This window comes from Parvibaculum sp., assembly GCF_030651915.1.
GTDB lineage: Bacteria > Pseudomonadota > Alphaproteobacteria > Parvibaculales > Parvibaculaceae > Parvibaculum.
In genome coordinates, this window is record NZ_JAUSBV010000002.1 from 172430 (window position 1) to 614883 (window position 442454).

At 63.6% G+C, this 442454-nt stretch carries 444 protein-coding genes, 5 tRNA genes and 2 pseudogenes (2 of these 451 running past the window's edge); 225 read left to right on the forward strand and 226 right to left on the reverse strand.

The features are described from left to right. On the reverse strand, positions 1 to 171 hold the 5' portion of the coding sequence (gene rph / locus Q7V31_RS01245) for a ribonuclease PH (protein ID WP_304731936.1). Its footprint begins 546 nt before the window's first position; the window shows 171 of its 717 coding nt (coding positions 1–171); the start codon lies at positions 169 to 171; the stop codon falls past the left edge of the window. A 171-nt stretch (positions 172 to 342) separates the two neighbouring features. Between rph and hrcA the strand changes: the two genes are divergently transcribed. The 3 genes from hrcA to Q7V31_RS01260 all read left to right on the forward strand — a co-directional run bounded on the left by hrcA (position 343) and on the right by Q7V31_RS01260 (position 2929). Then, complete coding sequence (gene hrcA, locus Q7V31_RS01250) at positions 343 to 1395, forward strand: heat-inducible transcriptional repressor HrcA (protein ID WP_304731937.1); 1053 nt, start codon at positions 343 to 345, stop codon at positions 1393 to 1395. Positions 1396 to 1495: 100 nt separating this feature from the next. After that, positions 1496 to 2125 (forward strand): nucleotide exchange factor GrpE, encoded by a 630-nt coding sequence (gene grpE, locus Q7V31_RS01255; RefSeq protein ID WP_304731938.1) that lies wholly within the window; start codon positions 1496 to 1498, stop codon positions 2123 to 2125. 99 nt (positions 2126 to 2224) lie between these two features. After that, positions 2225 to 2929 (forward strand): NnrU family protein, encoded by a 705-nt coding sequence (locus tag Q7V31_RS01260; protein WP_304731939.1) that lies wholly within the window; start codon positions 2225 to 2227, stop codon positions 2927 to 2929. Positions 2930 to 2935: 6 nt separating this feature from the next. Here the strand turns inward: Q7V31_RS01260 and Q7V31_RS01265 are convergent, their stop codons facing one another. Beyond that, the gene (locus tag Q7V31_RS01265; protein WP_304731941.1) at positions 2936 to 3562 is read right to left on the reverse strand and encodes an alpha-ketoglutarate-dependent dioxygenase AlkB; all 627 of its coding nucleotides are present in this window, start codon (positions 3560 to 3562) and stop codon (positions 2936 to 2938) included. A gap of 126 nt (positions 3563 to 3688) precedes the next feature. Here Q7V31_RS01265 and Q7V31_RS01270 point away from each other — a divergent pair, with 126 nt between their 5' ends. The 6 genes from Q7V31_RS01270 to Q7V31_RS01295 all read left to right on the forward strand — a co-directional run bounded on the left by Q7V31_RS01270 (position 3689) and on the right by Q7V31_RS01295 (position 9748). Continuing rightward, a complete protein-coding gene (locus Q7V31_RS01270; protein WP_304731943.1) occupies positions 3689 to 4231 on the forward strand; it encodes a hypothetical protein in 543 nt (180 codons plus the stop codon). 404 nt (positions 4232 to 4635) lie between these two features. Then, positions 4636 to 6561 carry a molecular chaperone DnaK gene (dnaK, locus tag Q7V31_RS01275; RefSeq protein ID WP_304731945.1) on the forward strand — a complete coding sequence of 642 codons (1926 nt, stop codon included), beginning with the start codon at positions 4636 to 4638 and terminating at the stop codon, positions 6559 to 6561. A gap of 101 nt (positions 6562 to 6662) precedes the next feature. Continuing rightward, complete coding sequence (gene dnaJ, locus Q7V31_RS01280) at positions 6663 to 7808, forward strand: molecular chaperone DnaJ (protein ID WP_304731946.1); 1146 nt, start codon at positions 6663 to 6665, stop codon at positions 7806 to 7808. 83 nt (positions 7809 to 7891) lie between these two features. Then, a complete protein-coding gene (locus tag Q7V31_RS01285) occupies positions 7892 to 8230 on the forward strand; it encodes a DMT family protein (protein WP_304731947.1) in 339 nt (112 codons plus the stop codon). A 42-nt stretch (positions 8231 to 8272) separates the two neighbouring features. Beyond that, positions 8273 to 9085 (forward strand): 4-hydroxy-tetrahydrodipicolinate reductase, encoded by an 813-nt coding sequence (dapB, locus tag Q7V31_RS01290; protein ID WP_304731948.1) that lies wholly within the window; start codon positions 8273 to 8275, stop codon positions 9083 to 9085. 30 nt (positions 9086 to 9115) lie between these two features. Next, on the forward strand, positions 9116 to 9748 hold the full coding sequence (locus tag Q7V31_RS01295; protein ID WP_304731949.1) for a 2,3-bisphosphoglycerate-dependent phosphoglycerate mutase: 633 nt from the start codon (positions 9116 to 9118) through the stop codon (positions 9746 to 9748). Positions 9749 to 9751: 3 nt separating this feature from the next. On the opposite strand, the gene Q7V31_RS01300 is transcribed toward Q7V31_RS01295, so the two are convergent. Next, positions 9752 to 10273, reverse strand: a complete 522-nt coding sequence (locus Q7V31_RS01300; RefSeq protein ID WP_304731951.1) for a DUF2244 domain-containing protein — start codon at positions 10271 to 10273, stop codon at positions 9752 to 9754. Between the two features lie 80 nt (positions 10274 to 10353). Between Q7V31_RS01300 and nth the strand changes: the two genes are divergently transcribed. Beyond that, complete coding sequence (gene nth / locus Q7V31_RS01305; RefSeq protein ID WP_304732497.1) at positions 10354 to 10998, forward strand: endonuclease III; 645 nt, start codon at positions 10354 to 10356, stop codon at positions 10996 to 10998. A gap of 2 nt (positions 10999 to 11000) precedes the next feature. On the opposite strand, the gene Q7V31_RS01310 is transcribed toward nth, so the two are convergent. Further along, positions 11001 to 11378, reverse strand: coding sequence for a hypothetical protein (locus tag Q7V31_RS01310; protein ID WP_304731952.1), 378 nt, complete (start codon positions 11376 to 11378; stop codon positions 11001 to 11003). Then, entirely contained in the window at positions 11375 to 12046 is a 672-nt protein-coding gene (locus Q7V31_RS01315; RefSeq protein ID WP_304731954.1) for an EI24 domain-containing protein, read from the reverse strand. Before Q7V31_RS01315 ends, Q7V31_RS01310 begins: the two co-directional genes overlap by 4 nt. A gap of 180 nt (positions 12047 to 12226) precedes the next feature. On the opposite strand from Q7V31_RS01315, the gene Q7V31_RS01320 reads away from it, so the two are divergent. Continuing rightward, positions 12227 to 13222 (forward strand): adenosine kinase, encoded by a 996-nt coding sequence (locus Q7V31_RS01320; RefSeq protein ID WP_304731956.1) that lies wholly within the window; start codon positions 12227 to 12229, stop codon positions 13220 to 13222. Positions 13223 to 13225: 3 nt separating this feature from the next. Here the strand turns inward: Q7V31_RS01320 and coaA are convergent, their stop codons facing one another. From coaA to Q7V31_RS01370, 10 genes are all read right to left on the reverse strand, one after another. After that, positions 13226 to 14188 (reverse strand): type I pantothenate kinase, encoded by a 963-nt coding sequence (coaA, locus tag Q7V31_RS01325; protein WP_304731958.1) that lies wholly within the window; start codon positions 14186 to 14188, stop codon positions 13226 to 13228. A gap of 42 nt (positions 14189 to 14230) precedes the next feature. Then, entirely contained in the window at positions 14231 to 14560 is a 330-nt protein-coding gene (locus Q7V31_RS01330; RefSeq protein ID WP_304731960.1) for a phosphoribosyl-ATP diphosphatase, read from the reverse strand. Positions 14561 to 14674: 114 nt separating this feature from the next. Next, positions 14675 to 15769 carry a pentapeptide repeat-containing protein gene (locus Q7V31_RS01335; protein ID WP_304731962.1) on the reverse strand — a complete coding sequence of 365 codons (1095 nt, stop codon included), beginning with the start codon at positions 15767 to 15769 and terminating at the stop codon, positions 14675 to 14677. Positions 15770 to 15947: 178 nt separating this feature from the next. Then, positions 15948 to 17489 carry a CYTH and CHAD domain-containing protein gene (locus tag Q7V31_RS01340; protein WP_304731963.1) on the reverse strand — a complete coding sequence of 514 codons (1542 nt, stop codon included), beginning with the start codon at positions 17487 to 17489 and terminating at the stop codon, positions 15948 to 15950. 198 nt (positions 17490 to 17687) lie between these two features. Further along, complete coding sequence (gene hisF, locus Q7V31_RS01345) at positions 17688 to 18446, reverse strand: imidazole glycerol phosphate synthase subunit HisF (RefSeq protein ID WP_304731965.1); 759 nt, start codon at positions 18444 to 18446, stop codon at positions 17688 to 17690. Next, on the reverse strand, positions 18440 to 19177 hold the full coding sequence (hisA, locus tag Q7V31_RS01350) for a 1-(5-phosphoribosyl)-5-[(5-phosphoribosylamino)methylideneamino]imidazole-4-carboxamide isomerase (RefSeq protein ID WP_304731967.1): 738 nt from the start codon (positions 19175 to 19177) through the stop codon (positions 18440 to 18442). Before hisA ends, hisF begins: the two co-directional genes overlap by 7 nt. Further along, positions 19174 to 19824: an imidazole glycerol phosphate synthase subunit HisH gene (gene hisH / locus Q7V31_RS01355; RefSeq protein WP_304731968.1), complete on the reverse strand. Its 651-nt coding sequence runs from the start codon at positions 19822 to 19824 to the stop codon at positions 19174 to 19176. Before hisH ends, hisA begins: the two co-directional genes overlap by 4 nt. A 6-nt stretch (positions 19825 to 19830) precedes the next feature. Beyond that, on the reverse strand, positions 19831 to 20307 hold the full coding sequence (locus Q7V31_RS01360) for a DUF2628 domain-containing protein (protein WP_304731970.1): 477 nt from the start codon (positions 20305 to 20307) through the stop codon (positions 19831 to 19833). 68 nt (positions 20308 to 20375) lie between these two features. Next, the gene (gene hisB / locus Q7V31_RS01365) at positions 20376 to 20978 is read right to left on the reverse strand and encodes an imidazoleglycerol-phosphate dehydratase HisB (protein WP_304731972.1); all 603 of its coding nucleotides are present in this window, start codon (positions 20976 to 20978) and stop codon (positions 20376 to 20378) included. A gap of 292 nt (positions 20979 to 21270) precedes the next feature. After that, positions 21271 to 21888 carry a pyridoxamine 5'-phosphate oxidase family protein gene (locus Q7V31_RS01370; protein ID WP_304731973.1) on the reverse strand — a complete coding sequence of 206 codons (618 nt, stop codon included), beginning with the start codon at positions 21886 to 21888 and terminating at the stop codon, positions 21271 to 21273. Between the two features lie 169 nt (positions 21889 to 22057). Between Q7V31_RS01370 and hslV the strand changes: the two genes are divergently transcribed. Together hslV and hslU are read left to right on the forward strand one after the other, a co-directional pair. Beyond that, the gene (hslV, locus tag Q7V31_RS01375; RefSeq protein WP_370690616.1) at positions 22058 to 22609 is read left to right on the forward strand and encodes an ATP-dependent protease subunit HslV; all 552 of its coding nucleotides are present in this window, start codon (positions 22058 to 22060) and stop codon (positions 22607 to 22609) included. Positions 22610 to 22650: 41 nt separating this feature from the next. Further along, positions 22651 to 23958, forward strand: coding sequence for an ATP-dependent protease ATPase subunit HslU (hslU, locus tag Q7V31_RS01380; RefSeq protein WP_304731974.1), 1308 nt, complete (start codon positions 22651 to 22653; stop codon positions 23956 to 23958). 200 nt (positions 23959 to 24158) lie between these two features. On the opposite strand, the gene Q7V31_RS01385 is transcribed toward hslU, so the two are convergent. From Q7V31_RS01385 to Q7V31_RS01400, 4 genes are all read right to left on the reverse strand, one after another. Further along, positions 24159 to 24530 (reverse strand): helix-turn-helix domain-containing protein, encoded by a 372-nt coding sequence (locus tag Q7V31_RS01385; RefSeq protein WP_304731976.1) that lies wholly within the window; start codon positions 24528 to 24530, stop codon positions 24159 to 24161. Continuing rightward, complete coding sequence (locus Q7V31_RS01390) at positions 24527 to 25165, reverse strand: Smr/MutS family protein (RefSeq protein WP_304731978.1); 639 nt, start codon at positions 25163 to 25165, stop codon at positions 24527 to 24529. The genes Q7V31_RS01385 and Q7V31_RS01390 overlap by 4 nt, the downstream gene beginning before the upstream one ends. 10 nt (positions 25166 to 25175) lie before the next feature. Beyond that, positions 25176 to 26228, reverse strand: a complete 1053-nt coding sequence (locus tag Q7V31_RS01395) for a murein transglycosylase A (protein WP_304731980.1) — start codon at positions 26226 to 26228, stop codon at positions 25176 to 25178. A gap of 89 nt (positions 26229 to 26317) precedes the next feature. After that, complete coding sequence (locus Q7V31_RS01400; protein WP_304731982.1) at positions 26318 to 27070, reverse strand: Tim44/TimA family putative adaptor protein; 753 nt, start codon at positions 27068 to 27070, stop codon at positions 26318 to 26320. A 232-nt stretch (positions 27071 to 27302) separates the two neighbouring features. Here Q7V31_RS01400 and Q7V31_RS01405 point away from each other — a divergent pair, with 232 nt between their 5' ends. Together Q7V31_RS01405 and secB are read left to right on the forward strand one after the other, a co-directional pair. Next, positions 27303 to 27815, forward strand: coding sequence for an FxsA family protein (locus Q7V31_RS01405; protein WP_304731984.1), 513 nt, complete (start codon positions 27303 to 27305; stop codon positions 27813 to 27815). A 101-nt stretch (positions 27816 to 27916) separates the two neighbouring features. Further along, the gene (secB, locus tag Q7V31_RS01410; protein WP_304731986.1) at positions 27917 to 28417 is read left to right on the forward strand and encodes a protein-export chaperone SecB; all 501 of its coding nucleotides are present in this window, start codon (positions 27917 to 27919) and stop codon (positions 28415 to 28417) included. Positions 28418 to 28427: 10 nt separating this feature from the next. Here secB and dnaQ read toward each other — a convergent pair whose 3' ends face one another. Genes dnaQ through Q7V31_RS01440 form a run of 6 tightly spaced genes read right to left on the reverse strand, consistent with a single transcriptional unit; the run spans position 28428 to position 32516 of the window. After that, complete coding sequence (gene dnaQ / locus Q7V31_RS01415) at positions 28428 to 29126, reverse strand: DNA polymerase III subunit epsilon (protein WP_304731987.1); 699 nt, start codon at positions 29124 to 29126, stop codon at positions 28428 to 28430. A gap of 26 nt (positions 29127 to 29152) precedes the next feature. Then, the gene (locus Q7V31_RS01420; protein WP_304731989.1) at positions 29153 to 29581 is read right to left on the reverse strand and encodes a VOC family protein; all 429 of its coding nucleotides are present in this window, start codon (positions 29579 to 29581) and stop codon (positions 29153 to 29155) included. Between the two features lie 22 nt (positions 29582 to 29603). Further along, positions 29604 to 30230 carry a dephospho-CoA kinase gene (gene coaE / locus Q7V31_RS01425; RefSeq protein ID WP_304731991.1) on the reverse strand — a complete coding sequence of 209 codons (627 nt, stop codon included), beginning with the start codon at positions 30228 to 30230 and terminating at the stop codon, positions 29604 to 29606. An 11-nt stretch (positions 30231 to 30241) separates the two neighbouring features. Continuing rightward, positions 30242 to 31081, reverse strand: a complete 840-nt coding sequence (locus Q7V31_RS01430) for a shikimate dehydrogenase (protein WP_304731993.1) — start codon at positions 31079 to 31081, stop codon at positions 30242 to 30244. After that, on the reverse strand, positions 31078 to 31686 hold the full coding sequence (locus Q7V31_RS01435) for a Maf family nucleotide pyrophosphatase (RefSeq protein WP_304731995.1): 609 nt from the start codon (positions 31684 to 31686) through the stop codon (positions 31078 to 31080). Before Q7V31_RS01435 ends, Q7V31_RS01430 begins: the two co-directional genes overlap by 4 nt. Positions 31687 to 31691: 5 nt before the next feature. Then, positions 31692 to 32516, reverse strand: coding sequence for a pyruvate, water dikinase regulatory protein (locus tag Q7V31_RS01440; protein WP_304731996.1), 825 nt, complete (start codon positions 32514 to 32516; stop codon positions 31692 to 31694). A gap of 549 nt (positions 32517 to 33065) precedes the next feature. Here Q7V31_RS01440 and hemE point away from each other — a divergent pair. From hemE to rho, 4 genes are all read left to right on the forward strand, one after another. Further along, a complete protein-coding gene (hemE, locus tag Q7V31_RS01445; protein WP_304731998.1) occupies positions 33066 to 34118 on the forward strand; it encodes a uroporphyrinogen decarboxylase in 1053 nt (350 codons plus the stop codon). Further along, complete coding sequence (gene hemH, locus Q7V31_RS01450; protein ID WP_304732000.1) at positions 34115 to 35152, forward strand: ferrochelatase; 1038 nt, start codon at positions 34115 to 34117, stop codon at positions 35150 to 35152. Before hemE ends, hemH begins: the two co-directional genes overlap by 4 nt. Then, positions 35152 to 35595, forward strand: a complete 444-nt coding sequence (gene hemJ / locus Q7V31_RS01455) for a protoporphyrinogen oxidase HemJ (RefSeq protein ID WP_304732002.1) — start codon at positions 35152 to 35154, stop codon at positions 35593 to 35595. Before hemH ends, hemJ begins: the two co-directional genes overlap by 1 nt. 324 nt (positions 35596 to 35919) lie before the next feature. Next, positions 35920 to 37185, forward strand: a complete 1266-nt coding sequence (gene rho, locus Q7V31_RS01460; RefSeq protein ID WP_304732003.1) for a transcription termination factor Rho — start codon at positions 35920 to 35922, stop codon at positions 37183 to 37185. Positions 37186 to 37188: 3 nt separating this feature from the next. On the opposite strand, the gene Q7V31_RS01465 is transcribed toward rho, so the two are convergent. The 5 genes from Q7V31_RS01465 to Q7V31_RS01485 form a co-directional block, all read right to left on the reverse strand. Further along, complete coding sequence (locus Q7V31_RS01465; RefSeq protein WP_304732004.1) at positions 37189 to 37608, reverse strand: GFA family protein; 420 nt, start codon at positions 37606 to 37608, stop codon at positions 37189 to 37191. A gap of 10 nt (positions 37609 to 37618) precedes the next feature. Continuing rightward, positions 37619 to 38608 (reverse strand): quinone oxidoreductase, encoded by a 990-nt coding sequence (locus Q7V31_RS01470; RefSeq protein WP_304732008.1) that lies wholly within the window; start codon positions 38606 to 38608, stop codon positions 37619 to 37621. A 34-nt stretch (positions 38609 to 38642) separates the two neighbouring features. Continuing rightward, a complete protein-coding gene (locus tag Q7V31_RS01475) occupies positions 38643 to 39266 on the reverse strand; it encodes a LysE family translocator (RefSeq protein WP_304732010.1) in 624 nt (207 codons plus the stop codon). A 28-nt stretch (positions 39267 to 39294) separates the two neighbouring features. Beyond that, positions 39295 to 39987 (reverse strand): dienelactone hydrolase family protein, encoded by a 693-nt coding sequence (locus Q7V31_RS01480; protein WP_304732012.1) that lies wholly within the window; start codon positions 39985 to 39987, stop codon positions 39295 to 39297. 191 nt (positions 39988 to 40178) lie between these two features. Further along, entirely contained in the window at positions 40179 to 40349 is a 171-nt protein-coding gene (locus tag Q7V31_RS01485; RefSeq protein ID WP_304732014.1) for a hypothetical protein, read from the reverse strand. A 100-nt stretch (positions 40350 to 40449) separates the two neighbouring features. On the opposite strand from Q7V31_RS01485, the gene Q7V31_RS01490 reads away from it, so the two are divergent. Continuing rightward, a complete protein-coding gene (locus Q7V31_RS01490) occupies positions 40450 to 41391 on the forward strand; it encodes a transcriptional regulator GcvA (protein ID WP_304732016.1) in 942 nt (313 codons plus the stop codon). A 50-nt stretch (positions 41392 to 41441) separates the two neighbouring features. After that, entirely contained in the window at positions 41442 to 42038 is a 597-nt protein-coding gene (locus Q7V31_RS01495; RefSeq protein ID WP_304732020.1) for an arsinothricin resistance N-acetyltransferase ArsN1 family B, read from the forward strand. 44 nt (positions 42039 to 42082) lie between these two features. Here the strand turns inward: Q7V31_RS01495 and dinD are convergent, their stop codons facing one another. Both dinD and Q7V31_RS01505 read right to left on the reverse strand, forming a co-directional pair. After that, positions 42083 to 43009 carry a DNA damage-inducible protein D gene (gene dinD, locus Q7V31_RS01500; RefSeq protein ID WP_304732021.1) on the reverse strand — a complete coding sequence of 309 codons (927 nt, stop codon included), beginning with the start codon at positions 43007 to 43009 and terminating at the stop codon, positions 42083 to 42085. Positions 43010 to 43093: 84 nt separating this feature from the next. Next, positions 43094 to 45121, reverse strand: a complete 2028-nt coding sequence (locus Q7V31_RS01505; protein ID WP_304732023.1) for a thioredoxin domain-containing protein — start codon at positions 45119 to 45121, stop codon at positions 43094 to 43096. A 94-nt stretch (positions 45122 to 45215) separates the two neighbouring features. Here Q7V31_RS01505 and Q7V31_RS01510 point away from each other — a divergent pair, with 94 nt between their 5' ends. The 6 genes from Q7V31_RS01510 (at position 45216) to Q7V31_RS01535 (ending at position 51812) form a co-directional block, all read left to right on the forward strand. After that, positions 45216 to 45500 (forward strand): DUF6489 family protein, encoded by a 285-nt coding sequence (locus Q7V31_RS01510; protein WP_304732025.1) that lies wholly within the window; start codon positions 45216 to 45218, stop codon positions 45498 to 45500. Between the two features lie 26 nt (positions 45501 to 45526). Continuing rightward, positions 45527 to 46819 carry a tRNA uridine-5-carboxymethylaminomethyl(34) synthesis GTPase MnmE gene (gene mnmE / locus Q7V31_RS01515; RefSeq protein ID WP_304732027.1) on the forward strand — a complete coding sequence of 431 codons (1293 nt, stop codon included), beginning with the start codon at positions 45527 to 45529 and terminating at the stop codon, positions 46817 to 46819. 365 nt (positions 46820 to 47184) lie between these two features. Then, complete coding sequence (gene mnmG / locus Q7V31_RS01520; protein ID WP_304732029.1) at positions 47185 to 49038, forward strand: tRNA uridine-5-carboxymethylaminomethyl(34) synthesis enzyme MnmG; 1854 nt, start codon at positions 47185 to 47187, stop codon at positions 49036 to 49038. A 78-nt stretch (positions 49039 to 49116) separates the two neighbouring features. After that, the gene (gene rsmG / locus Q7V31_RS01525; protein WP_304732031.1) at positions 49117 to 49722 is read left to right on the forward strand and encodes a 16S rRNA (guanine(527)-N(7))-methyltransferase RsmG; all 606 of its coding nucleotides are present in this window, start codon (positions 49117 to 49119) and stop codon (positions 49720 to 49722) included. Continuing rightward, entirely contained in the window at positions 49706 to 50668 is a 963-nt protein-coding gene (locus Q7V31_RS01530; RefSeq protein WP_304732033.1) for a ParA family protein, read from the forward strand. The genes rsmG and Q7V31_RS01530 overlap by 17 nt, the downstream gene beginning before the upstream one ends. Positions 50669 to 50897: 229 nt before the next feature. Further along, positions 50898 to 51812 (forward strand): ParB/RepB/Spo0J family partition protein, encoded by a 915-nt coding sequence (locus Q7V31_RS01535; RefSeq protein WP_304732034.1) that lies wholly within the window; start codon positions 50898 to 50900, stop codon positions 51810 to 51812. A gap of 263 nt (positions 51813 to 52075) precedes the next feature. Here Q7V31_RS01535 and holA read toward each other — a convergent pair whose 3' ends face one another. The 4 genes from holA to Q7V31_RS01555 are packed head-to-tail and all read right to left on the reverse strand — an operon-like array spanning position 52076 to position 56888. Beyond that, positions 52076 to 53119, reverse strand: a complete 1044-nt coding sequence (holA, locus tag Q7V31_RS01540) for a DNA polymerase III subunit delta (protein WP_304732036.1) — start codon at positions 53117 to 53119, stop codon at positions 52076 to 52078. A gap of 19 nt (positions 53120 to 53138) precedes the next feature. Next, positions 53139 to 53672 (reverse strand): hypothetical protein, encoded by a 534-nt coding sequence (locus Q7V31_RS01545; RefSeq protein ID WP_304732038.1) that lies wholly within the window; start codon positions 53670 to 53672, stop codon positions 53139 to 53141. Next, complete coding sequence (leuS, locus tag Q7V31_RS01550) at positions 53659 to 56292, reverse strand: leucine--tRNA ligase (RefSeq protein ID WP_304732040.1); 2634 nt, start codon at positions 56290 to 56292, stop codon at positions 53659 to 53661. Before leuS ends, Q7V31_RS01545 begins: the two co-directional genes overlap by 14 nt. A gap of 32 nt (positions 56293 to 56324) precedes the next feature. Further along, on the reverse strand, positions 56325 to 56888 hold the full coding sequence (locus Q7V31_RS01555) for a DUF3576 domain-containing protein (RefSeq protein WP_304732042.1): 564 nt from the start codon (positions 56886 to 56888) through the stop codon (positions 56325 to 56327). Between the two features lie 580 nt (positions 56889 to 57468). On the opposite strand from Q7V31_RS01555, the gene Q7V31_RS01560 reads away from it, so the two are divergent. From Q7V31_RS01560 to Q7V31_RS01570, 3 genes are all read left to right on the forward strand, one after another. Further along, the gene (locus Q7V31_RS01560; RefSeq protein ID WP_304732044.1) at positions 57469 to 58674 is read left to right on the forward strand and encodes a porin; all 1206 of its coding nucleotides are present in this window, start codon (positions 57469 to 57471) and stop codon (positions 58672 to 58674) included. A 137-nt stretch (positions 58675 to 58811) separates the two neighbouring features. Continuing rightward, entirely contained in the window at positions 58812 to 59693 is an 882-nt protein-coding gene (locus Q7V31_RS01565; protein ID WP_304732045.1) for a sulfotransferase domain-containing protein, read from the forward strand. 27 nt (positions 59694 to 59720) lie between these two features. After that, positions 59721 to 60560 (forward strand): sulfotransferase domain-containing protein, encoded by an 840-nt coding sequence (locus Q7V31_RS01570; protein WP_304732047.1) that lies wholly within the window; start codon positions 59721 to 59723, stop codon positions 60558 to 60560. Here the strand turns inward: Q7V31_RS01570 and Q7V31_RS01575 are convergent. Continuing rightward, positions 60551 to 61183 (reverse strand): thiamine phosphate synthase, encoded by a 633-nt coding sequence (locus Q7V31_RS01575; protein ID WP_304732049.1) that lies wholly within the window; start codon positions 61181 to 61183, stop codon positions 60551 to 60553. The genes Q7V31_RS01570 and Q7V31_RS01575 overlap by 10 nt on opposite strands. Before the next feature lie 50 nt (positions 61184 to 61233). On the opposite strand from Q7V31_RS01575, the gene Q7V31_RS01580 reads away from it, so the two are divergent. Further along, complete coding sequence (locus Q7V31_RS01580) at positions 61234 to 61920, forward strand: YggS family pyridoxal phosphate-dependent enzyme (RefSeq protein ID WP_370690617.1); 687 nt, start codon at positions 61234 to 61236, stop codon at positions 61918 to 61920. Here Q7V31_RS01580 and Q7V31_RS01585 read toward each other — a convergent pair. Further along, on the reverse strand, positions 61917 to 62462 hold the full coding sequence (locus tag Q7V31_RS01585; RefSeq protein WP_304732053.1) for a L,D-transpeptidase: 546 nt from the start codon (positions 62460 to 62462) through the stop codon (positions 61917 to 61919). The genes Q7V31_RS01580 and Q7V31_RS01585 overlap by 4 nt on opposite strands. 45 nt (positions 62463 to 62507) lie before the next feature. Then, the gene (locus Q7V31_RS01590; RefSeq protein WP_304732055.1) at positions 62508 to 63233 is read right to left on the reverse strand and encodes a hypothetical protein; all 726 of its coding nucleotides are present in this window, start codon (positions 63231 to 63233) and stop codon (positions 62508 to 62510) included. Positions 63234 to 63615: 382 nt separating this feature from the next. On the opposite strand from Q7V31_RS01590, the gene Q7V31_RS01595 reads away from it, so the two are divergent. From Q7V31_RS01595 to Q7V31_RS01605, 3 genes are read left to right on the forward strand one after another with little or no spacing between them, the layout of a single operon-like run. Then, positions 63616 to 65358 carry a tetratricopeptide repeat-containing sulfotransferase family protein gene (locus Q7V31_RS01595; RefSeq protein ID WP_304732056.1) on the forward strand — a complete coding sequence of 581 codons (1743 nt, stop codon included), beginning with the start codon at positions 63616 to 63618 and terminating at the stop codon, positions 65356 to 65358. Positions 65359 to 65365: 7 nt separating this feature from the next. Then, positions 65366 to 66052, forward strand: coding sequence for a response regulator transcription factor (locus Q7V31_RS01600; RefSeq protein WP_304732058.1), 687 nt, complete (start codon positions 65366 to 65368; stop codon positions 66050 to 66052). 33 nt (positions 66053 to 66085) lie between these two features. Further along, positions 66086 to 66460 (forward strand): nuclear transport factor 2 family protein, encoded by a 375-nt coding sequence (locus Q7V31_RS01605; RefSeq protein WP_304732060.1) that lies wholly within the window; start codon positions 66086 to 66088, stop codon positions 66458 to 66460. On the opposite strand, the gene Q7V31_RS01610 is transcribed toward Q7V31_RS01605, so the two are convergent. Then, complete coding sequence (locus Q7V31_RS01610) at positions 66457 to 66918, reverse strand: thioesterase family protein (RefSeq protein WP_304732062.1); 462 nt, start codon at positions 66916 to 66918, stop codon at positions 66457 to 66459. The two genes, Q7V31_RS01605 and Q7V31_RS01610, sit on opposite strands and share 4 nt — an antisense overlap. A 101-nt stretch (positions 66919 to 67019) precedes the next feature. On the opposite strand from Q7V31_RS01610, the gene Q7V31_RS01615 reads away from it, so the two are divergent. Both Q7V31_RS01615 and Q7V31_RS01620 read left to right on the forward strand, forming a co-directional pair. Beyond that, a complete protein-coding gene (locus Q7V31_RS01615; RefSeq protein ID WP_304732064.1) occupies positions 67020 to 67514 on the forward strand; it encodes a cyclic nucleotide-binding domain-containing protein in 495 nt (164 codons plus the stop codon). Further along, on the forward strand, positions 67507 to 67986 hold the full coding sequence (locus tag Q7V31_RS01620) for a PaaI family thioesterase (protein WP_304732066.1): 480 nt from the start codon (positions 67507 to 67509) through the stop codon (positions 67984 to 67986). The genes Q7V31_RS01615 and Q7V31_RS01620 overlap by 8 nt, the downstream gene beginning before the upstream one ends. On the opposite strand, the gene Q7V31_RS01625 is transcribed toward Q7V31_RS01620, so the two are convergent. The 14 genes from Q7V31_RS01625 to Q7V31_RS01690 form a co-directional block, all read right to left on the reverse strand. After that, positions 67977 to 68627 carry a TetR/AcrR family transcriptional regulator gene (locus Q7V31_RS01625; protein WP_304732068.1) on the reverse strand — a complete coding sequence of 217 codons (651 nt, stop codon included), beginning with the start codon at positions 68625 to 68627 and terminating at the stop codon, positions 67977 to 67979. The genes Q7V31_RS01620 and Q7V31_RS01625 overlap by 10 nt on opposite strands. A gap of 216 nt (positions 68628 to 68843) precedes the next feature. Then, positions 68844 to 69650, reverse strand: a complete 807-nt coding sequence (locus tag Q7V31_RS01630) for an exodeoxyribonuclease III (protein WP_304732070.1) — start codon at positions 69648 to 69650, stop codon at positions 68844 to 68846. A 30-nt stretch (positions 69651 to 69680) separates the two neighbouring features. Next, a complete protein-coding gene (locus Q7V31_RS01635) occupies positions 69681 to 70304 on the reverse strand; it encodes a hypothetical protein (protein ID WP_304732072.1) in 624 nt (207 codons plus the stop codon). A gap of 477 nt (positions 70305 to 70781) precedes the next feature. Continuing rightward, the gene (locus Q7V31_RS01640) at positions 70782 to 72164 is read right to left on the reverse strand and encodes an aspartate aminotransferase family protein (RefSeq protein ID WP_304732073.1); all 1383 of its coding nucleotides are present in this window, start codon (positions 72162 to 72164) and stop codon (positions 70782 to 70784) included. A gap of 168 nt (positions 72165 to 72332) precedes the next feature. Next, positions 72333 to 72611 carry a hypothetical protein gene (locus Q7V31_RS01645; protein ID WP_304732074.1) on the reverse strand — a complete coding sequence of 93 codons (279 nt, stop codon included), beginning with the start codon at positions 72609 to 72611 and terminating at the stop codon, positions 72333 to 72335. A gap of 2 nt (positions 72612 to 72613) precedes the next feature. After that, positions 72614 to 73996 carry a glutamine synthetase family protein gene (locus Q7V31_RS01650; protein WP_304732075.1) on the reverse strand — a complete coding sequence of 461 codons (1383 nt, stop codon included), beginning with the start codon at positions 73994 to 73996 and terminating at the stop codon, positions 72614 to 72616. Continuing rightward, complete coding sequence (locus tag Q7V31_RS01655; protein ID WP_304732076.1) at positions 73932 to 74828, reverse strand: gamma-glutamyl-gamma-aminobutyrate hydrolase family protein; 897 nt, start codon at positions 74826 to 74828, stop codon at positions 73932 to 73934. Before Q7V31_RS01655 ends, Q7V31_RS01650 begins: the two co-directional genes overlap by 65 nt. A gap of 82 nt (positions 74829 to 74910) precedes the next feature. Further along, positions 74911 to 75612 (reverse strand): outer-membrane lipoprotein carrier protein LolA, encoded by a 702-nt coding sequence (locus Q7V31_RS01660; protein WP_304732077.1) that lies wholly within the window; start codon positions 75610 to 75612, stop codon positions 74911 to 74913. Between the two features lie 97 nt (positions 75613 to 75709). Next, entirely contained in the window at positions 75710 to 78277 is a 2568-nt protein-coding gene (locus tag Q7V31_RS01665; RefSeq protein WP_370690618.1) for a DNA translocase FtsK 4TM domain-containing protein, read from the reverse strand. Between the two features lie 104 nt (positions 78278 to 78381). Then, the gene (locus Q7V31_RS01670; RefSeq protein WP_304732079.1) at positions 78382 to 79614 is read right to left on the reverse strand and encodes an aminotransferase class I/II-fold pyridoxal phosphate-dependent enzyme; all 1233 of its coding nucleotides are present in this window, start codon (positions 79612 to 79614) and stop codon (positions 78382 to 78384) included. Positions 79615 to 79849: 235 nt separating this feature from the next. Then, positions 79850 to 81100 carry an ammonium transporter gene (locus Q7V31_RS01675; protein ID WP_304732080.1) on the reverse strand — a complete coding sequence of 417 codons (1251 nt, stop codon included), beginning with the start codon at positions 81098 to 81100 and terminating at the stop codon, positions 79850 to 79852. A gap of 437 nt (positions 81101 to 81537) precedes the next feature. Continuing rightward, positions 81538 to 82881, reverse strand: a complete 1344-nt coding sequence (locus Q7V31_RS01680) for an ammonium transporter (RefSeq protein ID WP_304732081.1) — start codon at positions 82879 to 82881, stop codon at positions 81538 to 81540. A gap of 65 nt (positions 82882 to 82946) precedes the next feature. Then, the gene (locus Q7V31_RS01685) at positions 82947 to 83285 is read right to left on the reverse strand and encodes a P-II family nitrogen regulator (RefSeq protein WP_304732499.1); all 339 of its coding nucleotides are present in this window, start codon (positions 83283 to 83285) and stop codon (positions 82947 to 82949) included. A 350-nt stretch (positions 83286 to 83635) separates the two neighbouring features. Then, on the reverse strand, positions 83636 to 84973 hold the full coding sequence (locus Q7V31_RS01690; RefSeq protein ID WP_370690619.1) for an ammonium transporter: 1338 nt from the start codon (positions 84971 to 84973) through the stop codon (positions 83636 to 83638). Between the two features lie 448 nt (positions 84974 to 85421). Between Q7V31_RS01690 and Q7V31_RS01695 the strand changes: the two genes are divergently transcribed. Beyond that, positions 85422 to 87629: a PQQ-dependent dehydrogenase, methanol/ethanol family gene (locus Q7V31_RS01695; RefSeq protein ID WP_304732082.1), complete on the forward strand. Its 2208-nt coding sequence runs from the start codon at positions 85422 to 85424 to the stop codon at positions 87627 to 87629. A gap of 56 nt (positions 87630 to 87685) precedes the next feature. On the opposite strand, the gene Q7V31_RS01700 is transcribed toward Q7V31_RS01695, so the two are convergent. Both Q7V31_RS01700 and Q7V31_RS01705 read right to left on the reverse strand, forming a co-directional pair. Then, positions 87686 to 89026, reverse strand: a complete 1341-nt coding sequence (locus Q7V31_RS01700; protein ID WP_304732083.1) for an amidase — start codon at positions 89024 to 89026, stop codon at positions 87686 to 87688. Between the two features lie 65 nt (positions 89027 to 89091). Then, positions 89092 to 90345 (reverse strand): cytochrome P450, encoded by a 1254-nt coding sequence (locus Q7V31_RS01705; RefSeq protein ID WP_304732084.1) that lies wholly within the window; start codon positions 90343 to 90345, stop codon positions 89092 to 89094. Between the two features lie 105 nt (positions 90346 to 90450). On the opposite strand from Q7V31_RS01705, the gene Q7V31_RS01710 reads away from it, so the two are divergent. After that, a complete protein-coding gene (locus Q7V31_RS01710; protein WP_304732085.1) occupies positions 90451 to 91680 on the forward strand; it encodes an FAD-dependent monooxygenase in 1230 nt (409 codons plus the stop codon). Here Q7V31_RS01710 and Q7V31_RS01715 read toward each other — a convergent pair whose 3' ends face one another. From Q7V31_RS01715 to trxA, 4 genes are read right to left on the reverse strand one after another with little or no spacing between them, the layout of a single operon-like run. Continuing rightward, positions 91681 to 92058 (reverse strand): DUF971 domain-containing protein, encoded by a 378-nt coding sequence (locus tag Q7V31_RS01715; RefSeq protein WP_304732501.1) that lies wholly within the window; start codon positions 92056 to 92058, stop codon positions 91681 to 91683. Further along, entirely contained in the window at positions 92051 to 92263 is a 213-nt protein-coding gene (locus tag Q7V31_RS01720; RefSeq protein ID WP_304732086.1) for a Trm112 family protein, read from the reverse strand. The genes Q7V31_RS01715 and Q7V31_RS01720 overlap by 8 nt, the downstream gene beginning before the upstream one ends. Before the next feature lie 31 nt (positions 92264 to 92294). Continuing rightward, the gene (locus tag Q7V31_RS01725; protein ID WP_304732087.1) at positions 92295 to 92978 is read right to left on the reverse strand and encodes an LON peptidase substrate-binding domain-containing protein; all 684 of its coding nucleotides are present in this window, start codon (positions 92976 to 92978) and stop codon (positions 92295 to 92297) included. Positions 92979 to 92985: 7 nt separating this feature from the next. Beyond that, positions 92986 to 93897, reverse strand: coding sequence for a thioredoxin (gene trxA / locus Q7V31_RS01730; protein WP_304732088.1), 912 nt, complete (start codon positions 93895 to 93897; stop codon positions 92986 to 92988). A gap of 180 nt (positions 93898 to 94077) precedes the next feature. Here trxA and Q7V31_RS01735 point away from each other — a divergent pair, with 180 nt between their 5' ends. Beyond that, positions 94078 to 94485, forward strand: coding sequence for a DUF4345 domain-containing protein (locus tag Q7V31_RS01735; protein ID WP_304732089.1), 408 nt, complete (start codon positions 94078 to 94080; stop codon positions 94483 to 94485). Here Q7V31_RS01735 and Q7V31_RS01740 read toward each other — a convergent pair. Next, positions 94482 to 95021, reverse strand: a complete 540-nt coding sequence (locus Q7V31_RS01740; RefSeq protein ID WP_304732090.1) for a prolyl-tRNA synthetase associated domain-containing protein — start codon at positions 95019 to 95021, stop codon at positions 94482 to 94484. The two genes, Q7V31_RS01735 and Q7V31_RS01740, sit on opposite strands and share 4 nt — an antisense overlap. 155 nt (positions 95022 to 95176) lie before the next feature. Here Q7V31_RS01740 and Q7V31_RS01745 point away from each other — a divergent pair. The 4 genes from Q7V31_RS01745 (at position 95177) to Q7V31_RS01760 (ending at position 98808) form a co-directional block, all read left to right on the forward strand. Next, a tRNA-Gly gene (locus Q7V31_RS01745) sits at positions 95177 to 95251 on the forward strand. Positions 95252 to 95318: 67 nt separating this feature from the next. Next, positions 95319 to 95816 carry a YchJ family protein gene (locus Q7V31_RS01750; RefSeq protein WP_304732091.1) on the forward strand — a complete coding sequence of 166 codons (498 nt, stop codon included), beginning with the start codon at positions 95319 to 95321 and terminating at the stop codon, positions 95814 to 95816. Positions 95817 to 95908: 92 nt separating this feature from the next. Beyond that, complete coding sequence (locus Q7V31_RS01755; protein WP_304732092.1) at positions 95909 to 97387, forward strand: MFS transporter; 1479 nt, start codon at positions 95909 to 95911, stop codon at positions 97385 to 97387. 5 nt (positions 97388 to 97392) lie between these two features. Continuing rightward, positions 97393 to 98808, forward strand: coding sequence for an MFS transporter (locus Q7V31_RS01760; protein WP_304732502.1), 1416 nt, complete (start codon positions 97393 to 97395; stop codon positions 98806 to 98808). Between the two features lie 15 nt (positions 98809 to 98823). On the opposite strand, the gene purH is transcribed toward Q7V31_RS01760, so the two are convergent. Then, positions 98824 to 100437: a bifunctional phosphoribosylaminoimidazolecarboxamide formyltransferase/IMP cyclohydrolase gene (gene purH, locus Q7V31_RS01765; protein ID WP_304732093.1), complete on the reverse strand. Its 1614-nt coding sequence runs from the start codon at positions 100435 to 100437 to the stop codon at positions 98824 to 98826. 174 nt (positions 100438 to 100611) lie between these two features. On the opposite strand from purH, the gene Q7V31_RS01770 reads away from it, so the two are divergent. Continuing rightward, entirely contained in the window at positions 100612 to 101019 is a 408-nt protein-coding gene (locus tag Q7V31_RS01770) for a PaaI family thioesterase (RefSeq protein WP_304732094.1), read from the forward strand. Here Q7V31_RS01770 and Q7V31_RS01775 read toward each other — a convergent pair. The 5 genes from Q7V31_RS01775 to htpX form a co-directional block, all read right to left on the reverse strand. Beyond that, positions 101016 to 102896: a heparinase II/III family protein gene (locus Q7V31_RS01775; protein WP_304732095.1), complete on the reverse strand. Its 1881-nt coding sequence runs from the start codon at positions 102894 to 102896 to the stop codon at positions 101016 to 101018. The genes Q7V31_RS01770 and Q7V31_RS01775 overlap by 4 nt on opposite strands. 41 nt (positions 102897 to 102937) lie before the next feature. Further along, a complete protein-coding gene (gene rpe / locus Q7V31_RS01780) occupies positions 102938 to 103600 on the reverse strand; it encodes a ribulose-phosphate 3-epimerase (RefSeq protein WP_304732096.1) in 663 nt (220 codons plus the stop codon). A 147-nt stretch (positions 103601 to 103747) separates the two neighbouring features. Next, the gene (locus Q7V31_RS01785; protein ID WP_304732097.1) at positions 103748 to 104497 is read right to left on the reverse strand and encodes a class I SAM-dependent methyltransferase; all 750 of its coding nucleotides are present in this window, start codon (positions 104495 to 104497) and stop codon (positions 103748 to 103750) included. Between the two features lie 86 nt (positions 104498 to 104583). Further along, positions 104584 to 105921, reverse strand: coding sequence for an RsmB/NOP family class I SAM-dependent RNA methyltransferase (locus tag Q7V31_RS01790; protein WP_304732098.1), 1338 nt, complete (start codon positions 105919 to 105921; stop codon positions 104584 to 104586). 56 nt (positions 105922 to 105977) lie between these two features. Continuing rightward, the gene (htpX, locus tag Q7V31_RS01795; RefSeq protein ID WP_304732099.1) at positions 105978 to 106838 is read right to left on the reverse strand and encodes a zinc metalloprotease HtpX; all 861 of its coding nucleotides are present in this window, start codon (positions 106836 to 106838) and stop codon (positions 105978 to 105980) included. Positions 106839 to 106955: 117 nt separating this feature from the next. Here htpX and Q7V31_RS01800 point away from each other — a divergent pair, with 117 nt between their 5' ends. After that, complete coding sequence (locus Q7V31_RS01800) at positions 106956 to 107150, forward strand: DUF1674 domain-containing protein (protein ID WP_370690625.1); 195 nt, start codon at positions 106956 to 106958, stop codon at positions 107148 to 107150. Between the two features lie 57 nt (positions 107151 to 107207). Beyond that, complete coding sequence (locus tag Q7V31_RS01805; RefSeq protein ID WP_304732101.1) at positions 107208 to 107954, forward strand: extensin family protein; 747 nt, start codon at positions 107208 to 107210, stop codon at positions 107952 to 107954. A 41-nt stretch (positions 107955 to 107995) separates the two neighbouring features. Here the strand turns inward: Q7V31_RS01805 and Q7V31_RS01810 are convergent, their stop codons facing one another. Then, positions 107996 to 108205 (reverse strand): DUF1902 domain-containing protein, encoded by a 210-nt coding sequence (locus Q7V31_RS01810; protein WP_304732102.1) that lies wholly within the window; start codon positions 108203 to 108205, stop codon positions 107996 to 107998. Between the two features lie 182 nt (positions 108206 to 108387). Here Q7V31_RS01810 and Q7V31_RS01815 point away from each other — a divergent pair, with 182 nt between their 5' ends. Then, positions 108388 to 108861, forward strand: coding sequence for a thermonuclease family protein (locus tag Q7V31_RS01815; protein ID WP_304732103.1), 474 nt, complete (start codon positions 108388 to 108390; stop codon positions 108859 to 108861). Between the two features lie 283 nt (positions 108862 to 109144). Here the strand turns inward: Q7V31_RS01815 and Q7V31_RS01820 are convergent, their stop codons facing one another. From Q7V31_RS01820 to Q7V31_RS01835, 4 genes are all read right to left on the reverse strand, one after another. Then, positions 109145 to 109831 carry a hypothetical protein gene (locus Q7V31_RS01820; RefSeq protein ID WP_304732104.1) on the reverse strand — a complete coding sequence of 229 codons (687 nt, stop codon included), beginning with the start codon at positions 109829 to 109831 and terminating at the stop codon, positions 109145 to 109147. A gap of 110 nt (positions 109832 to 109941) precedes the next feature. After that, entirely contained in the window at positions 109942 to 111885 is a 1944-nt protein-coding gene (acs, locus tag Q7V31_RS01825) for an acetate--CoA ligase (RefSeq protein ID WP_304732105.1), read from the reverse strand. 162 nt (positions 111886 to 112047) lie between these two features. Next, on the reverse strand, positions 112048 to 113100 hold the full coding sequence (locus Q7V31_RS01830) for a nucleoside hydrolase (RefSeq protein ID WP_304732106.1): 1053 nt from the start codon (positions 113098 to 113100) through the stop codon (positions 112048 to 112050). A gap of 11 nt (positions 113101 to 113111) precedes the next feature. Beyond that, positions 113112 to 113627: an isoprenylcysteine carboxylmethyltransferase family protein gene (locus Q7V31_RS01835; RefSeq protein WP_304732107.1), complete on the reverse strand. Its 516-nt coding sequence runs from the start codon at positions 113625 to 113627 to the stop codon at positions 113112 to 113114. 100 nt (positions 113628 to 113727) lie between these two features. Between Q7V31_RS01835 and Q7V31_RS01840 the strand changes: the two genes are divergently transcribed. Continuing rightward, a complete protein-coding gene (locus tag Q7V31_RS01840) occupies positions 113728 to 114258 on the forward strand; it encodes a MarR family winged helix-turn-helix transcriptional regulator (protein ID WP_304732108.1) in 531 nt (176 codons plus the stop codon). A gap of 35 nt (positions 114259 to 114293) precedes the next feature. Here the strand turns inward: Q7V31_RS01840 and Q7V31_RS01845 are convergent, their stop codons facing one another. After that, a complete protein-coding gene (locus Q7V31_RS01845) occupies positions 114294 to 115565 on the reverse strand; it encodes a CaiB/BaiF CoA-transferase family protein (protein WP_304732109.1) in 1272 nt (423 codons plus the stop codon). Then, positions 115562 to 116014: a GNAT family N-acetyltransferase gene (locus Q7V31_RS01850; protein ID WP_304732110.1), complete on the reverse strand. Its 453-nt coding sequence runs from the start codon at positions 116012 to 116014 to the stop codon at positions 115562 to 115564. The genes Q7V31_RS01845 and Q7V31_RS01850 overlap by 4 nt, the downstream gene beginning before the upstream one ends. Before the next feature lie 362 nt (positions 116015 to 116376). On the opposite strand from Q7V31_RS01850, the gene Q7V31_RS01855 reads away from it, so the two are divergent. Next, positions 116377 to 117123 (forward strand): creatininase family protein, encoded by a 747-nt coding sequence (locus Q7V31_RS01855; protein WP_304732111.1) that lies wholly within the window; start codon positions 116377 to 116379, stop codon positions 117121 to 117123. 317 nt (positions 117124 to 117440) lie between these two features. Here Q7V31_RS01855 and Q7V31_RS01860 read toward each other — a convergent pair whose 3' ends face one another. The 3 genes from Q7V31_RS01860 to Q7V31_RS01870 are packed head-to-tail and all read right to left on the reverse strand — an operon-like array spanning position 117441 to position 119231. Beyond that, on the reverse strand, positions 117441 to 117866 hold the full coding sequence (locus Q7V31_RS01860; RefSeq protein WP_304732112.1) for an EVE domain-containing protein: 426 nt from the start codon (positions 117864 to 117866) through the stop codon (positions 117441 to 117443). 19 nt (positions 117867 to 117885) lie between these two features. Then, positions 117886 to 118170: a YciI family protein gene (locus tag Q7V31_RS01865; RefSeq protein WP_304732113.1), complete on the reverse strand. Its 285-nt coding sequence runs from the start codon at positions 118168 to 118170 to the stop codon at positions 117886 to 117888. A gap of 29 nt (positions 118171 to 118199) precedes the next feature. Further along, on the reverse strand, positions 118200 to 119231 hold the full coding sequence (locus Q7V31_RS01870; protein WP_304732114.1) for an NAD(P)H-dependent glycerol-3-phosphate dehydrogenase: 1032 nt from the start codon (positions 119229 to 119231) through the stop codon (positions 118200 to 118202). Positions 119232 to 119318: 87 nt separating this feature from the next. On the opposite strand from Q7V31_RS01870, the gene Q7V31_RS01875 reads away from it, so the two are divergent. Together Q7V31_RS01875 and Q7V31_RS01880 are read left to right on the forward strand one after the other, a co-directional pair. Beyond that, entirely contained in the window at positions 119319 to 119945 is a 627-nt protein-coding gene (locus Q7V31_RS01875) for a TetR/AcrR family transcriptional regulator (RefSeq protein WP_304732115.1), read from the forward strand. Positions 119946 to 120372: 427 nt separating this feature from the next. Next, positions 120373 to 120498, forward strand: a complete 126-nt coding sequence (locus Q7V31_RS01880) for a hypothetical protein (RefSeq protein WP_304732116.1) — start codon at positions 120373 to 120375, stop codon at positions 120496 to 120498. 114 nt (positions 120499 to 120612) lie between these two features. On the opposite strand, the gene Q7V31_RS01885 is transcribed toward Q7V31_RS01880, so the two are convergent. After that, positions 120613 to 121512 carry an alpha/beta hydrolase gene (locus Q7V31_RS01885; RefSeq protein ID WP_304732117.1) on the reverse strand — a complete coding sequence of 300 codons (900 nt, stop codon included), beginning with the start codon at positions 121510 to 121512 and terminating at the stop codon, positions 120613 to 120615. A gap of 11 nt (positions 121513 to 121523) precedes the next feature. After that, positions 121524 to 122609, reverse strand: coding sequence for a tRNA (adenosine(37)-N6)-threonylcarbamoyltransferase complex transferase subunit TsaD (gene tsaD, locus Q7V31_RS01890; protein ID WP_304732118.1), 1086 nt, complete (start codon positions 122607 to 122609; stop codon positions 121524 to 121526). 126 nt (positions 122610 to 122735) lie between these two features. On the opposite strand from tsaD, the gene hemC reads away from it, so the two are divergent. From hemC to Q7V31_RS01980, 18 genes are all read left to right on the forward strand, one after another. Then, on the forward strand, positions 122736 to 123662 hold the full coding sequence (gene hemC / locus Q7V31_RS01895; protein WP_304732119.1) for a hydroxymethylbilane synthase: 927 nt from the start codon (positions 122736 to 122738) through the stop codon (positions 123660 to 123662). 6 nt (positions 123663 to 123668) lie between these two features. After that, the gene (locus Q7V31_RS01900) at positions 123669 to 124382 is read left to right on the forward strand and encodes a uroporphyrinogen-III synthase (protein WP_304732120.1); all 714 of its coding nucleotides are present in this window, start codon (positions 123669 to 123671) and stop codon (positions 124380 to 124382) included. Between the two features lie 86 nt (positions 124383 to 124468). Further along, positions 124469 to 125722, forward strand: coding sequence for a COG4223 family protein (locus Q7V31_RS01905; protein WP_304732121.1), 1254 nt, complete (start codon positions 124469 to 124471; stop codon positions 125720 to 125722). Between the two features lie 7 nt (positions 125723 to 125729). Beyond that, on the forward strand, positions 125730 to 127256 hold the full coding sequence (locus Q7V31_RS01910) for a heme biosynthesis protein HemY (RefSeq protein WP_304732122.1): 1527 nt from the start codon (positions 125730 to 125732) through the stop codon (positions 127254 to 127256). Then, complete coding sequence (locus Q7V31_RS01915) at positions 127250 to 128266, forward strand: alpha/beta fold hydrolase (RefSeq protein WP_304732123.1); 1017 nt, start codon at positions 127250 to 127252, stop codon at positions 128264 to 128266. The genes Q7V31_RS01910 and Q7V31_RS01915 overlap by 7 nt, the downstream gene beginning before the upstream one ends. A 69-nt stretch (positions 128267 to 128335) precedes the next feature. Beyond that, positions 128336 to 128411, forward strand: a tRNA-Thr gene (locus Q7V31_RS01920). An 88-nt stretch (positions 128412 to 128499) separates the two neighbouring features. Then, on the forward strand, positions 128500 to 129918 hold the full coding sequence (locus Q7V31_RS01925) for a homospermidine synthase (RefSeq protein WP_304732124.1): 1419 nt from the start codon (positions 128500 to 128502) through the stop codon (positions 129916 to 129918). Between the two features lie 235 nt (positions 129919 to 130153). Then, entirely contained in the window at positions 130154 to 131026 is an 873-nt protein-coding gene (locus tag Q7V31_RS01930; RefSeq protein WP_304732125.1) for a sensor histidine kinase KdpD, read from the forward strand. Next, positions 131023 to 132747 carry an ATP-binding protein gene (locus tag Q7V31_RS01935; protein ID WP_304732126.1) on the forward strand — a complete coding sequence of 575 codons (1725 nt, stop codon included), beginning with the start codon at positions 131023 to 131025 and terminating at the stop codon, positions 132745 to 132747. Before Q7V31_RS01930 ends, Q7V31_RS01935 begins: the two co-directional genes overlap by 4 nt. A gap of 133 nt (positions 132748 to 132880) precedes the next feature. Further along, positions 132881 to 133351 carry a copper chaperone PCu(A)C gene (locus Q7V31_RS01940; RefSeq protein ID WP_304732127.1) on the forward strand — a complete coding sequence of 157 codons (471 nt, stop codon included), beginning with the start codon at positions 132881 to 132883 and terminating at the stop codon, positions 133349 to 133351. Between the two features lie 414 nt (positions 133352 to 133765). Next, positions 133766 to 135751: a DUF1302 domain-containing protein gene (locus Q7V31_RS01945; RefSeq protein ID WP_304732128.1), complete on the forward strand. Its 1986-nt coding sequence runs from the start codon at positions 133766 to 133768 to the stop codon at positions 135749 to 135751. A 629-nt stretch (positions 135752 to 136380) separates the two neighbouring features. Continuing rightward, on the forward strand, positions 136381 to 137736 hold the full coding sequence (locus Q7V31_RS01950; protein WP_304732129.1) for a DUF1329 domain-containing protein: 1356 nt from the start codon (positions 136381 to 136383) through the stop codon (positions 137734 to 137736). A gap of 357 nt (positions 137737 to 138093) precedes the next feature. Further along, positions 138094 to 139170 carry a YCF48-related protein gene (locus Q7V31_RS01955; RefSeq protein ID WP_304732130.1) on the forward strand — a complete coding sequence of 359 codons (1077 nt, stop codon included), beginning with the start codon at positions 138094 to 138096 and terminating at the stop codon, positions 139168 to 139170. A gap of 163 nt (positions 139171 to 139333) precedes the next feature. After that, positions 139334 to 140137, forward strand: a complete 804-nt coding sequence (locus Q7V31_RS01960; protein ID WP_304732131.1) for an enoyl-CoA hydratase/isomerase family protein — start codon at positions 139334 to 139336, stop codon at positions 140135 to 140137. 5 nt (positions 140138 to 140142) lie between these two features. Then, positions 140143 to 141330 carry an acyl-CoA dehydrogenase family protein gene (locus Q7V31_RS01965; protein ID WP_304732132.1) on the forward strand — a complete coding sequence of 396 codons (1188 nt, stop codon included), beginning with the start codon at positions 140143 to 140145 and terminating at the stop codon, positions 141328 to 141330. A gap of 10 nt (positions 141331 to 141340) precedes the next feature. After that, the gene (locus Q7V31_RS01970; RefSeq protein ID WP_304732133.1) at positions 141341 to 142534 is read left to right on the forward strand and encodes an acyl-CoA dehydrogenase family protein; all 1194 of its coding nucleotides are present in this window, start codon (positions 141341 to 141343) and stop codon (positions 142532 to 142534) included. A gap of 40 nt (positions 142535 to 142574) precedes the next feature. Next, positions 142575 to 143360, forward strand: coding sequence for an SDR family oxidoreductase (locus Q7V31_RS01975; protein ID WP_304732134.1), 786 nt, complete (start codon positions 142575 to 142577; stop codon positions 143358 to 143360). A 72-nt stretch (positions 143361 to 143432) separates the two neighbouring features. Then, a complete protein-coding gene (locus Q7V31_RS01980; protein ID WP_304732135.1) occupies positions 143433 to 144146 on the forward strand; it encodes a glutamine amidotransferase in 714 nt (237 codons plus the stop codon). Between the two features lie 44 nt (positions 144147 to 144190). Here Q7V31_RS01980 and Q7V31_RS01985 read toward each other — a convergent pair. Beyond that, positions 144191 to 144266 (reverse strand) — tRNA-Ala (locus Q7V31_RS01985). A 221-nt stretch (positions 144267 to 144487) separates the two neighbouring features. Between Q7V31_RS01985 and Q7V31_RS01990 the strand changes: the two genes are divergently transcribed. Genes Q7V31_RS01990 through Q7V31_RS02005 form a run of 4 tightly spaced genes read left to right on the forward strand, consistent with a single transcriptional unit; the run spans position 144488 to position 147070 of the window. Beyond that, positions 144488 to 144787 carry a YggT family protein gene (locus Q7V31_RS01990; RefSeq protein ID WP_304732136.1) on the forward strand — a complete coding sequence of 100 codons (300 nt, stop codon included), beginning with the start codon at positions 144488 to 144490 and terminating at the stop codon, positions 144785 to 144787. A gap of 14 nt (positions 144788 to 144801) precedes the next feature. Further along, the gene (locus tag Q7V31_RS01995) at positions 144802 to 145137 is read left to right on the forward strand and encodes a DUF167 family protein (protein WP_304732137.1); all 336 of its coding nucleotides are present in this window, start codon (positions 144802 to 144804) and stop codon (positions 145135 to 145137) included. After that, complete coding sequence (gene folD / locus Q7V31_RS02000) at positions 145134 to 146045, forward strand: bifunctional methylenetetrahydrofolate dehydrogenase/methenyltetrahydrofolate cyclohydrolase FolD (protein WP_304732138.1); 912 nt, start codon at positions 145134 to 145136, stop codon at positions 146043 to 146045. Before Q7V31_RS01995 ends, folD begins: the two co-directional genes overlap by 4 nt. Before the next feature lie 8 nt (positions 146046 to 146053). Further along, positions 146054 to 147070, forward strand: a complete 1017-nt coding sequence (locus Q7V31_RS02005) for an aldo/keto reductase (RefSeq protein ID WP_304732139.1) — start codon at positions 146054 to 146056, stop codon at positions 147068 to 147070. A 20-nt stretch (positions 147071 to 147090) separates the two neighbouring features. Here the strand turns inward: Q7V31_RS02005 and Q7V31_RS02010 are convergent, their stop codons facing one another. Beyond that, complete coding sequence (locus Q7V31_RS02010; RefSeq protein ID WP_304732140.1) at positions 147091 to 147348, reverse strand: YjhX family toxin; 258 nt, start codon at positions 147346 to 147348, stop codon at positions 147091 to 147093. A gap of 73 nt (positions 147349 to 147421) precedes the next feature. Between Q7V31_RS02010 and Q7V31_RS02015 the strand changes: the two genes are divergently transcribed. Continuing rightward, on the forward strand, positions 147422 to 149029 hold the full coding sequence (locus Q7V31_RS02015; protein ID WP_304732141.1) for a serine hydrolase: 1608 nt from the start codon (positions 147422 to 147424) through the stop codon (positions 149027 to 149029). A gap of 38 nt (positions 149030 to 149067) precedes the next feature. Continuing rightward, a complete protein-coding gene (locus tag Q7V31_RS02020) occupies positions 149068 to 149739 on the forward strand; it encodes a DNA-3-methyladenine glycosylase I (protein ID WP_304732142.1) in 672 nt (223 codons plus the stop codon). Positions 149740 to 149741: 2 nt separating this feature from the next. Here Q7V31_RS02020 and ppa read toward each other — a convergent pair whose 3' ends face one another. Together ppa and Q7V31_RS02030 are read right to left on the reverse strand one after the other, a co-directional pair. Then, positions 149742 to 150275, reverse strand: coding sequence for an inorganic diphosphatase (gene ppa, locus Q7V31_RS02025; protein WP_304732143.1), 534 nt, complete (start codon positions 150273 to 150275; stop codon positions 149742 to 149744). Further along, the gene (locus tag Q7V31_RS02030; RefSeq protein WP_304732144.1) at positions 150276 to 151508 is read right to left on the reverse strand and encodes an argininosuccinate synthase; all 1233 of its coding nucleotides are present in this window, start codon (positions 151506 to 151508) and stop codon (positions 150276 to 150278) included. It lies immediately after the preceding gene. 152 nt (positions 151509 to 151660) lie between these two features. Between Q7V31_RS02030 and Q7V31_RS02035 the strand changes: the two genes are divergently transcribed. The 5 genes from Q7V31_RS02035 to Q7V31_RS02055 all read left to right on the forward strand — a co-directional run bounded on the left by Q7V31_RS02035 (position 151661) and on the right by Q7V31_RS02055 (position 155754). Further along, positions 151661 to 152242: a LemA family protein gene (locus Q7V31_RS02035; RefSeq protein ID WP_304732145.1), complete on the forward strand. Its 582-nt coding sequence runs from the start codon at positions 151661 to 151663 to the stop codon at positions 152240 to 152242. Between the two features lie 7 nt (positions 152243 to 152249). Further along, positions 152250 to 153191: a DUF3137 domain-containing protein gene (locus Q7V31_RS02040; protein ID WP_304732146.1), complete on the forward strand. Its 942-nt coding sequence runs from the start codon at positions 152250 to 152252 to the stop codon at positions 153189 to 153191. 83 nt (positions 153192 to 153274) lie between these two features. Further along, a complete protein-coding gene (locus tag Q7V31_RS02045; RefSeq protein WP_304732147.1) occupies positions 153275 to 153871 on the forward strand; it encodes a 2-hydroxychromene-2-carboxylate isomerase in 597 nt (198 codons plus the stop codon). A 109-nt stretch (positions 153872 to 153980) separates the two neighbouring features. Beyond that, positions 153981 to 154616 (forward strand): glutathione S-transferase family protein, encoded by a 636-nt coding sequence (locus Q7V31_RS02050; RefSeq protein WP_304732148.1) that lies wholly within the window; start codon positions 153981 to 153983, stop codon positions 154614 to 154616. Between the two features lie 145 nt (positions 154617 to 154761). Then, the gene (locus tag Q7V31_RS02055) at positions 154762 to 155754 is read left to right on the forward strand and encodes a DUF3137 domain-containing protein (protein ID WP_304732149.1); all 993 of its coding nucleotides are present in this window, start codon (positions 154762 to 154764) and stop codon (positions 155752 to 155754) included. Between the two features lie 27 nt (positions 155755 to 155781). On the opposite strand, the gene Q7V31_RS02060 is transcribed toward Q7V31_RS02055, so the two are convergent. From Q7V31_RS02060 to Q7V31_RS02075, 4 genes are all read right to left on the reverse strand, one after another. Continuing rightward, positions 155782 to 156102 carry an antibiotic biosynthesis monooxygenase gene (locus Q7V31_RS02060; protein ID WP_304732150.1) on the reverse strand — a complete coding sequence of 107 codons (321 nt, stop codon included), beginning with the start codon at positions 156100 to 156102 and terminating at the stop codon, positions 155782 to 155784. Next, positions 156099 to 156551 (reverse strand): hypothetical protein, encoded by a 453-nt coding sequence (locus tag Q7V31_RS02065; protein WP_304732151.1) that lies wholly within the window; start codon positions 156549 to 156551, stop codon positions 156099 to 156101. The genes Q7V31_RS02060 and Q7V31_RS02065 overlap by 4 nt, the downstream gene beginning before the upstream one ends. Positions 156552 to 156569: 18 nt before the next feature. Continuing rightward, complete coding sequence (rlmN, locus tag Q7V31_RS02070) at positions 156570 to 157760, reverse strand: 23S rRNA (adenine(2503)-C(2))-methyltransferase RlmN (RefSeq protein WP_304732152.1); 1191 nt, start codon at positions 157758 to 157760, stop codon at positions 156570 to 156572. Positions 157761 to 157834: 74 nt separating this feature from the next. Next, positions 157835 to 158401 carry a hypothetical protein gene (locus tag Q7V31_RS02075; protein WP_304732153.1) on the reverse strand — a complete coding sequence of 189 codons (567 nt, stop codon included), beginning with the start codon at positions 158399 to 158401 and terminating at the stop codon, positions 157835 to 157837. A gap of 287 nt (positions 158402 to 158688) precedes the next feature. On the opposite strand from Q7V31_RS02075, the gene Q7V31_RS02080 reads away from it, so the two are divergent. The 3 genes from Q7V31_RS02080 to Q7V31_RS02090 are packed head-to-tail and all read left to right on the forward strand — an operon-like array spanning position 158689 to position 161722. After that, positions 158689 to 159693 (forward strand): NADPH:quinone oxidoreductase family protein, encoded by a 1005-nt coding sequence (locus tag Q7V31_RS02080; protein ID WP_304732154.1) that lies wholly within the window; start codon positions 158689 to 158691, stop codon positions 159691 to 159693. Positions 159694 to 159738: 45 nt separating this feature from the next. Continuing rightward, the gene (locus Q7V31_RS02085; protein ID WP_304732155.1) at positions 159739 to 160461 is read left to right on the forward strand and encodes a GDSL-type esterase/lipase family protein; all 723 of its coding nucleotides are present in this window, start codon (positions 159739 to 159741) and stop codon (positions 160459 to 160461) included. A 34-nt stretch (positions 160462 to 160495) separates the two neighbouring features. Continuing rightward, positions 160496 to 161722: a serine hydrolase domain-containing protein gene (locus Q7V31_RS02090; RefSeq protein WP_304732156.1), complete on the forward strand. Its 1227-nt coding sequence runs from the start codon at positions 160496 to 160498 to the stop codon at positions 161720 to 161722. A gap of 173 nt (positions 161723 to 161895) precedes the next feature. On the opposite strand, the gene Q7V31_RS02095 is transcribed toward Q7V31_RS02090, so the two are convergent. Then, positions 161896 to 162300, reverse strand: a complete 405-nt coding sequence (locus Q7V31_RS02095; protein ID WP_304732157.1) for a YkvA family protein — start codon at positions 162298 to 162300, stop codon at positions 161896 to 161898. A gap of 230 nt (positions 162301 to 162530) precedes the next feature. On the opposite strand from Q7V31_RS02095, the gene Q7V31_RS02100 reads away from it, so the two are divergent. Next, positions 162531 to 163313 (forward strand): SDR family NAD(P)-dependent oxidoreductase, encoded by a 783-nt coding sequence (locus Q7V31_RS02100; RefSeq protein WP_304732158.1) that lies wholly within the window; start codon positions 162531 to 162533, stop codon positions 163311 to 163313. 116 nt (positions 163314 to 163429) lie between these two features. On the opposite strand, the gene Q7V31_RS02105 is transcribed toward Q7V31_RS02100, so the two are convergent. Beyond that, positions 163430 to 163744, reverse strand: coding sequence for a 4a-hydroxytetrahydrobiopterin dehydratase (locus Q7V31_RS02105; RefSeq protein WP_304732159.1), 315 nt, complete (start codon positions 163742 to 163744; stop codon positions 163430 to 163432). A gap of 80 nt (positions 163745 to 163824) precedes the next feature. Between Q7V31_RS02105 and Q7V31_RS02110 the strand changes: the two genes are divergently transcribed. After that, positions 163825 to 164229: a metallopeptidase family protein gene (locus Q7V31_RS02110; RefSeq protein ID WP_304732160.1), complete on the forward strand. Its 405-nt coding sequence runs from the start codon at positions 163825 to 163827 to the stop codon at positions 164227 to 164229. Between the two features lie 69 nt (positions 164230 to 164298). Here the strand turns inward: Q7V31_RS02110 and thpR are convergent, their stop codons facing one another. The 3 genes from thpR to Q7V31_RS02125 all read right to left on the reverse strand — a co-directional run bounded on the left by thpR (position 164299) and on the right by Q7V31_RS02125 (position 166938). Next, entirely contained in the window at positions 164299 to 164853 is a 555-nt protein-coding gene (thpR, locus tag Q7V31_RS02115; RefSeq protein ID WP_304732161.1) for an RNA 2',3'-cyclic phosphodiesterase, read from the reverse strand. Between the two features lie 136 nt (positions 164854 to 164989). Then, a complete protein-coding gene (locus tag Q7V31_RS02120; protein ID WP_304732162.1) occupies positions 164990 to 166030 on the reverse strand; it encodes an NADP(H)-dependent aldo-keto reductase in 1041 nt (346 codons plus the stop codon). A gap of 248 nt (positions 166031 to 166278) precedes the next feature. Beyond that, a complete protein-coding gene (locus tag Q7V31_RS02125) occupies positions 166279 to 166938 on the reverse strand; it encodes an arylesterase (protein WP_304732163.1) in 660 nt (219 codons plus the stop codon). A gap of 114 nt (positions 166939 to 167052) precedes the next feature. Between Q7V31_RS02125 and Q7V31_RS02130 the strand changes: the two genes are divergently transcribed. From Q7V31_RS02130 to Q7V31_RS02140, 3 genes are all read left to right on the forward strand, one after another. Continuing rightward, positions 167053 to 167772 (forward strand): ABC transporter ATP-binding protein, encoded by a 720-nt coding sequence (locus tag Q7V31_RS02130; protein ID WP_304732164.1) that lies wholly within the window; start codon positions 167053 to 167055, stop codon positions 167770 to 167772. Beyond that, positions 167769 to 170339 (forward strand): ABC transporter permease, encoded by a 2571-nt coding sequence (locus tag Q7V31_RS02135; RefSeq protein ID WP_304732165.1) that lies wholly within the window; start codon positions 167769 to 167771, stop codon positions 170337 to 170339. The genes Q7V31_RS02130 and Q7V31_RS02135 overlap by 4 nt, the downstream gene beginning before the upstream one ends. A gap of 388 nt (positions 170340 to 170727) precedes the next feature. After that, positions 170728 to 171429: a Bax inhibitor-1/YccA family protein gene (locus Q7V31_RS02140; protein WP_370690626.1), complete on the forward strand. Its 702-nt coding sequence runs from the start codon at positions 170728 to 170730 to the stop codon at positions 171427 to 171429. 71 nt (positions 171430 to 171500) lie between these two features. Here Q7V31_RS02140 and Q7V31_RS02145 read toward each other — a convergent pair whose 3' ends face one another. Then, complete coding sequence (locus tag Q7V31_RS02145) at positions 171501 to 171899, reverse strand: DUF2794 domain-containing protein (RefSeq protein ID WP_304732167.1); 399 nt, start codon at positions 171897 to 171899, stop codon at positions 171501 to 171503. Between the two features lie 570 nt (positions 171900 to 172469). On the opposite strand from Q7V31_RS02145, the gene Q7V31_RS02150 reads away from it, so the two are divergent. Genes Q7V31_RS02150 through Q7V31_RS02165 form a run of 4 tightly spaced genes read left to right on the forward strand, consistent with a single transcriptional unit; the run spans position 172470 to position 177303 of the window. Beyond that, on the forward strand, positions 172470 to 173492 hold the full coding sequence (locus Q7V31_RS02150) for an ABC transporter ATP-binding protein (RefSeq protein WP_304732168.1): 1023 nt from the start codon (positions 172470 to 172472) through the stop codon (positions 173490 to 173492). Further along, positions 173489 to 174223, forward strand: a complete 735-nt coding sequence (locus tag Q7V31_RS02155) for an ABC transporter permease subunit (RefSeq protein WP_304732169.1) — start codon at positions 173489 to 173491, stop codon at positions 174221 to 174223. Before Q7V31_RS02150 ends, Q7V31_RS02155 begins: the two co-directional genes overlap by 4 nt. Positions 174224 to 174236: 13 nt before the next feature. Then, on the forward strand, positions 174237 to 176186 hold the full coding sequence (locus tag Q7V31_RS02160; protein ID WP_304732170.1) for a Gldg family protein: 1950 nt from the start codon (positions 174237 to 174239) through the stop codon (positions 176184 to 176186). A 4-nt stretch (positions 176187 to 176190) separates the two neighbouring features. Beyond that, positions 176191 to 177303 carry a DUF4340 domain-containing protein gene (locus Q7V31_RS02165; protein ID WP_304732171.1) on the forward strand — a complete coding sequence of 371 codons (1113 nt, stop codon included), beginning with the start codon at positions 176191 to 176193 and terminating at the stop codon, positions 177301 to 177303. Here Q7V31_RS02165 and Q7V31_RS02170 read toward each other — a convergent pair. From Q7V31_RS02170 to Q7V31_RS02180, 3 genes are all read right to left on the reverse strand, one after another. Beyond that, a complete protein-coding gene (locus Q7V31_RS02170; RefSeq protein ID WP_304732172.1) occupies positions 177300 to 178040 on the reverse strand; it encodes a thioredoxin family protein in 741 nt (246 codons plus the stop codon). The genes Q7V31_RS02165 and Q7V31_RS02170 overlap by 4 nt on opposite strands. A 119-nt stretch (positions 178041 to 178159) precedes the next feature. Then, positions 178160 to 180805: an aconitate hydratase AcnA gene (gene acnA / locus Q7V31_RS02175; RefSeq protein WP_304732173.1), complete on the reverse strand. Its 2646-nt coding sequence runs from the start codon at positions 180803 to 180805 to the stop codon at positions 178160 to 178162. Continuing rightward, a complete protein-coding gene (locus tag Q7V31_RS02180) occupies positions 180738 to 181448 on the reverse strand; it encodes a hypothetical protein (RefSeq protein WP_304732174.1) in 711 nt (236 codons plus the stop codon). Before Q7V31_RS02180 ends, acnA begins: the two co-directional genes overlap by 68 nt. A 214-nt stretch (positions 181449 to 181662) precedes the next feature. Between Q7V31_RS02180 and Q7V31_RS02185 the strand changes: the two genes are divergently transcribed. Genes Q7V31_RS02185 through Q7V31_RS02210 form a run of 6 tightly spaced genes read left to right on the forward strand, consistent with a single transcriptional unit; the run spans position 181663 to position 185353 of the window. Then, complete coding sequence (locus Q7V31_RS02185) at positions 181663 to 182466, forward strand: crotonase/enoyl-CoA hydratase family protein (RefSeq protein WP_304732175.1); 804 nt, start codon at positions 181663 to 181665, stop codon at positions 182464 to 182466. Position 182467: 1 nt separating this feature from the next. After that, entirely contained in the window at positions 182468 to 183085 is a 618-nt protein-coding gene (ccmA, locus tag Q7V31_RS02190; RefSeq protein ID WP_304732503.1) for a heme ABC exporter ATP-binding protein CcmA, read from the forward strand. Continuing rightward, complete coding sequence (gene ccmB / locus Q7V31_RS02195) at positions 183082 to 183759, forward strand: heme exporter protein CcmB (RefSeq protein WP_304732176.1); 678 nt, start codon at positions 183082 to 183084, stop codon at positions 183757 to 183759. The genes ccmA and ccmB overlap by 4 nt, the downstream gene beginning before the upstream one ends. Before the next feature lie 56 nt (positions 183760 to 183815). Then, positions 183816 to 184583 carry a heme ABC transporter permease gene (locus Q7V31_RS02200; RefSeq protein ID WP_304732177.1) on the forward strand — a complete coding sequence of 256 codons (768 nt, stop codon included), beginning with the start codon at positions 183816 to 183818 and terminating at the stop codon, positions 184581 to 184583. 3 nt (positions 184584 to 184586) lie between these two features. Further along, positions 184587 to 184790, forward strand: a complete 204-nt coding sequence (gene ccmD / locus Q7V31_RS02205) for a heme exporter protein CcmD (RefSeq protein ID WP_304732178.1) — start codon at positions 184587 to 184589, stop codon at positions 184788 to 184790. Continuing rightward, positions 184787 to 185353 (forward strand): DsbE family thiol:disulfide interchange protein, encoded by a 567-nt coding sequence (locus tag Q7V31_RS02210; protein ID WP_304732179.1) that lies wholly within the window; start codon positions 184787 to 184789, stop codon positions 185351 to 185353. The genes ccmD and Q7V31_RS02210 overlap by 4 nt, the downstream gene beginning before the upstream one ends. Before the next feature lie 3 nt (positions 185354 to 185356). Here the strand turns inward: Q7V31_RS02210 and Q7V31_RS02215 are convergent, their stop codons facing one another. Continuing rightward, complete coding sequence (locus Q7V31_RS02215; protein ID WP_304732180.1) at positions 185357 to 185911, reverse strand: MarR family winged helix-turn-helix transcriptional regulator; 555 nt, start codon at positions 185909 to 185911, stop codon at positions 185357 to 185359. A gap of 401 nt (positions 185912 to 186312) precedes the next feature. Here Q7V31_RS02215 and Q7V31_RS02220 point away from each other — a divergent pair, with 401 nt between their 5' ends. Both Q7V31_RS02220 and Q7V31_RS02225 read left to right on the forward strand, forming a co-directional pair. Next, entirely contained in the window at positions 186313 to 186930 is a 618-nt protein-coding gene (locus Q7V31_RS02220) for an NUDIX hydrolase (protein WP_304732181.1), read from the forward strand. A 66-nt stretch (positions 186931 to 186996) separates the two neighbouring features. Further along, positions 186997 to 188646: an MFS transporter gene (locus Q7V31_RS02225; protein WP_304732182.1), complete on the forward strand. Its 1650-nt coding sequence runs from the start codon at positions 186997 to 186999 to the stop codon at positions 188644 to 188646. A 17-nt stretch (positions 188647 to 188663) separates the two neighbouring features. On the opposite strand, the gene Q7V31_RS02230 is transcribed toward Q7V31_RS02225, so the two are convergent. The 5 genes and pseudogenes from Q7V31_RS02230 to dapF all read right to left on the reverse strand — a co-directional run bounded on the left by Q7V31_RS02230 (position 188664) and on the right by dapF (position 193487). Next, positions 188664 to 189299, reverse strand: a complete 636-nt coding sequence (locus Q7V31_RS02230) for a septation protein A (RefSeq protein WP_304732183.1) — start codon at positions 189297 to 189299, stop codon at positions 188664 to 188666. Positions 189300 to 189365: 66 nt separating this feature from the next. After that, positions 189366 to 190382 (reverse strand): annotated as a pseudogene (gene ftsY / locus Q7V31_RS02235) (signal recognition particle-docking protein FtsY); the annotation flags it as partial. Continuing rightward, positions 190319 to 191320: a phosphoribosylaminoimidazolesuccinocarboxamide synthase gene (locus Q7V31_RS02240; RefSeq protein ID WP_304732184.1), complete on the reverse strand. Its 1002-nt coding sequence runs from the start codon at positions 191318 to 191320 to the stop codon at positions 190319 to 190321. The gene Q7V31_RS02240 and the pseudogene ftsY, both read right to left, overlap by 64 nt. 23 nt (positions 191321 to 191343) lie before the next feature. Continuing rightward, positions 191344 to 192609, reverse strand: coding sequence for a tRNA (N(6)-L-threonylcarbamoyladenosine(37)-C(2))-methylthiotransferase MtaB (gene mtaB / locus Q7V31_RS02245; RefSeq protein ID WP_304732185.1), 1266 nt, complete (start codon positions 192607 to 192609; stop codon positions 191344 to 191346). Beyond that, positions 192606 to 193487, reverse strand: a complete 882-nt coding sequence (dapF, locus tag Q7V31_RS02250) for a diaminopimelate epimerase (protein ID WP_304732186.1) — start codon at positions 193485 to 193487, stop codon at positions 192606 to 192608. Before dapF ends, mtaB begins: the two co-directional genes overlap by 4 nt. A 76-nt stretch (positions 193488 to 193563) precedes the next feature. Here dapF and Q7V31_RS02255 point away from each other — a divergent pair, with 76 nt between their 5' ends. From Q7V31_RS02255 to Q7V31_RS02345, 19 genes are all read left to right on the forward strand, one after another. Next, positions 193564 to 194400 carry a PIG-L deacetylase family protein gene (locus tag Q7V31_RS02255; protein WP_304732187.1) on the forward strand — a complete coding sequence of 279 codons (837 nt, stop codon included), beginning with the start codon at positions 193564 to 193566 and terminating at the stop codon, positions 194398 to 194400. After that, entirely contained in the window at positions 194388 to 194867 is a 480-nt protein-coding gene (locus tag Q7V31_RS02260) for a CinA family protein (protein ID WP_304732188.1), read from the forward strand. Before Q7V31_RS02255 ends, Q7V31_RS02260 begins: the two co-directional genes overlap by 13 nt. Before the next feature lie 148 nt (positions 194868 to 195015). After that, entirely contained in the window at positions 195016 to 196530 is a 1515-nt protein-coding gene (gene ffh, locus Q7V31_RS02265) for a signal recognition particle protein (RefSeq protein WP_304732189.1), read from the forward strand. Positions 196531 to 196618: 88 nt separating this feature from the next. Continuing rightward, complete coding sequence (gene rpsP, locus Q7V31_RS02270; protein ID WP_304732190.1) at positions 196619 to 197050, forward strand: 30S ribosomal protein S16; 432 nt, start codon at positions 196619 to 196621, stop codon at positions 197048 to 197050. Between the two features lie 21 nt (positions 197051 to 197071). Next, a complete protein-coding gene (gene rimM / locus Q7V31_RS02275) occupies positions 197072 to 197629 on the forward strand; it encodes a ribosome maturation factor RimM (RefSeq protein WP_304732191.1) in 558 nt (185 codons plus the stop codon). Continuing rightward, positions 197619 to 198323 (forward strand): tRNA (guanosine(37)-N1)-methyltransferase TrmD, encoded by a 705-nt coding sequence (gene trmD, locus Q7V31_RS02280; RefSeq protein WP_304732192.1) that lies wholly within the window; start codon positions 197619 to 197621, stop codon positions 198321 to 198323. Before rimM ends, trmD begins: the two co-directional genes overlap by 11 nt. A 102-nt stretch (positions 198324 to 198425) precedes the next feature. After that, entirely contained in the window at positions 198426 to 198818 is a 393-nt protein-coding gene (rplS, locus tag Q7V31_RS02285; RefSeq protein ID WP_304732193.1) for a 50S ribosomal protein L19, read from the forward strand. 116 nt (positions 198819 to 198934) lie between these two features. Beyond that, positions 198935 to 200356 carry a 3-isopropylmalate dehydratase large subunit gene (leuC, locus tag Q7V31_RS02290; RefSeq protein WP_304732194.1) on the forward strand — a complete coding sequence of 474 codons (1422 nt, stop codon included), beginning with the start codon at positions 198935 to 198937 and terminating at the stop codon, positions 200354 to 200356. Positions 200357 to 200366: 10 nt separating this feature from the next. Next, positions 200367 to 200972: a 3-isopropylmalate dehydratase small subunit gene (gene leuD / locus Q7V31_RS02295; RefSeq protein ID WP_304732195.1), complete on the forward strand. Its 606-nt coding sequence runs from the start codon at positions 200367 to 200369 to the stop codon at positions 200970 to 200972. A gap of 22 nt (positions 200973 to 200994) precedes the next feature. Beyond that, entirely contained in the window at positions 200995 to 202101 is a 1107-nt protein-coding gene (gene leuB, locus Q7V31_RS02300; protein ID WP_304732196.1) for a 3-isopropylmalate dehydrogenase, read from the forward strand. Between the two features lie 66 nt (positions 202102 to 202167). Continuing rightward, positions 202168 to 203190 (forward strand): aspartate-semialdehyde dehydrogenase, encoded by a 1023-nt coding sequence (locus Q7V31_RS02305; RefSeq protein ID WP_304732197.1) that lies wholly within the window; start codon positions 202168 to 202170, stop codon positions 203188 to 203190. A 204-nt stretch (positions 203191 to 203394) separates the two neighbouring features. Beyond that, positions 203395 to 205551 carry an ammonium transporter gene (gene amt, locus Q7V31_RS02310; protein WP_304732198.1) on the forward strand — a complete coding sequence of 719 codons (2157 nt, stop codon included), beginning with the start codon at positions 203395 to 203397 and terminating at the stop codon, positions 205549 to 205551. Between the two features lie 76 nt (positions 205552 to 205627). Beyond that, positions 205628 to 206527, forward strand: coding sequence for a CoA ester lyase (locus Q7V31_RS02315; RefSeq protein WP_304732199.1), 900 nt, complete (start codon positions 205628 to 205630; stop codon positions 206525 to 206527). Between the two features lie 5 nt (positions 206528 to 206532). Then, on the forward strand, positions 206533 to 207582 hold the full coding sequence (locus tag Q7V31_RS02320) for a MaoC family dehydratase (protein ID WP_304732200.1): 1050 nt from the start codon (positions 206533 to 206535) through the stop codon (positions 207580 to 207582). A gap of 205 nt (positions 207583 to 207787) precedes the next feature. Beyond that, complete coding sequence (gene sdhC / locus Q7V31_RS02325) at positions 207788 to 208192, forward strand: succinate dehydrogenase, cytochrome b556 subunit (RefSeq protein ID WP_304732201.1); 405 nt, start codon at positions 207788 to 207790, stop codon at positions 208190 to 208192. Continuing rightward, entirely contained in the window at positions 208192 to 208575 is a 384-nt protein-coding gene (gene sdhD, locus Q7V31_RS02330) for a succinate dehydrogenase, hydrophobic membrane anchor protein (RefSeq protein ID WP_304732202.1), read from the forward strand. Before sdhC ends, sdhD begins: the two co-directional genes overlap by 1 nt. A gap of 26 nt (positions 208576 to 208601) precedes the next feature. Continuing rightward, on the forward strand, positions 208602 to 210395 hold the full coding sequence (gene sdhA, locus Q7V31_RS02335) for a succinate dehydrogenase flavoprotein subunit (protein WP_304732203.1): 1794 nt from the start codon (positions 208602 to 208604) through the stop codon (positions 210393 to 210395). 19 nt (positions 210396 to 210414) lie between these two features. Further along, complete coding sequence (locus tag Q7V31_RS02340; RefSeq protein WP_304732204.1) at positions 210415 to 211194, forward strand: succinate dehydrogenase iron-sulfur subunit; 780 nt, start codon at positions 210415 to 210417, stop codon at positions 211192 to 211194. Positions 211195 to 211204: 10 nt separating this feature from the next. Further along, positions 211205 to 211567, forward strand: a complete 363-nt coding sequence (locus tag Q7V31_RS02345) for a hypothetical protein (protein WP_304732205.1) — start codon at positions 211205 to 211207, stop codon at positions 211565 to 211567. A gap of 191 nt (positions 211568 to 211758) precedes the next feature. Here the strand turns inward: Q7V31_RS02345 and Q7V31_RS02350 are convergent, their stop codons facing one another. Next, positions 211759 to 212307 carry a hypothetical protein gene (locus Q7V31_RS02350; RefSeq protein ID WP_304732206.1) on the reverse strand — a complete coding sequence of 183 codons (549 nt, stop codon included), beginning with the start codon at positions 212305 to 212307 and terminating at the stop codon, positions 211759 to 211761. Positions 212308 to 212629: 322 nt separating this feature from the next. Next, positions 212630 to 212926 (reverse strand): putative quinol monooxygenase, encoded by a 297-nt coding sequence (locus Q7V31_RS02355; RefSeq protein ID WP_304732207.1) that lies wholly within the window; start codon positions 212924 to 212926, stop codon positions 212630 to 212632. Between the two features lie 459 nt (positions 212927 to 213385). On the opposite strand from Q7V31_RS02355, the gene Q7V31_RS02360 reads away from it, so the two are divergent. Then, a complete protein-coding gene (locus tag Q7V31_RS02360; protein ID WP_304732208.1) occupies positions 213386 to 213742 on the forward strand; it encodes a helix-turn-helix transcriptional regulator in 357 nt (118 codons plus the stop codon). Further along, entirely contained in the window at positions 213742 to 214224 is a 483-nt protein-coding gene (locus tag Q7V31_RS02365; RefSeq protein WP_304732209.1) for an ArsI/CadI family heavy metal resistance metalloenzyme, read from the forward strand. The genes Q7V31_RS02360 and Q7V31_RS02365 overlap by 1 nt, the downstream gene beginning before the upstream one ends. A 78-nt stretch (positions 214225 to 214302) precedes the next feature. Here Q7V31_RS02365 and Q7V31_RS02370 read toward each other — a convergent pair whose 3' ends face one another. Further along, positions 214303 to 214596, reverse strand: a complete 294-nt coding sequence (locus Q7V31_RS02370) for a hypothetical protein (protein ID WP_304732210.1) — start codon at positions 214594 to 214596, stop codon at positions 214303 to 214305. 346 nt (positions 214597 to 214942) lie between these two features. Between Q7V31_RS02370 and Q7V31_RS02375 the strand changes: the two genes are divergently transcribed. Together Q7V31_RS02375 and Q7V31_RS02380 are read left to right on the forward strand one after the other, a co-directional pair. After that, positions 214943 to 216442 carry a CoA-acylating methylmalonate-semialdehyde dehydrogenase gene (locus Q7V31_RS02375; RefSeq protein WP_304732211.1) on the forward strand — a complete coding sequence of 500 codons (1500 nt, stop codon included), beginning with the start codon at positions 214943 to 214945 and terminating at the stop codon, positions 216440 to 216442. Positions 216443 to 216545: 103 nt separating this feature from the next. After that, positions 216546 to 217382, forward strand: coding sequence for an arylamine N-acetyltransferase (locus tag Q7V31_RS02380; protein WP_304732212.1), 837 nt, complete (start codon positions 216546 to 216548; stop codon positions 217380 to 217382). A gap of 3 nt (positions 217383 to 217385) precedes the next feature. On the opposite strand, the gene Q7V31_RS02385 is transcribed toward Q7V31_RS02380, so the two are convergent. Further along, positions 217386 to 217694, reverse strand: coding sequence for a pyrophosphatase (locus tag Q7V31_RS02385; RefSeq protein ID WP_304732213.1), 309 nt, complete (start codon positions 217692 to 217694; stop codon positions 217386 to 217388). A gap of 77 nt (positions 217695 to 217771) precedes the next feature. Between Q7V31_RS02385 and zapE the strand changes: the two genes are divergently transcribed. Next, on the forward strand, positions 217772 to 218893 hold the full coding sequence (zapE, locus tag Q7V31_RS02390) for a cell division protein ZapE (RefSeq protein ID WP_304732214.1): 1122 nt from the start codon (positions 217772 to 217774) through the stop codon (positions 218891 to 218893). Between the two features lie 4 nt (positions 218894 to 218897). On the opposite strand, the gene Q7V31_RS02395 is transcribed toward zapE, so the two are convergent. After that, positions 218898 to 219530, reverse strand: coding sequence for a hypothetical protein (locus tag Q7V31_RS02395; RefSeq protein WP_304732215.1), 633 nt, complete (start codon positions 219528 to 219530; stop codon positions 218898 to 218900). Positions 219531 to 219832: 302 nt separating this feature from the next. On the opposite strand from Q7V31_RS02395, the gene mdh reads away from it, so the two are divergent. The 8 genes from mdh to lpdA all read left to right on the forward strand — a co-directional run bounded on the left by mdh (position 219833) and on the right by lpdA (position 231292). Continuing rightward, positions 219833 to 220837: a malate dehydrogenase gene (mdh, locus tag Q7V31_RS02400; protein WP_304732216.1), complete on the forward strand. Its 1005-nt coding sequence runs from the start codon at positions 219833 to 219835 to the stop codon at positions 220835 to 220837. Between the two features lie 164 nt (positions 220838 to 221001). Next, a complete protein-coding gene (locus tag Q7V31_RS02405) occupies positions 221002 to 222078 on the forward strand; it encodes an MBL fold metallo-hydrolase (protein WP_304732217.1) in 1077 nt (358 codons plus the stop codon). Between the two features lie 230 nt (positions 222079 to 222308). Next, complete coding sequence (sucC, locus tag Q7V31_RS02410; RefSeq protein ID WP_304732218.1) at positions 222309 to 223478, forward strand: ADP-forming succinate--CoA ligase subunit beta; 1170 nt, start codon at positions 222309 to 222311, stop codon at positions 223476 to 223478. Beyond that, positions 223479 to 224249, forward strand: coding sequence for a hypothetical protein (locus Q7V31_RS02415; protein WP_304732219.1), 771 nt, complete (start codon positions 223479 to 223481; stop codon positions 224247 to 224249). It abuts the gene before it with no gap. 65 nt (positions 224250 to 224314) lie between these two features. Further along, complete coding sequence (gene sucD, locus Q7V31_RS02420) at positions 224315 to 225190, forward strand: succinate--CoA ligase subunit alpha (RefSeq protein ID WP_304732220.1); 876 nt, start codon at positions 224315 to 224317, stop codon at positions 225188 to 225190. 221 nt (positions 225191 to 225411) lie between these two features. After that, positions 225412 to 228606, forward strand: coding sequence for a 2-oxoglutarate dehydrogenase E1 component (locus Q7V31_RS02425; protein ID WP_304732221.1), 3195 nt, complete (start codon positions 225412 to 225414; stop codon positions 228604 to 228606). Positions 228607 to 228646: 40 nt separating this feature from the next. Beyond that, positions 228647 to 229891: a 2-oxoglutarate dehydrogenase complex dihydrolipoyllysine-residue succinyltransferase gene (odhB, locus tag Q7V31_RS02430; RefSeq protein WP_304732222.1), complete on the forward strand. Its 1245-nt coding sequence runs from the start codon at positions 228647 to 228649 to the stop codon at positions 229889 to 229891. 9 nt (positions 229892 to 229900) lie between these two features. Continuing rightward, positions 229901 to 231292 (forward strand): dihydrolipoyl dehydrogenase, encoded by a 1392-nt coding sequence (gene lpdA, locus Q7V31_RS02435; RefSeq protein WP_304732223.1) that lies wholly within the window; start codon positions 229901 to 229903, stop codon positions 231290 to 231292. A gap of 4 nt (positions 231293 to 231296) precedes the next feature. Here lpdA and Q7V31_RS02440 read toward each other — a convergent pair whose 3' ends face one another. The 3 genes from Q7V31_RS02440 to fsa form a co-directional block, all read right to left on the reverse strand. Next, positions 231297 to 232277, reverse strand: coding sequence for a tyrosine recombinase XerC (locus Q7V31_RS02440; RefSeq protein WP_304732224.1), 981 nt, complete (start codon positions 232275 to 232277; stop codon positions 231297 to 231299). Continuing rightward, positions 232250 to 232990 (reverse strand): DUF484 family protein, encoded by a 741-nt coding sequence (locus tag Q7V31_RS02445; protein WP_304732225.1) that lies wholly within the window; start codon positions 232988 to 232990, stop codon positions 232250 to 232252. The genes Q7V31_RS02440 and Q7V31_RS02445 overlap by 28 nt, the downstream gene beginning before the upstream one ends. Positions 232991 to 233052: 62 nt before the next feature. Then, complete coding sequence (gene fsa / locus Q7V31_RS02450) at positions 233053 to 233709, reverse strand: fructose-6-phosphate aldolase (protein ID WP_304732226.1); 657 nt, start codon at positions 233707 to 233709, stop codon at positions 233053 to 233055. A gap of 200 nt (positions 233710 to 233909) precedes the next feature. Between fsa and Q7V31_RS02455 the strand changes: the two genes are divergently transcribed. The 7 genes from Q7V31_RS02455 (at position 233910) to Q7V31_RS02485 (ending at position 242560) form a co-directional block, all read left to right on the forward strand. Next, complete coding sequence (locus Q7V31_RS02455; RefSeq protein ID WP_304732227.1) at positions 233910 to 236111, forward strand: primosomal protein N'; 2202 nt, start codon at positions 233910 to 233912, stop codon at positions 236109 to 236111. Positions 236112 to 236378: 267 nt separating this feature from the next. Next, a complete protein-coding gene (locus tag Q7V31_RS02460; RefSeq protein ID WP_304732228.1) occupies positions 236379 to 236936 on the forward strand; it encodes a F0F1 ATP synthase subunit delta in 558 nt (185 codons plus the stop codon). Beyond that, the gene (atpA, locus tag Q7V31_RS02465; protein ID WP_304732229.1) at positions 236936 to 238465 is read left to right on the forward strand and encodes a F0F1 ATP synthase subunit alpha; all 1530 of its coding nucleotides are present in this window, start codon (positions 236936 to 236938) and stop codon (positions 238463 to 238465) included. The genes Q7V31_RS02460 and atpA overlap by 1 nt, the downstream gene beginning before the upstream one ends. Before the next feature lie 23 nt (positions 238466 to 238488). Further along, positions 238489 to 239373 carry a F0F1 ATP synthase subunit gamma gene (locus Q7V31_RS02470; RefSeq protein WP_304732230.1) on the forward strand — a complete coding sequence of 295 codons (885 nt, stop codon included), beginning with the start codon at positions 238489 to 238491 and terminating at the stop codon, positions 239371 to 239373. Between the two features lie 135 nt (positions 239374 to 239508). Beyond that, positions 239509 to 240945: a F0F1 ATP synthase subunit beta gene (atpD, locus tag Q7V31_RS02475; protein WP_304732231.1), complete on the forward strand. Its 1437-nt coding sequence runs from the start codon at positions 239509 to 239511 to the stop codon at positions 240943 to 240945. A 23-nt stretch (positions 240946 to 240968) separates the two neighbouring features. After that, positions 240969 to 241367: a F0F1 ATP synthase subunit epsilon gene (locus Q7V31_RS02480; protein ID WP_304732232.1), complete on the forward strand. Its 399-nt coding sequence runs from the start codon at positions 240969 to 240971 to the stop codon at positions 241365 to 241367. Positions 241368 to 241735: 368 nt separating this feature from the next. Then, positions 241736 to 242560, forward strand: coding sequence for a ferritin-like domain-containing protein (locus Q7V31_RS02485; protein WP_304732233.1), 825 nt, complete (start codon positions 241736 to 241738; stop codon positions 242558 to 242560). Between the two features lie 221 nt (positions 242561 to 242781). On the opposite strand, the gene Q7V31_RS02490 is transcribed toward Q7V31_RS02485, so the two are convergent. After that, positions 242782 to 243570: a hypothetical protein gene (locus tag Q7V31_RS02490; protein WP_304732234.1), complete on the reverse strand. Its 789-nt coding sequence runs from the start codon at positions 243568 to 243570 to the stop codon at positions 242782 to 242784. Positions 243571 to 243942: 372 nt separating this feature from the next. Between Q7V31_RS02490 and Q7V31_RS02495 the strand changes: the two genes are divergently transcribed. Both Q7V31_RS02495 and Q7V31_RS02500 read left to right on the forward strand, forming a co-directional pair. Then, positions 243943 to 244896: a hypothetical protein gene (locus Q7V31_RS02495; protein WP_304732235.1), complete on the forward strand. Its 954-nt coding sequence runs from the start codon at positions 243943 to 243945 to the stop codon at positions 244894 to 244896. A 119-nt stretch (positions 244897 to 245015) separates the two neighbouring features. Continuing rightward, on the forward strand, positions 245016 to 246065 hold the full coding sequence (locus tag Q7V31_RS02500) for a hypothetical protein (protein WP_304732236.1): 1050 nt from the start codon (positions 245016 to 245018) through the stop codon (positions 246063 to 246065). 166 nt (positions 246066 to 246231) lie between these two features. Here Q7V31_RS02500 and Q7V31_RS02505 read toward each other — a convergent pair whose 3' ends face one another. From Q7V31_RS02505 to rsfS, 7 genes are all read right to left on the reverse strand, one after another. Then, positions 246232 to 246768, reverse strand: a complete 537-nt coding sequence (locus tag Q7V31_RS02505) for an RNA pyrophosphohydrolase (RefSeq protein ID WP_304732237.1) — start codon at positions 246766 to 246768, stop codon at positions 246232 to 246234. 19 nt (positions 246769 to 246787) lie between these two features. Next, entirely contained in the window at positions 246788 to 248008 is a 1221-nt protein-coding gene (locus Q7V31_RS02510; protein ID WP_304732238.1) for a divergent polysaccharide deacetylase family protein, read from the reverse strand. 49 nt (positions 248009 to 248057) lie between these two features. Continuing rightward, positions 248058 to 249389 carry a S41 family peptidase gene (locus Q7V31_RS02515; protein WP_304732239.1) on the reverse strand — a complete coding sequence of 444 codons (1332 nt, stop codon included), beginning with the start codon at positions 249387 to 249389 and terminating at the stop codon, positions 248058 to 248060. Beyond that, positions 249390 to 250736 (reverse strand): murein hydrolase activator EnvC, encoded by a 1347-nt coding sequence (locus Q7V31_RS02520; protein WP_304732240.1) that lies wholly within the window; start codon positions 250734 to 250736, stop codon positions 249390 to 249392. It lies immediately after the preceding gene. After that, the gene (locus tag Q7V31_RS02525) at positions 250729 to 252294 is read right to left on the reverse strand and encodes a hypothetical protein (RefSeq protein ID WP_304732241.1); all 1566 of its coding nucleotides are present in this window, start codon (positions 252292 to 252294) and stop codon (positions 250729 to 250731) included. The genes Q7V31_RS02520 and Q7V31_RS02525 overlap by 8 nt, the downstream gene beginning before the upstream one ends. A gap of 109 nt (positions 252295 to 252403) precedes the next feature. Continuing rightward, positions 252404 to 252886, reverse strand: a complete 483-nt coding sequence (gene rlmH / locus Q7V31_RS02530) for a 23S rRNA (pseudouridine(1915)-N(3))-methyltransferase RlmH (RefSeq protein ID WP_304732242.1) — start codon at positions 252884 to 252886, stop codon at positions 252404 to 252406. A 79-nt stretch (positions 252887 to 252965) separates the two neighbouring features. Further along, complete coding sequence (rsfS, locus tag Q7V31_RS02535) at positions 252966 to 253298, reverse strand: ribosome silencing factor (RefSeq protein ID WP_304732243.1); 333 nt, start codon at positions 253296 to 253298, stop codon at positions 252966 to 252968. On the opposite strand from rsfS, the gene Q7V31_RS02540 reads away from it, so the two are divergent. Next, positions 253297 to 253443, forward strand: coding sequence for a hypothetical protein (locus Q7V31_RS02540; RefSeq protein ID WP_304732244.1), 147 nt, complete (start codon positions 253297 to 253299; stop codon positions 253441 to 253443). The two genes, rsfS and Q7V31_RS02540, sit on opposite strands and share 2 nt — an antisense overlap. A gap of 161 nt (positions 253444 to 253604) precedes the next feature. On the opposite strand, the gene Q7V31_RS02545 is transcribed toward Q7V31_RS02540, so the two are convergent. The 9 genes from Q7V31_RS02545 to Q7V31_RS02585 form a co-directional block, all read right to left on the reverse strand. Continuing rightward, entirely contained in the window at positions 253605 to 254216 is a 612-nt protein-coding gene (locus Q7V31_RS02545) for a nicotinate-nucleotide adenylyltransferase (protein WP_304732245.1), read from the reverse strand. Positions 254217 to 254229: 13 nt separating this feature from the next. Further along, entirely contained in the window at positions 254230 to 255519 is a 1290-nt protein-coding gene (locus Q7V31_RS02550) for a glutamate-5-semialdehyde dehydrogenase (RefSeq protein WP_304732246.1), read from the reverse strand. A gap of 69 nt (positions 255520 to 255588) precedes the next feature. Continuing rightward, positions 255589 to 256710 carry a glutamate 5-kinase gene (proB, locus tag Q7V31_RS02555; RefSeq protein WP_304732247.1) on the reverse strand — a complete coding sequence of 374 codons (1122 nt, stop codon included), beginning with the start codon at positions 256708 to 256710 and terminating at the stop codon, positions 255589 to 255591. Further along, positions 256707 to 257753: a GTPase ObgE gene (obgE, locus tag Q7V31_RS02560; protein ID WP_304732248.1), complete on the reverse strand. Its 1047-nt coding sequence runs from the start codon at positions 257751 to 257753 to the stop codon at positions 256707 to 256709. Before obgE ends, proB begins: the two co-directional genes overlap by 4 nt. Further along, on the reverse strand, positions 257750 to 258283 hold the full coding sequence (locus tag Q7V31_RS02565; RefSeq protein WP_304732249.1) for a GNAT family N-acetyltransferase: 534 nt from the start codon (positions 258281 to 258283) through the stop codon (positions 257750 to 257752). Before Q7V31_RS02565 ends, obgE begins: the two co-directional genes overlap by 4 nt. Before the next feature lies 1 nt (position 258284). Continuing rightward, positions 258285 to 258809: a GNAT family N-acetyltransferase gene (locus Q7V31_RS02570; RefSeq protein WP_304732250.1), complete on the reverse strand. Its 525-nt coding sequence runs from the start codon at positions 258807 to 258809 to the stop codon at positions 258285 to 258287. A gap of 109 nt (positions 258810 to 258918) precedes the next feature. Continuing rightward, entirely contained in the window at positions 258919 to 259197 is a 279-nt protein-coding gene (rpmA, locus tag Q7V31_RS02575; protein ID WP_304732251.1) for a 50S ribosomal protein L27, read from the reverse strand. 20 nt (positions 259198 to 259217) lie between these two features. Further along, the gene (gene rplU, locus Q7V31_RS02580) at positions 259218 to 259529 is read right to left on the reverse strand and encodes a 50S ribosomal protein L21 (RefSeq protein ID WP_304732252.1); all 312 of its coding nucleotides are present in this window, start codon (positions 259527 to 259529) and stop codon (positions 259218 to 259220) included. A 120-nt stretch (positions 259530 to 259649) separates the two neighbouring features. Next, entirely contained in the window at positions 259650 to 260447 is a 798-nt protein-coding gene (locus tag Q7V31_RS02585; RefSeq protein ID WP_304732253.1) for a phosphatidylcholine/phosphatidylserine synthase, read from the reverse strand. A gap of 112 nt (positions 260448 to 260559) precedes the next feature. Between Q7V31_RS02585 and Q7V31_RS02590 the strand changes: the two genes are divergently transcribed. Then, positions 260560 to 260649, forward strand: a tRNA-Ser gene (locus Q7V31_RS02590). Positions 260650 to 260862: 213 nt separating this feature from the next. Here the strand turns inward: Q7V31_RS02590 and Q7V31_RS02595 are convergent. Together Q7V31_RS02595 and Q7V31_RS02600 are read right to left on the reverse strand one after the other, a co-directional pair. Further along, the gene (locus Q7V31_RS02595) at positions 260863 to 261021 is read right to left on the reverse strand and encodes a hypothetical protein (protein WP_304732254.1); all 159 of its coding nucleotides are present in this window, start codon (positions 261019 to 261021) and stop codon (positions 260863 to 260865) included. Between the two features lie 67 nt (positions 261022 to 261088). Beyond that, the gene (locus Q7V31_RS02600; protein WP_304732255.1) at positions 261089 to 261730 is read right to left on the reverse strand and encodes a TetR/AcrR family transcriptional regulator; all 642 of its coding nucleotides are present in this window, start codon (positions 261728 to 261730) and stop codon (positions 261089 to 261091) included. A 92-nt stretch (positions 261731 to 261822) separates the two neighbouring features. Between Q7V31_RS02600 and Q7V31_RS02605 the strand changes: the two genes are divergently transcribed. Continuing rightward, the gene (locus Q7V31_RS02605; protein ID WP_304732256.1) at positions 261823 to 262284 is read left to right on the forward strand and encodes an anthrone oxygenase family protein; all 462 of its coding nucleotides are present in this window, start codon (positions 261823 to 261825) and stop codon (positions 262282 to 262284) included. A gap of 190 nt (positions 262285 to 262474) precedes the next feature. Here Q7V31_RS02605 and Q7V31_RS02610 read toward each other — a convergent pair whose 3' ends face one another. After that, positions 262475 to 263047, reverse strand: a complete 573-nt coding sequence (locus tag Q7V31_RS02610) for an alpha-ketoglutarate-dependent dioxygenase AlkB (RefSeq protein ID WP_304732257.1) — start codon at positions 263045 to 263047, stop codon at positions 262475 to 262477. Positions 263048 to 263136: 89 nt separating this feature from the next. Between Q7V31_RS02610 and Q7V31_RS02615 the strand changes: the two genes are divergently transcribed. Beyond that, positions 263137 to 263613 (forward strand): hypothetical protein, encoded by a 477-nt coding sequence (locus tag Q7V31_RS02615; protein WP_304732258.1) that lies wholly within the window; start codon positions 263137 to 263139, stop codon positions 263611 to 263613. A 91-nt stretch (positions 263614 to 263704) separates the two neighbouring features. On the opposite strand, the gene katG is transcribed toward Q7V31_RS02615, so the two are convergent. Next, positions 263705 to 265867, reverse strand: coding sequence for a catalase/peroxidase HPI (gene katG, locus Q7V31_RS02620; protein WP_304732259.1), 2163 nt, complete (start codon positions 265865 to 265867; stop codon positions 263705 to 263707). Between the two features lie 370 nt (positions 265868 to 266237). Here katG and Q7V31_RS02625 point away from each other — a divergent pair, with 370 nt between their 5' ends. After that, positions 266238 to 267308, forward strand: coding sequence for a DsbA family protein (locus Q7V31_RS02625; RefSeq protein ID WP_304732260.1), 1071 nt, complete (start codon positions 266238 to 266240; stop codon positions 267306 to 267308). Here Q7V31_RS02625 and Q7V31_RS02630 read toward each other — a convergent pair. Genes Q7V31_RS02630 through Q7V31_RS02645 form a run of 4 tightly spaced genes read right to left on the reverse strand, consistent with a single transcriptional unit; the run spans position 267305 to position 270856 of the window. After that, a complete protein-coding gene (locus Q7V31_RS02630; protein ID WP_304732261.1) occupies positions 267305 to 267739 on the reverse strand; it encodes a hypothetical protein in 435 nt (144 codons plus the stop codon). The genes Q7V31_RS02625 and Q7V31_RS02630 overlap by 4 nt on opposite strands. A gap of 46 nt (positions 267740 to 267785) precedes the next feature. Beyond that, complete coding sequence (locus Q7V31_RS02635) at positions 267786 to 269459, reverse strand: sulfatase (RefSeq protein WP_304732262.1); 1674 nt, start codon at positions 269457 to 269459, stop codon at positions 267786 to 267788. A gap of 27 nt (positions 269460 to 269486) precedes the next feature. Then, a complete protein-coding gene (locus tag Q7V31_RS02640; RefSeq protein ID WP_304732263.1) occupies positions 269487 to 270389 on the reverse strand; it encodes a haloalkane dehalogenase in 903 nt (300 codons plus the stop codon). Between the two features lie 5 nt (positions 270390 to 270394). Next, positions 270395 to 270856: a DUF1330 domain-containing protein gene (locus Q7V31_RS02645; protein WP_304732264.1), complete on the reverse strand. Its 462-nt coding sequence runs from the start codon at positions 270854 to 270856 to the stop codon at positions 270395 to 270397. Between the two features lie 153 nt (positions 270857 to 271009). Here Q7V31_RS02645 and Q7V31_RS02650 point away from each other — a divergent pair, with 153 nt between their 5' ends. From Q7V31_RS02650 to Q7V31_RS02665, 4 genes are all read left to right on the forward strand, one after another. Next, a complete protein-coding gene (locus tag Q7V31_RS02650; protein WP_304732265.1) occupies positions 271010 to 272083 on the forward strand; it encodes an HlyD family secretion protein in 1074 nt (357 codons plus the stop codon). After that, the gene (gene rbbA, locus Q7V31_RS02655; RefSeq protein ID WP_304732266.1) at positions 272080 to 274839 is read left to right on the forward strand and encodes a ribosome-associated ATPase/putative transporter RbbA; all 2760 of its coding nucleotides are present in this window, start codon (positions 272080 to 272082) and stop codon (positions 274837 to 274839) included. Before Q7V31_RS02650 ends, rbbA begins: the two co-directional genes overlap by 4 nt. 5 nt (positions 274840 to 274844) lie before the next feature. Further along, positions 274845 to 275966, forward strand: a complete 1122-nt coding sequence (locus Q7V31_RS02660) for an ABC transporter permease (RefSeq protein ID WP_304732267.1) — start codon at positions 274845 to 274847, stop codon at positions 275964 to 275966. A 224-nt stretch (positions 275967 to 276190) separates the two neighbouring features. After that, positions 276191 to 277309 carry a hypothetical protein gene (locus tag Q7V31_RS02665; protein WP_304732268.1) on the forward strand — a complete coding sequence of 373 codons (1119 nt, stop codon included), beginning with the start codon at positions 276191 to 276193 and terminating at the stop codon, positions 277307 to 277309. Between the two features lie 27 nt (positions 277310 to 277336). Here the strand turns inward: Q7V31_RS02665 and Q7V31_RS02670 are convergent, their stop codons facing one another. Beyond that, positions 277337 to 278086 carry a slipin family protein gene (locus Q7V31_RS02670; RefSeq protein WP_304732269.1) on the reverse strand — a complete coding sequence of 250 codons (750 nt, stop codon included), beginning with the start codon at positions 278084 to 278086 and terminating at the stop codon, positions 277337 to 277339. A 120-nt stretch (positions 278087 to 278206) separates the two neighbouring features. Then, on the reverse strand, positions 278207 to 279637 hold the full coding sequence (locus tag Q7V31_RS02675; RefSeq protein ID WP_304732270.1) for a nodulation protein NfeD: 1431 nt from the start codon (positions 279635 to 279637) through the stop codon (positions 278207 to 278209). Positions 279638 to 279819: 182 nt separating this feature from the next. Here Q7V31_RS02675 and Q7V31_RS02680 point away from each other — a divergent pair, with 182 nt between their 5' ends. Then, a complete protein-coding gene (locus Q7V31_RS02680) occupies positions 279820 to 280026 on the forward strand; it encodes a dodecin (RefSeq protein ID WP_304732271.1) in 207 nt (68 codons plus the stop codon). 138 nt (positions 280027 to 280164) lie between these two features. Continuing rightward, positions 280165 to 280944 carry an SDR family NAD(P)-dependent oxidoreductase gene (locus tag Q7V31_RS02685; RefSeq protein WP_304732272.1) on the forward strand — a complete coding sequence of 260 codons (780 nt, stop codon included), beginning with the start codon at positions 280165 to 280167 and terminating at the stop codon, positions 280942 to 280944. A 155-nt stretch (positions 280945 to 281099) separates the two neighbouring features. Here the strand turns inward: Q7V31_RS02685 and Q7V31_RS02690 are convergent, their stop codons facing one another. Further along, positions 281100 to 282338 (reverse strand): TIGR03862 family flavoprotein, encoded by a 1239-nt coding sequence (locus tag Q7V31_RS02690; protein ID WP_304732273.1) that lies wholly within the window; start codon positions 282336 to 282338, stop codon positions 281100 to 281102. A gap of 52 nt (positions 282339 to 282390) precedes the next feature. Between Q7V31_RS02690 and Q7V31_RS02695 the strand changes: the two genes are divergently transcribed. Next, complete coding sequence (locus Q7V31_RS02695; protein WP_304732274.1) at positions 282391 to 282843, forward strand: YaiI/YqxD family protein; 453 nt, start codon at positions 282391 to 282393, stop codon at positions 282841 to 282843. On the opposite strand, the gene msrB is transcribed toward Q7V31_RS02695, so the two are convergent. Both msrB and msrA read right to left on the reverse strand, forming a co-directional pair. After that, positions 282840 to 283346, reverse strand: coding sequence for a peptide-methionine (R)-S-oxide reductase MsrB (gene msrB, locus Q7V31_RS02700; RefSeq protein ID WP_370690620.1), 507 nt, complete (start codon positions 283344 to 283346; stop codon positions 282840 to 282842). The genes Q7V31_RS02695 and msrB overlap by 4 nt on opposite strands. Before the next feature lie 2 nt (positions 283347 to 283348). Then, positions 283349 to 283969, reverse strand: a complete 621-nt coding sequence (msrA, locus tag Q7V31_RS02705; protein WP_304732276.1) for a peptide-methionine (S)-S-oxide reductase MsrA — start codon at positions 283967 to 283969, stop codon at positions 283349 to 283351. A 173-nt stretch (positions 283970 to 284142) separates the two neighbouring features. Between msrA and Q7V31_RS02710 the strand changes: the two genes are divergently transcribed. Then, the gene (locus Q7V31_RS02710) at positions 284143 to 284940 is read left to right on the forward strand and encodes a DUF2189 domain-containing protein (protein ID WP_304732277.1); all 798 of its coding nucleotides are present in this window, start codon (positions 284143 to 284145) and stop codon (positions 284938 to 284940) included. A gap of 6 nt (positions 284941 to 284946) precedes the next feature. On the opposite strand, the gene ccoS is transcribed toward Q7V31_RS02710, so the two are convergent. The 8 genes from ccoS to ccoN all read right to left on the reverse strand — a co-directional run bounded on the left by ccoS (position 284947) and on the right by ccoN (position 293071). Then, on the reverse strand, positions 284947 to 285135 hold the full coding sequence (ccoS, locus tag Q7V31_RS02715; protein WP_304732278.1) for a cbb3-type cytochrome oxidase assembly protein CcoS: 189 nt from the start codon (positions 285133 to 285135) through the stop codon (positions 284947 to 284949). Further along, complete coding sequence (locus tag Q7V31_RS02720) at positions 285132 to 287351, reverse strand: heavy metal translocating P-type ATPase (protein ID WP_304732279.1); 2220 nt, start codon at positions 287349 to 287351, stop codon at positions 285132 to 285134. Before Q7V31_RS02720 ends, ccoS begins: the two co-directional genes overlap by 4 nt. Next, positions 287351 to 287881 (reverse strand): FixH family protein, encoded by a 531-nt coding sequence (locus Q7V31_RS02725; RefSeq protein WP_304732280.1) that lies wholly within the window; start codon positions 287879 to 287881, stop codon positions 287351 to 287353. The genes Q7V31_RS02720 and Q7V31_RS02725 overlap by 1 nt, the downstream gene beginning before the upstream one ends. Further along, on the reverse strand, positions 287878 to 289419 hold the full coding sequence (gene ccoG / locus Q7V31_RS02730) for a cytochrome c oxidase accessory protein CcoG (RefSeq protein WP_304732281.1): 1542 nt from the start codon (positions 289417 to 289419) through the stop codon (positions 287878 to 287880). Before ccoG ends, Q7V31_RS02725 begins: the two co-directional genes overlap by 4 nt. Before the next feature lie 135 nt (positions 289420 to 289554). After that, positions 289555 to 290445, reverse strand: coding sequence for a cytochrome-c oxidase, cbb3-type subunit III (ccoP, locus tag Q7V31_RS02735; protein ID WP_304732282.1), 891 nt, complete (start codon positions 290443 to 290445; stop codon positions 289555 to 289557). Next, the gene (locus Q7V31_RS02740) at positions 290435 to 290647 is read right to left on the reverse strand and encodes a cbb3-type cytochrome c oxidase subunit 3 (protein WP_304732283.1); all 213 of its coding nucleotides are present in this window, start codon (positions 290645 to 290647) and stop codon (positions 290435 to 290437) included. Before Q7V31_RS02740 ends, ccoP begins: the two co-directional genes overlap by 11 nt. Before the next feature lie 8 nt (positions 290648 to 290655). After that, on the reverse strand, positions 290656 to 291387 hold the full coding sequence (gene ccoO / locus Q7V31_RS02745; RefSeq protein WP_304732284.1) for a cytochrome-c oxidase, cbb3-type subunit II: 732 nt from the start codon (positions 291385 to 291387) through the stop codon (positions 290656 to 290658). 10 nt (positions 291388 to 291397) lie between these two features. Beyond that, a complete protein-coding gene (ccoN, locus tag Q7V31_RS02750) occupies positions 291398 to 293071 on the reverse strand; it encodes a cytochrome-c oxidase, cbb3-type subunit I (protein ID WP_370690621.1) in 1674 nt (557 codons plus the stop codon). Between the two features lie 605 nt (positions 293072 to 293676). Here ccoN and Q7V31_RS02755 point away from each other — a divergent pair. From Q7V31_RS02755 to Q7V31_RS02780, 6 genes are all read left to right on the forward strand, one after another. After that, entirely contained in the window at positions 293677 to 296040 is a 2364-nt protein-coding gene (locus Q7V31_RS02755) for an RND family transporter (RefSeq protein ID WP_304732285.1), read from the forward strand. A 217-nt stretch (positions 296041 to 296257) separates the two neighbouring features. Continuing rightward, positions 296258 to 296869 (forward strand): TetR/AcrR family transcriptional regulator, encoded by a 612-nt coding sequence (locus tag Q7V31_RS02760; protein WP_304732286.1) that lies wholly within the window; start codon positions 296258 to 296260, stop codon positions 296867 to 296869. A 10-nt stretch (positions 296870 to 296879) separates the two neighbouring features. Then, a complete protein-coding gene (locus Q7V31_RS02765; RefSeq protein ID WP_304732287.1) occupies positions 296880 to 297800 on the forward strand; it encodes a VOC family protein in 921 nt (306 codons plus the stop codon). 13 nt (positions 297801 to 297813) lie between these two features. Beyond that, positions 297814 to 298692 (forward strand): fumarylacetoacetate hydrolase family protein, encoded by an 879-nt coding sequence (locus Q7V31_RS02770; protein WP_304732288.1) that lies wholly within the window; start codon positions 297814 to 297816, stop codon positions 298690 to 298692. A gap of 19 nt (positions 298693 to 298711) precedes the next feature. Continuing rightward, positions 298712 to 300211: a bifunctional 3-(3-hydroxy-phenyl)propionate/3-hydroxycinnamic acid hydroxylase gene (locus Q7V31_RS02775; protein WP_304732289.1), complete on the forward strand. Its 1500-nt coding sequence runs from the start codon at positions 298712 to 298714 to the stop codon at positions 300209 to 300211. A 94-nt stretch (positions 300212 to 300305) separates the two neighbouring features. Continuing rightward, positions 300306 to 301097: a DUF2189 domain-containing protein gene (locus Q7V31_RS02780; RefSeq protein WP_304732290.1), complete on the forward strand. Its 792-nt coding sequence runs from the start codon at positions 300306 to 300308 to the stop codon at positions 301095 to 301097. A gap of 57 nt (positions 301098 to 301154) precedes the next feature. On the opposite strand, the gene Q7V31_RS02785 is transcribed toward Q7V31_RS02780, so the two are convergent. Further along, a complete protein-coding gene (locus Q7V31_RS02785) occupies positions 301155 to 302411 on the reverse strand; it encodes a cytochrome P450 (protein WP_304732291.1) in 1257 nt (418 codons plus the stop codon). A gap of 282 nt (positions 302412 to 302693) precedes the next feature. On the opposite strand from Q7V31_RS02785, the gene Q7V31_RS02790 reads away from it, so the two are divergent. Together Q7V31_RS02790 and Q7V31_RS02795 are read left to right on the forward strand one after the other, a co-directional pair. Then, positions 302694 to 303866, forward strand: a complete 1173-nt coding sequence (locus Q7V31_RS02790; RefSeq protein WP_304732292.1) for an acetyl-CoA C-acetyltransferase — start codon at positions 302694 to 302696, stop codon at positions 303864 to 303866. Between the two features lie 197 nt (positions 303867 to 304063). Then, complete coding sequence (locus tag Q7V31_RS02795; protein ID WP_304732293.1) at positions 304064 to 304792, forward strand: MerR family transcriptional regulator; 729 nt, start codon at positions 304064 to 304066, stop codon at positions 304790 to 304792. A gap of 22 nt (positions 304793 to 304814) precedes the next feature. Here Q7V31_RS02795 and Q7V31_RS02800 read toward each other — a convergent pair whose 3' ends face one another. From Q7V31_RS02800 to Q7V31_RS02815, 4 genes are all read right to left on the reverse strand, one after another. Then, on the reverse strand, positions 304815 to 305903 hold the full coding sequence (locus Q7V31_RS02800) for an ABC transporter ATP-binding protein (RefSeq protein ID WP_304732294.1): 1089 nt from the start codon (positions 305901 to 305903) through the stop codon (positions 304815 to 304817). Between the two features lie 27 nt (positions 305904 to 305930). Beyond that, positions 305931 to 306785 carry an ABC transporter permease gene (locus Q7V31_RS02805; protein WP_304732295.1) on the reverse strand — a complete coding sequence of 285 codons (855 nt, stop codon included), beginning with the start codon at positions 306783 to 306785 and terminating at the stop codon, positions 305931 to 305933. Further along, positions 306782 to 307699 carry an ABC transporter permease gene (locus Q7V31_RS02810; protein ID WP_304732296.1) on the reverse strand — a complete coding sequence of 306 codons (918 nt, stop codon included), beginning with the start codon at positions 307697 to 307699 and terminating at the stop codon, positions 306782 to 306784. The genes Q7V31_RS02805 and Q7V31_RS02810 overlap by 4 nt, the downstream gene beginning before the upstream one ends. Positions 307700 to 307934: 235 nt before the next feature. After that, positions 307935 to 309026 carry a PotD/PotF family extracellular solute-binding protein gene (locus Q7V31_RS02815; protein WP_304732297.1) on the reverse strand — a complete coding sequence of 364 codons (1092 nt, stop codon included), beginning with the start codon at positions 309024 to 309026 and terminating at the stop codon, positions 307935 to 307937. A gap of 344 nt (positions 309027 to 309370) precedes the next feature. Between Q7V31_RS02815 and Q7V31_RS02820 the strand changes: the two genes are divergently transcribed. From Q7V31_RS02820 to Q7V31_RS02830, 3 genes are all read left to right on the forward strand, one after another. Next, entirely contained in the window at positions 309371 to 310057 is a 687-nt protein-coding gene (locus Q7V31_RS02820) for a glutathione S-transferase family protein (protein ID WP_304732298.1), read from the forward strand. 207 nt (positions 310058 to 310264) lie between these two features. After that, a complete protein-coding gene (locus tag Q7V31_RS02825) occupies positions 310265 to 310786 on the forward strand; it encodes a hypothetical protein (RefSeq protein ID WP_304732299.1) in 522 nt (173 codons plus the stop codon). A gap of 132 nt (positions 310787 to 310918) precedes the next feature. Further along, the gene (locus Q7V31_RS02830; protein ID WP_304732300.1) at positions 310919 to 311281 is read left to right on the forward strand and encodes an endonuclease domain-containing protein; all 363 of its coding nucleotides are present in this window, start codon (positions 310919 to 310921) and stop codon (positions 311279 to 311281) included. 285 nt (positions 311282 to 311566) lie between these two features. Here the strand turns inward: Q7V31_RS02830 and Q7V31_RS02835 are convergent, their stop codons facing one another. Beyond that, positions 311567 to 311785 (reverse strand): type II toxin-antitoxin system Phd/YefM family antitoxin, encoded by a 219-nt coding sequence (locus Q7V31_RS02835; RefSeq protein ID WP_304732301.1) that lies wholly within the window; start codon positions 311783 to 311785, stop codon positions 311567 to 311569. Between the two features lie 523 nt (positions 311786 to 312308). Between Q7V31_RS02835 and Q7V31_RS02840 the strand changes: the two genes are divergently transcribed. Further along, on the forward strand, positions 312309 to 312533 hold the full coding sequence (locus Q7V31_RS02840) for a DUF2061 domain-containing protein (RefSeq protein WP_304732302.1): 225 nt from the start codon (positions 312309 to 312311) through the stop codon (positions 312531 to 312533). Between the two features lie 6 nt (positions 312534 to 312539). Here Q7V31_RS02840 and Q7V31_RS02845 read toward each other — a convergent pair whose 3' ends face one another. Then, positions 312540 to 313178 carry a CoA pyrophosphatase gene (locus Q7V31_RS02845; protein WP_304732303.1) on the reverse strand — a complete coding sequence of 213 codons (639 nt, stop codon included), beginning with the start codon at positions 313176 to 313178 and terminating at the stop codon, positions 312540 to 312542. 259 nt (positions 313179 to 313437) lie between these two features. Here Q7V31_RS02845 and ald point away from each other — a divergent pair, with 259 nt between their 5' ends. From ald to rpmF, 3 genes are all read left to right on the forward strand, one after another. Beyond that, positions 313438 to 314556 carry an alanine dehydrogenase gene (gene ald, locus Q7V31_RS02850; protein WP_304732304.1) on the forward strand — a complete coding sequence of 373 codons (1119 nt, stop codon included), beginning with the start codon at positions 313438 to 313440 and terminating at the stop codon, positions 314554 to 314556. A gap of 153 nt (positions 314557 to 314709) precedes the next feature. Further along, a complete protein-coding gene (locus Q7V31_RS02855) occupies positions 314710 to 315318 on the forward strand; it encodes an SPOR domain-containing protein (RefSeq protein ID WP_304732305.1) in 609 nt (202 codons plus the stop codon). A 204-nt stretch (positions 315319 to 315522) separates the two neighbouring features. Further along, positions 315523 to 315705 (forward strand): 50S ribosomal protein L32, encoded by a 183-nt coding sequence (gene rpmF / locus Q7V31_RS02860; RefSeq protein WP_304732306.1) that lies wholly within the window; start codon positions 315523 to 315525, stop codon positions 315703 to 315705. An 83-nt stretch (positions 315706 to 315788) separates the two neighbouring features. Here the strand turns inward: rpmF and Q7V31_RS02865 are convergent, their stop codons facing one another. After that, the gene (locus Q7V31_RS02865) at positions 315789 to 316934 is read right to left on the reverse strand and encodes a serine hydrolase (protein WP_304732307.1); all 1146 of its coding nucleotides are present in this window, start codon (positions 316932 to 316934) and stop codon (positions 315789 to 315791) included. A gap of 45 nt (positions 316935 to 316979) precedes the next feature. On the opposite strand from Q7V31_RS02865, the gene Q7V31_RS02870 reads away from it, so the two are divergent. Then, positions 316980 to 317282: a hypothetical protein gene (locus Q7V31_RS02870; RefSeq protein WP_304732308.1), complete on the forward strand. Its 303-nt coding sequence runs from the start codon at positions 316980 to 316982 to the stop codon at positions 317280 to 317282. A 3-nt stretch (positions 317283 to 317285) separates the two neighbouring features. Here the strand turns inward: Q7V31_RS02870 and Q7V31_RS02875 are convergent, their stop codons facing one another. The 6 genes from Q7V31_RS02875 to Q7V31_RS02900 all read right to left on the reverse strand — a co-directional run bounded on the left by Q7V31_RS02875 (position 317286) and on the right by Q7V31_RS02900 (position 322943). Continuing rightward, positions 317286 to 318368, reverse strand: a complete 1083-nt coding sequence (locus Q7V31_RS02875; RefSeq protein ID WP_304732309.1) for a M14 family metallopeptidase — start codon at positions 318366 to 318368, stop codon at positions 317286 to 317288. 21 nt (positions 318369 to 318389) lie between these two features. Next, a complete protein-coding gene (locus Q7V31_RS02880) occupies positions 318390 to 318821 on the reverse strand; it encodes a hypothetical protein (protein ID WP_304732310.1) in 432 nt (143 codons plus the stop codon). Positions 318822 to 318987: 166 nt separating this feature from the next. Then, complete coding sequence (locus Q7V31_RS02885; protein WP_304732311.1) at positions 318988 to 319836, reverse strand: aminotransferase class IV; 849 nt, start codon at positions 319834 to 319836, stop codon at positions 318988 to 318990. Continuing rightward, complete coding sequence (locus tag Q7V31_RS02890; protein ID WP_304732312.1) at positions 319833 to 320429, reverse strand: aminodeoxychorismate/anthranilate synthase component II; 597 nt, start codon at positions 320427 to 320429, stop codon at positions 319833 to 319835. Before Q7V31_RS02890 ends, Q7V31_RS02885 begins: the two co-directional genes overlap by 4 nt. After that, positions 320426 to 321835 carry an aminodeoxychorismate synthase component I gene (pabB, locus tag Q7V31_RS02895; RefSeq protein WP_304732313.1) on the reverse strand — a complete coding sequence of 470 codons (1410 nt, stop codon included), beginning with the start codon at positions 321833 to 321835 and terminating at the stop codon, positions 320426 to 320428. The genes Q7V31_RS02890 and pabB overlap by 4 nt, the downstream gene beginning before the upstream one ends. Before the next feature lie 31 nt (positions 321836 to 321866). Further along, positions 321867 to 322943 (reverse strand): alpha/beta fold hydrolase, encoded by a 1077-nt coding sequence (locus Q7V31_RS02900; protein ID WP_304732314.1) that lies wholly within the window; start codon positions 322941 to 322943, stop codon positions 321867 to 321869. Positions 322944 to 323118: 175 nt separating this feature from the next. Here Q7V31_RS02900 and Q7V31_RS02905 point away from each other — a divergent pair, with 175 nt between their 5' ends. From Q7V31_RS02905 to Q7V31_RS02915, 3 genes are read left to right on the forward strand one after another with little or no spacing between them, the layout of a single operon-like run. Then, on the forward strand, positions 323119 to 323922 hold the full coding sequence (locus tag Q7V31_RS02905; protein ID WP_304732315.1) for an SDR family oxidoreductase: 804 nt from the start codon (positions 323119 to 323121) through the stop codon (positions 323920 to 323922). A gap of 39 nt (positions 323923 to 323961) precedes the next feature. Further along, positions 323962 to 324783: an enoyl-CoA hydratase/isomerase family protein gene (locus tag Q7V31_RS02910; protein ID WP_304732316.1), complete on the forward strand. Its 822-nt coding sequence runs from the start codon at positions 323962 to 323964 to the stop codon at positions 324781 to 324783. A 13-nt stretch (positions 324784 to 324796) separates the two neighbouring features. Continuing rightward, on the forward strand, positions 324797 to 325147 hold the full coding sequence (locus Q7V31_RS02915) for a helix-turn-helix domain-containing protein (protein ID WP_304732317.1): 351 nt from the start codon (positions 324797 to 324799) through the stop codon (positions 325145 to 325147). Between the two features lie 3 nt (positions 325148 to 325150). Here the strand turns inward: Q7V31_RS02915 and Q7V31_RS02920 are convergent, their stop codons facing one another. Beyond that, entirely contained in the window at positions 325151 to 325498 is a 348-nt protein-coding gene (locus tag Q7V31_RS02920; protein ID WP_304732318.1) for a hypothetical protein, read from the reverse strand. Between the two features lie 382 nt (positions 325499 to 325880). On the opposite strand from Q7V31_RS02920, the gene Q7V31_RS02925 reads away from it, so the two are divergent. Beyond that, positions 325881 to 327563 (forward strand): bifunctional diguanylate cyclase/phosphodiesterase, encoded by a 1683-nt coding sequence (locus Q7V31_RS02925; protein ID WP_304732319.1) that lies wholly within the window; start codon positions 325881 to 325883, stop codon positions 327561 to 327563. On the opposite strand, the gene phaR is transcribed toward Q7V31_RS02925, so the two are convergent. Further along, positions 327526 to 328146: a polyhydroxyalkanoate synthesis repressor PhaR gene (gene phaR, locus Q7V31_RS02930; RefSeq protein ID WP_304732320.1), complete on the reverse strand. Its 621-nt coding sequence runs from the start codon at positions 328144 to 328146 to the stop codon at positions 327526 to 327528. The genes Q7V31_RS02925 and phaR overlap by 38 nt on opposite strands. Positions 328147 to 328406: 260 nt before the next feature. On the opposite strand from phaR, the gene Q7V31_RS02935 reads away from it, so the two are divergent. Together Q7V31_RS02935 and phbB are read left to right on the forward strand one after the other, a co-directional pair. After that, positions 328407 to 329597 carry an acetyl-CoA C-acetyltransferase gene (locus Q7V31_RS02935; protein WP_304732321.1) on the forward strand — a complete coding sequence of 397 codons (1191 nt, stop codon included), beginning with the start codon at positions 328407 to 328409 and terminating at the stop codon, positions 329595 to 329597. Between the two features lie 58 nt (positions 329598 to 329655). Then, the gene (phbB, locus tag Q7V31_RS02940; RefSeq protein ID WP_304732322.1) at positions 329656 to 330381 is read left to right on the forward strand and encodes an acetoacetyl-CoA reductase; all 726 of its coding nucleotides are present in this window, start codon (positions 329656 to 329658) and stop codon (positions 330379 to 330381) included. Positions 330382 to 330424: 43 nt separating this feature from the next. Here phbB and Q7V31_RS02945 read toward each other — a convergent pair whose 3' ends face one another. The 4 genes from Q7V31_RS02945 to gloB all read right to left on the reverse strand — a co-directional run bounded on the left by Q7V31_RS02945 (position 330425) and on the right by gloB (position 333287). Continuing rightward, complete coding sequence (locus tag Q7V31_RS02945) at positions 330425 to 331054, reverse strand: DUF882 domain-containing protein (protein ID WP_304732323.1); 630 nt, start codon at positions 331052 to 331054, stop codon at positions 330425 to 330427. An 11-nt stretch (positions 331055 to 331065) separates the two neighbouring features. Further along, entirely contained in the window at positions 331066 to 331851 is a 786-nt protein-coding gene (locus Q7V31_RS02950) for a polysaccharide deacetylase family protein (protein ID WP_304732324.1), read from the reverse strand. Between the two features lie 223 nt (positions 331852 to 332074). Beyond that, positions 332075 to 332494, reverse strand: a complete 420-nt coding sequence (locus tag Q7V31_RS02955) for a cupin domain-containing protein (protein ID WP_304732505.1) — start codon at positions 332492 to 332494, stop codon at positions 332075 to 332077. 22 nt (positions 332495 to 332516) lie between these two features. Beyond that, positions 332517 to 333287: a hydroxyacylglutathione hydrolase gene (gene gloB / locus Q7V31_RS02960; protein WP_304732325.1), complete on the reverse strand. Its 771-nt coding sequence runs from the start codon at positions 333285 to 333287 to the stop codon at positions 332517 to 332519. Positions 333288 to 333436: 149 nt separating this feature from the next. On the opposite strand from gloB, the gene Q7V31_RS02965 reads away from it, so the two are divergent. Then, complete coding sequence (locus Q7V31_RS02965) at positions 333437 to 334192, forward strand: class I SAM-dependent methyltransferase (RefSeq protein ID WP_304732506.1); 756 nt, start codon at positions 333437 to 333439, stop codon at positions 334190 to 334192. On the opposite strand, the gene metW is transcribed toward Q7V31_RS02965, so the two are convergent. Both metW and Q7V31_RS02975 read right to left on the reverse strand, forming a co-directional pair. Then, positions 334189 to 334827 (reverse strand): methionine biosynthesis protein MetW, encoded by a 639-nt coding sequence (gene metW, locus Q7V31_RS02970; protein WP_304732326.1) that lies wholly within the window; start codon positions 334825 to 334827, stop codon positions 334189 to 334191. The genes Q7V31_RS02965 and metW overlap by 4 nt on opposite strands. Then, a complete protein-coding gene (locus Q7V31_RS02975) occupies positions 334824 to 336008 on the reverse strand; it encodes a homoserine O-acetyltransferase (RefSeq protein ID WP_304732327.1) in 1185 nt (394 codons plus the stop codon). The genes metW and Q7V31_RS02975 overlap by 4 nt, the downstream gene beginning before the upstream one ends. Before the next feature lie 197 nt (positions 336009 to 336205). On the opposite strand from Q7V31_RS02975, the gene pheA reads away from it, so the two are divergent. From pheA to Q7V31_RS02990, 3 genes are read left to right on the forward strand one after another with little or no spacing between them, the layout of a single operon-like run. Next, entirely contained in the window at positions 336206 to 337105 is a 900-nt protein-coding gene (gene pheA / locus Q7V31_RS02980; RefSeq protein WP_304732328.1) for a chorismate mutase, read from the forward strand. A 7-nt stretch (positions 337106 to 337112) separates the two neighbouring features. Further along, positions 337113 to 338219, forward strand: coding sequence for a histidinol-phosphate transaminase (hisC, locus tag Q7V31_RS02985; RefSeq protein ID WP_304732329.1), 1107 nt, complete (start codon positions 337113 to 337115; stop codon positions 338217 to 338219). Further along, complete coding sequence (locus Q7V31_RS02990) at positions 338216 to 339166, forward strand: prephenate/arogenate dehydrogenase family protein (RefSeq protein WP_304732330.1); 951 nt, start codon at positions 338216 to 338218, stop codon at positions 339164 to 339166. The genes hisC and Q7V31_RS02990 overlap by 4 nt, the downstream gene beginning before the upstream one ends. Here the strand turns inward: Q7V31_RS02990 and Q7V31_RS02995 are convergent. Continuing rightward, positions 339160 to 340242: a DUF2125 domain-containing protein gene (locus Q7V31_RS02995; RefSeq protein WP_304732331.1), complete on the reverse strand. Its 1083-nt coding sequence runs from the start codon at positions 340240 to 340242 to the stop codon at positions 339160 to 339162. The genes Q7V31_RS02990 and Q7V31_RS02995 overlap by 7 nt on opposite strands. Before the next feature lie 41 nt (positions 340243 to 340283). Between Q7V31_RS02995 and Q7V31_RS03000 the strand changes: the two genes are divergently transcribed. Further along, positions 340284 to 340832 (forward strand): gamma-glutamylcyclotransferase, encoded by a 549-nt coding sequence (locus Q7V31_RS03000; RefSeq protein WP_304732332.1) that lies wholly within the window; start codon positions 340284 to 340286, stop codon positions 340830 to 340832. Here the strand turns inward: Q7V31_RS03000 and Q7V31_RS03005 are convergent. Next, positions 340774 to 341985, reverse strand: coding sequence for a winged helix-turn-helix domain-containing protein (locus Q7V31_RS03005; protein ID WP_304732333.1), 1212 nt, complete (start codon positions 341983 to 341985; stop codon positions 340774 to 340776). The genes Q7V31_RS03000 and Q7V31_RS03005 overlap by 59 nt on opposite strands. Next, positions 341985 to 342422, reverse strand: a complete 438-nt coding sequence (locus Q7V31_RS03010; RefSeq protein ID WP_304732334.1) for a VOC family protein — start codon at positions 342420 to 342422, stop codon at positions 341985 to 341987. The genes Q7V31_RS03005 and Q7V31_RS03010 overlap by 1 nt, the downstream gene beginning before the upstream one ends. An 86-nt stretch (positions 342423 to 342508) precedes the next feature. On the opposite strand from Q7V31_RS03010, the gene Q7V31_RS03015 reads away from it, so the two are divergent. Further along, entirely contained in the window at positions 342509 to 342784 is a 276-nt protein-coding gene (locus tag Q7V31_RS03015) for a hypothetical protein (protein ID WP_304732335.1), read from the forward strand. A 29-nt stretch (positions 342785 to 342813) separates the two neighbouring features. On the opposite strand, the gene Q7V31_RS03020 is transcribed toward Q7V31_RS03015, so the two are convergent. The 5 genes from Q7V31_RS03020 to ftsE all read right to left on the reverse strand — a co-directional run bounded on the left by Q7V31_RS03020 (position 342814) and on the right by ftsE (position 348414). Continuing rightward, positions 342814 to 345135: an adenosylcobalamin-dependent ribonucleoside-diphosphate reductase gene (locus Q7V31_RS03020; protein ID WP_304732336.1), complete on the reverse strand. Its 2322-nt coding sequence runs from the start codon at positions 345133 to 345135 to the stop codon at positions 342814 to 342816. Positions 345136 to 345255: 120 nt separating this feature from the next. Beyond that, a complete protein-coding gene (locus Q7V31_RS03025) occupies positions 345256 to 346005 on the reverse strand; it encodes a 1-acyl-sn-glycerol-3-phosphate acyltransferase (protein ID WP_304732337.1) in 750 nt (249 codons plus the stop codon). Positions 346006 to 346033: 28 nt separating this feature from the next. Continuing rightward, positions 346034 to 346675, reverse strand: a complete 642-nt coding sequence (locus tag Q7V31_RS03030) for a YdcF family protein (protein ID WP_304732338.1) — start codon at positions 346673 to 346675, stop codon at positions 346034 to 346036. Between the two features lie 127 nt (positions 346676 to 346802). Next, a complete protein-coding gene (locus Q7V31_RS03035; protein WP_304732339.1) occupies positions 346803 to 347762 on the reverse strand; it encodes an ABC transporter permease in 960 nt (319 codons plus the stop codon). After that, a complete protein-coding gene (gene ftsE, locus Q7V31_RS03040) occupies positions 347755 to 348414 on the reverse strand; it encodes a cell division ATP-binding protein FtsE (protein ID WP_304732340.1) in 660 nt (219 codons plus the stop codon). Before ftsE ends, Q7V31_RS03035 begins: the two co-directional genes overlap by 8 nt. A gap of 208 nt (positions 348415 to 348622) precedes the next feature. Between ftsE and Q7V31_RS03045 the strand changes: the two genes are divergently transcribed. From Q7V31_RS03045 to Q7V31_RS03055, 3 genes are read left to right on the forward strand one after another with little or no spacing between them, the layout of a single operon-like run. Continuing rightward, entirely contained in the window at positions 348623 to 349516 is an 894-nt protein-coding gene (locus Q7V31_RS03045; protein WP_304732341.1) for an MJ0042-type zinc finger domain-containing protein, read from the forward strand. Positions 349517 to 349520: 4 nt separating this feature from the next. Then, complete coding sequence (gene hpt, locus Q7V31_RS03050) at positions 349521 to 350066, forward strand: hypoxanthine phosphoribosyltransferase (RefSeq protein WP_304732342.1); 546 nt, start codon at positions 349521 to 349523, stop codon at positions 350064 to 350066. Between the two features lie 2 nt (positions 350067 to 350068). Beyond that, on the forward strand, positions 350069 to 350449 hold the full coding sequence (locus Q7V31_RS03055) for a response regulator (RefSeq protein ID WP_304732343.1): 381 nt from the start codon (positions 350069 to 350071) through the stop codon (positions 350447 to 350449). Here the strand turns inward: Q7V31_RS03055 and Q7V31_RS03060 are convergent. From Q7V31_RS03060 to argH, 4 genes are read right to left on the reverse strand one after another with little or no spacing between them, the layout of a single operon-like run. Next, the gene (locus Q7V31_RS03060) at positions 350446 to 352986 is read right to left on the reverse strand and encodes a TIGR02302 family protein (protein ID WP_304732344.1); all 2541 of its coding nucleotides are present in this window, start codon (positions 352984 to 352986) and stop codon (positions 350446 to 350448) included. The genes Q7V31_RS03055 and Q7V31_RS03060 overlap by 4 nt on opposite strands. Before the next feature lie 51 nt (positions 352987 to 353037). Then, on the reverse strand, positions 353038 to 354306 hold the full coding sequence (gene lysA / locus Q7V31_RS03065) for a diaminopimelate decarboxylase (RefSeq protein WP_304732345.1): 1269 nt from the start codon (positions 354304 to 354306) through the stop codon (positions 353038 to 353040). 10 nt (positions 354307 to 354316) lie between these two features. Beyond that, positions 354317 to 354538, reverse strand: coding sequence for a lipoprotein (locus tag Q7V31_RS03070; protein WP_304732346.1), 222 nt, complete (start codon positions 354536 to 354538; stop codon positions 354317 to 354319). Continuing rightward, a complete protein-coding gene (gene argH, locus Q7V31_RS03075) occupies positions 354535 to 355944 on the reverse strand; it encodes an argininosuccinate lyase (protein ID WP_304732347.1) in 1410 nt (469 codons plus the stop codon). The genes Q7V31_RS03070 and argH overlap by 4 nt, the downstream gene beginning before the upstream one ends. A 53-nt stretch (positions 355945 to 355997) precedes the next feature. Here argH and Q7V31_RS03080 point away from each other — a divergent pair, with 53 nt between their 5' ends. After that, complete coding sequence (locus Q7V31_RS03080; RefSeq protein ID WP_304732348.1) at positions 355998 to 356615, forward strand: TlpA disulfide reductase family protein; 618 nt, start codon at positions 355998 to 356000, stop codon at positions 356613 to 356615. A 90-nt stretch (positions 356616 to 356705) separates the two neighbouring features. Here Q7V31_RS03080 and Q7V31_RS03085 read toward each other — a convergent pair whose 3' ends face one another. From Q7V31_RS03085 to Q7V31_RS03130, 10 genes are all read right to left on the reverse strand, one after another. Further along, complete coding sequence (locus Q7V31_RS03085; RefSeq protein ID WP_304732349.1) at positions 356706 to 357254, reverse strand: PAS domain-containing protein; 549 nt, start codon at positions 357252 to 357254, stop codon at positions 356706 to 356708. 91 nt (positions 357255 to 357345) lie between these two features. Continuing rightward, positions 357346 to 358221: a 3-hydroxybutyryl-CoA dehydrogenase gene (locus Q7V31_RS03090; protein WP_304732350.1), complete on the reverse strand. Its 876-nt coding sequence runs from the start codon at positions 358219 to 358221 to the stop codon at positions 357346 to 357348. 172 nt (positions 358222 to 358393) lie between these two features. Further along, a complete protein-coding gene (locus tag Q7V31_RS03095; RefSeq protein ID WP_304732351.1) occupies positions 358394 to 359335 on the reverse strand; it encodes an electron transfer flavoprotein subunit alpha/FixB family protein in 942 nt (313 codons plus the stop codon). Next, positions 359332 to 360081 (reverse strand): electron transfer flavoprotein subunit beta/FixA family protein, encoded by a 750-nt coding sequence (locus Q7V31_RS03100; RefSeq protein ID WP_304732352.1) that lies wholly within the window; start codon positions 360079 to 360081, stop codon positions 359332 to 359334. Before Q7V31_RS03100 ends, Q7V31_RS03095 begins: the two co-directional genes overlap by 4 nt. A gap of 245 nt (positions 360082 to 360326) precedes the next feature. After that, complete coding sequence (locus Q7V31_RS03105) at positions 360327 to 360917, reverse strand: cob(I)yrinic acid a,c-diamide adenosyltransferase (RefSeq protein WP_304732353.1); 591 nt, start codon at positions 360915 to 360917, stop codon at positions 360327 to 360329. A gap of 10 nt (positions 360918 to 360927) precedes the next feature. Then, positions 360928 to 361437 carry a cytochrome b gene (locus Q7V31_RS03110; protein ID WP_304732354.1) on the reverse strand — a complete coding sequence of 170 codons (510 nt, stop codon included), beginning with the start codon at positions 361435 to 361437 and terminating at the stop codon, positions 360928 to 360930. Positions 361438 to 361510: 73 nt separating this feature from the next. Next, a complete protein-coding gene (locus Q7V31_RS03115; RefSeq protein WP_304732355.1) occupies positions 361511 to 362407 on the reverse strand; it encodes a haloalkane dehalogenase in 897 nt (298 codons plus the stop codon). A gap of 112 nt (positions 362408 to 362519) precedes the next feature. Next, on the reverse strand, positions 362520 to 363065 hold the full coding sequence (locus tag Q7V31_RS03120; RefSeq protein ID WP_304732356.1) for an acyloxyacyl hydrolase: 546 nt from the start codon (positions 363063 to 363065) through the stop codon (positions 362520 to 362522). 153 nt (positions 363066 to 363218) lie between these two features. Then, positions 363219 to 363410 carry a twin transmembrane helix small protein gene (locus tag Q7V31_RS03125; RefSeq protein ID WP_304732357.1) on the reverse strand — a complete coding sequence of 64 codons (192 nt, stop codon included), beginning with the start codon at positions 363408 to 363410 and terminating at the stop codon, positions 363219 to 363221. 23 nt (positions 363411 to 363433) lie between these two features. Continuing rightward, entirely contained in the window at positions 363434 to 365143 is a 1710-nt protein-coding gene (locus Q7V31_RS03130) for an acyl-CoA dehydrogenase family protein (protein WP_304732358.1), read from the reverse strand. Between the two features lie 189 nt (positions 365144 to 365332). Here Q7V31_RS03130 and Q7V31_RS03135 point away from each other — a divergent pair, with 189 nt between their 5' ends. From Q7V31_RS03135 to Q7V31_RS03145, 3 genes are all read left to right on the forward strand, one after another. Further along, positions 365333 to 366781 carry a TrkH family potassium uptake protein gene (locus Q7V31_RS03135; RefSeq protein ID WP_304732359.1) on the forward strand — a complete coding sequence of 483 codons (1449 nt, stop codon included), beginning with the start codon at positions 365333 to 365335 and terminating at the stop codon, positions 366779 to 366781. Between the two features lie 90 nt (positions 366782 to 366871). Further along, positions 366872 to 368608: an alpha/beta fold hydrolase gene (locus tag Q7V31_RS03140; protein WP_304732360.1), complete on the forward strand. Its 1737-nt coding sequence runs from the start codon at positions 366872 to 366874 to the stop codon at positions 368606 to 368608. 141 nt (positions 368609 to 368749) lie between these two features. After that, positions 368750 to 372370 carry an autotransporter domain-containing protein gene (locus Q7V31_RS03145; RefSeq protein WP_304732361.1) on the forward strand — a complete coding sequence of 1207 codons (3621 nt, stop codon included), beginning with the start codon at positions 368750 to 368752 and terminating at the stop codon, positions 372368 to 372370. Between the two features lie 24 nt (positions 372371 to 372394). Here the strand turns inward: Q7V31_RS03145 and Q7V31_RS03150 are convergent, their stop codons facing one another. From Q7V31_RS03150 to Q7V31_RS03170, 5 genes are read right to left on the reverse strand one after another with little or no spacing between them, the layout of a single operon-like run. Continuing rightward, positions 372395 to 373513, reverse strand: coding sequence for a sulfate/molybdate ABC transporter ATP-binding protein (locus Q7V31_RS03150; protein ID WP_304732362.1), 1119 nt, complete (start codon positions 373511 to 373513; stop codon positions 372395 to 372397). Position 373514: 1 nt separating this feature from the next. Further along, complete coding sequence (gene cysW, locus Q7V31_RS03155; protein ID WP_370690627.1) at positions 373515 to 374390, reverse strand: sulfate ABC transporter permease subunit CysW; 876 nt, start codon at positions 374388 to 374390, stop codon at positions 373515 to 373517. A 48-nt stretch (positions 374391 to 374438) separates the two neighbouring features. Then, a complete protein-coding gene (gene cysT / locus Q7V31_RS03160) occupies positions 374439 to 375293 on the reverse strand; it encodes a sulfate ABC transporter permease subunit CysT (RefSeq protein ID WP_304732363.1) in 855 nt (284 codons plus the stop codon). A 6-nt stretch (positions 375294 to 375299) separates the two neighbouring features. Further along, complete coding sequence (locus tag Q7V31_RS03165) at positions 375300 to 376322, reverse strand: sulfate ABC transporter substrate-binding protein (RefSeq protein ID WP_304732364.1); 1023 nt, start codon at positions 376320 to 376322, stop codon at positions 375300 to 375302. 59 nt (positions 376323 to 376381) lie between these two features. Then, positions 376382 to 376828, reverse strand: a complete 447-nt coding sequence (locus tag Q7V31_RS03170) for an Rrf2 family transcriptional regulator (protein ID WP_304732365.1) — start codon at positions 376826 to 376828, stop codon at positions 376382 to 376384. A 340-nt stretch (positions 376829 to 377168) separates the two neighbouring features. Between Q7V31_RS03170 and Q7V31_RS03175 the strand changes: the two genes are divergently transcribed. The 4 genes from Q7V31_RS03175 (at position 377169) to Q7V31_RS03190 (ending at position 383016) form a co-directional block, all read left to right on the forward strand. Further along, a complete protein-coding gene (locus Q7V31_RS03175) occupies positions 377169 to 377579 on the forward strand; it encodes a hypothetical protein (RefSeq protein WP_304732366.1) in 411 nt (136 codons plus the stop codon). 62 nt (positions 377580 to 377641) lie between these two features. Further along, positions 377642 to 379198, forward strand: a complete 1557-nt coding sequence (locus Q7V31_RS03180) for an efflux RND transporter periplasmic adaptor subunit (RefSeq protein ID WP_304732367.1) — start codon at positions 377642 to 377644, stop codon at positions 379196 to 379198. Next, the gene (locus tag Q7V31_RS03185; protein ID WP_304732368.1) at positions 379195 to 382326 is read left to right on the forward strand and encodes an efflux RND transporter permease subunit; all 3132 of its coding nucleotides are present in this window, start codon (positions 379195 to 379197) and stop codon (positions 382324 to 382326) included. Before Q7V31_RS03180 ends, Q7V31_RS03185 begins: the two co-directional genes overlap by 4 nt. A gap of 186 nt (positions 382327 to 382512) precedes the next feature. Then, the gene (locus tag Q7V31_RS03190; protein ID WP_304732369.1) at positions 382513 to 383016 is read left to right on the forward strand and encodes a DUF2938 domain-containing protein; all 504 of its coding nucleotides are present in this window, start codon (positions 382513 to 382515) and stop codon (positions 383014 to 383016) included. Positions 383017 to 383042: 26 nt separating this feature from the next. Here Q7V31_RS03190 and Q7V31_RS03195 read toward each other — a convergent pair. The 4 genes and pseudogenes from Q7V31_RS03195 to Q7V31_RS03210 form a co-directional block, all read right to left on the reverse strand. Continuing rightward, a pseudogene (locus Q7V31_RS03195) lies at positions 383043 to 383207 on the reverse strand (MBL fold metallo-hydrolase); the annotation flags it as partial. 191 nt (positions 383208 to 383398) lie between these two features. Continuing rightward, complete coding sequence (locus Q7V31_RS03200; protein WP_304732370.1) at positions 383399 to 385192, reverse strand: caspase family protein; 1794 nt, start codon at positions 385190 to 385192, stop codon at positions 383399 to 383401. Beyond that, on the reverse strand, positions 385177 to 385830 hold the full coding sequence (locus Q7V31_RS03205) for a hypothetical protein (protein WP_304732371.1): 654 nt from the start codon (positions 385828 to 385830) through the stop codon (positions 385177 to 385179). The genes Q7V31_RS03200 and Q7V31_RS03205 overlap by 16 nt, the downstream gene beginning before the upstream one ends. A 271-nt stretch (positions 385831 to 386101) precedes the next feature. After that, positions 386102 to 386992 carry an MBL fold metallo-hydrolase gene (locus Q7V31_RS03210; RefSeq protein WP_304732372.1) on the reverse strand — a complete coding sequence of 297 codons (891 nt, stop codon included), beginning with the start codon at positions 386990 to 386992 and terminating at the stop codon, positions 386102 to 386104. Positions 386993 to 387113: 121 nt separating this feature from the next. Between Q7V31_RS03210 and Q7V31_RS03215 the strand changes: the two genes are divergently transcribed. Genes Q7V31_RS03215 through Q7V31_RS03225 form a run of 3 tightly spaced genes read left to right on the forward strand, consistent with a single transcriptional unit; the run spans position 387114 to position 388802 of the window. Further along, positions 387114 to 387425 carry an ArsR/SmtB family transcription factor gene (locus Q7V31_RS03215; protein ID WP_370690622.1) on the forward strand — a complete coding sequence of 104 codons (312 nt, stop codon included), beginning with the start codon at positions 387114 to 387116 and terminating at the stop codon, positions 387423 to 387425. Positions 387426 to 387468: 43 nt separating this feature from the next. Then, positions 387469 to 387990: a rhodanese family protein gene (locus tag Q7V31_RS03220; protein WP_304732373.1), complete on the forward strand. Its 522-nt coding sequence runs from the start codon at positions 387469 to 387471 to the stop codon at positions 387988 to 387990. 17 nt (positions 387991 to 388007) lie between these two features. Next, the gene (locus Q7V31_RS03225; protein ID WP_304732374.1) at positions 388008 to 388802 is read left to right on the forward strand and encodes a sulfite exporter TauE/SafE family protein; all 795 of its coding nucleotides are present in this window, start codon (positions 388008 to 388010) and stop codon (positions 388800 to 388802) included. A gap of 212 nt (positions 388803 to 389014) precedes the next feature. Here the strand turns inward: Q7V31_RS03225 and ccrA are convergent, their stop codons facing one another. Continuing rightward, the gene (gene ccrA / locus Q7V31_RS03230) at positions 389015 to 390280 is read right to left on the reverse strand and encodes a crotonyl-CoA carboxylase/reductase (RefSeq protein ID WP_304732375.1); all 1266 of its coding nucleotides are present in this window, start codon (positions 390278 to 390280) and stop codon (positions 389015 to 389017) included. Positions 390281 to 390481: 201 nt separating this feature from the next. On the opposite strand from ccrA, the gene Q7V31_RS03235 reads away from it, so the two are divergent. Further along, the gene (locus Q7V31_RS03235) at positions 390482 to 391576 is read left to right on the forward strand and encodes a ferritin-like domain-containing protein (protein WP_304732376.1); all 1095 of its coding nucleotides are present in this window, start codon (positions 390482 to 390484) and stop codon (positions 391574 to 391576) included. 126 nt (positions 391577 to 391702) lie between these two features. Then, positions 391703 to 392122: an anti-virulence regulator CigR family protein gene (locus Q7V31_RS03240; RefSeq protein WP_304732377.1), complete on the forward strand. Its 420-nt coding sequence runs from the start codon at positions 391703 to 391705 to the stop codon at positions 392120 to 392122. Positions 392123 to 392541: 419 nt separating this feature from the next. Here Q7V31_RS03240 and Q7V31_RS03245 read toward each other — a convergent pair whose 3' ends face one another. Continuing rightward, positions 392542 to 393789 (reverse strand): acyl-CoA dehydrogenase family protein, encoded by a 1248-nt coding sequence (locus Q7V31_RS03245; protein ID WP_304732378.1) that lies wholly within the window; start codon positions 393787 to 393789, stop codon positions 392542 to 392544. 194 nt (positions 393790 to 393983) lie between these two features. Here Q7V31_RS03245 and Q7V31_RS03250 point away from each other — a divergent pair, with 194 nt between their 5' ends. The 5 genes from Q7V31_RS03250 (at position 393984) to Q7V31_RS03270 (ending at position 399293) form a co-directional block, all read left to right on the forward strand. Beyond that, positions 393984 to 395987, forward strand: coding sequence for a protein meaA (locus tag Q7V31_RS03250; protein ID WP_304732379.1), 2004 nt, complete (start codon positions 393984 to 393986; stop codon positions 395985 to 395987). Between the two features lie 213 nt (positions 395988 to 396200). Next, the gene (locus Q7V31_RS03255; protein WP_304732380.1) at positions 396201 to 396491 is read left to right on the forward strand and encodes a hypothetical protein; all 291 of its coding nucleotides are present in this window, start codon (positions 396201 to 396203) and stop codon (positions 396489 to 396491) included. Further along, positions 396488 to 397579: a hypothetical protein gene (locus Q7V31_RS03260; RefSeq protein WP_304732381.1), complete on the forward strand. Its 1092-nt coding sequence runs from the start codon at positions 396488 to 396490 to the stop codon at positions 397577 to 397579. Before Q7V31_RS03255 ends, Q7V31_RS03260 begins: the two co-directional genes overlap by 4 nt. Next, positions 397576 to 398265 carry a hypothetical protein gene (locus tag Q7V31_RS03265; RefSeq protein WP_304732382.1) on the forward strand — a complete coding sequence of 230 codons (690 nt, stop codon included), beginning with the start codon at positions 397576 to 397578 and terminating at the stop codon, positions 398263 to 398265. The genes Q7V31_RS03260 and Q7V31_RS03265 overlap by 4 nt, the downstream gene beginning before the upstream one ends. A gap of 74 nt (positions 398266 to 398339) precedes the next feature. After that, entirely contained in the window at positions 398340 to 399293 is a 954-nt protein-coding gene (locus Q7V31_RS03270; RefSeq protein WP_304732383.1) for an AEC family transporter, read from the forward strand. On the opposite strand, the gene Q7V31_RS03275 is transcribed toward Q7V31_RS03270, so the two are convergent. Both Q7V31_RS03275 and gluQRS read right to left on the reverse strand, forming a co-directional pair. Continuing rightward, positions 399290 to 400342, reverse strand: a complete 1053-nt coding sequence (locus tag Q7V31_RS03275; RefSeq protein WP_304732384.1) for an acyltransferase family protein — start codon at positions 400340 to 400342, stop codon at positions 399290 to 399292. The two genes, Q7V31_RS03270 and Q7V31_RS03275, sit on opposite strands and share 4 nt — an antisense overlap. 112 nt (positions 400343 to 400454) lie before the next feature. Beyond that, a complete protein-coding gene (gene gluQRS / locus Q7V31_RS03280; RefSeq protein WP_304732385.1) occupies positions 400455 to 401357 on the reverse strand; it encodes a tRNA glutamyl-Q(34) synthetase GluQRS in 903 nt (300 codons plus the stop codon). A 76-nt stretch (positions 401358 to 401433) separates the two neighbouring features. Here gluQRS and Q7V31_RS03285 point away from each other — a divergent pair, with 76 nt between their 5' ends. Together Q7V31_RS03285 and Q7V31_RS03290 are read left to right on the forward strand one after the other, a co-directional pair. Continuing rightward, entirely contained in the window at positions 401434 to 402111 is a 678-nt protein-coding gene (locus Q7V31_RS03285; RefSeq protein ID WP_304732386.1) for an alpha/beta hydrolase, read from the forward strand. Positions 402112 to 402217: 106 nt separating this feature from the next. After that, a complete protein-coding gene (locus Q7V31_RS03290) occupies positions 402218 to 402778 on the forward strand; it encodes an HNH endonuclease (protein WP_304732387.1) in 561 nt (186 codons plus the stop codon). A 5-nt stretch (positions 402779 to 402783) separates the two neighbouring features. On the opposite strand, the gene Q7V31_RS03295 is transcribed toward Q7V31_RS03290, so the two are convergent. Together Q7V31_RS03295 and Q7V31_RS03300 are read right to left on the reverse strand one after the other, a co-directional pair. Beyond that, positions 402784 to 403383: a demethoxyubiquinone hydroxylase family protein gene (locus Q7V31_RS03295; RefSeq protein ID WP_304732388.1), complete on the reverse strand. Its 600-nt coding sequence runs from the start codon at positions 403381 to 403383 to the stop codon at positions 402784 to 402786. Next, complete coding sequence (locus Q7V31_RS03300; protein ID WP_304732389.1) at positions 403383 to 403913, reverse strand: disulfide bond formation protein B; 531 nt, start codon at positions 403911 to 403913, stop codon at positions 403383 to 403385. Before Q7V31_RS03300 ends, Q7V31_RS03295 begins: the two co-directional genes overlap by 1 nt. Positions 403914 to 404043: 130 nt before the next feature. Here Q7V31_RS03300 and Q7V31_RS03305 point away from each other — a divergent pair. Further along, positions 404044 to 404129 (forward strand) — tRNA-Leu (locus Q7V31_RS03305). Between the two features lie 5 nt (positions 404130 to 404134). Here Q7V31_RS03305 and Q7V31_RS03310 read toward each other — a convergent pair. Together Q7V31_RS03310 and Q7V31_RS03315 are read right to left on the reverse strand one after the other, a co-directional pair. After that, positions 404135 to 404647 carry a GNAT family N-acetyltransferase gene (locus tag Q7V31_RS03310; RefSeq protein ID WP_304732390.1) on the reverse strand — a complete coding sequence of 171 codons (513 nt, stop codon included), beginning with the start codon at positions 404645 to 404647 and terminating at the stop codon, positions 404135 to 404137. Continuing rightward, a complete protein-coding gene (locus Q7V31_RS03315) occupies positions 404644 to 405303 on the reverse strand; it encodes a TetR/AcrR family transcriptional regulator (RefSeq protein ID WP_304732391.1) in 660 nt (219 codons plus the stop codon). Before Q7V31_RS03315 ends, Q7V31_RS03310 begins: the two co-directional genes overlap by 4 nt. A 106-nt stretch (positions 405304 to 405409) precedes the next feature. On the opposite strand from Q7V31_RS03315, the gene Q7V31_RS03320 reads away from it, so the two are divergent. The 3 genes from Q7V31_RS03320 (at position 405410) to Q7V31_RS03330 (ending at position 407248) form a co-directional block, all read left to right on the forward strand. Continuing rightward, positions 405410 to 406204: a Coq4 family protein gene (locus Q7V31_RS03320; RefSeq protein WP_304732392.1), complete on the forward strand. Its 795-nt coding sequence runs from the start codon at positions 405410 to 405412 to the stop codon at positions 406202 to 406204. A gap of 94 nt (positions 406205 to 406298) precedes the next feature. After that, on the forward strand, positions 406299 to 406667 hold the full coding sequence (locus Q7V31_RS03325; RefSeq protein ID WP_304732393.1) for a Spx/MgsR family RNA polymerase-binding regulatory protein: 369 nt from the start codon (positions 406299 to 406301) through the stop codon (positions 406665 to 406667). Then, on the forward strand, positions 406664 to 407248 hold the full coding sequence (locus tag Q7V31_RS03330) for a GNAT family N-acetyltransferase (protein WP_304732394.1): 585 nt from the start codon (positions 406664 to 406666) through the stop codon (positions 407246 to 407248). The genes Q7V31_RS03325 and Q7V31_RS03330 overlap by 4 nt, the downstream gene beginning before the upstream one ends. Here the strand turns inward: Q7V31_RS03330 and Q7V31_RS03335 are convergent. Beyond that, entirely contained in the window at positions 407245 to 407544 is a 300-nt protein-coding gene (locus tag Q7V31_RS03335) for a sulfurtransferase TusA family protein (protein ID WP_304732395.1), read from the reverse strand. The two genes, Q7V31_RS03330 and Q7V31_RS03335, sit on opposite strands and share 4 nt — an antisense overlap. Before the next feature lie 207 nt (positions 407545 to 407751). On the opposite strand from Q7V31_RS03335, the gene Q7V31_RS03340 reads away from it, so the two are divergent. Continuing rightward, the gene (locus Q7V31_RS03340) at positions 407752 to 409554 is read left to right on the forward strand and encodes a long-chain-acyl-CoA synthetase (protein WP_304732396.1); all 1803 of its coding nucleotides are present in this window, start codon (positions 407752 to 407754) and stop codon (positions 409552 to 409554) included. 70 nt (positions 409555 to 409624) lie between these two features. Here the strand turns inward: Q7V31_RS03340 and Q7V31_RS03345 are convergent, their stop codons facing one another. Further along, positions 409625 to 410842 (reverse strand): LLM class flavin-dependent oxidoreductase, encoded by a 1218-nt coding sequence (locus Q7V31_RS03345; protein ID WP_304732397.1) that lies wholly within the window; start codon positions 410840 to 410842, stop codon positions 409625 to 409627. Positions 410843 to 410883: 41 nt separating this feature from the next. Next, on the reverse strand, positions 410884 to 411510 hold the full coding sequence (locus Q7V31_RS03350) for a TetR/AcrR family transcriptional regulator (RefSeq protein WP_304732398.1): 627 nt from the start codon (positions 411508 to 411510) through the stop codon (positions 410884 to 410886). A gap of 178 nt (positions 411511 to 411688) precedes the next feature. On the opposite strand from Q7V31_RS03350, the gene Q7V31_RS03355 reads away from it, so the two are divergent. Continuing rightward, entirely contained in the window at positions 411689 to 412498 is an 810-nt protein-coding gene (locus tag Q7V31_RS03355) for a glucose 1-dehydrogenase (RefSeq protein WP_304732399.1), read from the forward strand. 1 nt (position 412499) lies between these two features. On the opposite strand, the gene Q7V31_RS03360 is transcribed toward Q7V31_RS03355, so the two are convergent. The 7 genes from Q7V31_RS03360 to Q7V31_RS03390 all read right to left on the reverse strand — a co-directional run bounded on the left by Q7V31_RS03360 (position 412500) and on the right by Q7V31_RS03390 (position 418346). Further along, on the reverse strand, positions 412500 to 413564 hold the full coding sequence (locus Q7V31_RS03360; RefSeq protein WP_304732400.1) for a beta-N-acetylglucosaminidase domain-containing protein: 1065 nt from the start codon (positions 413562 to 413564) through the stop codon (positions 412500 to 412502). A 1-nt stretch (position 413565) separates the two neighbouring features. Beyond that, positions 413566 to 414498 carry a glutathione S-transferase family protein gene (locus Q7V31_RS03365; protein ID WP_304732401.1) on the reverse strand — a complete coding sequence of 311 codons (933 nt, stop codon included), beginning with the start codon at positions 414496 to 414498 and terminating at the stop codon, positions 413566 to 413568. Positions 414499 to 414507: 9 nt separating this feature from the next. Continuing rightward, positions 414508 to 415293, reverse strand: a complete 786-nt coding sequence (locus Q7V31_RS03370) for a glutathione S-transferase family protein (RefSeq protein ID WP_304732402.1) — start codon at positions 415291 to 415293, stop codon at positions 414508 to 414510. 110 nt (positions 415294 to 415403) lie between these two features. Continuing rightward, a complete protein-coding gene (locus Q7V31_RS03375; protein ID WP_304732403.1) occupies positions 415404 to 416384 on the reverse strand; it encodes an MBL fold metallo-hydrolase in 981 nt (326 codons plus the stop codon). Between the two features lie 11 nt (positions 416385 to 416395). Continuing rightward, entirely contained in the window at positions 416396 to 417232 is an 837-nt protein-coding gene (locus Q7V31_RS03380) for an SDR family NAD(P)-dependent oxidoreductase (protein WP_304732404.1), read from the reverse strand. After that, entirely contained in the window at positions 417225 to 417791 is a 567-nt protein-coding gene (locus Q7V31_RS03385; RefSeq protein ID WP_304732405.1) for a carboxymuconolactone decarboxylase family protein, read from the reverse strand. The genes Q7V31_RS03380 and Q7V31_RS03385 overlap by 8 nt, the downstream gene beginning before the upstream one ends. A gap of 3 nt (positions 417792 to 417794) precedes the next feature. Beyond that, entirely contained in the window at positions 417795 to 418346 is a 552-nt protein-coding gene (locus tag Q7V31_RS03390; RefSeq protein ID WP_304732406.1) for a carboxymuconolactone decarboxylase family protein, read from the reverse strand. 211 nt (positions 418347 to 418557) lie between these two features. Between Q7V31_RS03390 and Q7V31_RS03395 the strand changes: the two genes are divergently transcribed. From Q7V31_RS03395 to Q7V31_RS03430, 8 genes are all read left to right on the forward strand, one after another. Then, complete coding sequence (locus Q7V31_RS03395) at positions 418558 to 420129, forward strand: fatty acid--CoA ligase (protein WP_304732407.1); 1572 nt, start codon at positions 418558 to 418560, stop codon at positions 420127 to 420129. A gap of 46 nt (positions 420130 to 420175) precedes the next feature. Further along, on the forward strand, positions 420176 to 422029 hold the full coding sequence (locus Q7V31_RS03400) for an AMP-binding protein (protein WP_304732408.1): 1854 nt from the start codon (positions 420176 to 420178) through the stop codon (positions 422027 to 422029). Positions 422030 to 422032: 3 nt separating this feature from the next. Further along, positions 422033 to 422581, forward strand: a complete 549-nt coding sequence (locus Q7V31_RS03405) for a DUF924 family protein (protein WP_304732409.1) — start codon at positions 422033 to 422035, stop codon at positions 422579 to 422581. 86 nt (positions 422582 to 422667) lie between these two features. After that, on the forward strand, positions 422668 to 423399 hold the full coding sequence (locus Q7V31_RS03410) for an SDR family NAD(P)-dependent oxidoreductase (protein ID WP_304732410.1): 732 nt from the start codon (positions 422668 to 422670) through the stop codon (positions 423397 to 423399). Positions 423400 to 423566: 167 nt separating this feature from the next. Next, positions 423567 to 423773 carry a hypothetical protein gene (locus Q7V31_RS03415; protein WP_304732411.1) on the forward strand — a complete coding sequence of 69 codons (207 nt, stop codon included), beginning with the start codon at positions 423567 to 423569 and terminating at the stop codon, positions 423771 to 423773. A gap of 75 nt (positions 423774 to 423848) precedes the next feature. Then, the gene (locus Q7V31_RS03420; RefSeq protein WP_304732412.1) at positions 423849 to 424790 is read left to right on the forward strand and encodes an alpha/beta hydrolase; all 942 of its coding nucleotides are present in this window, start codon (positions 423849 to 423851) and stop codon (positions 424788 to 424790) included. Positions 424791 to 424919: 129 nt separating this feature from the next. Continuing rightward, the gene (locus tag Q7V31_RS03425; RefSeq protein WP_304732413.1) at positions 424920 to 426509 is read left to right on the forward strand and encodes an AMP-binding protein; all 1590 of its coding nucleotides are present in this window, start codon (positions 424920 to 424922) and stop codon (positions 426507 to 426509) included. Positions 426510 to 426565: 56 nt separating this feature from the next. Next, the gene (locus tag Q7V31_RS03430; RefSeq protein WP_304732414.1) at positions 426566 to 428269 is read left to right on the forward strand and encodes a SulP family inorganic anion transporter; all 1704 of its coding nucleotides are present in this window, start codon (positions 426566 to 426568) and stop codon (positions 428267 to 428269) included. Here the strand turns inward: Q7V31_RS03430 and Q7V31_RS03435 are convergent. The 3 genes from Q7V31_RS03435 to Q7V31_RS03445 are packed head-to-tail and all read right to left on the reverse strand — an operon-like array spanning position 428266 to position 432609. Next, positions 428266 to 429936: an FAD-binding oxidoreductase gene (locus Q7V31_RS03435; protein ID WP_304732415.1), complete on the reverse strand. Its 1671-nt coding sequence runs from the start codon at positions 429934 to 429936 to the stop codon at positions 428266 to 428268. The two genes, Q7V31_RS03430 and Q7V31_RS03435, sit on opposite strands and share 4 nt — an antisense overlap. Positions 429937 to 429961: 25 nt before the next feature. Then, positions 429962 to 430912, reverse strand: a complete 951-nt coding sequence (locus tag Q7V31_RS03440) for a diacylglycerol kinase family protein (RefSeq protein ID WP_304732416.1) — start codon at positions 430910 to 430912, stop codon at positions 429962 to 429964. Next, the gene (locus tag Q7V31_RS03445; RefSeq protein ID WP_304732417.1) at positions 430909 to 432609 is read right to left on the reverse strand and encodes a glycerol-3-phosphate dehydrogenase/oxidase; all 1701 of its coding nucleotides are present in this window, start codon (positions 432607 to 432609) and stop codon (positions 430909 to 430911) included. Before Q7V31_RS03445 ends, Q7V31_RS03440 begins: the two co-directional genes overlap by 4 nt. A 126-nt stretch (positions 432610 to 432735) precedes the next feature. Between Q7V31_RS03445 and Q7V31_RS03450 the strand changes: the two genes are divergently transcribed. Then, a complete protein-coding gene (locus tag Q7V31_RS03450) occupies positions 432736 to 433152 on the forward strand; it encodes a hypothetical protein (protein WP_304732418.1) in 417 nt (138 codons plus the stop codon). On the opposite strand, the gene Q7V31_RS03455 is transcribed toward Q7V31_RS03450, so the two are convergent. After that, positions 433149 to 433799 (reverse strand): 2-hydroxychromene-2-carboxylate isomerase, encoded by a 651-nt coding sequence (locus Q7V31_RS03455; RefSeq protein ID WP_304732419.1) that lies wholly within the window; start codon positions 433797 to 433799, stop codon positions 433149 to 433151. The two genes, Q7V31_RS03450 and Q7V31_RS03455, sit on opposite strands and share 4 nt — an antisense overlap. Positions 433800 to 433945: 146 nt before the next feature. Here Q7V31_RS03455 and Q7V31_RS03460 point away from each other — a divergent pair, with 146 nt between their 5' ends. From Q7V31_RS03460 to tcmP, 4 genes are all read left to right on the forward strand, one after another. Further along, positions 433946 to 434854: an alpha/beta fold hydrolase gene (locus Q7V31_RS03460; protein WP_304732420.1), complete on the forward strand. Its 909-nt coding sequence runs from the start codon at positions 433946 to 433948 to the stop codon at positions 434852 to 434854. Between the two features lie 4 nt (positions 434855 to 434858). Continuing rightward, positions 434859 to 435764 carry an alpha/beta fold hydrolase gene (locus Q7V31_RS03465; protein ID WP_304732421.1) on the forward strand — a complete coding sequence of 302 codons (906 nt, stop codon included), beginning with the start codon at positions 434859 to 434861 and terminating at the stop codon, positions 435762 to 435764. A 265-nt stretch (positions 435765 to 436029) separates the two neighbouring features. Then, positions 436030 to 436797: a DUF5131 family protein gene (locus Q7V31_RS03470; protein ID WP_304732422.1), complete on the forward strand. Its 768-nt coding sequence runs from the start codon at positions 436030 to 436032 to the stop codon at positions 436795 to 436797. Positions 436798 to 436807: 10 nt separating this feature from the next. Beyond that, positions 436808 to 437659: a three-Cys-motif partner protein TcmP gene (tcmP, locus tag Q7V31_RS03475; RefSeq protein WP_304732423.1), complete on the forward strand. Its 852-nt coding sequence runs from the start codon at positions 436808 to 436810 to the stop codon at positions 437657 to 437659. Between the two features lie 31 nt (positions 437660 to 437690). On the opposite strand, the gene Q7V31_RS03480 is transcribed toward tcmP, so the two are convergent. The 3 genes from Q7V31_RS03480 to Q7V31_RS03490 form a co-directional block, all read right to left on the reverse strand. Further along, on the reverse strand, positions 437691 to 438458 hold the full coding sequence (locus Q7V31_RS03480) for an SDR family oxidoreductase (RefSeq protein WP_304732424.1): 768 nt from the start codon (positions 438456 to 438458) through the stop codon (positions 437691 to 437693). Positions 438459 to 439044: 586 nt separating this feature from the next. Further along, positions 439045 to 440895: an acyl-CoA dehydrogenase C-terminal domain-containing protein gene (locus Q7V31_RS03485; RefSeq protein ID WP_304732425.1), complete on the reverse strand. Its 1851-nt coding sequence runs from the start codon at positions 440893 to 440895 to the stop codon at positions 439045 to 439047. A 440-nt stretch (positions 440896 to 441335) separates the two neighbouring features. Further along, complete coding sequence (locus Q7V31_RS03490) at positions 441336 to 442133, reverse strand: hypothetical protein (protein ID WP_304732426.1); 798 nt, start codon at positions 442131 to 442133, stop codon at positions 441336 to 441338. A 268-nt stretch (positions 442134 to 442401) separates the two neighbouring features. Here Q7V31_RS03490 and Q7V31_RS03495 point away from each other — a divergent pair, with 268 nt between their 5' ends. Next, positions 442402 to 442454 carry the beginning of a PAS domain-containing protein gene (locus tag Q7V31_RS03495; protein ID WP_304732427.1) on the forward strand. Its footprint extends 502 nt past the window's final position, so 53 of the gene's 555 nt are visible here — the first part of the coding sequence; the start codon lies at positions 442402 to 442404; its stop codon lies off the right edge, out of view.

The window sequence follows — 442454 nt, forward strand, 5'->3', positions numbered from 1 at the left end:
ACCCTTGCCGCCGCCCTTCAGAAAGGGCGGCACACGTTCCTCGAGGCTCGCAGTGCACAGGACATGCGTATCGCCGAAGCGGACGAGGCAGGAGCCCTCGGCGTGTTTGGCGACGCCGGGCTCAAAGAAGACCTGACGCATTTCGTGGGGCTGACGGCCGGAGGGGCGCATTGTCGGGGTTCCGATCTTTGTCTCGAATGATTTGCAGGCGGGTTTGGGGGTCTTAGTACCTTGGCGGCGGCCATGCGTAAAGGAAGGGCCGCCGCGAATTGACGCGGGCCCCGGCGCTACCTAGATTTGTCGCATCTTTCATACACTTACGGATGAGGACAGGGACAGCGCATGGTGGCCGTCAAGGATCTCAACGAGCGCTCGCGCGAGATCCTGCGTCGCGTGGTCGAGAGCTATCTCGAAACCGGCGAGCCGGTCGGTTCGCGCATCCTGTCCAGGCAGCTCCCGATCTCGCTGTCGGCGGCCTCGATCCGCAATGTGATGTCGGATCTCGAGGCGCTGGGGCTGATCTTTTCGCCCCATACCAGCGCCGGCCGCCTGCCGACCGAGGCGGGCCTGCGGATGTTCGTCGACGGACTCCTCGAAATCGGCGATCTCAGCGATGACGAGCGCAAGTCGATCGAGCGGCAGGTGGCCGGCTCGCACAAGAATGTCGAGGATGTGCTGGACGAGGCGTCGAAGATGCTCTCCGGCCTCAGCCATGCGGCCGGCTTCGTCGTCGCGCCAACCTATGACGCGGCGCTGAAACATCTCGAATTCGTGCCGATCGACGGCGAGCGCGCGCTGGTCGTCATCGTCACCGAAGGCGGCGCGGTCGAGAACCGCGTTATCGAAATTCCCAAAGGGCTGACGCCCTCGGCGCTGGCGGAAGCCACCAATTATCTCAACGCGCAATTGCGCGGCAAGACACTGGACGAGGCCAAGACACATCTGGCGCGCGACATGGAAACGCGAAAGGCCGAGCTCAACGAGCTGACAGCCAAGGTGATCGAGGCGGGGCTGGCGACCTGGTCGGGTGCAGGTGGCGGCGATCCGCTCGGCAAATCGCTGATCGTGCGCGGGCGCTCGCGGCTCCTTGAAGATGTGCATGCGATGGAGGATCTCGAACGCATCCGTCTGCTTTTCGACGATCTGGAGAACAAGCGCGATCTGGTGCAGCTGCTGGGTCTTGCCGAGCAGGCCGACGGGGTGCGCATTTTCATCGGTTCGGAAAACAAACTCTTCTCGCTTTCGGGCTCGTCGCTGATCGTCAGTCCCTATATGGACGCCCAGCAACATGTGGTGGGCGTGCTTGGCGTGATCGGGCCGACGCGGCTCAATTATGCGCGCGTGATCCCGATGGTCGATTACACCGCCAAGCTGGTCGGCCGGCTGATCAACTGAGGCCGGCGAGAGCAGGCCGGGTTGACATATTGGCCCCCGGCGCGCACATGCACTCGCCGGAAGTCCCGACAAACCTGACATGGACGCAAACGGAAGCCCCATGAGCGACGAAAACAGCAAACCCGACACCGGAACGCCCGAAACGGCCGCAAAGCTGGCTGAATCGCTGGCGGCCGAGCCCGCCCGGCAGGGCGAGGCGGCCGACGCCGCCGAGACCGGCGCCGATGTGGCGGCGCTCGAAACCGAGATCGCCGAACTCAAGGACCGGCTGCTCCGGGTCGCGGCCGAAATGGAAAACGCCCGCAAGCGCGCCGAGCGCGACCGGGCCGATGCGACGCGTTATGCGGCCGCCAATTTTGCCCGCGACATGCTGCAGGTTGCCGACAATCTGCGCCGTGCGATCGGCACCCTCAAGGATGACGAGCGCGAAGGTGCTGCCGAGAGCGTCAAGGCGATGGTCGAGGGTGTCGAGATGACCGAGCGGCAATTGCTGTCGATTTTCGAACGCCACGGCATCCGCGAAATCACGCCGCAGGCCGGCGAGCGCTTCGACCCGAACCTGCATGAGGCGATGTTCGAGGTGCCGGGCTCGGGTCATCCGGCCGGCACGGTCGTTCATGTGCTCGAAGGTGGTTACATGATCGGCGAGCGTCTCTTGCGCGCGGCGCGGGTCGGCGTCGCCAAGGCCGAAGGCGCCGAAAAAGGCGCCAATGTCGACACGACGGCCTGAAAAAGCGAAGCTCCATCCTCATCGCATGCCTTGAAACCGGCGATGCGCGAGTCCATAGTCATAACGCTGTTATAGACTGGACAGGGGAGGAGACGGATCATGCTCGAACTTTGGGCGGCGGCAGCTTTTTTTCTGGGAATTCATTTGATCGTCGCAGGCTCCGGCTTGCGCGGCAAGATCGTCGGCGCGATCGGCGAGAAGCCCTATCTCGGACTTTTCGCACTGGCCTCGCTCGGCGGCATCGTCTGGCTGGTGATGGCCTATAATGCGGCGGGGACCGGCGCCAATCCGCTTTACTGGGCGCCGCCGCTCTGGGCCATGCATCTGTCGCCGCTCGTCATTCTCATCGCGGCCTTCTTCGCCGTTGTCGGGATCACGACGCCGAACCCGACCGCCGTCGGCGCCGAGGCGCTGGCGGCAGATCCGGAAACGGTCAAGGGCATGCTGCGGATCACGCGGCACCCCTTTCTCTGGGGCGTCGCGATCTGGGCCGGCTGGCATGTGCTCGTTAATGGCGATCAGGCGGCGATCATCTTCTTCGGTACCTTCGCGCTCCTGGCCCTACTCGGCACTTTCTCCATTGACGACAAGCGTGAGCGGAAAATGGGCGAGGGCTGGCGCGGCTTCGCCTCGAAGACCTCCAACCCGCCTTTTCTCGCCATTGTCGCCGGGCGCAACAGCCTGAAGCTCGGCGAACTTGGCTGGTGGCGAATCCTCGCCGCACTGATCGTCTTTGGCGCCTTGTTTTACGGGCATATCTGGCTTTTCGGCGTGTCGCCGGTGCCGGGTTGGTATCCGTATTGAGGAAACTCATGCCGGCTTCGTCACACGCCTCAGCGTCAGGTTGATGCGGCCGCCGCCGGGGATCAGGCGCGAGGAACCGAAAATCACACGGTCGACGCCGTGAAAGCGCAGGCGCGACGAGCCGCCCATCACCAGCACGTCGCCGGATGAGAGTCTGAAGCTTTTCGATTTGTCGCCACGGGCGAATCCGCCGACGCGGAAAACGCAGGTGTCGCCCAGCGAGAGCGAGACGACGGGCGCATCGAGCGCTGCTTCGTCCTCGTCGCGGTGAAGGCCCATGCGCGCCTTCGGCTGCTCGTAGAGATTGACCAGACAGCATTCGGGCGAGGCCGGATAGGCCGCGACATCGTCCCAAAGCGCCAGTAGTGCCGCCGGTATGGCCGGCCAGGGGGCGCTGTTAACCTCATCCCTTGACGCATAGCCGTAGCCCTCCGGCCGCGAGACCCAACCGAGAGGCCCGAAATTCATCTGCCGGATCGACCAGGGCTTGCCGGTGCGCGGCATTTGCGGGCGATAGGGCGGGGCGCGCTCCAGGGCCCGCGCAAGCTCGGCGGCGAGCGCCCTTTGCGCCACCTCATCCAGATGGCGCGGATAGAGCGCCAGGCCCTCAAATCCCGTATCGACCGGCTTCATGGGGTCAGTCTAGATGGGGCCCGTCCTGCTGCAAAATCCGGCCTCGATTTTTGACACCTATAGTGCCATATTATCTGCCGCCGGGTGGTGGATGCCCGGCATCAAGCAGGGCGGAAGGGGTGCGCTATGATCAGAATTATCGGGATTGCGCTGATGGCGGCGATGCTGTCGGGCTGCGCGGCGGTGGCCATTCAGGGCGCCTCGCGCGCCAAGGACAATGCGGTGATCGTCGGCAACGAGGATGCGGCGGCAGCCGGCGATGTTGCGGCGCAAATGAAAATGGGCGACGCGCATTGCTGCACCATCGCCGGGTCGGCCGGTGTTCTCAACAACCAGAAGGCGACCGAATGGTATTGCAAGGCGGCGCGCCAGGGCGATCCGCGCGCCAAATACGAACTCGGCCGCATTTATTCGGGCGATCTGGTGCGCGGCATGAACGCGCCGGCCAAACTCGGCGCGCTGGTGACGACACAGCGCGAGAACAAGCCGCTGGCACTGATGTGGTTCAATCTCGCGGCCGAGGCCGGCTATGGCGACGCGGCCGAGGAGGCCACGGATCTCAGCGGCGACATGACGGCGGTCGAGCGGCTGCAGGCCAGTGTCCGGCAGCAAGACTGGCGGGCGCAAGCCTGCGAATGGAACGCGGTCTATCCGGACAATCAGCTCTAGCGTCCGGCCCAGACGCCACGAGAGACGGACGGCGGCGGGGTACGCGCCGTCCGTCGCCTTTCCCGCACCGAAGTGAAGCCGGGCTCCGGGTCTCGAAAGAGAACCCGCTCCTGCGGGGTCTGGCCGGCCTCTGAGTCCCAAAAGCCTCGCTTCCTGTGGCCATATTGCCGCATCAACGCTTGCGGGGCGTGAAACCCAAACCTATATACAGCGCAACCGTTTCAACCCCCCGGACCCCGGGGGCTTTGAGGGCCCGCCTCAGGGGAGCCCTTATTGCCCGCCGGGACGGACAACCCCTATTCAGGGGGCCGGTTTCGACCGGGAGCGCCCGCACGGGCGCGTCCTGGAACCCGCGGGCGCCAAATGCGGCCCGCCCGGCCCGCCGCAATGTGAGGACAACGAGAATGGCTAAAGTTATCGGTATCGACCTCGGCACGACGAATTCCTGTGTCGCCGTGATGGAAGGCAAGACCGCCAAGGTGATCGAAAACGCCGAAGGCGCCCGCACCACGCCCTCCATGGTCGCCTTTACCGCCGATGGCGAGCGTCTGGTCGGCCAATCGGCCAAACGCCAAGCCGTCACCAACCCCTCCAACACCCTCTTTGCCATCAAGCGCCTGATCGGCCGCTCCTATGACGACCCCACCACCCAGAAGGACAAGGGCATGGTGCCCTACGACATCGTCAAGGCGCCGAACGGCGACGCCTGGGTGGAAGCGCATGGCGAGAAATATTCGCCCTCGCAAATCTCGGCCTTCATCCTGCAAAAAATGAAAGAGACGGCCGAAAGCTATCTCGGCGAAAAAGTCGAGAAGGCCGTCATCACCGTTCCGGCCTATTTCAACGACGCTCAGCGCCAGGCAACGAAAGACGCCGGCAAGATCGCGGGCCTCGAAGTGTTGCGGATCATCAACGAGCCGACGGCGGCCGCCCTCGCTTACGGTCTCGACAAGAAGGACGGCGAGCTGATTGCCGTTTACGACCTTGGCGGCGGCACGTTCGACGTGTCGATCCTCGAAATCGGCGACGGCGTCTTTGAAGTGAAGTCGACCAATGGCGACACCTTCCTCGGCGGCGAAGATTTCGACATGCGGCTCGTCAATTATCTCGCCGACGAATTCAAGAAAGAGAACGGCATCGATCTGCGCGGCGACAAGCTGGCGCTGCAGCGTCTGAAGGAAGCGGCCGAGAAAGCCAAGATCGAGCTTTCTTCCGCGACGCAGACCGAAGTCAACCTGCCCTTCATTACGGCCGATGCGTCGGGTCCGAAGCATCTCACCATGAAACTCACGCGCGCCAAGCTCGAAGCTCTGGTGGAAGATCTCATCCAGCGCACCATCGACCCTTGCAAGGCGGCGCTGAAAGATGCCGGCATCACGGCCGGTCAGATCAACGAGATCGTGCTGGTCGGCGGCCAGTCGCGCATGCCGAAAATCCGCGAAGCCGTGAAACAGTTCTTCGGCAAAGAGCCGAACATGAGCGTCAACCCGGATGAAGTGGTTGCCATGGGCGCCGCGATCCAGGCCGGTGTGTTGCAGGGCGATGTGAAAGACGTGCTGCTGCTCGATGTGACACCGCTGTCGCTTGGCATCGAAACGCTGGGCGGCGTGTTCACCCGTCTCATCGAACGCAACACGACGATCCCGACCAAGAAAGCACAGACCTTCTCGACGGCGGAAGACAACCAGTCGGCGGTGACAATCCGCGTCTTCCAGGGCGAGCGTGAAATGGCCGCCAACAACAAGCTGCTCGGCCAGTTCGATCTTGTCGGTCTTCCGTCCGCACCGCGCGGTGTGCCGCAGATCGAAGTCGCCTTCGATATCGATGCCAATGGCATCGTCAATGTGTCGGCGAAAGACAAGGCAACCAACAAGGAACAGACCATCCGCATCGAAGCATCGGGCGGGCTTTCCGAGGCCGATATCGAGAAGATGGTCAAGGACGCCGAGGCGCATGCCGAGGAAGACAAGAAGCGGCGCGAGGAAGCGGAAACCCGCAACCATGGCGAGGCCCTTGCCAATTCGACCGAAAAGATGCTGTCCGAGAACGCCGACAAGGTGCCGGCCGATGTGAAGGCCGAAGTCGAGGCAGCACTCGAAGCACTGAAGGCGGCGCTGACTGGCGGCGATACGGCCGATATCAAAGTGAAGACCGAGGCGCTGACGCAAGTGTCGATGAAGCTCGGCGAAGCGCTTTACAAGGCCGCGCAGGCCGAGGCGCAGTCGGACGAAGCCGCGGGCGGCGATGCCGATGGCCGCGACGAGAATGTCGTCGATGCCGACTTCGAAGAAGTCGACGACGACAAGAAAGACCAGGACAAGTCCGCCTGATCCGGGGCCTCGAGATGACGCCCGTTTCCCTCACACAAAATGCCCGGCGGGTGCGCGTCAGCGCGCCCGCAGCGGCCGCTCTTTGCCTAGGGTGACCTTCGATGTCGAAGCGTGATTTTTACGACGTCCTCGGGGTCGGCCGCGATGCGGGCGCCGATGAGCTCAAAAAAGCCTATCGCAATCTCGCCAAGAAATATCACCCCGACCAGAATCAGGGCGACAAGGAAGCCGAACAGCGCTTCAAGGAACTCAACGAAGCCTATGATGCGCTGAAGGACGAGCAGAGCCGCGCCGCCTATGATCAGTTCGGTCATGCCGCCTTCGATGGCGGCATGGGCGGCATGGGCGGCGCGCGGGGCGGCGGATTTGCCGGCGGCGCGTCAATGTCCGACATATTCGACGACCTGTTCGGCGAATTCATGGGCGGGCGGCGCGGCCAACGCAATGATGGCGGCCGCGCGCGCGGTCACGACCTGCGCTATAATATGGAGATCGACCTCGAGGAAGCCTTCGAGGGCAAGAAGGCACAAGTTCGCGTGCCGGGCTCCGTTGCCTGCGAAACCTGCAAAGGTTCGGGCGCGGCGCCAGGGTCGAGCCCGGTCACCTGCGCGACCTGCCAGGGTCATGGCAAGGTGCGCGCCTCCCAGGGCTTCTTCACCATCGAACGAACCTGCCCAACCTGCCACGGGCGCGGACAGACCATCGACAAGCCCTGCACCGCCTGTCACGGGCAGGGACGCGTCGAGAAGGAGCGCACGCTCTCGGTCAACATTCCGGCCGGCGTCGAGGACGGGACGCGCATCCGGCTTGCCGGCGAGGGCGAAGCCGGCATGCGGGGCGGGCCGGCGGGCGACCTCTACATCTTCCTTTCGGTCCGGCCGCACCGGCTTTTCGAACGCGATGGCGCCGATCTCTTTTGCCGCGTGCCGATTTCGATGGCGACCGCGGCGCTGGGCGGCGAGATCGAAGTGCCGACGCTGGGCGGCAAGCGGGTGAAGGTGAAAGTGCCGGAAGGCGCGCAAACCGGCCGCCAGTTCCGGCTCAAGGGCAAAGGCATGCCGGTCGTCAATTCGCGCGAGACGGGCGACCTCTATATCCAGATCACGGTCGAAACGCCGGTCAACCTGACCAAAAAGCAGAAAGAGCTGCTGAGGGAGTTCGAGACCTCCTCATCCGACAGCAACAATCCGGAAAGCTCGGGCTTCTTCGCCCGGGTCAAGGAATTCTGGGACGGTTTCCAAAACTGAGTGAATCGGTGTGCCCGACTTTGCGCTATTCTGAAAAGGCCGCTTGAACGACTCAGGGGGCCTTTTTTGCGGGCGGGTTCCGGATGCAAAATTACGTTCTTCCGGTTGTGCTGCTGATCGCCTCCAACCTCTTCATGACGGTTGCCTGGTACTGGCACCTCAAATTCAAGCATCTGCCGATCGCGACCGTCGTGATGGTGAGTTGGGGAATCGCGCTGATCGAATACACGCTCGCCGTGCCGGCCAACCGCATCGGTTATGGCGTCTACACGGCACATCAGCTCAAGACCCTGCAGGAAGTCATCACGCTGACGGTTTTCGTCGGCTTTTCGGCCTTCTATCTGGGCCAAGGGCCGACATGGAACACGCTGATCGGCTTTTCGTTGATCGCGCTCGGCGCTTATTTCGTCTTCCGGGGCTGATTGGGGACTGCTATACCGCCCCAAACGCTGGGAGCCACCGACATGGCGGATGACATCAAGATCGCGGTGACGGGCGCGGGCGGCCGGATGGGCCGGACGCTGATCGCGCTCATCCACGAGACGGCGGGGCTGACGCTGGCCGGCGGCATCGAGGCCGAAGGCTCGGCCCATCTCGGCGCCGATCTCGGCATGCTGGCGGGCCTTGCACCGCTCGGCCTCGCGGCAACCGACGATGCCCTCAACGTCATCAAGACGGCCGATGCGCTGATCGATTTCTCGGTGCCGGCCGCAAGCGTCGAATTTGCGGCGCTGACCGCACAGGCGCGGATCGTCCATGTGATCGGCACGACGGGCTTCACCGAGGCCGACGAGGCCCGGATTTCGGCAGCGGCGCGTCATGCCACCATCGTCAAGGCCGGCAATATGAGCCTCGGGGTCAATCTTCTGGCGGCGCTGGTGCGGCAGGCGGCGCGCGCGCTCGATGCGGCATGGGATATCGAGATCGTCGAAATGCATCACCGCCACAAGGTCGATGCACCGTCCGGCACGGCTTTGCTGCTTGGACAGGCGGCGGCCGATGGGCGTGGCGTCGCGCTCAATGAAAATTCGGAGCGTGGACGCGACGGCCAGACCGGCGCGCGCCGCGAAGGCGCCATCGGCTTTGCGAGTTTGCGCGGCGGTTCGGTTGTCGGCGACCATCAGGTGATCTTTGCCGGCGCGCAGGAGCGCATCGTGCTTGGGCATGTTGCCGAGGACCGCGGCATCTTCGCCCGCGGGGCGCTGAAGGCCGCAGCGTGGGGGCAGGGCAGGGGGCCCGGCCTGTTCAATATGGCCGATGTGCTCGGTATCGAATAATTCGTCTACAGACAAATTCTGGAGTCAACCTTGTCGAACCTGCTTGTGCTTGTCCGCCACGGACAAAGCGAATGGAACAAGAAGAACCTCTTCACCGGCTGGCGCGATCCGGGCCTGACCGAACAGGGCGTTGCGGAGGCGCGCGAAGCCGGGCAGGCAATGAAGACGCGCGGGCTCGTTTTCGACGTCGCCTTCACCTCGGCGCTGTCGCGCGCGCAGGAGACCAACCGCCTCATGCTTGAGGAGCTCGGACAGGCGGACATCGAGATCGTCAGGGACCAGGCGCTCAACGAGCGCGACTATGGCGACCTGTCGGGCCTCAACAAGGACGATGCGCGCGAGAAATGGGGCGAGGAACAGGTTCATATCTGGCGGCGTTCCTACGACGTGCCGCCGCCCGGCGGCGAAAGCCTGAAGATGACGGCCGAACGCGTTCTGCCTTACTACGAGAGAGAAATCCTGCCGCGCGTCCTGAACGGCGAGCGGGTGCTTGTCGCCGCGCATGGCAACAGCTTGCGGGCGCTGGTGATGCTGCTCGACAAGCTCAGCCAGGACGAGGTGCTGGCGCTCAACATCGCCACCGGCGCGCCGATCGTCTATCAGCTCGACGGCAAGGGCAATGTGCTGAAGAAGGAAATGCTGATCGAGCGCGACGCTCACTGACGCTCAGGCGTGGTGACCGGCCTTCAGCGACGCCAGCGCCACCTCAAGGGCGCGCGCAAAATCCTTGCGCTCGGGCGGCGACAGAAAAGAGGCGACTTCCAAGGCTCGCCCATGGCTCAGGAGATGGAGCTCGGTCGACTTGTCGGGATTCACCTTGAGCGACAGGCGTACCCAGTAAGGTTGGAAGCTGAAAGCGCGGGCGCGGCCTTTTGCGTCGACCTGGCGAACGCGCAACTCGCTCTGCGACATCTGCACCGTTTCATGGGCGCGGGCGGCGCGGTAGTTCGCCCGGAACGCCCACCAGACCAACGCCACTTCGAGACCACAAAAACCCAGAACCGGCCAGGCGCCTTTCGCCATGAAGACCGCACCGGCCGTGAAGTTGACCGCCGCGATGACGCCCATGACGATCAGGAAGCCCTTGCGCGAGAGCGAACGATGCGGCGTCAGCAGCGCGTCGAAGTGAAGCGGCGCGGCCAGAGGCTCGGCGCTCGCGGCGGGAAATGAGGCAGCGGCAACGGTCATGGGCAGATGCTAGATTGCGGTACGGCAGGGCGCAATGCGGCCTTGCGGCGCGGCGGTGTTATGGCCAAAGTCTCGACACCATGCCGATGAAAAAACCCCAGATCGAAGCGTTTTTCCGCCGCCTGTCGGACGCCCTGCCGGTGCCGGAGACCGAGCTCAAATACATCAACACCTATACGCTGCTGGTGGCCGTCGTCCTGTCAGCGCAGGCGACCGATGTGGGCGTCAACAAGGCGACCGAAAAGCTCTTCAAGACTGTCGATACGCCGCAAAAGATGCTGAAGCTCGGCGAGGCGGGGCTGACGCAGCACATCAAGACCATCGGGCTTTACCGCAACAAGGCCAAAAACGTCATGGCGCTGTCGCGGCTGCTGATCGAACGGCATGGCGGCGAGGTGCCGCGCGACCGCGAGGCACTGCAGGCACTGCCGGGTGTCGGGCGCAAGACCGCCAACGTCGTGCTCAACGTCGCCTTCGGGGAACCGACCATCGCGGTCGACACGCATATCTTCCGCGTCTCGAACCGGACCGGGCTTGCGCCGGGCAAGGATGTGCTGGCCGTCGAGCTGAAACTGGAAAAAGTCGTGCCGCCCGCCTACCGCCTGCATGCGCATCACTGGCTGATCCTGCATGGGCGCTATGTCTGCAAGGCGCGCAAGCCCGATTGTCCGGCTTGCCGGGTGGCCGATCTTTGCCAGTTCAAGGCCAAGACGACGGTTGCCTGAACTCAGGACATCGGCGCGTTGCGGCGTGCCACAACGGTTGCGAGGCAGGATGCCTTGTCCGCCGCGCCGCCTTCGAGCCTGCGCGCATCGACATGGCGCGCGCCGAGCGCGCCCGATGGCGTTTCGTAGAAATAGACGAAGAGGCTGCAATCGCCACCCGCATATTGCCAGACTTCGGCATGAGGCTCACTGCGGCGGAAGTCGGGTTCACCGAGGCGCGCCGAGATTGCCGAGGGTGCGGCACCAACCAGACTTGCCGGCGTCAGCCCGCCCGGCGGTAACGCCGCCATGACGCCGCCACGCGCGTCGATGCCGGTGCCGGGCGCCGTTTCGCAGGCGGCGAGCGCCAAAGGCAACAGCAGTATCAGAACGCGCTTCATGCGAAGCCCTCCGGGACAGCGACTTTCTTGTAGGTATGAACCATGAAGACGGCGCCGAATAGAGGGGCGAAAAGATTGAGCACCGGAACGGTCGCGAAAAGCGCTACCAGGACGCCGGCTGCCATTACACGGCTGCGGTGACGGCGGCGAAGCGCGGTTGCCGCGGCTGGCGCGAGATGGCGCAGCGCCACCAGTTCGAAATATTCGCGCCCGAGCAGATAGCCGTTGACAGCCCAGAAGAGAAAAATATTGACGACCGGGATCAGATAGAAAGGCAACACCAGCAGGTTGACCGCGATCAGCACCACCGTGAAGCGGATGGCGACAATGAGCGACTGCCAGAATGGCTGGTCGCGCCCCGGCGGATCAGAGGGATAGGCCGTCTCCTCGACACGCGCGGCAACCGACTCCAGAAAGAGGCCGGCGACCAGCGAGACGACCGGATGCACCAGCGGGATCAATACGATGATCGCGAGGAAGCGCGCGGCGATGGCGACAATCGTGTCGAGCCAGCCGATGCCGAATTCGGGCAGCGCCGCGAGTGCCCATTGCAGCCCGGCCCCGAACAACACGAGCACGAGCAACGTTACCCCCAGTGACAGCCACATGACGCGGCGGAAGGGGGCGGAGAAGGTTTCCCGCAAGGCGCGCGCGGCGTCGGACAGCATCGCTCGTGCTCCAGTGTCTCAGAAACTTGCCGGGCCAAACTAGAGCGGGACCGCGCGAACTACAAATTGCGGATTTACCGCACCCGGGGGTCGGGCCAAGTGGCGATTTTGTACTTATGGCACAGGTTCCCTATACTCCGGCCTCGAACCCTCCCCGAACTTCAATAAAATCCGAGGACCATGACCGATCTCAAATATGACGTTGCCGGCATCGGCAATGCGCTGGTTGACGTTATCGCCGACGCCGACGACAAATTCCTGACCGCCAACGGCATCGAGAAAGGCTCGATGACGCTGATCGACGACAAGCGCGCCGACGATCTCTATGGCCGCATGGGCCAGGCGGTCGAAATGTCGGGCGGCTCCTGCGCCAACACGATCGCGGGGCTCGCCTCGCTCGGCGGCAAGGGCGCTTTTTTCGGCAAGGTCAAGCGCGACCAGCTCGGCGACGTCTTCATGCACGACATCAAGGCGCTCGGCGTCGAATTTCCGGCAAAGCCCGCAAGCGCCGGCGCGCCGACCGGCCGCTGCCTCATTCTGGTGACGCCGGATGCGCAGCGCAGCATGAATACATTTCTCGGCGCGGCGCAAAAGCTCGGACCCGACGACATCGACGAGGCGACGATCCGCGCCTCGGCGATCACCTACATGGAGGGCTATCTGTGGGACCAGCCCGACGCCAAGCAGGCCTTTCTCAAGGCCGCGAAAATCGCCCATGACGCCGGACGCCTGGTCTCGCTGACGCTGTCGGACAGTTTCTGCGTCGACCGCTACCGCGAGGAGTTCCGCCGCCTTGCGAAAGACGAGGTCGACCTGCTGTTTGCCAACGAAGCTGAAATCCTGTCGCTCTACCAGACGGATGTCTTCGACGAGGCGCTGCAGAAAGTGCGTGCCGACTGCAAGTTCGCGGCATTGACGCGTTCGGAAGCAGGCGCCGTCATCGTCGCCGACGGCGAAGTGCATGTGGTCGATGCCGACAAGATTGCGAAAGTTGTCGACACGACCGGCGCGGGCGATCTCTTCGCCGCCGGGTTCCTCTACGGGCTCACGCGCGGCAAGGACCCGGTGACATGCGGCAGGCTCGGCGCGATGGCGGCGGCAGAGGTCATCTCGCATTACGGGCCGCGACCGCAGGTTTCGCTGGCGAAACTGGCGCAGGAAAAAGGGCTCGTCTGAGATTCAGATCTTGCGCAAAAACACGTCGCGGATGCGGTGATCGTCGCCCTTGCGCAGAATAAGGTCGGCGCGCTGGCGCGTCGGCAGGATGTTTCGGCGCAGGTTGGCTAGGTTGATCGAGGTCCAGATCGCGTCGGCCGTTTCAACCGCCTCCTCGTCGCTCAATTTCGAATAGCGGTGAAAGTAAGCGGCCGGATCCTTGAAGGACGTGCGGCGCAGGCTCAGGAAGCGTTCGATATACCAGCGCCTGATCGCCACTTCATCCGCATCGAGATAGATCGAAAAGTCAAAAAAGTCGGAGACGAATGGCTGCGGCTCGTCACCATCGGCCGGCTTCCACGGCTGCAGGACATTCAGCCCCTCGACAACCAGGATATCGGGCTGGTCGACCGGGATCGTCTCGTCCGCCAGAATGTCATAGGTGAAATGCGAATAGACGGGCGCTTCGACACGGCGGGAGCCGGCTTTCACATCCGAAAGAAAACGCAACAGACGCTTGATGTCGAAGCTCTCGGGGAAGCCCTTGCGTTGCATCAAGCCGCGTTCTTCGAGCACCTTGTTCGGGTACAAAAACCCGTCGGTGGTGATGAGGTCGACCTTTGGATGATTGGGCCAGCGCGCCAGCAGCGTGCGCAAAATGCGCGCGGTGGTCGACTTGCCGACAGCGACCGAGCCGGCAACGCCGACGATGTAGGGAACCTTGTCCTGTTCACGTCCCAGAAAATCCGAGGTGACGCGATAGAGTTCCTGCATCTCGCCGACATAGAGATTGAGCAGACGCGATAGCGGCAGGAAAATCTCCGACACCTCGTCAAGCGAGATCCGCTCGCCGAAACCGCGCAACTCCTCCAGCTCCGCTTCGGAAAGCGGCAGCGGTGTATCCTTGCGCAAACGACCCCAGGCTTCCGACGTGAAATGGCGAAAGGGCGACAGAAGCATCTTGTCGTCGGGGTCGCTCAGAGGCATGGGCCGGATTCCACTACGGAGGTCATGGGGTCGGATCCCGTCTCAGCTCGAGCTTCGGGTGGCTTTTTCATCGAGACCGGAGCGACCTTCCCGGCGTGCCAGTTCGGCATAGACATCAGCAGGCTTGAGATCGAGCGCGGCGAGCAAGACAAGCCAGTGATAGAGCAGATCCGCACTCTCGGCGATCGTGGCCTTGGCGTCGCCCCGTGTCGCGGCAATGACCGTTTCGACCGCTTCCTCGCCAAGCTTCTGGGCACAAAGCAAAGTGCCGCCGGCAAGCAGCTTTGCCGTATAGGAGCCGGCAGCGTCGGCGCCCTTGCGGGCGGCGATCGTCGCAAACAACTGGTCGAGCTGGCTGGCATCGGCGGCCATACGCTGCGGCTCCGGAGGCGTTAACAGATCCGGCGGAGGCTTGAAATGGCGCCGCGCGGCGGCTTTGCGTAGCAGATTTGGGGCCGGGAGGCCAGCGGCGGCACTGACCGCCCGTCAGCGCCGGGTTAACAGGCTGGTGCCCGAAAGTTCGCCGGTCTTGGCGCCGTCCTGCCTGGCGCCTTTCAGATCGGCGCCTCTGAGATCGGCGCCCCTGAGATCGGCCCCCAGAAGATTGGCGCGCAGCAGAATGGCGTTGGTGAAATCCGCCGCCGCCAGGACCGCGTTTTCAAAATTGACGTCAGCCAGGATCGCCTCGCAAAACACGGCGCCGGCAAGCACGGCACGCGAGAAATCGGTGCGCGACAGATCCATGCGGGCGAAATCGGCGCGGTGGCCTTTTTGCTGGCCGGTCTGGATCCAGAGCATGTGCGCGGCCAGGATTTTCGCCATGCGCTCCGGACCGGGTGCCGTGCGCGGCTTCACCGCCCGCATCAGATCGCCGCGCGAAACGGTCGCCTCGTCCATGATGGCACGGCGGAAATCGGCATCGGCCAGATTGGCGCCGGACAGTTCGACACCTTTCAATTCGGCGCCGGCAAAGCTCGCGCCCCTGAGATCGGCGCCTTGCAGGCTCGCGCCTGACATTGCCGCACCTTCGAAATCGGCATCGAGCAGTTTGCATTCGGTCATGTTGGTGCCAAACATGCGTGCGCCACGAAAGCTCGAATTTTCCTTGCCGACCGGCGCCGACGCGCCGCGACGAATGACGGCACCGCGCCTGAGATCGGCTCCTTCGAGCTGCGCACCTTCAAGCTGGGCATTTTCGAATTGCGCACCGCGCAGATCGGCACGGGCGAAATTGGTACGCGTCAGATTGGCCGTGTCGAAATTGGCACTGAAGAGATTGGCGCCAGCAAAATGCGAATCTTCCAGATCGGCATCTGTGAAATCGCAGCCGATGAAGTGTCCATGCGAGAAATTGAGGTTGCGGAAATCAAGCCCCGAGAGGTCGCACTCCTTCATGATCACGCACCAGCCGTTGGGAACGCCCTTCAGATAACGCATGTGAAGGTCGTTCAGTCGGTTCAGTGCTTCCTGGCTGATGCGGCGGCCGATAATGGCATGAGGCTCGCTCGCCGGCTTGCGCTCCGGCGCGGGCTCCAGCTCGATCGCCACCATGCGCGGCTCATTGCTCAAACTCTCGGACATGGGCAGAAAACCTTACGCACAAACGGCCGCGCATGAAGGGCGGCCACCAACCCGGATCGCCAAGCTAGAACGGAGTTTTTCACATTTGCTTAACAGTGGCGGGCATTCGAAGGAAAATCCCGAGATTGGTATTTTCCCTTGTGCCGCCGTGAGACGCGCTTTGACGCGGCCGGAACGGTCAGCCCTGCCAGAAAGGCTCCGCCTCGCGGAAACGCCGCCACAGCCGCAGGGCACCCTTCCAGTCCTTGGTGGCGCGCTTTTCCGACCAGCTGAAAATGCGTGCGGCGAGCGCGGCGGCCCTGGTGTCGCCCGGTGCTGCGGCGAGCGGCCCGTCGAGAATGAGATGTGCCGTCGCCACGTCGTTCAGCCCGCCGAATACATCCTGAAGCTGCGAGAGATGCCGAATATAGAGTTTTGTCGCTCCGGCGTCGAAAAGCGACGAAAAAAAATGCAGTCCGTAGCGAAACTTCTTCAGGCGCTTGCGCAATTCGTGGCGGCTCTCGAGATCGAGCGTTTCGATGTCGCGGCCAAGTCTGGTGACACTGGCATGACGCCGGGTCAGCGCCATGATCGCGAAGTCGCGCGCAAGACGCGGCGCCTTGCGCTTGAGGCGCCAGCCCCGCCCGGCCAGGAAAAGCCCGTGTTCGAGAAGAAAGCGCGTGTAGCGGCGCGAGGCGAGCGCCGCCAATGCACGGTCCCACGCCTCCGCACGCGCCGCATCGGCACGGGCGGCGAGGCGCGACAGCGCCGCGTCGCGCGGTGTCACCGATGCCAGGATTTCACCGACGAAAACGTCGAGGTCGCGCGCGGGCCCGAGTTCGTTGGCGAGCCATTTCGCTTCCTCGGCCAGGCGGTCGGCCATGCCACCACCGATGGCGGGGCGGAAAATCGCCAGCGCCGAGCGCATGCGGCGCAGGGCCACCCGCATCTGGTGCAGCGCTTCGGGCAAATGCGCCTCGACGGTTGCCGTCTCATTCGACGTCAGGTGCACGAGGCAATGACGCAGGACCGCCGCATAGACATCTTCCAGCGTCGCATCTTGTGCATGCGTCAGCGTCTCGGCCTTGATGGCCATCGGCGTACGTGGACGTAAGAGCGCAAAGCCGCGCTCCGACTTGCTTTCGAAGCCGACGCGCAGCGTGGCGATGTCGCTGAGATCGAGCGCAAGGCGGTACAGGCTTTCGGGCGAGCCTTCCTTCAATTCCAGCTCGATTTCGCTGACAGCAAGCTCTTTTGCCTCGCCGGCCCGCAACGCGCCCTTGTCGAGCGCCAACTCGATGACATCGCCGTCGAGTGTTTCGAGGTACTGAACGGTACGGCGGATATCGCTGACAAGGCGCGGCGCAATCGGATTGCCGTTTGCGAGCTTCTGGATACGGGACTTCAGACTGGCGGGCAGTTTGTTGAGATCGGGACCGGCGGCACCACGTGGCAGCCGCGCTTCATATTCGCCGGTGTCGCGCGCCAGCGCGCCCGTCTTGTCACCCGAATGACCTGTCTCGGTCTTCAATGTCTGCAGGCACGCACCACCCGACTGGCGGAGGCGCAACGCAAACCCGTGATCGCCCAGCGCCAGATTGTCGGTGTCGAAATAAGTCGAATGCAGATGTTTGCCGCTGGCGCGCCCGCGCTTGAGCCGCGCCAGAGCCGGCGCGCGCCTCACCCGCTCCAACTCGGCCGGCTCGCAGACGAGTTTCAGTTCGATTTCGCGGTCGGACATTCGATTTCAGCCTCGCGCCGCTCCCAAGGGTCCAAGACTCAATCCACTACGCAGGCCTGTGCATTCTGCCGGTCGGCGTGCTGACGCGCAATTGTCGTATTCGGCATCGAAGCGCGTCATGCGGACGCTGCGACATTTATCCACAGGAGGAGTGGCGTGCGCGCGGTTGCGGCACACAACATCTGGATTCTGCGTGATTCAGAGACGGACCGGAACGCCGGCGGCCGCCATATGTGCCTTGGCTTCGCCGATCGTGTATTCGCCGAAATGGAAAATCGAGGCGGCCAGGACCGCACTCGCATGGCCATCGCGGATACCCTCGACCAGATGGTCGAGTGTGCCGACGCCGCCCGAAGCGATGACCGGCACGGTGACCGCGTCCGAAACGGCGCGGGTCAGTGCGATGTCGAAGCCCGATTTGGCGCCATCGCGGTCCATCGAGGTCAGCAGGATTTCACCGGCGCCGAGTTCCGTCACCTTGACGGCATATTCGACCGCATCGATACCGGTCGGCTTGCGTCCGCCATGGGTGAAGACCTCCCACTTGCCGGGCCCGGTCTGTTTGGCATCGATGGCGACAACGATGCATTGATTTCCGAATTTCTCCGACGCCGCGCGGACGAAACCTGGATCGAAGACGGCGGCTGTCATGATCGAAACCTTGTCGGCGCCGGCGAGCAAGAGCTTGCGCACATCCTCGATGGTGCGGACGCCGCCGCCGACGGTCAGCGGCATGAAGCATTGTTCGGCGGTGCGGCGCACGACATCGAAAATGATCGCGCGCTCTTCGTGGCTTGCCGTGATGTCGAGAAAAGTGAGCTCGTCGGCGCCGGCCGCGTCATAAGCGCGGGCGGCCTCGACCGGGTCGCCCGCATCGCGCAGGTCGACGAAGTTGACGCCCTTGACGACGCGGCCGTCCTTGACGTCGAGGCAGGGGATGACGCGCGCTTTCAGCATCTGGCGTGATCCTTCAACAATGCCAGCACTTCCTTCGGATCAAGCCGGCCATCGTAAAGCGCGCGGCCGGAAATCGCGCCTTCGATGTTCTTCGTGTCGGCGGCCAAAAGTTTCTTTACGTCATCGATAGAGGAAAGGCCGCCCGACGCAATGACCGGAATCGATATCGCATTGGCGAGCGCCACCGTCGCCTCGATGTTCAGCCCTTCCAGCGCCCCGTCGCGGTCGATGTCGGTATAGATGATGGCGGCGACGCCCGCGTCTTCAAAGCGCCGCGCCATGTCGAGCACGGTAAGGTCCGAGACGTCCGCCCAGCCTTCGGTTGCCACATGGCCGCCCTTCGCATCGAGCCCGACGGCGATGCGGCCCGGAAATTTCTTGCACGCCTCGATCACCAGCGCCGGGTTCTTGACCGCCGCCGTGCCGATGATGACGCGGGCGATGCCCTTCCCGAGCCACATTTCGATTGTCGCCAGATCGCGGATGCCGCCGCCAAGCTGCGCCGGCATCGAGATCGCCGCGAGAATGCTTTCGACCGCCGCTGCGTTGACCGGCTTGCCGGCGAAGGCGCCGTTGAGATCGACGATATGCAGATATTCGAAGCCAGCCCGCTCGAAGGCGCGGGCCTGCGATGCGGGGTCGTCGTTGAAGACGGTCGCCTTGTCCATCAACCCGTGGACCAGGCGCACGCATTGACCGTCTTTCAGATCGATGGCCGGAAAGAAGATCATGGCCGCCACTTCAGAAAATTGCCGATCAGCGCCAGACCGAGCGTCTGGCTCTTTTCGGGATGGAACTGAGCGCCGACCATATTGTCCTTCGCGACCATTGCGGTGATGGGACCGCCGTAATCGGTGCAGGCCAGCACATCGGCTTGCGATTTCGCATCGAGAAAATAGGAATGGACAAAATAGGCATGCAGACCGCGCTCGCCGGTTTCGATCCCGTCGAGCAGGATGTGGGACCGCGTTTGTGTCAGCGTGTTCCAGCCCATATGCGGAATCTTCAGCGTTGCGTCACCGGGCTCGATGGCGATTACGTCGCCATCGATCCAGCCGAGACCTTGATGTTCACCATGTTCGATGCCGCGCGCGGCCATCAGTTGCATGCCGACGCAAATGCCGAAAAAGGGCCTGGCGTTGCGACGTACGGCTTCGGTCAGCGCCTCGACCATGCCTGGCACCGCATGAAGTCCGGCGCGGCAGTCGCCAAAGGCGCCGACGCCCGGCAGCACGACGCGGTCGGCGGCGCGGACCGCTTCGGGATCGCTGGTCACGAGAATATCGGCCGCCATGCCGCCGTCGCGGGCGGCGCGCTCGAAGGCTTTGGCCGCCGATCGCAGATTGCCCGAGCCATAGTCGATGATCGCGACTTTCACCGGAAGCTAGCCCCCCGCCTTCGGAAAAAGGCCGAGAACGTCGTCGGATGCCGCCCCGGTGCGACGCCCCCAGACCGGCCTCGGCGATGGAGCGGCATCGACATGAAGCGACCGGTCCCATTTGGCGAAGAAGGCGCGTTCGGCTTCCTCGAGGTTGCCGCCACCGGCGAGCCCGGCCATACGATAGCCCTTGCGTTCGAGCGTCCAGCGGCGGATGTCATTGGCCTCGAAGCCGAGCAGCACCTGAAGCGCCAGCGAACATATGGCGGTCGCTTCGGCGCCGAGGAGATTTTGGGCGATCAGCGAGACGGCAACCAGCAGCGCGATCCAGAGCGCCAGCGCGACCCACAGCCGGTGCCAGAGCAACCAGATCCATGAAAACGCGAAAGCCGGGAAGGAGAAGCCCTCCTTGACCAGCACGATGCCGGCGCCGTCAAGCGGGGCGCCCTGAAGCTCGTGAACCGTGTAGATGCGCATGGACATGGGGCCCGCTCGCGGCGGCGTTGCATTCGGGCTCTATCTAGGCCAGACGGCTGAAAAAGGCCAGCGGATCAGCTGCCGAGCTTGCCCTTGGTCGAGGGAATTTGCGTCGAGGCGCGCGGGTCGATCTCGACCGCCTCGCGAAGCGCGCGCGCCAGACCCTTGAAGCAGCTTTCGACGATGTGATGGTTGTTTTCGCCATACATGTTTTCGATATGCAGCGTGATGCCGGCATTCTGGGCGAAAGCCTGGAACCATTCCTTGAAAAGTTCGGTGTCCATGTCACCAAGCTTCGGCTTGGTGAAGTTCACTTTCCATATCAGGTAGGGGCGCTGCGACACATCGATCGAGACGCGAGTACAGGTTTCGTCCATCGGGATGATGGCCGTTGCATAGCGGCGGATGCCCTTGAAATCGCCAAGCGCCTTTTTGACCGCCTCGCCGATCACAATGCCGCTGTCTTCGGTCGTGTGGTGAAAATCGATGTGGAGGTCGCCCTTGGCGCGCAATTTCAGGTCGATCAGCGAATGGCGCGAGAGCTGCTCGAGCATGTGGTCGAGAAAGCCGATGCCAGTCTCGATATCGTAATCCCCATTGCCATCCAGATTGAGCTCGACCGAAATCGAGGTCTCCTTGGTCTGGCGGTCGAGCTTGGCGGTGCGGGAAGCAGACATTTCGATGTTCCGGCGGGCGTGAATTCAGCGGGCTTTTAGCAGGCAGTGCGGCAACCGGCCAGCGCAAAGCCCATATTTGCGCACCCATTCCAGTTAAACGAGAAATTCAATTTGAATCACAATGGCTTACAAGACGTTAACCAATAAAGGCCTGCTCGTCTCATATATTACTTTAAGTCGTTGCAGTTTTCCATGCGTCGGCGGCACTAAGTCATTGAATCAATTTGCAGCTATTAATCTCTCCTAGTATTCGGTTAAGCGTAGACCACCAGATATTGTTAAGCCTTGGGCCTCAATAGAGGTTCTTCTGCGCGTCGTCTTCCAATGCCGTATCGATCAGGGCCGGCGCGACATCGAGCTTCATCTGGTCGCGCAACATCTCGCCAAAGCTCGGCAGAGCATTGCGCGGTACGTGATTTTCGGCGTTCCAGAGCCCGGAGCGTTTCAGCGCCTTGGTGCAATGGAGATAGACCTCCTTCACCTCGACCACGAGCACCGAGCGCGGCGGCTTGCCATCAACGACGAAGCGCGCCATCAGTTCCGGCTCCAACGACGTTGTGGCAAGGCCGTTGATGCGGAGCATTTCCTCAAAGCCGGGCAGAAAGAACAACAGGCCGACCGCCGGCGCATGGGCGATGTTGGTCAGCGTATCGAGACGGTTGTTGCCCGGCCGGTCAGGCAGGGCAAGATGCCTGTCGTCGAGCACATGAACGAAGCCCGGCTCGCCGCCCCGGGGCGACACATCGGCAAGCCCGTCCGGGCGGCTCGAGCCGATGCAGAGAAAGGGCGAGAGTTCGATGAAACGCCGTGAATGCGGGTCGATCCAGTCGAGTTGCTTGCCAAGCGCCCCGCCCGAAGGCTGCGGGTAGACCGTGCGAAGCGCATCCTCGGTTTTCAACTGACCCGACATGGCATAAATCCTCCTCGATCGTCGATTGTGCGAAAGATTATCATTTGCAACAAATCGGCGCCAGTCCGCATGCCCGCCGGAACCGGCGCCGGGCTTGACCCTATGGCGCGAAGCCGCCACATGGTAGCGGCAACCCCGCGCCTTCCGGCAAAATCCGACAGGAATAGACATGGCCTCGCACGATCCGATCAACTGGCACGGCACGACGATCCTTTCGGTGCGCAAGGATGGCCGGGTGGCGATCGCCGGCGACGGGCAGGTGTCGATGGGCGACACGATCATGAAGGGCAATGCGCGCAAGGTCCGCCCGCTCGGCAAGGGCGATGTGATCGCCGGTTTTGCCGGGGCGACCGCCGATGCGATGACGCTGTTCGAGCGGCTCGAAGCCAAGATCGAGCAATATCCGGGGCAGCTGATGCGAGCCTGTGTCGAGCTTGCCAAGGACTGGCGCACCGACAAATATCTGCGCCGCCTCGAGGCGATGATGATCGTCGCCGACGCCCAAGTGACGCTGGTGCTGACCGGCAATGGCGACGTGCTCGAACCCGATGGCGGGGTCGTCGGCATCGGCTCGGGCGGCAATTACGCGCTCGCCGCCGCCCGGGCACTGACCGACAGCGATCTCGGCGCCGAGGCGATCGTCCGCAAGGCGATGGGCATTGCCGCCGATATTTGCGTCTACACCAACAACAATCTGACGGTCGAAGTCATCGAGGCCTGACCGTCCTTCCCGCCTTCCCGACCGGAGTTTCGTTTGCCCGCATGACCAGTTTTTCCCCGCGTGAAATCGTTTCCGAACTCGACCGCTACATTGTCGGCCAGCGCGACGCCAAGCGCGCGGTCGCCATTGCGCTCCGCAACCGCTGGCGGCGGCAGCAACTGCCTGAGGATCTGCGTGAGGAGGTTTTGCCGAAAAACATCCTGATGATCGGGCCGACCGGCGTCGGCAAGACCGAAATCTCGCGCCGTCTGGCGCGCCTGGCCGAAGCACCCTTCATCAAGGTCGAGGCGACCAAATTCACCGAAGTCGGCTATGTTGGCCGCGACGTCGAGCAGATCATCCGCGATCTGGTCGAAATTGCGCTTGCCATGACACGGACCAAAAAGCGCAAGGATGTCGAGGCGAAAGCCGATCTTGCCGCCGAGGCGCGTGTGCTCGAGGCGCTGGTCGGGGCCAATGCGGGCGAGGCCACGCGCGAGAGCTTCCGCAGGAAACTGCGCGCCGGCGAACTCGACGACAAGGAGATCGAGATCGAAACGGCCGATCAGGGTGGCGGCATGCCGAGTTTCGACATTCCGGGGATGCCGGGCGGCCAGGTCGGCATGATCAATCTCGGCGACATCATGGGCAAGGCCTTTGGTGGACGCACAAAAACCCGGCGCATGACGGTGCGCGACAGCTATGAGGTGCTGGTCGCCGAGGAAGGCGACAAGCTGCTCGACCAGGAACAGCTGACACAGGAAGCCATCACCGCGGTCGAACAGAACGGCATCGTCTTTCTCGATGAGGTCGACAAGATCTGCGCCCGCGCCGAACGGCAGGGCGGCGATGTCAGTCGCGAAGGCGTGCAGCGCGATCTTCTGCCGCTGATCGAAGGCACGACGGTTTCAACCAAGCATGGCGCGGTCAAGACCGACCATATTCTCTTTATCGCGTCGGGTGCCTTTCACATCGCCAAGCCATCGGATCTGCTGCCCGAACTGCAGGGACGTTTGCCGATCCGGGTCGAATTGAAGGCGCTTGGCAAGGACGAGCTGCGCCGCGTGCTGACCGAACCGGAAGCCAGCCTGATCAAGCAATATGTGGCGCTGATGGAAACGGAAGGCGTCACGCTCTCCTTCACCGATGACGGGATCGACGCCATTGCCGACATCGCCGCCTCGGTCAATTCGACGGTCGAGAATATCGGCGCGCGGCGCCTGCACACCGTCATGGAGCGGGTGCTCGACGAAATCAGCTTTGGCGCCACCGACCGTGCCGGCGAAACGGTCACGGTCGATGCGCCTTATGTGCAGAAGCATGTCGGCGACCTGTCGAAGAACACCGACCTGTCGAAATTCATTCTCTGATGCTGGCTGCGGCAGCGCGCAGTGTTGCGCCGTGAGGGCAAAAGGCGTGATGCATCCGCCGGGACCGGCCCGATTTTCCGGCCTTCTGCACCCGGGCGCGAATCTTTGGTCATCAGCTGAAATCGCAACCGGCGAATCTTTTTGCGGACAGCTTCGCCGGCCGCAAGGCGCGTGGGCCGGCTTTCTTCACCGGTGGCGAGTCATTTGCCCTTGCGCCGCTTTCGCGCGTCGAGAACGGCCAGCAGCCGGCTGATTTCGGCCGGGGTCAGCGTTGCAATCTCCTCGGCAAGACGGTTCGCCGCCTCCGTTGCCTCGGGGGCAAGACCGGATGTATCGATGACGATACGTGGGTGGGAAAGCCAGGCCAGCCGTTCCAGTTCTTCCGCCTCGTCCCAGATCACGTTGAAATAGCCGACAATCGCCTGCACCAGCCGCCAGCTCGGACGGCCGCGTTTCCCGTGTTCCAGCGCCGAGAGATAGGCCGGTGTCACCCGCAGCGCCGCCGCCATCTCCTTCATGGTCATGCCGCGCGCCTTGCGCAGCTCGCGCAGTTTCTTGCCGAAGGGCGTCATCGTTTCTTGCGCAGCCAGATATAGAAGGCGCCGCCGCCGCCATGCTTGGGATGGGCGGGCTGGAAGCCGGAAAGATGGGTGCGGAAGCTTGCCTCTTCGAGCCAGCGCGGCACGGCGCTGCGCAGCACGCCCTGGCGCTCGGGCACTTCGTAGAAATTCGCGCCGTGGAGCGTGTGGCGCGCATAGGGCGAGGCGCCCTTGCCGGTAATGACCAGCACGCAGCGCAAGCCCCGTGCGCGGGAGCGGCTCAGAAATGCCAGCAGGGCGTCATGGGCTTCGTGCTGGTTGTGGCCATGGAGATCGAGTGTCGCCTCGACCTCCATCTGCCCGCGGGCGAGGCGCTGGCTGACGCGGCGATCGAGGCCGGTCAGCGGCGGCGGTGCCGGCGGATGGGTCCGCGGGGCGGCCGATTGCGGCGCGGCGGCGGCGCGCGGACGGGCGGCGGGCGCCGGCGTGGCGATCGGCGCGTCGATGGCAGCAGGACTTTCGGCGGCCGGCATTTTCGTGCGGCGGAGCAGCGGTTTTGCGTCTTTTACCACCGCGCGCCAGAGCTTGCGCTCTTCCTCCGTCAGCAGCCGTGAGCGGCGGCGCGGGGCCTTCTTTTCATTGTCATCCCTGTCGCCGCCTGCCGCCATCCGGTCCTGCCTAGCGGGCGGCAATCGATTTCGGCAGCAACGCGACAAGCAGCCCCTCGGCCTTCATGAGACCGGCGATCTCGCCGGCCTCCGCGCCGGTGCCGAAAAATATGTCGCCGCGCTGCACGCCCTTGATCGCCGAGCCCGTGTCCTGCGCGACCACAAGATGGGCGAAGGGGATTTCGCTGCTGCCGTCGAGCGCCGGATGACGCGTCGTCAGCCAGAACAGCGCCCCCAGCGGATGATGGTCGCGATCGATGGCGAGGCTGCGGCGCGGCGTCAGATTGACCTGTTCGGCGCCGGGAGGCCCGAGTTCCGGATCGACATTTCTCAGTATGCGGAAGAAAATGTAGGAATCGTTCTGCCGCATCACCTCTCGGCCAGCTGCCGGATTGGCGTCGATCCAGGCGCGGATCGTCTGCATCGAGACGTCCTCGCGCGGAATGGCGCCGCGATCGATCAGCACTTTGCCGATGGAGGTATATTCGTGGCCGCTCTTGGCGGCAAAGGCGAGGCGCACCGTCTCGCCGTTTTCGAGGCGCACGCGACCCGAGCCCTGCACATGCAGAAAGAAGGCGTCGACCGGGCTTTCAAGCCAGACCAGCGCCAGCGATCCGTGATCGAGCGCGCCGTCCTCGATTTCGCCGCGGGTCGGGAAGCCGGCGCCGCCGGCACGCATCGCAAAGCCCGGCGGCGGTGCGAGCACCGGCGTCTGATAAGGCCCGTGGCGTGTCAGCGCGCCACGCATCTCCGGTTCGTAGTAGCCGGTAAAGAGCCCGCGCGCCGCCGGCAGGCGGACCGGCTGAAACCAGTGTTCGAAAAAGCCGCGCGCCGAACCCGGCGCAATCGGTTGCAGCGCGGCGGCACAGGCCGGCTGCCAGTCAGCGGCGCGGCCATAGATTGAAGAGGTTCCGGTCTTGGCATCGAGCGGGGCGGCGGCGTCGAGCCTGGCGATGCGTGTGCAGGAGCGCGAAAATGCCGCCAATGCGGCGGCGTGATCGTCATCGGCCCAACCAGGCAGATCGGCAAAACGCATGGCACTGGGTTCCGCACGAGCATCCATGACAGTCGTTCCCGGCGCGCAGGAAAGAACGGCAATCCCAACCAGGGTCGAAAGGAAATGGCGCGCGGTCCGGCGCATCGCCGCGTCCGTCAGGTCGACGCGCCGGTCGCGACCAGCTTCCAGTTCGGATCGCGGCTCTTCACATCGCGTTCGAAGGTCCAGACATCGTTGACCTCGCGGATCGTCACCGGATCGCCTTCAACCACAACACCGTCGGCATTCTTGAGGCAGGAGGTCAACTGACTGCGAAAGGTCAGCGTCAGGCGGGCGCGGGTGCCGTCGAGCGCGGCGGCGCTCAGCGCGGCCTTGTCGATGCCGATAAAGCTTTGCTCGACATGCTGTCCGTTCTTTTCGCGCGCGGCGATGGCGGCCTCGAAGCCGCTGAAAACATCGGCGCTCAGGAGCGGCTGCAATGTGGCACGGTTGCCTTCGGCGTAAGCCGTGACGATCATTTCATAGGCCGCGCGCGCGCCGCCCAGAAACGCTTCGGCGTCAAAACCGGGATCGAGGCGCGCGAGGGCATTCAGCGTGTTCGCCAGCGGCGTGCCGTCTTCGGCGATGCCGCGCCAGCGATTGCGAATTTCAAAAGGCTCGGCAAAGGGGTCGCCGGCCGCGTCGACAGTGCGGCCGCGCCCGGCCCGTTCAGCCTGCGCGGGGCGCGGGCGTGTGGGCAGGGTGACGACCTTGTCGTTCCCGGTCGGGTTGGTCCCGGCGGGGTTGCCGGTGTCGGAATAAGGATCGTAGGGCGGGCGCTCATGGCCGGTACGACGGCCGAGCAGGCTTCTGAGTTTCAGAAAGACGCCAACCGCGATTGCGAGCAGGATGATGTTGAGAAGGGTCAAGCCGCCGTCCATTCGCTCGATGAGCCTTGCCTGTGAACCGGTCCGGACCCTTGCCGGACCCTTGTTTTCATGTGCGCAACAGCGGCCTCACGCCGCCACTTGGGTGACGGGCGCCTCGCGGCTCGCTACTGTATCTATAACCTAGGGCAATCGAAGCGGTTTTGCTACCTGAGCCGTCGCGACCGATTGCCCTCCATTCACCCTTACGGGCCGCTTTGCCCCTGGAAGCGCCGTGCCCCTCCTTGCTTTTCTGATCCTTGCCGGCCTGCCGCTAGCCGAGATCGCCGTCTTTATCGAAGCGGGTGCCGCCATCGGCGTCTGGCCCGTGGTTGGACTTGTCGCCATCAGTGCGTTTGCCGGCATCTGGCTGATGCGGCTGCAGGGTCCGGCGACACTCAGGCGCGCGCAGGCGACGATGCAGCGTGGCGAGCCGCCGGTCGCCGAAATGCTGGACGGCGCAATCCTGTTCATTGCCGCCGTTCTTATGGTTATTCCTGGTTTTCTGACGTCGATTTTCGGGCTCCTGCTGCTGATCGCGCCGCTGCGTCGCCTCGCTGCGGGCCTGGTCGCGCGGCGGATGGCGATGCGGGCCCAAGTTCATATCCACAAGGCCGGCATGAGGCGCGGGCCCGGCGGCGGGCCGGTCATCGACGCGGCGGACTGGGAAGTCGAAGAAGAGCGGGACGGGACGTCCGATACCGGGCCCGGCGCACGGCGATTGCCGCCCGGGCGACCCGAAGATTGAGCGGACCGGATTTCTTGTCGCCGATGATGTTCCATGATAGCCAGCAACCACAGTTTTTGCAGACCAGCACTTCGATTTGATGAATACCGGGAGCGGCCAGGATGTCGGACCAGAATACCAATAATGATGCAGACGGCACCGGACAGCCGACCGTGGCGCAGCTTCGCATACTGACCCAGTATGTGAAGGATGCTTCGTTCGAGAACCCGAATGCGCCGCAGTCGCTCGGGCCGTCCGAAGAACAGCCCAATATTTCGGTGCGGGTCGATGTCGGCGTCCAGCGCCTGAGCGACACCGACTATGAAGTCGCGCTGAAGCTCGCGGCCGAGGCCAAGACCAAGGACCGGACGATGTTTCTGGTCGAACTCGACTATGCGGGTCTCTTCCGGCTGATCAATATTCCGGAGGCCAATCTCGAAGCGGTGCTGGTCGTCGAATGCCCGCGTCAGATCTTCCCCTTCGCGCGACGGATCGTTGCCGACCTGACGCGCGACGGCGGTTATCCGCCACTGATGATCGACCCGATCGACTTTGTCAGTCTCTATCAGCAACGCCGTCAGCAGATGGCACAGGAGCCGGCCGGCGCCGGTCAGCCCAACTGATCTTGGCGAACTAGTTCGTCGACGCCTTCCACAAGGCCTCGCCACGCAGCGCGCCGACAAAGGCGTCGTGCGCGTCGCGCTCGGCGGCGGTCAGACGCGGGGCCAGCGGCTCGGGCCGCGGGCGCGCCTGCGGCTTGACGGCGTCGGTGCCGCTGGCCCGCGCCGCCTCGATCTCGGCCTGCAAGACAAGGCCCGGCTGACGCCCGCCCATCAGCTCCAGATAAACTTCCGCCAGCAATTCCGAGTCGAGCAGCGCGCCGTGTTTTTCACGGCCGGAATTGTCGACATTGAAGCGGCGGCACAGCGCGTCGAGGTTGTTCTGCGCACCGGGAAACCGCCGCCGCGCGATGTCGAGCGTGTCGATGGCGCGCGCCATCGGCAGCGCCGGACGGCCGATCCGCGCCAGTTCGGCATTGATGAAGCCCATGTCGAAGCTTGCATTGTGAATGACCAGCGGATCGTCGCCGATAAAGGCGAGGAAATCCTCGACCTTGTCGGCAAATTTCGGTTTGCCGCTCAGGAACGATGCCGTCAGGCCGTGAATCTTTTCCGCGCCCGCCGGCATGTCGCGCTCGGGATCCAGGTAGGTGTGGAAGAATTTTCCGGTCGCCATGTGATTGAACAGCTCAATGCAGCCGAGCTCGACAAGGCGGTGGCCATCCTGCGGCGAGAGACCGGTGGTTTCGGTGTCGAGAACGATTTCGCGCATCGGACCTCTTCTGCTCCAGCCCGCGGTCAGCGTTCGGCGAAACGGAAGGAACCATCCGCGCCGATGACGCCGCCGGGGTTCCATGCCACTTCCCAGAGATGGCCGTCGGGATCGGAAAAATAGCCGGTATAACCGCCCCAGAAGGCGTCGGAGCCGCGCCTCATGATCTTGCCGCCGGCCGCTTCGGCCTCGGCAAGCAGCGTGTCGACTTCATCCTTCTCGCGCACATTATGCGCCAGCGCGAAGCCCGAAAAGCCTTCACCATGCGGCGCCAGATTGGCGTCTTCCGCCAGCGCGTTGCGGCCGAACAGGGCGAAGACAATGCCGCCGCATTGAAAGAAGGCGACCGTCTCGTTGCTTTGCGGCAGCGCCTGCCAGCCCAGCGTTTCGTAGAATGTCCGCGCGACAGCCAGATTGGCGACACCCAGCGTGATGAGGCTCAGTCTCTGTTCCATATTCTCATTCTAGACCGCTGCGTCAGCTCTTGCCGAGCCTTTCCTTCAATACCTTGCCTTCGCGGCCTTGCAGCGCTTCGACAATCGCTGCGACCTGCGCGCGCGCGTGCTCGAGACCCTTGTCGCTGTCGACAATGAAGTCGGCGCGGCGGCGCTTTTCGGCATCGGGCACCTGTTTGGCATGGATCGCCGCGAACTTCGCCTCGTCCATATCGGGCCGCGCCAGCACGCGCGATTTCTGCAGATCGTAGGGCGCCGAGACGACCACGACGATATCGACGCGCGTCTCGCCACCGGTTTCGTAGAGCAGCGGAATGTCGAGCACCGCCATCTGTTGGCCGGCGGCCAGGTGCTCGCGCAGGAATGCCATCTGCGCCTCGCCGACCAGTGGGTGGACGATCGCCTCGAGCTTCTTCATTTCCTCGGGCAGGCCGAGCACGCAGCGCGACAGCGCCTTGCGGTCGACCGCATCTTCGACAATGGCGGAAGGGAAGGCGGCGCGGATCGGTTCGACCGCCTTGCCGCCCTTCTCATACAACGCATGCACCGCCGCATCGGCGTCATAGACCGGGACACCGAGGGCCCGGAACATTTTCGCGGTTTCGGATTTTCCCATGCCGATGGAGCCGGTGAGACCGATCAGGAGCATCGTTTCTTCCTCTATTTTCCCGCCATGTCGGCCAGCACCAGCGCGCGCAAGGTTTCCGTCACTTGCGGCCGGACGCCAAACCAGGCCTCGAAACCCGGCACGGCCTGATGCAGCAGCATGCCAAGGCCGTCGACCGTTTGGTGTCCTCTGTCGCGCGCCCGGCGCAGCAGGCCGGTTTCGAGCGGCGTATAGACAATGTCGGTGACCAGTGCCGTTTTCGGCAGCGGGTCGAGATCGAGTGTGACCTCGCTCTCGCCCTTCATGCCGAGCGTTGTCGTGTTGACCAGAAGTGCCGCACCCTTCAGCGCCGCTGCTGCGTCCGCGCCGGCATATATGCGCCCGGCCTTGAGACGCAGATCCCGGACCAGCCCTTCGGCCCGGGCACGGGTCCGGTTGACGATGCGGATTTCGGGGGCGCCCTCGTCTTCGAGCGCCGCGCAGATCGCGCGGGCCGCGCCGCCGGCGCCAAGAATGACGGCCGGACCTTTGTCGGCATGCCAGCCCGCGGCCCGGTCCTTGAGATTGGCGATGAAGCCATAGCCGTCGGTGTTGCGGCCTTCGAGGCCTTCCGCCGTCGTCACGATCGTGTTGACCGCTTTCAGCCGCTTCGCAACGGCGTCGTGGCGGGAAAGGGCGGCAAAGGCCGCTTCCTTGTGCGGGACCGTCACATTGGCGCCGATGAAGCCATGCGCACCGAGCCTCGTCACCGTGGCGGCCAGATCCTCGGGTTTGACGGCCAGGCGTTCATAGACCGCATCGGCAATCCCGTGCGTCTCGATCCAGTAATTATGGATCAGCGGCGAGCGCGAATGCGCGACGGGCCAGCCTATGACGCATACTTTCCTGATCATGGCGCCGCCGCATGATGACGCCGGAGTTCCGACAGCAGCGGCAGCAGCGGCAATCCGAGAATGGTGAAATAGTCGCCCTCGATATGCTGGAAGAGCTGCACGCCCGGGCCTTCAAGCTGGTAGCAGCCAACGCTTTTCATCGCCTGCTCGCCGACACGCTCCAGATAGCCGTCGAGAAACGCATCGGTGAAGCCACGCATGGTCAGGCGCGCCTGTGCCGCATGGCCCCAGACAATGACATCGTTTGCCACCAGCGCAACGCCGCTATGGAGAATATGCGGACGCCCACGCAAGGCCCGCAGATTGGCACGCGCTTCGGCCATCGATTTCGGCTTGTCATATCGCTTGCCGTCGCAGGACAGGATCTGGTCGGCGCCGATCACCAACGCGGCAGGGTTGGCGCGCGACACGGCACGGGCTTTTTCTTCCGCCAGTTTCAGTGCCAGCGCGTCGGTGTCCGTCAACATGTCGCGACCGGCGAATCCGCGCTTCACCGCATCTTCATCGAGCCGCGAATCCTCGACATCGAATTCGAGGCCGGCATCTTTCAGAAGCTTGGCGCGCACCGCGCTTGCGGACGCCAGAATGAGGGGTGTTTTGGTCATGTCCGTCAGCTGGTCTTTTGCCGCTCATTGTAGAGATTGAGTACCGCCGCCGCCGTTTCCTCGATCGAGCGGCGCGTCACATCGATGACCGGCCAGCCGTTGCGGGCAAAGAGCTTGCGCGCGAAGGCGACCTCCTCGGCCACGACCTCCGGTTCGACATAATCGGTGTCGGCCTTCTCGTGCAGCGAAAGCAGCCTGTTCTTGCGGATTTGCACCAGGCGATCGGGACTGGTCGTCAGACCGACGATCAACGGGTGATCGGCGGTTTCGAGATCGGGCGGCAACATGGCACCAGGGACGATCGGGATATTGGCCGCCTTGATGCCGCGATTGGCCAGATAGATACAGGTCGGCGTCTTCGAGGTACGGCTGACGCCGAGCAGGATGATGTCGGCCTCGTTGAGATCGCCCCCCGACTGGCCGTCATCATGGGCCATGGTGAAGTTGAGTGCGGTGATGCGGCCGAAATATTCGGCGTCCATGATGTGCTGGGAGCCGGGCTTGTGCGAGCTCTCCTTGCCGAGATACTGGCCGAGCGCCTGCATAGCCGGGTCGAGGACCGAGATACAGGGCGATTGCAGCTCGCGGCAGCGCCGCTCGAGACGGTCGCGCAGTTCCTCATTGACCATCGTGAACATCACAATGCCCGGCGCAGCCTCGATCTCGCCGAGCACGCGCTCAAGCTGTTTGGGTCCGCGCACCAGCGCATAGACATGTTCGACCGGGCGGGCATCCTCATATTGCGCGCAGGCGGCGCGCGCCACCGTATTCAGCGTTTCGCCGGTGGCATCGGAGACCAGATGCAGATGGAAGACACGCTTGCCGCTCATCGATGTTCCGTTTTTGGTTGTCGTCTTGGCAGCCCCCCGGGACGGCGCGGCAAAGGTATCGACGGCATGTGAGCCGCGCCATTTCTTTTTGTGCAGCAGCCATAACGGCCAGGCATGATGTTGTCGTCCTGCCTGTGGATCGGTGTGATTAACGGGTGTAAGTGAGGCTTTCGCGGCAAGCCCTACACGGTCATACCCGTGTTTCGTTTTCGCTCCCCGGTATCGTACCCCGGTGCGGAAAACCGGCGCTCTGCTTTGCAAAACGGGTATGACCGGCCGGTCGGAGGATCGGGATGACGTTATCCCCACTATTAACGTCTTGCATACCGAATTGGCTCCACAGCCTATCTCCTTGGCAGTAAAGGCGCGGCGGTTTGCCGGGCTGTAATTTGTCACAGCCTGTGGCATGAAAGGCGGGTTGTGGCGGTTGGTGCCGGCGCCGTCCCGGATCTGTGGACAAATTCGTGGGAACATTTGATCCCCGGCATTCACAGGCATCCTTCACTATCCACTACTTTTAAGATTCTTGAATCGTAGGAGAAAGAACGGGTGAAAGCACCCAGCGCAGATCAAAAGCGGCTTCTGAAAGCATTGCGGCGAGAGCCCGTCGATCGCGTCCCTCTCTGGCTGATGCGGCAGGCCGGACGCTATCTGCCGGAGTACCGGAAGGTGCGGGCCAAGGCCGGCGGTTTCCTCGATCTTTGCTACACGCCGGACTTTGCCGAGGAAGTGACCTTGCAGCCGATCCGCCGCTATGGCTTCGATGCATCGATCCTGTTTTCGGATATTCTCGTGGTCCCGGATGCCCTGGGTCAGGCTGTTGCTTTCAAGGAAGGCGAGGGGCCGGTGCTTGAGCCGATCACGCATGCCGACGGTGTTGCGGCGCTGAAACCGGTTGTGGCTATCCGCGAGAAGCTTCAGCCCGTCTACGAGACCGTGCGGCGCTTGCGGGTGAGCCTGCCTGTGGAAACGACGCTGATCGGCTTTGCCGGCGCGCCCTGGACGGTGGCGACCTATATGGTCGGCGGTCGAGGCTCGCCCGACCAGGCGGCGGCGAAGGCGTGGGCTTACAAGGCGCCGGATGAATTTCAGAAGCTGATCGATCTTCTGATCGCTGCCACCATCGAACATCTCTCGGCACAGGTCGAGGCGGGCGTCGAAGTGGTGCAACTCTTCGACACCTGGGCAGGCTCGCTGCCGGAACTCTCCTTCGAGCGCTTCGCCCTCAAGCCGATGATCGAAATCCGCGCCGCGTTGAAGCAGCGCTTTCCGGATTTGCCGGTGATCGGCTTTCCGCGCGGCGCCGGGCCGATGACGGCGAATTACTTCCACCAGACCAAGCTTGATGCGCTGAGCCTCGACACCGCAATGTCGCCGCGCTGGGCGCGCGACAATCTGCAAAGTATCGGTTGCCTTCAGGGCAATCTCGATCCCTTGCTGCTGGTCGCGGGCGGGCCGGAAATGCGGCGGCAGGCGCTGGCCATTCTCGACACGCTCGGGCGGGGGCCGTTCATTTTCAATCTCGGACACGGCATCGTGCCGCAAACGCCGCCCGAACATGTGGCGGAGCTGGTCGAGATCGTGCGAGGCTGGCGGCCATGACGCGCAAGGTTGCCATCGTGCTTTTCAATCTCGGCGGTCCCGACCGGCCGGAAGCGGTCGAACCTTTCCTGTTCAACCTGTTCAGCGATCCGGCCATTATCCGGGTGCCGCAACCTTTTCGTTGGCTGATTGCGAAGCTGGTCTCGAAGCGGCGTGCGCCGGTGGCGCAGAAAATTTATGCCGAGATCGGCGGCGGTTCGCCGCTGGTGCCGCTGACCGAGGCACAGGGACGGGCGCTTGAGGGGGCCTTAGCCAGTGGCGAGTCCGTGTATCGTTGTTTCCTCGCCATGCGCTATTGGCATCCTTTCGCCGATGAAGCGGTTGCAGCCGTTGCAGCCTGGGGCGCCGATGAAATCGTGCTGCTGCCGCTCTATCCGCAATATTCGACGACGACGACTGAATCGTCGTTGAAGGATTGGGATCTTGCGGCAAAGGCTGCTGGTCTTGCCTTACCGGCAAAAGCCGTTTGTTGTTACCCAACCGAAGATGGTTTCATTGCCGCTCATGCGGCACTGCTTGGCGAAGCGCTTCAGAAAGCCGGCACGACGGAAAATCTCCGGGTGCTGTTTTCAGCCCATGGCTTGCCGAAGAAGATCGTCGATGGCGGCGATCCCTATCAGGCCCAGGTCGAACAGAGCTGTGCGGCCATCGTCGCCAAACTCGGTCAGCCGGATCTCGACTGGGTGACCTGCTATCAAAGCCGGGTCGGTCCGCTTGAATGGATCGGACCTTCGACCGAGGCAGAAATCGGGCGCGCCGGCGCCGAGGGCAAGCGGTTGATCGTGGTGCCGGTCGCTTTCGTGTCCGAACATTCCGAAACGCTGGTCGAGCTCGACATCGAATATGCGAAACTCGCCGCCGAAAGCGGCGTTCCGGCCTATAACCGCGTGCCGGCACTGGGCGTTCATCCCGATTTCATCGCCGCGCTGGCCGGCCTTGTGCGGGCGGCGCGGTCGGAACGCGAAATTCTCTGCCCGGAAGAGGCGGCGGGGTATCCCTGCACCGCGAAGCTCAGACTCGAGATGGTGGCCTGATGGATTTCCTCGCCGGCTACTATGTCTGGATCAAGGCGCTCCACATCATCTCGGTGATCTTCTGGATGGCGGGCATGGCCTATCTGCCGCGGCTTTTCGTCTATCACGCCGAGAGCGCGCCTGGCTCCGACAAGTCCGAGACCTTCAAGATCATGGAGCGGCGTCTGCTGCGCGGGATCATCAACCCGGCGATGATCGCAACCTTCGTCTTCGGCATCGCGATGCTGGCCCTCAATCCGGGGCTCATCTGGGATGTCTGGATGCAGGCAAAGCTCGTCCTGATCGTCGTGATGTCCGGCTTGCACGGCATGTTTTCGCGCTGGCGCAAGCAATTCGAACGCGACGAAAACAGCCGCGATGCGCGGTTTTACCGGATCGTCAACGAGGCGCCGCCGGTTCTGGTCATTTTCATCGTGTTGCTGGCGGTGGCGAAGCCGTTCTAGGGACAACGCCGGCGCCGGCACCAATTTCCGTTGAAATTCTGTGCGGTTGGTCTTATATCGATGCCAAGCCGGATTTCTTCCGGCGGCCTTCTTTCAAGTCCTTTCCCGGCCCAAGCCCTCGATCGGCGGCGGCCAGAAGACCGTGCACAAGGCCCAAAATCCGCAAGGGTCAGCCCTTCTCGTGCGACGGCGGAGAGAGCGAAGGCCTGCTTTCCCAACAGATAATCATCCCGACGACCCCCTTCCGCCCTTCAAGTTCCGCCCGTCTCCCGGCCCAAAAAGCGGCCCCCGGCGGCAACTCCCAGAGAAAGACCTTTCAAGCCGATGACGCAGATCAAGCTGCAGGACCTCAAGGCCAAATCGCCAACCGATCTTCTGGCGCTGGCCGAGGAACTCGAAGTCGAGAATGCCTCGACGCTCCGGACGCAGGACATGATGTTCGCGATCCTGAAGCAATATGCCGAACAGAATATCGACATTATCGGCGAAGGCGTGGTCGAGGTGCTGCCGGACGGCTTCGGCTTCCTGCGCTCGCCGGAAGCCAATTACCTGCCGGGGCCCGACGACATCTACGTCTCGCCCTCACAGATCCGGCGCTTTTCGCTCCGCACCGGCGACACGGTCGAAGGGGAGATCCGCAGCCCCAAGGATGGCGAGCGCTATTTTGCCCTGCTGAAAGTTTCGACGGTCAATTTCGAGAGCCCCGACAAGGCCCGCCACAAGGTTCATTTCGACAATCTGACGCCGCTCTATCCCGACGAAAAGCTCGAGATGGAAGTCGACGATCCGACGCTGAAAGACCGGTCGTGCCGCATCATCGATATCGTGGCGCCGCTCGGCAAAGGCCAGCGCGGATTGATTGTCGCGCCGCCGCGCACCGGCAAGACGGTGCTGCTGCAGAACATCGCCCATTCGATCACGACCAATCATCCCGATTGCTATCTGATCGTGCTCCTGATCGACGAACGGCCGGAAGAAGTCACCGACATGCAGCGCTCGGTGAAGGGCGAGGTCATTTCCTCGACCTTCGACGAACCGGCGACCCGCCATGTCCAGGTCGCTGAAATGGTCATCGAAAAGGCCAAGCGCCTGGTCGAGCACGGCCGCGACGTCGTCATCCTGCTCGACTCGATCACCCGTCTCGGCCGCGCCTACAACACAGTCGTACCCTCATCCGGCAAGGTGCTGACCGGCGGTGTCGACGCCAATGCGCTGCAGCGCCCGAAGCGCTTCTTCGGCGCGGCGCGCAATATCGAGGAAGGCGGCTCGCTGACCATCATCGCGACGGCGCTGATCGATACCGGCTCGCGCATGGACGAAGTCATCTTCGAGGAGTTCAAGGGCACCGGTAACTCGGAAATCATTCTCGACCGCAAGGTCGCCGACAAGCGCGTCTTCCCGGCGATCGACATTCTGAAGTCGGGCACCCGCAAGGAAGAGCTGCTGGTCGAGAAGGGTCAGCTGTCGAAAATGTATGTGCTGCGCCGCATCCTCAATCCGATGGGCACGGTCGATGCCATCGAGTTCCTGCTCGACAAGCTCAAGCAGACCAAGAACAACGGCGAGTTCTTCGACTCGATGAACACCTGAGGCTCAGGGCCGCAAGGTTTCCCAATCCGGAAAGGCGCCGTCGAAATGCGGCGCCTTTTCGCTGTCCGCGTCCCATGAAGCGCGCGCGACGAGATGTTCCTGCGCGACAATACGCGCCGCAATGTCGCCGTCAAGCGCGCTTGCCGCAAGGATGATCGTCTCGTCGGGTTCGACGAGATTGGCGCCGGTCATCGCCGAGCCGCAGCGCAAACAGAAGGCGCGCACAAGTTCCGGCGAGCTTTTGTAACTGGTGAGATATTCCGCGCCGGTCCAAGTGACCTCGTCGCGCCGCGCGACGAAGAAGGCGCCGGCGGCACCGCCCGCCGCCTTGCGGCACATCGAACAATGACAGATGACGATGCCGCTCATCCCGCCACGGATCGCGAAACGCACCGCGCCGCAGAGGCAGCGTCCCTCGATCATGCGTCCATTCTCACGGCACCAGCACGCTGGCGCCCGTCGTCTTGCGCCCCTCGAGATCGAGATGGGCGCGGGCCGCTTCGCCCAGCGCATAGCGCTGGTTGATTTCGATCTTGACCGCGCCCGAGGCGACCACGGCGAAAAGATCGTCGGCCATTTCCTGAAAGGCCGTCGGCGTTTTTGCCATGTAGTGAAACATGGTCGGGCGGGTGACGAAGAGCGAACCCTTCTGCGCCAGGATGCCGAGATCGACGCCGGTCACCGGGCCCGAGGCATTGCCGAAGGAAACGAGCAGGCCCAAAGGCGCCAGACTGTCGAGCGAGCCGATGAAGGTTGCCTTGCCGACGCCGTCATAGACGACCGGCACTTTTTTGCCGCCGGTGATTTCCTTGACCCGCGCCGCCACGTCTTCCTTGGTGTAGTCGATCACATGATCGCAGCCATGGGCGCGGGCGAGGGCGGCCTTTTCTTCCGAGCTCGTCGTGCCGATGACGGTGGCGCCGAGATGTTTGGCCCATTGGCAGGCGATCAGGCCGACGCCGCCGGCGGCTGCATGCCACAAGATCGTCTGGCCTTTCTCGACGCGGAAGGTCTGGCGCAAGAGGAACTGCGCGGTCAGGCCTTTCAGCATCATCGCGGCGGCGGCCTCGTCCGAAACCGCGCCGGGGACCTTGACCACCGAACCGGCGTTGACGTTGTGCATTTCGGCATAGGCGCCGATCGGGCCCGAGCCATAGGCGACGCGGTCGCCGGCCTTCAGATGCGTCACGCCGTCGCCGACGGCTTCGACAATGCCCGCCGCTTCCATGCCGATGCCCGACGGCAGCGCCACCGGATAAAGTCCCGAGCGGTGATAGGTGTCGATGAAGTTGATGCCGATGGCTTTGGCGCGCACCTGCACCTCGCCGGGCTTCGGGCCTGCGAGTTCGATCTCATGCAGGGCCATCGTCTCCGGCCCGCCGGTTTTCTCGATGCGGATCGCCTTGATCTTGCGGATGCTCATCTGCTTCTTTCCCTGTCATTTCAATTGGTCGTTGTCATTTGCGTGCCAGTGCCAGGCCGATGCCGGCGCCGATCAGCACCGAACCGGTGATGCGGTTGCGGATGGCCTGCGCGCGTTCGCTTTTCAGCCAGGGTGCCAGCTTGCCGGCGGCGAGGCCGAAAGCGCCGTCCGACAAGGTGCCGATGGCGATGAAGGTGGCGGCGAGCAAGAGGAGCTGCGGCATTGCCGGCGCGGCGGGACTGATGAACTGCGGAAAGAAGGCCGCGTAGAAAGCCAGCGTCTTCGGATTGGTGACCGAAATCAGAAAGCCGCGGCGGTAGAGCGCGGCGTGGCTGTCGGTCTTGCGCCGTTGCGCCGGCAGGTTCGGGTCTTCGTAGGGCGCGCGGAAGGCGGCAATGCCGATCCAGACCAGATAGGCGGCGCCGATCAGTTTCAGTGCTTCGCCCCAAGGCCCGAGGGCGGCCAGCAGCGGCGCCAGTCCCAGCACCGTCAGCGTCATGTGAACGCAAAGCGCTGTCGTCGTGCCGGCAAGTCCGATCATCGCGGCGCGCGGGCCCTGGCGGATGCCGCAGGCGACCAGATAGGTCACGACCGGCCCCGGGATCACGCAGAGGATCAGGGTGGCGACGATGAAGCCCAGATAGAGTTCAAGCGACATCCTGCGGCCCCCGCTTCGCGTTTGCGCGTCAGCCCAGATGCCGGGCGAAGAATTTCAGCGTCCGGTCGTTGGCCTCCTCGGCGGCCGCCTTGTCGTAATGCGCGCCGCCGGGCCTGGCGAAGGCATGGTCCATCTGCGGATAGCGATGGATCGTCACATGGGTGTTGTCGTGCAGACCCTTGACGACCGCCTCCTGCGCTTCCGGCGGCACGAATTCGTCCTTGCCGGCGATATGCAGCATCAGCGGTTTCTTGATGCCCGTGGCATCGTCGAGGCGGTTCTGGATGTTGACGCCGTAATAGCCGACCGAGGCATCGGTGCTGGTGTGGCAGGCGGCGAGATAGGCGAGCTGGCCGCCAAGGCAATAGCCGACCGTGCCGACCTTGCCGGATGACAGCGGACGCAGCGTGCGGATGGTGGCGGCGATGTCCTTGACGCCCTTGTCGACATCGAATTTGCCGAAGAGATCGAAGGCCTGTTTCCATTCGGCTTCGCTCTGATCGGTGATGTCGATGCCGGGCTCGATGCGCCAGAAGAGATCGGGGCAGAGCGCCATATAGCCCTGGCCCGCCAGCCCGTCGCAGAGATCGCGCATCACTTTATTGACGCCGAAAATCTCCTGGATGACGACGATGCCCGGGCCCTTGCCGCCGGCCGGTTTCGACAGATAGCCCGAGAAGTTTCCATCCGGGGTTTCGATCGCAATCGTCTCGCCGCTCATGGCCGGCCTCCTTGATCGTCAACGGGGGAACGTCAGAGCCGGGACTCTAGAGCATTTTCCGGTCAAGTGGAGGCCGGTTGACCGTAGAAAATGCGACCAAACAAAGGAATCCGGAGCCATTTGCGTTCCCGTGGGAACGCAAATGGCCCGGGCGATCCTCAGCCGTCAAATCGAGGGAAAGCGGCAGGTTTTCAGGCGGCTTTCGCGGTTTCGGCGCGGGCGCCGAAAAGGAAGAAGCGGCTCAGGCCGCGCGCTTTTGCGGCGGCATCGGCGTGCTTGCCGGCCGTCTGTTCGCTGCGAGCGGACAGCGCCAGGTCGCAGGCGGCGACATAGCTTGTGGCATAGGTGGCAAGGATGTTCATTTTATTCACCATTCGGTCTAGTATCTATGGGTGATATGCGCCTTGGTGTGGCCTTTATCAAACGATCTTTTTGCAACGCAGAAGTTAGAAAAACTAACATATGTCCAGCCGCCGCCTGCCTTCGCTGAAAGCCCTGCGCGCCTTCGAGGCGGCCGCCCGGCATGGCAGTTTTTCGCGCGCCGCCGACGAACTCGGCGTCACCCATGCGGCGGTCAGCCATCAGATCCGGGCCTTGGAAGAAGAGCTCGGCGCCGCCTTGTTTCACCGCACCGGCCGTGCCGTCGAACTGACCGAGCGCGGGGCACGGCTGCTGCCGGTGCTGACCGCCGCTTTCGACCAGATGGCCGAGGGCTGGGCGCAGGCGGGTGCCCGCGACAGCGCCGCGCTGACGGTGTCGGTCGAGCCCTCCTTCGCGGCGCGCTGGCTGGTGCTGCGTCTCGGCAAGTTCCATCGCGCCCATCCCGAGATCGAGCTCCGGCTGCTGCCATCTTCCGACGTCGTCGATTTCGAGCGCGAGGATGTCGATATCGGCGTGCGCTACGGGCTGGGCGGCTGGCCCGATGCGATCGCCGAAAAACTCTTCGAGGCGACCGTCTATCCGGTCTGCGCACCGTCGCTGCTCGATCCGAAAAAGCCGATCCGCAAACCGGAAGACCTCAGGAACTATCCGCTGCTGCATGAGGAGACGATGCAGCACTGGCTCTCATGGCTCGAAGGGGCGGGCGTTCGGAACCCGCGCTGGGCGGCCAGGGGTCCGCTTTTCATCGAGGCCTCGCTGGCGCTGCAGGCAGCGGCCGGCGGGCAGGGCGTGGCGCTCGCCAATGACACGCTGGCGATGGCCGATCTCGCCGAGGGGCGGCTGATCCGCCTGTTCGAATTCGAAATGCCGGACGAGGAAGCCTATTGGCTGGTCTATCCCGAACGCAGCGCCGCAAAGCCAAAGGTGCAGGCCTTCCGCAACTGGATCCGCGAAGAGGCCGGGTTGCCGGCAACGGCGATGAGCGGCGTCACGCCGCGCGGGCGGGGACGCGTTCAGCGGTGAGCCGCGCCACGCGGCACGGGATATACTGGTCGCCGGCAAGGGAGAACCCGATGAGCGCTGCAAAGGAAACGGCCGTCACTTCCATCCGCACCGCGACGCGCGACGACGCCGCCGCGATCGCCAATATCTATGCGCCCTATGTCGAGGACACCGTGATCTCCTTCGAGGCCGTCGCGCCGGACGCCGTGCAGATGGCGGAGCGGATCGCCAACACGCTGCCCGGCCTCCCCTGGCTCGTCCACGAGGCCGAAGGCCACGTGACCGGTTATGCCTATGCGAGCCCGCATCGCGCGCGCGCCGCCTATCGCTGGTCGGTCGATGCCGGCATCTATCTCGGCCGCGAGGCGCATCGGCAGGGCATCGGCACGGCGCTTTACGCGGTGCTCTTCGCGGCGCTGCGGGCGCAGGGCTATCACCGCGTTTATGGCGGCATCACGCTGCCCAATGCGGCCAGTATCGGCCTGCATGAAGCACAGGGCTTCAAGCCGATCGGCATCTATCCGGAAGTCGGTTTCAAGTTCGGTGCCTGGCGCGATGTCGGCTGGTGGGGTCTCGATCTGGCGCCGTCGAGCCAGGTGCCGGCCGAGCCGCTGCCCTTCACGCCCGTCATTCTCGACGGTGCCCGGCGCGTGGCCGCCGGGCTTTGACGGCTCAGGCGGACGCGGATGAGTTCCGCGGTGAGCGCAGCCCGCTATTTTATCTTTTTAACGGGGCGATCTAGCGCCTTTTTTTGTCGACGTTCGACCTTTGTAATGTCCTCGGCGGGTGGCAAATTTTCGGGCATTGTGCCGCCGATGTCTCGGATCGTATCGCGCACTTTCTTGCCGACGTCGTAGTGAGCGGCGTTGGCCGCTTCCTTTCCCCGAATTTTGTCTCGCCGAAGTTTTTCCTCAGTTTGAGTTGCGCGAAACAGGTTGGCGGCAAGTTCTGTGCTGCCCATGTGATCCAGAATATTTTGCTTGGCTCTAAGCCCCTTTTTCCGCTGGATACCAGGACGGTCCAAGCCTCCATATAGCCCTTTGTATCCAAAGGTCTGGAATATCGCGAAATCAATGGGCTGTATCACCCCGGCCCCCTTGGCTGCGCTGGCCAGGTTTTTATTGTGTTCCTTAATCTCGTCCCTCAGAAGGAGGCGCTTTTGCTCCTCGGAAAGGGGCATGTATTGGGCGGCATCGTCGTCTGCAATCTCCTGCCGGCGAGTCTGGATGGCAAAGTAAGTCTGCGCAAAGGCAACGGGCCGCTTTCGAGCGTCGCCATTTTGAGCGACCAGGTAGCAGGCGTACCTTGTGAGCCGAATATCCTCAATTTCTCGCTCAGCGCCTGAGCCGATCGAGACCATTTTCCTGACGTCGGCAAAATGGTTTTCGACCTTCTGACCGGTCCCGAGACATGCGGATTTGGCCTTCTGGATGACTTCGAGAAAATTGTCCCATTTGCTGTATTCGAGAAGCTCTTGAAGGTCGCGAGCGTCCCAAAACTCAACGCCGTCGTCATCCGCTTGGGCCGCATTTTCGAAGCTGCTAATAAGCCGTTCGATAGGGCCATCGCCCATCTTTCCCAGGGCGCTCTCGAAGGCCGTATTTGCGAGCCTCTTCGAACCAGGTTTGTCGTCTGTCATCTGGCTGTGTTCCTGAAGGAGATTCGGAACGATTGTAGAACATTTGTCGCGGTGAGTCTTCCGTGGCGCCGTAGGACCGAGGCCTTATCCCGCCCGCACCCGCCGCAGCTCCGCCTCAAGCGCATCCGCTTCCGTCAGCGGCAGCGAGCAGGTTTCGCCGGCACAGACATAAGCCGTGGGTTGTCCGTCGAGTTTCCCTTTGCCGCGCGCCGGATGGCCGTCGGGCAGGGCGGCGCCATCCACCACCCGCATCAGCACGCGATTGGGCAGCGAGACGCTGAAAGCGGCGCGGGCGAGGGGGGCCGTCTCTTCATGCGTTCCCACCAGCACGATCTGCACCGGCCGGAGCCGCGTCTCGAAGCTGGCAATGTAAGTGCCGAGTGGAAAGATGTTCTGCTGCAGCTCGCCGGCAAAGGCGCGGATGATCTCGTCGGCGCGGGTCATGTAGGCGGGCTTGCCGGTCATGAGCGCCAGCCTCGCCAGCACGCCGGGCATTGTGCCGTTGGCGGCCGGCGTCGCATCGTCGGCAACCGTCCGTCTACGGACGATCAAGGCCGGGGCGTCGTCGGCGGTGAAGAAATAGCCGCCATTCGTCTCGTCGCGGTAATGGGCGTCGAGTTCGGCGACAAGGCTTTCGGCTGCCTCGATATAGGTTCCGTCGCCGGTCGCTTCGTTGAGCGCCAATGCTGCCGCCGCCATATTGGCCAGATCGTCGGCCATGGCGATATGCTGCAAGCGGCCCTCGCGCCAGGCATGGTGCAGGCGTCCATCGATACGCATCGTCTCGATCACGAAGCGGAAAGCGGACGCCGCCATCGCCACCCAGTCGGCCTCGCCGAAGGCGGCGCCGGCGCGCGCCAGGGCGGCGATCGCCATGCCGTTCCAGTCGGCCAGCACCTTGTCGTCGAAGCCCGGATGGACGCGCAGGTCGCGCTCGACAAAGGCGCGTGCCTTCAACGGCTCGAGTGCGGCTTCTTCTTCGGCCGTCAGCGGCAGATCCGCGCGCGCCAGCCGATTGAGAATATTGGTCTCCTCCCAATTGCCCTCGGCCGAGACATTGTAGGCCGCCTTGAAGAGGTCGGCTTCCGCTGGCGTGAACAGATTGTCGATCTCGGCTTCCGACCAGACATAGAACTTGCCCTCGACGCCCTCGCTGTCGGCATCAAGCGACGCCGCCATCCCGCCACCTTCGACAACCATCTCGCGCGCGATCCATTCGATGGTCTCGCGGACGCGGCGCGCGTAAAGCGGCTTGCGCGTTTCCTGCCAGACCATGGTCAGCAATTCGATCAGCAGCGCATTGTCGTAGAGCATCTTTTCGAAATGCGGCGCCAGCCAGAATTCGTCGACCGAGTAGCGCGCATAGCCGCCGCCCAGATGATCGTAGATGCCGCCTTCCGACATATGGTCGAGGGCGCGCGTCACCGCTTGCGAGAAATCGGCGCGGCCGGTTTTCAGATGCGCGCGCCAGAGCAGCGTCAGGATCGGCACTTGCGGAAATTTCGGCGCGCCCTTTATGCCGCCATTCTCGCCATCCATCATCGGCAGCAGTTTTTCGGCGACGATCAGCGGCACCTCGTCGGTCGGCTCGCCCGGCCGTGCGGTCGCCGATTGTTCGGCGAGTGCCGCCACCAGCGCCTTGCGGTTCTTGTCGATCTTTTCCGGTTCCTCGCGGAAGAGGCGCGCCACTTCCTCCAGCACATGGACGAAACCCGGCCGTCCGTAATTCGGCTCCTTCGGAAAATAGGTACCGCCCCAGAAGGGTTCGCCGTCCGGCGTCAGGAACATGGTCAGCGGCCAGCCGCCCTGCTGGCCGAGCAGATGCAGCGCCGACATGTAGATCGCGTCGATATCGGGGCGTTCCTCGCGGTCGACCTTGATGTTGACGAAATGCGCATTCATCACCGCCGCCACGCCCGCATCCTCGAAGCTTTCATGCGCCATCACATGGCACCAGTGACAGGCCGCATAGCCGACCGAGAGCAGGATCGGCTTGCCGGTCGCACGCGCCGCTTCGAGCGCCGCCTCGCCCCAGGGATGCCAGTGCACCGGATTGTCCTTGTGCTGCAGCAGATAGGGACTTGTCTCGTCTTTCAGGAAATTGCGTGACATCGGGCCTTCCGGGCGATTGACTCGAGGAGATGAACTGATTTGTTGCGGCAATGTGGGGCATAAGAACCGCCCCGTCGAGAAAGAGATCAAGGCAATGAAAGTCACGATCGATGTCGAACTGACGCCGGTGGAAGCACGGCGCCTGATGGGCCTGCCGGATCTCGAGCCGATGCAGCAGCGCCTGATCGCCGAGCTCGAGAAACGCATGGCCTCCAACATGTCCTATATCGATCCCGAGCAGATCGTGAAGGCGATCATGCCGGTCGGTGCGCAGGGGCTCGAACAGTTCCAGAGCCTCTTGTGGGGGATGGCGCAATCGGCGATGGGCGGGGCGAAGAAGCCTTCGTCGAAAAAAGACGGCACGAAGAAAGAATCCTAGAGCCGCAAGCAACGGATCGATTCGGATTGGAAACGATTTACGCCCTGTCGACAGCGCCGGGCCGCGCCGGCGTTGCCGTGTTGCGCGTCTCGGGAGCGCATGCGGTGCCTGCGCTTGAAGCGCTGACGGGGGCGGGCGTGCCGCCGCCGCGCGCCGCGAGTTTGCGCCGTTTCATCGATCCCGAAACGCAAGCACCGATCGATCGGGGTCTGGCGATCTTCTTTCCGGCGCCGGCCAGTTTCACCGGCGAGGATGTCGTCGAGCTGCATCTGCATGGCGGCCGCGCGGTCGTTGCCGGTGTTCTTGCGGCGCTGGCGCGCCTGCCGGGCCTGCGTGCCGCCGCGCCCGGCGAGTTCACCCGCCGCGCCTTCGAGAACGGCAAGCTCGATCTGACCGAGGTCGAAGGCCTTGCCGATCTGATCGAGGCCGAGACCGAAGCGCAGCGCCTGCAGGCGCTCCGGCAGATGGAAGGCGCGCTCGGCAAACTTTATGAGGGCTGGCGGGCGCGGCTGCTGCGGGCGCTGGCTTACGCCGAGGCCGAGATTGATTTTCCCGACGAGGAAGTACCGGGCGACCTGATCGCCAAACTGGGCCCCGAAATCGCGCGGCTCCAGTCCGAAATCGGGGCGCATCTCGACGATGGAAGACGCGGCGAGCTTTTGCGCGACGGTATCGAGGTGGCAATCGTTGGACCGCCCAATGTCGGCAAGTCGAGCCTGTTGAACCGGCTGGCGGGGCGTGAGGCCGCCATCGTTGCCGATGAGGCCGGCACGACGCGCGATGTTCTCGAAGTGCGGCTCGATATTGGCGGGGTACCGGTGACGCTGGCCGACACGGCGGGGCTGCGCGAGGCCATCGGCACGGTCGAGCGGGAAGGGGTCAGGCGGGCGTTGGCGCGTGCCGAGAAGGCCGATCTGCGGCTTGTCGTCGCCGCGCCCGATGCCGGCGATTTCGCGCTGGCCCGGGCGGGCGACATCAAGGTGCTCAACAAGATCGATCTCGGCGCCGAGCCGCCGCCCGGCGTCATTGGTGTTTCGGCCGCTACCGGTGCCGGCCTCGAGGCGCTTGAAGCAGCGCTCAAGGCGCGCGTCGGTTCGGCTTTCGAGGCGAGCGAACATCCCGTCATCACGCGGGCCCGCCACCGCGAGGGTCTGGCCGAATGTGCCGCGGCGCTGGCTCGGGCCGGGCAGGGCAGCGACGCTGATCTTGTCGCCGAGGATCTCCGCCTCGCCGCCCGCGCCCTCGGCCGCATCACCGGCCGCGTCGATGTCGAGGAATTGCTCGACGTGATCTTTCGAGACTTCTGCATCGGGAAGTGAGGAAGACCCCTCACCCTTCCGCGGGCTGACGCCCGCTCCCTCCCTCTCCCCGGAGGGGAGAGGGACAAGGGCGTCGATCTCGTAAATTCCCTCTCCCCATCGGGGAGAGGGAAGGGGCCCGCTGATGCGGCGAAGCCGCGTCAGTGGGAAGGGTGAGGGGGAGCCGCACTCCCCTGTTTCACGTGAAACATGAAGAACGCCCGAATCCGATTCCTTCTCAAAGACTTGTGCGCGACTCTTCATCCAGCCAGCGGCAGGTCATCGAAAAGTTTGACGGCCGGCGCGCCAGCGACTAAAGCTCTGACGCGTGGGCGCTCGAATCCGTTCTTACGGCCGCAAGTACTTCTCTTTCGTCAGGACTTTCGATGCAGAGCTTCGACGTCATTGTGATCGGCGGCGGCCATGCCGGCTGCGAGGCAGCCTCGGCGGCGGCGCGCGCCGGGGCGCGCACGGCGCTTGTCACCCACAAGATCGCGACCATCGGCGAGATGTCCTGCAACCCGGCCATTGGCGGTCTGGGCAAGGGTCATCTGGTGCGCGAGGTCGATGCGCTGGATGGGCTGATGGGTCGCGTTGCCGATGCCGCCGGCATCCAGTTCCGGCTGCTCAATCGCCGCAAGGGACCGGCAGTTCGGGGCCCGCGCGCTCAAGCCGATCGCCGCCTCTATCGCGAGGCGATGCAGGATGCGATTCTGAATCATTCCAACCTGACCGTGATCGAAGCCGGGGTCGGCGATCTGCTGGTTGAAGATGGCGCGGTTGCCGGTGTCGTTACCGAGGATGGCCGCAGCTTCCGGGCGGGCAGGGTTGTGCTGACCACCGGCACCTTTCTCAGGGGCATGATCCATCTGGGGACCACGCGCATCCCGGCCGGGCGGGTGGGGGAGGCGCCGGCGCTGGGTCTGTCCGAGCGTCTCTACAGCCTTGGCTTCCAGCTTGGCCGGTTGAAGACCGGGACGCCGCCGCGGCTCGACGGCTCGACCATCGACTGGGGCGCGCTTGAGGTTCAGCCCGGCGACACGCCGCCGGTTCCGTTCTCCTTCCTGACCCGCGCGATCACGACGCCGCAGGTCAATTGCCACATCACCCGGACCACCGAAGCCGGGCACCGGATCATCGAGGACAATCTCCGGTTCTCACCGGTCTATTCGGGCCAGATCGAAGGTGTCGGTCCGCGCTACTGCCCCTCGATCGAGGACAAGGTGGTGCGCTTCCGCGAACGCGACAGCCACCAGATTTTCCTCGAACCGGAAGGCCTCGACGACGACACGATCTATCCGAACGGGATTTCGACGGCGCTGCCCGAAGAGGTCCAGCTGGCCTTTCTGAAGACCATTCCCGGGCTCGAGCATGTGGTCATGCGGCGGGCCGGCTACGCCATTGAATACGACTATATCGATCCGCGCGAGCTCAGGGCCACGCTCGAGACTAGGCGCCTGCCGGGGCTTTATTTGGCCGGGCAGATCAATGGCACCACCGGCTATGAGGAAGCGGCGGCGCAAGGCCTGATGGCCGGCCTCAATGCGGCGCTTTCGGCGGGCGGTTCGGCGCCTCTCGTCCTCGACCGCTCGCAGGCCTATATCGGCGTCATGATCGACGATCTGATCACCCGCGGCGTCAGCGAGCCCTATCGGATGTTCACTTCGCGGGCCGAATACCGGCTGACGCTCCGGGCCGACAATGCCGACCGGCGGCTGACCGGGCTTGGGATTTCGGCCGGCATTGTCGGGACGGCGCGGGCCGAGGTCTTCTCGGCCAAGCAGAGGGCGCTGGATGCGGCGCGGCTGCTCTGCGAGGCGGCGCGTCTCAGCCCCAGTGCCCTGGTCAAAAAGGGGCTCAGGATCAACCAGGATGGGGTCTCCCGTTCGGCCATGGAGCTTCTGGCCTATCCGGAGATCGACATGGACGTGTTGGCCGGCATCTGGCCGGAGATCGGCGGCTTCGATCCGGACGTCACCGAGCAGCTTCAGATCGAGGCGCAATATGCAGGCTATCTAGACCGGCAGGAATCCGACATCCGGGCCTTTCGCAAGGATGAGGGGCTGCGCCTGCCCGCCGGGATCGATTATGCCGGTATCATGGGCCTGTCGATCGAGGTGCGTCAGAAGCTTGCCGCCGCCCGCCCGGCGACGCTCGGACAGGCCGCCAGGGTCGACGGGGTAACGCCTGCAGCGCTGACCACGTTAATGATTCACGTGAAACAAAAGCGCAGTGCTTGAGGGGCATGACCCGGTATGTCCCAACATATAGTGTCTGACGGGTCGCAAGTCATTGATGCGGAATCCTTTTCCGCCGCCATGCATGTTTCACGTGAAACAATCGAGGGTCTGGTGCTCTACGAGACCCTGCTGCGGAAGTGGCAGAAATCGATCAATCTGGTCTCTTCGGCGACGCTTTCCGGGCTCTGGCGCCGGCATATGCTCGATTCCGCCCAGTTGGTGGCATTGGCCCCCGAAAATCCCCGGATTTGGGCCGATCTTGGCAGCGGCGGCGGTTTTCCGGGGCTGGTTGTCGCGATTATGCTAAAAGATATACGCGATTTCACCATGCATCTGGTTGAAAGCGACCAGCGGAAATGCGTCTTTCTGCGCGAAGTGGCGCGGGAGACCGGGGCGCCGGTTGAGGTTCACAACCGGCGCATTGAGGATTTTGCCATCGAAAGCGGGCTGAAGCCCGATATTGTCTCGGCCCGGGCGCTGGCGCCGCTCGACAAGCTCTTGTCCTGGGCCGCGCCGCTTTTCGGACCGCAGACAATCGGCCTGTTTCTGAAGGGGCAGGGGCTTGAAGCCGAATTGACGGAGGCGCGTAAAGGGTGGATATTTGACGCCGAGATTTCCCCCAGCCAGTCGGACCCTTCCGGTTTGGTGTTGAAGCTGCGAGGCCTCTATGGACCAGCCGGATAACACCGCGAGAGACAACCGCCCGATCGACAAGGCGTTAAGCGCTGCTGTCGGCAATGAAACACCGCGCCCGGCAAGCACGACCTCGGGACTACTTGCTCCGTCCACGGATCGCCCGCGCATTCTGGTGGTCGCCAATCAGAAGGGCGGTGTAGGTAAAACGACGACCGCCATCAATCTCGGCACCGCGCTTGCCGCCGTCGGCGAGCGTGTGCTGATTGTCGATCTCGATCCGCAAGGCAATGCCAGCACCGGCCTCGGCATTGGCCGCGCCGAACGCAAGGTGTCGGCCTATGATGTGCTGATCGGTGCGGCGCTGATCGAAGATGCAGTTGTCCCGACCCAGGTGCCGGGCCTCGATATTGTTCCGTCCACGATGGATCTGCTTGGCGCCGAGCTGGAGCTTGCTTCGGTGCCGCGCCGCTCGCACCGTCTGCGCGATGCGCTGGCGCGGATGCCGCGTCATGGTAAAAAGCGCGAAATCAGCGAAGCCGAAGCGCAGATAACGATGCGGCCCTATTCATATCTGCTGATCGACTGCCCGCCATCGCTCAATCTTCTGACCATCAATGCGATGACGGCGGCCGACGCCATTCTGGTGCCGCTGCAGTGCGAGTTCTTCGCGCTGGAAGGTTTGAGTCAGTTGCTGCGCACGGTCGAACGCGTCAAGACCAGCCTCAATCCGCGCCTCGAGATCCAGGGCATCGTGCTGACCATGTTCGACCAGCGCAACAAGCTGTCCGACCAGGTTGCAACCGATGTGCGCACGCATCTCGGCGACAAGGTTTATCGCACCGTCATTCCGCGCAATGTGCGCATCTCGGAAGCACCTTCCTATGGCAAGCCGGCGCTGGTCTATGACCATCGCTGTGCCGGCAGCAAGGCCTATATGAAGCTTGCCGCCGAAATGATTCAGCGCGAACGGGCGATCCGGCGCAGCGCCGCGTGAGCTTCGCGTATTAACTTAATCCGTGGTCTGAAGACTCTTAACAGAATCTTCTAACCGATTGTAACGATTGAAAATGTGGCCCTACCCGGTAGTGATGCCGGCGGGCGGGGTTCCGGAAAGCGAATCTTTCCGCGGATTTGGGGCGAGGCCCGGCCGGTAGGGCCGGTGCTACCGGCAAAGCAGGATGGCGCGCGCGAAGCGGCGGCGCGGGCAAGAGGGAAAAGGAAGAATGACGATGGCGGATGAAACCCCGAGCCGTCTTGGCCGCGGTCTGGCGGCGCTGATCGGCGACGATACGGCCTTTGCCCTGGGCGATCGCGACGCACAGGCGCCGCGCGGCGTCCGCGAGGTGCCGATCGAATTCCTGCGCGCCAATCCGTTTCAGCCGCGCCATGTCTTCAAGACCGAGGCGCTGAACGATCTGGCCGCCTCGATCCGCGAAAAGGGAATCCTGCAACCGATCGTCGTGCGTCCGGTCGCCGGCGATCCGAACGCGTTCGAGATCGTCGCCGGCGAGCGCCGCTGGCGCGCCGCGCAGGCCGCCCAGCTCCACCAGGTTCCGGTCATCGTCAAGGAACTGTCGGACGCCGAATCACTTGAAATCGCGATTATCGAAAATGTGCAGCGCGCCGATCTCAACGCGATCGAGGAGGCGGCCGGCTATGACCGTCTGATGCTGCAATTCGAATATACGCAGGAAAAGCTTTCGCAGCTGATCGGCAAGAGCCGCAGCCATGTCGCCAATACGCTGCGTCTGCTGTCGCTGCCCAAGCCCGTCCAGGCGCTGATCGAGGAAGGCCGGCTCACCGCCGGTCATGCGCGCTCGCTGATCGGCCAGGCGCGGGCCGAGGAAATGGCGCAGCAGATCGTCGCCAAGGGCTTGTCGGTGCGCGAGGCCGAAGCGCTGACGCGCAAGGCCGAGACCGCGCCGTCGCCGACACGGCCAAAGGCACTGCCGAAGGCGCAAAAGGATGCCGACACGCTGGCGCTGGAAAAAAACATTTCCGATCAGCTCGGCCTCAAGGTCGAAATCAGCTTTTCGGGCGACAAGGGCGGCGAAGTCAAAATCGCCTACAAGACGCTCGAGCAGCTCGACGAGATCTGCCGGCGGCTGGCCGGCCGCACCGCGCAGAAGATGAATTGATCCGGATACGGATTATCTCCGTCTGACGCGCGTCATGTGTGTCGCCGCGCGCGGCGGCGCCGGGGCCGCGTTATGGCAAGATAGTCAGCGCGATCCACTTATCCCCGTGTGGCCGGGATGCCATCTGCTGTGACTTTCCTGCCGCGGCCGATTCGTCCCGGGCTACGCAAGGCGGGGATAAGTCCGTTTGTGACAGTTTTTTGACAGTTTTGTGACAGAGGGGGGGTTCGCTGCCATTTCCGCTGTCACAATCGCTGTCACAATCAGCGCCGCGCGGGCCGTGCAGCTTGCGCGATTCTGAACAATGTCTGTCCACAGATCGCTTCGGCCGGATTGCCGGTGGTCTTGCACTGGCCCTCGGCCTCGAGCGCCAGCGCCAGCGCGCGGTCGAGCCGGCGGCGGTTCCACATCTGGATCTGTCGCGTCACCACATTCTTGCGGCTGAAATGGACGGGCGGGCGAAAGCCGCGCATCGCGCCGCCAATGTCGCTTCCCGTTTCGACGCGCGCGGCGGCGAGCTGCAATTGCATCATGTGTCGCGACAACGCGTTCAAGATCACGATCGCATTGGTGTCGGCGGCGCGTGCACGCGCCAGCGCGGTGTCGAGATTTTCGAGATCGCCACCCAGGGTGGCGTCGATCACCGCGTCGAGATTGGATGCCGCATTGTCGCCGATGCATTCGCGCGCGTCGGTCAGCGTCACTTCGCGCGTCGCGCCTTTCTCGCCAACGCCCATATAGAGCACCAGCTTTTCAAGTTCGTTCTGCGTCACGCCGCGATCGGAACCGAGATGGGCGAGCAGATAATCGAGTGCTGCCGGATCGGGCCTCAGCCCCGCCGCGCCGAGCCGCGCGCGGATGACATCGCCAAGCGTTGCCGCGTCGTCGGCATAACAGGGCAGGGCGGCGGCGTTCGCCGCCTCTTCGAACAGCAACCGCAAGGACGAACGCGGACCGAGTTCGCCGCCTTCGGCCAGCACCAGCGCGTCGCCGATCGGATTTTCGAGAAACGACGCCACCGTCTTCGATGCGCTATCGCCGATGCCGCGCAGACGCACGACGCGGCGTCCGCCCAGCATCGAGATCGATGCGGCCTCGTCGGCCAACCGCGCCGGATCGCTTTTCAGATCGCTGTCGGAAATTTCGGAAAGCCGGAAGGGATCGGCGAGATCGTCGAGAACGCTCAGCGCCAGCGCTTCGATCCGCTGGCGGACAAGACCCGCATCGGGTCCATAGACCAGCACCGCCACGATCCCGGTCGGCGGCTTTGCCGCAAAACGATCCGCATCCTGTGGCTTGATTTTCAAGGCGTGCTTCGCCTTTCGATCACAGGGTAGCGTCCGCCGCGCGCGGCTGCCGGTTGAAATGGACGCCGAGCTGCAGCTTGATGTCGTCGGCGACGGCGCGGGCCACACGCGCCTGGGCGTCGCGCGCCGCCGTGATGTTGGCGAATTCGGAGGTGACGCGGTTGTAGGAAGTGCGCGAGCGCGCCACCGAGCGCAGCACCGGCTTGCCGGTCGCGGTGTCGACGAGGCGGAAGGGAACGACCAGCACGACATTCTTGCGCGTCACGTCGGCATCGGGCTCGATCGCCACATCCTCTTCGTAAAGCGACGGCGTCATCTCGACCAGGTAGGCCGGATTGGCCGGTGGATTGCCGGATGACGACAGAAGGTCGAGCAGTCCGTATTTCAGCGCCCGGCCGAGATCGGTCTCGGGCGCCCTGACGTCGAGCATCGCCAGTTCGGCGGTGACGCCCGCGCTGTCGCCATGCTCGGCGTAAAGCGGTGTGAAGCCGCAGGCCGGCAGCGCCAGCAGGGCGAGCAGCAGCGCGCCGAGGCGAAGATCAAACCACGACATTGACGATCTTGCCTGGTACGACGATGACCTTGCGAACCGCTTTTCCATCGATCGCCTTCTCCACCTTTTCAAGCGCCAGCGCTGCGCGCTCGACCGTCTCCACGTCCGCGTCCCGGGCGATCGTCAGCTCGTCGCGGCGCTTGCCGTTGACCTGCACGGCAATCGTGACGGAGTCTTCCACGAGGAGGGCCTTGTCGGCAACCGGCCATTCGGTATCGACCGCCGGCGTCTCGTGGCCGAGCGCCGCCCAGCATTCCTCCGCCAGATGCGGCATCATCGGGGCGATCATCAGGACCAGATATTCCAGCGCCTCGCGCTTGGCCCATTTGCCGCCGGCATTGGCCGGGTTGAAGGCGGAAATCGCATTGGCAAGCTCGTAGATCCGTGCCACCGCGCGGTTGAAGCGCAGATTTTCAATGTCGTCGGTCAGCGCCGCCAGCGCCTGATGCGCGACGCGCCGCAGGCCGAGCGCCGCCGCGTCAAGGTCGGCGGGCAGGGCGGTGCCCTTCGGCGCCAGATCGTCCGGCGTGCCGGTGACGAGACGCCAGACCCGTTGGGTGAAGCGCCAGGCGCCCTCGGCGCCGGCATCCGTCCATTGCACGTCGCGCTCGGGCGGGCTGTCCGACAGCATGAACCAGCGTGCGGTGTCGGCGCCGTATTGCGCGATGATGTCTTCCGGGTCGACGGTGTTCTTTTTCGACTTCGACATTTTTTCGATGGCGCCGATGGTCACGGGACCGCCGTCGCTCAGACGCTTTGCGATGCGCGCGCCGCCGACCGTTTCAATGGCAATTTCGGAAGGCGGCACCCACTGGCCGTTCGCATCGCGATAGGTTTCGTGGTTGACCATGCCTTGCGTGAAGAGGCCGGCGAAAGGTTCTTCGACATCGAGATGACCTGTCTTGTGCATGGCGCGGGTGAAGAAGCGCGCATAGAGCAGATGCAGGATCGCGTGTTCGACGCCGCCGAAATACTGGTCGACCGGCAGCCAGCTGTCGGTCGCGGTGCGGTCGGTCGGGGTTACCGCGTTCGGCGCACAGAAGCGCGCGAAGTACCAGGAGCTGTCGACGAAGGTGTCGAATGTATCGGTCTCGCGTCGCGCGGGCTTGCCGCATTTCGGACAATCGACATGCTTCCAGGTCGGATGCCGGTCGAGCGGATTGCCGGGCCTGTCGAAACTTACATCGTCGGGCAACAGCACCGGCAATTGCGCGCGCGGTACCGGCACGGTGCCGCAAGCCTCGCAATGGATGACGGGGATCGGGCAGCCCCAGTAGCGCTGGCGCGAAATGCCCCAGTCGCGCAGGCGATAATTGATCGTGCCTTCACCGAGGCCCATCGCCTCGAGCTTTGCGATGGCGGTGCGTTTTGCCGCCGTCACATCGAGCCCGTTCAGGAAATCCGAATTGATCGCCACGCCGTCGCCGGTAAAGGCATCCGTTCCATGCGCGGCAAGCTCTTCGGCAAAAGCGGCTTGCGCTGCCGCGTCCCTGTCCTTCGGCGCGACGACCGGAATGACCGGCAACTTGTATTTGCGCGCGAAGTCGAGGTCGCGCTGGTCATGCGCCGGGCAGGCGAAGATTGCGCCGGTGCCGTACTCCATCAAGACGAAATTGGCGACATAGACCGGCAGCGTATGTCCGTCGATGAAGGGATGGCGCGCCTTGAGGCCGGTATCGAAGCCCATCTTCTCGGCCGTCTCGATCGCTTCTTCCGAGGTGCCGATCTGGTCGCATTTTTTTATGAAGGCCTGCAACTCGGCATTGTCCGCCGCCAGCTTCTGCGTCAGCGGATGATGCGGCGAGAGCGCGCAGAAGCTGGCGCCGAAAAGCGTGTCGGGACGCGTCGTGAAGATTTCGAGCTTGTAGTCCGGCGCGCCTTCGACGCCGTCGACGGCGAAGAAAACCTTCGCGCCTTCCGAACGGCCGATCCAGTTCCGCTGCATCGTCCGCACTTTTTCCGGCCAGCGGTCGAGTGTGTCGAGGCCGGCCAGCAGGTCGTCGGCGAAATCCGAAATGTTGAGGAACCACTGCGTCAGCTCGCGGCGCTCGACCGGCGCGCCCGAGCGCCAGCCGCAGCCGTCGATCACCTGCTCGTTGGCCAGCACGGTGTTGTCGACCGGATCCCAGTTGACGGTGCTCTTCTTGCGGCTGACGAAACCGGCCGCGAGGAAATCGAGAAACAGCGCCTGCTCCTGACCGTAATATTCAGGATCGCAGGTGGCGAATTCGCGGTCCCAGTCGATCGCGAGGCCGATCGCCTTCAACTGCGTGCGCATCGCGGCGATGTTGTCGTAGGTCCAGCCCTTGGGATGGACGCTCTTTTCCATCGCGGCGTTTTCGGCCGGCATGCCGAAGGCGTCCCAGCCCATCGGATGCAGCACGTTGAAACCGCGGGCACGCTTGTAACGCGCGATCACGTCGCCGATCGTGTAGTTGCGGACATGGCCCATGTGAATGCGCCCCGACGGATAGGGGAACATTTCAAGAACATAATATTTCGGGCGGCCGCTGGCGCCGGCATCGTCACGGGTGCGGAAGGTGCGCTGGTCCTCCCAGACCTTTTGCCATTTCGGCTCGGCTTCGCGCGCGTTGTAACGTTCGTTGGGGCGTGGGGACATGATTGTCGGCCGGTCCGTTCTCATCCGGACCGCTAGCGGCGCTCGGTCGCCTCAATGGTGCTGATGCGGAGCTGGCGCGCGCGCACCAGAATGGCGTTTTCGATCTGCAGCGGCGTGTTGCCGGCAACCGCCGCGTCGATCCATTCGCCCTTGTCGGAGCGAGTCTGGCGGAAAACCGCCACTTTCACGCCGTCGGCCCGCAGGCGGCGATCGAGAATATAGACCGTGACCTTGAAGCGCTCGCCGGGTGTTTTCGGGTCCTGATACCAGTCGGTGATGATGACGCCGCCAAAGGGATCGGCCGAGGTCAGCGGCATGAAGGCGATGGTGTCGAGCGAGGCGCGCCAGAGGAAGCTGTTGACGCCGATGCCCGAGCCTTCAACCGCGTCCTTCGAACTGCCGCCGAAAAGCGTCAGCCCGTCTTCGCCGAAAATCGATTCGCGCTGCTGTTCGCCGGTCGGGTTGTTGGGGCCCTGGCCGGTCGGGCGGCCCGGATAATTCGAGGTCGAGGGACCGCAGGCGGTCAGGCCGAGAATGGCGGCAAACGCCAGCACGGCGGCGGCGCGGGTGGCGCCTTTCGTTCCGGTATAGGTCATCAATTTACGGCAAGCCTCTCGCGTTACGCCTCTCTCACTCATCCGCCTGCCGGTTCTTGCGCCAAGGGCTTGTGGAGAGCAAGTAAATTCGGGTGCCGGGCGCGCCTCGCAGCCGGCGCGCCATGCATCTCTGTCGCGCCTTTATAGCGAGATTAGTGGGGCTCCCGCAATCTCGGTCGTTGTCGCGCTTTGCCGCGCCCGGACTGTTGCTCTCAAAGCACAATCGTGGCTGGTTGCGGCACCGCGCCGGCCGGTGAATTTCGGCCTTCCGCGACTCGAACCCCGATAGCGGGAACCCGCATCGTTGTTGAGTCGCCCAGCCGACCGCACCTGCCTGAAGGCCGGTGCTGGTCACCATTCATTAACCAAAGAAGGCCGATTTGTGCCCTTTCCGCAACATGCGCCGACATTCCTTCGTGATGCGCGCCGGTTCGCTTGACCCGAAGGGGGGATCAACGGATTAATCGGGTCACGCGCTCGGGGGGCAGTTTCAGTCGGCCCGGCGATGAACGCGGCCATGGGGGGTTTTCCGATGGCACGTGCGAATGGAACAGCTTTTAGCTGATACTGCGAGGAACACATGAAAAAGATTCTCCTTGGGACGACCGCTCTCGTCTCGGCCGGCCTGATCGCCGGTCCGGCGCTTGCGAGCGATCCGCTGACCGTCACGGTCGGCGGCACGGTCACCGCCGGCTTCTACGTCATCGACGCCGACAATCTGCCGGGCGCGTTCCCGGCCGTGCCGGCTCCGGGCGACCTCTTCCTGGTCGGCGGCGGCACCTCCTACAACGACACGGCGGTCAAGCTCGTCGCGCGCAACATCGACATCAAGGCTGAAGGCACGCTCGACAACGGCATGGTTGCCGGTGTCATCGCGACGCTTTCGCTCGGCGATGACTGGGTCGTCGGCGGCGGCACCAACGACGCTCGCTTCCGTGAACTCTTCGCCTATCTCGAAGGCGGTTTCGGCCGGTTCGAAATCGGCGGCACGGATGGTTCGGCCTTCAAGATGCACTACACTTCGCCCTGGTTCGTGCCGGGCAACGGTGTTGACAGCCCGAACATTCTGAATGCCAATCAGACCTTCACGGCAGGGTCCGTGACCGCGACCGGTCCGGTGGTAACGACGACGCTGGGTTTTGCGTTCCGTCACTCGACCTTCTCGCTGATGGCGGCCGATGCCAACAAGGTGTCGTACTTCACGCCGCGTTTCGCCGGCTTCCAGCTCGGCCTCTCCTATACGCCGGAGACTTCGCTCAACGGTCCGAACCCGAACGGCCTCGGCCTCAACCCGGCCGGTCTTGTGATCGAGGATGTCCTCGAAGTGGCGCTCAACTATGCCGGTTCCTTCGGCGGCGTCGATGTCGGTGTGTCGGGCTTCTACGTCGAGGGCGATGCGCCGATCGCGGCCTCGAGCCCCGAGGAAATGGGCGTCGGCCTCAACCTCGGTCTGGCTGGCTTCACGCTGGGCGGTGCCTGGTACCAGTCGGAAGACCTGAGCTTCTCGACCGCGATTCCCGCAGCGAGCGCTGTCGAGGAAGAAGTCTGGACCGTGGGTCTGTCCTACGGCACGGGCCCGTGGACGGTGGGTGTCGCCTATCTCCAAGACGAGATTTCGGGCGGCGGCTTCTCGACCAAGATGACGACCATCCAAACCGGTGGCGGCTACAATCTCGGTTCGGGCGTCGATATCGGCCTCGACCTGCAGATGAGCACCGTCGAAATTCCGGGTTTCGCGGATATCGACTCCCAGTCGGCCGGTCTCGTTCTTTCGGTTTCGTTCTGATCGTCTAAAGCGATCATTCGTTCCGAACGGACACAAGATCATCGGAGAGCGGGCTTTCGGGCCCGCTCTCTTTTTTTTGCCGGTGCGGTTTGCTAGAAAACACGGCGTGATCGAATTGCAGGCGGAAGGGAGCTGAAATGGGTGCGCTGATCTGGCTTGCTTCCTATCCGAAATCCGGCAACACTTGGATGCGGAGTTTCCTGCATAATCTGTTCAGGAACGAGCCCGAGCCGATCGATATCAACACGATTAGCGATTTCTGCCTCGGCGAGTCGGCCGGCCCTTGGTATTCGCATCGCGCGGGCAAGCCGACCGAGGAACTGACGCCCGAGGAGGTCCAGCAGCTGCGGCCTATCGTGCATCGCGATTTCACGACGGCTTTTCCCGATTCCGTTTTCGTCAAGACGCATAATTATTTCGGCGAGTGGCACGGCGTTCCGTTGCAGACGATGGATGTGACGGCGGGCGGCATCTATGTGTTGCGCAATCCGCTTGATGTCGCGATCTCCGCCAGTCACCATTTCGGCGAGACGATCGACGAGGCAATTACGCATCTCGCCAACGACCAGACAATAACGGGGGGAACTGAGACGCATGTCTTCGAGGTTCACCGGTCCTGGTCGACCCATGTCAAAAGCTGGACGCAGCATCCAAGCCCGCAATTGCTGGTCATGCGCTACGAAGACCTGCTTCATAAACCTCGAAAGCATTTTAAGCAGGTCGCTAGTTTCCTGGGGCTGAAACCCTCGCCGGAGCGGCTCGAGCGCGCGATCCGTCATTCCTCCTTCAAGGCGCTGAAGGAGCTGGAACAGAAAAAGGGTTTCAGGGAGCGCTCGAAAAAGGCCGAATCGTTCTTCCGCGAAGGCCGTTCGGAGCAGTGGCGCGAGGTGCTGACACCCGAGCAGGTCCGCCGCATCATCGCCGATCACCATGAGCAGATGGCGCGCTTCGGCTATATTCCCGATGATTACAAGGATGCGGTGCCGACGGACAAGGAAACGTCCGATGCGGCGTGCTGAGCGCGAACGGGCCGGGATCTCCGGTTGATGGGCGCGCTTGTCTGGCTCGCATCCTATCCCAAATCCGGCAACACCTGGATGCGCGCCTTTCTCTTCAACCTGTTGCGCGATCTTCCGGAACCGGCCGACATCAACAGGCTCGACACATTCAGCCCGAGCGATTCGGCGCGCGCCTGGTACGAACCTTTTGCGCCGCGCCCGCTGGAGCGGCTCGACATGGCCGAGGTCGCAAAGCTGCGTCCGGCCGGTCACCGGAAGATGACGAGGTTTCTCCCGGATCCAGTTTTCGTCAAGACGCACAACTATCTCGGGCCATGGTTCGGCGTGCCGTTGCACACCGCCGAGGTTACCGCCGGCGCGGTCTACATCGTCCGCAATCCGCTCGATCTTGTTCTTTCGCTCGCCGATCATTTCGGGATGACAGTCGAGGATGCGATCGACTACATCGCAAAGCCCGGCGCCGGGACCAGACTGACCGAGCTCTATGTGCCGCAGATTTATATGTCGTGGTCGACGCATGTCGAGAGCTGGACCGCGCAACCGCGCCGGCAGCTCATTGTTCTCCGGTACGAAGATCTTCTCGCCGAGCCGGTAAAGCAGTTCGAAGCCCTGACCCGGTTTCTGGGTATCGCTGCCGGAGAAGAAAAACTGACGCGCGCGATCCGGAATTCGTCGTTCGGGGTTCTTCGTGCACAAGAAGAAGAGGCCGGCTTCAAGGAGCGATCCGAGAAAGCGTCGATGTTCTTTCGCGACGGCCGCGCGGCGCAGTGGCGCGACAAGCTGACGCCGTCGCAAATCGCGCGGATCGTCCGCGATCATCGAAAGCAAATGGAGCGTTTCGGTTATGTCCCGGCGGACTACGTCTGAAGAAAGCCTGTGCCGGCGACGCCGGCGGCACCGGTGCCCGCAAGGCGCTGGATATGTTCGCTGGTCGTGATGCCGCCCAGCGCATAAGGGGTCATTCCCAGTGTGCGGGCGAGGCGGGCGAGTTTCGCGAATCTGACGACGCCGAGCATGGCCGTGCCGGGATGGCTCGCCGTCGGGAAGACAGGCGAGATCAAAACCGCGACGGCGCCCGCGCGTGCGGCGGCGCGAATGGCGGCTTCCGAATGTGCGGCGGCCGTCACTGCTGCATATCCGTTTCTGTAGGGACGCCCGAGCATGCGTTCCGGCAGATGCAGGCCGCCCGCGCCGAGCCGGCGGGAGAGCTTCGGTTCGCCGGCGATCAGCAGCAGGCAATTCTTCGCCCGCGCCCGCGCCGTCAGCCGCCGCAAATTCGCGGCGGTCGTGCCGGCATCATAGGCCCGCCAGACCAGCGCACATCCGGCCGGCAGCGCGTCGAGCGCCATTTGCGGATCGGACAGACGCGCCGCGTCGGTCATGCCAATCAGCGCGATGCCGCCGCGTGCGCCCGAGAGATACGATACGGCGCGATGCATCGCGTGCGCCTTCGCGCTTCCGCGCCGCTTGCCGTTCGTGTTGCCTGCCACTAGCTTCGCTCCCTTACGACACACATTTTTTGCCGAGCGGCTTCGAGACTATGACAATGACCGGCTCCGACGCCACCTCTCCCGCGGCACGCCTTGCCGCCATTCGCTCGCGTATCGCCGAGGCGGCGCGCGCGGCCGGACGTGCGGCGGGGGATGTCACGCTCGTTGCCGTTTCGAAGACATTTGGCGTGGATGAGATTGTGCCGCTGATCGAGGCGGGTCAGCGCATTTTCGGCGAAAATCGTGTGCAGGAAGCCACCGCCAAATGGCCGGCACTGAAGGCGCGGTTTCCCGATCTCGAACTGCATCTGATCGGGCCCCTGCAGACCAACAAGCTCGACGATGCGCTCGGGCTCTTCGATGCCTTTCATACGCTCGACCGCGAGAAACTGGCGCTGGCGCTGGTCAAGGCGCGCGATCGGGGGCTGCGGCTGCCGCGTCTTTTCGTGCAGGTCAATACGGGCGAGGAGCCGCAAAAGGCCGGTATCGCGCCGGCCGATACCGACGGGTTTCTGGTCCGGTGCCGCGATGACTGGGCGCTTTCCATCGAGGGCTTGATGTGCATTCCACCGCTTGACGAGGAGCCCGCTCTGCATTTTGCGCTGCTCGAGAAACTCGCGCGCCGCAATGGTCTGGCGAAACTCTCGATGGGGATGAGCGGCGATTTCGAAAAGGCCATCGCCTTCGGCGCAACGCATGTGCGCGTCGGCAGCGCGCTGTTCGGTGCGCGCAGCTAGAGGCGGTCGATCCGCATCCGGGTTTGCGATGTGCAGCGCGCCAGCACCTGCAGCATGTCGGCAAGCCGCAAGGCGACGCAGCCCTCGGTTGGCTGCAGGACGCCATTCTTTTCATTCGCCAGATGAAAGAAGATCGCGCTGCCGGCGCTGGGTTGTGGCGGGTCGTCATTGTGGCCGAGCACGACGACGAGGTCGTAGAGATGGTCGTCGCGCCACATGGCTTCGGCGCTGGCCGGGTAAGGCAGGTGGACCGGACGGTTGTAGGCGGGATCGTCCGGCGCGTCGCACCAGCCATCGTCGGCTGCGATCTGGCGTGTTGGCAAGGCGCTTGCCGGCGCGGACAACCGGTCCGGCCGGTATCGCAGATCGCGGAGCGGAAAGAGGCCGATCGGCGTCCCGCCATCGCCTTCGCGTTTGCCGGTCACCAAACCAGCACGTCCCAGCGCGCAGGGAAAATCGAGGTCGCCGAAAATCAGGCGGCCGAGCGAATCACCCGGTCTTGCGGTTACGTCAATATCGAGATTGCCGGAGGAAGGCGCCATCATGATGTCAGGTTAGGCGGTGGCCGTCTATCTGGCCAGAGAGCCTTAACGTACGTGCTTCAGGGCGTCATACTTGTCGAGCGCCTGATTCATCGCGCTCAGAATATCGGCAGGCGCGGCGGCGGTGTCGTCCTCGTCGTCCGCACCTTCCATGTCGAGGCTCATGCGCGGCGCAACGGCGGTCAGTCCTTTTTCGATCGTTTCTGGATTGTCGAACGAACCGATCAAAGCGGCGAACGCCTCCGAACTCAGCTGCGGCATGGTCGAACCACCCCCCACAGGCAATGCGGCGGACTTGTCCGGGACGATTGATGCCGTTTGTCCGGCGGCGGCATCGGCAGGCAGCGCGACCGGCATATTCCGGCCAGCGGGCGCGGCACTCGCAATCTGTGCCGGGGCCTCTCCGGCCGGCGTTTCCGGGTTGAAAAGGGCCGCATAAATCTGGTCGCCGAGGCCCTGCTCGCCCGTGCCGCCGGCGATGGCGAGGCTGGCGACCGAGGCGACAAGGCCGATCGGGCCGCCATAGAGTGCGCCACCGCCAATGCGGGCTTGCGGGCTGATCGCATCGCCGGTCAGGCCGCGATAGATCTCGGACACCACCGGAATGTGCTGGAGCGGGTTCAGCGTGTCGATCAGATCATTGAAGCTCAACTCCACCCCGTCCGGTGCGCGACCCTCGCGGCGCGCGGCACGCAGCTCGGCAAAGGCTGCGGACGCCATGTTGTGCTTGCCGGCTGTAAGCGGCTGGGGATGGGCGAGGGCGTCAATCATACCCGCATCCGACGCAAATGGCGGGCCAAGCTGAAAGGTCCGGAAAGTGGCCATTTCGGCGCCGAGTTCCGCCCGGCCGGCGGGTCCCGACCGGCAGGAATTGCCGACCGGATCTGTCAGGTTCGCGTTGGTTGCCGGGCCGCGCTATGGCAAACTCCGGCCCGCGCCGCCGGTGTCGGGGGCGTTCTGCGTATCGGGAATGACGGGTATGGCGAAAAAACCACCTTTTCCGGGGACGGCCAAACGCCCCCTCTTTAAACCGCAAAGCGGTGGCCGGCCAACCGTCGGCCTGCCACCGTCGGCCTTTGGCGGATCCGGTCCGGCCGCCGGTCTTCCGGCAGACGGACAGGCAAATGGTTTCCGGCCTGGCGCCGCGCAGGCTATGCCGCCCGCGCCCGACGACATTGTCCGGTTGCTGCAACTGGGCGGGGCCCATCTCGCCGCCGGCCGCCTCGATCACGCCGGGCAGGCGGCGGCGCATGTTCTGAAAATCGAACAAAAAAACCCCGATGCCCTGCATCTGCTGGGTCTGGTCGCGCTCGGAAAGGGCGATGCCGCAAATGCCGAAAAGCTGATTGCGACAGCCGCCGCGCTCATGCCCCGACATGTCAATGTCTGGGTCAATCTCGGGAATGCGCAACGGGACCAGGGCAGGGCCGATGAGGCGTTGATCGCTTATCGGCGGGCAGAAGCGCTCAATCCGGCCTATCCGGATATTTTTCTCAACCGCGGCATTCTCTACCGGGACAGCGCGGACTATGCGGCCGCCATCGTCGAGTTTGAAAAGCTCATCGAGCTCGTGCCCGACAATGCCGGATCCTATCTGCGCGCGGCGTCTGCGGCGACGGATGCCGGACGCTTTCGCGACGCGCTGGCGTATTTGCTGCGCGCCACCGAACGCTTGGCCAACATTCCATTGCCGCTCGCCACAACCCTCTCGGCGACATATGAGCGGCTCGGCGATCTCGATGACGCGCTTGCCTGGGCCGACAAGGCGCTTGCCATCGACGCGGCAAGCGGCGGCGCGCTGGCCGTCTGGTCCAAGGCAAGGCGCCGCCTGCACAAGGGCGACAAGACGGTGCTTGCCGAATGCCGCGCCCGGCTCGCGGCCCTCGACCTCAGAAAGGTGACGGTGAACGATGCGCGGCTCGTCTCTTCGGAGCTGGCGCAGATTTGTCACGACACCGGCGACATCGATGCGTCGTTCGGTTATTTCACACAGCAAAACGACCATACGTCGCGTCTGCCCAGTCTCGGTCAAGTCAACCGTTCGGCTTTCATCGACGAGGTTCAGGCTCTCATCGACACTTACACGAAAGACTTTGTGTCGAGCTGGCAGCCGCTGCCCGCGTGCGGTGTTGAGCCGGGTCATGCGGCAGCGCCGGTCTTCATGGTCGGATTTCCGCGTTCGGGCACGACGCTTCTCGACCAGATTTTCGATGCGCATCCGCAAGTTCAGGTCTTCGAAGAGCAGCCCTTCCTGCGCGCCGTCAGAAAGTCGATCGCCGGCTATCCGCAGTCGCTCGCGACCATGGATGAGGGCAGGCGCGCAGCAGCACGCGGCGTCTACTGGAACGAGCTGCGTGTCGCCGGCGCCGACCTTGAAGGCAAGACGGTTGTCAGCAAGATGCCGCTCGATATCGTTCACGCCGGTCTCATCCATCGGGTGTTTCCGGAGGCGCGCATCGTCTTTGCCTTGCGTCATCCGGCGGACTGCGTGTTGTCCTGCTTCATGCAGGACTTCATACCGAACGGCGCGATGCTGAATTTTCTGACGCTCGATGGCTCGGCGCGGTTTTACGAACGGGTGATGACGCTCTGGCAGAAGTACAGGGCGCTGTTGCCGCTCAGGGTGCATGAGGTCCGCTATGAGAGCCTCATCGCCGATTTGCGTGGCGAGATCGAACCGGCGCTCGAATTTCTTGGATTGCCGTGGCGTGAGGCTGTCAGCGATCCGGCCGCGCATGCGCTGGCGCGCGGGACGATCAAGACGCCTTCCTATTCGCAGGTGACGCAGCCCATCTATTCCAGTGCGGCTGACCGCTGGCGGCGATACGAAAAGCATATGCGCCCCGTCATGCCGATCCTCGAAGCGCATATCGAGCGCTTTGGTTATTCTCAATGAAGGCTGCATGAGCGCGATCAAAAAGATTCTCGTTGTCGACGACGATGACGCGCTGCGGACGGCGCTTGTCGAACAGCTCGATCTTCACGAGGAGTTTTCCTGCTCTACCGCGCCGACAGCGGCGGTGGCGCTTGACCACGTTCGCAGCGGGCATGTCGATCTGGTGCTGCTCGATGTCGGGCTGCCCGATATGGACGGGCGCGAGGCCTGCCGGCTGATGCGCAAGGCGGGTGTCAAGGCGCCGATCATCATGTTAACGGGCGCCGACGCGGATTCCGACACGATCCTCGGTCTCGATGCCGGCGCGAACGACTACGTGACCAAGCCGTTCCGCTTTGGCGTGTTGCTGGCGCGTATCCGGGCGCATTTGCGCAGCCACGAGCAGAGCGAGGACGCGATCTTCAAGATCGGCCCCTACTCGTTCCGCCCGAGCGCCAAGCTGCTGGTCGATGAGCAGGAAAAGAAGGTTCGGTTGACCGAAAAGGAAACATCGATCCTCAAATATCTCTATCGCTCCGGCGCCAAGGTTGTCGGGCGCGACGTGTTGCTGGCCGAAGTCTGGGGATACAACTCCGGCGTCACGACACACACGCTGGAGACGCATATCTACCGGTTGCGTCAGAAGATCGAAAAAGATCCATCGAATGCCGAAATCCTGGTGACGGAAACGGGCGGCTACCGGCTGGTTCCCTGACAAAGGGCGTGGGCTGAAAAAATGGGGGTCGGCATGGACGGCGAAGCGCTTCTTGTTGCGGAAAGATTCTTTCATGCGATCGAAGCAGGCGATGCCGAGGCGATCGCGCGCATCTATGCACCGGATGCCTGCATCTGGCACAATTTCAGCCAGCGCGAGCAGACGGTCGAAGAAAATCTCAAAGTCCTGCGATGGATGGCGCACAAGCTGCCGGACCGGCGCTACGAGGTGTTGCGGCGGGTTGCCATCCCCGGGGGCTTCATGCAACAGCATGTGGTGCGCGGCATGCTTGCCGATGGTGCCGATTTTGCGATGCCGGCTTGCGTCATCTGCCTTGTCGAGGATGGACGCATCACGCGGCTCGAAGAATATCTCGACCCGGCCCAGGCGGCCGTGTTGTCGGCTTAGTCCCCTTCGACGCGGGCGGTCGGTCTGTAAGCAATGATGAATTGTGGCGGCATGCGCGTCGCGCGGCCGGTTTCAATATCGATGCATACGAAATCCGAAAGACCGCGCAGCAAGGTTGTTCCGGTCTCGGCATTGACCATCTGGAAGCGACGGCGTAAGCGCAACCGGCCGTCATTTCCGGTGATCCACGTGGCAACGAGAACGCGCTGGCCTTCATGGCTCGCCGCCAGATATTCAAGCTCGTGGCGGCGCACGACCATGCCGCGATTGAGGCGCTTGTAGACGGCGAAGTCGAGCCCGAGTGCCTTCGAATGCTCCCAAGCGGTTTTCGCCATCCATTGCAGATAGACGACATTGTTTGTGTGCTGAAAGTCGTCGATGTGCTGCGGCTCGACCGTCACTTCGTGGATGAAGGGGTCTGGCCAGTCCCAGGCGATCGGGGAAGTCGGCGAAGCCATTGCGGATGCTCCATTTCAGGGTTTGCACTTCTTAGCGGCGCCGCCGCCCAAGCGCAAATCGGGACTTTGGCGCGGACCCGCGCCTCCGCTATGCTCGGCCCATGAGCCTCGAACCCGCCATTGCCCTGCTGAAACGTCTCGAGCTGTTCTCGGGCCTCGATCCGGTGCGGCTTGAAGTTCTGACCTTCACCTGTGAGCGGCGCGAATATGCGCCAGGGGCGACGCTTTTCGAAGCGGGCGACGAGGCCGATTGCGCCTTTCTCATTCTTGATGGTGAGGCGGCGATGCTGGCGCGGAACGAGAGCGGTGCAGCGCAGGCACTTCGTCTCGAGAGCGGCGACCTCATCGGCGAAACGGCATTGTTCGAGCCGCGGCGGCGCTTGACGACGGTGCGCGCGGTTTCGTCGCTTCTCGTGTTGCGGATCGGTCGCGACATGTTTCAGCGGTTGATCGGCGAGTTTCCCGAGATGGCCGGGGCCGTTGCTTCCCGGCTTGCCGAACGGCTCTCGACGCTCGGCGATGAGCTCTCGGCCCTTGGCGGGCGGCTTGAAGGAAATCAGAACGGGACAAAAAGGGGCAGAGGTATCGATGAGTGAGAAAGACGTGAAAGCCAAGCACGAGTGGCCGCCGAATATCCAGGCGGTGTTCAAACGCATGGCGCCGGCCAGTCGCTATCTCGGTCTCGAAATTCTCGATGCCGATCGCGAAAAGCGAATCGTGACGGTGGCATTCAATGCCGGTCCGGAGCTTTGCAACATGTGGGGTGGCATTCAGGGCGGCATGGTGGCGGCGATGCTCGACGATGTGATGAGCCTCGCCATCGGTCTCGATCTCGAATGGGGCCAGATTTCGCCGACACTGGAGCTGAAGGTTTCGATGCTGACGCCGGCACGGCCGGGACGCATTCTCGGCATGGGGCGCGTCATCAAGCGCGGCAAGTCGGTTGGCTTTATCGAAGGCGAGTTGACGTCGGAAGACGGCAAGCTCATCGCGACCGCAAGTTCGACGGCGACTTTCGTGACGCTGAAGAAGAAAGAGGCACCGGCAGGCGGCGCTGTTCAGGCGTAGGCCTTCTTTGCGAAGAAAGTGCGTGCGGCGGGCGTCAGGTGCGTGTTGAAGAGCGCGAAGTGGTGGCGGATGCCGGCATTGAGCGCGGCCTTGTCGAGTTTCACGACGCGGCGCGTCTCGCGCAGAAAGCTCGGCCAGTATCGGATCACCATCCAGACATTGTCGGCCAGCGCCGTCAGTTCGTCGTCCGGCATGTCGAGTTGGCCGGCCTTGATCATGTGACGGAAGAATCGCACCAGCATGGTCGTCGTCATCTCGTAGATGCGATGAACGCGTTCTTCGAGCTCGGGCGAGGTGCGGCCGTATTCGGCCTGGTCGCGATAGAGGAACTGATAGGTCCAGACTTCCTCGAAGACCATGCGATTGAAGAGCGCATAGGCTTCGAGCACCGTCTCCGGCGTCGACTGGATTGCGAGGCGCCTGTCGATCAACACAAAGAGCGCCAGCTGGTGCGCGCGCACGAGGTCGCGCTTGGTGCGGAAGTGATACCAGAGGTTGCCTTCCGAGATGCCGACTTCTTCGGAAATGCGCGCCGTCGTCACGGCGTCATAACCGTGTTCGTTGAAGAGGCGGAGGCTCGCGGCAAGGATTCGTTCCTTGGTTCCGGGGGCCGCCAGACCGGGTTTTGCTCTTTTTGTCATCAAACTGTCAAAAAACTGTCACATATGAACGTAGCGGCATGCTTGTCACAAGCTGAAGCTGCCCTCTTGCCGGTATAGGGTCAACACCCTATTATAGGGTTTCTACCCTAATAAAAGACCGGCGTGGAGAGGTCCCGACCTTTCCAAAACCGGCAACGGTAGGAACCCCAGGAGCGGACGGCGGCGAGGTCTTCACCCCCAAGGCTGGCCCCCCAGCTAGAGCCTCAGCGTCGCGAGTACCGGCGCATGGTCCGACGTCCGCTCCCACCCCCGCGCTTCCTTCAGCACTTTCATCGAGACCGGCGCGTCGGCGAGCGCCGGCGTTACCCAGATGTGATCGAGGCGGCGGCCGCGATCGGCGGCGAGCCAATCCTTGGCGCGGTAGCTCCACCAGGAATAGAGCTTCTCGGTGTCCGGCACGAAGCGGCGCATCACGTCGACCCAGTCGTGCGAGGCGTAGAGTTCGTTCATCAGGTCGACTTCGACCGGCGTGTGGCTGACGATCTTCAACAACTGCTTGTGCGACCAGACGTCGTGTTCGAGCGGCGCAATGTTGAGGTCGCCGACCAGCACCATGCGGTTTTTCGACTTCGTCTTGTGCCCTTCATAGAGGCGCGTCATCTCACGAACAAAATCGAGCTTGTGCGCGAATTTCTCGTTGATTTCGGGATCAGGCTCGTCGCCGCCGGCCGGCACATAGAAATTGTGGACGCGCAACCCGCCCGGAATGTCGAGATCGGCGGCGAGGTGACGGCAGTCACCTTTTTTGCAAAACTCCCGCGCCTCGATCTTCTTGAAGGGAATGCGGCTGGCGATGGCGACGCCGTGATAGCCCTTCTGGCCGTTGATCGCGACATGCTCATAGCCGGCCTTCTTGATTGCCTTCAACGGAAAGGCGTCGTTGACGCATTTGATTTCCTGCAGGCAGAGCACGTCGGGCTTCTCCTGTTTCAGCAGGCGCTCGACCAGTTCGATCCGCAAGCGGACGGAGTTGATATTCCAGGTGGCGATTTTGAGATTCACGGGGGGTCTGTCCGATCTGGCAGGTGGCGTTCAGAAAATATTGAGCGTCAAGCCGGCAATGCCGATGGGCCAGCGGCCGCGCGCAAAGAGCGAAAACTTGCGGCGAAAGGGATGATCGTCGTCGGCCTCGACAATCAGCGCCAGTGCGGCGCCATGAGCGGCATGCAGGGCCGCGCCAGCGGCGGCGTTCAGCAGTTCCTCGTCCTCGACCTCCCAGAAGGCGGCCGCGTCGCGCACCGCGCTGCCGATGCGTTCGCCGAGCAATGCCGAGACATGCGTCATCGCGATCGATAGCCCGTCCTCGCTGACGCGTTCCAGCGCGTCGGCAGCGAGGCTTGCGCGCAAGCCTTCTTCGGCTTCCCAATGAACCGGTTCGAAGTCGAGCGTTTCGGCAGCGTCGGCGGCTTCGGCCCAGTCGCGCAGGCGGGCGACCTCGGCATCGGGAAAGCCCAGACCGTCGAGCCAGGAACGCGCCAATGCGCGTGTCTCGGCATCGAGCGGGCGGCCGAGTTTCGAGAACCACGGCATATTGACCGCTTCCTCGGCAAAGGCGCGCAGGCCTGCGAGAATCGGGATCTCCGCTTCAAGCCGCGTCAGCTCGGCGTCGGAAATCGTCAGATGCGGCTCGGCGGATTCGTCGAAAAGGCGCGCCATGAAATTTTCTTCAAAGGGATGCGTGACGGCGCGAGTCGCGCCGGGGCGGAGCTTAGCGGCTCAAGGTGGCGGGGCGCAAAAAAGTTGCGCCCCGTAATCTCATTTCAAAGAAAGCGGGGCGCAAAAAAGTTGCGCCCCGCCTGGGGGGAGGCGAGGCGCAACCGCGCTGTTCGCGCGTGGCGCCGGGAGGGGAAGAACCGGCGCTAAAGGGGGCTTGGAGCGCCGCAACGGGTGAACGGGGGGCAGATCACCCGGGCGGCTTTCAGCTCGGCCCTCATGCATCACTAAATAGGTTCGCCCGGGCCGACCTTCAATATGGTTCATTTACATTCGTAAACTGCAAATTGATCCAGGCGCGCGCGGGATAAAACCTTTTGAGAACAAGGCGTTGCGGCCGATGACACAAGGCGCCGGCCGGCCGCCCCGATGCGGCCGTTTGCCGCATCGGCTGGCCTGACGTGCCGCCGGCGCGGCCGGTCAGGCGACGCCGAGATCCTTCGCCGTCAGGTCGATGCAGCGGCGGGCGAGGGTGAAAAGCTCATCCAGTTCGCTCCCGGTGATCGTCAGCGGCGGGCTCAGCACCATGGTGTCGCCAATGGCGCGCATGATGAGGCCGTTGGCAAAGCAGTGATTGCGGCAGATCGCGCCGACGGTACCGAGATCGGGGAATTTCTCGCGGGTCTTGCGGTTCTTCACAAGCTCGATGGCGCCGAGAAGACCGACACCGCGCGTGCCGCCCACCAGCGGATGATCGCCCAGCTCGGCGAGACGTTTCTGGAAATGCGCGCCGGTGGCGCCGCCCGCCTTTTCGACCAGCTTTTCCTTCTGGATGATCTCGAGATTGGCGAGTGCGACGGCACAGGCGACCGGGTGGCCGGAATAGGTGAAGCCGTGCGACCACTCCTCGTCGGAATTGAAGACGACATCGCCGACGCGCTTTCCGAGGCCGACGGCGGCGATCGGCTGATAGCCCGACGACAGGCCCTTGGCCATGTTGATCATGTCGGGCTCGATGCCGAAAGTGTCGGAGCCGAACCAGTTGCCGGTGCGGCCGAAGCCGCAGATCACTTCATCGACATGCAGCAGCACATCGTATTTCCTGCAGATGCGCTGGATCTCGGCCCAGTAGTTCGGCGGCGGGATAATCAGGCCACCCGCGCCCTGCACGGGCTCGGCGACAAAGGCGGCGACATTCTCGGCACCGAGCTCGAGAATTTTTTCTTCAAGGCTGCGCGCGGTGATCAGGCCGTGTTCTTCCGGCGTACGCTCGCCGCCTTCGGCGAACCAGTCCGGACATTCGACATGAACGAAGCCCGGCATCGGCAGGTCGGATTGCGGGTGCATATGGGTCAGGCCCGACAGCGACGCCGCCACCATGGTCACGCCGTGATAGGCCTTCTTGCGGGCGATGAAGATCTTCTTGTCGGGCTTGCCCTGCAGGTTCCAGAAATAGCGGATGATCTTGACCGCGCTGTCATTTCCTTCGGAACCCGAATTGGCAAAGAAGAAGCGATCGATGCCCTTGGGGCAGACTTCCGAAAGTTTCTGCGACAGTTCGGCCGCGTAGGGATTGGTCGTCTGGAAGAAGTTGTTGTAGTAGGACAGTTCCTTCAGCGCCTTGTAGCCGGCCTGCGCCAGTTCCTCGCGGCCATAGCCGACCTGCACGCACCAGAGACCGGCCATGCCGTCGATGAGACGCGCGCCTTCGGAATCGTAAAGGTAGACGCCTTCGGCATGGGTGATGACACGCGCGCCCTTCGCGGCGAGATCCTTGTGCGTGGTGAAGGGGTGGAGGTGATGGGCGGCGTCCATCTCCTGCCAGCGTTTGGTCTGATTTGAAATCGTTGCGGTCTGCGACATGAAAGTGCTCCGTATCCGAACGGCTGATGGGATTGTGTCGGAAAGCGCGGACGGAAGTCCGCGCGAGGAGCTGCGCTATGGGTTGTAGCCGATGCGCGCGCAGAGGATTAGAAGTTCGTGCTTCTGTCCCCGGTTCATATGCAGACAAGTGCGGAACATATGGGCATTCTACACAAAGGCCATGAAAGAAGCCAGAACCCCCGCCAATGCGACGGGCGTCAGCATGATTGACACGGCCCAACCGGCTCGAAATCGATCAAATTGCTTCCACGCCAATGCGGGTGCGACAATACAAAAAACAGGCAAAGCCAGCACGGGCGCTATGGTTAGCCACTGCAGGCCGCCTGCCATTCCGGATACGGCCAATGCGGCGCCAAGCAGATAGAGCGCTGGCAGGAAGATCACCAAGTTGATAACGGTGCCAGTCCAGAGTAGCGCCCGCATCATCCTCACACGTTCAGCAACAAATGCTCGCGTTCCCAGGCCGAGATCACCTGCTGATAGGCCTCATGTTCGGTCAGCTTGACGTCCATGTAGACCTGCACGAAATCCTGGCCGAGCACTTCCTTCAGTTCAGACGAGGTGCGCAGATTGTCGAGGGCGTCGAGGAGATGGCGCGGCAGGGCGTAGCGCTTGCTGTCATAGGCATTGCCGGTCATTTCCTTGGTCGGCTTCAGATCGTTGATCATGCCGATGTAACCGCAGGCCAGCGAGGTGGCGATGGCGAGGTAAGGATTGGCGTCGGCGCCCGGCACGCGGTTTTCGATGCGGCGGCCGTTGCGCTTGGCCTCCGGCACGCGCAGGCCCACCGTGCGGTTTTCGTGGCCCCAATGGGTGTTGATGGGGGCGGCGTGGTCGCGGACGATGCGGCGGTAGGAATTGACGTTGGGCGCAATCAGCGCCATCGCGTCGGGCAGGAATTTCTGCAAGCCGGCGATATAGGCGAGGAAGAGTTTGGTGTCCTTGCCCTGTTTGGTCGCGAAGAGATTGTCGCCGGTCTCGTTGTCGACGATCGACTGGTGGATATGCATGGCGCTGCCGGGCTCGCCCTCATAGGGTTTGGCCATGAAGGTCGCATAGATGCCGTGGCGCAGCGCCGCCTGACGCATGGTGCGCTTGAAGAGGAAGGCCTGATCGGCGATTTCAAGCGGGTCGCCATGGTCGAAATTGATCTCGACCTGGGCGGCGCCCGATTCATGGATCAGCGTATCGATGTCGAGATCCTGCGCCTCGCAGAAATCGTACATGTCCTCGAAGATCGGATCGAATTCGTTGACCGCGTCGATGCCGTAGGACTGGCGCGCGGTTTCCTGACGGCCATTGGCGCCGACCGGCGGCTCCAGCGGATAGTCGGGGTCGATATTCTTGGCCGCCAGATAAAATTCGATCTCGGGCGCGACGACGGGTTGCCAGCCTTTTTCGTCGAAGAGCGCCAGCACGCGCTTCAACACGTTGCGCGGCGCGATCGGCACCGGGCGGCCGTCGCGATAATTCGCATCGCAGATAATCTGCGCCGTCGGCTCGTCGTACCAGGGCACGATACGCACGGTCGTGGGATCGGGATCGAGGATGATGTCGGGTTCGATGTCGCCCAGGAAATCGCTGTCGACATAATCGCCGGTCACCGTCTGGCCGAAAATCGATTCCGGCAGTTTCAGCGAACGTTCGTTGAGGCCGGTGACAAACTTCCGTGTCGGGATGATCTTGCCACGCGCAATGCCGGCCATGTCCGAGACCATGCATTCGACCTCGGTGATGCGGCGGTCCTTAAGCCACTTGACCAGGTCTTCCGTGCTGCCGACCTTCTCCGTCTTTTCCTCGCCCATCGCCATGGGGCACCTTGCTTTCCTGTGTCGCCGTGTTGTTCGCGGATGCTTCGCGCACCGCGTCTCCGAATGCCCGGAACAATTTTTGCGAAACCGGGTTTTCCCAATAGCGCCATTCCGGATGCCATTGTACGCCGAGCGCAAAGGCCCTGGCGTTCGTTACGCGCATTGCCTCGATCGTGCCGTCGGCGGCGCGACCCTCAATGGTCAGGCCGGGCCCGAGTTTCGCGACGCCCTGGCCGTGCAGCGAATTGACCTCGATCACCGGCTGGCCGATGAGCCGTTCGAAGACCCCGCCCGGTGTCAGCGTCACCTCATGCGCGGGGCCGTACTGGATTTCGAGCGGGTCGTCCTTCGCCTCGCGATGATCGAGGCGCGGCGCGAAACCTTCCTCGCCCGGCTCTTCCTGCAGATGCTGATGAAGCGTGCCGCCAAAGGCGACATTCAATTCCTGAAAGCCCCGACAGACGGCGAAGAAGGGTACGCCGCGCGCCACACAGGCGCGAATGAGGTCGAGGGTCAAGGCATCGCGCTGGCGATCGAGCAACACGCCCTCGCGCGGCGGTGAGCCACCGTAAATGTCCGGGTGGACATTCGAGTGCGAGCCGGTCAGGAAAATCCCGTCGCAGAGCGCAAAGATGTCATCGAGATCGGCGGCGGTGTCGACCGGCGCACGGGGCACCGGCAGCAGCACGGGCTGGCAGTCCGCACCACCATCCACGGCGGCGATGTATTTTTCGCCGACGGCATGGAAAGGATGCGGCCCCAGCATCTTGACGTCGCAAGGCACGCCGACAATCGGGCGCCGCTTCGCGGGGTTCAGGGATTTCCGGGTCATGCCGGATCAAATTACCACGTCTGACCCCTGCGTGGTCAAGGCGCAGCGACCGCGCGCTGTCGAGTATATTCGACGGAAATGCTTATCTCTTGCCGCCGATCGCGGGGCGTTGCTCGTCGCGCAGGGTAAAGAGCGCATTGTCGGCGCGGATGCCCGATTGGACATTGCGTAGCGCCACCGTCGTTTGCAGGCCCTGCGCGTCGGTGACGACCCATTGGCGGAGTTGCAGGTTGGGCTGGTCGAAAATCAGCGTGATCTGGCCCGGCGCTTCGCCGGCGCGGTCGGCCAGCGTGATCAGCAATGCGCCGGGCTGGCTCTCGACATTGAGAACCCGGGCGCTTCTGGCGAGGTCGACATCGGCGGCAAGGAAGAGGCTCAGCGGTGTCGACGCGATCGGGTAGCGCTGCGCGGGCGAGGCGCTGTCCTTGACGGCGACCCAGGTGCCGTCGGCCACGACCAGCAAATTCTCCGGGGGCTGATATTCGAAACGCAGGCGGCCGGGGCGGCGCAGATAGAATTTTCCTTCGGCGACCGAGCCGTCGGGGCCGAGCTGCAGAAAGTCACCCTGCATGTTTTCCAGTGCCGCCAGATAGGCGCTCGCCGCCGCAAGCGCGGCGTCGTCGCCCTGGGCCGCCGAGGCGGCATCCGTGGTCTCGGCGCGCGCGCTGCCACCGGCGCTGACAAAGGCCAGAAACAGCATGCCCAAGCCGGCCACAGCTGCGGCGAAAAGCATGCCCTGACGGCGGCGGCGGTTTTGTTCGATATCTCTCATGACCGTAAACATGGGCAACCTTTGTGGCGAAATCTGGAGGCTGGCAGGGCGTTTTGGCGACCTTGTCTTATCGGAACATTAACGACCCGCCGTCGGGGTTCCGTCGCAATCAGCGCTCGCCGACCAGAACCTCGCGCTTTCCCTGATGATTGGGCGGGCTGACCACGCCCTGTTCTTCCATAAGCTCGATCAGCCGCGCGGCGCGGTTATAGCCGATCTGCAAGCGACGCTGGATGTAGCTGGTCGAGGCGCGCTTGTCGCGGGCGACGATGGCCACAGCCTTGTCGTAGAGATCGTCGCCTGAACCGGGGCTGTCGAAGGCGAAGGGATCGCCGCCCTCGTCTTCCTCGGCGGTGATCGCTTCGAGATATTCGGGCACGCCCTGCTTCTTCAGGAAGGTCACGACTTTCTCGACTTCCTCGTCGGAGACGAAGGGGCCGTGGACGCGGCGGATGCGGCCGCCGCCGGCCATGTAGAGCATGTCGCCCTGGCCGAGCAATTGTTCGGCGCCCTGTTCGCCGAGGATCGTGCGGCTGTCGATCTTCGATGTCACCTGGAAGGAAATGCGGGTCGGGAAGTTCGCCTTGATGGTGCCGGTGATGACGTCGACGGAGGGACGCTGCGTTGCGGTGATGATGTGGATGCCGGCGGCGCGGGCCATCTGCGCGAGGCGCTGGACGGCGGCTTCGATCTCCTTGCCGGCGACCATCATCAGGTCGGCCATTTCGTCGACGATGACGACGATGAAGGGCATGGGCGCAAGGTCCATTTCCTCTTCCTCGTAGATCGCCTCGCCCGATTCGCGGTCGAAGCCGGTCTGCACGGTGCGCACCAGCACCTCGCCGCGGGCGTTCGCCTCGGAGACGCGGGTGTTGTAACCGTCGATATTCCGTACACCGACTTTCGACATCTTGCGGTAGCGGTCTTCCATTTCCTTGACGACCCATTTCAGCGCCACGACGGCCTTTTTGGGCTCGGTGACGACGGGGGCCAGGAGATGGGGAATGCCGTCATAGACGCTGAGCTCCAGCATCTTGGGATCGATCATGATCAGTTTGCACTGGTCGGGTGAGAGCCGGTAAAGCAGCGACAGGATCATCGTGTTGATGCCGACCGATTTGCCGGAGCCGGTGGTGCCGGCGATCAGCAGATGCGGCATGCGCGTCAGATCCGACAGCACCGGCTCGCCGCCGATATTCTTGCCGAGCGCCAGCGTCAGCTTCGATCCGGAATTCTCGTAGTCGCGGCTTTCGAGCAATTCGCGCAGATAGACCATTTCGCGGCGCGCATTGGGCAGCTCGATGCCGATAACGTTGCGGCCCGGCACGACGGCGACGCGGGTCGAGACGGCGCTCATTGAACGAGCGATATCGTCGGCGAGCGAAATGACGCGCGAGGACTTGATGCCGGGCGCGGGTTCGAGTTCGTAGAGCGTGACGACCGGACCGGGGCGCACCGAAATGATTTCGCCCTTGATGCCGAAATCGTCGAGCACGGATTCAAGCAGGCGGGCGTTTGCCTGCAGTGCGTCGTCGGTCAGCTTGGCGGTCAGGGCCGGCGGCTTCGGTTTGGTGAGCAGGCTCAGCGGTGGCAGTTGATAGTCGCCGGCCGGTTCCAGCTGCAGTTTCGGTTGCGCCTCGCGCGCGGCGCGGTTCGACGGCTTCAGCGGTTTTGTGTCGCTACGCGCAACGCGCGGGCCGGGCCGGTCGATTTTCGGTTCAACGCGCTCCTCGATGGCGCGCGCATCGCGCGCCTCGCGGCGGCGGGCGCGCCGTTCAGCCGCACTTTCAGCCGGGCCGCGCTGGCCGAAGCCGCCGCGGGCGCCTGCGCGAGCGGCATCGATTTCTTCCTGCGACAGCGGCGCATAGTCGCCGCGCCGCAACAGGCGATCGAGCCCGTCGGTCAGCCGGTCGCCAATTTCCCAGACGAGAATGCGCAAACGGCTCGGCTCGACATCTGGCCGGTGGGGACGGGCGAGCGGCTCTTCCGCGCCGGCGCGGCGCCGCGGCCGGGCGCCCGAGGCGTAGCGGCGTTCTTCCTCGGCGACGATATTCGCCTTGCGCAGGTCGCGCAGCCAGATGGCGGCTGCTTTCAGATCGGCAAACGAGATGTCGGTTGCAAACAGGATCAGGAAAAAGACGATCGGTGCCGTCAGCAGCGCTGTCAGCGCCCAGGCCAGCGCCTCAACCGTGAAGGGCGAAAAAATGCTGAAGCCCAGCGTGGCGAGACCGTCGCCGAGCAAGCCGCCAAGGCCGAGCGCCAGCGGCCAGAAGGCGAAGTGCGGCATGGCGCTGAGCGCCATGGCGGCGAAAAGCGTGGCGGCAAGCCATGCGGCGACACGCAGGGCCAGCCAGCTGGTACCGCGATGCGCGAAGGCGCGCGCGCCCCAGACAAAACAGGGGAGCAACAGCAGCAGGCAGGCAAGGCCGAGCGCGTTCAGAAGAATGTCGGCGACATAGGCACCGGGCAGGCCCATCCAGTTGCCGGGCGGGCGGGTTGTCGCATTGTTGAGGCTCGGATCGTCGATCGACCAGCTCAGCACCGCGAGCAAGCCGAAGGTGCCGAGGGCAAGGAGCGCAACGCCCAGCCCTTCGAAGACGCGGCGCGCCAGAAAAGCCTGCAACGCCGGCGGCAGATAGGCGAGCGGGTTGACGAGCCAACTCCTCACGCGCTGCATCCTCCGATGGCCCCTCGGGGCTTCCTGCTTCCGGGAGCCGTTCCCCGGACGCATCTTGCTCTTCTTCGCTGCGGGCTTGCGGCCGGCCCGCGTCAAGGCACCGATCACAGGACCTCCGCCATGCGGGCCAGTGCCTCTTCGGTTTCGCCGATCCCGTCGACCAGCGCGACGCGAATATAGGCCGCGCCGGGATTGCCCGGTGGACCGTAAGGTGAATCTTCGCGCGAGAGATAGGCGCCCGGCAACACTTTCACGCCGGCCTTGGCCCAGAGCTCACGCGCTGCCCGTTCTCCGTCGCCGACATCGAGCCAGAGAAAGAAGCCGCCGGGTGGCCGGTAGAAGCCGAAACGATTGCCGAAGACGCGTTCGGCTGCGTCAATCTTGGCGCGGTAGAGATCGCGATTGACCGCGGCATGGGCATCGTCGGCCCAGCAGGCCGCGCTGGCGGCCATCAGCGGCAGCGGCACCTGCGGGGCGGCAATGTTGCGGAAATTGCGAAAGCGGGTCATCAGGGCGCGGCCGCCGGCGCAGAAGCCGGAGCGCAGGCCCGGCAGACTCGAGCGCTTTGACAACGAGTGAAAGACGATCAGATCGGCGAAAGGGTCGCCTTGCCCCCGGCTTGCCGCGAGCGCCGCCTGCAGCGCGCCTGCCGGCGGCTTGCGGTCGTAGATGTCGGCATAGCATTCGTCGATTGCCAGCACGATGCCGTGGCGGCGGGCCAGGGCGATGAGCTGCGTCAGGTAATCATGGCTTGCGACCGCGCCTTGCGGGTTGGCGGGCGAGCAGAAATAGATCATCGCGGTGCGGGCCAGCAGTTCTTCAGGCAGCGCCTCGAAATCGGGCATGAAGCCGGTCTCTCTGGTGGCCGCCACATAGACCGGCTCGGCGCCTGCCGCCAGCGCGGCGGCGGCGTAGCACTGATAGAAGGGGTTCGGCATCAGGATTGCCGGGCGCTGCCCGCGTTTTTCGGGCGGGGTGGCGACCAGGGCGATATTGAACAGCGCCTCACGGGTGCCATTGACCGGCAGGATCTGAATGTCGGGATCGAGGCCTGCGTCCTTGCCGATGGCCTCGCCGATGCCATAGCGGCGAGCAAGCCAGCCGGCGGCCGCGGCGCGAAATTCGGCGGTTCCGATAATCGGCGGATATTTGCCGAAAAGGCCCGCATGGCGGTTGATTTCATCGATCACAAAGGACGGAAAAGCGTGCTGCGGCTCGCCCAGCGACATGACGAGCGGCGGCTTGCCGGGCGCCAGGCCCTCGATCAGCGCGTTGAGGCGCGGAAAGGGGCTGTCGGGCAGGCTGTCGAAACGGGAGGCGGCGGCACTGTCCGTCATGAATCTCGCGCGGGGTCCGGGGTCCGGCCTTGAGGAAATCGGCGGGTCCCGATGGTTAAGCGTCTTGAGCTGGCGCGATCTTAGCGGTGGCGGTCAGGTGGGTCCAGTGGCGCGGCGTGTCGCACCCGGTGGAAAAAGCTGTGGAATTCCCGCGCCTTATCCACACAATTGCAAGCAAATCATTAACCATTGGTTAATAGTCCGGGGTGGCAGCGCGCCGCCCCGGACTGCGATGTCAACGAACCGGGATCTCGGATTCCGGGTTGGCGCCGATGCTGTGAATCGAGAGATCGGCGCCGCGGTGCTCTTCTTCGCGGGTCAGGCGGATGCCGGTGACCAGTTTCAGGCCGCCATAGACGACGAAGCCAAGGGCGGCCGCATAGATGACGCCAGCCAGCGAGCCGATGAGCTGGCTGATGAAGCTGACGCCACCAAGGCCGCCGAGTTCCGCCATGCCGAATATGCCCGCCGCTATGCCGCCCCAGAGGCCGCAAAGCCCGTGCAGCGGCCAGACGCCAAGCACGTCGTCGATGCGCAGGCGGCGCTGGCAGAAGTCGAACATGATGACGAACAACGCGCCGGCGACCGCGCCGACGACCAGTGAGCCGACCGGATGCATGATGTCGGAACCGGCACAGACGGCCACAAGACCGGCCAGCGCGCCGTTGTGAATGAAGCCCGGATCGTTCTTGCCGACGACGAGGGCCGCCAGAATGCCGCCTGCCATGGCCAGCACCGAATTCATCGCGACCAGGCCCGAGATGCCTTCCAGCGACTGGGCCGAAACCACGTTGAAGCCGAACCAGCCGATGCAGAGCAACCAGGATCCAAGTGCCAGCCACGGGATCGAGGAAGGCGGAAAGCCGATCAGCTTGCCGTCCGCCGTGTAACGGCCGACGCGGCGGCCGAGCATGATTACGGCCGCAAAGGCCAGCCAGCCGCCGACGGCATGAACGACGATCGAGCCGGCAAAATCGTGGAAGGGCGCGCCAAAAGCGGCCTCGAGCCAGTCCTGAAAGCCCCAGTTGCCGTTCCAGACGAGGCCCTCATAGAAGGGATAGACCAGACCGACGATGATCGCAGTGGCGACGGCTTGCGGCCAGAAGCGGGCGCGCTCGGCGATGCCGCCCGAAATGATTGCCGGAATGGCGGCCGCAAAGGTCAGAAGAAAGAAGAACTTCACCAGATCGACGCCTTGCGGGCCATAGCTGGAGCCCTCGGTGGCGCCGCTCAACTCGGCGGCGCTGACCAGGAAGTCGACGCCATAGGCGACGCTGTAGCCGATGAAGAAATAGCTGACCGTCGAGACGGCGAAATCGGCCAGAATCTTGACCAGCGCATTGACCTGGTTCTTGTGCCGCACCGTGCCGACTTCGAGAAAGGCGAAGCCCGAATGCATCGCGAAAACCAGAATGGCGCCCATCAGAATGAAAAAGACGTCGCCGCCGGCGCCGAGACCGGCGCTTGCGCTTTCGATCGGATCCATGAGGGATCTCCCTGTTCGTTGCCACCGAACGCCCGGGCGAATTCCCCCGCCGGGCGACTGAGGGCCGTTGCCGGCATTTTTCTTCAGCGCCCTGCCCAATCAAGAGGCATGCCATCGCCATGCTGCTTTGAAGGGCAGCTTCAATCAAGGACTTAGCATGATGCGGGTGGCCGGTAGCGCGCGACAGCGCCTAGCGATTGACCACGCTTCATAGGCAATGGGCCTAAATATTATGCAGATAATGAGAATGATAGGAAATGCTGGACAGGCACGATGTGCGGTCCGTCGGCTCGGGCAAAAATGGAGCCCGGCAGGGGGGACCTACCGGGCTCCTAGGTTCGCCGCCGACGCCCCGGTTTGGTGGCAGAGGGCGCCGGCGGCTGCGGGAGGAGAGCGGCGGCCCGAGGGGGAGGCCGCCGCGCCCATGTGCCGAACGTCTAGTTGGTCACGAACTCGGGATAGGCCTCGATACCGATCTCGGCCTTGTCCATGCCCATATGTTCCTCTTCCTCGCTGGCGCGGATGCCGATGGTGACGCGCAGCGCCAGCCAGAGCACAAGACTTGTCAGCGCGACGAAGAGACCGATCGAGACGACGCCCGTCGCCTGAATGGCGAAGCTCGTGTCCGCATTGGTCAGCGGCACGGCCATCGTGCCCCAGATGCCGGCGAAGAGATGGACCGGAATGGCACCCACCACGTCGTCGATATGGAGCTTGTCGAGGAGCGGCACCGTCAGCACGACGATGACGCCGCCGATGGCGCCGATGCCGAGCGCCCAGCCGAGCGTCGGCGTCAGCGGTTCGGCGGTGATCGAGACGAGACCGGCAAGCGCGCCGTTCAACGCCATGGTGATGTCGACCTTCTTGTAGAGAAGCTGCGTCAGCGCCATCGCCGCCACCACACCGCCGGCGGCGGCCATGTTGGTGTTGATGAAGATGGTCGCCACCGCGTTTGCGTCCGCAATGGTGCCCAGCGCAAGCTGCGAGGCGCCGTTGAAGCCGAACCAGCCCAGCCAGAGAATGAAGGTGCCAAGCGTCGCCAGCGGCATCGAGGAACCAGGCATCGGATTGATGCCTCCGCCCTTGATGTATTTGCCGAGGCGCGGACCGAGGATGATCGCGCCCATCAGCGCGGCCCAGCCGCCCGTCGAGTGAACGATCGTCGAACCGGCGAAGTCGGAGAAGCCCATTTCGCTGAGCCAGCCACCGCCCCACTGCCAGGAACCCTGGATCGGGTAGATGAACCCGGTCAGGAAAACCGTGAAGAGGAGGAAGGGCCAGAGCCGAATGCGCTCGGCCAGCGTGCCCGAGACGATCGATGCGGCGGTCGCCACGAAGACCATCTGGAAGTACCAGTCGGAGGCCGAGGAATAACCGGTGCCGTCTTCGGCGACGCCACCCGAATCGTCGACACCCCAGAGACCCAGCGAGCCGATATAGCCGCCATCGACGCCGTCATACATCAGGTTGTAGCCGACAAGGTAGTAGAGGATGCCGGCGATCGAGTAGAGGCTGATGTTCTTGGTGCATTGCATGGCGACGTTTTTCGAACGTACCAGGCCGGCTTCGAGCATGGTGAAGCCCGCCGCCATCCACATAACGAGGAAGCCGCCGATCAGAAACAGCAGCGTGTTGAAAATATACGCCGTTTCCGGTGCGCTCAGTTCGAACGCCTCTTCCGCGATCTCCTCGACTTCCTGTGCCATCGACGGCACGGTCATTGCCAGTATCGCGAGCCCTGCCATACCTGCCAGGCGTGTGTATCTTCCTACTTTGGTCATCGTTCCTCTCTCATTAGAGGGTTACCGTCCCCGTTACCGCGAAACTTATTCGATCCGTATAGGGATTAAATCGCTTCCCCGTCCGTCTCGCCGGTGCGAATACGCAGCACCTGCTCCACGGAAAGCACAAAAATCTTGCCGTCGCCGATCTGACCGGTCTTGGCAGCGCCGCTGATGGCGGACACGACCGCATCGGCCTGTCCGGTAGCGACCACAATCTCGATCTTCAGCTTGGGCAGAAAGTTCACCGCATATTCAGCGCCGCGGTAAATTTCGGTCTGACCCTTCTGACGGCCGTAGCCTTTGACTTCCGTCACTGTCAGGCCCTGGACTCCGATCGCGGTCAGCGCTTCGCGAACCTCATCCAGCTTGAATGGCTTGATGATCGCCATAACGAGCTTCATTTGAGTTTCCTCTTTGTCTTGCCGCCGGATCGCCTTGTGCGCCCGGCGCGTTGTCTGCCCCACCCCTGCCGCACCCCGCTTGTGCAACGGCCGCACGAATGCGGGCGTGCATCACCAATCAAGAAACGTGCCGCGACTGCGAAGATCAAAAAACAGCCGGACTCGGGCCGATTCTCTTTTGAAGCGCGGCCGTAAAAGCCGGAATGCCTGCGCCGCAGCGCGTTGCTGCACAATTTGTGTGCAGTGTGTTTCCTTGACGGTCAGCCCACGGATCGATCCGACCAAGGCGTCTGCGCATACAAAAAGGGCGCTCCTTGCGGAACGCCCTTTCCGTCGCGGAGAGGCGCGACTTATTGGATGACTTCGCCGTGCTGGCTGATGTCCAGGCCGTCGACTTCCTCCTGCGGCGTTACGCGCAGGCCGAAGAAGATCTTCGTCACCATCAGCAGGACGAAGGTGCCGAGGCCGCAATAGACGATTGTCGCAATAACACCCTTGATCTGGATGCCGACCTGGGCCCAGTTGCCCTCGAGGCCGCCCAGCGGCGTGTCGCCGCCGGTGATCGCCACGGTGGCGAAGACGCCGGTCAGGATCGCGCCGACAATGCCGCCGACCGCGTGGACGCCGAAGACGTCGAGCGCGTCGTCATAGCCGATCGCCCGCTTGATGCTGGTCGAGGCGATGAAGCAGATCACGCCCGAGGCAAGGCCGATCCAGAGCGCGCCCATCGGATCGACGAAGCCGGCCGCCGGTGTGATTGCGACGAGACCGGCAATGGCGCCGGTGGCGAGGCCGAGCAGCGTCGGCTTCCGGTGGACGATCCACTCGGCAAACATCCAGCCGAGCACGGCCGTTGCGGTCGCGATCTGCGTCACTGCCATCGCCATACCGGCGCGGCCGTCGGCGGCGAGTTGCGAGCCGGCGTTGAAGCCGAACCAGCCGACCCAGAGCAGCGCGGCACCGACCATCGTCAGCACGACATTGTGTGGGGCCATGTTTTCCATACCGAAACCCTTGCGAGGGCCGAGCACGAGACAGGCGACGAGACCGGCGATGCCAGCATTGATGTGCACCACCGTGCCGCCGGCGAAATCGAGCACGCCGTCCTCGGCAAGGAAGCCGCCGCCCCAGACCCAGTGGCAGATCGGTGCATAGATGAAGATCACCCACAGCGTCATGAAGACCAGCATGCTGGAAAACTTCATGCGGTCGGCGAAGGCGCCGACGATCAGCGCCGGCGTGATGATCGCAAAGGTCATCTGAAACGTCATGAAGACGCTTTCGGGGATCGTGCCCGTCAGCGCATCGACGGTCAGACCCGACAGGAAAAGATTGTCGAGGCCGCCGACATAGGCGTTCATCGAACCGCCATCGCCAAAGGCCAAGGAGTAGCCGGCCACCATCCAGACCACCGACATCAGCGCGGCGATCGCAAAGACCTGCGCTGCCATGGCGACAACGTTCTTCTTGCGGACCATGCCGCCGTAAAACAGCGCGAGGCCCGGGATGGTCATCAGCAGGACCAGCGCCGTGGCGGTCAGCATCCAGGCCGTGTCACCGGCGCTCAGCTCAACGACCTCCTCCTGGGCTATGGCGCTGCCGGTCATCGCGGCCAGCGCAAACGCGCCGGTGGCGGCGGCAAGCGCGCGCCGGCGGAGAAGCCCCTTTTTTTCAATTTTGTCGGTCATTCGTCTCTCCATGTGCCGCCGGTGGGTCATGCCCCCGGCCTTGTTGCGCGCGGCGCGCCGTCCGTCTCCCCGGCGGGCGGTTTTCCGGCGCTTGGTGGCCTTGTTCTCAAGAAGCATGCCGTTTGTCGTCGTAGATCTATATTGTTGTTTTTATTGCAATATTTTTGTACCCGGCCATGATCGACGTAAGGATTCATACCTGACATGCACATTTCGTAGGCGTATTTTCTTAATTGCCTATTTTTTGACCTATTGGCTTATTGTGAGTTGGCGCCCCGGCTGCATGTGTCCGGAGTCACGCCGCTTTTTCGGCGTATGGGGTGGGTTTCGCGGCATCGGACCTTCGGTTAAGCTTCCGACACAAAAAGTGGAGCACAACTCCGCAAATTGGAGGGTTGGGCCCGATCCGCGCGGCGGCAGGGGGCCCATAAACAGGGACGGGGAGGTCATGGCGGATCTGGCAAAAAACTGGCCTGTGGCGGTCAACGCCGCAGCGGGCGTCGTGCTGGCGGGCTTTATCGGCTGGCAGTTGATTTCAAGCGGCGTCGAAGAGACGGCATCACCGGTGGCGGAAGCGCCGGTCGTCGAGGAAGTGGTGGAAGAGGCCGCGCCGCGCGGATTTGCCGACATAGACGGCGCGCGCATTGCGGCGGCCGATGCGGAACCTGGCAACTGGCTTTCCCATGGCCGCACTTACGATGAGCAGCGTTTCTCGCCGCTCGATCAAATCAACGACAACAATATTGGCGAACTGGCGCTTGCCTGGTCGCTCGACACGGCGACGACGCGCGGGCTTGAGGCCACGCCCATCGTTGTCGACGATGTCATGTACCTCTCGCTCAATTGGGGCATTACCATCGCGGTCGATGCGAAGAGCGGGACCGAGCTTTGGCGCTTCGACCCGGAAGTTCCCGGCGAATGGGGCCGTTACGGTTGCTGCGATGTCGTCAATCGTGGTGTTGCGGTCTGGAAGGGCCGCGTCTACACAGCGAGCTTCGACGGGCGGCTTTTTGCGCTCGACGCCACCGACGGCGCCGTCGTCTGGGAGGTCAACACGATCCCCGGCCCGCCCTATACAATCACGGGTGCGCCACGTGTTTTCGGCGACAAGGTCGTGATCGGCAATGGCGGCGCCGAATATGGCGTACGCGGTTACATCACCGCCTATGACACCGAGACCGGCGCCGAGGCCTGGCGCTTCTACACGGTGCCGGGCGATCCGGCGCTGCCGGTCGAGCATCCCGAACTTGAAGCGGCGCTGCCGACCTGGAAGGGCGGCGAGTGGTGGAAGATCGGCGGCGGCGGTACAGCCTGGGATTCGATGGTCTACGAACCCGAAACCAATACGCTTTATGTCGGCACCGGCAACGGTTCCCCCTGGACGCGCGAAATCCGTTCGCCCGGCGGCGGCGACAATCTCTATCTGTCGTCGATCCTGGCGCTCGATGCCGATAGCGGCCGGATGAAGTGGCACTACCAGACGACGCCAGGCGACAACTGGGACTACACGGCAACGCAGCCGCTGATGCTGGCCGACATCGAAATCGACGGCCGCTTGCGCAATGTCATCATGCAGGCACCGAAGAACGGCTTCTTCTATGTCCTCGATCGCGAGACGGGGAAGCTCATCTCGGCCAATCCCTTCTCAACGACGACATGGGCAAGCCATATCGATCTCGAGACGGGACGTCCGGTTGAAACCGGCGAGGGCGAGTTCGGCGAGGCGACCGCCTTCGTGCTGCCGTCGGCCAATGGCGCACATAACTGGCATCCGATGGCATTTCATCCGGGCACCGGGCTTGTCTACATCCCGACGCAGGACATCGCCGGCATCTATTCGCTGAGCGAACAGTGGAAGAACGAGGGCGCGTACACGCCGAAGAACAACTGGTGGAACACCGGTATGGACTGGACCGCCTATATCGACGCGATCACCGCGCTGCCGGAAATCCCGATGGAGAAGGGTTATCTGAAGGCGTGGGATCCGGTGACCGGCGAAGCGCGCTGGCAGGTTGAGTATCCGGCGCCGCTCAATGGCGGGGTGCTGGCGACTGCCGGCAATCTCGTCTTCCAGGGAACTGCTGATGGCTATTTCTATGCCTACAAGGCCGATACCGGCGAACGGGTCTGGTCGCAACATATCCAGACCGGCATTGTCGCCGCGCCCGTTACCTATACCGTCGATGGCGAGCAATATGTCGCCGTGCTGGCGGGCTGGGGTGGCGTCAACATCGTCTCGGGCGATGCGCGGACATCGGCAGCGGCAAAATATGGCAATGAAGGCCGCCTGATCACCTTCAAGCTCGGCGGTGGCGGTACGCTGCCGCAGCTGGCCCTGCGCGACCAGTCGATACCCGAATGGCCGGCATTGACGGCGAACGAGGAAACGGTGCGGCAGGGCGAGATCGCCTATACGCAATATTGCATGCTCTGCCATGGTGCGCTGGCGATCAGCCCCGGCGTGACACCCGACCTCCGGCGCATGAACGAGAACGTGCGCGAGCACTTTCAGGACATTGTGCGCGGCGGCCTTCTCTCGGCCAACGGCATGGCGAGTTTTGCCGATCTCGTCAGCGAGGAAGATGTCGAAGCCATCCTCTCCTACGTTCAGAAGCGCGCCCTTGAAGACAAGGCACGCGCCGAACCGACCAACTGACGGCAAGCTCGCCGCAAGAACAAAGCCCCGGAGGTCTCTCTCCGGGGCTTTTTTCATCAATTCATTGCGTGCTCGGCTGCGAACGCAAGGCGAAGCAGTTTTTCTTCCGTGAGCGGATGGCTTTGCAACATCAATCCGATTGGCAGACCGCGCGCATCGCAGCCAGCGGGCAGCGTCACCGCACAGAGACCAAGCTGATTGCCGATCGTGGCGTTCCGCAGCGCCAAGCGGTTGGCGCGGAAATAGGCTTCTCCGCCTGCCTCGAGCGTTGAGATCGGCGGCGGCGAAATCGCCACGGCCGGCATCAGCACAGCATCGACGCCCGCCGTCGCCGAGAGATAGCGGGCGCGAATGTCAGTGCGCTTCAGATCGGCGGCAATGATGTCGGAGGCGGTGAGCGCGGCGCCCGCCATCACGCGGTCATAAACCGGCGGATAGATGTCGGTCTTGTTGGCGGCCAGCATTTCGTTCCATTGCACGTAGGCTTCGGCGACGAGGCGGCTCGATTTCGGCGACCAGGCGAGCGCGTCGATTTCGTCAAGCTGAGGCAATTTGTGTTCGACGATCCGCGCGCCGGCATGGACGAGGCGGCGGATTGCCGCTTCGAGCGCGATGGCGACGCCGTCGTCGAGTTCCGACCAGGCGACGCCTCCCGGCAACCAGAAGACGGCACGGGAAAGATCGAAAGGTTCAAGCGCGCGTGCCTGCTTTCCTTCGAGCAGCGCGAAGATCGCGGCCGCGTCTTCGACGGTTTTCGCCAGCGGCCCCACCGTGTCGAAGGTCGGCGACAGCGGCACCGTGCCGTCGAGCGGCAAGAGGCCCGCCGTCGTCTTCAAACCGACGAGGCCGTTCCAGGCCGACGGGATGCGGACCGACCCGCCGGTGTCGGTGCCGATGGCGCCTGCTGCCAGTCCGCGCGCAACGGAGACGCCCGCACCTGCCGATGAACCGCCGGGCACGCGCTCTATCTTTCCGTCATGTGCATTGGCGGGCGTGCCGAATTTCGGATTGATGCCGAGGCCCGAAAAAGCAAGCTCCGTCATCGTCGTCTTGCCGAGACAGACGGCGCCGGCGCGGGTGGCGCGCGCCAGCACCTCGGCGTCGCGTGTGGGCACACGGTCCTTCAGCGGCAGCGAGCCCGCCGCGGTCGGCTCGCCAGCCGTATCGAAGAGATCCTTCCAGGAAAGCGGAACGCCATCGAGCGCATGGCGGCGCAAGCCCCGCTTCGCCCGATCGGCGGCCGCCGCTGCCTCGGCGCGTGCGCGCGTTTCGAGCAGGCGGACATAGATGCGGTGATCGGGATCCGTCAGTGCCGCCCTTGCGAGGAATGCCTCGGTCACCTCGCGTGGATCGGCACTGCCGCTCTCGAACAGTCCGCCGAGGTCAAGCGCGGTCATCCGATGCCATTCGGTATGACCGCCCCGCTCATCCACAATGCGCGTGTTCAACCTGAAATCCTCTTTTATCTCAGCCGTACAAGCAGCGTCTCGAATCCACGGAATGACGGAAGGTGGCGCCGCCGTCCGGGTTTGCTGCCAGGGGTCATGTTCGGGAAGCGGGTGACAAGCATGGCAATGCCGATCTGTGCTTCGAGGCGGGCCAATGGTGCGCCGAGGCACATACGCGTGCCGCCGCCAAAGGCGTGATGATGCGTGTCCTGCCGTTCAATATCGAACTTGTGCGGCTCGGGATAGACGGCCGGATCATGGTTGGCTGCGGCCAGCGACGTCGATAGCGACCGGCCCGCCTCGACCGGACAACCGCCGATCGTCATGTCGTGATGCGGCAGGCGGCCGGAATCCGTCACCGGCGTGTCGTAGCGCAACATTTCCTCGACCGCATTGACGATGAGACCGGGATTGTCGCGCAGCCTGGTCATCTGGTCCGGATGTGCGATCAGCGCATGAACGCCGTTGCCGATCAGATCGGTTGTCGTTACATTGCCGGCCGTCAGCAGCAATGTGCACATGCTGACGATCTCGTTATTGTCGAGGCTGCTTCCCTCCTCTTCCGCGCGGATCAGGTCGGAGATCAGGTCGTTGCCCAGCGCCTCGCGGCGCCGGGCGATCATCTCGCGGAAGAAGCCGCGCATGGCTTCGCCCGAAAGGTGGATCCGCGCCTTCGTCTCTTCACCTGCGACCGGATCGAAACCGAGCACCACATCGTCCGACCAGCGCTTGAAATCGTCGCGGCGATCGAGTGGCACGCCCAACATTTCGGCGATCACCATGGTCGGCAGCGGCCCCGCAAATACCGCAATCAGATCGACTTCGTCATGGTCTTCCATCGCATTGAGCAGCTCTTCGGCGATCGCGGCGATGCGCCCGCGCATCGTTTCGATGGCGCGCGGGTTGAAGGCCTGGCTCACCAGTCCCCGCAGACGCCGGTGATCCGGTTCATCGGAAAAGAGCATAGACGGCTCGAAGGTGTTTTCGGCCTCCACCGACGCGCCGGTGATCAGGCGGATATAGGCATCGGGCAGGGCATGGCGCGGATCGACATGCAGGGTTTTGTCGCGCAGAACGGCGCGAACGTCGTCGTGCCGGGTCAGAAAAATTCGGCCCAGTTCCCGATCGCGATGCACCGGGTCGCGGGTCCGCATTTCATCGAGCACCCGGTAGAGATCCTCGCGGTAGGCCTCGTCGAGGGCCGTCAGGCCGATGCCCGTCCGTATCGGCGTGGCGCGATCTGCGGCCGCGGCGTCCTTGCCTGTCATTGGGCCTCTCCCTTTTCTTGTTGTTCGGGAAAGACTAGACGCCCCGGGGGCCCTGCGTCCATCCGGCGCTTGCCTTTGCGGGCGCGGCGGCCGATCTTGCCTTTCATGGGTATGATGACTGACAGCGATGTGCTGATTGTCGGCGGCGGGTTGACCGGCCTGCCGCTGGCGTTGGCCTGCGCGCAAGGCGGCTTGAGCGTCACTGTGGTCGACGTGCTCGACCCGGCGACGGCGACAGATGCGAAATTCGACGGCCGCGTTTCGGCGATTGCCTTCGCCTCCTGCCGCATGTTCGAGCGGCTCGGCGTGACGCAGCATCTTCAGGGCCAGATGCAGCCGATCAACGACATCATGGTGTCGGACGGGCGGGTGCGCGAGGGCGCCTCGCCTTTGTTCCTGCATTTCGATCACAAGGAAATCGGCGACGAACCGCTCGGGCACCTGATCGAGAACCGGCATACGCGCATCGCGCTGCAAAAGGCGGTGGCGGCCGAACCGGCGATCCGGCTGATTGCGCCGCAATCGGTCGCCCATGTCGACTACGGCGCCGGCGTCACCGCGACGCTCGCCAATGGCGAAAGCGTGACGGCGCGGCTTTGCTTTGCCGCCGATGGACGCGGCTCGCCGACGCGTGAGGCCGCCGGCATCCGCACCGTCGGCTGGGACTACGGGCAGACCGGCATTGTTTGCACCGTTGAGCACGAATTGCCGCATGAGGGCGTGGCGCAGGAATATTTCCTGCCCGGCGGGCCCTTCGCGATCCTGCCGATGGTCGGCAATCGCGCCTCGCTGGTCTGGACCGAAAAGACCGCCGACGCCAAAGCCATTCTCGCGCTTGGCGACGACGCTTTCGCCGAGGAGATGCGGGCGCGCTTCGGCGACTATCTCGGTGCGTGTGCACCTGTCGGACCGCGCTGGTCCTATCCCCTCACCCTGCAGCTGGCGCGCGACTATGTGCGCCCGCGTCTCGCGCTGGTCGGCGATGCGGCGCATGGCATTCACCCGATCGCGGGCCAAGGGCTCAATCTCGGGCTTCGGGATGTCGCGGCCGCCGCCGAAGTCGCCGTCGATGCGGCGCGGCTCGGTCTCGATATCGGGGCGCTCGACGTGCTGGAGCGCTACCAGCGCTGGCGGCGCTTCGACAATGTGGCGCTGTCGCTGCTGATGGACGGGCTGAACCGCTTGTTTTCAAACGACATCGGCCCCTTGCGCCTTGCGCGCGATCTCGGGCTCGGGATCGTCAACGAGTTGCCGCCGCTCCGCCGTTTCTTCATGCGCCATGCAGGTGGTGCCGTCGGCGATCTGCCGCGCCTGCTCAAGGGCGAAGCGGTCTGATCACTCCCGGCTGAGCCCTCCGCGTTCCAGCGCCGTCAGATAGTCGGTCCAGATCTTCTCGCGGTCGCGGCCGAGGCGATAAAGCGTCTCCCAGGTGAAGAGGCCGCTGTCGTGGCCGTCGTCGAAGAGAATGCGCAACGCATAGTTGCCGACCGGTTCAAGGCCGGTCATCGCAACGGCCGCCTTGCCTGGCACGGTCTTCTTCTGTCCGCTGCCATGTCCTTGTACCTCGGCCGACGGGCTTTCAACGCGCAGGAGCTCCGCCTCCAGCCGGAAGTGGGCGCCGTCGTCGAAGGCGATGTCGAGGCAGCGTTCCGATTTCCTGAGTTTGATTTCCGTCGGCCAAGGCGCGGCGCCGGGCTTCGGGACATCAGGCATCGTCAAGCGACCGGGCCTCGTCCACCAGCATGATCGGAATGCCGTCGCGGATCGGAAAGGCGAGGCGAGCCTTTTCGGAAATCAGCTCCTGCTTCGTGCGATCGTAGCGCAGCGTCGTCTTGGTCACCGGGCAGACCAGAATTTCGAGCAGCTTCGGGTCGACTTCCATGCGCGCGCCGCGCGTATTTTCCTCGTTGTCGCTCATGTCTCTTTCTCGTCTTTCCAATGTCGGCCGGTTATTGCACGGTGGCATCGCCCGGCGAAAGTTCGCGCAGTGCCTTTTCGGTCAGGGCGATCAGCATCTGGTTGCGGTCCTCGAGTGTCCGGGCTTCGAGCAGCGCCTGTTTCTCGCGTGGCCCGTAAGGGCTGATGGTGCAGAGCGCGTTGACCAGCGATTCGTTCGACGACAGCTTGATCGCCCGCCAGTCTGCCTGCAGCCCATGCGTGTCGAGATATTCCTTCAGGATTTCGAGCAGACGTTCGCGGGAAACCTCGTCTTCGCCATGACCCGGTATCAGGTCGTGCACAAATTCGCTGCAGTCGATTTCGAATTGCCGGTAGGGCGTCAGCGCCGGCAGTTCCGTGCCGAGGCGGAAGCGGCAAATCCCGGTCAGCGTGATGATCAAGCGCCCGTCATCGGTTTCGGTGAAAGAGGTGATGCGCCCGGCGCAACCGGTGGCGCAGAGCCGCGGCTTCCGGCCTTCGACCTGCGCGGCGGCAATCGCTTCCTCGCCGTCGGGCTGGACCATGCCGATGATACGCTCGCCGCGAATGGCATCGTCGATCATCTTCAAATAGCGCGGTTCGAAAATATTGAGCGGCAATTGTCCGCGCGGAAGCAGGATCGCGCCGGCAAGCGGAAAGACCGGTATTGAACCCGGCAGGTCCGCCGTCGTCCGGTATCGATCCGCATACCCCATATTGATCCTAGCTGAACAGAATGGAGGAAAGGCGGCGGCGTCCGCTCAGCGTCGCCTCGTCTTTCGGTCCATAGGCTTCGAAAAATTCGACCAGCTGCTTGCGCGCGGCTTCGTCGTTCCATTTGCGGTCGTATTCGACGATGATCAGAAGCTCTTCCACCGCGCGCTCCCGTTCGCCGGCCGCGTTCAGCGCCAGCGACAGGTCGAAACGAGCCTGGTGATCCTTCGGGTTCTTCTCGATGCGTTCGATGAGTTCCGAGACGTCGCCGAGTTCGGCCGCCTTTTCGGCCAGCGACAGCGCCGCTTCCGCAGCAGTGAAGGCGGGGTCGTTCTTGCCGTCGGGCCTGACCAGCGCCAGTGTCTGCCGCGCGCGGTCGAGATCGCCGGCCTCGATGTAGCAACGTGCGAGACCCGCGACGGCGGCCGGGTGGCCGGGCTCTTCCTGGACGGCCTGGGCGAAGGCTTGCGCGGCCTGCGACAGATCGCGGGCGTTAAACGCTTCCTGCGCGATTTCGATCAGTTCCTCGGCGGGGGAGGGGGCGAGGCCGCCGGCCAGCCGCTCGATGAAGGCCTTGACCTGGCTCTCGGGCATCGCACCCATGAAGCCGTCGACCGGCTGACCGTTCTTGAAGGCGAAGACGGCCGGGATCGACTGGACGCGCAATTGCTGCGCGACGGCGGGGTGGTCGTCGATATTCATCTTGACCAGCTTCACCGCGCCCCGGGCCGCGAGGACCGCCTTTTCGAGGATCGGCGTCAATTGCTTGCAGGGCCCGCACCAGGGGGCCCAGAAATCGACGATCACCGGCACCTGACGCGAGGCTTCAATGACGTCATGGGCAAACGTCTGGGTGGTGGTGTCGACGATCAGGCCGTCCGCATTCGCGGTGGCGTTGCCTTGTCCGATAATCGGTTCCATTTCTCTCCGGGCCCTTGTGTCCTGCCCCATAAGGTGGAGCGGCGGCGTTTGGAAACAATGGTTTAGCCCGGCCCATGCGGAGGGCGCAAGAAATCGGCGAAATCTTTGTGACCGGTCTGGCGGAAATGCCCGCGGGGCCTCACATATGGCCTTCGAAGACAACACAGGAGGGGGCTATCGATGTCGGCTGCATTGTTCAGGATCGTGCTGGTGCTTTCGGGCGCGGCGGTCATTTTTCTGGCGCTCAACGTGGCGCTTGCGGGTATTCCGACCATGGGCTGGCTTGGCGAGCGGCCGTTCCTGGCGGTGACCGACGAGGCGCAATATGCGCTGATCGACAATCATGTGCGCTTTTTTGGTGGGCTGTTCGCCGGGCTCGGGTTGCTCCTTGTTTTTGCCGCCACCGACCCGGTCAAATACCGGCAAGCGATCCTGCTGGTCTTCGCGGCCATTTTCGTCGGCGGCGTCGCCCGTTTCTCAGCGCCGGACCTGTCGGTCGTTTTCGATCCCGAAATCGTCAATTCGCTGGCCGCGGAATTGTTGCTGATGCCGCTGCTGGCTTTCTGGCTGTCGCGCCTCAAACGCTAGCCGGCTGCGGCCACCAGGTCGAGAATCATCGGCTGATGGCCGGTGAGCGCCAGAAAGGCCATGAAATCGTCGCGTGAAAGTGCCGTGGTCGCGGTGTTTTCGAGCGGGTGGTAGTTGAGGCGGCGGTGCGCGAGCATCGGTGCGTCGAGCACGACGGTGACGTGATGCGCGTGGTCGTTGACCAGCGCAAAGGGCGTTACCGAACCCGGACGGACGCCGAGCACCTCGCCCATCAACTCGGCATTGCCAAAGGAGAGCCGGGCGCTGCCCAGCGGTTTTGCAAGGCTGTTGAGCTTCAGTTCCCGTTCCTCCAGCGTCACGATCAGCCAGAGGCGGCCCTTCTTGTCTTTCAGGAAGAGGTTCTTGCAGAAGGCACCGGCACGCGCCGCATCCGGCCAGTCCGCGCGGTGGGCCTGCGCCTCCTCCACCGTGTGCAGCGCCGGGTGCATCCGGGTTTCGTGGACGATGCCGTGTGCGTCGAGCCAGCCGAGAAAAGCGGCGCTGGTGGTCAGTTTCAGGGGCATGTCGTCGTTCATCGCTCCTGATTGGCATGGGCGCCGCGATGGCGCAAGCACGCGCGGAGGGCGAATTTCCGGCGGAAAACAAGGGCCTTGCATTGGTTCTGACGATAGGCGATAAAACCGCCCTCACAGGCGGGCGCCTTGTTTTCAGGCGCCCGGTTGATCCGGATGCGGGCGTAGCTCAGGGGTAGAGCACAACCTTGCCAAGGTTGGGGTCGTGAGTTCGAATCTCATCGCCCGCTCCAGATTTACGAAGCCGCCGCAAGGCGGCTTTTTCTTTGGCCGCGTTCGACAGGAAGGGCGCAACTCCGCATGATTTCCGGTTCTGATGCCTGCCCCTGCGGTTCGGGTCTCGGTTTTTCGGCCTGCTGCGAGCCCCACCTTTCGGGCGCCAAGCTGCCGCCGACGCCGGAAGCCTTGATGCGTTCGCGCTATTCGGCCTTCGCCACCGGCAATATCGACTATCTGGAAGAGACGCTGCTGCCGGGCACGCGCGAGGATTTCGACCGCAAGGGGGCGGCCGACTGGGCGGCGGCCAGCACGTGGACCGGCCTTGAAGTCCGCCATACGCAAGGCGGCGGGCCCGGCGAGGCGGAAGGCGTCGTCGAGTTTGTCGCCCATTACACGCAGGCCGGCGACAAGCGCCTTCACCACGAAACAAGCACGTTCCGCCGGCAGGATGGCCGCTGGTTCTATGTCGACGGCATCATGGGCGCCCGCCCGCGCCAGGTCGAAAAGATCGGCCGCAACGATCCCTGCAGCTGCGGCTCAGGCAAGAAATACAAGAAATGCTGCGGCGTGGCCGCCTGAACCGCCGCTTTCGCGATCCGGCCTTTCATGGTCCACTTGAGGAAACAAAATTCGGCCCCGTGCGATGAAGGGCCGGGCATGAGGGGCGAGAATTGGATTCTGTAAACCGGCCGGCAGCGGATGACGAACCCATACGCGTTCAGGTGCCGGGTCAGGCAAGCGCGCAGCTTCTGTCGGCGACCGGCGCTCATGCGGCCAACGGGCTCGGCCAGTGGAGCTGGGCCGTCTTCGAATGGGCGCGCAACCCCTATGTCATCCTGATCACCATCTATATTTTTTCGCCCTACTTCTCGAATGTCGTGGTCGGCGATCCGGTGCGCGGCCAAGCCATCTGGGGCAACATCAACGGCATTGCCGGTTTCTTCATCGCCTGTCTGGGGCCGGTGCTCGGCGCCATTGCCGATACCGGTGGACGGCGCAAACCGTGGATCGCTTTTTTCGTCGCGCTGATGGTGCCGGCGATATTCATGCTGTGGTGGGCGATGCCGGGCGGCGAGGGGCTGTCGATCCTCACCATCGCCGTGTTGATCGTGCTGATCGCGGTTGCTTTTGAATTCTCGGCGGTCTTTCACAATTCGATGCTGCCTGCCGTCGCCCCGCATGAGCGCATCGGCTTTTTGTCGGGCCTCGGCCTGGCGCTCGGCAATGCCGGCGCGCTGCTGATCCTCTGCTTCATGCTCTGGGCCTTTGTGCTGCCGGGTGCCGTCGACTGGGGTTTCGTTCCGGACGCGCCGCTCTTCGGCATCGATGCAGCGGCGCATGAAAACAGCCGCATCTCGGGGCCGATCGTTGCGGTGTGGATGCTTGTCTTCGCCTTGCCGCTGCTGCTGTGGACGCCGGATGTGGCGGGCGCCGGCGTGCCGGTCGGCACGGCGATCCGGCGCGGCATCGGCTCGGTCGTCGGTACGGTGAAGAAGCTCAGGTCCTACCGCAACATCGCGATCTATCTGGTCGCGCGCATGTTCTACAATGACGGCAAGACCGCGGTGCTGATTTTCGGCGGCGTCTATGCGGCCGGCGTCTTCGGGTGGGACGTGCTGACGCTGACCGTCTACGGCATCGTGCTTTCGGTCTTCGCGGTCGGCGGTGGCATTTTCGGCGGCTGGCTCGACGACCGGTTCGGTTCGAAGCGCGCCATCATCGTTTCGATCGGCGGCACCTGTGTCGGTCTGGTGCTGGCGATCTCAATGACGCCGACCGAGATGTTCTTCTTCATTCCGCACGATCCGGCAACCGCGCCGCCGGTCTGGAACCTGCCCTTCTTCGCCACGCTGCCGGAGCTGATGTATCTGATCGTCGTGCTGATCGTTGCCATCTGCATCACGGCCGCCTATGCCAACAGCCGCACGATGCTGGCGCGGATCGCGCCGGTTTCGAAGATGTCGGAATTTTTCGGCATCTATGCGCTTTCGGGCACGGCGACGGCGTTTCTCGGGCCGCTGCTGGTCGGCGTTGCGACGCATGTGTTCCAGAGCCAGCGCATCGGTTTTGCCTCGATCCTGCTGCTGCTCGGGATCGGTCTTGTCGGCATGTTCTTCGTCAAGGAGGAACGGGCGGAGGCGGTGGATTGAGCGCGGTGATCGAGGGCGCGGTGCCGGGGCTCACGCCGCCCCACGATACGGGCGGGCGCGAACCCGCCTCCAATATCGCGCAGGGCGCCTGGGTTCTCTATGAATGGGCGAACCAGACCTACTTCTCGCTGATCACCATTTTCCTGTTTCCACCCTTCTTCACGCAGGTGCTGGCCGCCAACCCGATCGAGGGTCAGGCTTATTGGGGCTATGTGCAGGCGGTGGCCGGCATTTCGATTGCGCTTCTGAGCCCGCTGCTCGGCGCGATGGCGGATGCGGCGGGACCGCGCAAGCCCTGGATCGTCGTCACCACGCTAATTTGCGCGGCGGGCTGCTTCGCGCTCTGGTTTGCGGTGCCGGGGACGCCGCTGCTGCCGGTCATGATCGCGCTTGTCGTTGCCGCCATCGGCATGGAATTCACGATCATCTTCGCCAACGCCATGCTGCCGACCATCGCGTCGGACCGGCGGATCGGTTTGCTTTCGGGCATCGGTATCGGCGTCGGCCAGCTTGCCGCGATCGTCGCGCTGGTGCTGGTGCTGATCCTGCTGCAATTGCCGGGCGAGGTGGAGGCTTCCTTCATTCCTTCCGAGCCGATATTCGGTCTCTCGAAGGAAGCGCATGAAACGGATCGCATCATCGGGCCGATCTCGGGCCTCTGGTTTGCCGTCTTCATGTTGCCGTTGCTGCTGCTTGTGCCGGACCAGAAGAGCCGCGGCCTCAGCCGTATGCAGGCGGCGCGCGAAGGATTGCAGCGCCTTGTTGCGACGCTGCGCGCCGTGCGCCATTTCCGCAATGTCGCGCTCTATCTGTTCTCGCGCATGCTTTTCTATGACGGCATGACGGCGATCTTCGTTTTCGGCGGCATTCTCGCCGCCGGGATTTTCGGCTGGGGCGCGATGGAGATGGCCGTCTACGGTATCTGGGTGACGCTCTTTGCCGCTTTCGGCGCTTTTGTCGGCGGCTGGGTCGATCTCAAGATCGGTTCGAAGCGGACGCTGGTCTGGGCGCTTCTCGGCGTGATCGGAACGTTCCTCATGCTGCTGTCCTTCGACCGGGACCGGATCTTCTATGTGGTCGAGGTGCAGGTGGCGGCGGATGCGGGCGCCTTCACCACGCTGCCGCAGCAGCTCTTCCTGCTCACTGTCGGTCTCTTCGGGCTATCCGTCGGGCCGGTGATCGCGTCGAGCCGGACGATGATGGCGCGGATCAGTCCGCGTGAAATGATGACCGAGTTCTTCGGTCTCTTCGCGCTGGTCGGCAAGGCGACCGCCTGGGTCGCACCGCTCTTCATCGGCATCGTGACGACGATGACGCAGAACCAGCGCTTCGGGTTGATGGTCGTCGTGCCGCTGATCCTCGCCGGACTGATCGGCCTTCTCTTCGTGAAAGAAGAACGGGCAAGCGCCGTGGTTCACTAACGGTTGTGTTCGGCCTCAGTGGCGGAAGTGGCGCATGCCCGTCATCACCATGGCGAGACCCTTTTCGTCGGCCGCCGCAATGACCTCTTCGTCGCGCATCGAGCCGCCGGGCTGGATCACCGCCGTGGCGCCGGCTTCGGCGGCCGACAGAAGCCCGTCGGCAAAGGGGAAAAAGGCGTCGGATGCAACGACCGAGCCGATGGTCGCCGGCGTCTTTTCGCCGGCCGCTTCGGCGGCGTCCTGGGCTTTCCGCGCCGCGATGCGGGCCGAGTCCACGCGGCTCATCTGGCCGGCGCCGATGCCGACGGTGGCGCCGTTCTTGACATAGATGATTGCGTTCGACTTGACGTGCTTGCAGACGCGGAAGGCGAATTTGAGGTCGGCCATTTCCTGTGCCGTCGGTGCGCGCTTCGTCACCACCTTGAGGTCGAGCGTGTCGACGCGTCCGTTGTCGCGCGACTGCACCAGCATGCCGCCCGCCACCGCCTTGAAATTGAGGCCCGGTGTGCCCGCATCCGGCAAGCCACCGGTAATCAGCAGGCGCAAATTCTTTTTCGCGCCGATGATGCGGCGCGCATCTTCGTCCGCATCGGGCGCGATGATCACTTCGGTGAAGATGCGGGCGATCTCTTCGGCCGTCTCGCCGTCAAGCGGCAGGTTCGACGCGATGATGCCGCCAAAGGCCGAGACCGGATCGCAGGCGAGCGCCTTCCTGTAGGCGTCAGCCAGCGTTGCGCCGGTCGCGACGCCGCAGGGATTTGCGTGCTTGATGATGGCGATGGCCGGTGCCAGCGCGGGGTCGAATTCGGCGACCAGTTCGAAGGCCGCGTCGGTGTCGTTGATGTTGTTGTAGGAAAGTTCCTTGCCCTGCAACTGCATGGCGTTGGAGACGCCGGGCCGGTTCTCGCCGGTCACATAGAAGCTTGCGATCTGGTGCGGGTTCTCGCCGTAGCGCAGCGTCTGTTTCAGCGTCCCGCCAAAGGCGCGGTAGGTGGGCGCGGTTTCGCCGAGCGCATCGGCGAACCAGTTCGAGATCGCCGCGTCATAGGCGGCGGTGCGCGCATAGGCTTTTTGTGCAAGGCGCCGGCGCAGTGCGAGGCTCGTTCCGCCTTTCGCGCCGAGTTCCTCGATCACGGCTGCGTAGTCGGCCGCATCGACGATGACGCCGACATAGGCATGGTTCTTGGCCGCGGCGCGGATCATCGCCGGGCCGCCGATGTCGATATTCTCGATGCAGTCGTCGTAAGCGGCGCCCTTCGCCACCGTCGCCTCGAAGGGATAGAGATTGACGACGAGAAGGTCGATGCCGCCGATCCCGTGTTCCTTCATGGCGGCGGCGTGGTCGGCGTCGTCGCGCACGGCCAGCAGTCCACCATGCACCTTCGGATGCAGCGTCTTCACCCGGCCGTCCATCATTTCGGGGAAACCCGTCAGGTCGGCCACGTCCTTCACCGGCAGCGCCGCTTCCTTGATCGCCTTTGCCGTGCCGCCGGTCGAGACCAGCTCGACGCCCGCCCCGTGCAGCGCCCGGGCGAATTCGACAAGGCCGGTCTTGTCGGAGACCGAAAGCAGGGCGCGGCGGACGCGCTGGATATCGGCGGCTTGCATGTGGGATTTGGCGGAGGTCATGGGACTGTTCCGGTGCGGGCGAGGGATGGCCGGGGCGATAGCATGAAACGCGGCAAGGGCCAAGGCGGCATCGGCAAAATGGCCCTTGAGTTTTTACCTCAAAGGTCATCGAAACGAGGTCCGGGCGCCGCTAGGCTTGTGGCCCCGAAATGCCGAAACCTCAAGAAAGCTGCCATGAGCCAGCCCCTCGATATCTCCTACCTTCCCTTCGCCAACCTCCTCGGCATCGAGCTTGTCGAGGCGACGCCCGACCGGGTCGTCGCCAGGCTCACGGTCCGCAAGGAGCTCTGCACCATTCCCGACATTCTGCATGGCGGGGCGATCATGTCGTTTGCCGACACGGTGGGGGCAGTCGCGACCGTGCTCAACCTGCCCGAAGGGGCCTCGACCACGACGGTGGAGAGCAAGACCAATTTCCTCGCCCCCGTGCCGCTTGGCGACACCGCCATCGCCACCTGCGAGCCCTTTCACAAGGGTGGGCGGCTGATGGTCTGGCAGACCAAAATCACGCGGAATGACGGCCGCCTCTGCGCGGTCGTTACCCAGAGCCAGATGGTGATGAAGCCGGCGAAGAAGGACTAATAGAGGTCCGGCAGTTCCGGCACATCGGCGTCTTCGCGGCCGGTGCGGCCGGCATTGCGGGTCGAGAGCCGCCGCCAGGCCCAGTTGACCCGCGCCTCGCCGCGAAAGACCTTGCCGGTCACCACCACCTGTTCGGTGCGCCGTGTCGCGTCGCCCGAACCCAGATAGACGCTTTCCTCGATCGAGATCTCGCATTGGCCGCCGGCGGTGCGGGCGCGGAATTGCCAGCCATCGCCATTCGACAGCATGACCAGCACATTGCTGCGGTCATGCGCCAGCGAGACGCGGGCGTCGGGATGGAGGTGAAAGCGGATGGCAAAGTCGGGATCGGTCGGCCGGCTTGTCCAGAAGCGCGCTTGCCAGGGCAGGGCGCGGATGGACGGCGCCGGCTCCAGCATGTCTTCGCCGCGCAGGTCTTCACCGGTCGCCGACAGAAAGAGGCGGCGGCGGTGAAGGAGGCCGAAATTCTCGGCGTAGCCGTCATGGGCCATGTCGAGCCAGACGCCGGCCTCGTTTTCGTTGCGGCGGCTCTCGACGCGGCGCGGGCCGTCCATGATCCGGGCGCCGAGCAGCGCGCGCGAGATTTTCCCGCGCAGCATCCGCGCCGACGAAGTGTCGGCCAGCACCAATGTCGAATGGGCGGCGGTGGCGCGGCTGGCCGCTTCCCAGTCCGGCCCCAACACTTTCGTTGCGCCGCAATTGACGATCATGCGGGCGCGGCCAACGCTCATTTCGAAGGAGAGGCAGCCGGCATGCGCCTCGTGGCTGAAGGGCCCGGGCGGCGGTTTGCCGGCATCGACGACAAGGCCGGTCGGGCCGGCCGCGAGGCGCTGATAGCCCGAATGCGGCGCATAGCCGAAGGGGCGGCCCTTGGCGTCGTCGCGTTCAAGCGCGGCGTCGATCGCGCCTTCCGGTCCTTCGGTCGAACCGTTGAAGAGTGCGAGGCGCCCGTCGCCATGACGGAAGAAACGCAGCATCGGCGTCATCCGGTCGATGGCATCGCGGATCGGCTTGGGCACGTCGATGCGGCGCGAGACCAGGGCCTCGCGCAACGACAGAAGGTCGAGCAGGATCGACAATTGCGCCGAGGGATTGCGGCTGACATGGCCGCCATCGGGCAGGATTTGCCGGTTCAACTCGCGGCAGAGAAGCACGATACCCTTCTTCAGCCGCTTGTGGCCTTCCGAAAGACAGAGACCGGAGAAGGCGAGACCGATGGCCGCGACGATGCGCGGTTCGCCGGCCGGCGCCATGGCGGCGATGCGGGCGAGGTGACGCGCCTGACGGGCCATGTTGCGCAGAAGCATCGAGCGGTAGACCAGTTCGGTGCCGTCGATGATCAGCGCGCCGTTGGCCACCCACGAGGTCAGGCGGCGGCCGATGACCTGCGGCCGCCAGGCGATCGAATGCCACTCGCCTTCGGTTGCGATCCAGTCGGCGACAAGCTTCTGCGCATAGGCGCGCGCAGCATCGCCCGTGCCGGCTGCATGTGCCGTCGTGAAATGGCGCAACCACGAAAAGCCATGCAGTTCCTCCGCCCAGCGCTCGCTTGGCGGATCGGCGGCGAAGGGGGAGGAGGCGCCGGGGGCCCGCAACTGCCCGCCGGGCAGATGCCATCGTCCCTGAAAAAGCGCATCGGCCTTCGAGGCGCGGCCGGGCCGGAGGTCGGTCGGATAGAGCACCATGTGATCGGGCATCGGTCCGCGCAGCGTCTGGCTGTAGAGCCAGCTGCCAAAGGCGCGGGCAAGGCCGGCGTCGCGGATGCGGACGGCCGCCGCCGCGGCCAGGTCGATGGCGCGGTTGCCCGAGGCAGCGCCGGCGCGGGCCAGCGCTTGCGTCTTGCTCTCCCGGTCGGTTCTTGCACCTTCACCGGTCATGGACCTGCGGCCGCCTCCGGACAGGGGTTTCAGCGCGCGCCTTACCGGGCGCCACGCAGTGTCGCGATGTTCTTTGCATAGGCGGTGGGCCCGCCCTTGAATGTCGCGGTGCCGGCCACCAGAACGTCGGCACCGGCGGCGATGGCGCGCGGCGCGGTTTCGAAATTGATGCCGCCATCGACTTCGAGATCGACGGCGCGCCCGGATGCATCGATCCGCTTACGGATGGTTTCGATGCGCGGCAACTGGCTTTCGATGAAGCTCTGACCGCCGAAACCGGGATTGACCGACATCACCAGCACGAGGTCGATATCGCCGAGAAGCGGCCACAAGGCCTCGAGCGGCGTGCCCGGATTGAGCGAGAGGCCGGCCTTGCAGCCGGCCGCCTTGATCGCCTGGATCGTGCGGTGCGGATGGGCGCCGGCCTCCGGGTGAAAGGTAATGATGTCGGCGCCGGCGCCGGCGAAGGCGTCGATATAGGGATCGACCGGCGCGATCATCAGATGGACGTCGAAGACCTTGTCGGAATGGGGCCTGAGCGCCTTCACGACATCGGGGCCGATGGTGATGTTGGGGACGAAATGCCCGTCCATCACATCGACATGGATGTAGTCGGCGCCCGCGTCGGAGACGGCGCGCACTTCCTCGCCCAGCCGGGCAAAGTCGGAGGCCAGAATCGAGGGGGCGATCTTGATGCCGCTCATGAAGGGCTCTCTCGTGGTGGCATCCCCGGGAACAGGGCAGGCTGCGGGGTCGGAATCCTGAAATCAGTGATTAACAGGTAGATTCCCGGGGCGCAAGAATCGGCGCTTTTTGCCCCGGGCGCGGCAAGGGCACCAGCCGCCGCCTTCTCAGCGTTTGCGCGCCAGAAGCTTGAGATGATGCTTGAAGGGCGACCAGACGAATTTGATCACGTCGAAGCCGTGCCGGCCGAGGAAGTGGCGCATGGCGTCGCGGGTGAAGAACAGAAGGTGCTCCGGCGGATAGACCGCGCTCCATTTCGCGAAGTCCTTCGGCACAAGCCAGTGGCCGGCATCCGGTGTCGTCAGATAGAGCAGGCCGCCGGCATTGATCCGTGGGCTGAGCGCTGAGAAATAGGCATGCGGATCGGGAAGATGCTCGATCACTTCCGCCGAATAGATGAAATCGAAATTGCCCCATTCCGGCGGCAGGCTCTCGATGGCGCCGGCATGATAGTGCCCGCCGGGGAAAATCTCGCGCGCGATGGCGATGCTCTGATCGCCGATATCGATGCCATAGGCCTCAAGCCCGCAGCGGCGCGCCGCCTCGACCGCCGTGCCGACACTGCAGCCGACATCGAGAAAGCGCTTTCCCGGCGCGTGGCGCATGTAGCGCCGGATGCGCTTTTGCGCGCGCACGACCTTGCGCTCGGCCTTGGCGGTGTATTTCCCGGCCTTGTTGTATTTTTCGTAGACCGCGGCGATCTCGGCTGCGCCCGGTATCGGATGGGTGAAGCGAAATCCGCAGCGCAGGCAATGATAGATGTCGTAGCCGCGATAATTGCCGGCCGGCTCGAAGACCGTTCCTTCGCAGGCGATGCAGATTTGCGGCGCTGCGGGTTTTTCCAGGCTGTCGGGCACGGTCTCGCATCCTCGGTGGTGACGGGGTCAGACTGCCAATGGCCGCCTGTGCCGTCAAATGGAAAGCCCCCGCTTGCCGGCTCGGGTCAGCCGCGGCGGACGAGGCGCGCGGCATAGAAGCCGTCGAGACCGCCGCGATCGCCGAAATGCGACGGCAGCGTTCTCAGATCGCCGGCCGGCGTCAACAATTCGGCGAGGCCGGCCACGTCATCGGCGGCAATCGGCTGGCGCACGACATCGGGCTGCGCGGCCAGAAAGGCCTCGATGCGCTCGACGCCTTCTTCGGGTTCCAGCGAACAGGTGCAATAGACAAGCACGCCCCCCGGCGCCAGCAGCGCGGCGGCGCGCGCGATCAGGCGCGCCTGCAGCACGGTCAGCTTGTCGCGGTCGGCGGGCGATTTCAGATGCAGCACATCGGGATGGCGGCGCGCCGTGCCGGTCGCCGAACAGGGCGCATCGAGCAGGATCCGCTCCCATGTCCGCCCCGGCGCATAGTCGCCCGCATCGGCGACAATGGTTTCGGCTTCAAGGCCGAGCCGCGTCAGGTTTTCCTTCAGCCGTTCGAGCCGCGGGGCCGAGCGGTCGAGCGCCGTAACGCGCGCGCCAAGTGCGGCGAGTTCGGCCGTCTTGCCGCCCGGCGCCGCGCAGAGATCGAGCACCTCGCGCCCGGCGACATCGCCGAGCAGGCGAACGGGCAGCGCGGCGGCCGCATCCTGCACCCACCAGGCACCGTCGGCGAAACCCGGCAGCGCCTCGATGCGGCCGGCGCCGGCCAGACGCAGCGTCCCGGTCGGCAGCAGATCGGCGCCCAGCGTCTCGGCCCATTGCGCGCGCTCGCTGTCGCGTTTCACCGAGAGGTCGAGCGGCGGATCGGCATAATGGGCGCGGATGATTGCCCGTGTCGTCGCCTCGCCGTAAGCGGCCAGCCAGCTTTTCCACAGCCAGTCCGGCGTGTCGAGACGCTCCGTGTCAAGATGATCGAGCAGCGGTTTTCCCTCGCGCGCGATCCGGCGCAGCACCGCGTTGACCAGCGGTTTGAAATGCCGCGCGGCGCTGTCGCGGGCGGCCGTCTCGACGCCCATGTCGACGGCCGCATGGGCGGCGACGCCGAGGAAGAGCATTTCGGCCGCACCGGCGCGCAGGATGTTCTGCGTCACCCCGGCGCGCTTCGGCAATTCCCTGTCGAGCATCGCCGCGATCACGTGATCGATGGTGCCGAGGCGGCGCAGCGTCGTTGCCGCGATCAGGCGGGCAAAGGCGCGGTCGCGCGGGCTTGCGGCGGCGAGATGCCCGGTCGCCATTTCCACGGTGATGGCGTCGTCGAGCGGGCGGCGGCGCGTCAGCACCGCGCTCAGCAGTTCGGCGGCGCCGCGGCGCGCGGCAAGGCCCGGCGCGACGGTATTTTCAGGGGCAAAGTCGTTCATGGGCCGAGGTTAGAGCACAGGCCCCGCTTCAACACAAAGCGGCAGGCGCGGTGCGCTCAGCCCCGCACCCGGCCGGCGGCCATCGCCTGCGCCAGCTTGCGCAATTCGGCGACGCGGTTGCCGGTCGCCGGATGGGTCGAGAACAGATTGTCGCGGCCCTCGCCGTTCAGCGGATTGATGATGAACATATGCGCGGTCGCCGGGTTGCGCTCGGCGCCGGCATTGCGGGTCTGCCGCGCCGCGCCCTCGATGCGCTCCAGCGCCGAGGCGAGCCAGAGCGGATTGCCGGAAATTTCGGCGCCGCCCTTGTCGGCCGAATATTCGCGCGTGCGGCTGATCGCCATCTGCACGAGGCCCGCCGCCATCGGCGCCAGGATCGCCAGCGCCAGTACGCCGATGAAACCGCCCGGCGCGTTGCGGTTGCCGCCGAAGAAGAGGGCGAAATTGGCCAGCATCGAAATCGCGCCGGCAATCGTTGCCGTCACCGTCATGGTCAGCGTGTCGCGGTTCTTGATATGGGAGAGCTCATGCGCCATCACGCCGGCGAGTTCCTCCGGCGTCAGCATTTCGATCAAGCCGCTGGTTGCCGCCACCGCCGCATGTTCGGGGTCGCGGCCGGTCGCGAAGGCGTTCGGCTGCGGCGAATCGACGATATAGGTCGCCGGCATCGGAATGCCGGCATTCTGCGCCAGGCGCCGGACGATGCGGAAATAATTGGGCGCCGTCGTCTCGTCGACGCGGCGCGCTTTATACATGCGCAGCACCACCTTGTCGGAATTCCAGTAGGCGAAGAAATTCATCCCCGCCGCGACAATGAAAGCGATCGCCGCACCGCCGGCGCCGCCGATCAGATAGCCGATCCCCATGAAAAGCGCCGTCAGCGCGGCGAGCAGCATGAAGGTCCTGGCCGTATTCATCGCGTTTCCCGTTTCCTTTCGGTGGCGGCCGCCGCTGGCGTCCGGATTGTTCACGACCTATATGTAGTTTGGCTGCTGCCGCTTCAAGAAAAACCGGAACCGGTGCCGATGACCGAGATGGACGATACGCCCGATGCGCCCCCGCCCGGCAAGCAGCTGACGCCGGCGGCCAGGCGCGCGCTGGCCGAGGCCGAAACGCGGCGCAAGGCGGCGAAAGCCGCCGAGGCCCCGCGCGAAATCGGCGGCCGCGACGGGCCGGAGCCGACACGTTATGGCGACTGGGAGAAGAAGGGCATTCTCAGCGACTTCTGATCTTCTTGTCTTTCTTCCTTTCCACCGGGCCCCGGGGGGCATCGGCCAGGACCGTCTTTGACCGGATTTTTGAGCGGATTGCTGTCGCCCCGTCTGCGTCGCGCGCTGATCCGCATCGGCCGCATCGCCCGTTTGACGCTGATCACCGGCCTCGTCGTCGCGGCCGGCTGGTTTGCCTGGCTCAATTTCCCGGCCGCCTATCATCCCTTCAAGCCGCTCGACATCCGGGCGGCGCCGAACATGGTCACGCCGTTCAAGCTGCGCCGGCTCCACGGCGCCCATGGCGTCTGCATGGCGGCGGTCGGCGCCTCGGGCGCGACGGCGCGGGCCGACAGCATCGTCTCGCCGACGCCCGGCTGCGGCATGGAACAGGGCCTCTACCTGCAGCAATCGCTGATCCCCTGGGGCGGCGGCATCCGCCTGACCTGCCCGGCCGCGGTCGCGCTTTTGATGTGGGAGCGCCATGTCGTTGTGCCGGCCGCGGCCGCACATCTCGGCGCCGAGATCACCCGCTTCCATCACCTCGGCACCTATGCCTGCCGCAATGTCAACAATGCGGCGGCGGGACGGATCAGCGGCCACGCCTCGGCCAATGCCATCGACGTTGCCGGTTTCGGCGTCGCCGACGGGCGGCGCATCATGGTCGAGGATCACTGGGGCGCCGACAGCGATGAAGGCCGCTTCCTCGCCGCCGTGCATCGCGGCGCTTGCGGCCTCTTCGCCACCGTGCTCGGCCCCGATTACAACAGGCAGCATGCCGACCATTTCCATTTCGAAATGGCCTCCTGGGGCATGTGCCGGTAAGGGCGCGGAAAACTAGAACCGCTTCGCGCTGCCGATATCCTTCATGATGCCGTTGGCGGTGTCGTGTTCGCCAGATCGGGCGCACTCAGATGGTTCGCCACGATCAGTTCGGCGGCGGCGTCCATCACAACCTCGCGGAAAGCCTCGAGCGTTGCGGCTTCGACATGCAGCCCCTCGATGTCGCTTTCCGAATAGAAAACGCCTGCTTCCGCGTCCCAACATGGTTTGACGTAGAACGTCCTGTTTTGCATCTCTTTCCGCCCTTTGCCGCCGGCGCCCGCTATTAGGGGCATGATCGGCCTGGTCGAATCAATCGAATCTTGTCGGAGCCGCCGCGCGCCGGTCACCCCGTTATCTGCTGCGCTATGGCTTGCGTTGTTGGTCGAATGTGATTAAATTCCTAAATTCTTGAATTCAGTCTCTCAGGTGGCGTATGCGTATCCTCGTTCCGGCTCTGGCGGCCCTGCTTTTCGCGCTCCCGGCCGAGGCCGCCGAGCGGCTGGCGGGCCCGGTCGAGGCCGAGGTGATCCGCGTCATCGACGGCGATTCGCTGGTGGTCAGGGCCCGCATCTGGCTCGGCCAGACGGTCGAGACGCATGTCAGGCTCTCGGGCATCGACACACCGGAACTCAGGGGCAAATGCAGCGAAGAAAAGGAGCGCGCCGTGGCGGCGCGGGCGGCGCTCATCGCGCTTGTCGGCGAGGGGCCCGTGGCGCTTCGCGAGATCGAGAACGACAAGTTCGGCGGCCGCGTGCGCGCCAGGCTTGCCAGCGCCACGCATCGGGATATCGCCGAAGCGCTGATCGCGAAGGGTCATGCGCGGGCCTATGAGGGCGGCGCCCGGGCCGGCTGGTGCCATGTGGCGGCGGTTCCGCTGCCGCCGCCGCCGGATCAGAACAGCAGATAGATCAGGATGATGATCGGGATCGGGACGCCGACCGCCCAGAGCAGAATGCCGCGCATCTGAAGTTCCTCTCGCAACGCCCCGGCCCCGAAAAGAGATAGGGCGCGGGCGCGGCAAGTCCATAGGCGGTGTCGGGCATGGCGCTGGTGCTGCACGACGTAACGGAACGTGTCGATAAATGGCGATTCGATCGACATATCCGGCGGACGTGTCGATTTTTTGCCCGTTTTTCGACATGTCGCTGCGCGCGGCGGGTGAGGCGGTTCCCAAGCTGTGAAAGTACTGATTATTGCCCTGCTATTGGGGGTGTTGTGCAGGGTCGGTCTGCCGCGGCGGTGTCGCAGGGCGTCGTGCCGCCAACACCGAAGTCGTGAATGGCGTCTCTCGCCGCGAGAACCTTGTCGACAACGTGCATCGGGACCAGGAATTCACCCCGTTCATTTACTTTGAATTCGTCGCTGTGCCAGGCGCGCTGTACATGAAAAAGCCCGTGCTTTCCTTCAATTACGATTCCTCCGACCATTTCGTAGTTGCGGACGAGAACGCCGGCGGCGGCGGCTTTCGCCTCTGGTTTTGTAAAGCAATCGAACTGGTATACCGCTGATGGAAAATTGTTGCGCGGTCCGCCAATGACGGTGGGCGGATCAAATCTCCTGTCGCAATAACTGTTCTCGAAAGTCGTAATAAAAATTTGTGAATAGTTCTGTGCGAAGCCGGATGGTGCCGGTATCGGCGTTCGCAGAACGGTGACGGTGATCATGTCTTCCCAGCTCTTGAGCGATTGCTCTGCGGGAATATATTCGACGATCGTCTGACGCTCGTCAGTCTTCCTGTGTGCTTCCTTCCATCCGTCGGGAATTGCGACGAGCAGACGTTCAGTTGAATCCGGCACCTCGAATTCGATGGTCTCTGCGCGAGATGCAGATGCCGCAAGGATGAATATTGCGGCGAGTGACAATGTCCTGAGTGTCATGAAAACCCCCCTGTTCCCAAGAAGGATGATTTCACTCTGCTCGACCGCTGTCACGAAAAAAGGCCGCCCCGGGGGGCGGCCTTTCATCATTATACGGATGGGATCAAGCCTCACCCCGCCTTGTTCTGCCGGTTGTCGACGAGGTCTGTCACCACGCCGGGATCGGCCAGTGTCGAGGTGTCGCCCAAATTCGAGAAATCATCCTCGGCGATCTTGCGCAGGATGCGCCGCATGATCTTGCCCGAGCGCGTCTTGGGCAAGCCGGGTGCGAACTGGATCAGGTCCGGCGAGGCGATGGGGCCGATTTCCTTGCGCACCCAGGCGACCAGCTCCTTGCGCAGCGCTTCCGAGGCCGGCTCGCCGGCATTCAGCGTCACATAGGCATAGATGCCCTGGCCCTTGATGTCGTGCGGATAGCCGACCACGGCGGCCTCGGCGACTTTCGGATGCGCCACCAGCGCGCTTTCGACTTCGGCTGTGCCCATGCGGTGGCCCGAGACGTTCAGCACATCGTCGACGCGGCCGGTGATCCAGTAATAGCCGTCCTCGTCGCGGCGGCAGCCATCGCCGGTGAAGTAGCGGCCGGGATATTGAATGAAATAGGTTTCGACGAAACGCTGGTGATCGCCATAGACGCTGCGCATCTGCCCCGGCCATGAATCGTCGATGCAGAGATTGCCGCTGGTCGCACCTTCCTGCACGTTCCCCTCGGCATCGACGATGACGGGTTGCACGCCGAAGAAAGGCCGGGTCGCCGAACCGGGTTTCAAAGCGGTGGCGCCGGGCAGCGGCGTGATCAAGATGCCGCCGGTCTCGGTCTGCCACCAGGTGTCGACGATCGGGCAGCGGCCGTCGCCGACGACGCGGTGATACCAGAGCCAGGCTTCGGGGTTGATCGGCTCGCCGACCGAGCCCAAAAGCCGCAGCGATTTTCGGCTGGTCTTTTTCACCGGTCCGTCGCCCTCGCGCATCAGCGCGCGCAGCGCCGTCGGCGCGGTGTAGAAGATGTTGACGTTGTGCTTGTCGATCACCTGCCAGCAGCGCGAGGCGTCGGGATAGTTCGGCACGCCTTCGAACATCAGCGTCGTCGCGCCATTGGCCAGCGGCCCGTAGAGAATGTAGCTGTGGCCGGTCACCCAGCCGACATCGGCCGTGCACCAGTAGATGTCGCCATCGTGATAGTCGAACACATATTGATGCGTCATCGACGCATAGACCATGTAGCCGCCGGTTGTGTGCAGCACGCCTTTCGGCTTTCCGGTCGAGCCGCTCGTATAAAGAATAAAGAGCGGGTCTTCGGCGCCCATCTCCTCCGGCTTGCAGCTCGCCGGCACTTTCGCCGCTTCCTCGTCATACCAGACGTCGCGCCTTTCCATCATGCCGACAGTGCCGCCCGTGTGCTTCACGACGATGACGGTTTTGACGTCCGGGCATTTTTCGAGTGCCGCATCGGTATTGGCTTTCAGCGGAATCTTGCGGCCGCCGCGCACGCCTTCGTCGGCGGTCACGATGCAGGTCGAGGCGCAGTCGACAATGCGCCCGGCCAGGGCGTCGGGCGAGAAGCCGCCAAAGACCACCGAATGCACCGCGCCGATGCGCGCGCAGGCCAGCATCGCGTAAGCCGCTTCCGGGATCATCGGCATGTAGATGGTCACCCGGTCGCCGCGTCTGACGCCGCGGCTTTTGAGCACATTGGCGAACCGGCAGACCTCTTCATGCAGTTCGCGATAGCTGATCTTCTTGTCGGTGGCCGGATCGTCGCCTTCCCAGATGATCGCCACCTGGTCGGCGCGCTTTGCCAGATGCCGGTCGATGCAGTTGACGCTGGCGTTGAGCGTCCCGTCCTCGAACCATTTGATCGAGACGTTATGCGTGTCGAAGCTGGTGTTCTTGATCTTCGTATAGGGCTTCATCCAGTCGATGCGTTTTCCCTCGTCGCGCCAGAAGCCTTCCGGGTCGGCGAGGCTTCTTTCGTACATCGCCTTGTATTTCGTATCGTCGATCAGCGCACGCGTCTTCCATTCGGCGGGCACGGGAAAAATTTCATCGGACATGGCGGGCCTCCTTGATGACGCGGGCGTTCTTGGTTTCGCGCATTATGTCGGGCGCGGGGGGAGGGGACAAGGCGGGCGCGCTGCAAACATGGCCTGTGTTTGAGATCGACGTCCACGCGTTGCCAAAAATGCAGCGTCACCCCGGCGGTGCACGAAGCCGCCCTAGCGGTCGATCAGCCGCGCCATGAGCCAATCATGCATTTCGGGGGACATGCGGACGCAATAGTAGGCCGAGCTGCTCGCCAGCGGCTCTTCGGCGCGCTCGCTGTCGAGCCCGACCAAAAGGGCCTCGGAGCCGAATCGGGTGCCCCCGCGTCTTGCGTCCCTGGCGATCCAGACGCCCGCGTCCGCGCAATCGAACAGCGCAGGCTCGATCGCATAGGCGGCGGCCAGCGCGTCGAACGGATAGAAACCGTCGAGGCCGACGACAGTGACCCAAAAGCGCAACCAGCCATGCGCGCGCCGCGCGACCCATGCTGCGGCGCCGCCTGCCGTTTCGAGCCGGGCCAGATCGGCGGCCGTGAGGCGCAGGCGCCGAGCCACTTCGTAGGGAACGAGCGTGAGCGGGAGATGCATCGCCACGATTTCATGCCCGGCGGCGCGATCCTTTTCGAAATTGAAATCCCGGAACACCGGACCGTGGCCGAACAGAATGCCGGTGCCGCTTCCCTCGGACGGATGGAAAAGATGACCCGGCCGACGGCCCATGACGGCGACGAGCCGGGCCACGTTGTGCCGGAGGTCGGGGCGTTCGCGCAGGCTGGCTGCGATGTTCGTCAGCGGACCCAGCGCGACGATCACGAGCGGGCCTTCGGCGAGCGCCGCCTGGAGTGCGATGCGCGCGGCGGGGCCGTGATAGACCTGCGGCGCGGGCGCCACTTGTGCAATGAGATCGCGCGCGATCTGCGCCGCCGCGGCGGCGGGCGCGTTTCCCGCCACCGCGGAAATGCCGATGATGTCGATTTCGGCGGCGCGCAGCAGGACGAGAAGGGCGAAACAATCGTCGGCATCGGCATCGAGGGCATGGCCGCAGGCGGCGTCGGTATCGACCCAGACACGGCGCGGCAGTTCGACCGGCGGCCCGCCGGAGACGACCGGCAGTGGCGGCGCGCCCTGTTCACCGGTCGACCAGTGCCTGGGCGTAACGATGAAACTCAAAAGGACGAGGACCGCCAGCAAGGCGAGCGTGAAGAGAAGAAGGACCCTTGCCGACATTTCCTGCCGCGCTAGAGCCAGCGGCGGACGCGGGCCTTGTAGTCGCGGAAGGCGTTGCCGAAGCGACGCTCGAGATAGGCCTCTTCGCGGGCGACGACGCCGTAGCGGATCAAGAGGGCGAGCGGCAGCACAAGGATGAGTATCCACGGGCTGCGCACGACAAGGCCGATGCCGATATAGATCAAAAACATGCCGAGATAGATCGGATTGCGGCTCAGCCCATGAATGCCGGTCGTCACCAGCGCCGTGACGGGCTTTGTGCCCTGAACAGGCGTTGCCGCCCCGGCGAAGTTGCGGATCGCGGCGGCGAAGATCGCGACGCCGCCAAGGATGAACGCGCCGGCGATGACGGCGCCGACCGTGTGGCCAAGGCCCACCCCCGGAACGGGGCGCGGCAGGGGCAACAGGTGATCGACGGCGAAGCCGAGGAGGAGAGCGCCGAGGAAGAGAAGCGGCGGGCGCGCGACGGCGCCGGCGGTTTCGTTACCGGTTCCGGCGTCGGTCGACTGCGGTGCGGCGGGGTCCATCGTCCTGTCCTCCCGAATATGACAACCAAGGTGTCATCCTAGAAATTGACAACTCCGGTGTCAATCGGGGAGATTGGCGGACAGCGGAGGAAGGAAAACGATGGCATCGGCACGACACAAGGCGGAGACGGGCCGAAAGGCAGCGGCGGACCGAAAAACGGCGGCGGGCGCTGACGGCAAGGGCGAGGCCGTGGCCGAGCTGATGCTCGAAGTGGCGCAGTGCTTCTTCCGGATACGGGCGCTCGGCCAGAAGACGGGGCTCGTCACGGACTGGGGCGGCGGCGCCTTCGGCTTCATGCGCAGCCTTGCGTTGCTCGGTCCGCTAACCGTGCCGCAGATTGCCCAGATGCGGCCCACCAGCCGGCAGCGCATGCAGCGACTGGCCGACGAACTGGCGGCCGGGGGGCTCGTCGAATTCACCGACAATCCCAAGCACCGGCGCTCGAAGCTTGTGCGGCTGACGCGCAAGGGCGCGGCGTTCTACCGTGAACTCGATGCGCGGCTGCTTTTGATCGCGGCGAGTCTGGGCGGGTCTTTCGGCGATGCCGATATCCGCAAGGCGACCGGGATCGTGCGGCAGCTGAGCGACGATGTGAAAGCGCGCTCGGAGGGGTTGTCTCGGGACATCTAGATGGCGGTGTCGGCCCGCGTGGCCGCCGGGGAATTCTAGCTGATCTCTTTCGTCCTTGTCAGCGCCGCGATTTCCGCCTCGCTCATCCCCGCCTCGCGCAGCACTTCCGCCGTCTGCTGGCCGAGGCGCGGCGGATGGCGGCGAATGCTCGACGGGCTCTGGAAAAAACGCACCGGCGGTTTCAGCGCAAAATAGGGTCCGGCGTCCGGGTGGTCGTAGCGGGCGAAGAAACCGACCGCCTGCAAATGCGGATCGTCCTGCAGATCGTCCAGCCGGTTCATCTTCACGGCGGGAATGGAAAGCGGCTTCAACAGCGCCAGCCATTCCTCCGTCGTCTTCGTCTCGGTCGTTTCCTCGATCATCGCATAGAGGTCGCGGATATGGACGGTGCGCGCCTTGTAGGTGTTGAAGCGCGGATCGTTTTTGTAATCGTCGAGCCGGCCCGCCAGTTCGAAAAACTGTTCCCACTGCTTGTCGGAATAGGGCAGCAGACCGATATGGCCGTCGCGCGTCCTGTAGGGCCGGCGGTCGGGATTGGTGATGCGCCCATAGGTCCATTGCCCGGTCGGCGGATCGTAGACATGGTCGTAGAAATGTTCGGCCAGCACGAAGGAGGTCACCGCTTCCAGCATCGGCACTTCGACGAATTGCCCCTCGCCGGTGCGCTCCTTGTGGAAGAGCGCGGCGGTGATCGCCTGCACCATGAACAGGCCCGACACCTTGTCGGCCATGATGGTCGGGATATAGCGCGGCTTCGGGTCGCCATCCATGCGGCCCAGCAGATCGGCCGCGCCCGAGCCCGCCTGGATCAGATCGTCATAGGCCGGCAATCCCGCATAAGGCCCATCCGAGCCATAGCCCGCCGCATGGACAAATATAATGTCGGGCTTCACCGCCTTGATGTCTTCATATGAGAGGCCGAGCTTCTTCATCGCCGCATAGCGGATGTTCGAGGCCAGCACATCGGCACTCTCGACAATCTTCAACAGCGCCGCGCGGCCCTCGGCGCTGGCGAGGTCGAGCAGCACCGAGCGCTTGTTGCGGTTGATGGTCATGAAAATCGGGCCGAGATCGGGCGCGGCGCCTTCCGGCAGGTGTCCCGGCCAGCGCATGATGTCGCCGCCCGCGCCGCCGCCGCCCGTCGGCGATGGCGCCTCGACCTTGATCACATCGGCGCCCATGTCGCCGAGGATCTGCGTCGCATAGGCGCCGAAAACCACCGCCGTCAGATCGACGATCTTGACGCCTTTCAGCGGGCCCTTGTTTTCGGTTTCGAGTTCTTTCGTTTCTTTCGGCGTCTGGCTCAATGCGCGTCCCCGGCTTGTCCTGTCCATTCATAGAGAATGTCGGGCAGCCCCTCCTCGTTGTCGGCGCCGTTGGTCCGGCGCGTCTCTTTCAATCCATGCCGCTCATAGAAGCGGCGGGCGCCGAGATTGGCCTGAAACGTCCACAGCGAAAAGCCCCCCGGCAGCTCGGCCTTGGCCTTTTCGAGCAGGGCCGAGCCTGCCCCTGCGTTCTGCGCCGCCGGATCGACATAGAGATGATGCAGCCAGCCGGGTTCCAGCGCCGCGAAGCCCAGCAGCGCGTCCCCGCGCACCGCCAGCCAGACCGCGCTGCGCCTGACCACGCGGTGGATGAAAAGCCGCGTATCGGCATCGCTGTGGAGCTTCGGCAGGTAAGCCATCCCCGCCCGCGCCGCGATGAACACGCGCGCCACCTCCTGCCAGTCGTCATCATCTGCGCGGCGGATCTGCATGGCCCCAATCTACAGCGTCATTGCGTGCGAAGCGATCTGTCCGCCGAAGCTCCGAAGGAGCGAAGGGGGAAGCCATCCATTCCTTTGCCGTTTCGACGCAGAAAGGGTTTTGCACGCAGAGGCGCAGAGACGCAGAGAGGAATGCAAGCGTGGCCGCATCCCGTTTCCAGTCGCCTGATTGTTCCTGCCGGGCGAAGCCCGGCAGAAAGGAAGCGGTGCTTGCGAGGGTCTGATGCCATTGCCCCGCGTCACGACACCTCTGCGTCTCTGCGCCTCTGCGTGAGTCCTTCCCTTTTCCTGCATTTGTCCTGCGGTGCCATCCCCGATTCCACATTCTCCCCCGCCTCCTCTATGCTCCCCCCATGCTGCTGCATCTTTCCACCTGGCCCGAGATCGAGGCCTATCTGGCAAAGTCGAAAGGGATTGTGATCCCGATCGGCTCGACCGAGCAGCACGGGCCGAACGGGCTGATCGGCACCGATGCGATCTGTCCGGAAGCGATCGCGCAGCGCGCGGCGGCCGAAGCCGGCTTTCTGGTCGGCCCGACTTTCAATGTCGGCGTCGCGCAGCATCATCTCGGATTTCCGGGTTCGATGACGCTCAGACCCTCGACGATGATCGCCGCCATTCACGACTGGGTGTCGTCGCTGGCGCGCCACGGTTTCGAGCGCATCTATTTCTTCAACGGTCATGGCGGCAATGTCGCGACCATCGAGGCGGCCTTCGCCGAGATCTATGCCGACCGGTCGCTGAGTGCAGAGGCCTCCAATCGCGGCCCGGTCAAATGCAAGCGCGCCAACTGGTGGGATTTCAAACCGGTCACCGATTTCTGCAAGACGCGCTACGGTTCGTCGCATGGCGCCCATGCGACGCCATCGGAAGTCGCGGTGACGCAATTCGTTTATCCGGCCGCGATCAAGCAGGCAGAGATGAACCCCAAGGTCGCGCCTTGGGGCCGCTATACCGACGCCGAAAGCTACCGCGCGGCCTTCCCCGACGGCCGCATCGGCTCCGACCCCTCGCTCGCCGATCCTGAAGACGGCGAAAAACTGGTCGCGCTGTCGGTCAAGGGGCTGATCGAGGATTTCCGGAAATTCGAGGTGGCGTGAGGGCGCCCCTTCTCCGCTGTCACACAAACTCCACAGCGCAGCGCTGCGCTGCGTCCTTCCTGCCACAGCGGGGATAAATCGCGGACTTGTCCCCGCAGCGGGGACAAGTCGATGCTGCATTGCGATGGCGCGACGAAAAGAGAGACGAATTCGTCTCTCTGGTTGTCTCTCATCTCGGCACGGAGAAGCGCTCAAATTCCATTTGTGACAGTTTTTTGACAGTTTTGTGACAGAGGGGGTGTTTTGGCCTGTTTTTGCTGCCAATCGGCTGTGCATTCCGGCCTTCATCCTCCGTCAACGGATCAAGTTATCCCCGGTCACGGCGCCTTCTTCAAGCCGCCCATGGCGCAGATCCGTTTCCACTCCTCGGCGCGCACCGGCTGCACCGAGAGGCGCGACTGTTTCAGCAACGCCATCTCGGCCAGGCGCGGCTCGCCCTTGACGTCGGCCAGCGTTACCGGTTCGGGCATGTCGCACACCGCCTCGATGTCGACAAGACCGAAGCGGCCCGTCTCGTCGGTCGGGTCGGGGTGATGCTCGCCGATCACGCGGACGATGCCGACGATGCGCTTCTCGTCGACCGAATGATAGAAGAAGCCGAGGTCGCCCTTTTTCATCGCCTTCATGTTGTTGTTGGCCTGATAGTTGCGCACGCCCGACCAGGGCTCGCCCTTGGCGCCTTTCTTCTTCTGGTCGTCCCACGACCAGGTCGAGGGTTCGGATTTGAAAAGCCAGTAGGCCATGTTCGCCGTTCCTTCGCGCTTATTCCTTGGGGCCGAGCAGCCATTTCCAGGCGCGCACATCCGTGTGCTGAAAGAGGCCGGCCTTGTTGTAGGGATCGTTCTCGACGAGCTTCTCGGCCGCGGCACGATCGGCGACATCGATCACCAGCAGCGAACCGTTCATCACGCTCTGATCGTCATTGGTGAAGGGCCCGCCGATCTTCACGCAAGCCGCCTCGCCCCAGTATTTCAGATGCGCCTCGCGATTGGCGAGGCGGAGTTCCAGCGCGTCCGGCTTGTCGGTGTAGATCAGGCAGAAAAGCATGGGCGGGGTTCCATCTCGTTTTCGTTGCTTCAAATCTCGGCGCGGAAGGGGCGCGACAGCAGTGCCGCAATGGCTTCGTCGACGCTCGTCTTGCCGGTTACGAGGGCCGCGACCGCTTCGGCGATCGGCATTTCGACCTTGTGCTTCTTCGCCAGCGCCACGACGGCGGCGGCCGAAAAAACGCCTTCGCTGACCGAGTGGCGCGAACCCATGATCTCCTCGAGTGTCTTTCCCTCGCCCAGCGCCATGCCGAGCGACATGTTGCGCGACTTGATCGAGTTGCAGGTCAGGATCAGATCGCCGAGACCGGAAAGTCCGGTCAGCGTTTCGGCGCGCGCGCCCATCGCAAGACCGAGCCGCGTCAGTTCGGCAAAGCCGCGCGTCGTCAGGGCGGCACGCGCGCTCTCGCCGAATTTCTTTCCTTCGACAATGCCGCAGGCGATCGCCAGCACGTTCTTGACCGCGCCGCCGATTTCGGCGCCGATCAGGTCGGCGGAATAGTAAGGCCGGAATGTCGGCAGGCCGATCGCGGCGGCGAGCGCTTCGGCGGTCCGTTCGTCGGCGCAGGCCAGCGTCACCGCGGTCGGCTGGCCGCGCGCGACTTCGGCGGCAAAGCTCGGGCCGGACAACACGGCGGCTTGCGCCTGCGGCGCGGCTTCCGCCAGCACTTCGGTCAAGAGCTTGCCGGTCTCCTGTTCGATGCCCTTGGCGCAGAGGACGACAGGCGTCGCCGGCGCGAGCGCGGGGCCAAGTTCCGTCAGTACGCGGCGCATATGCTGGGCCGGCGTCACCATCAGCAGCGCGTCGGCCGCGCTCATCTCCGCCAGCGCCGTCGTCGCGCGGATGCCGGCATCGAGCGCGATGCCGGGCAGGAAGGTCGCGTTTTCGTGGCGGGCATTTATCCCGTCGGCAACCTCCGCCTCGCGCGCCCACAGCGTCACCCGGCAACCGGCGCGCGCCGCGACCTGCGCCAGCGCCGTTCCCCAGGCGCCCGCGCCGACGACGCCGATGCTTTTGATGGCGGTCGTGATCTTCTTCTCTCCGGCAATTTTTTCGGCCAACAGGGCCCTCCGTCCCGCATGGTGCTGCAGGTGCTAACGATTGAACGGTTCGTTGATTATTTATTCCGCCGCATTACAATCATTTGTATGACCGCTCACGACGCCACGCACCAGAAAATCATCGAAGCCGCCAAGCGGCGCTTCACGCATTACGGCTATACCAAAACGACGATGGCGGAGCTCGCCGCCGATTGCGAGATGTCGCCGGGCAATCTCTATCGCTACTTTCCCGGCAAGCTCGACATCGCCGAGGAAATTTGCCGCGAGGCGTCGATGCAGACGGCCGAGGATCTGTCGCGCATCCTTACGACGGCTGGCCGGAGCGCCGCCGAGCGCCTCTACGACTTTCTCTTTATGGATCTGCGCGAGACTTTCCACAAACTCGAGGAAGACCGGAAGATCGTCGAGATGGCGCAGATCGTCACCGCCGAGCGTCCCGAGTTCCACAACGAAGGTCTGAAACGCGAACGCGAGGTTCTGGTCCGCATCATCGAGCTCGGCAATATGTCCGGCGAGTTCAAGGTACCCGAACCCGAATTCGCCGCTGAGATGATCCAGGCCGCCACTCTGAAGTTCAGCTATCCGCAGCTTTTCACGCGCCTGCCGCTCGACAAACTCGAAAGAGAGCTTGAGGGCGTCTATCAGCTGATCGTCGCCGGGTTGAAAGGCGGCGCTGCCTGTTGCGACCCGCAAAAGCTGCTCGCGGAAGCTTGAATCGCTCTAAAACTCCTCCCAACACATTAGTTCTATTGCACTGCATGGTTTGATTCAGCGTGGCAATGAATGGCTTAGTGCGCTGTTTTCGTTCATAAAACACAGGCTGTGACCGTGTTTTGTGTTGCAGTGCGGCAACATAAATCCTGATGATTGAACATTTTTTATTTTGTTCATTGTTTCTCACTCAGGGCCTCCTAAATCCCCTCTGTCGGCGGGACACCGGACCGAAACCGCCGCGAAGGAACACAGGAGAAAGAGCCATGATCAACATCACCAGCAAGCTGACCAACCGCGTCATCACGGTCGTTGTCGCAGGTTACTCGCTCGCCTTCCTGGCTCAGATCGCCTCCCAGTACGCGGCCTGAGCGGGAACGGCACCCCATCAAGGGCGGCTCGGCCGCCCGCTATTCGAAAGACCATCGCCATGACGCAGAACCGGAAAGTTTCCCCCCTTGTGGAGCGCGTCGCCGCCAAAGCCATCGCCGCGCTGTTTGTGGCCTACACGCTCGCGCTGATCGTGCAGACCTCGGGCGTCGCCACCATCGTCTGATTTCCCCGTCCGGGCTCCTCCCCCTCCCCCTCAGGGAGCCCGGCGATCCCAAGGCCCTTGCCCCCCAAGGGTCTCTTGACCCCGCCGCTTTCCCCGCGGCGGGGTTCTTTTTTGTCAGTCGAGATGCTGGCAGGCAAAGCGCACGATATGCGTGATCGCTTCGCGCCCCTCGGGCAGCATGTCGGCGTTGAGCTGCCAGACATGCCAGACCTTCGGCCAGACCTCGAGCGTCGCCTCGGCGCCGGCGGCCTTGAGAGCTGCCGCCATGCTGACTGCATCGTCCCTCAGTATCTCGCGGTCGCCGACCTGAAAGAGCGTCGGCGGAAAACCGGACACGTCGCCGAATAACGGCGAGAGGTAGGGGTTTTTCGCATCGGCGCCCGGGCAGTAGGCCGGCATCAGGCTGGCCATGAGTTCGGGCACGAACATCGCGTCGGCCTCGGCATTCGACTGCATCGACGTACCGCCCCCGGTCATGTCGGTGGCCGGAGACAGGCAGATCAGCGCCGCCGGCAGCGGCAGATTTTCGGCCTTGAGGCGCAATGCGAGCGCAAGCGTCAGGTTTCCGCCGGCCGAATCGCCGCCGACAAGGATGGATTTGGCAGGCAGCCCGCCTTCCAGCAGCGCCCGGTAGGCCGTCACGCAATCGTCGAGCCCCGCCGGGAAATGGTGTTCCGGCGCCAGCCGGTAGTCGACCGCATAGACCGGCACACCGACATCCTTGGCGAGCCGCCAGGTGAGCGGACGATGCGTGCGCGGCGATCCGGCAACGAAGCCGCCGCCGTGGATGTAGAGAATGGCGGCGTCGGTGCGGTTGTCTGCCGCCGAAAGTCTCTCGGCCAGAACACCGCCGAGATCCACGGCCTCGCAGACGATGCCGGCCGGCAGCTTCGACGATCTCGCTTCCATCTGCAGCATTAGCGGGCGCAGCAGGTTCACATCAGGGTTCTTGCGAAAGCGGCGCTTGATCTGCCAGCGGATCAACAGGTCGATCAAAGGTAGCTGCAGGCTCATGCGTATTCCTTTCAGGCTTTCACGCCGGCGCCGCGCGCCGGCATCGCGTCCGGGTCGAGCGGCCAGCGGGCGCGCGGGCTGACCGAGATCGGATCGATGAGACCCAGCGCCAGCCGTTCGGCACCCGCCCAGGCAATCATCGCGCCATTATCGGTGCAAAGCTTTAGCGGTGGGACGACGATTTCATAACCACAGGCATGGGCCGAAACCTTCAATCGCTCCCGCAGCATCATATTGGCGGCGACACCGCCGGCGACGACGAGGTGGCGATGGCCGGGCGGGATCGTGTCGGAAGCGAGCGCCATTGCATTTTCGGTGCGTTCGGCCAGCACATCGGCGACGGCGGCCTGAAACGAGGCGGCGATGTCGGCGCGGTCCTGATCGCCCAGTTGGCCGAGGCTTTCGGCTGTCTGCCGTACAGCGGTCTTGAGACCCGAGAACGAAAAGTCGCAGCCCGGGCGGCCCATCATTGGCCTGGGCAAGGCGAAGCGCGTCGCGTCGCCCTCATGTGCGGCGCGCTCGACCGCCGGCCCGCCGGGAAAACCGAGGCCAAGCAGCTTGGCGACCTTGTCGAAAGCTTCGCCCACGGCATCGTCGATCGTCGTGCCAAGGCGGCGATAGCGGCCGACGCCTTCGACGACCAGAAGCTGGCTGTGACCGCCCGAGACCAGCAGCAGCAGATAGGGGAAGGGCAGACCGTCGGTCAGGCGTGCCGTCAGTGCATGGCCTTCGAGATGATTGACGGCCAGCAAAGGCAGGCCGCGCGCCGCTGCGATGCCCTTGGCCGTCATCAGGCCGACGATGACGCCGCCGATCAGGCCCGGTCCGGCGGTCGCGGCGACGCCATCAATATCGTCCCAACCGATCCCGGCTTCTTTCAACGCGCGCGCAATCAGACCATCGAGATGCTCGACGTGGGCGCGGGCGGCGATTTCCGGCACCACGCCGCCAAAGGGCGCATGCTCGGCGATCTGGGAGAAAACGACATTGGAGAGAATTTCGCCCTTGGCCTCCGGGCCTGCGCCGCGGCGCACCACAGCAGCGGCCGTTTCGTCGCAGCTTGTCTCGATGCCGAGCAGGGTGAGCGGTTTCGTCACGGGTTTTGCGCCTCAAAAGGTCAGCCTTTCCCTCTCGCAAGGGGGATAAACGGGCTATAAGAAGCCCGAACGGCAAACCCGCAGCCGGAGAATTTCCCGGCTGGCATACAACCTTAGAGACCCTGCATGCAACGGCGCTATCGCATCGGCACCAGAGGATCGAAGCTGGCGCTCATCCAGGCCAACGAAGTGGCGCGCCGGATCGCGCAGGCGCAGCATCTGTCGGTCGAACATGCGGCCGAGATCGTCGTCATCAGCACGGAAGGCGACCGGGTGCAGGATCGCGCCCTTTCCGAAATCGGCGGAAAAGGGCTTTTCACGCAAGAAATCGAAGAGCAGCTTGCCGATGCCCGTATCGACATCGCCGTTCATTCGATGAAAGACATGCCGACCCAACTGCCCGACGGGCTGATCATCGATTGTCTGCTGGAGCGCGCCGATCCGCGCGATGCCTTTCTGTCGTCCAAAGCCGCGACGCTTGGGGCCCTTCCGCAGGGCGCCATTGTCGGCACCTCGTCGCTCCGCCGCGCCGCACAGGTCCGGGCCCTCCGGCCCGATATTCGTGTGGTGCCGTTTCGCGGCAATGTCGACACGCGTCTCAGGAAGCTTGCCGAGGGTGTCGCCGACGCGACCCTGCTCGCAATGGCCGGTCTGATCCGCATGGGATTTCAGGACAAGGCGACGGCGCCGCTGTCACCCGAAGACATGTTGCCTGCCGTGGCACAAGGAGCGATCGGCATTGAGCGCCGGGCAGGTGATGACGAGGCGGCGCATCTGCTCGCCAAGATCCATCACCGGGAAACCGGACTGCGCGTCGCCGCCGAGCGCGCGCTGCTTGCCGTTCTCGACGGTTCCTGTCGCACACCGATTGCCGCGCTTGCCGAAATTTCGGGTGAGCGACTGCATCTCCGCGCCATGATCCTGACGCCGGATGGTTCGGAAGTTCTCGAAACGACGCGTGAAGGTCTGGCAACGGATGGCATTGCGCTTGGGCGCGATGCCGGGCTCGAACTCAAATCCCGTGCGGGTCCGCATTTCTTCGACGGGGTTTGAGACGCCATGCGGCTCCTCGTCACCCGGCCTGAGGAGGATGCGATCGAGCTCGCGCGCGTCCTTGCCGCGCGCGGCCATGAGGTGGTGATGGCGCCCGTGATGTCGATCCGCTATCTCGATGCGGCAGAACTGTCCGAGCGCGCCTGGCAGGCATTGCTCGTGACCAGTGCCAATGGGGCACGGGCGCTGGCGCGTCATCGACAGGCGGCGGCGTTGAAGAATGTGCGGGTTCTCGCGGTCGGTCCGGCCAGCGCCCAGGCTATGGCGGATGCCGGCTTCCGGTGGGTCGAGGCGGCGGATGGCGACGCCGATGCGCTCGCGGCGCTGGTCTGTCTGGAGCTTTCGCCCGATGGCGGGCCATTGCTTCACGTGGCCGGCAGCGTCGTGGCCGGCGACCTCAAGGCGGTTCTCGAGGTTCAGGGTTTCGAGGTCGAGCGGGTGGTTCTCTACGAGGCCGTGCCGGTTGCCGCGCTCCCCTCACCGGCGGTGCGGGTGATTGCCGAAGGTCGTATCGATGGCGTTCTCCTCTATTCGCCGCGAACGGCCCGCCTCTTTCTGTCGCTGGTGCACAATGCGGGCCTGGAATCCGAACTTGCTGCGATCACCGCTTATTGCCTGTCGCCCGCCGTCGCCGAGGCGCTGGGCGATGTGGCCGTTCTTACGGTGAAAATCGCGGAGCGGCCGGAGCAGAACGCAATGCTGGCCCTGATCGAGAGCTGAATTCATCTGAACTTCGTCCTGACCGGGCGCCTTTGAGCCTCTATAGTGTCGGCCGAACCGGCATGATCCCCCCAAGATGGTTCCTTATGACTGATTCAAACGATGCGGATGCGGGCAAGGGTCCTGAACCCGAAATTCTGAAGCCGGATGCGGAAGCACGGCGGCGCAATGAAAAGCCGCGCAAGGAGCCCCGCACGCTTGAGGGAACGGCAGAAGAGGTGCGTGGCGAAAGCTCGGCAGAGGCGCAAACGAGCGGGGCCGAAACACGCCGGCAAGCGCTCGATGGCGGGGCGTCGGCCGGTGGATTGGCGTTTGCCGCTGCCGCCGGTTTCGGCGGCGCCGCCGTCGCGCTTGTTGCGGCCTGGATTCTTGGCTTCGGCGCGCCTGCGATCGACACCGCGACCGATGAAAGACTCGCCGATCTCACGGCGCGGATTGCCGCGACCGAGATCAGCAATGGCGACAGCGCAGACAGCATCGACGTGCGTGTGCAAGCACTGGCTGCGCGTCTCGATGCAACGGAGGCAAAGGTCATCGCTGCCGAAACGGCGGCGCCGGACGCACAACTGGGCCGGCTTGCCGAAGAGCAGCAATTGCTGAAAGAGGCGCTTGACGATACGCGCCGCATGGCGCGCGTCACGCAGGATCGGATCGATGCGCTGGCCGCGGGTCTTCCGCCCGCCGGCATTGCCGACCATGTTGGCAGCCTCGATGTGCTGGTGAAGGCGCTTGATGCGCGGCTTGCCACGCTCGCGCCGCAGATCGAAACGATGGAAGCGCGCGTCGTTCTCCTTGAGGAAAAGAAGGACGATCCGGATGCGGCGGCGCGTGCGGCGCTCGGACTTGCGCTTGCCAATCTTGCCCGCGTTGCCGAGACGGCAGGGCCATTCGCGGCGGAACTCGATGCGGTGGCCAGTTTCCTGCCCGATGAGCCGGGCCTGACCTCATTGTCCGACGCGGCGGCGAGCGGCGTTGCAACACGCGCTGCGCTCAAGGCGCGGTTTCCTTCGGTGGTCGAAGGCATTTTCGATGCCGAGCGCCGCGCCGGGGATGAAGGCCTCTGGTCGCGCTTTGTCGCCAACGCCAAATCGCTGGTGACGATCCGACGCACAGGCGAGATTTCGGGCGAGACGACCGAGGCGATTGTCGCACGCATGGAAGAGCGTCTGAAAATCGACGATCTTGCGGCCGCGGCAGCTGAAGGCAATTTGCTTCAAGGTCCCGCGCGCGTCGCGGCGGCGGCGTGGCTTGAGGATGCACAGGCGCGACTCGAAACCGAAACCTTGCTGCGCGATCTTTCGGCACGCGTCGCGACGCAGCTCTCTCAGAGCGGGGGTTGAAGCCGCGATGCTGCGCGCCCTGTTTATCTTTGTCGTTATCGCGCTTCTGAGCGCGCTCGCAATCTGGCTCGCCGACAATCCCGGCGAGTTGACGATGCACTGGCGCGGCTATGAAATCCGCACCAGTTTTGTTGTTGGTGTCGGCGCGATGGCGCTCGCGGCCTTTCTGGTGCTGCTCGTCTATCGCGTCGTGTCGATCTTTGTCGATACGCCGGCCAGCGTCTCGGCATTTCTCGAAAAGCGCCGCCAGCAAAAAGGCTTCCTGGCACTTTCGCGCGGCATGGTCGCCGTTGCCGCGGGCGATGCGGCAGATGCAAAGCGCTATGCGGCGCAGGCGCACAAGCTGCTCGATGCGCCGCCGCTGACACTGCTGCTTGCCGCGCAGGCTGCCCAACTCGAAGGCGACGAGACCTCTGCGACCGGTTACTTCGAACGGATGCTCGAAGCGCCGGAGACCGAGTTTCTGGGTTTGCGCGGGCTGTTCATCCAGGCGCGGCGGGCCGGCGATCGGGATCTGGCGCTTGCTCACGCGCGACGTGCCTTCGAACTTCGGCCGCAAACGCCCTGGGCGGCACAGGCGGTGTTCGAAATCGAAGCCGCCGAGGAGGACTGGGACGCGGCGCTGAAGACGCTTGATCGCGAAGTGTCGGCACGGGTCATTTCACGCGACATGGCGCGCCGCCGCCGCGCGGTTCTCCTGACCGGCAAGGCGATGACGGCCGTCGAGGCTGCGCGTGGACAGACAGGCGAGGCGCGAAGCGCAGCACTTGAAAAAGCCGTCGCCCTGGCGCTCGACGCGGTGGCGCTCGCGCCAACATTTCCGCCGACGGTAGCGCTTGCGGCGCGGCTCTGTGCCGAGACCGGACGTACGCGCAAGTCGGCGCGGCTGCTCGAGGCGGCCTGGAGCGCCGCGCCGCATCCCGAGCTCGCCGATGTCTGGCTCGACATGATCGAAGGCGAAAGCGGTTATGACCGTGCGGTTCGCGCGCGTGTACTGGCGGCGCACCATCCGGATCATATCGAGAGCCGCATTCTTGTCGCACGCGGCGCGATCGGTGCGCGCGACTGGCCGGCAGCGCGCGAAGCGCTCGGCGCCTATGTCGGACCCGACGCACATGAAGTGCCGACGCAGCGTATCTGCGAGCTGATGGCTGAAATCGAAGAAGGTGCGTTTGGCGACAGAGGCGCGGCGCGGGGCTGGCTTGCCCGCGCGCTTCATGCACCGGAAGACCCGCTCTGGACTGGCGAAGGCTATCGGTCGTCGCGCTGGTCGCCGATCAATCCGATGACGGGCGCCTTCGATCAGCTGGTCTGGACGGCGCCCGTCATCGGCCTTGCGCGCGAGGTGCAACGGCCTGTCGCGTTCGAGGCGGAGGCGGCGAGAGCGGAAACGCCGGCACCGGCGGCTGTGGGCGTTTCGTTGCCGGCGCGGGTGGCGACCAAGGAGACGGTCGTCTTTCAACCGCCCTTGCCTGACGATCCGGGCCCGGACGGTGCTGCCGAAGAGACGCAAGAGGGGGAACGGAAATGGTGAAGCGGATACTGGTCGGAACGCTGACGCTGATCGTTCTGGCGTTTGTGGTGATTGTCATTTCGGTCATGCGGTTCGATGTGCCGCGTGAGGAACTGATCGGGAAATATGCTGGCGGTGCTTCGCAGTTCGTGACGCTGCCGTCGGGGGCCAGCGCGCATTTCCGCGATGAAGGCAATCGGGATGGCCCCGCTCTGGTGCTGGTTCACGGCTCCAATGCCTCGTTGCATACATGGGAGCCCTGGGTTGCCGAACTCGGTGGCACTTACCGCATCATCAGCATGGACCTTCCGGGCCATGGCCTGACGGGTCGTGTCCCGGGTGACGACTATAGCCGCGAAGGCATGGCGGCGTTCGTCCACGAACTGGCCGACGCGCTCGGCGTGACGCGGTTCGCGATCGGCGGAAATTCGATGGGCGGCGGCGTTTCGGCGCTTTATGCGATGGAGCATCCCGAGCGTGTCTCGGCGCTGATCCTGGTCGATTCTGCCGGTGTGCCGGTGGTGCGCGACGATACCGACCCGCCGCTTGCTTTCCGCCTCGCGCGGATGCCCGTTCTCAGCAAGGTCATGCGCTATGTCCTGCCGCGTTCGGTCGTCGAAGAGGGTGTGCGCAAGGTCTTTGTCGACCAGTCGAAGGTGACCGACGATATGGTGTCGCGCTATTTTGACTTGTCGTTGCACGAAGGCAATCGCGATGCGACGCGGATCCGTTTCGCAAGCTATGCCGGGCGCGATGAGGCGGCATTCGCGGAGCGTCTCGGGGCCATCGAGATGCCGACCCTGATCATCTGGGGCGACAAGGACCTGCTCATTCCGGTTGCCGCGGCCAACACGTTCAAGGAGCGCATCCCGCATGCCGAACTCGTGATCTACGAGAATGTCGGCCATGTGCCGATGGAAGAGGTGCCGGTGGAGAGCGCGGCAGCAGTGGCGGCCTTTCTCGCGGTGGCGCTGGCCCCGCCGGCTTCAAGCGCTGTGGTGGTCGAGGAAGAACCGGAAGAGGTCGAATAGGGCGGTTGCCAAAGGGCGCGGGGCGGGGTATCTGAGGCCCTTGAGCGGCTGGGTTTCTGCCGCTCCGGCGCCGCTTTAGCTCAGTTGGTAGAGCACCTCATTCGTAATGAGGGGGTCGGGTGTTCGAGTCACCCAAGCGGCACCATACCCCCCCTCTGTCACCGAACTGTCACAAAACTGTCATAAATCTTTCGCGGACGGAATTCCGACCGGGCACGAGATCGAGGCAAGTCATGGCGTCCGACATCAAGCATGCCCGTTTCGAGGGCCGTATCGTCATTGTCGGCTTCGGCAGCATCGGGCAGGGCGTGCTGCCGCTGCTGCTCCGGCATATCGATGTCGCAGCGGAGCGGATTTCGATCCTGACCGCCGATGAGGGCGGGCGGGATGTCGCTGAAGCCTATGGTGTCGGGTTCGCAGTGACGCCGTTGCGCAAGGGTAATTACCTCTCGGTGCTCGATCCGCTGCTGTCGGCGGGCGACTTCCTGCTCAACGTCTCGGTCGATGTGTCGAGCCTGGCGCTGGTCGAATTCTGCCGCGCCAAGGGCGCGCTCTATCTCGACACCTGCATCGAGCCGTGGAGCGGTCAATATACCGATGCTTCGCGCTCGCCCTCGCAGCGTTCCAACTATGCGCTTCGCGAAAACGCCATGGCGCTGAAGGCGAAGCATGCGGGCGGACCGACAGCGATCCTGACGCATGGCGCCAATCCGGGCCTCGTCTCGCATTTCGTCAAACAGGCGCTTCTCGATATTGCCGCGGATACGAAGACGGCGGTCACAAAACCGCAAAGGCGCGAAGACTGGGCGCGGCTTTCGGCAAGGCTCGGCGTCAAGGTCATCCACATCGCCGAACGGGATACGCAAGTGTCGCCAACGCCCAAGCGCATCGGCGAGTTCGTCAATACCTGGTCGGTTGACGGTTTTGTCAGCGAGGGCTGCCAACCGGCCGAGCTTGGCTGGGGCACCCATGAACGGCATTTCCCGGATGACGGGCATCGCCATGCCGGGGGGCCGGGCTGCGCGATCTATCTGGCGCGCCCGGGCGCCTCGACGCGGGTCCGGAGCTGGACGCCGAACGAAGGGCCTTATCACGGCTTTCTGATCACGCATGGCGAAGCGATTTCGCTGGCCGACTATTTCACGGTGCATGAAAACGGCGCCGCGCAATACCGGCCGACCGTTCACTATGCCTATCACCCTTGCGACGATGCCGTTTTGTCGGTGCATGAATTCGCCGGCAAGAACTGGCAGGTCCAGAAAGCCAGGCGGCTGATGATGGAGGAGATCAGCGCCGGCATCGACGAGCTGGGCGTGCTGCTGATGGGCCATGCGCGCGGCGCCTACTGGTATGGCTCACAGCTTTCGATCGAAGAGGCGCGCCGCCTTGTGCCGCATAACAACGCGACCAGCCTGCAGGTGACGGTGGCGGTGCTGGCCGGCGTCATCTGGGCGATCGAAAACGCCGGGCGCTGGATCGTCGAGCCGGAGGAAATGGATTTCGAGCGGATTCTCGAAATCTGCCGGCCCTATCTCGGGAAGATGGTCGGCGCCTATAGCGACTGGACGCCGCTGCTCGACCGGGGCCTCCTTTTCGAGGAAGAACTCGACGAAGGCGATCCCTGGCAATTCCGGAATTTCCGCGTCGTCTGACCCGGAGGCGGCTGCCTCTTTCCGGCGCGGCCAGAAGCCAGAGCGCGGCGACGGCTCCGAGGGGCCGCCAGAGCCAAGCCGGTTTGCCGCATGATTTCCTCCCCGATCTGTCCTTGCCGGTCCGATATGCGGCAAATTTAGCGATTTTCTCAAGGGCCCGTTTACCTCCGGGCAAGGTGGCGGCGCGTATGCTGAGAGCCGGTCTCCTCCCAGGGGCAGGGCTCTGAAAACAGCAATGTACGGCCAGAAAAACATATCGCAGGCGCGCCGCAAATCGCTGCTGGCGGACTACTCGACCGACCTTGGACAGTTGATGTCACGCCGGCGGTCGGAAGCGGCGTTGCGTACGGCCAAGATCGAGTCCGATGCCGCGAGCCGTACCAAGTCCGAATTTCTCGCCAATATGAGCCATGAGCTGCGTACGCCGCTCAATGCGATCATCGGTTTTTCGGAGTTCATCCAGCACATTGCCGCGACCGGCAAGCCATCCGAAAAGACCGCCGAATATGCCGAGCATATCGCCGGCGCCGGACGGCATCTGCTCAACATCATTTCCGACATTCTCGATATCTCGAAAATCGAAAGCGGCACATTCACGCTGTCGACCGAGCTCTACGGCCTGCGCGAACTGATCGACGCCTGTACGGTGCTGATCGAACCGCGTGTGCGCGAAAAAGGTCAGACGCTCGAAATCAGGGCCGACAAGGATCTACCGCAAGTGCCGGTCGATGTCCGGCGCATCAAGCAGGTGCTGATCAATCTGTTGTCGAATGCGCACAAGTTCACGCCCGAGGGCGGGCGCATCGTGCTGGTCGCGACGCGCGCCCCGGATGGCGGCGCCACGGTTGCCGTCGCCGATAGCGGTATCGGCATGAACGAGAAGCAGCTCGCCTATGCGATGACACCGTTCGGCCAGGTGCAATCGAGCTATGCGCGCGGCCATGAGGGAACCGGCCTCGGTCTGCCGATCGCGGCGGCGCTGGCGCGCCTGCATGGCGGCGAGTTTCACGTTCATAGCGAACCGAACAAGGGGACGACCGTCTTCTTCACGCTGCCGCCGCAGCGTTCCGATCGGCACCCCCCCCTCTCACAAGGCCTGTTGCAATGAGTGTCGCCGTACCGCCGCCTGCGCCGCAGGCCGATGTCGCGCCCGGCGGCCCGCCCGAACCGGAGGCGCCGCCCTTTGTCGAGCGCCGTGGCGTCCCCGCCGCGCCGCCTCGCCGCATCGCGCATATCGTGTCGGTGTCGGGCTCGCAGGCGATCGCCGTACTCGAGCGCGACAAGACGCCGGGTGCGGAGCCGACGCGCGTCGAAATCGGCCAGCTGGTCAAGATGCCGACGCCGGCCGCGACCGTTGTCGGTCTTGTGTCGGCCGTCAGCGCGCCGTCACCCGCGATGGGCGGCGGCGAGGATATCGGTCTGATCGAAATCAATCTCGCCGGCGAAGTTGCCCTCGATCCCAAGGACGGGCGGCTGAGCTTTCGCCGCGGTGTCGCCCATCTGCCGACGCTTGGCGATGCGGTGCTGCTGGCCGATCGTCACGATCTGACGCGTGTCTACACGCAGCCGAATGTCGCGACCATCGAAGTCGGTACGCTCTATCAGGACCCGGCGGTGCCGGCGCGTTTCCTGACCGACGATCTGCTGGCCAAACATTTTATCGTGGTCGGCACGACCGGCTGCGGCAAATCCTGCGCATTGACGGCGATCCTGCAACGCGTGCTGATGCAGCACGACCATGCCCATATCGTCGTTCTCGACGTACACAACGAATATCCGGCGGCGTTCGGCGAACGCGCCGAGTTGATCGATCCGACCAATCTGCACCTGCCGTTCTGGCTGCTGAATTTCCAGGAACTGGCCGCGGCGCTGACCAGCGGCGACGCCGATCACGACGCCGAGGTCGAGATTCTCAGCGACGCCGTGCTGACCGCGAAGCGGCGCTATTCGGATGCTTCGTCGAGCCGCCAGCTGGCGCGCCGGCCTGGCGATCTCAGCGGCATGACGGTCGATGCGCCGACGCCGTTCCGTCTGTCCGATGTGCTGTCGGTGATCGACGAACAGCTTGGCAAGCTCGAACGGACGCAGAAGACGATGCCCTACCGGCGCCTGAAGAGCCGCATCGAAACGCTGGCGAGCGACCAGCGCTACAGCTTCATGTTCGGCAGCCTGACGGTGCAGGACACGATGACCGATATTCTCGGCCGGTTGTTCCGTGTACCGAATGACGGCCGGCCGATCACGGTGATCGACCTTTCGACCGTGCCGCCTGAAATTCTCGACGTGGTGATTTCGGTGATCGCGCGGCTCGCCTTCGACCTCGCCGTGTGGAGCAAGGGCGGATTGCCGATGCTGCTCGTTTGCGAAGAGGCGCATCGCTATGCGCCGGCAACGACCGGGAAAGGTTTCGAGCCGACGCGCCAGGCGCTGTCGCGCATCGCCAAGGAAGGACGCAAATACGGGTTGTCGCTGGCACTGGTGACGCAGCGTCCGTCGGAACTCGACGCGACCATTCTTTCCCAATGCAGCACCGCGGTGGCGATGCGGCTGTCGACCGAGCGCGACCAGCAGGTGATGCGCGCCAATACGCATGACGGGGCGCTCGACCTGCTCGATTTCCTGCCACTTCTGGGCGACCGCGAGGCGATCGTTCTGGGGCAGGGCGTTGCCATGCCGATGCGCATTCGCTTTCACGATGTCACCGCGAAGGGCCTGCCGCGCAACGTCAATACCGCCTTCTCCGATTCATGGAGCCGGCCCAATCTCGACCGCGCGGGCCTTGAGGCCATCGTCACGCGCTGGCGCCATGCGGGCCGCGAACGGCCCTGAGCTGCAAGCGCGGCGGCAGGGCCCATCGTCCGCGACCGAATGTCTCCCTGAATTGGCGGTCCGGGCGGGTGCGGCGGCGGCGATTTGGCGCTAGGTTGGTGCTCCTGTAGCCCTTTTGCCGAAAGTTTCCGCCATGACCTTCCCCATTGTCCGCGCCGCCCTGCTGCTGGTCTCGATTGCCGCTTTCGCCGCACCGGCAATGGCCGGCGACAAGGCCGGGATTGTGATCGCCGATGTCTGGGCGCGGGCCAGCGTGACGGCCACGAGCGCGGCCTATATGACCATCGAAAATGCCGGTGCGGACGACGATGTGCTGGTCGAGATGCGCTCGGATGCGGCGGAAAAGGTCGAAATTCACACCATGACGATGGATGGCATGGTGATGCGGATGCGCAAGCTGGACCGTCTGGCGCTTGCCGCCGGCGAGACCGCGCAGCTGGCGCCGGGCGGCTTGCATATCATGCTGATCCGCCTGCAGGCGCCGCTGGCCGAGGGCGATACCGTGCCGCTGACGCTGGTGTTCGAAAAGGCCGGCGAGATCGCGGTTGGCGCCGCGGTGCAGAAGGCCGGACATGGCGGGTCCGGTGGTCACCAGGGCCACTAGAGTCTTTCAGTGTTTCGTGGAAACACTGAAAGACTCCAGGTTGTTGTTTGGTCGCGCTTCTTTTCGGAAAACCGGATTCCACTTTTCCGAGAAGCGCTCTGGAGCCAACCGCCTGATTTGATTCGCGCATGGCTGAAATGTTGCGCCGCATATAATCAGTGTGCGGTGCAACAAATTTAACGTTATCCGGCGTTATGCATTACAGCCGTGTCATTATTGCAATAGTGCGGCGCAATGTTGCATCGGGCCGCGCGCAAAGCCGCCGCCTGCCTTGACTCGAAGCTGCAATGAAGGTGGGCTAGCGCTTGAGGGATGCTGACTGGCCGGGGGGACCAGTCGGAACTTGTTCCGCACCACCTCCCGATCCAGCCCGCAAAGTTAGTGAAGCAATCGAGGATCGAGGAGGATCGCTCCATGAGAAAAGGTATTGCCCAAAAGCTGTTTTTGGGCGGCGCGACGGCAGCAGCCATGCTGCTGACCGTCGGAACGGCGCAGGCCGTCGAGTTCAAGTTCGGGGAAATGTCGCTCGTCATCGACAACACCGCCTCGATCGGCGTTGGCGTCCGGACGTCGAAGCAGAACTGCAGCAATGTCAATTCGGCCAATGGCGGGTGTGGGACTCCTGGCCCGGCGGGTAGCATTGATTTCGGCGTCAACGACGATGATGGCAACGTCAACACCGACCAGTGGGACCTCTATTCGACGCCGGTCAAGCTGACCACCGACTTCGAAATGAAGTGGCGGAACTACGGCGCGTTCGCCCGCACCAAGCTGTTCTACGATCATTGGGTCTATGAAGAGATCGGCACGCGGAACAACCGCTTCGGCGCCCGGCCGATCACCGACGCCGCGCGCGGCGACAAGGCCCGGCGTTTCGGCGGCCGCGGTGCCGATCTGCTCGACGCCTACGTCTACGGCAATTTCGACGTGGCCGGCAATCCGGTGACGCTGCGTGCCGGCAAGCAGGTCATCAACTTTGGTGAAAGCCTGTTCATACCGGGCGGCATCAGCTCCTACCTGCCGGTCGACATCTCGGCGCTTCGCACGCCGGGTTCGGAACTCAAGGAAGCCTTCCTGCCGGTTCCGGCGCTTTACGGCTCGATCGGCCTGCCCGGCAACATGCAGGTCGAGGCTTTCTGGCAGTTCGGCTGGGAACGCACCCGTCTCGACGCTTGCGGCACCTTCTTCTCCGGCACCGACGCCGTCTGCGAAGGCGGCAAGTATGTCATGAACGCCGGCGAATATCCGGGCGCCGCCATCCTCATCCCCCGTCAGGCTTCCGAAGAAGGCGACGACACCGGCACGTTCGGCGTCGCCGTCAAGCATTATGCCGAGTGGCTGGGCGCCGGCACCGATCTCGGGCTCTATTTCGTTCGGCAGAGCCTGACGGCTCCGGTCGGCACCTTCACTCTCGGCGATTTTGCGGGAACCGTCGGCGCACCCAATCTGGCGACTTTCTGCGCAGCCACGGGTACGCCGGGTCCGGTCTGTCTATCCGATGCCGCCGGCACCATCGTGCCCGGCGTGTCGAATTTCTTCGTCGCTTTCGTCGGCACGGCCAACACCAAGAACTACCTGACGCAGTATGTCAACGACGTCGAATCCTACGGCTTCAGCTTCAATACCTCGATCCCGCTGCTGGGCGGGTCGGCCTTTTCGGGCGAGCTCAACTACACGCCCGACATGCCCTTCGCGCTGAACGACGTCGACCAGAACTGTCACGATCTGAACGCCATCGATTTCGGTGCTATTCTGGGCGCGCCCGGTTTCGATAACTGCCGTCCGGGCGCCGTCGCTCCCACCGGTCCCGGCGCGACGATCCAGGGGTACGATTTCCGGGAATCGATCACCGGTCAGGTCGGCACCATCAGCACGCTGAGCGGTTCGCAGCCGCTCGTCGAGATGATCGGTGGCGATATCCTGATCCTGGTGGCCAATGTCGGCTTCCAGTACATCCCGAACCTCGATTCGGCGACCAACCGGCTGTCGATTCCGCGGGCTGCGTCGTCCAATCCGAACCCCTTCACCAACCAGATACTCGCCAGCGCCGGTTGCGCCGGTGTTGTTCCTTTCGGGCCGACGCAGTGTACGCCTAAATATGCGGACAGCTTCTCCTGGGGTTACCGCCTGCTGACGTCGGTTGACTACAACAACGCGCTTGGAACGCCGTGGACCTTGTCGCCCAGCATTGCCTGGTCGCATGATGTCAGCGGTTATTCGGCCGGTCCGGTCGGCCCGGGCTTCGTTCAGGGCAAAAAGGTTGTGTCGCTCGGTCTGACGGCAAACCTGCGGAGCGTGTGGCGTGCCAACGTGCAGTACACACACAACATGGGCAATGAATTCCGTAACTTCTCGAAGGACAAGGATTTCATGTCGATGACGGTCTCCTACGCCTTCTGATCTTCTGAAACGCGTAACGCGAAACGGAACCCGGCGGTGGCAATACCGCCGGGTTTTGCTTTTGGGTGTGGAGGTGGCTTCTCCCCTTGTGGTCTTTGCCGGGCTCGACCCGGCAATCCAGTAGCCGCGTGAGCGGCGTCCCTCTTCGCAAGGAATCACTTCCTCGAGGCGACAAGTTTTGTGAAGAGGCACGCTGCCTTCGGCAGCTTCCGGGCCCCGGCCTCCTTAATTACAAAGGAGGGTCTGGGGGAGACAAGTGTGGGGAAGGTCGCACACAAGCACAAATCCCCGCCATGTTGCGTTGCACAAATAGCGGTGCCGGTGGCGCGATTCATCCGTAGACGGATCGACAGGCTTTTCACCGGCGCGGCGCGGCGCGCGGCGCACATTAAAAAGATTTAATGCGACCGGGGCAAAAAGACCCGGGAAACAGCCCGAAAAGCGGCGCGGAAGACACACAATCGCGAAGGTGGCGATTTGCGCGGACGGGGCAATTTGGTATCATTCCGCGAGAGTAAGGCGGGGAAACCGGCCTCGGTGCACAGCCGCAAAAGCCTTTTCAAACGCGAAAAGCTCCATTTGTTTCTGGCATCGAAAGCCCGATAAGAAATCCAGTGGAGGGAACGTATATGAAAAGGACGACCATGTTGGTGTCCGCCCTTGCGATCAGCGCACTCGCGACGAGCGCGCTGGCCAAGGTGCCGGATGCCCAGGTGAACCGTCTGGGTCAGGATTTGACCCCGATGGGTTCGGAAAAGGCCGGCGATGGCGACATCCCCGCATGGACCGGCGGCCTGCCGACCGTGCCGGGCAATGTCACCTACACGCCCGGTCAGAAGCTGCAGAATCCGTTCGCCAGCGACCCGATCAAGTACACGGTCACCGGCGCGAATGCGGGTCAGTATGACGCCATCCTGACCGACGGCTACAAGGCCCTGCTGAAGGCCTATCCGACCTACAAGATGGACGTCTATGAGACGCGCCGTACCTGCGCGTTCCCGGACCGCTTCTACGAAGCCAACAAGCGCAACGCCGCGGTTGGCGAACTTGTCGGCGGCGGCGCCGGCATCAGCCAGTCGATCTTCGGCTCGCCGTTCCCGATCCCGAACAGTGCGCTCGAGATCATCTGGAACCACACGCTGCGCTATCGTTCGTTCAAGGTGGTGCGGCAGTTCGCGGCGGCGCCGGTGACGCGCGGCGGCGACTACACGCTGCAGATCGTGCAGGACGAAGCCATTCTGCAGTGGTCCGATCCGTCGGCAACCAAAGCCGAGGATCTCCAGAACATCTCGATCTACTACATCGCCAACACGATCGCGCCCGCCCGCGCCGCCGGCAGCGTGATCCTGGTGTATGAAGCCCTGAACGCCCAGGTCCAGCCGCGTCAGGCCTGGCAGTACAGCCCCGGCACGCGCCGCGTGCGCCGCGCGCCGAACATCGCCTATGACAATCCGGGCACCAACTCGGACGGTCTGTCGACGTCGGATTCGTTCGACGGCTATAATGGCGCGCCGGACCGCTACGACTGGACCGTGCTCGGCAAGACCTCGAAGCTTGTCTCGGCCAACGCCTATGACGGCGAATCGACACCCTACAAGGACTATCTGCGGCCGTTGCATCTGAACCAGGACAAGGTTCGTTATGAGTTGCGCCGTGTCTGGGAAGTCGAAGCCAAGCTTCGTGCCGATACGCGTCACGTCTATTCCCGCCGCGTCTATGCGAACGAGGAAGACGCCTACCAGATGTCGACCGTGGCGCTTTATGACGGCCGCGGCCAGCTCTGGCGCGTGCAGGAAATGCACCAGATCCAGCGTTACAACGTGCCGCTCTGCGGCTCGGCGGGCGAGATCGTCTATGACCTGCAGGCCGGCCGCTATCTGGCGCTGGCGCTGCAGAACGAAGAGCCGCCGGTGAACTACTTCGCCGACGAGATCGACAAGAACCGCTACACGCCGAACTCGATCCGTCAGCTCGGCGTTCGCTAAAAGGACTTCGTCGCAAGTTTGAGGGCAGGGCTCCGGGTAACCGGGGCCCTGCTTCTTTGTCCGGTCCCCCAGCCTCTCTCCTGCGGCCCCAGGGCCGGCAGAAGGGGGTGGCGGCGGGCCCGGCGCGCCGGCCTTGCGGTCCGTCCGGCGCCGCCTTAACCCTGATTTCGCGTCATCCGCGTTCCCGATCACGTAGGTCAAGACCGCGCTTGAAAAATACGCTATAAGGAAAAAAACGTTATAAAAGACCATCAATACAGGGGGATCGCCGGGGCGACCTCTCGCGGCTTCGGCAGCCTGCCGGGCCCCGCGTTCCGTCCCGACGAACCGAACGCCCGAGTGCAGGAGCCCAAGGTAATGTCACCGTCGTTTATCGAGATCCTTTCCCGCAACATGCCGCGCCTCCGCCGCGCCGCAGCCGCCCTTATTGCGCTGAGCTTCGCCGTCGCCATGCCCGCCGTGGCGCAGGACGACGCGGATGGCCGGTCGCCGTCCTATGCGGTGCAATCGGAGCTGGCGCCGGAATCGCTGCTGCTGGATGCGACCTATGCCAACGGACGCCTCGTCGCCGTCGGCGAATATGGACATGTCGTCTATTCCGACGATCGCGGCGTCACCTGGACGCAGGCCACTTCCGTGCCGACCCAGGCGACGCTGACCGGCGTCACCTTTGTCGATGCCCAGCTCGGCTTCGCGGTCGGCCACGATGCGACGATCATCCGCACGCGCGACGGCGGCGTGAACTGGGATCTCGTCTATCACGATGCCGAATCCGAAATGGCCTTCATGGCCGTCTATTTCGAGAATGCCGAACGCGGCTTCGCGCTCGGCGCCTTTGCCTTCATGGTGGAGACGCAAGAGGGCGGCGAGCCCGACAGCTGGGAAGAGCGCTCGCTCAGCGACGGATTGCTCGACGACTACCACCTCAACAAGCTTTTCGCCGACAAGGATGGCGATCTCTACATCGCTGCCGAATTCGGTATCGTCTACCGCTCGGGCGACCAGGGCCGTAACTTCGACCGCATCCAGACGCAGTATGAAGGCTCCTTCTGGGGCGGCTTCGGCATGAGCGACGGTTCGGTGATGGTGTTCGGCATGCGCGGCAACGCCTTCCGCTCCTGGGACAAGGGCCAGACCTGGACCAAGGTCGACACGGGCACCGACAAATCGATCGCCGGCGGCGTTCAGCTCGGCGGCGGCAAGATCATTCTTGTCGGTCTTCAGGGCTATATCGGCTACAGCGACGACAACGGCAAAAGCTTCGTCGAAGTCACGCGCGCCGACCGTCTTGGCTATGCGGCCGTCTCCGACGGACCCGATGGCCAGATCGTCGTCTTCGGCGAACCGGGCGCCAAGTTGATGCCCGACGATCCGGAAAAGGCGCGCGAAGCCGTTGGTGCGCGGATCACCGCCGCGACCGAGGGTGGCAGCTAGAGCGCCACCGATCCGGTTTACCGATCGAAGGACCCCGGCCTCGCGGCCGGGGTTTTTCATTGGGCGGCGACGGGCGGATCGCCGTTCTTTCATTGCCTCTTTTCATTGCCCGGGGCGCGGGCCACAATCCCGGAAACGAAAATAAAATGAGGGAGCGCGAAGCATGACGGGGAGCGTCGATTTCGGCCGCTACAAGCGGATCAAGGCGAGCCGGCAGGGCCGCGTGCTGACATTGGCGCTCAGCAATCCGGCGCTGATGAACGCCGTCGACGGCGAGATGCATCGCGAACTCTCAAGCATCTTTCTCGACGCCGCCGACGATCGTCAATCCGATGTGATCGTGCTGACCGGCGAGGGCGCGGCCTTTTCGGCGGGCGGCGATCTCAACTGGATGAAGCGCAGTTTCGAGGCCGGCGACAAGGGCCCCGATGCCGCCGAGGCCAAGCGCATCGTCTTCTCGCTGCTCGATCTTGAAAAGCCGATCATCGCCAAGGTGCGCGGGCCGGCCGTCGGGCTCGGCGCCACCATCGCGCTGATGTGCGATGTGATTTTTGCGAGCGACAATGCGCGCTTTGCCGATCCGCATGTGCGGGCCGGCATCGTCGCCGGCGATGGCGGCGCGATCATCTGGCCGCAGCTTGTCGGCTATGCGCGGGCCAAGGAATATCTGATGACCGGAGATCCGGTGCCGGCGGCGGAGGCGGAGCGGATCGGCCTCGTCAATCATGTGGTGCCGGATGACGCGCTCGATGCGCGTGTCGATGCGTTTGCCGCGAAGCTTGCCGCGGGCGCCACCCAGGCGATCAAGTACAGCAAGGTCGCGGTCAATATCGGCTTGAAGCAGCTTGCGCATACGATCCTCGATACGTCGATCGGCTACGAGATGCTGACCTTCACGACCGAAGACCACAAGGAAGCGGTCAATGCGTTTCTCGAAAAGCGCAAGCCGGCCTTCACGGGGAAATGACCGGCATGGATGCGGCGATGGGCGAGATGCCTCTCAATTTCGACGAGCCGGAACATGTGCGGATGCTGCGCGACAGCATGCGGCGCTTCGTCGAGGCGGAGATGCCACGGGCGAAAGCGCGCGAATGGGACCGCGGCAATATCTATCCGGCCGAGGTGATGAAGAAGCTCGGCGCGATGGGGATGATGGGTCTCACCGTCGATGAGAAATATGGCGGCGCCGGCGTCGACATCTATGCGACGATGGCGGTGATCGAGGAAATCGCCAGGCGCTCGGTCGCGGTGGCCTGTCCCTATATCATGGCGGTCTGCTATGCCGGCATGAATCTCGGCGAGAGCGCCAGCGAGGCGCAGAAGCAGGAATTGCTGCCGAAAGTCGCCAGCGGCAATCTGCTCTTTGCCTATGGATTGTCGGAGCCCAATGTCGGCGGCGATCTGGCGACCGTCGAAACGACAGCGCGGCGCGAGGGCGACGCGGTCGTCATCAACGGCGCCAAGCGCTGGTGCACCGGGGCGCATATCGCCGATTATATCTTCTGCCTGCTGCGCTCGGGACCGAAGGAAGAGAAATACAAGAACCTGTCGATCGTGCTGGTGCCGCCGACATTGCCCGGCATCACCATCACGCCGCTCGGCCATCTCGGCATTCGCGGCGTCGAGACGAAAGACGTCACCTTCGACGATGTGCGGGTGCCGGCGGCCAATATTCTCGGCGGCGAGGCGATGTGGAACAAGGGCTGGCAACAGCTTGCGGGCCGCGCGCTCGAGGTCGAGAAGCTCGAGCTTTCGGCCTGCGCGCTGGGGCTCGCCGAAGCGGCGGTCGCCGATGCCTGGGGCTATGCCGAGGAACGCGAACAGTTCGGCCGCGCCATTGCCGGCCATCAGGCGATCCGGCACATGCTGGCGGAGGCGCGCACGCGCGTGCGCGCGATGCGGCTGATGCTTTACAGCGCCGCCTGGCTGGCCGACCGGGGGCGGCCCTGTTCGGTCGAAACCTCGATGGCCAAGCTGTTCTGCTGCGAAGGCGCGGCGGAAGTCACGCAGACCTGCATGCGCGTGACCGGCGCCTATGGGCTGTCGGATGAAATGGACATGGAGCGCTATGTGCGCGACGCGATCAGCCTGCCGATCGTCGGTGGTTCGTCGAACATGCAGAAGAACAACATCGCCAACCGGCTGAAACTCGGCGCCTGAGGGAGAGATGATGAGCGAGATGCAGACGCGCAGCGGTGCGCAGATCGATCCGGTTTCCGTCGCCGATGGCTTTGCCGAAGAGATCGCGGCGCGCGCCGCCGAGATCGAGGCCAATCGCTTCCTGCCGCAGGATATCGCCCGGCGCTTTGCCGAAGCCGGTCTCTACCGGCTCTGCATTCCGGCCGCCTATGGCGGGCGCGAGGCGCATCCCTCCGTTCTCTTCGAGACGGTGGAGCGGATCGCGCGCGCCGACGGGTCGGCCGCCTGGTGCGTCTTCATCGGTGCGACGTCGGGCGTCGTTTCGGCCTTCCTCGCGCCCGAGGAAGCCCGCGCCGTGTTCGGCGATCCGTTGACCGTCACGGCCGGCGTTTTTGCGCCGCGCGGCAAGGCCGTGCATGCGGTCGAGAAGGGCGTTCAGGGCTACCGCGTCAACGGGCGCTGGCAATGGGGCTCGGGCTCGCGCAATGCACAGTATATTTCCGGCGGTGCGATGATCCTGGGCGACGACGGGAAGCCGGAAATGGCCGCCGAGGGCATTCCGCAGAACCGGATGATGATGTTCGAGGCGAAGGATGTGACGCTGCTCGACACATGGGATGTGTCGGGCCTGTGCGGCACCGGCAGCACCGATTTCGAGGTGAAGGATCTGTTTGTGCCGGCATCGCGCGCGGTCAGCCTGATCAGCGACAAGCCCCTTGCGCGGCCGCTCTACTGCTTCCCGACCTTCGGGTTGCTCGGCATCGGCATTGCGGCGGTGGCGCTGGGTCTGGCGCGCGGTTCGATCGAGACGCTGGTGGAGCTTGCCGGCGGCAAGACGCCGCAAGGCTCGTCGAAGCCGCTGGCGTTGCGCGCCAAGGCGCAGCTCGACGTTTCACAGGCCGAGGCGCTGACGCGCTCGGCGCGCGCCTGGCTGATGGAAACGGTCAATACTGCCTTCGAAGCGGCGGAGAAGAATGGCGAGATGACGGTGGCGCATCGCCGCGACATTCGGCTGGCGACAACGCACGCGGTGCAGTCGGCGGCGCGGGCGGTCGATCTGATGTACACGCTGGCCGGCGGCAGTTCGGTCTATCGCGGCTCGCCCTTGCAGCGGCAGTTCCGCGACGTGCATGTGGCGACCCAGCACATGATGGTGTCGGATGCGACCTATGAGCTGACCGGACGGCTGCTGCTCGGCGTGCCGACCAACACGGCGATGCTCTAGCACGTTGAATTTTTTGTACTTTCTCCGAGGATAGAACAGGATGAGCGAAATGAGAAAAGGCCGCGTCGAAGGCAAGATGGCGTTCGTCACCGGCGGCGCGCAGGGGCTTGGCAAGGCGTCGGCGATCATGCTGGCGCGCGAGGGCGCGAAAGTGACCCTTGCCGACATCAACGAGAAGGGCGCGCGCGCCGTTGCCGACGAGATCAATGCCGATCGTCCGGGTACAGCCTTTGCCGTGGGTCTCGACGTCACGCGCGAGGATCAGTGGAAGGACGCGCTCGCCGAAGCCGACAAGGCGATGGGCGGCATCAATGTGCTGTTCAACAATGCCGGGATTGGCGGCGGCACGACGGTCGAGGATACCGACTTCGAGACCTACAAAAAAGTCATGGCGGTCGATGTCGATTCGGTCTTCCTCGGCTGCAAATATGCGATCCCCTACATGGTGCGCCATGCGCCCGGCTCGATCGTCAACACCTCGTCGATCGCCGGCCTGATCGCCGGCCACAACATGGCGGCCTATAACGCGGCCAAGGCAGCGGTGTGGCTGCTGTCGAAGTCGGTGGCGCTTCACTGCGCCAAGCGCGGCTACCGCATTCGCTCGAATTCGATCCACCCGACCTTCATCGATACACCGATCCTTGATGGCATGGCGCGCGGCATGTCGAAGGAGGAGCTGGTCAAGAAGCTTGCCAAGCAGGTGCCGCTCGGGATTGTCGGCGAACCGGACGATGTCGCCTATTGCGTGCTTTATCTGGCGTCCGACGAATCGAAGTTCATCACCGGCGCCGAGATCAAGATCGATGGCGGCATTAGCGCCATGTAAGGGGATCGGCGCTTAAGCTTTCCCATCGGGTCTTGCGGGGAGGCGGGACCGGTCCCATATCGGTCGGCAGTCATGACCCAGCGCGTCCTCATCGTGCTCCACCAGGAGCGTTCCAGCCCCGGCCGGGTGGCGCAGGCGCTTCTGCGCCGCGGCTGCGAACTCGATATCCGCCGCCCGGCGCTGGGCGATCCGCTGCCCGCGACCATGGCGGCGCATGACGCGGCGATCATTTTCGGCGGGCCGATGAGCGCCAATGACGATCTTCCCTTCATCAAGGCCGAAATCGACTGGATCGGCGTGCCGCTGCGGGAGGAAAAACCCTATCTCGGCATCTGTCTCGGCGGGCAGATGCTGGCGCGGCATCTCGGTGCCCGCGTCTGGAGCCATCCGGAAGCCCGGGTCGAGGCCGGCTATTATCCGATCCGGCCGACCGGTGCGGGCGGCCATCTCTTCGACGATCCGCAATACGTCTATCAATGGCATCGCGAGGGTTTCGACCTGCCGTCAGGGGCGGTTCAGCTAGCCGAAGGCGTTGGCGATTTTCCGGTCCAGGCGATGCGCTATGGCGACAAGGCCTATGGCATCCAGTTTCACCCCGAGCTGACGACGCCGATGATGGATGCCTGGCTGACGCTGGCGGCCGAGCGGCTGACGCAGCCGGGCGCCCAGCCCGCCGAGGCGCATCGCAGGGGCCGTGAGAGCCATGACGGGGCGCTGAGGGTCTGGTTGTCGCGTTTCCTCGACCATTGGCTGCCGGCCGAAAACGAGGCCCGCCAGAGCGCCTGACCTTCGCTATGCGTGAAACAGAGGGGGGAGGGATGCTCCGGAAATGGTGGAGCCGAGCGGGATCGAACCGCTGACCTCCTCATTGCGAACGAGGCGCTCTCCCAACTGAGCTACGGCCCCGGAGCCCGGCGCTTTTCCGGCACCGGAGCCGCTTCTTAGGCGGCGGCGGGCGAGGTGTCAAGTGAGCGGGAAAGCGCCCCGGACCCCGTACTGAAACCGGTCCTTGAACGGCGTCCCGCGCCCGTTTACACCTTGGACAACGGATTCGCCGTGGTGCAATTCGCGCCGCTTCCCGGGCGGCCGGTCTCCCGGCCCCGAACAATCAACAATGGCGAGGCCCCATGATTGCCCTGCTGAACCTGATCGCCTCGGCCATCACCCTCTATGTCTGGATCATCGTGATCGGGGTGGTGCTGAGCTGGCTGGTCGCCTTCAACGTTATCAACACCCACAACCGTTTCGTCTACACGGTGGTTGACACGATCAACCGGCTGACCGAGCCGGCGCTGCGGCCGATCCGCAATCTGCTGCCCAATCTCGGCGGCATCGACATCTCGCCGGTCATCCTGATCCTGTTGCTCTTTTTCGTGCGCAACCTGATCGTCTACGATCTGCCGATCTGGCTCGGGCTCGGATACTGAGCGGAGAGGGCGCCGTGAAGGCGGTCAGCGGCGGCGTCTCGGTCCGGCTGCGCGTCACGCCGCGTGGCGGCAGCGACCGGATCGACGGGCTGGCGCGTGACGCCGAAGGCCGGAGCTTTCTCAGGTTGCGCGTTTCGGCCGTCGCCGAGAAAGGCAAGGCCAATGAGGCGGTGGTGAGGTTGCTGGCGAAGGCCTGGCGGCTGCCGCGCACGGCGCTGACGATCACCGCCGGAGAGAGCGGTCGCAACAAGGTGGTGACCGTCGCGGGCGATGCGGCGGTGCTTGAAGCGCAGATTTCGACCTGGCTCGAAGCATTGCCGGGTGCGAGCGAAAAGGGCGGGGCGGCATGAGCGAGGCGCGGATCATCGATGGCAAGAGCATTGCCGACGCCTTGCGCGCCCGCGTCGCCACTGAAGTGGCACGACTCCGGAACGATCACGGGTTGACGCCGGGCCTTGCTGTCGTGCTGGTCGGCAGCGACCCCGCCAGCGAAATCTATGTTCGCAACAAGGGCATGCAGACCAAAGAGGCCGGCATGAACTCATGGGAGTTCAAGCTGCCCGATACGACGACGCAGGATGCGCTGCTGGCGAAGGTTCGCGAGCTCAACGCCGATCCGGCCGTGCATGGTATTCTGGTTCAGTTTCCGGTACCGGCGCAGATTTCCCAGCAAGCCGTCATCGAAACGATCGATCCCGACAAGGATGTCGATGGGTTGCATCCGGTCAGTGCCGGGCGGCTGGCGAGCGGATTGCCGGGCCTCGTGCCGGCGACGCCGACCGGCTGCCTCGTTCTGGCGCGCGAAGCCTTCAAGGCGCGCGGCGAAACGCTGGCGGGCAAGCATGCCGTTGTGGTCGGCCGTTCCAATCTTGTCGGCAAGCCGGTGGCGCAATTGCTGCTCGGCGAAAACTGCACCGTCACCATCGCGCATAGCCGCACCATCGATCTTCCGTCGGTCTGCCGCATGGGCGACATTCTGGTCGCCGCAACCGGCCGCGCTGAGATGATCCGCGGCAGTTGGGTGAAGCCCGGCGCCGTCGTCATCGATGTTGGCACGACGCGCCTTCCGGCGCCCGAACGCGGCGCGGGCAAGATGAGGCTGGTCGGCGACGTCGCCTTTGCCGAAGCGAAAGAGGTTGCCGGCGACATCACGCCGGTTCCCGGCGGTGTCGGCCCCATGACCATTGCCTGCCTGTTGCGCAACACGCTTTTTGCCGCCTCGCGCATTCACGGCATCGCGCCGCCGCAAGACCTCTGAGGCCGCTCATGGAAATGCGCCAGCTCGGAAAATTGTGGCCGGTCAGCGCGCTGACGCTCGGCGGCGGCGGTCTCGGGCAGATATGGGGCGCGACGACACGTGATGAGGCGGTCGCCACGGTGCGTGCGGCGGCCGATGCCGGCATCACGCTTTTTGACATGGCACCGAGTTATGGACGTGGCGAGGCCGAGGCGGTGATGGGCGCGGCATTTGACGGGCACTGGCCCGAGGGTCTCCGCGTCACCACCAAATGCATGATCGGCGGGCGGCATTTTCCCGATGTCGCGGCGCGACTCGAAGCCTCGCTTGTGCGCAGCCTCGCCACGATGAAGCGCCAGCGGATCGACATCTTCTTTCTTCACTCAAACATTTGTCCCGACGGCTATGTCTATGGGCGCGATCCGGATTTTGCACATCATGCCGCGGTGACGCTATCCGCTTTCACGGACATCGTCGTTCCCGCCTTCGAGAAGTTAAAAAAGAAAGGTCTGATCGGCGCCTGGGGCATCACCGGAACGGGGTTGCCGCGCACGATCATGGAAGTGCTGCGGAGCGGGCCCCGGCCTGCTGTCGTGCAGGCGGTGACCAATCTGCTCGATTCGCCGGGTGGCATGCGGTTCTATGAAGAGCCTGCCGAACCGCGCAACATCATCCGCACCGCGCAGAACAACGATGTCGGCGTGATGGGCATTCGCGCCGTACAGGCGGGCGCGCTGACGTTGGCCATCGACCGCAAGATGGACGACAACGAGCCCGAGATGCGAGACTACGCCAGGGCCGAGCCCTTTCGCGCGCTCTGCCGCGAAATCGGCGAAGACCCGGCCATCGTCGCGCATCGCTATGCGCTGGCTATCCCCGGCGTCGACACGCTGGTGCTCGGCGTCAAGAACCGCGCCGAGCTCGCCAGCATCGTCGATGCGGCGGCGCAAGGACCGATCGAAGCCGACCTCGTCGGCCGCATCGATGCACTGCGCCTCAACTTCCAGATCCCGCGTATGCCGATCGACGGGGAGGACATGCTCTGATGCCGCTCCCCGCCTCGCGCCTATCTGTTGTCGAGTTGAGCCCGGACCGCGTGCAGCCCGTCGCGGGTGATGCGATAGGGGCTGCCCTCGCGCGAGGCGATCAGGCCGCGCCGGCGCAAACGGCGGAAGGTTGCCAATGAGCAATCGCTCAAAACCCAGCCCTCGCGTGTGACGCAGATGGCGGTGCGGATTTTTCCTTTTTCATCTTTTTCGACGCGGATCGTACCGCCGCGCGCCAGCGCATGGAGCGTGCGCTGCTCGAATTTCGAGACGTTCATCGGAAGATACCTGGAGAAAAGCCAAAGCGGAACGGGCGGCGCGACCGGCGCAGGCAAGCGCGCTGCGCGGGCGGTGGCCCGTCTTTTCAAATGGCCCGTCCGAGAGGGAAAACCCGTCTCAGCGGCCGCGCTTTTCTCCGGCTACAGACATCAACGCTCCATCGCGTGTGGTGCTTCATCTCTAACCGAAGGCCGCGCGGTCCGTCAATCCGCGCGGCTGCTGCCGGCGGCGGCACTGTTCATTTTTGCCGCGCTGTTGCCGCCAGGCGACGCCCGCGCCGACGGTCACGACGTCGAGGGCGGCATGATCGCCTGGCCCGAACACGAGATGGAGCGCGCACTCGACTTCCTGATCGAGCGGCGGATGAACGATCTCGACATACGCGGTGCCGCGGTCGCCGTCGTCGTCGACGGCAAGCTCGTCTTCGAACGCGGCTACGGCGTCGGCGATATCGGTGGCGAAGTGCCCGTCACCGAGCACACGCTTTTCGAGGCCGCCTCGCTCGGCAAGCCCATTGTGGCGTTCGGGGCGCTGCTGCTGGCGCGGGAGCGGAAACTCGCGCTCGACGCACCGGTCACCGAGAGTTTCGATGCGCCCTGGCTCAAGGATGCACATGACCGTGCGACGGTGACGCCGCGCCATTTGCTGACGCACAGGTCCGGCCTCTCCAACAATCTGCGCTTCGGCTCGCGCAGCACGGGTTTCGAGCCCGGCTCGCAATTTTCCTATTCGGGTGTCGGCTACATGTATCTTGCCGAGGTGATGGCCGGGATCGAGGAAACCGGCTTCGACCGGTTGATGCGCGAGCGCGTTTTTGCGCCGCTCGGTATGCATTCGTCGGGCTACACGGTGCCCGAGGCGCTGGTCGACAGGGTGGCGCGGCCGCATGTGCCGCTGTGGATGCCGATCGTCGCGCTTGTCGGGCCGGCGCTTTGCTTCCTTGCGATCCTCGGATTTCTGACGCTGCTCATCGTCCGTTTCGGATTTGAGCGGTTGCGCGTCCGGCCGGTCGAGTTGCTGCCGGCGGTGGTGCTGTCGCCCTTGCTGGCGGGCGGCCTTGTTTTTCTGGGCTTCGGATTCTGGGCGCTGATTTTCAGTCTCGGCTATCTGCTGGTCTGGCTTGTCGCGCTGAGCGCTGTCGCCTTCTCGCTGCAATATCTGCGGGTCGTTCTCGATCAAGGGCGGAGCGACCGGGTGATCTCGCGCGGTCGCATGCGGCGTCACGGCCTCGATCCGGCGATGCTCGGCATCGCCTTTGTCGCCAGTCTGCTTTTCATGTTCTGGCAGGTGCCGGGGCCGATGCGGAACGGCGACGATCTCAATCCGGCGTCGTCGTTGCGGTCGAGCGCCCATGATCTCGGGCTCTTCATGGCGGGGTTCATCAACGGCGCGGTGATCGGGCCGGAATGGCGCGCCCGCATGGTCTCGGAGCGCGTCGAGATCGGCACGCGTGGCCGCAGCCGCGTCGGTTGGGGTCTCGGTTTCGGTACGCGCGAAACGGCCACAAGTTTCACGGCTTGGCAATGGGGCTCCAATGTCGGTTCGAAAAGCCTGATGGTGATCGACCCGTCGCGCCGCGCCGGCGTCGTCGTACTGACCAACGCCGAAAGCGGCGACCGCCTTGTTCAGGAAGTTGCCGGGCATGTCCTGGGCATTGATGGGTCATGGCGTCTGCCCTGATCGCGGGCCAAGGATTCGCAACGCGGGAGGTGGGCGTGATGGAAAAATTCGAGAAGATTTTCACTCGGGCCGCCAAGCGCCATGGCGGTGCCAAGGCGGTTGAGGCGAACCTCTCCAAACCGAAAAGCGCGGCCGCACTCAGGAAGATTTCCGACGACCGTTGGCTCGCCGGCATGACCCGTGCCGTTTTTCAGGCCGGCTTCGTCTGGAAGATCATCGAGAACAAATGGCCGGGCTTCGAGGAAGCCTTTGACGGCTTCGATCCGAATCGCATCGCCTTCTACACCGACGAGAAGATCGGACGCCTTGCCAGCGATGCGCGGATCGTGCGCAACGGGCAGAAAATCATGGCAACGCGCGACAATGCACGCTTCGTCGTCGAACTGGCGAAGGAGCACGGCTCGGCCGGCGCCTTCTTCGCGGCTTCGAGGCCCGAACAATTTGCTGCGTTGCTCGATGTCCTGAAGAAGCGCGGCAACCGCCTGTCCGGCGCCTCGGCACAATTTTTCCTGCGCCAGATGGGCGTCGATAGCTGGATCCTGTCGCCGTCGGTTGTCGCCGCGCTTGTCAATGCCGGGGTCGTCGACAAGGCGCCGACTTCGCGCAAGGCGATGGAGGCTGTGCAGGCCGCCTTCACGCAATGGCGCAAGGAAAGCGGCCGCTCGCTGACCGAGATCAGCCGGGTGCTGGCGATGTCGGCGGATGCTTAGGGTCAGTCTGCCTTCTTCGCCGCGGCAATGGCCTTCACGATCAGATCGCGCGCGACCTCGGGGCCTTCCCAGCCCGCGACCTTCACCCACTTGCCTTCCTCGAGATCCTTGTAGTGCTCGAAGAAATGGGTGATGCGCTTGATCAGAATGTCCGGCATGTCGGTATAGCTCTGGACGTTCTTGTAATAGGGATTGAGCTGTTCGACCGGTACGGCGAGGATCTTTTCATCCTGCCCCGCTTCGTCATGCATCATCAGAACACCGATGGGGCGCGAGCGGATGACGGCACCCGGCACCACAGGAATGCGGCTGACGACCAGCACGTCGACGGGGTCGCCATCGTCGGACAGTGTGTGCGGCACGAAACCGTAATTGCAGGGATACTGCATCGCCGTATGCATGAAGCGGTCGACGAAGAGCGTGCCCGATTCCTTATCCATCTCGTATTTCACCGGATGGCCGCCATGCGGCACCTCGACGATGACGTTTATGTCGTCGGGCGGGTTCCTGCCGATCGGGATGGCGTCTATACGCATTTAGCTTTTGGTCCGGTTGTTGCGGGCTGCCAGCAGCCGCAGCCGCAGCGCGTTAAGGCGGATAAAGCCCGCCGCGTCTTTCTGGTCATAGGCGCCGGCATCTTCCTCGAAGGTGACATGCGCCATCGAGTAAAGCGAATAAGGCGAGGAGCGTCCGACGACCGTTGCCGAGCCCTTGTAGAGCTTCAGGCGCACGCTGCCCGTCACCATTTCCTGGCTCTTGTCGATCAGCGCCTGCAGCATCTCGCGTTCCGGGCTCCACCAGAAGCCGTTATAGATCAGCTCCGCATAGCGCGGCATCAGCTCGTCCTTTAGATGCGCCGCGCCGCGGTCGAGCGTCAGGCTCTCCATGGCGCGGTGGGCGACCAGGAGCACGGTGCCGCCCGGCGTTTCGTAGACGCCGCGCGATTTCATGCCAACGAAACGGTTTTCGACAAGGTCGAGTCGGCCGATGCCGTTGGCGCCGCCAAGCTCGTTCAGCTTCGTCAGCAGCGTTGCGGGGCTCATCTTCACGCCGTCAATCGACACCGCATCGCCCCTCTCGAAGCCCACTTCGACATAGGTCGGCGTGTCGGGCGCATCTTCCGGCCGGACGCTGCGGCTGTAGACATATTCCGGTGCTTCGTCGGCGGGATCCTCCAGCACTTTTCCTTCGGCGGAGATGTGCAGCAGGTTCGCATCGACCGAAAAGGGCGCCTCGCCGCGCTTGTCCTTGGCGATCGGAATCTGGTGCTTCTCGGCGAATTCGATCAGCTTCGTGCGCGAGGTCAGGTCCCATTCGCGCCAGGGCGCGATGATCTTGATTTCGGGATTGAGCGCGGCATAGCCGAGCTCGAAGCGCACCTGGTCGTTGCCCTTGCCGGTCGAGCCGTGGCAGACGGCGTCGGCGCCGGTCGCCCGGGCGATCTCGATCTGGCGCTTGGCGATCAGCGGCCGCGCGATCGAGGTGCCGAGCAGGTAGACGCCCTCATAGAGCGCATTGGCGCGGAACATCGGGAAGACGAAGTCGCGCACGAATTCCTCGCGCAGATCCTCAATGTAGATTTCCTTGACGCCGAGCATTTCGGCCTTCTTGCGCGCCGGCTCCAGCTCCTCGCCCTGGCCGAGATCGGCGGTGAAGGTCACCACCTCGCAGCCATAGGTTTCCTGCAGCCATTTCAGGATGACCGAGGTGTCGAGGCCGCCCGAATAGGCCAGCACCACCTTCTTCACGTCTTTTGTCGCGCCGCTCATCGCATTTCCCTCAAGCCGGTCGATTTTGCGGCGCATCATAGGGAAATCGGACAGGGCGGCAAGAGGCGTGGCGCGTGGCGTCATTCACCCGCGACGGACAGCCAATTGCCTGTCATAATTTCTCACGAAGCGCCATTTTCCGGGGGAATTCTATGGATTCGTCGATCATCCTGCTCATTGCACTGGGGCTCATTGTTGGCGGCGGCTATGGCTGGTATGTCAGCCTGATCACCAGGCGCAACGAGGTGCGCGAAGCGATGGGCTCGATCGATGTCCAGCTCCGGAAGCGCTTCGATCTCCTGCCCAACATTGTGGCGCTGGCGCAGAAATTCATGACGCATGAGAAGTCCCTGCTCGGCGAGTTGACGGCGCTCAGGGCGCAAGTCGAGACGCCCTATGCGAAGGACGATCCGGCCGCGGCCGGCGCGCATCTCGAGGCCTCGAAGAAGCTCGAGGCCGGCATGATCCGGTTTTTCGCGGTGGCCGAGAATTATCCGGAACTTCGCTCCGCCGAAACCATCACACGCGCGCAAGCGACATTCGAGGAGGTCGAGGGCAATATCGCCGCCGCCCGGCGTTTCTACAATTCGGCGGTCGCGCGGCTCAACAACGCCGTCGAGATTTTCCCGGGTTCGATTATCGCCAACATTGCCAATGTGCAAAGCTTCCCCTTCTACGAGGTCGAGGACGCGGCAGCGCGCCAGCCCGTCGACGTCAACAAACTGATGTCGTAGAACGGCGATGTCCGCTGCCGACGCCGCATCCGGGTTCGACGCGTTCTTCGCGCGCGAAATCGCGCCCTGGATTGCGGAGAAGGAGATCGAACGCCGCGCTGTCTTTCGCCGCACTCTTTGGCGCGCCGCTGCCGTCATCGGCGTCGGCCTTTTTGCGTTTGCCGTTTCCGCTCAGGTGATCGAAGGCGAGGATTTGCGCGGGTTCGCGCTTTTTGCCAGCGTTGCGATCATGGTGGCCGGCGCGGCGATGTTCGGATCGGTGCTGCTTTGGGGGCGCAAGTTCGCGGAAGAGCTCTCGGCGAAAATCTTCGGTCATTTCGGCTATGTCTATTCGCCGAATGTGCCGGAGGATTTTCTCGACCCCTTCAACCGCTGCCACCTGCTGCCCGGCTATAGCCGCAAGTCGCTGGAGGATCACGTGCGCGGTGAGGTACGCGGGGTTTCCTTCGAACTCGCCGAAGCCTTTCTCGAGCGCATGGTCCGGCGCGACAAGCGCGACGAATACGATCTCGTTTTTCGCGGTCTCATCGCACGCTACCAGTTCCCGAAGCGCTTTTCGGGCCGCACCATCCTTCGGGCCGACAGGGGCGTTCTCAATGCGCTCGGTCACGCCGGGGTCGAAGGTGAGCGGGTGCGCCTGGAGGACCCGCGTTTCGAGAAGTTGTTCGAGGTCTTTTCGAGCGACCAGGTCGAGGCGCGCTATCTGCTGACCCCGGCTTTCATGGAGCGGATGGCCGCCCTTGCCGAAACGACCGACGCGCCGCTGCAAGCGGCCTTCGACGGCGGCGACCTGCTGCTTGCGATTGACGGGCGGCGGGGCTATTTCGCGCAGCCCTCGCCGTGGCGCGATCTCGGCCGGAACGACCACATCCGCGCTTTTGTGGACGACATTGCGCTGATCGGCGAGATCGCCGCCACGCTCAAGCTCGACGCGCAGACGGCGGTGTGAGTTTGCGCAAAGGGTCTTGCGCGGGGCCGGCTTTCGCCCCACCTGTCCCGGAGCAATAATCGCGCAGGGCACAAGGGGGCATCATGCAGGTCGAGTTCTGGTACGAATTTGCGAGCACCTATTCATATCCGGCGGCCATGCGTGTCGAGCGGGCCGCCGCCGAGGCGGGCGTCGCGCTCGCCTGGCGGCCGTTTCTGCTGGGACCGATCTTCGGCGCGCAGGGCTGGAACGACAGCCCCTTCAACATCTATCCGGCCAAGGGAAAATATATGTGGCGCGACATGGCGCGCATCTGTGCGGCGGAGGGGCTGACGCTGAAAACACCGCCCGCGCGTTTCCCGCAGAACGGGTTGAAGGCGGCACGGTTGGCGCTGATCGGGCAGGACGAACCTTGGGGCCCCGAGTTCACGCGCCGCGTCTATCTGGCCAATTTCGCCGAACAGAAAGACATATCCGAGGAAGGCGTTCTCGCCGGAATCCTCGACGCGCTCGGTCTCGATGCGGCGGCGCTTGCCGCGCGCGCGAGCGAACCCGTCAACAAGGAGCGCCTCAAGACGCAAACCGCCGAGGCGATTGCGAAAGGCGTCTTCGGCGCGCCGTCATTCGTCGTTTCCGGGGGCGATGAACTCTTCTGGGGCAATGACCGGCTCGATGCGGCACTTCAATGGGCGAAGCGCTGACGGGGCCAATTCCGGAAAGCTTTCAGGGCCATGCACCGCTACAGCTTGTATGGCGCGGTCGCCGTCCCGATGTCGGCTCGAGTTCAATTTCAGCCGCAGGAGTTTGCCGATGACCGAGATCGTTTTTCATTCACAGCCTGTCAGCGTCTATCTCTGGATCGCCTCGCTCGTCGCGGCCGAGAAGGGTGTTTCTTGGTCGGTCAATCCGGTCGAGGTCGGCAGCGCGGCGCATCGTGCGCTGCACCCCTTCGCCAAGTCGCCGGTGCTGCAGCATGGCGAGACCTATGTTTACGAAACGCTCGCCATCGCGCATTACATCGACCGTGCCTTTGACGGCCCGGCGCTGCAGCCTGCCGACGCATTCGGCCAAAGCCATGTGTTGCGCTGGGCGAGCCTCGTCAACGCCTATATATTCCCCACGGCGACAAACGGCATCGCCAAGGAGCGTCTGCTGGTGCCGATGCAGGGCGGCACGCCCGACGAGGCGCGGATCGCGCAGGCGGTAAAGGATGCGGAGATGCAGCTTGCCGTCGTCACGCGCGATCTCGAAGCACATGAGTTTCTTGCCGGTGACGCCGTTTCGATCGCGGATTGCTTCCTTGCCCCGCATCTTCATTTCATCTCGATGACGCCGGAAGGAACGGCGCTGCTTGAGGCCGCACCGAAAGTCGCTGCCTGGCTCGATGCGATGCGGGCCCGGCCGAGCTTCGCGGCGGCGGATCAGTTCGCGCGCCGCGCGGCGTAAGTGTTGGTGCGAGCTGCCACGCGGCGGTACCCGTCGAAAACGGCCTTCTCGCTGCGCCGGGTTATGCTACGCTTTCCTGCCTGTCGAAGGGGGGCGAGCACATGTATTCTGCCACGGCCGCTTTCCTGTTTGCGGGACGGATGCTATGAGCATCGCCCCGTCGCAGGGCTTCGATCCGAAGGATTTCAGGGCGTTCCGCAAGGCCACCATCGAGCCCTGGCTGGCGCAGAAAGAAGGCGAGCGCCGCGCCATTGAGCGGCGCGTCGCTATTCGCATCGGCATCATTCTTGTTCCGGTCTTTCTGGCGATTGCCGGCTTTATGCTCTTTTACCGCGCCGATGCGCCGGTTTCGGAACCCGGCCGGATTTTTGCTTTCGTGATTCCTGCATTCGGAATTCTCGCCGCTATTGGTGGTGCCGGTGCTTACTGGGCGTTCTCCGAGCTTGAATCATGGGGCGACCGGTTTCGGCGCGATCTCTACCGGCTGATATTCGACCGGCTCGGATATCGCTACACAGCGGATTCATCACTCGCATTGATGGATGAAGTCCATCAATGCGGTATTCTGAAAGACTATGATGAGCGTCATGTTGAGGATCGCGTACAAGGTGCAATCGGAACGACGCAATTCGACCTTTCCGACTGCAAGCTCGTTAAAAGATACAAGCAGCGCAATGCGGGCGACGTACGCGAGACGGTCTTTCACGGATTGATCGGCAGCTTCACCTATCCAAAACCCTTTCACGGGCAGACGGTGATCCTTGTCGACAAGGGAGCGATTCCCAACAAGCTTGGCGGGCTTCTTCGCGACGACAGGCGTGTCGTGCTCGAGAGTGCCGCGTTTGAAGATCTGTTCGAGGTTTTCTCGACCGATCAGGTCGAGGCGCGCTACCTCCTCAATCCCGTTTTCATGGAACGGCTGATTGCGTTGCGCCAGCATTTCCGTGCGCCGCTGCAGGCGGCGTTCCGGGACGGGAAACTCTATATTGCGGTCGATCTCGGCGAGGATCACTTCAGGAATCCGCCGGTCCATTTCGACGTCAGCGATCCGGGCGAAATTCATCTCGTCATGTTGCGGGTCCGGCTCATTTCCGAAACCATCGAGATGCTGAAACTCAATTCACCGACACTTGTCTGAGGCGGTCGTTGTGGCGCGGCGTGTTTTTCAACGGAATCTTTCGGGCAGTTCCGCTTCGGGGATCAATAGATCATCCTCGATTTCGAGCCAGATCTCCTCGATCAGTTCGGCGCGGCCTTCGCGTTGCGGCGTCGAGTGCTTTGCCGAATAATCGCTGAAGGCCTTGTCGCGCGATTCTTTCGACGGCCAGCGCGCATAGGCGACGAAGTCGCCATTCTCGGCGCGGTGCAGCCGCGAGCCGCCGCCGCCATGATTGCGCATGATGTCGACCGTGATCTCGTGCCAGCGGCGCCTGAAGTCGTCTTCGTTTTCCGGCGCCACGCGCCAGCGATAGATGGCGGCTTTCATGAGCTGCCCCACCCTTTCGGTTCGGGCGGTGGTCTTCCCTCCGCCCTGCGCTCACGAACAGCGACGCGCCAGTATGTGAGGCCAGCGACACCGCCCATCAGGGCGGCAGGAAAGAGTGAAATATATGTAGACATATTGGTGACGTGAAGGTCGCCGACGCCGCTGTTCACGGCGATTCCGATGACGGCAAGCAATGCACTCGAAGCACCACCTGCAGCATAGTACCCCCAACTGCTGAATCCGCCGATGCGGGCGACGGCGACAATCGCTACGGCTCCCGGCAGAGCGGCGATCAACAAGAATGCAAACCCCGCCGGTGTACCCAACAGCACAGCTTTTATCGCATCAACGAGCTGAGAACCGGACTCCATATTGGCGATGACGATCACTGTAAGTATTGAGGTAGTGGCGATTGCAGCGGCGCAAGCAGCAACATAGCCCTTGATCATGCGCCACACCGGCATGCCTCACGCCTCCGCCCGCGCCTCTTTGATCCGTTCGCTCGCCCGCACCTTCACCGTCTCGCTCTTCAACTGGCCGCAGGCCGCCATGATGTCGCGGCCGCGTGGGGTGCGGACGGGGCTGGCATAGCCGGCGCGATTGACCACATCGGCAAATTTCTCGATCGTCTCCCAGTCGGAACATTCGTAAGGCGAGCCCGGCCAGGGGTTGAAGGGGATCAGGTTGATCTTCGCCGGAATGTGTTTCAGCAGCCGCACCAGCGCCTTGGCGTCTTCGAGTGAATCGTTGACGCCTTTCAGCATCACATATTCAAAGGTAATGCGGCGCGCATTGGAGACGCCCGGATAGTTGCGGCAGGCCTCCAGCAATTCCTTGATCGGATATTTCTTGTTCAAGGGCACCAGCTTGTTGCGCGTCTCGTCGTCGACGGCGTGCAGCGAGATCGCCAGCATGCAGCCGATTTCGGCGCCGGTCTTTTCGATCATCGGCACCACACCGCTGGTCGACAACGTGATGCGGCGTTTCGACAGCGACAGGCCTTCGCCGTCCGAGACCACTTCCAGCGCGTCGCGCACATTGTCGAAATTGTAGAGCGGCTCGCCCATGCCCATCAGCACGATATTGGTGATCAGGCGGTCTTCCGAATTGCGGCCGCCATCGGGCCATTCGCCGAGCGCATCGCGGGCAATCAGGATCTGGCCGACGATCTCGCCGGCGGTCAGGTTGCGCACCAGTTTCTGCGTGCCGGTGTGGCAGAAGCTGCAGGTCAGCGTGCAGCCGACCTGGCTCGAGACGCACAGCGTGCCGCGGCCTTCTTCGGGGATATAGACGGTTTCGATTTCGGGGCCCGGCACGCCCGGCCGGTCGCCCGGCAGGCGCAGCAGCCATTTGCGCGTGCCGTCGACCGATTTCTGTTCGGTGACGATCTCGAGCCGCGTGAGATCGAAAGCCTCGTTGAGGCGCCCGCGCAGTTCCTTCGACAGCGTCGTCATGCCCTCGAAGCGCGTCAACCCGCGATTGTAGATGCCGTTCCAGATCTGCCCGGCGCGCATGCGGCACTGATTGTCGGGCAGGCCGAAGGCGCGCAGCGCGTCGATCAGTTGCGGCCGCGTCAGCCCGATCAGGCTCGGGCGCGCCGCCGCCGTTCCGGCGGGCGCGGGCGTCTGTTTTTGATGGGCGATCTCGAGGCTCGTCATGGCCGCTTCATATCACAGACGGCATAACGGGGGCCAATGGCCCCCGTTTCCGGCAGAATTCCGGGCTTTCCGGCCTATTTGCAGGTCTCGTCGATCTTCCGCAGCGCGGCGCCCGAGCCCTTCAGCGAATAGGTGTCGATGGTCAGCGTGTCGCGCGAGGAGGTGCCGCGAACTTCCATCGAGGCGCCGGCCTTCAGCGCCTGCACCATCTTGCCTTCCTCGGAGGGGTTTTCGAGCCAGGCCCAGTATTGATGCTCGCCGCCTTCCTTGGTGCCGTTGAACATCTGGAACCGGTCGGTCCCGATGGTGGCGAAGGGGCGGCTTGTCGACTTGAAGATATAGCCGGCGCGCATGCTGATTTCGTTCTTGGTGCTGCGGCCCGGGCGGTGCGTGACCATGAAATAGACGTCGCCGCGATTGGCGCCGGCCGGCAGCATTTTGGTCGGGGCGCTCATCGCATAGCACATGCGGTCGGCGCCGGAGCCGTAGCTATAGGCGGACCAGTCGTCATACTTGCCGAGCAGCTTCGGGGCGTCCTGCGCGGCGGCGAGGCCGGCGGTGCCGAAGCTCAGCAGCAGGGCCGTCAGGGCGAGGGTGGCGGCGCGGGCGAAGGTCGTGGAAAGGCGCTTGCGTCTTGGCATGATCTTCAACTCGTTGGCTTTCTCTTGTTATCCGGGACCGAGAGCGGCAATGCGCCTGACCATACCGGCCCATTGCCCCGATTTCCAGACGGAGAGCCCGGAAATGCGGCGAATTGCGCCCGGCCGGGATTGGCGGGCCGCTGAAAAATTCCCCGATTCTTGTGGCGGAAGCATGGCGGGCGCCGGCGCGGCGTCAATCTGGCGAATGCAGGCCCGCTCGTGCTAAGGGAGAGGCAGCGCTATATCCGGAAAACGCCCATTCAACGCCAGATCAGGGGGAGACGACCATGAAAGCCGTGCTGTGCAAGCAATATGGCCCGCCCGAAAGCCTCGTCATCGAGGAGGTGCCGACGCCCGAACCCGGCAAGGGCCAGGTCCTGCTCGAGGTCCATGCGGCGGCGGTCAATTTCCCCGATGTGCTGATCATCGAGAACAAATACCAGTTCAAGCCGCCGCTGCCCTTCTCGCCGGGCGGCGAGGTCGCCGGCAAGGTCATCAAGCTCGGCGAGGGCGTTTCGAAGGTGAAGGTTGGCGACCGCGTCATCGGCTCGTGCGGCTGGGGCGGCTTTGCCGAGCAGATCGCGCTTGACGAGGCCCGCGTGACGCCGATCCCCGACGAGATGGATTTCGTCACCGCATCGGCCTTCCTGATGACCTATGGCACCTCGCATCACGCGCTGAAAGACCGCGCCCATATCAAGCCGGGCGAGAGCCTGCTGGTGCTGGGGGCGGCCGGCGGCGTCGGGCTTGCGGCCGTTGAACTCGGCAAGGCGATGGGGGCGCGCGTCATCGCCGCTGCCTCGTCGGAAGACAAGCTGCAGGTCTGCCGCGATCACGGCGCCGATGAAACGATCCTCTATCCGACCGGCACGCTCGACCGCGACCAGCAAAAGGCGCTGACCGACCAGATCAAGGCGCTGACCGGCGGCCAGGGTGCCGATGTCGTCTATGATCCGGTCGGCGGCGATTATTCGGAAGCCGCCTTGCGCGCCACCAATTGGGAAGGCCGTTTCCTGGTCGTCGGTTTTGCCGCCGGCCCGATCCCCAAAATCCCGCTCAACCTGGCGCTGCTGAAAGGCTGCCAGATCGTCGGCGTCTTCTGGGGCGCCTTCACCGGGCGCGAGCCGGCGCGGCATCAGGAAAATCTGAAGGAGCTGATCGCCTGGTTCAAGGCCGGCAAGCTGAAGCCCCATGTCTCGCGGCAATACAAGTTCGAGGAAGCGGCCGAGGCGCTCAACGACATGGCGGCGCGCAAGGTCAAGGGCAAGATCGTTCTGGTGCCGCAGCGCTAGAACGATGCGCCGGGGGGCGGACGAGATGACAGGGCGGAGCGCGCAATGAGGCGCATGCTGATCACGCTGGGCGTCCTTGCCGGCATCGGCATCGTCGCGCTTTTCGCCTTTCTGCTCTATGTGCTGCTGGCCTCGGGCGATCCGAAATACTGGGAAGCCGAAATCGCCGCCTTCGAGCGGCTCGACGTTTCCAATCCGCCGCCGTCCGGTGCCGTCCTCTTTGTCGGCGGCCGCGATGTCCGGCTCTGGCCGCAGCTTGCCGCCGACATGGCGCCGGTGCCGGTCATCCAGCGCGGCTTCGGCGGCGCACAGATTTCGCACATCACGCATTACATGTCGCGCATCGTGCTCCCCTATCATCCGCGCGCCGTCGTCGTGATGGCGGGCGATGCCGATCTCGCTGATGTTCACGGGCGGCGGCCGGAAGATGTGCTCGACGATTTCCGCACGCTGGCGCTGTCCTTGCGCGCCGAAGGCATGACGGCGCCGATCTATTTCGTCTCGATCCGTCCGCAGCCGGCGCGCAAGGAACGCTGGTACGGCGCCCTGCGCGCCAATGCGCTGGTCGCCGATTTCGTTGCCGGCCAGCGCAACATGCATTTCATCGATGCCAGCACGTCCATGCTCGATGCGGAGGGAAAATTCCGCGGCGATCTGCATCGCTGGGATCGGCTGACGCTCAACGCGGCGGGCTATGCCGCACTTGCCGCGGCGATCCGGCCGGTGCTGATCGAAGCCGGTCATGGCGGCTTGCGCTCGACACGCTAGATTTCAAGACAACCGACATTCAGGGAGGGCCCTTATGGCCGAGACGCTTTCGAAAGAGACAAAGGCCGGCAAGGTCGAGGGCAGCTACGACCCGAAATTCAAATCCGTTGTCGACGCCTTCATCGAGAATTGCGAGACGCGCGACGAGGTCGGCGCCAATGTCGCGATCACGCTGGAGGGAAAGACCGTCGTCGACATCTGGGGCGGCCGCAAGGCGCCCGACGGCGCGGCATGGGAGAAAGACACCGTCTCGATCGTCTTTTCCTGCACCAAGGGGGCGACGGCCTTGTGCGCGCATATGCTGGCCGACAGGGGCACGCTCGATCTCGATGCCAAAGTCGGCGCCTATTGGCCCGAATATGCAAAGAACGGCAAGGAAGAGACCACGGTCTCGATGATGCTCGATCATTCGGCCGGCCAGCCGCATCTGCGCACGAAGCTGAAAGACGGCGCCTATTACGATTACGATTACATGGTGAAGCTGCTCGAGGACGAAGAACCGTTCTGGAAGCCCGGCATCCGCAACGGCTATCACGGCGTCACCTTCGCCTGGACGGTGGGCGAGCTGGTGCACCGGGCGTCGGGCAAGCGGCTCGGAAAATTCTTTGCCGATGAAGTCGCAAAGCCGCTCGGCCTCGACTTCACCATCGGCACGCCCGAAGCGACCGAACCGCGCATCGCGCCGATGATTTTCGCCGAACCCGATCCGGCGGCCGCCAATTCGAAATTCACGCAGGCGCTCCTCACCGATCCGTCGAGCCCGGCGCATCTCTTTCTGCTCAACAGCGGCAATGCGAATTTCAATTCGCGCGAATGCCATGCGTCCGAAATGGGTTCGGCCAACGGCATCACCAATGGCCGCGGTCTTGCGGGCATGTATCAGCCGCTCGCCAATGGCGGCGGCAAACTTGTCGGCGCCGACACGCTGGCGCGCATGGGCCGCGTCGCGATGGGCACGCATGAAGACGCGACGCTCTTGATCCCGTCGCGCTTCGCACTCGGCTTCATGAAGTCGATGGACAATCGAAAGCTGAAGAACGAACCCAATTCGAGCTGCATCCTCAGCGATGCCGCCTTCGGCCATGTCGGCATGGGCGGCTCGATCGGCTTTGCCGATCCGGCGGCCAAGATGAGCTTCGGCTACAACATGAACCGCATGGGCGCGGGCATTCTGCTCAACAGCCGCGGCCAGGCGCTGGTCGACGCGGCCTATCGCGCGCTCGGCTACCGCTCCAATGCGTCGGGTGTGTGGGCGATGTAGTTCGGCGCGGTTTTACGGCTGTTGCCCTCCCCTATTCGTCATGACCCGGCTTGTCCGGGTCATCCACGTCTTTCTTTCAGTTGTTCCGCGCCGCAAAGACGTGGATGGCCCGCATAAAGCGGGCCATGACGACTAAAGGATTGAGGGCTAACGAATGCCGACGTCAATATCCGTCAGTTCTCCGCGTCCACCGGCGGCAGGTCGAGCGCCGCGCGCGCGGCCTGGCGGTGCCGCGGCAGGATGTGACTCGACACCAGCCCGATCGCGGCCATCAGCACGGCCGCATCGTCGGTGAAGCCGAAGGCGGCGACGACATCGGGGATCAGATCGACCGGCGTCACAAAGTAAGCGAGGGCGGCCAGCAGCGTCGCCTTGACGCGCAGCGGCGTCTTCGGATCGCGGGCGCAGAACCAGGCCGCACCCGCTTCCTCGGCGAAGGGAATGCGGCCGGCAAAGCGCGCCATCTTCCGCCAGAAGCCGTCGCGCACGGTCTTTTCGTTGCGGGCGATGACCGCCGGCAATTGATGGGTCGGGTCGAGCGGCGCGCCTGCGCCGGAGCTTCCTTGCGATGTCGCCATTGCCGTTTCCGCCGTTCCGCCGTCCCCGCCCCGGGCAAAAGATGGGCGTTCGGGCCGGCCCATGCAAGCGGCGGCGACGTAGCGTCAGGGCCGGGTGTGGCGCAGTGGCCCGCGTTTCAACGGCTTTTCGGGATTTTTGGCTCGCTTGGCCGCCCGCAAATTTGTAAAACCGGCGCCAATCGGGCGCAGAGCTTGGCGTCCCAGAAGACGGTTCATCAAGGAGACGACCCATGAAACTCGATTCCGGCATCAGCGCCATCATCACCGGCGGCGCCTCGGGCCTCGGCGCGGCCACCGCCCGCCGTCTGGCGAAAGAAGGCGTCAAGATCGGCATTTTCGATCTGCAGGAGGACAAGGGCGAGGCGCTGGCGAAAGAGCTCGGCGGCGTCTTCGCGAAAGTCAATGTCACCGACGAAGCCAGCGTCGATGCCGGCTTTGAAAAAGTCCGCGCCGCCATCGGCCAGGAACGCATCCTGGTCAACTGCGCCGGCACCGGCAATGCGGTCAAGACCGCGTCGCGCAACAAGGAGACGGGCAAGCCCGAACACTTCCCGCTCGACAAGTTCAATCTGATCATCCAGATCAACCTCGTCGGCACCTTCCGCTGCATCGCCAAGTCGGCGGCCGGCATGCTGACGCTCGATCCGCTCGCCGATGGCGATCGCGGTGCCATCGTCAACACCGGCTCGGTTGCCGCGCAGGATGGCCAGATCGGCCAGGCGGCCTATTCGGCCTCGAAAGCCGGCGTCGTCGGCATGACGCTTCCCATCGCCCGCGATCTGTCGCGCGACGGCATCCGCGTCAACACGATCCTGCCCGGCATTTTCGACACGCCGCTGCTTGCCGGCGCACCGGAAAAGGTCCGTCAGGCGCTCGGCGCGCAGGTGCCGTTCCCGGCCCGTCTCGGCAATCCGGAAGAATATGCCTCGCTCGCCTGCGAAATGATCCGCAACGGCTATTTCAACGGCGAAACCGTCCGCCTCGACGGCGCGATCCGCATGGCGCCGCGCTAATCTTTCCGGCAACGGAGAGCAGAAGCCCCGGTGGAAACACCGGGGCTTTTTGTTGGCGGCAGAAACAGGATCGTGTTTGCGAGGTAAGCAACCACGATCGAAAGGTGGCGACGAACCTATTTCTTCGCCGTCTTTCCGGCCTTGCCGGCCCATTTGTCCATCAGCGTGGCGAGCTTGATGTCCTTTTCCGACAGCCCGCCCGCATCATGCGTGGTCAGGATCACATCGAGCCGGTTATAGACATTGGCCCATTCGGGATGATGGTCCATCTTCTCGGCGACAAGCGCCACGCGCGTCATGAAGCCGAAGGCCTCGTTGAAATCCTTGAACCTGAATGCCTTCTCGATGGCGTCGCGGCCTTTCACCTTCGTCCAGCCCGTGAGGCCCGCAAGAGCCTTGTCGCGTGCTTTTCCGCTCAGCTTTTCGGTCATCGCCGCCTCTCCAAAACCGGGTGAAAATTTGCAGCGCCAGCCTCGCCCGCCTAATCTCGCCACGCAAGAGGAGAAGTGCAATGGACTGGACGGGCATCAAGGCGCCGACGCTGGAAGAATTCGAACAGCTGGCCGATGCGGCCTTCGCGCGGCTGCCGGAAGGTTTTCGCGCCCGCTGCGAGGGCGTCATCATCCGCGTCGAGGATTTTCCCGACGAGGAGGTGATGGCGGAAATGGCGCTTGAAAGCCCCTTCGACCTGCTCGGCCTTTATCAGGGCATTTCCCATATCGACCGCTCGGTGATGGAGCCGGCGCATCTGCCCGACATGGTCTTTCTCTATCGCCGCCCGATGCTCGACTACTGGGCCGAATATGACGAGCCGCTCGATCACCTGATCGCCCATGTGCTGGTCCATGAGATCGGCCACCATATGGGGCTGTCCGACGAGGACATGCACGAAATCGAGGAAGCGGCGGGGGCGTAAGGCCGCGGATGCCGCTACTTCTTCCCACCCTCCCCAAGGGGAGGGTGGGAAGAAAGACAGAAGGCTCTTCTACCCCTCGCCGTCGTCCCAATGATCTTCCGGGTAGCGCCGCTCGGCTACGTAAGGCCCGCCGCCGGTCCCGCCCTTCGCCGAAAACAGCGTGAAACGCTCGACCGTGAAACGCGGCGCGGCGAAGAGATTGTTGGCGGCGATATAGTGCCCGACATCCATGACACTGGCGCGCGTAATGCGTGCCACCGTCACATGGGGATGAAACTTCCGCGTCTCGGGCTTCAAGCCGACGCGGCGCATCGCGCTTTCGTGGCGGCCCTGCAGAATGCGCAAGGGTTCCGACATTTTCACGCCCGCCCAGAGCGCGTTCGGCCGCTCGCCGCCAAATTCGCCGACGCCTTCAAGCTCGATCTCGAAAGGTGTGACGGGAATGAGCGCCAGCGCCTCGTCGATATCGGCGGCGACATTTTCCGGCACATCGCCGATGAAACGCAAGGTGATATGCAGGTCGGCGCGGTCGATCCAGCGCGCGCCCTCGATCCCCCGCTGCAGCCGCACCAGCTTCTCCGCCGCCTCGTCGGGAATTTCAAGCGCGGTGAAAAGGCGGATCATGGTCCGAAATTCCCAGAATCGTCATGGCCCGGCTCGTCCGGGCCATCCACGTCTTTCTTTCAACATATGTCGTCAAGACGTGGATGGCCCGAATAAATCGGGCCATGACGGAGAAGAGAGTGGAAGAGAAACCATCTCAAGGCGCCGGGTTGGGCTGCGCGAGATGCGCGGCCTCGATGTCCTTTTCGAGTTCCTCGGTCCACTTCACCTGCGTGCTGGTCACCGCCAGCTTCAATTGCGCCATCGTCGTCGCGCCGATAATGTTGGAAGTCACGAAGGGCCGCGTGGTCGCGAACTGGTTGGCCATTTGCGAGGGATCGAGCCCGTGCTTGCGCGCAATCGCGAGATAGCTCTCGATGGCGCGGTCGGTCTGCGGCGACTCGTAACGCTGCAGCCGGTTGAAGAGTTGCTTGCGCGAGCCTTCGGGCAGCGCGCCGTTCTGGTATTTGCCCGAAAGATAGCCCTGCGCCAGCGGCGAATAGGCAAGCAGGCCCACCTGGTCGCGATGGGCGATTTCCGAACCGCCCAACTCGAAGGTGCGGTTCAGGAGGTTGTAGGCGTTCTGGATCGACTGCACGCGCGGCAGGCCTTTCGTCTCGGCGTGATGCAGGAACTTCATCGTCCCCCAGGGCGTCTCGTTCGACAGGCCGATATGGCGGACCTTGCCGGCCTTGACCACCGCCTGCAGCGCTTCGAGGATTTCCTCGATCGGGTGCGTCTTGCCCTCGATATGCTTGTAGCCGAGGCCGCCGAAAAGATTGATCGGCCGGTCGGGCCAGTGCAGCTGGTAGAGGTCGATATAATCCGTCTGCAGACGTTTCAGGCTCTTGTCGACGGCTTCCTTTATCTGCGCCGCCGTCTGCTCGGTGCCTTCGCCGCCATCGCGCAGCCAGGTCATCGGCGAGCGGCCGGCCACCTTGGTCGCCAGGATCACCTTGTCGCGGTTGCCGCGCGCCTTGAACCATGAACCGATGATCTTTTCGGTCGAACCTTGCGTTTCCGGTTTCGGCGGCACCGCATACATTTCCGAAGTGTCGAAGAAATTGATGCCTTCGGCGATGGCATAATCCATCTGCGCGTGGCCTTCGCTTTCGGTGTTCTGCTGGCCCCAGGTCATGGTGCCGAGACAGATCGCGCTCACCTTCAGGTCGGTGCGCCCGAGCTGGCGATATTCCATGTCGTCCCCCCGTTTGATTTTATGTTGGTGATTTATACTGGTTCGCGGCGCTGTGTGTCACGCGGGAGATTTTCCGCTTCCGCCTCTCGTTTCGTCATTGCGAGCGAAGCGACCTGGCTACGCCGTAGCGAAGCTCCGGCTTCGCCAAGGCGAGAGCAACTCAGAATCCGCAAGCACAGCGCCTGCCGCTTCTGGGTTGCTTCGTCGCTATGCTCCTCGCAATGGCGCCGTCCGTCGTCGTTGCCCCCTCAATTCACCGCATCCCCGTTCTTTGCCTGTGCGATCAATTCCTCGACTTGCGGCAAGATCCGCTCGACGATGATGCCGATACCTTCCGCTGTCGGATGAATGCCGTCGCCGAGATTGAGGCGGCGCTCGCCGGCGACGCCATCGAGAAAGAAGGGATAGAGGATCAGGCCGTGCGTTTCGGCGAGATCGGCATGGATCGCGTTGAAGGCGGCCCCGTATTCGGCGCCGAGATTGGGCGGCGCCAGCATGCCGGCCAGCAGCACCGGCAGCCCGCGCGCCTTCAGCTGCGTCACGATCGCGTCGAGATTTTCCCGCGTCACGGCAGGGTCGATCGCCCGCAACGCGTCATTGGCGCCAAGCTCGACAATTACCGCATCGGCGTCGGGACCGACCGCCCAGTCGAGCCGCGCCAGCCCGCCCGAACTCGTGTCGCCCGAAACGCCGGCATTGGCGATCTTCACATTCTCGTGACCGGCTTCCTTCAGCGCCGCCTCAAGCTGGCTCGCAAAATCTTCATCGGGGCCCAGCATATAGCCCGCTGTCAGGCTGTCGCCGAGCGCCACGATGGTCAGCGCGCGCGCGTCCGCTCCGGCACCCGCCGGCGCCAGCGAAAGGGTGGCAGCCAGCAGAAAAGCCGGTAAAAGCTTGCAATAGCGCATTGAAAGGCCATATCGCCCATATCGCATCATCGAGTGTCTTTCTCTCCCGTCGCCGTTCCGGCCTATGCTGGCCGTCCGCTGCCCCCGCCTCATGATATAGAGAGCCAAGCCCCCTTGCCCAACAGCAACATCATCGAACTCGACGACGTCCGCCTGACCCTGCCCAGCGCCGCCGGCCCGGTCAACATCCTGCGCGGCATCGATCTCACCATTGCGCGCGGCGAGGCGGCGGGTCTTGTCGGGCCGTCCGGCTCGGGCAAGTCGACGCTGCTGATGGTGCTGGCCGGTCTCGAGCGGCCGAGTTCCGGCCGCATCCATGCGGCGGGCGAGGATCTGACAGCGCTTGGCGAGGACGGGCTGGCGCGCTTCCGCCGCGACCGCGTCGGCATCGTCTTCCAGTCCTTTCACCTGATCCCGACCATGACGGCGCTTGAAAATGTCGCGATCCCGCTTGAATTCGCCGGCCGCGCCGATGCCTTCGAACGCGCCGAGGAAGAATTGCGTCTGGTCGGGCTCGGCCACCGGCTGACCCATTATCCGGGGCAATTGTCGGGCGGCGAGCAGCAGCGTGTGGCGCTGGCGCGCGCGGTTGCGGGCGACCCCGAAATCCTGTTGGCCGACGAGCCGACCGGCAATCTCGATCAGGCGACCGGCGCCGAAATCATCGCGCTGATGTTCGACCTGCATGCGCGCAAGGGCACGACGCTGATCCTGATCACCCATGACGAGGCGCTGGCGGCACGTTGCGACCGCGTCATCCGCCTGCGCGACGGTCTGGTCGAGAGCATCGAGGCGGGCGTGGCGGCGCCGCTTGCCGGCGGGGCGCACGCGTGAACGGTTCGGCCTCCTTCACCCTTGCCGCCCGTCTGGCGCGGCGCGAGTTGCGCGGCGGCCTCAAGGGCTTTCGCGTCTTCATTGCCTGTCTGGCGCTCGGCGTCGCGGCGATTGCCGGCGTCGGTTCGGTGTCGTCGGCGCTGACGCGCGGCCTTGCCGAAGGCGGTCAGGAAATTCTCGGCGGCGATGTTGCCATTCGTCTGATCCACCGCGCGGCGACGGGTGAGGAACTTGCCTTCATTTCGGCCGGCAATGCGGTTTCGGAGATGGCCGAAATGCGCGCCATGGCGCGCAACCTTGAGGTCACGAATGGCGATGCGGCCGCGCGTGCGCAAACGCTGGTCGAGCTGAAGGCCGTCGACAATGTCTATCCGCTTTACGGGGCAATGGAACTCGCGCCCGACATGGAGCTGGCCGACGCGCTGGCCTTTCGCGACGGTCATTGGGGCCTTGTCGTCGAACCCAATCTGTTGACGCGGCTCGACGTCGCGGTCGGCGATCTCGTCCGCATTGGCGAGGCCGAGCTTCGCTTGCGCGCCGCGATCACGCGCGAGCCCGACCGGGTCTCCGACGGTTTCGCGCTCGGGCCGCGCGCCATGATCGCCATGGAAGCGCTTGAGACGACGGCGCTGGTGCAGCCCGGCAGTCTCGTCAGCTATCACTACCGGGTGCGATTGCCCGAGGCGCAGCGGTCGGGTGCCGGCATCGCCGCCTGGGTCGCCACGCTCAATGAACGCTTTCCGGATGCCGGCTGGCGGGTGCAGGATCGCGGCGACAGCGCGCCGGGCGTGCGCCGTTTCGTCGAGCGGGTGGCGCTGTTTCTGTCGCTGGTCGGCCTGACCGCGCTTGTCGTCGGCGGGGTCGGCGTTGCCAATGCGGTCAAATCCTATCTCGACGGCAAGCGCACCGTCATCGCCACCTTCAAATGTCTCGGCGCGCCCGGCGCGTTGATCTTCCGGCTCTATCTGATGCAGGTGATGGCGCTCGCCGCCATCGGCATTGTCATCGGTCTTGTCATCGGCGGCGCCACGCCTTTCATCGTCGAGGCGGTGGCGGGCGATCTGATCCCCATTCCGGCCGATCTCGGTCTCTACGGCGCGCCGCTCGTGCTCGCTGCCGCCTATGGCGTGCTGACCGCGCTTGCTTTCGCGATCTGGCCGCTGGCGCGCGCGCGGGAGGTTCCTGCAACGAGCCTCTTCCGTGATCTCGTGGCGCCGGTGCGGCGTTTCCCGCGCCCGGTCTATGTCGCGGCGACGGCGGGCGCGCTTCTGGCGCTGGCAGGCATGGCGATCGCGCTGGCCGAGGAACGGCTGTTCGCGCTTTATTTCGTCGGCGGCGCGGCCGGCGTCTTCATTATCCTCTTTGGCGCCGCGCGCGGCATCATGGCGCTGGCGGCGCGCGCGCCCCGCGTCCGTTCGCCGGGCCTGCGTCTGGCACTGGCCAATATCCACCGGCCGGGCGCGCCGACACCGGCGATCGTGCTTTCGCTCGGGCTCGGGCTGACGCTGCTCGTCACCGTGTCGCTGATCAACGGCAACCTCACCGGCGAAATCATGGGCGAGATGCCCGACCGGGCGCCCGCCTTCTTCTTCGTCGATGTGCAACCCGATCAGATCGACGGGCTGGAGGAGATCGTCACCGCCAGCCCCGGCGTCACCTCCTTCAATCGCGTGCCGATGCTCCGGGGACGGATCGCCGCGGTCAATGGCGTGCCGTCCGACCAGTTGACGGTCGCCCCCGATGTGCAATGGGCGCTGCGCGGCGATCGCGGCATCACCTATGCGGCGGCGATGCCGTCCGGTTCGACGCTGGTGCGCGGCGCCTGGTGGCCGGAGGATTATGCCGGACCGCCGCTCGTTTCCTTCGGCGAGGATCTCGCCCGGGGCTTCGGCGTCGATGTCGGCGACACCATCACCGTCAATGTGCTCGGCCGCGAAATGGCGGCGACCATCGCCAATACGCGCGAGATCGACTGGTCGACGCTCGGCATCAATTTCGTGCTGGTGTTCTCGCCGGGGGCCCTGTCGGCGGCGCCGCATACGGTGCTGGCCACCGTCAGCATGGATGGCGGCAACGAAGCGGAGGAGGCGCTGGAGCGCGAGGTCACCGCGCGCTTCCCCAACATCACCTCGGTGCGGGTCAAGGAAGCGCTGCTGGCCGTCAACAAGCTGCTTGAGGATTTCGCCATGGCGGTGCGCGCCACCGGCGCCGTCACGCTGGCCGCCGGCATTCTCGTGCTTTCGGGCGCGATGGCGGCCGGCTTCTCGGCGCGGGTACGCGATGCGGTCGTCCTGAAAGTGCTCGGGGCGACGACGGGGCGCATTCTCGGCATCTATGTCCGCGAATATGCGCTGCTGGGTTTCGCGACCGCGCTGGTCGCGGCGCTGGCCGGCACGCTGGCGGCCTTCGCCGTCATCACCTTCCTGATGGGCATGCCCTGGCGCTTCCTGCCCGGCACGCTCGCCGTCACGGTTGCCGGCGCGGCGCTGCTGACCGTCGCGCTCGGTCTTGCCGGCACCTGGCGGGCGCTGGCCGCGCCGGCGGCGCCGGTGCTGCGGGCCGACTGAGCGGAAATCGCGCGCCGCCAAAAAGCGGGGACAAGTATTTTTTCAGCGCTGCGCTGCCGGCGCGACGCGTCGCCGGGGACAAGTTGCGGGATAAGTTGCGGGATAAGCCGGGCCTGCGGGCGGGGATAAAGTGCCGCTCCGGCCTTTTGTGACAGTTTTTTGACAGTTTTGTGACAGAGGGGGGGTCCGCTGCCACCGTCGCTGCCTGCCGAATGCCGGCTAAGTCTTGGAAAGCGTTACTCAATCTTCACGATAAGCCCCCGGTTTTGCTTGAATTTCCGCGCTCCTCAGCCAATATTGACAACAGGCACACGCAGGAGGGTGCAGATACATGGCGAATTACGATCAGGAACGGCTCCATCAGGTAGAGCTCGGTCGCCGCGCCGACATGGCGATCGACCAGGGCCTTCGGAGCTATATGCTCAGTGTTTACAACTACATGGCGGGCGCGCTGGCCCTCACCGGCCTCGTCGCGCTGTTCGCCTATAACGCCGCCGTCGTCGAAACGCCGGCCGGTCTGGCCTTCAGCGAGTTCGGTCAGGCGATCTATGCGAGCCCGCTGAAGTGGGTGGTCATGCTGGCGCCGCTCGGCTTCATTTTCTTCCTGAGCTTCCGCATCCAGAAGATGAGCCTCGTCGCGGCGCAGAGCACCTTCTGGCTCTTTGCCGGCGTCATGGGCCTGTCGCTGTCGTCGATCTTCCTCGTCTATACGGGTGAGAGCATCACCACGACCTTCTTCGTGACGGCGGCCGCCTTCGGCTCGCTAAGCCTTTACGGCTACACGACAAAGCGTGACCTGACCGGCATGGGCTCGTTCCTGTTCATGGGCCTGATCGGCGTCATCATCGCGATGGTCGTCAATATTTTCCTGCAGAGCTCGGCGCTGCAATTCGCGGTCTCGGTGATCGGCGTCCTCGTCTTCGCCGGCCTCACCGCCTATGACACGCAGCGCATCAAGGGCATGTATTACGAAGGCGACAGCGTTGCCGCCGCCGGCAAGAAAGCCGTGATGGGCGCGCTCTCGCTCTATCTCGACTTCATCAACATGTTCATGTTCCTGCTGCAGTTCCTCGGCAGCCAGCGCAGCTAAAGCGCTGAAACATCGGCAAAAACAAAGCCCCGGCAGCGATGCCGGGGCTTTTCGTTTGCGCCTTCGGGGTCTCAGGCGTCGACCAGCCTCAAGGCGCGCTTGTCGAAGACCTTCAGCACCTGTTTGAGGTCGTGGCCGCGCTTCAGGATCAGGCCGGTCGCCGCCACCACCGCATAGGCGCCCTGCTTGCGCGCCAGTTTCGGGCGCTTCTCGATCCGGTAGAGCGGCATTTCGCTGGCGCGGCGGAAGACCGAGAACACCGCGACTTCCCTGAAACCGCCCATCGCATAGTCGCGCCACTCGCCGTCGGCCACTTTGCGTCCATAGACGGAGAGGATCGCGTCGAGCTCGGTCCGGTTGAAAAAAACCTCCGGCTCGCGCGGCTTTTTCTGAATGGGGCCGGTTGCCACCAGCGTCAGCCCGCGTTCCGCCTCGCCCCTCCGGGGCACGTAGTCGACGCTGTCGGTCATGCGGGCGGCGGTCCTCCTTGCGGGCGGGGCCTTCGGTCTTTTCAGCATGGCACAAGCGAGGCCGCGCCGTCATCCGATTGTTATATTTTCGGCGGTGCGCCTTGGTTTTTCAGGCGCCGGCGATTTGTTCTGAAACCACAATATTGCCTTTTTTCGGCCCTTGCGGGGCCACACTGGGCCGCCAGATTAGCACCGTTGCCTCTTTGGCCCGGTTCCTTGCGACGTTCCGGTTTCATCAGCCCCCCAGCCCCACCGGGATAGATTGGGGGAGCCGGGCCATCCTTCCCTCACCCCCCCGAGGGACTTTGAGCGCAACAAAACGTCCCAAGAGCGATAGCTCCAGCCGTCCGGGTTCCCCCTCCCGGACGGCAAGCTTTTGCGCGCATGGGTCAGCGCGTTGAAAATGAAACATCTTTCACTTGAAGGGGTTGGCGGCCTGTCCTACACAGACTGCCTGCATGGGAGGCAGGCCGCGCTTGCGAAAAGGCGCGCGCAAAGGGAAACGAAATTGCCGTCGGCATTGCCGGACAAGGCAAGGTTCCGGGGAGAGGCATCATCGGCCGATCGGAAATGGAAACGGCGACACAAGCTCCTTCCGCAGCAGCCGGCGAGGCGATGATCGTCATCGACGGTCTGACCAAGCATTTCGGTCCGTTCACGGCGGTCGACAATATCGGTTTCTCGGTCGCGCGCGGCGAGGTTCTGGGCTTTCTCGGTCCGAACGGCGCCGGCAAATCCACCACCATGAAAATGATCACCGGCTTTCTGGCGCCGAGCGCCGGGCAGGCCCGCATCTGCGGCCATGACATCGTCAAGGACACGCTGGCCGCGCAGCGCACCATCGGCTATCTGCCGGAAGGCGCGCCGGCCTATGGCGACATGACGCCGCGCGGTTTTCTGCGGTTTATCGCGCGGGTGCGCCGGCTTTCGGGCAGCGAGGCGCTGACGGCCATCGACCGCGCGGTCGAGGCGACCGAGCTTGGCGGGGTGCTCGATCAACCGATCGACACACTGTCGAAAGGCTTCCGCCGCCGCGTCGGTCTGGCGCAATCGATCCTGCACAATCCGCCCGTCCTCATCATGGACGAGCCGACCGACGGCCTCGATCCCAACCAGAAATTCGAAGTGCGCAAGCTGATCGGCCGCATGTCGGCCGAGAAGGCGATCATTATTTCGACCCATATTCTCGAAGAAGTCGATGCGATCTGTACCCGCGCGCTGATCATCGATCGCGGCCGGGTTGTCGCCGACGGAACGCCGGCTTCGTTGATGGCACGTTCGCGTTATCACAACGCCGTGTCGTTGACGCTCGGCGGACAAACGACGGTGCAGATGGCCGAGAAACTCAAGGCGCTGCCCGGCATTGCCAGCATCGAAGTCATACCGCGCGGCGCCGAGACCACGTTCACGCTCTTTCCGGCAACGGCGCGCGAGAGCGATACGCTGCTGATCGATGCGGTGGCGCGTCTGGCGCGCGACGAAAACTGGCCGGTACGCGCGCTTTACGGCGAGCCCGGCCGCCTCGACGAGGTGTTCCGCAGCCTGACCCGTTCGGATCTCGCACCTTCGAGCGAGAAGAGGGATGCGGCATGAACGAACTCCTCGCCGTCTTCCGCCGTGAACTCGGCGGTTATTTCGCCACGCCGCTCGCCTTCATCTTTATCGTGATCTTCCTGCTCACGATGGGCGCCTTTACCTTTTATCTCGGCGGCTACTACGAAAGCGGACAGGCCGATCTCGCAATCTTTTTCAACTTTCATCCCTGGCTTTATCTGTTCCTGATCCCGGCCATTTCAATGCGCCTCTGGGCGGAGGAACGCCGCACGGGATCGATCGAACTGCTGTTGTCGCTGCCGGTGCCGCTCTGGGCGGCGGTGCTTGGAAAGTTTCTGGCCGCTTGGGCGTTTTCCGGTCTCGCACTGGCGCTGACCTTTCCGATGTGGCTGACCGTCAACTATCTGGGTGACCCGGACAATGGCGTCATTCTTGCCGGCTATCTTGGAAGTTTCTTCATGGCCGGCGGTTATCTCGCGATCGGTTCCTGCCTTTCGGCGGTGACGCGCAACCAGGTGATCGCCTTCGTTCTGTCGGTTGCCGTCTGTTTTCTATTCACGGTTTCGGGCCTTCCGATCGTTATCGACTTCTTCTCCGGCTGGGCGCCGCAGCAGGTGCTCAACACGATAGCGTCCTTCTCCTTCCTGACGCATTTCAATGCGATCACGCGCGGCGTTATCGACCTGCGCGACATCATCTACTTCGCGACGCTGATTGGCGCCTGGCTGATTGCCTGCGGCATTGTCGTCGACATGAAGAAGGCGGGTTGAGGCGGTGACGGGTATGTTCAACCAGCAGATCAGCCGTTCGGCCTACCGCATCGTGATGCTGGTGCTGCTCGCCGTGCTGTTTCTTGCCGTCAATCTGTTTTCGAATATCGTCTTCCGCTCGGCTCGGATCGATCTCACCGAGAACCGTCTTTACACATTGTCGGAGGGCACGGGCGAAGTCGTCGCGAAGATCGAAGAGCCGATCACGCTGCGCTTCTTCTATTCGGAGCGGCTTGCCAACGACTATCCGCGCATCCGCACCTATGCGACCCATGTGCGGGATCTTCTGGAGGAAATACGCAACCGTTCGGACGGGCAGTTGCGCCTCGAGGTAATCGAGCCTGAGCCTTTCTCCGAACAGGAAGATCTCGCGATGTCGCTCGGCCTCAAGGGCGCACCGACGGCGCAGGGCGACATTATCTATTTCGGGCTTGTCGGCACCAATGCCGTGGACGGACTTGAAGCCATTCCGTTCTTCACCGACGAGCGTGAACAATATCTCGAATACGATATCGCGCGGATGATCCAGAACCTGAGCCGTCCGGCGCGACCTGTGCTTGGCATCGTCACCAACCTGCCGCTCGATACCGGCACAGGCGGGTTGATGTCGGCGATGCGCGGCGAATCTCTGCCCTTCATGATCTATGAGGAGCTTCGCGACCGCTTCGAGCTCGAATATCTGGAACAGCAGTTCCAGACCGTGCCGAGCAAGATTGAAGTTCTGATGATCGCACATCCGCGTGAGCTCGATCCGGCGACGCTTTATGCCGTCGATCAGTTCGTCATGCGCGGTGGACGTGTGCTCGCCTTCATCGATCCGCATTCGGAGGTGAGCCTCACCGCCGGCCCGGACGGACAACCGGTTCGCGGCTATACCGAAGCGTCCAATCTCGAGCCGCTGCTGAAAAACTGGGGCGTCGACTACGACCCGACCAAGATCGTCGGCGATCGCGGTCTTGCACAACGCGTGCAGACGGGCCTCGATGCGCGCCGTCAGGAAAGCGACTATGTCATCTGGCTTGCCGTGCAGCGCGCCAATGTCGATGCCGAGGATATCGTCACCGCCGATGTGATGCGGCTCAATCTCGGTACGGTGGGCGCGCTGGCGCCGGCGGAAGGCGCGACGACGCGCTTCACGCCGCTGGTGCGCTCATCCGATGATGCGCAGCTCTACGATCTCGACTATGTAAAATCGGGACCCAGACCGGACGACCTCCTGCGCCGTTTCGAACCGTCGGGCGAAAGCTTTGTCATCGCCGCGCGCGTGTCGGGACCGGTCTCGAGTGCTTTCGATGGGCCACCGGAGGTTGAGTTGCAGGCTCAGGACGGCGCGGCGAGCCCGCGCGCGACCCCGGCCAAGCCGGAGGCACATCTCGCACAGTCGGTCGGCGACGCGAATATCATTCTTTTTGCCGATAGCGACATTTTCGACGATCGCTTCTGGGTTCAGACGCAATCCTATCTCGGCGAGCGTGTGGCGCAACCGATTGCCGATAATGCAAGCTTCGTCGTATCGGCGATCGACAATCTGATGGGTTCGAACGAGCTGATTTCGCTGCGTGCGCGGGCCCGGATCGACCGGCCTTTCACGGTTGTCGACGATCTGCGGCGCGCGGCCGAGCGGCGGTTTCTTGCCGAACAGGAAGCGCTTGAAGGCCGCATCGCCGAAACCGAACAGCGCCTGACCCAATTGCAAACGCAAGGGGTTGCGGATTTGCCGAATGGCGGTGCGACCGAGGTCGATGTCGAAAGCGAGATTCAGGCCTTCCGCGCGGAACTTCTCGACAGCCGCAAGAAATTGCGTGATGTGCAGCGGAACCTGCGTCGCGAGATCGATGGGCTGGGCGCGCAGCTTCGCTTTGTCAATGTGGGGCTGGTGCCCCTTCTCATTACGGTCGTTGCGCTTGGCGCGGTGATCCTGCGCTATCGCCGTCGCAAGGCGCGCGCGGAAAAGGGAGCCTGATCCCATGCCCGCTTCGTTCCAGTCCCTTTGGGAAAACCGGCCGCTGCGCAATCTGGCGGTGCTGGCACTGGCGACCGCCATCGCCGTTGTCGCGGCCACGGTCGCGGTCGTCACCGACCGTAGCAGCGTCGCGGCGACATTCACGCCGCATCCACTTTTTTCCGGGCTCGACACGCAACTCGATCAGGTGGACCGCATTGTCTATACCGCAAGTCAGGGGATGCATGGCGTGAGCCGCGTCGTCATGTTGCGTGATTCAAACGGCGTCTGGGGTGCAGAAGCGCGGGCCGGCTATCCGGTCAATCCCGAACTGGTCAAGAAAACCTTGCTCGGGCTGGGCGACATGGAAGCCTATGAACCGCGCACGGCAAACCCCGAGTGGCATCGCAATCTTGGTCTGCTGCCGCCGGAGGATATCGGTTCGGCGGTGCGGATCGAGCTCTTCCGTGGCGAGGACCGGATGGCGGCGGTGCTTGTCGGCAAGGTTCCGGAGCGTGCCGTCAATGTGCAGGGCGAAGGTCTCGTCTATGTGCGGCGCGATGGCGAGGATCAGTCGTGGCTGGCACGCGGAAGGCTGCCGCTACTGAAGATGGTCGCCGAATGGCTCGACCCGACTTTTGTCGACATATCGCGCGAAGAGCTGGCGCGCGTGACGCTTTGGGGTGGCACCGACAATCCGGTTATTATCGAACGCGCGTCGAAGGACGAGGCCGACTTTGCCATCGTCAATGTCCCGGCAGGACGGGTGACGCGCGGCGCGCCGGTTGTCAACGGAATCGCGATGGCACTTGCCGGCAAGAGTTTCGACGATGTCGGACCCGCCGATACGCTCGACCTTCCCGAAAATGCACCGACGGTTTTCTTCGATACGTTCGACGGTGTGCGTCTGACCATGAGCATGGGCGGGCAGGGCGGCGCGTTGTGGGCGAAGTTTGCTGCCGCGGTCGATCCCCTTCTGGCCGTCGAGGGGGCCGACGCCGAGGCCGCCGAAGCACGCGCGGCCGAACTCAATGCGCGGCTGGGCGCTTGGGTCTACAAGCTCCCCCAGGATGTGGGCGGGCAGTTCACGCAGACCATGGATCTGTTGACGCGCGAGGCCGGTCCCGCCGATTTCTAGCGCGCAGGTCTTTCCGCTGCGGCAGCCATATCGATATGCGCTGCGCCGAGAATGGGCCCGCCGTCGCGCGCCTGCAGCAGCGCGACGCAGCCTTCATAGCCCTGCATCAGCATTTCCGTTTTCGGCAGCGTCACCGTTGTGGCGTCTCCCTCCCACATGCCGATCGGCATCAGCCCGCGTACCGCATGCGCGTAGGTCATGGTCTTGCCGCGATTCTCGCCGCGCCGGATTTCGACCCTTTCTTTCTTTGCATAGCGCACCAGCCAGAGTGTGGCGGCGCGTTCCGGTGGCGCGCCTGCGCCGACATGGAGTGTCAGGGCGGCGCCATCGTCGGAAAAGCGCAAAGCGACCGGGAGTGGCGTGCCGCGCCGATCGGCGATCTGTTCTTCGACTGTTTCGCGGTGGCTGCCGACGCCTTCGGCAATGCCGTCGACCACGATCTGCGGCGTGTAGACGCCGGAAATGCCGAGCGCCTTTGCATAAGCGCGTTGCCGCTTTGTGAAGGCGGGGCTTGCCAATGTGTCCTTCCAGCCGAGAAAGTCCCAGTAGTCGACCGCGAAAGACAACGCGATCACGTCTTCACGCCCGGCGAGTTCGGCCAGATAGGCGTCGGCCTTGGGACAGGAAGAACATCCCTGGCTCGTGAAGAGTTCGACAACCACAGGCCGCGTCTCGGCGCGGGCAATGGACGCGAGGGACAGGCCGAGGACGAGAACCATGACGTAACGCAACAGCATGGGAGGTTTCTCCTTCGGACCGAAGATAGATCGGGCCGCCGCACACAGGCGAGTCACGATGCGGTGATGGCAAAAAAAGGGCGCTCCGAAGAGCGCCCTTTTCGTCATCGGTCTGCTGTTCAGGCCGCGAGATTTCGCAGCACATAAGGCAGGATGCCGCCATTCTCGTAATATTCGACCTCATCTTGCGTATCGATGCGGCAGAGAAGTTCGATCACCTGCTTCGTTCCGTCTTTGTAGGAGATGATCGCGTTCACCTTGGTGCGCGGCTTCACCTGCGCGAGGCCTTCGATCGACACGGTTTCGGAACCATCGAGACCGAGCGACTGCCAGCTCATGTCGTCGAGGAACTGCAGGGGGGCAACACCCATGCCGACCAGGTTCGAGCGATGAATGCGCTCGAAGCTCTGGGCGACCACGGCCTTGACGCCGAGCAGCATCGTGCCCTTCGCGGCCCAGTCGCGGCTCGAGCCGGTGCCATATTCCTTGCCGGCGAAAATAACGAGCGGCACGCCGCGGCGTTTGTATTCCATTGCCGCGTCGTAGATCGGCATCTCGGTGCCTTCGGGCTGCAGCTTGGTCAAGCCGCCTTCGACGCCCTGAAGCATCTGGTTCTTGATGCGGATATTGGCAAAGGTGCCGCGCATCATGACTTCGTGATTGCCGCGCCGGGCGCCGTAGGAATTGAAATCCTGCGCGCCGACCTGTTTGGCGTTCAGATAGGCGCCGGCCGGGCTCTTCACCTTGATGTTGCCGGCAGGCGAGATGTGGTCGGTGGTGATCGAATCGGCAAACAGGCCGAGCACCCGTGCGTCTCTCACATCGGCAAGGGCTGCCGGTTCCGGTTTCAGATCGACGAAGTAGGGCGGGTTCTGAACATAGGTCGAACCGCCGTCCCAGTCATAGGTCAGGCCACCCGTGACCTTGATGCTCTGCCAGTTGGCGTCACCGTCAAAGACATTGGCGTAGCGCTTGCGGAACATCTCGCGGGTCACGCAGCTGCGCACCGTTTCGGCAACCTCCTTTGCCGAGGGCCAGATGTCCTTCAGGTAGACCGGCTGACCGTCCGCGCCGATGCCGAGCGGTTCGGTCGTCAGGTCGATCTGGGTCGAGCCGGCCAGTGCATAGGCAACGACCAGCGGCGGCGAGGCGAGGTAGTTGGCCTTCACATCCGGGGAGACCCGGCCTTCGAAGTTGCGGTTGCCGGAGAGCACCGAGGCGGCCACCAGATCGTGTGTCGCAATCGCCTGGCTGATCTCGACCGGCAGCGGACCGGAATTGCCGATGCAGGTGGTGCAGCCATAGCCGACCAGATCGAAGCCCATGGCGTTGAGATCGTCCTGCAGGCCCGACTTGGTCAGATAGTCGGTGACGACCTGCGAGCCGGGTGCGAGCGAGGTTTTCACCCAGGGCTTTACCTTGAGCCCCTTCTCGCGCGCGTTGCGGGCAACGAGGCCGGCGGCCACCAGCACGCTCGGGTTCGAGGTGTTGGTGCAGGAGGTGATGGCGGCGATGACGACGTCACCATGGCCGAGATCGAAGTCCCGGCCTTCGACGGGAACACGGGCTGCCTTCTGACCGGGCTTGCCGAACTCGCCTTCGAGCGCGCCAATGAAGTTCGTCTTGACGTCGGTCAGCGAGACGCGGTCCTGCGGACGTTTCGGGCCGGCAAGGCTCGGCACAACAGTCGACAGGTCGAGCGCCAGCGTGTCGGTGAAGACCGGCTCGGCCATGCCCTTCTCGCGGAACATGCCTTGCGCCTTCGCGTAGGCCTCGACCAGTGCGACGCGCTCCTCCGAGCGGCCGGTGGCGCGGAGATATTTCAGCGTTTCATTGTCAACCGGGAAGAAGCCGCAGGTGGCGCCATATTCGGGCGCCATGTTGGCGATGGTGGCGCGGTCCTCGAGGGCCAGATGATCGAGGCCCGGTCCGTAATATTCGACGAACTTGCCGACGACGCCCTTCTTGCGCAGCATCTCGGTGACGGTCAGCACCATATCGGTCGCGGTCACGCCGTCATTCAGCTTGCCGGTCAGCCGGAAGCCGACGACTTCCGGGATCAGCATCGAGACCGGCTGGCCGAGCATGGCCGCTTCCGCCTCGATGCCGCCGACGCCCCAGCCGAGAACGGCAAGGCCGTTCACCATCGTCGTGTGGCTGTCGGTGCCGACACAGGTGTCGGGATAGGCGATCTCGTCCTTGCCGTCCTTCTTCGTCCAGACGGTCTGCGCCAGATATTCGAGATTGACCTGGTGGCAGATGCCGGTTCCCGGCGGCACGACGCGGAAATTGTCGAAGGCCTTGGAGCCCCAGCGCAGGAACTCGTAGCGTTCGCGGTTGCGCGTGTATTCGATGTCGGTGTTTTCCTTAAAGGCGGTCGGCGTGCCGAACTTGTCGACCATCACCGAGTGGTCGATCACGAGGTCGACCGGCACCAGCGGATTGATCTTCTTCGGGTCGCCGCCGAGATTCTTCACCGCGTCGCGCATGGCGGCGAGGTCGACAACGGCGGGGACGCCGGTGAAGTCCTGCATCAGCACGCGGGCCGGGCGATAGGCGATTTCACGATCGGAGGTGCGGGTCTTCAGCCAGCTTTTCACCGCCTTGATGTCGTCGGCGGTCACCGTGCGGCCGTCCTCGAAGCGCAGCAGGTTTTCCAGCAGCACCTTCATCGAGAAGGGCAGGCGGGCGATACCGTCAAGCCCGTTCTTCTCGGCATGCGGCAGACTGAAATAGGTATAGCTGCGCTTGCCGACCTTCAGCACGCGGCGCGCGCCGAAGCTGTTGCCGGGGGCTTTTGCCGCGGTCTTTTTCGCAGCGGTCTTTTTCGCAGCGGTCTTCTTTGCCGGTTTCGCCTTTGCCGTTGCCTTCGTCTTCGGCGCCGGTTTTTTCGCGGCCGGTTTTGCCTTCGCAACCGTCTTCTTTTTCGGCGCAACCTTCTTCGGTGCGGTTTTCTTCGGCGCCGCTTTTTTCGCGGCCGCTTTCTTCGGCGCGGATTTTTTTGCCGGTTTCGCCTTCGCGGCGGCTTTCTTTTTCGGTGCGACCTTTTTGGCCGCCTTCACGGCTTTTTTCGGTGCCGTCTTCTTTTTCGACGTGACCTTCTTGACGGTCTTCTTGGCTGCGCGTTTGGCCTTCTGTGCCAGCTTGCGGGCCGCGGGCGCGGCCTTCTTCACGGCCTTGCGTGCGGTCTTGACCGCTTTCTTCGCTGCCTTTTTCGGTGCGGCCTTCTTCGACACCGACTTCTTCAGCTTCGGCGCTGCCTTGGTCTTTTTCGGCGCGGCCTTCTTTGCTGCGGCTGTCTTGGTCGCGGGCTTTTTCGCCGGCGCCTTCTTCTTCGCCTTTGCTTTCGTCTTGGAGGTTTTCGGGGATTTCGCGGGGGCCTTCTTCGCCATCTCTCTTGGTCCTCAATGCTGCGTGGGTCCAGTTGGAAAAAGGGGAGGGGGCGCTTGTTGCCCGCGCAGGAAACGCGCGGGCGTCAAATCCGATTTCGCCGCCGCTTTTGTGCCTGGAACCTATATGCTTGTCGCGCCGGACTATAATGGCTTTCGTACGGATTGACCATGCTCGGTCGTGCGCTTAAGCCTTGATAATCGGCATTGAAAACAACATCGGGGGAGGCTGCGTGGCAGAGGTCGTCGTCGAGAAAAACGGTCCCGTCACAACGGTGACCCTCAATCGTCCGCGCGCGAAGAATGCGGTCGATCGTGCCGCCGCCGAGCAGCTCGCTGCCGCCTTCCTCGAATTCGAGCGGGACGAGGCAGCGCTTGTCGCGGTGTTCTGCGGCGCTGAGGAAACCTTCTGCGCCGGCGCCGATCTCAAGGCGGTCGGAACGGGCGGCGGCAATCGCGTCGTGCCGCCGGCAAGCGGTGCCGATTTCAGCCGCCTGGCCGATGACGGCCCCATGGGGCCGTCGCGAATGATTCTCAACAAGCCGGTCATTGGCGCCATTGCCGGTTACGCGGTGGCGGGCGGGCTGGAACTGGCGCTCTGGTGCGACATGCGCATTGTCGAGGAAGACGCGGTGATGGGCGTTTTTTGCCGGCGCTGGGGTGTGCCGCTGATCGATGGCGGCACGATCCGTCTGCCGCGGCTGATCGGTCATGCAAGAGCGATGGACCTGATCCTGACCGGCCGCGGCGTCGGGGCGGCCGAGGCCTTGCAGATGGGGCTGGCCAATCGTGTCGTGCCCAAGGGCCAGGCCCGCGCGGAAGCCGAGCGTCTGGCGCATGAGGTTGCGCGTTTTCCGCAGTTGTGTCTGCGCCATGACCGCATGTCGGCCTATGAACAATGGGATCTGCCCTACGACCGGGCGCTTGCCAATGAATTCGAGCATGGCCGCAAGGTGATGGCGTCCGGCGAAACCCAAAAAGGTGCTGCCCGCTTTGCGGCAGGCAAGGGCCGGGGCGGCAATTTTGACGACATCTGAATTGCGGCTATCGGCATCGCACCTTGCCTGCGAACGCGGCGGCCGGCTGGTCTTTGACGGCGTTTCCTTCACCGTCGGGAGCGGCGAAGCGCTGGTGCTGACCGGCCCCAATGGCAGCGGCAAGTCGAGCCTGTTGCGGCAGATCGCGGGTTTGCTGGAGAGCGGGCCCGATTCGCTGCGTGTCGAGGGCGGCGACCCCGAGCTGACGCTTGCCGAACAATCCCATTATGTCGGTCATCTCGACGGATTGAAGCCGGCGATGACGGTCGCCGAAACGCTGCATTTCTGGGCTGCCTGGTTCGGCACCGGGGCGGGGGCGGCGCATGTCGCGGCGGCGCTGGACGGCATGAACCTCGCTTCGCTCGCCGATCTGCCGGCCGCCTATCTCTCGGCCGGACAAAAGCGGCGGCTGGCCCTGGCGCGCCTTCTCGCCGCGCCGCGCCCCGTCTGGCTGCTCGACGAACCGACCGTGGGGCTCGACACCGCCAGCATTGCGCGACTGGGGCACGCGATGCAGGCGCATCTTGCCGGCGGCGGCCTGATCGTCGCGGCCACCCATCTCGATCTCGGGCTCGCGACGGCGAAAACGCTCGATCTCGGCACCGGGGTGCTGTCATGAGCCGCGCTTTCATTGCCTTGCTTGTCCGCGATCTCCGGCTGGCCGCACGCATCGGCGGGGGTGGCGGAATGGCCGTGTTCTTCTTTCTGGTCGTGGTCGCCGCCGTCCCGCTCGGAATCGGCCCCGCGCCCGATCTTCTGGCGCGCATCGCACCCGGCATGTTGTGGGTGGCTCTGCTGCTCTCCTCGCTGCTGACGCTCGACCGGCTTTTCCAGGCCGATCATGAAGATGGCTCACTCGATCTTCTGACCATGGGCCGCCTGCCGCTGGAACTTGTGGTCGTGGCAAAGGCTGTCGGTCATTTCCTGACGACGGGACTGCCGCTGGTCGTCGCCGCGCCGCTGCTCGGGTTGATGCTCAATCTCGAGGTGGCGGCATTTCCGGCACTGATGCTGGCGATGCTGGTGGGCGCGCCTGCGCTGAGTTTTCTCGGCGTCATCGGTGCCGGCCTCACCGTCGGTATCAGGCGCGGCGGTCTGCTGGCCTCGCTGCTGGTGCTGCCTTTCTACATCCCGGTTCTGATATTCGGCGTCGGCGCGGCTCGCGCAGCGCTGGCCGGCTTTCCGGACGGCGTTGCCGCTCAGAGTCTCGCCCTGCTGGCAGCTGTCACGCTGGCGAGCCTTGTGATCGGACCGGTTGCGGCGGCCGCGGCCCTGCGCGCCAATCTCCGCTGATGCGCGGCAAAATGACAGGCGCCTTCAACTTGCCCTCTCCGGAAGCAACACGCTAAATGAGCCCCATGACCCGCCCTTCGGCTTCGCAGCGGCTCCAGGCCTTCGCCAATCCGGCGCGTTTCATGACGCTGTCGGGGCGCCTTCTTGCGCCTTTGTGGCTGGTTTCGCTCGGGTTTCTCGTCGTTGGCCTCTACTTCGCGCTGTTCGCGTCGCCACCCGACTATCAGCAAGGCGAGACCGTGCGCATCATGTATGTGCATGTGCCGTCGGCATGGCTTGCCATGTTCGGCTATTCGGTGATGGCGATGGCCTCCGCCGTGGCGTTGATCTTCCGTCATCCGCTGGCCGATCTCTGCGCGAAATCGGCGGCACCGATCGGCGCCGCCTTCACCTTTCTGGCCCTTGTCACCGGCGCGTTGTGGGGCAAGCCGATGTGGGGCGCGTGGTGGGTGTGGGATGCGCGGCTGACATCCGTTCTGATCCTGTTCTTTCTCTATCTTGGTTACATGGCGCTCTGGACGGCTATCGAGGAGCCGACGCGTGCGGCACGTGCCGCCGCCGTTCTGGCACTTGTCGGCGCGATCAATGTGCCGATCATTCGCTACTCGGTCGTTTGGTGGAACACGCTGCACCAGCCGGCCTCGGTCTTCCGCATGGACGGCCCGACGATCGCGCCCGAAATGCTGTTGCCGCTCGCCCTGATGGCACTCGGATTCACATTTCTGTTCGTGACGCTGCTGCTGGTGCGCATGCGCGCCGAGATCCTGCGCCATCGCGTGCGCCAATTGCGGCTGGCGCTGGCCGCATCCGGCGCAGAGGGCTGAGGGATGGCCGAGTTTTTCCAGATGGGCGGATATGCGGCCTATGTCTGGCCTGTCTATGCGCTGGGCATTCTTGTGCCGCTGGCGCTGGCGGTTCAGAGCCTTGCCGATTATCGGCGCCAGGCCCGCCTTGCCGATGCGCTGGAGCGCGACGCCGGCGGGCGTGTCCGCCGTGCGGCCCGCCATCCGGATATGGAGTCGGCTCCGTGAAAATCCCGTTCAGGCTTGCGGCCCTTGTCCCCGTCGCGCTCTTCCTGTTGCTTGCCGGCTTTTTTTTCGTCGCGATCTATCGCGGCGACCCGTCCCGCGTGCCCTCGGCGCTGATCGGGCGCTATGTGCCGGAATTCGAACTGCCAGCTGTCCCGGGGCTCGATCAGCCGGGTCTCGCCACGGCCGATTTCGGTACCGGCACCCCCGTCATCGTCAATGTGTGGGGGTCGTGGTGCGTGCCCTGCCGGGTCGAGATGCCGCTGCTGGTGGAGCTGAGGCGTGTCGCCGATGTGCCGCTTTACGGGATCAACTACAAGGACGATCCGGCCGCCGCCCGGCGGTTCCTGGCCGAGCTTGGCAATCCCTTCGATCGCATCGGACGCGACCAGACGGGGCGAGCTTCCATCGAATGGGGGGTATACGGCGTGCCGGAGACATATGTCATCGACGGCAATGGCCGCATTGCGCTCAAACATGTCGGCGCGGTGACGCCTGAAGCGATTGCCGAACAGATTTTGCCGGCGTTGCAGGCGGCGCGGCATGCCGCGCCGCCCGGCAACTGAGGTTCAGCTCTTCTTGCGGCGTGCGGCCGGCTTTTTTGCCGCCGGTTTGCGGGCCGGTTTGCGCGCGGCGCGCTTCACAGGCTTTTTGGGCTCGGATTCTTCCGTTTTCAGGCTTTCGATGGCGCCGTTGAGATGGGTCAACGCTTTCATCAGATCCGACTGCACGGATTTCGGCAGCGCTTCGAGCAAAGCCCGCTCGGCGGCCAGGGCCTTCGGCATCGCGCCTTTCAGCGCGCGGCGGCCGGCGGCCGTCAGGCGTACCGCATTGGCGCGGGCATCTTCCGCCGTACGGCGTCGGGCCAGCAGACCGTTCTTGATCATGCGGCTGATCATGTCGGCCAGCGTCGAGCGATCGATGCCGGTGCGGTTGACCAGGTCGGTCTGGCTCAGGCCCTCTTCCTCGTCGACCGCAAAAAGCACAATGAACTGACGCGGCGTCAGTGTGCTGGCGCCCATCTGCTGAACGAACTGATCATAGGCAAATTGTTGCGCGCGGCGCAGCAGGTGGCTCAACGAGCTTTCGAGATCGAAACTTCCGGTCGATTTTCTGGCTGCCATTCGTCTGTCCTCTGGTGTCATCTGAACTATTCGACACGCCTGTGTCGGAATATCGGGGGCTGAATATCTCTGGCTCTTGTCCTTGCGGGTGTTCCCTTGGCGGGACTTTTACCTTTCGGACGGATCTCCCATCGCATGGAGAAATGGATCGGGCGCATCCTCGGGTGCTTTGTGGCAATGCCGCGCGCGCCGCACTATCTTCATATGCACCCGCAAGGGCCTCACTTGCAAGAGGAACCGGGCCATGAAAAAGAAGAAACGCCGAAATCACGATAGGTCTGTGCGCGGACGGTCCCTGTCGGGCTGTGCACAATCTGGCGGCATATCCGGCGAATTCCGGCGTGGCGGCGGATGCCGTCGCGAGAAGGCTTAGTTCCGTAGGCGGATCAAAGAGTTGCGCGATGACAAATTTGACGAAAATGAGCGGTCCGGGGCAGGTTTCGACGGCGTCGGCGCCCCGCGAGCCCGGTGCGGAACACGATCCGGCCTTTTCGCGCCGCGTGCCAACCGGGGACAATTTGCCGCGCGATATCTGCGATCGCTGCGGCTTCATACATTATGTGAACCCCAAGGTTGTCGTCGGTTCGGTCGTTTCCCATGAGGGGCGCATCCTGTTGTGCCGCCGTGCCATCGAACCGCGCCGGGGATTCTGGACGCTGCCTGCCGGCTTTATGGAACAAGGTGAGACGGCTGAGGAGGGTGCGCGGCGAGAGGCGCGCGAGGAAGCCAATGCCGAGATCGCGCTGAAGGACCTGCTGGCCGTCTATTCGATCCCGCGCATTGCGCAGGTCCAGCTGATGTATCGCGCCGAGCTGTCGACCCCCTCCTTTTCGGCGGGTGAGGAAAGCCTCGAGGTTGCGCTTTTCTCCTGGGAAGAAATTCCGTGGGAGGAACTTGCTTTCCCCAGCGTTCACTGGGCCTTGACGCAGTTCCGCTCGGTGGAAGGCCAAGCCGGAATCGTGCCCTTCAGCAATCCGGACGGTGAAACCGGCAATCTGTTTCCACGCCCGCCCCGCTAGCATCGTCGGTTCATTCGCGGCATTCTCCCGTCACGGAAAGCGGGGCTGACAAGGCAGGGGTGGGGCATGACGGCGGTGGCGGAAACCGGAACAGGGCGCATGACGCGCGAGGAGCGGCGCGTCATTTTCGCCTCGTCGCTCGGGACCGTATTCGAGTGGTACGACTTCTATCTCTACGGTTCGCTGGCCGCGATCATTTCCGTCCAGTTCTTTTCGGGCGTCAATCCGACCGCCGGTTTCATCTTTGCGCTTCTGGCCTTTGCCGCCGGCTTTGCCGTCCGACCCTTTGGTGCGATCGTTTTCGGCCGCCTGGGCGATCTCGTCGGACGAAAATACACGTTTCTGGTCACGATCGTGATCATGGGCGTTGCGACATTCATTGTCGGTCTGTTGCCCAGCTATGCCACGATCGGCGTTGCCGCGCCGGCGATCCTGATTTTGTTGCGGCTGCTGCAGGGCCTCGCGCTTGGCGGTGAGTATGGCGGCGCGGCCATCTATGTGGCCGAACATGCCCCCCATACGAAACGTGGCAGCTACACGGCCTGGATCCAGACCACGGCAACGCTTGGCCTCTTCCTGTCGCTTCTCGTCATCCTCACCTGCCGCCTGTCGATGGACAAGGAGAGCTTCGAAAGCTGGGGCTGGCGCATTCCGTTCCTGCTGTCGATCGTGCTTCTCGGCATTTCGGTCTGGATCCGGCTGAAGCTCAACGAGTCGCCGCTGTTCCAGAAGATGAAGGACGAGGGGACGCTCTCGAAAGCGCCGCTGACCGAGAGTTTCGGCCAATGGAAGAACCTGAAGATCGTGCTGATCGCATTGATCGGCCTCACGGCCGGGCAGGCCGTCGTCTGGTACACCGGCCAGTTCTACGCGCTTTTCTTCCTGACGCAGGTGCTGAAGGTCGAAGGGCAGACCGCCAATATCCTGATCGGCGTCGCGCTGTTGCTTGGTGTGCCGTTTTTTGTCGTCTTCGGTGCGCTTTCCGACCGGATCGGCCGCAAGCCGATCATCATGGCGGGCTGTCTGCTGGCAGCCCTCACCTACTTTCCGCTTTTCGCGGCGTTGACGCATTTTGCCAATCCGGCGCTTGAACAGGCACAACGGATTTCACCGGTCGTTGTCGTGGCAGATGCGGGGGAATGTTCGTTCCAGTTCAATCCGGTCGGCACGGCCGCCTTCACGACCTCATGCGACGTTGCCAAGAGCGCGCTGGCCCGGCGCGGCATTCCCTACAGCAACAGGCGGGCGGCAACCGGTGAGACCGCCTATGTCGAAATCGGCGCGTCGCGCGTCACGTCCTTCGATGCGACCGATGATATCGATGGCGCGGCGCGGCGCGGTTTCGATGCGATGCTCGCCGAGGCCCTGGTGCAGGCGGATTATCCCGATGCGGCCGATCCCGACGCCATCAACACGCCGATGGTCGTTCTCGTTCTCTTCGTTCTGGTTCTCTATGTGACGATGGTCTACGGGCCGATCGCGGCGATGCTGGTGGAGCTCTTTCCCACGCGCATCCGCTACACGTCGCTGTCGCTGCCCTACCATATCGGTAATGGCTGGTTCGGCGGCTTCCTGCCGACGGTTGCCTTTGCGATCGTTGCGGCGAGCGGCGATATCTATTCGGGGCTCTGGTATCCGGTCGTCATCGCCGCCATGACCTTCGTTATCGGCATGATCTTCGTGCCCGAAACCAAGGATCGCAGCATTCACCACTGACGTGGCGACGAAGCGTTTCAGTCGGCGGCGGGCGCCTGTTCGTCCCGCAAGGGGGCATATCGGGTCAGCACCGGTATCTGTGCCATGCCGAAGACCATTGTCAGCGGCATCACGCCGAAAAGCTTGAAGCTGACCCAGAAATCGGTCGAGAAGTTGCGCCAGACAATTTCGTTGATGACGCCGAGGAAGATGAAGAAAAGGCCCCAGCGCACGGTCAGCACCATCCAGCCCTTGTCGGTCAGGTCGAAGGCGCCGTCGAACAGGTTTTTCATCACCGGCTTGCCCATCATCGCGGCGCCCAGCAGCGCGGCCGCGAAGAGCGCATTGACGATGGTCGGCTTCAGCTTGATGAATTCGTCGTCCTGCAGCCACAGCGTCAGCGCGCCGAAGAAGATGATGAAGATGCCGCTGACCAGCGGCATGGTCGGAATCTTGCGAAACCGGAGCTGCGAATAGGTCAGCGAGATCACGGTCGCGACCATGAAGGCGCCGGTTGCGTAAAAGATATTCTGCGCTTCCTCATTGCCGAAAAGCCGGTCGGCCTGGGCATTCATCACGAAAAAGACCACCAGCGGCCCAAGCTCGATCGCCATGCGGACCCATTGCGAGGCCGACATGCCGGCATGCGTCTTTTCGGTGCTTGTTTCGCTCATGTTCCGTCCGTTCTCGGCCGCTATCGCGCTGCCACTTTATATTTACGCACGGGATACGCCGGCGGATCAACTTGCGCCGGTTATGGCCCTTGCAAAGGCCTCGGCATTGAAATCCTGCAGGTCCTCGATCCCCTCGCCGATCCCGATCAGATGGACCGGCAGGCCGAAACGCCGGGCGATGGCAACCAGAATTCCGCCCCGTGCCGTGCCGTCGAGCTTGGTCATGACGAGGCCGGTGACGCCGGCGGTCCTGCCGAAAATCTCGACCTGGTTCAGCGCGTTCTGGCCCGTCGTCGCATCGAGGACCAGCAGCGTCGCATGCGGCGCTTCCGGATCGAGTTTGCGCATCACGCGGATCACCTTTTCAAGTTCGGCCATCAGGTCGGCTTTGTTCTGCAGGCGTCCGGCCGTATCGATCATCAGCACGTCCGAGCCTTCTTCCCGTGCCCGGGCCAAAGCCTCATAGGCGAGGCCGGCCGCATCGCCGCCGATCTTCGTCGAACAGACAGGCGCTCCGATACGCTCGCCCCAGACTTTCAGCTGCTCGACGGCTGCGGCCCGGAAGGTATCGCCCGCGGCCAGCATGACGGATTTGCCTTCGCCCTTCAGCCTGGCGCCGATCTTGCCGATGGTCGTCGTTTTCCCGGCGCCGTTGACGCCGGCCATCAGGATCACGAAGGGCTTCTTCGTTGCGTCGAAAACGAGCGGCTTCTCGACCGGCTTCAGCACCTGCGCGATCTCGTCGGCGACGATGCGCCGGATTTCTTCCGGCCCGACTTCCTTGTCGTAGCGATCCTTGCCGACAGCCTCGGCAATCGCCGCGGCGGCATCGAGACCGAGATCGGCGGCGATCAGCAATTCTTCCAGCTCGTCCAGCGTCGCCGCATCGAGCTTGCGCTTGGTGAAGATGCCGGTGATGCCGTCCGACAGGTTTCGGGTCGAACGGGCAAGCCCTTCTTTCATGCGCTGGAAGAGCGATTTTTTCTTCTCGTCCGTTGCGGTGCTGGATTCGCTTTCGCTCATGCCGGTGATCTCTGTGCCGCGGGAAAACAGGATGCGAGGTTCTGCCTGATGCGCGCCAGCGGTGCCTCGCCTTGCGGCGGGAATTCGAATTTCCGTCCCGTGATGGCCTCGAAGGCGCCAATATATACGGCCGCCGTCTCCAGTACGAGGTCCTCGGGAATGTCGGGAATGGGATCCTTGTAGGGGTCGCAGCGTGCGGCGACCCAGTTGCGCACGAAATCCTTGTCGAAACTTTCGGGCGCGGTGCCGGCTGCAAAGCGCGCCGGATAGCTGTCGGCCCGCCAGTAGCGACTGCTGTCGGGCGTGTGGATCTCGTCGGCCAGCACGATACGGCCCTCGGCATCGGTGCCGAATTCGTATTTGGTGTCGACCAGGATCAATCCGCGTCTGGCTGCCAGTTCGCGTCCGCGGGCGAAAAGCGCCAGGGCGTATCGCGAGAGCGTTTCCCATTGCGCCGATGTCAGCAGGCCGCCGTCGACGATTTCCGCCGGCGTCAGCGGTTCGTCATGCGCGCCGTCGAAGGCCTTGCTGGTCGGCGTGATGATCGTTTCGGGCAGTTTTTCGTTGGCGCGCAGCCCGTCGGGCAGCGTCACACCGTAGATCTCGCGCTTGCCCGCCTTGTAGAGCGTCAGAACCGAGGTTCCGGTGCTGCCGGCAAGATAGTCCCGTACCACGATCTCGACCGGCAGGATGTCGAGCCGTTGTCCGATCACCACATTCGGATCGGGATAGTCGCGCACGTGATTGGGACAAATGTCGGCCGTCGCCTCGAACCAGAAGCGCGCCGTTTGCGTCAGCACCTGGCCCTTGTAGGGGATTGCCGCCAGGATGCGGTCGAAGGCGCTCAACCGGTCGCTGGCGACAATGATCCGGCGGCCGTCGGGCAGGTCGTAATTGTCGCGCACCTTGCCGCGATAATGGTTCGGCAATTCGGGGATGGCGGCATCGGCCAGCACCTGCCCCATTGCGCCTCGCGCTTTCAATGTCTCGATGTCCATGATTCTTCTTTCGCCGCCGCGGCTCATGCCGCGCGCAATCCTTCAAAGCTGCGGCCATCATGTGCGGCAAGGCGGATGGCCAGGATTTCGCCGGCCGTTGCCATTGCATCGGCAAGGCGTACCGGCGTGAATTGATGGGTGCGGCCCGTCGTCGGCGTTTCCATCAGCACCGGCCTTGTCGCGCCGAGGCCGCTTTCGAGATGTGCGCGCACCCGCGCCGCGCCCTTGATGCGCAGCTGTTCGGCGCGGGCCTTCGCCACGTCGCGAGAAACCTGCGGCATCTTTGCGGCCGGCGTGCCGGGGCGCGGGCTGAACGGGAACACATGCAGCCAGGTCAGCCCGCATTCGTCGACGAGACGCATCGTGTTGGCGAACATCTCGTCCGTTTCGGTCGGAAAGCCGGTGATGAAATCGGCACCGAAAACGATGTCGGGGCGCAGGCGCCGCGCTTCTTCGCAGAAGCGGATCGAATCGTCGCGCAGATGGCGGCGCTTCATCCGCTTCAGGATCATGTCGTCGCCCGATTGCAGCGACAGATGCAGATGCGGCATCAGCCGTTCTTCCTCGGCGATCAGACGCATCAATTCGTCATCGGCCTCGATCGAATCGATCGAGGAAAGCCGCAGCCGTTCGAGTTCGGGCACCAGCTTCAGGATGCGGCGCGCCAGATTGCCGAGGCTCGGGCGCCCCGGCAGGTCGCCGCCATAGGAGGTGATGTCGACGCCGGTCAGCACCACTTCGCGGTAACCGTTCTCGACCAGCTTCCGGACCTCGGCGACCACTTCGCCGGCGGCGACGCTGCGCGAGGGGCCGCGGCCATAAGGGATGATGCAGAAGGTGCAGCGGTGGTCGCAGCCGTTCTGCACCTGCACGAAGGCCCGCGCACGGCCTTCGAGACCGCCGATCAGATGGCCGGCGGTTTCCGTCACCGACATGATGTCGTTGACGCGCACACGTTCATTGGCGTGCAGCGCCAGCGCCGGCTGCCAGCTTGCCGGCTTGAGCTTTTCCTCGTTGCCGATCACCAGATCGACTTCCGGCATCTCTGCAAACTGTTCGGGGTTCACCTGCGCCGCGCAGCCGGTCACGATGATGCGGGCCTGCGGGTTCTCGCGGCGCGCCTTGCGGATCGCCTGGCGGGCCTGGCGTTCGGCCTCGGCCGTCACCGCGCAAGTGTTGAAAACAATCGCATCTTCAAGACCGGCCGCATCGGCATGACCGCGCATCACCTCCGACTCATAGGCGTTGAGGCGGCAGCCGAAAGTGACGATGTCGGTGCGCTTCGTCATGCCGCCACTCCCGACAGAAGGCGCGGATCGAGCGTGCCTTCATGATCGAGGGTCGCGTCGCCGGTCATCAGGATGTGGCCATAGCCCTTGTCGGTATCGGGCAGCCATTCGACGGTGAGGTCGCCGCCCGGCAGCGTCACGGTGATCTTGCGTTCGGTCCGGCGGCGGCGGATCGCCACCACCGTTGCCGCACAGGCCGCCGTGCCGCAGGCCTTCGTCAACCCGACGCCGCGCTCCCAAGTGCGCAGCTTGATATGCGTCGGCGACAGCACCTGCGCGACCGAGATGTTGGCGCGTTCGGGAAAAAGCGGATGATGTTCGAGCATCGGGCCCGAGCGCTCGAGATCGATGGCGTCGACATCGTCGACAAAGAAGATCGCATGCGGATTGCCGACATTGACGACCCCCGGCGAATGCATGATCGGGGCGCCCAGCGGCCCGATTTCGAGTTCGATAGCGCGGGTGTCGCGGAACTCTTCCGACAACGGAATCTCGTCCCAGTTGAGCTTCGGTGCGCCCATGTCGACCGTGATGGCGCCTTCGTCGGCGCGCGTCGCCACCGTGTTGCCGGCCGGCGTTTCGATGGTGACGGCGTCCTTGCCGGTTTCCTCGAGCAGCAGCTTGCCGATGCAGCGCGCGGCATTGCCGCAGGCCTCCACCGCGCCGCCGTCCCGGTTGCGGATGCCCATGAAGGCGTCGCCGCCATGGCGGGGATGTTCGATGGTGATCAGCTGGTCGCAGCCGATGCCGGTTTCACGGCTGGCAATGGCGCGCGCAATCGCATCCGTCAGCACCAGCGGATCGCGGCGCAGGTCCAGCACGACGAAGTCGTTGCCGAGCCCGTTCATCTTCAGGAAATGATGCGCCATGCCGGTCATGATGCCCGGATATATGGCGCTTTTCGTCCCCTTATGCCAGTAGATTGGGGAAAGAAACGGTGGCAGGGAGGCGCGGATGCTGTGGGTGCTGGGGATATTGGCGGGGCTTGCCGTGCTCGCGGCGGCGGCCGTCTTTTTCCGTTTCCGCTATTTCTTCAGCGACAGCGCGGCGCGCCATGTCCGCTCGCTCGCCGCCGATCTCGGCGCCAAGCGGATCCTTGCCGTTTTTGCCCATCCCGATGACGAGCAGCTGATCGGCGGTCTCCTGACCGCGGCCAAGGCCGGCGGCGCCTATGTCGCCATGGTGACCGCCACCAAAGGCGAGGCCGGCACGCAATCGCCGGTCGTCTGCCGGCAATCCGAACTCGGGCTGATCCGGCAGGCCGAGGTGCTCAAGAACGGTTTTGCCCTCGGCATCGACGAACAGCAGGTCTGGGACTACCCCGATGGCGGGGTGCCGGACGTGCCGCTCGACGTACTCGTCGCCCGTGTCGAGGCGGCCATGCAAAGCATCATGCCGGACCTCGTGATCGCCTTCTGGCCGGAAAGCGGGGCGACGGGCCATAAAGACCATATGCGGATGGGACTTGCGGCCGATAAGGCCATCGAAAGCATGCGCGCGCGCGGCCATGCCGGCCATGGTCCGCACCATGTCGCCTATCCGTTGATTCCGGCCCGCTCGCTTCTGAAGCTTGGCCGCCGCACCGGCAAATTTGTGGCGGAAAACCAGCCTTTGCCGACCCATTCGACACCGACCGACATCGCCGCCAAGCTGCGCGGCTGGCGCATTCATGCCGCCCAGGCCAATTATGTCGCCAAGGCCTACAAGATGCCGACCTGGCTGCTTTATCTGATATGGAACAAGGAGTTCTACGCCGTGCGCGACCTGGAGACCGGCCAATGGAAAAACTGATCCCGCTCGCGGCCGAAGTCGCGGAACGGCTCAAAAAACGGCAGGAAACCGTCGCTTTATCGGAGTCCTCGACGGGCGGCCTGGTCTCGGCGGCGCTGGTCGCGCAAGCCGGTGCCTCGGCCTTCTATCTCGGCTCGACCGTCATTTATACGCGCGGCGCCGCGAAGGCCCTCTACGATCTCAAGGGCCCACCGGCGCCGAACCTGCAACCCCTTACAGAGCCTTATGTTTTGGCGATGGCCGACATCGTTCGGGCAAAGCTCGGCGCGACCTGGGCGCTGGCCGAAATGGGCGCCGCTGGCCCCTCCGGCTCGCCTTACGGGCCGCCGCCCGGCACCGCCGTCATCGGGCTGGCGGGGCCGCACCCCGCCTCGATCACGGTCAGCACGGGGTCTGCCGACCGTGCCGCCAACATGCGCGCCTTCGGCGCGGCGGCGCTGAAATTGCTGTTGAAATCATTGACTTGAGTCCGGCAAGCCCCTAGGTTCCGGCAACGATTTTCGGGACATTGTTGCGCCCCGACCCGCCCGAGGCATCGCGCCCGGGTCAACTTCCGCCGGCGATATTCGCTCGCGGGAGCGATCTTGCTTTGTACGACAAGGATTTGACGCCCACGTGTTCGAGAACCTGACAGGCCGCTTCGGCGATGTTCTTTCCAAGCTCAAGGGCCGCGGCGCCCTGAGCGAGAAGGATGTCGACGAGGCCATGCGCGAGGTGCGCCGGGCCCTGCTCGAGGCCGATGTCGCGCTGCCGGTCGCCAAGTCCTTTGTCGACAAGGTGCGCGCCCGTGCGGTCGGCCAGGAAGTGCTGAAGTCGGTGACGCCCGGCCAGCAGGTCATCAAGATCGTTCACGACGAACTGGTCGAGATGCTGGGTGGCACCGAGGCGGACACTGCGATCTCGCTGCGCGCCGCCGCCCCTGTCGTCATCATGATGGTGGGCCTGCAGGGCTCGGGCAAAACCACCTCGACCGCCAAGATCGCCAAACGCATGAGCGAGCGCGACAAGCGCCGCGTGCTGATGGCCTCGCTCGACACGCGCCGTCCGGCGGCGCAGGAGCAGTTGAAAATTCTCGGCGAACAGGTCGGCGTCTCGACGCTGCCGATCGTCGCCGGCCAGCAACCGATCCAGATCGCAAAGCGCGCGCTCGAAGCGGCGCGGCTTGGCGGCTACGACGTGCTGATGCTCGACACGGCCGGCCGCATTCATGTCGACGAAGACCTGATGGCCGAGGTCGCGCAGGTGCGCGATGCGACCGACCCGCATGAAACGCTGCTCGTTGCCGACAGCCTGACCGGTCAGGATGCGGTCAATGTGGCCGAGTCCTTCAAGGCCCGCGTCGGCGTCACCGGCATTGTGCTGACGCGCGTCGACGGCGATGGCCGCGGCGGTGCCGCGCTTTCGATGCGCGCCGTTACCGGCGTGCCGATCAAGCTGCTCGGCATCGGCGAAAAAATGGATGCGCTGGAAGATTTCCGCGCCGACCGGGTGGCCGGCCGCATCCTCGGCATGGGCGATGTCGTCAGCCTTGTCGAAAAAGCCGCAGAGACCATCGACGCCGACAAGGCGAACAAGATGGCCGAGAAAATGCGGAAGGGTCAGTTCGACCTCGACGACATGGCCGAACAGCTTGCGCAGATGAAACGTATGGGCGGCATGAAGGGCGTGCTCGGCATGCTGCCCGGTGTCGGCAAGGCGCAGATGCAGGCCGCCAACGCGCATATGGACGACAGCGTCGTCAAACGCCAGGCGGCGATCATCTCTTCGATGACCAAGGACGAACGGCGCAACCCGAAAGTGCTCAACGCCAGCCGCAAGAAGCGCATCGCGCGCGGCTCCGGCACCGAGGTGCAGGAAATCAACCGGCTCTTGAAGCTGCATCGCCAGATGGCCGACATGATGAAGGCGATGGGCCGTCAGAAGGGCGGCCTGATGTCGAAGCTGTTCGGCGGTGGCGCGCCGGAGATGCCGCCGGAGATGGCGGGCGATCCAAAGGCGCTTGAAAAACTTTTGCCACCGGGCGGTCTGGGCGGTCTGCCGCGTGGACCGGGTGGCGGCTTGCCGGGACTTCCCGGCTCGGGCTTTGGCGGGGGTCTTCCGGGCCTGCCGCCGGGAAAGAAAAGGAAATAGGGCCGGCGCATATCGCGCTTCGGTCTGTTGACGGACGATCAAACAAACCCGGCGCATCGCGCGCCGGTTACCTGAAAGGCAAGACAAGATGGCTCTGAAAATCCGGCTCGCCCGCGGCGGTGCCAAGAAGCGTCCCTTCTACCGCGTCGTCGTCGCCGACACGCGTTTCCCGCGTGACGGCCGCTTCATCGAAAAGATCGGCACGTTCAATCCGCTGCTGCCGAAGGACAACAAGGACCGCCTGGTGCTCAATATCGAGCGCGCCAAGCATTGGCTGGGTCACGGCGCGCTGCCGACCGACCGCGTTGCGCGTTTCCTCGACGAGGCCGGCGCCTATACGCGCAAGGCGCGCAGCAACCCGGAAAAGGCCAAGCCCAAGGCGAAGGCCCAGGAGCGTCTCGACGCGGCGCGCATCGCGGCCGAAGAAGCCGCCGAAGCCGCCAAGGCGCCTGTGGAAGAACCTGCGGCCGAAGCGCCTGCTGCCGAAGCCGAAGCGCCGGCCGAAGAGGCGCAGGCCTAACCGGCTTTGCGCATCGCGCCGATGGCTGACGGTCCGCAAAAGAAAGTCTGTCTCGGCGTCGTCGTCGGCGCGCATGGCGTGCGCGGTCTTGTCCGCGTCAAGCCGTTCACCGAGGCGCCGGATGGCGTTGCGGCTTATGGCCCGGTCGAGACGGTCGACGGTGCACGGCGCTTCGCCATCGAGGCGAAGGGCATGGTCAAGGAGCTGGTGCTCTGCCGGCTCGACGGCATTGACGACCGGGACGCGGCGGAGGCGCTTCGAGGCACCGAGCTCTATGTCTCACGCGACCGGCTGCCGCCGGCCGATGCGGATGAGGGTTGGTACCATGCCGACCTCGTCGGCCTTCGCGCTGTCGGTCTCGACGGGCACGATTATGGCGCGGTCGTCGCGGTGCTGAATTTCGGTGCCGGCGATCTTCTGGAAATCGCCCCGCCCGATGGCGGGGCGACGGTGCTGATGGGCTTCACCGAAGCGAATGTGCCCGAGGTCGACATTGCCGGCGGGCGTATCGTCATCGATCCGCCGCTCGGCACCTTCGACGACGTTAGCGATGCGGAGGGGGCGGCGGATGGCGACTGAAGCCTGGTCGGCAAATGTGCTGACGCTCTTTCCGGAGATGTTTCCGGGCCCGCTCGGTCACTCGCTGGCTGGCAAGGCGCTCGAAAGCGGTCTCTGGCGGCTCGAGGCGGTCGATATTCGCGATTTCGCGACCGACCGGCACCGCTCGGTCGACGACACGCCGTCGGGCGGCGGGCCGGGCATGGTGATGCGGGCCGATGTGATGGCGGCGGCGATCGATGCCGTCCATCCGGGCGGGCAGCCGCTGATCTATCTGAGCCCCCGGGGCCGGCCGCTGACACAGGCCCGGGTCCGGGAACTGGCGACAGGATCGGGGGTGACGCTTGTCTGCGGGCGTTTCGAGGGGCTCGATCAGCGGGTCATCGAGGCGCGGGCAATGGAGGAGATCAGCCTCGGCGATTTCGTGTTGTCCGGCGGCGAGCCGGCGGCCATGGCGCTGATCGATGCGGTTGTCCGGCTCTTGCCGGGGGTGATGGGCAAGGACGCCTCGGGGGCCGAAGAGAGCTTTGAAGGCGGACTTCTGGAGTACCCGCATTATACAAGACCCCAGATCTTCGAGGGGCGCGAGATTCCGCCGGTTTTGACCTCCGGCGACCATCAAAAGGTCAAGGCCTGGCGCCGTGCCGAGGCCGAAAAGGCGACCCGGGAAAGGCGGCCCGAGCTTTGGGACGATTTTCTGGGCAAGAAGCCCTGATGGCAGTCGCCATGAGGTATAATTTGTGTTACGGAAGCGCGCTTCCGGGCCGGGATTGTCCCTTTCGAGGTCCGAACGCCTTCATATCCGAGGTTTGACCCTATGAATATCATTGAGCAGCTCGAGCAGGAGCAGGTCGCGGCACTGTCCGCCGGCAAGACCATTCCCGATTTTGCCCCCGGCGACACGCTGCAGGTCAATGTGAAGGTGGTTGAAGGCACGCGCGAGCGCCTGCAGGCCTATGAAGGTGTCTGCATCGGCCGCGCCGGTGGCGGCATCAACGAGAACTTCACGGTCCGCAAGATTTCCTACGGCGAGGGCGTCGAGCGCGTGTTTCCGCTTTACGGACCGCTGGTCGACTCGATCAAGGTCGTGCGCAAGGGCCGCGTGCGTCGCGCCAAGCTCTATTACCTGCGCGGTCTTCGCGGCAAAGCTGCCCGAATTACCGAAAAACAGGACTTCAAGACCCGCAACAAGGACAGCGGCGCCGCCTGATTTCTCCGCATTCGAGCGGAAACTGTCACGAAAAGCGGGCAGGGCGCCTGAAGGCCCCGGCCCGTTTTTGTTATGGGCTACACTGAACGAAAGTTCCGAACGACGAGGAAAGCGAAATGTCGCCCCGCACAATGTACGACAAGATCTGGGATGCGCATCTGGTCGAGATGGCCGAGGACGGGACCGGCCTGCTCTATATCGACCGGCATCTCGTGCATGAGGTCACAAGCCCGCAGGCCTTCGAGGGCCTGCGCATGGCGAAGCGTCCCGTGCATGCACCGCTGAAGACGCTGGCGGTTGCCGATCACAATGTGCCGACGACCGACCGTTCCAAGGGCATCGCCGACGAAGAGAGCCGCATCCAGGTCGAGACGCTCGAACACAACGCAAAAGATTTCGGCGTCGAATATCTCGAAATGTCCGACATCCGTCAGGGCATCGTGCACATCGTCGGGCCGGAGCAAGGCTTCACGCTGCCCGGCACCACCATCGTTTGCGGCGACAGCCACACCTCGACGCATGGCGCCTTCGGCGCGCTGGCGCATGGCATCGGCACGTCGGAGGTCGAGCATGTGCTCGCCACCCAGACGCTGATCCAGGCCAAGGCCAAGAACATGCGCATCAATGTGGTAGGCAAGGCGCCGGAAGGTTTCACCGCGAAAGACATCGTGCTCGCCATCATCGGCGAGATCGGCACGGCCGGCGGCACCGGCTATGTCATCGAATATGCCGGCGAGGCGATCCGCGATCTCTCGATGGAAGGCCGCATGACCGTCTGCAACATGACGATCGAAGGCGGCGCCCGCGCCGGGCTGATTGCACCCGACGAAAAGACCTATGCCTATCTTGAAGGCCGCCCGCGCGCGCCGAAGGGCAAGGCGTGGGAGATGGCGGTCGACTACTGGAAGACACTGCCATCCGACGAAGGTGCGACGTTCGACAAGGAAATCACCATCGACATCGCCGACCTGCCGCCGCTGATCACCTGGGGCACGAGCCCGGAAAACGTCATCAAGATCACGGACCGCATTCCCGATCCGAAGGACGTGCATGACGAAGCGCATGCGAAGTCGATGCAACGCGCGCTCGACTATATGGGTCTGACACCGGGCACACCGATCACGGAGGTCAAGATCGACCGCGTCTTCATCGGCTCCTGCACCAATGGCCGCATCGAGGATCTGCGCGCCGCCGCCGTCATCGCCGAAAAGGCGATCAAAGCCGGCCGCAAGGTGGCGTCCACCGTCAACGCGATGGTCGTGCCCGGTTCCGGCCTTGTGAAAGCGCAAGCCGAGAAGGAAGGTCTCGACAAGATCTTCCTCGAAGCGGGCTTCGAATGGCGTGAGCCCGGCTGCTCGATGTGTCTGGCGATGAACGCCGACAAGCTCGAGCCCGGCGAACGCTGCGCCTCGACGTCGAACCGCAATTTCGAAGGCCGTCAGGGCCGCGGCGGCCGCACGCATCTCGTCTCGCCCGCCATGGCGGCGGCGGCGGCGTTTGCGGGGCATTTCGTCGATGTGCGCGAATTCAAGAACTGAGGACGGGTAAATGGACAAGTTCAACAAGCTGACGGGCGTTGCGGCGCCGCTGCCGATCATCAATGTCGATACCGACATGATCATCCCGAAGCAGTTCCTGAAGACGATCAAGCGCACGGGGCTCGGCAAGAACCTGTTCGACGAGATGCGCTATGACGATGACGGGAAGGAAATTCCGGATTTCGTGCTCAACAAGCCGGCCTATCGCAATGCGCAGATCCTCGTGACCGGCGAGAATTTCGGCTGCGGTTCGTCGCGCGAGCATGCGCCCTGGGCGCTCTTGGATTTCGGCATCCGCTGCGTCATCGCGACGAGCTTTGCCGACATCTTCTACAATAACTGCTTCCAGAACGGCATCCTGCCCATCGTGCTGCCGCAATCGGACGTCGACAAGCTGATGGACGATGCCGAGCGCGGCTCGAACGCCGTCGTTACCGTCGATCTCGAAGCGCAGGAAATCCGCGGGCCCGATGGCGGCGTCATCCAATTCGACATCGACCCCTTCCGCAAGCATTGCATGCTCAACGGTCTCGACGGCGTCGGGTTGACGCTGCAGAAGGTCGAGAAGATCGCCGGCTTCGAAAAGAAGCTCGAAGCCGAGCAGCCCTGGCTCTGACACCCGAAGCGAAGAAAAGTAAATGACAAGAAACATCCTCATCGTCGCCGGCGACGGCATCGGCCCGGAAGTCATGGGCGAAGTCGAGCGCGTGATCGGCTGGTACAACGACAATCGCGGCTTCGATGCGAAGATCGAAAACGAACTGGTCGGCGGCTGCTGCTACGACGCGCATGGCGTCGCCGTCACCGACGCGACGGTCGAGAAGGCCAGGCGCGCCGATGCCGTCATGCTCGGCGCGGTCGGCGGACCCAAATGGGACAATGTGCCTTACGAGGGCCGCCCGGAAGCAGGGCTGCTTCGCCTCCGCAAGGATCTCGAACTCTTCGCCAATCTGCGCCCCGCGCTCTGCTTCGCGGCGCTGGCGGATGCGTCCTCGCTGAAGCGCGAGATTGTCGAGGGTCTCGACATCATGATCGTGCGGGAACTCACCGGCGGCGTCTATTTCGGCGAGCCGAAGGAAATCACCGATCTTGGCAATGGCGAGCGCCGCGGCGTCGACACGCAGGTCTATACGACCAGCGAAATCCGCCGCATCGCCGAGGTCGCCTTCGACCTGGCGAAGAAGCGCGGCAACCGCGTCATGTCGGTCGAGAAGCGCAATGTGATGAAGTCGGGCGTCCTCTGGTACGAGGAAGTCATCAAGCTTCACAAGGAGAAGTTTTCGGACGTCAAGCTCGAGCACATGCTGGCCGACAATTGCGCCATGCAGCTGGTGCGCAATCCGAAACAGTTCGACGTCATCGTCACCGACAATCTCTTTGGCGACGTGCTCTCCGATATCGCCTCGATGCTGACCGGCTCGCTCGGCATGCTGCCGTCGGCCTCGCTCGGCGCCCGGGATGCAAACGGCAAGGCCTGCGCCATGTATGAGCCGGTGCACGGCTCCGCCCCGGACATCGCCGGCACGGGTGCGGCCAATCCGATCGCCTCGATCCTCAGTTTCGCCATGGCGCTGCGCTACACGTTCGAACTCGGCGCCGATGCCGACCTGCTCGAAAAAGCCGTCGATACCGTGCTCGCCAACGGGCTTCGCACCGGCGACATCATGCAGCCGGGCATGAAAAAAGTCGGCACCAAAGAGATGGGCGATGCGATCCTCGCCGCGCTCGCCAAACTGAACGGATAGATTGACCGGCCGCTTGACCCGTTGGAGGACCGCTCCGGGTGGCGGTCCCAGACAAGGAAAACGATCATGGGCTACAAGATTGCCGTTCTCGGCGCCACCGGCAATGTCGGGCGCGAAATGCTCAACATTCTGGCCGAGCGTCAGTTCCCGGCCGACGAGGTGGTGGCGCTCGCCTCGCGGCGCAGCCTCGGCACCGAGGTCTCCTTCGGCGACCGCGACATCAAGGTCAAGGGGCTCGACACCTACGACTTCAAGGGCACCGATATCTGCCTGATGGCGACCTCGGGCGAGATGTCGGCCGAATGGGCGCCGAAGATCGCCGCCAAGGGCTGCGTCGTCATCGACAATTCGTCGCGCTGGCGGATGGACCCCGACGTGCCGCTGATCGTGCCGGAAGTCAATGCGGCGGCGATTGCCGGCTATACGAAGAAGAACATCATCGCCAATCCCAATTGCTCGACGGCGCAGATGGTCGTGGCGCTGAAGCCGCTGCATGACGCCGCCGGCATCCGCCGCGTCGTCGTCTCGACCTATCAGTCGGTCTCGGGCGCCGGCAAGGAGGCGATGGACGAGCTCTTCAGCCAGACCCGCGCCATCTTCGTCAATGACAGCATCGACGAGGGCAAGTTCACCAAGCAGATCGCCTTCAACGTCATTCCGCATATCGACGTCTTCATGGAAGACGGACAGACGAAAGAGGAATGGAAGATGATGGCCGAGACCAAGAAGATCCTCGATCCGAAGATCAAGCTGACGGCGACCTGCGTGCGCGTGCCGGTTTTCGTCGGCCATTCGGAAGCCATCAATATCGAGTTTGAACGGCCGATCTCGGATGACGAGGCGCGCGACATCCTGCGCGAGGCGCCGGGTTGTCTGGTCGTCGACAAGCGCGAGGATGGCGGCTATGTGACGCCGATCGAATGCGTCGGCGATTATGCGACCTATATCAGCCGCATCCGTGTCGACCCGACCGTCGAGAACGGTCTCAACATCTGGGTCGTCTCCGACAATCTGCGCAAGGGCGCGGCGCTCAACACGGTACAGATTGCCGAAATTCTGGGCGCGCGCTACCTCAAGAAGGCGGCGTGAGCGCGGCAAAAAACCCGTCCGTCTGCGGATCGACCTCCGTCCCTGATCGCGCCTGTTAACCTGCCGATAATCCCTGCACAAAATATGTGCAGGGATTCCGCCGTTTTTTCGGCCGCCGCGATTTATTGCGGCGCGAAAAATTTACTTTTCGCCCGGTAATCTGACGCCAACGTCAGTTTTCCATGCATATTCCGGGGGCGGATCGTGGGCAGTGCGGCACAGTCGATCGACACCATCTGGGTTCTCATCTGCACGATCCTGGTGATCCTGATGCAGGCCGGTTTCACCTGCCTCGAATCCGGCATGGTGCGGGCCAAGAATTCCATCAACGTCGCGGTCAAGAACGTGATGGATTTCTGCGTCGCCGGCCTCGGCTTCTGGCTGGTCGGCTTCGGGCTGATGTTCGGCGCCAGTGCCGCCGGCTTTTTCGGCGTCAGCGATTTTGCCTTCCAGAGCGGTGCCGCCAATGCCTCGGCGGGTACCGCCTGGGTCATGGTGTTTTTCTTTTTCCAGCTCGCCTTCTGTTCGACCGCTACCACCATCGTCGCCGGCGCGGTTGCCGAGCGCATGAGCTTTCGCGGCTATCTGATCACCGCCGCCGTGCTCAGCATGGCGATCTATCCGGTCTTCGGTCACTGGGCCTGGGGCGGCATTCTGGCCGGCGAGGCGGCGGGCTGGCTCGAACTCAGGGGCTTCATCGACTTCGCCGGCTCGACCGTCGTCCATTCGATCGGCGGCTGGATCGCGCTGGCCGCGATCCTCGTCATGGGTGCACGCATCGGCCGCTTCGGTCCCAATGGCGGGCGCATCGAACCGCATGACATGCCGATGGCGACGCTCGGCATGTTCCTGTTGTGGATCGGCTGGTTCGGCTTCAATGGCGGCTCGACGCTGGCGCTCGATGCCTCCGTTCCCTTCATTCTGGTTCACACCATGCTGGCGGCGGCCGCCGGCGGTTTCGCCGCCACCGGTCTCAGCTGGTTCACGCGCGGGCTGCCCGATGTGCAGCAGACGCTGAACGGCGTGCTGGCCGGCCTCGTCGCCATCACCGCCAATTGCCACATCGTCGACACCGGCGCCGCCGTGCTGATCGGCGCCATTGGCGGCCTTGTCTGCTACCTGGCCAGCCAGCTTCTGGAGCGGCTCGAAATCGACGATGCGGTCGATGCGGTGCCGGTGCATCTGGCGGCCGGCATCTGGGGCACGCTGGCGGTGGCGCTCTTCGGCGATGTGTCGATGTTCCCGCATGGCCACACACGGGTCGAACAGTTTCTGGTGCAGCTGCAGGGCGTGGCGGCCGCCGGGCTCTTTGCCTTCACGACGGCTTATGTCGTGCTGCGCATCGTCAATCGCTTTCTGCCCCTGCGCGTCTCCAGGGAAGACGAGCGCATCGGCCTCAACATCGCCGAGCATGGTGCCTCCAGCGCGCTGCTCGATGTGCTGGGCGCGATGGAAGGCCAGGCGGCGCGCGGCGACTTCTCGAAGTCGCTGCATGTCGAGCCCTTCACCGAGGCCGGCGAAATCGCCACGCGTTACAATCTGGTGCTCGACAAGTTCAACCGTGAGGTCAATGAGCGCGAGCGCACCGCCAACCAGCTGCGCGATGCGCGCGACGTGGCCGAGCTTGCCAACGCCTCCAAGTCGCAGTTTCTGGCCAATATGAGCCACGAACTCCGGACGCCGCTCAATGCGATCATCGGATTCTCCGAAGTGATGAATGGCGAGCTGTTCGGGCCGATCGAGAACGAGCGCTACAAGGACTATGTCGTCGACATCCACAAATCCTCCAGCCATCTTCTCAGCCTGATCAACGATATTCTCGATCTCTCCAAGATCGAGGCCGATCGCTACGAGCTTTACGAGGAAGAGCTCGATGTCGTCGATGTGATGGCCAGCTGCGAGCGCATGATGCGGCACCGCGCCGAGGAAGCTGGCATCGATTTCGGCGTCACGCTCGAACAGGACCTGCCCGGCCTCAATGCCGACAAGCGGGCGCTCCGCCAGATCCTGCTCAATCTGGTCTCGAATGCGGTCAAGTTCACGCCCAAGGGCGGCCATATCGAACTGGCGGCCTGCATGGAGCCCGACGAGCGCATGGCCTTCCGCGTCTCGGACAGCGGCATCGGCATGGCCAAGGCGGATATTCCGACCGCGCTCGAGCCCTTCCGCCAGATCGGCAAGGACAGCAATGTCTATTCGGCCGAAGGCACCGGTCTCGGCCTGCCGCTGACCCGCGCGCTGGCCCGCCTGCACGGGGCGACGCTGGTGATCGATTCCGAGCCCGGTCAGGGCACCACGATCACGGTGCGCATGCCCCATGCCCGCGTGCTGCCGCGCATGCCGCGCCGTCTTGCGGGCTGATTCCGCTTCACAGCCGCGCCCGCTCTTTATAGTGTCCGCATCGCGAAGCCCCGCCCCAGCGATCCGGAGACCCTTCATGGCCGACCTTTCCGCCCGCCCGCGCCGCAGCGTTCTCTACATGCCGGGATCGAACGCGCGCGCGCTCGAAAAGGCCCGCGAGCTCAAGGCCGATGCGCTGATCCTCGATCTCGAGGACGCGGTGGCGCCCGATGCCAAGGAAGAGGCGCGTGCCCAGGTTGCGGCGGCGGTCAAACAGGGCGGTTACGGCAAGCGCGAAATCGCCATCCGGGTCAACGGCCTCGACACACCCTGGGGCCTCGACGACATCAAGGCCGCGGTCGCCGCCGGCCCCGATGCGATCCTGGTGCCGAAGATCAATTCGGCCGCCGATGTCGAGCGCGCCGAAGAGGCGCTCTCGGATGCGGGCGCGAAGGGCGGCATCCAGCTCTGGTGCATGATCGAGACGCCGCTGGCGCTGCTCAACATTCAGGCGATCGCCGCCAAGGCGCGCGAGCCCGGCAGCCGCATGACCCTCTGGGTCATGGGCACCAACGACATCGCCAAGGAATTGCGCGCCGCGCATACGCCCGACCGCGTGCCGATGCTGGCCGCGCTCGGCCTCGCGCTTCTGGCCGCACGCGCCTATGGCCTGGTTATCCTCGACGGCGTCTATAACGACATCAGGAACGAAGAGGGCTTCGCCGCCATCTGCGAGCAGGGCCGCGACATGGGTTTCGACGGCAAGACGCTGATCCATCCGTCGCAGCTCGATCCCTGCAACCGCATCTTCTCGCCCGATCCCGAGGCGGTCGCGCTGGCGCGCCAGACCATCGCGGCCTTCAAGCTGCCCGAAAACAGGGGCAAGGGCGTGTTGAAGATCGAGGGCCGCATGGTCGAGATCCTGCATGCCGAAATCGCCGAGCGGGTCGTCGCCATCGCCGATGCGATCGCCGAGCTTGAAGCCGTGGTGGAGTGAGCGCGATGTCGAAGACCAATGCCGGCAATTTCTTCGAGGATTTCAAGGTCGGGCAGGTGCTGCGGCATGCGACGCCGCGCACGGTTTCGGAAGGCGACACGGCGCTTTACCAGGCCTTGTTCGGTTCGCGCTTTGCGCTGCAGTCCTCGGCCGAGGTTGCGCGGAAGGCCGGTTACGCCACGGCGCCTGTCGACGATCTCCTTGCCTTCCACATCGTCTTCGGCAAGACCGTGCCCGACATCTCGCTCAATGCGGTCGCCAATCTCGGTTATGCCGATTGCAAGTTCCTCAAACCGGTCTTTCCGGGCGACACGCTCGCAACCGAGTCGAAAGTGATCGGGCTGAAGGAGAATTCCAACGGCGAAACCGGCACCGTCTATGTCCGTTCGACGGGCCGCAACCAGCGCGGCGAAACCGTCATCGATTATGTGCGCTGGGTGATGGTTCGAAAGCGCGACAAGGCCGCGCGCGCGCCGGAAGCCGATGTGCCGCATCTGCCGGCGGTCGTCGAGCCGTCGCATCTCGCCGCACCGGCAAAGACAAGCTTCAAGGGCTTCGACACCGTCGCTTCCGGCTCGCCCCATTTCTGGGACGACTATGAAGTGGGCGAGAAGATCGACCATGTCGACGGCGTCACCATCGAGGAAGCCGAACACATGATGGCGACGCGTCTCTACCAGAACACCGCCAAGGTGCATTTCAATCAGTTCACCGAAGGCAAGGGCCGCTTCGGCCGCCGCCTGATCTATGGCGGCCATGTGATTTCGCTGGCCCGTTCGCTCTCCTTCAACGGCCTCGGCAATGCGCTCACCATCGCCGCCATCAATGCCGGGCGCCACGTCGCGCCCTGCTTTGCCGGCGACACGGTTTTTGCCTGGTCGGAAGTGCTGGCGAAGTCGGCTCTGCCCAAGCGCGAGGACATTGCCGCGCTGCGGCTGCGCACCATCGCCACCAAGGACCGTCCTTGCGCCGATTTCCCGGGCACAAAGGACAAGGGTTACGAGGACGGCGTCATTCTCGATCTCGATTACTGGGTGCTGATGCCGCGCCGCTGAGGGGCGCCTGCTGCCGGGTGGCAGACCCGGTTTTCGTTGCGAATGCTTCTCGATTGGGCGCGGCGAGCCTTTGCGCAAGCGTGACGTTGCGGCGGGTTTCGGCATTTGCCTTCAAGCGTTTGGCGCGATAAACAACAGACTCAATGGGGGCTTGCCTCCCGGCCCGCCCGGCCCATCTTCTCTGGGATTCTTTGGGAAAATTCGAATGGCTGAACCGCGACAGGCCGCAAGGCCGCTTTCCCCGCATCTGCAGATCTATCGCCTGACCGTCACCATGGTCATGTCGATCGTCCATCGCATCACCGGGGCGGGGCTTTATGCCGGCACGCTGCTGCTGGCCTGGTGGCTTGTCGCGCTGGCCTCGGGGCCGGAGGCCTATGCGGTTTTCGAGGGTTTCATCGGCTCCTGGTTCGGCCGTCTCGTGCTCTTCGGCTACACTTGGGCGCTGATCCACCACATGCTGGGCGGCATCCGCCATTTCGTCTGGGATTTCGGCAAGGGCTTCGAAATCGGCACCGCCAATCTGATGGCCTGGGGCACGATCCTCGGCTCGGTCGCGCTGACGGTGCTGGTCTGGATTGCCGGTTACGCGATGATGGGAGCGCTCTGATGGCCGATATGCGCACACCCTTGAGCCGCGTCATCGGCCTCGGCTCGGCCAAATCCGGCGCCCATCATTTCTGGCTGCAGCGCGTCACCGCGGCCGCCAATGTGCCGCTGGCGCTTTTTCTGATCGCCTCGCTGGTCGCGCTGTCGGGCGCCGACTATCTGACGGTGAGGACATATCTCGGCCATCCGCTGGCCGTGATCGCGCTTCTGGCGCTGATCCTTTCCGGCGTCTGGCACATGCGTCTCGGCATGCAGGTCATCATCGAGGATTACGTGATTGCCGAGGGCCTGAAAACCCTGTCGCTGCTGCTCAACATCTTCTTCTCGGCCGCCATCGGCATCGCCTGCATCTATGCGGCGCTGAAAATCGGTTTCGGTTCCTGAACTCTCCTGCGTCGAAAGAGCCTTTCATGACGTCGAGCTACACATTCACCGATCACACTTTCGATGTCGTCGTTGTCGGCGCCGGCGGCGCGGGGTTGCGCGCGACGCTGGGTTGCGTCGAAAAGGGTCTCAAGACCGCCAATATCACCAAGGTCTTCCCGACCCGCAGTCACACGGTCGCCGCGCAGGGCGGCATTTCCGCTTCGCTCGGCAATATGGGCCCGGACGACTGGCGCTGGCACATGTACGACACGGTCAAGGGTTCCGACTGGCTTGGCGATCAGGACGCGATCGAATATCTCTGCCGCCAGGCGCCGGAAGCCGTCTACGAGCTCGAACATTTCGGCGTGCCGTTTTCCCGCACCGAGGAAGGCAAGATCTATCAGCGTCCCTTTGGCGGTATGACCACAAATTTCGGCGAAGGCATCGCCCAGCGCACCTGCGCGGCGGCCGACCGCACCGGCCATGCGATGCTGCACACTTTGTATGGCCAGTCGGTGCGTCACAAGGCGCAGTTCTATATCGAATATTTCGCCATCGACCTGATCATGGATGCCGAAGGGGTTTGCCGCGGCGTCGTCGCGCTCGACATGGCGACCGGCGAAGTGCATCGCTTCCGCGCCTCGCTGGTCATTCTCGCCACCGGCGGTTATGGCCGCGCCTATTTCTCGGCGACCTCGGCCCATACCTGCACCGGCGACGGCAATGCGATGGTGCTGCGCGCCGGGTTGCCGCTGCAGGACATGGAATTCGTGCAGTTCCATCCGACCGGCATTTATGGCGCCGGCTGCCTGATCACCGAAGGCGCGCGCGGCGAGGGCGGCTATCTGACCAATTCCGAGGGCGAGCGTTTCATGGAGCGCTATGCGCCCAGCGCGAAAGACCTCGCCTCGCGCGATGTCGTCTCGCGTTCGATGACGGTCGAAATCCGCGAAGGCCGCGGCGTCGGCCCGGCCAAGGATCACATCTTCCTGCATCTCGACCATCTCGATCCGGCGATCCTCGCCGAACGTCTGCCGGGCATTTCGGAGTCCGCGCATATCTTCGCCGGCGTCGATGTCACCAAGGAGCCGATCCCGGTGTTGCCGACGGTCCATTACAACATGGGCGGCATCCCGACCAATTTCCACGGCGAGGTGCTGACGCTGAAAGACGGCAATCCCGACACGGTGGTGCCGGGCCTGATGGCGATCGGCGAGGCGGCCTGCGTCTCGGTACATGGCGCCAACCGTCTCGGCTCCAATTCGCTGATCGACCTCGTCGTCTTCGGCCGCGCCGCGGGCTTGCGCGCCGCCGAGCTGGTGACGCCCGGCCAGCGCCAACCGGAAATGGCCAAAGAGACCGGCGATCACGCGCTGGCGCGTCTCGACCGTTTCCGCAATGCGAACGGCACGACGCCGACCGCCGAGTTGCGCCTCACCATGCAGCGCGCCATGCAGGAAGACGTCGCCGTCTTCCGCACCGGCGAGACATTGCTGTCGGGCCAGAAGCGCGTCGCCGATGTGCATGCCGCCATGTCCGACATCAAGGTCAGTGACCGCTCGCTGATCTGGAATTCCGATCTGATCGAGACGCTCGAATTCGACAACCTGATCGTGCAGGCGATCGCCACCGTCGAGGGTGCGGTCAACCGCCAGGAAAGCCGCGGCGCCCATGCACGCGAGGATTTCCCGGAGCGCAATGACGAGACCTGGATGAAGCACACGCTGTGCTGGGTGGACGATGCCAGCGGCAAGCCCCGCCTCGACTACCGCCCGGTCCATGCTTACACGCTCTCCAGCGACATCGAATATATCAAGCCGAAGGCGCGCGTTTACTGACGCGCAACAGGGTCAGATCATGGTTCAGCTCACACTGCCGAAAAATTCCACGGTCACCGAAGGCGAGACCTTCAAGGCCGCACCGGGCGCCAAGAATGTCCGGCGCTTCCGCGTCTATCGCTGGTCGCCGGACGACACGGCCAATCCGCGCATCGACACTTACGAAGTCGATCTCGACCAATGCGGGCCGATGGTTCTCGACGCGCTGATCAAGATCAAGAACGAGACCGACCAGACGCTGACCTTCCGCCGTTCCTGCCGCGAGGGCATTTGCGGTTCCTGCGCGATGAATATCGACGGCGAGAACACGCTGGCCTGCACCAAGGGCATCGGCGAGGTGAAGGGCGACGTCAGGATCTATCCCTTGCCGCATATGCCGGTGATCAAGGACCTCGTGCCCGACCTGACGAACTTCTACGCGCAGCACGCCTTCATCGAGCCCTGGCTGCAGACCAAATCGGCCGAGCCCGAAAAGGAATGGCGCCAGAGCCATGACGACCGTGAAAAGCTCGACGGTCTTTACGAGTGCATTCTCTGCGCCTGCTGCTCGACCTCATGCCCCTCCTACTGGTGGAACGGCGACCGCTATCTCGGCCCCGCCGCGCTGTTGCAGGCCTATCGCTGGCTGATCGACAGCCGCGACGAGGCGACCGGCGAACGCCTCGACGCGCTCGAGGATCCGTTCCGGCTTTACCGCTGCCACACGATCATGAACTGCACCCGCGCCTGCCCCAAAGGCCTCAACCCCGCCAAAGCCATCGCCGAGATCAAGAAGATGATGGTCGAGCGGCAGTCGTAAGGCCCGCTTCGTGGCGCGGCTCGTTCCGCTCCATGTCGGGTTTTCCATCGCCGAGGCCGAGTGCCTTCGCGCCATGCTCGCCGCCTACGGCATCGCTTCGGTGGTGCCTGCGTTTCATCACATCCGGAACTACTGGTTCCTGGTGGTTGCGTCGGGCGGGATCGAAATTCATGTCTTCGAGCATGATGCGGAAGCGGCGCGGGCGCTGATCGTTCCTGTCGAAGATTATGTGGACGATCTCGAATCCGAACCGCGCGCGATCCTGCGCGCGCCCTTCCACGTTGTCGCTGCCATTTTCATCTACTGGCTCACAGGCGCGCTCATGCCGCTCTGGGTCACCAAGCGCCGCTTCCTGTCGGAAGTGAGCGACTGAGTTTCGACGCTGCCGCCCGGCCCCTCACCCTTCCGCCGTCTGACGACGGCTCCCTCCCTCTCCCCGGAGGGGAGAGGGATTGAAGCGCGACATCTATTTCCCTCTCCCCAGCGGGGAGAGGGAAGGGGCCCGGCGATGCGGCGAAGCCGCATCGTTGGGAAGGGTGAGGGGGTCAGCCTCTCGTTGGCCTCTCACTCCGCCACATAAACCGCGTCGGGCTTGGCGAACTCATGCGCAAACAGCAGCGCCTTCGTCAGGCTCGCGAAATCTTCCACCACGCAATCGCTGCTCTCGACCGTCACGCCGAAATCCGCCAGCGCGACGCCTTGCGCCTCTGCCAGCTCCACAAAGTCAGGGCAGATCATGCCCCAGCGTTTCCAGTTGTTGCCGTCGCGTTCGAGCAGCGCGTAGAGGCCGCCTTCCGACAGGTCTGCATCCATCTCGCGCGCCATCACCGCATAAAGGCCGGGCGCGATTTCCTTCATCCGTCCGGCGACCGGCCTGCCGTGATCGTTGACCACCATCATGTAGCGGTCGCCGTCGCGCGACACATGGGCGATGCCGGGCTTCTCCTTGGTGCGCGCGCCGTTTTCATCGAGCTCATGCAGCGTGAAGCGCGCATCGTCCGCCACCGGATAATCGGCCTCGGCGGCCGGGATCAGGTCTTTGGTCGAAACGAAGCAGCCGCCAAGCAACAGCAGGGCGGCGAGGGCGGCGGCGGAACGGAAGCGGCAAAGCATGGCGGTGTCCTCCTGAAGCATCGGCGGAGATTATAGAGGAACATCGCGGAAAGGCGCGGCGGCGGCCGGCGCGGCCCACAAGAAAAACCCGGCCCCGCGAGGAAGCGGGCCGGGTTTGGGTGGGGCCGGGATATGCCGGGGCGCTCGCGACGCAGCCGGGGCCTGGACCCGAATTACCGGCGCGTACATCCGGCGCCGTCTTGAGATAAAGACTACGCCCCAAGGCCTGAATACGAGGTGAACACGTGGGCCACTGCGCGCGCCTGCCTTTCGCCCGGCGGCGAAAAAGCGGCGGCAATCCGGTCCTCCGTCGCCGGACGATTTACCCTTCCTTCACCATGACTTCACGGATCGAGATTTCCGGCGGCACCACGGCGAGGCGCCGCGCCGCTTCCATGAATTCATGGCAGTAGTCTTGCGCGAAATGGAAATCGACGGCGGCGCGGTCCCGCCATTCCTCATAGAAGAAAAAGCGGCCGGGGCACATCTGGTCTTCGTAATAGCTGTAGGCGAGATTGCCGGGCTCGGCGCGCGACAGCGTCACCTGGCGTTCGGCGACGGGCTTGAAAGCCGCGCGGTTTTCGTCGGCGATTATCGCCGCACCGGTAATGACGATCATGGAAGGCTCCCTTTCATCCGCGCGGCAAGCCTAGCGCAAAAGGAAGCCGGCCCGCGCCACCGCCCTTAGTGCAAAGGATGGGGGGATAGATGGCGCGGGCCGCGGCATCGGATCTTGAGGGATGCTGACGCCGGAGGGCAAAAGCGAATGCCGACATTGATCGAACGGCGGGGCCCCGGTTTTTCCGTCAACGTTTCGCCGCCGGATGCTGGAAAAATCTGTCGCCCTTCGCTTATCCCCGGGGGGCGGGGATAAGTCCGAATCGGCCGCGCCGGTGCCGGCAAGGGGCGAAGGCGGGGATAAATGCCTGTCGGGCCCGGGGATAAGTGGCCGTTGCGGCCGGGGATAACTCGGCATGTGACAGTTTTATGACAGTTTTGTGACAGAGGGGGTGTTTTCGCTGTTGCGCGCTGCCTCTTGACAGCCTCAAAATATTTTTATATTTCTAGAATCATGAAAATGGAAACAGCCCTCTCGGCGCTCGCCGCCCTTGCTCAGGAGACCCGCCTCTCGATCTTTCGCGCCCTTGTGCGCGCCCATGCGCCGCGCGCCGGCGAGGGCGGGCTGGCGGCGGGCGAGATCGCCGAGGCGCTTTCGGTGCCGCCGGCGACCTTGTCCTTTCATCTCAAGGAGTTGGCCCATGCCGGTCTGGTCGTCTCGCGGCGCGAGGGCCGCTCGATCGTCTATGCGGCCAATCTCGAGGCGATGCTGGGGCTGGCCGGTTTCCTGCTCGACGATTGTTGCCAGGGCGCCTGCGGGACCTTGTCCCCCTGCGCCGTGGCGGCCACGAAATCAACTCGAAAGGAGCGCGTGTGATGAAACGTCTGCATGTCAGTTTCGGGGTCGAAGACCTTGAAAAATCAGTCACTTTCTATTCGACCCTGTTCGGCGCCGAACCTTCGGTGCGCCGTCCGGGCTATGCCAAATGGATGCTGGAGGATCCGCGCGTCAATTTCGTCGTCGAGACCTTGTCGGGCGAAAAGGGCTTTGCCCATGCCGGCATCCAGGTCGATGCGCCGGACGAACTGGCGCCGATCTTCGAGCGCCTGAAAGCGGCCGAGGCGCCTTACCTGCCCGAAGGCGTCACGACCTGCTGCTATGCCAAATCCGAAAAGAGCTGGACCGCCGATCCCGATGGCGTGCGCTGGGAAGCCTTCTACACGCTGCATCAGATGGATGAATTCGGCAGCGGGCCTGAGCTTTCGGCGCTCGATGCGACGCCTGAGGATCAAGCCGCCTGCGGCTGCGCGCCGGTCTCTGCCAAGCCTGAAGCGGCGCCGGTCTCCGTCTGCTGCTGAGCCTGGATACGAAACGGCCCGCGCTGTCCGAGGACGGCGCGGGCCGGATCCTTGCTCCCCTTCAGGAGCGGCAGGGTCTTATTCGACCGCTTCTTCCTCGGCGGCGGCATCGTCTTCGCCGGTCACGTAGTCATAGGCGTCCCCAGCGGCCTCGCCGGTGGCCTCGGCCGCATCCTCGACGGCTTCGACGGTGGCGTCGGCCGCATCGCCCACGGCATCCATGGTGGCGTCTGCGGCGTCGCCGGCATCTTCCATCATGCTGTCTGTGGTCTCGCCCATGGTGGCGTCTTCAGGGTTCATCATCCGGTAGCCGATCACCAGCACGACGGCGAGCACGATGATGGCAATGGCGGTCTTCATGAAGTTGGACATGATCATTTCCTCTTGGCGGTCGTTTCGCCCGTTTGTTTCACCCCGGCCGCCAAATCCTTGCGGCCTGCAAAGGCCCCCCCGGCTTCTCCCGCACGGTTTCGACAGGCGCCCGGAGGCAATGTTAGTGATGATTTGGACCGAAAGGCCACAGTGAAACGGCCGATTATGAGGATTCTTTCGCCCTGTTGACGTTAGGTCACGGCCGTCCGGGCCGGATTCGGGCTCACCGGGTCCCAAATCGCCTCCCACGGGCCTTGCCGCGCCGTTGACGCGCGCGTTAAACAGACCCCGGACAAGCACAAAAGGGAGGCGCGGGCCCCGCGGAAGCGGGCTTGCGGCGAAGCGTATGGCGAATGACCTGACACATTTCATCGGCGGCAAACATGTCGCGGGCACGAGCGGGCGCTTTCTCGACGTCACCAATCCGAATACCGGCGAGGTGACCGCGCGGACGCCGCTGGCGAGCGCCGCCGAGCTGCACGCCGCCGTCGAGGTCGCGGCCAAGGCCTTTCCCGACTGGGCGGCGACCAATCCGCAACGCCGCGCCCGCGTCATGTTCGAGTTCAAGCGCCTGCTCGAAGCCAACATGAACGAGCTGGCCGAGCTGCTGTCATCGCAACATGGCAAGGTGATCGCCGACTCGAAGGGCGACATCCAGCGCGGCCTCGAAGTGATCGAGTTCGCCTGCGGCATCCCGCATCTGATGAAGGGCGAGTTCACCGAAGGCGCCGGCCCCGGCATCGACATGTATTCGATGCGCCAGCCCTTGGGCGTCTGCGCCGGCATCACGCCGTTCAACTTTCCGGCGATGATCCCGATGTGGATGTTCGGCGTCTCGATCGCCTGCGGCAACAGCTTCATCTGCAAGCCGTCGGAGAAGGATCCGTCGGTGCCGATCCGTCTTGCTGAACTTTTCATGGAAGCTGGCGCGCCGGCCGGCGTGTTGAACGTCGTCAATGGCGACAAGGAAGCGGTCGATGCGATCCTGACCGATCCGACGATCCAGGCGGTCAGCTTCGTCGGTTCCTCCGACATCGCGCAATATGTCTATGCGACAGGCGCAGCGCATGGAAAGCGCGTGCAGGCGATGGGCGGTGCCAAGAACCATGCGATCATCATGCCCGACGCCGATATGGATCAGGTCGTCAACGAGCTGATCGGCGCCGGCTACGGTTCGGCCGGCGAACGCTGCATGGCGATTTCGGTTGCGGTGCCCGTCGGCGAGGACACGGCCAACCGGCTTGTCGAGAAACTCGTGCCGCGCGTGCAGGCGCTGAAAGTCGGCATCTCGAACGCTGCCGACAGCGATTACGGGCCGCTGGTCAGCAAGGCGCATCTCGAAAAGGTCAAATCCTATATCGACATGGGCGTCAAGGAAGGTGCGAAGCTGCTGGTCGACGGCCGCGGCTTCAAGCTGCAGGGTTATGAAAACGGCTTCTTTCTCGGCGGCTCGCTGTTCGACCATGTGACGGCCGACATGCAGAGCTACAAGGACGAGATTTTCGGACCCGTGCTGCAGGTCGTGCGGGCGAAGGATTTCGAGGAAGCGGCCGCGCTGCCGACCAAACATCAATATGGCAACGGTGTCGCGATCTTCACGCGCGACGGCGATGCGGCGCGCAGCTTCGCCTCGAAGGTTCAGGTCGGCATGGTCGGCATCAACGTGCCGATCCCGGTGCCGCTGGCCTATCATACCTTCGGCGGCTGGAAGCGCTCGGCCTTCGGCGACACCAATCAACATGGGCCGGAAGGCGTCAAGTTCTGGACCCGCGTCAAGACGGTCACCTCGCGCTGGCCGACCGGCCTCAAGGAAGGTTCCTCCTTCGTCATTCCGACGATGAAGTGACCGGTCCGACGCTTATTTGGGTGGGTATCTGTTGCAAAAATGGCGCTTCCCTTCCGGAAGCGTCATTTCCATATGGGACGGAGCTTTTCCGACGGAGCCGGCTATGACCGAAGACACAACAATCGACCTCGATTCCTATTTCGCCCGTATCGGCTATGACGGCCCGCGGGCACCCACGCTCGACACGTTGAAAGCGCTGCACTACGCCCATGCGCTATCGATTCCCTTCGAAAATCTCGACGTACTGGCGAAACGTCCGGTCAATCTCGACCTGCCGTCCTTGCAGAGGAAGCTCGTGACGGAGAAGCGCGGCGGCTATTGCTTCGAGGTGAATGCGCTTTTTGCGGCGGTGCTTGGCGAACTCGGCTTCGACGTCACCACGCTGATCGGCCGCGTGCGCTGGATGGCGCCGGAGAATGCCGACACCGCGCGCTCGCACATGCTGATGCGGGTCGAACTGCCGGAAGGCCCCTTCGTTGCCGATGTCGGTTTCGGCGGCCTCACCATGACCGGCCCGATCCGCTTCGAGACTGGCATCGAGCAGCAGACGCCGCATGAGCCGCGCCGGTTGCTCACCCATGAAGACGGCTTCGAGCTGCAGGCGAAGATCGCGGGCGAGTGGACGCCGATCTACCGATTCACGCTGGAGCCGCATCGCCGCAGCGATTATGAGGTCGCGAGCTGGTACACCTCCACGCATCCCGGCTCGATCTTCGTGCAATTCCTGATGGCGGGCCTGCCGCGCGAGGGCCAATGGCTGTCGCTCTTCAATTGCGATTTCAAGATTCGCAGCCTCGACGGCAAGGCCGAAGCGCGGAAACTCGAAAGCGTGGACGAGATCGCCGACGTGCTCGGCACCTATTTCGGCATCCCGCTTGCCGAGGAGGACAAGGCGCTGGCGCTCGCGCCCTATTTCGAGCAATGGCGGGCGATGGGTTGAACGTCAGCGCGGCTCGAAGCGCCATTTGCGTGAAATGGCCGGCGCAAGGTCGATACCGTTCCTCCGCGCGAACAACAGGATGTGGCCGAGCAGGTCCGCCGTTTCGTCGGCCAGCGCCTCGCGCAGTTCCGCCTCGCCAAGGCCGCGCTTGCGCCCACGATCGGTCAGCTTCATCCAGACCTGTGTCAGCTCGCCCAGCTCCTCTTGAAGTTTGAGGATGAACCAGTCCTCGTTTCGCGTTATGCCGTTTGTGGCGGCGTAGCGTTGCGACGCTTCCTCGAACTGTCCGGCGAGCCTGACCAGATGCTGCATATGCGTGAACCCTTCGATCGGTGGAACCGGATGATGGCCGAGTCGCTATGTTCGTGCAATGTTCTCTTCGACGGCGCATGAGTTCCGGACCGCTTTCCAGCTATCGCGGCAAGGTTGCGCGCGGCGAAATCGCCGCGGACGCGGCGCAGGCGCATGCCGCCCAGCATCTGCAGCACCTCGCCGACGAACTCGCCGAATGGACGCCCGGCAAGAAGGTCGGACCCTTCGCCTGGGCCGGCTTCGGCAGGCCGGTGACGCCGCCCGAAGGTATCTATGTCTGGGGCGGGGTCGGCCGCGGCAAGTCGATGCTGATGGATCTGTTTTTCGACACGGTGGTCATCGAGCCGCGCCGCCGCGTGCATTTCCATGCCTTCATGCAGGAAGTTCATGAACGCATTCACGCATGGCGGCAGCAGGAGAAGGCGGGGACGGTCAAGGGCGCCGACCCGATCCCGCCGGTCGCCGATGCCATTGCGCGCGAGGCGGCACTGCTCTGTTTCGACGAGTTCCAGGTCCACGACATTGCCGATGCCTCGATCCTCGGCCGGCTTTTCGCGCAGCTTTTCGAACGCGGTGTCGTCGTCGTCGCGACATCGAACCGGGCGCCGGACGGGCTTTACGAGGGCGGTCTCAACCGTCACCGCTTCCTGCCCTTCATCGATCTGGTCAAGGAACGGATGGATGTGCTGCATCTCGACAGCGATACCGATTACCGGATGGACCGGATCAAGGGGCTGCCGGTCTATCACGCGCCGCTCGGGCCCGATGCCGATGCCGCGCTCGACCGGGCGTTCACGGCGCTCACCGACAGGGTGCATGGCGATCCGATCACACTCGCCTTGAAGGGGCGTGCCGTCGAGGTGCCGGAAGCGGCGCATGGCGTGGCGCGGTTTTCGTTTTCCGATCTATGCGCGAAACCGCTCGGCGCGGCCGACTATCTGAAGATCGCGCAGAGCTTTCACACCGTCATCATTCGCGATGTGCCGGCGATGGGGCCGGAGCGGCGCAACGAGGCTAAACGTTTTGTCACGCTGATCGACGCGCTTTACGAGGCAAAGACCAAACTCATTCTATCGGCCGCCGCGCTGCCGCAAGCGCTCTACGAAAAAGGCGACGGCGCGTTCGAATTCGAACGCACGGCGTCGCGGCTGATCGAGATGCAGAGCCTCGACTATCTGGCGCTCGGAAGCGCCGACTGACGGCTTAGAGCTTTTTGGACGGCGGGAGCGACGGGCGCAGGCCAATCGCTGTCGTGTCGGCCGGGGCCGGGCTTTCGGCAATTTGCGCCGGGAAGGGGCGCTGCGGTTCCATGTCCAGTCGATAGTCGAAGGACTGACCGAAGGTTGCCGACATCATACCGAAGGAAACAGTCTCGCGCGGTTTGCCGCGTGCTGCCTCGCGGGCGATTTCGAGCGAGAATTCATGTGCCGCGCGGCGGTCCACGGGTACGAAACCCAGCACATGCGGATCGAGTTCGGACGCGGCGACGCGGGTTTCCTGCTTGCGGCCGTCGGGGCCTTCGAGCAGCGCGATCACGCCGCCGAAATCATCGCGTGTCGCATCGGAACCGCGCTCTTCGCAGAAGTCGCGGCCATTGCGCAACAGGCTTTCGAGAAGGCGGCAGTCCTTGCCGGTTAAGGCCGACACGACATGTTCGCCGAGATCGCGGCCGGTCATGATGGTGGAGGAAATGCCGGCGACCGTCAGAAGCTGGCCGACGGTCAGTGCGCCGATGGCCGGCGCCGCACAGCCTGAAAGGCCGATGCAAACTGCAATCGCGAGAACCGTCTTGCCGGTTCCGCTCCGCCGATCCTGGCGGGTCCGCTCAACTGACATTACGCACGCCCCTCATTACACCGGCCGGCCGCAATGGCGGCCGCAACAAAGGCGCCTGTCCCCCCGGATCTTGCGCCGTTGTTCCGGCCTGCCGTCATGCATGATGACGTCTTGCGCTTACCGGAACCTGTCATGCCTGTTGGAAATCATGCTGCCGCGGCGGCATTTGTGTCAATGCGATACACCATTGATGGTTAAATTGGCGTTAACGAAGCGTCGCCGGTCCGTTGCGGAATCCACGGATTCAGGATACTAGGCAGCTGAATTCATCAGAGCGCAGGCATTTCCGGAGGCTTCTCACCATGGCGCGCAAGAAAATCGCACTTATCGGCGGCGGCCAGATCGGCGGCACGCTGGCTCTTCTGGCGGGGCTCAAGGAGCTCGGCGATATCGTCATCTTCGACATCGCCGAAGGGCTGCCGCAGGGCAAGGCGCTCGATCTGGCCCAGACGTCGCCGGTCGAGGGCTACAATGCGGCGCTTTCCGGCGCCAACGACTACAAGGGTATCAAGGGCGCCGATGTGGTGATCGTCACCGCCGGCGTACCGCGCAAGCCCGGCATGAGCCGCGACGACCTCCTCGGCATCAACCTCAAGGTGATGAAACAGGTCGGCGAAGGCATCGCCAAATATGCGCCGAACGCCTTTGTCGTCTGCATCACCAATCCGCTCGATGCGATGGTTTGGGCGCTGCGCCAGTTTTCGGGGCTGCCGCATCACAAGGTCGTCGGCATGGCCGGCGTTCTCGACAGCGCGCGCTTCCGCTATTTCCTGGCCGAGGAGTTCAAGGTCTCGGTCGAGGATGTGACCGCCTTCGTGCTGGGCGGCCATGGCGACACGATGGTGCCGCTGGCGCGCTATTCGACGGTTGCCGGCATTCCGCTGCCCGACCTCATCAAGATGGGCTGGACGACCAAGGAGAAGCTCGAAAAGATCATCCAGCGCACCCGCGACGGCGGCGCCGAGATCGTCGGTCTCCTGAAGACCGGTTCGGCCTTTTATGCGCCCGCCGCTTCCGGCATCCAGATGGCCGAAGCCTATCTCGGCGATCAGAAGCGCGTGCTGCCCTGCGCGGCCTATCTCAACGGCGAATATGGCGTGAAGGACATGTATGTCGGCGTGCCGGTGGTAATCGGTGCCGGCGGTGTCGAGCGCATTGTCGAGATCGATCTCAACGCGGCCGAGAAGAAGCAGTTCATGGGCTCCGTCGGCGCCGTGAAGGGCCTTGTCGATGCCTGCAAGAAGATCGACCCGGCCGTCGCCAAGGGTGCGTCGAAGGCAAAGGCGCCGGCCAAAAAGAAAAAGTAAGGCGGTCCGCCCGCTTTGGGGACACGATGCAGGGGCGGACCTTCGGGCCCGCCCTTTTTGCTGCCGGGATATTATGACATTCTTGATGCCAACAACTTGCGGCTTCGTCATTTCATGATTAATGTATTACATTAATTAGTGCTGCCAAACGGGAGGGCAAGGCGATGAAGCGGATCTGGATTTTCGGCGCGGGCGGGGTTGTGGCACTGGTGCTTGTCGCCTTCGGGATCGTCTGGTTCTCGCCGGCCGCGCAAGATGCCGTCTTGCGGCGCGTCGTCGCCGCCAATGTCGGCGTCAATGACGCGGTGCTTGCGCCCGGCGCCCTGCATGTCGTGCTTTGCGGCACCGGCTCGCCCATGCCCGATCCGGAGCGGGCCCAGTCCTGTGCCGCCGTCTATGCCGGTGGCAAGCTGTTCATGGTCGATGCGGGGCTTGGCGGCTGGGACAGGCTCGCGGCCTTCCAGCTTCCGGTCGGCGGCATTACCGGCGTCCTCATCACCCATTTCCACTCCGACCATATCAGCGGCCTGCCCGATATCGCGCTCAACACATGGGCGGCCGGCCGGCGCGAGGCGCTGGCCCTTTACGGCCCGCCCGGCATTGAGGATGTCGCCGCCGGTTTCGACCTTGCCTATTCGCATGATGACGGCTACCGGATCGCGCATCATGGCCCCGACTTTTTTTCCGAGGCCGGCGCGCAGTCCCGCCCCATCGTGGTCGAAGTCCCCGACCGCGACAGCGCGGTCACCGTGTTCGACGAGGATGGCGTGAAAATCACCGCCTTCCGGGTGTCGCACGAGCCGGTCGATCCGGCCTATGGCTACCGGATCGACTATCAGGGCCGCTCGGTCGTGTTCAGCGGCGATACCGGCAAGGACGCCAATATCGCCCGTTTCGGTGTCGGCGCCGATGTGATCATCCATGACGCCCTGGCCCCCCACATGGTGGCTCTTCTGGAGGAGGGCTTGGCCGCCCGCGGCGACCGCCGCGCCAAGGTCATGCACGACATTCCCGACTATCACGCAACGCCGGTCGAGGCCGCCGAAGTCGCCAATCAGGCGGGCGCCAAACTGCTGGTCTACAGCCACATTGTGCCGCGCTTGCCCAATGCGCTGGCGCATCGCGTTTTTCTGCGCGGTGTTTCCGATGTGCGCCCGAACGGCGTGATGATCGGTTATGACGGGCTCTATCTCGAACTGTCGGCAGGCTCCGACCGGATCGTCCAGCGCGACCTGCGCTGAGGCGGGGCGGTGACGTTACGTCATCCCCTATCCTGCTGACGCAATTGAATTTTGTGTCAGTTGCCGTGACGGTGGAGTGACTGGCGGCCTGCCTTCTGCCGGTTGCACCCGTCCGCTCGGGTGGTATAACTCGCGGCCATCCGACCTAGCTATCGGGGCTATCGGGCAAGCGATCTTTCCTCTCCCGGCGCACGGGTTCCCGCGACGCCGACCAGCCGGACGGTTTTTCCATGAACATTCACGAATACCAGGCCAAGGCCGTGCTCGCGAGGTATGGCGTGCCGGTGCCGCGAGGCCATGCGGCCTTCTCGCCCGAAGAAGCCGTGGCGAAAGCGAAGGAACTTGGCGGCCCGGTCTGGGTCGTGAAGGCGCAGATCCATGCGGGCGGCCGCGGCAAGGCCGGCGGCGTCAAGGTCGTGAAATCGGTCGACGACGTGAAGTTGGAAGCGGCGCGGCTCCTCGGCTCGACGCTGGTCACGCATCAGACCGGCCCGGACGGCAAGCAGGTCAATCGCCTCTATATCGAGGAAGGCTCCTCGATCGCGCGCGAACTCTATCTCTCCATCGTCGTCGACCGCGTGACGTCGCGCGTCTCCTTCATCGTCTCGACCGAAGGCGGCATGGACATCGAGGAAGTGGCGAAGAAGACACCGGAAAAAATCCTCAGCTTCTCCATCGATCCGGCTTCGGGCATCAGCGGCTTTCACGGCCGCAAGGTTGCTTACGCGCTCGGCCTCGAAGGTGACCAGGTGAAGCAGGGCGTGGCGTTGATCGACAAGCTCTACAAGGCCTTTGTCGGCGAAGACATGAGCATGCTCGAAATCAATCCGCTGGTCGTCACGGGCGAGGGCAATCTTATCTGCCTCGACGCGAAGGTGAACTTCGATTCCAACGCGCTCTACCGCCACAAGGACATCGTCGAGTTGCGCGACCTCACCGAAGAAGATCCGGCGGAAGTCGAAGCTTCGAAATACGATCTCAACTACATCAAGCTCGACGGCCAGATCGGCTGCATGGTCAATGGCGCCGGCCTTGCCATGGCGACCATGGACATCATCAAGCTCTACGGCTCCGAGCCCGCCAACTTCCTCGATGTCGGCGGCGGTGCGACCAAGGAGAAGGTGACGGCGGCGTTCAAGATCATCCTGTCGGACAAGAATGTCGAAGGCATTCTGGTCAACATCTTCGGCGGCATCATGCGTTGCGACATCATCGCGGAAGGCGTTGTCGCTGCAGCGAAGGAAGTCTCGCTCGGCGTGCCGCTGGTCGTGCGCCTCGAAGGCACCAATGTCGATCTTGGCAAGAAGATCATGGCCGATAGCGGCCTGCCGATCATTTCTGCGGACAACCTCGCCGATGCGGCCGAGAAGATCGTCAAAGCCGTGAAGGAGGCCGCATAGGTGCTTTCGATCTGGACCAGATTTGTCCTGTTCGCTTGTAGCCTGCTTCTGGCAGCTTGTGGAGAGAACACGGTTGAACTTGGTTCGGATTGGGCGAGCGTATGCCCTGGTACGGAACAGCCGTCATTGGAGAAAATCAGCGCATTTGCAGGGGCTCACAACCTGATCCCTTTTTCGTCCGAGGAGATTGCCGAGATTGGCGCCAAATTCGTTGAGGCGAGTTTGACCCGGAAGAACGATGAAAGCGCGGGCGATCCTGGTTCGCTGGAACGCGCGGAAACTGACTATGCCGACCTGCATGGATGGTGGTTGGATCGTGATAAGACGGTTTCAATTTCCTTTAATCGAACAAGGGTGAAGTTCGGGAACTCCCCTTGGTTTTCGGCATGCGTCATCAAGGGGATGGTGACGAAGGAAAGCGCAGTTTATCTCATTGCTCATTTCAAAAGTGGCTTCGTTCAGGGTAGTTCCAATGCCATGCGCCGTTATGTTTATCTGAGTGGAATGGATGACCGGCATACGACATCCGGCAGGCTGTTAAAGTTCAATAAAGGGCAGATTTATGCAGGGCCAGAGAACGTTTATGAGCAACTAGTATCCGCACATATGGGAACGGGTCCTGCCATAGATTTCTCAAAAGATGAGACGGATCGTCTTGGCGGAGACTATGAAGCGCCTGAAGCGCTTTCCGAGGAAGATGTGGAAAAGGTTGGTGAGGCCCTCGATGATCCGGTTTTTCTACTCTACTCGGTCAATGGCTCAGGTGTTTGACGTCGGAATTTTCTTCGCTCGGGCTTCGAACGCAAAATCTACGCACTAGGTTGATAGGAAATATAATGTCCGTTCTCGTCGACAAGAACACCAAGGTCATCTGCCAGGGCTTCACAGGCAATCAGGGTACGTTCCATTCGGAACAGGCGATTGCCTATGGCACGAAAATGGTCGGCGGCGTCAGCCCCGGTAAGGGCGGCTCGAAGCATCTCAATCTGCCGGTCTTCGACACGGTGGCGCAGGCGGTCGAAAAGACCGGGGCGACGGCCTCAGCGATCTATGTTCCGCCGCCTTTCGCGGCCGATGCGATCCTCGAGGCGATTGATGCCGGTATCGAGCTTGCCGTCTGCATCACCGAGGGCATTCCGGTTCTCGACATGGTCAAGGTGAAGCGGGCGCTGCAGGGTTCGAAGACGCGCCTTGTCGGCCCCAACTGCCCCGGCGTCATCACGCCCGGCGAATGCAAGATCGGCATCATGCCCGGCCACATCCACAAGCCGGGCTCGGTCGGCATCGTCTCGCGCTCGGGCACGCTGACCTATGAAGCCGTGGCGCAGACCACGGCGGCCGGTCTCGGGCAGACCACCTGCATCGGCATCGGCGGCGATCCGGTCAACGGCACCAATTTCATCGACTGCCTCGAGATGTTCCTTGGCGATCCGGCCACGACCTCGATCATCATGATCGGCGAGATCGGCGGCTCGGCGGAGGAAGATGCGGCCGAGTTCCTGAAAGCCTCGAAGATCAAGAAGCCGGTAGTCGGCTTCATCGCCGGCGTCACGGCGCCCCCGGGCCGCCGCATGGGCCATGCGGGCGCGATCATTTCGGGCGGCAAGGGCGGCGCGGAAGACAAGATGGAGGCCATGCGCTCGGCCGGCATCACGGTCGCCAAGTCGCCTTCGGCGCTCGGGACCACGCTGGTCGAGGTGCTGAAGGGCTGATTTTTGGCTGTTTTCGGCGATTTTCACGGGGTTTCCGGGTTTTCCGGGAGCCCCGCGGCGCGTTTGAACCCTTTGTTGACGCCGGTCCTGCTAATTTGTCATCGGTTTACTATATTCTGGTTCTCTAGGGTCGGTTTGCGCGCTTATCTGGTCTGGTTCCAGAATGTGCCTACAAGGCAAATCGCATTGACGCTGGATTGCCTCTCTGGCAAATTTTAAGCATGAAACTCTCCGAATGGCTGGAATCCAACAATCTGACGGCAAGCGCCTTTGCCGAGCAGCTTGGCGTTTCGGTGTCCACGGTCACGCGCTGCATGAACGGCCAGCGGCGGCCCGAATGGCCGACGCTCGACGCCATTCTCAAGGCGACGGGCGGCGCGGTGACGCCCAATGATTTTCTCTCCGGCGAAACGGCTCTTCAGGCGCCCGCAACTCCCGCTCCGGCGCCTTCGTCACATGGATCGGTTCCGATGAGCAGCAACGGCGCGAACGACCGCTTCGAGCGGACATCCTTTCTCTACGGCGCCAACGCCGTTTTCGTCGAAGGGCTTTACGCGAAATACCAGCACGATCCGCAATCGGTCGATGCCGAGTGGCGCGCCTTCTTCGACGGTCTCGACGACAGCCCGGAAGATGTGTTGCGGGAAGCGCGCGGTGCCTCGTGGCGGCGCGATGACTGGCCGCCCGCCGCCAATGGCGAGCTTGTCAGCGCGCTTGACGGCAATTGGGGCGCACCGGAATTCGTCTCCGGCAGCATGAAGCAGAAGATTGCCGAGCGCGCGCCGGCCGCCAGCCAGGACGAGATCCGGGCCGCGACACTCGATTCCGTCCGTGCGCTGATGATGATCCGTGCTTATCGCATTCGCGGCCATCTCGATGCCGATGTCGATCCGCTCGACCTGCGGCCCAAATCGCAGCATCCCGAGCTGCAGCCCGAAAGCTACGGCTTCGGGCCCGACGATCTCGACCGGCCGATCTTCATCGACAATGTGCTCGGTCTCGAAACGGCAACCGTGCGCGAAATGCTCGACATTCTGCGCCGCACCTATTGCGGCACGCTGGCGGTCGAGTTCATGCATATCGGCGATCCGGAAGAGAAGGCCTGGATTCAGGAACGCATTGAAGGACCGGACAAGGAAATTGCCTTCACCGATATGGGCCGCTCGGCGATCCTCGACAAGATGATCCAGTCCGAAGGCTTCGAGAAGTATTGTGGCGTCAAATATGTCGGCACCAAGCGTTTCGGGCTTGACGGCGCGGAAGCGATGATCCCGGCGCTCGAGCAGATCATCAAACGCGGCGGCGCGCTGGGCGCCCGGGAGATCGTGTTCGGCATGGCGCATCGCGGGCGCCTCAACGTTCTTGCCAATGTGATGTCGAAGCCCTATCGCGCGATCTTTCATGAATTCAAGGGCGGTTCGTCCAATCCCGAAGACGTCGACGGTTCGGGCGACGTCAAATATCATCTTGGTGCATCATCGGACCGCGAGTTCGACGGCAACAAGGTGCATCTGTCGCTGACCGCCAATCCCTCACATCTCGAAATCGTCGATCCCGTCGTGCTCGGCAAGGCGCGCGCCAAGCAGGATCAGCATCACGATCGTCAGCGCGGCAGCGTCATTCCGCTGCTGATCCACGGCGATGCGGCATTTGCGGGGCAGGGTATCGTTGCCGAATGTCTTGGCCTGTCGGGCCTGAAGGGTCACCGCACTGGCGGCTCGATCCATTTCATCATCAACAACCAGATCGGTTTCACGACGAGCCCGATCTACAGCCGCTCCTCGCCTTATCCGTCCGATGTCGCGAAAATGGTGCAGGCGCCGATTTTTCATGTGAACGGCGACGATCCGGAGGCAGTGGTTCATGCCGCCAAGATTGCAACCGAGTTCCGGCAGCGTTTCAACAAGCCCGTCGTCATCGACATGTTTTGCTACCGCCGCTTCGGTCACAACGAGAGCGACGACCCAAGCATGACGCAGCCCTTGATGTACCAGAAGATCAAGGATCATCCGACGACATTGCAGGTTTATTCGAACCGGCTCGTCAGCGAAGGGTTGATGACGCGGGAGGAGGTCGACGCGCGCATCGCCGGATTCCGTGCGGAGCTCGATGGTGAGTTCGATGCGTCGAACAATTTCCGTCCCAACAAGGCCGACTGGCTCGATGGCCGCTGGTCCGGCTTCGGCCGTGCCGAAGGCGAGGCGCGACGCGGCGAGACGGAAGTCGGGATCGACAGGCTGCGCGAGATCGGCCGCAAGCTGACCGAGGTGCCCGAAGGTTTCAACGTTCACAAGACGATCCAGCGCTTTCTCGAAAACCGCCGCAAGTCGATCGAAACGGGCGAGGGCATCGACTGGTCGACGGCGGAGGCACTGGCCTTCGGTTCGCTGCTTGATGAGGGCATCAAAGTGCGCCTTTCCGGTCAGGACAGCGAACGCGGCACTTTCGTCCAGCGCCACTCGGTGCTCAACGATCAGGAAAACGAGGATCGCTACATTCCGCTCAACAGCATTTCCGAACAGGCGGAGTTCGAAGTCATCAACTCGATGCTTTCGGAAGCCGCGGTGCTCGGATTCGAATATGGCTACAGCCTTGCCGAACCCAATGCGCTGGTGCTCTGGGAAGCGCAGTTCGGCGATTTCACCAATGGCGCGCAGGTCGTGATCGACCAGTTCATCTCGTCGGGCGAACGCAAATGGCTCCGCATGTCGGGCCTCGTGCTGCTGCTGCCGCATGGCTATGAAGGGCAGGGGCCGGAACATTCCTCGGCACGTCTCGAACGTTTTTTGCAGTCCTGCGCCGAAGACAATATGCAGGTTGTCAACTGCACGACGCCGATGAATTACTTCCATGTTCTGCGCCGGCAGATGCACCGCAAGTTCCGCAAGCCGCTCGTCATGATGACGCCGAAGTCGCTGCTGCGCCACAAGCGGTGTGTGTCGAAGCTTGAGGAATTCGGACCGGGCTCCTCGTTCCACCGCGTGCTCTGGGACGACGCTGCGCTGCTGCCTGACCAGAAGATCAAGCTGGTGGACGACAAGGAAATCAAGCGCGTCGTGCTCTGCACCGGCAAGGTCTATTACGATCTTTACGAGGAACGCGAGCGGCGCGAGATCAACGATATCTATCTGATGCGTGTCGAGCAGCTCTATCCCTTCCCGGCCAAATCGCTGATCACCGAGCTTTCGCGGTTCCCGCAGGCTGAGTTCATCTGGTGTCAGGAAGAGCCGAAGAACATGGGCGCCTGGTTCTTCATGGAGCCCAATATCGAATGGGTGCTCGATCATGTCGGGGCGCGTTATCGTCGCGCTTCCTATGTCGGGCGGCCGGCCTCGGCGGCGACGGCGACAGGCCTTCTCAGCAAGCACAATCAGGAATTGAACCAGTTTCTTTCGGAAGCACTGAAGATCGATTGAGGTTTCGGGGCGAATCCGGTTTCGGAAAGGCAAGAGACGTATGGCGACGGAAATTCGCGTGCCCACGCTGGGCGAATCGGTGACGGAAGCGACCGTCGCGAAGTGGTTCAAGAAGCCGGGCGATCAGGTCACGATCGACGAGCCGCTGGTCGAGCTCGAAACCGACAAGGTGACGGTCGAGGTGCCGGCGCCGAAGTCGGGCGTGCTCTCCGAAATCATGGTCAAGGACGGCGAGACGGTCGAGGTTGGCGCGCTCCTGGGCGAGATTGGCGAAGGCAAGGGCAAGGCCGCGGCGCCTGCCGCCGCGCGCAAGGAAGAACCGAAAAAGGAAGAGCCGAAAAAGGAAGAGCCGAAGAAGGCTGAAGCGCCCAAGTCCGAAGCCAAGGCGCCGGCCAAACCCGCCGATGCGCAACCCTCGCCGGCGGTGCGCCGCGTTGCGGCCGAGAACGATCTCGATGTGTCGAAGATCGACGGCACGGGCCGCGGCGGCCGCGTTACCAAGGAAGATGCCGAGGCCGCCGCGAAATCGGGCGGTCAGGGCAGGTCTGAAGCGCCGGCTGCGGCGCCCGCGCCGCGCGACGACAGCGCGCGCGAGGAACGCGTGAAGATGACGCGCCTGCGCAAGACCATCGCGACACGTCTCAAGGAGGCGCAGAACACGGCTGCCATGCTGACCACCTTCAACGAGGTGGACATGTCGGGCGTCATGGCGCTGCGCACGCAATACAAGGATCTCTTCGAAAAGAAGCATGGCGTGCGCGTCGGCTTCATGGGCTTCTTCGTCAAGGCCGTCATTCACGCGCTGCGCGAAATCCCGGCCGTCAATGCCGAAATCGACGGCGAGGAACTGGTCTACAAGAACTACTACAATATCGGCGTCGCGGTCGGTACCGATCGCGGTCTTGTCGTGCCGGTGTTGCGCGAGGCGCAGGACCTGTCTCTGGCCGAGATCGAAAAGGAAATCAACGCGCTCGGCAGCCGCGCCCGCGACGGCCAGCTCAAACTCGAAGAACTGCAGGGCGGCACCTTCACGATTTCGAATGGCGGCGTCTACGGCTCGCTGATGTCGACGCCGATCCTCAACGCGCCGCAATCGGGCGTGCTTGGCATGCACAAGATCCAGGAACGGCCGGTCGCCATCGGCGGCAAGGTCGAAATCCGGCCGATGATGTATCTGGCGCTGTCCTACGATCACCGCATTGTCGACGGCAAGGAGGCGGTCACCTTCCTGGTGCGCGTCAAGGAATCGCTCGAAGACCCGCAGCGCCTGCTGCTCGACCTCTGAGGTAAATTCATGGCAGACGCATTCGACATCGTGGTGATCGGCGCTGGCCCGGGCGGCTATGAATGCGCGATCAAGGCCGCCCAGCTCGGCCTCAAGGTCGTGGTGGTCGAAAAGCGCGACCGGCTGGGCGGCACCTGTCTCAATATCGGCTGCATCCCGTCAAAGGCGCTGCTGCATGCCTCGGAACTTTTCCACGAGGCGGGCCATGCCTTCGAAGGCATGGGCATCGAGGTCGGCAAGCCGAAGCTCAATCTGAAGCAGATGCTCGCCTTCAAGGATGAGGCGATCGACGGCAACACCAAGGGCATCGAGTTCCTGTTCAAGAAGAACAAGATCGAATGGGTGAAAGGCGAGGGCGTCATCGAGGCGGCCGGCAAGGTCAAGGTTGGCGACCGCACGCTCGAGACGAAGAATATCGTGATTGCCACCGGCTCGGATGTCGCGAAGCTGCCGGGCATCGAGATCGACGAAAAGACGGTGGTTTCCTCGACCGGCGCGCTCGAACTCGACAAGGTGCCGGGCAAACTGCTGGTCATCGGCGGCGGCGTCATCGGGCTCGAACTCGGTTCGGTCTGGGGTCGTCTCGGCGCGGAAGTGACCGTCGTTGAATTCCTCGACAACATCCTGCCGGGCATGGATGGCGAGGTGGTCCGCAACTTCACCCGCATCCTCAAGAAGCAGGGCTTCACGCTGAAGCTCGGCGCCAAAGTCACGAAAGTCGAGAAGCAGAAATCGGGACTCAAGGTTTCGGTCGAGCCGGCCAAGGGCGGCGATGCCGAAACGCTCGATGCCGATGTCGTGCTGGTCGCGGTCGGCCGCACCGCCTATACGGCCGGCCTCGGTCTCGACAAGGTCGGGGTCAAGACCGATAAACGCGGCCGCGTCGAGGTCGATGAAAGCTACCGGACGAATGTCGAAGGCATCTATGCGATCGGCGACGTGATCGCCGGCCCGATGCTGGCGCACAAGGCGATGGAAGAGGGCGTGACACTGGCCGAGAAGCTTGCCGGCCATTACGGCGCGGTCAATTACGAGGTCATTCCGGGCGTCGTCTACACCGCGCCCGAAGTGGCAAGCGTCGGCCAGACCGAGGAACAGTTGAAGGAAGCGGGCATCGACTACAATGCCGGCAAGTTCCCGTTCACGGCCAATGGCCGCGCCAAGGCCAACAAGACGACCGATGGTTTCGTCAAGATCCTCGCCGACAAGAAGACCGACCGCGTGCTCGGCGTTCACATTATCGGCGTCAATGCCGGCGAGCTGATCGCGGAAGCCGCCATCGCGATGGAGTTCTCGGCAAGCTCGGAAGACATTGCCCGCATCTGTTTTGCCCATCCGACGCTGTCGGAAGCGGTCAAGGAAGCGGCACTCGCCGTCACCGGCCTGCCGATCCATATGTGAGGCGTCACCGCCGCCCCTTCGCCTTGTCGTAAATCTCCAGCAGCCGCGCCGGATCGACCTCGGTATAGATCTGCGTCGACGACAGGCTGGCATGGCCCAGCAATTCCTGGATGGCGCGCAGATCGCCGCCGCCGGCCAAGAGATGTGTCGCGAAACTGTGGCGCAGCGCATGCGGGCTTGCCGTCTCCGGCAGGTTGAGGCCGCGCCGGAGATCGATCATGGTCTGGCGCACCTGGCGTTGATCGAGACGGCCGCCCCGCGCGCCGACGAAAAGCGGATCGGCGGGCGCCAGCGCATGCGGGCAAAGTTCGAGATAGGCATCCACCGCCTGCCGCGCCGCCGGCAGCACCGGCACCAGCCGTTCCTTGTTGCCCTTGCCGGTGATGCGCAACACATCTTTCAGCGGTGCGTCGCGGCGCGCGAGCCCCAGCGCTTCGGAGATGCGCAACCCGCAGCCATAAAGCAGCGTCAGCACGGCGACATCGCGCGCCGCTTTCCAGGGCGCGATGTCGGCCTCCCTGGCGCCGTCGAGCAGCGTCTCGGCGCCCTTCATCGTCAGCGGTTTGGGGATGCCGTGCGGCAGCTTCGGCGCACGCAGCGCCTTCAGCGTCGCATTGGCGAGGATGCCGGTGCGGTCGAGAAAGCCGAAAAAGGAGCGCAGGCTCGACAGCATGCGCGCCACGCTGCGGCTGGTGAGGCCCTCGCCCCGGCGATGGCTGACAAAGGCGCGAAAGTCGCGCAGCTCGAGCGAGGCCAGCGCCTTCAGATCGGCCGGCCCGCCCAGATGATCGACCAGGAATTCGAAGAAGCGCGTCAGGTCGCGGTGATAATTGATCAGCGTCGCCTCGCTGACGCGGCGCTCGCCAAGAAGATGCGCATACCAGTTGCGGATTTCGCGGCGCGCGTCGTCATGGGCGGGAATGGTCCGCGCGGCGTCGTCGGGCGTCGGTGCGCCCGTCACCTCGCGGGCGGCAGGTCGAGCCATTGGCGCACACAGTGTTCGACGATGCGGGCCAGGAATTCGAGCAGGTCGATCGCCTGATCGGGATGGAACTGTTCGGCGTCGAAGCCGCCCAGCGCCAGCAGGCCCGGCGGCGTCGATGGTGAGAAGTCGAGGCGCACCAGCGCTTCGGAATTGACGTCCTCGGCCAGTCCGCCGTAAAGGCCGCGGCTGCCGCGCACATGGGCGGCAAGGCGGCAATTCGTGCCCAGACCCAGAATGCGGTCGACGCCGCCCGGCTCCAGCACGCGCACGCCGCGAATGCCGATGCCGGCAACGCCGTTCGCCGTTTCGATGCAGAGCGTCGCGGCGCGCACGCCGAGCATGCGGGCAAGCCCGTCGGGGCTGGTCGCGAATTCGATCAGATGTTCGAAGCTTCCGGCATCGATCAGCCGCAGCGCCACGGCATGAACCTGTTCGCGGGCGAGGCTGTTCAGCGACGAGGCCTCGATCAGCTCCGACTGGATGTCGCGCAGCATCCGCACCTGGTTCTGCAGACGGCCGATCATGAAATGCTGCATGTCGAGCACGTTGCGCCCGGTCGATTGCGAGGGCGGCACCAGCGCGGCGATCAGGTCGGGATCGTTGGCCAGCAATTCGGGATGCCGCCGCAGATAGGCTGTGACGTCGCTCGCGGTGATCGCGAGCGGGGCGTCGTCGATCCGTTGGGCTTCCGGTCTGTCGTTGTGCTGGCTCATGGTCTCAGCATCTCCCAGGGAGCGTTTCCAGTTTCTTTCGGCCGGCGCATTAATTCGTGCGGTCAGAGAATTTTCTGGCCGGTTTTTTTCCAATCGGCGAGGAAGAGTTCGATGCCCTTGTCGGTCAGCGGATGCTGAACAAGACCTTTCAGCACCGAAGGCGGCACGGTTGCCACATCGGCGCCGGCGATGGCGGCGTCCTTGACATGGTTGGCGTTGCGGATCGAGGCGGCCAGGATCTCGGTCGTCAGGGCCGGATAATTGTCGTAAATGGCGCGGATTTCGTGAATGAGTTCCATGCCGTCGATATTGACGTCGTCGAGGCGGCCGATAAAGGGCGACACGAAAGTCGCGCCGGCCTTGGCGGCCAGCAGCGCCTGGTTGGCCGAGAAGCACAAGGTTACGTTCACCATGCTGCCTTCGCCGGTCAGCACCTTGCAGGCTTTCAAACCGTCCCAGGTCAACGGCACCTTGACCGCGATGTTCTTGGCGATCTTTGCCAGCTTGCGGCCTTCGGCGATCATGCCGGGCGCGTCGAGCGCCGTTACCTCGGCGCTGACCGGTCCTTCGACCGTGCCGCAGATCTCGGTGATGACCTCGATGAAGTCGCGTCCCGATTTGGCGATCAGCGAGGGATTTGTCGTCACCCCGTCCAGCAGGCCGGTCTCGGCAAGCTCGCGAATGTCGGCGATGTCGGCGGTGTCGACGAAAAATTTCATGGGTGCTTCTTCTGCGGCGAGGGAGGGGCGCGGGTCTCGGTTCGGCGGCCAGTCTAGTGCAGTCGCGGCCGGAAGGCTTGTCCTTTTGCCTTGCCGCGCGATCTCGCGCAAGGCAAGTCGTGCCGCTTGCTTTATGAGGCGTTACAGTGTCGCCTCGGTTTTGAAATGACCCCCTGTGCGCGATCGCCCGAACAAAACGTATGGCCTCCGAAATATCCACAAGCCCCAACCGCATGGCGCCGCCCGAAAGCGTTGCCGTGCTGGTGCCGCTGGCATTGCCGGAACCCTATGATTATGCGGTGCCGGCGGGGTTAACCCTTTCGCCGGGCGATTATGTTGCGGTGCCGCTCGGCGCGCAGGAACTGATCGGTGTCGTCTGGGGGCCGGGCAGCGGCGCAATCGAGCGCAAGCGATTGAAATCCGTCAGCGAGCGGCTCGAGGCGCCGCCCATGCCCGAGGCGCTCAGGCGTTTCATCGACTGGGTCTCGGGCTACACGCTGGCCCCGCGCGGTTCGGTGCTGAGGCTGGCGATCCGGGCGCCGGGTGCGCTCGAGCCGCCGCGGCTCAGGATCGCCTACCAGCTCACCGATGCCCGCCCGGCGCGGATGACGCCGGCCCGCCTGCGCGTCGTCGAAACGGCCGGCGACGGTTTTGTCCGCACTGTGCGCGAGCTGGCCGAGGCGGCCGGCGTTTCGGACGGCGTCGTGCGCGGGCTGGTCGAGGCCGGCACGCTCACCCCTGTCGAAATGCCGGCGGAAGCGCCGTTCCCGTCGCCCGAACCCGATGCGCAAGGCATGGCGTTGTCGCCTGATCAGGCCGAGGCCGCCGCGGCGCTGGTCGCCAGCGTTGCCGCCGGCGCCTATTCGGCGACGCTGCTCGACGGCGTCACCGGCTCGGGCAAGACCGAGGTCTATTTCGAGGCCGTGGCCGAGGCGCTCCGGCGCGGCGCGCAAGTGCTGATCCTGCTGCCCGAGATCGCGCTGACCCAGCAATTTCTCGATCGTTTCGAGCAGCGCTTCGGCTGCCGCCCGGCCGAGTGGCATTCCGATCTGTCGACGCGCGAACGGGCGCGGGTCTGGCGCGGCGTTGCCGAAGGCCGCGCCCGCGTGGTGGTCGGCGCGCGTTCGGCGCTCTTCCTGCCCTTTCCGGAACTCGGTCTCATCATTGTCGATGAAGAGCACGAGGCGGCCTTCAAGCAGGAAGACGGCGTTGCCTATCATGCGCGCGACATGGCCGTGGTGCGCGCTTCGCTCGGCGCCTTTCCGATCGTGCTGAGTTCGGCCACGCCCTCGCTCGAAACCGTCGTCAATGCCGATCAGGGCCGCTACCGGCGGCTGCGTCTTGAAGCGCGGCACGGCGTCGCCGAGATGCCGCAGATCGAGGCGATCGACATGCGCCGCGATCCGCCGGAACGCGGGCGCTGGCTGTCGCCGCGCCTCGTGATCGAAATGACGCGGGCGCTCGAGGCCGGCGAACAGGCGATGCTGTTTCTCAACCGCCGCGGCTATGCGCCGCTGACGCTCTGCCGCAGTTGCGGCCATCGCTTCGAATGCCCGCAATGTTCGAGCTGGCTGGTCGAACATCGTTTCCGCCGCGAGCTGGCCTGTCATCATTGCGGCTACACCGCGCCGGTGCCGACGTCCTGTCCGGCGTGCGGCGAGCCGGAGGCGCTGGTTGCCTGCGGCCCGGGCGTCGAGCGCATCGCCGAGGAAGTCGCCACGCTTTTTCCGGATGCGCGCACTGCCATCGTTTCTTCCGACAATCTGCGCGGGCCGGCCGCGCATCGGGCGGTCTTCGCCGCCATCGAGGCGCGCGAGATCGACATCATTGTCGGCACCCAGATTGTCGCCAAGGGCCATCACTTTCCCTGGCTGACGCTGGTCGGCGTCGTCGATGCCGATCTCGGTCTCGAAAATGGCGATCTGCGCGCCGCCGAACGCACCTTCCAACTGCTGCAGCAGGTGGCGGGCCGGGCCGGTCGCGCCGAGCGGCCGGGCCGCGTCTTCCTGCAAACCTACATGCCCGAACACGGCGTCATGCGGGCGCTCTGCTCGGGCGACCGCGATGCCTTTCTCGACCGCGAAGCGCAGGCGCGCGAGCGGGTCCATCTGCCGCCGTTCGGCCGGCTGGTCGGCGTCGTCGTCGCCTCGGCCGATGCGGAGCTGGCGCGGCGCACCGCCCGCGACATGAGCCGCTGCGTGCCGAAAGCCGATGAGGTTTCGGTGCTGGGGCCGGCGCCGGCGCCGATGGCGCTGCTGCGCGGCCGCACGCGGCTCAGGTTTCTGGTCAAGGCCGGCCGCAACATCAATGTGCAGGCCTTCATGCAGGCCTGGCTCGGGCCGCTCAAGCTGCCGAACGCGGTCCGCGTCTCGGTCGATATCGATCCCTACAGCTTCATGTAACGGCAAGCGTGACCCGCAAGGTCAAGCGGACGCTGCGGCAGGCCCGGCGCGGGCCCGCAGCGATGCCCAAAATGCCGCAGGGCCGGCCATTTCCGGGCGTTCCTGTTGCGCCGGCGAAGGCCATGTGTTACCTAACGCGCGGCCTCGGGGGCAGGGCACTTTCCCGCGTTTCTTCGGGCTGAAATAAGCTAGCGATTTCAAATAGTTGGCGGCAGGCTCCGGCCTCGCGCGCCGGCCCTCACGACAAAGCACAGGCGAGCGCCGCACGTGTCATCAGATCACCCCGTTTCCGGCATGGCCGGCCGTTATGCGACGGCCCTGTTCGAACTGGCCGAAGCGCAGAACGCGCTCGACGCTGTTGCGGCCGATCTTGCCGCGATCGCCGCCATGCTGGGCGCGAGCGGCGACCTGACGCGCCTCGTCAAGAGCCCGATTTTCAGCGCCGACGAGCAGGGGCGCGCCTTTGCCGCCGTGCTCGACAAGGCCGGCACTTCGACGCTGGTCAAGAATTTCGTCGGCCTCGTCATCCGCAACCGCCGTCTCTTTGCGCTGGCCGACATGATCGCGGGCTATCGCGCGATCCTCGCCCGCAAGCGCGGCGAGATGACGGCCGATGTGACCTCGGCGCATCCGCTCAATGATGCGCAGGTCGAAGCCCTCAAGGCGTCCTTGAAGACGGCCACGGGCAAGGACGTGCAGATCGACACCAGCGTCGATGCCTCGCTTCTCGGCGGCCTGATCGTCAAGGTCGGCAGCCGCATGATCGACTCGTCGCTGAAGACCAAGCTCAATTCTCTCCAGATTGCCATGAAAGAGGCCTCCTGATGGACATTCAGGCCGCGGAAATTTCCGCCATCCTCAAGCAGCAGATCAAGGATTTCGGCGCCGAGGCGCAGGTTTCCGAGATCGGCCAGGTGCTTTCCGTCGGTGACGGTATTGCCCGCGTCTACGGTCTCGACAATGTCGAAGCCGGCGAAATGGTCGAGTTCCCGGGCGGCGTGCGTGGCATGGCGCTCAACCTCGAACAGGACAATGTCGGCGTCGTGATTTTCGGTTCCGACCGGAACATCAAGGAAGGCGACACCGTCAAGCGCACCGGCACCATCGTGGACGTGCCGGTCGGTAAGGGCCTTCTCGGCCGCGTCGTCGATCCGCTCGGCAATCCGATCGACGGCAAAGGGCCGCTCGTTTCGTCGGAGCGCCGCCGCGTCGACGTCAAGGCGCCCGGCATCATCCCCCGGAAATCGGTGCATGAGCCGATGCAGACCGGCCTCAAGGCCATCGACGCGCTGATCCCGATCGGCCGCGGCCAGCGCGAGCTGATCATCGGCGACCGCCAGACCGGCAAGACCGCCATCGCCATCGACGCGATCCTCAATCAGAAGCCCTTGAACCAGGGCAATGATGAAAACCAGAAGCTCTATTGCATCTATGTCGCCATCGGCCAGAAGCGCTCGACGGTGGCGCAGATCGCCAAGACGCTGGAAGAAAACGGCGCGCTTGAATACACGATCATCGTTGCCGCCACGGCGTCCGATCCGGCGCCGCTGCAGTTCCTGGCGCCGTTCGCCGGCTGCACCATGGGCGAGTATTTCCGCGACAACGGCATGCATGGCCTTGTCGTTTATGACGATCTTTCCAAGCAGGCCGTCGCCTATCGCCAGATGTCGCTGCTGCTGCGCCGTCCGCCGGGACGCGAAGCCTATCCGGGCGACGTCTTCTATCTGCATTCGCGCCTGCTCGAACGCGCCGCGAAGCTCAATGACGAAAACGGCAATGGTTCGCTGACCGCGCTGCCGATCATCGAGACGCAGGCCAACGACGTGTCGGCCTACATCCCGACCAACGTGATCTCGATCACCGACGGTCAGATCTTCCTCGAAACCGATCTCTTCTATCAGGGCATCCGTCCGGCCGTGAACGTCGGCCTTTCGGTCAGCCGCGTCGGTTCGTCGGCGCAGATCAAGGCGATGAAACAGGTTGCCGGCAAGATCAAGGGCGAGCTGGCGCAGTACCGCGAAATGGCGGCCTTCGCACAGTTCGGTTCCGATCTCGACGCGGCGACGCAGCGCTTGCTCAATCGCGGCGCGCGCCTGACCGAGCTTCTGAAGCAGGGCCAGTTCTCGCCGCTGAAAATCGAAGAACAGGTCGTCGTGATCTATGCCGGCGTCAACGGCTATCTCGACAAGCTGCCGGTTTCGGCGGTGGGCCGCTTCGAGCAGGAGTTCCTGCGCAACGTCCGCTCGAACCATGCCGGCGTTCTCGATGCAATCCGCAGCGAGAAGCAGATCTCGGGCGACACGGAAGCCAAGCTGAAGGCAGCCGTCGAAAGCTTCTCCAAGGCGTTTGCCTGAGCGCGCGTAAAAGGTAAGGGCGAATGGCCAGCCTCAAGGACCTTAGAAACCGCATCGCCAGCGTCAAGGCGACGCAGAAGATCACCAAGGCGATGCAGATGGTCGCCGCCGCGAAACTGCGCCGTGCGCAGGAAGCGGCGGAAGCCGCGCGTCCCTATGCCGAGCGCATGGACCGCGTGCTTGCCAATCTCTCGGCCGGCATGGCCGGCCGCGCCGATGCGCCGGCACTCCTGGCCGGCACCGGCAGCGACAAGGTGCATCTGGTTGTCGTCGCCACCGCCGATCGCGGTCTCTGCGGCGGTTTCAACTCCTCGATCGCGCGTCTCGCCCGCACGCATATCCGCAAGCTGATCGGCGAAGGCAAGACGGTGAAGATCCTCACCGTCGGCCGCAAGGGCCGCGATGCGCTGCGCCGCGATTTCGGCGACAAGATTATCCGGTCGTGGGAATTCACCGGCATCCGCCAGATCGGTTTCGCACAGGCCGAAGATATTTCGCGCGCCGTGCTGGAGCTTTTCGAAGCCGGCGAGTTCGATGTGGCGACGCTTTTCTATTCGAAATTCGTCAACGTCGTCAGCCAGATCCCGACCGCCCAGCAGCTGATCCCGGCCAGCGTGCCGGCGGGTGCCGGCGGCGGTGTCGATCTCGGCGGCGCGGTTTACGAATACGAGCCCGACGAGACCGAGATCCTGAAGGACATTCTGCCGCGCAACCTGTCGGTGCAGATTTTCCGCGGGCTGCTCGAAAACGTGGCGGGTGAATTCGGCGCCAAGATGTCGGCCATGGACAGCGCCACCCGCAACGCCGGCGACATGATCAAGAAGCTCAACATCACCTACAACCGTTCGCGGCAGGCGATGATCACCAAGGAACTGATCGAAATTATCTCGGGCGCTGAAGCGCTCTAGAGCAATTCCAGGAAAAGTGGAAACCGGTTTTCCGTCCGGAATTGCGTAATACCAATGGTTAGACCGGTTCATCGATTCAACGAAGCGATGAACCGGTCTAGAACGATCCCCTAAAGGGAAGATGAAGGAACTCGCATGAGCAAGGCAGTCGGAAAGATCGCTCAGGTTATCGGCGCCGTCGTGGACGTTACGTTCACCGACAATCTGCCCGCCATTCTGAACGCGCTGGAAACGGACAATGGCGGCAACCGCCTCGTCCTCGAGGTCGCGCAGCATCTCGGCGAGAACACGGTGCGCACCATCGCCATGGACACGACCGAGGGCCTGACCCGCGGTCAGGAAGTCCGTGACACCGGTTCGGCGATTTCGGTGCCGGTCGGCGACGGAACGCTGGGGCGCATCATCAACGTCATCGGCGAGCCGGTCGACGAAGCGGGCCCCGTCAAGCACGAGACGCGCCGCGAAATCCATCAGGAAGCGCCGTCCTTTGTCGAGCAGTCGACGGAAGCGCAGATGCTCGTCACCGGCATCAAGGTCGTCGACCTGCTGGCGCCTTACGCGCGCGGCGGCAAGATCGGCCTGTTCGGCGGCGCCGGCGTCGGCAAGACCGTGCTGATCCAGGAACTGATCAACAACATCGCGAAGGCCCATGGCGGCTATTCGGTGTTCGCCGGCGTCGGCGAGCGCACGCGCGAAGGCAACGACCTCTATCACGAGATGATCGAATCGGGCGTCAACAAGGACCCGAACGAGAACAATGGCGATACCACGGGCTCGAAATGCGCGCTGGTGTTCGGCCAGATGAACGAGCCGCCCGGGGCGCGTGCCCGCGTGGCGCTGACCGGCCTCACCGTCGCCGAACATTTCCGCGACAAGGGCCAGGACGTGCTGTTCTTCGTCGACAACATCTTCCGCTTCACGCAGGCGGGTTCGGAAGTGTCGGCGCTTCTCGGCCGCATCCCGAGCGCCGTGGGCTATCAGCCGACGCTCGCCACCGACATGGGCCAGCTGCAGGAACGCATCACGACGACAACCAAGGGTTCGATCACCTCGGTGCAGGCCATTTACGTGCCCGCCGACGACTTGACCGACCCGGCGCCTGCCGCCTCGTTTGCTCACTTGGATGCCACGACCGTGCTCAACCGCGCGATCTCGGAAAAGGGCATCTATCCCGCCGTCGATCCGCTCGACTCGACCAGCCGCATTCTCGAGCCGCGCGTTGTCGGTCAGGAACATTACGACACGGCGCGTCAGGTGCAGGAAATCCTGCAGCGCTACAAGTCGCTCCAGGACATCATCGCCATTCTCGGCATGGATGAGCTCTCGGAAGAAGACAAGCTGGTCGTCGCCCGCGCCCGCAAGATCGAGCGCTTCCTCAGCCAGCCCTTCTTCGTCGCCGAAGTCTTCACCGGCACGCCCGGCGTGCTGGTCGACATCAAGGACACGATCAAGGGCTTCAAGGGTCTGTGCAACGGCGACTACGATCATCTGCCGGAAGCGGCCTTCTACATGGTCGGCACGATCGAAGACGCGGTCGCCAAGGCCGAGCGTCTGGCCAAGGAAGCGGCGTAATCCGTCCGACAAGGTGAAGTTCGATGGCTGACAAGCTGCAATTCGATCTCGTCTCGCCCGAGCGCCTGCTCTTTTCGGGCCAGGTCGACATGGTGGCGATTCCCGGCGCCGAGGGCGACATGGGCATCATGGCGGGCCATGCGCCGGTCATGTCGACGCTGCGTCCCGGCATCGTCAATATCGACGAGGCCGGCAAGCCGCAGCAGCGGATTTTCGTGCGTGGCGGTTTTGCCGAAGTGACGCCCAAGGGCCTCACTGTGCTGGCCGAGTTCACCGTGCCGCTGGCCGAGCTCGACGCTGCCGCGCTCGACCGCGAAATCGCCCATGCGCAGGAAGACGTCACCGACGCCAAATCCGACGCCAAGCGTCAGGCGGCGCAGGAAAAGCTCGACCACCTGAAGCAGCTCCGCCAGGTGATCTGAGGATCGGCGATTGCACGCTCTTTCCACCCTCCCCCTGAGGGAGGGTCAAACCGCTGCAAGCGGTTTGGGGAGGGGTGCTCCGTTGTCGGCGGATGCAGGAATCTCGATTATGCGTCGCAGTTCCCCGCTTACCCCTCCCCGAAATTTCCTTCGCTGACGCTCAGCAAATTTCGACCCTCCCTCAGGGGGAGGGTGGAAAAAGAAGCAGTGGATAGCGCCCCAACCCCTTGCAAAGCCCCGCATTTTCCGCCCATGCGGCAATCGGCCTCGCGGGTCTTCACCGCGTCATGCTCCTGATTATATAGTTTTTGTGTCACAAGGGTCGGCCGCGTGGCCGCCCGAACGGGCCCTCAAGGGCAAAGGAACGCATGACCCGTCACTGGACGCTCGACGACATCGCCTGGCAGGATTTCGACCCGACAAAGGTCGATCCCGAGATCCTGCGCGCCGTCAAGGCGGCCGCGATGGTCGAATTCAACGCGCCCGATTACGTGACCTATCTCTGCAACGTCTTTTCCGACCGTCCCGACATCAAGGAAACGATCCACAAATGGGGCGCGGAGGAAGTGCAGCACGGGCAGGCGCTGGCGCGCTGGGCCGAATTGGCCGATCCCGATTTCAATTTCGATGAAGCCTTCAAGCGTTTTCGCGACGGCTATTCGATCCCTGTCGACGCCATCCAGTCGGTGCGCGGCAGCCGCGGCGGCGAGCTGATCGCGCGCTGCGTCGTCGAGAGCGGCACCTCGTCTTACTACGCCGCCATCAAGGATGCGACCGACGAGCCGGTACTGAAACAGATCGCGGCCAATATCGCCGCCGACGAATTCCGCCACTACAAACTTTTCTATGACGGCTTCAATGCGCTCGACGAGGCAAAGCCCTCGATCCTCGCGCGTATCCGCGTTGCGCTCGGCCGCATCTCGGAAGCCGATGACGACGAACTGGCCTGCGCCTATTACGCCGCCAACACGCCGGCCGATGGCAGCGTGCCTTATGAGCGTGTGCGTTTTGCGAAAGCCTATGAGAAGCGCGCGCTCGGCCTTTATCGCCGCCAGCATGTCGAGCGGCTGATCTCGATGGTCGGCAAGGCCGCCGGCCTCCGGCCGCAGGGCCGGCCGATGCGCGCGGTGATCGCGCTGGCCTGGCGCTACTGGCGTTTCCGCAACTGGCGTCTGGCGCGTGCGGCGGTCTGAACCGCGCCGTCCGTTTCAGCCGGCCGGGCGCCGTTCCATTTCATCCTCGACATAAAGAAGTGCCGCTTCGCCGTCTTGTGCCGCGCCGGCAAGGGCCGGGGCGACGCTGGGACTATGCCGACTACGCCTTCCGGACGCGAATTCTTCCGTTGGCGGAGGAAATGCGGGCGATCGGAGCCGGTTGGGAGGAGTGAAGCGTCTGCCGGCTGCGGTGCCGCGCTTCACGTTCCGGGCGGTCCGGTTGTCTTGTCCGCAAAATAGAGAAGGGCGGCCTGGCCGGTATCGACGCCATCTTCCAGCGCGGGGGCTGCCATGTCGGGCATTGTGCCGAGTTCGGTGTCATGTTGGATGCTGTCGCCGCGCGCCACGGCAATATTTCCGAGCCCGGCCAGCGTCAGCCGCTCGGCGGTCTCGGTCTCGATGATGACGACGCCGAGATAGCCTTGGAAGGGCGCGGCATAGACGATGCGGCCTGCGGCGGGACTGCGCAGCATGCATCCGTAGGGCACGGGCACCACATAGCTCGTTGCGTGGCGTTTCGCCGTGCCGTTCGGTTCGGAAAGAGCGCCTGGCGGAGCCTTTGTCCAGATCCTGTTGGCGTCCCAGCTGGCGACGCGACCCGACTTGTCGAAGCAGCCGGGCCGGACCGAGGCCTCGACCTGCGCGACAAGCGTCACGACTTCCGCCGCGATATCAACTGACTGTGCGAGCGAAAGATCCTCGCTTGTGAGCAAGGTCGCCAGGCGCGATGGAGCGGCCGGCGGTGCCGCGAAGGTTGAGAGGTCGGTGCAGAAGGCGGCGAAAGTGTCGTGGCTTTCCGGATGCCCCGTTCCGCGCAAACAGTCGATGAGATGAGCGGGGCCTGAAAACGAGGGTCTTTCAAGCGGTCGCGGAATTGTTTCTTCAACGACATCGCTATAGGCCATGCTGAAAAGGCGATAGGCCGCGCTCCGCGTGTCTTCGCTTAGAACAAAGAAGAAAAAAACGATAGCGAGCAATATGCGTGTCATGGACAAGGCATCCTCCGGATGCCGGACCGTCCCCGCCGTCCATGTCGCCTGTTGATTGGCACCCGGACGCTTGCCGCCTTTTCATCTGCCCACAAAAAACATGTGGTGGCCAGCGAATTCGGATGAACAGGTGAAACGTGAATTTGCGGCGACTTAAACAGTTCGGACTTCCCATGACCCAATATTAAGCGCTAGATATGAACAAATGGGTGGCCGGGCGACGAAATCGGTGAGGTTTTCGTGCCGCTTGTTGTTACTCAGGATACGGAAAATGTCCGGCGCTCTCGCAATGGGTTGACGCCGGATGCCGCTGGCAGGCGGCAATCGCCCGATTTCCGCGCCAATCGCTCGCCGTTCCGGAAAATAGCATTGATGAATGTCGTCGGCGTTCCGCTCTCCCGGGGCGGTTGGTTGCTGATGATGTCGATTGCCGCTGCTCTTGTTGCAGCCGGGCTGGCGGTGGCCATTCTGGTCGGGGTAAATCCTGCGGAGTGGAGCAAGTTGTCGGTGCGCGCGCCCGATGCGCTTTCGCGCATTGGTGAAGTCCGAGCATCGGAAGACCGCGGCGCGGCCGGCTTCGAGAGACTTCTTGTCGAAGCGGCCGTTTCCCGGCAGGTCAGCCTTATTGCGCTGCAGGGCTATCTTCTGACCGGCGCGGCGGGCTTCAAGGCCGAATGGCAGGTTGCCGTCGCCAGGTTGCAATCCGCGGCGGAAGGACTTGAAACCGATTCCGGTTTCTGGACCGATGGGCAGCATCTCGTTCAGCTGGTCGAGATGAAGCGGCTTGTCGGACAGTTCGTCGCCGAGCAGCAGGCGGTGGCGGAGATGATCGGAACCGTCACCCGTTTTCCCGGACGTCAGCTTTTCAACGAGGATGTCGGACCGGCGCTTGCCGAGGCGCAGGCGATCTGCGCCGACGTGCTGGGCGCCATGCTGGCCGGTTCCACGCCTGAAGATGCTGCGGCGATCGATCCCGTGGCGCGTTTGCGCGGCGATCTTCAGGCAATGAGAGCGGCGCTTGCGATCTATGCGGCCACGGATGGCAATGTGGCAATGCCGGATCCCGCCAGTCCGGCGCGGCTTGCGGCCATGATCGACACGCTTCATGCCATCCGTATGGATGTTCCGGCCGCGATCAGGCCGAAGCTCGACAGGCTCGCCTACCTCATCGGGTCATCCGACGAAAACCTGCAACGAATTTCAGCCCTGCGGACAAGCCGGCGTTGGGACTATGCGGATTATGCCTTTCGCACACGGATCATGCCGCTGGCCGACAGGCTCCGTGCCATCAGCGACGTCTGGGAGGGAGGCGTCAAACGGGAATGACCGGCGACAAGCCTGCCTCTCGCCCGGGGTCTCTCCGGCCGCCCGTCGCCCAACGCGATGATGGTGCGCCGCCGGCCCCATGGATTGACCGCGCCGGGGGCGATGCCGGCAGGAATGAGATGCCCTTTGTCGTCAACCGCGATGCGGAGTTTCACTGGCGCACCCGATACCGGCTTCAATCGGGTGTGCGGGAACGGCCGCACCCGGCAAGCCATGCGGCGGCGCGTGCCGTCGATAGTCGCGCGCCTTCGGGCGACGTTTCCGATGCGCCCCAACGCCTGTTCGCGTGGCCGCGTCCGCACTGGTGGTGGGCATGGCTTGCGGTTTCTCTTTCCATACTCGGCGGCGGGATCGCGCTTGTGACCTCCGGCGAGCGCGGCGTGGCGATCTGGACGGCGCCGGCCGGGCATGATGCCGCGCGGATGGCCGATGGCGATTTCGAGACGGTGCGCGCCGCTCTTTCCACGTCCCGCGAGACCAGCCTTGTTGCCCTTCGCGGCTATATGCTGACCGGCGGCGCGGGGTTCGGTGCCGAGTGGCGCGATGCGGTGGCGCGCCTTCAGGCTGCGACCAACGCGCTCGAAATCCAGTCCATGTCGTGGACCGACGGGTTGATGCTGGTTCAACTTGTCGAGATGAGGCGGCTGGTCGACGGCCTTGTCGAGGAACAGCAGGCTGTCGCCGCGCTGATCGGCACCGCCGGCCGCTATCCCGGATTGCAGCTCCTCAACGAAGATGTCCGCCCGGCGCTCGACGAGGCCCAGCGAATCTGCGTCGAGGTGCTCGATGTCATGCTGGCGGTTTCGTCGCCCGAGGATGCCGGCGCCATCGGTCCCTTTGCGAAACTGCGCGGCGATCTCGACGGTCTCCGTGCCGCGCTTTCGCGCTATGCAAGTGGTCGTGAAGCCCTGCCGCCCGCCGCCGCGCGCCCGGCTGAACTTTCCACAATGCTGAACGAGGTTGCCGCCGCCCGCGCCGGCGCGCCAGCCGCGGTCCAACCGAAAATCGACCGGATCGTTTTGCTGCTCCAGACCGCGCAGGAAAAACTGGAACAGGCGCTTTCGCTCCACGTCCACCGCGACGAGGCGGAACACGCCTATGCGACACGCGTCGTGCCGCTCGCCGAGGCGCTCCAGCGGGTTGTCGCGGCGTGGGTGGGGGCGCGTTGATCGCGTCCGGCAGCGGCCGGGTGCCGGGTTCGGCGCGAAAACGGGGATAAATTATTTTTCAGGCGGGGATAAAGCATGCTCCCGGACCCGGTTATCCCCGGGCCGGCGGCCATTTATGACAGTTTTGTGACAGTTCAGTGACAGAGGGGGTGTTTTTGCCGCCAATTCACTGTCCCGGTACCGCCAGCGGACCCAGTTCGACGATCAATTGTTCGTAGACAGAGCGCTTGAACGGCACGATCAGGCCCAGCAATTCGTCGAGCGGTACCCAGGCCCATTCGCTGAATTCCTGGTGATCGTCGGCGGCAATATCGATGTCCCGGTCCGTCCCCAGAAAGCGCATCGCGAACCATTTCTGCTTCTGCCCGCGATATTTTCCTCTCAGCGCGATGCCGGCGAGATGCGGCGGCAAATCGTAAGTGAGCCAGTCCCTCGTCTCGCCGATGATGCGTGCCTTGTCGGTTCCGGTTTCCTCTTTCAGTTCGCGCAGTGCCGCATCGCGCGGCTCTTCGCCGTCGTCGATGCCGCCCTGTGGCATCTGCCAGGTCAGCGCGGCGCCCGTCAATTCGTGCGCGCCGCCGCTCATCATTCGATTGCCGGCCCAGACGAGGCCATCGCGATTGATCAGCATGATGCCGACGCAGGGGCGATAGGGCAGCGTTGCGGGATCGACCGGCGTGGTGTTGTCGCTGTGGCGCGGCATGGCGGTTGTTCTTCCTTCGTCAGTTCGCGACGGCGGTCACGGGAACCAGAACGAAGTTCCTTTCGCCGAGCGTCGCCGCCCATTTCGCCACGGCATCGACCGTCACCGGGAAACCCGAGGCGACGCCGATCGCGACACCGTCGGCTGCCACCTCTTCCAGCACGTCGAGCGAGGTTGCGATCACTTGCGGGTTCTGCACCGGATCAATGATCCGCGTCGCGAGCACAACGGGCATGCCGGCGTCGCGCGCGAGCTGCGGCGCGACGCTGCGTGCCGAGGCGCCGTTGTCGACATAGAAAAGCCCGCGCGCCTTCAGCGTGCCGATCATCGCCTCGACAGCGACAACCGATGTCGTGAAGCGGGCACCCTGATAGTTCATCACGCCGGCATAACCGGTGAAGCGGCTCATCAGCCATTCAAGCCGCGTCAGGTTTTCTTCCGGCGAAAGACTGGTCAGAAGCGTGTAGGGACCGGGATCGTTCTGCGGATAACCGAACGGCTCCATCGGCAGTTCGAGCAGCACTTCATGGCCGGCGGCGCGCGCTTTCGATATCCAGTCCTGGAGGTTGGGGCCGTAGGGCGCGAATGACAGTGTCACTTCGGGCGGCAAGGTCTCGATGGCATGCGCCGTCGCGCTTTCGCTGATCCCCATGCCGCTGACGACAATGGCGACACGCCGCGTCGCCGGCGTGCCGGCGGGCACGGGCCGCGCATAGACCTGGTAGGGGCGGCGGCCATCCGGTGCGATTTTCGGCAGCGGTCCTTGTGCGGAATTTTCAACCAGCGCCGGATCGGGGACCGGCGGCAAGACGATCGGCGGCGCGGTGTCACGCAAGGTGTCGCCGCCGGAGACGCTTTCGGCACCGACGATGCGCACCTGCGATGCGACGTCCTCGGCAATCGTGCTCTCCTCGAGCCGCCGCGCCGCGTCGACCAGGGCCTGCTCTTCGTCGCTCAGCTCGTCGGATATTTCCGGTACGGTCGCGGCAATGTCGTCGTCCGCATTGACGTCGGTCTCATCTGCGACCGGCGTCTCGACCGTTTCCTCGACCGCCAGCGCGAGGCGCACCACGGGTTCGCCGGCCAGACGATTGTCGGCAAGAAACAGCCAGACAAGCGTGCCGCCATAGACAAGCGCGACAAGAAGAGTTGCCACGGCCAGAGCGCCGAATCCGATCCGCTCGCTCTGCGCTTGCCCGTCGCTCAGGCCAGCGCTCTTCGCCCCTATCTTCGCACCCATGCTTGCAATTCGTCTCCGGCTGCGACGGGGCGTTTCGGACAACCCATTCTCAGTTGGCCATGGCGCTCGATGTCGTGCCGCCGATAAAGGCAGCGTCTTTGCGAACACCGTTCATCAGATCGATGGCGTAGAGAAGTTGCCGGTCCTCGGCCTTGTCCTTGGGCACGAAGCTGTCGGAGCCGCCTTGCTCGTCGCCTTCTTCGGCCGCCAGATGGCCGGGCAGGGCCGACTCGCCGATCGTGCTGGCTTTCTTCTTCGTCTCGTCGTCGGGATCGGTCTGGAGGACGATGATGTCCGGCTCGATGCCCTTGGCCTGAATCGAGCGGCCGGCCGGCGTGTAGTAACGCGCCGTCGTCAGGCGCAAGGCGCCGTCGGAGCCGAGCGGAATGATTGTCTGCACCGAACCCTTGCCGAAGGAGCGCGTTCCCAGAACCGTCGCGCGGCGATGATCCTGAAGGGCGCCCGCCACGATTTCGGAGGCGCTGGCCGAACCGCCATTGACGAGCACGATGATCGGCTTTCCGCGCGTGATGTCGCCGGAGCGCGCGTTGTAGCGTTGCGTGTCTTCGGCATGGCGGCCGCGCGTCGAAACGATCTCGCCGCCATCCATGAAGTCGTCGCTGACCGAGATTGCCTGATCGAGCAAGCCGCCCGGATTGTTGCGCATGTCGATGATGTAGCCCTTCAGGCGCGCCTGACCGATCTCTTTCGTCAGATCGGCAATCGCCTTGCCGAGCAGGTCGGACGTCTGTTCGTTGAACGATGTGATGCGGATATAGCCGATGTCGCCCTCGCGATTGAAGCGCACCGACTTGATGGTGATGATGGCGCGCGTCAGCTTCACGTCGAAAGGCTCGTCACGGCCCTGGCGGACGACCGTCAGCGTCACCGACGAGTTGGACGGCCCGCGCATCTTGTCGACTGCGTCGCTCAGCGTCATGCCGAGGATCTGCGTGCCGTCGATATGGGTGATGTAATCATTGGGGCGCATGCCGGCGCGGCTGGCCGGGGTGTCGTCGATCGGTGTGACCACCTTGACGACGCCGTTTTCCATCGTCACCTCGATGCCGAGGCCGCCGAATTCGCCGCGCGTCTGCACCTGCATGTCGCGGAAGCTCTTGGGCGTCAGATAGCTCGAATGCGGATCGAGCGAGGTCAGCATGCCGTTGATGGCCGACTCGACCAGTTTGGAGTCGTCTGTCGGTTCGACATAGTCGGCGCGCACGCGCTCGAAAACGTCGCCGAACAGGTTCAACTGGCGATAGGTGTTCTGATCATTGGCATAGGCCGCCGAATTCAGCGCGCCGGGCTGGAAGGCCAGCAAGGCGCCGACGGACAGGCACAGGCCGACGGTGAAACCGGCGAAAACAGACTTGTTCATTTACCCACTTGCCTTCTTGTCACTCATCGTCAGCCAGGGTCGGGGATCGATCGGGCTGCCGTCTTTCCGGATTTCAATATAGAGCGCGGGGCCGCGGCGTGCTGTCCCGTTGCGTCCCGTTTCGTCATTTCGTGCGGCCGGATCGTCGCTGGACGGCGATGAACCCATCGTGCCGACGGGCTCGCCGGCTAGAATGCTTTGGCCCACCGCACCGTCGATCCTCGTCATGCCCGCCAGCAGCACATGGTACCCTTCGCCGACCGATATGATCAAGAGTTGCCCGTAGCGGCGAAACGGGCCCGCATAAGAGATTCTACCGTCAAAAGGGGCAATAATGTGTGCATCCGGGCGCGTTTCGATGATCAGCCCCTGATTGGTGCCGCCGATCCCGTCCGGTGCGCCGAAGTGCTGGACGATCCTGCCGGCCACCGGCGGGCGGATCAGCCCCTTGGCGTCCGAAAACAGCCGCGAGGAGGGCATGGCCGGCGGTCCGGCGGGCGGCCGCAGCACGGCCATGCGGGCATCTGCCGGCTCGGCGCTTGAGGGCGCTGCCGGCGGTTTTGCCGCCGCTTGCATCTGGGGTCGCGGCTCGGGCCGGTGCATCGGCAGTCTTTCGGCCGCACCGGCTTCCAGGCGTGCAATGAGGTCGGTCAGGTCGGTCGCCTGCCGCGACAGGCGCTCGGCGCGGGCCTGTTCGCTTTCCACCGCTTCGCTCAGCTTTGCCTGTTGTTCGAGCTTGCGCTGCAGCAGGGCCTCAAGCGTTGTCCTTTCGCCATCGAGCAGGACCTTCGTCTCGCCGAGCGTTTCGCGTTCGGCCATGATGTCGCGCCGCAGCCGCGCCAGCTCATCGAGGCGCAGGCGCAGTTCGGCGGCTTCGGCCTGAAGTTCGGGGACGGCGGCGCCGAGCAGCATGGCACTTCTGGCGGAGGCCAGCGCGTCGTCGGGGCGCACGGCCAGCGCCGGCGGCGGCTGCCGGTCAAGGCTTGTCAGTGCGGCGAGCAGTTCGGCCATTGCGGCGCGGCGGCGTTCGAGTTGAACGGTGACCATCGCCTCGGCGGTGCGCAATTCCTGCAAACGGTCCTCCGAGGCCGAAACGTCGGCTTCCCGCGTTTGCACGCGCGCCGCCGTTTCGATCAGCGCGCGACGTATCTCGTCTGCTTCCCGGCGGGCGGCCTCGGATTGCGCCTCGAGCGCTTTCCTTTTCTCGAGGCTCGATTCGATCTGCCGTTGCAGGGAGTCGAGTTCGCCGGGTTCAGCGATCTCGGCCTGCGCGCCATGAAGTCCGCTTGCGCCCAGTGCCGCCGCCAGCAGCAGCACCTTCGGCCGGATGTGCAGGAAATCAGGCACTGATCCGGCTCTGCGCTTCGCTCGCCGCGAGCAGCGAACGACCGGTCATCCCGGGCGGCGCGCGCAGCCCGAGAAGCTGCAGCAGCGTCGGGGCGACATCGGCAAGGGTGCCGCTGTCCATTGTCAGGCCGCGCGGTCCGCCGGCCAGCACGAAGGGTACGTCGGACGTCGTCGTTGCGCGCCAGGGGCCGCCGGTTTCCGGATCGATCATCAATTCGGCTTTGCCATAGGTACCGCAAAGCGCCAGAACGCCGCCGCGTTTTTCAATCTGTGCGGCGATCTTTCCGAGACATTTGTCGACCGCCTCGATGGCGGCGATGGTCGCGCGCATATTGCCGGTGCGCCCCAGCATGGCGGCATTGGCGAACTCGACCACAATGACGTCGCGGTCGCGCGCCTTGAGCGCGGCAAGCACTTCGGCCGTCAACGTCGCCGATGCAAGCTCGGGACGCTTGTCGATGCGCGCCGGCGTTTCGGCGACGAGCACGGTCTCGCCCGGAAAGAGTTCCGGATGGCCGCCGCGTGCGAAGTTCCAGAAATTGCTCTCGACCGCGGTTTCCGTCAGCACCAGCTGCGTCTGCCCGCCGCGCGACAGGGTTTCGCTGAAGCTGGCGCCGAAGGTGGCGCTTTGATAAAGCGCTTCGACGCTGTCGCCGGGGGGCGCGCCCATGCTGACGAGCGAACAGGTGCCGCAAAACGCCGGCGCCCGTTGTGTCAATCCCGTTCCGACCGGATCGACAAGCGCGTTCATCAACAGCTGCGCGTCGTTCGGCTGCAGGTTGACCAGCAACAATGCGTCGTCCTGCCGGAACCCGCGATAGCCGGGGGCAAGCGCCGGCGGTATGCGGTCGTCGCTGAGACCCTTGCGATAGCATTGATCGAGATAGGCGGTCGGATATTCGGCCACCGGGCCGGTCGCCTCGGCCAGCGCGTGCCAAGCCTCGGCGAGCGCCGCCGGATCGGCATTTTCGTCGAAGCCGTAGGCGCGGCCCATGATGCTGGCGAGCGCCGCATTTTGGGCACCGGCGATGTCGTCGAGAAATTCGGCCAGATGTTCGATGCCGCTTTGCGGCCTTGTGTCCTGGCCGTCCATGACCGCATGGATGCAGACCTTGACGCCCTCATGGCTCAACAGCGCCGCCAGCACCGCCATATGACGTTGCTGTCCGGCAATGCCCGATGGCGTCACCATGCCGATCAGGTGCACGGCGCCGCCCAGCGGCCTGACGCGAGCGATCAGCTTTTGCAGCGTCGGATGGGTGGCGAGGCTTGCCGCGCCATTGCCATGCAACCGGCGCGCGATGGCGGTTGCCGATTGTTCGAAGGCACGGCCCGCGCCCAGCGTTGCATAGGCGGCTTGCGGATAGGCCGCGCCGCCGGGCGCAATGCCGATCGCGCCGCCCGCCGCCGCCAGAAATGTGCGCGGCGCGGTTGCGGCAAGCCGGTCGTATATCGGCGTCCGTGCCAGCGCGATGGCGTTTGCCTCGCGCTCCGCCCGGACGCCCCAGCCGTCCAGCAGAGCCAGAACAAGGGGTCGAACGCCGGTCATTGAAGCCATGTTGATCCAGAAAATACGCGCGCCATCGAGCGTCGAATCGCTGCGCCCTCGGCGAGCGGAATGTCAAATTAGTGCATGTGCTGCAGGGTGTCCACTTGCCCGCCATCGGTCAGGCGCGATGATAGGGGTGACCGGAAAGTATCGTTACCGCACGGTAAAGCTGCTCCGCCAGCATCACCCGCGCCAGCATATGTGGCCAGGTTGCGGGACCGAAGGCGAGAATATGGGCGGCGCTGTCGCGGATCTGCGGGGCGAGGCCGCCGGCGCCGCCAATCAGGAAGGCGACATCGCTCGTGCCGCCGTCGCGCCAGTCGCCCAGACGTTTTGCAAATGCTTCGCTCGGTTCGGCGCGGCCGCGTTCGTCCAGCGCCACGATCAACGCGCCTTTGGCGGCGGCGGCCTGCAGCAATTCGCCTTCACGCGCTTTCAGGGCGGCGTCGCCAAGGCGGCGCTTTTCCTCCACCTCGACAAGTGGTGCGGTTGCGATGCCGATGGCGCGGCCGCTCGCGTCGAGGCGGGACAGATAGTCGTCGAGGAGTTGCTTTTCCGGTCCGGCACGCAGCCGGCCCACGGCACAGATTTGAACGCGCATATACTCCCCGTCCGGCCCGGCGCCGGTCAATTGCGAACGCGGGGAGAAGCGCCTGGCGCGGTCGTGAGGGAGCGTCGCCTCAGACGGCCAGCTGGTCCGCCGGGATATCGGCCGACCACATCTTCTCCAGCTTGTAGAACTCGCGCACCTCCGGCCGGAAGACGTGGATCAGCACGTCGCCGCCGTCGATGAGCACCCAATCGCCCTGTTTCATGCCCTCGACCTGCGAGGTTCCGAAGCCCGCTTCCTTAAGGCGGCGGACGAGATGGTCGGCCACGGCGCCGACATGGCGCTGCGAACGGCCGCTCGCCACCACCATGTGATCGGCAATGGGCGTCTTTCCGGCGAGGTCGATGGAAACAATGTCTTCTGCCTTGTCCTCATCCAGGCTCTTGATGACGAGCGCGAGCATGGCGGACGATCTTTCGGCGGCAGCCGCTTGCGCGGCGGATCGGGCTGCTTCGGCCCCCGCCGCCTCGGCGGCTTTCGGGGTCTTCCTCGATGCGGCGCGCTTTGCGACGCCGCCTTGCTTTGTGGTACTTGCCCTTGCGGGCTGACGCTGGACCTTGCGGTCCGTTGATTGACTGGTCAGGAACAGGCTCCTTGTTCTGGTGACTCCGACAAGGCCCGCGTCCGATGGCGGACACCGGCCTACCGACAATAGGGTTCGCGGGCGTCAAGTTCAATGACCGGATTTACAAGCTTCTGCGACGGCCCGTCACGTCCGCCGCGGCCAGCCGCCATGACGGCGGATTTCGGTCGCCGATTGGCGGTTTTCCGGCCCTTCGAGAAAGATCAGCGCCGGCGGCGCGCGGCCGGCCAGCAGATGGCCGTCGCTGGCATCGAACGTGTAGGCCCGGAGCGCCGTTGCGGCGGGCGACAGGCGCGCCTTCAGTGTGTATCCCGGCCTTGGATAGACGGCGATCGGCGCGAGGCCCACGATTTCGCGCCAACGCTGCCAGCGCGGCAATTCGATCATGTTGTCGGCGCCCATCAGCCAGACGAAGCGAATGTCGGGATGGCGTTCCGCCAGCGCCGCCAGCGTGTCGACGGTGTAGCGCGTGCCGAGGCGGGCTTCGATGTCCGACACGCAGATACGCGGGTCCTGCGCCATCGCCTCGGCCGAGGCGATGCGGTCGGCATAGGGCGCCATGCCGGTTTCGGACTTCAGCGGATTTCGCGGCGAAACCAGCCACCAGACACGGTCGAGATGAAGCGCGCGCAGGCACATTCGCGTGACATGCAGATGGCCCTCATGCGCCGGATTGAAGGAGCCGCCGAGTAGGCCGACCCTCAGGCCCGGTGCCAGCAGCTCGCCGCGCCGCGTCATGTGCGTTTGTCTGTCAGGGCCGCACCTGGCCGTTGCCGCGCACCATGTATTTGAAACTGGTCAGTTGCTCGACGCCGACCGGCCCGCGCGCATGGAACTTGCCGGTGGCGATGCCGATCTCGGCACCCATGCCGAACTCGCCGCCATCGGCAAATTGTGTCGAGGCATTGTGCAGCAGGATGGCGCTGTCGAGTTCGGTCAGGAAACGGCGCGCCGTCGCCGCATTTCCCGTCACGATCGCTTCGGTATGTGCCGAACCGTATTCGACGATATGCGCCATCGCTGCATCGATGCCACCGACCACGCGCACCGCGATGATGGCGTCGAGATATTCGGTGATCCAGTCTTCTTCCGTTGCCGGTTTGACACGCGTGTCGACAGCGCGCGTGGCGGCGTCGCCGCGCACCTCGCAGCCCGCGGCCAGCAGCGCCTCGACCAGCGGCTTCAGATGTGTCGCGGCACAGGCCTCGTCGACCAGCAGCGTTTCGGCGGCGCCGCAAATGCCGGTGCGCCGCAGCTTCGAATTCAGAACGATGTTGCGCGCCATGTCGAGATCGGCGTCGCGGTCGACATAGACATGGCAGATCCCTTCGAGATGGGCGAAGACCGGCACGCGTGCCTCATCCTGCACACGGGCAACAAGGCTCTTGCCACCGCGCGGCACGATGACATCGAGATGACCGTCAAGCCCGCGCAGCATTTCGCCGACGGCGCCGCGATCAGCGACCGGAACCAGCTGGATGGCCGCTTCGGGCAGGCCGGCCGCGATGATGCCTTCGAGCAGTGCGGCATGGATCGCCTTGCTTGAACGCAGGGCTTCCGAGCCGCCGCGCAGGATCGCCGCGTTGCCGGATTTCAGGCAGAGCGCGCCGGCATCGGCCGTCACATTGGGGCGGCTTTCATAAATGATGCCGATGACACCGAGCGGTGTGCGGACGCGCTCGATATGCAAGCCGTTGGGGCGGTCCCATTCGGCGATCTTGGTGCCGACGGGATCGGGCAGGGCGGCGATTTCCTCCAGCGCGCGGGCAATCGCCTCGACGCGTTTCGTGTCGAGTGTCAGACGGTCGATCATCGCGGGCGCCAGACCATTTTTCACGGCATCCGACACGTCGTCGGCATTGGCGGTCAGAATGTCGTCGACATTGGCGCGCACGGCCATGGCGGCGGCCAGCAGCGCGGCGTCTTTCTGCTTGGTCGGGATGCGCGCGAGCGTGGTCGCGGCGGCGCGCGCGGCGCGGCCGATCCCGGCCATCAGGGCGGCGACGTCCTGCTTTTCCGTGCTCATTTTCACGATCGTCATGGGGCGGTCCCCTTCCTCTGCACGCGGCCTCGCGAAGTATCTCAGGCCGCCGCGCCGGTTTCAACGGTCTCAGCTTTTCTTCAGCACCAGATCGTCGCGATGGATCATTTCGGCGCGACCGGAATAACCAAGCAATTCCTCGATTTCACCACTCGAATGACCGGCGATCTGTCGCGCATCGGCACTTGAATAGGCAACGAGGCCGCTGGCGATTTCGCGGCCCGCGCCGTCGCGCACGCTGACCGCGTCGCCGCGGTCGAACGTGCCGTCGACCGCAACGACGCCGGCCGGCAGCAGGCTGCGGCCCTGCACCAGCGCCTTGACGGCGCCGTCATCGATCACCAGCGTGCCGAGGCTTTTCAGCGATCCCGAGATCCAGCGCTTGCGCGCCGCATAGGGCGTCGAATGGGCGGCGAACCAGGTGCAGCGCGCGCCTTCCTCGACGGCTTGCAGCGGATGCAGACGGCGGCCGTCGGCAATCGCCATGCGGGCACCGCCTTCGGTGGCGATGCGGGCGGCCGCGAGTTTCGTTTTCATGCCGCCGCGCGAATACTCGCTGGCGGCGCCGCCGGCCATCGCTTCGATTTCGGGCGTGATCTCGGCGATTTCCGGCAGATGCGTCGCGCCGGGCAGATGGGGCGGTGCCGTGTAGAGGCCGTCGACATCGGAAAGCAGGACCAGGCAATCGGCCGACATCATGCTGGCGACGCGGGCGGCGAGGCGATCATTGTCGCCATAGCGGATTTCGGTCGTCGCCACCGTGTCGTTCTCGTTGATGACGGGTACCGCGCCGAGTTTCAGCAGTGTCGAGATGGTCGAGCGGGCATTGAGATAGCGGCGGCGCTCTTCGGTGTCTTCCAGCGTCACCAGAATCTGCGCGCAGGAATGGCCATAGGCCGACAACATTTCCTGGAACGCATGCGCAAGCCCGATCTGGCCGACCGCGGCGGCGGCCTGGCTTTCCTCGAGCTTCAGCTTGCCGGGCGCCAGCTTCAGCGCGCGCCGGCCGAGCGAAATGGCGCCGGAAGAAACGATCAGCACTTCCTGGCCGCGCGCCCGCATGCGCGCCACATCTTCGACCAGCGCCTGCAACCAGGTGCGGTTGAGCTTGCCGGTTTCGGCATCGGTCAAGAGCGCCGAGCCGATCTTGACGACAACGCGCTGCGCTTGCGCGAGATATGAGGTGCTCATGGCTTCCAGCCCTCTTCGTCCTCGTCCTGCGCTTCGGCCTTGCGTTCGCGCGCCCGGTTTTCCGCGATCGCATCGGCAACGAGCCGCAGCACGGCGGTCACGCCCTCGCCCGAAACGCCCGACAGGAGATGCACCTTGCCGCCGCTCACTTCTTCCAGCCGCTGCTTCTTCTCGGCGCGTTCCTCTTCGGTCAGCGCATCGGCCTTGTTGAGGGAGAGAATTTCGGGCTTGTCCTCGAGGCCGGCGCCATAGGCTTCGATCTCGCCGCGAATCACCTCATAGGCTTCCGCCACATCGTCCTGCGTCCCGTCGACCAGATGGATCAGGATGCTGCAACGTTCGAGATGGCCGAGAAAACGATCGCCGAGGCCGGCGCCTTCATGCGCGCCTTCGATCAGGCCCGGAATATCGGCCAGCACGAAGCTGCGCGTATCGACGGTGACGACGCCGAGACCGGGATTGAGCGTGGTGAAAGGATAGTCGGCGATTTTCGGTTTGGCGGCGCTGACGGCGGCGAGGAAGGTCGACTTGCCGGCATTGGGCAGCCCGACAAGACCGGCGTCCGCGATCAGCTTCAGCCGCAGCACGATCCATTTCTCGATCCCGTCCTGACCGGGATTGGCGTGGCGCGGCGACTGGTTGGTCGAGCTCTTGAAATAGGCATTGCCGAAGCCGCCATTGCCGCCCTTGGCGAGCACGATGCGCTGGCCCAGTTCGGTCATGTCGGCGATCAGCGTCTCGCCGTCTTCCTCGAACACCTGCGTCCCGGCGGGCACCTTCAGCACCACATCGGCGCCATTGGCGCCGGAGCGGTTCTTGCCCATGCCATGCATGCCGGTCTTGGCCTTGTAATGCTGCTGGAAACGGTAATCGATCAGCGTGTTGAGACCCTCGACGCATTCGATCACGACCGAGCCGCCGCGGCCGCCATCGCCGCCGTCGGGTCCGCCATATTCGATGAACTTCTCGCGCCGGAAGCTGACGGCGCCAGCGCCGCCATTGCCCGAACGGATAAAGATTTTCGCCTGGTCGAGAAATTTCATTGGCGATCCCATTTCTCGCGATGGAGAGCGTAACTGTATTGTTCGATCTCGGCGCCGCGCGGGTTGGACCAGATCGTACTTTCCCCGATGCGCCGGAAACCAAGTTTCTCCAGTATGTGCCCCGAGGCAGGATTGTCAGATGCGTGGCCGGATTCGATCAGGGTCAATCCCAGCTCGTCGAATGCAAATGCAACTACTGCTTCCGCCGCCTCCGAGGCGAAACCCCGCCCCCAGCTCATCTGGTCGAACCAGTATCCGAGCTCGCCCCGGCCTTCACGCAGCTCGTCGATGTCGGTGCATCCGATCATTGTGTTCTTGTGAACGACCGCAAACCGGTAGGCTTCGCCGCGTTCCCATTCGCCGGAAATCTGGGCGATCCACTCACGGCAGTTGTCGAGCGTCGATGGATAGGGAGCAAGGCGTAGCATCCTGATCACGTTCCAGTTGGACTTGATCTCATGCATGCGTTCGGCGTCGCTCGCCGTGAATTGCCGCAGCTGCAAACGCGCGGTATCCAGTATCCGTTCCATCCTACACGTCCGTTCGCGCCAGCCGCATGGTCAGGCAGCGCAGATTTTCCTGCCGCGCCACGCACCAGCGGTGCTCCTCGCCAGTATAGCGGAAGCCCAGTTTCGTCAGCACGCGGCCCGAGGCATGGTTCTCGGCAAAGTGACCGGAGATGATCGTTTCCGCACCGAAGCGGACGACCGCGTCCGTCAGTACGGCGCGCGCCGCCTCGGTTGCATAGCCGCGGTTCCAGAAGGGCTCGCCGATCCAGTAGCCGATCTCATGCGTGCCGTCGGCATGGGCCTGAACGCCGCAACCGCCGACGAAACCATCGCCATCGGTCACCGCATAGCCGAACTCCTCACCCTCCTGGCGCATCGCCGTCTGTCGCGCAATCCATTCATGCGCCATGTCGAGCGTGTAGGGAAAGGGCATGCGCGCAAGCATCCGGGCGACATTCCAGTTATTGGCCAGCGCGGCCAGCCTTGCAGCGTCGTCGTCGCGCAGCGGCCGCAGCAGCAATCTTTCCGTTCTCAGTTCTTCCTGCATCGGGGAATTCCTTCCAACCCCGAAAGGGCACGAAAAAAGGGAGATGGCGGCCCATCTCCCTTTCGTATTTCGATGGTCGCCACCTTGCGAGGTGGCGTTCACCCCGCGATCAATCCGCCGCGTTCGACGGCATCGCCGCCGGGACGACCGACACGAAGGCGCGGCCGTTCTTGCGCTTGCGGAACTCGACGGTGCCCTCGCGGGTCGCGAAAATCGTGTGATCCTTGCCGATGCCGACATTGTCGCCCGGATGCACCTTGGTGCCGCGCTGGCGTACGATGATGTTGCCGGAAATGACGTTCTCGCCGCCGAACTTCTTGACGCCGAGACGGCGGCCGGCGCTGTCGCGACCGTTGCGGGAGGAACCGCCTGCCTTTTTGTGAGCCATGTGTCTCTACTCCCTGCCGCTTAGCCGGCGATGTCGAGGATCCTGACCAGCGTCAGGTCCTGGCGGTGGCCGTTCTTGCGGCGATAATTCTGACGGCGACGCTTCTTGAAGATCGTCAGCTTCGGCCCGCGGGTCTGTTCGACCACTTCGGCCTTCACTGTGGCGCCCTGAACGAGCGGGCTGCCGACTTTCGGCGCACCTTCGCCGCCGACCATCAGCACATCGCCGAGATCGATCTTGTCGCCGGCCTTCGCCTCGATCCGCTCGATTTCGAGCACATCGTCTTTTGCGACCTTGTATTGTTTGCCGCCGGTCCGGATGACTGCGAACATCGCTTAACCCACCATGTAACGAAAAAAGCCCGACGCGCCACCCTTGAAAGCGGCACGGGCCGAATTGGCGGGCAATATACAGGGGGAAGATGGCCTGTCAAGCCGCGGAAGGGCTTGATTTCAGGGCTTTTCAGCCGCTTTCAGGTCGTCGGCCGTGCGCTTGACGCAGAGAACCAGAAAATAGAGCGAGACCGCCCAGAAGCCCCAGAAAGCCGCGGGCGCGGCCTCGGCGGGCGCCAGTGCCGGGGTGCTGGCCAGCACCAGCCAGAGCGCCAGACCGGTCCAGAGCGCCGTCATGGCCAGCGTCAGGGGCCGGAGCGCCTCGACCCGGAACGGGTGGACGAATTTCAGCGGTACGAAGGTCAGGATGCCCAGGGCCCCGATTACCGCCAGATTGATCCATGGGCCGCTGCCGGCAATGAAGAAATAAAGCACCACCAGGTTCCAGACCGCCGGGAAGCCCGAGAAATAATTGTCGCTGGTCTTCATCTCGCGATTGCCGAAGCAATAAAGCGAGGTCGTCATGATGAAGGCGGCGGCCGGGATTTCCCAGCCGGGCGGCACCATGCCGAAACGGTAGATCAGCAGCGCCGGGATCACCGTATAGGTCAGATAGTCGATCACGAGGTCGAGCACGGCGCCGTCGAAGCGCGGCGCATATTCGCTGACGCGGACCTTGCGGGCCATCGGCCCGTCGAAGCCGTCGATGATCAGCGCGGCGCCGAGCCAGAGCAGCGCCAGATGGAGATCGCCGGCGATCAGCGCCGCGATCGCCAGCAGGCCGGTGACGACGCCCGAGGCCGTGAAAGCGTGAACCGCCCAAGCCGCCGCAACGCGGCCTTCGGTTTCGGATGGTCGTCGGGGTCTGCCTCGGTGCCGCTCATGGGAAATGAGTCTAGCAGGCAGGGCGCGCTTCACCTATGGGCCTGAAATCAGGGGCGAGAAAGCCTTGTGCCGCGCGCCGCCCGCGTCTACATTCCGCGCCGTTTCGACCATGCGGGCGGCCTTTACGGTCCGGCCCGTCCTCTGCGGAGAGGTGGCTGAGTGGTTGAAAGTACCGCACTCGAAATGCGGCGTGCTCGCAAGGGTACCGTGGGTTCGAATCCCACCCTCTCCGCCACTAAAAAGGGGCCCCTTCATGGGGGCCCTTTTTAGTGGCGGAAGAGCGGATGCGGCGAGAACCTAGGTTCGACAAAACGCGCCAGCGTTTTGGGGCGAGCGGCTTGGCCGCTCTACCGCTAAGCCGTCAGGTTAAGGACGAAAACAGGCCAAAGCCTGTTTTCGCCAATCCCACCCTCTCTTCGACCCCTTCCGGGTCGTCCGCAATCGTCGCTCAACCGCCTCTCAGCACATTGCGGAACGTCATCGAGATGCGCCGTCCGCGTGGTCGCTTCTTGCCCTCGACAATGTCGGCCATGCGCGCCGGGGTTTCATGCGTCCAGTCGTAGCGCGCCGCACCGGTCAGGATCAGCAGCGCGCGCGGTTCGAGCATGACGGCATGTCCGCCGGCCTGCGCAAGAGCCGACCGCAGCGATGCGCCTTCGCCCTGTCGAGCGAACCTAGGGCAGCAACAAAGCCACAAGAGCGTCGGTCAGCCAGGTGGCGTATTGCGCGGGTGAAAGGCCTTCCACGTTCGTTACGAACAAGAAGAGCTCGGGACTGGCCAGCCGGACAAGGCTCGCTATGGCAGTGTCGCGATCGATTCTGAGTGGCCCGTGCCTGAGCAGGGCATCGACGAGTATCGCAAGATTGAGTGTGCGGCCTCGATGCAGCCCAACATAAAGTTCTTTCAACGCCGGTTCAGATTCTGCTGCGGCGCGAACCACGGCCATCAGCGGCGCAACGCGTCGGAGGACCTCGACAATGTCCTTGGCAAAGAGCGCGATTTGGCTGCGTTGATCAAGCGCCTCCAATACTGCGCGCGGTCCAGCCTGATCCATGAGGGCGGTTCCCGGCTGGAGACCGCGAACCGACGCGACGACGACCGCCTCTAGAAGAGCGAACTTGCTGCCAAATCCGGCATAGATCGTCTCGACGGAAACGCCCGCCCGCCGGGCAATGGCGGCGATGGTGGCCTTTTGCCAACCCTCCCGGATGAAGAGGTCCTGGGCTGCCGAGAGCACGGCGGCGCGCGTATCGGACGCCTGGGCGGCACGGTGAACCGAGCGATATTTTCGTCTGGGCTTGACGGGTTGTGTCATTTGGATACATATATACTGCAATTAATACGCTGTCACTATATCAATTCCAGACCGCCTGATGAAACGGGCTGCTGAGCGAAGGAGTTTGCGACATGCCAACGATGACGACGGCTCTGCAGGTCCTCGGCCTGCTGCTGATTTCTCTCATAGTGGGTTCGATGTTCGGAATCTGGGGCGGCTACAATCCCGCGACCTTTTCGCCGGCGACCTTCGTCGAGGTGCATCAAGGGGCCGTCCGCGGGCTCAACGTATTGCTGCCCTCGATGGGTCTTGCCTGCATATTGGTCGCCGTGACGTTGGCTTGGCTCGGACGCGGAATGCCACAATCGCGCTGGCTCTACATCGCGGCGGCCGTTGGAATGGTAGCGGCCGCGCTGATCACGCGCTTTGGCAATCAGCCGATCAACGCCGTCATCATGACATGGGGGGCAGTCCCGCCCGACGGGTGGCAGATGTTCCGGGATACCTGGTGGAAGTGGCATCAGGCGCGTTTGGCCGCAGGCTTCTCCGGGGAACTGCTGCTCATCGCCGCGATATTCACTCACCGAGGCTAGACCCGGAAGCTAAAGCTGGCCCTCCGATGATATTGCCGGTCGCGGGCTGATAGCGCGAACTCGAACGCTATTTCAAATCAGGTTCCGGCAAGGCCGCGGCGATGAAGAGGTTTCTCTGAAAACAGGCCAAAGCCTGTTTTCGCCAATCCTACCCTATCTCCGACCGGCTTCAGGATGGCCTGCATCCCGCTCAACCGCCTCTCCGCACATTGCGGAACGTCATCGAGACACGCCGCCCGCGCGGTAGCCTCTTGCTGTCGACAATGTCGGTCGCGCGTGCCGGGATTTCATGCGTCCAGTCGTAACGCGCCGCACCGGTCAGGATCAGCAGTGCGCGCGGTTCGAGAATGAGCGCATGCTTTTCGCCGTTCTCTCGATGACGAAATCGCATCTCGCAGGCCGACAGCAGGCTCAGCGACGCAATCCGGTCGGCGAAGCAGGGCACGCAATCGACATGCGCGCTGATGCCCTGTCCCGGCAGATATTCATTGGCGATCATCTGATCCGGATGGCGCCCGAATGCCGTTCCGGTTTTCAGCCGCGCGCAGACCGGCGACAGCCAGTCCGGGAGGGTGCCGAGAAAAGCATCGGCGGTCACTGCGCGGGCGCGGTAGTCGTAGCGCCAGCCGAAATGCTGCACGCGCCGCTTCATCTCGGTGTTCCATTCGCCGGTGTCGAGCGTGCCGACGAGTTCGCGTTCCTCGGCGGCGGTGACGAAGTCCGGCAGATAGATCGCACCCTGCGGTAGCTGAATCGCGTTCATGCCGACCGATTTTCAACGCGCTATGCTGTGTTTTCAAATCGAATTCGCCATGTGGGTCGCGGCGATGGCTTTTGGGAGTGGCAGGGACCATGAGAAAGCACAGTTATTTTGCCTCCCGTTTTCGCGAGGGCTGGCCGGATCCGGAGGAGATTGCGCCTTATTTTCTCGCCCCTCCCGGGAAGCGGTGGTTCTTCGAGACGCGGAACGACAGTGCCGGCCTGACGGCCGAAGGCGTCGACGGCACCGGCCATTTCGGTCCGGCCGACCCGCGACGCATCACGATCTATCTCGACATGTGGGGACATCCGGGACTCGGCGTGCAGCTCACCTGGCGCAAATGGGGTGGTGGCAATAACGAGACCTACTATTCCAGCGGCGACATTTCGCGTCTCGGCGAGCATGTGCGCAACCTCCATGACACGTTGCTGCCGGTCGGCTTGTTCATTCCCTATGAGGATGCATGGGTGGCCGTGAAAGCATTCATCGAGACGGAGGGCAGGAGGTCGGAGAGCATCGCGTGGATAGAGGAACGCGCGCTCCCCGCCGGGACGTTTCCTTCGCCATAGATGCTTGTCATTTAATACGCTGGCTCCAACAAAAAACGCCGCCCCCGGATCATCCGGGGACGGCGCATGTTGCTAAACGCAAGCCCGAGTATCAGGCCGCGAGGTCGAAGCGATCGGCGTTCATCACCTTCGTCCAGGCCGCGACGAAGTCCTTCACAAACTTCTCCTTGGCGTCGTCCTGCGCATAGACTTCGGCGTAAGCGCGCAGGATCGAGTTCGAACCGAAGACGAGGTCGGCGCGGGTGGCCGTCCATTTCGTCGCGCCGGACTTGCGGTCGACGATGTCATAGAGGTTCGAACCCTTCGGCTCCCACTTGTTGCCCATATCGGTCAGGTTGACGAAGAAGTCGTTGGTCAACGCGCCGGGGCGGTCGGTGAAGACACCGTGTTTGGTGCCGCCATGATTGGTGCCGATCACGCGCATGCCGCCGACCAGCGCGGTCATCTCCGCGGCCGTCAGCCCGAGAAGCTGCGTGTGGTCGAGCATCAGTTCTTCCGGCGTCACCGCGTAGCCCTTCTTCAGGAAGTTGCGATAGCCGTCGGCCAGCGGTTCCAGCACGTCGAAGGAAGCGGCATCCGTCTGCGCGTCGGTCGCGTCGCCGCGGCCGGGCGCGAAGGGCACCGTCACATTGACGCCCGCCGCTTTCGCCGCCTGCTCGACGCCGAGATTGCCGGCGAGCACGATGACGTCGGCAAGGCTTGTGCCGGTTGCCTTGGCGATCGGTTCGAGCGCGGCCAGCACTTTCTTCAGCCGCGCCGGTTCATTGGCTTCCCAGTCCTTCTGGGGGGCAAGGCGGATGCGGGCGCCATTGGCGCCGCCGCGCATGTCGGAGCCGCGATAGGTGCGGGCACTGTCCCAGGCGGTGGCGACCATCTCGGCCGTCGAAAGCCCGCTCGCGGCGATCTTCGCCTTGACGGCGGCGACGTCGTAATCCTTGCGTCCGGCGGGGATCGGATCCTGCCAGATCAGCTCTTCCTTCGGCACGTCGGGGCCGACATAACGCGCGCGCGGTCCCATGTCGCGATGGGTCAGCTTGAACCAGGCCCGCGCGAAAGTGTCGGCGAAATAGTCCGGATCGGCCATGAACTTCTGGCAGATCTTGTTGTAGATCGGGTCGACCTTCATCGCCATGTCGGCATCGGTCATGATCGGATTGTGACGCACCGCCGGGTTCTCGGCATCGAGCGGCTTGTCTTCTTCCTTGATGTTGACCGGTTCCCACTGCCAGGCGCCGGCCGGGGATTTCTTCAGTTCCCAGTCATAGCCAAACAGCAGCTTGAAATAACCCATGTCCCATTTGGTCGGGTCGGTGGTCCAGGCGCCTTCGAGGCCGCTGGTCACGGCGTTGTTGCCGACGCCGCGCGTCTTCTTGTTGAGCCAGCCAAAGCCCTGATCTTCCGGTGCGCCGCCCTCAGGCGCCGGCCCGAGATTGGCCGCATCGCCATTGCCATGCGCCTTGCCGACGGTGTGGCCGCCTGCCGTCAGCGCCGCGGTTTCCTCGTCGTCCATCGCCATGCGCTTGAAGGTTTCGCGCACTTCAAGCGCGGTCTTTTGCGGGTCGGGCTTGCCGCCGACGCCTTCGGGATTGACGTAGATCAGGCCCATCTGCACGGCAGCCAGCGGGTTCTCGAGCGAATCCGGCTTGTCGTCGCTTTCATAGCGGCTGCGGCCGAGCCATTCCTTTTCGGCGCCCCAATAGGTGTCCTTTTCGGGATGCCAGATGTCCTCGCGGCCGAAGCCGAAGCCGAAGGTCTTCAGGCCCATCGATTCATAGGCGATGGTGCCGGCTAGGATGATCAGATCGGCCCAGCTGACCTTGTTGCCGTATTTCTTCTTGAGCGGCCAGAGCAGGCGCCGCGCCTTGTCGAGATTGCCATTGTCCGGCCAGGAATTGAGGGGGGCGAAGCGGATATTGCCGGCGCCGCCGCCGCCGCGCCCGTCGGCGAGGCGATAGGAACCGGCCGAGTGCCAGGCGAGACGGATCATCAAGCCGCCGTAATGGCCCCAGTCGGCGGGCCACCAGTCCTGGCTGTCGGTCATCAGCGCATGCATGTCTTTCTTCAGCGCCGCAAAGTCGAGCTTCTTCAGCTCTTCGCGGTAGTTGAAGTCCTTGCCCAGCGGATTGGTCTTGCTGTCGTGCTGGTGGAGAATGTCGAGATTGAGGGCGTTCGGCCACCATTCCATGTTCGATGTGCCCGTGGTCGTGGCGCCGCCATGCATCACCGGGCACTTGCCGCCTGCTGTCTTGCTCATCTGCCTTTCCTCCTTTGCCTCGGGTTGCGCGATCTTATATTATAATTATTCTAATTAAAATATACCGCGCTCCACGCTAAAAACAAGCCAATTTTTTGGAATACAAGCTGAAGGGCCAGGACGCCGGTCGGGGCCGATCTCCGGCCATCGTGGGCTTCTTCAAGGCGAGAGTCTTCAAGAATGCGACGTCGATCGTGCCGGCCGGCGCTGTGCCCGACATTGACAGGCGGGTCTCCGCTGACCACTATTGGCATTATTAATGCCAACAATTAAATCGGGGCGGGCGATGCGGACGAAGATTGCAACCAGGGTGTCCGCATTGATCACCAGTCCGCGCCTCCGGGCCTTGGGGCGCCGGCGTCATGCCCTGATGCGGCGGCTTTCCGGGCGGCGGCCGGTCATCCATTATTTCCATCAGGCGGGCGATCCCTACAGCGTGCTGGCCATCCAGGCAGTGCCGCTGTTGCGGGCGCGCTACGATGTCGAGGTCGAGGTGCATGCGGTTTCCGCGCCCGACATGGCAGCGGCGCCCGAGCCCGACATGCTGAAGGCCTATGGGCTGCGCGATGCGGGCTTGTCGGCGCGGCTAGCCGGATTTTCGCTCGATGCCGACATTTCGGCGCTCGCGCCCGATGCCAGCCCCAAGGCGCTGGCCGCAGGCGACCGCTTGCGCCGCAAGCTCGGTCATTATCTCGGCGCGGTCTTCTCTTTCGAGGGCGAGTGGTATTGGGGCCTCGACCGGCTCGATTTTCTCGAACAGCGGCTGGTGCCCTTCCGCCGCGCCGATGCGCCGAAAGGTTTCATCGCGCCGCGCCGCGAAGTGACGCTCAAGCCGGTGAAGGCGCCCGCGCGCGCGCCGGTTTTCGAGGCCTTCATTTCCTTCCGCAGCCCCTACACATACCTGGCCATCGAGCGTGTGACGAAACTAGCGGCGCATTACGGCGCCGATCTCCGCTGGCGCTTCGTGTTGCCGATGGTGATGCGCGGGTTGCCGGTGCCGCTGGCCAAGCAGCTCTATATCGTGCGCGACTGCAAGCGCGAGGCCGAGCGTCTCGGGCTTCCCTTCGGTCGCGTCGCCGATCCGGTCGGCGCCGGCACCGAACGCGGGCTCGCGGTGCTGCATCACGCAATCCCGGCCGGCAAGGGGGCGGCTTTCGCGCAATCCTTCCTGCAGGGCGTCTTTGCCGAAGGGATCGACGCAGCGTCCGACACGGGCCTCATCCGGTTTGCCGCACGGGCGGGGCTCGATGCCGCCTTTGTCGAAAAGGCGCTGGCCGATCCGTCCTGGCGCGAGGTCGCCGAGCAGAACCGCGCCGACATGTTCGCCGGCGGCGCCTGGGGCGTGCCGTCCTTCCGCGTCGAAGGCGGGGCGATGCATTGGGGCCAGGACCGGCTCTGGGTCGTCGAGGAGGAACTGCGGGCGGCCTGCGAAAAACCTTAAGCCCGCTTCTTCAGCGCCAGCGCCAGCAGCACAGCGACGACCGGAATGATGACAAGCGTTGCGTAAGCCTCCGGCGGCCGGTCGGGGCCGTCGCCCGGTTTGAACACCCATTGGTTGAGCGCGATGATCGTCCGCTCGACCAAAATCAATGCCAGCAGCAGCGGCACCAGGCTGCGGTAGCGCCATGACACCGCCAGCATCGTCAGGCCCCAGACGATCTGCGTCGCGCCGACCCAGGCAAAAACGCCGATGATCGTGTTCGCATTATGCGTCAGGTCGAGGCCGGCGATCACGCCGGCGCCGCCATCGGGCAGGAAGGCGTGGATGGCGCCCGGCCCGACCGTCAGAATGCCGAGCAGCGTCAGCCCCCAAGGCGCGACGGGATGTCCGCGATAGGCCGCGTTGGTGCTGTCGGGCAGAAGGGCCGCCATGCTGGTTCTCCGGTCGATATAGCGCTTTGGTTTCCGGCAGCGGCGTTCAGCCCGCCCAGTAGATATATTCGTCGTCCTCGGTCGCTTCTTCCTCCAGCGTCTTGTCGATCGTCACCGGCATTTCGCCGACCGCCGGGAACAGCGGTTCGCGCTGCGTCGCGTCATGGGCGTCGAGCAATCCGGTCATTTCCGCCACGCGCTCGGGATAGAGCTCGGCGAGATTGACCTTTTCAGTCGGATCCTCATTGAGATTGAACAGCCAGGTCCGCTCGGGCTTCGTCGTCACCTGCAACTTCCAGCCGTCCTTCTGCACCACGCGGTAATAGGCATTGCGCCAGAAGAGCGCCCGGTCGGGCGCGGCGCCGGCATCGCCCGCATAGGGCAGCAGGTCGACACCGTCGATGACGCGGTCGTCCGGCAGGTCGCCGCCCGCCGCCGTCACGAGGGTCGGGAAGAGATCGATATGGGCGACCGGCGTTTCGCGCGTCGTCCCCGGTGCGATCGTGCCGGGCCATTGCACGAAAAAGGGCACGCGAATGCCACCTTCGAAAAAGGTCAGCTTCCAGCCGCGGAAAGGCGCGTTGACGTCCGGAATGCCGATATAGCCGGGTCCGCCATTGTCGCTGGAGAAGATCACGATGGTGTTGTCGTCGAGGCCGTTATCCTTCAGCGCCGCGAGCACGCGGCCGACGCTGCGGTCGAGCGCGCGGATCATCGCGCCGTAGACGCGCAGCCGCTCATCCTCGATTTCGGCCAGCGCGTCGTAGTCTTCTCTCGATGCCTGCAAAGGCGTGTGAACGGCCCAATGCGCCAGATAGAGGAAGAAGGGGCGGTTGCGGTTGGCCTCGATCGCCTTCACCGCCTCGTCGGTATAATAATCGGTCAGATAGCCTTTCGGCTCGAACCACTCGCTGCCGTTGTAAGACGTCGCATAGCGCATGCGGGCCCAGAGAAACTGGTCGATCGGATCGAAGGGCAGTTTGGCGTTGACGACATCGGGGCTGTCTTCGGGCAGAAAGAGCCCGCTTTCCAGCATCACGGTTTCGTCGAAGCCCTGCGCGTTGGGCCGGAACTCTTCCGAATTGCCGAGATGCCACTTGCCGATATGAATGTTGTGATAGCCGCGCGGTTTCAAGGCTTCGGCGAGCGTGATTTCCGAACCCGGCAATCCCTGTTCGGCGAAGGGCGGCTGGCGCTTGACGGCTTCGGCGTCGAAGAGCATTTCGTGCCGCCTGCTGCCGTCATTGTAGAAAAGATCCATGATCCGCGTCATGCCGGGTGGCGTCGGCGTGAACTCGAAGCCGGTGCGCGTGCCGTAGCGGCCGGTCAGCAGCGCCGCGCGCGAGGGCGCGCAGGCGGCCGTGCCGGAATAGGCGCGGGTGAAATTGGCGCCGTTCCTGGCGATTGAATCGATATGCGGCGTCTGCACAATGCCGTCCGCGGCGCCGCCGCCGAAATAGCTGATGTCGTTGAAGCCGAGATCGTCGGCCAGAATGAAGACGATGTTGGGCGGGCGCTTGCCGGCCGCTTCGGCGGCGACTTCCGGTCCCTGCTGCCAGAGAATGTCGCGATTGGGCAGCACCACGGTTGCGTCGCGCGCCCGCGTGGCGACGAAATAGAGGATCAGGTCCTTGCGGAAGACAAAGGCGGTGCCGGCAACGGCTGTCAGCGCCACCACGCCGGCGAGCGCATAAGCCTGCCATTTCTTCAATCCCGTCATCTCGCGTCTCCCCTTGTGCGCCGATCGTTACGTTGCGGCGATAAAACGCAGAATATGCTCGCAGAGTTCAGCCGGCACGTCTTCCTGAATGAAATGATGCGCCTGCGGAAAAACATGATGCGGCTGGCCCTTCGCGCCCGGAATGCGCTTCTGCATCGCCTTGTCGGCGCCCTTGGCCACCGGATCGAGCGCGCCGAACAGCGTCAGGAAGGGCTTGTCGAAACGTTCGAGGTTTTTCCAGGCTTCGCGGTTCAAGGGCACACCCGGATTGTCGGGTTGCACCGCGATCAGCAGCGGAAAGGAAACGATGCCGGCCATATAGGCGTCGGACGGGAAGGGCGCGATATAGGCCGCAAGCTCGCCGGCGGTGATTTCATGCACCATGCCGGGCGGCAGCATTTCGGCCAGCGGAAAACGCGTCGCCGCGCGCATCATGCCGACCCACATTTTCATGAACTCGCTTTCGCCCTCGCCCGTTGGCAGGCCGGTGTTGGACGCAATCACGCGGGCGAAGCGCTCGGGATATTTCGACACCAGATAGAGGCCGATCGTACCGCCCCAGTCCTGGCAGAAGAGGGTGATGTCCTTGAGGTCCATCCCGGTCAGCCATTTCGACATCCAGTCGTAGTGGCGCGCCAGCGTGTAGTCGGCTTTCGCCGCCGGCTTGTCGGAGCGCCCGCAGCCGACAAGGTCGACCGCGATGACGCGGTGGCCGGCCGCCGTCAGCACCGGGATCATCTTTCGATAGAGATAGGCCCAGGTCGGATTGCCATGCATCAGCAGGATCGGCGCGGCATCGCGCGGGCCTTCATCGACATAATGAATGCGCAGCGCCGTGCCGTCTTCATCGCGTACATTGTGGTAATGCGGCGCGAAATCATAGCCTTCGAGCCTGGCGAAACGTTCGTCGGGCGTGCGCAGCACTTCCATCCGTGTCAGCCCCTGGTGATCGCTTCGAGCAGCGGCTGCAGCCGGCCCAGCACGCCATCCTGCAACACCGTTTCGATGTTGAGCTGGCCTTTCAGGCCGGCATCGCGATGCACCGAAATCTCCTGCCATTCCGGCGACATCGACATCTCGAACATCGCCTTGCGGGTCGGATAGGTTGCGATCGCGATTTCGTCCCAGAGTTCCTCGACCTGGCCCAGCGCCAGAAAACTCACGTCGGCGGCGAAAAAGGCGCCGCCGCCGAATTTCGGCAACAGCTTCGACACGGCGCGGCCATAGATCTGATAGGCGTCGCGGCCGCTCAGGTCGCAGGGCCGCCCGTCCTTGTATTCGGCGCGCTCCTTGAACTTCAGCAGGTTGACCATGAAAATCGGGCCTTTCGGGCCCGGCGCCATCATTTCGCGGATGTGATCGGGATCGCTCGGGAAGACTTCGTTGACAACCTGCATGACGCACCATTCCTGGAAGGGCGGCCGGTATGGCCGCGCCGCCAATATATTGGCATGAATACTGTCATAAGTTCAAGTGCGGCGCGGCGCCGGCGGTCCGGACCGGCCATGTGTCGCAGTGGATTTGCGCCGGAAAACGCGTATCTTTCCTGAATGCGGTATCCGACCAGAACCAATCTGCTGCGGGCGAGCGCGGCGCTTGTCATCGCGGTGGCGGGCTATTTCATCTGGCAGTCCCTCACCAATGGCGGTCTGCCCGAAGGTTTCGCCGGCGGCAACGGGCGCATCGAGGCGGTCGAGATCGACATCGCGGCCAAGTTGCCCGGAAGGGTGCAGGAAATCCTGGTCGACGAGGGCGATTTCGTCGCCGCCGGACAGGTGCTGGTGACGATGGACACGGCCTCGCTCGCCGCCCAGCTCCGTCAGGCCGAGGCCCAGTTGCAACAGGCGCTGATCGGCGTCGAGAGCGCCAAAAGCCAGGTCCGGCAGCGCCAGGCCGAAAGATCGGCCGTCGAGGCGCTGGTCGCCCAGCGGGTTGCCGAGCGCGATGCGGCGCAGAGCCGTCTGACCCGCACCGAACAACTGGCCGCCCGCGGCACCACCTCACGCCAGGTGCTCGACGATGATCGTGCCCGCTTCCAGGCGGCCAAGGCGGCGGTCAGCGCGGCGGAAGCCCAGCTCGCCGCCTCCGATGCGGCGATCGCCACGGCCCGCTCGCAGGTCGTCGGCGCCGAGGCTGCCGTCCAGGCGGGCCATGCCACGGTCGAGCGGCTCGATGCCGAGATCGAGGACGGCACGCTCAGGGCGCCGCGCGCCGGCCGGGTGCAGTATCGCGTCGTGCAGCCGGGCGAAGTGATCGCGGCCGGCGGCAAGGTGCTCAACATCATCGATGTCAGCGACGTCTACATGACCTTCTTCCTGCCGACCGAACATGCCGGCCGCGTGGCGCTGGGGGCCGAGGTGCATCTCGTTCTCGACGCGGCGCCGCAATATGTCATTCCGGCGCGCGCGACCTTCGTGGCCGATGTCGCGCAGTTCACGCCGAAGACGGTCGAAACGGCCGAAGAACGCGAGAAGCTGATGTTCCGCATCAAGGCACGGATCGATCCCGCGCTTCTCGACAAGCATATTCGCGACGTCAAGACGGGGCTGCCCGGCATGGCCTATGTGCGCCTCGATCCGCGACTCGAATGGCCGGCCGCGTTGCAGATCAAGCTGCCGGAATGACGGCGCAGGCGCCCGTCGCGCGGCTGGACGATGTCACGCTGCGCTATGGCCGGCAATGCGCGCTCGATGCCGTCACGCTCGACATTCCGGCCGGGCGGATGGTCGGGCTGATCGGGCCGGACGGCGTCGGCAAGTCCAGCCTGCTGGCGCTGATTGCCGGTGCCCGCGCGCTGCAGCAGGGCCGCGTCGAGGTCTTTGGCGGCGACATGGGCCGCGCGCGGCATCGTCATGCGGTCGGTCCGCGCATCGCCTATATGCCGCAGGGCCTCGGCCGGAATCTCTATCCGACGCTGTCGATCTTCGAGAACATCGATTTCTTCGGACGGTTGTTCGGTCATGGCCGCGCGCAGCGCGAGGCCCGCATTGCGGCGCTGCTCGACAGCACCGGGCTCGCACCCTTTGCCGGCCGGCCGGCCGGCAAGCTCTCGGGCGGGATGAAACAGAAGCTCGGTCTCTGCTGCGCGCTGATCCACGATCCCGACCTGCTGATCCTCGACGAACCCACCACCGGCGTCGATCCGCTGTCGCGCCGGCATTTCTGGGAGCTGATCGCGCGCATCAGGGCCGGGCGTCCGCAGATGAGCGTCGTCGTGGCGACGGCCTATATGGAGGAGGCCGAGCGCTTCGACTGGCTGGTGGCGATGGATGCGGGCCGGGTGCTGGCCAGCGGCACGCCTTCGGACCTGCGCGCGCGCACCGGCGCGGCCTCGCTCGAGGCCGCCTTCATCGCGCTGCTGCCCGAGGCGAAGCGCCGCGCGCACCGGCCGGTCGAGATTCCGCCGCGCGCGCCCGATGCCGATGGCGAGGTCGCAATCGAGGCGCGCGATCTCACCATGCGCTTCGGCGATTTCGTCGCCGTCGACAAAGTGAGTTTCCGGATCGGACGCGGCGAGATCTTCGGTTTTCTCGGCTCGAATGGCTGCGGCAAGACGACGACCATGAAGGTGCTGACGGGTCTGCTGACTGCCAGCGAGGGCGAGGCCCGGCTTTTCGGCCAGCCGGTCGATGGCGACGGCATCGGCGTCCGCCGCCGCGTCGGCTACATGTCGCAGGGCTTCTCGCTCTATTCCGAACTGACGGTGCGGCAGAATCTCGAGCTCCATGCGCGGCTTTTCCAGGTGCCCGAGGCCGGGATCGCGGCGCGGATCGCGGAGATGACGCAGCGTTTCGATCTTGCCGACGTGCTCGACGTGCTGCCCGACAATCTGCCGCTCGGCCGGCGCCAGCGTCTGTCGCTGGCGGTCGCGATGATCCACCGGCCGGAAATGCTGATCCTCGACGAGCCGACATCGGGCGTCGATCCGGTGGCGCGCGACAGCTTCTGGCGCATGCTGGTCGAGCTGGCGCGGCGCGACAAGGTGACGATCTTCATCTCGACCCATTTCATGAACGAGGCCGAACGCTGCGACCGCATCTCGCTGATGCATGCGGGGCGTGTGCTGGTCAGCGACACGCCGGCCGCCATCACCGCGGCGCATGGCGTCGAAACGCTGGAAGACGCTTTCGTCGACTGCCTGATGGAAGCCGGCGCCGGCGCTGCCGAGACGGCGCCGGATGCCGTGCCTGCGGCGGCGCAAGAAACGATGCCCGAAGCCGCGCCCGTCACGGCGCCGGGCCGAACCTCCTTCCGGCGCTTCTTCGATCCGCGCCGCATGTTCAGCTATACGCGACGCGAGACGCTGGAGCTGCGGCGCGATCCGGTCCGTGCCACGCTGGCGCTGATCGGCAGCGTGGTGCTGCTGTTCGTGATCGGCTACGGAATCAATTTCGATGTCGAGGACATGACCTTCGCGGTGCTCGACCGCGACCGCACCACGACCAGCCGCGACTATGTGCTGAACATTTCAGGCTCGCGCTATTTCACCGAGCGGCCGGCAATTGTCGATTACGACGATCTCGACCGGCGCATGCGCGCCGGCGAACTGAGCCTTGCCCTCGAAATCCCGCCGGGTTTCGCCCGCGATATCGCGCGCGGGCGGCATGTCGAAATCGGCGCCTGGATCGACGGCGCCATGCCGACACGGGCCGAAACCGTGCAGGGCTATGTCCAGGGCATGCATCTGCACTGGCTGCAGATGCAGGCGGCGAAGGCGGGCCTCGCCCCGGCGGCGCTGGTCGATATCGAAACGCGCTTTCGCTACAATCCGGATGTCAAAAGCCTCGTTGCGATGGTCCCGGGCGTCATTCCGCTGCTGCTGATGCTGATCCCGTCGATGCTGGCGGCGCTCAGCGTGGTGCGCGAAAAGGAGCTCGGCTCGATCGTCAATCTCTATGTGACGCCGGTGACGCGGCTCGAATTCCTGATCGGCAAGCAGCTGCCCTATGTGGCGCTGGCGATGCTGAATTTCCTGCTGCTGGTGCTCTTCGCGGTGTTCTTCTTCGAGGTGCCGCTGACCGGCAGCATCCTCACCCTGACGGCGGCGACGCTGATCTATGTCTTTTCGGCCACCGCCATGGGCCTGTTGATTTCGGCGGCCATGCGCAGCCAGATCGCGGCCATTTTCGGCACCGCCATATTGACGATCCTGCCGGCGGCGCAGTTTTCGGGCCTGACCGATCCTGTTTCCTCGCTGGAGGGCATGGGGGCGCTGATCGGGCAGATCTATCCGACCACGCATTATCTGACGATCTCGCGCGGCACCTTTTCGAAGGCGCTCGGTTTCGCCGATCTGCAGGCTGCCTTCGTGCCGTTGCTGATCGCGGTGCCGGTACTGATCGCGGCCAGCGTCGTGCTGCTGAAAAAGCAGGAGCGCTGAAACCGATGCGCCTTTCGAACATCCTCCATCTCGGCGTCAAGGAACTCAGGAGCCTCGGTCGCGACCCGGTCATGCTGGGGCTGATCGTTTATGCCTTCACGCTGGCGATCTATGCGGCGGCGACCGCGCTGCCCGAGGCGCTGCACAAGGCCTCGATCGCGATTGTCGACGAGGACCGCTCGCCGCTTTCGGCCCGCATTGCGGACGCCTTCTATCCGCCCTATTTCATTTCGCCCGTGGTGATCGACCATGCCGAAATGGATGCGCGCATGGATGCGGGCCTCGACACCTTCGCCCTCAACATTCCGCCCCATTTCCAGCGCGACGTGCTGGCGGGGCGCGCGCCCGTGATCCAGCTCAATGTCGATGCGACGCGCATGACCCAGGCCTTTGCCGACAGCGGCTATATTCAGTCGATCGTCGCGGGCGAGGTCGCGGGCTTCGCCGCGCGCTACCGCGCCGAAACCGAGCTGCCGGTCGAGCTTGCCCTGCGGGCGCGCTTCAATCCGGGGCTCGACAAGTCGTGGTTCGGCTCGGTCATGGAAGTGATCAACAATGTGACGCTGCTCGCCATCGTGCTGACCGGTGCGGCGCTGATCCGCGAGCGCGAGCACGGCACCATCGAACATCTGCTGGCCATGCCGGTGACCCCCTTCGAGATCATGACCGCCAAGCTCTGGGCGATGGCGCTGGTCGTCGCCGTCGCCTGCGGTCTGTCGCTGATCTTCGTCGTGCAGGGGCTTCTCGCGGTGCCGATCGAGGGCTCGGTGGCGCTCTTCCTCGCCGGCACGCTGTTCCACCTTTTTGCGGCCACCTCGATGGGCATCTTCCTCGCGACCGTCGCGCGCTCGATGCCGCAATTCGGCCTGCTGATCATCCTGGTGCTGGTGCCGCTCGAAATGCTCTCGGGCGGCATGACGCCGCGCGAGAGCATGCCCGACATGATCCGCACCCTGATGCTGGTCGCGCCCAACACGCATTTCGTGATGCTGGCCCAGGCCATTCTCTATCGCGGCGCCGGCTTCTCGGTCGTCTGGCCGCAATTCCTGGCGCTGGCGCTGATCGGCACGGTGCTCTTCGCCGCCGCGCTGGCCCGCTTCCGTTCGACCATTTCCAGCATGGCGTGAGGGCCGCTCCTCAATCCCTCTTGCGCATCGCCTTGATCAGGTCCATCGGCAGCGGGAAGACGATGGTGTTGGTCTTCTCGCCGCCAATGTCATGCAGCGCCGGCGCGCGAGTACTCACTGCCGTCTCTGTTCTTGCATATCCCCGTTCTGGCGATACGGTTTGTGTACGGAAATTACGGTATGCCGCGCGAAGCGGGCGGCGGCGTCTTCTCTGTCGAGGGCATATGACGATCCATTCACGGCGCAATATTCTTTGTGTTCTGCGAAGCGCACGGATCGGTGCGGCGATCCTGCTCGCGGCCGTCATGCTGACGCTCGGTAGTTGCAAGCCACCGCGCCATATCGGTCCGCCGCCCGATATCCGGATCACCTCCGCATCGCTTTCGGCCACGGGCGGCACGGTCGTCTTCGGCTTCGACGACCGGCGGGGCGGCGCGAACCGCAAGCGCCTCGGGCTTTTCGATGTCGCAAGCCGCTCGATCCGGCTTGTCGACCAGCCGGAGAATTTCAGGTGGGGCTCGCCGGTCTTCGCGCCAGCGGGTCGCAAGCTCGCTTTCACATCATACTGCTTTTATGACTGCACGCCGGAGGAGTTCGGCTACCACGTCGGTATGCTCGATCTCGACACCGGCGCCTGGCAAATCGTCACGGCAGATGGACGCAACAATATGCGACTGTCACCGAACTTCTCGCAGGATGGGAAATCGATCCTGTTCGTCTCGGCGAAAGCCGAATGGAACAAGGAAGGCGGATCGCGCCCGAAAGGTTTCTTCGGTGTTTCCTCGCTGTCGCTCGAAACGCGGCAGGAGCGGCAATTGCTGCCGAACGCTGCCGAAACCACCACGTTTCAGAGCGTCGGACGGCCCACGCTGATGGCCGGCGGCGACGTTCTCTTCACCTGCATGGCGCCATTCAAGGGCGCCTTCGAAGAGATGGCGGGTAGGATGAACCTGCGCAATACACACAATTTTGCGTGCAGACTGCGCCCTGATGGCAGTCTCGGCATCGTTCCCGGCCTCGAACGACAATACGCCAACTCACTTTCCGCCTCGGCCGATGGAAAGCGCATCGCTTTCATTGCCCGGTCATCGCCCGGCAAGCAGGGACGGGGATTTGGCTCCGACCTTTTCGTCCATGAGGCAGGCGTCATTCGTGAGACGACACAGCTTGGGACCCATGCCTATCTGACCGACATTTCGGACGATGGCGCGGTCGCGCTCTTTCTCGCCGACGACACACGAAAGAAGAACTGGTCGATCTGGTTGCACCGCGTCGGCGCCGGCGAGACGCGCGAAATCCTGACGCCCGATGCCCTGCACCTGTTTCTCGGTGCAACCGACTAGATGCCACCTACCCGGTGTGTTTCGCCCTCAATCCCGCCGGCGGATCGTGTCCATCAGGTCCATCGGCAGCGGGAAGACGATGGTGTTGGTCTTCTCACCGGCAATGTCGTGCAACGCCGAGAAATAGCGCAGCTGCATCGCGCGCGGATCGCCGGCGAGGATGCGGCCGGCCTCGACCAGCTTTTCGGCCGCCTGCTGTTCGCCCTCGGCATTGATGATCTTGGCGCGACGGAAACGTTCGGCTTCGGCCTGCTTGGCGATGGCGCGGATCATGCTCTCGTCGATATCGACATGCTTGATCTCGACATTGGCGACCTTGATGCCCCAGGCGTCGGTCTGGCTGTCGAGGATTTCCTGGATGTCGGCATTGAGCTTGTCGCGCTCGGCCAGCATTTCGTCGAGCTCGTGCTTGCCGAGCACCGAGCGCAACGTCGTCTGCGCGAGCTGGCTTGTCGCCTCGGCGTAGTTTTCGACATTGAGGATCGCCTTGCCCGGATCGACGATGCGGGAATAGATCACCGCATTGACGCGCACCGAGACGTTGTCGCGTGAGATCACGTCCTGGGTCGGCACGTCTTCCACCGTGGTGCGCAGGTCGGTCCTGACCATCTGCTGGATGACCGGGATGATGATGATGAAGCCCGGCCCGGCAATGCGGGTGAAGCGGCCCAGCGTGAAGACGACGCCGCGCTCATATTCGCGCAGGATGCGGATCGCCGAGCTCAGAAAGCCGACAACCAGCACGGCAATGAAGACATAGAATGCAAGATTTCCCATCGGGCCTCTCCGTTCTGTTTGGTCCACCGGGCCGAATGACGGCGAACCGATGATTGTGAACGTCCACCTTCCCCCAAGGGGAGGGTGGTCGATGACCGCCGCTCTCCGAGCGCCGCTCCCTCAGCCTTGCACGGAAGGCGCGTCGCTGATGATCAGCGTCAACCCGTCCAGCCGTTCGACTTTCGCCGTCGCGCCGGGCGCGAGTTGATGCGGCCCGCGCGCGCGCCATCTTTCGCTATGCGCCCAGACATGGCCTTCGCCGTTCGCCCAGTCGAGCACGCGCACGTCCATGCCGGTCATTTCCTCGCTGCCGGTCGCTACCGGTTTTCGCTGCGCGCGCCAGGCATAGCCGATGATCAGCACCAGCGTGACGACGCTGACCGCCGCCGTGCCGCCGATCGTGCCCCAGGACAGCTGGAACTCCGGCTGGTCGCTGTCGATCAGCATGGCGCCGCCGAGCACGAAGGCGACGACGCCGCCGAGCCCCAGCACGCCGAAACTCGGCGAGAAGGCCTCGGCGATCATCAAGGCAAGACCCAGCAGAATGAGCGCCAGCCCCGCATAGTCGAGCGGCAGCTGGTTCAGCGCATAAAGCCCCAGCAGCAGGCAGATCGCGCCAATGACGCCGGGGCCGATCGTACCGGGGTTCGAGAATTCGAAAATCAATCCGTAAATGCCGATCAGCATCAGGATGAAGGCGACATTCGGATTGCTGAGGATCGCCAGCAGCTTCGTCATCGCGCCGGGTTCGATCTCGGTGACGGCCGCGCCTTCGGTGTCGAGCAGGCGCTTGCCCGTCGCCGTCACGACTTCGCGTCCATGCATCAGGCGCAGCAATTCGCCGATGTCGCTGGCCATGAATTCGACGACGCCCTCGGCGACGGCGTCGCGCGCCGACAGGCTCGCGCCTTCGCGCACCGCCTTTTCGGCCCAGTCGGCATTGCGGCCGTGCAGTTCGGCAAGGCTCCTGATATGCGCGACCGCGTCATTGGTCGCCTTGGCGGTCATCGCGTCCTCGTTCGATTTCGGCGGCGCCGGCGCCTTGCCGTCTTCGTCCTTGGGCGCCGTCTCGCCGGGCGATGGCAGGCCCGGCATGCCGCCGCCCAGCGTCACCGGCGTCGCCGCGCCGATATTGGTGCCGGGCGCCATCGCGGCAATCGCGGTCGCATAGATGATGTAGGTGCCGGCGCTGGCCGCGTGGCCGCCGGCCGGCGCCACGTAACCGGCCACCGGGACGGAGGATTCCAGGATCGAGGAAATGATGTCGCGGGTCGAGGTGACGAGACCGCCCGGCGTGTTGATTTTCAGGATCAGCACATCGGCACGGGCCGCTTCGGCCGCTGCCACGGCGTCGGCCACCTGCCGCGCCGTTGCCGGGCCGATGGCGCCTTCGATTGTCGAGAGCATGGCCAGCGGCGGCGCACCGCGCGCCGGGGCCTCCGCCTCGTCCTGCGCCACGCCGGCGGCGCCGAACAGCGCCGCGCCGGCCACGGCCAGCATGGCGTAGATCGCGTGGCGCCATCGAGGGATCGTTCGGGATCGAAGGTTCACGGGGGGTGTCTCCTTCTTCCGGGCGGTCTTTAACCTGTCGTCCCCGCCAGTCTGCCAAAGCGCGGCGCGAAAGACCATGTTTTCCGGCGGCGGGCTTTTATGCCGCAGCGCGCCCTTGCCGCGCCGCGCCATCGCGCCACATCCCTCAGGCCACGCATGAAACGCGCGAAGGGAGGACCCCCATGTCCGATCATGTCTACAAGATCGTCGAAATCGTCGGCTCGTCGCCCAAAAGCATCGAGGGCGCGATTTCGGCCGCCGTCGAAAAAGCGTCGAAAAGCCTGCGCGAGCTCCGATGGTTCGAAGTTGTCGAAACGCGCGGTCACATCGAAGGCGGCAAGGTCGGCCACTATCAGGTCAAGCTGAAGATCGCCTTCACGCTGGAGTGAGCGGCACAAGCGAAGGGGGGCTTCTCTATTGCAGTTGCCGGCACTCTTCGCCGACAAGGCGATTGCGCGCCGCTAGGGTTGCGCGCCGGGTTTTGCTAGGCTCCCCGCCAACGAAATCAAAACGGGGAGACGCAATCCATGGAACCGATCCAGAAACTCAGCCGCTCGATCGCCGGCAAGGTGGCGCTGGTCACCGGGGCGGCGAGCGGCATGGGCCGCGCCACCGCGCATGTCTTTGCCGCCGAGGGCGCCAAGGTCGCGCTGCTCGATCTCAGGCAAGAGCGCGTCGACGCCGTTGTCGCCGAGATCAAGGCCGAAGGCGGCGAGGCCCATGGCTGGGCGCTCGATGTCGCCGACGCCGAAGGGATCATCCGCGTCGTCAAGGAAATCGAGGCGCATTTCGGCGGGCTCGACATTCTCGTCAACAATGCCGGCCTCTCGACCTTTTGCGGCATCGCCGAGGAAGGCTATGAAGAGAGTTGGGCGCGCGCGCTCGAGGTGATGCTGACCGCGCATATGCGCTTCGTGCGCGCCGCGCTGCCGCTGCTGAAGCGGTCGGGCGAGGGCCGCATCGTCAATGTGGCGTCCACGGAAGGTTTCGGCGCGACGCCCGGCAATTCGAGCTATGTGGCCGCCAAGCATGGCGTCATCGGGCTGACCCGCGCGCTTGCCGTCGAGCTCGGCCGCGAAGGCGTCACCTGCAACTGCATCTGTCCGGGTCCGATCCGCACCGGCATCACCGACGGTATTCCCGACGAGCACAAGGAAATCTTCGCCAAGCGCCGCGTGCCGCTCCGCCGCTATGGCGACCCCGAAGAAGTCGCGCATGTGACGCTCAGCGTCGTGCTGCCGGCGTCCTCCTATCTCAACGGCGTCGCCATCCCGGTCGATGGCGGCATGCTGGTCAAGAACGCCTGAGGGCGGCGCGCGCCAAAACAAAAAATGGTTTCATTCTCCCATGCCGCGACGGGGGCGGGGATAAAGCTGACTTTTGCCCGGGGATAAGTCGCCTCTTTCCCCGGGGATAAGTCGATTTGTGACAGTTTTTTGACAGTTTTGTGACAGAGGGGGGGTCAGCAGCCGTTTTCGCTGTCATAAATCGCCGCGCCGGCGCCCGCCGCGCGCCCCGTGGCGAGGCAGGCGCTGATCAGATATCCCCCTGTCGGCGCCTCCCAGTCGAGCATCTCGCCGGCGCAAAAGACGCCCGGAATCTTCGTCAGCATCAGCTTCTCATCGAGTTCGTCGAGCGCCACGCCGCCGGCGCTGCTGATCGCTTCCGCTATCGGCCGTGCACGGATCAGTGTCAGCGGCAGCGCCTTGATCGCCTCGGCCAGCGCGGCCGGATCGTCGAACACAGTCGCATCGAGACATTCGCGCAGCAGCGCCGCCTTGACGCCGTCGATACCGGCGGCCTTGCGCAAATGATTGGCGAGCGAGGCCTTGCCGCGCGGGCGGGAAAGGTCGCGCGTCAGGCGTTCGAGGTCGCGGTCGGGTGTGAGATCGAGCGTCAGCACCGCCTTGCCGTCGCGGTCGCTGGCGTCGCGCAGGTCCGCCGACAGCGCATAGACGGCGCTGCCTTCGATGCCGTAGCGTGTCACAACAAAGTCGCCGCGCAACGATCGGTCGCCGAAAGACAGCGTCACCGACTTCACCGGTTCGCCGGCAAAGCGCGCCGCCATATGCGGGCTCCAGGCGACATCGAAGCCGCAATTGGAAGGCCGCAACGGATTGACCGTCACGCCCTTCGCGCGCAAGAGCGGCACCCATGCGCCGTCGCCGCCCAGCCGCGGCCAGCTCGCGCCGCCCAGCGCCAGCACGCTCACGTCGGCGCGAAAATGCGTCTCGCCATCAGGCGTTTCGAAGGTCAGCGCGCCGTCGTCGGCCCATCCGGTCCAGCGGTGGCGCGGATGAAAAATCACGCCCGCCTCGCGCAAGCGTGTCAGCCAGACGCGCAACAAGGGCGATGCCTTCATCGCCTTCGGAAAGACGCGGCCCGAGCTGCCGACAAATAATTCGACGCCGAGGGCTGCCGCCCAACTCCTGATTTCGTCCGGCAAAAAGCCGCGCAGCAACGGTTCGAGCCGCGCGCGCGCTTCCTTGAAGCGCGAGAGAAAGAGGTCGAGGTCTTCGGCGTGCGTGATGTTGAGGCCGCTCTTGCCGGCCAGCAGGAACTTGCGGCCGAGCGACGGCATCGCGTCAAAGACATGCACCTGCGCGACGCCCGCGAGGCGTTCAGCCGCGGCCAATCCCGCCGGTCCGCCGCCGATGATGGCGGCGACGGGCTTCGTCTTCTGTTTTGCACTTGTGTTCACGCGCGCGACGCTATCATCCTGCGGCGATGAAATCATGTGCCGAAGAGACGCGATGACAGAAATCTATGTCGATGCCGATGCCTACCCGGTCAAGGAGGAGGTGGTGCGGGTCGCCGAACGCCACGGGATCACGGTTCATATCGTCTCCAACAGCGGCATGCGGCCGACCGGCCATCCGCTGGTCCGTCCGGTCGTGGTGGCGGAAGGTCCGGATGCCGCCGATGACTGGATCGCCGAACGCGCCGGCCCCGGCGACATCGTCGTCACCGGCGACATTCCGCTTGCCGCCCGCGCGCTCGAAAAAGGCGCGGCGGCGATCGGTCACAACGGCAATCCCTTCACGCCGTCGAGCATCGGCATGGCGCTTGCCATGCGCGATCTGATGCGCGAGTTGCGCGAGACCGGTGAATCGAAAGGCGGCGGTCCGGCGTTTTCGCGCGCCGATCGTTCGCGCTTTCTGCAGGCGCTGGAAAGCGCCGTGCAGCTGGCGTTGAAGGCGCGCTAGGCCTCGGCCGCCACGAAGCTCAGCGCGACGCCGTTGATGCAGTAGCGCAGTCCCGTCGGCTTCGGGCCGTCCTCGAAGACATGGCCCTGATGGCCGCCGCAGCGGCGGCAATGCACTTCGGTGCGCACCGTGAAAAAGCTGCGATCCTCCGAGGTGGCGATGGCGTTTTCGAGCGGCGCGTAGAAGCTCGGCCAGCCGGTGCCGCTTTCATATTTGGTTTCCGACGAGAAGAGCGGCAGGTCGCAACCGGCGCAATGATAGGTGCCCCTGCGCTTCTCGCCATTGAGCGGGCTGGTGCCGGGGCGTTCGGTGCCGTGGCTGCGCAGCACGCGATATTGCGCCGGCGTCAGCTGCGAGCGCCACTCGGCATCGCTTCTGGTGATCTCGAATGCCGGTGAGGCCGCATCGTCCGCGCTCGCGCCCTTGCCACGCAAGGTCAAGCCTGCCGCTGCCAGTGCCGCCGCGACCGCTGTGCCACCGAGGAAATTCCGTCTCGACATCATCGTCATCTCCTGCTGCCGCCCGCTTCGTCGCCCCAGATCTGTTTCAACCGCTGATCGCGTCCGCAGCCCCAGCGGTAATAGGCATAGCGTGCCGGGTTCTTCAGATAATAGTCCTGATGATAGGACTCGGCCGGATAAAACGGCGCGGCATCTGTGATCTCCGTCGCGATCGGCAGACCGAGGCGGCCCGAGGCTTCGAGTTCGGCCTTCGAGGCTTCGGCCCGTTCGCGCTCCTCCTCGTTGCCGACATAGATCACGCTGCGATATTGCGGGCCGGCATCGCAGAACTGTGCGTTGGCGCGCACCGGGTCGATGTTGCGCCAGAAGAGATGCAGCAGTTTTTCGTAGCTGACGATTTCCGGATTGTAGACGACCGCCACGACCTCGACATGGCCGCTCCGGCCCGACGAGACGTCCTTGTAGGTCGGGTTGGGCTTTTCGCCGCCCGTATAGCCCGAGGTGGTGCGGATCACGCCGTCGAGCTTGTCGTAAGGTGGCTCCATGCACCAGAAGCAGCCGCCGGCGAAAATCGCCATGGCCTCGCCAGGGCCCGGGGCTTCGGCGGTGGTGGCCGTCGCGGTCAGGGCGGCCCAGAGGCCGAAAAGGATCGCAAGGCGTTTCACGTCGGGTCTCCTTCGGTTTCCAGAGCAGTCTACGCCTTTGGCAGCGCTCCGGTTCTCAATTCACACTCACGACTTTGCGAGCGGCACTCAAAGCGGAAGCCACATGGACGGCGGGGTTATTCATCGCTAGCATCAAACCGAGTAGGGCGGTTTGATCGGGAGGAGAGGCTGCCATGAGCGAAATATCGTCACAGCTGGGCGCAGCGGGCGGCCGGGACCGTTTTCCGGACGTGCGCAAGGTCCGGGCAGATGCGCCGTGGGTCTGGCTTGCGCGCGGCTGGGCCGACATGTCGAGTGTGCCGGCGCTCAGCCTCAGCTATGGCGTCGCCTTTTTCGTGATCTCGCTGTCGCTGGTCGTTGCCCTGTTCCAGTTCGAACTCGGCGCGCTGGTGCCGGTCATGGCGGCGGGCTTCCTGCTGGTCGGGCCGATGCTGGCCGTCGGCATGTATGAAGCCAGCCGCCGCCTCGAAGCCGGTCTGCCGGTGCGGCTTGCCGATGTTGCCTTCGTGTCGACGCGCAGTCCCACCCAGCTTGCCTTTCTCGGCGCCATGCTGATGGGCGCGATGCTGATCTGGGTGCGCATTGCCTCGCTGCTGTTTGCGCTGTTCTTCGGGTCGCAGAACATGCCGACGATTGCCGAATTCGTGCCGGCATTGCTGCTGACACCGCACGGGCTCGGCCTGCTGGTCGTCGGCACGGCCGTCGGCGGGCTGCTCGCGCTTGTCTGTTTCGCGATCTCGGTCGTCTCGGTGCCGATGCTGATGGCGCGCGATGTCGATGCAGTTACCGCGGTGCTGACCAGCATCGAAACCGTCAGGCGCAACTTCTGGCCGATGATGATCTGGGGCTGGATCATCGCCTTCTTCACGGCTTTTGGCATCGCCACGCTGTTTGTCGGCCTGATCGTCGTCTTCCCGCTGCTCGGGCACGCGACCTGGCACGCCTATCGGGATCTCGTGACCGAACGTTGATGGATGTCAGGAGGCTGGCCGGTCGTCGTCCGGTCTGTCCTGATAGGGACGATCGTCATCATCGTCGAAGAGAATACGTTCGGCCGCACCTTCGAGATCGTCATACTGTCCGCTCTTGAGCGACCAGAGAAAGGCGGCAAGGCCGAGCAGTCCAAGCAGCAGCGCTGCCGGGATCAGGAACACAAGAATGTTCATGGGCGTGCCTCGGCGGCTTTGCGCCGGCTCAGCCGCATCGCATTGCCGATCACCGTGATCGACGAACTCGACATCGCAATGGCAGCGACCAGCGGCGTCACGAAGCCGGCAACGGCCAGCGGCACGGCGACGGCGTTGTAAGCCAGCGCCAACCCGAAATTCTCGAACACCAGCCGCCGCGATTTCAGCGCGACGTCGATCGTCTCGATGACGGGGGCAAGACGCGCGCCCTGAAAAATGAAATCGGCCGCCGTCTGACTGACATCGGCGGCGTCGGCCGGCGAGATCGAAACATGCGCCGCGCGCAGCGCCGGCGCATCGTTGAGGCCGTCGCCGATCATCAATACCTTGCGTCCGGCGCGTGCCAGTTCTTCGAGCCGTGCGATTTTTTCGGCCGGCCGCGCGGCGGCGCGCCATTCGGCAACGCCCAGTGCATGCGCTGCCGCACGGACCGCCGGTTCGCGGTCTCCCGACAGCAGTTCGATCGCAAAACCCTTTCGTTTCAACGCGTCGATCGTGGCCCGCGCGTCGGGGCGCAGCGTGTCGGCGAAGCGGAAGCAAACGGGATCTCCCGCGCCGCGCCGGAGCCAGAGTTCGGGTCCGGCATGCTGCGCGGTGCTTGCATGCGCGCCGGCGAAATCGGCATTGCCGAGGCGGATGGCCGCGGTTCCAAGTTGCGCTTCCATGCCCATGCCCGGAACTTCGTTGACGTCGGTCAGGTCCATGGCCGCGATGCCGTTGCCGGCTTCGGCCAGCGCGCGCGCCAGCGGGTGGCGGCTCAATCGCGCCAGCGCGACCGCAAGCGCCAGATCGACCGGCGCAATATCGTCGCCATTGACAAGTTGTGGCCGTCCGAGCGTCAGCGTGCCGGTCTTGTCGAAGACGATGGTGTCGGCCTGCGCCAACCGTTCAAGGCCATCGGCCGCCTTGACGAAGACGCCCTGGCGGATCAGGCGGCCCGTCGCCACCACCTGCACCACGGGGACCGCAAGGCCGAGCGCACAGGGGCAGGTGATAATCAGCACGGCGATCGCATGGGTCAGCGCCGTTTCCCAATGGGCACCGAGCCAGAACCACAGGATCATCGTGGCGAAGGCCATGATGTGAACGGCGGGCGAATAGAAGCGCGCGGCGCGGTCGGCGATCCGCACGTAGCGGGCGCGGCCCTGTTCGGCCGATTCCATCAGCCGCACGATCTCGGCCAGCAGCGTATCGTCATCGCGTTTCGTGACGCGCATTGTCAGTGGCGCGCCGACATTGAGTGTTCCGGCATAGACTGCCGATCCGGGCTTCACGGCCTCGGGCAGGCTCTCGCCGGTGACGAGGCTGGTATCGATGTCACTGGTGCCGGTCAGGATTTCGCCATCGGCGGGAATGCGCGCACCGGCGGCAATCGCCAGCCGCATGCCGGGTTCGATACTCTCGACCGCGACCGAGCGTTGCGCACCGTCGGGACCGATGACGGTCGCGGCGGTTGCACGCAGACCGAGCAGGTTCTGTGCGGCCGAGCAGGCGCGGGCGCGGGCCTGCATATCGAGATAGCGCCCGATCAGCAGGAAGAAGAGCAGGGTCACACTGGCATCGAAATAGACATGCCGCGCATTGACGATGGTCTGCACCAGGCTCATCGAGGTTGCCAGAATGACCGCCAGCGCGATCGGCACATCCATGTTCATCGTGCCGGCGCGCAGTGCCTTCAGCGCCGAACGAAAGAAGGGCTGGCCGGCATAGGCAACCGCCGGCAGGGCGATCAGCGCGGAGACCCAATGGAAGAAGGCGCGCGTCGTCTCGTCCATGTCGGTGACGAGTCCCGACCAGACCGAGACCGACACCAGCATCACATTGGCGGCCGCGAACCCGGCCACGCCCATGGCGCGCAGCAGCGATTTCATTTCGGTCTCGTCCAGCGCCGAGGCGAGACGGGAATCGAATGGAACGGCGGTGAACCCGACCTCGGCAAGCCGTGCGACGATCGCGCCGGCCTTCAGCTTGCGCGGATCCCAGCGCACGGCGACGCGCTTTGTCGAGAGGTTGGCACGGGCATATTCCACGCCGGGAAGTTCATACAGGCCCCGTTCGACCTTGCGCAGGCAACCGGCGCAATGCATGTCCTGCACGACCAGATCAAGCTGCGCCCGGCCGCCCGGTGCGTCGCGGACAAACAGGCCGGGATCGGGCCGTGTGGGATCGAGCATTGCCTCGGCGGCATGGCTCATCAGTTGGTTTCCCGGGTAATGATGGCGCGCTGTTCCTGCACGAATGTCTCGCCGGCCGGTCCCTGCGCCGCGATCCGCACCAGCCAGTTGCCGTCATGGGCGAGATTGAAAACCGTTTCGTAAGTGCCCGCGCTCGTTTCCGCGAGCGGAAGTCGCTGATCCTCGCCGGCTGCGACCGGCCGCCAGAACAGGCCCTCGACCTCAAGGCCGCTCAGCGGCGCACCACCGGCTCCGGCAAAGGCAACGGTCAGCCGCGTGCCGCCTGCCGGTGCCGGATCGGTTGCGATCGCCGCGGTCCAGCCGAGGCGGCGCTGCTCGTCCATCTGCTCAAGCAGGTGGTTGTAGGCGCGGCCCTTCTGGTAGGCGCCCTCGACCTCCACGCCGTCGAATGTCGAAAGTGCCGCATAGATGAAGTAGCCATTGACCGCAAAGACGATGCCGAAAAATCCGATGAAGGACGCCAGCACGCGCCGGCCTGTCCATGCGCCGAAGCGGCCACCGTGTCGATCGTCGCGCTTTCCGGCCATCATTTCACGGGTCCCCTGAAGCTCGATTCCCGTTCGACCTTCTGGCCGGTCGCGAGATCGGTTGCCACAAATGTCAGCATGCCTTCGCCGTCACGGAGTCTATCCAGCCGTTCGGCCGGCAGGATGACGAAGAAACGGGCCATCCGCAGCGTATCGACCCCGACCACCACCGTCGAGCCTTCCTCGCCGGCGAGGGCGGGCCTTGAGAGAACTGCGCCTTCGAGTCCTTCGACATCGATGCGGAAGACGCGCTCCGCGTGCTCCTTGTTGACGATTTTCAGCTCATAGCCGTTGCGAATGCTGCCGTCGGCGAGCGTGACGAAAAGCGGATTGCGGTCGTGCAGGACGCTGAGTTCGAGCGTTGAGCGATTGATCAGCGCGACCAGCATGATGAGGCCGACAATCGCCAGTGCCGCCATATAGACGAGCGTGCGCGGGCGCAGAAGGTTGAGGCGCTGCGGTTCCCCGGCCTGACGGCGCTCCTGGTTCCTGAGCGTGTCGTAGGCAATCAGGCCACGCGGTCGTTCGACCCGGTCCATGATGGCATCACAGGCATCGATGCAGAGTGCACACTGGATGCATTCGAGCTGCATGCCGTCGCGAATATCGATGCCCATCGGGCAAACGGCGACGCACTGGCCGCAATCGATACAGTCGCCGCGACCTTCCCAGCTCGCACCTTTCTTGTGCGCCCCGCGCGATTCGCCGCGATCTTCCTTGTAGGAAACCAGCAGCGATTCCTCGTCGAACATCGCGCCCTGAATGCGCGGCCAGGGGCACATGTAGATGCAGACCTGTTCGCGTGCGAGGCCGCCCAGCAGATAGGTCGTTGAGGCGAAGATGGCGATCGAGATATAGGCGATCGGCGGCGCTTCGAACCGGGCGAGATCGACGGCGAGTGTCGGCGCATCGGCAAAATAGAAAACCCAGGCGCCGCCGGTCGCCAGCGCAATCAGGATCCAGACCAGGTGTTTGGCGGCCTTGCGCGCGAGCTTGCCGGCACTCCAGGGCGATCTGTCGAGGCGGATGCGCGCCGAGCGGTCGCCTTCGAAGAAGCGTTCGACATGAATGAAGAGGTCGGTCCAGACGGTCTGCGGGCAGGTGTAGCCGCACCAGACGCGCCCGGCGAGGCTGGTCACGAGGAACAGCGTCAGCGAGGCGAGAATCAGAAGGCCGGTGATGTAGTAGAATTCCTGCGGCCAGATTTCGAGAAAGAAAAAATAGAACCGCCGCGACGGAAAATCGAGCAGCACCGCCTGGTCGGGAAGGCCGGCGCCGCGGTCCCAGCGCAGCCATGGCGTGACGTAGTAGATCGTCAGCGTCAGCGCCATGATGACCCATTTCAACCGGCGGAACGTGCCGCCGACCAGTTTCGGGTAGATCTTGACGCGGCTGGCATAAAGCGAGCGGTTCTTTTCGGCGTTGACGGCCGTATACCGTTCGCCGTCATCGCCATGCGGATTGGCCGCACGGACATTGTCGGCCGCTTCGGCGGCAAGGCGTTCGAGATCGGTAACAGTGGTCGTGGCGCTGTCGGCCATTTTTTACTCACGCGGCGCTTGTGGGACCGGATGCGTCGGCGCCGCCTGTCCGTCGCTTGCAGCGGACGAACAAGGCAACTGCCGACACCGGCAGCCTGTCCGCCGCCGCGATAACGGTCCCTCAGGGCGCGGCGTCTATTCGCCGCCTCCCAGAGAATGAACATACAGCGTCAGCGCGTTGATTGTGCCCGCATCCAGCCTTCCGCCCCAAGCCGGCATGACGCCGCTGCGTCCGTTTGACACGGACTCGATGATCGATGCGCGCTCGCCGCCGTAAAGCCAGACGGCATCGGTCAGGTTCGGCGCACCGAGTTCGCGGTTGCCCTGACCGTCCGCCCCGTGACAGGTCACGCATTGTTCACCGAATATTTCGGCGCCGCGCGTTGCTGCTTCGGCATCGTCGGCGCGTCCGGACAGTGCCAGAACGAATTCCGCCACATCGGCGATCTCCCGACGCGTCAGTACACCATCGCGGCCATAGGCCATCATCACATTCTGGCGCGTATTGTCGTCGGCTTCCCAGCGGATGCCGTGGGTCAGCGTGTAGTGAATGTCGCCCAGTGTGCCGCCCCAGAGCCAGACGTCGTCGTTGAGGTTGGGAAAGCCCCAGGAGCCCTGAGCGCCCGAGCCGTGACACGGCGCGCAATTGTCGCCGAATGCCGCCTTGCCGGCAGCAAGGCTCACTTCCATCAGAGTCGGGTCGGCGGCGGTGTCCTCGAGCGCCAGCGTGGCGATCTGCTGCATTTCGTCGGCGCGTCCTTCGGCGACGGCGCCAAGCTCACGCGCCACGACTTCGCGCTGGTCATAGCCGATCACGCCCTTCGTGTAGGTCCAGCCCTCGGTTGAAAGGTAGGGCCAGGCCGGCATCACGATCCAATAGGCGAACGACCAGATGATGCAGGCGTAGAAGGTGTAGAGCCACCATTTCGGCATCGGATTGTCGAGCTCGCGGATGCCGTCCCACTCGTGACCGGTCGTTTCGACGCCCGTGACGTCGTCAATTTCGTTTTTCGGGCTATCGCTCATTTTTTGCCTCCATGCGGTCACCCGCCTTGTCTTCGGGTCCGTCGCCGTCCTGGAGCGGTAAGCGCGCCAGCCTGTCGAATGTCTGCCTGTTGCCGGGCCGCAATGCGTAGAACAGCACCATGGCGAAGAGCACCATCATCAGCACCAGGCCGCCGGCGCCCGCCCATGTTCGTACCAGTGAATAGGTTGTTTCGGGTTCCATCTGGCGGCCTATTGCTTGAAGTCAGTGGTTTCGTAGGCGTTGAAATCGACCAGTGTGCCCAGCATCTGCAGATAGGCGATCAGCGCATCGAGTTCGGAAATCATTGCGGGGTTGCCGTCGAAGTCGCGGGCAAGAGCTTTCGGATAGCGCTGCATCAGCTGGTCCGTGTCAGCAAAGGGCGTTGCCTGGGCCTCGAGATCGGCCTTGGCATTCTCGATGGCCTCGGCGTCATAAGGTACGCCGGCGATCGACAGGGCCTTCAAGGCACCGCCGATGTTGCGGTAGTTGAGCGGCGTCGTTTCGAGGAAGGGATAGCCGGGCATCACCGATTCAGGCACGACGGAACGCGGATCCGCCATGTGCAGGCGGTGCCACTCGTCCGAATACTTGCCGCCGACGCGGGCGAGATCCGGACCCGTCCGCTTCGAGCCCCACTGGAAGGGATGGTCGTATTTGCTTTCGGCCGCCAGCGAGTAGTGTCCGTAGCGTTCGACCTCCGAGCGCAGCGAGCGGATCATCTTGCTGTGGCAGGCGTAGCAACCTTCGCGGATATAGATGTTGCGGCCGGCGAGCTCGAGCGGACTGTAGGGACGAACGCCCTTGACGTCCTCGATGGTGCTCTTGATCAGGAAGGTCGGCACGATTTCGACGAGACCGCCGATGGCGACGACGATCAGCGTCAGCACCAGCAGCAGCATCGGGCTCTTTTCGATCGTGGCGTGTGTGAACTTCTTTTTCATCGGGTCCCCCTCACTCTGCCGGCTGCGCGGCAGCGCGGACTGGCATCTGCAGGGGCTCGCTTTCGCGAACGCGACCCTTGATGGTCATCCAGCAATTGTAGACCATGATCAGCGCACCGGTGAGGAAGAGCAGGCCGCCCAATGCACGGATCACATAGAACGGATGCATCGCCTCGACGGTTTCGACGAAGGAATATTCGAGGAAACCCTGTGCGTCATAGGCGCGCCACATCAGGCCCTGCAGGATGCCCGACACCCACATCGAAGTGATGTAGAGGACGATCCCGAGCGTGGCGATCCAGAAGTGCCAGCTCACCAGCGCCATCGAGTAAAGCCGCTCGCGCTTCCAGAGCCAGGGCACCAGGCAATAGATGGCGCCGAAAGAAACGAAGCCGACCCAGCCGAGTGCGCCGGAATGCACATGGCCGACGGTCCAGTCGGTGTAATGCGAGAGCGAATTGACCGCCTTGATCGACATGACCGGACCTTCGAAGGTCGACATGCCGTAGAAGGCGACCGAGACCACCAGCATGCGGATCACGGGGTCGGTCCGGAGCTTGTCCCAGGCGCCCGACAGCGTCATCAATCCGTTGATCATGCCGCCCCAGGAGGGCATCCACAGCATGATCGAGAAGGTCATGCCCAGCGTCTGCGCCCAGTCGGGCAGGGCCGTGAAATGCAGATGATGCGGGCCCGCCCAGATATAGAGGAAGATCAGCGACCAGAAATGAATGATCGAGAGGCGGTAGGAATAGACCGGCCGCTCGGCGCGCTTCGGGATGAAGTAGTACATCATGCCGAGGAAGCCGGCGGTCAGGAAGAAGCCCACCGCGTTATGGCCATACCACCACTGGATCAGTGCGTCCTGCACGCCCGGAAAGAGTGCATAGCTCTTGGAGGAGGTCCAGGTCTCGGGAATCGCCAGATTGTTGCCGATGTGAAGCATCGCAATCGTGACGATGAAGGCGAGATAGAACCAGTTGGCCACGTAGATATGCGGTTCGCGCCGGCGCGCCAGCGTTGCCATGAAGACCAGCAGGTAGGTCACCCAGACGATGGTCAGCCAGATATCGGCATACCATTCGGGTTCGGCATATTCCTTCGACTGGGTAACGCCCATCAGATAGCCGGTCGCGGCGACCACGATGAACAGCTGATAGCCCCAGAAGACGAACCAGGGGGCGATGTCGCCGGCGAGGCGGGCGCGGCTGGTGCGCTGCACGACATAGAACGAGGTGGCGATCAGCGCGTTGCCGCCGAAGGCAAAGATCACCGCTGAGGTGTGCAGCGGGCGCAGGCGGCCGAAATTGAGGAAATTCGTGTCGAAATTGAGCGCCGGGAATGCCAGCTGGGAGGCGATGACGACGCCGACCAGGAAGCCCGCTATGCCCCAGAACAGGGTGGCAATAACGCCCGCCTTCACGACCGCGTCATTGTAATGCACCTCTTCGGACGCCGCCGGGCCGCGCTCCAGGGCATTGAAATGGCGCTGGCCGATCGCCAGCGCGCCGGCCGCGAAGGCCAGGGTAAACAGCCAGGCATGGGCGGCCATCGGCGCATCCTGCGCCTTGGCCGCGATTACGATGAATAGAAGTGCCCCTGCAATCAGCGATGCAACGACGGCCCAAGATGCCGTCGTCATCGTACCGGGAATGCGATGTCCCGGTGCCCCTGTAGCCGCCATATCCGATGCCCTCGCTCGTTGCCTCCAGTCCGGCCCGCGCCCGGCGAAAGGCGCGTGTCCGACTCGAAAACCTTATCATTACTGTGGAATTATATCGAATGTGCGTTTGCGCCGCTGCATCATCGTGTCGCATCGCAAATCCCGCCCCGGCGGGCATGCCGTCCGCCTCGCGTCGGGCCGCCGTCCCGCGCGAAGAAGGGTCGTTAACTATGTCCGGGTAAAACCGGCATGGTGGGTGCGTACACCGGACGTGGTGTTGTGCGTCGCACGCCGGAAAACATGCATTGTTGCAGCATTTGTTTCGGGTTGCGGTGTTGTGCAACGTATATTTTATGACTGTGCCAATCCCGACCGTCGTGATAGATAGTGCGGCCTGTGCGACCGGCGTTTCAACAACGCCGGATGCTGGGGGACGTTTCGACCGAATTGCCACAATGCCGACGCGCAGTCGTTCGCTCCAGGCGCCGGTTCGGATAATGCCCACCGCAAAGACCCCCAAAAGGGCGCGGTCGTCAGAACAAAGAATAGCGGGAAATTCCGCAATATCCTGAGCACTCCGATGCAGTCTCCGCAAAAAGACTGCACGTCCCAAAGGGGAGGTTATTTTGCAGCGTTTAGAAAATCTCGTATTCGGCTTGCGGGCGCCGATACTCGTTGTCCTTTTCTTCTTCACCCTGGTGATGGGTTTCTTCGCGGTCCAGCTGAAGATGGACGCCGGCTTTACCAAGATGCTGCCGATCGGTCATTCCTACATCGAGACGTTCTTCGAGTATTCGGAGAGTTTCGGTGGCGGCAACCGCGTGCTGGTGGTGCTGGAAAACAAGGAAGGCGACATTTTCCAGCGCGACTTCCTCTACACGCTCAACAATGCGACACAGGATCTCTTTTATATTCCGGGCATCGCGCGCCATACGGTGACATCGCTCTGGACACCCAACACGCGGTTTATCGCAGTGACGGAAGAAGGTCTGGAGGCCGGCGACGTGATCCCGGCCAATTTTTCCGGCACCGATCGCGACATCAATGTGGTGATGCAGAACACGTTGCGCGCCGAGCTGGTCGGCCGTCTCGTTTCCACTGACTTCAAGGCGGCGATGATCCGCGCCGAGTTGCAGGACTTCAATCCGGAGACGCAGGCGCGCCTCGACTATTTCGATGTGGCGCGCAAGCTCGAAACCGAGCTGCGCGACAAATATGTCTCCGACACGGTCGATGTGAAGATCGTCGGCTTTGCCAAGCTGACCGGCGATATTGCCGATGGGGCGGGCTCGGTTGTCCGGTTTTTCGCCGTTGCCTTCGCTCTCACCTGCTTCATGATGTGGCTCTATTGCCGGTCGTGGATTCTGACGATGGTGACCGTTGGCGCGTCGCTCTGCTCGCTGGTCTGGCAATTCGGCTTGCTGCATATTCTCGGCTTCGGCCTCGATCCGCTGGGCGTGCTGGTGCCGTTCCTTGTCTTTGCCATCGGCGTCAGTCACGGCGTTCAGCAGATCAATATGGTCGGCGCTGAAATGGCCGCGGGTCTCAACAAAAACCAGGCGGCGCGGGCGACCTTCACCTTTCTCTTTCGCCCGGGTGTCGTTGCGCTTTTGACGACACTGGCCGGCTTCGGCACGCTTTATATCATTCCGATCGGCATGATTCAGGAACTGGCGATCACGGCATCGATCGGTCTCGGATTCAAGATCATCTCCAACCTCATCATGCTGCCGCTTCTCGTCTCCTATGTCGCACCGCCTGAAGAGGAATACGGCGCTAAGGTTCGCCGTGCGATGGAGACGCGCGCCAAGCTCTGGCCGGCGCTCTCGCAGCTCGCAAAGCCGGCCCTTGCATTCCCGTTTGTCTTTGTTTGCATCATCATTGCGTTGGCTGCCATTTATGGCGCACGCGACAAGCAGATCGGCGACGTGCATGCAGGTGCTGGCGAGTTGTGGCCGGATTCGCGTTACAACCAGGATAGTCGGTATATCGCACAGGCCTTCAATCTCGGCCTCAACGTCCTGACGGTGATCGTCGAATCCGACAGCGTCGTCTGCATCGACTATGAAAAAATGCGCCATCTCGAAAAATTCAGCTGGTACATGCGCAATGTCGATGGTGTGCAGTCGGTGATCAGTCTTCCGATCCTCGCCCGCGCCATCAACAGTATGTGGCAGGAAGGAAATCCGAAGTGGCGCAATCTGCCGCGCAATTCGTCGGCGCTCGCACAGGCGACGTCGAGCATCTCGAGTGCGTCGGGCATCGTGAATACGGACTGCTCGACGGCGGCTGTCGCGATTTTCGTGGCCGACACCAAGGCCGGGACAGTCAAGCATGTCGTTAACGAGCTTGAAGCCTGGATGAAGGCGCCCGGGAACCAGTATGAAGGTCTCAACCTGCGCATCGGCACCGGCAACGTGCCGATCGTGGCGGCGACCAACGAGATCGTGCACAAGTCCGAGCTGCCGATGCTGCTCTATGTGTATGCGGTCGTGATGACGCTGGTGATCCTCACCTACCGCGAATGGCGCGGTGCGCTCTGCTGCGTCTTGCCGCTTATTCTCGCCACCCTGATCGGTGACTGGTTCCTGACTGCCTTCGGAATCGGCCTCAAAATATCGACGCTGCCGGTGCTCGCCATCGCGGTCGGCATCGGCGTCGACTATGGCATCTATGAGTACAACCGGATGCAGCGCTACATGCGTATGGGCAAGACGCCGCATGAGGCTTATCTGCAGGCACTCTATGATGTGGGTTCGGCGACGATGTTCACCGGCTTCACGCTGGCCATCGGCGTTTCGACCTGGGCCTTCTCGGCGCTGAAGTTCCAGGCCGATATGGGTTTGCTGCTGACCTTCATGTTCATCGTCAACATGCTGGGTGCGGTGACCCTGCTGCCGGCGCTGATCGCGGTCTTCGAATATATCTGGCCGCTGAAGCGCAAGCCGCTTTCGGAGGTCGAAGCGCGGGCCGTGATGCGCGGCCACTGAGTTTCATCTCATAACAGACGGCGAAAGGGCGGCCCTCTCCGGAGGTGCCGCCCTTTCTTTTTGGCAGATTTCTGCGATTTCTGACGCTTTTTCCCACTCAATTTGACTAATCGGTCACTTTATGACTAAATGGTCATATCGAGATCGGGAGGCGATTTTGGCCGGCAGAACAGCAGCACATAAGTCGGAAGAGGCGGGGTCGCGTCGGCGGGCGCAGATGCGGTCTGTGCTGGTCGAGGCGGCAATGCAACTCTTCGCGCGGCAAGGGGTCGACGCGACCACCATCGACGAGATCGTGGTCCTGGCCGGCGTTGCCAAGGGGACCTTCTACAATTACTTCACCGATCGCGCCGACATTGCGCGCGCCGTTGCGGCGGCCATTCGTCATGAGTTCAACGCTGCCGTCGCCGAGCTCAACGAAGGCATCGACGATCCTGCGGTGCGCGTTTCGCGCGGCGTCAGGCTCTTCATGGCCGTCGTCACGCGCGATCCGGTCAAGGCCTCGATGCTCGCGCGCCTCTATGAGAGCGGCGCGGCGGTCGACGCACAGGGCAACGAGCATCTGCTTGGCGATATTCGCGACGGTGTTGCCAAGGGCCAGTTCGTCATTCCGGGCGAGGCGGCGGCCGTGCATCTCGTCGTCGGCTTGGGCACGACGGCGATGCGGCACCTGCTCGACAACGGTACCGACCCAGAAATTCTGAAGGGCGAGGGCTATGCGCGCGACATCGCGACCGTGCTGTTGCGCGGGCTCGGCGTTGCCGAGCCCGCCATTGCGGATGTTCTCGCTTATCCATTCGACGTCTCGCAGATTTCCGTCTTCAAATGAGGAGACAAGCATGATCAAGGTCACAGACATCGCCTATGTGCGCTTCCGGGCGCCGGACCTCGAGGCGATGGAGGAGTTTCTCATCGAGTTCGGGCTGGTGCGGGCCGCGCGCGACACGGATCGCCTCTATATGCGCGGCACCGATCCACGTCCCTTCGGTCACGTGACGGAGAAAGGCGAAGCGGGATTTGCGGGCCTCGGCTTCTATGCCGAATGCCTCGACGATCTCTCCCGGCTTGCCACCGAAAACGGCGTCGCGGTTGAGGACAATCCGTCGCCAGGCGGCGGCAAGATCGTACGACTGACCGATCCCGACGGTTTCCCGGTCGACGTCGTCGCCGGCCAGACAAAGCCGGCGGCGCTGCCGCTTCAGCGCAAACTTGTTCACAATGACGGCAATGCGCGGCCCCGTGTCGGCGATCCGTTGCGCGTCGCGCCCGGGCCCTCGCAGGTCAAACGTCTCGGTCATGCGGTCATCAATGTCACCGATTTTCGCCGGAGCGAGGCCTGGTACAAAAACCAGCTTGGTTTTGTCACCTCCGACGAGATCGAACTTGCGCCCGGCACGCCGCTTGGTGCCTTTATGCGCTGCGATCGCGGCGCGGCCTATGTCGATCATCACACTGTTTTTCTCGTCGGCACCGGTAACCCGGGTTTCAACCACGCCGCCTTCGAGGTCGCCCATATGGACGATCTGATGGCGGGCCATGATCACCTGTCCAGGGCCGGCCGCCGGCATGAATGGGGTGTCGGCCGGCACATTCTCGGCAGCCAGATTTTCGACTACTGGCGCGATCCCTGGGGCCACACGGTCGAGCACTGGACTGACGGCGATCTTTTCAACAACGAGACCCCGCCTCATGTCGCGGCGCTCGACACGCTCATCGGCAATCAATGGGGCCCGCCCGCACCGCCGAGCATGGGCAGCTAGGAAGGAATATCAGATGAAACTCGCTACCTTTACCGCCGCCGGCGTCACGCGCATCGGCGTGGTGCGCGATGGCGGCATCGCCGACCTCTCCGTCGCCGCGCCCGAATTGCCGCGCGACATGAAGGATTTTCTGCGTGCCGGCGATGCCGCGCTCAAGCGGGCAGGCGCGGCGGCGGCCTCAGCGCCGCTCCTGCCGCTTGTCGATGTGGTGCTCGAGGCGCCGGTGCCGCATCCCGGCAAGGTGCTCGCCATCGGCCTCAACTATCGCGATCATGTGGAGGAGTCCGGCCAGCCTCTGCCTGAGCATCAGGTCTGGTTCAACAAACAGCACAATTGCATCGTTGGGCCGCATGCCGAGGTGGCGTTGCCATCGGTCTCGGCCTTTCTCGATTACGAGGCCGAGATGTGCTTCGTCATCGGCAAGCGCTGCAAGCATGTGCCGGCCGAACGCGCGCATGAGGTGATCGCCGGCTATTTCGTCGGCAACGATGTCAGCGTGCGCGATTGGCAACTGCGTACCAATACCTGGCAGATCGGCAAGAGCTTCGACACGCATGGCCCGATCGGCCCGTGGATCGTGACGCCTGACGAAGTCGGCGACCCGCATGCGCTCGACATCAAGTGCTGGGTCAATGGCGAACTCCGGCAGAACTCCAACACGAAGCATCTGATCTTCAACTGCTTCGACCAGGTCGCGCATCTGACCCAGGCCTTCACGCTCGATGTCGGCGATGTGATCTTCACCGGCACTTCTTCGGGTGTCGGCGGTGCGATGAAGCCGCCGCAGTTCCTGAAAGTGGGAGATGTCGTTCGTGTCGAGGTCGAGAAGCTCGGCGCCATCGAGAATGTCGTTGTGCCGGAAATCGCCGAGACCGTCATCGAGGCGGCGTAAGAAGACAGGGGAGTGAGCGATGAAGCGCGAGGAAACGGACGTTCTGATCGTCGGGCTCGGCCCGGTCGGTGCGGCGCTCGCTGTCTATCTCGGGAGCAGCGGTGTTTCCACCATTGCGATCGAGCGCGATACCGGCGTCTATCCGCTTCCACGCGCCGCTCATCTCGATCACGAAACGATGCGCCTCCTTCATCTCGCGGGCGGCGCCGAGGCCGTGGCGAAGGCGAGCCAACCGCTCTCGGCCTATGAGTTCCGCAACGGCGCGGGTGAACTCCTGATGGGCTTCCGGCCCGAAGGGGATCTCGCGCCGACCGGCTGGCCCACGTCTTCGATGTTCCACCAGCCGACGCTCGAGGATGCGCTCCGCGCCCGCCTCGCCAAAATTCCCTGCGTCTCCGTGCGGCTCGGTCACGCGCTTTCCACTTATGAAGAAAATGGCGGGGGCATTGTTGCGACGGTTGCCGGGCCGGATGTCGCCCACGAAATCGCAGCGCGTTTGATCGTCGGCTGCGATGGCGGCAACAGCGTTGTGCGCCGCGTCGCGGGCATCGCGCTCGACGATCTCGGCTTCGACGAACCCTGGCTCGTCATCGACACGCGGCTGAAGAACGGCGTCGAACGCCTTTCGACCATCGGCCTGCAGCATTGCGATCCCGCCCGCCCCGTTACCTCGATGCCGATGTCGCCCGGCCGCCACCGCTGGGAATTCATGCTGATGCCGGGCGAGACGGCGGAAGACGTCATGAGCGATGCCAGGCTCGCCGCCATGCTCGCGCCCTTCGCCGATCCGGCCTCGCTCGACATCGAGCGCCGGGCGGTCTACCGCTTTCATGCGCTCATCGCGCGGCAATGGCGCAAAGGTCACACGCTTCTCGCGGGCGATGCCGCGCATCAGATGCCACCGTTCATGGGGCAGGGCCTCTGCTCGGGCACGCGCGACGCGGCGAACCTCGCCTGGAAGATCGAGGCCGTCTTGCGCGGCCGAGCGAACGAAAGCCTTCTCGACAGCTATCAGGCCGAGCGTGAACCCCATGTGCGCATGATCACCGAAATGGCGGTGGCGATGGGCAAGGTCGTCTGCACGCAGGATGCCGAGGCCGCCCGCCTGCGCGACGAGAACATGCTGGCGACGCCGGAAGCGGCGCGCCGCAGCGCCATGCCGGGGCTTGACGGCCTGAAATCCGGCGTGCTGCCGGGCGGTGGCGCCGTCTTTCCGGAGCCCTGGCTTCCCACCGGCGCGCGGCTCGACGATCTGGTGCGCTATGCGCCGATCCTGATTGTGCGCGACGAATGCGAGGCCTCGGCGGCTTTCGGTGACCGCGGTGGCTTCGTCGCCCGCGCCGGTTTCTTTGCCGACAGCCATGGCGACCTTGCCGCCCTGATGGGCGATGCCGCCGCCGTGCTGGTGCGGCCCGACCGCCATGTCTTCGGCGTGGGCGCGACGGCCACGCTGGTGGCTGCGTGGAATGCCTATCTCGCCAGCGGCGTTGCGAAAGCGGAGGCGATCGCCGCCGCCTGAATTTGCTATGCGGCGAACGCGTCTTCTGCTCATACTTCTACCCTGTCGGCTTCGATGCACCGGTATCCGCTTCGATGCAAAAGGGAGGGGGAAGATGGAGGGCCTGTCTGCGGATCGTCCCGCGCCGGGGTTTGAGGGACGGCCTATTCACACGATGGAGGCCGGCGATCTCCTCGCCGTGCTGAAGCTTGGCCTCGGAGACTTTCTCCGTGCGCCGCTGTTCGGTCTCGTCATTGGCGGCATGTTCGCGCTTATCGGCGCGGTTATCGTTCTGTCGCTGACCATCTGGGAAATGCCCTGGCTCATCTATCCCTTCGCGATCGGCTTTCCGCTGGTCGGGCCCTTCGCTGCTGTCGGCCTCTATGAGGTAAGCCGACGCCTTGCGGCGGGCGCCCGGCCTTCATGGCACGACGTCTTTGCCGTCGTCTGGGCGCAGCGTCGCCGCGAGGTCGCGTGGATGGCCTTCGTGATGCTCTTCGTCTTCTGGGTCTGGATGTATCAGGTGCGGCTGCTGATCGCGCTTTGTCTCGGCCTCATTTCCTTCGCCTCCTTCGAGCAATTCGTGACGGTCGTTTTCACGACGCAGCAGGGGCTCATCTTTCTCGCGCTGGGCCATGTCGTCGGCGCGGCGCTGGCGATGGTGCTCTTTTCGATCACCGTCTTTTCAATTCCGCTGATGCTCGAGCGCGAGGTCGACATCGTTACGGCGATGATCACATCGGTGAAAGTCGTGCTGCAGAGCCCGGTGGTCATGCTCGGCTGGGGCGTCTTTGTAACGGTTTCCGTGCTTGTCGCCTCGGTTCCGCTTTTTCTCGGCCTTCTCTTCGTGCTGCCGGTCTTCGGCCACGCCACCTGGCATCTCTACCGCCGCGCCCTGCCGCAATAGACGCATGAAAAAGGCGGCTCCCTGGAGCCGCCTTTTCTCTGTTTCTGTATCTGCCGCTTACGCCGCCTTGCGCTTCATCGAATAGCGGACCGGCAGCCTCTTCAAGCCGGAAACAAAGCTTGCCTCGACCCAGGCCGGATTGCCGGCCAGTTCGATATGGTCGAGGCGGGCCAGAAGTTCCTTGTAGAGGGCGCGGATTTCCATTTTCGCCAGGTGCTGGCCGAGGCAGAGATGGGCGCCATAGCCGAAGGCGAGATGCTTGTTGGGCGAGCGTTCGATCTTGAAGGCGAAGGGATCGTCGAAGGCGTCCTCGTCGCGATTGGCCGACCAGTAGCACATCAGCAGATTGTCGCCGGCCTTGATCTTCTGGCCGCGCAATTCGTAGTCCACCGCCGCGGTGCGGAAGAAATGCTTCACCGGCGTCGTCCAGCGGATCATCTCGTCGATGGCGCCCGGCAGCAGCTTGTCCGGATCGGCCTTCAGCTTGGCGAATTCCGCCGGGTTCTGCATCAGTGCCAGCAAGCCGCCGGCAGCCGTCGAGCTTGTCGTGTCGTGGCCGGCCGTCGCGACGATGATGTAATAGCCCATCGCCTCGAAATGCCCGATCGGCTCGCCATTGATCGTCGCATTGGCAATGATGCTGGCCACATCGTCCTTCGGGTTCTTGCGGCGGTCTTCGGTCATCGCCGTGAAATAGTTGAAGAAGTCGGTCACCGTGTTGACGGTTTCGTTGGCGTCCGGACGCTTCATGTCGGGGTCGGTGGCACCGAAGAGTTCCTGCGTTAGCTTCAGCATGATCGGCTCGTCTTCTTCCGGCACGCCGAGCACGGTCATGATGACGCGCAACGGATACCAGACGGCGACATCGGCGACGAAATCGCATTCGCCGCCTTTCGCTTCCAGCCGGTCGATATATTTCTCGGCCAGCGCGTCGACACGGGCCGAGATCGCCTTCAGGTTGGGCGGCATGAACCAGGCCTGCGTCAACCCGCGATAGGCGCGGTGGTCGGGATTGTCCATGTCGACCAGCGAGCGGATCAGCTTCGAATTGCCGCCGGTGAACTTCTTGACCTCTTCCTCGGTCTGGATCGTCTGCATGGTCAGGCGCGGATCGTTGAGAAAAATCTCGTTCTGCCGTTCGACTTCCATGATGTCGGCATGCTTCGACACGGTCCAGAAGGGACGGTAGCCCTCGGGCTCGGTCCAGCGCACCGGCGCTTCCTTGCGCAATTTCGCGAACAGCGCGTGGAAAGCGTCATTGTCGGCATAGGTCTTCGGATCGGCGATCGCATTGTCGACGCTCTTGTCGGTCATTTCCGTCCTCCTCCGCCGCTCTTCACGGCCTGTTCGTTCGTCGCGCCGCGCGGTGCGTTTCCGTTCAGCGCCGCCCAATGCCGCCGTGACGTTGCGTAAACCGCTAAATCCTTGCGGCACAAGGCTTTCCGCTAACTCTGCGCAGAGTTTCGGGGGCTGGCAAGGGGCACGTTTCCGGCTGGACAAGCGGGTTGCGGTGTACAAGATGTCGGTCAGAGCACCCCAAATGAAACCCGAGGTCGGCCCGCGTCGGCGCCTGGCCCAACATCAGGAGATACCGACATGGCGGAAGCCTATATCGTCGCCGCGGCCCGCACGGCCGGCGGCCGCAAGGGCGGCAGGTTGAAGGATTGGCACCCGGCCGATCTGGGCGGCAAGGTGATCGACGATCTGGTCCGCCGCACCGGCGCCGATCCGGCCCTCATCGAAGACGTGATCGTCGGCTGCGTCGATCAGGCCGGCGAGCAGGGCATGAACATCGCGCGCAACGCGGTGCTGGCGTCAAGCCTGCCCGAAAGCGTGCCGGCCACGTCGGTCGACCGTCAATGCGGCTCCTCGCAGCAGGCGCTCCACTTCGGCGCGCAAGCGGTCATGTCGGGGGCGATGGATATCGTCATCGCGGCCGGCATCGAAAGCATGACGCGTGTGCCGATGGGCATGCCGATTTCGCTGCCCTTCAAGAACGGTTTCGGCTTCTACAAGAGCCCGAACATCGAAGCACGCTACCCGAACATCCAGTTCAACCAGTTCGCCGGCGCCGAAATGATGGCGAAGAAATACGGCCTGACGAAAGACCAGCTCGACGCATTCGCCTATTCGAGCCACCAGAAGGCGATTGCGGCGACCCAGGCCGGTCTCTTCGACGCCGAAATCGTGCCGCTTGAAATCGCGCTGGAAGACGGCACGAAGGAAATGCACAAGGTCGACGAGGGCATCCGCTTCGACGCCAGTCTCGACGCCATCCGGAGCGTCAAGCTGCTGGTCGAGGGTGGCGCCATCACGGCCGCCTCCTCCTCGCAGATCTGCGACGGCGCCTCGGGCGTCATGATCGTCAACGAAAAGGGCCTGAAGGCGCTCGGCGTCGAGCCGCTGGCGCGCATCCACCACATGACCGTCGTCGGCGGCGACCCGGTCATCATGCTCGAAGCGCCGATCCCCGGCACCGAGAAGGCGCTGAAAAAGGCCGGCATGAAGATCGACGAGATCGACCTCTATGAAGTCAATGAGGCCTTCGCCTCGGTGCCGGCCGCCTGGCTGCAGGCGCTGGGCGCCGATCCCGAACGCCTCAATGTGCATGGCGGCGCGATTTCGCTCGGCCATCCGCTCGGCGCCTCGGGCACCAAGCTGATGACGACGCTGGTCCATGCGCTGAAGGCGAAGAACAAGCGTTACGGGTTGCAGACCATGTGCGAAGGCGGCGGTCTGGCCAATGTGACCATTGTCGAGCGTCTCTGAGGCGCATAACGTCGAACGCTTCTAAAGCGCAAAAAATGCCGGAAATGCAGGGGCGGGGCCGGAAGGCGCCGCCCCTTTTTGCCGCGAATCTTTCCATCATCTGCTAGAGTCGCGCATATGCGCTACGTATATCCAGGTCTGACAAGGGCGCGCGCCGAGCCGATGAAGATTCCAACCCCATAAAGATACCCTGCCGCATGAAGATGAAAGAACTCGAGGCCGCGACCGGCATTGGCCGCGAAACCATCCGTTACTACATCCGTGAAGGTCTGCTGCCCGAGCCGGTGCGGCCGAAGCGCAATGTGGCGACCTATGGCCGCGAGCATGTGAAGCGCCTCGACCTGATCCGGCGGTTGCAGCACGACCGGCATCTGCCGCTATCCGTCATCAAGGCCGTGGTGACCTCGGAAACGGGCGAGCCGGCGGGTGGTTTCGAATCGCTGATCGGGCTCGAGGTGGCGATGGGGCCGCTGCTGTCCGACGGGCGCAATCTGGCGCCGAAGAAGATCGGCGACGTCGCCCGGGAAACCGGACTTGAACTTGCCGAGATCCGGGGGTTCGAGGATATCGGTTTCATCGCCATCGACCGCCGCGATGGCGGCGAATGGCTCAACCAGCGCAGCGTCCGGCTGATGGAAATCATCGCGCAGACGCGCGTCGAGGGATACACGCCCGATATCGGCTACACGATCGAGAGCTATGGCATCTATCCGCAGATGATCGAACTGCTGGCGCGGCGCGCCGTGGTGGGTTTCTACTCACGCCTCGGCGACAAGCTCGACCAGCCGGCCGCCGCCAAGCTCGCCGTCAACGGCATCCGGACTTTGAGCGAAATGGTGCCGCTGATGCTGATCGAGAAGATCGTGCGCGAAGTCGAAAAGATCAGTGCCAGCGGTGTCCTGCCGACCCCTGAAGACGACGTCTGAGAGCGGCGAAACCGGCGCTTTTCTAATCCCCCAGCACCAGCGTGTCGGCCTTGCGCCAGTAGATCCAGTATTCCTCGCCGGCCTTGAAGGTGAATTCCTCGACGTCGCTCGAGACGTTGGAGATGTCGGCCTGCAGCGGCGCGCCGAGGCCGATGTCGAAAAAGACATTGCTGTAGCTGCCGAAATAGGCAACCTCGCCGACCTTGCCCTTGACGGCGATCACGTTCGGATCGGTCGGCTTGTGATCATCGACGAAAATCTTTTCGGGCCGGACCGCCAGCGCCACCGGGCCCACCGCCGTGCCTTTCAGCGTCACCTCGCCGATCTTCGGCGCGGTCACCTTCACCTGGCCCTCGCCCGCGCTCACCGCGGTCGCGTCGATCAGGTTGATCTTGCCGATGAAGTCGGCGACGAAGCGGCTTGCCGGCGTTTCGTAGAGGCCGGTCGGCGGCGCCACCTGCTGCACCTTGCCCTGGTTCATCACCGCGATGCGGTTGGCCATGGAGAGCGCTTCCGACTGGTCATGCGTGACGATGACGAAGGTGATGCCGACGGTCTTTTGCAGCCGCACCAGTTCAAGCTGCATCGCCTCCCTGAGCTTTGCGTCGAGCGCCGAGAGCGGTTCGTCGAGCAGCAGCACCGAGGGGCGCTTCACCAGCGCGCGGGCCAAGGCGACGCGCTGGCGCTGGCCGCCCGACATTTCGTCGGGCATGCGCTTGCCGAGACCGCCGAGCTTGACGAGGTCGAGCGCCTCGGCCACGCGCTTCTTGATTTCGCCTGAGGGGCGGCGGTCCATCTTCAGCCCATAGGCGACGTTCTGCTCGACCGACATATGCGGAAACACCGCATAGGACTGGAACACCATGTTGACCGGGCGCTTGTTGGGCTGGACCTTCGCCATGTCGTGGCCGTCGATAATGACCTGGCCCGCCGTCGGGATTTCGAAACCCGCCAGCATCCGCAAGAGCGTGGTCTTGCCGCAGCCCGAGGGCCCCAGCAGCGCGAAGAACTCGCCACGCTGAACCTCGAGGCTGACATCGTCGACTGCCTTGACGCTGCCGCCATAGACTTTCGAGACGTTCTTGATCTGGATGAGGGGCGCTTCGGACATGTGATCTTCCGGTTTCGGGGACAGACGTTAATGGGCGGACTTGCCGATCATGTTGTTGCGGTTCTGCAGCCACAGCGCGATCGTGGTCACGACCAGCGTCAGCAGAATCAGGACGGTCGAGGCCGCGTTGACTTCGGGCGTCACCGAGAAGCGCACCATCGAATAGATCTTGACCGGGAAGGTGACGGTCTCGGGCCCGGCGGTGAAGAAGGTGATGACGAAGTCGTCGAGCGACAGCGTGAAGGCGAGCAGCGCGCCGGCGATCAGGCCGGGCTTCATGTGCGGCACCACGATGTCGCGAAAGACGCGATATTCGTTGGCGCCGAGGTCGCGCGCGCATTCGGCAAGCTCGCGGTTGAAGTTTTCGAGCCTGGCCCGGATCACGATGGCGGCGAAGGGAAAGGCGAAGGCGATATGGGCAATCGTGATCGAGCCGAGATTGAACGGCCAGGGCAGGCCGGTCGGCCAGCCGATGCGGGCGAAGAACACCATCATCGCGACGCCCATGCAGATTTCGGGAATGACGATCGGCAGCGCCATGCCGCCTTCATAGACGGCCTTGCCCGGAAAACGGTAGCGCCACAGCACATAGGCGGTCAGCGCGCCGAGGATCGTGCTCACCACCGTCGTCATCAGCGCGATGGTCAGCGAATTGCCGAAGGCGATCATCAACCCTTCATTGTTGAAGAACTTCACGTAGTAGTCGGTGGTGAAGCCGCGCCAGACGACATTGCGGCGGCTGTCGTTGAAGCTGAAGGCGATCAGGCCGAGGATCGGCGCATAAAGGAAGAACAGCGTCAGCGTGACGATGGCGCGCAGCCAGAAGCGCCGCGCATAGTCGAGCGGGCCGATCGGGTCGGGGTTGCGGCGGAAGAGGCTCATCTCTTGTCTCCTCTTCCTTCCTTGCGCATCAGCACAGCCCTGAGCGCCAGTGCGAAGAAGGTTGCATACATCAAGAGGAAGCTCAGCGCGGCGCCGAAGGGCCAGTTGTTGGCCTGCTTGAACTGGCTGGCGATCACATTGGCGATCATGTAGCTGTCGGTGCCGCCCAGCAGGTCGGGCGTCAGGTAAGAGCCCATCGCCGGAATGAAGGTGATGACGATTCCGCTTGCGATGCCCGGCAAGGCCAGCGGCACGACGATCGTAAAGAAAGTACGCGTGTGGCCGGCGCCGAGGTCGAGGCTCGCTTCGAGATAGGAGCGGTCGAGGCGGTCGAGGGCGGCATAGAGCGGCAGCACCATGAAGGGCAGGCTGACATAGACCAGGCCGAAGATCACCGCCGTGTTGTTGTAGAGCAGCTGCAGCGGCGTGAACGGGCCGATGATCGTGTTGTCGCCGAGGCCGATGAAGGAAAGCGCCCAGTCGGCATGGGTGACGATCCATTCAAGCCCGCTATTGATGAAGCCGTTGGTCCTGAGCACCGCGATCAGCGCATAGGTGCGGATCAGCAGGTTGGTCCAGAAGGGCAGGATCACCAGCAGCAGCAGCCACATCCGCATGGTCGGCTTCGAAAAGACGATGGCGATGGCGACCGGAAAGGAAACGACCAGACAGATCGCGGTCGTCGCCGCGGCCATCCAGATCGATTTCCAGAAAATACCGAGATAGAGCGGTTCCAGCGCCCGCATATATTGCTGGAGGTTCCAGTCGAGCGTGATGTCGACGACGCCGGTCTTGGAACTGAAGCTGTAAAGCCAGATCAGCGACAGCGGAATGATGAAGAACGTGACCAGCCAGAAGGTCGGCGGCACGATGACGGTCCAGAACGTCCGGGCCGAATTCTTCCAGTTTTCCATCTATCGAAACCCCCCACAGGGCACACGGAACTGATGTATCTGTATTTATATATCAAGTCTCGCAGCAACTGACACGCTTGTGCCTGTGCCACATGACCAGAACCCCACGCGTCATGGCCTGCCCCCTTGATTATAAAGGCGGGCGGATCATGACGCCGATAGAAAATGCAGCGTCATGAAAGCTGCCGTAAACAAAAAAAGGGCGGGCAATTTCTTGCCCGCCCGTGCGCCGCCCTCAGGCGGCGTTGATCTTGGTGCAGAGGTCTTCGCGCATCTGCGACACTTCCTCGCCGAGATATTCGGCGAATTCCGACACGGCGACCACGTCGTCCGGCGGGAAGATGTCCTCGTTCGACTTGTAGTCCTCGTCCATCAGCTCGTAACCCGCCTTGTTGGGCGTCGCATACTGGATGTAGTCGGTGATCAGCTGGTTGGGCTCGGGCGCATGGATGTAGTTGATCAGCGCATGGGCGTTGTCGACGTTCGGCGCATTGGCGGGGATCGCCAGCACGTCTTCCCACAGAATGCCGCCTTCCTTCGGAATGACGTAGTCGATGTCGTCATCCTCGGTCATCAGCTGCACGATGTCGCCGTTATATTCCATCGTCACGTCGACTTCGCCGGCCGCCAGCAGGTCCTGGCCGTTATCCTCGGCAAAGGCCTTGATGTGCTTCTTCTGCTTGATGATCAGTTCGGCCGCCGCTTCGTTCTCGGCCTTGTCGGTCGAGTTCAGCGAATAGCCGAGATATTTCAGCGCGCAGCCCAGCATCGTGCCGCAATCGGACAGCAGCGCGATCTTGTTGGAATACTGGTCGCTGTCATAGAGATATTTCCAGCTGTCGGGCACGCCGCTTACCGCCGACTTGCGGTAGCCGATGCCGACCGTGCCCCACATATAGGGCAGCGAATATTTGCGGCCCGGATCGAAGGGTTCGTCCATGAAGCGCGGGAAGATGTTCGAAATGTTCGGGATCTTCGAATGGTCGAGCGGCTGCACCATGTCGGCCGCCATCATGCGGGGCAACCAGTCGTTCGACGGCACGATGACGTCATAGGCGACATTGCCGCCGCGCATCTTGGCGAAGAGTTCCGACACGTCGGCAAAGGTGTCGACCGTCACGCGGATGCCGGTTTCGGACGTAAAATCCTCCAGCGTCGTCTCGCCGATATAGGTGTCCCAATTGGCGAACACCACGCTGCCCGCGCCCTGCGCGGACGCGAATTTGGGCATCGCGGTCAGGCTGATGCCGACCGCGGCCGTTCCCGTCATGAACTGCCGGCGCGACAGCGCCTGGATCAGTCCGGCCATGCCTTTTCTGCGATTCATCGAATTCATCCTCCGGTTTCGTGTCTGGGCCCCCTCCCGCCGGTCGCACGGAGGCGGCCCGGGGGTTAATCAGTGTTCAACGGTTTTGCCGCCAGCGCAAGCAAAGCCCGTGTTTTCGGCGCTGCAACGGGCCGCGCTGTCGAGAATCCTAAACAGCGGACCGTGGCCGGAATGCGGCGGTTTTCTGTGGCGCAAAATGAACATTCGGTCATGTTTCGCGCCCGTCCCTTGTGTTGTCGGCGGCGCGTTCCAAGATAGGGGCGGCCGGTAAAATGGCAGATGTCATGCCGTATCCGGCGCCTGCCGGCAGACCGGATCGCGATTTCAGGGAAGGCAACACAGTCATGATCGACCTCTACACCGCCTCGACGCCCAATGGCTGGAAAGCCTCCGTCACGCTCGAGGAGCTTGGTCTTCCTTACAATGTCCATGCCATCGCGCTGCAGAAGAACGAACAGAAGGAACCCGCCTTCCTGAAACTCAATCCCAACGGGCGCATTCCGGCAATCGTCGACCGCGATGAAGGTGATTTCGCGGTCTTCGAGTCGGGCGCGATCATGCTCTACCTTGCCGGGAAAACAGGCAGGCTGATGCCGGCGGATGCAAAGGGCCGCTCGCGCGTCACGCAATGGCTGATGTTCCAGATGGGCGGCGTCGGTCCGATGATGGGCCAGGCCAATGTCTTCTTCCGCTACTTCCCGGAAAAGATCCAGCCCGTCATCGACCGCTACCAGAACGAATCGAAACGCCTCTTCACCGTTCTCGACGGCCATCTCGCGGACCATGAATATCTCGCCGGCGACTATTCGATCGCCGACATCGCCAACTGGTGCTGGGTGCGTACGCATAAATGGTCGGGCGTCGAGATCGACGATCTGCCCCATCTGCAACGCTGGCTCGACGCCATCGCGGCGCGCCCCGCCGCGCAGAAAGGCATCACCGTTCCGGTCGATCTCGCGGCGCTGCAGAAAGGCGATGGCGAAGCGGCAAAGAAGTTTGCCGAAGAAGCACAGAAGATGGTGCAAAGGTAATATTTCTCCCCTTCCCAATCGGGGAGAGGGATTGAAGCGCCACGATGGTTTGATCAGACTGAGGAAATAAATGGTGACTCCATATCTCCCTCTCCCCAGCGGGGAGAGGGAGATAAAGGGCGTCCCTCAATTCCCTCTCCCTATCGGAGAGAGGGAAGGGTGCGGGGCCTTGGCGCCCGAACAATGACGAGACAGGAAAGAAAGACCGTGTCCGACATCGAAGTCATGCCCGCGCGCCCGGAAGAAAAACCCGTCCTCGCCAATCTGATGCAGCTCTATATCCACGACTTCTCCGAACACTGGTCGGGAACGCCGAATGGCGAATTGCGGGATGACGGGCGCTTTGCGGATTATCCGCATCTCGACAGCTACTGGTCCGGTCCTGCCCGTGTGCCTCTGCTCATCCGGCAGGGCGGCGCGCTGATCGGCTTTGCGCTGATCAACGATCACGCCCATAGCGGCCGTCCGGTCGCGCGCAACATGGCCGAGTTCTTCATCGTCCGCAAACACCGGCGCGGCGGCGCCGGCATGGCGGCCGCGCAGGCGATCTTCAGCCGCTGGCCGGGCACCTGGGAAGCCGCCATTGCGCGCCGCAACGTCGCGGCGCTCACCTTCTGGCGCAAGGCGATTGCCGGCCATCCGCTTGTTTCGGCGATCGAGGAAGAAGACATTTTGACGCCCGACTGGAACGGCCCCGTCATCTGCTTCCGGATAGGGGCGGGGGATTGAAGCGTCACGATGGTTTGATCAGACTGAGGAAATAAATGGTGACTCCATATCTCCCTCTCCCCATCGGGGAGAGGGAAGGGGCCCGCCGATGCGGCGAAGCCGCGTCGGTGGGAAGGGTGAGGGGGACCACGCATGAAGCGGCAAAATATTTCCCGCGCGCGCTCCCTGCGTATCAACCGAACGGATGCCGAAGCCCGTCTCTGGCTCCATCTCCGCAACCGCATGCTCGGCGGCGCCAAGTTCAGGCGGCAGGTGCCGGTCGGCCCCTATATCGCCGACTTTCTCTGCGCCGAGCACATGCTGATCGTCGAACTCGATGGTGGTCAGCATGCGGACAATCCGGCCGATGAACGGCGCACCCGTTTTCTGGAATCGAAAGGTTACCGCGTCATTCGTTTCTGGAACCCCGATGTGCTCACGAACACGGATGGCGTGTTGGAGATGATCCTCACCGAACTGGACAAGACCCCTCACCCTTCCCACCGACGCGCCTGATGGCGCATCGGTGGGCCCCCTCCCTCTCCCCGGAGGGGAGAGGGAGATAAAGGGCGTCCCTCAATTCCCTCTCCCCAACGGGGAGAGGGGTGAGAGGACACAAGAAAAGGTCCAGTGGACCTTTTCGTCCTCGAACGACGCCGAAGGCGCGGAAGGGTGAGGGGGCCGTCCGGGCGATGAAGAAACATAATGCTCAGTCTACGAATTAATTTCGTCCGAGTCCTTCACGCGCCGTCCCGCGCCCGCCCATCCCACTCCTTCAGCGCCTTGCGGGCGAATTCGAGCTTATAGGTCATCGAGCTCGACGGCGACGCGCGGCCCGGTTTCGCGCGCGCGGATTTTCGCCGCGTCCTCCAGGTCTTCGATCCGGTCGAGCAGCGCTGCATAGGTGGCGGCCGGCACGATGTAGAATTCCGGGCTGTTGCAATTCAGGATGGCGAAGGTCTCGCCCTTCGCTTCCGTGACGCATCGCATCGGGTTTTTCTTGAAATCCGAGATGCTCATGAACCGTCTTGTCCGCAGTTCGGTCAGTGCCGTTCCGATGCCATCCGCACGAGGCCCCATCTTTCGCGCCATCGATCGCTCCATCTATCGGTTTCGACTTCGGGACCGCTCCATTGCCGTTCCCCGGATCAGGCGTCTCCGCGCCGTGTCGGGTTGTCTCTTTTTCGTCGCTGACTTCGGCGCCAGGGAGAGGCCCTCCGTTTATCTTCGCCGACCTGCCGGGACCGGGGATAAGTTCGCCCATTTTCGGTTTGTGACAGTTTTATGACAGTTTCGTGACAGAGGGGGGTCCGGCTGCCGCGCGCTGCTGTCACAATCGGGTTTTCCGGCCCAAAAACGGCTGAAATCCGCGGGTTTTCGCCGGTTCCGGCGGGTTTGTGACAGTTCGATGACAGCGCTGCCAGCCGACTGCCGGATAAAATGGCTGAAAGCCGCCGATTATCCGCCTGTCCTTGACATCGCGCTCCTATTTCCTTAAATAAGAATAAGTCGCAATAGCGATTGTGAAACAGGACAGAGCATCATGCGCGACCTCGCCAAGACCATGACCTACGGCACGCTTCACTTCACGGTGGGCTTCGGCGTCGTCTATGCGCTGACCGGCGAAGTCGCGATCGCGGCCGGCGTCGCCTTGATCGAGCCCGCCGTCAACACGGTGGTCTTCTATTTCCACGAAAAGGCATGGGCCAGCTTTCCGGCCAAGACCTTGAAAAACATCGGCTTTCGCCCGCCGCTGCGGGCCGCCTGAGGCGCCTCAGCGCCAGGCCCAGACCGGCTGTTCGAGGTCGGCGACGCGGGTCGCGCGGCCGCGCAGGCCCACTTCCGCAAACTGATAAAGCAGCGCTGCCGTCGGCGCATGGACATGAGTATCGCCGAGATAAAGGCGGATCACCGGCTGCTTGCTTTCGGCGATCGACAGAAATTCCGGCGAGCCCTCGCGTGTCAGCTCGGTGAGCGCGAAAGAATGGATCGAGGCGACCTCGCCGGGATTGGCCTTCATGGCGCCGATGTCTTCGGCCCAGGTCACCACGGGGGTGATCAGGTAGCCCGAACGCGTCGGATAATCGTCAAGTATTCCAATGACTTGCGAGGGATGAAGCGTCAGCGCCACTTCTTCCTCGAGCTCGCGCAGCGCCGCCTCGACCGGCGTTTCATCGCCGTCGAGCCGCCCGCCCGGCAGCGCCCATTGGCCGCCATGGGCGTTGAGGCGCGGCGCGCGTTTGGTCAGCAGGAAGGCGGCCTGATCGCCGCTTTCTCCGTGTACGGAACAGGGAACGATCGTGATCGCCACCGCCGCGCGCTTCAGGCCGTCGCCGGCGCGGGCCGCACGCGGGAAGGCCGCAAGCCTTTCGGTCAGGCGGGTTTTCAGGGCGTCGTCGAAGCGGTGGGGCATGGCAAGGCTTTTAGCATGAAGCGCCGGGGTGTTTAATATCCGGGTGCGGCGGCCGGGGCGGCGGATTTATCCCCGCCGCGCCGGCGGCGCAATCGCCAATGGTACCAAGGCCTTGGCCGCGTTTTCGCGGCGCGGGTCCGGCCCGCCCCGGTGTTTATGATCCTCGACACATATCCCCGATTGGCCCCCCGCCTCATCTTGGAGTTGGCCCCGCGCGGGTCTACACTTTTTCCGTTCTCTCACCCCCCGCGAGGCCACCATGCGCATCGGCGTTCCCAAGGAAATCAAGGTCCATGAATACCGCGTCGGCATGACGCCGCCGGCCGTGCGCGAGGCGGTGCATCACGGCCATCAGGTGCTGGTGCAGAAGGGCGCAGGCGACGGTATCGGCCTTTTCGACGCGCAATATGAGGCCGCCGGCGCGACGATCGTCGATACGGCAGCCGAAATTTTCGCCTCCGCCGAGATGATCGTGAAGGTCAAGGAACCGCAGCCGGCCGAATGGAAAATGCTGCGCGAGGGCCAGATTCTCTTTACCTACCTGCACTTGGCGCCCGATCCCGAACAGGCGCGCGGGTTGATCGAGTCCGGTTGCATCGCCATTGCCTATGAGACGGTGACGGATGCGCGCGGCGGCTTGCCGCTGCTGGCGCCGATGTCCGAAGTCGCCGGCCGCATGTCGATCCAGGCCGGCGCCCATTGCCTCGAGATCGCGCAGGGCGGGCGCGGCATGCTGCTCGGCGGCGTGCCGGGCGTGCCGGCGGCCAAGGTCGTCATTCTCGGCGGCGGCGTTGCGGGCACCAATGCGGCGCGCATGGCGATGGGGCTTGAGGCGCATGTCACCGTCATCGACATCGCGCTGCACCGGCTCTACGAGCTCGATCTGCAATTCGGTTCAAGCCTCAACACGATCTATTCGACGGTCGATGCGATTGAGGAAAGCGTGCTCGGCGCGGATCTTGTGATCGGCGCCGTGCTGGTGCCGGGCGCGGCGGCGCCGAAGCTTGTCACCGAGGACATGGTCCGGCGGATGAAGAAGGGTTCGGTGCTGGTCGATATTGCCATCGATCAGGGCGGCTGCTTTGCAACCTCGCATGCGACCAACCATGCCGATCCGACCTATATCAAACATGAGGTCGTTCACTATTGCGTCGCCAACATGCCGGGCGCGGTGGCGCGCACCTCCACCTTCGCGCTCAACAACGCGACCTTGCCCTTCACGCTGGCGCTGGCCGACAAGGGCTACCGCAAGGCGCTTGCCGACAATCCGCACCTGATGGCCGGTCTCAATGTCCATCGCGGGCAACTGACCTATCGGGCGGTTTCCGATGCGCTGGGCGAGCCCTATTACAAGGCCGAGAGCGTGCTGGCGGCTTAACGTCAAGTATTTGAAATCGCTTGGATATTTCTCGGGCCCGGGGATAAATGTGCCAATCCGGGGCGGGTTTTAAACGCTAATTAACCATAGGCGGGCAGACTTTGCGTCAGGCCGGTCCCTCGGGATCCGGCACGGCTGCAAGGGGGCTTGCCCATGTTCGACAAGATTCAGCGCGATCGTTTCTGGCTGGTCCTCGGGGCGGTGTTGATTGCTCTTTTCGTCGTCCAGAAGGAGCGCGGTATCGTCGAGCCGCGTCAGACGGTGCAGTACGACCAGCGCGCGATGACGCGTCTGGTCGAGAAAGCCATTGAAATTCCGGTGGTTGCCGCGCAATCGGCGGTTCGCCCACCATTGCCGCGTCCGCCGCTCCAGCAGGTTGCTTGGCACGATCCCCATGCCGATCTGATCACCGGCTCGCTGGCGGCCTCGGCACCGCGTCCGCTGGCCCGTCCGGGCCGCGGCGGCGCCATCACCACGGCATCGCTGGCCGCACCCGCCGCCCTTCCGTCCGCCAGCCGCTACTATGTGCAACTCGGCAGCTACACCTCCATAGACCGCGCCAGCCGCCGTTATTTCGACGTACTGGGCCGCGAGCCGGACCTGCAGGGCAATGAGCGCGTTTCGATCGACAGCGCCACTATCGGCGGCGAGACGGTTCACCGGGTCCGCATGGGCGCCTTCGGCAGCGAGGCCTCGGCCCGTGCGGCCTGCGCCCGGGCTGCCGTGCCTGCCGACGAATGCGCGGTCGTCCGCCTCAACTGAGGTGCCGGGCGGCTGATTTTCGGCTGCTTGTGGACTTCCGCGCCGGTTTCACTGTATAAGGCCCGCCAAAGGCCGTTCCGCCAAGCCGATATTCGAGGCGGGAGCGGCCAATATTCTGTTTTCAAAGCCTTTTTCGCGAGGGCAGGGGCGCCGGGCTCAATCCGGCCAGACCGTTCCCCGCGAACCAATCGGAGCGTCGTCGCCATGGCCGTCCCCAAGAGGAAAACCACCCCGTCGAAGCGCGGCATGCGCCGTTCGGCCGATGCGCTGAAGCAGCCGACCTATGTCGAGAACCCGGATTCGGGCGAGCTGCACCGTCCGCATCATGTCGATCTGAAGTCCGGCATGTATCGCGGCAAGCAGATCCTGAAGCCGAAGGCCGACTGAGCCTTCCGACGCTTCGTCGAACATTTCAACGCCGCCTCACCGAGGCGGCGTTTTCGTTTGTCGCTTGCGTCTGCGCTGAGGCGTCAGGGCGCTGCGTCGATCATGTCGGCGGCGTCGATCACTTCGGCAATCAGCGCGACAAGCGGCGCCGGGTCGTCCTGGTAGGTCACGCCCAGCACCACCAGAACCATGTCGCGCGACGGCACGATCAGCACGAGTTGCGCGCCGAAGCCGCGCGCCATGAACGTGTCTTCGGGCAGTTTGTCGGAAATGGCGGGCACGCCCGTTTCCGGGTTTCGCGCATTCAGCCAGAAATGCGCGCCATAGCGTCCGCCTGAATGACGGGCCGGGGTGCGGGCATGATCGGCCCAGCCCTCCGGCAACAGGCGCTTGCCCGCCCAGACCCCGTCGCGCAGATAGAGATAGCCGAAGCGGGCCCAGTCCTGCGCGGTCATGTGAACGAAGGACGAGCCGATAAATGTGCCGCTGGCATCGAATTCCGGCACGGCGCTTTCAAGGCCGAGCGGGCGAAAGAGCTTTTCCCGCATGATGGCATTCATCGCGGCGGCGTCTTCTGCGCCCGTCACGTCCTTGAGAATGCGCGCGACAATATTGCTGCTGCCGCTTGAATAGGACCAATGGGTGCCGGGTTCGTGATTGAGGCGCAGGCTGGCGGCGTAATGGGCCATGTCCTTGCGCCCGATGCCGAAAAGCATGTTCAGCACATGGGATCGGGAGGGGTCGTTATAGACTTCCTCGAAACTCAGGCCCGATTGCATGCGCAGCAGGTCTTCGATGCGGATGGCCGCACGGCGATCGCCGGCATGCCGCTGCCATTCCGGCACCGGCGCGGGCGCGTCGATGTCGAGCCGGCCTTCCATCGCCAGAATGCCGGTCAGCGCGTGGGTGACGCTTTTTGCCATCGACCAGGACGGAAAGAGTGTCGTCTCGTCGAAACCGGCGCGGTAGGCCTCGCCCGTGATCCGGCCACCCTTGACCACCAGAAGCGCGCGGATGCCGGCCAGATGCGGATCGTCCTTTTCGGCGAAGACGCGGGCGAATATTTCGCCGAGCGGAGCAGGTGTATCGGCGCGCGGCCAGCCGCCATCCGGCCAGGCGACGCCTTGCGGCTGCGGCGGCAGGGGCACCGCCCCGAGCGGGCCGGGTGCTGCGAGGATGGCCAGAAGGCCGATAAGCGCGACCGCGCGATGCATGGACAGAATGGTCACGGAGAGGTACTCCTCGGAAAGACGATTCAGCATAAAGGCCGGCGCATGAGGATCAAATTTATCGTCTCGGCGGTTGTGCTCGCGGTGGTGATCGGTCTGGCACTCGGTCCGCTGCAGCATATGGCCGCGAATGCGGAAGTGGGCGCGCGGGCCGTTGCCAAGACCGCCTGTTCCTGCGTTTTTGTTGCCGGGCGCACGCTTGAAGAATGCCGCGCCGACGATCCGCCGGGTTTCGAGCGGGTGAATGCCTCGGTTGACGTGGCAGCGGCAGAAGTCACGGCCTCGGTGCTCTGGCTGGTTCGGGCAAGGGCGCAGTATCGGGGCCGCGAGGGCTGTCTGACCGACTAGGCGCTATTCGCTCAGGCCCGTCAGCGCCTCGGCGCAGACCTTGCGGGCCTGTGCCGTCACGGCTTCCTTCCAGTCGCTTTCATCGACATAAAAGGCATCACGAATCTGTTTCGCGATGGCGGCGGCCTGCGGATTTTTCGCCCCGCCGTTCTGGTGCAGCCAGTTGTCGGCCTGCAGCGCCACCGTCACCTCGCCGATCGGCACGGTGCCGAATTCAAGCCCGCCGGCGGTCACTTCGCGGCCTTTCAGCTCATCGGCAAAACAGACCGTGATCGAGCCCGGCACATTCGATGACAGCGAGCCGCCGCCCACCGTCGAGCGCACCCTGTCGCCCCACCAGCGCCGCATCCGCTTGAAAGTGCTGCTGGATTCGGGCTCGGTGCAGATGATCTCGCCTTCCCCCCGGACCCCGAGGCCCGAATGCATGTCGAGAAAGGCGATGCGCTCGGCCGTACCCATTTGTTCGCGGATGATCGCGCGCAGGGTCCGGTTCGACCAGACCGGTTCGCGTCCACCATATTGCACGCCGCCCGGATGATCGTACTGCCCCGCCGTCAGCGCATGCTGCATGGCCGCCGGACCATGCTCGGCCGCATAGGCCTTCATGCGGGCGCGGCTCGCGGCCATGGTTTCCGGTGCGAGGTCGCGCGGATTGATCGCGTCGAAAAGCGCCTCATAGCCGGCGTTTTGCGGGTGCGGCTTCGAATGATCGAGGAAATTGCGGTTGAGATCGACATTGTCCTCATTGACGCGGCGATCCCAGGCAAAGCCGTAAGGGTTGATCGCGTGAATGAGCACAAGCGCCGTCTCGGGCGGCAGGTCGCGGGCAAAGCCTTCGCTGAGCAGCGCCGTCTGGATGCCCGAGCCGCAATAGCCCTCGACGCCATGCGTGCCCGAGCCGATGCCGAGGATGCGGCTTGCGTCGGCGGGACCGATACGGGCGATGTCGGTCGCCAGCGTTTCGCCGGCAGGTCCCTTCATCGGGTGTTCGCGCGCCGAAAGCGTGGCGCCGGCAGCTTCGGCGGCCGCCCGAAAACGGCGGCGCGCCTCGCTATAGCTTGCCGAGAAATATCGGGCCGCCGCCATCTGTCTGCCGCCGCCGGGCGGCTATTTCATAATCACCATGTCGCTGGCGAGCTTGTTGAGCTTCAGGCCCATCCAGGTGTTGATCACCACATCGGCAACCGCAACTGTGCCGAAGAGCCAGAGGATACCGGCCAGATGATAGGGAAGCTCACTGGCGCCGTTGAAATGCTGGACGGCGGCATAGCCGACCAGCGCCAGCGGAACGAGCGACAGCATGATGTCGACCAGAAAGCGGGTTTCCTGCCCGACCGGCTGGTTGACGACCGCCAGTGCCTGTAACGAATAGTAGCCAATGGCAATCAGTCCGGCGAGGACTGCCAGATTGAATGTCTGTTCGGGCGTGTCGAGTGCCGGCGCATACCCGCCCCAGAAGACAAACCAGATCAACGCCGCAAAAATCAGCGATGAACTCTCGCGAACAATCAATGCGATGGTTCCAATTATCCGCATCATGGCCGTAACTCCCCGAGTTGTTCCGGCCATGTCCGGCCGCGTCTTGCTGACCCTCCCCCCGGTGGGCCGTATCTCAGCGAAGCATCGTGCCATTCCGGGAAAAAGTCCAGAAGCCTTGAATTTTCTAGGACTTGCGCCCCGGTGCAGGGTTAACGGCAGGCGGCGCTCAGCCGTTTCTTTCCGCTGCATCGAGCAGGAGTTCATAGGCGGCATTGAGGCGCGCGGTTTCCGGATGCGCCGGCAGCGCCTTCCCGTCGATCCGGGTCAGCGGCACCATGCCCATCAAGCTGCTGGTCAGGAAGGCGCCACCGATATGCGACAAATGCGTGGCTTCGATCCGGTCCTCCAGCACTTCGATCCCGAAGTCTGGCGCGAGTTCGAGGATCGCGGCGCGGGTTATTCCCGCCAGAATGCCGCAATCGACCGACGGCGTGATCAGCCTGTCGCCATCCCAGATGAAAATATTGGCTGCGCTGGCGCAGGCCAGATGTCCGTCGATATTGAACATCAATGCTTCCTCGGCGCCGCGCGCGCGGGCTTCTTCTTTCGCCAGTACGTTGTCGAGATAGGCAATCGCCTTCAGTTGTGCCGAGGGCGAGCGGTTGTTCCGGCGCGGCGTTGCCACAATCGCCGACAGGCCTGCCGGCGGCGCGGCTGCGGACGCGGCGGTGATCAGCAGCGTCGGCTTGGGGTCGGCTGGCAATGCGAGGCCGCGCGGGCCGGGGCCCCGCGTCAGCGTCAGCCGCAGCGCCGCGCGTGGCGCGTCGGCCAATCTGTTGGCGTCGAGCAATGCCGTGCAGGCCGCGGCAATCCGCGCCGGATCGAACGGCAGCGCCAGACCGATCGCATTGGCGCCGTGCCTCAATCGCAGCAAATGCGCATCGAGGAAAACCACCCGGCCCCGCCGCACCAGCATGGTTTCGAAAAGGCCGTCGCCCAGCAGAAAACCGCGATCGGTCGGGTCGATCCGCGTTTCGCCGGCGGGGGCCAGTTCGCCATTGAGCCAGACGATCATGCGGGCGCCTTCTCGCGATGGTTGACGCCGGCCAGCGTGAGGAAATTCGCAAGGAGCGCGTGCCCATGTTCGGTCAGCACCGACTCGGGATGAAACTGCACGCCGAATACCGGCAGCGTTTCGTGCGCCAGCGCCATCAGCGTGCCGTCTTCGGCAAAGGCCGTCGCGCGTAAAGGGCCGTTTTCCGGCAGTTCGGCAATCAGCGAATGATAGCGTGCGGCTGTAAACGGATTTGGCAGGCCATGAAATATCCCCGCTCCGTCATGGGCGATGCGCGCGGGCTTGCCATGTACCGGCCTCGCGGCGCGGCGGATATGGCCGCCAAAGGCGGCGGCAATGGCCTGGTGACCAAGGCAGACACCGAGGAGCGGAATGCCGTTTTCCGCGGCCGCGCGTGTCAGCGGCACCGATATGCCCGCCTTGTCCGGTCCGCAGGGACCCGGCGAGAGGAGGATCGCCTGCGGCCGCAGCGCCACGGCTTCCTCAACCGTGATGGCATCGGTGCGGATGGTCCGGCGTTCATGCCCGAGTTCGCCGATATATCGCGCTAGGTTGTGAACGAAGCTGTCGAAATTATCGATGACGAGAATCATGCGTGCGCTCCGGCGACGGCGGGCGATGCGGCATCGGGCGCCGTATCACCTGTGGCCTCAAGCACATGGCGCATGTCACGGGCCTTGGCCAGCGTTTCCTCATACTCGGCCGCGGGATCGGAATCCGCAACGATGCCGCCGCCGGCCTGAAAGGTGACGCGCCGGTCCTTCACGATCATGGTGCGAATGGCGATGGCGGTGTCCATGGCGCCGTCGGCGCCCAGGTAACCGATGGCGCCGCAATAGGGGCCGCGTGCCGTCGGTTCCAGTTCGGCGATAATTTCCATGGCGCGCAGCTTTGGCGCGCCGGTCACCGAGCCGCCGGGAAAGCAGGCGGCCAGAAGGTCGGCCGCCGTCGCATCGTCCCGCAGGCGCCCGCGAATGGTCGAGACAAGGTGATGGACGTTCGCGAAGCTTTCGAGTGCGCAGAGCTTTTCGACGGTCACCGAGCCGTCGGCGCAAACGCGCGAAATATCATTGCGCAGCAGATCGACGATCATGACGTTTTCAGCGCGGTCCTTTTCCGACGCCATCAGGTCGGCGGCCAGACGCCGGTCTTCATCCGGCGTTCGACCACGTGGCCTTGTGCCCTTGATCGGCCGGGTCTCGACCGCGCCGTCGCGGCAGGCAAGAAAGCGCTCGGGTGAGGAGGACAGGATCGCGCCCTCACCGAAATTGAAAAAAGCGCCAAAGGGCGCCGGGCTCGCCGCACGCAGCCTCAGGTAGAGCGCATAGGCAGCGTCGCCTTCGGCAAGACGCGCCTCGAAGCGCTGCGAAAGGTTGGCCTGGAAGATATCCCCGGCATAGATGTCGTCGACCACTTGTGCGACCGCGCGCTCATATGCGGTGCGCGTGAAGTTCGACGTGATCGTTGTTGGCGCAACGCGCGCTGTGGACGGCAAGGGTCCCGCCGCCTCGAAGCGTGCGCGCATGCGGGCGGCGCGTTCGGGCCCGCCGGTCGAAAACGACCAGGCGCGGCGCGCGATCATGTCGAAGGCCAGCACCGTGTCGTAAAAGCCCAATGCCATGTCGGGCAGGTTCTGGTCATCGACCGCGTAGGGTGGTGCTTCCGGCGGCAGGCGCTCCAGCGTGCGGCCGAGGCCATAGCCGAAGAAACCCGCCGCGCCGCCGATAAATGGCGGCTGGTCCGGGCGGGCGGCTATGCGCGGCAGCGCTGCCAGCTTTGCCTTCAGCACCGCAAAAGGTTCGGGCTCGATGGCGATGCGCAGCGTCACGCTGTCGGCCGGATCGGCGGCGATGAAGCTCCAGCGGCCATGCAGCGACGGGTCGCGGCCGGGTCCCGCCGTCGCACTGTCGAGGAACAGCGCGAAGGGTTCGGCCGCAAATGCATGAAATGCCTCATGCGGCGGACGCCACGCCAATTCCTGAACGAGCGGTTCGGTCACGTCGGTTGCGCCTTCCTTTTGGCGGGTCTTGTCAGGGTAGTGACGGCTCGCCGGCTTCGCCCTTGCCGGGGCCGCAGCTCGCGCATTGCCGCGCCTCCATGCGGGCAAGCGGGCCACGCGGTTTGCCGCTCGCGCCGCCGGACGTAAGGTTGGTACCCTGCATGGACAGAAATTCGATCAGCAGGCGGCTCACCAGCGGCGCCTGTGTGAACGTCATGTTATGCCCGAGGCCGGGATAGGAGCGAAGCTGCGCCTGCGGCATCAATTCCATCAATTTTTCCGCATGTGCGAAGGGGACGATCACGTCGGCCTCGCCCCAGATGACCAGAACAGGACGTGGTGAGCGGCCGGCGGTCGCGTAAGCATCCTGCGCCGCACCGAGCGGATAGTGGCGCATGGTCGAAAGCAGGGCGTCGCCATAACCGCGATACTCGAGCTGTCGGTTGAAGTCGGCCAGAAAGGCGCCGGGATTGGGCGCGCTTGCGGCCTCCTTGGCTGCGGCATTGTAGAAAAGCCGGGCATCAAAAAGGCGCATGATCCAGTCGCCAATCAAGGGTCGGCGCAGCAGATCCATGTTGCTGTCCGTTGCGATGCCGAGGCCGGCGGGTGCAATCAATGTCAGCGAACGGACGCGTTCGGGATGGCGCGCGGCGAAAATCGTGGCGATAGCGCCGCCCATCGAATAGCCGACGAGGTCGACACGGCGATTGATCGCCAGTGCATCGAGCAGTTCATCGAGTTGCCGGTCGAATAGATCGGCGTCGTAGACCGCGCCCGGGCGATCCGAAAGGCCGCGCCCGAAATTGTCGTAGGCAAGCACCCGGTAGCCCGCATCGGTCAAGGGCAGGATATGGTCTTTCCAGACGAATGAAGGTGTCGAAAAGCCGTGGATCAGAACGACCAGCGGCGCGTCGTCGCGGCCCTCAAGCCGGTAGTGAACCGTTCCGCCCGGCAGCTCGATGAAATTGTAGGCGGTACCTTGCGCCGTCAACGCCGCACGCGCCGCTTCATCGATTGCGGGCCGCGCCTTGCCGGCCGCCCAATAGCTCATCGACATGATCAGCAGAACGGCGACCGCCAATATGCCAAAGCCCTTCACGAATGCCATGATGTCACAAACTTTCCGATGTGCCGCCGGGTTCCAGTCTTCCGTTGCGGAAGGCCTGCCCGAAAGCCAGTCTAGTGTGTTGCCGGTGCCGCCACAAATGGCGCGCAGGCTTGCGGGCATGGTCAAATGCGGGCTTGATGCGGCGCAAGTGATGGCGAAATGACGGAGCCCCCCCATGCAAGACGCGTTCAAGGAAAAAGTACTCGCGGGCAAAACGGCCTTTGTTGCCGGCGCCTCCAGTGGCATCAATCTGGGCATTGCGCAGCATTTTGCGCGGGCAGGGGCCAAAATCGCCCTTATCAGCCGCAGCCACGAGAAAATCACGGCCGCTGCGAAGACGATCACGGATGAAGGTTTCGAAGCCGTCGGCATGGCAGCCGATGTGCGCGACTTCAATTCGGTCGAGACCGCGATGATGCAGGCTCAGAAGCGGTTCGGCAATTTCGATATCGTGATCTCGGGCGCGGCCGGAAACTTTGTTGCGCCGGCGCTCGGCATGTCGTCCAACGGCTTCAAGACCGTCGTCGATATCGATCTCATCGGTACCTTCAATGTTCTGCGCGCATCCTTTCAGTTTCTCAACAGGCCGGGCGCTTCGCTCATTTCCATCACGGCGCCGCAAGCGGTCAATCCGTCGCTTTTTCAGGCCCATGTTTGTGCGGCGAAAGCAGGCATCAACATGCTGACGAAGTGTCTTGCGATGGAATGGGGACCGGCTGGCGTCCGCGTCAACGCGATTTCACCGGGCCCCATTGCCGATACCGAGGGCATGGCGCGGCTGGCGCCGTCGCCCGAGGCCGAAAAACTCATCAAGTCGCGTATTGCATTGCGCGACTACGGCAGCAAGACCGACATTGCCGATACGGCGCTCTTCCTCTCGACCGACAATGCAAAATACATCACCGGTACCATTGTCGACTGCGATGGCGGCTCGAAGCTTGGCGATGCCGGTGCCGATGCGCTGGGCGATTTCAAGTAGCGCCCGAAGTCTGGACAACGGAACCGGGAGGGGCACGAAATGGCGAAGATGGAATTGATTGCGCCGGCGGATTTCACCTGCGTTCTCTATGAGGTTCGCGACCATATCGCGATCGTGACCATCAACCGGCCGGATCGGCGCAACGCGCTCAACCGCCGGGCCTATGACGAAGTGGAGGCGGCGTTTCGGGCCGCCTCGTCCGACGAGAATGTGCGCTGCGTGATCGTCACGGGCTCCGATCCCGCTTTCTGTTCGGGCGAAGACGTCAAGGAAATGATGACGGGCGAGCAACGCGACAAGAGCGTGGCGCGGCTGACGGCTGTCAGGCCCGAGCCAACGCCCGCCGCTGTTGCTGCTCTCGAATGCGACCGGCCGGTGATCGCGGCCGTCAATGGCGCCGCCGTCGGCTGGGGCATGGAGCTGACACTCTTTGCCGATATCCGCATTGCCTCCGAACAAGCGAAATTCGGCGAGATATTCATCAAGCGCGGACTGATTTCCGATGTCGGCGGGTTGTGGCGGCTGCCGGCCATTGTCGGCCCGGCCAAGGCGGCGGAGTTGCTCTTCACGGGTGACGTGATCGATGCGTCGGAGGCTCTGCGTATCGGTCTTGTCAGCGAGGTTGTGCCGCATGAGAAGCTGATGGAAAGCGCGCTGGCGCTTGCCGGTCGAATCGCCGTCAATGCGCCGCTGGCGCTGCGCTTCATGAAGGACGGTCTTCGGCGCACGTCCTATGGCGATCTGCGCGAAATCGGCAGTTGGGTCAGCGCGACGCTCGGCCGGTTGTTCGAAACGGAGGATCACCGCGAAGGTGTGCGCAGCTTCCTCGAGAAGCGTGCGCCTGAGTTCAAGGGACGCTGAGGAGAAGTCGGGGATGGCGCTTTTCTTCGATCAGCAATGGTTCGACGAAAGATTGAAGGCGACGGGCCGGACGCGCGACGATGTGGCAGCAGCGCTTGGGCTTTCGCGCGGCGAAGTCGATGAAATCTGGAAAGACCAACGTGAAGTGACGCCCAGCCAGGTGACAATGCTGGCGCGTCTGCTCGAGGCCCCGGCCGCCGAGGTTGTCAATCGGGCTGGTGTCGCCACGCCAATGCCGCTCCAGCCGCCCGCCGGCGATGCGGCGATGACAAGCCGCTTCGATGAAATCGAAAACCGCCTGACGCGTATCGAACGCGCGATAGCCGATCTGCAGTCGCTCATTCTGGCCACGCGGGGAAATTGAGGTTCAGAGCTTGAGTTCGAGCCTTGGCAGGCGGAGGGCTTCGGCCAGGCTGTCAGGCAGCGTGTCGGCGTCAATATAGGCCATCGCCGCCCGTCTGCGCTTTTCCTGCTTGCGAGAGGGCGAATAGGGCCAGTGCCAGTGCTGGTCGACATATTGTGCCAGGAACCCCGCAACAGGCCGCGTAACGCCAAGTGGCGGACGACCGAGAGCCGCATGAGACTGACCGGGTGCGCGCGCATCCAGCGCACGTATGGTGGGTTCGGTCCGTTGCGCGCGCGCGTCCACTTCAGCTTGCCGTTGCGGTGCCGGCAGCATCATCTGCGATCGCGTTATGCGCTCGATCTTCGACATCCGGCGCCTTCTCTCCTGCACGGTCTCTTCGCTCTTGATGCCTCACGGCACCGCGCGAGCGGTCATCGATCAATGCAGCAAGAAGTCTGCCACGAAATTCGCTTTGCCGGGAGCGCGGGGTGCGCCGAAACGGTACAGAATCGTCGAATTAACCAGTTTATTTAAAGCTTTAGTCGTTAAAACGCTTCTCAAAATCTTAACTGCGGCTGCGCGAGTATCGGTTGTTCCGGACGTCCAGAAGGGCGCCGTGGAAACGACGACGCCCGGGATGTCCGGGCCCAAGTGCGGCGGGAGTGGTGTTGTGGACTCGAAGACGCAGGATGCGCACAGAGTCGGCGGAGCTTCAGGCTCCAACGGTAACGAAGCGCTGTCGGATACTCTGTTGAGAGGCGCCGTAGCGGCGGTGGGCGATGCAGCCTATCGCTGGTCGATCGGCGACGACCGCCTCGATTGGGGCACTGGCGCCGAAGCGCTCTTCGGTATCTCCGACCTATCGGCAATTGCAACGCATCGCGACTTTGCCGCGCGGGTCGTTCTCGACGGCCTGAGCCGCTATGAGCGCATCTGCCTTGCGCGCGAGAGCGAGCCCGGCCAAGGCGCTCCCTATGAACTTGAGTATCAGATTTGCGACGATTTCGGTGGCTTGCGCTGGTTCGAGGATCGCGGCCGATGGTATAGCGGCGCAGACGGCGCGCCGGCCTATGCGATTGGCGTCATGCGCGCAATCGATGCGCGTCATCATCGCGAAGCGCAACTGATACGTCTTTCAACCTATGACGAACTGACCGGCCTGCTCAATCGCGGACGTCTGAAGGAAGCGCTGGGAGAAGCGCTGACTGCCGCGCAGCGTGGCCGGCAGCATTCCGCCTTCCTGCTTCTTGCCGTCGACAACCTCGCTCTGATCAACGACGCATTCGGCTTCGATGTTGCCGACGAGGTGATTGTGCGTGTCGGTGAGCGGCTATCCGGTCTGGCGCGTCGCGGCGATTCTCTCGGCAGATACGCCGGCAACAAGTTCGGCCTTGTCCTCCACAATTGCAGCGAAGAGCGTCTCAGTGACGTCTGTGCCCGGTTGCTTGCCGAAGTGCGCGACAGGGTGGTCGTGACGGCGCGGGGTCCGGTTGCGGTCACGGTGTCGGGCGGTTCGATTGCCCTGCCGGGACACGCGTCCAGCGTCGATCAGGCTCTTGCGCGTGCCGAAGAAGCATTGGCCTCTGCCAAGCAGAGGCTCCGGAACACGCATATCGTCTATGCGCCATCGCGCGAGCGCGAGAAGACGCGGCTGCGCAACATCAATGTTGCCGACGAACTGATCACCGCGCTCAACGACAAGCGCATTCGCATCGCTTATCAACCGATCATCGATGCGTGCTCCGGCGAACCGGCCATGCATGAGTGCCTGGTGCGGATGGAGCGTCCAGACGGGACAATCATTCCAGCGGGACATTTTGTACCGGTGGCGGAGAAGCTCGGCCTGATCGGTTTGCTCGATTATCGGGTCATGGAGCTGGCGGTCGACACATTGCGTGAACGGGATGATGTCAAACTGTCACTCAATATCTCGGGCCGGACCATCGGTGACCGACTGTGGCGCGACACGCTTGCCTCTCATCTCCGCATGGACCCTGCCTTTGCCTCACGTCTGATCATCGAGATCACTGAGACGGTGGCTATCCATGAGATCGAGGAACTGACCGACTTTGTTTCGAATTTCCGGGAGTTCGGCTGTCAAATCGCCATCGACGATTTTGGCGCCGGCTATACTTCGTTCCGGAACCTCAAGACGCTTGATGTCGATCTGGTCAAGATCGACGGCTCCTTCGTCATCGATCTGGTAAACAATTCCGACAATCAGTTCTTTGTCCGGACACTCGTGGATCTCGCCCACAATTTCAATCTGCCGACGGTGGCAGAATGGGTCAGCAATGCAGAAGAGGTCGAGATGCTGCGCAATTTCGGCGTCGAATATCTGCAGGGCTTCTACCTGGGTGAGCCCGTGATGTCGCTGCCGCCCCTGCAGCTGCCCGTTATTTCTTCGACAGGGCTTCGAGCTGCGCCTGCATGAGTGCGATCTGACGTTTCAGATCGTCGAGCTCGCTCTCCCGTCCGCTGCCGCTCTTTTCGCCCGGCTTCTCCGATTTGGCGGGCTCTTTCGCCTCGCGTTCGGCGCTTGTACCGCTGCGACCGAAGGGGGAAAACATTCGCATCGCATTGTCGAATACTTCGAGATTCTGACGAATCTGATCCTCGAACTGTCCCAAACGTTCGCGTCCGCCCAGCGCTCCTACAAGACGATTGCGTAGCTTCTCCTGTTCCTTGGAGAAACTGTTCATGCTCATTTCAAGATAGGATGGAATATAGCTCTGCAGGCTGTCGCCATAGAAGCGGATCAACTGACGAAGAAAGTTGATCGGCAAAAGGTTCTGTCCCTTGCCTTCTTCCTCAAAGATGATCTGGGTCAGTACCGAGCGCGTTATGTCTTCGCCGGTCTTGGCGTCGCGGACCACGAATTCCTTGCTCTGCTTCACCATCTCGCAAAGATGCTCAAGTGTGACATAGCTCGATGTCGCCGTGTTGTAGAGGCGACGATTGGCGTATTTCTTGATAACGATGACGTCATCGTCCGTGGATGATGTCTTTTTGGCCACGGTTTCCACTCTCTCGCTTAGGTGTTGTTGCGCCGGGGCTGTTTTTATCCCGAACGGCCGCCGTTCGGCGCCGCCGGGGCCCCTGACCCCCTGTCTTTTGGCATTGTGACGCGGTATTGTTGCGCTGCGCAAGCCCCGCATTGCGATGCACAGAAATCGGCGATCCGGCCGCGGCAGGCGAGTCTCCCTGTGGCGGCGGCGGATCGGAGGCCTATTATTTTTCCCGGTCATTTTTCCGGCAGAGGTTCAGGGAGCCAATGATGAGCAAATCCGGTACCGAGGTGGTGATTGTCGGCGCGGCGCGCACGCCTGTCGGCGCGTTTAACGGCTCCTTGTCCGGCCTTCCGGCCCATGAGCTCGGCCGCATCGCCGTTTCCGCGGCGATCGAACGTGCCGGCGTCGACAAGGCACAGATTTCCGAAGTCATTCTCGGCCAGATCCTGCAGGCCGGTCAGGGGCAGAACCCCGCCCGCCAGGCCGCGATCAATGCCGGCCTGCCCGTGGAAGTTCCGGCATGGAGCGTCAACCAGCTCTGCGGTTCAGGACTGCGTGCCGTCGCGCTCGGTTTTCAGGCGATCGTCAATGGCGACAGCGAGATCGTGGTCGCCGGCGGGCAGGAAAGCATGAGCCAGGCGCAGCACTCGGCCTATTTGCGGAGCGGGCAGAAGATGGGTTCGCTCGACCTTGTCGACACGATGATCAAGGACGGGCTCTGGGATGCCTTTAACGGCTACCACATGGGCCAGACGGCCGAGAACGTCGCCGCGCGCTGGCAGATCACGCGCGAGGAGCAGGATGCTTTCGCGGTTGCCTCGCAGAACAAGGCCGAGGCCGCGCAGAAAGCGGGCAGGTTCAAGGATGAAATTGCGTCCGTCACGATCAAGGGCCGCAAGGGCGATACTGTGGTCGACGCCGATGAATACATAAAATCGGGGGTCACGCTCGACGGCATCAAGGGGTTGAAGCCGGCTTTTCAGAAGGAAGGCGGCTCGGTTACCGCCGCCAATGCGTCCGGCATCAATGACGGCGCGGCGGCAGTCGTGCTGATGAGCGCCGAACGGGCGCAAAAGGAAGGCCGCAAGGTCATGGGGCGGATCGTCTCCTGGGCGCAGGCGGGTGTCGATCCCGCCGTCATGGGGACCGGGCCGATTCCGGCATCGCGCGCGGCCCTGAAACAGGCCGGCTGGACGCCCGACGATCTCGATCTGATCGAGGCTAATGAGGCTTTTGCCGCGCAGGCTCTTGCGGTCAACAAGGATCTCGGTTGGGACGTTTCCAAGGTCAACGTCAATGGCGGCGCCATCGCGATCGGCCATCCGATCGGTGCATCGGGTGCGCGCGTGCTGGTGACCTTGCTGCACGAAATGGAAAAGCGAAATTCAAAAAAGGGTCTTGCGACTCTCTGTATCGGTGGCGGCATGGGCATCGCCATGTGCATTGCGCGCGACTGACTGCCGGGACGGTTCCCGGGCAGGACATGACCTGTTTTGACGGTAAGGATTTGAAACGATGAAAAAAGTAGCGCTCGTCACAGGCGGTACGCGGGGCATCGGTCATGCCATTTCGCTGGCGCTCAAGGCGGCGGGCTATGACGTCGCGGCCAATTATGGCGGAAACGACGAGGCAGCCGCCGCATTTACCAGAGACACCGGCATTAAGGCGTTCAAGTGGAATGTTGGCGACTATGAGGCATGCGTGAAAGGCATCGCCGAGGTTGAATCAACGCTCGGCCCCGTCGATGTGCTGGTCAACAATGCCGGGATCACGCGCGACGGCATGCTGCACAAGATGACGCCAGCACAATGGCGTGAAGTCATGAGCGTCGATCTCGATTCGATGTTCAACATGTGTCAGCCCGTCATCAACGGCATGCGCGAACGCGGCTTCGGACGTATCATCAACATCTCGTCGATCAACGGTCAGAAAGGCCAGATGGGCCAGACCAATTATTCGGCCGCCAAGGCCGGCGTTATCGGTTTCACCAAGGCGCTGGCGCAGGAAGTGGCGCGAAAGGGCGTCACCGTCAATTGCATTGCGCCCGGCTATATCGACACCGACATGGTGGCCGCCGTGCCTGAAAAAGTGCTCGACAGCATCATCGCCACGATCCCGGTCGGCCGCCTCGGCAAGGCGGAGGAAATCGCCCATTGCGTGACATTCCTCGCTGACGAAAAAGCGAGCTTTGTCACCGGCGCCACGATCACGGCCAACGGCGCGCAGTTCATAGCCGGATAATCGCCGCGTGTTTAGTGAGGGCAGGGTGGGTAGTGCAGCCCGCTCAGCTTTCTTGCGTCTCCGCCGCCATCATCGCGTCATATTCCTCGTCGCGGCCCGGCCGGCCGGGTGTCGGATAGACCCAAGCGTCGACGGGCCCGACATCGACATGTGCGTAGGGCGTTTTCGTTGGATAGAAGCCGGCGCCGCCGCGGCCGAGTTTTTTGGCCACGCGGTAGACTTCTTCCGGGTCGTGAAAATCCTGCGTGATGTCGATCGCCATGCCGCGCATGTGGAAGCTGCCGGGATCGACGCCATTGCCGCGTGCATCGAGCCAGGCATTGGTCCGTTCGGTGCGGTAGCCCGACATGGTGTAGATCGGGTTCTTCGAACGCGTGTTGGCGTCGATGTCGTGGAGCAGATCGAGCAGGCGCGGATCGGTCGGCGTCGTCTTGTTTTCGCGCAGGTCGCGCATGAACCAGTCGACGCGCTTGATTGCGTCCGGCAAGTAGTTGCCATCCGCCCAATAGAGGATATTGAGTTTCTCGCCGGAATTGAGGCTCTGCAGGTTGAGCGCCCGCTTGTAGGGAGCGTCGGCACGCAGGATCGATGGTGCCGCGAGCAGAAGCCCAGCTCCGGCGGTCAGTGTCAGCGCCGTGCGGCGAGTTATTGATCGTGATGCGGGTCTTTTCATCATGAGAAAACCTAGCGAAGTACGGGATCCGGCTCAAGTGACGGTTCCGTGGCAGTGACCGCCTGCTGTGCGTCGGCGACAGACCGTTCTGCGGCGCCGAGAATACCGTTGGGCGCGGTGGCCGCACGGGCGGCGCTCGTGGGCTCTGCCGCGAGCTGAACGAAGCTGTAGCCCTGCTCACGCATTGTCATGATGAAAGACGAAAGCATGTCGGCCGTGCGCGGCTTGGTGTCGTGCAGGATCAGGATGCCGCGCCCGACAGAAGCGATATTGCGGATGGCACGGCGGCGTATTTCTGCCGAGCCGATCGGCTTCCAGTCGTCGGCGCCGAACTCGCAGGAAAACGTTGCTACATGACGTTCGCCGAGCCAGTGGATGAGCGCGGCGCTGTCGTTGAGGCCTGGAAAGCGGAAGAACGGCGCCAGGCGCCGGCGATCTTCGGTTGGTGCGCTGGCAAGTGCCGTTTCAACAGCTTCAAAACCACGGCGAATTTCCCGTTGCGCCTGCACCGGCGAAAGTTGGCGGAGACTGTTCGGGTGAAGCCAGGTATGCGTGCCGATGACATGTCCGCGCGCGGCGACCTCGCGCACAAGCTCCGGATGCTTACCGGCATAGTAGCCGACCATGAAGAACGTCGCCTTGATGCAATGTCGATCCAGAATGTCGAGGATACGCAGCGTGTTGTCCGGGTTCGGCCCGTCATCGAAGGTCAGTGCGACCTCCTTTGGACCCAGCGACGCCGTCTGCGAATACTGCATGGTACCGTAGGTGGGGCCGTCCTCGGTCGACACGTGCACGATGCGCGTTGCCGCCGGATAGGCAGGATCCGTCGGACAGAAGCCATCGTCAGCGCGCGCGGCCGATATAGAAAATACCAGCATTGTCACGATGGCCGGCCAAATCGAAATGTGTCTCACGCCCATGCTTCTGCTGTCCCATCATGCCCCCGGGGCAAATTCTAGCGCAGGCCGTGCTGCCGACCAGCGCAAACGGGCCACAGGCCGGGCGAAAGCGACAGCGTTAACGACCCGGCTTCCAATCCGGCGGTGCCATTTCAAAGCCCGAGAAATCGAAGCCGGGCGCGACGGTGCAGCCGACCAGGGTGAAATCGCCCTGCGGCTCCGCAGCTTGCCAGTGGCCTTTCGGAATGACCAGTTGAGGCCGCTGTCCGCCTGCGAGGTCGGGGCCGAGTATTCGCGTTTCGTGCGTCTTGCCGTCGGCGCTGATCGAGAGCGACAAGGGCCCGCCGGCGTGCCAGTGCCAGATTTCGGCGGCGTCGACGCGATGCCAATGCGAGCGTTCGCCCGCCTTCAACAGATAGTAGATGGCCGTCGAATGGGCGCGGCCGTCGCCGGCGGTGTCGCGAAAAGTCTCGACGAAATGCCCGCCTTCGGGGTGCGGTTCGAGATCAAGCAGCGTGACAATCTCGTCCGCCGTCATCTTCGCATCGGCAGACGGCATCTCAGAAATTGTCCTTGCGCTTGCGTGTCTCGGCAAAGACCTCGACATCCGACGCGCTCTGCATGCCGACGGTCAGGCGCAGATCGGGGCTCGCCGCGCGCAGGAAGGGATTGGTTGCCTTTTCGAGACCAATGGTGGTCGGCACCGTCCATTCGCCGCGGGCGCGCTTTTCGTCGATTTCCCGGGCGCGGGCGACAAGCGCGGCATTTTGCGGCTCGACGCTGAGCGCGAAGCGCGCGTTCGATTGCGTATATTCATGTGCGCAATAGACCGTCGTGTCGTCGGGCAGCGCCATCAGCTTGTTGAGTGAGGTCCACATCTGCTGTGGCGTTCCCTCAAACAGGCGCCCGCATCCGAGCGCGAACAGCGTGTCGCCGACAAAGGCGATCTTGTCGTCGGCAAAGCTGTAGGCGATGTGGCCGCGCGTGTGCCCCGGCACTTCGATGACGCGGGCTTTCGCCGCGCCGAGTTCGACAATGTCGCCTTCGCCGACGGCGCGATCGATGCCGGGAATCAGGTCCTTCTCGCCCCGCGGACCGATCACCATGCAGCCGGTTTCTTTTTTCAGCGCGGCGTTGCCGCCGGCATGGTCGAAATGATGATGGGTGTTGAGGATGTGGGTCAGCTTCCAGCCCCTGTCGGCGAGCGCTTTGAGGATCGGCTCGACTTCAGGCGTGTCGATCGTCGCGGTGGCGCCAGAGGACGGCTCATGCACCAGATATCCGTAATTGTCGCTCAAACAAGGGAACTGGTGGATCTGGAGTCCGGTCATATTACCTCCTCGTACTGGGTTTCCCGGCGGTCATCGAAGCGCGTGTCCGGCCTCGGCGCCCGGTTGTGTCGTTGCCCCTAACCTAGTGCGAACGGACCCTGTCGGGAACCCGTCGGCGGGAAGGCATGAAATCTGGTAGGCTTTGGTCCATGCCGATGGATGTGATCGATCTCCGGGATTTTTATGGGCGGCGCCTCGGCCGCGTCGCGCGCCAGCATATCGGTCGCCGCATTCATGCGGTGTGGCCGGATGTTACTGGGCTGAACGTGCTCGGCCTTGGCTTTGCGACGCCTTATCTCGGCGCGTTCGCCGGCAAGGCGCAACGCGTCGTTGGTCTTATGCCCGCCCGGCAGGGCGTGCTGCACTGGCCGTCGGAAGGCAAATGCCTGACCGGTCTTGTCGATGAGCGCGAATTGCCGCTCGAAGACGAGAGCATGGATCGTGTGCTGGTTGTGCACGGGCTCGAAGCCAGTGAGGCACTGCGTGTCATGCTGCGGCAGATCTGGCGTGTATTGGCACCGGGTGGACGCCTGCTGATCGTCGTTCCGAACAGGCGTGGCCTGTGGGCGCGACGCGAAGCGACGCCCTTCGGTCACGGCCAACCCTTTTCGCGCGGTCAGCTCACTCAACTCCTTCGCGAGTCGATGTTCAGCCCATCGACCTGGGAGGTGGCGTTGTTCGTCCCGCCCTTCGATTGGCGGCCGCTGCTGCGCTCGGCGGGTGCCTGGGAGCGGGCGGGGCAAATGCTCTGGCCCCGCTTTTCGGGCGTTATCCTGGTCGAAGCGACCAAGCAAATCTATGCCGCGACGCCACTGCCGGTTGGGCAGAAGGTTGCACAGCGTGTCCGCGCGCTTGCGCCACTGTCGGCGCCGGCGCGTTCGACAAGTTCCCTCGATGAACCCTAGCGCGTTTGCCTGTCGTGGCGCGAGAGCAGGAACACGGCATCTCCCGCCAGCAGATTGGCGATGGCGCCGGGTCGCGTCAGGCGGCGTGTCGTCTCACCACTCACCGTGACCACGTCCTCGATCGCAAGCCCCAGATCGTCGCAAAGCTTCGTGAAATCGAGCAACGTGCAGAGGTGAATGTTTGGCGTGTCGTACCAGGAGTGACCGAGCGACGGTGTTTCCGGCATCCGGCCGCTGAACAAAAGCTGAAGCCGGACACGCCAATGCCCGAAGTTCGGGAACGAGACGACGACGTGGCGACCGATGCGCTTCATCGCGCGCAGCACTTCCCTCGGATTGCGGGTGGCCTGGATCGTCTGGCTCAGAATCACATAGTCAAAGGCATCGTCGGGGTAGTCCGCAAGGTCGGTATCGGCGTCGCCCTGTACGACCGAAAGACCGCGCGCCACGCAGGCATTCACGCCTTCCTGGCTCAGTTCGACACCGCGCCCGTCGACGTTCTTCTTGCGCGTCAACAATTCCAGCAATTCGCCGTCGCCGCAGCCGACATCGAGCACGCGGCTTCCCGGTGCGATCATCTGGGCGATCAGGTCGAGGTCGACGCGGCCCGTCGAATAGCCGTTGCCATGGCTCATGCGCCCAGCCCCCGTGTCCGGGCAGCGCTGTCGATAAAGCCGCGCAACGTCGCGAACATTTCCGGCTCGTCCAGCAGGAAGGCGTCATGGCCCTTGTCGGTCCGGATTTCGACAAAGCTCACATTGGCCGCGACGGCATTGAGCGCGTGCACGGTCTGCCGGCTGTCCGATGTCGGGAACAGCCAGTCGCTGGTGAAGGAGACGACGCAAAAGCGAGCCTTGGTGCCGCGGAAGGCGTTGGCCAGCACACCGCCGTAGTCGTCGGCGAGGTCGAAATAATCCATCGCCCGCGTCAGATAGAGATAGGAATTGGCGTCGAAGCGGTCGACGAAGGTCGAACCCTGATGGCGCAGATAGGACTCGATCTGAAAGTCCGCATCGAAGCCGTAGGTCACGGTTTCGCGGTCCTGCAGATTGCGGCCGAACTTGCGGTGCAGTGCCGTTTCCGAGAGGTAGGTGATGTGCGCGGCCATGCGTGCGACCGCGAGCCCCTTGGCGGGGTTCGTGCCCTCGATCAGATAAGCGCCCTGTTGCCATTCCGGATCGGCCATGATCGCTTGGCGGCCGACCTCGTGGAAGGCAATGTTCTGTGCCGAGTGGCGCGCGGCCGTCGCGATCGGGATGGCCGCGAAAACGCGCCCGGGATAGGCGGCCGCCCATTGCAGCACCTGCATGCCGCCCATCGAGCCGCCGACGACGCAGAAAAGGTCGCCGATGCCGAGCCGGTCGAGCAGCATTGCCTGGGCGCGCACCATGTCGCCGATGGTGATGACCGGAAAGTCGAGACCGTAGGGTTTGCCGGTCGCCGGGTCGATGTCTTTCGGCCCGGTGGTGCCCATGCAGCCGCCGATGACGTTCGGGCAGATGACAAAAAAGCGGTCGGTGTCGATCGGTTGACCCGGACCGACCATGTGCGGCCACCATCCGGCCTTGCCCGTGGTCGGATGGGCGCTCGCGGCATACTGATCGAGCGTCAAGGCATGACAGATCAACACCACGTTCGACTTGTCGGCGTTGAGCGTGCCGTACGTCGTGTAGGCGATGGTAAACGGACTGAGGCTGACGCCGGAATCGAGCGCGAGCGGCTCGTCGGCGCCGAAAGTCGCAGTGGCGCTCTGCGCCCCTACCCTGCCGCCGTCGTCCGGACGCTTCTCGTCCCCAGCCCTGTCAATCGTGTTCATCGCGCCCCTGCGCCGGTCGTTTCGTCCCCGGGAAGTCCCCTTGGAGCCCCTTCGAACGAGGGTGCATAGCTAGGGATGCACCCCCCAAAATGTCAATGTTTTCTTTGATTTTAGCGGGTTTGGCTCGTATGAATACCGCTCTTGCGGACCGGGGAGAGGGGCCCGCCGCGAGGGGGCCTCCCCATCGAGAGACGCGCATGACGACCGAGACGACCAGCCCTGAGAAAGCGCTTGCCGATGTCCGCAAGGAGATCGACGCGATCGACGACGCCATTCACGACCTGCTGATGAAGCGGACGGAGCTTGTCGTCGAGGTCGCGGAAGCCAAGGCGCGCGAGGCCAGCGCGGCCGGCGAGGGCAGTTTCATTGCGTTCCGGCCCGGCCGCGAGGCGGAGGTTCTGCGCCGGCTGGCGGCGCGGCATCGGGGCGATCTGCCGCTGCGCGTCGTCTTCCGGCTCTGGCGCGAGATCATTGCCGCCATGACGCGTATCCAGGGTCCGTTCCGGGTCGAGGTTTTCGGCGGCGAGGACGGCAACGCGCTCGGCAACTGGGATCTGGCGCGAAGCTATTACGGCTCGTCGACGCCAATGGAATTGCACGAGACCGCGCGCGACATGTTTCGGCGGCTCGGACACGATCGTTCGGCGGTCGGGATTCTGCCGGAACCCGGCGGTTATCCGGGTGGCGACTGGTGGACGTCGCTGGCGGTCAACGGCCAGCTCGGATTGCGCGTGGTTGCTCGCCTGCCTTTTGTCGAGGTGGCGCGCGGCGACGATGAATTGCGTGCCTATGTGGTGGCGCAGGCGGATTTCGAGGCGACGGGAGATGATACCAGCCTGCTGGCACTGCTGACGAGTGAGAGCGTCAGCGAAGCGCGCGCCGTGGCGCTGGCAAAGGCCGCCGGCCTTGAAGGTGCGCGCATCGGCCAGGCTCGGACCGCCGACAGTGCGGCAGCATATGCCAATCTTCTCGCGGTCAACGGATTTGTCGGCGAAGACGATCCACGGCTTGCCGCGCTGGCCGAGGGCGGGGTGGCCGAAGTGCACGTCATCGGCGGCTATGCCAATCCGTTGCGCCGCGCAACGGACGGCGAGTGAGGCGCTCATGACACGCCCGACGCCCCAGAAGGGCATTCTCGATATCGAACCTTATGTCGGCGGCCGCGCCAACGCGGGCGGCACCGGCAAGATTTTCAAGCTGTCGGCCAACGAGACGCCGCTGGGCCCGAGCCCGCGTGCGCGCGAGGCCTTTCTTTCCGCCGCCGAGAGCATGGCGCTCTATCCCGATGGCGGCGCGGACGAACTGCGCGCCGTTATTGCCGCGCGTTATGGCCTCAATGCGGAGCGGATCGTGTGCGGCGCCGGGTCCGACGAGCTGCTGCACTTGCTGGCGCAGGCCTATCTCGGCGAGGGCGACGAGGCGATTGCGACCGAGCACGGCTTTCTCGTCTATCCGATCATCACCAAGGCGGCCGGTGCGACCTGCATCCGGGTGAAGGAGACGGGGCTTCGCACCGATGTCGATGCGATCCTTGCCGCAGTGACGCCGAAGACGAAGATAATCTTTCTCGCCAATCCCAACAACCCGACCGGCAGCTATCTGCCGGCCGACGAGATGCGCCGTCTCCATGCCGGTCTGCGGCCGGACATTCTCTTCGTGGTCGACGCAGCCTATAGCGAGTATGTAAGCCGCAACGACTATGAGGCGGGGATCGAACTTGTCGCCACCTCGGAAAACGTTGTGATGACGCGCACCTTCTCGAAGATCTACGGGCTCGCCGCGCTCAGGCTCGGCTGGATGTATGCGCCCTCCCATGTTGCCGATGTGATCAACCGCATTCGCGGGCCGTTCAACGTGTCGATCCCGGCCATCAATGCCGGCGTTGCCGCGATGCGCGACACGGGCCATGTCGATATGGCGCGCGCCCATAACGACACATGGCTTGCATGGCTGACGGAGGAGATCGGCAAGCTCGGTCTCGATGTCGCGCCGAGCGTTGCGAATTTTCTATTGATCGGTTTCCCGGATGAAACGGGCCGCCGTGCCGGCGACGCCGACAGCTTTCTGATGCAGCGCGGTCTCATCCTGCGCCAGATGGTTTCCTACGGCCTGCCCAACCATCTGCGCCTTTCCGTGGGCACCGAAGAGGCAAACCGGCTGGTTGTCGCCGCGCTTGCCGACTTCATGCGCCGCAAGGGAGGTGTCGCATGAGTGGCGGCATGCTTTTTGACCGCGTGGCATTGATCGGTCTCGGTCTCATCGGCGGCTCGCTTGGCCATGCGATGAAACGCGGTGGCCTTGCTGGCCATATTTCCGGCCATGCGCGCTCGGCGGCGACGCGCGCGCGGGCGCTGGAGATCGGATTCATCGACAGCGGCCATGAAACAGCGGCTGCGGCGGTGAAGGACGCCGACCTCGTCGTTATCTGCACACCCGTCGGTGCGCTTTCGGCGGTCGCCGCCGAGATCGAACCGGCGCTCAAGAAAGGGGCCATCGTCACCGATGTCGGCTCGGTCAAGGTCGCGGTCATTCGCGATGTCGGCCCGCATATTCCGGGTGGTGTTCATTTCATCCCGGGACATCCGATTGCCGGTACCGAGGAATCGGGACCCAATGCCGGCTTTGCCGAACTCTTCGACGGCCGCTGGTGCATCCTGACGCCAGTGCCCGGCGCCGATACGCAAGCCGTCGAGAAACTGACCGAATTCTGGTCCGCCTGCGGTTCGAATGTTGATATCATGGAGCCGCGTCACCACGATCTCGTTCTGGCGATCGTCAGCCATCTGCCGCATATCATCGCCTACAACATCGTCGGCACGGCAAGTGATCTCGAAACGGTGACACAATCCGAAGTCATCAAGTATTCGGCTTCGGGTTTCCGCGATTTCACGCGTCTTGCGGCCTCCGATCCGACCATGTGGCGTGACGTCTGCCTGAACAACCGTGAGCCGATCCTCGAAATGCTGGGACGTTTCTCGGAAGATTTGACGGCGTTGCAACGCGCGATCCGCTGGGGCGACGGCGATGTGCTGTTCGATCTCTTTACGCGGACGCGTGCCATTCGCCGTTCGATCATCGATGCGGGACAGGATTCGCCGATGCCGAATTTCGGCCGTACACAGACCCATGCGAAGCCAGATATCAAGGACGATCAGTAAAGCGGCGAGAGCCGCGCGATGGCGAGCGGCCCGAGATAGAGTCGGCCGTCGTTCATGCTGACCGGCACGCGCACCCGGCCCGGCTCACCCCCCTGAAATTGAGAGATCAGTAAAAGACCCGCCAGCGCGATGCGCGCTTCCCGTTCCTGCACCAGTCCGTCTCTTACCAGCGCGTCGAGCAGGCCTTCGAAATCGGCGATCTCGGTGTCGAAACGCCCTTGCGGGCGGTTTGCGTCATCGAGCGTCACTTCGCCACGTGCGGTCATGTCGAGCGGACCCCATTGGACAATCAAATCGGAGATCGCCAGTGCGCCGCCGGCAACACGCCAGCGTTCGAACTGTTCCACCGCGCTGATCCGTTCGATGTTTGGCAGGTTACGCGCCCGCGCCTGCACCACGATCTTCCGAATTTCGGGGCCGAGCGTGAGAACTTTCTGATCGAGGTCGATCACAATGGTGTCCGCCTGAAATGCCACGTCGTAGTCAGCCACTTCCTCCGGCGCTGGCCGCATATGAAGTTGCAGCCGCCCGGCGTCGATGCGGTCGCGCGCGCCATCGGCGCCGCGTTGGTGATCTGCTTCGACGTCTTCGATGTCGATTGCGAGGCGGCCGAAAGGCGCGTCCGTCACGTCGACATAGCTGCCCCACGCCCCTTTCATCGACGCGCGGAGAATATTTTCGGCAGGTCGCGCCATCGACAGGTCGAGATAGCGCAGCTCCTGCGCGCCGCGGAGATTGACGATGACATGACGCAGATTGTGCGGAAGCAGCGCAATCTCGGCTGCCTCCCCCTTCCATGTCCAGGCTTCGGGCGTTTCTGGTGCGCCGGCCTCCGGTGCGGCAAAGCGCGCCTCAATGCGGTAGGGAAACCCGCCCAATGACAATTCATGCCAGCCAACGACGAGGCCCCGTTCGGGATTGGCCTCGAAACGCTCCAGCGCTGTGCGTATTTCGCGCGAAACGGATATCCAATAGACCGCATAGACAGCAATGAGCAAGACGATGGCGATCGTCGGCGCAAAAATGTGCCAGCGGCGGGGCCGGGGCGGGCCCATGTCGGTTGTCGGTTCTGTCATCTTGCTTCTAAAGTGTGGCCGCGCGATGGAGTGCCGCCAGCATGAAGGATTTCTGGGTCTTTGGATACGGGTCGCTGATGTGGCGGCCGGGCTTCGAGCATGAAGAGCGGCAGCCGGCGTTGCTCAGAGGCTATCACCGGTCCTTCTGTGTCTACAGCCATGTTCATCGCGGCACGCCGGAAAGGCCGGGTCTCGTTTTCGGACTCGATGCGGGTGGTGCCTGCCGGGGTGTCGCCTTCCGCATTGCCGCCGCGCGGGCCGAAGAAACGCGGCGCTATTTGCAGGCGCGCGAGCAGGTGACGCTGGTCTACAAGGACGTCACGAAGCGGGTTGAACTTGCCGGAGATGGACGCCGGGTCGATGCGCTTTGCTTCGTCGTCGACCGTGCGCATGCTCAATATGCCGGACGGCTGCCCTTCGAGGATCAGGTACGGCTGATCGCCGAGGGCGAGGGACGCTCGGGAAAGAACCCCGACTATCTGGAAAGCACGGTGCGCCATCTCGACGAGGCGGGTGTTCCTGACGCGCAGCTCAGCCAGCTCTGGCGCGCCGTAGAGCAGCGTCTGCATCGATCTCCGGCGTGCCGGTGAAACGCGCGAGCTCCGTCAGTGCTCGGCGGATGCCGGCCTCGCGGGCTTTCGTCAGCTTGATACCGGGTTCGTTCCAGAAACCCTTTACTTCCAGCTTTCCCTCGGCACGATGCGCCTTCACGTCGGCACGGCCGATGAAGCGGTCGCCCTCAAGCAGCGGCAGCACATAATAGCCGTAGCGGCGTTTCTTCTCCGGCACGAAGACCTCGATGCGGTAATCGAAGCCGAACAGGCGCATTGCGCGCGCACGGTCGCGGATCGCCGGGTCGAAGGGCGAGAGAAAGCGTGTTGTGGCTGGCGGCTCCGGTGCCTCGGCGATATGCGCCTCAATGCCGGGCAGGGCGAGGGCCTTGCGGATCGCGCCGTCCACATCCTCGATCGCGACTTCGACGACCGTGCCCTGTTTCAACGCCTGCGCGGCCCATGCCCTCGCCTTGTCGATCGGGACGAGGCGCCAGAAGGCGGCGATTTCCAGCGGCGTTGCAAAACCAAGTCGTGCCAATGCCGCGCTGCAGAGAAAATCGGTCGAGGCCGCAAGGCTCGGGTGTTCGCGCCGTGCGTCCTCGGGGATCACCCGCTCGGCGAGGTCGTAGACCTTCTCGAAGCCCTCGCGCCGGGCGATCGCCAGTTCGCCGGTGCGCCAGAGCGTCTCAAGCGCAGTCTTGGAGGGACCCCAACCCCACCACGAACCCTTGCCCTTGTCCTCGAAGTCGCGTGCCATCACGGGGCCGTCGCGGCGGATGCGGGCGCGCACCTTGCGGATGACATTCACGCCGTCGGGGCCGATGCGCTCCTGCCAGCGCGGATTCTCTTCGATCCGCTTCTTCGCGGCGGCAAAGCGATGCCGCCAATGCGGATAGAACGCCATCGGGATCAGCGAGGCGTCATGCGTCCAGTGCTCGAAAAGGTCGCGGCGTTGGTGATGAAGATCGGTCAGATGTTCGCGGCGGTAGCCGGGTGCGCGCGAAAAGAGGATCAGGTGATGGGCGCGTTCGACCGTGTTGATCGAATCGAGTTGCACGAAGCCCAGATGCTTCACCAGTTCGAGTGTGCGGTCGGCGCAAAATTCGGGCGCCGCCGGCGCGCTCAAGGCGTGGCGTTCGAGAAAGAGGCGCCGCGCATTCGCGTTGGAAATGGGGAGTGGTGCCGGCATCAGATGTGCGAAAGGCCGGGATTGTCGCGCGGTTCGTAGACGAGTTCCAGCTTCAACCCGTCGGGATCCGCGAACATCACGGCGTAGTAGCCGTCGCCATATTCGGGATAGTCGGCAGGCGGGTCGAGCACGGTCGCGCCGATTTCGATCAGCAGCGCATGAAGCCGGTCGACATCGTCGCGGTTTTCGGCGATCCAGGCGACGTGATGCAGGCCCGGCGAATAGCGGTCGTGGATGCGGTCTGCGTTCGGCCCTTCGGCCTTGAAGATGCCGATCGACGGTAGCCGGTCGGCCGCGCCAGTATGTTCCCAGTCGAAGCCGCGCGCGTCCTCGCGCAGGCGCCGATAGCCGATGAAGCCCAGCACCGCGTCATAGAACCAGGCGGACGCCCAGGGGTCTTTGACCGTCAGATCGATATGATGGATGAAGCCGCGCATGCCAATCCGTCGTGTGTCAGTTATAGTTGCGGGCTACAACAAGTCTTGACCTCAGAGCAACGAAAACTCGTGATGTGGAGACTCACATGGCCCTTTCGAATGTTTTGAGCCTGATTGTCTTCGTGGTAATTCTGCTGTTTTTCTTTAGATATGGAGTTGTTCATCTCGCCTTAGAGTTGCGGTTTTATCGCGACAACAAGTGGGACTTCGGGAAAGACAGTGGTGTTTCTGTGGTCGGCGGCTTGAGGATGTTGTTTGGCGATCGATATCTCAGCCGAGGCGTGCACAAGCTTTTTTGTCTCTCTTTTCTGTCGTTCCTCTTTGTCGTGATGATGCTCTGGTGGATGAACGGCCTACTTTGAGCGTTCGTCTTGACCGAAGAGATACAAGCTTAACTGCATTTCGAAAAGCCGCAGGAGGTGCAGGTTTCGCAGCCTTCCTGCCGCACCATGCCGCGTTCGCCACAGCGCGGGCAGCCCTTGAGACGTGTCATCGTCGGATCGCCGCCTTCGCTCGGCGGGCGCTCGCCGGCCACCGCGCGCAGGGCTTCCGTCACGGGCCGACCATCCTTTGCTGCAATGAAGCCGGTGTCGATCATGTGCTGCTCGATCACTTCGCCGATGGCGGCCAGGAGGCTCGGCACATAGCGGCCCTTCATCCATGAACCGCCGCGCGGGTCGAACACCGCCTTCAATTCCTCGACCACGAAGGTCACATCGCCGCCACGGCGGAAGACGGCCGAGATCATGCGCGTCAGCGCCACCGTCCAGGCGTAGTGCTCCATGTTCTTCGAGTTGATGAAAATCTCGAAGGGCCGCCGGCGTCCGTCCTGCAATATGTCGTTGATGGTGATGTAGATCGCGTGGTCGCTTTCGGGCCATTGCAGTTTGTAGGTGAAGCCCGGCAGCACCGTTTCGCGCTCCAGCGGCTTCGACATATAGACGACGCCGTCCTTTTCGTAGATTTCATGCGCGGCGGGTGCGGCGAGCGGAAGTGCGGATTGCGCGGTTTCTTTTGGTGTCTCGTCGAGGGAAAGGACCGAGCCGCGCACTTCGCTCGGGCGATAGGTGGTGCAGCCTTTAAGGCCTTGCTCATAGGCGGTAGTGTAGATGTCCTTGAAGGCATCGAAGGAAATATCGGCCGGCACGTTGATCGTCTTCGAGATCGAGCTGTCGACGTAATCCTGAACGGCGGCCTGAACCGCGATGTGATCGGCCGGCAGAAGTTCCTGTGCGTTGACGAAATAATCCGGCAACGCCGTCTCGGCGCCGAAAATTTCACGGAACTTTTCGACCGCATAGTCCTCGACGCGTTCTTCCCGCCGCGTGCCGTCGGGCAGCAGCACCTTGCGCGTATAGCTGTAGGCGAAAACGGGTTCGATGCCCGAGGAGACATTGCCGGCAAAGAGCGAAATCGTGCCGGTCGGTGCGATCGAGGTGACGAGCGCATTGCGGATGCCGTGTTCCGCGATGGCATCGCGTACATCCTTGTCGAGCGCTGCAATGGTCTCGCCGGCGAGATAGGCGTCGGCGACGAACAGCGGGAAGGGGCCTTTTTCCTTCGCGATGTCGACCGAGGCGAGATAGGCGGCGCGCGACAGCGCTTTCATCCAAGTGCGGATCAGCTTCAGCGAGGGCTGCGAGCCATAGCGCGCGCGGCACATGATCAGCGCGTCGGCGAGCCCCGTCACGCCGAGGCCGATGCGGCGCTTCGCCTGCGCCTCGTGGCGCTGCTCAGGCAGCGGGAAGCGCGACACGTCGACCACATTGTCCATCGCACGCACGGCTACACGCACAAGATTGGCAAGCTCAGCCTCGTCGATGCGCGCCTTGTCAGTGAAGGGTTCCTTCACCAGGGCGGCGAGATTGATTGAGCCGAGCAGACAGGCGCCATAAGGCGGCAGCGGCTGCTCGCCGCACGGATTAGTCGCGTGGATCGTCTCGGCGTAATAGAGATTGTTGCGGGCGTTGATGCGGTCGATGAAGATGACGCCGGGTTCGGCCCAGGCAAAGGTCGCGGCGATGATCTTGTCCCAGAGCGCGCGTGCCTTCAGCGTCTTGTAAACCGCGCCGCCGAAAACGAGATTCCAGTCGGCATCCGCCTTCACCGCGGCCATGAAGGCGTCGCTGACCAGCACCGAGAGGTTGAACATCGTCAGGCGGCCGGGCTCCTGCTTTGCCTCGATGAAGGCCTCGATATCCGGATGGTCGCAAGCCATCGTTGCCATCATGGCGCCGCGGCGTGAGCCCGCCGACATGATGGTACGGCACATCGCGTCCCAGACGTCCATGAAGGAGAGGGGGCCGGACGCATCCGCGCCAACGCCCATCACCGGCGCGCCTTTCGGGCGCAGCGTCGAGAAATCGTAGCCGATGCCGCCGCCCTGCTGCATGGTCAGCGCGGCTTCCTTCAGATTTTCGAAGATACCGGCCATCGTGTCGGGGATTTCGCCCATCACGAAGCAATTGAACAGCGTCACGTCGCGCCCTGTCCCCGCGCCGGCCAGGATGCGGCCGGCGGGGAGGAAGCGGAAGCCGGCCATCGCCTCGCGGAAATGTTCGGCCCAGGCGTCGCGTGCCTCCGGCGCCTCGGCTTCTGCGAGTGCCCGGGCGACACGGGTCCATGTGTCCGCGACCGTCAGGTCGGCGGGCGTCCCGTCCGCCTTGTGCAGGCGGTATTTCATATCCCAGATCTGTTCGGCGATGCTCTTCATGGGGGCAGCCTAGGCGTGGCTCGGGCGCAAATCAATGTTCTTGGTTTGTACGTAAATTATCCACAAGGCAACCTAGAACAAGATATTGAAAAACAGGATAAATTGGAGTTTTCCCCGGTTTCAACGTGTCGAGTCGGGATGTTTTTCCACATGGCTTCCGGCGCGTTCGGCTTCGGCGAGAAGGCGTCCGGCCGCCGCTTCGACGCGGGTCTCCAGCGTCTCCATGAAACTCTTGCGGTCGAGGCCGGCCGGGATCGGCTCCAGAAATTCGACAATGATGGTGCCGGGGCGACGCAGGAAGCCGCGCCGGCCCCAGAAGAGGCCGGAATTCACGGCTGCGGGCACGCAGGGCACGTCCAGCTGGCGATAGAGCGCGGCGACACCCGGCTTGTAGTCGAGTTTGCTGCCCGGCGCGCTGCGCGTGCCTTCGGGGAAAATCACGATCGGGCGCTTTTCGGCGAGTGCCGCCTTGCCCTGCGCAATCAGGCGGCGGATCGCTTGCGAGCCGGCGCCGCGGTCGATGGCAATCATGCGGGCTTTCTGCGCATACCAGCCATAAAACGGAATCCACAAGAGCTCGCGCTTCAGTACCATCGCGGGCCGGTCGAGGATGGCGGTCATCGCGATGGTGTCCCACATCGACTGATGCTTGGACGCGACGAGCACCGCGCCCTCCGGCAGCGTTCCCCGCACTTCGTAGTTTGTACCGGCCAGAACGCGCAGCAGCCGAAGTGTCGTGTGCGACCACCAGCGGATCGCACCATGGGTGAAACGGCGCGGCATGAGGAGGGCGGGCGTCACAGAAATCACGGCGACGACCGACATTGTGTAGAAAGCGAGATTGAAGGCGGCGGAACGGAGCCAGAGCAAGGATGAGGTCCTTTACGCGGAAGGCCGTTCAGGACGGCATGGAAGACTGGCGATAGGCCAGCGCGAGCAGAAACTTTGTATATTCGGAAACCAGCAGCCGCGTGGTGCCGGGATAGGCCCACCAGCCGTCGAGGTGCAGCGTGTCCTGGAAGACCGGGTAGGCGACGATTTCGACCGTCGGCATGGCACGGCTCAGTTCCAGCCGCGCACGGGGAAGATGGTAGGTGCTGGTGACGAGGATCACCGAGCGGTAATCGTTGCGCCGGACCCACTCGGCGGTCTCGGCCGCGTTACCGATGGTGTTCTCGGCCATCCGCCCGAGGTCGACGCAGCAGTCGAATTTGTCCGCCTCGCCCGGCACGATGTTCTTCAGCGATATGGGGGTCACGTCAGGATGCACGCCGGTGATCAGCAACCGCGTGCCCTTGCCCTCGTCGAGCAGCCGGTAGGCGACGGTGATGCGGTCGGGTCCGCCGGTCAACGCAACGATGCCGTCGGAAACCGGTATCTCAGCGGGCGGTGTGCGGTGGAGTTCGGCCGTGAAGAGAAAAAAACCGCCGACATAGGCAACTGCCAGAAGCGCCGCAAGACCCGCAGCGATACGGATGATGTGCTGTCCGGCTCCTCGCCGCAGTGTGCCGCTGGCCTTCATATTTGCGTTTGTCGCCATCGATCTCGTCATCATGCTTCCACGCCCAGACCAGCGCCATCGGCGCCTCATCTGGGGGCAAGTCTAGCACAGGCAGTCAGGCTCCGGCATATGGCAAGCTGGAGGCAGGCGCCCGCATGCTGGTGCCTCAGAGCATGCGCTCAAGGCTGCGCATGACCGTTATCCGGGCCGTCAGAACGGCGACGGCCGCGGCTGCGAAGGGCACGACCGCAAGCACCGGGTAGTCTGTCGGCTGAAGCCCCGATATGGGAACCATGAACAGGCCGTCGCCGCCGCCCGTGAAGGTGAGCGTCAGGAAAGTCAAAGCCGAAAGCGCGAGACCAATCAGGCCACCACGAAATCCCAGATGCAGGAAGTGCCGCTGCACTTCTGCGGCAATGAATTTGTCACGTGCACCGATCAGATGGAGCACTTCAACCACTTCACGGTTTGCGGAGAGTCCGGCTCGCGTCGCAAAGGTCACGATCGCAATCATGGTTGCGGCGACGGCCGCGAGAATTCCGTATGCGAGCAACGTGGCCGCGCGTGCTGCACGCCGCAGTTCGCTGCGCCACTGCCGGTGTGTGTCGAGCGTTGCACCGGGCGCTGCTCCGGCGATGTCTGTGGCGAGGATTGCGAGATCGGGAGGCGCGGCCGCGTCGATGCGAATGTCGACCAGCCGAGGCAGCGGCAAATCCTCGGTAACATTGCCCGTCCCGAGCCACGGTTCGAGCAAGGCTTCCGTATCGGCGCGGGACAAGGCCGTTGCCGAAAGAATACCGGGTGTTCGATCAAGAAGCGCCATCACCGCGTCGATCTGTTCTTCGGGTGAAGTCGTGGCCGAGGGCTTGATCTGCACGGTAAGCGCGCCGGACAGATCGCGCGTCCAGTCTTGGGCCACCCGGTTGACCGAGAGCGCCGCACCAAGCGCAAGGCTGGCCAGAAAGCACATGGCCGCAATGACCAGCACCAGAGAAAGGCCGGTTGCACCGGCGGCCGGCATCACGCTTCTGGTTTCGACGAGAAGCCCGGCCAAGATGGCGCCGGTGCCGCGCGGCTCGCTGTGGAAGGTCGGTGCCGGGTCGGGGGTGCGGGGTGTGTCAGCCACGGACAGCAAGCCCTCCCTTGTGCAGCACCAGTTCTGGCGCGCCTGCCGCGTCCACAAGGGCGCGATCGTGGGTGGCAATCAGCACCGAGGTGCCAAGACGGTTGAGTTCGACAAAAAGACGCAGCAGGCGCTGGCCCATTTCGGGGTCGACATTGCCGGTCGGTTCGTCGGCCAGCAACAGGTCGGGTTGGGCGACGACGGCGCGGGCAATCGCGGCGCGCTGCTTCTCGCCGCCCGAAAGCGTCGGTGGTTTTGCGCTCAGGCGATCTCCAAGGCCGACCCATGCCAGCAATTCCTCGACGTCGGCGCGGTAGCTCTCCTCGGTCCGGCCCTGGATTTTCAGGGGCAGCGCAACATTCTCGTAGGTCGTCAGGTGGTCGAGCAGGCGGAACTCCTGGAAGACGACACCGATGCGGCGGCGCAATGGCGGCAGTTCCGCGCGGGGCAGCGTCGCAATGTCCTTGCCGAACATGGTGATCAGGCCGCGCGAGGGCCTCGTTGCCAGAAACATCAGCTTCAGCAGGGAGGTCTTGCCGGCGCCGGACGGGCCGGTCAGGAAATGAAAGGATGCCGGCGCGAGGTGAAAGCTCACATCGCGCAGCACTTCCGGCCCCATGCCGTAGCGCATGCCCACATTTTCAAAGCGAATCATGGACGCGAAGGTATCATGGAACAATCGTGCCCATGCAGGCTCAGGAGATCAAAAAACGGCGTTCTACCTAGCTTTTTGAATTTTTAAGGGCATCTTCTTAACGCGCCTTTAACCACGGGGCGGCTTTCAATAGGCTTGTGGAAATGCGGAACGTGGCAGGTTGTGCCCCGGTCCGTCACGGAACTCGTTGCCATCAATGTCAAACTGAATGTCCCGGATGATCATCACCTGTCCATCCTGCTCGACGCGATACCCGGTGGAGGCTTCCTCCTTTGCACCGGCAGGACGGAAAGTGCGTTGCGCCAAATGCGGCCAGAGTTGGCATCAGGCACCGCCGGCCGACCTTGACGAACGAACGGAAGCAGGTGCCGAGACGACAGAGGTTGCACCGGAAGAGGGGCCTGCGCCAGCGCCGGCATTTGCTGCCGCGACGGTGCGCAAGAAGATTTTTGGCGAGAAGCCGACACCAGACAAAGCGCCGGAAAATCCGGCGCCTCCTGGCGGCAACTCTTCTGACGACAATGACGATGTGGTCTTTGCGGATCCGCCCGGCGTTCCCTCAGGCACCGCCGACATTGGCAATCGGTTTCGCGCCCAGGTTCGACGAGCGGCGTCGATGCGGCGCGGCAAGGCACTCAATGCAGCCGGCTGGGTTGCTCTGGTGCTGTTCGTGGGCGGCACCCTGATGGGTGGCTATCAGTGGCGCGCCGATATCGCATCGTTCTGGCCGGCAACGACTCACGTCTATGCGGCGGTTGGTGCGCCGGTCAATTTGCGCGGCCTCGAGTTCCGCAATGTTGCTTATGAACGGCAGGAAGAGCAGGGCCTGCCGGTGCTGGCCGTGACCGGTGAAGTCGTCAATGTCAGTGGCAAGGCCGTCGCGCTGCCACGATTGCGCGTCGGTTTGCGCGACGGCGACCAGAACGAACTCTATCATTGGACATTTGCGCTCGGTCAGAACGAATTGCCGGCAGACGAGGTGGCGAGCTTTGTCACCCGACTTTCGAGCCCACCTGTCGAAGCGCGCGACATTGAGGTTCGTTTCGTTCGGGAGCAGGACGACGCGGTTGCGGCAGATGCCGCTGCTCCTGCGACGGAATAGGGTCTTGAGCCAGATTGCGCCGCCCGGCACCGACATCACCGTTCTCTATCCAGCGGAGGAGATCAGCCACCGCGTTCATGCGCTGGCCGGCGAGATCGCTGCCGCAATGGGCCGTAATCCGCTTGTTGTTCCGATCCTGAAAGGGAGCTTCATTTTCGCCGCCGATCTTCTGCGTGCGCTGCACGACGCGGGCGTAGAGCCGGATATGGATTTCATCGGCCTTTCCAGCTATCGCGCGGGCACACGGTCGCTCGGCGAGGTGCGTCTTGTGCGCGACACAGAGGTGGAGATCATTGGCCGCGACGTACTGATTGTCGACGACATACTGGAATCGGGTCGGACGCTCGCCTTTGCCAAAAACCTGATGGCCGCACGCGGTGCACGCACGATCCGCACCTGCGTCTTGTTGCACAAGCCAGGCAAGCTCGCTGTCGATGTTGTTGCTGATTTTGTCGGTTTCGATTGCCCCGACCGATTTGTTGTCGGCTATGGCATGGATGTCGCCCATGCATATCGACAATTGCCATTTATCGGTTTTGTGGAGAGCTGACGATGGCGCACATTCTTGTCGCTGAAGACGAGCCCGATGTCAGAACTTTTGTTATGCGTGCGCTCAAGGGCGCAGGTCACGAGGTCGATGGCGCGGGCGACGGGAGTGCGGCGCTTGAGGCGTTGTCGCGCGCGCGCGCCAACAGGGTTCCTCATGATCTGTTGCTGACCGACATTTTGATGCCGGTGATGGACGGTGTGTCGCTGGCGCTTGCCGCTTCGCGCGATGCACCGGCGCTGCGCATCATGCTGATGACAGGCTATTCCGATCAGCGCGAACGCGCCCACGGGCTCGAAGCCATCATCCATGACGTTCTACTCAAGCCATTCACGCTCGACGAGCTTGTTCTTCGCGTTGCGTCGGTGCTGGACAGCACCGCCTAGAAGCGCTGTAGCAGCCGGTCGAGATATTCGAGTTCGATCCGGGATCGGCCGAGTTCGGCGGCGCGCCTGCGCAACTCTTCGAGAATTTCCCGTGCGCGTTGCATGTCTATCTTGTCGGGCACGGTGACGTCCTGCCCCGAGTCCTGCCCCGGCATTGACCGGCCGAACGGATCGGTCCGTGACTGGCCGCGTCCCCGGCCCTCCTGCCGCCCCGCCATCCCCTGCATCAGCTGGTCGGCCATGGCTTGTGCGCCGGCGCGCATTTCGTCGATCGCCTGTCCCTGCGCGCCGGCGGCGCGGTCGGCACGGCCGTCTCCCAAGCGCTCCCCGGCATCCTGCATCGACCGTTCGGCATTGCCGAGTGCAGCCGGGACCTCGGCGCCGCTTTCGCCCAGCTGCCGAAGAATCTCGCCCAGCTCGTCGCGCAATGCCTGCTGTGCATCGGCAAGCGCCTCGAGCGACGGGGCCGATCCCGCCCCGCTCTCCTGCGGCAGCTGGCCTGGCAAGCCGGCACCGGATTGCTCTCCCTCGCCGCCATCCTCGTCAGCGCCGTGCTGCATCGCGCCGAAGGTCTGATCCATCAGATCGCGCTGTTTGGCGATCATCTCGCCCATCTTGTCGATCGCCTGTGCCATGGCCGCTTCACCCGGACCCATCGGTCCGGCCTGCCCGGGCATTTGTAGATTCTCGAGGATGGCTTGAAGCTGCTGAAGCATGGCCTGGGCCTGGTCGCGCGCGCCGCTTTGAGCAAGTTCGCCGATCGCGTTCAGCATGTCTTCAAGTTGCCGGCGTTCGATCGTCGGAGCATCCGTGAGGGCGTCGATCGACGGCAGCATTTCGAGCATCGGTCCCTGGTCCGCCATCAAGGCGTCCATGTAGCGATTGAAGGCGTCCTTCAAATCCGACATCAACCGAGCGATCTCGTTCTCGCTTGAGCCCTGGCTCAAAGCATCCGCGAGCGCTTTCTGTGCGTCGCGAAGATCCCTTTCGGCAAGCGAAAGATCACCGTTCTCGATGCGCAGCGCGATTGACCAGAGAAGATCAAAAATGCCCGTAAGGTCGGCGTCTCGTCGCGCCTCAGTCAATCGCCAATAGGCGGCACGAAGGGAAAGGTAGACGACCTTGTCGTCAATATAGCGATCGGCGTCCTGCGTAAAATTGTCGATGAAGCGCGCAACACTGGCGCCCGAGCGCGGATCAAGCGCGAGACGGCGGCGTTGTTCGATAATCGCGCTTGCCAGGGGGTCGGTGAATATGCGGGCCGGCAGCATCGTCTCGACCGGTTCGGCCATACCCTCCTGGTTTGCATCATCGCGTGCCACCAGCGTGATCGTCACCGGCAGTCCAGCCCAGGGATGAGGTGTCAGATCAGCATAGGTTTCGCCCGTGACCTCGCGTGGACGCAGCGATGGCAGCGGCAGTTGTATATGAGGCGCGGTCACGCGCGGTTCGGCCGCCGGTCGCGCCTCTTCCTGTTGGGGGGTTGCGCCAAGATCGAGCTCGATGCGCGCCTCGGCGCCGGTGATACCGTAGTCGTCCGACATTTTGTAGGCGAACCGCAAGGCACCCGATGCCGATTGTGCCAGCGGCTCGCTCAGTTCGATTTGCGGTGCTTCGTCGGGCGTCACTTCGACGCGCCAGCCGCGGATCATGCGACCTCCTTCGGTCAGTGTGAGATCGGCGGTCACTGTCAGCGAAGCATCGATCATATGGTTGTTGTCGCCGACGGTCTTCAACGCCTGGGGCCGCTCTCGCGCATCGCCATTGTGGCTTTCGAGAACAGGCGCATTCCTCAATCCATGCACGCGCAACGACAGGACGCTGCCTTGTGGTGTGCGGATCTCTCCTTGCGCAAGCTGAACCTGATCGCCACGACGGTCGAGGTAGTGCGGCGGCTTTCCGGTATAGGCCGGCGGTGTGATCCAGGCTTCAATGGTTGCCTGCATGGAGACGCCTGCACCCGGCAGCAGCGCGGCGGCAATGCGGTCGATGCGGCCGGGGCCTGTGCCGGCAATTGCGACGACCAGCAGCAGCAACACGGCGGCGCGCAACGCGCGTGGGTCGCGCGCGGCAAGTCCCGGCTGCGGCAGGCTGAGGCGGAGCTTGCGCAGTCGCCCGGTCACCCAGTGCTGATGTGCCACCCAGAGCGCCGGGTCGCCGGTGGATTCCGAGGCGACATCTTCATAGGCTGAAAGCGGGGAATGGTTCAGGCCGGAGGATTTTTCGAGATGACGAAAGGCACCGGCTCGCGTCGGCCATTCGAATTCACGAAACCCGCGCCAGAGCATCCACACGGTCAAGGTACCGAAGCCCGCCAGAAATATCCAATGCAGCGGCAGAGGCATGAATGCGAAAGCGCCGAACAGGGCCAGCACCAGGAATATCCCGGCCAAGCCGGCTGCCGGCCAAAGCGCGGGCCAGAATGCCTGCCAGGCCAGCAGCGCGCGCGCAATTCGTACACGCCGCTCGATGTGCGGCGGCAGCCGCATGGCGTGTGTTTCGACCGTATCCTGTGCGTTCGGTTCGGGGCCGGTCAAAGCTTTCCGCCCTTTTTTCATTGGCTGGGCATGCAGCGGACGATAACGCCGTCAGTCCAACCAGCTCGGAATAATATCCTGATTCAGGATTGCGTCATAACTGGGGCGCGCGCGCACCTCGGCAAAGTCGCTGCCGCGGACCATCACTTCGGGGATCAGAGGTCGCGTGTTGTAAGTGGATGCTTGCACTGCACCATAGGCGCCCGCCGACATGATGGCGACGAGATCGCCGCTCTTCAGGCGCGGCAAGTCCCGGCCCTTGGCAAAGAAATCGCCGGTTTCACAAACTGGCCCCACGACGTCGTAGGCAAGACGCTCCGCGCCTTCAGCCGGCTCCGCAATCGGGCGGATGTCGTGGAAGGCATCGTATAGCGTTGGCCGGATAAGATCGTTCATGGCGGCGTCGAGAATGAGAAAGGCTCGGTCGTCGCCAAGCTTCTCATAGATGACGCGTGCGACGAGAATGCCGGCATTGCCAGCGATCAGGCGACCCGGTTCGAAGGTCAGATCGCAGCCGAGATGGCCGATCGTACGCTTCACCATCGCCGCATATTCGTCCGGATGCGGCGGCACATCGTTGTCGCCGCGATAGGGAATGCCGAGGCCGCCGCCGAGGTCGATATGGCGGATCGCGTGGCCTTCGGCACGCAACGCTTCGACCATGCCGGCGACGCGTTCAAAGGCGGCCGCAAAAGGCTCGAGTGTCGTCAGCTGGCTGCCGATATGCACATCGATGCCGCTGGCCTCGATGCCCTTCAGTTCGCGCGCCCGTGCATAGACGGCTGGCGCGCGCTGCCAGGAAATGCCGAACTTGTTTTCCGCCTTGCCGGTTGCGATCTTTTCATGCGTCTTCGCATCGACATCGGGGTTGACGCGAAGGGCGACGCGCGCGATGAGACCGCGCGCTGCGGCCAGTGCCGCCAGAAGCTCAAGCTCGGGTTCGGATTCGACATTGAACTGGTCGATGCCCGCTTCGAGCGCGAAGGCCATCTCGCCTTCGGTCTTGCCGACGCCTGAAAAGACGATCTTGTCAGGTGTCACGCCTGCTGCCAGCGCGCGGCGAAGTTCGCCTTCCGAAACGACGTCGGCGCCCGCGCCGAGACGGGCCAGCGTCGCGATTACGGCTAAATTGGAGTTGGCTTTGACCGAATAACAAATGCGGGCCGGTTGGTTTCTGAAGGCCGCAGCGAAGACATTGTAGTGCCGTTCGAGCGTCGCGCTGGAATAGCAATAGAATGGCGTTCCGACCGCCGCCGCGATGTCGGGGATCGCCACGTCCTCGGCATGCATGATGCCGCCGCGATAGTCGAAATGATGCATGGTGCGGCGTTCAGTCGTCGTTGCCGCGCGTTGCGCGGGGTGTGCCCATGCCGTCTTGCATCGGGAGGAAGTCGATCGGCGGCTCTTCGTCTGCGGCGAGTTTGGCGTCGGCTATAGCCGGTGCGGGTGCAGCGCCGGGCGGTGGTTCAAGCGGACCCTTCTTGCCGCAACCGGCTATGGCAGCAGCGAGAAAGACACCAAGTATGGCGATCGTGACGTATCGCAGGGTCATTTTCCCCGTCCCTTTCCAGCGCCTTCGCGATCGAGTTCGGCGCGCCAGCGTGCGGCCGCCGCACGCACATTGTCGGGTGCCGTGCCGCCGAAGCTCATGCGGCTTGCGACCGAGTTGTCGACGCCCAAAACAGAGTATAGCTCATCGGTGATAGCAGGCTCCACCTCACGCATTTCGTCGAGCGTCAGCTTGTCGAGGTCGACACCCTTCTTCTCGGCCTTCGCCACCAGCGCGCCGGTTGCATGATGCGCCTGCCGGAACGGCATGCCAAGAGCCCGCACCAGCCAGTCGGCAAGGTCGGTCGCGGTCGAAAAGCCGCGCGACGCCGCGGCGCGCATTGTCTTTTCGTTGACGGTCAGGGTCTCGACCATGCCGGTCATGGCTGCAAGCGACAGTGACAGTGCGTCGAGGGCATCGAATGTCGCTTCCTTGTCTTCCTGCATGTCTTTCGAATAGGCAAGCGGCAGACCCTTCATGACAATCAAAAGCGTCGTCAACGCGCCGACGACGCGGCCCGTCTTGGCGCGTACCAGCTCGGCCGCGTCGGGGTTGCGCTTTTGTGGCATGATCGACGACCCGGTGGTGAAGCTGTCGGGCAGCCGCACGAAGTCGAAGCCCGGCGTCGACCAGATGACGATTTCCTCGGCCAGCCTGGAAAGATGCGTCGCACAGATCGCGGCGGCAGCCAGTGTTTCGAGCACAAAGTCGCGATCCGACACGCTGTCGAGCGAATTGCGAGTCGGGCCGTCGAAGCCGAGATTGGCAGCCGTCCTGGCGCGGTCGATCGGAAACGACGTGCCGGCCAGCGCGGCCGCGCCCAGTGGGCTCTCGTTGAGCCGCCTGCGCGCGTCGGAAAGCCTGCCCCTGTCGCGCGCCGCCATTTCGACATAGGCGAGGCAATGATGGCCAAATGTCACGGGTTGCGCGGTCTGCAGATGTGTGAAGCCCGGCATGATCGTTGCCGCATGGGCCTCGGCCTTTGCGACCAGTGCGAGCTGAAACTCCCGGAGCTGACCGTCGAGATGGTCGATCGTATCGCGGACATAGAGCTTGAAGTCGGTCGCCACCTGGTCGTTGCGTGAACGCGCGGTGTGGAGCCTTCCTGCCACGGCGCCAATCAACTCCGCGAGCCGCGACTCGACATTCATGTGAATGTCCTCGAGCTCGCGCTTGAAGACGAAGCTGCCCGCCTCGATTTCGGCCAGCACCGCATCGAGTCCTGCGACGATTTTATCGGCATCATCCCTTGAGATAATTCCGGTTTCGGCCAACATGGCCGCATGCGCCTTCGAACCCGCGATATCCTGGGCAAAAAAGCGCTTGTCGAAGCTTATGGAGGCGTTGATTTCCTCCATGATCCGGTCGGGGCCGGTGCCGAAGCGTCCGCCCCACATCTTGTTGCTCATCGTCTTTCTCCGGGCGGCCGCGAGCCTGAACCGGGGAGGAAACGGATTGTTCCATGGTTCAGATCGGACCGAAGTCTATCGCTATTCTGGCCGGCGCCGCCCTTTTGATCGTCGGGGCGGTATACTTGATCGTCTGGGGGGGCGGCAACCCGGACAATCTTGCAGACGGAGCCAAGCCACCGGCCCTGCAGGCGCTGGCTGTGGGCGACATGGCCAATTTCCGAGCCAATACGACCCCTGCGGCCGTCCCCGATGTCGGTTTCGAGGGGGAGGAAGGCCGGCATCTGACGCTCGGTGACTTCGAGGGTCGGCTTGTCCTCCTCAATCTCTGGGCGACCTGGTGTGCGCCCTGCCGTGAGGAAATGCCGGCACTCGACCGGCTGCAGGCGGCGCTGGGGAGCGAGCGTTTCGAGGTCGTGGCGCTCAGCGTCGACCACCGGGGCCACGGCCTTGTCCGACGTTTCCTTGCCGAAAACGGCATCGACCGTCTCGGCTTCTACATCGACCCCACCGCGCGGGCCAATGTCGCGCTCCGCGCCTTTGGTCTTCCGACAACGCTGCTGATCGCGCCGGATGGTCGCGAGATTGGACGTCTGGTTGGTCCGGCTCATTGGGATAGCCAGGATGCCAAAGTCCTGATCGAGGCGGCACTCAACCTTTCAATGCCGTGATTGAACGGGCGAAGGGTCACCGTAACGAACCCCAAGGGCGATAGAACGGTCGTCGCCACTCTCGATTCGTTGATCGTGATGTGTCCGGCGCTAGTTCGGCTGCCTGTCGGCACGGGTGATGAACATGGCGCCGATTGTTTGCGCGGGCTCTGTCCCACCGGCGGTGATGGGTACCGAGATGGCATGACCGACGAGATAAAGCCGGTTCGAGGCTGCGAACGGCACGCGGAGAAAGATTGCTTTGCGTCCGAAAAAAGCCTTGCGGGTGATATAGAGCCAGCGCGTCTGAACCGCTTTTTGGTCGGTCGGGATCGTGTTTTCCTCGGCGAATTCCGACAGGAGCTTGCCCGTGCGTTCCTCGCCCAGCAGCTCGACAAGTGCCGTGCCGAAGAGCCGTGTGCGAAAGTCTTCGCCGCCATTCACGGCCTCGGCGATGATCATGTTGGGCAGAAAGCGGACGAGGTCGGCCGGCGATATGTCGGCGCGGTCGGCCATCTCACGGGTGCCGCGCTTGCCTTCGAGATAGTTGAAGAACTCGGCGACGAGCGCGTGCTCTGGCGCATCGAGGAACTGCGGCTCGTCGGTGATTTTCCGCGCCCGCTCACCGCCGCCGAAGCTGCCTCCCGCTCGTCCGTCCATTTTCCGCGTCCTTTGCCGAACTTTCGGCAAGTGTCGCATGAGCCGGTTAACGAATTGTCGGCGCGCGGCAGCGCGCGGCGCAGGCTGGTGTTTACCGCGTCGGCACCGGCTTTTCGCCGCGATAGTCGTAGAAGCCCCGCTGGGTCTTGCGGCCGAGCCAGCCGGCTTCGACATATTTGACCAGAAGCGGGCAGGGCCGGTACTTCGAATCCGCCAGTCCGTCGTAAAGGACCTGCATGATCGAGAGACAGGTGTCGAGGCCGATGAAGTCGGCAAGCTGCAGCGGCCCCATTGGATGGTTGGCGCCCAGCCGCATGGCCTTGTCGATGCTCTCAACCGATCCGACGCCTTCATAAAGCACGTAGACGGCCTCATTGATCATCGGCAGCAGGATGCGGTTGACGATGAAGGCCGGATAGTCCTCGGCATTGGCGATCTTCTTGCCGAGCGTTTCGGCAAAGCCGCGCACAATCTCGAATGTCGGATCATCGGTCGCGATGCCGCGCACCAGTTCCACCAGTTCCATCACCGGTACCGGGTTCATGAAATGCATGCCCATGAACCGTTCGGGTCTGTCGGTCGAAGCGGCGAGGCGGGTGATCGAGATCGATGAGGTGTTGGTGGCGATCAGCGCGTCTTCGCGCAGATACGGGCAAAGATCGGCGAAAATCTTGCGCTTGACCTCTTCGACCTCGGTCGCGGACTCGATGACGATGTCTGTGTCGTCGAAACTTTCCATTGAGGCTGCCGGTCCGAGACGCTCCAGCGCGGCGTCACGCTGAGCCTCGGTGATACGTCCGCTCGCGACTTGTCGCGTCATGTTGCCGTCGATCGTGGCGAGGCCGGCTTCGATGCGTTCCTTTGAAATGTCGAAAAGCGACACGTCGTAGCCTGCCAATGCGCAGACATGCGCAATCCCGTTGCCCATCTGGCCAGCGCCGATCACGCCTACTTTACGAATTTTCATCTCGTTCCATCCCGGCTGGCGGGCCCGGTTGCGCATCGCCCCGCCCGACAAAGGTAGCAAAGATTTGGTCGTTGTGCGCCCGATAACGACCCGATAACGAAAACGGCGCCGGCCTGTTTCGAGGCGGCGCCGTTTCAGGGTAGCGCGGGCCCCTGGAGGGGCCGGCGGCGGTTCAGAGACCGACTTTGGTCAGTTCGGCTTCCAGTTCCGGCACCGCCTTGAAGAGATCGGCGACCAGTCCGTAGTCGGCGACCTGAAAGATCGGGGCCTCTTCATCCTTGTTGATGGCGACGATGACCTTCGAGTCCTTCATGCCCGCCAGATGCTGGATCGCGCCCGAAATGCCGACGGCGATGTAGAGGTCCGGCGCCACAACCTTGCCGGTCTGGCCGACCTGGTAGTCGTTGGGCACGAAGCCCGCATCGACAGCCGCGCGCGAGGCACCGACGGCGGCCCCCAGCTTGTCGGCGATCGATTCGAGCATGGCGAAATTCTCGCCGTTCTGCATGCCGCGGCCGCCCGAGATGATGATCTTGGCCGAGGTCAGTTCCGGGCGGTCCGATTTGGTCAGCTTTTCTTCAACGAATTCGGCGAGGCCCGGATTGTCGCCGGCACCGATCTTTTCGATCGTGGCCGATCCACCCTGGCCCGCCGCCGGGAAGGCGGTCGTGCGCACGGTGATCACCTTCTTGGCGTCGGTCGCCTTGACGGTCTGGATCGCGTTGCCGGCATAGATAGGACGCTCGAACGTGTCGGCGCCATTGACGGCAATGATTTCCGAAATCTGCGCCACGTCGAGAAGGGCGGCCACGCGCGGCATGAAATTCTTGCCGATGGTGGTGGCGGCGGTGACGATGGCGTCATAGCCGCCCGCAAGGCTCACGACCAGTGCCGAAAGAGGTTCGGCAACCGGGTGTGCGTAAAGCGTGTCATCGGCCACCAGCACCTTTTTGACGCCGTCGAGCTTTGCGGCCGCTTCGCCGACCGCGCTGCAATCATGCCCGATCACCAGCACATGAACGTCGCTGCCAAGTTTCGAGGCTGCCGTCACGGTCTTGGCCGTGGCGTCGTTCAGGGCCTTGTTGTTGTGGTCTGCAATAACAAGCGTGGTCATCCGATCACTCCCGCTTCCTTGAGCTTCGACACAAGCTGTTCAACCGATTCGACCTTGATGCCGGCCTGGCGCTGCGGCGGTTCGGTCACCTTCAGCACTTCGAGACGGGCCTTCACGTCCACGCCGTAGTCCGAAGGCGATTTTTCGTCGATCGGCTTCTTCTTGGCCTTCATGATGTTGGGGAGCGATGCATAGCGCGGCTCGTTGAGACGGAGGTCCGTCGTCACCACCGCCGGCATGCTGAGCATCAAGGTCTGCAACCCGCCGTCGATTTCGCGCGTCAGCTTCAGCTTGCCGCCTTCGAGTTCGACCTTGGAGGCGAAGGTGCCCTGCGCCCAACCCAGGATCGCCGCCAGCATCTGGCCGGTCTGGTTGCAATCGTCGTCGATGGCCTGCTTGCCGAGAATGATCAGGTCAGGCTTTTCTTCTTCGGCGATGGCCTTGAGGATCTTTGCCACATTGAGAGGTTCGACCGTCTCGTCGGTCTTTACCAGGATGCCCCGGTCGGCGCCCATGGCAAGCGCGGTGCGGATGGTTTCGGTCGTCTGCTGGACGCCGATTGAAACCGCGATCACTTCGGTCGCCTTGCCGGCTTCCTTCAAACGAATCGCTTCTTCGACGGCGATCTCGTCGAACGGGTTCATGGACATCTTCACATTGGCGAGATCGACACCGGTCTGGTCCGACTTGACGCGGATCTTGACGTTGTAGTCGACCACTCGCTTGATCGGGACGAGGATTTTCATTGAGGCGAACTCCCTGCGCGTTGCCGGGGGCGTCGGAAATCCGGGGGTGTGGCCCCGGCCCCGTGAAACCCTGGCGCCGGTCTTGGTGTGGGTCTTTCGAAGCGGCGGACGGTCCGCGAAATGGCTGTTTCCCTGAGGAAATTCCGCCTGCCGGCAAAAAGCGAGATTAGCTCCTGCTGCGGTGCGGCAACCTAGTGGCCTCGCCCTCTCCTGTCAACGCGACCGGACCGCGCGTCCGGACGGTTTCAGCGGCTGGCGCCGGGTGTCCACAGCACGTCGCCGGGCCCTTTGCCGTCGGCGCCCCTGTTGACGTAACGGGCGGCCACGAAAAGGAAGTCGGAGAGGCGATTCAGGTAGCGCAGCGCCGGTCCACTGATGCGTTCCTCGGGCTTTTCGGCCAGCGCCACCACCAGTCGTTCGGCGCGGCGGCAGATGGTGCGGGCAAGGTGCAGATGGGCCGCCGCCGGAACGCCCGCCGGCAGCACGAAGGAGCGCAAGGGCTCGAGATCGGCGTTCAACGTGTCGATCTCGGTCTCGAGCCGCGTCACCTGCGCCTCGACGATGCGCAAGGGCTCGTAGCCGAGCTTCTCGCCCCGGTCGGGCGTCGCGAGATCGGCGCCAAGGTCGAAGAGGTCATTCTGAATGCGGGCCAGCATTTCATCGAGAGGCTCCATGCCATCGGTGTGGAGCCGCGCGACACCGATGGCCGAGTTGGTCTCGTCGACGGTGCCGTAACTCTCGATCCGGAGGGCGTGTTTCGGGACACGCTCGCCGCTTGCGAGAGCCGTCGTGCCGGCATCGCCCGTGCGGGTATAGATCTTGTTCAGCGTGACCATGCGCGCGCCGTCAGCCTTTCCCGAAAGGCAGCATCCGTTTCAGCACGTTGTCCTTCAGGACGAAGTGGTGATAGAGCGCCGCCGCGATATGGATCAGGACCAGGGCCAGCAGCAGCCGGCCGTTGATGCCGTGCAGCACATTGCCGATCCCGTTGATCGTGTCGTTCTGCACGATCTTCAGCGGGATGACACCGAAAGCCACCGGGTCGCGCTTCGATGTCGTGACCATCATCAGTCCGAAAATCGGCTGCAGCGTCAGGCAGAGCATCAGCAGATGGTGAACCGACTTTGCGGCGATCTCCTGCCAGCGTGGCATGGCGGGGAGCGCCGGGCGCGGCTTGCTCATGCGCCAGCCGAGCCAGAATACCATGACGACGAGGACGATCAGTCCGAAGCCGAAATGCCAGGTTGCGGTTTCGCGGGCAATGTTGAAGCCGCCATAGAGCATCAGCAGCACCAGCACCGCCGCCACCCAGTGAAATGCCTTGGATCCGCCGCTGAACGTTTCGCTTCGCGACATCGAAGCCTCCCCTTGTTGCCAATCGGGTCCCAGCCTCGCCCGGTCGGCGCTGCCGATCAAGTCCCGCCGACGCTCAGGCCTTCTTCCAGACCTTGCGCCATTTGGCAACGGCCGCGCCGATTTCGTGCGGGCTGTCTTCCTGGATGAAGTGGCTGCCTTTGACGGTCACTTCGGTCTGGTTTTTCCAGCTGCGGCAGAATTCCCGTTGCGCGCCGATCAGGATGGCGCCGGGCTCGGCATTGACAAAGAGTTTTGGCAGATCGTTCTCGGCCATCCAGTGCGCATAGTCGGCGACGAGTTCGGCCACGTCTTCCGGTTCGCCGTCAAGCGGGATCTGGCGCGGCCAGGTCAGCGTCGGCCGGCGGTCCTCGCCCGGTTCGCGGAAGGGGCGGCGATAGACGTCCATCTCTTCCGGCGTCAGCTTTCTGATGATCGAACCCGGCAGGACCGTCTCTATGAAGAGGTTCTTTTCAAGGATCATCGTCTCGCCGACGGCCGAGCGGAAGCCTTTGAAAATGCCGCGTGCGGCTTCGTTCCATTCGCTCCAGGCCAGCGGGCGGACGATCCCCTCCATATGAGCGATGCCATCGACGGCCCGCCGGTTGCGGTTCGCCCAGTCGAAGCCCAGCGCCGAGCCCCAGTCATGGATGACGAGCGTCACGTTCTTCGTCACCCCGACCGTCTCCAGAAAAGCCTCGAGAAAGCGGCGATGTTCGCGGAACGTGTAACGCTCGGCGCCCGAAGGTTCGAGCTTGTCGCTATCGCCCATGCCGATCAGGTCGGGCGCGATGCAGCGGCCCTGATCCTTCAGATGCGGCATCACGTTGCGCCAGAGATAGGAGGACGTCGGATTGCCATGCAGGAAGACGATCGGGTCGCCGGCGCCCATCTCGACATAGGTCATGGCGCGGCCCGAGATCGTCACCGATTTCTTCGGATGCTCGGCGGCGGAGATCGGCTGGTCGGTCATGGGGGGCCTCTACCGGAAAACCGGCATGATACGCCCCGCGCGCCCCTGCCCCAAATGCCAAAAAGGGCGCCTTGCGGCGCCCTTTCGGGAATTCACACGGATTTTTTGGCACTCAGAAAGTATAGGCGTAGCGGATCCCGGTATTGGTCAGCCCCTCGTTGCGCGTGCAGAGGCTGCCATTCGACATGTGCTCGACCGACAGCATCACCGCGTTCGACTTGTCGAAGCGGTAGCCGACGGAGGCGCTTTCATGGAATTGCGCCCGGCAGCCGAAATCCTTGCTGGTTGCGGTCTTGCCGTTGGTCGAGCCATCATGCACGGCGCCGCCGAACGTCAAATCGATGAAGAACGCATCGGTAAGGTCGAAGGTCCAGCCGAGGCCGGCATAGCCGAAGCTGGTGCCGTCGCCGGTGTTGACCGTGCCGCCGATCAGCGGCCGCGGCGCGAAGGCCCAGGAGAGAAATTCGGGCGAGGCAAAACGGACTTCGAAATTGATGTCCGGATCGGTCGTCTCATACGTATTGTGGAAAATGCTCGAGTCGTGATCCATCACGCCGATGCGCATTTCACTGATAAAGCCCTCGGCCGATGCCGGCGCATGCGCGCAAAAAAGAGTTGCCGCCATCAATGCGGCACAAAAGCCTGTCTTGCCAGTCACGTTGGAACCCCCGATTTCAAACTGCGAACGCGCCTCGATGCTAGCGTGCCGCCGCCCGACTTGCGAGCGGCCGCACGGCAACCGGGTGCGAATACCGTCGATTGTGGCAGAGAGGCTTCAGTTTCCGGTTAACACGCAAAGGGCAAGCGTCGTCTAGCGGCTCGCCAGCCAGAGCCCGGCCATGATGACGATGACGGCCAGAAACTGCAGGCCGACGCGCCAGCGCATCAGCGTCTGCGAGCGGCTGGCCGAGCCGCCCCGCATCATGTTCCACAGGCCGGCCAGCAACACCGCCAGCACGGCGATCAGGGCGACGGGCGCCAGCCAGTTGAAGATTTCAGCCATTTTTGCGTTTTCCCAATGCTGACCTAGTTGCCGCCTTCGAGCAGGCGGCGGGCGATGACCTGGGCCTGGATTTCGGCCGCGCCCTCGAAAATGTTCAAAATGCGTGCATCGCAGAGCACGCGGCTCACCGGATATTCGAGCGCAAAGCCGTTGCCGCCGTGAATTTGCAGGGCGTTGTCGGCCGCCGCCCAGGCGATGCGCGCGGCCAGCAGCTTGGCCATGCCCGCCTCGAGGTCGCAGCGCCGGCCGCCATCCTTTTCGCGCGCGGCGAAATAGGTCAGCTGGCGTGCCACCATGATCTCGACGGCCATCATCACGAGTTTGCCGTTGACGCGGGGGAAGTCGAAAATCGGTTTGCCGAACTGCACACGCTCCTGCGCGTAGCGCAATCCGAGTTCCAGCGCCGATTGCGCGACGCCGACGGCGCGCGCCGCCGTCTGGATGCGGGCGCTTTCGAAGGTCTGCATCAACTGCTTGAATCCCTGGCCCTCTTCGCCGCCCAGTAGGTTCTCGGCCTTGACCTCGAAATCGTCGAAGCCGATCTCGAATTCCTTCATGCCGCGATAGCCGAGCACCTTGATCTCGCCACCCGACATGCCCTTGGCCGGAAACGGATTGGCGTCGTCGCCGCGCGGCTTTTCGGCCAGCAGCATCGACAACCCCTTGTAGCCGGGCTGATCATTGGTGCGGCAGAGCAGCGTCATCACGTCGGCGCGGGCGGCATGCGTGATCCAGGTCTTGTTGCCGTTGATCTTGTAGACATCGCCCTCGCGCTTCCCGCGCGTGCGCAAGCTGGCGAGATCCGAGCCCGTATTGGGTTCGGTGAAGACCGCTGTCGGCAGGATTTCGCCGCTGGCGATCTTCGGCAGCCACTTGTCCTTCTGTGCCTCGGTACCGCCGCCGAGAATCAGTTCAGCGGCGATTTCCGAGCGCGTGCCCAGCGAGCCGACGCCGATATAGCCGCGGCTGAGTTCCTCCGAGACGACGCACATCGATTCCTTGCCAAGGCCGAGGCCGCCATATTCTTCGGGGATCGTCAGGCTGAAGACGCCGAGTTCGGCCATCTGCTCGACGACCGGCATCGGGATGTAGTCGTCCTTCAAATGCCATTCATGCGCATGTGGAATGACTTCGGCATCGGCGAAGCGGCGCATCTGTTCGCGGATCGCGTCATAGGTCTCTTCAAGGCCGGCATCGCCATAGGTCGCGGCGCCAGCATGGGCGGCGATCAGTTCGGCGAGCCGCGCCCGCACGGCCGGCGTGAAGCCGGCTTCCGTCAGGCGGCGCACCGCCGGCGCGGCGCGGAAAGCGGCAACATCGTCTTCCGTCAGTCCGAGATCGGCGGGACGCACGATTTCGCCCTGGCTCATCGGAATGCCGCCGGCAAGCTGGTTCAGATATTCGCCAAAAGCCGCCTGCACGATCAGTGTCTCGAAGGCGCCGAAGCGCTTTTCCTGCGTCATGCGCGCCGCATAGGCCGCCATCTGGCGCAGCGCTTCGACATAGGTCGCCGCCCAGGCAAAGCCATGCACGGCAAATTGTTCGCGCTCGATCGCCGCGGCCGCGACCTTGCCGTCTTTGGCGACGCGTGCGAACACGGCGGCCCGCGCCTTGGCCAGCAGCGTGTCGGCGGCCTCGACCGATTGAGCGGTCAGGGCCAGCAGGTCGGCGAGCGCGATGCCTTCGGCGGCGGGAGCGGGCGATTTGGCGGCAGCGCTGTCGGCAGGGCTCATGGGCGAACTCGTCTCTCGTGACTGATGGATCGGCGCCGGTGTAAAAGGGCGGGAAGCGGCGGGTTCGGGGCCGTGGCGCCGGCATGGCGTCCACCCCTCGATGCCTATATATCTCGAAGACCCCCGCCCGGCCAGCCGGGCGGGCGAGATGCGGCAAAGGGTCTTGGGTGGCCCGCAAACGGGGGATCGATGGACAACACCAAGGTTGTCGGCCTTGTGGTCGGGGCGCTGCTGGTGGCGCTCTCGGTGCTGATGCTGGTGCCGATCCTGGCCGAGCTTGTCGCCAATAGTGGCGACTGGCAGGCCTTTTTGGGATCGGCTGTCGTCACCGGCTTTGTCGGCGGGGCGCTGATGTTTGCCAACCAGACCGAGGATCGCGATCTCGGTCACCGCGCCACTTTCCTCGTCACCGTGCTCTCCTGGCTTGCGGTCGGCGCCTTTTCGGCGCTGCCCTTCGCCTTTTCGCGTGTCGGCATGAGCTACACCGATGCCTTTTTCGAGGCCATGTCGGGCTTCACCACCACCGGCGCCACGGTGATGATCGGCCTCGACATGACGCCGCCCGGCCTCTTGCTCTGGCGCTCGTTGCTGCAATGGGTCGGCGGCATCGGCATCATCGTCACGGCGGTCGCCATTCTGCCCTTCCTCCGGGTCGGCGGCATGCAGCTCTTCCGCACCGAGAGCACCGACCGTTCCGACAAGGTGCTGCCGCGCCCCGGCCAGATCGCGGTCGCCATCGGCGAGGTCTATCTGCTGCTGACGCTGCTCTGCGCGCTTGCCTACATGCTGGCCGGTATGGGGGCCTTCGACGCGCTCAACCATGCGATGACGACGGTCGCCACCGCCGGCTATTCGACGCATGACGCTTCATTCGGCTATTTTGACAATGCAATGGCCGAATGGATCGCCGTTATCTTCATGATTTCGGGCGCCGTGCCGCTGGTGCTCTACATCCATACCGCGCGCGGCAGCGGCGAGACGCTCTGGGGCGACCCGCAGGTGCGCGGCTTCATCACGCTGATCGCCGCCGTCACCATCGTGATGGCGCTCTGGCTGGCGGCGCGGGGCGACTATTCCTTCTTCACGGCGCTGCGCTACACCGCCTTCAACGTCACCTCCATCGTCACTACTACGGGCTTTGCCAGCACCGACTATACGGCCTGGGGGTCATTCGCCATCATGGCCTTCCTCTTCCTGATGTTTCTGGGCGGCTGCACCGGCTCGACCTCGGGCGGCATGAAGATGTTTCGTCTGCAGGTGCTGGCCATGCTGCTCAGGACGCAGATCCGCCAGACGCTCTATCCGCATGTCGCCCAGACGCTGCGCTACGGCAACCGCACGGTCAGCCGCGACATCGTCTTCTCGGTGGCGCTGTTTGTTTTCGTCTATCTGGCGTCCATGGTTGTCGTCGCGCTGGCCCTTGCCGCGTTCGGCCTCGACTTCATCACCGCGCTGTCATCGGCCATCACCTCGATCGCCAATGTGGGCCCCGGCCTCGGGCCCGTTGTCGGCCCCGCCGGTAATTTCGCGTCGCTGCCCGATGGCGCCAAATGGATCATGGCCTTCGCCATGCTGCTCGGCCGCCTCGAACTGCTGACGGTGCTCGTCATGTTCTCGAAGGATTACTGGCGGGAGTGAGGGGGCGAAATTGCCGATGGCCGATCCTCCGGGTGCGGCGTAGCATCCCGGCGGTGCCAGCCGGGATGCTGGGGGGTCAAGGGGTCGGCAATGAAGGTTGAGGACGGCGACACGCCGGTGGACGAGGCGGCAGGACTGGTCGACCAGGTCTATGCGACCGTGCTGGAGCCCGGCCGCTACGACGAGCTGATGGCCGCCTGGGAGCGCCACATCGCCGATGCCATCCGCGAGCTCGACGGGCCGGAGGCCGATGCCCAGGGGCCTTCCGGCCGCGACGAGATCGAGCGGCATTTTCTCAACGCCTTTACCATTCTCGAACGTCTCGGCCGGCCGCTCGAGGACCGGCGTCCGATTGCGGCGCTGGTCGAGGCCGATCCGCGGCCGGCCATGCTGCTCGGAGCGGGTGGGCGCATCGCCGCTGCAAACGGCGCTTCCGCCGAATTGTTCGGCGCTTCTGCCGGACAATCCCTCGACACGCTGCCGGTCGATGCCGACGGCATGCGCCAGATCCGCGAGGCGCTGGCGCGCATGGGCGACGAACCGCCGGGACGGCTGCTGGCGGTGGCGCGCGCCTTCTCGGTCCGCGACGGTTCGGCTTTCATCGTCGCGCTGACGCGCGCGCCGGTGCGCGAGGGCGACGCGCCGCTCGGCCTTCTCGGCGTTGCCGATCTTGCCTGGAACGATCGCATCGGCGCCGTGCTGCGGCAGGCCTTCGGGCTCAGCGAGGCCGAATGCGAAATCGCCCGCTCGCTGATGGCCGGCGCCTCGGCGCGCGACATCGCCGATGCGCGCAAGAGTTCGATCGAGACGGTTCGGACACAGATGAAAGCGGTGCTGCGCAAGACCGAGGCGCATTCGCAGGGCGAGCTGATCCGCATGACGGCGGCGCTGGCGCAATTCGATATGGGCGGCGATGGCCGCATCATGGCGCGCGGGCGGCGTGCCTCGGCGCTGTTCGATGTGTTGCGGCGCGGCCCGCGCAAGCTCGTCTACACGCGGATCGGTGCGCCGCAGGGCCGGCCGGTGCTGTTCATTCACGGCATGCTCGATGGTTATGCGGCACCGCTCTTCAACCGCGAGGCGCTTGCGGCGCGCAACATCAATCTCATCGTTCCGGCGCGTCCCGGTTTCGGCGGATCGGATCACGACGGCGAGGCGGAGGGTGCGCCGGAGCGTTTCGCCGCCGATGCCGAAGCGCTGCTCGATCATCTCGGCATCGCGCGCTGTCCGGTGCTCGGCCATCTCAGCGGCGCGCTTTATGCCTATGCGATCGCGGCGCGCATGGGGCCGCGTATCCCGCTTGTTTTCAATGTTTCGGGCACGGTGCCGGTGGTCTCCGGGGCGCAGATTTCGGCATTGGCGCCGCGCCAGCGCATCGTTGCCTATACGACGAAATACGCGCCGCGCTTCTCGCGGCTGATCCTGCGCGCCGCCGTGGCGCTGATCGACAGCGGCGGCCACCACGCCTTCATGAAGGCGCTCTATGAAAGCGCCGTCGCCGACTGGCCGGTGGCGCAGCGAGACGATGTGCTCCCGCATCTCAGCGACGGCTACGACTTCATGGTGGCGCAGGGCTACAAGGCATTCGAGATCGATGCCGGGCTGTTGATGCAGGACTGGAGCCGCTATGTGGCGCCCGTCAGCCAGCCGGTGGCGCTGCTGCACGGGCCGCACGACCCGGCGGTGCCGGTCTGGTCGGTGCGCGATTTCGCCGGCCGCTATGCCAATGTCGCGTTGCATGAGGTCGAGAATGCCGGGCAGTTGATCTTCTTCGCCCATCCCGATCTGGTGCTCGACCGGCTGGAAACCGCGCTCAAGACGTCCTGATTCCAGTGAATTCCGGCCCTGCTTCGCGCATACCCCATCCGGGGTATGCGGGCTTTGCCTCGTCCGGGTCCTACTCCGCCCATCGAAATTTCCGTCAGCGGGCGCCTGTCGCGTCTGCGCGGCAGGTGGGGGTTATGAGAGATGGGCAAGACGGTCGAACGGCAAATGGCGGCGTCGCGGCGCAACCGGCGCGGCATGTTGATGGCAACCACGGCGGTGATGGCGCTGATGTCGGCGCCGGCGCTGGCGGTCGACGGGCAATGGCTCGCCAATCCCGTCAGCGGCAGCTGGAACAGCGGCCTCAACTGGTCGAGCAATCCCAGCGTTCCCGATGGCGCGATTACCTTCGGCAATTCGACCGAGACCACCATCGGCGTCAACGGCATCCATACGCTCGACAGCATCACCTTCGGCAACCCGTCCGATGCCTTCACCATCAATCTGAATGCCAGTGCCAGGTTCTCGTTCGAGGGCGACGGCATCGTCAACGACGGCATCGAGACCCAGACGTTCAACACCAACAACAGCAGTACGAGCATTCGCTTCTTCAACGACTCGACCGCGGGCACCAACACGGAGTTCAACATCAATTCCGGGGGGATCTACTTCTTCAACAACAGCTCGGCCGCCGGAAGTTCGATCACGAGCACCGATCTGATCCATTTCGGGTTCACGGCGACCGCGGGCAATGCCACCATCGTCAACGATGCGTTCGGCTCGCTGCTTTTCTACGACGAGACAAGCGCAGGCGCGTCCACGATCACCAACAACAGCTACATGGCGGCCTCGGGAACCGTCACGCTCGGCACGGCGACAATCGGAAACGCCGCCCAAATGGACCTTTCCGAAGAGGCCACCGCAGGTTCTGCTTCGCTGACCCTTCTGAACGACAGCATCACGACCTTCCGGGACGATGCCACGGCGGGCACCTCCACGATTTCGGCTGAGGCCGGCAGCGCGCTGAACTTCAGGAACAATGCGACGGCGGCATCGTCGGGAATCGACAATTCGGGCGAAGTCAATTTCGAGGACGACAGCACGGCGGGCGGCGCAACGATTACCGTCCAGAATGGCGGCTCGGTGCAGTTCTTCGACGACGCCACCGGCGGCACGGCGCAGATCGACATTCTCAACGGCGCGGTCTCGTTCGACCACACGTCGAATGCTGGCGCGGCGACCATTTACAATGACTACGATCTGAACTTTCTGACGGAGAGTTCAGCCGGGTCAGCGACGATCACCAACGACGTCGAAGGCGTGGTCCGATTCGGTTCCGATTCGACGGCGGCATCGTCGGAAATCGGCAATTCGGGCGAAGTCAATTTCGAGGACGACAGCACGGCGGGCGGCGCCACGATCACGACCCGCAATGGCGGCGCTCTCAACTTCATCGCCAATGCCATTGCCGGTACCGCCGGCCTGATCTTCGAGCATGGCGCAACCGGCGTCTTCGACGATAACAGTTCGGCCGAAAATGCCGTCGTCGATGTCCAGGGCGACGGCGTCGATTACGCCGAGCTTTATTTCCGCGGCAATGCCAGTGCCGGCGCCGCGACCATCGAAGTCGGCGGCTATATCGATTTCGAGGACAACTCGACAGCCGGCACCGCCGAAATCACCAACACCGCCGATGGCAGCACGCGCTTCTACAATTCATCGACGGCCGGCGGCGCCAGTTTCATCAACAATGGCGGCCTTGCCTTCACCGATGACAGTTCGGCGGATGAAGCGAGCATCGAAAACAACGAGGTTCTGACCTTCTCCGGTTCGGCCAGCGGCGGCACCGCCGTCATCGTCAACAACAACATGGCCGAGTTCACGCAGAGTTCCACCGCCGGCAGCGCCGAAATCGAGAACGAAGGCGATCTCTTCTTCCGCGACACGGCCTCGGCGGGCGATGCCGTCATCACCACGACCAATGGCGGCACGGTCGATTTCCGCAACGCGGCGACGGGCGGCACGGCGCAGTTCATTGTCGAGGCCGGCGGTATCTTCACGACTGAAAATCTCGTCGCGGCCAGTCTCGAAGTCGGCTCGATCGCCGGCGCCGGCGATTTCACGCTCGGTCTCGGCAAGGAACTTGTCGTCGGCGGCAACGATCTCTCGACCGAGGTTTCGGGCGTCATTTCGGGCATCGGCGGTTCGCTGACCAAGACCGGCACCGGCATATTGATCCTCTCGGGCATCAACACGCTGACCGGCGGTACCTCCGTTCAGGGCGGTATGCTGGTCGTCAATGGCGTCCTGCCCGACGTCTCGGTGTCCGGCGGCGGCACGCTGGGCGGTAGCGGCCCCGTCACCGGCTCGATCAACACACTGATCGGCGGCATCATCGCGCCGGGCAATTCGATCGGCACGCTGCAGGCCGACAATGTTGCCTTCGCCGCCGGCAGCTTCTTCGATGTCGAGGTCGACGATGCCGGCAACAGCGATCTGCTGCAGGTCGACAATGAGGCGACGATCAATGGCGGCACGGTGCGCGTCTTCGCCGAAGCCGGCACTTACGCGCCGAGCACGCTCTACACGATCCTCACCGCCAATGATGTCGTCGGCACCTTCGACGATGTCACCTCGAACTTCGCCTTCCTGTCGCCGACACTCAGCTACGACACCAACAATGTCTTCCTGACGCTCGATCTCGTCGCGGCCTTCCAGGATGCGGCGCGCACGCCCAACCAGTTCAACGTCGCCGGCGCGGCCGATGCGCTGGGCGGCGGCAACGATATTTACGATGAAATCCTGGTGATGACCGAGGATGAGGCGCGCGCCGCTTTCGATGCGCTGTCGGGCGAGACGCATGCCAGCGCCAAAACCGCCTTCTTCCATTCGGCGCAGCAGATTCGCGAAGCGCTGCTGGCGCGTCTCAGGACGTTGTTCGGCGGCGGTACGCAAACGGCGGCGCTGGCCTATGTGCCGGCGGCGGGCGATGAGATGCGCGACGGTTCGGGAAGCGTCGTCTGGGGTCATGTTTTCGGTTCATGGGGCGAGACCGACAGCAACGGCAATGCAGCCGATCTCGATCGTTCCGCGGCCGGTATCCTGGGCGGTGCCGACAAGGCGCTCGGCGAAAACAGCCGCATCGGCCTCGCGCTCGGCTACAGCCGATCGACATTCGATGTCGATGCGCGGCGTTCCTCGGGCGAGAGCGACAATTTCCACATCGCCGGCTATGCCGGCATGAAGCTCGGCGCCGCCGATCTCAAGGGCACGCTTGCCTATAGCTATCAGCAGGCCGAGACCACACGCACAGTCGTGGTCGGCGGCCTCACCAACCGCCTGAGCGCCGATTACGACGCCCACACGCTGCAGGCGGCGGCCGAAATCGGCACGGACCTCGCGCGCGGTTCGGCGGTGTTCACACCCTTTGCCGGGTTGGCGGTCGTTCATGTCGAGACGGAGGGCTTTACCGAACGCGGCGGCCCGGCGGCGCTCACCGTTGCCGGCGACGGCCACACCACCGGCATCTCGACGCTCGGCCTCAGGGCGCGGCGCGAAAGCGAAAACGTCGCCCTTCACGGCGCGCTCGCCTGGCGTCATGCCTTTGGCGATGTCGACCCCTCGGCCCGTGCCGCTTTCGCCTCGGCGCCCGCCGGCACCTTCACGGTGCAGGGTGCGCCGATCTCGAAAGACGCGCTGGCGTTCGAGGCCGGTATCGACATGAAGCTCGGTGCGCGAACCGTGCTGACGCTTGGCTATGCCGGCGAATACGGCACGGATGCGCAGGATCACGGGTTGAAAGCCGAGCTCGCCATCCGCTTCTGAGGGCAGGGGGGACGGATGCGCGCCTCAGGGGCGCGCATCCGCTTTCGGTGACGGGAAGACGCGGGCCGAGGTGGCGCGCACGAAGACGCCCTGACCGATCCTGATTTCGCCGCCCTCGAACAGCTCGCGCGGCACCGAAATCTCGATACGGTCGCGATGGCCCTCGATCGACAGTTCGACGGTGATCGCCGGGCCGAAGGGCCGCACATTGCGCACCAGCGCCGGCACGCCTTCGGCAATGTCGCGCGACACGATCTCGATTTCATGGCCGCGCACATAGGCCAGCGCCGGGCCGCTATAGGTCTCGTCGGCCTCGGCGAGCGGCAACTGGCTGCCCAGCACGCGCGCCTCGCCCTCCGTCGCCGTCACCTCGAAACGCGCGACGCCGCCGAGGAATTCGCAGACATAGGGCGTTGCCGGTTCTTCGTAGATTTCGACCGGTGTGCCGATCTGCTCGATTTCACCGTCGCGCATGATGACGACCCGATCGGCCAGTTCCAGCGCCTCTTCCTGGTCGTGGGTGACGAAGATCGTCGTCAGGCCGGTCTCGGTGTGAATTTCGCGCAGCCAGCGGCGCAGTTCCTTGCGCACTTTCGCATCGAGCGCGCCGAAGGGCTCGTCGAGCAGCAGCACATTGGGTTCGATGGCCAGCGCGCGCGCCAGCGCCACGCGCTGGCGCTGGCCGCCGGAAAGCTGGCTCGGGAAGCGCGTTTCAAGTCCCGGCAGTTGCACCAGTTCCAGCAGACGGCGCACCCGGCGGGCGATCTCGCCGGCACGCGGGCGTTCGCCGCGCGGCCGGACGCGCAGCCCGAAAGCGACATTGTCGAACACCGTCATGTGACGGAAGAGCGCATATTGCTGGAAGACGAAGCCGACGCGGCGCGCGCGCAAGCTGAGCGTCGTCGCGTCCTCGCCGTCGAAGCGGATCGTGCCTTCCTCCGTCGCCGTCAGCCCGGCAATGGCGCGCAGCAGCGTCGTCTTGCCGGAGCCGGAGGGCCCGAGCAGCGCCAGCAATTCGCCGGGCCGCACCGTCAGCGAGACATTGTTGAGCGCGGCGAAGGAACCGTAGGACTTGCCCAGCTCCTCGACATCGATGCGGACCGGCGCGCGATGGATGGCGTCCTCGTTCTGATATCCCCGCATCCTAGTGCCGTCCGCTCGCGGCAAGTTCACCACCGTAGCGCCACTCGAGCGCGGATTTGAGGACGAGGGTGACGAGGGCGAGGAGGGCCAGAAGCGTGGCAACCGCAAAGGCGGCAACGAAATTGTATTCATTGTAGAGGATCTCCACATGAAGAGGCATGGTGTTGGTCTTGCCGCGAATGTGACCGGAGACGACCGAGACGGCGCCGAACTCGCCCATCGCGCGGGCATTGCAGAGCAGCACGCCATAGAGGAGCGCCCATTTGACGTTGGGCAGCGTCACGCTCCAGAAAGTGCGCAGTCCGCCGGCGCCGAGCGAGAGCGCGGCTTCTTCTTCCGCCGTGCCCTGCTGTTCCATCAGCGGAATCAGCTGGCGGGCGACGAAGGGAAAGGTGACGAAGATGGTGGCGAGCACGATGCCCGGCACGGCAAAGACGATCTGGTAGCCGTTGGCGATCAGCCAGGGGCCGATAAAACCGTAGGAGCCGAAGAGCAGGATATAGACGAGGCCCGAAATCACCGGCGACACAGAGAAGGGCAGGTCGATCAGCGTGATCAGGAACGACTTGCCCCTGAACTGGAACTTGGCGATCGCCCAGGAGGCGACGAGGCCGAAGAGCAGATTGGCCGGCACCGAAATCGCGGCGACGAACAGCGTCAGCCGCACGGCCGATAGCGCATCGGGCTCGACCAGGGCCGCCAGGAAGGGTTCGACGCCGCGCCGGAAGGCTTCGGCGAAGACGGCGGCCAGCGGCAGCGCCAGCATCAGCGCCAGAAAGGCGACGGCGATGGCGATCAGGCCGAACCTGACCCACAACACTTCGCTGAGCGGCGTGCGGAAGCGCGCCCGCGGCGGCGGCGGATTGCCGGCGGGAATGCGCGCGATCTCGATGGCGAGCGGATCGGGTGTCACGGGTTTCGTCTCCTAGCCGGCAAACCCGATGCGCCGGCGGTTCCACGCCTGCAGCAGGTTGATGACGAAAAGCAGCGCGAAGGAAATCACCAGCATCACGGCGGCCACCGCGGTTGCGCCGGCATAGTTGAATTCCTCGAGCCGGATGACGATCAGCAGCGGCGCGATTTCCGACACATAGGGAATGTTGCCGGCGATGAAGATCACCGAGCCGTATTCGCCGACGCCGCGCGCAAAGGCCAGCGCAAAGCCGGTCAGCAGCGGCGGCATCAATGTCGGCAGCACAATGCGCCGGATGGTCTGGAAGCGCGTGGCGCCGAGCGTGGCCGAGGCTTCCTCCAACTCCTTGTCGAAATCGGCCAGCACCGGCTGCACCGTGCGGACGACGAAAGGCAGACCGATAAAGACCAGCGCCACGACGATGCCGAGCGGCGTGAAGGCGACCTTCAGCCCGAGCGGCACCAGAAAGCTGCCGAGCCAGCCGTTCGGCGCATAAAGGGCGGTGAAGGCGAGGCCGGCAACGGCGGTCGGCAGCGCGAAGGGCAGGTCGATTGCCGCATCGAGCAGGCGCTTGCCCGGAAAGCTGTAGCGCACCAGCACCCAGGCGACGAGCAGGCCGAACGCCACGTTGAGGCCGGCTGCGATCAGCGCCGTGCCAAAGCTCAGCTTCAGCGCCGCCACGGTGCGCGCGTCCGATGCCAGCCGCCAGAATTCCGTCCAGCCGAGACCGGCCGAGGTGATGAAGACGCCGGCCAGCGGGATCAGGATGATCAGGCTCAGCCAGGTCAGCGTCAGCCCCATGGTCAGGCCGAAACCCGGCAGCACCGAAGGCGCGGGACGCGGGAGGGCGAATATCGCGTGGGTCATTTTCGTTCAGCGGCCCGGCCGGTAGATTTCGTCGAAGACGCCGCCATCGCCGAAATGTTCGCGCTGCGCCTTCGCCCAGCCGCCGAACTTGTCGTCGATGGTGAAGAGCCTGACGTCGGCAAAGCGCGCGGCGTCTTCCTTCGCGGCATGTTGTGCGTCGCGTGGCCGGTAGTAGTGCTTTGCCGCGAGACGCTGGCCTTCGGGCGAATAGAGATAGTTGAGATAGGCTTCGGCGACCTTCCGCGTGCCCTTGCGGTCGGCGTTCCTGTCGACGAGAGCGACCGGCGGTTCGGCGAGGATCGAGATCGACGGCATGACGATTTCGAACTGGCCGGGGAATTCGGCCCGGGCGAGGAAAGCTTCGTTCTCCCAGGAGATGAAGGCATCGCCGATGCCGCGCTGCACGAAGGTGGTCAGCGCGCCGCGGGCGCCGGTGTCGAGTACCGGTACGTTCCTGTAGATGGCGCCGACGAATGCGCGCGCCCTGGCGTCGTCATTGTCGAACCTGTCGAGGGCATAGGCATAGGCCGCCAGATAATTCCAGCGCGCGCCGCCCGAGGTTTTCGGGTTCGGCGTGATGACGGCGACGCCCGGCTGGGCGAGATCGTCCCAGTCCTTGATGTTCTTCGGATTGCCCTTGCGCACCAGCAGCACGATGGTCGAGGTGTAGGGCGAGGCATTGTCGGGCAGGCGGGCCTGCCAGTCCGCCGGCAGCAGGCCGGCCTTTGCGATCTCGTCGATGTCGCCGGCCAGCGCCAGCGTCACCACGTCGGCCCGCAATCCGTCGATCACGGCGCGGGCCTGCTTGCCCGAGCCGCCATGCGATTGCTCGAAATTGACCGTCTCGCCGGTCTCCTTCTTCCAGTGCGCGGCGAAGGCGGCGTTGTAGTCCCTGTAGAACTCGCGTGTCGGGTCGTAGGAGACGTTGAGAATGGTGGTGTCGGCGCGCACTTCGAAGGTCAGGCCGAGCAGCAGCAGCGAGGCCCCGAGCAATATGGCCGAACGGCGCGTCAGGGATGCGAATGTCATGATCGTCTCCATTTCACTTTTAAGTCGATCAAATTAGTAGTGTTACTGGGCAAAAAATTTTATGCCCTGATGGCGGCCCGCGCCTGACGGCCCGTGTCGCCGATCGCATCGGCCAGCGTCGTCCCGTCCAGGATCGATGCCGCCGCATCCCGCACTTCCCGCATCGTCCGGCGGACGGCGCAGGCCTTCTCGTCCCGGCAATCGGCGCAGCGCCGGTAGCCGGTCAGGCTCGCACAGGGAATGGGCGCCAATGGCCCATCCATGATGCGGATCACCTGACCGAAGGTGATCGCGTCGGCCGGCTTTGCCAGGGCATAGCCGCCCAGCTTGCCGCGCTGGCTGCGCACCAGCCCGTGCTTCCTGAGATCGAGCAGGATCAGCTCGAGGAACTTCCGGGGGATGTTCTGCCGTTCGGCGATATCGCCGGCCTGCAGCAAGCCCCCGTCATTCTGACCCGCCAGTGCGATCATGGCTTTCAACGCGTATTTGGCTTTTTGCGATAACATTTGTCTATCTGATGAGTAGGGTATGAATGGGTCTCGCCGCCGTCAACACATATTTTCACAACGGATATGAAAATATGCAAATAATAACACTATAAATATGTGTTATCGTCACCGGACGAATCCGGCCGACGATCCGATTAAGCCGGATTCGCGGCGCGATAGGAAGGGCGGGGGGCGTCGCCCAACATGTCGTGCTGTGCGGCCGCCTCGAACTGCTGACCGTGCTGGTGATGTTCTCGAAGGACTACTGGCGGGAGTGAGGAAAAAGGCACTGTTGCAGACATTTCCGAAGACACTTTTGTGTAGCTGTCCGTAAATATGCCTGTGCTAGCCTGATCTCATGAAACGAAGCCTCGGCCGCCCTCGAAGCAGGTGTGTCGCCCGCCGCCGTCACTGGCTCGCGGCGCTGCTGGCGTTCGCCGTGCTGCTGACGGGCGTTGCGGTGCCGATGACCGGTCTCGATATGATGATGTCGGCACACACGATAGCCGACGGGCGCGCCCCGCTGCCTGCGGCGGATGCCATGGCCGGGATGGCAGGGCCGTGCTGCGACGATTGCGATCATGCCGACACGGCAACCTGCGACAGCTCGGCCTTCTGCATGACCGCCTGCGGCAAGCTGCCGCTTCAACTCGCCGCTGCTTCCGGATTTGTCCCGGCCAGGCACGCAATCAAGGCGGTTCGCGAGCCGGATATTGGCCGGGCCGACCTTTCTCCCGCTCCGTTGCAACGGCCTCCCAAAGCGGTGTGACGCGCCGGCGCGCGGCCCTTCCGGTTGCGCGTCAATCGTCACATCAACTTCAGGAGGGTCTTATGGTTCGCTTACCCAAAGCGTCCGCGATTGCCGTGCTTGTGGCGGTCGCGGCGGCGGCCGGCATATGGAGCGTCGCCGGCGCGCAGTCTCAAGCTTATAAATTCGAGGCCGTGTCGGATGAAATATCTGTCGGCGAGGGCGTTCGGATCGAGGTCCGGTTGCTTGACCCGAGCGGCAAGCCCGTGCCGGCCGGAGTTATCGACATCGTCTCGACGCGGCTCGATATGGGTCCCGACGGCATGGCGATGATGGATACGCCGCTCACGCCGGTACCCGTCGACAGTGCGGATGTCATGGCCTTCGAGACGAAGATCGTGATGGCCGGCCGATGGGCGCTCACCATCGAAGTGGAAGTCGACGGCGTTCCGGCGCCCGTCAAGGGCGTCGTCATCTACACGGCCGTTGAGAAAAAAGCCGATGCAACCCCTGCCGCGTCAGCGGCAGGGGACCGAAAGATACGCTATTACCGCAACCCGATGGGCCTGCCCGACATATCGCCGGTGCCGAAGAAGGACTCGATGGGAATGGACTACATTCCCGTTTACGAGGACGAACTGGCGGGCACCGCCGGAACCGTCCGCGTCAGTGTCGAAAAGATGCAGCGCGCCGGCGTCAGGACCGTGGCGGTCGAGCGTCGCGATCTCGTCCACTCGATCCGGGGGGCCGGCACCGTGATGGCGGACGAGGCCCGCGTCGCGCTGGTGACGGCGCGCTTCGACGGCTTCGTCGAACGTCTCGATGTCCGCACGACCGGCGGTACGGTGACGGCCGGCGAGCCACTTCTGAGGGCCTGGATCGAAAGCGACGAATTGCTGCGCAAGCAGGCCGACTATCTCTCGGCGCTGTCGCGCGGCGGCCGCGACGTTGAGCGCGCGGCGCAAAACCTCCGCCTCTTCGGCATTTCCGACGCCACCATCGCCGAAATGGCGCGCACGCGCGTGCCGGCGCGGGTGGTGACCTTCGAGGCACCGCAGGCCGGCACGATTCTCGACAAGCCCGCGCTTGACGGCATGCGTTTTGCGGCCGGCGATACGCTGTTCCGGATCGCCGATCTGTCGAGCCTCTGGGTGATGGCCGAAATCGCCGAACAGGACCTCGCGCTTGTCCGGCCCGGCCAGACCGCGCAATTGTCGATGCCGGCGATGCCCGGCGAAACGCGCGCGGCGATTGTCGATTTCGTCTATCCCGACATCGACCAGGCAACCCGCTCGGGCCGGGTCCGGCTCGTCGTCCCCAACGCGGACGGACGCCTCAAGCTCGGCCATTTCGTGCGCGTCGAGATCGGCGCGCCGGTCGGCGACGGACCGGCGCTTGCGGTCCCGGCCGCTTCCGTTATCGACGACGGTGCGCGCCAGATCGTCTTCGTCGCGCGCGGCGACGGGCTTTTCGAACCGCGCGACGTTCGCCTCGGCGCCCGCGCCGGCGCCGATGTCGAGATCAGGGAGGGCCTTGCCGCCGGCGAGGAGATCGTCACTTCCGGCATCTTCCTGATCGATGCCGAGAGCAATCTCCAGACCGCGCTGTCGGCCTTCACGACGGAGGCGGCGGCGCCATGATCGCGGGCATCATTGGCTGGTCGGCGCGCAACAGCGTTCTGGTGCTGATCGGCACGCTCTTTGCGATTGTCGCCGGCATCTATTCGATCGCGCGCATTCCGCTCGACGCGATACCGGACCTGTCGGACACGCAGGTCATCATCGTCACCGACTATCCAGGCCAGGCGCCGCAGGTCGTCGAGGACCAGGTGACTTTCCCGCTCGCGACCGCGATGCTCAACGTGCCGCGCGCGCGTGTCGTGCGCGGCTTTTCCTTCTTCGGCGTTTCCTTCGTCTATGTCGTCTTCGAGGACGGCGCCGATCTCTACTGGGCGCGAAGCCGCGTCCTCGAATATCTGAGCGCGGCATCGGAACGCCTGCCCGACGGCGTCACGCCGTCGCTCGGGCCGGACGCGACCGGCGTCGGCTGGGTCTATCAATATGCGCTGAAATCCTCGGAGCTGAACCTCGCCGAGCTTCGCTCGCTGCAGGACTGGCAGGTCCGTTTCGCCGTTTCGCGCGCCGAGGGCGTCGCCGAAGTCGCAACGGTGGGCGGCTTCGTCCGGCAATATGCGATCATCGTCGATCCGCTGCTGCTGAAAAGCACGGGCCTGACGCTTGCCGATATTGCTGGCGCGGTGCGCGCCAGCAACATGGATGTCGGCGGCCGCACCATCGAGCTTGCCGAAACCGAATTCATGATCCGTGGCCGCGGCTATCTCGCCGGTATCGAGGATATCGAAAAGATCGTGCTCCGCGCCGAAGGCGGCACGCCGCTCCTGTTGCGCGATGTGGCGCGCGTCGAACTCGCGCCCGACGAGCGGCGCGGCATCGCCGAACTCGGCGGCGAGGGGGAGGTGGTTTCCGGCATCGCCCTGCAGCGCCATGGCGCCAATGCGCTCGAGGTCATCGAAAACGTCAAGCGCGAGCTGGCGGCGGTTGGACCGAGCCTGCCCGGCAACACCGAAATCGTCGAGGTCTATGACCGCTCCGCGCTGATCGGCCGCGCCATCGACACGCTGGTGCGCACGCTGGTCGAGGAAAGCATCGTCGTGGCGCTGGTCTGTTTCCTCTTTCTCTGGCATGCGCGCAGCGCGCTTGTCGCCATCGTCACGCTGCCGGTCGGCATTCTGATGGCGCTGGCCGCGACCCATGTGCTTGGCATTCCCTCCAACATCATGAGCCTCGGCGGCATCGCGATCGCAATCGGCGCCATGGTCGATGCGGCGATCGTGATGGTCGAAAACGCCCACAAGCGGCTCGAGCATGCGCCGCCTGGCGCCTCGCGCAGCGCCGTCGTCATCGAGGCGGCGCAGGAAGTGGGCCCGGCGCTCTTTTTCAGCCTGCTGATCATCACCGTCTCCTTCCTGCCGATTTTCACGCTGGAGGCGCAGGAGGGCCGGCTCTTCAAGCCGCTGGCCGCGACCAAGACCTTCGCCATGGCGGCCGCCGCCCTTCTGTCGATCACGCTGGTGCCGGTGCTGATGACGATTTTCATTCGTGGCCGGATCGTGCCGGAGGCCCAGAACCCGCTCAACAAGGCACTGATCTGGCTCTACCGGCCGGTGATCGGGCTGGTGCTGCGGGCCCGGGGCGTCACCATCCTCGCGGCCGTCCTCGTGCTCGCCGTCACGATGGTGCCGCTCAGCCGCATCGGTTCGGAATTCATGCCGAACCTCAACGAGGGCACGCTCCTCTACATGCCGACGACGTTGCCGGGTCTTTCGGTGACCAAGGCGGCCGAACTCCTGCAGACGCAGAACCGGATCATCGCCGGCTTTCCCGAGGTCGCCTCGGTCTGGGGCAAGGCGGGCCGCGCCGACAGCGCGACCGATCCCGCGCCGCTTGAAATGTTCGAGACCATCATCAACCTGAAGCCCGAAAGCGACTGGCGGCGGGGCATGAATCTCGACAAGCTGATTGCCGAGATGGACGCGGCGCTCCAGTTTCCGGGTGTCTCCAATGCCTGGACGATGCCGATCAAGGCGCGCATCGACATGCTCTCGACCGGCATCCGCACGCCGGTCGGCGTCAAGATCTTCGGGCCCGACCTCGTCGAACTCGAACGGATCGCCCGCGAGGTCGAAACCGTCCTGCGCGCCGTTCCCGGCACTTCGTCGGCCTATGCCGAGCGCGTCAATGGCGGCTATTTTCTCGACATCCGGCCCGACCGCGACCGCATCGCCCGGCACGGCCTCTCGATGGAGACGGTGCAGGAGACGATTGCGATGGCGCTTGGTGCCAAGGTCCTCACCACCACGGTCGAGGGGCGCGAGCGCTATGATGTGGTGCTGCGCTATCCGCAATCCGCACGCGCCGATCCGGATGCGATCGCGCGCGAGGTTTTCGTCACGACGCCCGCGGGCGCCGCGATCCCGCTCGGCGAGATCGCCGATATTACGCGGGCGCGCGGGCCCACCATGGTGCGCACCGAAAGCGGCCAGCCGGTTGTCTATGTCTTTGTCGATATCCGCGACCGCGATCTCGGCGGCTATGTCGGCGAGGCGCGGCGCGTCGTCGCCGGCGAAGTCGAGCTGCCGCCCGGCTACACGGTTGCCTGGAGCGGCCAGTTCGAATATCTGGCGCGCGCGCAGCAGCGCCTTTCCGTCGTCATTCCGGTCACGCTGCTGGTGATTTTCCTGCTCCTCTATCTCAACTTCAAAGGGCTGACCGAAACCTTCATCGTGATGCTGTCGCTGCCCTTTGCGCTGGTCGGCGGGCTCTGGCTGATGGCGGCGCTCGATTTCAACATGAGCGTCGCGGCCGCCGTCGGCTTCATCGCGCTGGCAGGCGTCGCGGCCGAAACCGGCGTCGTGATGCTGCTCTATCTCGACCATGCCCTGCGCGACGCGAAGGCGCTGGCCGCGGCCGAGCTCCGCGCCTTCACCCGCGCCGACCTCAACGGCGCAATCATGGAGGGCGCCGTCGGGCGCGTGCGGCCGAAAATGATGACCGTCATCACCATCATGGCGGGCCTGCTGCCGATCCTCTGGGCCACCGGCACCGGCGCCGAGGTGATGCAGCGCATCGCCGTGCCGATGATCGGCGGCATGGTGTCGTCCACCATCCTCACGCTGGTGGTGATCCCGGCGATCTACGCCATCGTCCACGGCCTGCGGCTGGTGCGGGAGGCGGACGCGACGGGGTGAAGGGGGCGGGGCGTAAAACCCCGTTGCGCGAGGGGTCGCAATTTCCAGGCCGCCATCCCAGATAGCCCGGGTGACATGCCGTTGCGGTCCTCCGGCGCCGTGACGCCGATATTGTCGGCGGCGTCTCCGCCCGCGGAGGAGGAAGCCGCTCGGCTCCCGCGGCCATCAATGCGAAAGGACGAAACAGTGGGCGACCCGACGGAGTTTCTTCTGCGCATGGTGTTGATCGGTGCCGGCGCCACTGTCGTCCTCGGTCTGTGGACGTTGTTTGCGAAGCGGGTGCTCGGCATGGCCGGTCCCGACTGGGCTATGGTGGGTCGCTGGATCGGGCATCTCCCGCGCGGGCGTTTCCGGCACGACAACATGGCTGCGGCGTCGCCCGTTCGCGGCGAGCGTCTTCTCGGCTGGAGCGCGCATTATGCGATCGGCATCGTCTTTGCAGGCTTGCTTCTGATGGTCTGGGGTCTCGACTGGGCGTATCGGCCGACGCTTCCGCCGGCCCTGATCGTCGGGCTTCTCACGCTCGCCGCGCCGTTCTTCATCCTGCAGCCAGGCATGGGGGCCGGGATCGCAGCTTCAAAAACGCCGAAGCCGAACATGGCGCGCTTGCGCAGCCTGGTTGCTCACACGGTCTTCGGTATCGGTCTCTATGTCGCGGCCTTGCTCACGGCAATGCTGATCCGCTTTTGACCTGAGCCCCCCGCGAATGAGAGCCCCTAAAGGCTCTCATCCGCCTCCGCCGGCACCGTCAGCGGAATTTTCAGGTAGCGCTTGCCATTGTCTTCGGCCGGCGGCACGTGGCCGGCGCGGATATTGACCTGGATCGAGGGCAAGAGCAGCACGGGCGCTGCCAGCGTCGCGTCGCGCTTTTCGCGCATGGCGCCCGGCGGAGATCCCATGTTCGCTTTTCTCACAGCCATCGAACTCATGCCGTCAGGGGACGGAATGCTTCCCGTCCACACCGAACAGGGCATCTGGCTCGACGGCGGCGGCGCGGGCTGCTGGCGAAGGAGGGACGAGGAACGCAAAACAAATTTAACGACAGTCTGAACAATCAATATCCGACTACTTACTATTCGTGTCTGGATGATAATAGAAACCAAGGTACTCGATCAGGGAATATGAGTGCGCTGCATATAGCTCCGGCAGCGACAGCGGAATTCATGGGTCGAACATTGGCGGAATCTGGCCATGCAGAATCTAGATCGGCGATGCTCCAAATTCCATGCCCAATGGTGAAGGTTGCATTCTCGCCGCCTTCAATGTGCTGAAGTGCGAACTTCGTGTAATCCTCTGCGACGTAAGCACTGATACTCAGGTGGTCGAGGTCTTCGAGGGATTCATCGAAGACATCTACCAAGTCGAACGGCTTTGCGCATCTGAGCAAGACGGCTATCGCTTCAGTAGGCCGTGCGAGAATGTCCGCGGCGTCACTGTAGTCGGCAGTCTGCCTGGCTGTGAGATACTTAAGAATTTGGTTTGGCTTCAAGTGTGCGTTGGCAATCAACCCCTTCGCGTCCAAGGCTGAGTTGAACAGGAGACTTAGAATGGTCTCTCCTTCTGATCTAAGTCCAAGTCTGCTGGCTGCGCTAAGGCCTAGGGCGATATACGGAGCTTGTGTGTCATTCAACAGAACTACAGAGGGAGCGTATTGTTGTCCAATGTGTTCCAACACTTCTCTAAACTTCTCAACAGGAAACAATTCAGGTTGCCCCAAGATTTCACGCAAATGGAATGCGGCACCCAGCCACCCGATAATCTTGGAAATCCGAATTGGCAGTGCGTACAATTCGCCTAGTCCGGTCTTGTTTCCTAGTAAGGCATATTGATCTGAGGCTATCGCATTTGTCAGTTCGTTTAGGGTGTCTTCGATTTCGTTGATGACAGAGCCGACTTCTTCTAGGACATGTAGATCGACCGACGGGTGAGTCTGGCAATATCGCAGAAGGGCAGAAACAGATACTGCCAGCACCTCAGCTTTGCGAAACCTATCCGCTGTATCTTTTGCAGATGATACAAGGCCGCTGGTAAGTCTTTGCACGTTGGAAATCAGGTCAGATGCTGAATCCGAACAGCTTTCAAGTGCGGGTTCAATCGCATCCATAAATCTCCGTGGTTGCCACTTTTCGAATGTTCGTTCCGCTTTTGCTTCGTAGTGGGGATTTCGACAGAAGATCGAACGTTGCCTTATGCTAATTGCAGTAAAGCAGGGACTCTGATCGGGTGCATTTTTGAGTCTGTTGGCAACAGCCGGACCGATATCCATCAGATCGAGCGCAGCGGTAGTGTCTTGCACAAACACACTTCCAGAAATGCAATCGAGAAGAGCGTTTGTGCCTAGCCCCCCAGCATCGGTCTCGGATGCTTCTTGGTCGCGTGCGGACATTGCAAGCAGCGTGATGGCAGGAGAATTTGCGTTTCCTGTAATCTCTGCTTTGGCCAACACGCCGAGGTCGACCGTTAATCCGCCGCTGTAGCATGCGTCCAATATGATGTTGCTTTGAGATGGGGCGGAGCTTGCTATGTTTGTAAATAACTCCGACAGCCAAAGGCTGGTCACTGGCAATTGGTCAAGCCGCGTATCCTTTAGGCAAAAATAGAATCCAGCTTTGTCAACGATGCCGTGCCCTGCGAAGAAAAATGTAAATGTGTCAAGTTTCTCATTCGAGAACAAAATTGACTTTAGGGCCAATCTAACTTCGTCCAGCGTTGGAGACAGCAACAGCTGAGATGTGCTCGGGTGGTAGTTGCCGATCTCGTCCCGAATTAGTTTGTCGTAAATTCGTTGTGCGTCGAGTTCCGCGCCTGTGAGCGGCGAAATGCAATTATAGCTATTACAGCCGATTGCTATCAGCGCACGCTGCATAGCGCTGCTCGGGTTTTGAATTTCAGTTTTCGCAGCGCTTCTCGCTCCAGTGCGGCTTTGGACTTTTCATCTTTGAGTCGTTCAATTTCCTCGTGGTACTCGGGTGGTTGGGCTTCTAGTTCAGCGATAAATTTACTGGGATCGGCGCCGGTATGGACTTCTGGAAGTGTCACCCGACCTTGACGATCTACCCCAAATTCGATCTTTCTCATCATTTCAAGAAAGCCGGCTGCAAATGAACCTGCGTCGGCTGATGACACAACGTTCCCCGTTTCCTCGCAGACCTTGTTGATACTGCTGTAGATCATTTCCGAGAATTGCTTGTTCAGTTCAGCCGCTACGTGTTCTACGAAGCGCAGAATAAGACTGAGGTCGTTCGCTACAATCTCATCAAATGAATTGGTCCACTCGACGGCGTGAGTTTGAAATCCACCTTCGCGCACTTCGGGATTTGCGCGGCTGGTCCAAGTCTGACCATGCGTGTAGCTGTGACTGTTCTCGGGAGGCAGTGTTTGGCGAACATGCTGTTTCTGAAGTTCCTCTATGATCACAAAAATAGAATCTTCCAGAGCGTCAGCTTCAGTTCTGAGCCCGAAAAATTCAGGACGACTCTTGGTGTCTTTCATTTTCTTGATCATGGATCCTCGAAGCAGGTCCAGTTTGGAACTCCTGGCTTTTTCTGCACCTTGCCGTTGTACCGCAGCTGATACTCTTCGCCTTCACGCCTTCCGCCAGCGCGACGAGCGCAATGAGGCGACGGCAAGCGTCGAAAGAAGTACGCGGCACATTTTTCTCCCAGCATCCTTTCCTTGTGCGGAGTAGAATCGGCGGTGATGGAGGCCGAGTGTAGCAGGGCGTCCGCTTTCCGGCACAGGCGATTGTTTGGGCGCCCCCCGCGAATGAGAGCCCCTAAAGGCTCTCATCCGCTTCCGCCGGCACCGTCAGCGGGATTTTCAGGTAGCGCTTGCCATTGTCCTCGGCCGGCGGCACGTGTCCGGCGCGGATATTGACCTGGATCGAGGGCAGCAGCAGCACGGGGGCCGCCAGCGTCGCGTCGCGCTTTTCGCGCATGGCGACGAAGCTGTCCTCGCTGACGCCTTCATGGACATGGACATTGTGGGCCCGCTGTTCGCCCACCGTCGTCTCCCACACGTAATGGTCGCGGCCTTCCGGCTTGTAGTCGTGGCAGAGGAAGAGCCGCGTCTCGTCGGGCAGCGCCAGCAGCTTCCGGATCGACCGGTAGAGCGTGCGCGCGTCGCCGCCGGGGAAGTCGGCCCGTGCCGTGCCGTAATCGGGCATGAAGAGCGTGTCGCCGACGAAAACCGCATCGCCCAGCTTGTAGGAAATGCAGGCCGGCGTATGGCCCGGCGTCGCGATCACTTCCACCGTCAACTCGCCGATATTGAAGCGCTCGCCTTCCTTGAACAAATGGTCGAATTCGCGCCCGTCGGTCGGGCCCTTCTGGTTGAAAACAGGCGTGAAGATTTTCTGCACAGCGTCGATATGCGCGCCGATGCCGATCTTGGCGCCGGTCTTCGCTTTCAGATATTGCGCGGCCGAAAGGTGATCGGCATGGGCGTGCGTCTCGAGAATCCATTTGATCTCGGCCTTTGCCTTCGCCGCTTCTTCGAGCAGGCGGTCGGCGCTGGCGGTCGAGACCTTGCCCGATTTCGGGTCGAAATCGAGCACCGGGTCGACAAGGGCGGCCGTGCGGGTCGCCGGATCGACCACCAGATAGCTCACCGTATTGGTGGCCTCGTCGAAAAAGCCTTGTATTTCGGGCTTTTTTTCGTTGCTCATGGGGTTCTCCTTCGTCGTTTCCGGCCCGGCTTTCGCCTCGGCCCCGTTTGTCTCTTGACATATATATTAGCAATCACTAATTTAGCAAGGACTAAAACGTCACAGGGCCGGAGGCCGGACGATGCGAATGATCAAAAGCGACATTTCGAAGCTGGCCGAAAGCGCCGGCGAGGCGGCGCGGATGTTGCGCCTGCTCGCCAATGAAAAGCGCTTGCTGGTGCTCTGCGCGCTGGCGGTCAAAGGCGAGGCCAGCGTCAGCGAGCTGGCGGCCGAAGCCGATCTCGGCATGTCGGCGCTGTCGCAGCATCTGGCCAAACTCCGCGAAGACGGCCTCGTCGCCACGCGCAAGGAAGCACAGACCGTCTACTACCGGATCGACGATCCCGACGCGGCGAAGATCCTGAAAACGCTGAAAGACATTTATTGCGCGTGAGCGCGCCGCCCGCGCGCCACTCGCGCCTCAAAGGAGAAAGACCATGAGCCTCAAGACCCTCAGCCCCGAAGAAGCAAAGTCGCTCGCCGCGCGCGGCGCCATCGTCATCGATGTGCGCGACGCCGACGAGTTTGCCCGCGAACACATTCCCGGCGCGCGCAACGAGCCCCTGTCGGCGCTCGGTGCCGGTCCGGCGGCCGCCAATGCTGACATTGTCATCTATCACTGCAAGTCCGGCATGCGCACCAAGGCCAATGCGCCGAAGCTTGCCGCCGCGCGTGCCTGCGAGGCCTATATTCTCGAAGGCGGCATCGAGGCCTGGAAGACGGCCGGTCTCCCCGTCGCCGTCGACAAGGGCCAGCCGCTCGAACTGATGCGCCAGGTGCAGATCGCGGCGGGCTCGCTCGTCGTCATCGGCGTCCTGCTCGGCGCGGCTCTCCATCCCGGCTTCTATCTGCTCTCCGGCTTTGTCGGCGCGGGCCTTGTCTTTGCCGGCGTCTCGGGCTTTTGCGGCATGGCGCGGCTCTTGACCGTGATGCCGTGGAACCGCGCGCTGCGCGCCTGACCTGAAGGGCGGGGCCGATGGAATTCGCTGTCGCCGATCTGGTCACGCTGGCCGCCGGTGCGCTGGTCGGGCTGACGCTCGGCCTGATCGGCGCCGGCGGCTCGATCCTGGCCGTGCCGCTGCTGGTCTATGTCGTCGGCGTCGCCTCGCCCCATGTCGCGATCGGTACCGGCGCCATCGCGGTTGCGGCCAATGCGCTGGCCGGTGTTCTTCTTCACGCGCGGGCGAAGACCGTCAAATGGCCTTGCGCCCTCGTCTTCGCCGCTTCGGGCGTCGTCGGCGCTTTCGGCGGCGCGCGGCTCGGCAAGATGGTCGATGGCGAGCTGCTGCTTGGCCTCTTCGGCCTCGTGATGATCGCGGTCGGCATTTCGATGTTTCTGCGCAAGGGTGATGGCGGCAACGCCGATGTCCATCTCGACCGTGCCTCGGCGCGCCGTCTGCTGCCGTCGCTCGTCGGCTATGGTTTCGCGGTCGGGCTTCTCTCCGGCTTCTTCGGCATTGGCGGCGGCTTTCTGATTGTGCCGGGCCTGATCGGTGCCACCAACATGCCGATCCTGTTCGCGGTCGGCTCGTCGCTGGTCTCGGTCTCGGCCTTCGGCTTCGCCACCGCCTCTTCCTATGCGCTGGCCGGTCTCGTCGACTGGCATGCGGCCGCGCTGCTGCTCGCCGGCGGCCTTGCCGGTGCCGTCCTCGGCACGGCGCTCGCGCGCCGTCTGGCCGCCCGCAAGGCGCTCCTTATACGGATCTTCGCCGCGATGGTCATCGCCATCGGCCTCTATGTGGCCGGGCAGGGCGCGCTGGTCTATGTGTGAGGCGGCGGTTCGGACCGGTTAGAGCCCGGGGACAAGTTTTTTTCACATCCTCGCGCTGTTGCAGCTGCGAAGGCGAACAGGTCGAAAGCGGGGATAAGTCGGACTTATCCCCGGGGCTTCGGGCGGGGATAAATCCGCTTGTGACAGTTTTATGACAGTTTTGTGACAGAGGGGGGGGTCTGCTGCCGATTCCGCTGTCACATGGCTGCCGTTCAGGCCGCCTTGTTGCCCGCTTCGACCGCATCCTCGAAGGTCTTCAGGCCCGGCCGCGCGGCCGAAACCAGCACCGCCATGTTGCCCGGCAGATGCTCGTTCTTCCACATCTTGTCATGCGCCAGCGGAATGTCCGCCCACGGAAAGACTTCCGACATGCCGGGGTCGATGCGGCGTTCGATGACGAGCTGGTTGGCGGCCGATGCCTGTTTCAGATGCGCGAAATGCGAGCCCTGTATGCGTTTCTGCCGCATCCAGACGAAGCGCGCGTCGAAAGTGAGATTGAATCCGCTGGTGCCGGCGCAGAAAACCACCATGCCGCCGCGTTTGGCGACCATGCAGGAAACCGGAAAGGTCGCCTCGCCCGGATGTTCGAAGACGATATCGGGATCAATGCCCTTGCCGGTGATGTCCCAGATCGCCTTGCCGAACTTGCGCGCCTCTTTCATGAAGTCGTTGAACTCGGACGAATTGACCTTCGGCAATTGCCCCCAGCAATCGAAATGCTTGCGATTGATGACGCCCTTGGCGCCCATCGACATCACGAAGTCGTGCTTTGAGTCATCCGAAATAACGCCGATGGCATGGGCACCAGCCGTCGCGCAGAGCTGCACGGCGAAGGAACCGAGGCCGCCGGATGCCCCCCACACCAGCACGTTCTGTCCCGGCGCGAGGATATGCGGCGCGTGGCCGAAGAGCATGCGGTAGGCCGTCGCCAGCGTCAGCGTGTAGCAGGCGCTCTCTTCCCAGGTCAGGTGTTTCGGGCGCGGCATCAACTGCTGCGATTGCACGCGGCAGAATTGCGCGAAGGAACCGTCCGGCGTTTCATAGCCCCAGATGCGTTGCGTCGGCGAGAACATCGGGTCGCCGCCATTGCATTCCTCGTCGTCGCCATCGTCCTGGTTGCAATGGATGACGACTTCGTCGCCGACCTTCCAGCGCTTTACCCGCGCGCCGACCGCATAGACGATGCCGGAGGCGTCGGAGCCAGCGATATGGAAGGGTTGTTTGTGAACGTCGAAAACCGAAACCGGTGTGCCGAGGCCGGCCCAGATGCCGTTGTAATTGACGCCGGCCGCCATCACCAGCACCAGCACCTCGTTCGAGTCGATCTCCCAGGTGGGCACCGCCTCGACCTGCATCGCCTGTTGCGGCGGGCCCTCGCGGTCGCGCCGGATCGTCCAGGCATACATCTTCGCCGGCACATGGCCGAGCGGCGGGATCTCGCCGATCTCGTAGAGATCCTTTTTCTCCGTGTACGTCATAACTCCACCTCGTCCGCCCTTCGGTACCGCCGTCGGCGCGGATCATTGGCATTTGACGCCGCGGATGCAAGGAAATTTTGCACTGCAATATCAAGCGTTTGCGGCGGAAATGCTGGAATCCTGCCGCTTATTTGACATAGCGGAAGTCAAAATACGGAGTTACACTCCGCACCTAGGATCTTTTTGGGAGGAGGGAGCCGCATGAGTTTCAGCAAGCAATATGCCATCGAACTCGAAGGCAGCCACTGGGCTGTGCCGCAGGGTTTCGACGTGATGTTCAACTGGGAATACGATCCCGAGCGCGCGGCGATGATGGGTCTCTATCGCAAGGGCGTCGAGATGCAGTGGGATGCCAATACGCGCATCGACTGGTCGCAGGAACTCGACGAGGACAATCCCGAGCAATTGCCCGACGAGATGCTGCCGATCAATGGCATGGCGCAGTTCGAGAAAATGTCGCGCAAGGAAAAAGCCAATGTGCGCAAACATTTTCAGGCCTGGCAATTGTCGCAGTTCATGCAGGGCGAACAGGGTGCGTTGATCTGCACCGCCAAGATCGTCACCCAGGTGCCGGACATGGATTCGAAATTCTATGCCTCGACACAAGTGATCGACGAAGCGCGTCATGTCGAAAGCTACAAGCGCCTGCTCGAGAAGTTCGCGATCGTCTATCCGATGACGAAGCCGCTGCAGGACCTGATCGAACAGACGCTGCGCGACAGCCGCTGGGATATGACCTATCTCGGCATGCAGGTGGTGATCGAGGGCCTTGCGCTCGCTTCCTTCGCGCAGATTCGCGACAATGCGCAGAACCCGCTGGCGGCCGCCGTCAACGCCTATGTGATGCAGGACGAGGCGCGGCATGTCGCTTTCGGTCGTCTGGCGTTGCGCGACTTCTATCCGAAGATCTCCGAGAAGGAGCGCGACGAGCGCGAAGAGTTCCTGCTGGAAGCAAGTTATTTGATGCGCGACCGTTTCGATGCGGTCGAGGTCTGGAAGAATCTCGGCCTCGATCCGGTCGCTTGTGGCGAGCACATGTATCACTCGGGCTTCATGGCCAATTTCCGCAACTCGCTGTTCCAGCGCATCGTGCCGATCGTCAAGGATGTCGGTCTCTGGGGTCCGCGCATTCGCAAGGGCTATGAGGAAATGGGCGTGCTCGCCTATGCCGATCAGGATGTCGACGCCATGCAGCAGGCCGACGACAATATTGCCCGCGAATTCGATGCGCGCCGCAAGCATATCGAACGCATCGCCGCGCGTGCCGGCACACAGGCGACGGCGGCCGCCGAATAGGAAGCATCACCAATCGAGAGGCAGACGCCGGGCAAAAGCCCGGCGTTTTCTTTTGGCCTGTCGGCAAGGTCTTATTGTGGACACAAAGGCGGACCCCTATGGGCCGGTTCATTGGAGGACAAAGTTATGCGGTACACGCTTACGGCCATTACGCTCACTGCGGCACTTGTGCTTTCGTCCGGCGCATTGCTGGCGAATAATCACAAGGCTCAATACCACAAGGCCGGAAAGCATGGTGGTGCCCGTGTGTCCGCTGACATTGGCGTCAAACCGTCCGCGATATTTGAGGCAGACGAGGCGCGGCTCATCCGCGACTACTTCTCGACGCGGCCGATGGATGTCAAGCCGCTGCCGCCGGGCATCGCGAAAAACCTTGCCCGCGGCAAGCCGCTGCCGCCCGGCATTGCCAAGCGCTATCTGCCCGGCGACCTGACGGCCCGGCTGCCCATGCGCACCGGGTACGAGCGCCGGATCGTCGGCGATGACGTGCTGCTCGTGTCGGTCGTCACAGGCGTCATTGTCGACATTCTCAACGACGTGTTTTGACGGAAGCGCCGTTTGCCGCAAAAGTCCAGCGGGAGCGGATTCCAGAAAGAAGCCGCTGCGCAAGGACGTCAACCCGCGCAGCGGCTCATATCTTCAGGCTCGACTATTCGTTGATGCGCTTTGCGTCCTTGGCCACGCGTGCCAATTGTACGAATTCGGCCCGCAATCCGAATTCATCGTCGCCTCGTGCCGTCTGGGCCAAGGCCACAATCTCATCGGCCCGAAGCTGTCGGCGATCCATGGCGAACCACGCAGGCGTTCGCCGAAACCCGCGCCCTTAGACTTTTAAAACATGCCGTCCACAACAAAAAATGTGACACAGTTCGAGTATCAATGTGGTCCGGCAAAATAGAACCGCCGCAAGGAGTACACCCCCCGCGGCGGTCGCGTGTCGGTTCAACGTTCAGCGGGTTCGGCGCTTACCAGAGACCGTGTCGCTGCACTTCGGCGCGGCCGACGACCATGTGATGCACTTCGTCGGGGCCGTCGGCAAAGCGCAGATGGCGCATGTCGGTATACATGTCGGCAAGCGGGGTCCATTGCGAGATGCCGGCAGCGCCGTGCATCTGGATGGCCTGATCGATGATGAGGCAGACTTTCTCGGGCACCATCGCCTTGACCGCGCTGACATAGACGCGGGCTTCCTTGTTGCCCAGCACGTCCATGGCCCTCGCGGCCTGAAGTACGGCGAGGCGCATCGCGTTGATTTCGATGCGGGCGCGCGAAATGATCTCGAGGTTCCCGCCGAGCTTCGCAATCGGCTTGCCGAAAGCCTCGCGCGTCGCGGCGCGCTTGACCATCAGTTCCAGCGCCTTTTCCGCCTTGCCGATCGAACGCATACAGTGATGAATGCGGCCGGGGCCGAGGCGCACCTGGCTGATTTCGAAGCCGCGGCCTTCGCCCAGCAGGATGTTCTCCTTCGGCACGCGCACATTGTTGAAGCGAATGTGCATGTGGCCCTGCGGCGCGTGATCCTTGCCGAAAACCTTCATGCCTTCGAGAATTTCGACACCGGGCGTGTCGATCGGCACGAGGATTTGCGACTGCTGCTTGCTGGGCGGCGCGTCCGGGCTGGTGCGCACCATCACGATCATGATCTTGCAGCGCGGGTCGCCGGCGCCGGAAATGTAGAACTTCTCGCCATTGATGACCCAGTCGTCGCCGTCAAGGACGGCCCTGGTGCGCACATTCTTGGCGTCCGAGCTCGGCACATCCGGCTCGGTCATCGCATAGGCGGAGCGGATTTCGCCGTTGAGCAGCGGTTCCAGCCACTTCTTCTTCTGCGCCGGTGTGCCGACGCGTTCCAGCACCTCCATGTTGCCCGTGTCCGGCGCGCTGCAATTGAGCGATTCGGAGGCAAGCGGCGATTTGCCGAGCTCGACGGCGATATAGGCGTAATCGAGATTGGTCAGGCCAGAGCCGATTTCGGAATCCGGCAGGAAGAAGTTCCACAGGCCCGATTCCTTGGCCTTGTTCTTGGCGCCTTCCAGCAGCTCGAGCTGGCGCGGATGCCAGCTCCAGCGGTCCTTCTTCTCGTCATGAAGGCGGAAAAATTCTTCCGTGATCGGTTCGACATTTTCGGCGATGTGCTTCTGCACGGCGGCCATCAGCGGCCGCGCCTTCTCCGACATCGCAAGCTGAAACAGGTCCTGGTCGAGGTCTGACATAAGTTTTGTCCATCCGTTGTATTTTCAGTTTCGGTGCGCGCAGGTTAACGCGTCCGGCGGCGGCGCGATATCTATTGCGGCGCTTCCCCCCTTGATTGAAGGCGGGGGCAAACAGGGCTGCCCTGGCTCTTTTGCAGCGCAGCAAAGCCTGTGATAATGGGTCTCCAGAATGTCGGTGGACGCGAGGGCAAGCGATGAGCAAGGGCAGTGAGGGCGGTATGGGTGTTCCGGGCAAGGACCAGCCCTGGATTTTCCGCACCTATGCCGGCCATTCGACGGCGAAGGCCTCGAACGCGCTTTACCGAACGAACCTCTCGCGCGGGCAGACCGGCCTTTCAATCGCCTTCGATCTGCCGACGCAGACCGGCTACGACTGCGACCATGTGCTGGCGCGCGGTGAGGTCGGCAAGGTCGGCGTTCCCGTTTCCCATATCGGCGATATGCGCGCGCTCTTCGACGCGATCCCGATGGAGCAGATGAACACCTCGATGACGATCAATGCGACGGCGGCCTGGCTGCTGGCGCTTTACATCGCGGTTGCCGACGAACAGGGCGCCGACCGGAAGAAGCTTCAGGGCACGGTCCAGAACGACATCATCAAGGAATATCTCTCGCGCGGCACCTACGTGTTCCCGCCCGAGCCCTCAATGCGTCTGATCACCGACATCGTTTCCTACACCTACCGCGAAGTGCCGAAGTGGAACCCCACAAACGTCTGCTCCTATCATCTGCAGGAAGCGGGCGCGACGCCGGTACAGGAGCTGGCCTTTGCGCTGGCGACCGCGCAGGCGGTGCTCGACCGGCTGAAGGCGAGCGGGCAGGTGCCGGACAAGGATTTTCCGCAGGTCGTCGGCCGGATCAGCTTTTTCGTCAATGCCGGCGTGCGCTTCATCACCGAGATCGCAAAAATGCGCGCCTTTGTCGATCTCTGGGACGAGATCTGCCGCGAACGCTACGGCGTTGCGGATGCAAAGCTGCGCCGCTTCCGCTATGGCGTGCAGGTCAATTCGCTCGGCCTTACCGAGCAGCAGCCCGAGAACAACGTCTATCGCATTCTGCTTGAAATGCTGGCGGTGACGCTTTCCAAGAATGCACGCGCCCGCGCCGTGCAGCTGCCGGCCTGGAACGAGGCGCTTGGCCTGCCGCGCCCCTGGGACCAGCAATGGTCGCTCCGCGCGCAACAGATTCTCGCCTATGAAACCGATCTGCTCGAGTATGGCGACATTTTCGACGGCTCGAAGGCGATGGATGCCAAGGTCGCGGCGCTGAAGGCGGAAGCGCGCGAGGAACTGGCGCGGATCGACGAAATGGGCGGCGCGGTCGCTGCCGTCGATACCGCCTATATGAAAGAGCGCCTCGTCGAATCCAATTCGGCGCGTCTCGCCGAAATCGAGGCCGGGCGCCAGGTCGTGGTCGGGGTCAACCGCTATGTGGAATCGGCGCCGTCGCCGCTTTCGACCGGCGCGGGCTCGATCCATGTGGTCGATGCCGGCGTCGAGGCCGAACAGGTCGCGGCACTCGAGGCCTGGCGGGCGGCGCGCGACAATGATGCCGTCGAGGCCGCGCTTGTCGATCTGCGCCGTGCGGCGAAAGAGGGCCGCAACATTATGGAACCGTCGATTGTGTGCGCCAAAGCCGGCGTTACCACCGGCGAGTGGGCAACCGCGCTGCGTACCGTCTTCGGCGAATATCGCGCGCCGACCGGCGTGTCGCGCGCGGCACGCAACGCGCCGGGCGATCTCGACCCCGTTCGCGCAATGGTCGACGCCCTGTCCTCGAAGCTCGGCCGGCGCCTGAAGTTTCTTGTCGGCAAGCCCGGTCTCGACGGCCATTCCAATGGCGCCGAGCAGATCGCCGTGCGGGCCCGCGACTGCGGCATGGATGTCGTCTATGACGGCATCCGCCTGACGCCCGAGCAGATCGTCAAGTCGGCGCAGGAGGGCGACGTGCATGTCGTCGGCTTGTCCATTCTGTCCGGCTCCCATGTGCCGCTGGTCGAGGATGTGATGCGGCGGATGCACGAGGCGGGGCTTTCCGACATCCCGGTTGTCGTTGGCGGCATCATTCCGCCCGAGGACGAGGTGGCGCTGCGCGCCGCCGGTGTCGCCGCCATCTATACGCCGAAGGATTTCCAGATCACCGACATCATGGCCGAGGTGGTGCGGCTGGTGGATTACAATTCGGATGAGGCGGCATGAGCTGATTGCCGCTTTTGCAAACATCCATCACATTCTTGCCATATTCCCATAATGTTTCCGCCGCATTGGAGTCCTCCAATGAGACACCTTGTTAAGGTGTGGCGGGCGTCTTTTCATCTCGGCGATCTCATTTTTGCGGACTCCGCCTGCCTGTCGACCGGTGTTACTCTTTCAGAGTGTTAACGCCTGTTGTGTCAGAAAAGGATCGGGCTGATGAGCGACGGTTTCGATACGGGGAATGCGCCGGGCGGCGCACAAGGCAAGGGGCAGACGGCCTATCACTATGGCCGCGCCGCAGAACCGCTTCCCGAGCTTCATGTTTTCTCGCGGCTCTCCGAACTCGACGCGGCCTATGCCGCCGAACTGGCGCGGCGGCGCGCGCGGCAGGAAACGCTCGAACGCGAAGTCGTCGAGCTTGCCAAGCGTCTCTCTGCACCGCTTGAGAGTGCCGTGGCCGAGGTGCCCAGGCGCAAGGGCTTCTTCAGCCGGAGGGTGAAGGCATGAGCGCGATGACCCTCATTCCCGAAGACACGCGCACGCAGATCTCGCGCAATTATGTTGCGAGCGAGCGCGAAGCGCGTTTTGCGTCCTTTCACTTCTTCGCCTTTGTCCTGATCGGCCTTATCGCCGCCGGGGCGCTGGTCGTCGACTATATGATCGTCAGCGAGTTCTGGACGCGGGCGCTCGCCAATGAATTCCTCGAACTGCCTGGCGCGCTCGGCTCTTCGGTCGCCTTCAAGTCGATGCAGGTGCTTTTCGCCACCGTCGCGGCGCATATCCTTTACGAACAGCTCGGCGCCTTCGGCAAGGCCGTCTTCGTCCGCATCGTCTTCGTGCTGGCGTTGACGATGCTGCTCGGCGTCGGCGTGTTGCTGGCGCTGATGTCGCTGCCAAACGGCATTGCCGCAACAAGCGACGGCAGCGTCGGCGGTTCGCTTGGTAATGCGCTGGCCGGTCTCGGCATTGCCTCGACGGCGACGCAGGAAACAACGCGGGTCGCCTCCGAGGTCGATCAGATGCGCGGCTGGCAGCCGCTAGCATGGCTCGCTTCGCTTGGCATCGTGTTCCTTGTCGTCACCGGCGTCGCGGCGCTCTGCATTCACTATGCCGTGGTCGCGCTGCGCCGCGTCTTCCACGCGCGGGATTTCAAGTACCGGCGTATTGCGATGGATCGTCTGGCCGCGCTCGAAGCCGAATATGACAGCAATCGCCATGCGCTGACCGAAATGGAAGGACCGGAGAACCGGCGCCATCTGCTGTGGACGGGTCTGATGCGCGAATGCCGGGCCTATGAACAGGGCCTTGATGATGCGCGCCGCAATGGCATTCTGGTCGCACCGCGCCGCGGCTTCCTCGGCATGCGCAAGGAGAAGCTTCTCGTCAACGGCCATGCCAGCGACAGGGTCAAGGCCTGCGAGACATCGCGTCATCTCGGGCGCTATGAAAAGTTGTTCGACGACTGGTGGGAACGCCGCTCGCGCAATGCGATGAAGGCCGGGCCGGCGCGTCTGGAATCGGTCCGTGAGCCTTTCGGCGAAATCCTGCCGCCGCGTGGCTCGCGCCGCATTCCGGTCGGCAGGACGGGCGAGTGAACAGCATGCGCATCGTTGTGACGCTCGGTCTCGCCGCCGCTTTCCTTTCGGTGCCGTTTCTCAACGCCGGCGCGGAAGCGGTCGATGTGCCCCCGCGGCCACAAACCGTCATCATCGGGCTCGATCTCTCGAAGAGCAATCCGCTGGTCGATGATGCGGCCTATGCCGCACGCGTCGCATCGCGCCTGACACAGGAAATCGACAAGCTGTCGGTGCGCTCGCGCGTAATGGTTCGAACGTTCGGTGCTTATGACTCAGGCGCCAATCCGCTCAAGGTCGATGAGGTCATTTCGGCGCGGGCGCGGCCTGAGTCCGTTGCCGAAGGAATTTCGTCGCTCGTCGCGGCGCTGCCGCAGCTTGTCGCCGAAGGCAAGCTCAAGGCGCAGGACTGGACCTATATCGTCTCCTTCATGGAGACGATGTCGCATCAGGTCGACTGCGCGGCCGGCGATGTGCGCGTCATCCTGCTGACCGACGGCTTCGAGGATTCCGAGCAGGCCCGCATGCTGCGCGGTGGATCGCTGCCGAAACCGGAACCCTATTATCAAGGCTGCACCGAACTGATGATGCTCGGCGTCGGACAGGGCGGCGGCAGCCCGGCGGTGACCAAGCGTGCGCGCGAACAATGGGAACGCTGGGCGCAAGCTGCCGGCTTCCAGCGCTTCACGGGTCTCTACGACTGGTAATCTCCACTCGCTTTGACGGCATGGCGCGGCCCCTATAGGTTCCGCCGCGGGTTTTCTCTCGCACGGTCCCCGTCATGGAAGTCGCTCTCGGTCTTGTTCTGCCGATTTTTGGCGTCATCGGTTTTGGCTATGCAGCGGCGCGCTCGAAGCTGCTCGGACCGACGGCCATCGACGGTCTCGACACTTACGTCTTCACCTTCGCCATGCCGGCGTTGCTGTTCCGCAATCTCGCGCATACCGAGTTTCCGTCGACACTCCCCTGGGGCCTCTGGCTCTCCTATTATGGCGCGATGCTTGCCGTTTGGGCGGCGGGTTCGCTTGTCGCCTTCTTTTTGCTGCGCCGTCCGTCATCCGATTCGGTGATGCTGGGGTTCGGGTGCGGGCAGGGCAACACGATCATGCTTGGCCTGCCGATCATCCTGACCGGCTTCGGGCCGGAGGCGGGCACACCGGTTTTCCTGATCCTCGCCTTTCACGGCATCATTCTCTTCACAATTGCGACCTTTCTGCTCGAACTCACCCGCGTTCGCGAGGGCGTCGCACAACCGAGCTTTCAGGCGATCCTCAAGGAAGGCCTCGTCAATACAGCCAAAAATCCCGTCATCATCGGCATTGCCGGTGGTGTCATTTACGGTCAACTCGGGGTGCCGCTGCCGGCTGTCGTCGACGGCTCGCTCGAAATGGTGGCGCGGTCGGCCATTCCTTGCGCGCTTTTCGTGCTCGGCGGCATGCTGACGCGCTACAGCATCAGGCGTTCGGTCGGCGCGGCGTCGCTTACCAGCTTTTTCAAACTCGTGGCGCATCCGGCGCTGGTCTTTGTGCTGGCGCAGTTCGTGTTCGGGCTTGAGCCGCTCTGGGTCGCGGCGGCGACGATCCTTGCCGGGATGCCGACCGGTGTCTATTCGTCGATCCTGGCCAATCGCTACCAGGCAGCACCCGGCGCGGCCTCAAGCGCCGTCGTGCTCTCGACGGCCGCCAGTCTCGTCACATTGACGGTGTTGCTGGGCTTCTTCCTCTCGCCGTCCTAATCGCCTGCGGCCACCATGATCTTCGGCGCATGCGGACGCGGTGATGTCAGGCGGCACCTGTCCGGCCGGACGAAGAGGAAGTCGAGCGGCGTGTTGACGACAAGGCGGTAGGCGACAATTGGTGCAACGACGGCAAATATGGTGGTGACAAGTGTAATGACGTCGCCATTGTCGAGACCCAGGCGCACGAGTCCGGTGCGCATGGCCGCCATCGGCAGGAAGAACGACAGGAAGATATAGAGCGAGTGACGGCCGACATAGGCGAGCGGCGCGCCGAGATTGGCTGAGGCCGCGATGCTCACCAGTGCAATGGCGCTGCCGGCGCCCGCAACACCCATCAACATTTCGAGACCGCGAATATCGATGAGGCGCGAGAAGACCACCGTGGCAACGCATGCAAGCATGATCGTGGCGAGGCCAATGGCGTGCAGCGGCCGGGCGCGGGCCCAGTCGGCCAGGTCGAAAATCTGCTTTGCGCCATAGACGCCGGTAACGAACCAGATGAAGCGCCAGGCGAATTCATCAATCAGCATCCAGCCGGTTTCGATATTTGCGAAATAGAGTGCCAATGCGACGAAGAAGACGAAGATCGGCCGCGCGCTGCGCAGGAGGCGCATGGTCGCGAAGAACATCGCCAGCGAATAGATGAACCAGAGAACCGCAAAAGGCTGGATCGGGATCATCAGCAGGTCGACATAGGTGACCTGCCAGTTGCTGGCATGGGGGATGGCGATCTTCAGGCCGATCTGAATGACCGACCAGAGCAGGTAGAAATAGGCGAAATGAATAATCTTGCCGTCGATGAATTTGCGCAAGTCGCCGTAAAGCGCCTTGTAGGCAAAGAGGCCGGCGACGAGGAAGAAGAGCGGCATGCGGAACGGCTTGGCGAATTCGGCAAGCGCCCCGAACAGAAGGGGCAGGTGACCGATCGCGACGCCGACGCCGGCGGTCGTGTGTTCCATCACCACCAGAATGATCGTCAGGCCCTTGGCCATATCGATCCAGTCGATGCGCTGTTTCGAGACGTCAAATGCGGTTGCGGCGGCCAATTGCGAAGCTCCTGGGCTCATGCGCGCCGAAATTCGTCCCTTTTCGGGATCGAACCGGCTCATTGAGGTCAGGGAAGCAGATTTCGCGCCAGATCACTCCGATGCCGGATGGTTAAAACCCGACCATGCGCCGGATATCCGCTGGCGTCTTGCCGGCGGCGCGCAGCTCGCGCAGGCCCATGTCGCGGGCGCTCTTCGACAGCCGGCGGCCGGCCGTGTCGCGGATCAGGCGGTGATGGCGGTAACGCGGTTCGGGGAGACCGAGCAGCACCTGCAGGATGCGATGGACATAGGTCGCCGGGAAAAGATCCTGGCCGCGCGTGACCAGCGTCACGCCCTGGATCGCATCATCGACCGTTACCGCAAGGTGATAGCTCGTCGGCACGTCCTTGCGCGCGATCACGACGTCGCCGAAGAGCGCCGGCTCGACCGTGCAGGTTCCGGTCTCGCCGTTCGGACCTTCGCCTTCCTCGACAAAGGTCAGCGGCGTACCGGCGATTTCCTCGGCTTTCGTCAGTGCCCTTTCTGTGTCGAGACGCCATGCATAGTTTCTGCCTTCCCACATCATGCGATTCAGTTCGGCTGGCGCCATGTCCTTGTAGATGCCAGGATAAAGCGGCGCGCCGTCAGGGTCCGTCGGCCAGTTGCGCGGGTCGATACCGCTGCGGGCAATCGCATCGGTGATTTCCTTGCGTGTCGCGAAGCACGGATAGACCAGATTCATCTCGCGCAAGCGTTTCAACGCTGCTTCGTAGTCGACGAAATGTTCCGATTGGCGGCGCACCGGCTTTTCCCAGTCGAGGCCGAGCCATGCCAGGTCCTCGTAAATCGCGGCCTCATAGTCGGGACGGCAGCGGCCGACATCAATATCCTCGATGCGCAGCAGAAAGCGGCCGTGCAGCTCCTTCGCCGTCTCGTACGCAAAAAGCGCCGAACAGGCATGACCGAGATGCAGCCAGCCGTTCGGGCTCGGCGCAAAGCGCAGCACTTCGGTCCGTTTGCCGTTTTCCTGCATTGAACTTGCCGATCCATCCTTTAGTTTGGGACGCGCATTGTTATCGTGCGCGCGCATGTTGCGAAAGGGGAGGCGAATGCCGACAAGTCTGACCGGCCCGAGCGTCGCTGCGGCCAGCGGCAAAACGCGGCAGCTTGTCGTTCTCTGCCATGGCTACGGATCGGACGGCAACGACCTCATCGGCCTTGCCCCCTACTGGCAACGGCTGCTGCCCGATGCCGCCTTCGTCGCACCGAACGCGCCTGAGCCCTGTCCCGGCAATCCGATGGGCTATCAGTGGTTTCCGATCGGCCGCCTCGATCCGGACGAGATTCGGCGCGGCGTCGAAACGGCGGGGCCGGTGCTCGACCGCTTCATCGATGCGCAACTGGGGCTGTACGGGCTTGACGACGCCAATCTGGCGCTGGTCGGTTTCAGCCAGGGCACGATGATGTCGCTGCATGTCGGCCTGCGACGCGTCCGTCCGCCAGCCTGCATCGTCGGCTATTCGGGGGCGCTCGCCGGGCCGGAACGCCTTGCCGCCGAGATCCGGGGCCGCCCGCCGGTGCTGATGGTTCACGGCGACAGCGACGACATGCTGCCGGTCGCCCGGATGCATCAGGCCGTGCAGGCGCTTGGGGAAGCCGGGCTTGCGGTGCAGTGGCATGTTTCGGCGGGGCTCGGTCACAGCATTGACGAGGTGGGTCTGACGATGGGCGGGCACTTTATTGCCGACGCAATTGCCGGCCGTCTCGGGACGGCGGCGGCGGGCTGATCCGGACGAAATCTCGTGGCCTTCACAAAGTCGTCGTGCCGGATATAGTAGGCTGACGGCTACGGGGAGCGACCATGGCGAGGGCGCGCCTCTTCAGGAGGACGGTGTGCACGGATCGTTTGCGAATCCGGATAGTTGTCCGGCGCTGGTGCTGAACGCGGATTACAGGCCGCTCAGCTATTACCCTCTCTCGCTCTGGTCCTGGCAGGACACGATCAAGGCGGTGTTTCTCGACCGCGTCAATATCGTCTCCTGCTACGATACGGCCGTCCGGTCGCCGACATTCGAAATGAAGCTGCCGAGCGTCGTTTCGCTGAAATCCTATGTGAAGCCGGCGCGGTTTCCCGCCTTCACGCGGTTCAATCTGTTCTTGCGCGACCGGTTCACCTGTCAGTATTGCGCAGCGCGGCAGGAACTTACTTTCGATCATGTGGTCCCGCGCTCGCGCGGTGGACAGACGACATGGGAAAACGTCATCACCGCTTGCGCGCCCTGCAATCTCAAAAAGGGCGGCAAGATGCCGGCGGACGCACAGATGTTCCCGACGCATCCACCGTTCCGGCCGACGGTCGGCGACCTGCACCGCAACGGCCGCGCTTTCCCGCCCAACTATCTTCATGACAGCTGGCAGGACTATCTCTACTGGGACAGCGAGCTGGAGCCGTAAGCGGCTCAGGCCTTCTCGGAAATCCGTATGGCGAGGCGGCAGGCGGCCTTGATGGCCCCGGAAAGCAGCGGGTAGGCCGGGGCTTCCCTCGCGCCGGCCTCGATTGCCTCATCGCGGTGGCGCACTTCTTCCAGACGGAATTCCTCGATCGTGTCACGCAACGGTTTTTCGGCGTCGCCCAATCCGTCGAGCCGGCCGACCTGCGACCTGTAGTGTTCGTCGATTACTTCTTCCACCGCCGCCGTGCAGGCATGGGCCGCCTTCTCACCCATCAGCGCGGTTGCCGCGCCGAGCGCGAAACCGGCGACATGCCAGACCGGCGCGAAAGCGGTGGGGCGGACGCCGCGCTCATTGACGATTTCGTTGAAGCGGGCGAGATGTGCTTCCTCGTCCTTCGCCATGTGTTCGAGTTTTGCGACAAGGTTGCGCTTGTGCGGCAGGTTGCGCAGAACGGCGAGTTGACCCTGGTAGATGCGCACGGCGCCATATTCGCCGGCATGATCGACGCGAATCATTTCTTCAATCGCGTCGTCGCACGTATGGCCGGGCTGCGCCGAAACGCGCGCCGTCTTGCCAGGCTTGCCCTTGTGGTTGCCGGCGGTCATCAGGCTTCTCCGCGGCTGTCGCGGTAAAACCGCCAGAGCGGCAGCGCGGCGAGCGCGCCGAGCGCCATCGAAATCAGCAAGTTGAAGCCTGCCAGCGAAATACCGAAAAGCGACCAGGCCGCCTCGTCGCAACGCGGCGCATGGACGCGGCCCTGTAGCGCCGATTGAAGCTCTTCGAGCGAGCCCGAGACGAGGCCGCCCGAACCGCAGGCAACCGGACCTTCCCACCATTTTTGTTCGACGCCGATGTGATAGGTCGAAATCCCGACAGCGCCCGCATAGGCCGCGACACAGAGGCCCAGAAAGAACAGCACACCGATACCGATATTGGCCTCGCGTGACAGAATACCGGCAATCAGCGCCGCGCCGATGGCAAAATAATGTGGTGCACGGCCCTGAAGGCAGAGCGAGCAGGGGATGTAACCCAGCACATGTTCGAAGAAAAAGGCACCGGCCAGCGTCGCGACGCTGGCGGCAAGCAGAATCCAAGGGATGGCGGTCGAAGGGATACGCTCCATCATGGCCGACATTGAAGCACGGGGGCCCTGCGCCTGTCGCGTGCCTTGTCGCCGCAGCGAGAGAGGGTGTGCCTGGCCGCCGCCGCTTCTTTTCGATTGAAGGCCCGGGCCGGCCCAGTATGATGCGCCCCGCGCTTCGGGAGCCCCTGTGGCGGAATGGTAGACGCGGCAGACTCAAAATCTGTTGTTGGCAACAACGTGCTGGTTCGAGTCCGGCCAGGGGCACCACGCTTTCAATCGATTCTCCGTTGCATCAGCACCAGGTCGAGCCAGCGGTCGAATTTGCGGCCGACTTCGGGCATGCGCGCCACCTCGCGAAAGCCGAAACGCTCATGCAGGCGGATCGAGGCAAGATTGCCGGCCTCAATGCCGGCGACCATCGCATGCATGCGGAGGCTGGCGGCGGCCTCGATCAGCGGCGGCATCAACATGCCGGCGATGCCCAGCCCGCGCAGATCGCTTCTTACATAGACCGAATTCTCGACCGTGAAACGATAGCCCTGAAAGGGACGAAAATCGCCGAAGGTCGCATAGCCGGCTACCGCGCCGCTTTCATTGATCGCTGCCAGCACGGGAAATCCGCGTGCCTGCCGCTCGCGAAGCCAGCTGCGGCGGTTTTCGAGGTCGACCGGGGTCTCATTCCAGATCGCAGTCGTGTTGGCGATGGCATCATTGTAGATCGCGAGAATGCCCGGCAGATCAACTTCCGTTGCCGGCCTGACAACGACCCCTGCCGTCTCGTTCACTTCCCGCCGTCCCAATGTTCGTTCAGCAACTTCGCGAACCAGTTGCGGAAGCGCTTGATACCGTCCTGATCGAGACCAACCGCTTCGGCCAATTGACGGCCGACGATTGCCTCGCCGAAGGCGGCATTGGCCGTCAGCATCGCCATGAACAGCGTGTCTTCCTTGTCGGGTGTGGGTTTGCCGGCCTTCTCGGCATATTCGGCGCGGCGTAGCTGCAGCGCATCCACGATTTCGCCCATGATGTTGTGCGTGGTGGAGTTCTCGGTCGCCCGGCCGGTGAGCAGCAGCCAGGAAAGAAGACGCGCCGTGCCGCGGTCGCTCAGCGCCTCGAACACATGACCGATGTGATCGGTGGCGTCGGAACTCGCGTGTCCGCCGCCGAGTGCCGTCAGCATGGTATCGCGCAGTTGCGTGTTGGCACGTGCGATCAGCGCGCGGACCAGCCCCTCCCGGCTCTCAAAATGATGAAGGATGGCGGGGTGTGAAATGCCGATGTCGCGGGCGATATCCTGCAGCCTGAGACCCTCGGGCCCCTGCTGCGCCAGGCGCTTTTCGGCGGCATCGAGAATGAGCCGCCGTGCCTCCTCGGCGGTGCGGCGGATGCGTTTTCCCGCCGGTTTGGCGGGGTTTGCGGCGGTTCTGGCGGCGGTCGACAAGCCGGACTCCCTCAGACAAATTATATTGACAACAATGTCAGTACCCGGTACATAAAGCAGCAAGGGGCGTAGATGTATACCTCATCCTAGCAACGGGATTAGAGCGATGACGACAGCCAGTCCAGCCGATTTCAACGGATCCGTTCCTGCAAAGCGGAGGCGCAAGCGTATCGAACCCCTGAAAGCCATCCGGGCGATCCGCGCGTTGATCGCGGACAAGGAAGATACGGGCCAGGTTTTCAAGATCATCGACGCCTTGTCCGGTAATGTCAGCGACCGGCAATTCAAGCGGTTCATCGCCACCGAGATGGGGCACCGGATCGTCGCCGAGAAACGCGATCTGATCGCCGTGCTCAACGATCGCGAGCGGCTTTCGCGCCTGCCCGCAGGTACGCTTGGCCGCACCTATTACGAATTCATGGCTGAAGAAAACCTGACCGCCGACGGGCTCGTCGAGGCGAGCCGCGAAGTGCCGCTGCGCGATGAACGCTCCGAAGCCGAGCGCATTTTCGGCGACCGGCTGCGCGACGCTCACGATCTCTGGCATGTGACGACCGGCTATGGCCGCGACGGGCTTGGCGAGCTGGCGCTGCTGTCCTTCACCTACGCGCAGACGCGCAATCGCGGCATCGGTTTCATCGTTCTGGTGGGCCTGCGGGTCAGTACCAAGCGCAATCCCGATCTGAAGCTCGGACGCGTCGTGCGTGAGGGTTTCCGCCACGGGAAGCAGGCCAAATGGCTGCCTGAAACCGATTGGGAGGCTATGCTCGAAAAGCCGATCAATGAAGTTCGCGCCTTGCTGGGTATCGCCCCGCCTGCGGCCTATCGTGCCGTTGAGCCGATCACGAGCGAGCGGGAACGCGCTTTCGCCGAACGGCAGGCGCTCAAGAAAGCGGCCTGATTCAGCCAATTTTATCCGTTTCCGAAGCAAGACTACTTGGTCTTTGCCACTTCCCGGTTATGCTTGTACCGATCAAGCATGCGGGGAGGGGACGGTGCTGACCGTTTATGGCCTGAAGAATTGCGACACCTGCCGCAAGGCCTTGAAATGGCTGGCCGATCAGGACATTCCCCATCGCTTTCATGACGTCCGCGCCGACGGGATCGCGCTTGCCGACATCAAGCGTTTCGCCAAGGCCGTCGGCACGGAAACGCTGCTCAACAAGGCCAGTACGACATGGCGAAACATGCCCAAAAGCATGGTTGGGCATGATGCAGGCGCCGATGCCCTGAAACTGATGGTCGAACACCCGACCCTGATCAAGAGGCCGGTCTTCGAGAATCGGACGGGCGGGGTCGTGGTCGGCTTTCGGGAGCCGCAGAAGGCCCAACTGGCGGCACTTGCCGGCGCGGTGACAAAGTGAGGCTCGGAGGCCGTGCGGCGCCCATATCGGCGCTGGCGCTGCCGATCGGAACACCGCGCCTCGTTCTGCGCGATTTCACCGTGCGCGACCTCGACGACGTTCATGCCTATGCCTCGCTTGAGGAGGTGACGCGTCATCTGATCTGGGGGCCGAACACGCTGGCGCAGAGCCGGGAGACAATCCGCGGCTTTCTCGACGACCAGAAGCAGAAGCCGCGTGTCAGTTTCGACCTGGCCATCGTGTTGAGGGGCGGCAAACGGCCGCGCGTGATCGGCGGCGTCGGCCTCAAATTCGCCGATTGGGAGCGCCGGACGGGCGATCTCGGCTATGCGCTGCATCCGGATTACTGGGGCCATGGCTATGCCGCCGAAGCGGCGCAGGCATTGATGGAGGCTGGCTTCCGTGAACTCGGGCTGCAGCGCATCTATGCGACCTGCGATCAGCGCAACAAGGCGTCGGCGCGGGTGATGGAGCGGCTCGGGATGCGCCGCGAGGGCGCGCTGCGCCAGAGCAAATATATTCAGGGCTCGTGGCGGGACGAATATCTCTATGCGATCCTCGCCAGCGAATTTTTTGCCTAGAGACCGCGCACGGGCTTTGCCACCAAGTCCATATCTTCTTCATGGATATTGTCGCCGCGGCGGATCAGGAATTCGATCCAGGTACCGCGGTCGCGCATTTCGATGAGCTCGTGGCCGGCCTGGGAGCAGAAATGCGGCATGTCGATCCTCGCCACCGGGTCGCTCGCGAAGACGCGCAGAAGCGCGCCGGGGGCGAGGCGCAACAGCCGCTTGCGGGCGCGCAGTACCGGCAGCGGGCATTGCTGACCGATCACATCGAGCAGGATTTCGCCTGTATCCTCGCGACTTTCTTCCATTCCCGATCCGGCTCCGACAGGCGCTGACAGGCGGCCGGATGATGGCCGCGCGGGGCTGCGCTGTCACCCCGTTTTAACGCGCCCGCCGACGCTAACGCCGAATTTACCGGTAAAATTCCGGCTTTTCTTGACGGTCGCGCGGGGTCACGGGCATAAAAGAGAAAACGAGGAGAACGCGGCTTTTTTCGGCATCGGAGGGATACGGGGATGGGTCTGATCAAACGGATCGGCAACGAGATTACCTTTCTGCGCGCGGCGCTCCGCACGCTGAAAAAGGCAACCGCAATTCGCGAGGACACGACGCACACTTTCGCCGACACGATCGAAGATTTGGCGCGCACCAAGCCGAACAATATCGCGATCTATTTCGAAGACCGGACAATCACCTATCGCGAGTACAACGAGGCGGCCAATCGCTATGCGCGCTGGGCCAAGGGCCAAGGGCTCGGGCGCGGCGACGTGATCGGGCTGATGATGGAAAACCGGCCGGAATATCTCGTGGCCTGGCTCGGTATCATCAAAACCGGCGCCACGGCCGCGCTGATCAATACCAATCTCACCAAGGGTCCGCTCGCCCATTGCCTCAACATCTCCAACGCGAGTCATCTCGTCTTGGGGAGTGAGCTGGCCGAGAATTACTCGACGGCAGCCGACCAGCTCGATCGGCCGATGACGGTCTGGGCGACGGGCGGGAACGTGCAGGGCGCCAACAATCTCGACGCGGCACTTGTGCAGCAATCAGGCGATGCCCTGCCGGGCGATTTCCGGACCGGTCTGACGACCGAAGACGATGCGCTCTACATCTATACCAGCGGCACCACGGGTAATCCCAAGGCAGCACGCATCCCGCATGTCCGGCTTCTGACGATGATGGGCGCCTTCGCCGCCGCCGCAAATGCCAAGGAGAGTGACCGCATGTATGTGGTGCTGCCGCTCTATCACTCGGCCGGCGGCGTCTGCGCGGTCGGTGCGACGTTGACGGTCGGCGGCTCGGTCATCATCCGGCAGAAATTTTCGGCGACGCAATTCTGGGACGACACCCATAAATACGGTGCGACGCTCTTCCAGTATATCGGCGAGCTTTGCCGCTACCTTCTCAACACCAGCAAGCACCCGAAAGAAACCAAGCACAAGCTGCGTATGGTGATCGGAAACGGGTTGCGCCCCGAAATCTGGCCGGCCTTCCAGAAGCGCTTCAAGATTCCGCACATTCTGGAGTTCTACGGCGCGACCGAAGGCAATGTGGCGCTGATGAATTTCGACGGCACGCAAGGTGCCATCGGCCGCGTGCCGGGCTGGGCGAAAAAGAAGTTCAATGTCGAGATCGTCAAGTTCGACGTCGAAAACGAGAAGCCCGTGCGCGGACCCGACGGGTTCTGCATTCCGGCCGAGCCCGGCGAGGCCGGTGAAGCGCTCGGCAAAATCAGCAATGATCCCGATCAGCCAACGGGACGCTTCGACGGTTATGCCAAGAAGGAAGAGACCGAGAAGAAAATCCTGCGCGACGTCTTCGAGAGTGGCGACGAGTGGTTCCGCACCGGCGATCTTCTGCGTCAGGATGCGCGGGGCTACTACTATTTCGTCGACCGCATTGGCGATACGTTCCGCTGGAAAGGCGAAAACGTGGCGACATCGGAGGTGGCCGAGGCTATTTCGGTGTTTCCGGGTGTCAAGGAAGCCAATGTGTACGGCGTCCATGTGCCCGGCGCCGACGGTCGCGCCGGCATGGCCTCGATCGTCGCCGCGAACGGCGCGCTCGATCTCGACCGGTTCCGCGACCAGATGCAGAAGGAATTGCCGGATTACGCGGTGCCGGTGTTCGTTCGCCTGCAGCCGGAAATCGAGATCACCGGCACGTTCAAGCACCGCAAGGTGGAATTGGTGAAGGAAGGCTTCGATCCTTCGCTGGTGCCCGATCCGGTTTATTTCAACTGCCCGGTGCAGAAGAAGTATGTGCCGCTGGATCAGGGGCTCTATGGGCGGATCTGCGCCGGTGAAATGAGGCTCTGAAGCGCGCTTCTCCGAGAAACAAAAAAGGGCGGCTCGCATGAGCCGCCCTTTTTCTTCGCCGGCCGTTTGCTCACTGCGCGGCGTCTGTCTTCTTGCCGAGGCCCATGGCATCGAGGATTTCGGGACGGATGTTCTCGGTACCCTTCTTCTCGATGTGCTGGGCGACACGAGAGCCGACCGCCATCATGGCCTGTCCCATGAAGGTCTCGCGGTTGGTGCGCGCCCATTCGAGCGAAGCCTCGCGATTGACGTTCGTCTCCTGGAATTTCGGGAAGACGTAGCGCGCCATCATTTCATAGGACTTCTTCGTGTTGTCGAAATCGGCCCAGTTGTGGGCGAGCTGCATGAAGCAGCCGAAACCGCCCGACTGTTGCTTGAGGCGCTCGATCTGCGCGATTGCGTCGTCAGGTGTGCCGATGACGGCCATGCCGGAATTGATCAGCGCGTCGACGGGATCGGAACCATCGGTCGGCGCCAGCGGCAGGGCCGCGACTTCACGGAAATAATAGAGCCACTTCTCGAGACCAAAGCGCACATTGGCGCGCGCCTGTTCGCGTGTCTCGGCGATATGAACCGGGCCGACCAGACGCCAGGCGTTGCGGTCGACCGTCTTGCCGTTGTCCTTTGCCGCGTCCTCGCAGATTGCCCAGTTGGTGGAAAGGGCGTTGAATCCGCCGGCCGATGTCGCGCCGATGGACAGAAGACCGAGGCCGTGCCTGCCAGCCGCGGTCGCGCCTGTCGGCGAGACCTGGCTTGCGACCGCGATCTCCACGCCGGGGCGCGAATAGGGCGTCATTTGCAGGCGTGCATTGTTGAGTTCGAACCAGCTTGTCTTCGCTGTGACCGTTTCACCGCGCAGGAGCGGAACCAGAACGTCCAGCGCCTCATCCATCATGTCGCGTTGTTTTGCAACCTCGATGCCCATCATGAAGGCGTCCGAGGGCAGCGCGCCCGGCCCGACGCCGAACATCACGCGGCCGCGCGTGATGTGGTCGAGCTGGTTGATGCGATCGGCGAGCATCAGCGGGTGGTGATAGGGGAGCGAAGAGACGCCCGTGCCGAGACGAATGTGTTTGGTGCGCTCGGCGAGCGTCGCGATGAAGAGTTCAGGGCTCGCGATCAGCTCGTAGCCGGCCGAATGATGTTCGCCGACCCAGGCTTCGTCGTAACCGAGCTTGTCCATCCACTGGACAAGCTCAATGTCGCGCTCGAGCGCCAGCGTCGGGTTCTCGTCGAGCGGGTGGAAGGGGGCAATGAAGGCGCCGAAGCGCATTTTTGTGCCGGCCATGTCGGGGTTCCTTTTCCTGAGTGTTTCCCTGTTGTCGAATTCTATGTTCTTGCGGGCGTCTTGGCCTTGAAGCCGTTCAGCGCGATGTCGAGAAATTCGCGATTAAATGCCGACGTGTCGGCTTCGGGGTGGCCGCTCCACCACGCGGTCAGGGCGCTCCATGTCGCGACGATGGCCGCGGCGCCGATCTCGGGCGTAAAGGTCGGGCGGAACTCGCCGCGCGCCTGGCCGCGTCGCAGAACCGCCGCCACGAGGTCGATGACGCTTTCGTTGAGCCGCGAGGTTACGAGATGGGCCGCCGGCTGGTCGAGATACTCGTTCAGCATCTTGCGCATGACGGCTGCATTGTTCTGCCAGGCTTCCTCGAAAACGGATGATAGGAAGTTGAGCTGTTCCTCGGCCGTGCCGTCCAGCGTCGCCAGCTTCTCGGCCAGCGATGCGGTGATTTCGTCGTTGAAGGCATGGATCAGCGCCGCCTTGCTGGCAAAATGAAGGAAGAACGTCGCCTTGGCGATGCCGGCGCCGCCGCAAATGTCCTCAATGGTGACGCCGTCATAGCCATGCTCACCAAACAAGCGCATCGCCGTGCGGTAGATTTCCTGCCGGGTGCGCTCCTTCTTGCCCGGGCGGCGGGGCGGCGCGTCCGTTTCGATCTCGGCGGATTTCAACGGCTTCATCCTCCAGTTTTTTCATAACGTGCGGCTCAACAGAAATTAGACCACAGTACATTTTTCTGCAAGCTAGAGGGTGGGGTCGGCCGTTGCGACACTAGGGCGGATACCCTAGAACATTGACCCAAATGCCGAAAGAGTATCGGTCAAAACAAGCAAAACCGGGAGACGAAACATGGGACGGGTAAGCGGCAAGGTGGCGCTGGTAACGGGTGCTGCGAGCGGTATCGGCCGGGGCGCGGCGCTTGCCCTGGCAGCGGAGGGTGCGAAGCTCGTCGTCACCGATGTCGACGAGGCAGGGCTCAAGGAGACGGCGGCGCTGATCGGCAAGGCCGGCGGCACGGCCTCGGCCCACAAGCATGACGTCACCAGCGAAGCGCGCTGGGCGGAAATTGTGGCGGCAACCAAATCCGAATTCGGCGGGCTGCACATTCTCGTCAACAATGCCGGCATCGCCATCGGCGCCTCGATCTTCGAAATGTCCTACGAAGAATGGACACGGCAGCAGGCGATCAATGTCGACGGGGTGTTCTTCGGCGTCAAACACGCCATACCGCTGATCGCGGCTTCGGGAGGCGGCTCGGTCATCAACATTTCCTCGGTTGCCGGATTGCAAGGCGCACCGGGATTGGCCGGCTATTGCGCGACCAAGGGGGCGGTCCGGCTTTTCACCAAGGCCGTGGCCCTCGAATGCGCGCAAGCGCAGATGAATGTGCGCGTCAACTCGGTGCATCCGGGCATCATCGACACGGCGATCTGGCAGAAGATGACACCGGGTGGCACCGACGCACTCGCCTCCAGCGTGTTGCCGATCGCCGAAGGCGCCAATGCCATCGACCCCAATGCGATCGCGGTGGCGACGCCGCTCGGCTATGCCGGTCTGCCGTCGGACATCGCGGCCGGGATCGTGTTCCTCGCCTCCGACGAGTCGCGCTACATGACGGGTTCGGAGCTGGTCATCGACGGGGGCATGACGGCGCGCTGAATTATTGCGTCTGGACGATTTCGTCGGTGATGCGCCAGTGGCCGTCGAGCCAGAGGGCGATCTCGCGGGCGCAAGGATGATCGATGGCGGCATAGCGGGAACGCAGTGCCGCCATCTCTTTTTCAGGCAGCGCATCGAGACCGGTATCCTGAAGGGCCGCCAGGTCTTCCTCGATCATTTGCGCGAGCGCCGGACCGGCAATTTTTTCGGCGGCGGAGCGGAAGGCCGCGTCCGGATCATAGGCCGTGTCCCGGTAAAGCATTTCGAGTGTCAGCATCGGAATGCGGCTCAGCATCGCCTGTGACGCGGGGTTGACGCCATGTGCCGAAATTTCGGCGCCGATTTCGCGCGTGCGGCCGGTGAAGGCGCGCAAGTGAAGGAAGGGCGACATGCGCTGGCCGTCGTTGACCGGGTAATTGTCCCAGATGAAAGGCTTGCGGCGCAGCGTTTCGGCGGTGCGCGCGAGGTGATCCACCGGCAGTTCCTTCGAGCAGACGCGCGGGCCCGTCCACATGATTTCGACGGCGGGATCGAGCCGCGTGCCCAGCGCTTCGAGATAGCCGGGTGGACGCTGACCGAAGACGCGATCGAGGACCGGGTCGTCGGTGTAGTAGCTCGGGCAGGTGATGAGGCGGCTGGCGCCGGTGCGCGACGCGATCCAGTCGACAATCTCGATCTGCTTGTCGGCCAGTCCTTCAATGTCGCCGCGCATGTCGTCGAAGAGGATGGCGAGATCGACGCAGCCGATGTCGTCGAGAAAGGCAAGCTTTGCTGCCAGCGCTTCGCGGGCCTGTGCATCGAAGTTCAGATAGAGCTCGTAGGGGCTGAGGCCGACGCCGAAGCGCACGCCCGCGTCGCGGCATTGCGCGGCGAGGCGTGCGAGGTCGTCGGCCATTTCCGTCGGATGCGGCTCGGCCCAGTGGCGGCGCAGGAAGGTGTCGGCTTTCGGGGCATAGAGATAGAAGCCGTAACCATGGCCTGCGAGAAAGGCGATGTTCGCGGCACGCTCTTCCACCGTCCATGGAAGCCCGTAGAAACCTTCGATCGTGCCGAGCTCGGGTGTCATGTCAGCCGCGCATGACCAGGAAGCCGGCGCGCGGGAAGTGCACCACCACCTCGCCGACGCGCGGATCGCTACGCTTCAGCGCGATGTGTTGGGCCGATGATGAAACGAGTTCGCCGGCAATCGGGTCGCGGCCGTAATCGTCGGCCATGACCGTCACCCTGTCGCCGGGCTTCAAACCATTGGGCTCGCCGGGATCGGCCGTCACTGTTTCCGTCGAGGTTGCGGCCTTTGCGATGTCGAGTGCCGCTTCGCGCGAGATTTCCTGCCGGTTGCCATGGCCGACCGCCTTCACCCGCTTTTCCCAGGCGGCGAGATGCGGCATGGCTTCGGCACTCTTCATTGCCGCCGGCACGATCCAGCGGATGAAGGCCAGATTGTAATAAGCATTGGCATCGGCAATGCCCGGCGCCTCGCCCATCAGGAATTTGCGGCCATCCGCCAGTTGCTCCTCGAGCCAGCCGAAATTGGCGCGCAATTGCTCGGCCATCAGCGGCGCACCCGCCTTCATCGCTTCGGTGTCGAAGGGGCGGCCCATCAGTTTGGTGCGGTCGGCCTTGAAATCCTCGCCCATCGCGTCCGGCGCATTGCCGAAAATGACGGCGACAGCGGCCATGAAGAAGCTGCGATCGGTCCAGAGCCCCATGCCCCAGCCGAGGCCCTTGTCGCCGCCGACAAAGACCGACGGTTTCGGGAAGCGGCGTTCGAGCTCGCGGATGATGATCTGCGTGTCGCAATAGATGTCGGCGCCGATCTGCATGACCGGAATTTTCCGGTAGCCGCCGGTCAGCGCCACCAGTTCGGGTTTCGGCATGATGACGGGCTCGTCGCAGGCAAACCAGTCGAGGCCCTTGATGCCGAAGACCACGCGCACTTTCTCCGAAAAGGGCGAGATGTCGTATTGATGCAGAATGATGGATGTCGCGTCGGCGGACATGGAGCGTTCCTATTCGAAGTCGTGGCTGAAACGGATGTTGTCTTTCTTCAGGCCGTCGAGGACGATCTCGACGCCGCCGGTCTTCATCATCCATTCAAGACGATGGTCGCGATATTCGCGCTTGAAGAGGCCCTGTTCCAGTACATTCGCGATCTGGGTCATGCCGGCAATGCTGTCGCGGGCTTCCTTCGCCGTCTGCGCGATGCTGGGGCGCGCATTGGCGCGGGCGAGCCAGCGGCCAAGGGGCGAGGTTTCGCCGGGCGCGTTGCCGAAGCCGGCCGAGCCGTTGACGTAAGGTACGACCGAAAGGTCGCCCCAGCCGAAGCTTTCGCCGTTGAACCAGTCGGCTGTCCCAAGCTGCCGCGTCAGCCATGCATGAATGCGCCCTGTCTGTTCGGCGGCGCGGGCCTGAATTTCAGCGGCCTTTGCGCCGCTGGCGCGGCGAAAGTAAGCGATTTCGCCGAGGCCCCAGGTGATGGCCTCGTAATGCGTGTCGCAGACTTCTTCGATCATGCGGACGCGGGCCCGGTCGGCCGGCGATGCCGGCAGCATGGGCGGGCTCGGGAACTTGTCCTCGAGATATTCGAGGATAATGGTCGAGTCGAAGATCCGCACGTCGCCGTCGATCAGCGCCGGCACTTCGGCGCGCGGATTGGCGACGGCGAATTCGCCGCGCGCTCCGCCCGCGCCGATGCCCTCCGGCGTTTTCAGCGTCAGATCGATGCCTTTTTCGCGCGCGGCGATTTTCACCTTCTGCGCATAGGGCGAGAGCGGGTGTTCGTAAAGCGTCGGCATGGCGGTTCCCCCGTTTCGTTTGCGCGATCATCGGCGCGCCGCCGGGCGCTGTCCATGCGCGAGAGATCACGCCTGCGTGACGTGACGCAGCGTCAATGCGTCACGTCCGCTCAGACCTTCAGGATGCCTTTTTTCTTCGCCACTTCGGTCATCTGTCCGAACAGCGTCACGGCGTCGTTTGGTGTGCTGTCGCCGTTGAATTCCTTGTAGAGCGTCGCGACATTGACGACGATGCGCTCGCCATCGCCCCAGCTGTCGTAATCCGACATGTCGATGTCGAGCGCCGCGTCGAGGGCGGACAGACCTGCATCGTGGCGCTTCTTCGCTTCGTCGCGCACATAGACCAGATAGTCGCGCACCGCCTTGACGCCGTTCTTGCCGGTGATTGGCCCGTGGCCGGGGACGACGGTTTCGACATCCATCGCCATGATCTTGTCGCAGGCATCGATCCAGTTGCCGACCGGGCCTTCCCACATGATCGGGTGGCCCTCGATGAAGAGAATGTCGCCGGTGAAGACCGTCCTGTCGGCCGGCACATAGACCAGTGCGTCGCCCGGCGTGTGCGCCGGGCCGACATGCATGATGCGGATTTCCTTCGATCCGACATGGCGCGTCAATTCGGTTTCGAAGGTCGTTGTCGGCAAGGTCTGCGTGACGCCCTTGAAGTCGAAGGCGCCGAAACATTGCGTCACATACTTGCCGAGATCGCCGAGACCCGGCGCCATGTCGAGAAAGCCGGCCAGCAGCGCCGGCGGTTCGTGGCGCATTCCCTCGACGGCGAGTTTGTGGGCGATGATTTCGGCGCCGGCGCAGCATTCATTGCCGTTGCAGTGGTCGCCATTGTGGTGGGTGTTGACGACGGTGTTTATTTTCGCCGCCGCTTTCGGTTCGGCCTTGCGCATGGCGGCGAGCATGTCGCGGGTCAGCGGCACGTCGAACAGCGTGTCGACAAGGAATGACTCGCCGCTGTCGACGATCAGGCCCGCATTCGACCAGCCCCAGCCGCCATCCGGCTGCAGCCAGGCATAGCCGCCATTGCCGAGATCGTGCAGACCCTTGGTGTATTGAAACTTGCCGAGGCCGAGACCCATGATGTTTCTCCCTACGAAATGCCGGTGAGACCGCTGTCGACGGCCAGCGTTTGCGCGGTGACGTAAATGCTTTCGTCGGACACCAGAAAGAGCGCCGCATTGGCGATTTCCCAGCCGGTGGCCTGGCGGCCGAAGGGGACGGGCGTGCGGCCGCGCGACGGGCGGCCTTGCGTCGCGAGGCGGCCGAGCGGCGTGTCGACCAGACCGGGCGCGACGATGTTGGCGCGGATGCCACGCTTTGCGCCTTCGAGCGCCACATGGCGCATCAACCCGCCCAGTGCCGCCTTCGAGGCGTCATAGGCGGGCAGGCGCGAGCCGGCGATCTGCCCGGCGATCGAGGAAATGAAAACGACGGGCGAGCCGTCGGCAAGTTTCGGCAGCGCCGCCTTGCAGCAGAGCATCGGCCCGCGCAGATTGACGCCCAGCACCTTGTCCCAGTCTTCGGGCGTCGCGCCTGCAAGGCCAAGGCCGCCGACGCCGATGCCGACATTCAGCACCAGCCCGTCGAGGCCGCCCAGCGCCTTTTCGGCTTCACCGATCATGCGTTCGATGTCGGCGGGCTTCGAGATGTCGGCTTCGATGGCGGTTGCCTTGCCGCCTTCGGAGGCGATTTTTGCCACCGTCTCGTCGGCGGAGGCCTTGTTCATGTCGGCCACGGCGACCGACGCGCCCTCGCGGGCAAAGAGGATCGACATGGCGCGGCCGTTGCCGACAGGGTCGGTTGCCGCGTCGAGCACGCGCTGACCGCCGCCGACGACCAGAATGTGCCGGCCTTGCAGCCGCCCGCGCCCCGGCGCCTCGCCTTTCGATTCAGGCGGCAGCGCCTGCACAAAGCCGTCTTCAGCCATTGTTCTTCATGCTCCGTCTGATTTCATCGAGACCGCTCGTTTCGATGTCCTTCTCTTCAAGTTCGATCTCGAAGGTTTCGAGATAGCGGCAGACGAGGAGATAGATGCCGATGATGATGACCAGTTCCTGCATGGCGGCGTCGCCAAGCGCCGCATGCGCGGCGGCAAACAGCCTGGCATCGGCCTTGACGTTCGCCACCTGGTCGTCGGTGAAGGCCAGCACCGCATTTTCCGTCTCGCTCAGATGCGGCGAGGGCAGGGCGTTCGATGCCGCTTCGATGCGCGCCTCCGTCATGCCGATCATGCGCGAGACGCGGCGATGCTGGTGCTGCTCATAGGCCGAGCCGCAGAGATGGCCGACGCGCAGGATCACCAGTTCGCGCAATTCGGTGTCGAGCAGACCGTCATTGAGATAGGCGTTGACCAGCGCCATGAAGGGTAGAAACGAGGGGCCGCTGCCGGAGATCATCTTGAAAATGTTGAGCTGCGGCAGCGTTTCGCGCAGGGCGCGGGCCTCGGGCGCGAGCGTCGCCGGATCGGGATAGGGGATGCGGGCCATGGTTCAGTCCTGCATGCCCGGCAGCTTGACGCCCGACTTGTGGCCTGCATCCTCGATATCGACATCGAAGGTTTCGAGGAAATAGCAGGCGGTGGTGTAGAAGCCGATGGTGATGACCAGTTCCTGCAACTGCTTGTAGCCGAGCTTTTCGGCCAGCGGGTTGAAGGTTGCGTCGGAGGCGCGGGTGTTTTTCACCACATCGTCGGTAAAGCGCATCACCTGGCGTTGCGTTTCGTCGAAGACCCTGGCGTCCGGGCCTTCATGGATCGCCTTGATCAGTTCCTCGGACATGCCGAGCTTCCGCGAGATCGCCTCGTGCTGATAGACCTCGTAGGAGGCGCCTTTCAGCACACCGACGCGCACAATGGCGATTTCGCGCAAGACCGGGTCGAGTTCGCTGTGGATCAGGATTGCATTGCCGAGCTTGATGAAGCCGTCGAGCATGTCGCCGGAATGGCCGAGCATGCGGAAAATGTTGAGATTGGGCAGCTTCTCGTAGACCGCCTTGGCGCGGCCTTCGGCCTTGGCCGGATCGAAATAGGGGATGCGGGCCATGCTGTGTCGTTCCTCCCTGCGTGCATTTTTGTTGTTGCGGCCAGTCTAACCGGCGCTGCCCCTGCGTCCAGCGGCAAGAGGACTTCTGACCCCCTGAAAAGGCGCACCGGCTTTGCTTGCCCCGTTCGGCCGGGTGGGTAAACTCGCGCCCAACAAGAGCCGGCGGGAGAAGAGCGGACGCTGGCCAGGGATCAATGGGAGGATTTTCAGCATGGTGGACATGGCACAGGTGCGTTCGGTCGCGGACATTACCCGCGTCTGGGCCAAGGCCGCGCCCGACAGCATCGCGCAGGTATTCGAAGGCCGGGAGACCAGCTATGGCGAACTCGACCGCCGCGCCAGCCAGGTCGCACAGGCGCTGATCGCCGATGGCTGCAAGCCGGATGCGCGTATCGGTTTCATGGGCAAGGGTTCGGACCGCTATTTCGAGATGCTCTATGGCGCCTTCAAGGCCAAGGCCGTGGTGGTTGGCGTCAACTGGCGGCTGGCCGCTCCCGAAGTCGTCTATGTGCTCAATGACAGCCGCACCGAGATATTGTTCGTCGGCGCCGAATTCTACGAGATGGTCGAGAAGGTGCTGCCGGATTGCCCGACGGTGCGCAAGGTGGTGGCGCTTGACGGCGGGCGCAACGACTGGGCCTCGTTCGACGACTGGCGTTCGGCGGCGAGCGATGCCGATCCGAAGCTGGCACCCGCGCCGGATGACGATGTCATCCAGCTTTATACCAGCGGCACGACCGGCCATCCGAAGGGCGTGCAGCTGACCAATGCCAATTACCTCTCGATCTTCGAGCAGGGCGAGAAGGCCGGCTGGGCCAATTGGGGCCAGGGCGAAGTGGCGCTGGTCTGCATGCCGCTGTTCCATGTGGCCGGCGTCAATATCGGCCTGATCGGCAATATTCATGGCTGCAAGAACATCATTCTCAAGGATGTCGATCCGCAGGCGATCCTGAAGCTGATCGAAAGCGAGAAAATCAACATCGCCTTCATGGTGCCGGCGGTGATCCTGTTCCTGCTGCAACAGCCCAACATCAAGACGACCAATGTCTCATCGCTGCGCCAGATCATTTATGGCGCCTCGCCGATTGCCGAGGACGTGCTGCGGCAGGCGCAGGATACGTTCAAGGGCGCCGATTTCGTGCAGGTCTATGGCCTCACCGAAACGGCGGGCGGCGCGACCAATCTGCCGCCCGAGGCGCATGATCCGGCGCGCGGCAAGCTGCGCTCCTGCGGTGTGCCCAATCCGGGCATGGATGTGCGCGTCGTCGACGACAAGGGGGAAAGCGTGCCCGTCGGCGAGGTCGGCGAGATCGTCATTCGTGGCGGTTCGATCATGAAGGGCTACTGGAACCGGCCCGACGCGACGAAGGATGCGATCCGCGACGGCTGGTTCTATACCGGCGATGCCGGCTTTTTCGACAAGGAAGGCTATCTCTTCATCCATGACCGGGTGAAGGACATGATCGTCTCGGGCGGCGAGAACATCTATCCGGCCGAAGTCGAGAATGCGCTGTTCGGCCATGAAGCGATCGCGGATGCCGCCGTTATCGGCGTGCCGGACGAGAAATGGGGCGAGGCCGTCAAGGCGATCGTCGTGTTGAAGCCGGGACAGAAGGCAACGCCGGAAGAGATCATCGCCTTCGCTAAGACGCGTATCGCCAGCTACAAGGTGCCGAAGTCGGTCGACTTCATCGAGGCGTTGCCGCGCAACCCGTCGGGCAAGATCCTGCGACGCGAGTTGCGGCTGCCTTACTGGGAAGGCCGGGCGCGCATGGTCAACTGACCGGCGCGGCACCGACACGATATTCATATCCGACGGGAGATCGCGCATGAGCCTTGCCGAACAGGACGCGCCGGCACCTTTCAAGCCGCTGAAGCAGAAGCCGCCGAAGATCACGGTTCGCCGCGAAGCCGACGGTACCGTCTATGTTTCGTCCGATTATCCGCTTGGCGAAATGAAGCGCAGCGTCGTCCACATTCTCGAAGAGCGGGCGGCGATGCATCCGCAGCGCCGTTTCATCGGCGAGCGCGGGCCGGATGGCGCCTGGCGTTTCATCGGCTATGGCGAGGCCAATGTGAAGGCCAATGCGGTGGCCAGTGCGTTGCTGGCGCGCGGCATGAATGCCGAGACGCCGCTGATGGTGCTCTCCAGCAATTCGATCGCCCATGCGGTGATGGCGCTCGGGGCGATGAAGGCCGGCGTGCCGGTTGCGCCGGTCAGCGTGCCCTATTCGCTGATGAGCTCCGATTTCTCGAAGCTGCGCCATGTCGTCGGGCTGACCAGGCCGCGGATGATCTTTGCCGATCACGGCGATCTTTATGCGAAGGCCATTGCGGCGGTCGGCGAAGGCGCCGAAATCGTCACCTGCAGCGGCAGCATCGAAGGCGCGACATCCTTCGACGATCTCGTCGCGACGCCGGTCAGCAATGCGGTCGCTGCCTCGATGGAACAGATCGGCCACGACACGGTGGCCAAATATCTCTTCACCTCCGGTTCGACCGGCATGCCGAAAGGCGTCATCCAGACGCATCGCATGATGATGGCGCAGATTGCCGCTGGCGAGGCGCTCCGCAGCGAGGCGCCGGACCCGGATGAAGTTCCCCAAAGCCTCGAATGGATGCCGTGGAATCACATCTCGGCCGGCAATATCGGTTTCAACGGCAACCTGAATGCGGGCGGCACCGTCCATCTCGATGCCGGCAAGCCGATCCCCGGCATGTTCGAGCAGACGATCGCCAATCTGCGCGACGTGTCGCCCCGCGTTTTCGGTTCGGCGCCGGTTGCCTTCGCCATGCTGGCCGATGCGATGGAGCGCGACCCGGTCTTGCGCGCCAATTTCTTCCGCAATCTCGAATATATGGGCTATGGCGGGGCGACGCTGTCGAGCGACATCTATGACCGGATGCAGGCGCTGGCCGTCGCCGAAACGGGGTTCCGCATTCCGCTGACGACGATGTATGGCGCGACCGAGACGCAAGGCATCACCGTCGTTCACTGGGTGACCGAGCGCGTCGGGCTTGTCGGGTTGCCGGTGCCCGGCATCACGCTGAAGCTGGTGCCGAACGGCGCCAAGCTCGAGGTGCGTGTCAAGGGGCCGACGGTGACGCCCGGCTATCTCAACGATCCGAAAAAAACCGCGGAAGTTTTCGACGACGAAGGTTTCTACAGCCTCGGCGACGCGGCGAAGTTCCTTGACGAGAAGCGGCCCGAGCTTGGCCTCGTTTTCGACGGCCGTGTGACCGAGGACTTCAAGCTGTCGTCGGGCACCTGGGTGTCGACCGGGACGCTGCGCGCCGATGTCGTCGCCGCCTGCACGCCGCTGGTGCAGGACGCGGTCGTCTGCGGTCTCGACAAGTCCTACATTGCACTGCTGGCCTGGCCGAACATCGCGGCGGCGAAAAAGATCGCCGGGCTTGCCGACGATGCGTCGCCGCAGGCGGCCATCGCGCATCCGAAGGTTGCGGCTTATCTGCGCGAGGCGCTGGCACGCCACAACAAGGCGGGCGGCGGATCGTCGACGCGGATCGCGCGCATTCACCTGATGCTCGAACCACCTTCGATCGACGGTCACGAAATCACCGACAAGGGTTATGTCAATCAGGCCGCGACGGCATCGCGGCGCGCCAATCTGGTCGAACGGCTTTATCAGGAGCCGCCGGCCGACGATGTGATCGTGGTCTGAGCGATGAGTGATGTCCACCCGCGCGATGTGCTCGATTTCTGGTTCGCCGCCGGGCCGGAAAAATGGTTCACGAAGAGCGATGCCTTCGACGCCGATATCCGCCGCCTGTTCGGCGCGCTGCATGGCGAGGCGGCTTCCGGCAAGCATGATGACTGGGCAAATGAGCCGCGCGGTGCGCTGGCGCTTATCCTGGTGCTCGATCAGTTCTCGCGCAATCTCTGGCGCAACGACCATCGCGCCTTCGCGCAGGATGCAAAAGCGCTGGCGCTTGCCGATGAGAGCGTGCGCCGCCACTTCGATGTCGAGACGCCGGAAACGGCGCGCAAGTGGTTCTACATGCCCTATATGCATGCCGAAGAGCTGGCGGCGCAGGAACGCGGCCTGATCTATTTCGCCCAGCGCCTCAACGATCCCGAGACGATGAAATTTGCCGTCGAGCATCGCGACATTGTCCGCCGCTTCGGCCGCTTTCCTCATCGCAACGCGGTGCTCGGCCGCCGCACCACGCCGGAGGAACAGTCTTTCCTCGATGAAGGCGGCTTTGCCGGCTGAATGAATGCCGGCTATTGGTTCTTTTTCAGAACCCACTATATCCCGAACTGCGAGGCGTTGAGCCACATCGAGCGGGAGGGATTATCATGTCCATCAAAACAGCAATCGTCGCGGGCGTCGGCCCGCTCAATGGACTTGGCGCGGTGTTGTCGCGACGCGCAGCCGGCGAGGGGCTTCATGTCTTCGTCGCCGGGCGTACGCGCGAAAAACTCGAAGCCGTGGCAGATGCGATCCGCGATGGCGGTGGCCAGGCGACACCCGTCGTCTGCGACGTGACGCAGGAGATCGATGTCGTCGCGCTGTTCCGGCAGGCGGAGGAGACGGGTCCGGTCGATCTCGCCATCTACAATGCCGGCAACAACATGATCGGCAAGATCTCGGGCATGGAGGCCGATTATTTCGAGCGCTGCTGGCGCGTCTGTCTGTTCGGCGCCTTTCTTTTCGCCCGCGAGGCGGCCGATCACATGAGCCCGCGCGGGCAGGGCACGCTCCTCTTCACCGGCGCGTCGGCCAGCATGCGGGGCCGCGAAGGTTTTGCCGCCTTCACCGCCGCCAAGGGCGGGCTTCGCAATTTCGCGCAAAGTGCCGCCAAGGAGTTGGGGCCGCAGGGCATCCATGTCGGCCATGTGGTGGTCGATGGCGGCATCGACGGCGAGAAACTTCACAATCTGGTGCCGCAATATGCCGCCCAGCGCGCGCAGGAGGGCCGCCTCATCGACCTCGAAGGCATCGCCGATGCCTATATCTATCTCCACGGCCAGAAGCCGGCTGCATGGAGCTTCGAAATCGACCTGCGCACCCATGCCGAGCCGTGGTAGGCGGCAGATTCCTCCCGATTCCTTAACCGGCGCGGCAAGGGCTGCCGGGGCGCGCGCGGCGCCCCTTTCTCTAACACCTTGAAATGAAAGGAAATCCGGGCCGGCTTCAGCTGGCCCACGGGTTGCAATTCGTTTGGCAATCGCTTCAAGCCAACCGGAGAGCCCCGATGATCACCGACCACGAAATCAACCTGCTGGCCGCCTATATGGTCGATACGCATGGCCGCAAGGCGCTTGCCTATGCCGATACCGCGGTCGAGGAACTTGAGGAAATCGGCGAGAAGATGCGCGCCGATGCATGGCGGACGCTGCGTCGCGTCGTCGAACATATGGTCGAGGGCCGGATGAGCCGCGAGGGACATATCCTGCACTGACAAACTTGCCGCTTGGCGCGCGGACGCCGCGCCGGTTAAAACGGGCCTCTTGAATTCAACAGGGGGCCCGTTCTCATGTCACTCGACCCACAGGCGAAAGCGATCCTCGATGCGCTGGCCGCCGATCCCGACGCGCCGCGCCTGATCGACCTGCCGCCCGCGCAGGGGCGCGAAATGTACCGCGCCATGGCGCAGGCGATGGACCTGCAAGGCGTCGCCATCGGCAAAATCGAGGACCGGACGATCCCCGGACCCGAAGGCGACATTCCCGTCCGCTTCTACACGCCGGTTGCTTCCGGCAGCACGGTGCCGGCACTGGTCTATTTCCATGGCGGCGGCTGGGTGATCGGCGATCTCGACACGCATGACGCGCTCTGCCGCACGCTCGCCAACGAGGCGGGCTGCAAGGTGATCGCGGTCGATTATCGCCTCGCGCCCGAACATCCCTTTCCGGCGGCTTTCGACGATTGCCTGGCGGCCGTGAAGTGGGTGGAGAAAAACGCCACCGATATCGGCATCGATCCAAACCGCATCGCGGTGGCGGGCGACAGCGCCGGCGGCAATCTCGCCGCCGCCGTCGCCTTGCAGGCCAAGGCCGACAAGGGTCCGCACATCGCCTTCCAGCTGCTGATCTATCCGGTGACGGACGCGCCGCGCCGCACGAAGTCCTACAAGGATTTCGCGGAGGGCTATTTCCTCGAAGCCGAGGGCATGGACTGGTTCTGGAATCACTATGTTCTCAGCGCCGGCGCGGATGCCGACGATGCGCGTCATTCGCCGTTGCGTGCGGCCTCGCTGGCCGGCCTGCCGCCTGCCTATGTCGTCACTGCCGGCTTCGACGTGCTGCGCGATGAGGGCCGCGCCTATGCCGAGGCGCTGAAGGCCGCCGGTGTTGCCGTCGAATATGTCAATTACGAAGGCATGATCCACGGCTTCTTCAACCTGCAGGGAGCGCTCGACGTCGCGCGCGACGCCGTCAAGGCGGCGGCCAAGGCGCTGAAGGAAGCGCTGGCCTGAGGCTTGCGCGCCGCTTTCGCCGGCGCCGTCCTCCCGCCGCAACTGTTCGCCCGGTCAGAATTCCGGCGCGGGCATGGTCGCGGCGGCGCGCATGCGCTATATGGCGGAAAACAGCAGGGGGAGACGATCATGCCGGCATTGCGCGCACCACTGGTTCATCCGTTCTCGAATTTCGACGTGCCGCATCTGCTGGCCGTGCATGTCGCGGCGCGGGGTGCGCATCCTTTCCTGATCTGGGAGCCCTTCGAGGGCGAGGCCCGGACCTGGAGCTATGCCGCCTTCGCGCATGAAGTCGCATGTGTCGCGGCGGGTTTGAAGAAGCGTGGCGTCAAGACCGGCGAGCGGGTGCTGATCCATCTCGACAATTGTCCTGAAAGCCTGATTGCCTGGTATGCCTGCGCCCATCTCGGCGCGGTTGCCGTCACCACCAATGCACGCTCGGTTGCCGACGATCTCATCTACTTCAGCGAACACGCAGCTGTCGTTGGCGCGATCACGCAACCGGCCTTCGCCGGTCTTGTTGCGTCGTCATGCAAGAACATCAAATGGCTTGCCGTCACCGAAACCGATAATGGCGTAACGCCGAAAGACGCGAACCGCCCGCCGAAAGCGGAAAGTTTCGCCGCGCTTTACGGCGATCCGGCCGATGTACCGTTGCGCGCGCCCGATCCGATGCTGCCGGTCGGCGTGCAATACACCTCGGGCACCACGTCGCGCCCCAAGGGTGTCGTCTGGACGCATGCCAATGCGCTGTGGGGCGCCAAGCTCTGCGCCATGCATGAAGACCTGCGGCCTTCGGACGTGCATCTCACCTATCTGCCGCTCTTCCACACCAATGCGCAGTCCTATTCGGTACTGGCCGCGCTCTGGGTCGGCGCGACCGTGGTGTTGCAGCCGCGCTTTTCGGCGTCGCGTTTCTGGCCTGTCTCGCAGAAGCATGGCTGCACCTGGACCTCGATGGTGCCGTTCTGCGTGCGCGCGCTGATGGGCCAGGAAAAGCCGAAGTCGCACAGCTACCGGTTCTGGGGCAACGGCATTTCGGCGCCGCCGACCGACGCGCATTTCGGCATCAAGACGATCGGCTGGTGGGGTATGACCGAAACGATCACGCATGGCATTGTCGGCGACGTGCATCTGCCGAACCGCCCCATGTCGATCGGCAAACCCGCCACCTCCTATGAAATCGCGATCCTTCGCGAAGATGGAACGCCGGTCGATCCGGGCGAGACGGGTGAGCTTCTGGTGCGCGGTGTGCCGGGGCTGTCGCTGTTTTCCGAATATCTGAACAATCCCGATGCAACCGCGAAGAGTTTCGACGAGCAGGGCTATTTCATCACCGGCGACCGCGTGATGCTGGGCGAGGACGGTTTCATTTCCTTCGCCGATCGCGACAAGGACATGCTGAAGGTCGGCGGCGAGAATGTCGCGGCCTCCGAGATCGAGCGCGTCATCATGACGGTGCCGGGCATTCAGGAATGCGCGGTTGTCGGCAAACGCGATCCGATGCTCGACGAAGTGCCGGTCGCCTTCCTGCTGGTGCCGGGCGGCGAGACGGCGGCCCCTCGCGACCTTCAGGCGCAGGTTATGGCGGCCTGCGAGAAGGGACTTGCGGATTTCAAGCGCCCGCGCGAGATTCGGATCGTCGACTCACTCCCGCGCTCCACGCTCGAGAAAATCGCCAAGGCCGAACTCCGCCGTCTGGTCGACGGCGCCGCCTGAGGCCGACGCGCATCGGGGCCCTTCCGCCGCCAGGCCGAAGACCCGGAGATATTGCGATGTCGCAACCGGACGGCACGCCTGTGCCGCAATCCTCGCTGATGATCCCGAAGCTCGTCACCGTGCTTCGGGAGGGCTATGGCTTTGCCGCATTTCGTGCCGATTTCATTGCCGGGCTGACGGTTGCCATCGTCGCCCTGCCGCTTGCCATGGCGCTGGCGATCGCCAGCGGCGCGACGCCCGACAAGGGCCTTATCACCGCCGTTGTCGCCGGCTTTCTGATTTCGGCGCTGGGCGGCAGCCGCTACCAGATCGGCGGGCCGACCGGTGCCTTCGTCGTCGTCGTCTTCAACGTCATTGCCATTCATGGCTATGACGGCCTGGTGATTGCCACGGCCATGGCCGGCATCATGCTGATCGGCGCCGGGCTCTTGCGCGTCGGCGCCTTCATCAAATATGTGCCGCAGCCGGTTGTCACCGGTTTCACCGCCGGCATTGCCGTCATCATCGCGACGAGCCAGGTGAAGGATTTCTTCGGCCTGACGATGGAACACGAGCCGGCCGAGTTTTTCGAAAAAGCGATGGCGCTCGGCGCGGCGCTGCCCGGCTTCGCGCCGCAGACCGTTGCCGTGGCCGTCGGCGCGCTGGCGCTCATTCTTCTGGTGCGGCGCTATCGCCCCGAATGGCCGGCGTTTCTGATCGCGGTCGTCGTCGCCGGCGCTGTCGTCGCGCTGTTCGGCATCGACACCGACACGATCGGTACGCGCTTTGCCGGGCTCGAACCCTCTTTTGCACTGCCCGATTTTCCGCATGTGACGATGGAGCGGATCGTCGTGCTTTTCCCGAGCGCCTTCACCATCGCCTTTCTGGCCGGCGTCGAATCGCTCTTGTCGGCGATGGTCGCCGACAGCATGACCGGGCGCCGCCACCGCTCCAATTGCGAGCTGGTTGCGCAGGGTGTCGCCAATTGTGCGTCGGCCGCCGTTGGCGGCTTGCCGGCCACGGGCGCCATCGCGCGCACCGCCACCAATATCCGCGCCGGCGCGCGCGGGCCCGTCGCCGGCATGCTGCATGCGGTCTTCATTCTTGCCTTCATGCTCTTCCTCTGGCCGCTCACCGGTTTCGTGCCGCTGGCGGCACTGGCAGCCGTGTTGGTGGTGGTCGCCTGGAACATGAGCGAGATCGACAAGTTCCGCCATCTGATGAAGGCACCGGCGGGCGACCGGGCGGTGCTGCTGATCACTTTCGCGCTCACGGTTGCGGTCGATCTGACGGTTGCCATCCAGGTCGGTGTCGTGCTTGCCGCCGTTCTCTTCATGCACCGCATGTCGGAGGCGGTCGAGGTGCAGGCCGACATGAAGGTCATCGACGAGGATGTCGCCGACGACGCACCGCATCTCTCACGTCCGGTCGAGGAGCACGAGCTGCCGCCGGGTGTCGTCTCCAGCGTCATCCGCGGCCCGTTCTTCTTCGGTGTTGCGATGCGGCTGGGCGAAACGCTCGACCGCATCGGTGCGCCGCCCAGGGTGCTGATCTTGCGCATGCGCGCCGTGCCGATGATCGATGCCTCGGGGGCCTCCGCCATCGACGCGTTGATCGCGCGTTGCCGCCGTCACGGCACACGGGTGCTGATCACCGGCTTGCAGACGCAGCCGCGCCTGATCCTGCGCAAGATGGGCGTCACCGCCGATCCGCTGGTCAAGCTCGTTTCCGGCATCGACGAAGCGCTGGTGCTGGCGCGGGAGATCGTGGCGGAGGACTAGGCGAACAGCTTCCCCGGGTTCATCACGCCCTTCGGGTCCATCTCGCGCTTCGTCGCTTTCAGCAGCGACATGCCGATCTCGCCTTTTTCCTCCGCCAGCCAGGGCGCGTGGTCGGTGCCGACGCCGTGATGATGGCTGATGGTGCCGCCATTCATCAGGATCGCGTCGGAGGCGGCGCGCTTGATCGCCTGCCATTGGGCGATTTCCCGGTCGAGCTGGCGCGGGAATATGAAGGTGAAATAGAGGCTCGATCCGTCTGGATAGGAGTGGCTGACATGCGCCATGACGATGCCATGCGCGTTCTGCTCGGGCATGTTGGCGTCCATCGCATCGCGGATCGCGGCCGTTACCTTTTCATGCAGATTGGCGATGTTCGACCAGCGCGTCGAGGTTTCGAGCGTGTCGACGCCGACGCCGCGATCCATCATCGGGTCGCGAATGGCGGGGCCGTTGAAGCGGCCGTGAAACCAGCGCTTGCCGGGGCCGGTCCCCAGCGCCAGGGCGCCGAGGCGCTTGCAGATGCCTTCGGTCTGTTCCTGGGCCCAGATCACCGTGTCCTTCTCGCCCTCATGGCCGATCAGCATCAGGCAGGGCGTGTCGTCGAAGCCCTTCATTTTCAGATAGGCGCGTTGCAGCCGCGCCTTCAATCCGCCCGAACCGGTCGATGAAAAGGTCTGGAAGAAATAGGTCTCGGCGGCGTCCGACAGACGGACCATCGCCACCGGAATTTCGGCATGATTGATCCGCCGCGCCGCTTCGACGCCGGCGGCGAAATTCTTGAACAGATAGCCGCGATAATCCTTGCGCGCCGGCAGGTCGTGGATCTTCACCGTCGCCTCGCAGATGACACCGAGCGTGCCTTCGGAGCCGGCGACCAGCTGGTTGAGATTGGGGCCGGCGGCCGAAGCGGGCGTTGCCTCGGTGGTCCAGAAACCTTTCGGCGTTGCGAGCTTTGCCGAGACCAGCCATTTCTCGGCCTTGCCATAGCGGTTCGACTGTTGCCCGGCGCCGCGCGCGGCGATCCAGCCGCCCAGCGTCGAATATTGGAAGCTTTGCGGATAATGACCCAGCGTCACGCCATGCATCTGCAGCTGTTCCTCGAGCGCCGGCCCGTAGATGCCGGCCTCGATGCGCGCCGTCATCGACACCTTGTCGATCTGGACGATGCGCGTCATCAGCGTCGTGTCGAGGGTCAACACGGCGCCGCCCAGGGTTTTCGAGACGGCATTGATGCCGCCCACCACCGAGGAGCCGCCGCCATAGGGAATGAGTGCGATCCCTTCCTCGTTGCAGAGCTTGACGATCGCCAGCACCTCCTCGGCGCCGCGCGGATAGACGACCGCGTCGGGCGCCATGTCGAGCTTGCCGGCGCGGACATAGAGCAGGTCGTGATAGGACTTGCCGCGCGCGTGGAAGGCGCGTTCATAGTCGTCGGTGCGGAACTGGTTGTCGCCGACAATGGCGCGCAGTCTTTCCTGCGTCGCATTGGAAAGCCGGCTATGCGGCAGGCGAATATCGGCCAGCGGCACCGCCGGCGTCAGCGGCAGCCGGCTCATGCCGAGCGTTGCCTCGATCCAGCTCCATTGGGCTGCGTCGGCCGGCAGCGGGTTCGGTTGTTTCACCGGGCCCCAGCCGTTCCAGCGCAGCGTCTGTCGGTCGATGGTCATCAGCGTTCCTCGTTTTTTCTTGTGGTCAGCAGCGCAGGGTCAGCGCTTGCGGCACGATGTCGAAACGCGCCGGCAGGCGGCCCGGCCCTTCGCCGTCGACATCGAGCAGCACCGGCTCGGCGCCCATCGGTGTCGCCATCACCCATTTCGCGCGGGTGTGCGAAACTTTCTCGCCGCCGATATGCGTGCCCTCCTTCATCGATCCAGTGCCGGTCAGGAGATCCATGAAGGTAAGATCGCGCATCATGACGAGATCGAACAAGCCGTCATCGGGTTCGGCGTCGGGCGCCATTTTCAGCCCGCTGCCGAAATAGCGGCCATTGGCGACGGCGCCGAGGCCGATATTCAGCGTTTCGTCGAAGCCCGTGTCGGTGGTGATGCGCACAGCCCTTGTCTTGTGGCGCAGCGCCGTTGCCAGCGTCGCCCAGAAGAAGGTGAAATTGCCACCCAGCGCCTTTTGCCAGGTGGCGCGATTGACCGCGCGCACCGTTTCGCCCGACAGGCCGAAGCTGGCGATATTGTCGAACCAGCGCGTCGCTTCGCCGCCATCCTCGGAAACGAATGTCAGCTTGCCAAGATCGATCTTGCGCGTCGTGCCGGCGGCGATGCGGGCGACGCAGCCTTCGGGATCCTGCGGCAGGTCGAAGGTGCGGCGGAAATCGCCGCCGGTGCCGGCATTCAGTATCGCGAAATGCGCTTCGGTGTTGATCGGCAGCCCGTTCTCGAAAAAACCGTTGACCACTTCGTTGATGGTGCCGTCGCCGCCGACCGCGATCACCAGTTGCGCACCGTCCTTCAAGGCGCGGCGCGTCAGTTCGGCGGCGGGCAGGAAATGCGGTGTCGAGGGGCCGCTGGTGAAATGCGCGCGCACCGGCCCGAGTTCCTTTTCCAGCGCGGCGGCGATGACGCGCCAGGCGCGGCCGGTGCGGCCGCCGCCCGAGCGCGGATTGACGATGGCGGCGATATGCGGGGTCATGCGGCGGCTCCCTTTGCGGCTTGCGGCTCGAAGGCCCGCGTCGTTTCGGCGATCTCGCGCGCCATCACGGTTTCGTCCCAGCCAAGTTCGCGGCGCATCAGTTCGGCGGCGCGGGAAATCACATCCGGGCCCGGATGGCCGAGTGTGCCGAGGCCGGTGCGGCGGAAGACGACGTCGGCCAGATGCAGCGCCATTTCGTGGCGCACCGCATGCACCACCTGCGCGCCGATCTCGGCGACATTGGGGCCGAGGCGGCGCAGCAGTTCGTCGCGCTCGCCCTGGCGCTCATCGGCCGTCGCCAGCACTTCGTCGATGCGGCTGCCATAGAAGCCGACCAGGTTCTCGACCACATCGCCCGGCAGATGGGCGTGGCGCTTCTTCGCCCGGGCAATGAAGCTTTTCAGCCGGCCGATCTCGCCGCCATAGACCGGCGTGCAATGCGTTTCGCATTTGGCGGTCTTGCCGAGCTTCTTCAGCGCGAGGTCGACCACCTGTTCGGCGAGATGGCGCGAGGTCGTCCATTTGCCGCCGATCGCCGAGACCAGCCCCTCGATCGCTTCCTCGGGCGCATGGTCGTAAACCTCCGCGGCGCGGCTGGCGTTGTATGAGTCCTTCTTGCCGTCCGCGCCCTCGGCGACTTGCGGCGTCGTGTCGACCAGCGGACGTAAGCCCACATAGAAATGCAGCACGTCGGCGCGGGTCAGATTGAGCCCCGGCAAGCCGTCATTCACGACGGCGAGAAAATCGGCGATGTCCTTTTCGGTGACGCCGACGCTGTCCGGCTCGTCCTCGAACACGGTGTCGGTGGTGCCGATAATGGTGTGGCCGCGCCAGGGGATGACGAAGAAATGCCCGCCGATCTTCGATTTGATCGCCAGCGCATTTTCGCCGGTCAGCGCACGGGTGATGATGTGGATGCCCTTCGAGCGGATCAACCGGCGCGCCGGCGTTTCGTCGGCAAAGCCCATCAGCCGGTCGGCCCAGGGCCCGGACGCGTTGACGACCAGCTTGCCTTTTATCGTGTGCGTGGCGCCCGTCAGCCGGTCGGTCACCTCGACGCCGGTGATGCGCACGCCCTTGCCCATCGCCGCTTCGCTGACAAAGCCGGTCACCTCGGCATAATTGGCGGTGTCGGCGCCATATTCGGCCGCGCCCTCGATGCATTCGAGGCAGAGGCGTTCGGGCGCGAACATCTGGCAATCGTAATAGACCATGGCGCCGGTCAGGCCCTCGCGCGGCAGCGACGGCACCAGGTCGAGCGCCTTGCCTTTCGACAGCCGCTTGAAACCCGGCAGCTTCTTGTCGTCGTCGTTCAGCCAGTTGCGGTCGAAGGAGAGCAGGTCGTAAAGCGCCAGCCCGATCGACATCACGATCGGCCCCGACATGCCCCAGCCATAAGTCGGCAGCACGAAGGGCAGCGGATGGACCATATGCGGCGCGTTGTTCTCCCACAGGCGGCGCTCGCGAAGCGACTCGCGCACCAGCTTCAATTCGCCATTGACGAGGTAGCGAAGCCCGCCATGCACCAGCTTCGAGGAGCCGGCCGTCGTCGCATGGGCGAAATCGTCCTTCTCCAGCAGCGCCACCTTGAGGCCCCTGAGCGCCGCGTCCCAGGCGACACTGGCGCCGGTAATGCCGCCACCCACCACCACGAGGTCGTAATCGGTCGCACTCATGGCGTGAAGGTCGCGCTGCATCTTGTCGTTATCCGTTGATTGGCCCCGGGGTTGGGAGGCTAGCTCTCCCTTGACCGAGGGTCCAGCGTCACGGCGGGTATGCCGTGCGGCGCTTGACGGTATCCGCGGCAGGATCAAAATCGGTTCATGGGCAGGGTCTCAACCATCACATATCTCCGGTTCGTCGTTGGCCGGATACATGAGAACACCGGGGTGCGGAACGGTCTGTTCAATGACGCCTACGTGCTTCTGCGGGGACATTTTCTATCGGCTGTCGATCGCGACGTCATGGACGGGCATCTCGCCTGGTTTGACGATCATCTGCCGGTCCCGGAGCGTTTCAACCGGAGCACCTCCAAAGGCAGTTACCGGCGTTCGGGCCGGGGTATTTCCTGGCTCAAGCCCAGCGCAACGGAGCACATTTCGCGGATGCGCGAGATTTCGCGAATCCTTCAGGAATACGGCCATTTCGTCACCATGATCAAAAGCGCGCGTCCCGGCTATATCGTTTACGAAGACGAGCATCAGATCGTCGCCGAGCCTTTCGCCGACACGGGCGCCTAACTCCGCTTCTTCAGCCCGCGCTGCGCCATCCGCCATTTCAGGTGGTCGAAGCGGTCCTGGCCGAAAAAGGGTTCGCCGTCGAAGACCATCAGCGGCACGCCCCAGTGACCGGCCGCCTTCTGCGCCGCTTCGTTTTCGGCGATAACGGCTTCGAGGCGGTCGGCTTCCGCTTCCGCCGCCGCGTCCAGCTCGTCCATGTCGAGGCCGGCGCGGGCCGCCGCGCCGCGCAGATGGTTGCCCTCATGCCAGTTCTTGGTCCCGCCGAAAATCACGCCCGAAACCTCGGCGAGAAAGGCGAGGCCGCGGCCCCGTTCGGCCGCCAGTGCGCCGGTTCGTGTCAGCCGGTGGATATGGGGCTGCTCTTTGGGCACCGTGCCCGATTTCATGTCCATCACCACCGGGTCGGGCGAGGGCCAGGCGTAAGGAAGGCCCTCCATCTCGGCGACGCGGCGCGTGTCCTTCAGCAGGTAAGGCGGCCACATCGGATTGACCTGCTTGAAGAAGCCGTCGATGCGCACCGCGATCGGATAGACGGGGCGCACATGGGCCGTCACATCGAAGTCGCGCTCGAAGGCGGCAAGCCGCGGCGTCACCAGATAGGAATAGGGCGAGCGGAACGACCAGAAGAGATCGTAGGTCAGCGTCATCGCGGGGGGTTCCTCACTTGCCGGCCGCTGCGGGCCGGTCTTTAATGTCTCTCATTAGTATCGCCGGGGATGCACCGGGCGCAAGCAGGCTGTTAGACTTTTGCCAAAGAGCCATCAGGCCACGCACCAACAGGGGAGGACCATCCATGCCGCAGGTCAAGGCGAACGGCATCACTATCGAATATGAAAGCTTCGGTCCGGAAGACCGCGACACCGTGCTGCTGATCATGGGGCTCGGCGCGCAGTTGACCATGTGGCCGACCGAGCTCTGCGACGAGCTGGTCGCGCGCGGCTACCGGGTTGTCCGTTTCGACAATCGCGATGTCGGCCTGTCGCACAAGTTCGACGATCTCGGCATGCCCGACATGACGGCGATTTTCGGTGCGCTGATGGCCGGCAAGACCGCCACCGCGCCTTATGCGCTGGACGAGATGGCGAAAGACGCCGTCGGGCTGCTCGATGCGCTCGGCATCGACCGCGCCCATATCGTCGGCGCCTCGATGGGCGGCATGATCGCGCAGCTCGTCGCGATCAATAATCCCGAATACGCGCTCTCGCTCACCTCCATCATGTCGACCACGGGCAATCCGGCGCTGCCGCAGGGCAAGCCCGAAGCCATGGCCGTGCTGATGACGCCGGCGCCGGAAGGCGACATTCCCGCCGCCATCGAGCGCGGCATGCTCGCCTGGAACACGATCGGCAGCCCCGGCTACAAAACGGATGATGCGACGCTTCGCGCGTGGGTCACGCGCGACGTCAACCGCTCGCTCTATCCTGTGGGCGTTGCCCGCCAGATGGCGGCCATCGTCGCCAATGGCGACCGCCGCGCAAAGCTGAAGATGCTCAACCTGCCCGCCGTGGTGCTGCATGGTGCCGACGATCCGCTGGTGCCGGTCGCGGGCGGCAAGGACACGGCCGAGAATATTCCGGGGGCGGAGCTTCGCGTCATTCCCGGCATGGGCCACGATTTCCCGCTCGGTCTGGTCGCCACCTTTGCCGATGCCATCGAGGCGGCGGCCAAGCGCGCTTCCAGCGTCTCGCGCGCGGCGGATTGAGCCGATGGTGCAGAAAATCGTCACGGCCAACGGTATCGCGATCAATTGCGAGGATCGCGGTCCGGCGGATGCCACGCCGATCCTTTTCGTCAACGGCTACACCTCGACCCTGATGAGCTGGCCCGAGGAGCTGATGGAGGGACTTCGCGCCGAAGGCTTCCGCGTCATCCGCTACGACAATCGCGATGTCGGCAAGTCGCAGAAATTTTCCGGCCTGCCGAAGATCGCTGATGTCATTGCGGCGGTGCGGGCGGGCAAAAAGCCCGACATGCCCTATAGGCTTGCCGATATGGCGGCCGACGGCATCGGCGTGCTCGATGCGCTCGGCATCGGGCGGGCCCACATCATGGGCATCTCGATGGGCGGCATGATCGTGCAGCGCATGGCGATCCATCATCCCGAGCGGCTGACCTCCGTCACCTCGATCATGTCCTCGACCGGCAATCCCGATCTGCCGGGGGCCAGCGACGACGCCCTGAAAGCCTTGCAGGCGCAGCCGCCGTCCGAGGAGCGCGAAGACGTGATCCGTCACCGCATGAAGGGACGGCGCGTCTATCAGAGCCCGGCATATCCGAAAACCGATGACGACCTCTACGCCCTGGTCGCGCGCGAATACGACCACATGTATTACCCCGAAGGCGGCATCCGCCAATATGCGGCGATCATGGGCGACGGCTCACGCGTCGAGGCGCTGAGGAAGGTGCGCGTGCCGTTCCTGGTCATTCACGGCAAGGCCGATCCGCTGGTGCCGCATGCCGGCGGCGAAGACACGGCCAAATCGGTGCCGGGCGCGAAACTCGTCTCGATCGACGGCATGGGCCACGACCTCCCCGTCGAACTCTGCGCGCAATATGTCGACCTCATCGCCACCCATGCCCGCGCGGCCGAACGCCAGCAGGCGGCGGAGTAGGGAAGGCCCCTCACCCTTCCCAACGATGCGGCTTCGCCGCATCGCCGGGCCCCTTCCCTCTCCCCAGCGGGGAGAGGGAGGGAGCGGGCGTCAGCCCGCGGAAGGGTGAGGGGGCTTCCCCTCAAACCTCCGCCGAGCCGCCATCGACAGGAATGGTCGCACCCGTCGTGGTCCAGCTAGTCCCGCCCTCCGATGGCTTTGACGGCGGCAGTCGAATGATTCATTCTGAAACCGATTCGCGGCTTTCCGGCCGTGGGAGGCATACATGGCGGAGTCATCGATCGAGTGGACCGACGCGACCTGGAATCCCGTTGCTGGCTGTACGATTCTGTCGCCCGGATGCACGAATTGCTATGCGATGAGAATGGCGGCGCGGCTTGAGGCCATGGGAACGCCGAAATATACCGGACTCACGAGGCGATCAGGCGGACGTGCGGTTTGGACCGGCAAAGTCAGGCTCGACAAGACCGGGCTTGAACTTCCGTTGAAGTGGAAAAAGCCGCGCATGGTCTTCGTCAATTCCATGTCGGACCTTTTTCAGGAGAAAGTGCCGTTTACTTTCATCGAAGCGGTTTGGGATGTGATGGCCCGCTCTCACTGGCACACGTTTCAGATTCTCACCAAACGACCTGATCGCATGGCAGAGCTGACACAGAAGCTTGGCGTCCTCCCGAATGTGTGGCTTGGAACAAGCGTCGAGAATGTGGAGTACGCACATCGACTCGATAGCCTGCGCGCGTCGAAAGCAGCGATACGGTTTGTCTCGTTTGAGCCCTTGCTCGGGTCCGTCGAGGGCGCCGATTTGTCCGATATCGACTGGGCCATCGTCGGCGGTGAATCCGGTCCGAAGGCGCGCCCGATGGATAAGGCGTGGGTCGAAGAGATACGGTCTGAATGCCGGCGAAAAGGCACGGCCTTTTTCTTCAAGCAATGGGGCGGAAAGAACAAGGCGAAGACCGGGCGGGAACTCGACGGTCGCACTTGGGACGAGTTTCCTGATAGACGGGAAGTGCCTACCTTCGTCGCTATTTAGAGGATGTCCGATGGTGGACGAATCTGATTCCGAAGGAAAATATGAAATAGATGAAGATGGCCTGCCCCGCGAAATCGTGGGTCCATGGGTCAAAGATAAGCATGCTCGGTTGGAGAAGTATGTCGGGATTAGTCGGTCGGTCCGAGCGATGTTCTCGCGACCTGGTGGCGCAGGAGCCTCCTTTATAGACCTATTCTCCGGGCCGGGACGCGTTCGGATTCGCGACGAACAAGAGAGCCGCGACGGTGGTGCGCTGGTAGCTTGGCATGAAGCGGTCAACGGCGGCGCACGTTTCACCCAGGTTCATGTCGCCGATGTGAATCCGGCATTTGCGGACGCCGTGGAACTTCGACTCATAAGAGATGGAGCGCCCGCACTCAAGCAAGTGGGGGAAGCAGCGGACGTCGTTGATGCCGTTGTCAAAAAGCTCAATCGCTACGCTCTTCACTTTGCATTTCTCGATCCGTATGCGTTGAAAGCGCTCCCATTTGACATCATTCGCAAGTTGGCCTCGCTTCAGCGAATGGACATATTGGTACATGTCAGCATCCAGGATTTGCAGCGAAACCTAAGGCGCTACATTGGGCAAGAGGGCTCTCCGCTAGATTCTTTTGCGCCGGGATGGCGACAGCATGTAGATGTTTCTCGGTCTGACGATTTGGTTCGCGCGAAGTTTCTTGAGCACTGGAGAAATCTTTTAAAAGCCGAGGGCATGTCTACAACTGAAACTGCGGAGCTTGTCGTAGGGACGAAGAATCAGCGTTTGTACCTGCTGGCATTCGCTGCCAGACATGATCGAGCATTGGAGTTTTGGGAGAAAATCAGACACCTCGACGGGAATCAGCAAGGAACGTTGCTTTGATTTTTCTGTTAGTTGAAATGTTATCTACCCCTCAAACCTCCGCCGAGCCGCCATCGACCGGAATGGTCGCGCCCGTCGTGTAAGCGGAAGCGCGCGAGGCGAGGAAGATCGCCACACCCGCCGCGTCTTCCGGGGTGCCGATGCGGCCGAGCGGATTGCCGGCCTTGATCGCGTCGCCGAAGCTTTCCAGCGTCGCCTTCATCATCTGGCTCGGGAAGGGCCCGGGCGCGATCGCGTTGACCAGGATGTGTTCGCGCGCCAGGCGCTTGGCCAGATGCCGGGTCAGCATGATGCAGCCCGCCTTCGAGGCCGAATAGGCATAGGTCTCGAGTTCGGGCGGCGTGATGCCGTTGACCGAGGCCGTGTTGATGATGCGGGCCGGGTTTTCCGCGCTGGCGGACGCGCGCAGCAGCGGCAGCATCGCCTGGGTCAGGAAGAACACGCCCTTCAGGTTGATGTTCATCACCTTGTCCCAGCCGCTTTCGGAATACTCGTCGATCGGCTCGCCCCAGGCCGCGCCCGCATTGTTGATCAGCACGTCGAGCTTCTTTTCGCGCTTCGAAAGTTCGGCCGCGATGCCCTTGATGCCGTCCGTGGTGCCGAGATCGAAAGGCAGCGAAATGCAGGTGCCTTTCTTCGACAGTTCTTCCGCCAGTTCGTTGCAGGCCTGCGCCTTGCGCGCGGTGATATAGACTTTCGCGCCGTTCTCGACAAAGCCGGTCGCGATCATTTCGCCGATGCCGCGCGAGCCGCCGGTCACGAGCACCGTCTTGCCTTCGACGCTGAAGAGATTTTTCATCCGAGTTTCCCCCGTTGAGATTTCAATGGCCGGGAAGCTAGCGGACGCAGGGGAAATGGGCAATCCCGGCGCAGAGGCAAGAAAGGGAAGGGGTTCACGCGGAGGCGCGGCCTGTCCTCCGAAGCTGCAAAGCAGCGTAGGAGGAAGGCGCGGAGAAGAGAAGGTTTTGCACGCGAAGACGCGAAGAAGGAAGAAAGAAAGGTTTTGCACGCAGAGGCGCAGAGACGCAGAGGCGCCGCATCTGCGGCAAGGCACTGCGCCACCTCAACCGGATGCAGAGGCGGAGCCGCAGCGAAGAAAGAGAAGGTTTTCTGGCGCTTCGCGCCGGAAGACTCTTCGCGCCGAAGGCGCAATCATCGAAACGATGGGGGCATAACCGGGGCCACACATTCGGCCCCTCTGCGTCTCTGCGCCTCTGCGTGAACCCCTTCTTCTTCGCGTCTTCGCGTCTTCGCGTGAATCCTTCTTTCTTCCTCCTCCGCGCCTCCGCGCCTCCGCGTGCAAAATCTTCCTTCCCTTCCTTCCTTCCTTCCAAACAAAAAGGGCGCCCCGCGGGACGCCCTTTCCGTATTCAACAAACGAAGCCTCAGAAGGCGGCTGCGTCGAGGGCCATGTAGCCGTCGGCGCCCTGCTTGGCGCGTTCGAGCCAGCTCGCCGTCATCGGGATTTCGCGTTCCATCCAGTAACGCGCCAGCACCAGCTTGCGCTCGTAGAACTCCTTGTTGCCTTCGCCGGCTTTCAGTTTCGCCAAAGCGATCTTCGCCATCTGCGCCCACATCCAGCCGAGCGCCACGGTGCCGAAGATGTTCAGCATGTCGTAGGAGGCGGCACCCGCATTGTCGTAATTCTTCGGCGCGTTCTCCATCAGCCAGCCGGCCGCTTCGCCGAGGCGCTTGTAGCCCGCGCGGAGCGGTTCCACATAAGGTTTCATCTCGGCGTCGCCTTCGTTTTCCTTGATGAAGGCTTCGAGCTTGGCAAAGAAAGTCATCGTCGCGCGTCCGCCCTTGGCCGTCATCTTGCGGCCGACAAGATCGAGCGCCTGGATGCCGTTGGCGCCTTCATAGACCTGGTTGATGCGCGCATCGCGTACGAACTGTTCCATGCCGTGGTCGCGCACATAGCCATGGCCGCCGAAGACCTGCATCGAATCGTTGGCCGCCTGGAAGCCCTTGTCGGTGAAGAAGGCCTTGATCACCGGCGTCATCAGCTGCGCCAGATCGGCCGCTTCCTCGCGTTCCTTCTCGTCCTTGCCGAAGACCTGCAGCGTGAACAGCATCGACACATACATGGCGAGCGCGCGCGCGCCCTCGACGAAGCTCCGCGACGAAATCAGCAGGCGGCGCACATCCGGGAACACCATGATCGGGTCGGCCGCCTGATCGGGGTTCTTGGCGCCGGTCAGCGCGCGGCCGGCGATGCGCTCATTCGCATAGGCGACGCCGTTCTGATAGGCCACCTCGCCGATCGCGATGCCCTGGATGCCGACGCCCATGCGGGCGCCGTTCATCATCCCGAACATGCCGGCCATGCCGGCCGATTTCGATTTCACGACCTCGCCGGTCTCGGTCTTCTTTTCGGCCGGGCGTCCGCCGAGGCGATAGGCGACGGCCTCGTCGAAATTCAGCACAGCGGTTGCATTGCCCTTGATGCCCATTTTCTTTTCGATCGAGCCGCAGGAAACGCCGTTGCGACCCTTGATCTCGCCGGTCTCCTTGTCGACCAGCATCTTCGGCACCATGAAGAAATTGACCGTCGAGAGATCGTTGGCGAGCTTGCCGTCCGCGTCCGGCACCTTGGCGATCACCATATGGATGATGTTGTCGGTCATGTCGTGGTCGCCACCGGAAATGAAGATCTTGGTGCCGGTGATGCGGTAGGTGCCGTCTTCCTGCTCGACCGCTTTCGTCTTCATCAGCTTCAGGTCGGTGCCGCAATGCGGCTCCGTCAGGCACATGGTGCCGGTCCATTCGCCGGAGATCATCTTCTTGGCGACATGCTCCTTCATCCACGGTTCGCCGGTCGCCCAGAGCGCCGAATAGGCTGCGGTCGTCAGGCCCGGATACATGGTGAAAGCCTGGTTGGCCGACATGCCCATTTCGGTGAAGGCGAAAGTGATGACCGAGGGCAGGCCGGCGCCGCCGGCTTCCTCCGGCGCGCCCAGGCGGTTCCAGCCATCGGCGCAGAATTTCTCGAAAGCTTCCTTGAAGCCGGGCGGCGTGCGCACGACGCCGTTTTCGAGCACGCAGCCATGCTCGTCGCCGACCTGGTTCAAGGGCTGCAGAACCTCCTCGCAGAATTTCGCCCCGCCTTCGAGGATCGCCGCCGTCATGTCGGGCGTCAGATCGCCGAAGCCCGGCACGTCGCCGCGCTTGTCGATTTCAAGAAGCTCGTGAAACAGAAACAGGAAATCTTCCACGGGGGCCTTGTAGCTCGGCATCGGGGGCTCCTTCGATTTACATAATTGTCAGCAGGCGCGGCGGAATATGGCCGAGCCTCGCCCATTTGTCGAGCATGACGCAAGGGCAGGCGGCATCCTGCCGCGCCGCGCTCAACCGGCTTTGTATACGCGGCAAAAACCGGCGCGGATTTGCGGGCGCCATGCGCGGAGTGCGACTCCGCAAGCTGCGGTTTCACGCGGCGCAAAACACACCCAAAGGTGTCATTCCGGCGAAAGCCGGAATCCATGGGCCTTACGGCGCATTCGGGCGCTGCCATCCCCACCTCGTCATTGCCGGACTTGATCCGGCAATCCAGAAGCCGCGCAGCGGCGTCTCTCTTCGCAAGGACTCAAGTGAAAATGCAATATGCGCAGGAGAAACCTCCCTCCGCATTCACTTGCCAGAGAATCTCATGCGAAGTCCGCGCGTCGCCTATGCCCTACCTGATGCCGAGACTCGCAGGTGAAAAATCTATGCCCCCGCTTGCGTGGCAGGTCGCCCAGGGCATCTGTCCCAATGCGTGATGCAATCCCATAAACGGCAGTGTCGCGATCGGCGGTGCCTTGCGGATCATCACATTCTCGGCGATCACGCTTCCGCTCCCGACGTCGAACAGAACCACCTTGTCGTAGCGCATGTTCGGAAATTTCCGCTCCCGCTCGTGCCTCACGCCATAGGCCGATGCCAGCGCGGATGCCGGTTCCCTTTTGGCGCATGCATGCGGTCGGGGCTTGTCGTGATCCTTCAGGACCAGCTCGGGGCCGTCACAACCGTAGGGGCCGGGCGGAACGACGGAGAAGCGCCAGACATAAACATGGCGCCAGTTGTCGTTCCGACCGGGTGCGTATTGTTCGACGAAGTCGAAAGCGCCTGTTGCCAGCGCGGTTGTGCAATTGCGGAGGCATACGTCATATCTACCCGGTGAATGCGGCAGGTCGGCATCGTGCGGCACCACCAATATGCTGTCGAGGTCGCCCGGGTGCTGGCCATAGATCTGCAATCCCGCGTCGCGGTTGCACTGTCTGAAAAAATACAATTCTTCAATCTCGGCCAAAGCGGCCATCACGACCGGCACGGCAAGGAAACCCGCCAGCGTCCAGAGAACGACCTTGCGCGGTGGACGTCGCCTGACCGCGATGATGAGAAGTGGAAGGCCGACAAGGAGCAGATAGACCGGGAACCACAGGAGCGGCAGCAAGCGCAGATTCGAACCCTGGATAACGATGTCCTGTTCCAAGATTATCGTCCCCCCATCCCGATATCGCCCGCACCGATTATGTCCGCAGGCGGAGCGCCAAGGCAAACCGCGCCGCCGCCTCTTTGCGGAGCCGCTCTCCGCGTTTGCCGCGGCCCCGGCCGTTCCCACACGCCATTCCCGAACCTCCCGCCACCCCACCTGTAAACGCACCTTTAATGCCCGCTGCAGCAAACTATCTACCTCTTTGCGGGCAGCGCGGGCGCGTGCCCCGGCGCGGCTCCGGGGACCCGGGAAACGGGAGAGCGGCATGAGCAGTTTCGACCCTTCGCCCCTTGACGACGACAGGCCGGTGCCACCGTC

Coding starts and splice junctions, on each gene's coding strand:
- hrcA (WP_304731937.1), top strand. CDS start 343: ATGGTGGCCGTCAAGGATCTCAACGAGCGCTCGCGCGAGATCCTGCGT.
- grpE (WP_304731938.1), top strand. CDS start 1,496: ATGAGCGACGAAAACAGCAAACCCGACACCGGAACGCCCGAAACGGCC.
- Q7V31_RS01260 (WP_304731939.1), top strand. CDS start 2,225: ATGCTCGAACTTTGGGCGGCGGCAGCTTTTTTTCTGGGAATTCATTTG.
- Q7V31_RS01265 (WP_304731941.1), bottom strand. CDS start 3,562: ATGAAGCCGGTCGATACGGGATTTGAGGGCCTGGCGCTCTATCCGCGC.
- Q7V31_RS01270 (WP_304731943.1), top strand. CDS start 3,689: ATGATCAGAATTATCGGGATTGCGCTGATGGCGGCGATGCTGTCGGGC.
- dnaK (WP_304731945.1), top strand. CDS start 4,636: ATGGCTAAAGTTATCGGTATCGACCTCGGCACGACGAATTCCTGTGTC.
- dnaJ (WP_304731946.1), top strand. CDS start 6,663: ATGTCGAAGCGTGATTTTTACGACGTCCTCGGGGTCGGCCGCGATGCG.
- Q7V31_RS01285 (WP_304731947.1), top strand. CDS start 7,892: ATGCAAAATTACGTTCTTCCGGTTGTGCTGCTGATCGCCTCCAACCTC.
- dapB (WP_304731948.1), top strand. CDS start 8,273: ATGGCGGATGACATCAAGATCGCGGTGACGGGCGCGGGCGGCCGGATG.
- Q7V31_RS01300 (WP_304731951.1), bottom strand. CDS start 10,273: ATGACCGTTGCCGCTGCCTCATTTCCCGCCGCGAGCGCCGAGCCTCTG.
- nth (WP_304732497.1), top strand. CDS start 10,354: ATGCCGATGAAAAAACCCCAGATCGAAGCGTTTTTCCGCCGCCTGTCG.
- Q7V31_RS01310 (WP_304731952.1), bottom strand. CDS start 11,378: ATGAAGCGCGTTCTGATACTGCTGTTGCCTTTGGCGCTCGCCGCCTGC.
- Q7V31_RS01315 (WP_304731954.1), bottom strand. CDS start 12,046: ATGCTGTCCGACGCCGCGCGCGCCTTGCGGGAAACCTTCTCCGCCCCC.
- Q7V31_RS01320 (WP_304731956.1), top strand. CDS start 12,227: ATGACCGATCTCAAATATGACGTTGCCGGCATCGGCAATGCGCTGGTT.
- coaA (WP_304731958.1), bottom strand. CDS start 14,188: ATGCCTCTGAGCGACCCCGACGACAAGATGCTTCTGTCGCCCTTTCGC.
- Q7V31_RS01330 (WP_304731960.1), bottom strand. CDS start 14,560: ATGGCCGCCGATGCCAGCCAGCTCGACCAGTTGTTTGCGACGATCGCC.
- Q7V31_RS01335 (WP_304731962.1), bottom strand. CDS start 15,769: ATGTCCGAGAGTTTGAGCAATGAGCCGCGCATGGTGGCGATCGAGCTG.
- Q7V31_RS01340 (WP_304731963.1), bottom strand. CDS start 17,489: ATGTCCGACCGCGAAATCGAACTGAAACTCGTCTGCGAGCCGGCCGAG.
- hisF (WP_304731965.1), bottom strand. CDS start 18,446: ATGCTGAAAGCGCGCGTCATCCCCTGCCTCGACGTCAAGGACGGCCGC.
- hisA (WP_304731967.1), bottom strand. CDS start 19,177: ATGATCTTCTTTCCGGCCATCGATCTGAAAGACGGTCAATGCGTGCGC.
- Q7V31_RS01360 (WP_304731970.1), bottom strand. CDS start 20,307: ATGTCCATGCGCATCTACACGGTTCACGAGCTTCAGGGCGCCCCGCTT.
- hisB (WP_304731972.1), bottom strand. CDS start 20,978: ATGTCTGCTTCCCGCACCGCCAAGCTCGACCGCCAGACCAAGGAGACC.
- Q7V31_RS01370 (WP_304731973.1), bottom strand. CDS start 21,888: ATGTCGGGTCAGTTGAAAACCGAGGATGCGCTTCGCACGGTCTACCCG.
- hslV (WP_370690616.1), top strand. CDS start 22,058: ATGGCCTCGCACGATCCGATCAACTGGCACGGCACGACGATCCTTTCG.
- hslU (WP_304731974.1), top strand. CDS start 22,651: ATGACCAGTTTTTCCCCGCGTGAAATCGTTTCCGAACTCGACCGCTAC.
- Q7V31_RS01385 (WP_304731976.1), bottom strand. CDS start 24,530: ATGACGCCCTTCGGCAAGAAACTGCGCGAGCTGCGCAAGGCGCGCGGC.
- Q7V31_RS01390 (WP_304731978.1), bottom strand. CDS start 25,165: ATGGCGGCAGGCGGCGACAGGGATGACAATGAAAAGAAGGCCCCGCGC.
- Q7V31_RS01395 (WP_304731980.1), bottom strand. CDS start 26,228: ATGGATGCTCGTGCGGAACCCAGTGCCATGCGTTTTGCCGATCTGCCT.
- secB (WP_304731986.1), top strand. CDS start 27,917: ATGTCGGACCAGAATACCAATAATGATGCAGACGGCACCGGACAGCCG.
- dnaQ (WP_304731987.1), bottom strand. CDS start 29,126: ATGCGCGAAATCGTTCTCGACACCGAAACCACCGGTCTCTCGCCGCAG.
- Q7V31_RS01420 (WP_304731989.1), bottom strand. CDS start 29,581: ATGGAACAGAGACTGAGCCTCATCACGCTGGGTGTCGCCAATCTGGCT.
- coaE (WP_304731991.1), bottom strand. CDS start 30,230: ATGCTCCTGATCGGTCTCACCGGCTCCATCGGCATGGGAAAATCCGAA.
- Q7V31_RS01430 (WP_304731993.1), bottom strand. CDS start 31,081: ATGATCAGGAAAGTATGCGTCATAGGCTGGCCCGTCGCGCATTCGCGC.
- Q7V31_RS01435 (WP_304731995.1), bottom strand. CDS start 31,686: ATGACCAAAACACCCCTCATTCTGGCGTCCGCAAGCGCGGTGCGCGCC.
- Q7V31_RS01440 (WP_304731996.1), bottom strand. CDS start 32,516: ATGAGCGGCAAGCGTGTCTTCCATCTGCATCTGGTCTCCGATGCCACC.
- hemH (WP_304732000.1), top strand. CDS start 34,115: ATGACGCGCAAGGTTGCCATCGTGCTTTTCAATCTCGGCGGTCCCGAC.
- hemJ (WP_304732002.1), top strand. CDS start 35,152: ATGGATTTCCTCGCCGGCTACTATGTCTGGATCAAGGCGCTCCACATC.
- rho (WP_304732003.1), top strand. CDS start 35,920: ATGACGCAGATCAAGCTGCAGGACCTCAAGGCCAAATCGCCAACCGAT.
- Q7V31_RS01465 (WP_304732004.1), bottom strand. CDS start 37,608: ATGATCGAGGGACGCTGCCTCTGCGGCGCGGTGCGTTTCGCGATCCGT.
- Q7V31_RS01470 (WP_304732008.1), bottom strand. CDS start 38,608: ATGAGCATCCGCAAGATCAAGGCGATCCGCATCGAGAAAACCGGCGGG.
- Q7V31_RS01475 (WP_304732010.1), bottom strand. CDS start 39,266: ATGTCGCTTGAACTCTATCTGGGCTTCATCGTCGCCACCCTGATCCTC.
- Q7V31_RS01480 (WP_304732012.1), bottom strand. CDS start 39,987: ATGAGCGGCGAGACGATTGCGATCGAAACCCCGGATGGAAACTTCTCG.
- Q7V31_RS01485 (WP_304732014.1), bottom strand. CDS start 40,349: ATGAACATCCTTGCCACCTATGCCACAAGCTATGTCGCCGCCTGCGAC.
- Q7V31_RS01490 (WP_304732016.1), top strand. CDS start 40,450: ATGTCCAGCCGCCGCCTGCCTTCGCTGAAAGCCCTGCGCGCCTTCGAG.
- Q7V31_RS01495 (WP_304732020.1), top strand. CDS start 41,442: ATGAGCGCTGCAAAGGAAACGGCCGTCACTTCCATCCGCACCGCGACG.
- dinD (WP_304732021.1), bottom strand. CDS start 43,009: ATGACAGACGACAAACCTGGTTCGAAGAGGCTCGCAAATACGGCCTTC.
- Q7V31_RS01505 (WP_304732023.1), bottom strand. CDS start 45,121: ATGTCACGCAATTTCCTGAAAGACGAGACAAGTCCCTATCTGCTGCAG.
- Q7V31_RS01510 (WP_304732025.1), top strand. CDS start 45,216: ATGAAAGTCACGATCGATGTCGAACTGACGCCGGTGGAAGCACGGCGC.
- mnmG (WP_304732029.1), top strand. CDS start 47,185: ATGCAGAGCTTCGACGTCATTGTGATCGGCGGCGGCCATGCCGGCTGC.
- rsmG (WP_304732031.1), top strand. CDS start 49,117: ATGCATGTTTCACGTGAAACAATCGAGGGTCTGGTGCTCTACGAGACC.
- Q7V31_RS01530 (WP_304732033.1), top strand. CDS start 49,706: ATGGACCAGCCGGATAACACCGCGAGAGACAACCGCCCGATCGACAAG.
- Q7V31_RS01535 (WP_304732034.1), top strand. CDS start 50,898: ATGACGATGGCGGATGAAACCCCGAGCCGTCTTGGCCGCGGTCTGGCG.
- Q7V31_RS01545 (WP_304732038.1), bottom strand. CDS start 53,672: ATGTCGTGGTTTGATCTTCGCCTCGGCGCGCTGCTGCTCGCCCTGCTG.
- leuS (WP_304732040.1), bottom strand. CDS start 56,292: ATGTCCCCACGCCCCAACGAACGTTACAACGCGCGCGAAGCCGAGCCG.
- Q7V31_RS01555 (WP_304732042.1), bottom strand. CDS start 56,888: ATGACCTATACCGGAACGAAAGGCGCCACCCGCGCCGCCGCCGTGCTG.
- Q7V31_RS01560 (WP_304732044.1), top strand. CDS start 57,469: ATGAAAAAGATTCTCCTTGGGACGACCGCTCTCGTCTCGGCCGGCCTG.
- Q7V31_RS01565 (WP_304732045.1), top strand. CDS start 58,812: ATGGGTGCGCTGATCTGGCTTGCTTCCTATCCGAAATCCGGCAACACT.
- Q7V31_RS01570 (WP_304732047.1), top strand. CDS start 59,721: ATGGGCGCGCTTGTCTGGCTCGCATCCTATCCCAAATCCGGCAACACC.
- Q7V31_RS01580 (WP_370690617.1), top strand. CDS start 61,234: ATGACAATGACCGGCTCCGACGCCACCTCTCCCGCGGCACGCCTTGCC.
- Q7V31_RS01585 (WP_304732053.1), bottom strand. CDS start 62,462: ATGGCGCCTTCCTCCGGCAATCTCGATATTGACGTAACCGCAAGACCG.
- Q7V31_RS01590 (WP_304732055.1), bottom strand. CDS start 63,233: ATGATTGACGCCCTCGCCCATCCCCAGCCGCTTACAGCCGGCAAGCAC.
- Q7V31_RS01595 (WP_304732056.1), top strand. CDS start 63,616: ATGCCGCCCGCGCCCGACGACATTGTCCGGTTGCTGCAACTGGGCGGG.
- Q7V31_RS01600 (WP_304732058.1), top strand. CDS start 65,366: ATGAGCGCGATCAAAAAGATTCTCGTTGTCGACGACGATGACGCGCTG.
- Q7V31_RS01605 (WP_304732060.1), top strand. CDS start 66,086: ATGGACGGCGAAGCGCTTCTTGTTGCGGAAAGATTCTTTCATGCGATC.
- Q7V31_RS01610 (WP_304732062.1), bottom strand. CDS start 66,918: ATGGCTTCGCCGACTTCCCCGATCGCCTGGGACTGGCCAGACCCCTTC.
- Q7V31_RS01615 (WP_304732064.1), top strand. CDS start 67,020: ATGAGCCTCGAACCCGCCATTGCCCTGCTGAAACGTCTCGAGCTGTTC.
- Q7V31_RS01620 (WP_304732066.1), top strand. CDS start 67,507: ATGAGTGAGAAAGACGTGAAAGCCAAGCACGAGTGGCCGCCGAATATC.
- Q7V31_RS01625 (WP_304732068.1), bottom strand. CDS start 68,627: ATGACAAAAAGAGCAAAACCCGGTCTGGCGGCCCCCGGAACCAAGGAA.
- Q7V31_RS01635 (WP_304732072.1), bottom strand. CDS start 70,304: ATGGCGCGCCTTTTCGACGAATCCGCCGAGCCGCATCTGACGATTTCC.
- Q7V31_RS01640 (WP_304732073.1), bottom strand. CDS start 72,164: ATGTCGCAGACCGCAACGATTTCAAATCAGACCAAACGCTGGCAGGAG.
- Q7V31_RS01645 (WP_304732074.1), bottom strand. CDS start 72,611: ATGATGCGGGCGCTACTCTGGACTGGCACCGTTATCAACTTGGTGATC.
- Q7V31_RS01650 (WP_304732075.1), bottom strand. CDS start 73,996: ATGGCGATGGGCGAGGAAAAGACGGAGAAGGTCGGCAGCACGGAAGAC.
- Q7V31_RS01655 (WP_304732076.1), bottom strand. CDS start 74,828: ATGACCCGGAAATCCCTGAACCCCGCGAAGCGGCGCCCGATTGTCGGC.
- Q7V31_RS01660 (WP_304732077.1), bottom strand. CDS start 75,612: ATGTTTACGGTCATGAGAGATATCGAACAAAACCGCCGCCGCCGTCAG.
- Q7V31_RS01665 (WP_370690618.1), bottom strand. CDS start 78,277: ATGCAGCGCGTGAGGAGTTGGCTCGTCAACCCGCTCGCCTATCTGCCG.
- Q7V31_RS01670 (WP_304732079.1), bottom strand. CDS start 79,614: ATGACGGACAGTGCCGCCGCCTCCCGTTTCGACAGCCTGCCCGACAGC.
- Q7V31_RS01675 (WP_304732080.1), bottom strand. CDS start 81,100: ATGGATCCGATCGAAAGCGCAAGCGCCGGTCTCGGCGCCGGCGGCGAC.
- Q7V31_RS01680 (WP_304732081.1), bottom strand. CDS start 82,881: ATGACCAAAGTAGGAAGATACACACGCCTGGCAGGTATGGCAGGGCTC.
- Q7V31_RS01685 (WP_304732499.1), bottom strand. CDS start 83,285: ATGAAGCTCGTTATGGCGATCATCAAGCCATTCAAGCTGGATGAGGTT.
- Q7V31_RS01690 (WP_370690619.1), bottom strand. CDS start 84,973: ATGACCGACAAAATTGAAAAAAAGGGGCTTCTCCGCCGGCGCGCGCTT.
- Q7V31_RS01695 (WP_304732082.1), top strand. CDS start 85,422: ATGGCGGATCTGGCAAAAAACTGGCCTGTGGCGGTCAACGCCGCAGCG.
- Q7V31_RS01700 (WP_304732083.1), bottom strand. CDS start 89,026: ATGACCGCGCTTGACCTCGGCGGACTGTTCGAGAGCGGCAGTGCCGAT.
- Q7V31_RS01705 (WP_304732084.1), bottom strand. CDS start 90,345: ATGACAGGCAAGGACGCCGCGGCCGCAGATCGCGCCACGCCGATACGG.
- Q7V31_RS01710 (WP_304732085.1), top strand. CDS start 90,451: ATGGGTATGATGACTGACAGCGATGTGCTGATTGTCGGCGGCGGGTTG.
- Q7V31_RS01715 (WP_304732501.1), bottom strand. CDS start 92,058: ATGCCTGATGTCCCGAAGCCCGGCGCCGCGCCTTGGCCGACGGAAATC.
- Q7V31_RS01720 (WP_304732086.1), bottom strand. CDS start 92,263: ATGAGCGACAACGAGGAAAATACGCGCGGCGCGCGCATGGAAGTCGAC.
- Q7V31_RS01725 (WP_304732087.1), bottom strand. CDS start 92,978: ATGGGGTATGCGGATCGATACCGGACGACGGCGGACCTGCCGGGTTCA.
- trxA (WP_304732088.1), bottom strand. CDS start 93,897: ATGGAACCGATTATCGGACAAGGCAACGCCACCGCGAATGCGGACGGC.
- Q7V31_RS01735 (WP_304732089.1), top strand. CDS start 94,078: ATGTCGGCTGCATTGTTCAGGATCGTGCTGGTGCTTTCGGGCGCGGCG.
- Q7V31_RS01740 (WP_304732090.1), bottom strand. CDS start 95,021: ATGAACGACGACATGCCCCTGAAACTGACCACCAGCGCCGCTTTTCTC.
- Q7V31_RS01750 (WP_304732091.1), top strand. CDS start 95,319: ATGATTTCCGGTTCTGATGCCTGCCCCTGCGGTTCGGGTCTCGGTTTT.
- purH (WP_304732093.1), bottom strand. CDS start 100,437: ATGACCTCCGCCAAATCCCACATGCAAGCCGCCGATATCCAGCGCGTC.
- Q7V31_RS01770 (WP_304732094.1), top strand. CDS start 100,612: ATGAGCCAGCCCCTCGATATCTCCTACCTTCCCTTCGCCAACCTCCTC.
- Q7V31_RS01775 (WP_304732095.1), bottom strand. CDS start 102,896: ATGACCGGTGAAGGTGCAAGAACCGACCGGGAGAGCAAGACGCAAGCG.
- rpe (WP_304732096.1), bottom strand. CDS start 103,600: ATGAGCGGCATCAAGATCGCCCCCTCGATTCTGGCCTCCGACTTTGCC.
- Q7V31_RS01790 (WP_304732098.1), bottom strand. CDS start 105,921: ATGAACGACTTTGCCCCTGAAAATACCGTCGCGCCGGGCCTTGCCGCG.
- htpX (WP_304732099.1), bottom strand. CDS start 106,838: ATGAATACGGCCAGGACCTTCATGCTGCTCGCCGCGCTGACGGCGCTT.
- Q7V31_RS01800 (WP_370690625.1), top strand. CDS start 106,956: ATGGACGATACGCCCGATGCGCCCCCGCCCGGCAAGCAGCTGACGCCG.
- Q7V31_RS01810 (WP_304732102.1), bottom strand. CDS start 108,205: ATGCAAAACAGGACGTTCTACGTCAAACCATGTTGGGACGCGGAAGCA.
- Q7V31_RS01815 (WP_304732103.1), top strand. CDS start 108,388: ATGCGTATCCTCGTTCCGGCTCTGGCGGCCCTGCTTTTCGCGCTCCCG.
- Q7V31_RS01820 (WP_304732104.1), bottom strand. CDS start 109,831: ATGACACTCAGGACATTGTCACTCGCCGCAATATTCATCCTTGCGGCA.
- acs (WP_304732105.1), bottom strand. CDS start 111,885: ATGTCCGATGAAATTTTTCCCGTGCCCGCCGAATGGAAGACGCGTGCG.
- Q7V31_RS01830 (WP_304732106.1), bottom strand. CDS start 113,100: ATGTCGGCAAGGGTCCTTCTTCTCTTCACGCTCGCCTTGCTGGCGGTC.
- Q7V31_RS01835 (WP_304732107.1), bottom strand. CDS start 113,627: ATGGACCCCGCCGCACCGCAGTCGACCGACGCCGGAACCGGTAACGAA.
- Q7V31_RS01840 (WP_304732108.1), top strand. CDS start 113,728: ATGGCATCGGCACGACACAAGGCGGAGACGGGCCGAAAGGCAGCGGCG.
- Q7V31_RS01850 (WP_304732110.1), bottom strand. CDS start 116,014: ATGCAGATCCGCCGCGCAGATGATGACGACTGGCAGGAGGTGGCGCGC.
- Q7V31_RS01855 (WP_304732111.1), top strand. CDS start 116,377: ATGCTGCTGCATCTTTCCACCTGGCCCGAGATCGAGGCCTATCTGGCA.
- Q7V31_RS01860 (WP_304732112.1), bottom strand. CDS start 117,866: ATGGCCTACTGGCTTTTCAAATCCGAACCCTCGACCTGGTCGTGGGAC.
- Q7V31_RS01865 (WP_304732113.1), bottom strand. CDS start 118,170: ATGCTTTTCTGCCTGATCTACACCGACAAGCCGGACGCGCTGGAACTC.
- Q7V31_RS01875 (WP_304732115.1), top strand. CDS start 119,319: ATGACCGCTCACGACGCCACGCACCAGAAAATCATCGAAGCCGCCAAG.
- Q7V31_RS01880 (WP_304732116.1), top strand. CDS start 120,373: ATGACGCAGAACCGGAAAGTTTCCCCCCTTGTGGAGCGCGTCGCCGCC.
- Q7V31_RS01885 (WP_304732117.1), bottom strand. CDS start 121,512: ATGAGCCTGCAGCTACCTTTGATCGACCTGTTGATCCGCTGGCAGATC.
- hemC (WP_304732119.1), top strand. CDS start 122,736: ATGCAACGGCGCTATCGCATCGGCACCAGAGGATCGAAGCTGGCGCTC.
- Q7V31_RS01900 (WP_304732120.1), top strand. CDS start 123,669: ATGCGGCTCCTCGTCACCCGGCCTGAGGAGGATGCGATCGAGCTCGCG.
- Q7V31_RS01905 (WP_304732121.1), top strand. CDS start 124,469: ATGACTGATTCAAACGATGCGGATGCGGGCAAGGGTCCTGAACCCGAA.
- Q7V31_RS01910 (WP_304732122.1), top strand. CDS start 125,730: ATGCTGCGCGCCCTGTTTATCTTTGTCGTTATCGCGCTTCTGAGCGCG.
- Q7V31_RS01915 (WP_304732123.1), top strand. CDS start 127,250: ATGGTGAAGCGGATACTGGTCGGAACGCTGACGCTGATCGTTCTGGCG.
- Q7V31_RS01925 (WP_304732124.1), top strand. CDS start 128,500: ATGGCGTCCGACATCAAGCATGCCCGTTTCGAGGGCCGTATCGTCATT.
- Q7V31_RS01930 (WP_304732125.1), top strand. CDS start 130,154: ATGTACGGCCAGAAAAACATATCGCAGGCGCGCCGCAAATCGCTGCTG.
- Q7V31_RS01935 (WP_304732126.1), top strand. CDS start 131,023: ATGAGTGTCGCCGTACCGCCGCCTGCGCCGCAGGCCGATGTCGCGCCC.
- Q7V31_RS01940 (WP_304732127.1), top strand. CDS start 132,881: ATGACCTTCCCCATTGTCCGCGCCGCCCTGCTGCTGGTCTCGATTGCC.
- Q7V31_RS01945 (WP_304732128.1), top strand. CDS start 133,766: ATGAGAAAAGGTATTGCCCAAAAGCTGTTTTTGGGCGGCGCGACGGCA.
- Q7V31_RS01950 (WP_304732129.1), top strand. CDS start 136,381: ATGAAAAGGACGACCATGTTGGTGTCCGCCCTTGCGATCAGCGCACTC.
- Q7V31_RS01955 (WP_304732130.1), top strand. CDS start 138,094: ATGTCACCGTCGTTTATCGAGATCCTTTCCCGCAACATGCCGCGCCTC.
- Q7V31_RS01960 (WP_304732131.1), top strand. CDS start 139,334: ATGACGGGGAGCGTCGATTTCGGCCGCTACAAGCGGATCAAGGCGAGC.
- Q7V31_RS01965 (WP_304732132.1), top strand. CDS start 140,143: ATGGATGCGGCGATGGGCGAGATGCCTCTCAATTTCGACGAGCCGGAA.
- Q7V31_RS01970 (WP_304732133.1), top strand. CDS start 141,341: ATGAGCGAGATGCAGACGCGCAGCGGTGCGCAGATCGATCCGGTTTCC.
- Q7V31_RS01975 (WP_304732134.1), top strand. CDS start 142,575: ATGAGCGAAATGAGAAAAGGCCGCGTCGAAGGCAAGATGGCGTTCGTC.
- Q7V31_RS01980 (WP_304732135.1), top strand. CDS start 143,433: ATGACCCAGCGCGTCCTCATCGTGCTCCACCAGGAGCGTTCCAGCCCC.
- Q7V31_RS01990 (WP_304732136.1), top strand. CDS start 144,488: ATGATTGCCCTGCTGAACCTGATCGCCTCGGCCATCACCCTCTATGTC.
- folD (WP_304732138.1), top strand. CDS start 145,134: ATGAGCGAGGCGCGGATCATCGATGGCAAGAGCATTGCCGACGCCTTG.
- Q7V31_RS02005 (WP_304732139.1), top strand. CDS start 146,054: ATGGAAATGCGCCAGCTCGGAAAATTGTGGCCGGTCAGCGCGCTGACG.
- Q7V31_RS02010 (WP_304732140.1), bottom strand. CDS start 147,348: ATGAACGTCTCGAAATTCGAGCAGCGCACGCTCCATGCGCTGGCGCGC.
- Q7V31_RS02020 (WP_304732142.1), top strand. CDS start 149,068: ATGGAAAAATTCGAGAAGATTTTCACTCGGGCCGCCAAGCGCCATGGC.
- ppa (WP_304732143.1), bottom strand. CDS start 150,275: ATGCGTATAGACGCCATCCCGATCGGCAGGAACCCGCCCGACGACATA.
- Q7V31_RS02030 (WP_304732144.1), bottom strand. CDS start 151,508: ATGAGCGGCGCGACAAAAGACGTGAAGAAGGTGGTGCTGGCCTATTCG.
- Q7V31_RS02035 (WP_304732145.1), top strand. CDS start 151,661: ATGGATTCGTCGATCATCCTGCTCATTGCACTGGGGCTCATTGTTGGC.
- Q7V31_RS02040 (WP_304732146.1), top strand. CDS start 152,250: ATGTCCGCTGCCGACGCCGCATCCGGGTTCGACGCGTTCTTCGCGCGC.
- Q7V31_RS02045 (WP_304732147.1), top strand. CDS start 153,275: ATGCAGGTCGAGTTCTGGTACGAATTTGCGAGCACCTATTCATATCCG.
- Q7V31_RS02050 (WP_304732148.1), top strand. CDS start 153,981: ATGACCGAGATCGTTTTTCATTCACAGCCTGTCAGCGTCTATCTCTGG.
- Q7V31_RS02055 (WP_304732149.1), top strand. CDS start 154,762: ATGAGCATCGCCCCGTCGCAGGGCTTCGATCCGAAGGATTTCAGGGCG.
- Q7V31_RS02060 (WP_304732150.1), bottom strand. CDS start 156,102: ATGAAAGCCGCCATCTATCGCTGGCGCGTGGCGCCGGAAAACGAAGAC.
- Q7V31_RS02065 (WP_304732151.1), bottom strand. CDS start 156,551: ATGATCAAGGGCTATGTTGCTGCTTGCGCCGCTGCAATCGCCACTACC.
- rlmN (WP_304732152.1), bottom strand. CDS start 157,760: ATGACGAGCCTCGAGATCGCCCATCAAAAACAGACGCCCGCGCCCGCC.
- Q7V31_RS02075 (WP_304732153.1), bottom strand. CDS start 158,401: ATGCCAAGACGCAAGCGCCTTTCCACGACCTTCGCCCGCGCCGCCACC.
- Q7V31_RS02080 (WP_304732154.1), top strand. CDS start 158,689: ATGAAAGCCGTGCTGTGCAAGCAATATGGCCCGCCCGAAAGCCTCGTC.
- Q7V31_RS02085 (WP_304732155.1), top strand. CDS start 159,739: ATGAGGCGCATGCTGATCACGCTGGGCGTCCTTGCCGGCATCGGCATC.
- Q7V31_RS02090 (WP_304732156.1), top strand. CDS start 160,496: ATGGCCGAGACGCTTTCGAAAGAGACAAAGGCCGGCAAGGTCGAGGGC.
- Q7V31_RS02095 (WP_304732157.1), bottom strand. CDS start 162,300: ATGGCGACATCGCAAGGAAGCTCCGGCGCAGGCGCGCCGCTCGACCCG.
- Q7V31_RS02100 (WP_304732158.1), top strand. CDS start 162,531: ATGAAACTCGATTCCGGCATCAGCGCCATCATCACCGGCGGCGCCTCG.
- Q7V31_RS02105 (WP_304732159.1), bottom strand. CDS start 163,744: ATGACCGAAAAGCTGAGCGGAAAAGCACGCGACAAGGCTCTTGCGGGC.
- Q7V31_RS02110 (WP_304732160.1), top strand. CDS start 163,825: ATGGACTGGACGGGCATCAAGGCGCCGACGCTGGAAGAATTCGAACAG.
- thpR (WP_304732161.1), bottom strand. CDS start 164,853: ATGATCCGCCTTTTCACCGCGCTTGAAATTCCCGACGAGGCGGCGGAG.
- Q7V31_RS02120 (WP_304732162.1), bottom strand. CDS start 166,030: ATGGAATATCGCCAGCTCGGGCGCACCGACCTGAAGGTGAGCGCGATC.
- Q7V31_RS02125 (WP_304732163.1), bottom strand. CDS start 166,938: ATGCGCTATTGCAAGCTTTTACCGGCTTTTCTGCTGGCTGCCACCCTT.
- Q7V31_RS02140 (WP_370690626.1), top strand. CDS start 170,728: ATGGCGATCGACCAGGGCCTTCGGAGCTATATGCTCAGTGTTTACAAC.
- Q7V31_RS02145 (WP_304732167.1), bottom strand. CDS start 171,899: ATGACCGACAGCGTCGACTACGTGCCCCGGAGGGGCGAGGCGGAACGC.
- Q7V31_RS02150 (WP_304732168.1), top strand. CDS start 172,470: ATGGAAACGGCGACACAAGCTCCTTCCGCAGCAGCCGGCGAGGCGATG.
- Q7V31_RS02155 (WP_304732169.1), top strand. CDS start 173,489: ATGAACGAACTCCTCGCCGTCTTCCGCCGTGAACTCGGCGGTTATTTC.
- Q7V31_RS02160 (WP_304732170.1), top strand. CDS start 174,237: ATGTTCAACCAGCAGATCAGCCGTTCGGCCTACCGCATCGTGATGCTG.
- Q7V31_RS02165 (WP_304732171.1), top strand. CDS start 176,191: ATGCCCGCTTCGTTCCAGTCCCTTTGGGAAAACCGGCCGCTGCGCAAT.
- Q7V31_RS02170 (WP_304732172.1), bottom strand. CDS start 178,040: ATGCTGTTGCGTTACGTCATGGTTCTCGTCCTCGGCCTGTCCCTCGCG.
- ccmB (WP_304732176.1), top strand. CDS start 183,082: ATGAGCCGCGCTTTCATTGCCTTGCTTGTCCGCGATCTCCGGCTGGCC.
- Q7V31_RS02200 (WP_304732177.1), top strand. CDS start 183,816: ATGAGCCCCATGACCCGCCCTTCGGCTTCGCAGCGGCTCCAGGCCTTC.
- ccmD (WP_304732178.1), top strand. CDS start 184,587: ATGGCCGAGTTTTTCCAGATGGGCGGATATGCGGCCTATGTCTGGCCT.
- Q7V31_RS02215 (WP_304732180.1), bottom strand. CDS start 185,911: ATGGCAGCCAGAAAATCGACCGGAAGTTTCGATCTCGAAAGCTCGTTG.
- Q7V31_RS02220 (WP_304732181.1), top strand. CDS start 186,313: ATGACAAATTTGACGAAAATGAGCGGTCCGGGGCAGGTTTCGACGGCG.
- Q7V31_RS02225 (WP_304732182.1), top strand. CDS start 186,997: ATGACGGCGGTGGCGGAAACCGGAACAGGGCGCATGACGCGCGAGGAG.
- Q7V31_RS02230 (WP_304732183.1), bottom strand. CDS start 189,299: ATGAGCGAAACAAGCACCGAAAAGACGCATGCCGGCATGTCGGCCTCG.
- Q7V31_RS02240 (WP_304732184.1), bottom strand. CDS start 191,320: ATGGACATCGAGACATTGAAAGCGCGAGGCGCAATGGGGCAGGTGCTG.
- mtaB (WP_304732185.1), bottom strand. CDS start 192,609: ATGACGAAGCGCACCGACATCGTCACTTTCGGCTGCCGCCTCAACGCC.
- dapF (WP_304732186.1), bottom strand. CDS start 193,487: ATGACCGGCATGGCGCATCATTTCCTGAAGATGAACGGGCTCGGCAAC.
- Q7V31_RS02255 (WP_304732187.1), top strand. CDS start 193,564: ATGCTGTGGGTGCTGGGGATATTGGCGGGGCTTGCCGTGCTCGCGGCG.
- Q7V31_RS02260 (WP_304732188.1), top strand. CDS start 194,388: ATGGAAAAACTGATCCCGCTCGCGGCCGAAGTCGCGGAACGGCTCAAA.
- rpsP (WP_304732190.1), top strand. CDS start 196,619: ATGGCTCTGAAAATCCGGCTCGCCCGCGGCGGTGCCAAGAAGCGTCCC.
- rimM (WP_304732191.1), top strand. CDS start 197,072: ATGGCTGACGGTCCGCAAAAGAAAGTCTGTCTCGGCGTCGTCGTCGGC.
- trmD (WP_304732192.1), top strand. CDS start 197,619: ATGGCGACTGAAGCCTGGTCGGCAAATGTGCTGACGCTCTTTCCGGAG.
- rplS (WP_304732193.1), top strand. CDS start 198,426: ATGAATATCATTGAGCAGCTCGAGCAGGAGCAGGTCGCGGCACTGTCC.
- leuC (WP_304732194.1), top strand. CDS start 198,935: ATGTCGCCCCGCACAATGTACGACAAGATCTGGGATGCGCATCTGGTC.
- leuD (WP_304732195.1), top strand. CDS start 200,367: ATGGACAAGTTCAACAAGCTGACGGGCGTTGCGGCGCCGCTGCCGATC.
- leuB (WP_304732196.1), top strand. CDS start 200,995: ATGACAAGAAACATCCTCATCGTCGCCGGCGACGGCATCGGCCCGGAA.
- Q7V31_RS02305 (WP_304732197.1), top strand. CDS start 202,168: ATGGGCTACAAGATTGCCGTTCTCGGCGCCACCGGCAATGTCGGGCGC.
- Q7V31_RS02315 (WP_304732199.1), top strand. CDS start 205,628: ATGGCCGACCTTTCCGCCCGCCCGCGCCGCAGCGTTCTCTACATGCCG.
- Q7V31_RS02320 (WP_304732200.1), top strand. CDS start 206,533: ATGTCGAAGACCAATGCCGGCAATTTCTTCGAGGATTTCAAGGTCGGG.
- sdhC (WP_304732201.1), top strand. CDS start 207,788: ATGGCTGAACCGCGACAGGCCGCAAGGCCGCTTTCCCCGCATCTGCAG.
- sdhD (WP_304732202.1), top strand. CDS start 208,192: ATGGCCGATATGCGCACACCCTTGAGCCGCGTCATCGGCCTCGGCTCG.
- sdhA (WP_304732203.1), top strand. CDS start 208,602: ATGACGTCGAGCTACACATTCACCGATCACACTTTCGATGTCGTCGTT.
- Q7V31_RS02340 (WP_304732204.1), top strand. CDS start 210,415: ATGGTTCAGCTCACACTGCCGAAAAATTCCACGGTCACCGAAGGCGAG.
- Q7V31_RS02350 (WP_304732206.1), bottom strand. CDS start 212,307: ATGCTTTGCCGCTTCCGTTCCGCCGCCGCCCTCGCCGCCCTGCTGTTG.
- Q7V31_RS02355 (WP_304732207.1), bottom strand. CDS start 212,926: ATGATCGTCATTACCGGTGCGGCGATAATCGCCGACGAAAACCGCGCG.
- Q7V31_RS02360 (WP_304732208.1), top strand. CDS start 213,386: ATGGAAACAGCCCTCTCGGCGCTCGCCGCCCTTGCTCAGGAGACCCGC.
- Q7V31_RS02365 (WP_304732209.1), top strand. CDS start 213,742: ATGAAACGTCTGCATGTCAGTTTCGGGGTCGAAGACCTTGAAAAATCA.
- Q7V31_RS02370 (WP_304732210.1), bottom strand. CDS start 214,596: ATGTCCAACTTCATGAAGACCGCCATTGCCATCATCGTGCTCGCCGTC.
- Q7V31_RS02375 (WP_304732211.1), top strand. CDS start 214,943: ATGGCGAATGACCTGACACATTTCATCGGCGGCAAACATGTCGCGGGC.
- Q7V31_RS02380 (WP_304732212.1), top strand. CDS start 216,546: ATGACCGAAGACACAACAATCGACCTCGATTCCTATTTCGCCCGTATC.
- Q7V31_RS02385 (WP_304732213.1), bottom strand. CDS start 217,694: ATGCAGCATCTGGTCAGGCTCGCCGGACAGTTCGAGGAAGCGTCGCAA.
- zapE (WP_304732214.1), top strand. CDS start 217,772: ATGAGTTCCGGACCGCTTTCCAGCTATCGCGGCAAGGTTGCGCGCGGC.
- Q7V31_RS02395 (WP_304732215.1), bottom strand. CDS start 219,530: ATGTCAGTTGAGCGGACCCGCCAGGATCGGCGGAGCGGAACCGGCAAG.
- mdh (WP_304732216.1), top strand. CDS start 219,833: ATGGCGCGCAAGAAAATCGCACTTATCGGCGGCGGCCAGATCGGCGGC.
- Q7V31_RS02405 (WP_304732217.1), top strand. CDS start 221,002: ATGAAGCGGATCTGGATTTTCGGCGCGGGCGGGGTTGTGGCACTGGTG.
- sucC (WP_304732218.1), top strand. CDS start 222,309: ATGAACATTCACGAATACCAGGCCAAGGCCGTGCTCGCGAGGTATGGC.
- sucD (WP_304732220.1), top strand. CDS start 224,315: ATGTCCGTTCTCGTCGACAAGAACACCAAGGTCATCTGCCAGGGCTTC.
- Q7V31_RS02425 (WP_304732221.1), top strand. CDS start 225,412: ATGAAACTCTCCGAATGGCTGGAATCCAACAATCTGACGGCAAGCGCC.
- odhB (WP_304732222.1), top strand. CDS start 228,647: ATGGCGACGGAAATTCGCGTGCCCACGCTGGGCGAATCGGTGACGGAA.
- lpdA (WP_304732223.1), top strand. CDS start 229,901: ATGGCAGACGCATTCGACATCGTGGTGATCGGCGCTGGCCCGGGCGGC.
- Q7V31_RS02440 (WP_304732224.1), bottom strand. CDS start 232,277: ATGGCTCGACCTGCCGCCCGCGAGGTGACGGGCGCACCGACGCCCGAC.
- Q7V31_RS02445 (WP_304732225.1), bottom strand. CDS start 232,990: ATGAGCCAGCACAACGACAGACCGGAAGCCCAACGGATCGACGACGCC.
- fsa (WP_304732226.1), bottom strand. CDS start 233,709: ATGAAATTTTTCGTCGACACCGCCGACATCGCCGACATTCGCGAGCTT.
- Q7V31_RS02455 (WP_304732227.1), top strand. CDS start 233,910: ATGGCCTCCGAAATATCCACAAGCCCCAACCGCATGGCGCCGCCCGAA.
- atpA (WP_304732229.1), top strand. CDS start 236,936: ATGGACATTCAGGCCGCGGAAATTTCCGCCATCCTCAAGCAGCAGATC.
- Q7V31_RS02470 (WP_304732230.1), top strand. CDS start 238,489: ATGGCCAGCCTCAAGGACCTTAGAAACCGCATCGCCAGCGTCAAGGCG.
- atpD (WP_304732231.1), top strand. CDS start 239,509: ATGAGCAAGGCAGTCGGAAAGATCGCTCAGGTTATCGGCGCCGTCGTG.
- Q7V31_RS02480 (WP_304732232.1), top strand. CDS start 240,969: ATGGCTGACAAGCTGCAATTCGATCTCGTCTCGCCCGAGCGCCTGCTC.
- Q7V31_RS02485 (WP_304732233.1), top strand. CDS start 241,736: ATGACCCGTCACTGGACGCTCGACGACATCGCCTGGCAGGATTTCGAC.
- Q7V31_RS02490 (WP_304732234.1), bottom strand. CDS start 243,570: ATGACACGCATATTGCTCGCTATCGTTTTTTTCTTCTTTGTTCTAAGC.
- Q7V31_RS02495 (WP_304732235.1), top strand. CDS start 243,943: ATGAATGTCGTCGGCGTTCCGCTCTCCCGGGGCGGTTGGTTGCTGATG.
- Q7V31_RS02500 (WP_304732236.1), top strand. CDS start 245,016: ATGCCCTTTGTCGTCAACCGCGATGCGGAGTTTCACTGGCGCACCCGA.
- Q7V31_RS02505 (WP_304732237.1), bottom strand. CDS start 246,768: ATGCCGCGCCACAGCGACAACACCACGCCGGTCGATCCCGCAACGCTG.
- Q7V31_RS02510 (WP_304732238.1), bottom strand. CDS start 248,008: ATGGGTGCGAAGATAGGGGCGAAGAGCGCTGGCCTGAGCGACGGGCAA.
- Q7V31_RS02515 (WP_304732239.1), bottom strand. CDS start 249,389: ATGAACAAGTCTGTTTTCGCCGGTTTCACCGTCGGCCTGTGCCTGTCC.
- Q7V31_RS02525 (WP_304732241.1), bottom strand. CDS start 252,294: ATGGCTTCAATGACCGGCGTTCGACCCCTTGTTCTGGCTCTGCTGGAC.
- rlmH (WP_304732242.1), bottom strand. CDS start 252,886: ATGCGCGTTCAAATCTGTGCCGTGGGCCGGCTGCGTGCCGGACCGGAA.
- Q7V31_RS02540 (WP_304732244.1), top strand. CDS start 253,297: ATGGCGGACGATCTTTCGGCGGCAGCCGCTTGCGCGGCGGATCGGGCT.
- rsfS (WP_304732243.1), bottom strand. CDS start 253,298: ATGCTCGCGCTCGTCATCAAGAGCCTGGATGAGGACAAGGCAGAAGAC.
- Q7V31_RS02545 (WP_304732245.1), bottom strand. CDS start 254,216: ATGACGCGGCGCGGCGAGCTGCTGGCACCGGGCCTGAGGGTCGGCCTA.
- Q7V31_RS02550 (WP_304732246.1), bottom strand. CDS start 255,519: ATGACGATCGTGAAAATGAGCACGGAAAAGCAGGACGTCGCCGCCCTG.
- proB (WP_304732247.1), bottom strand. CDS start 256,710: ATGAGCACCTCATATCTCGCGCAAGCGCAGCGCGTTGTCGTCAAGATC.
- obgE (WP_304732248.1), bottom strand. CDS start 257,753: ATGAAATTTCTCGACCAGGCGAAAATCTTTATCCGTTCGGGCAATGGC.
- Q7V31_RS02565 (WP_304732249.1), bottom strand. CDS start 258,283: ATGGAACGGATACTGGATACCGCGCGTTTGCAGCTGCGGCAATTCACG.
- Q7V31_RS02570 (WP_304732250.1), bottom strand. CDS start 258,809: ATGCAGGAAGAACTGAGAACGGAAAGATTGCTGCTGCGGCCGCTGCGC.
- rpmA (WP_304732251.1), bottom strand. CDS start 259,197: ATGGCTCACAAAAAGGCAGGCGGTTCCTCCCGCAACGGTCGCGACAGC.
- rplU (WP_304732252.1), bottom strand. CDS start 259,529: ATGTTCGCAGTCATCCGGACCGGCGGCAAACAATACAAGGTCGCAAAA.
- Q7V31_RS02595 (WP_304732254.1), bottom strand. CDS start 261,021: ATGCTCGAACCGCGCGCGCTGCTGATCCTGACCGGTGCGGCGCGCTAC.
- Q7V31_RS02600 (WP_304732255.1), bottom strand. CDS start 261,730: ATGACACAACCCGTCAAGCCCAGACGAAAATATCGCTCGGTTCACCGT.
- Q7V31_RS02605 (WP_304732256.1), top strand. CDS start 261,823: ATGCCAACGATGACGACGGCTCTGCAGGTCCTCGGCCTGCTGCTGATT.
- Q7V31_RS02610 (WP_304732257.1), bottom strand. CDS start 263,047: ATGAACGCGATTCAGCTACCGCAGGGTGCGATCTATCTGCCGGACTTC.
- Q7V31_RS02615 (WP_304732258.1), top strand. CDS start 263,137: ATGAGAAAGCACAGTTATTTTGCCTCCCGTTTTCGCGAGGGCTGGCCG.
- katG (WP_304732259.1), bottom strand. CDS start 265,867: ATGAGCAAGACAGCAGGCGGCAAGTGCCCGGTGATGCATGGCGGCGCC.
- Q7V31_RS02625 (WP_304732260.1), top strand. CDS start 266,238: ATGCGGCGGCTTTCCGGGCGGCGGCCGGTCATCCATTATTTCCATCAG.
- Q7V31_RS02630 (WP_304732261.1), bottom strand. CDS start 267,739: ATGGCGGCCCTTCTGCCCGACAGCACCAACGCGGCCTATCGCGGACAT.
- Q7V31_RS02635 (WP_304732262.1), bottom strand. CDS start 269,459: ATGACGGGATTGAAGAAATGGCAGGCTTATGCGCTCGCCGGCGTGGTG.
- Q7V31_RS02640 (WP_304732263.1), bottom strand. CDS start 270,389: ATGGAAGTGCTGCGCACGCCCGACGAACGTTTCGCCAGGCTCGAAGGC.
- Q7V31_RS02645 (WP_304732264.1), bottom strand. CDS start 270,856: ATGCAGGTTGTCAACGAAGTCTTCCCGAGCGATCCCGATCACATCCGC.
- Q7V31_RS02650 (WP_304732265.1), top strand. CDS start 271,010: ATGCGGTATCCGACCAGAACCAATCTGCTGCGGGCGAGCGCGGCGCTT.
- rbbA (WP_304732266.1), top strand. CDS start 272,080: ATGACGGCGCAGGCGCCCGTCGCGCGGCTGGACGATGTCACGCTGCGC.
- Q7V31_RS02660 (WP_304732267.1), top strand. CDS start 274,845: ATGCGCCTTTCGAACATCCTCCATCTCGGCGTCAAGGAACTCAGGAGC.
- Q7V31_RS02665 (WP_304732268.1), top strand. CDS start 276,191: ATGACGATCCATTCACGGCGCAATATTCTTTGTGTTCTGCGAAGCGCA.
- Q7V31_RS02670 (WP_304732269.1), bottom strand. CDS start 278,086: ATGGGAAATCTTGCATTCTATGTCTTCATTGCCGTGCTGGTTGTCGGC.
- Q7V31_RS02680 (WP_304732271.1), top strand. CDS start 279,820: ATGTCCGATCATGTCTACAAGATCGTCGAAATCGTCGGCTCGTCGCCC.
- Q7V31_RS02685 (WP_304732272.1), top strand. CDS start 280,165: ATGGAACCGATCCAGAAACTCAGCCGCTCGATCGCCGGCAAGGTGGCG.
- Q7V31_RS02695 (WP_304732274.1), top strand. CDS start 282,391: ATGACAGAAATCTATGTCGATGCCGATGCCTACCCGGTCAAGGAGGAG.
- msrB (WP_370690620.1), bottom strand. CDS start 283,346: ATGATGTCGAGACGGAATTTCCTCGGTGGCACAGCGGTCGCGGCGGCA.
- Q7V31_RS02710 (WP_304732277.1), top strand. CDS start 284,143: ATGAGCGAAATATCGTCACAGCTGGGCGCAGCGGGCGGCCGGGACCGT.
- ccoS (WP_304732278.1), bottom strand. CDS start 285,135: ATGAACATTCTTGTGTTCCTGATCCCGGCAGCGCTGCTGCTTGGACTG.
- Q7V31_RS02720 (WP_304732279.1), bottom strand. CDS start 287,351: ATGAGCCATGCCGCCGAGGCAATGCTCGATCCCACACGGCCCGATCCC.
- Q7V31_RS02725 (WP_304732280.1), bottom strand. CDS start 287,881: ATGATGGCCGGAAAGCGCGACGATCGACACGGTGGCCGCTTCGGCGCA.
- ccoG (WP_304732281.1), bottom strand. CDS start 289,419: ATGGCCGACAGCGCCACGACCACTGTTACCGATCTCGAACGCCTTGCC.
- ccoP (WP_304732282.1), bottom strand. CDS start 290,445: ATGAGCGATAGCCCGAAAAACGAAATTGACGACGTCACGGGCGTCGAA.
- Q7V31_RS02740 (WP_304732283.1), bottom strand. CDS start 290,647: ATGGAACCCGAAACAACCTATTCACTGGTACGAACATGGGCGGGCGCC.
- ccoO (WP_304732284.1), bottom strand. CDS start 291,387: ATGAAAAAGAAGTTCACACACGCCACGATCGAAAAGAGCCCGATGCTG.
- ccoN (WP_370690621.1), bottom strand. CDS start 293,071: ATGGCGGCTACAGGGGCACCGGGACATCGCATTCCCGGTACGATGACG.
- Q7V31_RS02760 (WP_304732286.1), top strand. CDS start 296,258: ATGCGGTCTGTGCTGGTCGAGGCGGCAATGCAACTCTTCGCGCGGCAA.
- Q7V31_RS02765 (WP_304732287.1), top strand. CDS start 296,880: ATGATCAAGGTCACAGACATCGCCTATGTGCGCTTCCGGGCGCCGGAC.
- Q7V31_RS02770 (WP_304732288.1), top strand. CDS start 297,814: ATGAAACTCGCTACCTTTACCGCCGCCGGCGTCACGCGCATCGGCGTG.
- Q7V31_RS02775 (WP_304732289.1), top strand. CDS start 298,712: ATGAAGCGCGAGGAAACGGACGTTCTGATCGTCGGGCTCGGCCCGGTC.
- Q7V31_RS02780 (WP_304732290.1), top strand. CDS start 300,306: ATGGAGGGCCTGTCTGCGGATCGTCCCGCGCCGGGGTTTGAGGGACGG.
- Q7V31_RS02785 (WP_304732291.1), bottom strand. CDS start 302,411: ATGACCGACAAGAGCGTCGACAATGCGATCGCCGATCCGAAGACCTAT.
- Q7V31_RS02790 (WP_304732292.1), top strand. CDS start 302,694: ATGGCGGAAGCCTATATCGTCGCCGCGGCCCGCACGGCCGGCGGCCGC.
- Q7V31_RS02795 (WP_304732293.1), top strand. CDS start 304,064: ATGAAGATGAAAGAACTCGAGGCCGCGACCGGCATTGGCCGCGAAACC.
- Q7V31_RS02800 (WP_304732294.1), bottom strand. CDS start 305,903: ATGTCCGAAGCGCCCCTCATCCAGATCAAGAACGTCTCGAAAGTCTAT.
- Q7V31_RS02805 (WP_304732295.1), bottom strand. CDS start 306,785: ATGAGCCTCTTCCGCCGCAACCCCGACCCGATCGGCCCGCTCGACTAT.
- Q7V31_RS02810 (WP_304732296.1), bottom strand. CDS start 307,699: ATGGAAAACTGGAAGAATTCGGCCCGGACGTTCTGGACCGTCATCGTG.
- Q7V31_RS02815 (WP_304732297.1), bottom strand. CDS start 309,026: ATGAATCGCAGAAAAGGCATGGCCGGACTGATCCAGGCGCTGTCGCGC.
- Q7V31_RS02820 (WP_304732298.1), top strand. CDS start 309,371: ATGATCGACCTCTACACCGCCTCGACGCCCAATGGCTGGAAAGCCTCC.
- Q7V31_RS02830 (WP_304732300.1), top strand. CDS start 310,919: ATGAAGCGGCAAAATATTTCCCGCGCGCGCTCCCTGCGTATCAACCGA.
- Q7V31_RS02835 (WP_304732301.1), bottom strand. CDS start 311,785: ATGAGCATCTCGGATTTCAAGAAAAACCCGATGCGATGCGTCACGGAA.
- Q7V31_RS02840 (WP_304732302.1), top strand. CDS start 312,309: ATGCGCGACCTCGCCAAGACCATGACCTACGGCACGCTTCACTTCACG.
- Q7V31_RS02845 (WP_304732303.1), bottom strand. CDS start 313,178: ATGCCCCACCGCTTCGACGACGCCCTGAAAACCCGCCTGACCGAAAGG.
- ald (WP_304732304.1), top strand. CDS start 313,438: ATGCGCATCGGCGTTCCCAAGGAAATCAAGGTCCATGAATACCGCGTC.
- Q7V31_RS02855 (WP_304732305.1), top strand. CDS start 314,710: ATGTTCGACAAGATTCAGCGCGATCGTTTCTGGCTGGTCCTCGGGGCG.
- rpmF (WP_304732306.1), top strand. CDS start 315,523: ATGGCCGTCCCCAAGAGGAAAACCACCCCGTCGAAGCGCGGCATGCGC.
- Q7V31_RS02870 (WP_304732308.1), top strand. CDS start 316,980: ATGAGGATCAAATTTATCGTCTCGGCGGTTGTGCTCGCGGTGGTGATC.
- Q7V31_RS02875 (WP_304732309.1), bottom strand. CDS start 318,368: ATGGCGGCGGCCCGATATTTCTCGGCAAGCTATAGCGAGGCGCGCCGC.
- Q7V31_RS02880 (WP_304732310.1), bottom strand. CDS start 318,821: ATGATGCGGATAATTGGAACCATCGCATTGATTGTTCGCGAGAGTTCA.
- Q7V31_RS02885 (WP_304732311.1), bottom strand. CDS start 319,836: ATGATCGTCTGGCTCAATGGCGAACTGGCCCCCGCCGGCGAAACGCGG.
- Q7V31_RS02890 (WP_304732312.1), bottom strand. CDS start 320,429: ATGATTCTCGTCATCGATAATTTCGACAGCTTCGTTCACAACCTAGCG.
- Q7V31_RS02900 (WP_304732314.1), bottom strand. CDS start 322,943: ATGGCATTCGTGAAGGGCTTTGGCATATTGGCGGTCGCCGTTCTGCTG.
- Q7V31_RS02905 (WP_304732315.1), top strand. CDS start 323,119: ATGCAAGACGCGTTCAAGGAAAAAGTACTCGCGGGCAAAACGGCCTTT.
- Q7V31_RS02910 (WP_304732316.1), top strand. CDS start 323,962: ATGGCGAAGATGGAATTGATTGCGCCGGCGGATTTCACCTGCGTTCTC.
- Q7V31_RS02915 (WP_304732317.1), top strand. CDS start 324,797: ATGGCGCTTTTCTTCGATCAGCAATGGTTCGACGAAAGATTGAAGGCG.
- Q7V31_RS02920 (WP_304732318.1), bottom strand. CDS start 325,498: ATGTCGAAGATCGAGCGCATAACGCGATCGCAGATGATGCTGCCGGCA.
- Q7V31_RS02935 (WP_304732321.1), top strand. CDS start 328,407: ATGAGCAAATCCGGTACCGAGGTGGTGATTGTCGGCGCGGCGCGCACG.
- phbB (WP_304732322.1), top strand. CDS start 329,656: ATGAAAAAAGTAGCGCTCGTCACAGGCGGTACGCGGGGCATCGGTCAT.
- Q7V31_RS02945 (WP_304732323.1), bottom strand. CDS start 331,054: ATGAAAAGACCCGCATCACGATCAATAACTCGCCGCACGGCGCTGACA.
- Q7V31_RS02955 (WP_304732505.1), bottom strand. CDS start 332,494: ATGACGGCGGACGAGATTGTCACGCTGCTTGATCTCGAACCGCACCCC.
- gloB (WP_304732325.1), bottom strand. CDS start 333,287: ATGACCGGACTCCAGATCCACCAGTTCCCTTGTTTGAGCGACAATTAC.
- Q7V31_RS02965 (WP_304732506.1), top strand. CDS start 333,437: ATGCCGATGGATGTGATCGATCTCCGGGATTTTTATGGGCGGCGCCTC.
- metW (WP_304732326.1), bottom strand. CDS start 334,827: ATGAGCCATGGCAACGGCTATTCGACGGGCCGCGTCGACCTCGACCTG.
- Q7V31_RS02975 (WP_304732327.1), bottom strand. CDS start 336,008: ATGAACACGATTGACAGGGCTGGGGACGAGAAGCGTCCGGACGACGGC.
- pheA (WP_304732328.1), top strand. CDS start 336,206: ATGACGACCGAGACGACCAGCCCTGAGAAAGCGCTTGCCGATGTCCGC.
- hisC (WP_304732329.1), top strand. CDS start 337,113: ATGACACGCCCGACGCCCCAGAAGGGCATTCTCGATATCGAACCTTAT.
- Q7V31_RS02990 (WP_304732330.1), top strand. CDS start 338,216: ATGAGTGGCGGCATGCTTTTTGACCGCGTGGCATTGATCGGTCTCGGT.
- Q7V31_RS02995 (WP_304732331.1), bottom strand. CDS start 340,242: ATGACAGAACCGACAACCGACATGGGCCCGCCCCGGCCCCGCCGCTGG.
- Q7V31_RS03000 (WP_304732332.1), top strand. CDS start 340,284: ATGAAGGATTTCTGGGTCTTTGGATACGGGTCGCTGATGTGGCGGCCG.
- Q7V31_RS03005 (WP_304732333.1), bottom strand. CDS start 341,985: ATGCCGGCACCACTCCCCATTTCCAACGCGAATGCGCGGCGCCTCTTT.
- Q7V31_RS03010 (WP_304732334.1), bottom strand. CDS start 342,422: ATGCGCGGCTTCATCCATCATATCGATCTGACGGTCAAAGACCCCTGG.
- Q7V31_RS03015 (WP_304732335.1), top strand. CDS start 342,509: ATGGCCCTTTCGAATGTTTTGAGCCTGATTGTCTTCGTGGTAATTCTG.
- Q7V31_RS03020 (WP_304732336.1), bottom strand. CDS start 345,135: ATGAAGAGCATCGCCGAACAGATCTGGGATATGAAATACCGCCTGCAC.
- Q7V31_RS03030 (WP_304732338.1), bottom strand. CDS start 346,675: ATGGCGACAAACGCAAATATGAAGGCCAGCGGCACACTGCGGCGAGGA.
- ftsE (WP_304732340.1), bottom strand. CDS start 348,414: ATGATTCGCTTTGAAAATGTGGGCATGCGCTACGGCATGGGGCCGGAA.
- Q7V31_RS03045 (WP_304732341.1), top strand. CDS start 348,623: ATGTCCCGGATGATCATCACCTGTCCATCCTGCTCGACGCGATACCCG.
- Q7V31_RS03055 (WP_304732343.1), top strand. CDS start 350,069: ATGGCGCACATTCTTGTCGCTGAAGACGAGCCCGATGTCAGAACTTTT.
- lysA (WP_304732345.1), bottom strand. CDS start 354,306: ATGCATCATTTCGACTATCGCGGCGGCATCATGCATGCCGAGGACGTG.
- Q7V31_RS03070 (WP_304732346.1), bottom strand. CDS start 354,538: ATGACCCTGCGATACGTCACGATCGCCATACTTGGTGTCTTTCTCGCT.
- argH (WP_304732347.1), bottom strand. CDS start 355,944: ATGAGCAACAAGATGTGGGGCGGACGCTTCGGCACCGGCCCCGACCGG.
- Q7V31_RS03080 (WP_304732348.1), top strand. CDS start 355,998: ATGGTTCAGATCGGACCGAAGTCTATCGCTATTCTGGCCGGCGCCGCC.
- Q7V31_RS03085 (WP_304732349.1), bottom strand. CDS start 357,254: ATGGACGGACGAGCGGGAGGCAGCTTCGGCGGCGGTGAGCGGGCGCGG.
- Q7V31_RS03090 (WP_304732350.1), bottom strand. CDS start 358,221: ATGAAAATTCGTAAAGTAGGCGTGATCGGCGCTGGCCAGATGGGCAAC.
- Q7V31_RS03095 (WP_304732351.1), bottom strand. CDS start 359,335: ATGACCACGCTTGTTATTGCAGACCACAACAACAAGGCCCTGAACGAC.
- Q7V31_RS03100 (WP_304732352.1), bottom strand. CDS start 360,081: ATGAAAATCCTCGTCCCGATCAAGCGAGTGGTCGACTACAACGTCAAG.
- Q7V31_RS03105 (WP_304732353.1), bottom strand. CDS start 360,917: ATGGTCACGCTGAACAAGATCTATACCCGCACGGGCGATGCCGGCACG.
- Q7V31_RS03110 (WP_304732354.1), bottom strand. CDS start 361,437: ATGTCGCGAAGCGAAACGTTCAGCGGCGGATCCAAGGCATTTCACTGG.
- Q7V31_RS03115 (WP_304732355.1), bottom strand. CDS start 362,407: ATGACCGACCAGCCGATCTCCGCCGCCGAGCATCCGAAGAAATCGGTG.
- Q7V31_RS03125 (WP_304732357.1), bottom strand. CDS start 363,410: ATGGCTGAAATCTTCAACTGGCTGGCGCCCGTCGCCCTGATCGCCGTG.
- Q7V31_RS03130 (WP_304732358.1), bottom strand. CDS start 365,143: ATGAGCCCTGCCGACAGCGCTGCCGCCAAATCGCCCGCTCCCGCCGCC.
- Q7V31_RS03135 (WP_304732359.1), top strand. CDS start 365,333: ATGGACAACACCAAGGTTGTCGGCCTTGTGGTCGGGGCGCTGCTGGTG.
- Q7V31_RS03140 (WP_304732360.1), top strand. CDS start 366,872: ATGAAGGTTGAGGACGGCGACACGCCGGTGGACGAGGCGGCAGGACTG.
- Q7V31_RS03145 (WP_304732361.1), top strand. CDS start 368,750: ATGGGCAAGACGGTCGAACGGCAAATGGCGGCGTCGCGGCGCAACCGG.
- Q7V31_RS03150 (WP_304732362.1), bottom strand. CDS start 373,513: ATGCGGGGATATCAGAACGAGGACGCCATCCATCGCGCGCCGGTCCGC.
- cysT (WP_304732363.1), bottom strand. CDS start 375,293: ATGACCCACGCGATATTCGCCCTCCCGCGTCCCGCGCCTTCGGTGCTG.
- Q7V31_RS03165 (WP_304732364.1), bottom strand. CDS start 376,322: ATGACATTCGCATCCCTGACGCGCCGTTCGGCCATATTGCTCGGGGCC.
- Q7V31_RS03170 (WP_304732365.1), bottom strand. CDS start 376,828: ATGTTATCGCAAAAAGCCAAATACGCGTTGAAAGCCATGATCGCACTG.
- Q7V31_RS03175 (WP_304732366.1), top strand. CDS start 377,169: ATGAAACGAAGCCTCGGCCGCCCTCGAAGCAGGTGTGTCGCCCGCCGC.
- Q7V31_RS03180 (WP_304732367.1), top strand. CDS start 377,642: ATGGTTCGCTTACCCAAAGCGTCCGCGATTGCCGTGCTTGTGGCGGTC.
- Q7V31_RS03185 (WP_304732368.1), top strand. CDS start 379,195: ATGATCGCGGGCATCATTGGCTGGTCGGCGCGCAACAGCGTTCTGGTG.
- Q7V31_RS03200 (WP_304732370.1), bottom strand. CDS start 385,192: ATGCAGCGTGCGCTGATAGCAATCGGCTGTAATAGCTATAATTGCATT.
- Q7V31_RS03205 (WP_304732371.1), bottom strand. CDS start 385,830: ATGATCAAGAAAATGAAAGACACCAAGAGTCGTCCTGAATTTTTCGGG.
- Q7V31_RS03210 (WP_304732372.1), bottom strand. CDS start 386,992: ATGAGCAACGAAAAAAAGCCCGAAATACAAGGCTTTTTCGACGAGGCC.
- Q7V31_RS03215 (WP_370690622.1), top strand. CDS start 387,114: ATGCGAATGATCAAAAGCGACATTTCGAAGCTGGCCGAAAGCGCCGGC.
- Q7V31_RS03220 (WP_304732373.1), top strand. CDS start 387,469: ATGAGCCTCAAGACCCTCAGCCCCGAAGAAGCAAAGTCGCTCGCCGCG.
- Q7V31_RS03225 (WP_304732374.1), top strand. CDS start 388,008: ATGGAATTCGCTGTCGCCGATCTGGTCACGCTGGCCGCCGGTGCGCTG.
- ccrA (WP_304732375.1), bottom strand. CDS start 390,280: ATGACGTACACGGAGAAAAAGGATCTCTACGAGATCGGCGAGATCCCG.
- Q7V31_RS03235 (WP_304732376.1), top strand. CDS start 390,482: ATGAGTTTCAGCAAGCAATATGCCATCGAACTCGAAGGCAGCCACTGG.
- Q7V31_RS03240 (WP_304732377.1), top strand. CDS start 391,703: ATGCGGTACACGCTTACGGCCATTACGCTCACTGCGGCACTTGTGCTT.
- Q7V31_RS03245 (WP_304732378.1), bottom strand. CDS start 393,789: ATGTCAGACCTCGACCAGGACCTGTTTCAGCTTGCGATGTCGGAGAAG.
- Q7V31_RS03250 (WP_304732379.1), top strand. CDS start 393,984: ATGAGCAAGGGCAGTGAGGGCGGTATGGGTGTTCCGGGCAAGGACCAG.
- Q7V31_RS03255 (WP_304732380.1), top strand. CDS start 396,201: ATGAGCGACGGTTTCGATACGGGGAATGCGCCGGGCGGCGCACAAGGC.
- Q7V31_RS03260 (WP_304732381.1), top strand. CDS start 396,488: ATGAGCGCGATGACCCTCATTCCCGAAGACACGCGCACGCAGATCTCG.
- Q7V31_RS03270 (WP_304732383.1), top strand. CDS start 398,340: ATGGAAGTCGCTCTCGGTCTTGTTCTGCCGATTTTTGGCGTCATCGGT.
- gluQRS (WP_304732385.1), bottom strand. CDS start 401,357: ATGCAGGAAAACGGCAAACGGACCGAAGTGCTGCGCTTTGCGCCGAGC.
- Q7V31_RS03285 (WP_304732386.1), top strand. CDS start 401,434: ATGCCGACAAGTCTGACCGGCCCGAGCGTCGCTGCGGCCAGCGGCAAA.
- Q7V31_RS03295 (WP_304732388.1), bottom strand. CDS start 403,383: ATGACCGCCGGCAACCACAAGGGCAAGCCTGGCAAGACGGCGCGCGTT.
- Q7V31_RS03300 (WP_304732389.1), bottom strand. CDS start 403,913: ATGTCGGCCATGATGGAGCGTATCCCTTCGACCGCCATCCCTTGGATT.
- Q7V31_RS03320 (WP_304732392.1), top strand. CDS start 405,410: ATGACGACAGCCAGTCCAGCCGATTTCAACGGATCCGTTCCTGCAAAG.
- Q7V31_RS03335 (WP_304732395.1), bottom strand. CDS start 407,544: ATGGAAGAAAGTCGCGAGGATACAGGCGAAATCCTGCTCGATGTGATC.
- Q7V31_RS03340 (WP_304732396.1), top strand. CDS start 407,752: ATGGGTCTGATCAAACGGATCGGCAACGAGATTACCTTTCTGCGCGCG.
- Q7V31_RS03345 (WP_304732397.1), bottom strand. CDS start 410,842: ATGGCCGGCACAAAAATGCGCTTCGGCGCCTTCATTGCCCCCTTCCAC.
- Q7V31_RS03355 (WP_304732399.1), top strand. CDS start 411,689: ATGGGACGGGTAAGCGGCAAGGTGGCGCTGGTAACGGGTGCTGCGAGC.
- Q7V31_RS03360 (WP_304732400.1), bottom strand. CDS start 413,564: ATGACACCCGAGCTCGGCACGATCGAAGGTTTCTACGGGCTTCCATGG.
- Q7V31_RS03365 (WP_304732401.1), bottom strand. CDS start 414,498: ATGTCCGCCGACGCGACATCCATCATTCTGCATCAATACGACATCTCG.
- Q7V31_RS03370 (WP_304732402.1), bottom strand. CDS start 415,293: ATGCCGACGCTTTACGAACACCCGCTCTCGCCCTATGCGCAGAAGGTG.
- Q7V31_RS03375 (WP_304732403.1), bottom strand. CDS start 416,384: ATGGGTCTCGGCCTCGGCAAGTTTCAATACACCAAGGGTCTGCACGAT.
- Q7V31_RS03380 (WP_304732404.1), bottom strand. CDS start 417,232: ATGGCTGAAGACGGCTTTGTGCAGGCGCTGCCGCCTGAATCGAAAGGC.
- Q7V31_RS03385 (WP_304732405.1), bottom strand. CDS start 417,791: ATGGCCCGCATCCCCTATCCCGATCCGGCGACGCTCGCGCCCGAGGCC.
- Q7V31_RS03390 (WP_304732406.1), bottom strand. CDS start 418,346: ATGGCCCGCATCCCCTATTTCGATCCGGCCAAGGCCGAAGGCCGCGCC.
- Q7V31_RS03395 (WP_304732407.1), top strand. CDS start 418,558: ATGGTGGACATGGCACAGGTGCGTTCGGTCGCGGACATTACCCGCGTC.
- Q7V31_RS03400 (WP_304732408.1), top strand. CDS start 420,176: ATGAGCCTTGCCGAACAGGACGCGCCGGCACCTTTCAAGCCGCTGAAG.
- Q7V31_RS03405 (WP_304732409.1), top strand. CDS start 422,033: ATGAGTGATGTCCACCCGCGCGATGTGCTCGATTTCTGGTTCGCCGCC.
- Q7V31_RS03410 (WP_304732410.1), top strand. CDS start 422,668: ATGTCCATCAAAACAGCAATCGTCGCGGGCGTCGGCCCGCTCAATGGA.
- Q7V31_RS03415 (WP_304732411.1), top strand. CDS start 423,567: ATGATCACCGACCACGAAATCAACCTGCTGGCCGCCTATATGGTCGAT.
- Q7V31_RS03420 (WP_304732412.1), top strand. CDS start 423,849: ATGTCACTCGACCCACAGGCGAAAGCGATCCTCGATGCGCTGGCCGCC.
- Q7V31_RS03425 (WP_304732413.1), top strand. CDS start 424,920: ATGCCGGCATTGCGCGCACCACTGGTTCATCCGTTCTCGAATTTCGAC.
- Q7V31_RS03430 (WP_304732414.1), top strand. CDS start 426,566: ATGTCGCAACCGGACGGCACGCCTGTGCCGCAATCCTCGCTGATGATC.
- Q7V31_RS03435 (WP_304732415.1), bottom strand. CDS start 429,936: ATGACCATCGACCGACAGACGCTGCGCTGGAACGGCTGGGGCCCGGTG.
- Q7V31_RS03440 (WP_304732416.1), bottom strand. CDS start 430,912: ATGACCCCGCATATCGCCGCCATCGTCAATCCGCGCTCGGGCGGCGGC.
- Q7V31_RS03445 (WP_304732417.1), bottom strand. CDS start 432,609: ATGCAGCGCGACCTTCACGCCATGAGTGCGACCGATTACGACCTCGTG.
- Q7V31_RS03450 (WP_304732418.1), top strand. CDS start 432,736: ATGGGCAGGGTCTCAACCATCACATATCTCCGGTTCGTCGTTGGCCGG.
- Q7V31_RS03455 (WP_304732419.1), bottom strand. CDS start 433,799: ATGACGCTGACCTACGATCTCTTCTGGTCGTTCCGCTCGCCCTATTCC.
- Q7V31_RS03460 (WP_304732420.1), top strand. CDS start 433,946: ATGCCGCAGGTCAAGGCGAACGGCATCACTATCGAATATGAAAGCTTC.
- Q7V31_RS03465 (WP_304732421.1), top strand. CDS start 434,859: ATGGTGCAGAAAATCGTCACGGCCAACGGTATCGCGATCAATTGCGAG.
- Q7V31_RS03470 (WP_304732422.1), top strand. CDS start 436,030: ATGGCGGAGTCATCGATCGAGTGGACCGACGCGACCTGGAATCCCGTT.
- tcmP (WP_304732423.1), top strand. CDS start 436,808: ATGGTGGACGAATCTGATTCCGAAGGAAAATATGAAATAGATGAAGAT.
- Q7V31_RS03480 (WP_304732424.1), bottom strand. CDS start 438,458: ATGAAAAATCTCTTCAGCGTCGAAGGCAAGACGGTGCTCGTGACCGGC.
- Q7V31_RS03485 (WP_304732425.1), bottom strand. CDS start 440,895: ATGCCGAGCTACAAGGCCCCCGTGGAAGATTTCCTGTTTCTGTTTCAC.